Annotated in this window: 415 protein-coding genes, 1 tRNA gene and 1 riboswitch (2 of these 417 cut by a window edge); of the genes, 188 read left to right on the top strand and 228 right to left on the bottom strand. The window is 70.9% G+C overall.

The window, feature by feature from the left end; all coding sequences use genetic code 11:
- The 3 genes from OG446_RS25370 to OG446_RS25360 form a co-directional block, all read right to left on the bottom strand.
- Positions 1-506, bottom strand: partial view of a MarC family protein gene (locus tag OG446_RS25370; RefSeq protein WP_219572776.1) — the 5' portion only. Its footprint begins 100 nt before the window's first position; the window shows 506 of its 606 coding nt (coding positions 1-506); the start codon lies at positions 504-506; its stop codon lies off the left edge, out of view.
- Positions 507-659: 153 nt separating this feature from the next.
- Complete coding sequence (locus tag OG446_RS25365) at positions 660-1,526, bottom strand: PHP domain-containing protein (RefSeq protein ID WP_328896201.1); 867 nt, start codon at positions 1,524-1,526, stop codon at positions 660-662.
- Between the two features lie 86 nt (positions 1,527-1,612).
- Complete coding sequence (locus OG446_RS25360; protein ID WP_328896200.1) at positions 1,613-2,257, bottom strand: DUF6758 family protein; 645 nt, start codon at positions 2,255-2,257, stop codon at positions 1,613-1,615.
- 157 nt (positions 2,258-2,414) lie between these two features.
- On the opposite strand from OG446_RS25360, the gene OG446_RS25355 reads away from it, so the two are divergent.
- A complete protein-coding gene (locus tag OG446_RS25355; RefSeq protein ID WP_328896199.1) occupies positions 2,415-3,647 on the top strand; it encodes an MFS transporter in 1,233 nt (410 codons plus the stop codon).
- A 71-nt stretch (positions 3,648-3,718) separates the two neighbouring features.
- Here the strand turns inward: OG446_RS25355 and OG446_RS25350 are convergent, their stop codons facing one another.
- Entirely contained in the window at positions 3,719-4,303 is a 585-nt protein-coding gene (locus OG446_RS25350) for a suppressor of fused domain protein (RefSeq protein WP_328896198.1), read from the bottom strand.
- Between the two features lie 411 nt (positions 4,304-4,714).
- On the opposite strand from OG446_RS25350, the gene OG446_RS25345 reads away from it, so the two are divergent.
- Together OG446_RS25345 and OG446_RS25340 are read left to right on the top strand one after the other, a co-directional pair.
- The gene (locus tag OG446_RS25345) at positions 4,715-5,836 is read left to right on the top strand and encodes a magnesium and cobalt transport protein CorA (protein WP_328896197.1); all 1,122 of its coding nucleotides are present in this window, start codon (positions 4,715-4,717) and stop codon (positions 5,834-5,836) included.
- A 261-nt stretch (positions 5,837-6,097) separates the two neighbouring features.
- Positions 6,098-6,616 (top strand): hypothetical protein, encoded by a 519-nt coding sequence (locus OG446_RS25340; RefSeq protein ID WP_328896196.1) that lies wholly within the window; start codon positions 6,098-6,100, stop codon positions 6,614-6,616.
- Here the strand turns inward: OG446_RS25340 and OG446_RS25335 are convergent, their stop codons facing one another.
- Positions 6,617-7,399, bottom strand: coding sequence for a hypothetical protein (locus OG446_RS25335; RefSeq protein WP_328896195.1), 783 nt, complete (start codon positions 7,397-7,399; stop codon positions 6,617-6,619).
- Positions 7,400-7,603: 204 nt separating this feature from the next.
- Between OG446_RS25335 and OG446_RS25330 the strand changes: the two genes are divergently transcribed.
- The 3 genes from OG446_RS25330 to OG446_RS25320 are packed head-to-tail and all read left to right on the top strand — an operon-like array spanning position 7,604 to position 10,600.
- Positions 7,604-8,878, top strand: a complete 1,275-nt coding sequence (locus OG446_RS25330) for a magnesium transporter MgtE N-terminal domain-containing protein (RefSeq protein ID WP_219572769.1) — start codon at positions 7,604-7,606, stop codon at positions 8,876-8,878.
- The gene (locus OG446_RS25325; RefSeq protein ID WP_328896194.1) at positions 8,868-9,422 is read left to right on the top strand and encodes a DUF1003 domain-containing protein; all 555 of its coding nucleotides are present in this window, start codon (positions 8,868-8,870) and stop codon (positions 9,420-9,422) included. Before OG446_RS25330 ends, OG446_RS25325 begins: the two co-directional genes overlap by 11 nt.
- A 44-nt stretch (positions 9,423-9,466) precedes the next feature.
- Positions 9,467-10,600, top strand: coding sequence for an Mrp/NBP35 family ATP-binding protein (locus OG446_RS25320; protein WP_328896193.1), 1,134 nt, complete (start codon positions 9,467-9,469; stop codon positions 10,598-10,600).
- Positions 10,601-10,676: 76 nt separating this feature from the next.
- Here the strand turns inward: OG446_RS25320 and OG446_RS25315 are convergent, their stop codons facing one another.
- From OG446_RS25315 to sigE, 5 genes are all read right to left on the bottom strand, one after another.
- Positions 10,677-11,336, bottom strand: a complete 660-nt coding sequence (locus OG446_RS25315) for a hypothetical protein (protein ID WP_328896192.1) — start codon at positions 11,334-11,336, stop codon at positions 10,677-10,679.
- Positions 11,337-11,454: 118 nt separating this feature from the next.
- A complete protein-coding gene (locus OG446_RS25310) occupies positions 11,455-11,931 on the bottom strand; it encodes a sec-independent translocase (protein ID WP_328896191.1) in 477 nt (158 codons plus the stop codon).
- Positions 11,932-12,031: 100 nt separating this feature from the next.
- Positions 12,032-13,747, bottom strand: coding sequence for a S1C family serine protease (locus tag OG446_RS25305; RefSeq protein WP_328896190.1), 1,716 nt, complete (start codon positions 13,745-13,747; stop codon positions 12,032-12,034).
- Positions 13,748-13,867: 120 nt separating this feature from the next.
- Positions 13,868-14,866: a zf-HC2 domain-containing protein gene (locus tag OG446_RS25300; RefSeq protein WP_328896189.1), complete on the bottom strand. Its 999-nt coding sequence runs from the start codon at positions 14,864-14,866 to the stop codon at positions 13,868-13,870.
- Positions 14,863-15,624, bottom strand: coding sequence for an RNA polymerase sigma factor SigE (sigE, locus tag OG446_RS25295; RefSeq protein WP_328896188.1), 762 nt, complete (start codon positions 15,622-15,624; stop codon positions 14,863-14,865). Before sigE ends, OG446_RS25300 begins: the two co-directional genes overlap by 4 nt.
- Before the next feature lie 182 nt (positions 15,625-15,806).
- Here sigE and OG446_RS25290 point away from each other — a divergent pair, with 182 nt between their 5' ends.
- Complete coding sequence (locus OG446_RS25290; RefSeq protein WP_219574098.1) at positions 15,807-16,472, top strand: O-methyltransferase; 666 nt, start codon at positions 15,807-15,809, stop codon at positions 16,470-16,472.
- A gap of 86 nt (positions 16,473-16,558) precedes the next feature.
- Here the strand turns inward: OG446_RS25290 and OG446_RS25285 are convergent, their stop codons facing one another.
- Complete coding sequence (locus OG446_RS25285) at positions 16,559-16,726, bottom strand: DUF3117 domain-containing protein (RefSeq protein ID WP_003966491.1); 168 nt, start codon at positions 16,724-16,726, stop codon at positions 16,559-16,561.
- Between the two features lie 314 nt (positions 16,727-17,040).
- Between OG446_RS25285 and OG446_RS25280 the strand changes: the two genes are divergently transcribed.
- Entirely contained in the window at positions 17,041-17,856 is an 816-nt protein-coding gene (locus OG446_RS25280; protein ID WP_328896187.1) for an enoyl-CoA hydratase/isomerase family protein, read from the top strand.
- A 25-nt stretch (positions 17,857-17,881) separates the two neighbouring features.
- Here the strand turns inward: OG446_RS25280 and OG446_RS25275 are convergent, their stop codons facing one another.
- Together OG446_RS25275 and OG446_RS25270 are read right to left on the bottom strand one after the other, a co-directional pair.
- Positions 17,882-18,475 (bottom strand): DNA-3-methyladenine glycosylase I, encoded by a 594-nt coding sequence (locus OG446_RS25275; RefSeq protein WP_328896186.1) that lies wholly within the window; start codon positions 18,473-18,475, stop codon positions 17,882-17,884.
- Positions 18,472-18,885, bottom strand: a complete 414-nt coding sequence (locus OG446_RS25270; RefSeq protein ID WP_328896185.1) for a DivIVA domain-containing protein — start codon at positions 18,883-18,885, stop codon at positions 18,472-18,474. Before OG446_RS25270 ends, OG446_RS25275 begins: the two co-directional genes overlap by 4 nt.
- 127 nt (positions 18,886-19,012) lie before the next feature.
- Here OG446_RS25270 and folP point away from each other — a divergent pair, with 127 nt between their 5' ends.
- A complete protein-coding gene (gene folP / locus OG446_RS25265; RefSeq protein ID WP_328896184.1) occupies positions 19,013-19,885 on the top strand; it encodes a dihydropteroate synthase in 873 nt (290 codons plus the stop codon).
- A 205-nt stretch (positions 19,886-20,090) separates the two neighbouring features.
- Here the strand turns inward: folP and OG446_RS25260 are convergent, their stop codons facing one another.
- Positions 20,091-20,876, bottom strand: coding sequence for a TIGR00730 family Rossman fold protein (locus OG446_RS25260; protein WP_328896183.1), 786 nt, complete (start codon positions 20,874-20,876; stop codon positions 20,091-20,093).
- Between the two features lie 95 nt (positions 20,877-20,971).
- Complete coding sequence (gene dapE, locus OG446_RS25255) at positions 20,972-22,051, bottom strand: succinyl-diaminopimelate desuccinylase (RefSeq protein ID WP_328896182.1); 1,080 nt, start codon at positions 22,049-22,051, stop codon at positions 20,972-20,974.
- A gap of 35 nt (positions 22,052-22,086) precedes the next feature.
- Here dapE and OG446_RS25250 point away from each other — a divergent pair, with 35 nt between their 5' ends.
- The gene (locus tag OG446_RS25250) at positions 22,087-23,034 is read left to right on the top strand and encodes a hypothetical protein (protein WP_328896181.1); all 948 of its coding nucleotides are present in this window, start codon (positions 22,087-22,089) and stop codon (positions 23,032-23,034) included.
- A gap of 286 nt (positions 23,035-23,320) precedes the next feature.
- The gene (locus OG446_RS25245) at positions 23,321-23,725 is read left to right on the top strand and encodes an ATP-binding protein (protein ID WP_328896180.1); all 405 of its coding nucleotides are present in this window, start codon (positions 23,321-23,323) and stop codon (positions 23,723-23,725) included.
- A gap of 75 nt (positions 23,726-23,800) precedes the next feature.
- On the opposite strand, the gene dapC is transcribed toward OG446_RS25245, so the two are convergent.
- Together dapC and fdxA are read right to left on the bottom strand one after the other, a co-directional pair.
- A complete protein-coding gene (dapC, locus tag OG446_RS25240) occupies positions 23,801-24,895 on the bottom strand; it encodes a succinyldiaminopimelate transaminase (protein WP_328896179.1) in 1,095 nt (364 codons plus the stop codon).
- Between the two features lie 120 nt (positions 24,896-25,015).
- Positions 25,016-25,336: a ferredoxin gene (gene fdxA, locus OG446_RS25235; RefSeq protein WP_018956287.1), complete on the bottom strand. Its 321-nt coding sequence runs from the start codon at positions 25,334-25,336 to the stop codon at positions 25,016-25,018.
- Positions 25,337-25,453: 117 nt separating this feature from the next.
- On the opposite strand from fdxA, the gene OG446_RS25230 reads away from it, so the two are divergent.
- Positions 25,454-26,455, top strand: a complete 1,002-nt coding sequence (locus tag OG446_RS25230) for a GNAT family N-acetyltransferase (protein ID WP_328896178.1) — start codon at positions 25,454-25,456, stop codon at positions 26,453-26,455.
- 4 nt (positions 26,456-26,459) lie between these two features.
- Positions 26,460-27,299 carry a transglutaminase-like domain-containing protein gene (locus tag OG446_RS25225; RefSeq protein WP_328896177.1) on the top strand — a complete coding sequence of 280 codons (840 nt, stop codon included), beginning with the start codon at positions 26,460-26,462 and terminating at the stop codon, positions 27,297-27,299.
- A gap of 86 nt (positions 27,300-27,385) precedes the next feature.
- Here OG446_RS25225 and OG446_RS25220 read toward each other — a convergent pair whose 3' ends face one another.
- The gene (locus OG446_RS25220; RefSeq protein WP_328896176.1) at positions 27,386-29,401 is read right to left on the bottom strand and encodes a translation factor GTPase family protein; all 2,016 of its coding nucleotides are present in this window, start codon (positions 29,399-29,401) and stop codon (positions 27,386-27,388) included.
- A 403-nt stretch (positions 29,402-29,804) separates the two neighbouring features.
- Between OG446_RS25220 and OG446_RS25215 the strand changes: the two genes are divergently transcribed.
- The 3 genes from OG446_RS25215 (at position 29,805) to thrS (ending at position 32,906) form a co-directional block, all read left to right on the top strand.
- Complete coding sequence (locus OG446_RS25215; RefSeq protein WP_328896175.1) at positions 29,805-30,575, top strand: hypothetical protein; 771 nt, start codon at positions 29,805-29,807, stop codon at positions 30,573-30,575.
- Between the two features lie 156 nt (positions 30,576-30,731).
- Positions 30,732-31,487 (top strand): class F sortase, encoded by a 756-nt coding sequence (locus tag OG446_RS25210; protein ID WP_328896174.1) that lies wholly within the window; start codon positions 30,732-30,734, stop codon positions 31,485-31,487.
- 120 nt (positions 31,488-31,607) lie between these two features.
- Entirely contained in the window at positions 31,608-32,906 is a 1,299-nt protein-coding gene (gene thrS, locus OG446_RS25205) for a threonine--tRNA ligase (protein WP_328898408.1), read from the top strand.
- 52 nt (positions 32,907-32,958) lie between these two features.
- On the opposite strand, the gene OG446_RS25200 is transcribed toward thrS, so the two are convergent.
- Positions 32,959-34,155 carry an MFS transporter gene (locus OG446_RS25200; protein ID WP_328896173.1) on the bottom strand — a complete coding sequence of 399 codons (1,197 nt, stop codon included), beginning with the start codon at positions 34,153-34,155 and terminating at the stop codon, positions 32,959-32,961.
- A 78-nt stretch (positions 34,156-34,233) separates the two neighbouring features.
- Between OG446_RS25200 and OG446_RS25195 the strand changes: the two genes are divergently transcribed.
- The 5 genes from OG446_RS25195 to OG446_RS25175 all read left to right on the top strand — a co-directional run bounded on the left by OG446_RS25195 (position 34,234) and on the right by OG446_RS25175 (position 39,476).
- Positions 34,234-34,812 carry a sugar O-acetyltransferase gene (locus tag OG446_RS25195; protein WP_328896172.1) on the top strand — a complete coding sequence of 193 codons (579 nt, stop codon included), beginning with the start codon at positions 34,234-34,236 and terminating at the stop codon, positions 34,810-34,812.
- Positions 34,813-34,827: 15 nt separating this feature from the next.
- Positions 34,828-35,385: a TetR/AcrR family transcriptional regulator gene (locus OG446_RS25190; RefSeq protein ID WP_328896171.1), complete on the top strand. Its 558-nt coding sequence runs from the start codon at positions 34,828-34,830 to the stop codon at positions 35,383-35,385.
- A gap of 202 nt (positions 35,386-35,587) precedes the next feature.
- A complete protein-coding gene (locus OG446_RS25185) occupies positions 35,588-36,814 on the top strand; it encodes a phage baseplate protein (RefSeq protein ID WP_328896170.1) in 1,227 nt (408 codons plus the stop codon).
- Positions 36,815-36,874: 60 nt separating this feature from the next.
- On the top strand, positions 36,875-37,339 hold the full coding sequence (locus OG446_RS25180) for a hypothetical protein (protein ID WP_328896169.1): 465 nt from the start codon (positions 36,875-36,877) through the stop codon (positions 37,337-37,339).
- 328 nt (positions 37,340-37,667) lie between these two features.
- A complete protein-coding gene (locus OG446_RS25175; RefSeq protein ID WP_328896168.1) occupies positions 37,668-39,476 on the top strand; it encodes a coagulation factor 5/8 type domain-containing protein in 1,809 nt (602 codons plus the stop codon).
- 106 nt (positions 39,477-39,582) lie between these two features.
- On the opposite strand, the gene OG446_RS25170 is transcribed toward OG446_RS25175, so the two are convergent.
- Positions 39,583-40,155 (bottom strand): TetR/AcrR family transcriptional regulator, encoded by a 573-nt coding sequence (locus OG446_RS25170; protein ID WP_328896167.1) that lies wholly within the window; start codon positions 40,153-40,155, stop codon positions 39,583-39,585.
- A gap of 119 nt (positions 40,156-40,274) precedes the next feature.
- Between OG446_RS25170 and OG446_RS25165 the strand changes: the two genes are divergently transcribed.
- On the top strand, positions 40,275-41,204 hold the full coding sequence (locus OG446_RS25165) for an SDR family oxidoreductase (protein WP_328896166.1): 930 nt from the start codon (positions 40,275-40,277) through the stop codon (positions 41,202-41,204).
- Positions 41,205-41,320: 116 nt separating this feature from the next.
- Here the strand turns inward: OG446_RS25165 and OG446_RS25160 are convergent, their stop codons facing one another.
- From OG446_RS25160 to OG446_RS25150, 3 genes are all read right to left on the bottom strand, one after another.
- Positions 41,321-42,697 (bottom strand): alpha-amylase, encoded by a 1,377-nt coding sequence (locus tag OG446_RS25160; protein WP_328896165.1) that lies wholly within the window; start codon positions 42,695-42,697, stop codon positions 41,321-41,323.
- Positions 42,698-42,878: 181 nt separating this feature from the next.
- Entirely contained in the window at positions 42,879-43,733 is an 855-nt protein-coding gene (locus OG446_RS25155; RefSeq protein WP_328896164.1) for an ABC transporter permease subunit, read from the bottom strand.
- Entirely contained in the window at positions 43,730-44,638 is a 909-nt protein-coding gene (locus OG446_RS25150; protein ID WP_328896163.1) for an ABC transporter ATP-binding protein, read from the bottom strand. Before OG446_RS25150 ends, OG446_RS25155 begins: the two co-directional genes overlap by 4 nt.
- Positions 44,639-44,770: 132 nt before the next feature.
- Between OG446_RS25150 and OG446_RS25145 the strand changes: the two genes are divergently transcribed.
- On the top strand, positions 44,771-45,988 hold the full coding sequence (locus OG446_RS25145) for a sensor histidine kinase (protein ID WP_328896162.1): 1,218 nt from the start codon (positions 44,771-44,773) through the stop codon (positions 45,986-45,988).
- Complete coding sequence (locus OG446_RS25140; protein WP_328896161.1) at positions 45,985-46,668, top strand: response regulator transcription factor; 684 nt, start codon at positions 45,985-45,987, stop codon at positions 46,666-46,668. Before OG446_RS25145 ends, OG446_RS25140 begins: the two co-directional genes overlap by 4 nt.
- 7 nt (positions 46,669-46,675) lie before the next feature.
- Here OG446_RS25140 and OG446_RS25135 read toward each other — a convergent pair whose 3' ends face one another.
- The 8 genes from OG446_RS25135 to OG446_RS25100 form a co-directional block, all read right to left on the bottom strand.
- Positions 46,676-47,287 carry a response regulator transcription factor gene (locus OG446_RS25135; RefSeq protein ID WP_328896160.1) on the bottom strand — a complete coding sequence of 204 codons (612 nt, stop codon included), beginning with the start codon at positions 47,285-47,287 and terminating at the stop codon, positions 46,676-46,678.
- A complete protein-coding gene (locus OG446_RS25130; RefSeq protein WP_328896159.1) occupies positions 47,284-48,474 on the bottom strand; it encodes a sensor histidine kinase in 1,191 nt (396 codons plus the stop codon). The genes OG446_RS25135 and OG446_RS25130 overlap by 4 nt, the downstream gene beginning before the upstream one ends.
- Positions 48,471-49,211: an ABC transporter permease gene (locus tag OG446_RS25125; RefSeq protein ID WP_328896158.1), complete on the bottom strand. Its 741-nt coding sequence runs from the start codon at positions 49,209-49,211 to the stop codon at positions 48,471-48,473. The genes OG446_RS25130 and OG446_RS25125 overlap by 4 nt, the downstream gene beginning before the upstream one ends.
- A complete protein-coding gene (locus OG446_RS25120; RefSeq protein WP_328896157.1) occupies positions 49,208-50,143 on the bottom strand; it encodes an ABC transporter ATP-binding protein in 936 nt (311 codons plus the stop codon). The genes OG446_RS25125 and OG446_RS25120 overlap by 4 nt, the downstream gene beginning before the upstream one ends.
- 174 nt (positions 50,144-50,317) lie before the next feature.
- Positions 50,318-52,480: a hypothetical protein gene (locus OG446_RS25115; protein ID WP_328896156.1), complete on the bottom strand. Its 2,163-nt coding sequence runs from the start codon at positions 52,478-52,480 to the stop codon at positions 50,318-50,320.
- Between the two features lie 175 nt (positions 52,481-52,655).
- Positions 52,656-53,102 carry a DUF6113 family protein gene (locus OG446_RS25110; RefSeq protein WP_328896155.1) on the bottom strand — a complete coding sequence of 149 codons (447 nt, stop codon included), beginning with the start codon at positions 53,100-53,102 and terminating at the stop codon, positions 52,656-52,658.
- Positions 53,099-53,998, bottom strand: coding sequence for an N-acetyl-1-D-myo-inositol-2-amino-2-deoxy-alpha-D-glucopyranoside deacetylase (gene mshB / locus OG446_RS25105; protein WP_328896154.1), 900 nt, complete (start codon positions 53,996-53,998; stop codon positions 53,099-53,101). Before mshB ends, OG446_RS25110 begins: the two co-directional genes overlap by 4 nt.
- Before the next feature lie 126 nt (positions 53,999-54,124).
- Complete coding sequence (locus tag OG446_RS25100; protein ID WP_148020542.1) at positions 54,125-54,319, bottom strand: DUF2304 family protein; 195 nt, start codon at positions 54,317-54,319, stop codon at positions 54,125-54,127.
- 211 nt (positions 54,320-54,530) lie between these two features.
- On the opposite strand from OG446_RS25100, the gene OG446_RS25095 reads away from it, so the two are divergent.
- Positions 54,531-56,612, top strand: a complete 2,082-nt coding sequence (locus OG446_RS25095) for a prolyl oligopeptidase family serine peptidase (RefSeq protein WP_443050284.1) — start codon at positions 54,531-54,533, stop codon at positions 56,610-56,612.
- A gap of 2 nt (positions 56,613-56,614) precedes the next feature.
- Here OG446_RS25095 and OG446_RS25090 read toward each other — a convergent pair whose 3' ends face one another.
- From OG446_RS25090 to OG446_RS25065, 6 genes are all read right to left on the bottom strand, one after another.
- Positions 56,615-57,652, bottom strand: a complete 1,038-nt coding sequence (locus tag OG446_RS25090) for a hypothetical protein (protein WP_328896152.1) — start codon at positions 57,650-57,652, stop codon at positions 56,615-56,617.
- A 219-nt stretch (positions 57,653-57,871) separates the two neighbouring features.
- Positions 57,872-59,227 carry an ABC transporter ATP-binding protein gene (locus tag OG446_RS25085; protein WP_328896151.1) on the bottom strand — a complete coding sequence of 452 codons (1,356 nt, stop codon included), beginning with the start codon at positions 59,225-59,227 and terminating at the stop codon, positions 57,872-57,874.
- Complete coding sequence (locus tag OG446_RS25080; protein ID WP_219570767.1) at positions 59,217-60,194, bottom strand: ABC transporter ATP-binding protein; 978 nt, start codon at positions 60,192-60,194, stop codon at positions 59,217-59,219. The genes OG446_RS25085 and OG446_RS25080 overlap by 11 nt, the downstream gene beginning before the upstream one ends.
- 13 nt (positions 60,195-60,207) lie before the next feature.
- On the bottom strand, positions 60,208-61,182 hold the full coding sequence (locus tag OG446_RS25075) for an ABC transporter permease (RefSeq protein WP_328896150.1): 975 nt from the start codon (positions 61,180-61,182) through the stop codon (positions 60,208-60,210).
- Positions 61,175-62,098 carry an ABC transporter permease gene (locus OG446_RS25070; protein ID WP_148020538.1) on the bottom strand — a complete coding sequence of 308 codons (924 nt, stop codon included), beginning with the start codon at positions 62,096-62,098 and terminating at the stop codon, positions 61,175-61,177. The genes OG446_RS25075 and OG446_RS25070 overlap by 8 nt, the downstream gene beginning before the upstream one ends.
- Positions 62,099-62,208: 110 nt before the next feature.
- Complete coding sequence (locus OG446_RS25065) at positions 62,209-63,840, bottom strand: peptide ABC transporter substrate-binding protein (RefSeq protein WP_328896149.1); 1,632 nt, start codon at positions 63,838-63,840, stop codon at positions 62,209-62,211.
- A 218-nt stretch (positions 63,841-64,058) separates the two neighbouring features.
- On the opposite strand from OG446_RS25065, the gene OG446_RS25060 reads away from it, so the two are divergent.
- A complete protein-coding gene (locus tag OG446_RS25060) occupies positions 64,059-64,514 on the top strand; it encodes an NUDIX hydrolase (RefSeq protein ID WP_328896148.1) in 456 nt (151 codons plus the stop codon).
- A gap of 12 nt (positions 64,515-64,526) precedes the next feature.
- Here the strand turns inward: OG446_RS25060 and OG446_RS25055 are convergent, their stop codons facing one another.
- Positions 64,527-65,003 carry an NUDIX domain-containing protein gene (locus OG446_RS25055; protein ID WP_328896147.1) on the bottom strand — a complete coding sequence of 159 codons (477 nt, stop codon included), beginning with the start codon at positions 65,001-65,003 and terminating at the stop codon, positions 64,527-64,529.
- Positions 65,004-65,112: 109 nt separating this feature from the next.
- On the opposite strand from OG446_RS25055, the gene OG446_RS25050 reads away from it, so the two are divergent.
- Positions 65,113-65,601, top strand: coding sequence for a MarR family winged helix-turn-helix transcriptional regulator (locus OG446_RS25050; RefSeq protein ID WP_328896146.1), 489 nt, complete (start codon positions 65,113-65,115; stop codon positions 65,599-65,601).
- Positions 65,598-66,902, top strand: a complete 1,305-nt coding sequence (locus OG446_RS25045; protein ID WP_328896145.1) for an MFS transporter — start codon at positions 65,598-65,600, stop codon at positions 66,900-66,902. The genes OG446_RS25050 and OG446_RS25045 overlap by 4 nt, the downstream gene beginning before the upstream one ends.
- A 104-nt stretch (positions 66,903-67,006) precedes the next feature.
- Here OG446_RS25045 and OG446_RS25040 read toward each other — a convergent pair whose 3' ends face one another.
- From OG446_RS25040 to OG446_RS25010, 7 genes are all read right to left on the bottom strand, one after another.
- Entirely contained in the window at positions 67,007-68,134 is a 1,128-nt protein-coding gene (locus OG446_RS25040; protein WP_328896144.1) for an ABC transporter ATP-binding protein, read from the bottom strand.
- Between the two features lie 25 nt (positions 68,135-68,159).
- On the bottom strand, positions 68,160-69,224 hold the full coding sequence (locus OG446_RS25035) for an ABC transporter ATP-binding protein (RefSeq protein WP_328896143.1): 1,065 nt from the start codon (positions 69,222-69,224) through the stop codon (positions 68,160-68,162).
- A gap of 10 nt (positions 69,225-69,234) precedes the next feature.
- Positions 69,235-70,212, bottom strand: coding sequence for an ABC transporter permease (locus OG446_RS25030; protein WP_219570783.1), 978 nt, complete (start codon positions 70,210-70,212; stop codon positions 69,235-69,237).
- Between the two features lie 116 nt (positions 70,213-70,328).
- On the bottom strand, positions 70,329-72,131 hold the full coding sequence (locus OG446_RS25025; RefSeq protein ID WP_328896142.1) for an ABC transporter substrate-binding protein: 1,803 nt from the start codon (positions 72,129-72,131) through the stop codon (positions 70,329-70,331).
- A gap of 108 nt (positions 72,132-72,239) precedes the next feature.
- Complete coding sequence (locus OG446_RS25020) at positions 72,240-73,238, bottom strand: ABC transporter permease (RefSeq protein WP_443050283.1); 999 nt, start codon at positions 73,236-73,238, stop codon at positions 72,240-72,242.
- A gap of 716 nt (positions 73,239-73,954) precedes the next feature.
- On the bottom strand, positions 73,955-75,826 hold the full coding sequence (gene typA, locus OG446_RS25015) for a translational GTPase TypA (RefSeq protein WP_328896140.1): 1,872 nt from the start codon (positions 75,824-75,826) through the stop codon (positions 73,955-73,957).
- Positions 75,827-76,428: 602 nt separating this feature from the next.
- Positions 76,429-78,804, bottom strand: coding sequence for an ABC transporter family substrate-binding protein (locus OG446_RS25010; protein ID WP_328896139.1), 2,376 nt, complete (start codon positions 78,802-78,804; stop codon positions 76,429-76,431).
- A gap of 329 nt (positions 78,805-79,133) precedes the next feature.
- Here OG446_RS25010 and OG446_RS25005 point away from each other — a divergent pair, with 329 nt between their 5' ends.
- From OG446_RS25005 to OG446_RS24990, 4 genes are read left to right on the top strand one after another with little or no spacing between them, the layout of a single operon-like run.
- Positions 79,134-79,382 carry a hypothetical protein gene (locus tag OG446_RS25005; RefSeq protein WP_328896138.1) on the top strand — a complete coding sequence of 83 codons (249 nt, stop codon included), beginning with the start codon at positions 79,134-79,136 and terminating at the stop codon, positions 79,380-79,382.
- Between the two features lie 32 nt (positions 79,383-79,414).
- On the top strand, positions 79,415-80,302 hold the full coding sequence (locus tag OG446_RS25000; RefSeq protein ID WP_389257714.1) for a hypothetical protein: 888 nt from the start codon (positions 79,415-79,417) through the stop codon (positions 80,300-80,302).
- Positions 80,303-82,213, top strand: a complete 1,911-nt coding sequence (locus OG446_RS24995; protein ID WP_328896137.1) for a fumarate reductase/succinate dehydrogenase flavoprotein subunit — start codon at positions 80,303-80,305, stop codon at positions 82,211-82,213. It begins immediately after the preceding gene.
- A complete protein-coding gene (locus tag OG446_RS24990) occupies positions 82,210-82,983 on the top strand; it encodes a succinate dehydrogenase/fumarate reductase iron-sulfur subunit (protein ID WP_328896136.1) in 774 nt (257 codons plus the stop codon). Before OG446_RS24995 ends, OG446_RS24990 begins: the two co-directional genes overlap by 4 nt.
- A 9-nt stretch (positions 82,984-82,992) precedes the next feature.
- Here OG446_RS24990 and OG446_RS24985 read toward each other — a convergent pair whose 3' ends face one another.
- Positions 82,993-83,544 (bottom strand): isochorismatase family protein, encoded by a 552-nt coding sequence (locus tag OG446_RS24985; RefSeq protein ID WP_328896135.1) that lies wholly within the window; start codon positions 83,542-83,544, stop codon positions 82,993-82,995.
- 100 nt (positions 83,545-83,644) lie between these two features.
- A complete protein-coding gene (locus tag OG446_RS24980; RefSeq protein ID WP_328896134.1) occupies positions 83,645-84,103 on the bottom strand; it encodes a MarR family winged helix-turn-helix transcriptional regulator in 459 nt (152 codons plus the stop codon).
- Between the two features lie 169 nt (positions 84,104-84,272).
- On the opposite strand from OG446_RS24980, the gene OG446_RS24975 reads away from it, so the two are divergent.
- Positions 84,273-85,328 (top strand): LacI family DNA-binding transcriptional regulator, encoded by a 1,056-nt coding sequence (locus OG446_RS24975; protein ID WP_328896133.1) that lies wholly within the window; start codon positions 84,273-84,275, stop codon positions 85,326-85,328.
- Positions 85,329-85,349: 21 nt separating this feature from the next.
- On the opposite strand, the gene OG446_RS24970 is transcribed toward OG446_RS24975, so the two are convergent.
- Positions 85,350-85,556: a hypothetical protein gene (locus OG446_RS24970; RefSeq protein ID WP_328896132.1), complete on the bottom strand. Its 207-nt coding sequence runs from the start codon at positions 85,554-85,556 to the stop codon at positions 85,350-85,352.
- A gap of 14 nt (positions 85,557-85,570) precedes the next feature.
- The gene (locus OG446_RS24965) at positions 85,571-86,551 is read right to left on the bottom strand and encodes an acetylxylan esterase (RefSeq protein WP_328896131.1); all 981 of its coding nucleotides are present in this window, start codon (positions 86,549-86,551) and stop codon (positions 85,571-85,573) included.
- Positions 86,552-86,829: 278 nt separating this feature from the next.
- Between OG446_RS24965 and OG446_RS24960 the strand changes: the two genes are divergently transcribed.
- The 7 genes from OG446_RS24960 (at position 86,830) to OG446_RS24930 (ending at position 94,961) form a co-directional block, all read left to right on the top strand.
- Positions 86,830-88,080 (top strand): sugar ABC transporter substrate-binding protein, encoded by a 1,251-nt coding sequence (locus tag OG446_RS24960; RefSeq protein ID WP_328896130.1) that lies wholly within the window; start codon positions 86,830-86,832, stop codon positions 88,078-88,080.
- A 5-nt stretch (positions 88,081-88,085) separates the two neighbouring features.
- Positions 88,086-89,078, top strand: a complete 993-nt coding sequence (locus OG446_RS24955) for a carbohydrate ABC transporter permease (protein WP_328896129.1) — start codon at positions 88,086-88,088, stop codon at positions 89,076-89,078.
- Positions 89,075-89,977, top strand: a complete 903-nt coding sequence (locus tag OG446_RS24950) for a carbohydrate ABC transporter permease (RefSeq protein WP_328896128.1) — start codon at positions 89,075-89,077, stop codon at positions 89,975-89,977. Before OG446_RS24955 ends, OG446_RS24950 begins: the two co-directional genes overlap by 4 nt.
- Before the next feature lie 89 nt (positions 89,978-90,066).
- On the top strand, positions 90,067-91,269 hold the full coding sequence (locus tag OG446_RS24945; RefSeq protein WP_328896127.1) for a glycoside hydrolase family 1 protein: 1,203 nt from the start codon (positions 90,067-90,069) through the stop codon (positions 91,267-91,269).
- Positions 91,270-91,492: 223 nt separating this feature from the next.
- Positions 91,493-91,960 (top strand): hypothetical protein, encoded by a 468-nt coding sequence (locus OG446_RS24940; RefSeq protein ID WP_328896126.1) that lies wholly within the window; start codon positions 91,493-91,495, stop codon positions 91,958-91,960.
- Between the two features lie 106 nt (positions 91,961-92,066).
- Positions 92,067-94,184 carry a TPM domain-containing protein gene (locus OG446_RS24935; protein ID WP_328896125.1) on the top strand — a complete coding sequence of 706 codons (2,118 nt, stop codon included), beginning with the start codon at positions 92,067-92,069 and terminating at the stop codon, positions 94,182-94,184.
- A 63-nt stretch (positions 94,185-94,247) separates the two neighbouring features.
- Entirely contained in the window at positions 94,248-94,961 is a 714-nt protein-coding gene (locus OG446_RS24930) for a PspA/IM30 family protein (RefSeq protein ID WP_328896124.1), read from the top strand.
- Positions 94,962-94,979: 18 nt separating this feature from the next.
- On the opposite strand, the gene OG446_RS24925 is transcribed toward OG446_RS24930, so the two are convergent.
- From OG446_RS24925 to OG446_RS24900, 6 genes are all read right to left on the bottom strand, one after another.
- A complete protein-coding gene (locus OG446_RS24925; RefSeq protein ID WP_328898406.1) occupies positions 94,980-97,544 on the bottom strand; it encodes a SpoIIE family protein phosphatase in 2,565 nt (854 codons plus the stop codon).
- A 207-nt stretch (positions 97,545-97,751) separates the two neighbouring features.
- Positions 97,752-98,180, bottom strand: a complete 429-nt coding sequence (locus tag OG446_RS24920; RefSeq protein ID WP_328896123.1) for an ATP-binding protein — start codon at positions 98,178-98,180, stop codon at positions 97,752-97,754.
- A gap of 175 nt (positions 98,181-98,355) precedes the next feature.
- Positions 98,356-98,760, bottom strand: coding sequence for a (deoxy)nucleoside triphosphate pyrophosphohydrolase (locus OG446_RS24915; RefSeq protein WP_328896122.1), 405 nt, complete (start codon positions 98,758-98,760; stop codon positions 98,356-98,358).
- A 57-nt stretch (positions 98,761-98,817) separates the two neighbouring features.
- Positions 98,818-99,018 (bottom strand): SPOR domain-containing protein, encoded by a 201-nt coding sequence (locus OG446_RS24910; RefSeq protein WP_326658177.1) that lies wholly within the window; start codon positions 99,016-99,018, stop codon positions 98,818-98,820.
- 238 nt (positions 99,019-99,256) lie between these two features.
- Positions 99,257-100,990: a purine-cytosine permease family protein gene (locus OG446_RS24905; RefSeq protein WP_328896121.1), complete on the bottom strand. Its 1,734-nt coding sequence runs from the start codon at positions 100,988-100,990 to the stop codon at positions 99,257-99,259.
- Positions 100,991-101,504: 514 nt separating this feature from the next.
- Complete coding sequence (locus OG446_RS24900) at positions 101,505-102,257, bottom strand: GntR family transcriptional regulator (protein ID WP_219570249.1); 753 nt, start codon at positions 102,255-102,257, stop codon at positions 101,505-101,507.
- Positions 102,258-102,518: 261 nt separating this feature from the next.
- On the opposite strand from OG446_RS24900, the gene OG446_RS24895 reads away from it, so the two are divergent.
- The 3 genes from OG446_RS24895 (at position 102,519) to OG446_RS24885 (ending at position 107,861) form a co-directional block, all read left to right on the top strand.
- Positions 102,519-103,913 (top strand): glycoside hydrolase family 18 protein, encoded by a 1,395-nt coding sequence (locus OG446_RS24895; protein ID WP_328896120.1) that lies wholly within the window; start codon positions 102,519-102,521, stop codon positions 103,911-103,913.
- 80 nt (positions 103,914-103,993) lie between these two features.
- Positions 103,994-105,097, top strand: a complete 1,104-nt coding sequence (locus OG446_RS24890; RefSeq protein WP_443050229.1) for a pyridoxal-phosphate dependent enzyme — start codon at positions 103,994-103,996, stop codon at positions 105,095-105,097.
- 169 nt (positions 105,098-105,266) lie between these two features.
- A complete protein-coding gene (locus OG446_RS24885; RefSeq protein WP_328896118.1) occupies positions 105,267-107,861 on the top strand; it encodes a discoidin domain-containing protein in 2,595 nt (864 codons plus the stop codon).
- Here OG446_RS24885 and OG446_RS24880 read toward each other — a convergent pair.
- On the bottom strand, positions 107,848-108,738 hold the full coding sequence (locus tag OG446_RS24880; protein ID WP_328896117.1) for a DMT family transporter: 891 nt from the start codon (positions 108,736-108,738) through the stop codon (positions 107,848-107,850). The genes OG446_RS24885 and OG446_RS24880 overlap by 14 nt on opposite strands.
- A 39-nt stretch (positions 108,739-108,777) precedes the next feature.
- Here OG446_RS24880 and OG446_RS24875 point away from each other — a divergent pair, with 39 nt between their 5' ends.
- On the top strand, positions 108,778-109,314 hold the full coding sequence (locus OG446_RS24875; protein WP_328896116.1) for a MarR family winged helix-turn-helix transcriptional regulator: 537 nt from the start codon (positions 108,778-108,780) through the stop codon (positions 109,312-109,314).
- Between the two features lie 276 nt (positions 109,315-109,590).
- Here the strand turns inward: OG446_RS24875 and OG446_RS24870 are convergent, their stop codons facing one another.
- Positions 109,591-109,959 (bottom strand): hypothetical protein, encoded by a 369-nt coding sequence (locus OG446_RS24870; RefSeq protein ID WP_328896115.1) that lies wholly within the window; start codon positions 109,957-109,959, stop codon positions 109,591-109,593.
- 305 nt (positions 109,960-110,264) lie between these two features.
- Between OG446_RS24870 and OG446_RS24865 the strand changes: the two genes are divergently transcribed.
- The 3 genes from OG446_RS24865 (at position 110,265) to OG446_RS24855 (ending at position 112,280) form a co-directional block, all read left to right on the top strand.
- On the top strand, positions 110,265-111,131 hold the full coding sequence (locus OG446_RS24865) for a helix-turn-helix domain-containing protein (protein ID WP_328896114.1): 867 nt from the start codon (positions 110,265-110,267) through the stop codon (positions 111,129-111,131).
- Positions 111,128-111,379 carry a DUF397 domain-containing protein gene (locus OG446_RS24860; RefSeq protein ID WP_328896113.1) on the top strand — a complete coding sequence of 84 codons (252 nt, stop codon included), beginning with the start codon at positions 111,128-111,130 and terminating at the stop codon, positions 111,377-111,379. Before OG446_RS24865 ends, OG446_RS24860 begins: the two co-directional genes overlap by 4 nt.
- Before the next feature lie 82 nt (positions 111,380-111,461).
- The gene (locus tag OG446_RS24855) at positions 111,462-112,280 is read left to right on the top strand and encodes an SAM-dependent methyltransferase (RefSeq protein WP_328896112.1); all 819 of its coding nucleotides are present in this window, start codon (positions 111,462-111,464) and stop codon (positions 112,278-112,280) included.
- 255 nt (positions 112,281-112,535) lie between these two features.
- Here the strand turns inward: OG446_RS24855 and ychF are convergent, their stop codons facing one another.
- On the bottom strand, positions 112,536-113,624 hold the full coding sequence (gene ychF, locus OG446_RS24850; RefSeq protein WP_328896111.1) for a redox-regulated ATPase YchF: 1,089 nt from the start codon (positions 113,622-113,624) through the stop codon (positions 112,536-112,538).
- Between the two features lie 397 nt (positions 113,625-114,021).
- On the opposite strand from ychF, the gene OG446_RS24845 reads away from it, so the two are divergent.
- On the top strand, positions 114,022-114,552 hold the full coding sequence (locus tag OG446_RS24845; protein ID WP_328898405.1) for a DUF6542 domain-containing protein: 531 nt from the start codon (positions 114,022-114,024) through the stop codon (positions 114,550-114,552).
- A 21-nt stretch (positions 114,553-114,573) separates the two neighbouring features.
- Here the strand turns inward: OG446_RS24845 and ppgK are convergent, their stop codons facing one another.
- Complete coding sequence (gene ppgK, locus OG446_RS24840) at positions 114,574-115,311, bottom strand: polyphosphate--glucose phosphotransferase (protein ID WP_328896110.1); 738 nt, start codon at positions 115,309-115,311, stop codon at positions 114,574-114,576.
- 85 nt (positions 115,312-115,396) lie between these two features.
- Entirely contained in the window at positions 115,397-116,386 is a 990-nt protein-coding gene (locus tag OG446_RS24835) for a 4-hydroxy-3-methylbut-2-enyl diphosphate reductase (protein WP_328896109.1), read from the bottom strand.
- Between the two features lie 140 nt (positions 116,387-116,526).
- Between OG446_RS24835 and OG446_RS24830 the strand changes: the two genes are divergently transcribed.
- From OG446_RS24830 to OG446_RS24815, 4 genes are all read left to right on the top strand, one after another.
- Positions 116,527-117,897 (top strand): APC family permease, encoded by a 1,371-nt coding sequence (locus OG446_RS24830; protein ID WP_328896108.1) that lies wholly within the window; start codon positions 116,527-116,529, stop codon positions 117,895-117,897.
- Between the two features lie 164 nt (positions 117,898-118,061).
- The gene (gene xseA, locus OG446_RS24825) at positions 118,062-119,273 is read left to right on the top strand and encodes an exodeoxyribonuclease VII large subunit (protein ID WP_328896107.1); all 1,212 of its coding nucleotides are present in this window, start codon (positions 118,062-118,064) and stop codon (positions 119,271-119,273) included.
- 75 nt (positions 119,274-119,348) lie between these two features.
- Positions 119,349-119,615: an exodeoxyribonuclease VII small subunit gene (locus OG446_RS24820; RefSeq protein ID WP_328896106.1), complete on the top strand. Its 267-nt coding sequence runs from the start codon at positions 119,349-119,351 to the stop codon at positions 119,613-119,615.
- A gap of 149 nt (positions 119,616-119,764) precedes the next feature.
- Positions 119,765-120,355 carry a malonic semialdehyde reductase gene (locus OG446_RS24815; RefSeq protein WP_328896105.1) on the top strand — a complete coding sequence of 197 codons (591 nt, stop codon included), beginning with the start codon at positions 119,765-119,767 and terminating at the stop codon, positions 120,353-120,355.
- Between the two features lie 110 nt (positions 120,356-120,465).
- Here the strand turns inward: OG446_RS24815 and OG446_RS24810 are convergent, their stop codons facing one another.
- Positions 120,466-120,984 (bottom strand): DUF4245 domain-containing protein, encoded by a 519-nt coding sequence (locus tag OG446_RS24810; protein WP_328896104.1) that lies wholly within the window; start codon positions 120,982-120,984, stop codon positions 120,466-120,468.
- Between the two features lie 211 nt (positions 120,985-121,195).
- On the opposite strand from OG446_RS24810, the gene glpX reads away from it, so the two are divergent.
- Positions 121,196-122,227 (top strand): class II fructose-bisphosphatase, encoded by a 1,032-nt coding sequence (glpX, locus tag OG446_RS24805; protein WP_250967899.1) that lies wholly within the window; start codon positions 121,196-121,198, stop codon positions 122,225-122,227.
- 119 nt (positions 122,228-122,346) lie between these two features.
- Here glpX and OG446_RS24800 read toward each other — a convergent pair whose 3' ends face one another.
- Positions 122,347-122,718: a WhiB family transcriptional regulator gene (locus OG446_RS24800; RefSeq protein ID WP_328896103.1), complete on the bottom strand. Its 372-nt coding sequence runs from the start codon at positions 122,716-122,718 to the stop codon at positions 122,347-122,349.
- A 197-nt stretch (positions 122,719-122,915) separates the two neighbouring features.
- On the bottom strand, positions 122,916-123,581 hold the full coding sequence (locus tag OG446_RS24795; RefSeq protein WP_328896102.1) for a DUF1707 SHOCT-like domain-containing protein: 666 nt from the start codon (positions 123,579-123,581) through the stop codon (positions 122,916-122,918).
- A gap of 194 nt (positions 123,582-123,775) precedes the next feature.
- On the opposite strand from OG446_RS24795, the gene OG446_RS24790 reads away from it, so the two are divergent.
- Both OG446_RS24790 and OG446_RS24785 read left to right on the top strand, forming a co-directional pair.
- Positions 123,776-125,443: a fumarate hydratase gene (locus OG446_RS24790; protein ID WP_328896101.1), complete on the top strand. Its 1,668-nt coding sequence runs from the start codon at positions 123,776-123,778 to the stop codon at positions 125,441-125,443.
- Between the two features lie 548 nt (positions 125,444-125,991).
- Positions 125,992-127,293: a M18 family aminopeptidase gene (locus tag OG446_RS24785; protein ID WP_328896100.1), complete on the top strand. Its 1,302-nt coding sequence runs from the start codon at positions 125,992-125,994 to the stop codon at positions 127,291-127,293.
- Between the two features lie 49 nt (positions 127,294-127,342).
- Here OG446_RS24785 and OG446_RS24780 read toward each other — a convergent pair whose 3' ends face one another.
- Complete coding sequence (locus OG446_RS24780) at positions 127,343-128,869, bottom strand: ricin-type beta-trefoil lectin domain protein (RefSeq protein WP_328896099.1); 1,527 nt, start codon at positions 128,867-128,869, stop codon at positions 127,343-127,345.
- A gap of 107 nt (positions 128,870-128,976) precedes the next feature.
- Here OG446_RS24780 and OG446_RS24775 point away from each other — a divergent pair, with 107 nt between their 5' ends.
- The 3 genes from OG446_RS24775 to OG446_RS24765 all read left to right on the top strand — a co-directional run bounded on the left by OG446_RS24775 (position 128,977) and on the right by OG446_RS24765 (position 133,613).
- Positions 128,977-130,377: a class II fumarate hydratase gene (locus tag OG446_RS24775; protein ID WP_328896098.1), complete on the top strand. Its 1,401-nt coding sequence runs from the start codon at positions 128,977-128,979 to the stop codon at positions 130,375-130,377.
- 205 nt (positions 130,378-130,582) lie between these two features.
- Positions 130,583-131,302: a cytidylyl-2-hydroxypropylphosphonate hydrolase gene (fomD, locus tag OG446_RS24770; protein ID WP_328896097.1), complete on the top strand. Its 720-nt coding sequence runs from the start codon at positions 130,583-130,585 to the stop codon at positions 131,300-131,302.
- Positions 131,303-131,696: 394 nt separating this feature from the next.
- Complete coding sequence (locus OG446_RS24765) at positions 131,697-133,613, top strand: SpoIIE family protein phosphatase (RefSeq protein ID WP_328896096.1); 1,917 nt, start codon at positions 131,697-131,699, stop codon at positions 133,611-133,613.
- Positions 133,614-133,851: 238 nt separating this feature from the next.
- On the opposite strand, the gene OG446_RS24760 is transcribed toward OG446_RS24765, so the two are convergent.
- Positions 133,852-136,149, bottom strand: coding sequence for a transglycosylase domain-containing protein (locus tag OG446_RS24760; protein WP_328896095.1), 2,298 nt, complete (start codon positions 136,147-136,149; stop codon positions 133,852-133,854).
- Between the two features lie 222 nt (positions 136,150-136,371).
- On the opposite strand from OG446_RS24760, the gene OG446_RS24755 reads away from it, so the two are divergent.
- The 5 genes from OG446_RS24755 (at position 136,372) to OG446_RS24735 (ending at position 141,337) form a co-directional block, all read left to right on the top strand.
- Positions 136,372-137,343 (top strand): SPFH domain-containing protein, encoded by a 972-nt coding sequence (locus OG446_RS24755; RefSeq protein WP_328896094.1) that lies wholly within the window; start codon positions 136,372-136,374, stop codon positions 137,341-137,343.
- A 56-nt stretch (positions 137,344-137,399) separates the two neighbouring features.
- Positions 137,400-137,597 (top strand): hypothetical protein, encoded by a 198-nt coding sequence (locus OG446_RS24750; RefSeq protein WP_443050282.1) that lies wholly within the window; start codon positions 137,400-137,402, stop codon positions 137,595-137,597.
- A gap of 139 nt (positions 137,598-137,736) precedes the next feature.
- Positions 137,737-138,261, top strand: coding sequence for a PadR family transcriptional regulator (locus OG446_RS24745; RefSeq protein WP_328896092.1), 525 nt, complete (start codon positions 137,737-137,739; stop codon positions 138,259-138,261).
- Positions 138,258-138,944 carry an ABC transporter ATP-binding protein gene (locus OG446_RS24740; protein ID WP_328896091.1) on the top strand — a complete coding sequence of 229 codons (687 nt, stop codon included), beginning with the start codon at positions 138,258-138,260 and terminating at the stop codon, positions 138,942-138,944. Before OG446_RS24745 ends, OG446_RS24740 begins: the two co-directional genes overlap by 4 nt.
- On the top strand, positions 138,941-141,337 hold the full coding sequence (locus tag OG446_RS24735; protein ID WP_328896090.1) for an FtsX-like permease family protein: 2,397 nt from the start codon (positions 138,941-138,943) through the stop codon (positions 141,335-141,337). Before OG446_RS24740 ends, OG446_RS24735 begins: the two co-directional genes overlap by 4 nt.
- A 30-nt stretch (positions 141,338-141,367) precedes the next feature.
- On the opposite strand, the gene OG446_RS24730 is transcribed toward OG446_RS24735, so the two are convergent.
- Positions 141,368-142,333 (bottom strand): hydrogen peroxide-inducible genes activator, encoded by a 966-nt coding sequence (locus OG446_RS24730; protein WP_328896089.1) that lies wholly within the window; start codon positions 142,331-142,333, stop codon positions 141,368-141,370.
- 132 nt (positions 142,334-142,465) lie between these two features.
- On the opposite strand from OG446_RS24730, the gene OG446_RS24725 reads away from it, so the two are divergent.
- Both OG446_RS24725 and OG446_RS24720 read left to right on the top strand, forming a co-directional pair.
- A complete protein-coding gene (locus tag OG446_RS24725; protein ID WP_148020473.1) occupies positions 142,466-143,020 on the top strand; it encodes a peroxiredoxin in 555 nt (184 codons plus the stop codon).
- Positions 143,021-143,032: 12 nt separating this feature from the next.
- The gene (locus OG446_RS24720; RefSeq protein WP_018550318.1) at positions 143,033-143,566 is read left to right on the top strand and encodes an alkyl hydroperoxide reductase; all 534 of its coding nucleotides are present in this window, start codon (positions 143,033-143,035) and stop codon (positions 143,564-143,566) included.
- A gap of 83 nt (positions 143,567-143,649) precedes the next feature.
- Here the strand turns inward: OG446_RS24720 and OG446_RS24715 are convergent, their stop codons facing one another.
- The 4 genes from OG446_RS24715 to OG446_RS24700 form a co-directional block, all read right to left on the bottom strand.
- Positions 143,650-145,056, bottom strand: coding sequence for an AI-2E family transporter (locus OG446_RS24715; protein WP_328896088.1), 1,407 nt, complete (start codon positions 145,054-145,056; stop codon positions 143,650-143,652).
- 136 nt (positions 145,057-145,192) lie between these two features.
- On the bottom strand, positions 145,193-145,897 hold the full coding sequence (locus OG446_RS24710; protein ID WP_328896087.1) for a transglycosylase SLT domain-containing protein: 705 nt from the start codon (positions 145,895-145,897) through the stop codon (positions 145,193-145,195).
- A gap of 390 nt (positions 145,898-146,287) precedes the next feature.
- A complete protein-coding gene (locus OG446_RS24705) occupies positions 146,288-147,610 on the bottom strand; it encodes a PhoH family protein (RefSeq protein WP_219573661.1) in 1,323 nt (440 codons plus the stop codon).
- A 320-nt stretch (positions 147,611-147,930) separates the two neighbouring features.
- Entirely contained in the window at positions 147,931-148,692 is a 762-nt protein-coding gene (locus OG446_RS24700; RefSeq protein WP_148020469.1) for an isoprenyl transferase, read from the bottom strand.
- A 219-nt stretch (positions 148,693-148,911) separates the two neighbouring features.
- On the opposite strand from OG446_RS24700, the gene mgrA reads away from it, so the two are divergent.
- The 3 genes from mgrA to OG446_RS24685 all read left to right on the top strand — a co-directional run bounded on the left by mgrA (position 148,912) and on the right by OG446_RS24685 (position 152,464).
- The gene (gene mgrA, locus OG446_RS24695) at positions 148,912-149,952 is read left to right on the top strand and encodes an L-glyceraldehyde 3-phosphate reductase (RefSeq protein ID WP_328896086.1); all 1,041 of its coding nucleotides are present in this window, start codon (positions 148,912-148,914) and stop codon (positions 149,950-149,952) included.
- A gap of 429 nt (positions 149,953-150,381) precedes the next feature.
- Positions 150,382-151,536: a winged helix DNA-binding domain-containing protein gene (locus tag OG446_RS24690; RefSeq protein ID WP_328896085.1), complete on the top strand. Its 1,155-nt coding sequence runs from the start codon at positions 150,382-150,384 to the stop codon at positions 151,534-151,536.
- A 178-nt stretch (positions 151,537-151,714) separates the two neighbouring features.
- Positions 151,715-152,464 (top strand): YqjF family protein, encoded by a 750-nt coding sequence (locus OG446_RS24685; protein WP_328896084.1) that lies wholly within the window; start codon positions 151,715-151,717, stop codon positions 152,462-152,464.
- Between the two features lie 60 nt (positions 152,465-152,524).
- On the opposite strand, the gene OG446_RS24680 is transcribed toward OG446_RS24685, so the two are convergent.
- From OG446_RS24680 to OG446_RS24670, 3 genes are all read right to left on the bottom strand, one after another.
- Entirely contained in the window at positions 152,525-152,983 is a 459-nt protein-coding gene (locus OG446_RS24680; protein WP_328896083.1) for a hypothetical protein, read from the bottom strand.
- A gap of 69 nt (positions 152,984-153,052) precedes the next feature.
- Entirely contained in the window at positions 153,053-153,856 is an 804-nt protein-coding gene (locus OG446_RS24675; protein WP_328896082.1) for a class I SAM-dependent methyltransferase, read from the bottom strand.
- Positions 153,857-153,936: 80 nt separating this feature from the next.
- On the bottom strand, positions 153,937-154,827 hold the full coding sequence (locus OG446_RS24670) for a prepilin peptidase (RefSeq protein ID WP_328896081.1): 891 nt from the start codon (positions 154,825-154,827) through the stop codon (positions 153,937-153,939).
- A 103-nt stretch (positions 154,828-154,930) separates the two neighbouring features.
- Here OG446_RS24670 and OG446_RS24665 point away from each other — a divergent pair, with 103 nt between their 5' ends.
- The 4 genes from OG446_RS24665 to OG446_RS24650 all read left to right on the top strand — a co-directional run bounded on the left by OG446_RS24665 (position 154,931) and on the right by OG446_RS24650 (position 157,885).
- On the top strand, positions 154,931-155,305 hold the full coding sequence (locus OG446_RS24665; protein WP_328896080.1) for a DUF192 domain-containing protein: 375 nt from the start codon (positions 154,931-154,933) through the stop codon (positions 155,303-155,305).
- 99 nt (positions 155,306-155,404) lie between these two features.
- Complete coding sequence (locus tag OG446_RS24660) at positions 155,405-156,949, top strand: polymorphic toxin-type HINT domain-containing protein (protein WP_328896079.1); 1,545 nt, start codon at positions 155,405-155,407, stop codon at positions 156,947-156,949.
- Positions 156,946-157,452, top strand: a complete 507-nt coding sequence (locus OG446_RS24655) for a hypothetical protein (RefSeq protein ID WP_328896078.1) — start codon at positions 156,946-156,948, stop codon at positions 157,450-157,452. The genes OG446_RS24660 and OG446_RS24655 overlap by 4 nt, the downstream gene beginning before the upstream one ends.
- A gap of 73 nt (positions 157,453-157,525) precedes the next feature.
- The gene (locus OG446_RS24650) at positions 157,526-157,885 is read left to right on the top strand and encodes a DUF6188 family protein (RefSeq protein ID WP_328896077.1); all 360 of its coding nucleotides are present in this window, start codon (positions 157,526-157,528) and stop codon (positions 157,883-157,885) included.
- Between the two features lie 58 nt (positions 157,886-157,943).
- On the opposite strand, the gene OG446_RS24645 is transcribed toward OG446_RS24650, so the two are convergent.
- The 4 genes from OG446_RS24645 to OG446_RS24630 all read right to left on the bottom strand — a co-directional run bounded on the left by OG446_RS24645 (position 157,944) and on the right by OG446_RS24630 (position 163,426).
- The gene (locus OG446_RS24645) at positions 157,944-158,735 is read right to left on the bottom strand and encodes a hypothetical protein (RefSeq protein ID WP_328896076.1); all 792 of its coding nucleotides are present in this window, start codon (positions 158,733-158,735) and stop codon (positions 157,944-157,946) included.
- Positions 158,736-158,850: 115 nt separating this feature from the next.
- On the bottom strand, positions 158,851-160,047 hold the full coding sequence (locus tag OG446_RS24640; RefSeq protein WP_328896075.1) for a hypothetical protein: 1,197 nt from the start codon (positions 160,045-160,047) through the stop codon (positions 158,851-158,853).
- An 80-nt stretch (positions 160,048-160,127) separates the two neighbouring features.
- Positions 160,128-160,892: a hypothetical protein gene (locus OG446_RS24635; protein WP_328896074.1), complete on the bottom strand. Its 765-nt coding sequence runs from the start codon at positions 160,890-160,892 to the stop codon at positions 160,128-160,130.
- Positions 160,893-161,008: 116 nt separating this feature from the next.
- Positions 161,009-163,426: a hypothetical protein gene (locus OG446_RS24630; RefSeq protein ID WP_328896073.1), complete on the bottom strand. Its 2,418-nt coding sequence runs from the start codon at positions 163,424-163,426 to the stop codon at positions 161,009-161,011.
- Positions 163,427-163,847: 421 nt separating this feature from the next.
- On the opposite strand from OG446_RS24630, the gene OG446_RS24625 reads away from it, so the two are divergent.
- Positions 163,848-164,456, top strand: a complete 609-nt coding sequence (locus OG446_RS24625) for a hypothetical protein (protein ID WP_328896072.1) — start codon at positions 163,848-163,850, stop codon at positions 164,454-164,456.
- Positions 164,457-164,558: 102 nt separating this feature from the next.
- On the opposite strand, the gene OG446_RS24620 is transcribed toward OG446_RS24625, so the two are convergent.
- Together OG446_RS24620 and OG446_RS24615 are read right to left on the bottom strand one after the other, a co-directional pair.
- Positions 164,559-165,152, bottom strand: coding sequence for a hypothetical protein (locus OG446_RS24620; protein ID WP_328896071.1), 594 nt, complete (start codon positions 165,150-165,152; stop codon positions 164,559-164,561).
- A 258-nt stretch (positions 165,153-165,410) separates the two neighbouring features.
- On the bottom strand, positions 165,411-166,340 hold the full coding sequence (locus tag OG446_RS24615) for a YihY/virulence factor BrkB family protein (protein ID WP_328896070.1): 930 nt from the start codon (positions 166,338-166,340) through the stop codon (positions 165,411-165,413).
- Positions 166,341-166,895: 555 nt separating this feature from the next.
- Here OG446_RS24615 and OG446_RS24610 point away from each other — a divergent pair.
- On the top strand, positions 166,896-167,297 hold the full coding sequence (locus OG446_RS24610; protein WP_328896069.1) for a hypothetical protein: 402 nt from the start codon (positions 166,896-166,898) through the stop codon (positions 167,295-167,297).
- Positions 167,294-167,593 (top strand): hypothetical protein, encoded by a 300-nt coding sequence (locus OG446_RS24605; RefSeq protein ID WP_328896068.1) that lies wholly within the window; start codon positions 167,294-167,296, stop codon positions 167,591-167,593. The genes OG446_RS24610 and OG446_RS24605 overlap by 4 nt, the downstream gene beginning before the upstream one ends.
- An 80-nt stretch (positions 167,594-167,673) precedes the next feature.
- Here OG446_RS24605 and OG446_RS24600 read toward each other — a convergent pair whose 3' ends face one another.
- On the bottom strand, positions 167,674-168,654 hold the full coding sequence (locus OG446_RS24600; protein WP_328896067.1) for a nitroreductase/quinone reductase family protein: 981 nt from the start codon (positions 168,652-168,654) through the stop codon (positions 167,674-167,676).
- 478 nt (positions 168,655-169,132) lie between these two features.
- On the opposite strand from OG446_RS24600, the gene OG446_RS24595 reads away from it, so the two are divergent.
- Both OG446_RS24595 and OG446_RS24590 read left to right on the top strand, forming a co-directional pair.
- Positions 169,133-170,680: an outer membrane protein assembly factor BamB family protein gene (locus tag OG446_RS24595; RefSeq protein WP_328896066.1), complete on the top strand. Its 1,548-nt coding sequence runs from the start codon at positions 169,133-169,135 to the stop codon at positions 170,678-170,680.
- A gap of 190 nt (positions 170,681-170,870) precedes the next feature.
- Positions 170,871-171,821 (top strand): FG-GAP repeat domain-containing protein, encoded by a 951-nt coding sequence (locus tag OG446_RS24590; protein WP_328896065.1) that lies wholly within the window; start codon positions 170,871-170,873, stop codon positions 171,819-171,821.
- Positions 171,822-171,897: 76 nt separating this feature from the next.
- Here OG446_RS24590 and OG446_RS24585 read toward each other — a convergent pair whose 3' ends face one another.
- From OG446_RS24585 to OG446_RS24565, 5 genes are all read right to left on the bottom strand, one after another.
- Entirely contained in the window at positions 171,898-172,281 is a 384-nt protein-coding gene (locus OG446_RS24585; RefSeq protein WP_328896064.1) for a hypothetical protein, read from the bottom strand.
- Complete coding sequence (locus OG446_RS24580; RefSeq protein ID WP_328896063.1) at positions 172,281-173,903, bottom strand: Hint domain-containing protein; 1,623 nt, start codon at positions 173,901-173,903, stop codon at positions 172,281-172,283. The genes OG446_RS24585 and OG446_RS24580 overlap by 1 nt, the downstream gene beginning before the upstream one ends.
- Positions 173,904-174,143: 240 nt before the next feature.
- Positions 174,144-174,217: transfer RNA gene (locus tag OG446_RS24575), tRNA-Ala, on the bottom strand.
- A 155-nt stretch (positions 174,218-174,372) separates the two neighbouring features.
- A complete protein-coding gene (locus tag OG446_RS24570) occupies positions 174,373-175,599 on the bottom strand; it encodes a DUF6357 family protein (protein ID WP_328896062.1) in 1,227 nt (408 codons plus the stop codon).
- A 63-nt stretch (positions 175,600-175,662) separates the two neighbouring features.
- The gene (locus tag OG446_RS24565; protein WP_328896061.1) at positions 175,663-176,253 is read right to left on the bottom strand and encodes a hypothetical protein; all 591 of its coding nucleotides are present in this window, start codon (positions 176,251-176,253) and stop codon (positions 175,663-175,665) included.
- A 378-nt stretch (positions 176,254-176,631) separates the two neighbouring features.
- On the opposite strand from OG446_RS24565, the gene OG446_RS24560 reads away from it, so the two are divergent.
- Entirely contained in the window at positions 176,632-177,057 is a 426-nt protein-coding gene (locus OG446_RS24560) for a hypothetical protein (RefSeq protein WP_328896060.1), read from the top strand.
- A 101-nt stretch (positions 177,058-177,158) separates the two neighbouring features.
- On the opposite strand, the gene OG446_RS24555 is transcribed toward OG446_RS24560, so the two are convergent.
- Entirely contained in the window at positions 177,159-177,908 is a 750-nt protein-coding gene (locus tag OG446_RS24555; protein WP_328896059.1) for a maleylpyruvate isomerase family mycothiol-dependent enzyme, read from the bottom strand.
- Between the two features lie 78 nt (positions 177,909-177,986).
- Here OG446_RS24555 and OG446_RS24550 point away from each other — a divergent pair, with 78 nt between their 5' ends.
- The gene (locus OG446_RS24550) at positions 177,987-178,352 is read left to right on the top strand and encodes a hypothetical protein (RefSeq protein WP_328896058.1); all 366 of its coding nucleotides are present in this window, start codon (positions 177,987-177,989) and stop codon (positions 178,350-178,352) included.
- A gap of 128 nt (positions 178,353-178,480) precedes the next feature.
- Here OG446_RS24550 and OG446_RS24545 read toward each other — a convergent pair whose 3' ends face one another.
- The gene (locus OG446_RS24545; RefSeq protein ID WP_328896057.1) at positions 178,481-179,212 is read right to left on the bottom strand and encodes a hypothetical protein; all 732 of its coding nucleotides are present in this window, start codon (positions 179,210-179,212) and stop codon (positions 178,481-178,483) included.
- A gap of 17 nt (positions 179,213-179,229) precedes the next feature.
- Complete coding sequence (locus OG446_RS24540) at positions 179,230-179,640, bottom strand: Tox-REase-5 domain-containing protein (RefSeq protein ID WP_328896056.1); 411 nt, start codon at positions 179,638-179,640, stop codon at positions 179,230-179,232.
- Positions 179,641-179,781: 141 nt separating this feature from the next.
- On the opposite strand from OG446_RS24540, the gene OG446_RS24535 reads away from it, so the two are divergent.
- Positions 179,782-179,973: a hypothetical protein gene (locus tag OG446_RS24535; RefSeq protein WP_328896055.1), complete on the top strand. Its 192-nt coding sequence runs from the start codon at positions 179,782-179,784 to the stop codon at positions 179,971-179,973.
- Between the two features lie 163 nt (positions 179,974-180,136).
- Here the strand turns inward: OG446_RS24535 and OG446_RS24530 are convergent, their stop codons facing one another.
- The 5 genes from OG446_RS24530 to OG446_RS24510 form a co-directional block, all read right to left on the bottom strand.
- Positions 180,137-180,481, bottom strand: coding sequence for a hypothetical protein (locus OG446_RS24530; RefSeq protein WP_328896054.1), 345 nt, complete (start codon positions 180,479-180,481; stop codon positions 180,137-180,139).
- Positions 180,482-180,609: 128 nt separating this feature from the next.
- Positions 180,610-180,831 (bottom strand): helix-turn-helix domain-containing protein, encoded by a 222-nt coding sequence (locus OG446_RS24525; RefSeq protein WP_328896053.1) that lies wholly within the window; start codon positions 180,829-180,831, stop codon positions 180,610-180,612.
- Positions 180,831-181,322, bottom strand: coding sequence for a DUF2975 domain-containing protein (locus OG446_RS24520; protein ID WP_328896052.1), 492 nt, complete (start codon positions 181,320-181,322; stop codon positions 180,831-180,833). Before OG446_RS24520 ends, OG446_RS24525 begins: the two co-directional genes overlap by 1 nt.
- A gap of 391 nt (positions 181,323-181,713) precedes the next feature.
- A complete protein-coding gene (locus OG446_RS24515; RefSeq protein WP_328896051.1) occupies positions 181,714-182,082 on the bottom strand; it encodes a DUF2750 domain-containing protein in 369 nt (122 codons plus the stop codon).
- A 45-nt stretch (positions 182,083-182,127) separates the two neighbouring features.
- Entirely contained in the window at positions 182,128-182,724 is a 597-nt protein-coding gene (locus OG446_RS24510) for a DinB family protein (protein ID WP_328896050.1), read from the bottom strand.
- 295 nt (positions 182,725-183,019) lie between these two features.
- Here OG446_RS24510 and OG446_RS24505 point away from each other — a divergent pair, with 295 nt between their 5' ends.
- Positions 183,020-183,460 (top strand): hypothetical protein, encoded by a 441-nt coding sequence (locus tag OG446_RS24505; RefSeq protein ID WP_328896049.1) that lies wholly within the window; start codon positions 183,020-183,022, stop codon positions 183,458-183,460.
- Here OG446_RS24505 and OG446_RS24500 read toward each other — a convergent pair.
- On the bottom strand, positions 183,426-183,614 hold the full coding sequence (locus tag OG446_RS24500; RefSeq protein ID WP_328896048.1) for a hypothetical protein: 189 nt from the start codon (positions 183,612-183,614) through the stop codon (positions 183,426-183,428). The two genes, OG446_RS24505 and OG446_RS24500, sit on opposite strands and share 35 nt — an antisense overlap.
- A 477-nt stretch (positions 183,615-184,091) precedes the next feature.
- On the bottom strand, positions 184,092-185,804 hold the full coding sequence (locus OG446_RS24495; protein WP_328896047.1) for an FG-GAP repeat domain-containing protein: 1,713 nt from the start codon (positions 185,802-185,804) through the stop codon (positions 184,092-184,094).
- A gap of 383 nt (positions 185,805-186,187) precedes the next feature.
- Between OG446_RS24495 and OG446_RS24490 the strand changes: the two genes are divergently transcribed.
- Positions 186,188-186,613: a hypothetical protein gene (locus OG446_RS24490; RefSeq protein ID WP_328896046.1), complete on the top strand. Its 426-nt coding sequence runs from the start codon at positions 186,188-186,190 to the stop codon at positions 186,611-186,613.
- Between the two features lie 250 nt (positions 186,614-186,863).
- On the opposite strand, the gene OG446_RS24485 is transcribed toward OG446_RS24490, so the two are convergent.
- The gene (locus OG446_RS24485) at positions 186,864-187,403 is read right to left on the bottom strand and encodes an ATP-binding protein (RefSeq protein ID WP_328896045.1); all 540 of its coding nucleotides are present in this window, start codon (positions 187,401-187,403) and stop codon (positions 186,864-186,866) included.
- A gap of 311 nt (positions 187,404-187,714) precedes the next feature.
- On the opposite strand from OG446_RS24485, the gene OG446_RS24480 reads away from it, so the two are divergent.
- Positions 187,715-188,566 (top strand): helix-turn-helix domain-containing protein, encoded by an 852-nt coding sequence (locus OG446_RS24480; protein WP_328896044.1) that lies wholly within the window; start codon positions 187,715-187,717, stop codon positions 188,564-188,566.
- 12 nt (positions 188,567-188,578) lie between these two features.
- Entirely contained in the window at positions 188,579-188,770 is a 192-nt protein-coding gene (locus OG446_RS24475) for a hypothetical protein (RefSeq protein WP_328896043.1), read from the top strand.
- 77 nt (positions 188,771-188,847) lie between these two features.
- On the opposite strand, the gene OG446_RS24470 is transcribed toward OG446_RS24475, so the two are convergent.
- The 16 genes from OG446_RS24470 to OG446_RS24395 all read right to left on the bottom strand — a co-directional run bounded on the left by OG446_RS24470 (position 188,848) and on the right by OG446_RS24395 (position 205,263).
- A complete protein-coding gene (locus OG446_RS24470; protein ID WP_328896042.1) occupies positions 188,848-189,495 on the bottom strand; it encodes an OmpA family protein in 648 nt (215 codons plus the stop codon).
- A gap of 8 nt (positions 189,496-189,503) precedes the next feature.
- Positions 189,504-190,106 (bottom strand): hypothetical protein, encoded by a 603-nt coding sequence (locus OG446_RS24465; RefSeq protein WP_328896041.1) that lies wholly within the window; start codon positions 190,104-190,106, stop codon positions 189,504-189,506.
- 31 nt (positions 190,107-190,137) lie between these two features.
- Positions 190,138-190,788 carry a pilus assembly protein TadG-related protein gene (locus OG446_RS24460; RefSeq protein ID WP_328896040.1) on the bottom strand — a complete coding sequence of 217 codons (651 nt, stop codon included), beginning with the start codon at positions 190,786-190,788 and terminating at the stop codon, positions 190,138-190,140.
- Entirely contained in the window at positions 190,788-191,018 is a 231-nt protein-coding gene (locus OG446_RS24455; protein ID WP_219573553.1) for a hypothetical protein, read from the bottom strand. The genes OG446_RS24460 and OG446_RS24455 overlap by 1 nt, the downstream gene beginning before the upstream one ends.
- Positions 191,019-191,270: 252 nt before the next feature.
- On the bottom strand, positions 191,271-192,368 hold the full coding sequence (locus tag OG446_RS24450) for a response regulator (protein WP_443050226.1): 1,098 nt from the start codon (positions 192,366-192,368) through the stop codon (positions 191,271-191,273).
- 46 nt (positions 192,369-192,414) lie between these two features.
- Positions 192,415-193,731 (bottom strand): sensor histidine kinase, encoded by a 1,317-nt coding sequence (locus OG446_RS24445; protein WP_328896039.1) that lies wholly within the window; start codon positions 193,729-193,731, stop codon positions 192,415-192,417.
- 55 nt (positions 193,732-193,786) lie between these two features.
- A complete protein-coding gene (locus tag OG446_RS24440) occupies positions 193,787-194,668 on the bottom strand; it encodes a DUF5936 domain-containing protein (protein WP_328896038.1) in 882 nt (293 codons plus the stop codon).
- Between the two features lie 14 nt (positions 194,669-194,682).
- The gene (locus OG446_RS24435) at positions 194,683-195,621 is read right to left on the bottom strand and encodes a type II secretion system F family protein (protein ID WP_328896037.1); all 939 of its coding nucleotides are present in this window, start codon (positions 195,619-195,621) and stop codon (positions 194,683-194,685) included.
- A gap of 10 nt (positions 195,622-195,631) precedes the next feature.
- On the bottom strand, positions 195,632-196,969 hold the full coding sequence (locus OG446_RS24430) for a CpaF family protein (protein ID WP_326658323.1): 1,338 nt from the start codon (positions 196,967-196,969) through the stop codon (positions 195,632-195,634).
- Positions 196,970-197,035: 66 nt separating this feature from the next.
- Positions 197,036-197,413, bottom strand: a complete 378-nt coding sequence (locus OG446_RS24425; protein WP_328896036.1) for a TadE/TadG family type IV pilus assembly protein — start codon at positions 197,411-197,413, stop codon at positions 197,036-197,038.
- Between the two features lie 3 nt (positions 197,414-197,416).
- Positions 197,417-197,824: a TadE family protein gene (locus tag OG446_RS24420; protein WP_328896035.1), complete on the bottom strand. Its 408-nt coding sequence runs from the start codon at positions 197,822-197,824 to the stop codon at positions 197,417-197,419.
- 16 nt (positions 197,825-197,840) lie between these two features.
- Positions 197,841-199,112: an AAA family ATPase gene (locus OG446_RS24415; RefSeq protein ID WP_328896034.1), complete on the bottom strand. Its 1,272-nt coding sequence runs from the start codon at positions 199,110-199,112 to the stop codon at positions 197,841-197,843.
- A 7-nt stretch (positions 199,113-199,119) separates the two neighbouring features.
- Positions 199,120-199,830: a Flp pilus assembly protein CpaB gene (gene cpaB, locus OG446_RS24410; RefSeq protein WP_328896033.1), complete on the bottom strand. Its 711-nt coding sequence runs from the start codon at positions 199,828-199,830 to the stop codon at positions 199,120-199,122.
- 171 nt (positions 199,831-200,001) lie between these two features.
- Positions 200,002-200,862 carry a hypothetical protein gene (locus OG446_RS24405; protein WP_328896032.1) on the bottom strand — a complete coding sequence of 287 codons (861 nt, stop codon included), beginning with the start codon at positions 200,860-200,862 and terminating at the stop codon, positions 200,002-200,004.
- A gap of 539 nt (positions 200,863-201,401) precedes the next feature.
- On the bottom strand, positions 201,402-201,638 hold the full coding sequence (locus OG446_RS24400) for a hypothetical protein (RefSeq protein ID WP_328896031.1): 237 nt from the start codon (positions 201,636-201,638) through the stop codon (positions 201,402-201,404).
- A gap of 46 nt (positions 201,639-201,684) precedes the next feature.
- The gene (locus OG446_RS24395) at positions 201,685-205,263 is read right to left on the bottom strand and encodes a colicin D domain-containing protein (protein ID WP_328896030.1); all 3,579 of its coding nucleotides are present in this window, start codon (positions 205,261-205,263) and stop codon (positions 201,685-201,687) included.
- A 547-nt stretch (positions 205,264-205,810) separates the two neighbouring features.
- On the opposite strand from OG446_RS24395, the gene OG446_RS24390 reads away from it, so the two are divergent.
- The 4 genes from OG446_RS24390 to OG446_RS24375 all read left to right on the top strand — a co-directional run bounded on the left by OG446_RS24390 (position 205,811) and on the right by OG446_RS24375 (position 213,004).
- Positions 205,811-206,203, top strand: a complete 393-nt coding sequence (locus tag OG446_RS24390) for a hypothetical protein (protein ID WP_328896029.1) — start codon at positions 205,811-205,813, stop codon at positions 206,201-206,203.
- A gap of 116 nt (positions 206,204-206,319) precedes the next feature.
- On the top strand, positions 206,320-207,891 hold the full coding sequence (locus OG446_RS24385; RefSeq protein WP_328896028.1) for a trypsin-like serine protease: 1,572 nt from the start codon (positions 206,320-206,322) through the stop codon (positions 207,889-207,891).
- Between the two features lie 773 nt (positions 207,892-208,664).
- Positions 208,665-210,395 (top strand): chitinase, encoded by a 1,731-nt coding sequence (locus OG446_RS24380; RefSeq protein ID WP_328896027.1) that lies wholly within the window; start codon positions 208,665-208,667, stop codon positions 210,393-210,395.
- Between the two features lie 236 nt (positions 210,396-210,631).
- Positions 210,632-213,004, top strand: a complete 2,373-nt coding sequence (locus tag OG446_RS24375; RefSeq protein WP_328896026.1) for a serine/threonine-protein kinase — start codon at positions 210,632-210,634, stop codon at positions 213,002-213,004.
- A gap of 35 nt (positions 213,005-213,039) precedes the next feature.
- Here OG446_RS24375 and OG446_RS24370 read toward each other — a convergent pair whose 3' ends face one another.
- From OG446_RS24370 to OG446_RS24355, 4 genes are all read right to left on the bottom strand, one after another.
- Complete coding sequence (locus OG446_RS24370; protein ID WP_328896025.1) at positions 213,040-214,515, bottom strand: GntP family permease; 1,476 nt, start codon at positions 214,513-214,515, stop codon at positions 213,040-213,042.
- A gap of 126 nt (positions 214,516-214,641) precedes the next feature.
- Complete coding sequence (locus tag OG446_RS24365; RefSeq protein WP_326658339.1) at positions 214,642-215,070, bottom strand: RidA family protein; 429 nt, start codon at positions 215,068-215,070, stop codon at positions 214,642-214,644.
- A 6-nt stretch (positions 215,071-215,076) separates the two neighbouring features.
- A complete protein-coding gene (locus tag OG446_RS24360) occupies positions 215,077-215,835 on the bottom strand; it encodes an IclR family transcriptional regulator (RefSeq protein WP_328896024.1) in 759 nt (252 codons plus the stop codon).
- Entirely contained in the window at positions 215,832-216,932 is a 1,101-nt protein-coding gene (locus tag OG446_RS24355; protein WP_328896023.1) for a sugar kinase, read from the bottom strand. Before OG446_RS24355 ends, OG446_RS24360 begins: the two co-directional genes overlap by 4 nt.
- A 159-nt stretch (positions 216,933-217,091) precedes the next feature.
- Between OG446_RS24355 and OG446_RS24350 the strand changes: the two genes are divergently transcribed.
- From OG446_RS24350 to OG446_RS24340, 3 genes are all read left to right on the top strand, one after another.
- Complete coding sequence (locus tag OG446_RS24350) at positions 217,092-218,381, top strand: alanine racemase (RefSeq protein WP_328896022.1); 1,290 nt, start codon at positions 217,092-217,094, stop codon at positions 218,379-218,381.
- Between the two features lie 128 nt (positions 218,382-218,509).
- A complete protein-coding gene (locus OG446_RS24345) occupies positions 218,510-220,144 on the top strand; it encodes an N-acyl-D-amino-acid deacylase family protein (RefSeq protein ID WP_328896021.1) in 1,635 nt (544 codons plus the stop codon).
- Between the two features lie 34 nt (positions 220,145-220,178).
- Positions 220,179-221,027, top strand: coding sequence for a DUF1206 domain-containing protein (locus OG446_RS24340; protein WP_328896020.1), 849 nt, complete (start codon positions 220,179-220,181; stop codon positions 221,025-221,027).
- A 54-nt stretch (positions 221,028-221,081) separates the two neighbouring features.
- Here OG446_RS24340 and OG446_RS24335 read toward each other — a convergent pair whose 3' ends face one another.
- From OG446_RS24335 to OG446_RS24315, 5 genes are all read right to left on the bottom strand, one after another.
- On the bottom strand, positions 221,082-222,008 hold the full coding sequence (locus OG446_RS24335) for a S1 family peptidase (protein WP_328896019.1): 927 nt from the start codon (positions 222,006-222,008) through the stop codon (positions 221,082-221,084).
- 115 nt (positions 222,009-222,123) lie between these two features.
- Positions 222,124-222,783, bottom strand: a complete 660-nt coding sequence (locus tag OG446_RS24330; protein ID WP_328896018.1) for a response regulator transcription factor — start codon at positions 222,781-222,783, stop codon at positions 222,124-222,126.
- Positions 222,780-223,934, bottom strand: a complete 1,155-nt coding sequence (locus tag OG446_RS24325) for a sensor histidine kinase (protein ID WP_328896017.1) — start codon at positions 223,932-223,934, stop codon at positions 222,780-222,782. The genes OG446_RS24330 and OG446_RS24325 overlap by 4 nt, the downstream gene beginning before the upstream one ends.
- Complete coding sequence (locus tag OG446_RS24320) at positions 223,931-224,770, bottom strand: CPBP family intramembrane glutamic endopeptidase (RefSeq protein WP_328896016.1); 840 nt, start codon at positions 224,768-224,770, stop codon at positions 223,931-223,933. Before OG446_RS24320 ends, OG446_RS24325 begins: the two co-directional genes overlap by 4 nt.
- A gap of 175 nt (positions 224,771-224,945) precedes the next feature.
- Entirely contained in the window at positions 224,946-225,812 is an 867-nt protein-coding gene (locus OG446_RS24315) for an AraC family transcriptional regulator (protein WP_328896015.1), read from the bottom strand.
- Between the two features lie 143 nt (positions 225,813-225,955).
- Here OG446_RS24315 and OG446_RS24310 point away from each other — a divergent pair, with 143 nt between their 5' ends.
- Positions 225,956-226,168: a DUF4287 domain-containing protein gene (locus tag OG446_RS24310; RefSeq protein ID WP_328896014.1), complete on the top strand. Its 213-nt coding sequence runs from the start codon at positions 225,956-225,958 to the stop codon at positions 226,166-226,168.
- A gap of 78 nt (positions 226,169-226,246) precedes the next feature.
- Here the strand turns inward: OG446_RS24310 and OG446_RS24305 are convergent, their stop codons facing one another.
- Positions 226,247-226,585 (bottom strand): hypothetical protein, encoded by a 339-nt coding sequence (locus OG446_RS24305; protein WP_328896013.1) that lies wholly within the window; start codon positions 226,583-226,585, stop codon positions 226,247-226,249.
- Positions 226,586-226,991: 406 nt separating this feature from the next.
- Here OG446_RS24305 and OG446_RS24300 point away from each other — a divergent pair, with 406 nt between their 5' ends.
- Both OG446_RS24300 and OG446_RS24295 read left to right on the top strand, forming a co-directional pair.
- The gene (locus OG446_RS24300) at positions 226,992-228,203 is read left to right on the top strand and encodes a pyridoxal phosphate-dependent aminotransferase (protein ID WP_328896012.1); all 1,212 of its coding nucleotides are present in this window, start codon (positions 226,992-226,994) and stop codon (positions 228,201-228,203) included.
- Positions 228,204-228,287: 84 nt separating this feature from the next.
- Positions 228,288-228,707 (top strand): SCO4983 family protein, encoded by a 420-nt coding sequence (locus tag OG446_RS24295; RefSeq protein WP_328896011.1) that lies wholly within the window; start codon positions 228,288-228,290, stop codon positions 228,705-228,707.
- Between the two features lie 49 nt (positions 228,708-228,756).
- Here the strand turns inward: OG446_RS24295 and OG446_RS24290 are convergent, their stop codons facing one another.
- Both OG446_RS24290 and OG446_RS24285 read right to left on the bottom strand, forming a co-directional pair.
- Positions 228,757-229,230 carry a hypothetical protein gene (locus OG446_RS24290; RefSeq protein ID WP_328896010.1) on the bottom strand — a complete coding sequence of 158 codons (474 nt, stop codon included), beginning with the start codon at positions 229,228-229,230 and terminating at the stop codon, positions 228,757-228,759.
- Between the two features lie 323 nt (positions 229,231-229,553).
- Positions 229,554-231,380 (bottom strand): phosphoenolpyruvate carboxykinase (GTP), encoded by a 1,827-nt coding sequence (locus OG446_RS24285; RefSeq protein WP_328896009.1) that lies wholly within the window; start codon positions 231,378-231,380, stop codon positions 229,554-229,556.
- Positions 231,381-231,589: 209 nt separating this feature from the next.
- Between OG446_RS24285 and trhA the strand changes: the two genes are divergently transcribed.
- The 3 genes from trhA to OG446_RS24270 all read left to right on the top strand — a co-directional run bounded on the left by trhA (position 231,590) and on the right by OG446_RS24270 (position 234,592).
- On the top strand, positions 231,590-232,291 hold the full coding sequence (gene trhA / locus OG446_RS24280) for a PAQR family membrane homeostasis protein TrhA (protein WP_328896008.1): 702 nt from the start codon (positions 231,590-231,592) through the stop codon (positions 232,289-232,291).
- A gap of 139 nt (positions 232,292-232,430) precedes the next feature.
- Entirely contained in the window at positions 232,431-233,948 is a 1,518-nt protein-coding gene (locus OG446_RS24275; protein WP_328896007.1) for a DHA2 family efflux MFS transporter permease subunit, read from the top strand.
- A gap of 11 nt (positions 233,949-233,959) precedes the next feature.
- The gene (locus tag OG446_RS24270; RefSeq protein ID WP_328896006.1) at positions 233,960-234,592 is read left to right on the top strand and encodes a TetR/AcrR family transcriptional regulator; all 633 of its coding nucleotides are present in this window, start codon (positions 233,960-233,962) and stop codon (positions 234,590-234,592) included.
- A gap of 3 nt (positions 234,593-234,595) precedes the next feature.
- Here OG446_RS24270 and OG446_RS24265 read toward each other — a convergent pair whose 3' ends face one another.
- Entirely contained in the window at positions 234,596-236,629 is a 2,034-nt protein-coding gene (locus OG446_RS24265; protein WP_328896005.1) for a thioredoxin domain-containing protein, read from the bottom strand.
- 392 nt (positions 236,630-237,021) lie between these two features.
- The gene (locus OG446_RS24260) at positions 237,022-238,680 is read right to left on the bottom strand and encodes a recombinase family protein (protein WP_328896004.1); all 1,659 of its coding nucleotides are present in this window, start codon (positions 238,678-238,680) and stop codon (positions 237,022-237,024) included.
- Positions 238,681-238,912: 232 nt separating this feature from the next.
- Here OG446_RS24260 and OG446_RS24255 point away from each other — a divergent pair, with 232 nt between their 5' ends.
- Complete coding sequence (locus tag OG446_RS24255; protein WP_328896003.1) at positions 238,913-242,146, top strand: tetratricopeptide repeat protein; 3,234 nt, start codon at positions 238,913-238,915, stop codon at positions 242,144-242,146.
- A 216-nt stretch (positions 242,147-242,362) separates the two neighbouring features.
- On the opposite strand, the gene OG446_RS24250 is transcribed toward OG446_RS24255, so the two are convergent.
- Positions 242,363-242,605, bottom strand: coding sequence for a hypothetical protein (locus tag OG446_RS24250; RefSeq protein WP_328896002.1), 243 nt, complete (start codon positions 242,603-242,605; stop codon positions 242,363-242,365).
- 1 nt (position 242,606) lies between these two features.
- The gene (gene mca, locus OG446_RS24245) at positions 242,607-243,488 is read right to left on the bottom strand and encodes a mycothiol conjugate amidase Mca (RefSeq protein ID WP_148020414.1); all 882 of its coding nucleotides are present in this window, start codon (positions 243,486-243,488) and stop codon (positions 242,607-242,609) included.
- A gap of 97 nt (positions 243,489-243,585) precedes the next feature.
- On the opposite strand from mca, the gene OG446_RS24240 reads away from it, so the two are divergent.
- Entirely contained in the window at positions 243,586-243,996 is a 411-nt protein-coding gene (locus tag OG446_RS24240; RefSeq protein ID WP_328896001.1) for a DUF4307 domain-containing protein, read from the top strand.
- A 189-nt stretch (positions 243,997-244,185) separates the two neighbouring features.
- Entirely contained in the window at positions 244,186-244,683 is a 498-nt protein-coding gene (greA, locus tag OG446_RS24235) for a transcription elongation factor GreA (RefSeq protein ID WP_328896000.1), read from the top strand.
- 86 nt (positions 244,684-244,769) lie between these two features.
- Here the strand turns inward: greA and OG446_RS24230 are convergent, their stop codons facing one another.
- Positions 244,770-245,495, bottom strand: coding sequence for an ABC transporter permease (locus tag OG446_RS24230; RefSeq protein WP_328895999.1), 726 nt, complete (start codon positions 245,493-245,495; stop codon positions 244,770-244,772).
- Complete coding sequence (locus OG446_RS24225; RefSeq protein ID WP_328895998.1) at positions 245,492-246,859, bottom strand: hypothetical protein; 1,368 nt, start codon at positions 246,857-246,859, stop codon at positions 245,492-245,494. Before OG446_RS24225 ends, OG446_RS24230 begins: the two co-directional genes overlap by 4 nt.
- Before the next feature lie 154 nt (positions 246,860-247,013).
- Between OG446_RS24225 and OG446_RS24220 the strand changes: the two genes are divergently transcribed.
- The gene (locus tag OG446_RS24220; RefSeq protein WP_328895997.1) at positions 247,014-247,391 is read left to right on the top strand and encodes a hypothetical protein; all 378 of its coding nucleotides are present in this window, start codon (positions 247,014-247,016) and stop codon (positions 247,389-247,391) included.
- 76 nt (positions 247,392-247,467) lie between these two features.
- Here the strand turns inward: OG446_RS24220 and OG446_RS24215 are convergent, their stop codons facing one another.
- The 4 genes from OG446_RS24215 to ilvA all read right to left on the bottom strand — a co-directional run bounded on the left by OG446_RS24215 (position 247,468) and on the right by ilvA (position 250,862).
- Complete coding sequence (locus OG446_RS24215) at positions 247,468-248,277, bottom strand: ABC transporter permease (protein WP_328895996.1); 810 nt, start codon at positions 248,275-248,277, stop codon at positions 247,468-247,470.
- Positions 248,274-248,483: a hypothetical protein gene (locus OG446_RS37230; protein WP_389257501.1), complete on the bottom strand. Its 210-nt coding sequence runs from the start codon at positions 248,481-248,483 to the stop codon at positions 248,274-248,276. The genes OG446_RS24215 and OG446_RS37230 overlap by 4 nt, the downstream gene beginning before the upstream one ends.
- Positions 248,480-249,484: an ATP-binding cassette domain-containing protein gene (locus OG446_RS24205; RefSeq protein ID WP_328895995.1), complete on the bottom strand. Its 1,005-nt coding sequence runs from the start codon at positions 249,482-249,484 to the stop codon at positions 248,480-248,482. The genes OG446_RS37230 and OG446_RS24205 overlap by 4 nt, the downstream gene beginning before the upstream one ends.
- 148 nt (positions 249,485-249,632) lie before the next feature.
- Positions 249,633-250,862, bottom strand: a complete 1,230-nt coding sequence (ilvA, locus tag OG446_RS24200) for a threonine ammonia-lyase (RefSeq protein ID WP_328895994.1) — start codon at positions 250,860-250,862, stop codon at positions 249,633-249,635.
- A 156-nt stretch (positions 250,863-251,018) separates the two neighbouring features.
- Between ilvA and OG446_RS24195 the strand changes: the two genes are divergently transcribed.
- The 6 genes from OG446_RS24195 (at position 251,019) to OG446_RS24170 (ending at position 254,384) form a co-directional block, all read left to right on the top strand.
- Entirely contained in the window at positions 251,019-251,549 is a 531-nt protein-coding gene (locus OG446_RS24195) for a MarR family winged helix-turn-helix transcriptional regulator (RefSeq protein ID WP_328895993.1), read from the top strand.
- 60 nt (positions 251,550-251,609) lie between these two features.
- Positions 251,610-252,104, top strand: a complete 495-nt coding sequence (locus tag OG446_RS24190; protein WP_328895992.1) for a sigma factor-like helix-turn-helix DNA-binding protein — start codon at positions 251,610-251,612, stop codon at positions 252,102-252,104.
- Entirely contained in the window at positions 252,101-252,352 is a 252-nt protein-coding gene (locus OG446_RS24185) for a hypothetical protein (RefSeq protein ID WP_328895991.1), read from the top strand. Before OG446_RS24190 ends, OG446_RS24185 begins: the two co-directional genes overlap by 4 nt.
- Before the next feature lie 175 nt (positions 252,353-252,527).
- Entirely contained in the window at positions 252,528-252,935 is a 408-nt protein-coding gene (locus tag OG446_RS24180; protein WP_328895990.1) for a YciI family protein, read from the top strand.
- 17 nt (positions 252,936-252,952) lie between these two features.
- Positions 252,953-254,098 (top strand): RNA polymerase sigma factor, encoded by a 1,146-nt coding sequence (locus OG446_RS24175; protein ID WP_328898403.1) that lies wholly within the window; start codon positions 252,953-252,955, stop codon positions 254,096-254,098.
- A 94-nt stretch (positions 254,099-254,192) separates the two neighbouring features.
- The gene (locus OG446_RS24170; RefSeq protein ID WP_328895989.1) at positions 254,193-254,384 is read left to right on the top strand and encodes a DUF1059 domain-containing protein; all 192 of its coding nucleotides are present in this window, start codon (positions 254,193-254,195) and stop codon (positions 254,382-254,384) included.
- Positions 254,385-254,535: 151 nt separating this feature from the next.
- Here OG446_RS24170 and OG446_RS24165 read toward each other — a convergent pair whose 3' ends face one another.
- A complete protein-coding gene (locus OG446_RS24165) occupies positions 254,536-255,681 on the bottom strand; it encodes a cystathionine gamma-synthase (protein ID WP_328895988.1) in 1,146 nt (381 codons plus the stop codon).
- Positions 255,682-255,749: 68 nt separating this feature from the next.
- Here OG446_RS24165 and OG446_RS24160 point away from each other — a divergent pair, with 68 nt between their 5' ends.
- The 4 genes from OG446_RS24160 to OG446_RS24145 all read left to right on the top strand — a co-directional run bounded on the left by OG446_RS24160 (position 255,750) and on the right by OG446_RS24145 (position 258,236).
- Complete coding sequence (locus OG446_RS24160; protein WP_328895987.1) at positions 255,750-256,853, top strand: hypothetical protein; 1,104 nt, start codon at positions 255,750-255,752, stop codon at positions 256,851-256,853.
- A 71-nt stretch (positions 256,854-256,924) separates the two neighbouring features.
- The gene (locus tag OG446_RS24155; RefSeq protein WP_328895986.1) at positions 256,925-257,047 is read left to right on the top strand and encodes a hypothetical protein; all 123 of its coding nucleotides are present in this window, start codon (positions 256,925-256,927) and stop codon (positions 257,045-257,047) included.
- Positions 257,048-257,121: 74 nt separating this feature from the next.
- On the top strand, positions 257,122-257,787 hold the full coding sequence (gene msrA, locus OG446_RS24150) for a peptide-methionine (S)-S-oxide reductase MsrA (protein ID WP_328895985.1): 666 nt from the start codon (positions 257,122-257,124) through the stop codon (positions 257,785-257,787).
- 47 nt (positions 257,788-257,834) lie between these two features.
- Positions 257,835-258,236 (top strand): YrdB family protein, encoded by a 402-nt coding sequence (locus OG446_RS24145; protein ID WP_328895984.1) that lies wholly within the window; start codon positions 257,835-257,837, stop codon positions 258,234-258,236.
- Between the two features lie 57 nt (positions 258,237-258,293).
- Here OG446_RS24145 and gdhA read toward each other — a convergent pair whose 3' ends face one another.
- Positions 258,294-259,667: an NADP-specific glutamate dehydrogenase gene (gene gdhA / locus OG446_RS24140; protein ID WP_328895983.1), complete on the bottom strand. Its 1,374-nt coding sequence runs from the start codon at positions 259,665-259,667 to the stop codon at positions 258,294-258,296.
- Between the two features lie 373 nt (positions 259,668-260,040).
- Positions 260,041-260,211 carry a hypothetical protein gene (locus OG446_RS24135; RefSeq protein ID WP_328895982.1) on the bottom strand — a complete coding sequence of 57 codons (171 nt, stop codon included), beginning with the start codon at positions 260,209-260,211 and terminating at the stop codon, positions 260,041-260,043.
- Between the two features lie 367 nt (positions 260,212-260,578).
- Here OG446_RS24135 and OG446_RS24130 point away from each other — a divergent pair, with 367 nt between their 5' ends.
- On the top strand, positions 260,579-261,031 hold the full coding sequence (locus tag OG446_RS24130; RefSeq protein ID WP_328898402.1) for an RDD family protein: 453 nt from the start codon (positions 260,579-260,581) through the stop codon (positions 261,029-261,031).
- Between the two features lie 130 nt (positions 261,032-261,161).
- Here OG446_RS24130 and OG446_RS24125 read toward each other — a convergent pair whose 3' ends face one another.
- From OG446_RS24125 to OG446_RS24110, 4 genes are all read right to left on the bottom strand, one after another.
- Complete coding sequence (locus OG446_RS24125; RefSeq protein ID WP_328895981.1) at positions 261,162-261,845, bottom strand: ABC transporter ATP-binding protein; 684 nt, start codon at positions 261,843-261,845, stop codon at positions 261,162-261,164.
- Between the two features lie 121 nt (positions 261,846-261,966).
- Positions 261,967-263,412, bottom strand: coding sequence for an ABC transporter permease (locus tag OG446_RS24120; RefSeq protein WP_328895980.1), 1,446 nt, complete (start codon positions 263,410-263,412; stop codon positions 261,967-261,969).
- A gap of 151 nt (positions 263,413-263,563) precedes the next feature.
- Positions 263,564-264,832 (bottom strand): L,D-transpeptidase, encoded by a 1,269-nt coding sequence (locus OG446_RS24115; protein WP_328895979.1) that lies wholly within the window; start codon positions 264,830-264,832, stop codon positions 263,564-263,566.
- Positions 264,833-265,129: 297 nt separating this feature from the next.
- Positions 265,130-265,579: a hypothetical protein gene (locus OG446_RS24110; RefSeq protein ID WP_328895978.1), complete on the bottom strand. Its 450-nt coding sequence runs from the start codon at positions 265,577-265,579 to the stop codon at positions 265,130-265,132.
- Positions 265,580-265,717: 138 nt separating this feature from the next.
- Between OG446_RS24110 and OG446_RS24105 the strand changes: the two genes are divergently transcribed.
- Entirely contained in the window at positions 265,718-266,005 is a 288-nt protein-coding gene (locus OG446_RS24105) for an LPXTG cell wall anchor domain-containing protein (protein ID WP_328895977.1), read from the top strand.
- Between the two features lie 62 nt (positions 266,006-266,067).
- Here the strand turns inward: OG446_RS24105 and hutH are convergent, their stop codons facing one another.
- The 5 genes from hutH to OG446_RS24080 form a co-directional block, all read right to left on the bottom strand.
- The gene (hutH, locus tag OG446_RS24100) at positions 266,068-267,627 is read right to left on the bottom strand and encodes a histidine ammonia-lyase (protein ID WP_328895976.1); all 1,560 of its coding nucleotides are present in this window, start codon (positions 267,625-267,627) and stop codon (positions 266,068-266,070) included.
- A gap of 35 nt (positions 267,628-267,662) precedes the next feature.
- Entirely contained in the window at positions 267,663-268,883 is a 1,221-nt protein-coding gene (locus OG446_RS24095; RefSeq protein ID WP_328895975.1) for a GGDEF domain-containing protein, read from the bottom strand.
- A gap of 96 nt (positions 268,884-268,979) precedes the next feature.
- Complete coding sequence (locus OG446_RS24090) at positions 268,980-269,792, bottom strand: enoyl-CoA hydratase/isomerase family protein (RefSeq protein ID WP_328895974.1); 813 nt, start codon at positions 269,790-269,792, stop codon at positions 268,980-268,982.
- A gap of 120 nt (positions 269,793-269,912) precedes the next feature.
- Complete coding sequence (locus OG446_RS24085) at positions 269,913-271,082, bottom strand: adenylate/guanylate cyclase domain-containing protein (protein WP_326658389.1); 1,170 nt, start codon at positions 271,080-271,082, stop codon at positions 269,913-269,915.
- 180 nt (positions 271,083-271,262) lie between these two features.
- Positions 271,263-272,126: a biotin--[acetyl-CoA-carboxylase] ligase gene (locus tag OG446_RS24080; RefSeq protein ID WP_328895973.1), complete on the bottom strand. Its 864-nt coding sequence runs from the start codon at positions 272,124-272,126 to the stop codon at positions 271,263-271,265.
- Positions 272,127-272,283: 157 nt separating this feature from the next.
- Here OG446_RS24080 and OG446_RS24075 point away from each other — a divergent pair, with 157 nt between their 5' ends.
- The 4 genes from OG446_RS24075 (at position 272,284) to OG446_RS24060 (ending at position 275,013) form a co-directional block, all read left to right on the top strand.
- The gene (locus OG446_RS24075) at positions 272,284-273,867 is read left to right on the top strand and encodes an acyl-CoA carboxylase subunit beta (RefSeq protein WP_328895972.1); all 1,584 of its coding nucleotides are present in this window, start codon (positions 272,284-272,286) and stop codon (positions 273,865-273,867) included.
- A 14-nt stretch (positions 273,868-273,881) separates the two neighbouring features.
- Entirely contained in the window at positions 273,882-274,088 is a 207-nt protein-coding gene (locus OG446_RS24070) for an acyl-CoA carboxylase epsilon subunit (protein ID WP_250968010.1), read from the top strand.
- Between the two features lie 72 nt (positions 274,089-274,160).
- Positions 274,161-274,289, top strand: coding sequence for a morphogenic membrane protein MmpB (mmpB, locus tag OG446_RS24065; RefSeq protein ID WP_261991678.1), 129 nt, complete (start codon positions 274,161-274,163; stop codon positions 274,287-274,289).
- A 106-nt stretch (positions 274,290-274,395) separates the two neighbouring features.
- Positions 274,396-275,013, top strand: coding sequence for a Maf family protein (locus OG446_RS24060; protein WP_389257524.1), 618 nt, complete (start codon positions 274,396-274,398; stop codon positions 275,011-275,013).
- 10 nt (positions 275,014-275,023) lie between these two features.
- Here the strand turns inward: OG446_RS24060 and OG446_RS24055 are convergent, their stop codons facing one another.
- Positions 275,024-275,482, bottom strand: a complete 459-nt coding sequence (locus OG446_RS24055; protein ID WP_443050215.1) for a hypothetical protein — start codon at positions 275,480-275,482, stop codon at positions 275,024-275,026.
- Positions 275,483-275,874: 392 nt separating this feature from the next.
- Here OG446_RS24055 and OG446_RS24050 point away from each other — a divergent pair, with 392 nt between their 5' ends.
- Together OG446_RS24050 and OG446_RS24045 are read left to right on the top strand one after the other, a co-directional pair.
- Positions 275,875-277,629: an acetyl/propionyl/methylcrotonyl-CoA carboxylase subunit alpha gene (locus OG446_RS24050; protein WP_328895970.1), complete on the top strand. Its 1,755-nt coding sequence runs from the start codon at positions 275,875-275,877 to the stop codon at positions 277,627-277,629.
- A gap of 172 nt (positions 277,630-277,801) precedes the next feature.
- Positions 277,802-278,458 carry a TetR/AcrR family transcriptional regulator gene (locus OG446_RS24045; RefSeq protein ID WP_328895969.1) on the top strand — a complete coding sequence of 219 codons (657 nt, stop codon included), beginning with the start codon at positions 277,802-277,804 and terminating at the stop codon, positions 278,456-278,458.
- Positions 278,459-278,558: 100 nt separating this feature from the next.
- Here OG446_RS24045 and OG446_RS24040 read toward each other — a convergent pair whose 3' ends face one another.
- Positions 278,559-279,512 carry a DeoR/GlpR family DNA-binding transcription regulator gene (locus OG446_RS24040; protein ID WP_328895968.1) on the bottom strand — a complete coding sequence of 318 codons (954 nt, stop codon included), beginning with the start codon at positions 279,510-279,512 and terminating at the stop codon, positions 278,559-278,561.
- A gap of 198 nt (positions 279,513-279,710) precedes the next feature.
- Positions 279,711-281,150, bottom strand: coding sequence for an NAD(P)H-quinone dehydrogenase (locus tag OG446_RS24035; protein WP_326658400.1), 1,440 nt, complete (start codon positions 281,148-281,150; stop codon positions 279,711-279,713).
- Between the two features lie 285 nt (positions 281,151-281,435).
- On the opposite strand from OG446_RS24035, the gene OG446_RS24030 reads away from it, so the two are divergent.
- The 3 genes from OG446_RS24030 to OG446_RS24020 all read left to right on the top strand — a co-directional run bounded on the left by OG446_RS24030 (position 281,436) and on the right by OG446_RS24020 (position 284,711).
- The gene (locus tag OG446_RS24030) at positions 281,436-281,873 is read left to right on the top strand and encodes a gamma-glutamylcyclotransferase (RefSeq protein WP_136327705.1); all 438 of its coding nucleotides are present in this window, start codon (positions 281,436-281,438) and stop codon (positions 281,871-281,873) included.
- Between the two features lie 135 nt (positions 281,874-282,008).
- Positions 282,009-282,833: a purine-nucleoside phosphorylase gene (locus tag OG446_RS24025; protein ID WP_328895967.1), complete on the top strand. Its 825-nt coding sequence runs from the start codon at positions 282,009-282,011 to the stop codon at positions 282,831-282,833.
- A 234-nt stretch (positions 282,834-283,067) separates the two neighbouring features.
- The gene (locus OG446_RS24020) at positions 283,068-284,711 is read left to right on the top strand and encodes a phospho-sugar mutase (protein ID WP_328895966.1); all 1,644 of its coding nucleotides are present in this window, start codon (positions 283,068-283,070) and stop codon (positions 284,709-284,711) included.
- Positions 284,712-284,849: 138 nt separating this feature from the next.
- Here the strand turns inward: OG446_RS24020 and OG446_RS24015 are convergent, their stop codons facing one another.
- Positions 284,850-285,488, bottom strand: a complete 639-nt coding sequence (locus tag OG446_RS24015) for a PH domain-containing protein (protein ID WP_328895965.1) — start codon at positions 285,486-285,488, stop codon at positions 284,850-284,852.
- 180 nt (positions 285,489-285,668) lie between these two features.
- Between OG446_RS24015 and deoC the strand changes: the two genes are divergently transcribed.
- Genes deoC through OG446_RS24000 form a run of 3 tightly spaced genes read left to right on the top strand, consistent with a single transcriptional unit; the run spans position 285,669 to position 288,998 of the window.
- Positions 285,669-286,616, top strand: a complete 948-nt coding sequence (deoC, locus tag OG446_RS24010; RefSeq protein ID WP_306072311.1) for a deoxyribose-phosphate aldolase — start codon at positions 285,669-285,671, stop codon at positions 286,614-286,616.
- Positions 286,617-286,621: 5 nt separating this feature from the next.
- Positions 286,622-288,058: an aldehyde dehydrogenase family protein gene (locus tag OG446_RS24005; protein ID WP_328895964.1), complete on the top strand. Its 1,437-nt coding sequence runs from the start codon at positions 286,622-286,624 to the stop codon at positions 288,056-288,058.
- Positions 288,051-288,998: an aldehyde dehydrogenase family protein gene (locus tag OG446_RS24000; RefSeq protein WP_328895963.1), complete on the top strand. Its 948-nt coding sequence runs from the start codon at positions 288,051-288,053 to the stop codon at positions 288,996-288,998. Before OG446_RS24005 ends, OG446_RS24000 begins: the two co-directional genes overlap by 8 nt.
- A gap of 58 nt (positions 288,999-289,056) precedes the next feature.
- Here OG446_RS24000 and OG446_RS23995 read toward each other — a convergent pair whose 3' ends face one another.
- Complete coding sequence (locus tag OG446_RS23995; RefSeq protein WP_328895962.1) at positions 289,057-289,473, bottom strand: hypothetical protein; 417 nt, start codon at positions 289,471-289,473, stop codon at positions 289,057-289,059.
- A gap of 141 nt (positions 289,474-289,614) precedes the next feature.
- Here OG446_RS23995 and OG446_RS23990 point away from each other — a divergent pair, with 141 nt between their 5' ends.
- Positions 289,615-290,265, top strand: coding sequence for a uridine kinase family protein (locus OG446_RS23990; RefSeq protein WP_328895961.1), 651 nt, complete (start codon positions 289,615-289,617; stop codon positions 290,263-290,265).
- A 196-nt stretch (positions 290,266-290,461) separates the two neighbouring features.
- On the opposite strand, the gene OG446_RS23985 is transcribed toward OG446_RS23990, so the two are convergent.
- The gene (locus OG446_RS23985; protein ID WP_328895960.1) at positions 290,462-291,223 is read right to left on the bottom strand and encodes a SigE family RNA polymerase sigma factor; all 762 of its coding nucleotides are present in this window, start codon (positions 291,221-291,223) and stop codon (positions 290,462-290,464) included.
- Positions 291,224-291,415: 192 nt separating this feature from the next.
- Here OG446_RS23985 and afsQ1 point away from each other — a divergent pair, with 192 nt between their 5' ends.
- The 5 genes from afsQ1 (at position 291,416) to OG446_RS23960 (ending at position 295,243) form a co-directional block, all read left to right on the top strand.
- Complete coding sequence (afsQ1, locus tag OG446_RS23980) at positions 291,416-292,093, top strand: two-component system response regulator AfsQ1 (protein ID WP_185095372.1); 678 nt, start codon at positions 291,416-291,418, stop codon at positions 292,091-292,093.
- Positions 292,090-293,628, top strand: a complete 1,539-nt coding sequence (locus OG446_RS23975) for a HAMP domain-containing sensor histidine kinase (protein WP_328895959.1) — start codon at positions 292,090-292,092, stop codon at positions 293,626-293,628. The genes afsQ1 and OG446_RS23975 overlap by 4 nt, the downstream gene beginning before the upstream one ends.
- Positions 293,625-294,269, top strand: coding sequence for a hypothetical protein (locus tag OG446_RS23970; RefSeq protein WP_328895958.1), 645 nt, complete (start codon positions 293,625-293,627; stop codon positions 294,267-294,269). The genes OG446_RS23975 and OG446_RS23970 overlap by 4 nt, the downstream gene beginning before the upstream one ends.
- 94 nt (positions 294,270-294,363) lie before the next feature.
- A complete protein-coding gene (locus OG446_RS23965) occupies positions 294,364-294,933 on the top strand; it encodes a VanZ family protein (RefSeq protein WP_328895957.1) in 570 nt (189 codons plus the stop codon).
- A gap of 103 nt (positions 294,934-295,036) precedes the next feature.
- Positions 295,037-295,243 carry a PspC domain-containing protein gene (locus OG446_RS23960; RefSeq protein ID WP_148020372.1) on the top strand — a complete coding sequence of 69 codons (207 nt, stop codon included), beginning with the start codon at positions 295,037-295,039 and terminating at the stop codon, positions 295,241-295,243.
- Between the two features lie 90 nt (positions 295,244-295,333).
- Here OG446_RS23960 and OG446_RS23955 read toward each other — a convergent pair whose 3' ends face one another.
- Together OG446_RS23955 and OG446_RS23950 are read right to left on the bottom strand one after the other, a co-directional pair.
- Positions 295,334-295,648 carry a hypothetical protein gene (locus OG446_RS23955; protein WP_328895956.1) on the bottom strand — a complete coding sequence of 105 codons (315 nt, stop codon included), beginning with the start codon at positions 295,646-295,648 and terminating at the stop codon, positions 295,334-295,336.
- Between the two features lie 134 nt (positions 295,649-295,782).
- The gene (locus OG446_RS23950) at positions 295,783-296,937 is read right to left on the bottom strand and encodes an adenosine deaminase (protein ID WP_328895955.1); all 1,155 of its coding nucleotides are present in this window, start codon (positions 296,935-296,937) and stop codon (positions 295,783-295,785) included.
- A 254-nt stretch (positions 296,938-297,191) separates the two neighbouring features.
- Here OG446_RS23950 and OG446_RS23945 point away from each other — a divergent pair, with 254 nt between their 5' ends.
- The gene (locus OG446_RS23945; protein ID WP_328898400.1) at positions 297,192-297,869 is read left to right on the top strand and encodes an alpha/beta hydrolase; all 678 of its coding nucleotides are present in this window, start codon (positions 297,192-297,194) and stop codon (positions 297,867-297,869) included.
- Positions 297,870-297,882: 13 nt separating this feature from the next.
- Here the strand turns inward: OG446_RS23945 and OG446_RS23940 are convergent, their stop codons facing one another.
- Together OG446_RS23940 and OG446_RS23935 are read right to left on the bottom strand one after the other, a co-directional pair.
- Complete coding sequence (locus OG446_RS23940) at positions 297,883-298,674, bottom strand: DUF4253 domain-containing protein (protein WP_328895954.1); 792 nt, start codon at positions 298,672-298,674, stop codon at positions 297,883-297,885.
- Between the two features lie 41 nt (positions 298,675-298,715).
- Complete coding sequence (locus OG446_RS23935; protein ID WP_328895953.1) at positions 298,716-305,237, bottom strand: RHS repeat-associated core domain-containing protein; 6,522 nt, start codon at positions 305,235-305,237, stop codon at positions 298,716-298,718.
- A 410-nt stretch (positions 305,238-305,647) separates the two neighbouring features.
- On the opposite strand from OG446_RS23935, the gene OG446_RS23930 reads away from it, so the two are divergent.
- Positions 305,648-306,733, top strand: a complete 1,086-nt coding sequence (locus OG446_RS23930) for a phage baseplate protein (RefSeq protein ID WP_328895952.1) — start codon at positions 305,648-305,650, stop codon at positions 306,731-306,733.
- 6 nt (positions 306,734-306,739) lie between these two features.
- Here OG446_RS23930 and OG446_RS23925 read toward each other — a convergent pair whose 3' ends face one another.
- On the bottom strand, positions 306,740-307,642 hold the full coding sequence (locus OG446_RS23925) for a LysR family transcriptional regulator (protein ID WP_328895951.1): 903 nt from the start codon (positions 307,640-307,642) through the stop codon (positions 306,740-306,742).
- Between the two features lie 69 nt (positions 307,643-307,711).
- On the opposite strand from OG446_RS23925, the gene OG446_RS23920 reads away from it, so the two are divergent.
- Complete coding sequence (locus OG446_RS23920) at positions 307,712-308,029, top strand: hypothetical protein (RefSeq protein ID WP_328895950.1); 318 nt, start codon at positions 307,712-307,714, stop codon at positions 308,027-308,029.
- A 28-nt stretch (positions 308,030-308,057) separates the two neighbouring features.
- On the opposite strand, the gene OG446_RS23915 is transcribed toward OG446_RS23920, so the two are convergent.
- Positions 308,058-308,504, bottom strand: coding sequence for an ATP-binding protein (locus OG446_RS23915; RefSeq protein WP_328895949.1), 447 nt, complete (start codon positions 308,502-308,504; stop codon positions 308,058-308,060).
- A gap of 144 nt (positions 308,505-308,648) precedes the next feature.
- On the opposite strand from OG446_RS23915, the gene OG446_RS23910 reads away from it, so the two are divergent.
- The 3 genes from OG446_RS23910 (at position 308,649) to OG446_RS23900 (ending at position 310,375) form a co-directional block, all read left to right on the top strand.
- The gene (locus OG446_RS23910) at positions 308,649-309,497 is read left to right on the top strand and encodes a helix-turn-helix domain-containing protein (protein WP_328895948.1); all 849 of its coding nucleotides are present in this window, start codon (positions 308,649-308,651) and stop codon (positions 309,495-309,497) included.
- Entirely contained in the window at positions 309,494-309,685 is a 192-nt protein-coding gene (locus tag OG446_RS23905) for a DUF397 domain-containing protein (protein WP_328895947.1), read from the top strand. The genes OG446_RS23910 and OG446_RS23905 overlap by 4 nt, the downstream gene beginning before the upstream one ends.
- 132 nt (positions 309,686-309,817) lie before the next feature.
- Positions 309,818-310,375 carry a hypothetical protein gene (locus tag OG446_RS23900; RefSeq protein ID WP_328895946.1) on the top strand — a complete coding sequence of 186 codons (558 nt, stop codon included), beginning with the start codon at positions 309,818-309,820 and terminating at the stop codon, positions 310,373-310,375.
- Positions 310,376-310,385: 10 nt separating this feature from the next.
- Here OG446_RS23900 and OG446_RS23895 read toward each other — a convergent pair whose 3' ends face one another.
- Positions 310,386-311,339 (bottom strand): LysR family transcriptional regulator, encoded by a 954-nt coding sequence (locus tag OG446_RS23895; protein WP_328895945.1) that lies wholly within the window; start codon positions 311,337-311,339, stop codon positions 310,386-310,388.
- A 62-nt stretch (positions 311,340-311,401) separates the two neighbouring features.
- On the opposite strand from OG446_RS23895, the gene OG446_RS23890 reads away from it, so the two are divergent.
- The 3 genes from OG446_RS23890 to OG446_RS23880 all read left to right on the top strand — a co-directional run bounded on the left by OG446_RS23890 (position 311,402) and on the right by OG446_RS23880 (position 314,630).
- Complete coding sequence (locus OG446_RS23890; RefSeq protein WP_328895944.1) at positions 311,402-312,721, top strand: MFS transporter; 1,320 nt, start codon at positions 311,402-311,404, stop codon at positions 312,719-312,721.
- An 85-nt stretch (positions 312,722-312,806) separates the two neighbouring features.
- Complete coding sequence (locus OG446_RS23885; protein ID WP_389257551.1) at positions 312,807-313,532, top strand: L,D-transpeptidase family protein; 726 nt, start codon at positions 312,807-312,809, stop codon at positions 313,530-313,532.
- Positions 313,533-313,631: 99 nt separating this feature from the next.
- The gene (locus OG446_RS23880; RefSeq protein WP_328895942.1) at positions 313,632-314,630 is read left to right on the top strand and encodes a sigma-70 family RNA polymerase sigma factor; all 999 of its coding nucleotides are present in this window, start codon (positions 313,632-313,634) and stop codon (positions 314,628-314,630) included.
- A gap of 473 nt (positions 314,631-315,103) precedes the next feature.
- Here the strand turns inward: OG446_RS23880 and OG446_RS23875 are convergent, their stop codons facing one another.
- The 10 genes from OG446_RS23875 to OG446_RS23830 form a co-directional block, all read right to left on the bottom strand.
- A complete protein-coding gene (locus OG446_RS23875; protein ID WP_328895941.1) occupies positions 315,104-316,078 on the bottom strand; it encodes a peptidoglycan-binding protein in 975 nt (324 codons plus the stop codon).
- A gap of 254 nt (positions 316,079-316,332) precedes the next feature.
- Entirely contained in the window at positions 316,333-316,638 is a 306-nt protein-coding gene (locus tag OG446_RS23870; RefSeq protein ID WP_328895940.1) for an STAS domain-containing protein, read from the bottom strand.
- Between the two features lie 53 nt (positions 316,639-316,691).
- A complete protein-coding gene (locus OG446_RS23865; protein WP_328895939.1) occupies positions 316,692-317,282 on the bottom strand; it encodes a Uma2 family endonuclease in 591 nt (196 codons plus the stop codon).
- A 108-nt stretch (positions 317,283-317,390) separates the two neighbouring features.
- A complete protein-coding gene (locus OG446_RS23860) occupies positions 317,391-318,668 on the bottom strand; it encodes a thymidine phosphorylase (RefSeq protein WP_328898399.1) in 1,278 nt (425 codons plus the stop codon).
- A gap of 120 nt (positions 318,669-318,788) precedes the next feature.
- On the bottom strand, positions 318,789-319,178 hold the full coding sequence (locus OG446_RS23855; protein ID WP_328898398.1) for a cytidine deaminase: 390 nt from the start codon (positions 319,176-319,178) through the stop codon (positions 318,789-318,791).
- Positions 319,179-319,189: 11 nt separating this feature from the next.
- Positions 319,190-320,452, bottom strand: coding sequence for an ABC transporter permease (locus OG446_RS23850; protein WP_328895938.1), 1,263 nt, complete (start codon positions 320,450-320,452; stop codon positions 319,190-319,192).
- Complete coding sequence (locus OG446_RS23845; RefSeq protein ID WP_328895937.1) at positions 320,449-321,567, bottom strand: ABC transporter permease; 1,119 nt, start codon at positions 321,565-321,567, stop codon at positions 320,449-320,451. The genes OG446_RS23850 and OG446_RS23845 overlap by 4 nt, the downstream gene beginning before the upstream one ends.
- Positions 321,567-323,150 (bottom strand): ABC transporter ATP-binding protein, encoded by a 1,584-nt coding sequence (locus OG446_RS23840; RefSeq protein ID WP_328898397.1) that lies wholly within the window; start codon positions 323,148-323,150, stop codon positions 321,567-321,569. Before OG446_RS23840 ends, OG446_RS23845 begins: the two co-directional genes overlap by 1 nt.
- Positions 323,151-323,471: 321 nt before the next feature.
- Positions 323,472-324,521 carry a BMP family lipoprotein gene (locus OG446_RS23835; protein WP_328895936.1) on the bottom strand — a complete coding sequence of 350 codons (1,050 nt, stop codon included), beginning with the start codon at positions 324,519-324,521 and terminating at the stop codon, positions 323,472-323,474.
- Positions 324,522-324,659: 138 nt separating this feature from the next.
- Positions 324,660-325,886, bottom strand: coding sequence for an amidohydrolase (locus OG446_RS23830; RefSeq protein WP_328898396.1), 1,227 nt, complete (start codon positions 325,884-325,886; stop codon positions 324,660-324,662).
- A gap of 177 nt (positions 325,887-326,063) precedes the next feature.
- Between OG446_RS23830 and OG446_RS23825 the strand changes: the two genes are divergently transcribed.
- Positions 326,064-326,627: a hypothetical protein gene (locus OG446_RS23825; protein ID WP_328895935.1), complete on the top strand. Its 564-nt coding sequence runs from the start codon at positions 326,064-326,066 to the stop codon at positions 326,625-326,627.
- Here the strand turns inward: OG446_RS23825 and OG446_RS23820 are convergent.
- Genes OG446_RS23820 through OG446_RS23805 form a run of 4 tightly spaced genes read right to left on the bottom strand, consistent with a single transcriptional unit; the run spans position 326,614 to position 331,284 of the window.
- Positions 326,614-327,672, bottom strand: a complete 1,059-nt coding sequence (locus OG446_RS23820; protein ID WP_328895934.1) for a hypothetical protein — start codon at positions 327,670-327,672, stop codon at positions 326,614-326,616. The genes OG446_RS23825 and OG446_RS23820 overlap by 14 nt on opposite strands.
- 11 nt (positions 327,673-327,683) lie before the next feature.
- Entirely contained in the window at positions 327,684-328,619 is a 936-nt protein-coding gene (locus tag OG446_RS23815) for an N-acetylneuraminate synthase family protein (RefSeq protein ID WP_328895933.1), read from the bottom strand.
- Between the two features lie 11 nt (positions 328,620-328,630).
- Entirely contained in the window at positions 328,631-329,902 is a 1,272-nt protein-coding gene (locus tag OG446_RS23810; RefSeq protein ID WP_328895932.1) for an acylneuraminate cytidylyltransferase, read from the bottom strand.
- Between the two features lie 32 nt (positions 329,903-329,934).
- Complete coding sequence (locus OG446_RS23805; RefSeq protein WP_328895931.1) at positions 329,935-331,284, bottom strand: DUF6716 putative glycosyltransferase; 1,350 nt, start codon at positions 331,282-331,284, stop codon at positions 329,935-329,937.
- A 209-nt stretch (positions 331,285-331,493) separates the two neighbouring features.
- Between OG446_RS23805 and OG446_RS23800 the strand changes: the two genes are divergently transcribed.
- The 4 genes from OG446_RS23800 to OG446_RS23785 all read left to right on the top strand — a co-directional run bounded on the left by OG446_RS23800 (position 331,494) and on the right by OG446_RS23785 (position 337,496).
- Positions 331,494-332,471 carry a glycosyltransferase family 2 protein gene (locus tag OG446_RS23800; RefSeq protein WP_328895930.1) on the top strand — a complete coding sequence of 326 codons (978 nt, stop codon included), beginning with the start codon at positions 331,494-331,496 and terminating at the stop codon, positions 332,469-332,471.
- Positions 332,471-333,856 (top strand): polysialyltransferase family glycosyltransferase, encoded by a 1,386-nt coding sequence (locus tag OG446_RS23795; protein WP_328895929.1) that lies wholly within the window; start codon positions 332,471-332,473, stop codon positions 333,854-333,856. The genes OG446_RS23800 and OG446_RS23795 overlap by 1 nt, the downstream gene beginning before the upstream one ends.
- Positions 333,857-333,991: 135 nt before the next feature.
- The gene (locus tag OG446_RS23790) at positions 333,992-336,505 is read left to right on the top strand and encodes a YfhO family protein (RefSeq protein WP_328895928.1); all 2,514 of its coding nucleotides are present in this window, start codon (positions 333,992-333,994) and stop codon (positions 336,503-336,505) included.
- 64 nt (positions 336,506-336,569) lie between these two features.
- Positions 336,570-337,496 (top strand): class I SAM-dependent methyltransferase, encoded by a 927-nt coding sequence (locus OG446_RS23785; RefSeq protein WP_328895927.1) that lies wholly within the window; start codon positions 336,570-336,572, stop codon positions 337,494-337,496.
- Positions 337,497-337,505: 9 nt separating this feature from the next.
- Here the strand turns inward: OG446_RS23785 and OG446_RS23780 are convergent, their stop codons facing one another.
- Positions 337,506-338,168, bottom strand: coding sequence for a TetR/AcrR family transcriptional regulator C-terminal domain-containing protein (locus tag OG446_RS23780; RefSeq protein ID WP_328895926.1), 663 nt, complete (start codon positions 338,166-338,168; stop codon positions 337,506-337,508).
- Positions 338,169-338,228: 60 nt separating this feature from the next.
- Here OG446_RS23780 and OG446_RS23775 point away from each other — a divergent pair, with 60 nt between their 5' ends.
- Positions 338,229-339,665, top strand: a complete 1,437-nt coding sequence (locus tag OG446_RS23775; protein WP_328895925.1) for an FAD-dependent monooxygenase — start codon at positions 338,229-338,231, stop codon at positions 339,663-339,665.
- 18 nt (positions 339,666-339,683) lie between these two features.
- Positions 339,684-340,142: a MarR family winged helix-turn-helix transcriptional regulator gene (locus OG446_RS23770; protein WP_328895924.1), complete on the top strand. Its 459-nt coding sequence runs from the start codon at positions 339,684-339,686 to the stop codon at positions 340,140-340,142.
- Between the two features lie 18 nt (positions 340,143-340,160).
- On the opposite strand, the gene leuE is transcribed toward OG446_RS23770, so the two are convergent.
- The 3 genes from leuE to OG446_RS23755 form a co-directional block, all read right to left on the bottom strand.
- Positions 340,161-340,829 (bottom strand): leucine efflux protein LeuE, encoded by a 669-nt coding sequence (leuE, locus tag OG446_RS23765; protein ID WP_328895923.1) that lies wholly within the window; start codon positions 340,827-340,829, stop codon positions 340,161-340,163.
- A gap of 66 nt (positions 340,830-340,895) precedes the next feature.
- Positions 340,896-341,507 carry a Uma2 family endonuclease gene (locus OG446_RS23760; protein WP_328895922.1) on the bottom strand — a complete coding sequence of 204 codons (612 nt, stop codon included), beginning with the start codon at positions 341,505-341,507 and terminating at the stop codon, positions 340,896-340,898.
- A 98-nt stretch (positions 341,508-341,605) separates the two neighbouring features.
- On the bottom strand, positions 341,606-343,186 hold the full coding sequence (locus OG446_RS23755) for an acyl-CoA mutase large subunit family protein (protein ID WP_328895921.1): 1,581 nt from the start codon (positions 343,184-343,186) through the stop codon (positions 341,606-341,608).
- A 227-nt stretch (positions 343,187-343,413) separates the two neighbouring features.
- Here OG446_RS23755 and OG446_RS23750 point away from each other — a divergent pair, with 227 nt between their 5' ends.
- A complete protein-coding gene (locus OG446_RS23750) occupies positions 343,414-344,343 on the top strand; it encodes a L,D-transpeptidase family protein (protein ID WP_328895920.1) in 930 nt (309 codons plus the stop codon).
- Positions 344,344-344,541: 198 nt separating this feature from the next.
- Here OG446_RS23750 and OG446_RS23745 read toward each other — a convergent pair whose 3' ends face one another.
- From OG446_RS23745 to OG446_RS23725, 5 genes are all read right to left on the bottom strand, one after another.
- Complete coding sequence (locus OG446_RS23745; RefSeq protein ID WP_328895919.1) at positions 344,542-345,684, bottom strand: hypothetical protein; 1,143 nt, start codon at positions 345,682-345,684, stop codon at positions 344,542-344,544.
- Complete coding sequence (locus OG446_RS23740; protein WP_328895918.1) at positions 345,684-346,568, bottom strand: RNA polymerase sigma factor; 885 nt, start codon at positions 346,566-346,568, stop codon at positions 345,684-345,686. Before OG446_RS23740 ends, OG446_RS23745 begins: the two co-directional genes overlap by 1 nt.
- A 304-nt stretch (positions 346,569-346,872) precedes the next feature.
- The gene (locus tag OG446_RS23735; protein WP_328895917.1) at positions 346,873-347,442 is read right to left on the bottom strand and encodes a hypothetical protein; all 570 of its coding nucleotides are present in this window, start codon (positions 347,440-347,442) and stop codon (positions 346,873-346,875) included.
- A gap of 127 nt (positions 347,443-347,569) precedes the next feature.
- Positions 347,570-348,376 carry a DUF4328 domain-containing protein gene (locus tag OG446_RS23730; protein ID WP_328895916.1) on the bottom strand — a complete coding sequence of 269 codons (807 nt, stop codon included), beginning with the start codon at positions 348,374-348,376 and terminating at the stop codon, positions 347,570-347,572.
- 124 nt (positions 348,377-348,500) lie between these two features.
- Positions 348,501-350,102: a beta-N-acetylhexosaminidase gene (locus tag OG446_RS23725; protein ID WP_328895915.1), complete on the bottom strand. Its 1,602-nt coding sequence runs from the start codon at positions 350,100-350,102 to the stop codon at positions 348,501-348,503.
- A gap of 345 nt (positions 350,103-350,447) precedes the next feature.
- Between OG446_RS23725 and OG446_RS23720 the strand changes: the two genes are divergently transcribed.
- From OG446_RS23720 to OG446_RS23700, 5 genes are all read left to right on the top strand, one after another.
- Positions 350,448-350,957 (top strand): 2-oxo-4-hydroxy-4-carboxy-5-ureidoimidazoline decarboxylase, encoded by a 510-nt coding sequence (locus OG446_RS23720; RefSeq protein ID WP_328895914.1) that lies wholly within the window; start codon positions 350,448-350,450, stop codon positions 350,955-350,957.
- Between the two features lie 242 nt (positions 350,958-351,199).
- Positions 351,200-351,580 carry a succinate dehydrogenase, cytochrome b556 subunit gene (sdhC, locus tag OG446_RS23715; protein ID WP_026249405.1) on the top strand — a complete coding sequence of 127 codons (381 nt, stop codon included), beginning with the start codon at positions 351,200-351,202 and terminating at the stop codon, positions 351,578-351,580.
- Between the two features lie 5 nt (positions 351,581-351,585).
- Positions 351,586-352,059 carry a succinate dehydrogenase hydrophobic membrane anchor subunit gene (locus OG446_RS23710; RefSeq protein ID WP_328895913.1) on the top strand — a complete coding sequence of 158 codons (474 nt, stop codon included), beginning with the start codon at positions 351,586-351,588 and terminating at the stop codon, positions 352,057-352,059.
- Between the two features lie 30 nt (positions 352,060-352,089).
- Entirely contained in the window at positions 352,090-353,844 is a 1,755-nt protein-coding gene (gene sdhA / locus OG446_RS23705; RefSeq protein ID WP_328895912.1) for a succinate dehydrogenase flavoprotein subunit, read from the top strand.
- Positions 353,844-354,620 carry a succinate dehydrogenase iron-sulfur subunit gene (locus tag OG446_RS23700; protein ID WP_328895911.1) on the top strand — a complete coding sequence of 259 codons (777 nt, stop codon included), beginning with the start codon at positions 353,844-353,846 and terminating at the stop codon, positions 354,618-354,620. The genes sdhA and OG446_RS23700 overlap by 1 nt, the downstream gene beginning before the upstream one ends.
- A gap of 78 nt (positions 354,621-354,698) precedes the next feature.
- Here OG446_RS23700 and OG446_RS23695 read toward each other — a convergent pair whose 3' ends face one another.
- Positions 354,699-355,208 carry a MarR family winged helix-turn-helix transcriptional regulator gene (locus OG446_RS23695; RefSeq protein WP_328895910.1) on the bottom strand — a complete coding sequence of 170 codons (510 nt, stop codon included), beginning with the start codon at positions 355,206-355,208 and terminating at the stop codon, positions 354,699-354,701.
- A gap of 87 nt (positions 355,209-355,295) precedes the next feature.
- Here OG446_RS23695 and OG446_RS23690 point away from each other — a divergent pair, with 87 nt between their 5' ends.
- The 4 genes from OG446_RS23690 (at position 355,296) to OG446_RS23675 (ending at position 358,238) form a co-directional block, all read left to right on the top strand.
- Positions 355,296-356,531: an MFS transporter gene (locus OG446_RS23690; RefSeq protein WP_328895909.1), complete on the top strand. Its 1,236-nt coding sequence runs from the start codon at positions 355,296-355,298 to the stop codon at positions 356,529-356,531.
- Between the two features lie 67 nt (positions 356,532-356,598).
- Complete coding sequence (locus OG446_RS23685) at positions 356,599-357,024, top strand: hypothetical protein (protein WP_326658478.1); 426 nt, start codon at positions 356,599-356,601, stop codon at positions 357,022-357,024.
- Between the two features lie 9 nt (positions 357,025-357,033).
- Positions 357,034-357,498 (top strand): thiol-disulfide oxidoreductase DCC family protein, encoded by a 465-nt coding sequence (locus OG446_RS23680; protein ID WP_328895908.1) that lies wholly within the window; start codon positions 357,034-357,036, stop codon positions 357,496-357,498.
- 23 nt (positions 357,499-357,521) lie between these two features.
- Complete coding sequence (locus OG446_RS23675; RefSeq protein WP_328895907.1) at positions 357,522-358,238, top strand: TetR/AcrR family transcriptional regulator; 717 nt, start codon at positions 357,522-357,524, stop codon at positions 358,236-358,238.
- A 73-nt stretch (positions 358,239-358,311) separates the two neighbouring features.
- Here the strand turns inward: OG446_RS23675 and OG446_RS23670 are convergent, their stop codons facing one another.
- The 3 genes from OG446_RS23670 to OG446_RS23660 all read right to left on the bottom strand — a co-directional run bounded on the left by OG446_RS23670 (position 358,312) and on the right by OG446_RS23660 (position 361,667).
- Positions 358,312-359,865, bottom strand: coding sequence for an ABC transporter substrate-binding protein (locus OG446_RS23670; RefSeq protein WP_328898395.1), 1,554 nt, complete (start codon positions 359,863-359,865; stop codon positions 358,312-358,314).
- A gap of 219 nt (positions 359,866-360,084) precedes the next feature.
- A complete protein-coding gene (locus tag OG446_RS23665) occupies positions 360,085-361,356 on the bottom strand; it encodes a metallophosphoesterase (protein WP_328895906.1) in 1,272 nt (423 codons plus the stop codon).
- Between the two features lie 65 nt (positions 361,357-361,421).
- The gene (locus tag OG446_RS23660) at positions 361,422-361,667 is read right to left on the bottom strand and encodes an SCO4848 family membrane protein (RefSeq protein ID WP_328895905.1); all 246 of its coding nucleotides are present in this window, start codon (positions 361,665-361,667) and stop codon (positions 361,422-361,424) included.
- Positions 361,668-361,788: 121 nt separating this feature from the next.
- On the opposite strand from OG446_RS23660, the gene OG446_RS23655 reads away from it, so the two are divergent.
- A complete protein-coding gene (locus OG446_RS23655) occupies positions 361,789-363,051 on the top strand; it encodes a D-alanyl-D-alanine carboxypeptidase family protein (protein WP_328895904.1) in 1,263 nt (420 codons plus the stop codon).
- Here the strand turns inward: OG446_RS23655 and OG446_RS23650 are convergent.
- Positions 362,999-364,036: a YihY/virulence factor BrkB family protein gene (locus tag OG446_RS23650; RefSeq protein WP_328895903.1), complete on the bottom strand. Its 1,038-nt coding sequence runs from the start codon at positions 364,034-364,036 to the stop codon at positions 362,999-363,001. The two genes, OG446_RS23655 and OG446_RS23650, sit on opposite strands and share 53 nt — an antisense overlap.
- A gap of 140 nt (positions 364,037-364,176) precedes the next feature.
- Between OG446_RS23650 and OG446_RS23645 the strand changes: the two genes are divergently transcribed.
- Both OG446_RS23645 and OG446_RS23640 read left to right on the top strand, forming a co-directional pair.
- Entirely contained in the window at positions 364,177-365,538 is a 1,362-nt protein-coding gene (locus OG446_RS23645; RefSeq protein ID WP_328895902.1) for an FAD-binding oxidoreductase, read from the top strand.
- An 82-nt stretch (positions 365,539-365,620) separates the two neighbouring features.
- The gene (locus OG446_RS23640; RefSeq protein ID WP_328895901.1) at positions 365,621-366,421 is read left to right on the top strand and encodes a decaprenylphospho-beta-D-erythro-pentofuranosid-2-ulose 2-reductase; all 801 of its coding nucleotides are present in this window, start codon (positions 365,621-365,623) and stop codon (positions 366,419-366,421) included.
- A 63-nt stretch (positions 366,422-366,484) separates the two neighbouring features.
- On the opposite strand, the gene OG446_RS23635 is transcribed toward OG446_RS23640, so the two are convergent.
- On the bottom strand, positions 366,485-367,075 hold the full coding sequence (locus OG446_RS23635; RefSeq protein WP_328895900.1) for a 2'-5' RNA ligase family protein: 591 nt from the start codon (positions 367,073-367,075) through the stop codon (positions 366,485-366,487).
- A 106-nt stretch (positions 367,076-367,181) separates the two neighbouring features.
- The gene (trpS, locus tag OG446_RS23630) at positions 367,182-368,195 is read right to left on the bottom strand and encodes a tryptophan--tRNA ligase (RefSeq protein ID WP_326658488.1); all 1,014 of its coding nucleotides are present in this window, start codon (positions 368,193-368,195) and stop codon (positions 367,182-367,184) included.
- A 214-nt stretch (positions 368,196-368,409) separates the two neighbouring features.
- Between trpS and rocD the strand changes: the two genes are divergently transcribed.
- Complete coding sequence (gene rocD / locus OG446_RS23625) at positions 368,410-369,615, top strand: ornithine--oxo-acid transaminase (protein ID WP_328895899.1); 1,206 nt, start codon at positions 368,410-368,412, stop codon at positions 369,613-369,615.
- 112 nt (positions 369,616-369,727) lie between these two features.
- Complete coding sequence (locus tag OG446_RS23620) at positions 369,728-370,585, top strand: hypothetical protein (protein ID WP_328898394.1); 858 nt, start codon at positions 369,728-369,730, stop codon at positions 370,583-370,585.
- Positions 370,586-370,695: 110 nt separating this feature from the next.
- Here OG446_RS23620 and pdxR read toward each other — a convergent pair whose 3' ends face one another.
- On the bottom strand, positions 370,696-372,099 hold the full coding sequence (pdxR, locus tag OG446_RS23615; protein ID WP_328895898.1) for a MocR-like pyridoxine biosynthesis transcription factor PdxR: 1,404 nt from the start codon (positions 372,097-372,099) through the stop codon (positions 370,696-370,698).
- A 47-nt stretch (positions 372,100-372,146) separates the two neighbouring features.
- Between pdxR and OG446_RS23610 the strand changes: the two genes are divergently transcribed.
- Together OG446_RS23610 and OG446_RS23605 are read left to right on the top strand one after the other, a co-directional pair.
- Entirely contained in the window at positions 372,147-372,653 is a 507-nt protein-coding gene (locus OG446_RS23610) for a carboxymuconolactone decarboxylase family protein (protein WP_328895897.1), read from the top strand.
- 37 nt (positions 372,654-372,690) lie between these two features.
- Entirely contained in the window at positions 372,691-373,410 is a 720-nt protein-coding gene (locus tag OG446_RS23605) for an isocitrate lyase/PEP mutase family protein (protein WP_328895896.1), read from the top strand.
- Between the two features lie 99 nt (positions 373,411-373,509).
- Here OG446_RS23605 and OG446_RS23600 read toward each other — a convergent pair whose 3' ends face one another.
- The 4 genes from OG446_RS23600 to OG446_RS23585 form a co-directional block, all read right to left on the bottom strand.
- Entirely contained in the window at positions 373,510-374,499 is a 990-nt protein-coding gene (locus tag OG446_RS23600) for a malate dehydrogenase (protein ID WP_148020313.1), read from the bottom strand.
- A 233-nt stretch (positions 374,500-374,732) separates the two neighbouring features.
- Positions 374,733-375,806, bottom strand: a complete 1,074-nt coding sequence (locus tag OG446_RS23595; protein WP_328895895.1) for a helix-turn-helix domain-containing protein — start codon at positions 375,804-375,806, stop codon at positions 374,733-374,735.
- 415 nt (positions 375,807-376,221) lie between these two features.
- Positions 376,222-376,866 carry a DUF3017 domain-containing protein gene (locus OG446_RS23590; protein WP_328895894.1) on the bottom strand — a complete coding sequence of 215 codons (645 nt, stop codon included), beginning with the start codon at positions 376,864-376,866 and terminating at the stop codon, positions 376,222-376,224.
- A 20-nt stretch (positions 376,867-376,886) separates the two neighbouring features.
- A complete protein-coding gene (locus OG446_RS23585) occupies positions 376,887-377,756 on the bottom strand; it encodes a bifunctional methylenetetrahydrofolate dehydrogenase/methenyltetrahydrofolate cyclohydrolase (RefSeq protein WP_148020310.1) in 870 nt (289 codons plus the stop codon).
- Between the two features lie 229 nt (positions 377,757-377,985).
- Here OG446_RS23585 and OG446_RS23580 point away from each other — a divergent pair, with 229 nt between their 5' ends.
- Positions 377,986-378,582, top strand: coding sequence for an RDD family protein (locus tag OG446_RS23580; protein ID WP_328895893.1), 597 nt, complete (start codon positions 377,986-377,988; stop codon positions 378,580-378,582).
- Between the two features lie 73 nt (positions 378,583-378,655).
- Here the strand turns inward: OG446_RS23580 and purH are convergent, their stop codons facing one another.
- Both purH and purN read right to left on the bottom strand, forming a co-directional pair.
- A complete protein-coding gene (purH, locus tag OG446_RS23575) occupies positions 378,656-380,209 on the bottom strand; it encodes a bifunctional phosphoribosylaminoimidazolecarboxamide formyltransferase/IMP cyclohydrolase (protein WP_328895892.1) in 1,554 nt (517 codons plus the stop codon).
- Entirely contained in the window at positions 380,196-380,852 is a 657-nt protein-coding gene (gene purN / locus OG446_RS23570) for a phosphoribosylglycinamide formyltransferase (protein ID WP_328895891.1), read from the bottom strand. Before purN ends, purH begins: the two co-directional genes overlap by 14 nt.
- Positions 380,853-381,217: 365 nt before the next feature.
- Here purN and OG446_RS23565 point away from each other — a divergent pair, with 365 nt between their 5' ends.
- Complete coding sequence (locus OG446_RS23565) at positions 381,218-382,141, top strand: hypothetical protein (protein ID WP_328895890.1); 924 nt, start codon at positions 381,218-381,220, stop codon at positions 382,139-382,141.
- Here the strand turns inward: OG446_RS23565 and OG446_RS23560 are convergent.
- Positions 382,131-383,765 carry a cell division protein PerM gene (locus OG446_RS23560; protein WP_328898393.1) on the bottom strand — a complete coding sequence of 545 codons (1,635 nt, stop codon included), beginning with the start codon at positions 383,763-383,765 and terminating at the stop codon, positions 382,131-382,133. The genes OG446_RS23565 and OG446_RS23560 overlap by 11 nt on opposite strands.
- Before the next feature lie 125 nt (positions 383,766-383,890).
- On the opposite strand from OG446_RS23560, the gene OG446_RS23555 reads away from it, so the two are divergent.
- Positions 383,891-385,315 (top strand): helix-turn-helix domain-containing protein, encoded by a 1,425-nt coding sequence (locus tag OG446_RS23555; protein WP_328895889.1) that lies wholly within the window; start codon positions 383,891-383,893, stop codon positions 385,313-385,315.
- A 112-nt stretch (positions 385,316-385,427) separates the two neighbouring features.
- Here the strand turns inward: OG446_RS23555 and sucD are convergent, their stop codons facing one another.
- The 7 genes from sucD to OG446_RS23520 form a co-directional block, all read right to left on the bottom strand.
- On the bottom strand, positions 385,428-386,312 hold the full coding sequence (gene sucD, locus OG446_RS23550; protein ID WP_328895888.1) for a succinate--CoA ligase subunit alpha: 885 nt from the start codon (positions 386,310-386,312) through the stop codon (positions 385,428-385,430).
- 21 nt (positions 386,313-386,333) lie between these two features.
- Positions 386,334-387,515, bottom strand: a complete 1,182-nt coding sequence (sucC, locus tag OG446_RS23545; RefSeq protein WP_328895887.1) for an ADP-forming succinate--CoA ligase subunit beta — start codon at positions 387,513-387,515, stop codon at positions 386,334-386,336.
- 341 nt (positions 387,516-387,856) lie between these two features.
- Complete coding sequence (locus OG446_RS23540; RefSeq protein ID WP_328895886.1) at positions 387,857-389,068, bottom strand: hypothetical protein; 1,212 nt, start codon at positions 389,066-389,068, stop codon at positions 387,857-387,859.
- A gap of 108 nt (positions 389,069-389,176) precedes the next feature.
- Positions 389,177-390,139, bottom strand: a complete 963-nt coding sequence (locus tag OG446_RS23535; protein WP_328895885.1) for a hypothetical protein — start codon at positions 390,137-390,139, stop codon at positions 389,177-389,179.
- Positions 390,140-390,243: 104 nt separating this feature from the next.
- Positions 390,244-391,386: a vWA domain-containing protein gene (locus OG446_RS23530; RefSeq protein ID WP_328898392.1), complete on the bottom strand. Its 1,143-nt coding sequence runs from the start codon at positions 391,384-391,386 to the stop codon at positions 390,244-390,246.
- A gap of 125 nt (positions 391,387-391,511) precedes the next feature.
- The gene (locus OG446_RS23525) at positions 391,512-393,959 is read right to left on the bottom strand and encodes a DUF5682 family protein (protein WP_328895884.1); all 2,448 of its coding nucleotides are present in this window, start codon (positions 393,957-393,959) and stop codon (positions 391,512-391,514) included.
- Positions 393,956-395,068, bottom strand: a complete 1,113-nt coding sequence (locus tag OG446_RS23520; RefSeq protein ID WP_328895883.1) for an ATP-binding protein — start codon at positions 395,066-395,068, stop codon at positions 393,956-393,958. The genes OG446_RS23525 and OG446_RS23520 overlap by 4 nt, the downstream gene beginning before the upstream one ends.
- A 117-nt stretch (positions 395,069-395,185) precedes the next feature.
- Here OG446_RS23520 and OG446_RS23515 point away from each other — a divergent pair, with 117 nt between their 5' ends.
- Together OG446_RS23515 and OG446_RS23510 are read left to right on the top strand one after the other, a co-directional pair.
- On the top strand, positions 395,186-396,664 hold the full coding sequence (locus OG446_RS23515; protein ID WP_328895882.1) for an SWIM zinc finger family protein: 1,479 nt from the start codon (positions 395,186-395,188) through the stop codon (positions 396,662-396,664).
- Between the two features lie 126 nt (positions 396,665-396,790).
- Positions 396,791-398,434, top strand: a complete 1,644-nt coding sequence (locus tag OG446_RS23510; RefSeq protein ID WP_328895881.1) for a DUF5691 domain-containing protein — start codon at positions 396,791-396,793, stop codon at positions 398,432-398,434.
- A 287-nt stretch (positions 398,435-398,721) separates the two neighbouring features.
- On the opposite strand, the gene OG446_RS23505 is transcribed toward OG446_RS23510, so the two are convergent.
- On the bottom strand, positions 398,722-398,922 hold the full coding sequence (locus OG446_RS23505; RefSeq protein ID WP_328895880.1) for a hypothetical protein: 201 nt from the start codon (positions 398,920-398,922) through the stop codon (positions 398,722-398,724).
- Between the two features lie 236 nt (positions 398,923-399,158).
- Here OG446_RS23505 and OG446_RS23500 point away from each other — a divergent pair, with 236 nt between their 5' ends.
- Positions 399,159-399,584, top strand: coding sequence for a MarR family winged helix-turn-helix transcriptional regulator (locus tag OG446_RS23500; RefSeq protein WP_328895879.1), 426 nt, complete (start codon positions 399,159-399,161; stop codon positions 399,582-399,584).
- Positions 399,585-399,703: 119 nt separating this feature from the next.
- Positions 399,704-400,594 carry an NmrA/HSCARG family protein gene (locus tag OG446_RS23495; RefSeq protein ID WP_328895878.1) on the top strand — a complete coding sequence of 297 codons (891 nt, stop codon included), beginning with the start codon at positions 399,704-399,706 and terminating at the stop codon, positions 400,592-400,594.
- A 935-nt stretch (positions 400,595-401,529) separates the two neighbouring features.
- On the opposite strand, the gene OG446_RS23490 is transcribed toward OG446_RS23495, so the two are convergent.
- The gene (locus OG446_RS23490) at positions 401,530-401,943 is read right to left on the bottom strand and encodes a cobalamin B12-binding domain-containing protein (RefSeq protein ID WP_328898391.1); all 414 of its coding nucleotides are present in this window, start codon (positions 401,941-401,943) and stop codon (positions 401,530-401,532) included.
- A 500-nt stretch (positions 401,944-402,443) separates the two neighbouring features.
- Between OG446_RS23490 and OG446_RS23485 the strand changes: the two genes are divergently transcribed.
- A complete protein-coding gene (locus OG446_RS23485; RefSeq protein ID WP_443050281.1) occupies positions 402,444-403,439 on the top strand; it encodes an esterase/lipase family protein in 996 nt (331 codons plus the stop codon).
- A gap of 270 nt (positions 403,440-403,709) precedes the next feature.
- The gene (locus OG446_RS23480; protein ID WP_328895877.1) at positions 403,710-405,302 is read left to right on the top strand and encodes a M23 family metallopeptidase; all 1,593 of its coding nucleotides are present in this window, start codon (positions 403,710-403,712) and stop codon (positions 405,300-405,302) included.
- 44 nt (positions 405,303-405,346) lie between these two features.
- Here the strand turns inward: OG446_RS23480 and pcrA are convergent, their stop codons facing one another.
- On the bottom strand, positions 405,347-407,785 hold the full coding sequence (pcrA, locus tag OG446_RS23475; protein WP_328895876.1) for a DNA helicase PcrA: 2,439 nt from the start codon (positions 407,783-407,785) through the stop codon (positions 405,347-405,349).
- 259 nt (positions 407,786-408,044) lie between these two features.
- A riboswitch (cyclic di-AMP (ydaO/yuaA leader) is annotated at positions 408,045-408,212 on the top strand.
- On the opposite strand from pcrA, the gene OG446_RS23470 reads away from it, so the two are divergent.
- From OG446_RS23470 to OG446_RS23460, 3 genes are all read left to right on the top strand, one after another.
- Positions 408,211-409,389 carry a C40 family peptidase gene (locus OG446_RS23470; RefSeq protein ID WP_328895875.1) on the top strand — a complete coding sequence of 393 codons (1,179 nt, stop codon included), beginning with the start codon at positions 408,211-408,213 and terminating at the stop codon, positions 409,387-409,389. (Overlaps the previous riboswitch by 2 nt.)
- Positions 409,390-409,473: 84 nt before the next feature.
- Positions 409,474-411,231, top strand: a complete 1,758-nt coding sequence (locus tag OG446_RS23465; RefSeq protein ID WP_328895874.1) for a polymorphic toxin-type HINT domain-containing protein — start codon at positions 409,474-409,476, stop codon at positions 411,229-411,231.
- A 90-nt stretch (positions 411,232-411,321) separates the two neighbouring features.
- Positions 411,322-412,224, top strand: coding sequence for a hypothetical protein (locus OG446_RS23460; RefSeq protein WP_328895873.1), 903 nt, complete (start codon positions 411,322-411,324; stop codon positions 412,222-412,224).
- A gap of 148 nt (positions 412,225-412,372) precedes the next feature.
- Here OG446_RS23460 and OG446_RS23455 read toward each other — a convergent pair whose 3' ends face one another.
- Complete coding sequence (locus OG446_RS23455; protein WP_219573938.1) at positions 412,373-412,726, bottom strand: hypothetical protein; 354 nt, start codon at positions 412,724-412,726, stop codon at positions 412,373-412,375.
- 354 nt (positions 412,727-413,080) lie between these two features.
- On the opposite strand from OG446_RS23455, the gene OG446_RS23450 reads away from it, so the two are divergent.
- Positions 413,081-414,127 carry a C40 family peptidase gene (locus OG446_RS23450; protein WP_328895872.1) on the top strand — a complete coding sequence of 349 codons (1,047 nt, stop codon included), beginning with the start codon at positions 413,081-413,083 and terminating at the stop codon, positions 414,125-414,127.
- A gap of 42 nt (positions 414,128-414,169) precedes the next feature.
- Entirely contained in the window at positions 414,170-414,943 is a 774-nt protein-coding gene (locus tag OG446_RS23445) for a GNAT family N-acetyltransferase (protein WP_328895871.1), read from the top strand.
- Between the two features lie 118 nt (positions 414,944-415,061).
- On the opposite strand, the gene OG446_RS23440 is transcribed toward OG446_RS23445, so the two are convergent.
- Positions 415,062-415,766 (bottom strand): LuxR C-terminal-related transcriptional regulator, encoded by a 705-nt coding sequence (locus OG446_RS23440; protein WP_136327611.1) that lies wholly within the window; start codon positions 415,764-415,766, stop codon positions 415,062-415,064.
- A complete protein-coding gene (locus OG446_RS23435) occupies positions 415,750-417,048 on the bottom strand; it encodes a PspC domain-containing protein (RefSeq protein ID WP_328895870.1) in 1,299 nt (432 codons plus the stop codon). The genes OG446_RS23440 and OG446_RS23435 overlap by 17 nt, the downstream gene beginning before the upstream one ends.
- A 173-nt stretch (positions 417,049-417,221) precedes the next feature.
- Here OG446_RS23435 and OG446_RS23430 point away from each other — a divergent pair, with 173 nt between their 5' ends.
- Together OG446_RS23430 and OG446_RS23425 are read left to right on the top strand one after the other, a co-directional pair.
- A complete protein-coding gene (locus tag OG446_RS23430; RefSeq protein WP_328895869.1) occupies positions 417,222-418,538 on the top strand; it encodes a PspC domain-containing protein in 1,317 nt (438 codons plus the stop codon).
- A complete protein-coding gene (locus tag OG446_RS23425; protein WP_328895868.1) occupies positions 418,525-418,788 on the top strand; it encodes a hypothetical protein in 264 nt (87 codons plus the stop codon). Before OG446_RS23430 ends, OG446_RS23425 begins: the two co-directional genes overlap by 14 nt.
- Here the strand turns inward: OG446_RS23425 and OG446_RS23420 are convergent.
- The 4 genes from OG446_RS23420 to guaA all read right to left on the bottom strand — a co-directional run bounded on the left by OG446_RS23420 (position 418,695) and on the right by guaA (position 423,290).
- Positions 418,695-419,204 (bottom strand): DoxX family protein, encoded by a 510-nt coding sequence (locus OG446_RS23420; protein WP_328895867.1) that lies wholly within the window; start codon positions 419,202-419,204, stop codon positions 418,695-418,697. The genes OG446_RS23425 and OG446_RS23420 overlap by 94 nt on opposite strands.
- 153 nt (positions 419,205-419,357) lie before the next feature.
- Positions 419,358-420,623, bottom strand: coding sequence for a hypothetical protein (locus tag OG446_RS23415; RefSeq protein ID WP_328895866.1), 1,266 nt, complete (start codon positions 420,621-420,623; stop codon positions 419,358-419,360).
- A gap of 126 nt (positions 420,624-420,749) precedes the next feature.
- Positions 420,750-421,520 carry a class II aldolase/adducin family protein gene (locus tag OG446_RS23410; RefSeq protein ID WP_328895865.1) on the bottom strand — a complete coding sequence of 257 codons (771 nt, stop codon included), beginning with the start codon at positions 421,518-421,520 and terminating at the stop codon, positions 420,750-420,752.
- 183 nt (positions 421,521-421,703) lie between these two features.
- The gene (guaA, locus tag OG446_RS23405; protein WP_328895864.1) at positions 421,704-423,290 is read right to left on the bottom strand and encodes a glutamine-hydrolyzing GMP synthase; all 1,587 of its coding nucleotides are present in this window, start codon (positions 423,288-423,290) and stop codon (positions 421,704-421,706) included.
- A 332-nt stretch (positions 423,291-423,622) separates the two neighbouring features.
- On the opposite strand from guaA, the gene OG446_RS23400 reads away from it, so the two are divergent.
- Positions 423,623-423,925: a chorismate mutase gene (locus OG446_RS23400; RefSeq protein ID WP_328895863.1), complete on the top strand. Its 303-nt coding sequence runs from the start codon at positions 423,623-423,625 to the stop codon at positions 423,923-423,925.
- Positions 423,926-424,312: 387 nt separating this feature from the next.
- Here the strand turns inward: OG446_RS23400 and OG446_RS23395 are convergent, their stop codons facing one another.
- From OG446_RS23395 to OG446_RS23365, 7 genes are all read right to left on the bottom strand, one after another.
- Complete coding sequence (locus OG446_RS23395) at positions 424,313-426,016, bottom strand: peptidase (RefSeq protein ID WP_328895862.1); 1,704 nt, start codon at positions 426,014-426,016, stop codon at positions 424,313-424,315.
- Between the two features lie 301 nt (positions 426,017-426,317).
- Positions 426,318-428,165 carry a GMC family oxidoreductase gene (locus OG446_RS23390; protein ID WP_328895861.1) on the bottom strand — a complete coding sequence of 616 codons (1,848 nt, stop codon included), beginning with the start codon at positions 428,163-428,165 and terminating at the stop codon, positions 426,318-426,320.
- Between the two features lie 48 nt (positions 428,166-428,213).
- Entirely contained in the window at positions 428,214-429,842 is a 1,629-nt protein-coding gene (locus OG446_RS23385) for a succinic semialdehyde dehydrogenase (RefSeq protein ID WP_328895860.1), read from the bottom strand.
- A gap of 186 nt (positions 429,843-430,028) precedes the next feature.
- Positions 430,029-431,693, bottom strand: coding sequence for a serine/threonine-protein kinase (locus OG446_RS23380; protein WP_328895859.1), 1,665 nt, complete (start codon positions 431,691-431,693; stop codon positions 430,029-430,031).
- Between the two features lie 130 nt (positions 431,694-431,823).
- A complete protein-coding gene (locus OG446_RS23375; protein WP_328895858.1) occupies positions 431,824-434,649 on the bottom strand; it encodes a protein kinase in 2,826 nt (941 codons plus the stop codon).
- Positions 434,650-434,828: 179 nt separating this feature from the next.
- Entirely contained in the window at positions 434,829-436,781 is a 1,953-nt protein-coding gene (locus tag OG446_RS23370; protein ID WP_328895857.1) for a serine/threonine-protein kinase, read from the bottom strand.
- A gap of 480 nt (positions 436,782-437,261) precedes the next feature.
- The gene (locus OG446_RS23365; RefSeq protein ID WP_328895856.1) at positions 437,262-438,968 is read right to left on the bottom strand and encodes a glycerol-3-phosphate dehydrogenase/oxidase; all 1,707 of its coding nucleotides are present in this window, start codon (positions 438,966-438,968) and stop codon (positions 437,262-437,264) included.
- 242 nt (positions 438,969-439,210) lie between these two features.
- Between OG446_RS23365 and OG446_RS23360 the strand changes: the two genes are divergently transcribed.
- On the top strand, positions 439,211-440,473 hold the full coding sequence (locus OG446_RS23360; RefSeq protein WP_328895855.1) for a nucleotide sugar dehydrogenase: 1,263 nt from the start codon (positions 439,211-439,213) through the stop codon (positions 440,471-440,473).
- A gap of 117 nt (positions 440,474-440,590) precedes the next feature.
- Complete coding sequence (locus OG446_RS23355; protein ID WP_328895854.1) at positions 440,591-441,175, top strand: hypothetical protein; 585 nt, start codon at positions 440,591-440,593, stop codon at positions 441,173-441,175.
- A 78-nt stretch (positions 441,176-441,253) separates the two neighbouring features.
- Here OG446_RS23355 and OG446_RS23350 read toward each other — a convergent pair whose 3' ends face one another.
- The 4 genes from OG446_RS23350 to OG446_RS23335 all read right to left on the bottom strand — a co-directional run bounded on the left by OG446_RS23350 (position 441,254) and on the right by OG446_RS23335 (position 445,633).
- On the bottom strand, positions 441,254-442,378 hold the full coding sequence (locus OG446_RS23350) for a GuaB3 family IMP dehydrogenase-related protein (protein ID WP_173315126.1): 1,125 nt from the start codon (positions 442,376-442,378) through the stop codon (positions 441,254-441,256).
- Between the two features lie 105 nt (positions 442,379-442,483).
- Positions 442,484-443,986, bottom strand: coding sequence for an IMP dehydrogenase (guaB, locus tag OG446_RS23345; RefSeq protein WP_148020274.1), 1,503 nt, complete (start codon positions 443,984-443,986; stop codon positions 442,484-442,486).
- A 137-nt stretch (positions 443,987-444,123) separates the two neighbouring features.
- Entirely contained in the window at positions 444,124-444,699 is a 576-nt protein-coding gene (locus OG446_RS23340) for a sigma-70 family RNA polymerase sigma factor (RefSeq protein WP_148020273.1), read from the bottom strand.
- 322 nt (positions 444,700-445,021) lie between these two features.
- Positions 445,022-445,633: a response regulator transcription factor gene (locus OG446_RS23335; RefSeq protein ID WP_003948568.1), complete on the bottom strand. Its 612-nt coding sequence runs from the start codon at positions 445,631-445,633 to the stop codon at positions 445,022-445,024.
- A 411-nt stretch (positions 445,634-446,044) separates the two neighbouring features.
- Between OG446_RS23335 and OG446_RS23330 the strand changes: the two genes are divergently transcribed.
- Positions 446,045-446,371: a WhiB family transcriptional regulator gene (locus OG446_RS23330; protein WP_328895853.1), complete on the top strand. Its 327-nt coding sequence runs from the start codon at positions 446,045-446,047 to the stop codon at positions 446,369-446,371.
- A gap of 161 nt (positions 446,372-446,532) precedes the next feature.
- Here OG446_RS23330 and OG446_RS23325 read toward each other — a convergent pair whose 3' ends face one another.
- Positions 446,533-447,423, bottom strand: coding sequence for a LysR family transcriptional regulator (locus OG446_RS23325; RefSeq protein ID WP_328895852.1), 891 nt, complete (start codon positions 447,421-447,423; stop codon positions 446,533-446,535).
- Between the two features lie 80 nt (positions 447,424-447,503).
- Between OG446_RS23325 and OG446_RS23320 the strand changes: the two genes are divergently transcribed.
- From OG446_RS23320 to OG446_RS23310, 3 genes are all read left to right on the top strand, one after another.
- Complete coding sequence (locus OG446_RS23320; protein ID WP_328895851.1) at positions 447,504-448,184, top strand: MOSC domain-containing protein; 681 nt, start codon at positions 447,504-447,506, stop codon at positions 448,182-448,184.
- A gap of 103 nt (positions 448,185-448,287) precedes the next feature.
- Complete coding sequence (locus OG446_RS23315; RefSeq protein ID WP_328895850.1) at positions 448,288-449,808, top strand: multicopper oxidase family protein; 1,521 nt, start codon at positions 448,288-448,290, stop codon at positions 449,806-449,808.
- 10 nt (positions 449,809-449,818) lie between these two features.
- Positions 449,819-450,592 carry an SDR family NAD(P)-dependent oxidoreductase gene (locus tag OG446_RS23310; RefSeq protein ID WP_328895849.1) on the top strand — a complete coding sequence of 258 codons (774 nt, stop codon included), beginning with the start codon at positions 449,819-449,821 and terminating at the stop codon, positions 450,590-450,592.
- Positions 450,593-451,271: 679 nt separating this feature from the next.
- Here OG446_RS23310 and groL read toward each other — a convergent pair.
- Positions 451,272-452,894 carry a chaperonin GroEL gene (gene groL, locus OG446_RS23305; RefSeq protein WP_148020263.1) on the bottom strand — a complete coding sequence of 541 codons (1,623 nt, stop codon included), beginning with the start codon at positions 452,892-452,894 and terminating at the stop codon, positions 451,272-451,274.
- A gap of 102 nt (positions 452,895-452,996) precedes the next feature.
- Complete coding sequence (gene groES / locus OG446_RS23300; RefSeq protein WP_024490209.1) at positions 452,997-453,305, bottom strand: co-chaperone GroES; 309 nt, start codon at positions 453,303-453,305, stop codon at positions 452,997-452,999.
- 304 nt (positions 453,306-453,609) lie between these two features.
- Here groES and OG446_RS23295 point away from each other — a divergent pair, with 304 nt between their 5' ends.
- Positions 453,610-453,611 carry a 2-nt sliver of a DUF6234 family protein gene (locus tag OG446_RS23295; protein WP_328895848.1) on the top strand. The gene runs 532 nt beyond the window's last position, so only 2 of the gene's 534 nt are visible here; only part of the start codon is in view: it crosses the right edge, with 2 bases visible at positions 453,610-453,611; its stop codon lies off the right edge, out of view.

The following is a 453,611-nucleotide window of genomic DNA, read 5'->3' as shown; positions in this document are numbered from 1 at the left end:
CCGTCCTTGATGACCCGGATGATCAGCAGCGAGTAGCGCATGGTCAGCCAGAGCACGACGTGCATGACGATGATGGCCGTCCAGACCGAGATCTGGCTGCCGACGGTGTCGGCGTGCTGCACCGCGAGGATGACGGAGACGATCGCTCCGGGACCGGCGAGCAGCGGCATGCCGAGGGGCACCAGCGCCACGTTGACGTCCTTGGTCTGCGTCGGCTCGTCGGTCTTGCCGGTCAGCAGATCGAGCGCGATCAGCAGCAGGAGCAGTCCGCCCGCGATCATCAGCGCGGGTACGGAGACGTGCAGGTAGTCCAGGATCTGCTGGCCGAGCAGCCCGAAGACGGCGATGACACCGAAGGCGACGGCGACCGCCTGCAGCGCCATCCTGCGCTGCATCCGGGCGGGGCGGCCCGCGGTGAGGGCGAGGAAGATCGGGGTGATCCCGGGCGGATCCATAATCACAAAAAGGGTGAGAAAAAGGGATCCGAAGACAGCGACGTCGAACACAGTGAGCCTTGCGAGGAGAGAGCGGACATGCGTGGGGAGAGGCGCCCCCGCGGCCTGCCGGACCGGCTGCCGTGACGTGGGGCGGGGACGAGCGGGCGTCACGCGGGCGCGCTGCGGCGCGGGCGTGTACGTGAAGGGGTGGCGTGTGGGCCGTTACCGGACGGCGGGCCCGCCGGCGCCCGGTACCGGGAAGGCTCCCGTGGCGCGCCGGGTGATCTCGCCGTAGATCTCCGGGTCGGTGGTGTACTCGCCGAGCGCCACGGTCTTGCGGCTGCCGTGGTAGTCGCTGGAGCCGGTCGTGAGCAGGCCGAGCTCGCGGGCGAGTCCGCGCAGCCGGGCCCGGGTGGGCTCGTCGTGGTCCATGTGGTCGACCTCGATGCCGTCGAGCCCCGCGGCGGCGAGCCTGGCCATCGACGACTCGGGGACCACCTCGCCGCGCTTGACGGCGGCCGGGTGGGCGAAGACGGTGACGCCGCCGGCGGCCTTGACCAGCCGGATCGCGTCGAAGGGGTCGAGTTCGTGCTTCTCGGCGTACGCGCGTCCGCCGTCGGCGAGCCACTCGGGCGTGAAGGCGTCGGAGACGGTCTCGACGACGCCGAGCTCGACCAGTGCGGTGGCGATGTGCGGCCGCCCGACCGAGCCGTCGCCCGCGATCCGTGCGACCTGTTCCCACTCGACCGGGACGCCCAGCTCCCGGAGCCTGCGCACCATGGTCTGCGCGCGCGGCACCCGGTCGTCGCGCACCAGCTCGCGCTCGCGCGCCAGTTCGGGCTCGTCGGGATCGAAGAGGTACGCCAGCATGTGCAGCCCCACGCCGTCGAGGCGGCAGGAGAGCTCGGCACCGGTGACCAGGGTGAGGCCCTCGGGGAGTGCGGCCTTCGCCGCGGCGTGACCGCGGACGGTGTCGTGGTCGGTGAGGGCCACGACGTCGAGCCCCGCGGCAGCCGCGTTGCGCACCAGCTCGGCGGGGGTGTCCGTACCGTCCGAGGCGGTGGAGTGGGTGTGCAGGTCGATGCGCACGACACGTACTCCAGATGCTCGCGGCCGGGTGGGGGACGCTCAAGGATAACCGGCGAACGGGTCCGCCCCGGCCGCCCGGCAGCCGCTCAGGGTCCCGTCAGCAGCCGGGGCGTGAGGGCGCCGCAGGGCACCAGGTCGACCTCTCCCCCGGCGTCGCGGAGATCGGTGAGCACCAGTTCGTCGTACATCAGGAGTCCCGACTGCTCGGGCCAGACGATGGCCCACAGCCAGAGCCCGCGCGCCTCTCCGGCGAACACCGCCCGGTCGGCGGGGGCGTCCTTCACGTGCCAGAGCGGGGTGGGGCGGCCGGCGGCGAGCACCTTGACGTCCGGCGGTCCGTCGACCCTCAGCAGCGGGCCCGGGTCCGGCCCGTCGATCCCCGCGTACCGGGCCCCGAGTCCGACACCGAGCTCCTCGGCGACGAGGAGCAGCTCCCCGATTCCGCCGAGCGGCCCCGGCCCGGAGCAGGCGACAGCGGTGGCCCGGCCGCCGCTGCGGTCGTCGCCCGCAGCCGCGACACCGGTGAACAGCCAGCCGACCGGCAGCGGCCAGGGCATCCACACCGGCACCTGGGCGCGGTGAACCACCACCCCGAGTGCTTCGACGCTGGGCGGGATGACCGGCTGCATCGGGTGCACGCTGCCGTGCAGCTCGCACTGCCAGGTGTCGTCGAAGAAACCGGGCGCCTTGACCCGGCCTCCGCACTTCGGGCAACTGGGTTCGCCCCTCATAGCGACCAACGGTCCTCCCCGGCCGCCCCCGCGTCAAGGACGATCACCCTTCCGCAGCGTGGCTCCGACCAGCAGATTTAGATGTAGTTTGCATTTATTAGGCACTCTAACTTATTCTGTGCACAACACACCGATCTAGTGGAGAGCGAGTAGTCCCATGCAGGGAGAGGATCCGTTCGAACAAGGAACGGCGAGCATCCTGCGCCAGCCGAAGGCCGTCTGGGCCACAGCGGGCGCTTCCGTCGTCGCGTTCATGGGAATCGGCCTCGTGGACCCGATTCTCCCGTCCATCGCGAAGGGCCTGGAGGCGACGCCGAGCCAGGTGTCCCTGCTGTTCACCTCGTACTTCCTGATCACGGCCGTGGCGATGCTCGTCACCGGCTTCGTCTCCAGCCGCATCGGGGGACGCAAGACCCTGCTGGCCGGTCTCGCGCTCGTCGTGGTCTTCGCCGCACTCTCCGGCACCTCGTCCTCCGTCGCCGAGCTCGTCGGCTTCCGGGCCGGCTGGGGCCTGGGCAACGCGCTCTTCGTCTCGACGGCACTCGCCGTGATCGTGGGAGCCGCCGCGGGCGGCAGCTCGGCGGCGATCCTGCTGTACGAATCGGCTCTCGGCCTCGGCATGGCCTGCGGGCCGCTGCTCGGGGCGCTGCTCGGTGACGCCAGCTGGCGCTACCCGTTCTTCGGCACGGCCGCGCTGATGGCGATCGGCTTCGTCTGCATCACGGCGTTCCTGAAGGAACAGCCCAGGCCGGCCCGCAAGACCTCCCTGCTCGACCCGCTCAAGGCGCTCGGCCACCGCGGGCTCGCCTCCGTCGCGACCTCGGCGTTCTTCTACAACTACGCGTTCTTCACGATCCTGGCGTTCACACCGTTCGTGCTGAACATGTCGCCGTACAAGTCCGGCGCCGTCTTCTTCGCCTGGGGTCTGCTGCTGGCGGTCTTCTCGGTACTCGTCGCGCCGCGGCTGCAGAAGCGCTTCGGCTCGCTCAAGGTGGTCGGCGCCTCGCTGGTGCTGCTCGCCGCGGACCTGGTCATCCTCGGGTACGGCAACCACACGACGGCGATCGTCTGCACCATCGTCTCCGGCGCCTTCATCGGCATGAACAACACCGTCTACACCGAACTCGCGCTCGGGGTCTCCGACGCACCGCGCCCGGTGGCCAGTGCGGGCTACAACTTCGTCCGCTGGTTCGCGGCCGCCGCCGCGCCCTACCTGGCCCCGAAGATCGAGGAGTGGAGCAACATCCACATCCCGTTCGTGGTCGCCGCCGTCGCCGCGGTCATCGGCGCGGTCGTCGTCTGGGTCCGGCGCTCGGCGCTGACCCACGAGGCGGAGGAGCTGGAGCCGAAGCACGCCACGGAGGACGGTGTCACGGTCTTCGCCAACTGACCGCTCCCACCGCCCTCACCGCCCCGCCCACGGCCCCGGCCGCGCGGCGGGGCAGCGCTGTTGTGTCCGTCTCAGTCCAGGGCGACCGATCCACGCAGCGGATCACGCAGATCCGTCCCCTGCGAAAGCCACCGCTCCTGGAGTTCCTGTGCCCCGCGGACCCGCTTCCAGGCCGCCTCGTTGTGCGTCATCGGCAGCAGCGGCAGGAACCGTACGGGCTCCATCGGCTCGTCCAGTTCCAGATCCTCGACCAGCCCTCCGGACTCGGCGACCAGCACCGAGCCGAACGGCGCCCCGGGCCACAGCGGTTCACCCACGTCCAGGGAGGCGCCCGGCGCCACGACGACCCCCTCCACCTGCGGCGAGGCCGCCAGCACCGCGAGCTTGCGCAGCACCTGGTCGGTGTCGGCGAGACCGACCCGTACCGAGAGGACCAGTTCGGCGCGCGGGCCCTTGACCGGGTCGGCGAGCGCGGCGGTCGGATCGGCCATCGGCTGGGCGGACATGCCGAGGGTGGCGTACCTCACCACATCGCCGTCGATGAACCTGAGCACCTCGATCCGGTCCGTCCCGAGAAACGTCACTGCCGCGCGTGCGTCCGGTTCACCCAGGGCCGTCCGCAGACGTGCCTCGACCAGAGCAAGAATTTCTGCCATGCCGCGAGCATAGGACGCGTATGGAACGGGCAAAGTAAGGGATTGACCCTGTACCGGCTGCTAGCCTGGGGTGCCGGTCGGGACAGCACGCAGAAGCGTCGCTCTCAAGTCCCGACGAAACGTCATCCCCCACGGGGGACCGACCGGAGGAGGTGGGGCTGCGGTGGATCCAAGTCGACCGTGCAGTACCAACCGCTCTTCCGCTCGACACCTTTCTTCTGTGATCTGACGCCTTCTCGGTCAAGGCCCCTGGCATTTCGCACGACGGAAGAGCACTCCCTTTTTGCCTGTCTGTAGCGAACGCCGTCGTCGTGCCTCCGCGGTGCCGCCCGCTTTGCGGACGTGAGCCCACGTCCCCATTCCGGGCTGTTCCACGCCTGCGCAGACGGCCCCTCCGTGAAGGAGCCAGTCATGTCGATGATCCGTGACCTGCGCGCTGTGGTGCGCCCGTCCCTGCGCAAGACCAACACCCTGCACAACGGTTACGACGCCACGCGCGACCCGTCCGCCTCCAGCGCGGTCGTCGACTGCGCGGTCTACCGCGACGGCCGCCGCATCGCCGAGGAGGACGGCACCTGCCGTACGCCGCACGAGGCGATGCTGCGCGTCCGGGAGAAGGGCGGCTTCGCCTGGATCGGCCTCCACGAGCCGACCGAGGAGGAATTCGCGGGAATCGCCCGGGAGTTCGGGCTCCACCCGCTCGCGGTGGAGGACGCCGTCCACGCCCACCAGCGGCCGAAGCTGGAGCGGTACGACGACACCCTGTTCACCGTCTTCAAGACGATCCACTACGTCGAGCACGCCGAGCTGACCGCGACCAGCGAGGTCGTCGAGACCGGCGAGGTGATGTGCTTCACCGGCCGGGACTTCGTCATCACCGTGCGGCACGGCGGCCACGGCTCGCTGCGCGCGCTGCGCCACCGGCTGCAGGACGACCCCGAGCTGCTCGCCAAGGGCCCGTCCGCGGTCCTGCACTCCATCGCCGACCATGTCGTCGACGGCTACATCGCGGTGGCGGCCGCGGTGCAGGACGACATCGACGAGGTGGAGATCGAGGTCTTCTCCACTCCGGACAAGGGCAGTCCGCGCGGTTCGGACGCCGGCCGGATCTACCAGCTCAAGCGCGAGGTGCTGGAGTTCAAGCGGGCCGTCTCCCCGCTGCTGCGCCCGATGCAGCTGCTCAGCGAACGGCCGATGCGGCTGATCGACCCGGACATCCAGAAGTACTTCCGGGACGTGGCCGACCACCTGGTCCGGGTGCAGGAGGAGGTCATCGGCTTCGACGAACTGCTGAACTCGATCCTCCAGGCCAACCTGGCGCAGGCGACCGTCGCGCAGAACGAGGACATGCGCAAGATCACGTCCTGGGCGGCCATCGTCGCCGTACCGACGATGATCTGCGGCGTCTACGGCATGAACTTCGAGCACATGCCGGAACTCCGCTGGACGTACGGCTACCCGATGGTGATGGGCTTCATCGGCGTGGTCTGCTTCTCCATCCACCGCATGCTCAAGCGCAACGGCTGGCTCTGATCCCCGCATGCGGGACCCTCTGAGACCGACCGGCACATGGGGGCGGCGGCGCGGGGCCGGGCACGCACTCCCCCAACTCCCGGCTTCGCTCGAGCCGGGAGGGGCCCCTCCGGCGTTGTCGTCAATCAACAACTCCCCCATAGCCCTGAAGGCATGGGGGACCCCCTCCGCGTTGCCTCAATCCTCCGCCTTGCAGCTGCACGCACCCAGCCCCGTTCCTTCACCCGCCCCCCATGTGCCGGTCGGTCTAAGCTCTGCCCCATGACTGCTGCTGACGCGCTGCTCGGACCCGCCCTCGTCGAGGAGGCCACCAAGAAGTCGGGCCTCATCTGGGTGCGCGGCACCGGCCCTGCGCGGGCGTTGTGGCATGTGTGGCACGAGGGGGCGGCGCATCTCGTCGGGGACGGCCCCGGCGAGCAGCCGCTCCCGTCCGGGCTCACCGACGGTGCCACCGCGGAGGTGACCGTGCGCAGCAAGGACAAGGGTGGCCGGCTCGTCGCCTGGTCGGCCTCGGTGGCGCAGCTCGCCCCGCACTCCGAGGAGTGGGAGGCCGCGGTCGCCGAACTCAAGGGCAAGCGGCTCAACGCGCCGAATGCCGAGCAGATGCCCGAGCGCTGGGCGCGCGAGTGCCGGATCGTCACGCTGACACCGCTCGACTCCCGTACGGAACTGCCCGACACCTCGGGGGCGGCCGCCCCGCTGCCCACCACCGCGACCACCCGGCTGCCGGTGCCGGCCGGGCTGCCGCGGCTGCTGAAGAAGTCCCTGCGCAGGTCGTAGCTACGAGGAGGAGGACTTCGGCAGCTGCTGCCCGTAGTCGACCGTCTCGTCCTCGGCCGGGGCCACCAGCGCGAAGTCCTTGCCCCAGTCGGCGAGCGTGACGACGCCGCCACCGCCGCCGCGGGCGAAGCTCAGCGGGTACGGGGTGCCCTCCAGGGACACGTCCAGGGCGCCGCCCTCACCGGCACCGCCCAGGATCCGGATGGTGCGCACCCCGCCGGCCTTGTCGCGGTCACCCTTGCCGACCTCGCCGTGCAGCGTGAGCAGCCCGTCGAGCAGCACCTTCTTGTCCGTGAAGCCGCGCAGCTGCTTGTACGTGGGGTCGTCCTCGGGGACCTTCACGTACTTGTTGTCCAGCTTGTCGGCGGCGGCGCCGTCCGCGTCGCTCGCCTGCCCCGCGCCCGGCTTCTTGTCGTCGTCGTGGTTCCAGAAGCCGGCGTCCGCCTTGAGATAGAGCTCGTCGCCGATCCGCAGCAACTCGAAGGTGCTGTTCTTCGAGGTGACGGAGCCCACACCGCCCTTGGCCTTGAGCTTCATGTCGATCTTGTACGTGCCGCCCTTGCTCACCAGGGTGCCGGCCAGCCGGACCGCGTCCGCGGAGTCCGCCGCCGTCCGGGCCTTCTTCTCGATCTCCGGCCCGGTCAGTCTGCCGATGCCGTTGGTCCCCTTGTCCGGATCCTCACCCGCGCACGCGGTCAGCGCCGCGGTCAGTCCGGCGCAGAGCACGACGGCGAGGGGGGCGGTCCGGCGGCGAGCCCGGACGGGCGGGACGGAAGAGGTCACAGGCGCACTGCCTCTCATCTGCATGGCGGGGGTGGCAGACGGCAGCGTACCCGTGCCGCCTACGTCTTCCGGCAGAGAGCCGTACGGACGGTTCGCCGGGGCGCCGCGGAGTGGTACGGGCTAGCCTGATCACGTCATAAGGGTGCAAGAACTGTCGGAACAGACCGGATGCGCAAGAGCGTCGGCGGAGAAGGAGGCGCACGCATGGCCCCAGGCACGCCCCGCGTCTTCGTCTCGCATCTGTCCGGCGTCCCCGTCTTCGACCCCAACGGCGACCAGGTGGGCCGGGTCCGCGACCTGGTCGCGATGCTCCGGGTGGGCGGCCGGCCGCCCCGGCTGCTCGGCATCGTGGTCGAGGTGGTGAGCCGGCGCCGGATCTTCCTCCCGATGACCCGGGTGACGGGCATCGAGTCGGGTCAGGTCATCACCACCGGCGTGGTCAACATGCGGCGCTTCGAACAGCGGCCCACCGAACGTCTGGTGCTCGGGGAGTTCCTCGACCGGCGGGTCAGCCTGGTGGAGACGGGCGAGGAGGTCACCATCCTGGACGTGGCCATCCAGCAGCTGCCGGCCCGCCGCGACTGGGAGATCGACAAGTACTTCGTCCGCAAGGGCCGGGGCGGGGCGCTGCGCCGGAAGGGCGAGACCCTGACCGTCGAGTGGTCGGCGGTCAGCGGCTTCTCGCTGGAGGAGCACGGGCAGGGCGCGGAGTCGCTCGTCGCCACGTTCGAGAAGCTGCGCCCCACCGATGTGGCCAACGCCCTGCACCACCTGTCCCCGAAGCGCAGGGCCGAGGTCGCCGCCGCGCTGGACGACGACCGGCTCGCCGACGTCCTGGAGGAGCTCCCCGAGGACGACCAGGTGGAGATCATCGGCAAGCTGAAGGAGGAGCGCGCCGCGGACGTCCTGGAGGCCATGGACCCCGATGACGCGGCCGACCTGCTCTCCGAGCTGCCCGAGGCGGACAAGGAGCGGCTGCTGACGCTGATGCGTCCGGACGACGCGGCCGACGTGCGGCGCCTGATGTCGTACGAGGAGCGGACCGCCGGCGGTCTGATGACCACCGAGCCGATCATCCTGCGTCCGGACGCGACGGTGGCCGACGCGCTCGCCCGGGTACGCCAGTCCGACCTCTCCCCGGCGCTCGCCGCCCAGGTGTACGTGTGCCGGTCGCCCGACGAGACGCCGACGGGCAAGTACCTGGGCACGGTGCACTTCCAGCGGCTGCTGCGCGACCCACCGTTCACCCTGGTGAGTTCGCTCGTCGACAGCGACCTGGTGGCGCTGCCCCCGCACACCCCGCTGTCGGTGGTGACGAGCTATCTGGCGGCGTACAACATGGTCTCGGTGCCCGTGGTGGACGAGAGCGGCTCGCTGCTGGGCGCGGTGACGGTCGACGACGTCCTGGACCACCTGCTGCCCGACGACTGGCGGGAGACCGACTTCCACGGCCGCGAGGGGGTGCCCGGTGACCGGTGAGGAGCGCTCCAGGGCGTCGAACGGCTCGACGGCGCTGACCCGCACCCCGAGGGCCCGGCTGGACCAGCCCAGGGCGCCGCGCCGGCGACTGCTGCCGGAGTACGACCCCGAGGCGTTCGGCCGCTTCTCGGAGCGCATCGCGCGCTTCCTGGGCACCGGGCGGTTCATCGTCTGGATGACGCTGATCATCATCCTGTGGGTGGTGTGGAACATCTTCGCGCCCGGGAACCTGCGCTTCGACGAGTACCCGTTCATCTTTCTGACCCTGATGCTCTCGCTCCAGGCCTCGTACGCGGCCCCGCTGATCCTGCTCGCGCAGAACCGGCAGGACGACCGCGACCGGGTCACCCACGAGCAGGACCGCAAGCAGAACGAGCGCTCCATCGCCGACACCGAGTACCTGACCAGGGAGATCGCCGCGCTGCGGATGGGCCTGGGCGAGGTCGCCACGCGCGACTGGATCCGGTCCGAACTGGAGGACCTGGCGAAGGACCTGGACGACCGCCGCGCCCTGTACCCGGCCGAGAGTGACGAAGACCGCTGACGGGGCTACCCGCGCGTAGCGGCAGGCGCCGTACCATCGTCGGTATGGCTACGGAAGACGCGGTGCTTGAGGCACTGGCGACAGTGAACGACCCGGAGATCCACCGCCCGATCACCGAACTCGGCATGGTGAAATCGGTCGAGATCGATCCTGACGGTGTGGTCGCTGTCACGGTGTATCTCACCGTCTCCGGCTGTCCGATGCGCGAGACGATCACCAAGAACGTGACGGAGGCGGTGGCACGCGTCGAGGGGGTGTCCCGGGTCGAGGTCACGCTCGACGTCATGAGCGACGAGCAGCGCAAGGAACTCGCGACCTCGCTGCGCGGCGGAACGGCGGAGCGCGAGGTGCCGTTCGCCCAGCCCGGTTCGCTGACCCGGGTGTACGCGGTCGCCTCCGGCAAGGGCGGCGTCGGCAAGTCCTCCGTGACGGTGAACCTCGCGGCGGCGATGGCGGCCGACGGGCTCAAGGTCGGTGTCGTGGACGCGGACATCTACGGGCACAGCGTGCCCCGGATGCTCGGCGCCGACGGCAAGCCGACCCAGGTCGAGAACATGATCATGCCGCCGTCGGCGCACGGCGTGAAGGTCATCTCCATCGGCATGTTCACCCCCGGCAACGCCCCGGTGGTGTGGCGCGGACCGATGCTGCACCGCGCGCTCCAGCAGTTCCTCGCCGATGTGTACTGGGGCGACCTGGACGTCCTGCTGCTCGACCTGCCGCCGGGCACCGGTGACATCGCGATCTCCGTGGCCCAGTTGGTGCCGAACGCGGAGATCCTGGTCGTCACGACCCCGCAGCAGGCCGCCGCCGAGGTGGCCGAGCGGGCCGGTTCGATCGCCGTGCAGACCCACCAGAAGATCGTCGGCGTCGTCGAGAACATGTCGGGCATGCCGTGCCCGCACTGCGACGAGATGGTCGACGTGTTCGGCTCGGGCGGTGGCGCACGGGTGGCCGAGGGCCTGACCAAGACGGTCGGCGCGGAGGTGCCGGTGCTCGGCTCCATCCCGATCGACGTACGGCTGCGCGAGGGCGGCGACGAGGGCAAGCCCGTCGTGCTCTCCGACCCCGACTCCCCGGCCGGCAAGGCACTGCGCTCCATCGCGGACAAGCTGGGAGGCCGTCAGCGCGGCCTGTCCGGCATGTCGCTGGGCATCACCCCGCGCAACAAGTTCTGATCGCGGACACGACGCGAAAAGGTGCCGGGACCCCGGGTCCCGGCACCTTGTGCGTGGTTCGTGAACCGCCCGGCGGCTACGCGTACGACGCGATGTCCTCGACGACCGAGAACCCCAGCCCGTACGCGCTCATCCCCCGCCCGTAAGCCCCGATGTGCACGCCGTGCGCCGACCCCGCCAGCACCCAGCCGAACTCGGACTCGCGGTAGTGGAAGGGCACCGGCACACCGTCGACCGGCAGCGACAGCACCGACCACGCGGGGCCGTCCAGATCGTCGGCGAGCTCGAACGCCGTCTCCGTCTGCTGGTCCAGCCAGTCGTCGCGCAGGGTGTGGTCCAACTGCGGGGGCCAGGTGTAGGCGAGCAGGCCGGAGCCTGCCAGCCAGGCAGCCGAGGAGACGGTCGTCGCGTCCAGGACCCCCGTGCCGTCGCCGCTGCGCCGTACCGGGCTGCTGGCGACGGTGACGACCACCGCGAAGCGCTGCTTGTCCGCACCGGAGTCGCCGCCCCGTACCGACGGCTCGTCACCGTGACCGGTCGAGCCGTGCTGCACCGTGCCGTCCGCCGCGGTGCCCACCTGCATCAGCCAGCGCCGCCCGGTGAAGGCCTCGTCCAGTCCGTACCAGGGGAACGGCGCCTGCAGATAGCCGTCGACCGTGAGCCGGGCCGCCGGCACCCCCTCCGCCGTGGCTGTGTCCGGCGCACCATCCGCGCCCACCCGACTCGTTGTCTCCATCTGCCCGGCCGCCTCCTCGATCGTCAAGGTCCGGAGCGGCCCGCCCCCCGCGGGCGTACTCACAACCGGACAGATGGAGAATAGCCATACCGTCCGGACGAGTCGGGATTGACGTGGGTCAGGTGGCGTCTGCGTCGAACGGCGGGTGGTCGGCCTTCGTGGGCTCCTCACGCTTCTTGAGCAGGTCGGGAGCGCCCGCCGAGCCGTTGGCCGCGGTGACCGCGGCCGCGCCCGACACGCCGGTCTTCGCCTCCGCGGCAGGGGTCTCGCGCCCGTTCACCGCGTCGGTGACCTCGGCGACCTCCTTGCGCAGGTCGAAGCTCTCCCGGATCTCCTTCAGCCCGAGGTCGTCGTTGCCGTCCATGAGCTGCTTACGGACGAACGTCTTCGGGTTCAGGTCCTCGAACTCGAAGTCCTTGAACTCCGGGCCGAGCTCCGTACGGATGTCTTCCTTGGCGCTCTCCGAGAACTCCCGGATCTTGCGGATGAAACGCGAGGCGTCCTGGATGACCTTGGGGAGCTTGTCCGGGCCGAAGACGAGCACGCCGATGATGGCGAGCGCCACCAGCTCCAGTGGGCCTATGTCATTGAACACCTTGCGGCTCCTCGTGTTCTCCGCGACCAGGTCGGATGGGGGTCCGGACTCGGCCCACGGTACCCGGCGAAACTGTCCGGGCGGTAGCTCCTCGTGGCCGTCACGTGCCCGTTGCCGAGCCGAGCGTCAAAGTCATGGACAGGTCTTTACCACCGCGGGTCAGCGTGAGCTTCAGCCGGTCGCCCGGCCGGTGCGAGCGGATCTTCACTATCAGCTCCTCCCCGCTGTGCACCCGCCTGCCGTCCACTTCGGTGATGACGTCACCCGGCCGGATGCCCGCCTTCGCCCCGGGACCTCCCTCGGTGACGGAGGACTTGCCGTCGGCGCCCTCGGCCCCGACCTTGGCACCGTCGCCCGTGTACTTCATGTCGAGGCTCACACCGATCACCGGGTGGGTGGCCTTCCCGGTGTTGATGAGCTCCTCGGCGACGCGCTTGCCCTGGTTGATCGGGATGGCGAAGCCGAGCCCGATGGAACCGGACTGGCCGCCCTCCGTCGTCGAACCGCTGTCGGCGGCGCGGATGGCGCTGTTGATCCCGATCACGTGCGCGTCGGTGTCCACCAGCGGGCCGCCGGAGTTGCCCGGGTTGATCGGGGCGTCGGTCTGGAGCGCGTCGACGTAGCTGATGTCGCTCCCGTCACCCTTCTCACCGCCTGCGGTGATGGGCCGGTCCTTGGCGCTGATGATGCCGGACGTGACGGTGTTGGACAGGTCGAAGGGTGCGCCGATGGCCACCACCGGGTCGCCGACCTGCACGTTGTCGGAGTTCCCCAGGGGCAGGGGCTTCAGGCCCGAGACCCCGCTGACCTTGACCACGGCCAGGTCGTAGCCGCTGTCCGTGCCGACGATCTCGGCGCTCGCCGTCTCGCCGCCGCTGAACGTCACGGTGATGTCGCCGGAGGAACCGGCCGGAGCGACCACGTGGTTGTTGGTCAGGATGTGGCCCCGGCCGTCCAGGACAAAGCCGGTGCCGGTGCCCGATTCGGTGGTGCCGCTGACGTGCAGGGTGACCACGCTGGGCAGGGCACTCGCCGCTATGCCCGCGACGCTGTCGGGGGCGCGTCCGCCGCCGTTCCTCTCGTCCTGGGGCAGTTCGACCGCGGTGAGGCCGCCGTTGCGCTCGATGTAGGCGCCGATGCCGCCGCCGATGCCGCCCGCCACCAGGGCGAGGAGCAGCGCGCCGATGACGACCGGCCCCCGCCGGCTCCTCCGCCGGCCGTCGGGGCCGAGCGGCGGCCCGGGCTGGGTGATGAGGGGCTGCCGCGGGGCGCCCCAGGGGTCGTACTGGACCCACTGCGGCGACGGAGGCTGGGCGTGCGGCTGCGGGTGGGGCGCCGGGGCCTGCGGGTGCGGCTGGGGTTGCGGGGTCTGGAAGGCGGACGCCGGGGCGGGCGGCAGCGTCATGCCGGAGCCGTTCGATCCCGCGTAGGGCGGGGGGACGGGGGTGCCGTGGGCCGGGGTCGGCCGCTGCACGGGAGGTGCGGGCGCCCACGGGCCGGGGCCGCCGTAGGGCGGGGTGCTGTACTGATCGGGCTCGTGGAGCGGCTGCGCGGCCCGCGGAGTCGGCACCGGGGGCTCGGGGGCCTGGACCGCGGGCACCAGCGTCTCGGGCGACGGGGGCCCGGCCGGTGCGGGCTCAGGTGTGGGGGTCTCGCGCGGCGCGTCCTGGGGTGCCTCGCTCACGGCGGGTGCGTCGGCCGGGGGCATCGCGTCCTCGACGGGCGACGGCTCCTGGGGCGCCGTGCGCGTGCTGCGCCCCGGCGTGGGCCGGCTCCACCACTTCGCCTTCGGCTCGGTGGTCTTCCCGTCGTCCATGCTCTCCCCGCAACTGCCGTGAACCGGCCTCTGCACGCCCCGACAGGGGCGTCCCTCCGAAAATCCTGCCGGAATTCAACCAGGTTTACGGATGCCCTGCGCCGCCCCGTACGGAGACCTTCATGGGTGACGGGGCGAAAGCGGCAGACCGTGCTGGGCGGGGGCCGGCACTCCGGCGGCCGTGGTGGGGCTCCGGGACGGTTCCGGGGAGGGTGCCGGGGTGGCCGGGGCGAGTCCGCTGCCGAGGGCACGGGCGAACAACGGGTCGCTTGCGTCGGGGCGTATCAGCGACGGCGCGGACACGGTGGTCCGGGCGGGGAACGCGAACGGGTTCCCGCCGAGACCGCCGTTGCCGAGCAGGGAGGGTGTCGAGGAGAACGTCAACGGCGCCGCGTTCACCGCGAGCGAGAACGGGCGGTCGGTGCCGGCCGCGGCGAGCGTGCCGTGGCTGCTGCCTCCGCGACGGCTGACGGTGCCGCTCTCCGCGCGGGCGTCGGCGTCGAGCGGGGCCACGGCACTGCCCGGGCCCTCGGCACGCGCGGGGGTCTCGGTGCCGGAGTCCGTCGGCAGGGCACCGCCGAGCGCGATGGCGGCCAGCGACACGGCGCTGGCGGCGGCGAAGGCGAACCGGCGCCCGCGCCACGGTGAGCGGTCGCCCTCACGGCCGACGTCATGGATCCGGAAGACGGAACCGGCCGGAGCGGCGGGCAGCACGGCGGTCGAACCGTGCAACGTCGGGAGGTAGCCGAAGGTGGCCGGCCCGGAGCCGTCGGAAGGAGATTCCGCGCGGCTGCCGTGGGGGTGCATCACGGGAAGGGCGCCGTCGCCGAAGCGCCCCGGATCACCCAGGGGTCTTCCCCGACGGTCGTCGTCACCGCCCGGTCCACCGGGAAGGCCCTGGAGACGGGCAAGGAACCCCTCGGAGGGCGAGGGCGGGGCCGACTGTGCGAAGACACTTTTCAGGCGCCGCTGGGCGGCAGCCTCGGCCTTGCACTTGCCGCAGGTCGCGAGGTGGGCGAGGACCCGGTCGCGGGCGTCGTGCTTCAGCTCGCCGTCGACCAGCGCGGCGAGACGGTCCCCCAGGTGTTGCTCCGCGGAGGTCGGGCCTGTGCCACTCACGCCGTTCCGCCCTCCCCTGACACGAGGGCGCCCGCCAGGGAGCGCTGCTCGGCACGGGCCTCGGGCGAGCGGTGCTGCAGCGCCTTGCGCAGGTGCGAGCGTCCGCGGTGGATACGGCTGCGCACGGTGCCGAGCTTCACGCCGAGTGTCGCGGCGATCTCCTCGTACGAAAGTCCCTCGATGTCGCACAGCACGACCGCGGCCCGGAATTCGGGCGCGAGGGTGTCCAGCGCCTGCTGGACGTCCGCGTCGAAGTGGGTGTCGTTGAAGACCTGCTGCGGCGACGGCTCACGGCTCGGCAGCCGCTCCGCGGCGTCGTCCCCGAGGGAGTCGAAACGGATGCGCTGCTTACGACGGACCATGTCCAGGAACAGGTTGGTCGTGATGCGGTGCAGCCAGCCCTCGAAGGTGCCGGGTGTGTACGTCGACAGCGAACGGAACACCCGGACGAAGACCTCCTGAGTGAGATCCTCGGCGTCGTGCTGGTTACCCGTCAGTCGGTAGGCAAGGCGGTAGACACGACCGCTGTGCGTGCTGACGATCTCTTCCCATGAGGGCGGCGTCCACGCCTGGGAGTCCGCATCTGAGGCGAAGGTCGCGGTCGGTGCGGAGTCGTTGGAAGAACGGTCAGCAATGTTGGTCACGGATTTCGGCTCACCCGCCGACCTGAGAAAGCGCCGCAGCACTCCTCCCCGATCCACAGGCGCAGCCGCACCTCCCCTGTCGGCTCTGGTGGTGTCCAGTGGAGCCCCTACCATAGCCACCTCGCCCGTTAGCTCCGGATAAGCCTTTTTCCTGCTGGGGCCGGGGTCTCCCCCGGGAACGTCCCGCCCGCCGGTCCGGGGCCCGGTTCGCGGGCCCGATCCACGTGCTTTCCCCTGCCCTTCCCTAACGCCCGGTCCCATCTGCGGGTTCCCGGGTGCAGCGGATACAGTCACCGTTGCGCCAACTACGGGGACAGGAGAGGGTCATCACCGCCAACCGGCAGACGAGCTGGGCGTTCGCCGACGCCTTTGTCGCCGAGGACGAAGCACTGCGCTGGGCCCGGGACCGGGCACGGGACGCGGGACTTCGCTCGGTGTCACCAGGCACCGGCGCTGCGCTGCGCCTTCTCGCCGCCACGACGGATGCCAAAGCGGTCGCCGAGATCGGCACCGGCACGGGCGTGTCCGGCCTCTATCTGCTGCACGGCATGCGCCCCGACGGGGTCCTGACCACGGTCGACCCGGAACCCGAGCGCCAGCAGTTCGCCCGTGAGGCGTTCCGGGCGGCGGGCTTCGCCGCCAACCGGGCCCGCTTCATCCCCGGCCGCGCCCTCGACGTACTCCCCCGACTGGCGGACGGCGGATACGACCTCGTGTTCTGCGACGGCGACCGGCTGGAGAGCCTGGACTGCCTCGCCGAATCGTTGCGCCTGCTGCGACCTGGCGGTCTGGTCTGCTTCGAGGGCGTCTTCGCGGACGGCCGTACGGTCGACTCCGCCGCCCAGCCCGCGGAGGTGCTGCGCCTGCGCGAGCTGCTGCGGGCGGTCCGCGAGAGCCAGGAACTGATGGCCACGCTGCTGCCGGTGGGCGACGGCCTCCTCTGCGCGGTACGACGGGGCTGAGCCCCACCCGCCGCCACGCCCCGGAACGCACCACTGCCCCGGCACGGAGACCGTGCCGGGGCAGTGGTGAAGTGTGGGCGCCTCTGCTAGCCGACGACCTTCTTGAGGGCATCGCCGAGTGCATCGGCCTCGTCCGGAGTCAGCTCCACGACAAGCCGACCGCCGCCTTCGAGCGGAACGCGCATGACGATGCCCCGCCCCTCCTTTGTCACCTCGAGCGGGCCGTCGCCCGTCCGCGGCTTCATGGCCGCCATGCTCGTTCCCCTTCCTGAAACCAGCTCATCGCAACCGGCGGCCCCATGACAGGCGCTGCCTCACCGGCATCGAACACATTGCTTCCAGGCCATTATCCCGCATCACAGACCCCGATGACCAACATCGCTCTGCATCGCTTGCGCAACGCGCTCTCTCAAAACCACCCAATTCGGCGATCCGACTGCGATACTCCGTCCCCTCGCCCCCCTCATCGCGGCGGAATCGTTAGACGCAGGTCACATGTTCGCCCTCGCCGAAGTCGGCCATGCTTGCCTGGACAGGCATGTTGAACCAGGCGCAAAGGGGACCGCACATGGCCGATCACGACGACTCCGTGCTCTACGAAGTGAGCGACGGGCTCGCGACGATCACGATCAACCGCCCGGACGCGATGAACGCCATGAACACCGCGGCCAAGGTGGCGTTGCGCGACGCCGTGCAGTCGGCCGGTGCCGACACCGCCGTGCGGGCGGTTCTGCTCACCGCGGCCGGCGGGCGCGCCTTCTGCGTCGGCCAGGACCTCAAGGAGCACCTCTCCAAGCTGGCCGAGGTCCGCACGTCGGGCGGCGGCAACGCGCTGAGCACCGTGCGGGAGCACTACAACCCGATCGTGCGGGCGCTCACCGAGATGCCGAAGCCGGTCGTCGCCGGGGTCAACGGCGCCGCAGCCGGAGCGGGCTTCGGTTTCGCCCTCGCCTGCGACTACCGCGTCGCCGCCGACACCGCCTCGTTCAACACCTCGTTCGCCGGGGTCGCCCTCACGGCCGACTCGGGTGTGTCGTGGACGCTGCCCCGGCTGATCGGCCACAGCCGCGCCGCCGATCTGCTGCTCTTCCCGCGCTCCATCTCCGCGCAGGACGCCCGTGACCTGGGCATCGTGAACAAGCTGGTGCCCGCCGCCGACCTCGCCGCCGAGGCCACCGCGGTGGCCCGCGCCCTCGCGAACGGCCCGACGGTGGCGTACGCGGCGCTCAAGGAGTCGCTGGCCTACGGCGCCGGCCACACCCTGGGCGAAGCGCTCGAGAAGGAGGACGAACTCCAGACGAGGGCGGGCGCGTCGCAGGACCACGGGATCGCGGTGCAGGCGTTCCTCGACAAGGACAGGTCGCCGAAGTACGTCGGGCGGTAGTCCGGCCCGATCCGAACGAGAGGCCCTACGCCGGGGAACCGCCGCCGCGGGCCACGCAGTCCGCGAGATGGTCGTCGACCAGGCCGCACGCCTGCATCAGGGCGTAGGCCGTCGTCGGACCGATGAACCGCAGCCCGCGCTTCTTGAGGTCCTTCGACAGAGCCGTGGACTCCGCGGTGACGGCCGCCACGTCCCCGAGGACGCGGGGGGCGGGGCGGCTCGCGGGATCGGGGGCGTACGACCAGATCAGTTCGTCCAGCTCGCCGTCCTGCCAGCCTGTCAGCACCTGGGCGTTGGCGAGGGTGGCGTCGATCTTCGCCCGGTTGCGGATGATGCCCGCGTCGGCGAGGAGCCGCTCCCGGTCCGTGTCGGTGAACGCCGCCACCTTCGGGATGCTGAACCCGGCGAACGCGCTGCGGAAGCCCTCACGGCGGCGCAGGATCGTCAGCCAGGACAGCCCGGACTGGAACGCCTCCAGGCAGAGCCGTTCGAAGAGGGCGTCGTCGCCGTGGACCGGCCGGCCCCATTCGGTGTCGTGGTAGACGAGGTAGTCCTCGGTGGACAGGCCCCACGGGCAGCGCAGTCCGCCGTCCGCCGCCGCTTCGGCGCCGCCGCTCATCGTCCGGGCTCCTCGTCGGGCCGCTGGGCCCCGCCCTGCGGCTCCGGAGCCTCCCAGGGCGACCCTGGGGCGTCCTGGGGCTGCTTCAGAAGATCGGGACGGCCGGCTCTCGTGGCCTGGGCGCCGGCGAGCGCCGACTCCAGCTCCGCGATCCGGGCGTCCCGCTCGGCGAGCTCGGCGCCGAGCCGGCCCAGCGCCTCGTCCACATCGGCCATCCGGTAGCCGCGCACGGCTACCGGCAGCCGGAGCGCCTCGACATCCGCGCGGCCGACCGGGCGCGTCGCGGGCAGCGGATCCGTCAGCTGCTCGGGCGCCACGTCCTGCAGGACGGCGCTCTTCCCTCCGCCGACCACGGCGAGCGTGACCGCGGCAACCACCACCACCATCGCGAGCAGCAAGAACCAGAACACGCGTATCTCCCCGGGAGCGGAATTCGTCCGGGTCCGATCGTGCCATGCGGCACTGACAGTTAGGGTCGCAGTCGGCTCCGGCGGAGATCTGCTGGGCGGATTCAAAGGTTCGAAGGAGAGACTCGGGATGCGAAGCGGTGCGCTCAGGCTGGGCCGGCGCGAGTTCGGTGCGCACGAGCCGGTGATCATGGCGATCGTGAACCGCACCCCGGACTCCTTCTACGACCAGGGCGCCACCTTCCTCGACGAGCCCGCGCTCTCCCGGGTCGAGCAGGCCGTGGCCGACGGCGCCGCGATCATCGACATCGGCGGAGTGAAGGCGGGACCCGGCGACGAGGTCACCGCCGAGGAGGAGGCCCGTCGCACCGTGGGGTTCGTCGCCGAGGTGCGCCGCCGCCACCCGGACGTGGTGATCAGCGTCGACACCTGGCGCCACGATGTCGGGGAGGCCGTCTGCGAGGCCGGGGCCGACCTGCTGAACGACGCGTGGGGCGGGGTCGACCCGAAGCTGGCGGAGGTCGCCGCGCGGTACGGGGCCGGTCTGGTCTGCACGCACGCGGGCGGCGCCGAGCCGCGGACCCGGCCGCACCGGGCCGGGTACGAGGACGTGATGGCCGACATCCTGCGGGTGACCGTGGGGCTGGCCGAGCGGGCCGTGGGACTGGGGGTCCGGCCGGACGGGATCATGATCGACCCCGGTCACGACTTCGGGAAGAACACCCGGCACTCGCTGGAGGCGACGCGTCGGCTCGGCGAGATGGCGGAGACGGGGTGGCCGGTGCTCGTGTCGCTGTCCAACAAGGACTTCGTCGGCGAGACGCTCGACCGGCCGGTGAAGGAACGGCTGCTCGGCACACTGGCGACGACCGCGGTGTCCGCGTGGCTGGGGGCGCGGGTGTACCGGGTGCACGAGGTGGCGGAGACGCGGGACGTCCTGGACATGGTGGCGTCCATCGCCGGGCACCGGGCGCCGGCGGTGGCGCGGCGGGGGTTGGCGTAGCGGGGCCCGGACGGGGCGGGGCGTCGGGGCGCGGCGACTCGGGGCGGCGCCTGCGGCGGGCCTGTGCCCCCCGCCCCTTCCCGTAACCGGGGCCTCCGCCCCGGACCCCGCTCCTCGAACGCCGGAGGGGGCTGGAAGGGGCGGAGGGTGGAAGAGAAAGGGGCGGCGGGCCGGAGTAGTGGGCACGCCGGAGGGACCGGAAGGGCTACCGCCCGACCTCCTTCGTCACCAGGTTCACCGCCTCGTCCACGTCGTCCGTGACGTGGAACAGCAGCAGGTCCTTCGCCGACGCCTTGCCCTGGGCCACCACCGTGTCCCGCAGCCAGTCCACCAGGCCGCCCCAGTACTCCGTACCGAACAGCACGATCGGGAAGCGGGTGACCTTGCCCGTCTGGACGAGGGTGAGGGCCTCGAAGAGCTCGTCCAGGGTGCCGAGGCCGCCGGGCAGGACGACGAAGCCCTGTGCGTACTTCACGAACATCGTCTTGCGGACGAAGAAGTAGCGGAAGTTGACGCCGATGTCGACGTGCGGGTTGAGGCCCGACTCGAAAGGCAGCTCGATGCCGAGGCCGACCGAGACGCCCTTCGCCTCCCGGGCCCCCTTGTTCGCCGCCTCCATCGCTCCGGGGCCGCCCCCGGTGATCACCGCGAAGCCCGCCTCGACGAGCGCGCGGCCGATGCGCACACCCGCCTCGTACTCCGGCGCACCGGCGGGTGTGCGGGCGGATCCGAAGACGCTGATGGCGCTCGGCAGTTCGGCGAGCGCGCCGAAGCCCTCGACGAACTCCGACTGGATGCGCATGACCCGCCACGGGTCGGTGTGCACCCACTCGGAGTCGCCCTCGGAGTCCAGCAGCCGCTGGTCGGTCGTGCCGGGCTGCACCTGGTCCCTGCGGCGCAGCACCGGGCCGAGTCGCTGTTCCTCGGGCTTGACCGCTCCCTCGGGTACCTCCGCGCCCTCAGGGATCCTTGCGTCCTCCGCGTTGCCCATACCTGCTCCCTACGCCGACGTCAGAGCCGCCCTGCGGCGCCCTGTCTCCCGCCAGCGTAGATCGCCGGAGGTTACGGGCAGGGGAATGTCATGGGTCAGGTCGTGAGCCAGGAGCGGAGCCGGTCCTCGCAGTGGGTGATCCGTTCGACCTTCACGTGCTCGTTGCGCTTGTGGGCGAGGACCGGGTCGCCGGGGCCGTAGTTCACCGCGGGAACGCCGAGGCCGCCGAAGCGTGCCACGTCCGTCCAGCCGAACTTGGGCCTGGCGGTGCCGCCGACCGCGTCCATGAAGGCCTGGGCCGCGGGGTGGGACAGGCCCGGCATGGCCGCGCCCGAGTGGTCGTCGACGATGAACTCGGCGACTCCGCAGTCGGCGAAGACCTCGTGCACATGGGCGATGGCCTGCTCGGCGCTCAGGTCGGGGGCGTAGCGGTAGTTCACGACGACGGTGCAGGCGTCGGGGATGACGTTGTTGGCGACGCCGCCCTCGATCCGTACGGCGTTGAGCCCCTCGTGGTACTCCAGTCCGTCGATCACCGGCTTGCGCGGTTCGTACGCGGCGAGCCTTTCGAGGACGGGGGCGGCGGCGTGGACGGCGTTGGACCCCATCCAGCTGCGGGCGGAGTGCGCCCGCTCGCCCTCCATGCGCAGGAAGACGCGCAGCGTGCCCTGGCAGCCGCCCTCGACCTCGCCGTTGGAGCCCTCCAGGAGGACGGCGAAGTCGGCCGTCAGCCAGTCGGGGTGGGCGGCGGCGATGTGTCCGAGGCCGTTGAGGTCGGCGGCGACCTCTTCGTTGTCGTAGAAGACGAAGGTGAGGTCGCGGTTGGGCTCGGGCACGGTGGCGGCGATCCTCAGCTGGACGGCGACGCCCGACTTCATGTCGGAGCTGCCGCAGCCCCACAAGAGGCCGTCCTCGTCGAGGCGCGAGGGCACGTTGTCGGCGATCGGCACGGTGTCGATGTGACCCGCCAGTACGACGCGCTCGGCGCGGCCCAGGTTCGTCCTGGCCACGACGTTGTTGCCGTGCCGGTCGACGGTCAGGTGCGGCAGCGTCCGCAGCGCCGACTCGACGGCGTCGGCGAGGGCCTTCTCCTCCCCGCTGACCGAGGGGAAGTCGACGAGCCATGCGGTGAGCGCGGGTCCGTCCAGTGTGAGGTCAAGCGTGCTTTCGGCCATGGCTACGACCCTAGTGCCTCGCGTACGGTGGCCCCGTGCCCCGGACCGTTGCCCCTGCCCGCCGACACACCGCCCGCAGCCGCCGTCTGCGCCTCACGGCGGCCTTTGCCGTGCTCACGGCGGTGGCCGGTTATCTGACCGTGCAGTACGTGACCGGCGGCAGGGGTTCCGACCAGTGCACCGTGGAGTCGGCCGACGGTTCGGCCGGCGAGGGACGGACGTACCGGCTGACCTCGGAGCAGGCGGCGAACGCCGCGACGATCTCCGCCGTGGGCACCACCCGCGGCATGCCGGAGCGCGCGGTGACGATCGCGCTGGCGACGGCGCTGCAGGAGTCCGGTCTGCGCAACATCGAGCACGGCGACCGGGACTCGCTGGGTCTCTTCCAGCAGCGCCCCTCGCAGGGCTGGGGCACCGAGAAGCAGATCCTGGATCCCGTCTATTCGGCCGGGAGGTTCTACGAGCACCTGGCCGAGGTGCCCGGCTACTCACGGCTGCCGCTCACCGTGGCCGCGCAGCGGGTCCAGCGCAGTGGCTTCCCGCAGGCGTACGCGAAGCACGAGCCGGATGCCGCGCTGCTGGCCGCGGCGCTGACCGGCCGGGCGCCGGCGGCCCTGAACTGCGATCCGCCACGGAGCACGGCCGGGACGGGCGAGGCGGCGAAGGTCCGGGCTGCGCTGGTCCGCTCCTTCGGCAAGGACGTGCTGCCTTCGCGGGACGCGGCGGCAGCGGACACGCCTGCCGCCGGTGCGGCCGCGGGCACGGGGACGCTCTCGGTTCCGGTGCAGGCAACCCGCAGGGCCGGCCAGGACGGTGCTCCGCAGCGCGGCTGGGAACTCGCGCACTGGGCGGTCGCGCAGTCCGAGGCGCTCGGCATCGACGAGGTCGCGTACGCCGGCAGGAAGTGGGCCTCCGGGTCGGGCTGGCGGACGGAGCGCAAGGAATCGGGCTCCACCACAGTCCGGATACACCTCGCGCAGTAGTACGACCTGTCACCCGTACAGGGGGTCCGCTCCTCCTCCGTACGGTCTCCGTACAGCGCTCCGCGGACCGCCTTCCGTACGCAGCTGTCTCCTTGCGGCCAAAGGGAAGTGACGGTTCGGCGCACGGTCCCGCCCTGCCTCGTACGCCCGGGTTTCTCCGTTGCGGATTATGTGACGCATTACCCGATCTTTACCTCGGCACACCGCAACCTCTCCCTCCCCCACGACGGTTGTCATGGCGTCCGACCCACGGACACCAGGATTTCCACCCCGTCGAAGGAGCATCATGTCCCTCCCCCTGACCCGTCGGATCGCCCGTACCGCGCTGCTGATCGCGGCGGGTGCGGCCCCCGTGGTCGGTGCGGCCGGTGTCGCAGGTGCCGCGCAGCTCCCGCAGGCCCCGGAGCTCGGCGGTCTCACCACCGTCGACGGCGCCGGACTCGGCCAGGCAGTCGACGCGGCCCAGCCGGCCACCGACACCGCGGGCAAGGCCGGCGGCAAGGTCGTCGGGACCACTCTGCCGGTGGCGGCCAAGACCCTCGGCGAGGCGGGCGGCAAGGCCGCGCCCGCGGCGAAGGGTGCCGGCAAGGCCGCCAAGGGCGGCGCGAGCGACACCCTCGGCGACGCGACCGGTGCCGTGACCAAGGGCGGCCTGCCCACCGACAAGCTCGGCGGCCTGCCGATCGGCTGATCCGCACCACGCCCGTACATGTGGAGGGGCCCCGGGAGTGCGCACTCCCGGGGCCCCTCCACATGTACGGGCGGCTCAGCCCAGTCGCTTGACCGCGGCAGCCACGCGCTCGTCGGTCGCCGTGAACGCCACGCGCACGAAGCGGTCGCCCGCCGGCCCGTAGAAGTCTCCCGGCGCCACCAGGATCCCCAGTTCCGCCAGGTACGCCACGGTGTCCCAGCAGGGCTCGTCGCGCGTCGCCCAGAGGTAGAGGCTCGCCTCGCTGTGCTCGATGCGGAACCCGTGGGCCTCCAGCGCCGTGCGCAGGGCCGTGCGCCGGTCCGCGTACCGGGTGCGCTGCTCGGCCACGTGGCGGTCGTCGCCGAGCGCGGCGACCGTCGCCGCCTGGACGGGGGCCGGCGTCATCATCCCGCCGTGCTTGCGGATCAGCAGCAGCTCGCTCAGCACGGCCGCGTCGCCCGCGATGAAGGCGGCGCGGTAGCCGGCGAGGTTGGAGCGCTTGGAGAGCGAGTGGACGGCGACGACGCCCTCGTACGTACCGCCGCAGACGTCCGGGTGGAGCACGGAGACCGGTTCGGCCTCCCAGCCGAGCTCCAGGTAGCACTCGTCGCTGAAGACCAGCACGTCGTGCTCGCGCGCCCAGGCGACGATCCGGGTCAGCTCGTCCTTGGCCAGGACCCGGCCCGTCGGATTGGACGGCGAGTTGAGCCAGAGCAGCTTCAGTCCGGCCGGATCGAGGTCGGTCGGGTCGTCGTAGACGACGGGCTCGGCACCGCACAGCCGGGCGCCGACCTCGTACGTCGGGTAGGCGAGCCGCGGGTAGGCGACCTTGTCACCGGCGCCGAGGCCGAGCTGGGTCGGCAGCCACGCCACGAGCTCCTTGGAGCCGACGACGGGCAGCACGTTCTCGTGCGTCACCGAGACGGCGCCCAGGCGGCGCTCCACCCAGCCGGTGAGGGCGTCACGCAGCGCGGCCGTCCCCCACACCGTCGGATAGCCGGGGCTGTCCGCCGCGGCGACGAGCGCCTGCTGGATCAGTTCGGGCACCGGGTCGACGGGCGTGCCCACGGACAGGTCTACGATGCCGTCCGGGTGGCCGCCGGCCGTCGACTTGTAGGGCGCGAGCCTGTCCCAGGGAAAGACCGGGAGACGGGAGGAGACTGCGGACACGGATCTCTGCTTTCTCGTACGGGGTTCACGCCGGCGACCCGGAGGGGCTGCGGGAAACACCTCGGTCCCGCACGGTGACGAGCCGTACGGGACCGGGGCGACGCACGTGCCGGGGCGCTGTTACTGGTTCTGCGGCGGCAGGGCGGCGATGAACGCGTGGTCGCGCTCGATCAGACCCAGCTTGGAGGCACCACCCGGCGACCCGAGGTCGTCGAAGAACTCGACGTTCGCCTTGTAGTAGTCCTTCCACTCCTCCGGAGTGTCGTCCTCGTAGAAGATCGCCTCGACCGGGCAGACCGGCTCGCAGGCTCCACAGTCGACGCACTCGTCCGGGTGGATGTACAAGGACCGCTGGCCCTCATAGATACAGTCGACGGGGCACTCTTCGATGCAGGCCTTGTCCTTTACGTCGACACAAGGCTGCGCGATGACGTAGGTCACGCTGTCGTTCCTCCTCGGTAGGGCGTTGGCTCTCGCGCGGGAGCGCGGCGTCGTCGATGCCCGCACCTAGTATCTCCGTTCCCGGGCACGATCCGAACAGGAGGGGCGGACAGAGCTGTGGAATTCACCATGGGCGGACGGCTGGAGGTCCGAATTGCACCGGCTGACGTGGGCAAACGGGTATCAGTCCGGCGCCTGACCGAGGACGGCACCCAGGGACCGAAATTCACCGACACGGTCGGTGTTCTCACATCCTGGAACACGGGTGTGCTGTCGGTCACACCGAAGAGTGGTGAGTCCGTCCGGATCCCGGAGTCGTCCCTGGTGGCGGGCAAGGTCGTACCGGCCGCTCCGGCCCGCAGGCGCGGCCCCGCGGCCACCTTCACCGAACTCGCCCGGGTGTGCGCACGCGCCTGGCAGCCGGTGGAGAGCGAACCGCTGGGCGGCTGGCTGCTGCGCGCCGCCGGCGGGTTCACTCGGCGCGCCAACTCCGTGCTGCCGCTCGGAGATCCGGGCATGCCGCTCGACGCGGCGCTCCGGCGCGTCAGCCAGTGGTACGGCGACCGGGGCCTGCCCCCGTACATCCAGACCGCGACCGGCGCCGAGGGTGCGCAGGAGGAGTTGTGCGCGGCGCTGGAGGGGCACGGGTGGCGGCGGGAGGTGACCGCGGAGGTGCGGATCGCCGCGCTGGCCCCGATCGGCGACCTGGCCGCGGAGGTGTCGCGGGTGCGGCTCGGCCGCACGGTGGACGACATGTGGCTCGCCCGCTACCAGCGCGTCGGGACGCCGGGCCCGCAGGTGTCCGCGGTCCTGGGCAGCGGCCCGTCGGTGTGGTTCGCGACCGTGCCGGGCGAGGCGGGGGACGAGGCGCCGGCCGCGATCGGGCGGTGTGTCGTGGACGGGCGGTGGGCCGGTTTCATGGCCGTCGAGGTGGCTCCCGAGCACCGCAGGAGGGGGCTCGCCACCACCGTGATGACCGCGCTGGCCCGGCAGGCGATGGACGAGGGCGCGTCGGCCGCGTGGCTCCAGGTGGAGGCGGACAACGAGGGTGCCCGTGCGCTGTACGACGGCATGGGCTTCGCGACACACCACCTGTACCACCACTTCCGGGCGGCGTAGCCCGATGGCTCCCGAGAGGCACGACAAGGACGAGCTGCACCGCCGGTTCGCCGAGGAGGCGCGGGCGGAGCGGCCGGATCTTGCGCTGCTCTGCCTGCTGTTGGGCGCGGAGGCCGATCCCGCGCTGGACGCGAACGGCATGGACGCGGCCCAGATCGAGCTGGACCGGCTCGCGGGTCTCCTGCCGTACGGGCTGCGCGACGGCCGTGCCTGGGCCTCGGCGCTGGCCGAACTGCTCGGTGAGCGGTACGGGTTCGAGGGCGCTTCGGCGGACTACCAGCGGCTGGAGTCCTCGCTGCTGCACCAAGTGCTGCGGCGGCGGCGCGGGCTGCCGATCCTGTTGTCGGTGGTGTGGATCGAGGTCGCCCGGCGGGCGGGCGCCCCGGTGTACGGGGTGGCGCTGCCGGGCCACTTCGTGGTCGGTTTCGGGGATCCGGCGGAGCGGGTGCTGGCCGATCCGTTCGCCGGTGGGCGGCCGCTGACGGGTCAGGACGCGGAACTCCTGGTGGCGGGCGCGACCGGGCAGTCGCTGGAGGCGTCGATGCTGGTGCCGGCGCAGCCGCTGGAGACCGTGCTGCGGATCCTGAACAACATCCGGGCGTGGGCGGCGGCCCGCCCGGAGCGCAACGACGTGGCGCTGTGGGCGGTGGAGCTGTCCCTGCTCCTGCCGTCGCACCCGGCCCGGCTGCGCTACGAGCGGGCCCAGCTGCTGGTCCGCGGCGGGGAGTTCCTGCGCGGGGCGGCGGAGATGGAGGAGTACGCGCAGGTGGTCGCGGATGTCGATCCGGCCGCCGCGGAGGCGGTGCGCGGGAGTGCGCGGGCGGCCCGGGCCATGCTGAACTGACGGCTTCGGGCAGCCTGGGGGCCATGCTGAACTGACGGCGCCGGGCAGCCTGGGGCCATGCTGAACTGACGGTGCCGGGCAGCCTCTCACTCCGGTCCGCCGCCTGCCCGCCTCACCGTGTGCAGCAGGTACTCCTTCCGGTCGAGCGGGTTGTGGTCCGTGCGTGAGCGCTGCGGGACGGTGCCAGTGACGGGGCGGTGGGTGTCGAAGGCGGTCTCCAGCAGCCCTTCGCCGCGGGTCAGCCCCGGCAGCCGCTGCTGGAGTTCGTGCACCCGGGCAGCCGGGATCTCGCCCTCCAGTACACAGCGTGCGCCGTCGACGGACGGCGGCCCCGGGACGGCCCGCAGACGGGCGAGGACCGGCAGGAGCGGCCCGAGCGTGTCGGCCGGGAGCTCCGCCCGGAAGCGGTGCATCGGCTCGTACACCGTGGTTCCGGCCTGCCGGAGCGCGGCCATCAGGACCAGCGGGGTCAGCAGGCGGAAGTCACCGGCCGTGCTTGACATGGACTTGTCGAAGACGGCGTGCGAGTGGCTCTGCCGGGGCCAGTAGCCGGAGTGCGTCATCGTGACCGTGCAGTCGGTGACGCGCCAGCCGTACAGGCCCTGTCCGAGCGTTTCGGCGACGGTCTCCTCGACGGCTCTCATCAGGGAGTACGGCATGGATCCGAGCTCCACCTCCAGCCGGTAGGTGACCCCGCTGCCGGGCGGGGCGGGATCGACGCGCAGTCCGACCGTCGCGAGAAAGGGGTTGTCGTCCTTGTCGATGATCTCGAAAGCCGATCCGGTTCCCGACGGCTTTTCCAGGCAGATGGTCGTGGTTCCGCGAAAGGTGACGTCGATTCCGAATTCGTCCGCGAGTGTCGCCTGGATGACTTCCTTCTGCACTTCACCGTAGAGCGATACGGACACTTCCTTACGGATGTCGTCCTGCCGCAGATTGATCAGCGGATCCTGCTCGGCAAGTTGCGCGAGAGCGAAATGCAGTTCGCCCCGGGAGGCGGGCGGAGCGGCTTCCACCACGGATTCAAGCGTCGGCGGGGCGAAGTGGTGCCCGGTGGCCGCCGCACTGATGTCGCCGACCGCGTCACCGATCCTGATGTCCCCGAGTCCTCGGAGTTTCGCGATCCGCCCCGGGCCCACCGACCCGGTGTCGGTGTCCGCGCCGTCGGCGAAGACCCGGATACCGGTCACCTTGCCCTCGGACACGGCGCCCGGGCCCTGCCCGAACACCAGCCGGTCGCGGGTGCGCACGGTCCCGGAGAACATCCGGACCCAGGCGAGCTTCTCGCCGGCCCGGCCGCGTTCGACCTTGAAGACGGTGCCGGAGACCGGCCCGTCCGCGTCGTTCCCGGCCGCGGGCAGCAACTCCTTGATCCCGTCGGTCAGGGCGGTGATACCGGCGCCCGTGACGGCCGAGCCGAAGTAGACGGGGTGGACCAGGGCCCGCCGGGTCTGCTCCGCCAGTGCCGCCTTGAGCCGGGCCGGTACGAGTTCCTCGCCGCCCTCGACGTACGCGGCCAGCAGGCCGTCGTCGTGCTCGGTGAGCAGATCGGCGAGCCGGTCCGTGAACCGGGGGTCGTCGTCGGCGTACGGCACGCTGCGGGCCTCGCGGGTGCCGAGGCCGGTGACGGCCGGTCCCCTGGCGACCGGGTGCGGGGTGAGCTTCTCCGTGATCTCGCGCAGCACCTGCGCGTACCGGGCTCCGGCCCGGTCGGTCTTGTTCACGAAGATCAGCGTGGGGATGCGCAGGCGCTGGAGCGTACGCATCAGCACCCGGGTCTGGGCCTGGACGCCCTCCACGGCGGAGATGACCAGCACCGCGCCGTCGAGCACACTCAGGACCCGTTCCACCTCGGCGATGAAGTCCGGGTGGCCGGGGGTGTCGATCAGGTTGACGGTGACGTCGTCGAGGGCGAACGAGACGACGGCGGACTTGATCGTGATGCCGCGCTGCCGTTCGAGTGCGAGCGAGTCGGTCTGTGTGTTCCCGTCGTCGACGCGGCCGATCTCGTCGATGATTCCGGCGGCGTGGAGCAGCCGCTCGGTCAGACTCGTCTTACCGGCGTCGACATGCGCCAGAATTCCAAGATTGAGCGTGTGCACGGATCTCCATGTGGTCAGCGGTGGGGTGAATTCCCGTCGAGACGAACATGCGAGATCCGCGCATTGATTTCTCCTGGTCCTGTCGGCTGATGCGGCGAGTAGAACAGCGGGCGAGCCGGCGGTGCAACCCATTTACCGGAGCCGTACGCGCTGCCGCACGGTGAGGCCCTGTCAGCGAACGGGGGATCGGGCCGCGGCCAAACCTCTCCCCGGCGCGCCGTGCCGTCCAACGGGTGATTATCCGTTCTTCGCCACTCGATGAGCCCACGCCGTAGCTCCAATGCGGAGCTCCCCGATGGCGCGCCCCGGACTCCGGGCTGACGGTGGATCACGTAGCGACTGCGCCACTCAGAGTCGACACTCCGTCACTCCTCGCAGTCGCGACGAAAGGAAACGTGTTCAGATGCGCTCTGCCCGCACACTGTTCGCCACGGCCGCCGTCACGGCGGTCCTCACGATCACCGCTCCCTCCGCGTACGCCATGACCACCGGCGACTGGGAGCACGACAGCGGTTCGTCCTCCAGCAGCGAGGACGGCGGCTGGAAGAAGGACAAGCCCAACGGCGGCGTCCACACCGGCGGTGGCGCCCTGGCCAAGACGGTCACCGAGTGGCAGCCCGGCAAGGACGACGAGGGCTGGAAGAAGGACAAGCCCAACGGCGGCGTGCACACCGGTGGCGGCGCCCTGGCCAAGACCGTCACCGAGTGGCAGCCCGGCAAGGACGACGAGGCCGGCAACTCCGACTGGAAGAAGGACAAGCCCAACGGCGGCATGCACACCGGCGGCGGCGCCCTGGCCAAGACCGTCACCGAGTGGCAGCCCGGCAAGGACGACGAGGCCGGCAACTCCGACTGGAAGAAGGACAAGCCCGAGGGCGGCATGCACGCCGGTGGCGGTGCCATGTCGATGACGGTGACCAAGGAGTGGCAGCCGGGCAGCGACGAGGCCGGCAAGACGGAGAAGGCCGAGAAGTCCGACACGTCGTCGAAGACCGAGAAGAGCGACGAGGGCTGGAAGAAGGACAAGCCCAGCGGTGGCGTGCACACCGGCGGTGGCGCGATGGCGATGACCGGCGGCGGCCTGGCGGCCGGTTCGCTGCTGCTGCTCGGTGGTGTCGGTGTCGGCGCGTACAAGCTGCGCCGTCGTCAGGCGACGGGTGGCGCGATGGCCTGACCCGGCCGCACCGCGAGCCGGCCGCATTCCTGTCGCGGCCGCCGTCCCTCCGGACGGCGGCCGCGGCGCCTTCGTTTTCCCCGGGGCGCCCACCGCACCGAGCCCGCCCCCACCACCGCACCGCCCCGCCCCCGTACGGACGAAAGGCACATTCCCATGGCCGCCCCGCAGTCGCCCGGTTCCTCCTCCTCCCGGACTGCCTCCGACACCGTCTCCCTCGGCCGCGCCCTGCTCTGGCCCGCCGCCGTGGCCGGGCTCGGCATGCTCCTCATCTACAACTCCATCGGCCCTTCGGCCGACGACAAACCACCCGCCCCGCTCGCAGTCGCCGCACCCGCCGCCCCGGCCCCCGCCACCCCGGCCCCTGCCGCCCCCGCCTCCTCACCTGCCGCCGCCGTCCCCCGCCAGGCCGTTCCCTCTCCCACCCCCACCGCCGCTCCGGCCCTGGGCCGTTCCGTGCCTAAGCGGCTGAGGATCCCCGCCATCGCGGTGGACGCCCCCTTCACCCCGCTGTCGATCGGGGCCTCCGGCCGCCTGGACGCCCCTCCCCCGAACGACACGAACCTGGTCGGCTGGTTCAAGGGCGGCGTGACACCCGGCGAACGCGGCGCGTCGATCGTCGCGGGCCACGTCGACACGATGACCGGCCCTGCCGTCTTCCTCCAACTGCGGTTCCTGCGGCCCGGGGCGACCGTCGACATCACGCGTACGGACGGCACGGTGGCCACGTTCAAGGTCGACACCGTCGAGACGTTCAGCAAGGCGAAGTTCCCCGACAAGCGGGTCTACGCCGACACCCCGGACGCCCAGTTGCGCCTGATCACATGCGGCGGCACCTACGACAAGAAGGCCAAGGACTACGTGGACAACGTCGTGGTGTTCGCGCACCTCGACTCGGCGAAGAAGGGGTGAGCCGACGTGCTCCCCCGGCGGAAATCCCCGTGCGACGGACCGCGGACCCCTGATAGCGTCCGCCGCGTGAACAAGCGCGCTGTGATGACGACGACGCCGGAGAGTGTCCCGGCGCGCTGACTGCTGACCAGTCCGAAGCCCCGGGGCGAGTGCCCCGGGGCTTCCGCTTGCGGTCACTCGCCCTCCGTACGCGAGGAGACCGCCATGCACGACCACCGCAGACTCGGCCGCGAGCTGGAGCTGTTCGACACCGACCCGCTGATCGGCGCGGGACTTCCGTACTGGCTGCCGGACGGCGCGGCGCTGCGGCACGCTCTGGAGGAGTACATCCGCACCGCCGAGCGACTGGCGGGCTACCGGCACGTGTACTCGCCGGTGCTCGGCAAACGGGAGCTGTACGAGATCTCGGGGCACTGGTCGCACTACAGCGACGACATGTTCCCGCCGATGGACCTGGGCGGCGAACAGGTCGTGCTCCGGCCGAGCCTGTGCCCGCACCACGCGGTCATCTTCCGGTCCCGCGCGCACAGTTACCGCGAGCTGCCGCTGCGGATGGCCGAGCTGGGCGGCATGTACCGCTCCGAGCTCTCCGGGGTGCTCGGCGGGCTGACCCGGGTCCGGGCCATCCAGCTGAACGACGCCCACATCTTCTGCACCCCGGACCAGGTCGCCGGGGAGGCGCGGACCGCGCTGGACATGATCCGGCGGGCTTACGAGGCGCTGGGGGTCCGCCCGGCCCGGTTCCGGCTCTCACTGCCGGGGCCGGGCGGGAAGTACGTCGCCGCGCCGGAGATGTGGCAGCGCTCGACCGCCCTGCTGGCCGAGGTCCTCGACGCGTCCGGGCTGCCGTACGAGGCCGTCGAGGGCGAAGCCGCTTTCTACGGGCCGAAGATCGACGTCCAGGTCGCCGACGCGGCGGGCCGCGAGTCGACCCTGTCGACCGTCCAGGTCGACTTCCACCAGCCGGAGCGGTTCGATCTGCACTACATCGGCGCGGACGGGGCGAAACACCGGCCGGTCATGGTGCACCGCAGCATCATCGGCAGCGTGGAGCGGGCCGTCGCCCACCTCATCGAGCAGCACGGCGGCGCGTTCCCGCCCTGGCTCTCACCGGTGCAGCTGGCGATCCTGCCGGTCTCGGACGCCGAACAGCCGAACGCCGAGGCCCTGGCCGGACGTTGTGCCGCGCTCGGGCTGCGCGCGGAGGTCTCCGGCCGGGAGCGCGGCAGCCTGGGGGCCAGGATCCGGGAGGCCCGGCTGGTGCCGTACCAGGTGGTCATCGGCGCTGCGGAGGCGGCGGACGGGCTGGTGGCGCTGCGCCTGCGGGACGGCCGCCGCCTCGATCCGCTGCCGGCCCCGGAGATGCTGGAGCGGATCGGCGCACTGATCGCGGCACACAGCACCGGCCTCTGGGATTAGGCGCTGTCGTCACACCGCCGTCTGTCGTGCGACGGCGGTGTGACGACAGCCCTTAGTTCGGTACGGGCTCCGGGTCGGTGCGGCGGGCGGTGGCGAGCGCACCGGCCAGCGTGGACGCGACGACCAGCAGGGCCAGGACGACCGTCATCGTGAGCCGGAGTCCGACGTGGTCGGCGAGGAAACCGAGCGCAGGCGGGCCGACGAGGAAGGCGAAGTATCCCGCGGTGGAGACCGCGCCGACCCGTGCCGCAGCGTCGCTCGGGTGGTCACCCGCCGCGGAGATGGTGACCGGGAACCCGAGCGAGGCGCCCAGCCCCCACAGCACCGCGGCCGCTCCCGCCATCGCCGGACTCGGTGAAACGATCACCACCGCCAGGCCCACCGCGGCGACGACCGCGCTGATCCGGACGACCCGGACGGGGCCGAAGCGCTCCAGGAGGGGGCTGCCGACGAAGCGGCCGAGGGTCATGGAGACGGCGAAGACCAGGAAGGTCAGTGAGCCGGCGGTGGCGCTCACCTCGTAGCCGTCCACCATGAGCAGCGGCAGCCAGTCGTTGGCGGCCCCCTCCGCGAAGGCCATGGCCAGCACGATCACCCCGATGAGGACGAGCCGCCGGTCCCGCCACACGGCCAGCTGGCCCCGCCATCCGCCGGGTCCCGAGGCACCGGCCGCCTCCTTGCCCGTGCCGTGCGGGAGCGCCCTCACGGCCAGGACCGCGGCGGTGGCGACGAGCAGGGAGACGGCCGTCAGGTGCAGGCCGACCGGTGTCGCGGCCGCGGTCAGCGCCATGCCCAGCAGCGCCCCGATCACGGTGCCCAGGCTGAAGCAGCCGTGCAGCACCGGCAGCACGGGCCGGCCGATGACCCGTTCCACGTCCGCGCCCTCGATGTTGAACGCGACCTCGGCCAGCCCCATCCCGCCGCCGAACAGGGCCAGTCCGCAGAAGACCCCGCCCGCCAGCGCCAGGCTCGTGCCCGCCGCGACGACCAGCAGCCCGGCGACGATCAGCGCCGCACCGACGGTGATGGCGGCCCGGGCCCCGTAGCGGCGGACGAGCGGACCGGACGAGGTCACACCGGCCATCGAACCGGTGGAGAGTCCGAAGAGCACCAGACCCATCGCACCCGTGGACACGTCGAGTCCGTCCCTGACCGCCGGGGTGCGCGCCACCCAGGAGGCCATGCCGGTTCCGGCGGCGAGCATGAAAAGGAAGAGGGCGGCACGCCGGCGGCGTGTGGCGGCATCCATGAAGCGGTCCTCGGCAGTCCAGGAGGGGATTCAACAGGAGCGTACGAACGTACGCCCTTGGAGTGTACGCTCGTACCCATGACGGACCACTTCGCGGGAGACCCGCGTACCAACCACGAGCGGATGCTCGCCGGGGACCTCTACATCGCCGACGACCCGGCGATCGTGGAGGCCCAGCGTCGCGCCGTGCGCCTCGCCGCCCGGTATCTGGCGGCCTACGCCGAGGACCCCGACGCCGCACAGCCCGTGGTCGCCGAACTCCTGGGCGGTCTCGGCGCCGGTGCGCACATCCGGCCGCCGCTGTACGTGGACTACGGCTCGTACGTCACGGTCGGCGAGGACACGTTCATCAACTACAACCTCACCGCCCTGGACGTCGCCCCGATCACGATCGGCCGCGACTGCCAGATCGGGCCGAACGTCCAGCTGCTCACCCCCACCCACCCGGTGGAGCCGGAGCCGCGCCGGGACAAGCTGGAGGCGGCGCGGCCGATCACCATCGGCGACAATGTCTGGCTGGGCGGCGGCGCGATCGTGCTGGCCGGGGTGACCATCGGGGAGAACAGCGTCATCGGCGCGGGAGCCGTCGTGACCAAGGACGTCCCCGCCAACGTGGTCGCGGTCGGCAACCCGGCCCGGGTGATCCGTTCGATCTAGGCAGAAGGAAACACCGTGGCGACCGGACAGAACGACCCCGAGCGGCGGGAGCGCATCATCACCGCCGCGCTCGATCTGATCGCGGAGGAAGGGGTCGCCGGGACCTCGCACCGCAAGGTCGCCGCACGTGCGGGTGTGCCGCTCGGCTCGATGACGTACCACTTCGGCGGCATGGACGAGCTGCTGCGGGAGGCGTTCACGCGTTTCTCCAGCAGCATCGTCGCCGTCTTCGAGGAGCGCCTCGGCGCGGCCACCACGCCCGACGAGGCGCGGGAGGCGGTCGCCGGTCTGGTCCACCATCTGTCGGGCGGAAACCAGCGCGAGCTCGTCCTCACCCACGAGCTGTACACCCTGGCCGCCCGCAAGCCCGCCTACCGCGAACTGACCCGGGAGTGGATGCGCCGCAGCCGCGTCGCCCTCGAATGGCACTTCGACCCGGCGACGGCACGTCAGCTCGACGCACTGATCGAGGGCCTGTCCATCCATCGCGCCCTGGAGACGGAGCCCCACGACCGGGCCCTGACGACCGAGGCGATCGCCCGCATCACCCGGGCCCCCGGCGCGCGTTCCTGACGCGCGCCCTCCCCAGAACTCCTGGCCGGCACCCCACCTGACCAAGGTGCCGGTCAGGTGATCGCTTCGTTCGTCCGCACACGCGTCCACGGCCGCTTCCCGCCCCCGCCGGCCAGGGAGAACGCACGTCCCGTACCAGGGAGAACCGTTTACGATCACCGACGTGCGGTCCGCACCGGGCCGCAGGGGAGGGATCTTCTTCGTGGCACATTCAGACCTCATAGACCTGGCAGGCCCCTGGGGCCGCATTCTCAGCGGCACGCCGCTCGACCATGAAACGCACACGCGCGCGGGTCAGGCCATGGCCGTCGATCCGGTCACGCACGATCTCTTCGTGGTGCAGATCCGGGATGCCCTGGAGTACGGCAACCTGTGCGTCTACCGCATGAACCGCGCAACCGGGCGCCCGATCGACTACATGCACCTCAACGGCTTCGGTCACGGCTATCAGGTCGGTGCGCAGCACATCGGCGGCACAACGTATCTGTGGACGGAAGCCGGGCCGCTGTACAAGGAGTTCGGGACGCGCGTCGCCCGGGTGCCCTATCTGCCGGGGCAGACGGTCAGCATGACGTCGTCCGTCGTCTCGACGCCGTTCCGGCCCACGGCGGATGCCCGCTTCACCGCTCCGAACGTCGATCCCGTGTACCAGCGCCTCACGGTCAGGTACCAGACCGCCCAGGGCTACTTCTTCAGCCAGTACCCGATCGACCCGGTGACGGGTGAGGTCACCTGGACCGCGACCAGGACGATCCCGCACCCGTCGAAGACCGAGGTCCCCACGCTCTGGGACACCTTCCAGGGCTTCGCGTCGCTCGGCGAGTACCTCTACCTCTACACGGGCAGCCCCGACATGAACAACGCCCATCTCACCGCCCTCTCCTGGTCGGACGGCTCCGTCGTGGCAGGGCCCCAGCACATCACCGCCGTGCCGGGGCTGGACCGCAGGGAGCCGGAGGGCCTGTGCATCGAGCCGATGGGCGACGAGTCACGGCTGCTCTTCGGCTTCAGCGGGAGTCACACCACGCCGCGCGAGGAGACGATCTGCTTCCTCTCCACGGATGCTCCGGTCCAGGGCGTGAAGCTGCTGACGGACTGGACCGCCATCGCACCCGTGTCCGGAGTGACGGCGCAGACGGGCGTGATGAGCCCGCGCGGGCGCCTGGTGAACCTGGCCGGGACGACATACCTCCAGCTCCGCGGCGGCTTCGACTGCGACCTCACCGCCGAGGGCCAGTTCGCGCAGCTCCCGCCGGTGCTGACGCCCAGCCGCACGGTCCGGGCCGTCGTCACCCGCAACAACCACGACGGCCGCTGTGTCTGCCGGGTCGAGGTCAACTCCACGGGGAAGCTCTCGGTGTTCGGCCCGACCGCGGACAACAGGATCTCCTGGATCGACCTCGACAACTTCTCGGCCGCCTGGCTCTGACGGTCGCCCGTCACCCGTCGCCCAGCCCCGTCAACCTTCCACGATCCCGAAGGATCAGCCATGTCCCAGAGCCTTACCAGTCGCCGCGCCCTGCTCACCGCCGCCGTGGCCGTTCCCGCAGCGGCGGTCAGCACCCCGCTGATCGCCGCCCCTGCTGCCGCGGCCGACGTGCCCGGCGGTATCAGCGTCGTCCAGGACTGGCAGCCGCTCGTCCTCGCGGCGGGCGCCACCGCCGCAGCCGACGTCCCGGCCGCCCGCGTGGTGAAGATCGCCGGCACGGACTTCCTGCAGATGCGCGGCGGATTCACCTGCGCCTTCACGGGCGACACCGTGCTCGGCACCCTGCCCGCGGCCATCACCGTGCCGAAGACGACGCGTGGCGTCTGCCCGCGCAACAACTCGGTCGGCATCAACTCCTGCCGGGTGGAGGTCAACACCGCGGGAAAGATCACCGTCTTCGGCGCCACGGCCTCGAACGACATCACCTGGGTCACCCTGGACAGCTACTCGGTCGTCATGGCCTGAGGCCTCTCGGCGCCGCCCGTCCGGTGACGGCGGGCGGCATGCCGGAACCGGCCGGGTCGCCGGCGCCGAAAGGCAGGCGCACCCGGCTGGGCGATCTCTCGATCTCCTGAAGGCAACCGCACTCCTAACTGAGCGCAGAACGGGCCAATTGCCGTTCTGTTGGCGTTAATTGTTGCGCCTGGAGGGGTTGGATGAGGCTTCTGTTGCACACCTCTTGACGTTTCCCAGGTGGCGGCGGAAGCATCAACTCTCGTCAGAGAGCGCTCTCAGAGGCTTTCCGAAGAGCCCGTCGTGTCACCCGTACCACGACTCAGGAGACCTACCCCCCATGCATGTTCCCCCCACGGAACCCCCCACCACTCCCCCCACGGGAGCCCCCGCCTCCCGCCGCAGGCGCCGGACCCGTACGTTCGGGTTCGCCGCGTTCGCCGTTTCCCTACTGATGGCCGTCCCCACGGCGCAGACCGCCTTCGGCGAGGACGCGCAGGCCGTCGAGGGCGGCGGTGACCTCGGACCCAACGTGATGGTGTTCGACCCGTCGATGCCCGATATCCAGGCCAAGGTCGACGAGGTGTTCAAGCAGCAGGAGTCGGCGCAGTTCGGCACCGGCCGCTACGCGTTGATGTTCAAGCCGGGCACGTACGACAAGATCAACGCCCAGATCGGCTTCTACACCCAGATCGCCGGCCTCGGACTGAACCCGGACGACACCACGTTCAACGGTGATGTGACCGTCGACGCGGGCTGGTTCAACGGCAACGCCACCCAGAACTTCTGGCGCTCGGCCGAGAACCTCGCCCTCAACCCGGTGAGCGGAACCGACCGTTGGGCGGTCTCCCAGGCCGCCCCCTTCCGCCGCATGCACGTCAAGGGCGGACTCAACCTCGCGCCCGACGGCTACGGCTGGGCGAGTGGCGGGTACATCGCCGACAGCAAGATCGACGGCCAGGTCGGCCCGTACTCGCAGCAGCAGTGGTACACCCGCGACAGCTCGATCGGCGGCTGGGGCAACGGCGTCTGGAACATGACGTTCTCCGGCGTCGAGGGCGCACCCGCCCAGAGCTTCCCCGAACCGCCGTACACCACCCTGGAGAACACCCCGGTCTCCCGCGAGAAGCCGTTCCTCTACCTGGACGGCAACGACTACAAGGTCTTCGTACCCGCCAAGCGCACCAACGCGCACGGTGTCTCATGGGCCAACGGCACACCGCAGGGTGAGTCCATTCCGCTGAGCCAGTTCTACGTGGTCAAGCCCGGCGCGACCGCGGAGACCATCAACGCGGCCGTGGACCAGGGTCTGCACCTGCTGTTCACTCCCGGGATCTACCACGTCGACCAGACGATCAACATCGACCGCGCCGACACCGTCGCACTCGGGCTCGGTCTCGCGACGATCATTCCGGACAACGGTGTCACGGCCATCAAGGTCGGTGACGTGGACGGCGTGAAGCTCGCCGGGCTGCTCGTCGACGCCGGTCCCACCAACTCCGACACGCTGATCGAGGTCGGCCCCGAGGGCGCGTCCGCAAGCCACGCCGACAACCCGACCTCGCTCCAGGACGTGTTCGTCCGGGTCGGTGGCGCCGGAGCCGGCAAGGCCACCACCGGCATGGTCGTCAACAGCAACGACACGATCATCGACCACACCTGGCTGTGGCGCGCCGACCACGGCGAGGGCGTCGGCTGGGAGACCAACCGGGCCGACTACGGCCTCCAGGTCAACGGCGACAACGTGCTCGCGACGGGCCTGTTCGTGGAGCACTTCAACAAGTACGACGTCCGCTGGTCCGGGGAGAACGGGAAGACGATCTTCTTCCAGAACGAGAAGGCGTACGACGCTCCGAACCAGGCAGCCATCCAGAACGGTGACACCAAGGGCTACGCGGCCTACAAGGTCGACGACTCCGTCACCACCCACGAAGGCTGGGGCCTGGGCAGCTACTGCTATTTCAACGTCGACCCCACCATCCGCCAGGACCACGGATTCCAGGCACCGGTGAAACCCGGCGTGAAGTTCCACGACCTGCTCGTCGTCTCCCTCGGCGGACAGGGCCAGTACGAACACGTCATCAACGACACCGGATCACCCACCTCGGGGACGGACACCATTCCGTCGCAGGTGGTGTCGTTCCCCTAGCGAGCCCTCCCCCACACACACGCAAGAGAGTGCGCCCCGCCCTTCCACGGCGGGGCGCACTGCTGTCAGGCCCCTCCATGCATGTCCGCGGCCGCGCGCGCCCGCGTCAGGCCCCGCCGCCCGCCATCATGGCCTTGAGCCCGTCGAGGGCCTCCTCGATGTACGCGCCCATGGGCCGGTCGTCGGCCCCCTCGATCCAGCCCTCGAACGCGACCCTGAAGACGGCGATGCCCGCGTCCCCCGCCAGACTCGCGGCCGGTTCCGAGACGCCGCGGGTCCGCAGGGACTCGGCGAGTGCCGCGGACAGCGAGGCGAGCTTGACCAGCTCACGTTCCCGCAGTTCCGCGTTGGCCGAGACGACCTTCTGGCGACGCTGCGACTGTTCGCGGCGCTCGTCGAACACGGCAGCGGCAGCCCGGAGTGCCGCAGCCACGGCGTCGATCGGTGCCGCCGTCGCGGGCGCCTCGGCCAGGGTGTCCACCAAAAGCTCCTGGAGCAGAGCGGAGCCTCCGAACAGGACCTCGCGCTTGTCGGCGTAGTGCCGGAAGAACGTCCGCTCCGTGAGCCCCGCCCGTGCGGCGATCTCGGTCACGGTCGTCTGCTCGTAACCGCGTTCGCCATAGAGCTCCATGGCCGCCTGCTCCAGGCGGCCCCGCGCGTTCGGCTCCCATCGACCCATGCCGCCGATTCTATGCGATGACAGTGACAGACATCAGGAGTAGGGTGATGTCAGTTGCTGACATCGATGGTTCCTCGTAGCGCACGACCGGAGCCGTCGACCGACCCGGGAGGTCTCCCATGCGTGTGTTCATGACCGGCGCGTCCGGCTGGATCGGTTCCGCCGTCGTTCCCGAGCTCATCGAGGCGGGCCATCAGGTCGTGGGGCTCGCCCGCTCGGACTCCTCGGCCGAGGCGCTCGTCGCCGCGGGAGCCGAGGTGGTGCGCGGGGACCTGGACGACATCAGCACCCTGCGCGACGCGGCTGTCGGCGCGGACGGCGTGATCCACCTCGCGTTCAAGCACGACATCGCCTTCTCGGGGGGCTTCGAGGGCGCCGCCGCCGCGGACCGACTGGCCGTCGAGACGTTCGGCGAGGCGCTCGCGGGTTCCGGCAAGCCGTTCGTCATCGCCTCAGGAACGCTCGGGCTCGCGCCGGGCCGGGTCGCCACCGAGGAGGACGGGCAGAGCCCCGACTGGCCGACACCCTTCGCGGCCGCGCGGGCACGGCTGGCCACGGCCCAACTGACCGTCTCCCTCGCCTCGCGCAACGTCCGCTCGTCCGTCGTACGCCTCCCCCCGACGGTGCACGGCGAAGGGGATCACGGCTTCATGGCGGCGCTGGTCGGCATCGCCCGCGACAAGGGGGTCTCCGGATACGTCGGCGACGGCTCCAACCGCTGGCCGGCCGTGCACCGTGCCGACGCCGCCCACCTCGTCCGCCTCGCGCTGGAGGCCGCCCCCGCGGGGTCGACGCTGCACGCGGTCGGCGAGGAGGGTGTCCCGATCCGCGATGTCGCCGACACCATCGGGCGCCGCCTCGGCCTCCCCGTCACCTCCGTCCCGTCCGAGGACGCGGACGCGCACTTCGGCTGGCTGGGCGGCCTCGTGGGGGTGGACGGCCCGGCCTCCAGCGCCCTGACCCGCGCCTCCTTCGGATGGCAGCCCGAACAGCCGGGGCTGATCGAGGACCTCGACAAGGGGCACTATTTCGACGCCCCGTCCGCGTGACGCCCCGTCCGCGTGACGGCCGGATCGCCTGACCCGGCTGACCGCCCGGCCGCAAGGCCGCAAGGCCGCAAGGGGAGCGTCTCCGGTACCCCGGAGGCGCTCCCCCGCCGCCCGGATCAGCCGTGCAGCGCCAGCGCGCCCTTCGCCGGAACCGTCGCCGTGACCGTGCCGTCTTCGCCGACCTGCACCGTATTGCCGTCGCAGGCATCCGGGGAGGCCTGCGCCACGTTGCAGTACGTGCCCGCCGGGAGGGACGTGGCGAACGTCTGCTGAAGCTCGCCATCACCGTTGTTGAGGGCCACGAAGCCCTTGTCGCCGCGGCCGAAGGCGATCGCCGACGAGCCGTTGTCCCACCAGTCGGTCAACTCCGCGCCCGCCGTGGCGTTGTGGAAGCCGACCATGCCGGCGATGGCCGTCCGCGCGTGCGTACACGTCCAGCCACCGCTGCCGCACGCAGCCGCGCCGCCGTTCGGCGGGCCCGCGTCCTTGTCCGACCACTCGTAGCCGGAGTAGACGTTCGGGGAGCCGTAGGGCGAGGCCAGCATGAAGACGTTGGCCAGGGTGTAGGTCGCACCGTCCTTGTACGTCAGTGTCGACCCGTTGCGCTCGGTGTCCCAGTTGTCGACGAACGTACGGGCGCTGCCGCTCGCCAGTTTGCCGTCGGCGATGTTCTTCAGACCGGTGATGCCGCCTCCCTGAAAGGCGCTCTTGAGGTGGCCGCCGTACCGGAACTCGTCCACGTCGCCCACGCCGGTGTACTCGTCGGGCTGCACCGCCTCACCACCGCCGTGGATGACCTCGGTGACCCAGAAGCCCGGGTCGGCCATCTTGCCCTTGATCGCGGCGACGTCGTCGGCGGACATGTGCTTGGCGGCGTCGATGCGGAAGCCGTCCACCCCCAGACCGCGCAGGTCCGAGAGGTAGGCGGCGATCGTCGTACGGACGGCGTCGCTGCCGGTGTCGAGGTCGGCCAGGCCGACCAGTTCGCAGGTCTGGACGTCGTTGCGGTCGCCGTAGTTGCTGATGTCCTTGCGGCAGCCGTGGAAGTCCTGGTCCTGGAAGTACCCGGGGTAGCCGTACTTCGTGTACGCGGTGCCGCCCGTCCCGGTACCGGAGCCGGACGACATGTGGTTGATGACGGCGTCGGCGACGACCTTCACCCCGGCGGAGTGACAGCTCTCCACCATCGAGGCGAAGGCGTCGCGGTCACCGAGGCGCCCGGCGATCCTGTAGCTGACCGGCTGGTACGAGGTCCACCACTGGTCACCCTGGATGTGTTCGGAGGCGGGCGAGACCTCCACGTAGCCGTAGCCGGCCGGGCCCAGGGAGTCCGTACAGGCCTGGGCCACCGCGTCGTACTTCCACTCGAACAGCGTGGCGGTGACGGTCTTCTCGCCCGGCGGGGTCGCCTGGGAGGCCCAGGGGGCGAGGACGGTGATACCGGCGGCTGCGAGCAGGCCGGCCAGTGTCGCGCGAGCGACGCGGGAACTCAATTGCGGCTCCTTCGTTCGCGGGTACGGATGTGGGGTCCGCACCCGGCGTGGGTGGCCACGCGCCTGGCCACCGTGGGGGGAGTTCGGAGCCTGCCGCCACGGCGGTGAACACGTCAAGAGGTGTCGCAAAGATTTCCAGAAGGTTTCTGAAATATATTGCGGGGCAGAGGAGTTGGGGACGTCACTGGTCGCGGCGGTCCGCCGCGACCACGGCCACCGCGCACGCCGCCAGCGCCCACAGGGCGTAGACCGCCCAGGCTCCGCCGGCCGTCCACGGGTAGAGCTCGGGCGCTTGCTGGAAGCCCGAGACCGACAGCCGCTGCCACGCGCTGAAGGGCAGCGTGTGCTGGAGCACCGCCGTGAGGTGGCGGCGGTCGCTGAGGACCATCGGGAGCAGGAGCAGCACCACCACGCACCCGACGACGGACCCTCCGGTATGGCGGATCACCGAGCCGATCGCCAGGCCGGCGAGCGCGGCCACCGGGGCGAGCAGTGCGGAGGCCACCACCACGCGCACGGCGCCCGGGTGGTCGAGGGAGACCGAGGCGTCCCGGGCGGACAGGATCGCCTGGGTCGAGGCGAACGAGGCCAGGGCGACCAGGGCGCCGAAGACGGTGGTGACCGCGGCGAGGACGAGCGCCTTGGCCGCCATCACCTGACGGCGGGCCGGCACGGCCGTGAACGTGGTACGGATCAGGCCGCTGCCGTACTCACCGGTGATCGATACGGCGCCGATGGCGGCTAGGGCCAGCACGAGCACCATGGCGGCGTTCCCGGTGAAGGCGTCCATGAGCGGCGAGCCGTTGGCGATGAAGGACTCGCGGCCGTGCTCGTCGTACTGGTACCAGTACTTGTACTGGTCGTACGCCGTACCGGCGTTGAACCCGATGACGGCCAGTGCGGTGATCGCGTACATCCAGGGTGTCGAGCGCAGCGACCACATCTTGAGCCACTCGGCGGCCAGCAGGTCACCGAAGCGGCTGCGGGGTCCGTCGTGCGCCACACGGGCTGCGGGGGCGGTCGTCGCCACGGTCATCGGGGCTCTCCTGAGAGGTATTCGACGCTGTCTGCGGTGAGTTCCATGAACGCTTCCTCCAACGAGGCCCCGATGGTGGTGAGTTCATGGAGAAGGACGCGGTGCTGGAGGGAGAGCTCACCGATCCGGGCGGCGGTCAGGCCGGTGACCGAGAGGCGGTCACCGTCCGGGACCACCTCGGCGCCCTCGGCGGTGAGCAGCGGGGTCAGCGCGACGGCGTCGGGGGTGCGTACGGTCACGCTCAACCGGGTGCCGCGGGCGGCGAAGGTGGTCAGGCTCTCGGCTGCGATGAGTTCACCGCGGCCGATGACCACGAGCCGGTCGGCGGTGCTCTCCATCTCGGTCATCAGATGGCTGGAGACGAACACCGTGCGCCCCTCGGCGGCGAGCCGGCGGAAGAGGCCGCGCACCCACAGCACACCCTCCGGGTCGAGCCCGTTGAGCGGCTCGTCGAAGAGGAGCACCGGCGGGTCGCCGAGCAACGCGGTCGCGATGCCGAGGCGTTGGCGCATCCCGAGCGAGAAGCCACCGATGCGGCGGCGGGCCACGTCGGTCAGGCCCACTTCCGTGAGCACGTCGTCGACCCGGGCGCGCGGGATGCTGTTGCTGCGGGCCAGCATCGCGAGGTGGGCGCGGGCGGTGCGGCCGCCGTGGACGTCGCCCGCGTCGAGGAGAGCGCCGACGTGACGCAGTCCGCGCGGGTGGTCGCGGAACCGTCTGCCCTGGAGGGTGGCCGTTCCGGCGGTCGGCTCGACCAGGCCCAGCAGCATGCGCAACGTGGTGGTCTTGCCGGCCCCGTTGGGTCCGAGGAAGCCGGTGACCTCGCCCGGCCGAACGGTGAACGTGAGGTCCTTGACGGCGGTGGCGGCGCCGTATCGCTTGGTCAGTCCGTTGACTTCGATCACGGTGCCAACGGTGCCGTCCACCGGCCCCGTTCGGCATCGGCCCACCGCTGACACTCGCAGGGGCCGGTGTCGACCCAGGGTGTACAACCGTGGTCCGATGCCTGCTCGCTGGGCGCTGGCTACGATCGGCACATGTCGCCAACACCCTCGCTGCCCCGACTCAAACTCATCCCGCCCGGCTGGTGGGTAGGGGCGGGCTGGTATGCGGGCGTGCTGCTCACCTTCCTCGTGCGGATGCGGCTGCCCGGGGAGTACCAGCCGTCCGTCCGCCCCGGGGTCCTCTTCTACCGGTGGGACGGTCTGCTGACCCAGATGATCGCCGCGGCCCTGGCGGCGGCGGGGTGCGTGACTCTGGAGCGGCGTCCGCTGAAGGCCATGGCGCTGGTGCTGGGCGCCGCCGCGGTCGCCACCGTCTCGCTGAGTGTGGGGGAGATACCGCTCGCCCAATTCCTGGCCGCCGACGTGGCGCTGTACTTCATCGCCGCCACCCGGTCGCGCCGGACCGCCCTCGCCGCCCTCCTGATGGCGTTCGGCACTCTCTTCGGCTTCCTCGGCGTCCGGCTGCTGGCCGGGTGGGACGTCGGCACATCGGCGGAGCTGGTCGTCGCGCTGACCGCGGTCGTCGCCTGGCTGCTGGGCGGCTCGGCGTACGAGTCGCGCCGGCACGGCGAGAACCTGGCCGCGCGGGCCGCCGAGCAGGCGGTCGTCGAGGAGCGGTTGCGGATCGCCCGCGAGATGCACGACATGGTCGCGCACAGCGTCGGCATCATCGCCCTCCAGGCGGGCGCGGCGGCCCGCGTCGTGCACACCCGGCCGGACGCCGCCCGGGAGGCGATGAGCGCGGTGGAGACCGCGGGCCGGGAAACGCTGTCGGGGCTGCGCCGGCTGCTGGGCGCGCTGCGGGAGGCCGAGCCCGGGTACGAGGCGGCGCTGCGTCCCACGGAGGGCCTCGCCGATGTCGAACGGCTGGCGAGGACCACGACCGCGGCCGGCGTCCGGGTCGAGGTGCACTGGGCCGGCGAACGGCGTCCGCTGCCGCCGGACATCGACCTCTCCGCGTTCCGCATCATCCAGGAGTCGGTGACCAACGTGGTCCGCCATGCCGCGGCCGATTCCTGCCGGGTGTCGGTCGTGTACGGCTCGGAGGAGCTCGCCATCGAGGTGACCGACCGCGGCCGGGGCGCGGGCCCCGCCCCCGAAGCGGGGTTCGGCCTCGTCGGCATACGGGAGCGGGTCGCCCTGCTGCACGGCGAGTTCGTCGCGGCCTCGCCCCCGGAGGGCGGCTTCCGGGTGACGGCCCGGCTGCCCGTGCCCGTGCCCGTCGCGGCGTCCGCCGAGGACGCGGCATGAGCGACGCGGCCCCCGGCGCTGCGCCACCGATCCGCGTGGTGCTCGCCGACGACCAGCCACTCGTACGTACCGCGCTGCGCATGGTCATGGCCGAGACCACCGACCTCGACGTCGTGGGCGAGGCCGGAACGGGCGACGAGGCGGTCCGGCTGACCGCCGAACTGGCCCCCGACGTCGTGGTGATGGACATCCGGATGCCGGGCCTCAACGGCATCGAGGCCACCGAGCGGATCGCCGCGAGCCCTGCAACGGCCCATGTGCTGGTCCTGACCACGTTCGACGACGACGACTACGTGTACGGCGCCCTGCGCGCCGGGGCGGCCGGATTCCTGGTCAAGGACATGGCGTTGGAGGACATTCTGGCGGCGGTCCGGGTGGTGGCGGCCGGCGACGCGCTGCTCGCACCGGGCGTGACCCGGCGGCTGATCAAGGAGTTCGCGGGCCGGCCCGCCACCGCCCCGCCGTCCCGTCCGCTCACGGCGATCACCGACCGGGAGCGCGAGGTGCTGGTGCTGGTCGGCAGCGGGCTGTCCAACGCGGAGATCGCCGAGCGGCTCGTCATCAGCATCGCCACGGCCAAGACGTATCTGACCCGGCTGCTGGCCAAGCTCGACGCGAGGGACCGGGTGCAGCTCGTCATCATCGCGTACGAGGCGGGGCTCGTCTCGACGGCCCGGTGAACGGCCCTTACAGCCAGCCCTTCTCCCGTGCCATCCGGACCGCCTCCGCCCGGTTGCGCGCCGCCATCTTCTGGATCGCCATGGAGAGGTAATTGCGCACCGTGCCCTGGGACAGGTGCAGCGCCGCGGCGATCTCCGCGTTGGTCGAGCCGTCCGCGGCGGTGCGCAGCACATCGCGTTCGCGTTCGGTCAGCGGGCTGGCGCCGTCGGCGAGGGCGGCGGCCGCGAGGGTGGGGTCGATGACGCGTTCCCCGGCGAGCACCTTGCGTACGGCTTCGGCGAGTTGGGATGCGGGTGCGTCCTTCACCAGGAAGGCGTCCGCGCCCGACTCCATCGCCCGGCGCAGATATCCGGGGCGGCCGAAGGTGGTGACGACGACGACCTTGACGCCGGGGAGGTCGCGGCGCAGTTCCGCCGTCGCCTCGATGCCCGTCATGCCGGGCATCTCGATGTCGAGCAGGGCCACATCGACGTAGTGTTCCCTGGCCGCGGCCAGTACCTCGTCGCCGCGGGCGACCTGGGCGACCACCTCGATGTCGGGTTCCAGGCCGAGGAGTGCCGCGAGGGCCTCGCGCACCATGGACTGGTCCTCGGCGAGGAGGAGTCTGATCATGCTCATTCCCCGGATCCTAGGCCGGATTCGAGGGGAACGCTGAGGACCGTGGTGAAGCCTTTGCCCGAACGGGGGTCGGTGGCCCGGGTGGTGAGCGTCCCGTCGACCGTGGCGAGGCGCTCGGCCATGCCCGTGAGGCCGTTGCCCCGCGTCGCGCCGGAGGCGCCGCGGCCGTCGTCGGAGACGGTGAGTTCGAGGACGCGTCCGTCGAGGGTCTGGCGCGGGGCGAGGGCGACCGTGCAACGCCCGGCGCCACTGTGGCGCACGACGTTGGTGACGGCTTCCCGCAGCGCCCAGGCGAGCACCTCCTCCGCCTTCTCCGGGAGGTCCTCGGGGAGGTCCTGGGGAGCTTCGGCCGGAATGTCGGCGGTGACCCCGGCGGCGGCGAGGGCGGTCCTGGCCCCGGCCAGTTCGCCGGGGAGCGTCGGCCTGCGGTAGCCGGTGACGGCGCTGCGTACGTCCACGAGGGCCTGGCGGCTGACCTGTTCGATGTCGGCGACCTGCGCGGCCGCCTGTTCCGGATTGTCGGGGAGCATCCGTCCGGCCAGTTCGCTCTTGAGGGTGATCAGGGAGAGGGAGTGGCCGAGGAGGTCGTGCAGATCGCGGGCCAGGCGCAGCCGTTCCTCGTTGGCGGCGAGCTGGGCGACGGTGGCGCGGGCCTCGCGGAGCTGGATCGTGGTGCGGATCATCTGCCGTACGCCGGACATCGCGAAGCCGCCGAGGAGTGCGGGGAAGACCAGGGCGGTGATGATCTCGCGGGGGTGCTCGCCGGTCAGGCCGATCGCCACCAGGACGAGGGTGACGGCGGGGATCAGCCAACGGGCGGTCCGCATCGGCAGGGTGGCGCCGACGGACACCGACACGTACACGAACAGGACGAGCCAGGGCGTGCCGAACGTCAGGGAGAGCAGGACGGCGAGGGCGCCGAGGAAGGCGAGGGCGGCGCGGACCCGGAAGGGGTCCAGCGCCTTCGAGGTGTGGCGGAAGACCAGGACGAGATAGCTGCCGACGAAGACCAGCAGACCGAGGGTGCCGAGCGCGGTCGCCCACGGTGTGTGGTTGCCGTCGGCGAGGTCCTTGACCGGCGCGCTCATGAAGGCCAGCCAGATGCCGATCCACAGGAGCTTGGTCCCGGCCTGCTTGGTGTTCGTGGGCGGGCGCCCGATACCCACGGGCATCTCGTCCTCGTTCATGCCTTCAGGGTGTCCTTCCGGTAGAGCCAGGCGGCACCGCCCGCGAAGAGCAGGAAGTAGGCACAGAGGATGGCGACGTCCTTGGCGTGCGGCGCGCCGCCCATCTCGACGGCCTGGCCGAGTGCAGCGTACGCGTGGGTGGGCAGCCACTCGGAGATGTTCTGGACCCACTGCGGGAAGGTCGCGCTCGGCATCCACAGACCGCCGAGGATGGAGAGGACGAAGTAGATGATCATCGTGACCGGGCGGACCGCGTCGCCGCTGGCGAGGTAGCCGATGGCCACCCCGAGCGCGGCGAAGACCAGCGAGCCGGCCCAGATGACGCCGGTGAGGGCGAACCACTGCCAGAGGTCGAATCGTACGTGCTTGGCACAGGCCGCGACGAGGAAGACGACCACGATGCAGGGCAGGGTGACCATGGCCGCGCCGGCGATCTTCGCCAGGACGTAGCCGCGGCTGGGCAGTGCGGTCAGTCGCAGCTGGCGGACCCAGCCCTTCTCGCGCTCCTTGGCGATGCGTTCGCTGTTGCCCATCAGGACGGCGGTCAGTGCGCCGAAGGAGGCCATGGAGACCATGAAGAAGGACTGCAGCGTCAGATCGGTGTGCGGCACCTTGTCGGTGGTGTTCTGGGTGCCGGAGATCAGCAGGTAGATCACCGACGGGTAGATGATCGAGAAGAACATGAACTTCTTGTTCCGCAGGGTGCGGGTCACTTCGAGCCTGATGAGGGTCTTCACTTGGTCCTGGCCTCCTCGGCCTCGGTGATGGCGACGAAGGCCTGTTCCAGGCCGAGTCCGGCGACTTCGAGTTCGCGCGGGTAGAGGCCGAGCCCGTAGACGGCGTGCACGGTCGCGTCGGCGTTGTGCGACTGGATACGGACGCGGTGGCCGGTGATGTCGAGCGTGGAGAGGAACGGCAGGGAGCGCAGGGCCTCTTCGTCGATCGCGCCCTCGATCTCGAAGGAGATCCGGCGGGCCCCGGCCCGCGCCTTGATCTCGGCGGCGGTGCCGTCGGCGAGGATCCGGCCCTTGTGCAGGACCAGGACACGGTCGGCGATCGCGTCGGCCTCTTCGAGGTAGTGGGTGGCGAACAGGACGGTACGGCCCTGGTCGGCCTGCTCGCGCATGGTGGCCCAGAAGGCCTGGCGTGCGGTGACGTCCATGCCGGTGGTCGGCTCGTCCAGCACGATGAGGTCGTTGGCCCCGGCAGTGGCGAGGGCGAACCGTACGCGCTGTTCCTGGCCGCCGGAGAGCTTGTTGACCAGGCGGCCGGCGATCGGCGCGATGCCGGCCCGGGCCAGCACCTCGCTCACCGGGTAGGGCCTGGGGTGCAGATCGCAGACGAGCCCCACCAGTTCGCCGACGGTGACGTCCTCCATGAGGCCGCCGGACTGCAGCATGGCGCCGACCCGGCCGGTGGCGATGGCCGCCTGCGGGGTCGTACCGAAGAGGCGGACCGTCCCGGAGTCGGCGGTGCGCAGGCCGAGGAGGAGGTCGAGGGTGGAGGACTTGCCGGCACCGTTGGGACCGAGGAGCGCCACGGTCTCACCGGGGTGCAGGTCGAGGGTGAGCCCGTCGACGGCGCGTACGTCTCCGTAGGCCTTGCTGACCTGGTCGAAGCTGACCACGGCGGTCTTGGCCGCGGTGGCTTCGGGGGCTGTCGTTGTCATGCGTCCAGCCTGGCTCAGGCGGGGGTGCGCCCGGCAGGGTCACGGGTCGTGGATCCGGGATGACAGATGTCATGCCGTACGTGTGACGGCGGGGCCGGGCGGATACGCCACCGCCCCCGGCCGGGGCTCCGGTCGGGGGCGGTGGGATGCGCCGGGACAGCGCGGATGCCGGTGTCAGCCGTTGCCGCCGAGGTCGATCGTGACGGTCCGCTCGGCCTCCGTCTTGCCGAGCAGCGCGCCCCTCATCGCGAAGGCCACGTCGTCCGGTCCGACCTGGTGCTTCGTACCGTCACCCTTGGTGACCATGATCCCGTCGAAGGTGCTTCCGCAGAGCTCTTCGATGGCCTTCTTGTCATAGTGGTCGACGAGCTTGCCGTCGACCGCCACCATCGAGAGGATCTTCGGCAGCGACTTGGCCGGGCCGAACGGGATCTCCTTCGATCCCGCCTTGATGTGGATCAGGCCGGACATCGCGGGCTCCGCGAACTCCTTCATCGCTCGGTCGAGTTCGGCCTGGCTGATGGTGGGCTCGCTGGCGGTGACGGGCAGTTGGACGGTGTTCGCCCTGCCCGTCTCGACCTGGGCGCGGTAGGCGTCGCGTACCGAGACCATCGACTGGTTGACGTCGAGCGCCTTGCCCGGCTTGCCCGGGACGGCGACGGCCTTGCCCGGCACGAACTTGATCGTGCCGTCGCTCGCCGAGCCCGAGGCACCGGCCAGGTCCTTCAGCGCGACGCCGAGCTTCTCCTCGTCGACCGGGATCACCGGGTCGACCACGCGCTCGCCGCCGAACAGGGAGCCGATCACGGAGACGGGGTTGTAGTCGCTGCCCGCCGCGGCGCGCACGGTCGCCTGGCTGTCCAGGGACAGTCCGGCCTTGTCCGGGGTGAGCTGCGTCTTCTTGCCGTCCACGGTCAACTGGAGCGGGGCCGTGGACCGCTCACCGAGCGCGGCGTCGAGCTTCTCGACGGCGTCGTCCCTGGTCCCGCCACCGATGTCGACGCCGAGGACGGTGGTGCCCTTGGGTACGTCGGAGTGGTTCATCAGCAGTCCGGCGCCGTAGGCGACCCCGAGCACGCAGACGGCGGCCACACAGAGCATGACCAGCTTGGAGCGGCCCTTCTTCGCCGGGACGCTCGGCGCCGCGGGTTCCGGGGCCGTACGGGCGGCGGGCTTGGGCGCCCGGTCGGCGAACCCGCCCGGCCCGGCCGGTCCGGTGCCCATCGGGCTGTCCGGCATCCGCGGGGTGGAATCGGCGCCGGGGAACGGCGACGGCCCGCCCCGGCGGGGCTCCGAGGGCACGACGGGGATGCCGCTGTTCAGCGTGTCGCCCGAGACGTTGCCCCCCGGGCCGGCGGGGCCAGGCCCGAACTGCGGGGTGAGCACGGCGGTGTCGTCCGACATCCGCGGTGGCACGCCGCCGGGGGTGCCGGGGCCCTGCGCGCCGCCGGGGCCCGCCGCGCCGCCCGGACCGGGACCGAACGGCGCCCGGCCGTCGAGGTCCGGGGTGAGTGCCGAGGCGCCGGTGGCCGGTCCCGTGGTGGGGCCGGACGGTCCGGGCGTACGGACCCCGAGGTTCGGCGTGGAGCGGGGCCCGCCGGCACCGTCACCACCGAAGGCGTCGGGACCGGGCGCGCCCGGGTCACCGGCGCGCTGCGGTCCGTCGGAGAAGTAGGGCAGATCGGCGCGGGGGCCGCCGGGGGGCGGGCCGGAGGGACCGGAACCCGGACCGTCCGGCCGGCTGCCGGAGCCACCGGCCGCGAAGCCGGCGCCATCCGTGCCACCGGGACCCTCCGGGCCGCCGGCCCGGAAACCCGCACCGTCCGTGCCGTCGTTCGGCGGGGTGCCGGAAGGGGCGCTCGCGCCCGCCGGGGCGGCCGACGGGGACTTGCGCGGTGCGAACCAGTCGCTGCCGCTCTTCTCCCTGGCCGGCTTCTCGGCCGCGGGCTCCGCCGCGACAGCGGTGTCCCGGGACTCGGGCCCCGGCACGGCCGGCGCCGCCTGCGCGCCGTTGGACGCGGAGGCGCCCGGGCGCGGGGTGGAGCCGGTGCGCTCGCCACCGGAGCCGTCGACATCGCTCATGGGCGTACGCATGACGACCGGAGGGATGGGGCGCGAGCCCGGAATGTTGATCCGGATACGCGTCGTCAGCGTCGTCTCGGTCCTCGGCTCGTCGGACTGAGGCGGATCCGCAGGCTCCGGGGACTCCTCCGGGGCGTCCTGCGAAGGGTGCAGCGACGGATACTGGCGGGATCCGTACGGCGGCGTACCCGAGGGGTACGCGGCTCCTCCGCGGCCCTGGGGCCCGGAGGACGAACTGTCAGTTTCACGACTCAAAGCAGGTTCTCCCGATTGGCTCCGCCGCCCGTACTTCCCCCATGCCGCAGGCCAGGGGACGGCTCGGCGCGCGAACCACCTTACTGGCCGCGGCCGACAGACACCCCGCGACCGGGGGAAACGACTGCGCACCCCCCGGACGGACAGGGGGCATTACGGGATGGGACGTGGCACATTACTTGCCAGGTCGGCCGCTGTCGGCCCCCAGTTGGGGCGCCCGCGACATGGTGGCACAGATCACAGCGATGGCCATGCCGCCCAGCATGAAGAGGGCGAGGCCGAGTTCGTTCCCGAAGACGTAGTCCCCTTCCGGTCTTCCGCCCAGCAGAAGAATGACCGAAATCAGCCATCCCGCGGCGGGGGCCAGGGCCCCGGGCTGCGTGCCCATGAGGCTGCGGCCCCCGTGGAAGAGGCCCGCGCACGCGAGCAGGGCCAGCAGCAATCCGCCGGGAAACCAGGCGGATTGGACGAGTGTTCCGGCGATGCCGACGAGCACGCCGAGGACCGCCAGGCCCAGCAGGGCGGCGATCCGGCGCGGGTTGAGGGGCGCGGCCAGGCCGGTGGCCGGAATGTCCCTCGGAGGTGCGTTGGTCCGCGTGGCGCGCGGCCTGCTGCCGCTCATCGGTGCGCCTCCGTCAGGCCCGCGAAGAGATCGTGTTCCCGGGTTCCGTCCGCGGCGCCGGGGGCACCGTTCACCAACTCGTAGTACTCGGTGGTGAGGACGGGCTGCCCCAGGTCGTTCGACAGGGCGAAGAAGGGACCGTCGATCGCGATCTGAGTGGCGTGCGCCCGCATCGCCGCGACTTTTGCCGCGCTGTGTCCGGTGCCGTCGATCTCGGTGGTGATCAGGGTGTCGTCCACCACACCCGGCACGTCGTCGATCGCGGCGATGCCCGGGAACGCGTCGGGGGCGGTGGCCCGGAGCCGGGCGAAGCCCTCCTCGGCGACCGGGCGCGGCACCCGGTTCCAGTAGATCTTGGCGATGGTGTGCGCGGGGCCGGAGGCGGCGCGGTACGCGGGGTCGGCGGCCAGTTCCGCGGCGCGCGTCGCGACCCGGTGCGCCTGGATGTGGTCGGGGTGCCCGTAGCCCCCCTCGGGGTCGTACGTCACCAGGACCTGGGGGCGCACCTCACGGATCACCTCCACGAGGTACCCGGCGGCCTCGTCGAGGTCGGCGGACCAGAAGGCGCCCGGGCGGTGGTTCTGCTCGGTGCCCATCATTCCGGAGTCGCGGTACCGGCCGGCGCCGCCGAGGAGCCGGTGGTCGGTGACCCCGAGTTCCTTCATCGCCGCGGCGAGTTCGCCGCGGCGGTGGGGGCCCAGGGAGTCGTCCCGGTCCGCGGCGAGGTGCGCGAGGGCGGGCGGGATGATCTCGCCCTCCTCGCCGAGCGTGCAGGTCACCAGCGTGACCAGGGCGCCGTCGGCCGCGTACCTGGCCATGGTGGCGCCGTTGTTGATCGACTCGTCGTCGGGGTGCGCGTGCACCAGGAGCAGACGCCGGGCGGGAAGGTCCGTCATGGGGACCACCCTACGAGCCGGCAGTCCCCGGCAGCGACGGCGGCCACGCCCCGGCGGGCGAAGAGCCACACGCACACGCGCCGCGGGCACCGGAGCGCACCGCCGGACCACGCACGGTCTCAGGCGTCAGAACTTGATGCCTCCGATCACGCCGGCCAGGTTCGTGGTCAGCTCGGAGATGCTGGGCGCTATGGACGAGCTGGCGAGATAGAAACCGAGCAGCATGCAGACGACCGCGTGTCCGCCCTTCAGTCCGGATTTCCGGATCAGCAGGAAGACGACGATCGCCAGCAGCACCACCGCCGAAATCGAGAGCGCCACGGCGGTTCACCTCCATCTGTACGGTCGGGACGGGCAGCACGCATGGAGCCAGCAGGTTCATACCCACCGAGCGCTACGGATCATAACTATCCGTGGCAAGGCATTGATCGGGGCACAGCAGCACGAGGGGCGCACGGACGGTGGGGCGGGCGGATAGGTTCGGCATATGACTTCGCCAGAGATCACCTTCCCGCTGCAGTTGGCCCGGACGATGCGCTTCACCCTCGGTGCACCGCGCGCGTTCACGGTTTCACCCGATGGTGAACGGGTGGTCTTCGTGCGCTCGGGTTCGGGCACCGACCGCTCGGGCCGGCTGTGGGTGCTGGACCTGAGCGACGGCGCGGCCCCTCGGGAGCGGGTCGTGGCCGATCCGGCGGTGCTGCTGGGCGGTTCGGCGGAGCGGCTCTCGGCCCAGGAGCGGGCCCGTCGCGAACGGAGCCGCGAGGGGTCGTCGGGGATCGTCGGCTACGCGGTGGACGCGGCGGCCGAGTTGGCGGCGTTCGCGCTCTCGGGGAAGGTGTACGTCGCCGGGCTGCGGGCCGGGACGGCACGCGCCCTGCCCGTACCGGGCCCGGTGATCGACCCGCGCCCCTCCCCCGACGGGCGGCACATCGCATACGTGTCCAAGGGCGCGCTGCGCGTCGTGGGCGCCGACGGCGAAGGGGACACGGCGCTCGCGGAGCCGGAGGACGCGGATGTCTCCTACGGGCTCGCGGAGTTCATCGCGGCCGAGGAGATGCAGCGCTCACGGGGCTTCTGGTGGTCGCCGCAGTCGGACCGGCTGCTCGTCGCCCGGGTCGACGACAGCCCCGTGCAGCGGTGGTGGATCGCCGATCCCGCCAACCCGGACCGCAAGCCGGCCGAGGTCGCGTACCCGGCGGCCGGGACGCCCAACGCGGTGGTGCGGCTCTTCGTCGTCGACCTGGCCGGACAGCGCACCGAAGTGGTGTGGGACCGGGCCCGGTTCCCGTATCTGGCGCAGGTGCACTGGTCGTCGGACGGGGCGCCGCTGCTGCTCGTCCAGGCCCGTGACCAGCAGAGTCAGCGCTACCTCGCGGTGGACCCGGAGACCGGCGCGACCCGGACGGTGCACGTGGACGAGGACCCCGTGTGGCTGGACCTGTTCCCCGGAGTGCCCGCGTGGGCGCCGGACGGGCGGCTGGTGCGGATCGCGGACGAGGGCGGCGCGCGGGTCCTCGCGGTCGGGGACCGGCCACTGACCGGGGCCCAGTTGCAGATCCAGGCGGTGCTGGACATCGGGGAGTCGGACATCCTCGTCACGGCGTCGGCGGGTGAGCGGGCTGCCCAGCCGGAGATCGGCGAGAGCCACGTCTACCGGGTCAACGAGCTGGGCGTGGAGCGGGTCTCGGAGGGCGCGGGCGTGCATACGGCGGTCCGGTCCGGCGGGGTGACGGTCATGGTTTCCACCGCGTTGGAGACGCCGGGATCGACGGTCCGGGTGTTCCGGGACGGGAAGCAGATCGCCACGGTTCCCAGTCACGCGGAGCAGCCGGTCCTGTCCGCGCGGCCGCGGCTCACCGAAGGGGGCGCACGGCGGATTCCGTGCGCCGTGCTGCTCCCCACGGGCTACAAGGAATCGGATGGTCCGCTTCCGGTCCTGATGGATCCGTACGGTGGACCGCACGGCCGCCGGGTCCTCGCCGCCCACAATCCGTACCTCACCTCGCAGTGGTTCGCGGACCGGGGCTTCGCCGTGATCGTCGCGGACGGCCGTGGCACCCCCGGCCGCTCGCCCGGCTGGGAGAAGGCCGTCAAGCACGATCTCCCGCTCGCCCTCGACGACCAGGTCGAGGCGCTGCACGCCCTCGCGGAGCGGTTCCCGCTGGACCTCGGCCGGGTGGGCATCCGAGGCTGGTCGTTCGGCGGCTTCCTGGCCGGCATGGCGGCCCTGCGCCGGCCCGACGTCTTCCACGCGGCGGTCGTGGGCGCCCCGGTGACCGACCAGCGGCTGTACGACACCCACTACACGGAGCGCTACCTCGGTGACCCGGCGACGCAGCCGGAGGTGTACGCGTACAACTCGCTGGTCACCGACGAAGGGCTCTCGCACGCCGCCGACCAGGTGCGGCCGATGATGATCATCCATGGGCTGGCGGACGACAACGTGGTGGTCGCGCACACCCTGCGGCTGTCGCAGGCGCTCCTCGCGGCGGGCCGCCCGCACGAGGTGCTGCCGCTGAGCGGGGTGACGCACATGACCCCGCAGGAGAAGGTGGCGGAGAACCTTCTGCTGCTCCAGGTGGACTTCCTGAAGCGCTCACTCAGCAGGTAGACCTACCAGCCCGGCGGCGGCTGCGAGGGCGGCGGGGGCGGTCCGAAGCCGCCGCCCTGCGGGTATCCGTAGCCCGGGGCCGGCGGCTGCTGCCCCGGGTACGGGGTGGGGTGGTGGCCGGGAGGTCCGTACCCGGGTCCCTGCCCCGGCCCGTACGGCCCGGGCACGTCGGCGAAGCCCCTGGGCGCCAGCGCGATCAGCACCACCAGCGCGGCGAGCAGCTCGAAGATCCAGCTCAGGAGCGTGAGCTGGGTCTCCGTCGACAGCGAACCGAAGTGGTCGAGCAGGTCGTAGTGCACGACCCGGGCCACCCCCAGCACCCCGCCGGGCAGCAGCAGCGCGGCGGCCACCAGCCCGAACGGCCGCGCGTGCACGGCGTGGAAGAGGGCGCTCACCCCCGCGACGAGGCAGAGCAGCGCCAGCGCGGCCGTGCCCCAGCCGGGCGGCGGGTCGATCACGCCGTGCGGGACCCGGTCACCGCCCACGTACCACTCGGGATAGATCTCGGGGTACCGCACCATCTGGCGGATCTCCCAGGCGATCAGCACCGCTCCGGCCGCACCCAGCATGAGGAACGCGGCGACGGAGGCGCCCGGCCCGGGCCGGGTCGGAAGCTGTTCGTAGGAGCCGGCGGGCGGACGGCGGCCGGCCCCGGCGGTGATGAACAGCGCGATGCCCGCGGCGAGGGCCGCGAAGGCGCAGATGAGGGCCCGTGAGCGCAGGTCGTCGGAGAAGACCGACTCCATCCGGTGGCTCCCGATGCCCCAGAGCCCGGGCAGCCGTACGGCGAGGGTGATCACTCCGGTGGCGACGAGCACGGTGGCGGCGACCGAGGAGCGCAGCGCGGCGACGGCGGCGGCGACGTACACCACGAGGAGGGCGACATCCAGGGGCGAGGTCGCGGGCATCGCCTGCGGACGCGCTTCGCCGAAACCGGCCCAGTAGCGCCACAGCTGGTCGGCGTCCACGGCCCTGACGTCCCGTACGAGCCAGCTCGCGACGATCAGGGCGAGCACCGCGCAGAGAGCGGCGCCGGTCACTCTTGCTCCACGGGTGAGTATCACCCCAGCGATACTCCCCCGCGCCCGGCCTCCCGACAAGAGGGCCGCCGGAGCGGTCCTTCGGGCGACCGGCCGGAGGGACGTGACGTCCTTCCGGCCGGTCCACGGCACCCGCACGGCCGTACGCAGTCCATGCTGACGGGTCCGTATATCGGACGTGAGACGCCCGAGTTGCCCTCGCGTTAACGGTCCGTCGGCTCAGCCGACCCGGCTGCTGCCGGAGGGCGGCGGGCCGTCGTCCTCGTCCCCCGCCTCCGGCGAGGGCGCCGCTTCGGCCTCGGGCGACGGGCCCGGCTGCGGCTCCGTCCGTGACGGCGGCTCCTGCTGCGGCTCCGACCGCGGGGGCTTCCGGGCCTCCCGGTCCACCTCCTCCACGTCCGGTCCGGGCCCCGCGGCCCCATCGCCGCCGTCGCCCACCTGCTCCAGCGTGCCCTCCGGCGGCACCACCCGCTTCTCCTCCGCGAAGTGACAGGCCGAATCGTGCCTGGCCGGGCTCTCCGTCAGCCGGAAGGCCGCCGGGACCGCCAGCAGCGGCACCTCCAGCTCGCACCGCTCCTGCGCCTTCCAGCAGCGGGTACGGAAGCGGCAGCCGGACGGCGGGTTGGCGGGCGAGGGAACGTCGCCGTGCAGGATGATCCGCTCGCGGTACTCGCGCGCCATCGGGTCCGGCACCGGCACCGCGGAGAGCAGCGCCTGGGTGTACGGATGCGTGGGGTGGTCGTAGATCTCCTCGTCCGTACCGATCTCCGCGAACCGGCCGAGGTACATCACGCCGACCCGGTCGGAGATGTGCCGGACGATGGAGAGGTCGTGGGCGATGAACACGTAGCTGAGGTTGAACTCCGCCTGAAGCCGGTCCAGCAGGTTGACGACCTGGGCCTGGACCGAGACGTCGAGGGCCGAGACGGGTTCGTCGGCGACGATGATCTCGGGGTTGAGCGCGAGGCCGCGGGCGATGCCGATGCGCTGGCGCTGGCCGCCGGAGAACTGGTGCGGATAGCGGTTGATGTACTCCGGGTTGAGGCCGACGACGTCCAGCAGGTCCTGGACCTTGCGCCGCCGGTCGCCCTTGGGGGCGACCTCGGGGTGGATCTCGTACGGCTCCCCGATGATGTCTCCGACCGTCATCCGCGGGTTCAGCGAGGTGTACGGGTCCTGGAACACCATCTGGATGTTGCGGCGCACGGCCTTCAGCGCGCGGCCGGACAGCTTGGTGACGTCCTCGCCCTTGTACCGGATCGCACCGGACGTCGGCTGCTCCAGGTGCACCAGCATCCGCGCGACGGTCGACTTGCCGCAGCCGGACTCACCGACGATGCCGAGGGTCTCGCCGGCCGCCAGGTCGAAGGAGACGCCGTCGACCGCCTTGACGGCACCGATCTGCTTCTTGATCAGGATGCCCTGGGTCAGCGGGTAGTGCTTGACGAGGTCGCGTACCTCCAGGATCGGCTCGCCGCCCGCGTACGCGCTGCCCTCCCGCGACTTGGCCAGGAGGTCGCGTGCCACCTCGCCCTCTTCGCGCGCTCCCTTGCGCCCCGAGTGATCAGCGTGCATCGAGCGTCTCCTTCCAGAAGTAGCAGGCGCTCTGACGGTGCTCCGCCACGTCGAACAACGGCGGCACGTCCTTGCGGCAGACGTCCTGGGCCATCGGACAACGCGGGTTGAAGGCGCAGCCGGGCGGGATGTGCAGCAGGTTGGGCGGCAGGCCCTTGATGGCGTAGAGCTCCTGGCCCTTCTGGTCCAGGCGCGGGATCGAACGGAGCAGGCCCTTGGTGTACGGGTGCGCGGGCGCCTTGTAGATGTCGTGGACCGGTGAGGTCTCCACGATGCGGCCCGCGTACATCACGGCGATCTTGTCGGCGACGTCGGCGACGACGCCCAGGTCGTGGGTGATCAGGATCAGGCCCATGTTGAGCTCGCGCTGGAGCTCCGCGAGCAGGTCCATCACCTGGGCCTGGACCGTGACGTCGAGGGCGGTGGTGGGTTCGTCGGCGATGATCAGCGAGGGTTCCAGGGCCAGCGCCATCGCGATCATGATGCGCTGGCGCATCCCGCCGGAGAACTGGTGCGGGTAGTTGCCGACCCGCTCCTTCGCGGCCGGGATGCGGACCCGGTCCATCAGCTCGACGGCCTTGGCCTTCGCGTCCTTGCGGGACATCCCGCGGTGCACGACGAACATCTCGCCGAGCTGCTGGCCCACGGTCAGCACGGGGTTGAGGGAGGAGAGCGCGTCCTGGAAGATCATGGCCATCTCCTGGCCGCGGATCTTCCGGCGCTCCTCCTTCTTGAGCTTCAGCAGGTCGCGGTCCTTGAAGAGGATCTCGCCGCCGCTGATCTTGCCGGGCGGCATGTCGAGGATGCCCATGATCGCCTGTGCGGTGACCGACTTGCCGGAGCCGGACTCGCCGAGCACGGCGAGCGTCTCGCCCTCGGCCACCGAGTAGTTGACCCCGTTGACGGCCTTGGCGACCCCGTCCCGGGTGTGGAACTCCACGTGCAGATCGCGCACTTCGAGCAACATGGCAGCGGACTCCTCAGCGCAGCTTGGGGTCGAGGGCGTCGCGCACCGCGTCGCCGAGCATGATGAAAGCGAGCACGGTGACCGCCAGGGCCCCGGCGGGCCAGAGGAGCATGTGCGGGGCGTTGCGGATGTACTGGGACGCGGCGGAGATGTCGATGCCCCAGGAGACGGCCGGTGGCTTCAGGCCGACGCCGAGGAACGACAGGGTCGCCTCCAGCGAGATGTACGTGCCCAGCGCGATGGTCGCGACGACGATGACCGGGGCGATGGCGTTGGGTGCGATGTGGCGCAGCATCATCCGCCCGTTGGAGGCGCCGAGTGCCCGGGCCGCCTGGACGTAGTCGTTGTGCTTGGCGGTGATGACGGAGCCGCGGGCGATACGGGCGATCTGCGGCCACCCCAGCAGCACGATGAATCCGATGACCGGCCAGACGGTGGAGCTGGTCACCACGGAGAGGAAGACCAGGCCGCCGAGGACGACGGGGATACCGAAGAAGACGTCGGTGAGGCGGGAGAGGATCGCGTCCCACCAGCCGCCGAAGAATCCGGCCAGACCGCCGAGGACGGAGCCGATCAGGGAGACGCCGATGGTGGAGCAGATACCGACGGTGACGGAGTTGCGGGCACCGTAGACGACACGGGTGTAGACGTCGCAGCCCTGGCCGTCGTACCCGAAGGGGTGGCCGGGCTGGGAGCCCTCCTGGGACTTGTCCAGGTCACAGTCGAGCGGGTCGCCGGAGGCGATGAGCTGCGGCCAGATGGAGATGATCACCAGGAACAGGATAATCAACGCGGAGATGATGAAGACCGGGTTGCGGCGCAGGTCGTGCCAGGCGTCGGTCCACAGGCTCTGCGGCTTGGTGCCGGGGCCCGTCCCCCGGGGGCCGCCGGGAGTCTTCTCGAGGGAGTCGCCCTCGTCGAGCGCGAGGTCCATCGTTCCGCCGGCTCCGGCGGACGAGATCGCCTCGTCCGGTGTCTGCTCAGGCATAGCGGATCCTCGGGTCGAGTACGGCGTACAACAGGTCGACGATCAGGTTCGCCGCCAGGAAGACCAGGACCAGGACGGTGACGAACCCGACGACGGTCTGCGAGTTCTGGCGCAGGATGCCCTGGTAGAGCTGGTAGCCGACGCCATGGATGTTGAAGATCCGCTCCGTGACGATGGCCCCGCCCATCAGGGCGCCCACGTCCGTACCGATGAAGGTGACGACGGGGATCAGCGAGTTGCGCAGCAGGTGGCGGACGACCACACGGCGCCTGGGGAGGCCCTTGGCGGTCGCGGTGCGCACGTAGTCGGCGCGGGCGTTCTCGGCGATCGAGGTACGGGTGAGCCGGGTGACGTAGGCCAGCGAGACGGAGGCGACCACGAGTCCGGGGATGATCAGCTCGTTGAGCGGGGCCTCGCTGGAGACGGAGGGTTTGATGACGCCCCACTCCACACCGAGCAGGAGCTGGAGGAGCAGACCGGTGACGAAGGTCGGGATGGAGATGACGACCAGCGTCAGGATCAGCACCGTGGTGTCGATGGGGCGGCCGCGGCGCAGACCGGTGACGACGCCGAGACTGATGCCGATGACGATCTCGAAGACGATCGCCACGAGGGTGAGGCGGATGGTGATGGGGAAGGCCGTGGCCATCAGCTCGGTGACCTTCTGCCCGTTGAACGCGGTGCCGAAGTCGCCGGTGAAGACGTTCCCCATGTAGGTCAGGTACTGCTGCCAGACCGGCTTGTCGAGGCCGAATTCCGAACGGAGTTGGGCGGCGGTCGCCGGGTCGCACTGGCGGTCGCCGCAGAGACCCGCGATGGGGTCACCCATCACGTTCACCATGAGGAAGATCAACAGCGTGGTGCCGAAGAAGACCGGGATCATCTGCAGCAGCCGCCGGATCACATAACGTCCCATGAAGGGCTCCGGGGGTCGCGGGGTCGGAAGTCTCTGGGCTGAGGAGTCGCGGGACGGGGAAGCCGGGTGGCCGGTGCGTGGCGCACCCGGCCACCCGGCTGCCTATCGGGTCACTTGACCTCGATCTGCTCGTACACCGGGACGCTGAACTGGTTCAGGGAGACGTTGGTGATGTTCTCCGAGTAGCCGGCGCTGCCGTTCTGGTACCAGAGCGGGATGACGGGCATCTGCTGGACCATGACCTTCTCGGCGTCCTGGAAGGTGGAGACGGCCTTGGCCTTGTCCGACTCGGCGTTCGCCTTGTTGATGAGGTCGTCGAACTGCTCGTTGCTCCACTTGCCGTCGTTGGACGAGGCGTTGGTGTAGTACACGGGCTGCAGGAAGTTCTGGATCAGCGGGTAGTCCATCTGCCAGCCCGCGCGCCAGGCACCGCTCAGCTTCTGCTGGGAGACCTGGCTGCGGAAGTCGGCGAAGGTGCCGATCGGGGCGCCCACGCACGCCTTGTTGTTGCCCATGACCTTGTTGATGCTGTTGCAGACGGCGTCGACCCACTCCTTGTGGGAGCCCGTGTCCGCGTTGTACGAGATCTTGAGCTGGCCGCCGGGGATGCCGCCGCCGTCCTCGATCATCTTCTTGGCGTCGGCGGCGTTGTACGTGCACTCCTTGCCGCAGAGGCCCTTCTTGAAGCCGCCGTCCTCGCCGAGGACCGGAGAGGTCCAGTCGGATGCGGGGGTGCGGGTCTTCTGGAAGATCTGGTTGGTGATCTGCTCGCGGTTGATCGCCATGGAGAGGCCCTGGCGGACCTTGATCGCGCCCGGGGTGTTCCACTGCTTGTCGTAGAACGGGAACGCGAGCGTCTGGATGATGCCGGCCGGGGTGTTGATGTAGCGGTCGCCGAGGTCCGCCTTGACGTTCTTGAGCTGCGAGGCGGGCACGTCGTCGACGAGGTCGAGGTTGCCGGCCGTCAGGTCGGTGTAGGCGGTGTTGTTGTCGGTGTAGACCTTGAGGTCGATCCCGCCGTTCTTCGCCTTGTCGTCACCGGGGTAGTCGTCCCACTTGCGCAGGTTCATGGACGAGCCCTTGGTGTACTTGTCGATCGTGTACGGGCCATTGCCGATCGGCTTGGACACCCAGGCGTCGTGGTCCGTGAAGAAGGCCTTGGGCAGCGGCGCGAAGGCGGGGTAGCCGAGGGTGTCGGGCCACAGGGAGAACTTCTGCGTCAGCTTGACCGAGAAGGTCATGTCGTTGACCTGCTTGAGGCCGGAGAGCGTGGTGGCGCTCGCGGTCCCGGTCTCGGGGTGGACCTTGTCGTATCCGTCGATGTAACCGAAGAAGTAGGCGTTCTTCTGGTTGTTCTTCAGCAGGGCGCCGTAGTTCCAGGCGTCCACGAACGACTTGGCGGTGATCTTCTCGCCGTTGCTGAAGGTCCAGCCGTCCTTCACCGTGATCGTGAAGTTCTGGCTGTCCGTGGACTCGATCTTCTCGGCGAGCATGTTCGTCGCCTCGCCGGTCTTGGGGTCGTACTTCTTGAGTCCCCGGAAGATCATGTCGAGGACCTTGCCGCCCTGCACCTCGTTGGTGTTGGCCGGCTCCAGCGGGTTCTGCGGGTCACCCCAGGAGGAGCTCACGATCCCGTCCGCGCCACCGCCACCGCCGCCGCTGTCCCCTCCGCCGCAGGCCGTCGCCGTCAGGGCGACGGCCACCGCACATGCGGCCCACTTGACCTGTGTGGCTCCGCGCATGGAGTGCCTCCTCGTAGTGCTCCGTCTTACGTGAGGTCAAATATCGCCTCATAGCGGACTTCTCGCACATTTACTCCCGCCATCCGAGCTCAGTGGGGCCATGCGGGTGGACGGGGGCCACTGGCGCGCAATCCGGCGTCAGGGTTTGATCTTTCGACACACGCACCTGCCGGCTCACGCACCTGTCGGCTCACGCACACGAAGGAGGGGCGGGAATCATGGACGCCGAGGTACGGACCCGCGTTTCGGCATACGCCATCGCACGAGAGGACGATCGCCTCCTGCTGGCCCGGCTGTCGGACGCCTCACCCGTCTTCGCGCCGGGGCTGTGGCACCTGCCGGGCGGCGGGATCGACCCGGGCGAGCAGCCCGTCGAGGCGCTGGCCCGTGAACTCCTGGAGGAGACCGGACGGGAACTCGCGGGCGCCCGGCTGGCCGACGCGCGGACCTACGCGGCCCGGCGGAACGGGGTGAGCTGGAGCCTCACGGCGTTGTTCTACGTCGTCACACTCAAGGGCGGGGCGCCGACGGTGGCCGAGACGGACGGCTCCACGGACGCGGCGGCATGGGTCCCGCTCGCCGAACTGCGGGACGACGCCGTACTGTCACCGGCCGCGGCCGACGCCCTTCGCATCCTCGAACGGACGGGGGCGGCGGCCACCCTCTCCCTTTGACGCGGTCAGCTCTCACACCGGCCGGCCCCGCCCGCTCCACGGCCCGTCCGGGACCAGTGCGTCGAGCACGGTCAGCAACTGCGGCGGCTCGACCGGGTCCGGCAGCGCGGCCAGATCCGGCCGGGCGAGCCAGGCGTGCGTGTCCAGGCTCGCCTGCTCGTCGGGGAGCAGACCGGTCCGCAGCAGGGACGGCCGCTCGTCGGTGAACCGGGCGAGGTAGAAGCGTTCCGTCCCGGTGTACCGCTTGCCCCGCCACCACAGGTCACGGTCGACGGGCACCCACCGGTCAACGACGGCAGCCGGGTCGAGTCCGGTCTCCTCGGCCAGTTCGCGCCGCGCCGCCACCAGTGGCGTCTCACCCGGCTCGATGCCGCCGCCGGGCGGTTCCCAGAGCCATGATCCGTCGACCGGATCCCGCCAGCGCAGCAGGAGCAGGCGGTCGGCGGCGTCGAGGCAGATGACCCGGGCGGCGGGCCGGAGCGTTTCCACCGCCCGACGGTATGCAGCACCCGGACCCCCGATCAAGACCCGTACCGGCCCACATCGGCCCGCAGCGGCCCACTCCATCGCATTATCCAAGCGCTGTTATATTAGCGCTGTGACATCACCTGATCCCACAGCGTTGCCCGATCCCTGGCACTCCCTGCACGAGCTGCTGGCGGCCATGGACGCCGAGATCGAGCAGGTCTACGTCGAGCGCGGCATCGAGGGCGTACGGCCCCGCTTCGCCTATCCGCTCATCCGGCTCGCCCACACCGGACCCTTGACCATCCGTGAGCTCGCGAAGTCCCTGAACCGCTCGCACTCCGCGATCAGCCAGACCGTCGCCGCCATGCGCAAGGAGGATCTGGTCACCTCCGAACCCGGGCCCGACGCCCGCACCCGGTACATCGGCCTGACCGAGCGCGGCCGGTCGCTGGTGCCGTTCCTGGAGGCGGAGTGGCGCGCCACCCACGCCACGGTCGCCGAGCTGGACCACGAGGTCCCGCACGCCATGACCGGAGTGGTCGAGGAGGTACGGCGAGCGCTGGAACGCCGGTCCATGCGGGAGCGGCTCCTCCACCACCTCGTCGAGCCACCGCGATGAGCGGGCGTTTCCGTCCCCGGTTCCTCGACACCCGCCCGCTGCGCGGGAACCGGCCGTTCCGCGACCTGTGGATCGGCACCTCCGTCTCCCAACTCGGCGGCCAGATAGCCAATGTGGCGGTGCTGGCCCAGGTCTGGGAGCTGACCGGCAGTCCTGTGGGCACCGGTGCCATCGGGCTCGCCACCGGTCTGCCGATCGTCCTGTTCGGGCTGCTCGGCGGCACCCTGGCCGACACCGTCGACCGACGCGCCGTGGTGCGGGCCACCACCGCGGGCCAGCTGCTGGCCGCCGCAGGGCTGTGCGCCCAGGCCCTGGCGGACAACCGCAACGTGCTGCTGCTGCTCGCCCTGGTCGCGGTGGGGACGAGCTGCGGCGCCCTCGGAGCTCCTGCCCGGCGCACCTTCCCGGTCCGGCTGTTGCCGGGCGACCAGGTGGCGGCCGGTCTCGCGCTGACCAACATCTCCTTCCAGGCGGCGATGCTGGCCGGTCCCGCGGTGGCCGGGCTGGTCATCGCCCGCTGGGACTTCCCTGCCGCGTACGCGGCCCAGGCCGTGGCCATGGCGGTCTCGATGCTCGCGGTGATCCGGCTGCCCGCCATGCGGCCCGACGGCGCCGGCGCTCCGGCCGGCCGGCGCCGGCCGGAGCGCGGCGGGTGGCGGGCCGTCCTCGGCCGGCCGACGCTGCGGGGCTCGCTGGCCACCGACCTGGCCGCCACGCTGCTCGCCATGCCCGTCGCGCTCTTCCCGCTGGTCAACGAGATCCGCTTCGAGGGAAACCCGCAGACCCTGGGCCTGTTCCTCTCGGCCGTCGCGGTCGGGGGCATCACGGCCGGTCTGCTCTCCGGCACGGTGACACGGTGGCGCCGCGGCGGACTGGTTCAGCTGTGCGCGGCCGGTGTCTGGGGCCTGGCGCTGGCCTGTTTCGGTCTGGCGGGGCCCTTGTGGCTCGCGCTCGGCTGCCTGGCCGTGGCGGGCGCCGCCGACACCGTGTCCGTCGTCACCCGCAGCGCCCTGGTCCAGCTGGAGACCCCGGACGCGTACCGGGGACGGGTCTCCTCGGTGGAGCACGTCATCGGTGTCGCGGGCCCCGAACTCGGCAACTTCCGCGGTGGCCTGCTGGCATCGGCCACCTCCGCGCCACTCGCCCTGGTCGTCGGCGGGCTGTCCGCCACCCTGGCGATCGCCGCCGTGGCCGCGACCCACGCTCCCCTGCGCGCCTACCGCACACCGTCCGCCCCCGCGAAGCCGGACGGCACTCCCCCACAACCCGCCGCTCCCGAAGCCTCCGTGACAGCGGGATGACCGAGCCGCCCGTTTTCCCTCCGCGAGGCCCCGGAAACGCGAACGGGTGCCGGGACGCTTCCGCGTCCCGGCACCCGAGCTCCCGGCTTCGCCGGAGGGTCCTGCTACTTCGTTTCCGCGTCCTTCTCCAGAGCGATCAGCGCGGGGTCGAGAACGACGTCCGGGCCGGTCTTCTCCGTGGTCGGCTCCTCCGGGAAGTGGCAGGCCGTCAGGTGGCCCTCACGGGCACCCGAGAGCTGCACCAGCGGAGGCTCCTCCGTCGCGCACTTGTCCTGCGCCTTCCAGCAGCGGGTCCGGAAGCGGCAGCCGGACGGCGGCATGATCGGCGACGGCACGTCTCCGAAGAGCCGGATCCGCTCCGTCTTGTCCGCGTCCAGGTCCGCGTTCGGCACCGCCGACAGCAGCGCGTGCGTGTACGGGTGGCGCGGGGCGTTGTACAGGGAGTCGCGGTCGGCGACCTCCACCACCTTGCCCAGGTACATCACCGCGATGCGCTGCGAGAAGTGCCGGACGATCGCGAGGTCGTGCGCGATGAACACGAACGCGATGTTCAGCTCACGCTGAAGCTCCTGGAGCAGGTTGATGACCTGCGCCTGGATCGACACGTCGAGCGCCGAGACCGGCTCGTCCGCGATGATGATCTTGGGGTTGAGCGCGAGCGCGCGGGCAACACCGATGCGCTGACGCTGGCCCCCGGAGAACTCGTGCGGGAAGCGGTTGTAGTGCTCCGGGTTGAGCCCGACCGTCTCCAGCAGCTCCCGCACCCGTGCCTCACGGCCTCCGGGCGGGTTGATCCCGTTGACCTCCATCGGCCCCGAGATGATCGTTCCGACCGTCTGCCGCGGGTTCAGCGAGGCGTACGGGTCCTGGAAGATCATCTGGATCTCGGACCGGATCGGCGCAAGCTGCCTACGGCTGGCGTGGGAGATGTCCTGGCCGTTGTAGGTGATCGTGCCGCGGGTCGGCTCCATCAGCCGGGTCAGCAGCCGGCCCGTGGTCGACTTGCCACAGCCCGATTCACCCACCAGACCGAGGGACTCGCCCGGGTACACGTCCAGCGTCACGCCGTCGACGGCCTGGACCGCACCGACCTGCCGCTTGAAGGGAAATCCGCCGTAGATCGGGAAGTGCTTGGTCAGGCCCTTCACGCTCAGGAGCGGTTCCGAGACATCCGGCTCCCGCTGCGCCTGAGCCGTGTCCGGACCGGCGGTGTTGCTCTTGTTCTCGCTCATGGTCATAGCCCCAGTTGCCGGTACATCAGCCCAGCCGGGGCTGAATCGTCTCGATGAAAACCTGCTGCTTCTGCTCGCCGGTGAGGTGGCAGGCAGAGCCGCGCCCCTCCGGAAGCAGGGGTCGCTCGTTCACGCAGCGGCCGCTCCCGTCGACGATGTCGACGAACGAGCACCTCGGATTGAACGCGCAGCCCGACGGCGGGTTCAGCAGGCTGGGCGGCGACCCCGGGATCGGTGTCAGTTCCGAGCCCACGTCCTGGGAGAGCCGCGGCATCGAGCCGAGCAGGCCCCAGGTGTACGGGTGCTCCGGAGTCTTGAGCACCTCACGCACGGTGCCGCGCTCGACGGCCCGGCCCGCGTACATCACCAGCAGGTCGTCGACGGTGTTCGCGACGACGCCGAGGTCGTGGGTGATCAGGATGATCGCCGAACCGAACTCCTGCTGAAGGTCCTTGAGCAGATCGAGGATCTGCGCCTGGACGGTGACGTCCAGGGCCGTCGTCGGCTCGTCGGCGATCAGCAGTTCGGGGTTGCAGACCAGCGACATCGCGATCATGGCGCGCTGGCGCATACCGCCGGAGAACTGGTGCGGGTAGTCGTCGACCCGGTTCTTCGGGTCGGGGATGCCGACCTTGCCGAGCATCTCGATCGCCCGCGCACGCGCCTCCTTCTTGGAGGCACCCGTGTGCTTGATGTACGGCTCCGCGATCTGCCGGCCCACCGTGTAGTACGGCGAGAGCGCGGTCAGCGCGTCCTGGAAGATCATCGCCATCTTGTTGCCGCGGAGCGTCTGGAGCTGCTTGTCAGAAGCGCCGGTGATCTCCTGGCCGTCCAGCACGATCTCGCCCGAGACCTGGGTGCTGCGCCGGTTGTGCAGCCCCAGGATGCTCAGGTTGGTCACCGACTTGCCGGAACCCGACTCGCCGACGATACCGAGCGTCTGCCCGCGCTCCAGGTCGAACGAAAGCCCGTCCACGGCTTTGACGATGCCGTCCTCGGTGGAGAACTGGACCCTCAGGTCCCGCACCGACAGGAAGGCTCCGGACGAGGAGGGTGCGGGCGAGTCCTCGGTCTTGGTGAGTGTGGTCACGGTCGTACTCCTAGGACAGACGCACGCGCGGATCGATGAACGCGTACGCGGCGTCCACGATGACGTTGAACAACAGGATGAAGGCGGCGCTGAAGATCAGCACGCCCATGGTCAGCGGGAGGTCCTTGAGGACCACGGAGTCGCGGGCGAGGCGGCCGACTCCGGCCAGACCGAAGGTGAGTTCGGTGACCATGGCGCCACCGAAGAGCGCACCCATGTCCATACCGATGATGGTGACGATCGGGATGAGCGAACCGCGCCAGGCGTAGCGGAAGAAGACGAAACGACTCGTCATGCCCTTCGCGCGGGCCGCCTTGACGTGCTCTTCCTGCAACTGCTCGATCATCGACGAGCGCGACATACGCGTGTACTGAGCCGTGAAGATGACCGACATGACGAGCCACGGGATCAGCAGACCCATGAACCAGCCACTGAAACTCTCCGTCAGCGGCACGTACTTGGGCTTGTCCAGCCAACCCGTGCTGTAGACGAAGATCCCGAGGACGACCGGGCCGAGGAAGTAGATCTGCAGGGAGCTCAGCACGAGCGAGGCCGAGCTGACCGTCTTGTCGACCTTCGTGCCCTTCTTCCAGGCAGCGAGCATGCCCAGACCCAGACCCACCACGAGGAAGACGACGAGTCCGCCGGCGGAGAGGGAGAGCGTCAGCGGGAGACGGTCGATGATCGTGTCCCACACCGGCTGCCCGCTGTCGAAGGAGATACCGAAGCAAGGGGCCGCGCACTCACCCACGGGAAGGTCGCGACCGGCGAAGATGCCGACCATGTAGTGCCAGAACTGGACCGCCACGGGCTGGTCCAGGCCGAGGTTCGTGTGAATGACCTTCAGGGCGTCCGGGGTGCAGTTCTTTCCACATGCGAGCAGTGCGGGGTCCTGCGGGATGGCGAAGAACATGAAGTACGTGACGGCACTGATCAGGAAAAGTGTCAGGACTGCGCCGAGCGTCCGGCGAGTGAGGAATCGAAGCATGGCTGGTCGCTGCTCTCAGGACGGCGGCAATGAGGGGGACATCAGGAGAGGGCCTGAGGTCCCGGGGGTGCGCGCTCCGCCGTGTGCGCACCCCCGGGATCGGCCTGTGCGGGTTGCTACTTCTTCAGGAACAGACGCGTGACGTCGACGTAGCTGGCGTCACTGGAGTACCGCAGACCACCGACGTTGGAGCCGAAGATCTGGAACACCTTGGTGAAGTAGATCGGGGCAGCCGGGTTGATGCGCTCCACGATGTCGTGGTGCAGCGCGGTCCAGGCCTTCTGGGCCTCGGCCGGGTCCGTGATCTTCATGATGCGAGCGATCTCGGCGTTGACCTTGGGGTCGTTGATGTGCGAGTAGACGGAGGAACCGTCCTGCAGCTGGGTACCGTCGTAGGACGGCGGGATGACGGTGGAAGCCGCCGGCCAGTCCTGGCCCCAACCGGTCATGTACAGGTCGAGACCGTTCTTGACCTTGCCGACCTGCTCGTACCAGGTGGCGGAGTCGATCTCCTTCTTGACGACCTTGAGACCGATCTCCTCAAGGCGCTTGGAGATCAGGACGGCCTGCTGCTGGCGGACCGGGGTGTTGCCGTAGGCGTAGATGACCTTCTTGCCCTCGGCGCCGGCTTCCTTGATGAGCTCCTTGGCCTTGGCGACGTCACCGTTGGGCTTCTTGAGCTTGCCGAAGGGGTCGTAACCCTTCTCGTAGCCCGGAACCGTCGGGGCCATCAGACCGGTCGCGGTCTCACCGCCGTAGGCGCCACCGTCGAGCTTGTAGAGCTGCGCGTTCGGCATCGCGTAGGTGATCGCGTCACGGACCTTCTTGTCCGTCATGCGGTCGAGGTTGAAGTTGAGCTGCCACACGTACGGGGCGTAGCCCTGGATCGTGCGCTTCATCGCGGCGGCGTCGCCCACGACCTTGCTCACCTGGTTGGTGGCGACCTGACCCGTGAACATCACGGCGTTCTTGGCCTCGCCACGGTCGGCCAGGAGGGTCTTGGTCTGGTCGTCGTCGTCGTGGTTGTACTCGATGTTGAAGCCGTCGACGTACTGGTGACGGACCGAGTCGGTCGCCGGGTCCCAGTTCGTGTTCTTGACGAGCTTCATCGACTTGCCGGGCTTGAACTCGGCGATCTTGTACGGGCCGGTCGCGACCGGGTCCGTGTCGTACTTCTCCTTGGTGTCCGTCTCCTTCGGCACCACGGAGTAGCCGGGCATCGCCAGCGCCTGACCGAGGTCGGGCTGCGCGTCCTTGAACTTGAAGACGACGGTCTTCGCGTCCGGGGTCGCCAGGACCGAGTCCGGCAGGTGCTTGCCCTTGTACGGACCGTCCGGCAGAGCCTTGCGGTACGTGGTGCCCGAGCCGGACAGCCAGTTCTGGATGTAGATCGGGCCGTCGGTGATGAACGACGCGTACAGGCGCTCGATCGTGTGACGGATGTCGGACGAGTCGATCACGTTGCCGTTCTCGTCCTTGAGGTTGTCCTTGAGCGTGTAAGTCCAGGTCTTACCGCCGTCGGTCACCTTGCCGGAGTCGGTGGCGAGGTCACCGACCACGGTGAGCTGGCCGTTGTCGTCCTCCTGGTACTGCGTCAGACCGCGCTGGAGCAGCCGGTCCAGCTGCTTGGCGTCGCTGACGTAGCTCTGGCCCGGGTCCAGGTGCGAGAAGTCCGCCTCCTGGTAGACCGTCATGGTGCCGCCGGGCTTGGCGCCGGGCACCTCGGCCGCAGGACCGGTGGACGCCTTCGCGTCACCCATGATGACGGCGGAGGACTGCTTGGCAGCGTCTTCCTGCGTCTTCGTCTTGGCCTTGCTGTTGTTGTCGTTGTCGCTGCCGCCGCATGCGGTCAGCACCAACGAACCGGCTGCCACCGCGATGACCGCGGCGCGCATCTGGCGCGTACCAAAGATGCTCATGACGATGAGTACCTATCTGTCAGTAGTGATCCAACTGAGCTGCCTGGCGCATCCGGCCCTGGCCGGCGTCCGGGTGACAGCTACCCCATCCGCGGGGGGACGGAAGCTTCAGCGTCCGGACTTGGGGTCGAACGCGTCTCGGACGGAGTCGCCGAGGAGGTTGAACGCCACCACGAAGACGACCATGGCGACACCCGGGAACAGCATGTAGACCGGGTCCTGCTCGTAGATGTCCGCGCCGATGGCGAACATCCGTCCCCAGTCCGGGGTGGGTTCGACGAAGCCGACACCCACGAAGGAGAGGAACGCCACGGAGAGAATCGTGGACGGCAGCAGCAGCGTGGCCTGCACGAGGACAGGCGTGATGATGTTGGGCATCAGTTCCTTGCGGATGATCCGCGCGGGCGATGCGCCCGAGATCCTGGCGGCCTCGATGAACTCCCGCTCGCGCAGGGTCAGCGTTTCCGCACGGATCAGACGGGAGAGGCCCATCCAGCCGAGGAACGACAGCACGATGATGATCGCGATGGCCCGCAGAGTGGTGGGGGTCTCCTCGTCGGGGCGGACGAACGCGGCGACGACGACCGGCATGGAGGCGATGAAGAACAGCTGGCTGGGGAAGCCCAGCAGAAAGTCCGTCAGCCGGCCGACCCAGTAGTCGATCTTGCCGCCGAAGTAGCCGCCCACCAGACCCATGAACACGCCGATCAGCACCATCAGGACGGTGGCTGCGAGGGCGGTGTAGATCGAGGTGCGCATGCCGTAGACGAGCTGCATGAACACATCGCGGCCGAGGTTCGGCTCGATGCCGAACCAGTGGTCGGCCGAGATGCCGCCCGCCCCGCCCGTCGGCATGTTGAACTCGTCGAGGAGGTCGAGGTTGTCCTGCCCGTAGAGGGTGTAGGCATCCTTGCCGTAGAGCATCGAGATCACGGGCGCGAGAATCGCCACCGCGAAGAAGAAGATGACGATGCACGCGGATATGACTCCGGTGCGGTCCCTCTTGAATCGACGCCACATCAGCTGCCCGGGAGAAAGGCCCGCGGCCTGCTTGGCCTCCGGTCCACCGGACTCCGACTCGCTCCCGGACGCCGGGAGGGCTGACACCTCGGCGTCATCAATCTGCACAGGACTTGTCACGGTCGGTCGACCCCCATAGGGATCAGCGTCGCGCACACGACCCAGTTGGCGCTTATGGCACCACGCATGGGTTCCTCCTCAAGAGTCCACTTGTTCACCGCAGGCGAGACACCGACGTCCGCCGTCATCTCTGACGTGCCTGATCGGTACACCCGGCGTGCTCGTGAGTCGGCACCCTGCCAGTGCGCGCCTCATTGACCCGAGCTCAACTGAGCCAACTATTGAGCACAACCGGGCTGTAAACCACACTTAAAGGGTCTCGGTTTGACAACATAGGGAAGCCTTGAATGGCCGAAATTCGGACAAAGGGATCCTAGACAGACACACCCGAAACGGACTGTTAACACGTGGTCCGGTGAACAGCGCCCGATATCCGGACGTCTGACGAAAGAAAACAGGTTGCGCAGAACGGTCGCGCGGCACGCGTTCGGCGCCGTCGCGGGACGCGGGAACGGAGTTGCCGGGCGCGAGGTTCTCCCGCTTCTCCTCGGCCGTCGACGACGAGGGCCCAGAGGTACCCGCAGGGCGCGTTTCGGGTCATTCCCGGCCGGATTCACCGACCCGGGCCTCGGGCCCCGTCGGCGGGCCTCAAGAGCGCCCCGACGGCGCTGTGTACGGCGGGAGCCGCACACGGGGAAGGCCCGGTTCCGCGACAGTCGCGGAACCGGGCCTTCCTCGTACGATCAGCGCTTGGCGCGCGACGCGGAGCGGCCGCGCTCCTTCTGGTCCAGGACGACCTTGCGGATACGCACGGTCTCCGGGGTGACCTCGATGCACTCGTCGTCGCGGCAGAACTCCAGCGACTGCTCGAGCGAGAGCTTGCGGGCGGGCACGACGTTCTCCGTCGTGTCCGCGGAAGCCGCACGCATGTTGGTGAGCTTCTTCTCCTTGGTGATGTTCACGTCCATGTCGTCGGCGCGCGAGTTCTCACCGATGATCATGCCCTCGTAGACCTCGGTGGTGGCCTCCGTGAAGATGACACCCCGCTCCTGGAGGTTGACCATCGCGAACGGCGTCACGACGCCCGCGCGGTCCGCGACCAGCGAGCCGTTGTGACGGGTGCGCAGCTCGCCGAACCACGGCTCGTGGCCCTCGAACAGGGAGTGCGCGATGCCCGTGCCACGGGTCTGGGTCAGGAACTCCGTACGGAAGCCGATGAGGCCGCGGGACGGGACGATCCACTCCATGCGGACCCAGCCCGAACCGTGGTTCGTCATGGTCTCCATGCGGCCCTTGCGGGTCGCCATGAGCTGGGTGATGGCGCCGAGGTGCTCCTCCGGCGAGTCGATCGTCATGCGCTCGATCGGCTCGTGGGTCTTGCCGTCGATCTGCTTGGTGACCACCTGCGGCTTGCCGACGGTGAGCTCGAAGCCCTCCCGGCGCATGGTCTCGATGAGGATCGCCAGCGCGAGCTCACCACGGCCCTGGACCTCCCAGGCGTCGGGGCGCTCGGTGTCCAGGACGCGGAGCGAGACGTTACCGACGAGCTCGCGGTCCAGACGGTCCTTGATCTGGCGGGCGGTGACCTTGTGGCCCTTGCCGCCCTTGCCGACGAGCGGCGAGGTGTTCGCACCGATGGTCATCGAGATGGCCGGCTCGTCGACCGTGATGAGCGGCAGGGCGATCGGGTTCTCGGTGTCGGCCAGGGTCTCGCCGATCATGATGTCCGGGATACCGGCGATCGCGCAGATGTCGCCCGGGCCCGCCTTCTCGGCGGGCTTGCGGGTGAGCGCCTCGGTCATCAGCAGCTCGGTGATGCGGACGTTGGACTGCGTGCCGTCACGCTTGATCCAGGTGACCGTCTGGCCCTTGCGCAGCTCACCCTGCTCGACGCGGCACAGCGCGATACGGCCGAGGAAGTTGTCGGCGTCCAGGTTGGTGACGTGCGCCTGGAGCGGGGCGTCCTCGTCGTACTCCGGGGCCGGGACCGCGGAGAGGATCGTGCTGAAGAACGGCTCCAGGCTGTCGCTGTCCGGCGGGACGGTGCCGTCCTCCGGCTTGGTCAGCGAGGCGACGCCGTCACGGGCACAGGCGTAGACGATCGGGAACTCGATCTGGTCCTCGTCGGCGTCCAGGTCCAGGAAGAGGTCGTACGTCTCGTCGATGACCTCGGCGATCCGGGAGTCCGGCCGGTCCGTCTTGTTGATGCAGAGGATGACCGGCAGCTTGGCCGTCAGCGCCTTGCGGAGCACGAACCGGGTCTGCGGAAGCGGGCCCTCGGAGGCGTCGACCAGCAGCACGACCGCGTCCACCATCGACAGGCCTCGCTCGACCTCACCGCCGAAGTCGGCGTGGCCGGGGGTGTCGATGATGTTGATCGTGATGACGTCGCCGCCATCCTTGGGGTGGTACTTCACGGCCGTGTTCTTGGCCAGGATCGTGATGCCCTTCTCACGCTCCAGGTCGTTCGAGTCCATCATGCGTTCGTCGAGGTTCTCGGCGGCGTGCGCGGCAAAGGCGCCGGCCTGCTTGAGCATGGCGTCGACCAGCGTGGTCTTGCCGTGGTCGACGTGGGCGACGATGGCTACGTTACGGATGTCGTGGCGCGTGGGCATGGGTGGCTTGCGCTTCTCTCGGATCGGGGATTCAGGCGTCTTAGTCGGTCTTGAGTCCTCGTACGCCCGCCGGGCGGACGCGCCACGGCTACTCCCCATGGTACGGGGCGGGCGCGCCTCCGGCTTCCCGGGCAAGTCTTACCGGCCATGAGACGGCGGACGCGCCTCGTCCGGAGTGAAGCGGTGGGCCCGCGTCCGCTTGGTGTTTCCGCCACCGTGATCAGGTCTTCCGCCGGAATTCACCGGTGGTCATGAACACGATCCCCCGGGCGGACGACGCGGACGCGGGGCCGGAACAGCTCGGGAGGTGGGGCTCCGGAGCTGCGGCTCCTCGGCGGGGGGCTCGGAGCGGGCCTCCACGGCGCGGTCTTCGGGTTGGGGCCCTTCGGCCGGCGGTGGAGTGGTCGGGTCACCCGGGTCAACAGGTACGCACAGCCTTGCCCGCCGGCAGGCCGGCGGGCAAGGGAATTGAGCCAGTTCTGAGCTTTGGGTCCGGCGCTGACCTGCTGCTTCGTCGTGTTGGCCGGTCTGGAGGGACCGGCGGCCGGGGGGCGGAAGATGGAGCGGGGCCGGGTGCGTGCAGCCCCGACCGCCGGTCCCTCCTACTTCGTCTTGTTGGCCGGGGCTCCGGCGGACTGCGGCTTCTTGAAACCGATGTCCTGGTAGTGCGGCACCCCGAAGCCGAAGGCGCCGACGTTCACGAGCTTCTTGTCCGTGGCGACCAGCTGCGGGCGCTGGTAGAGGGGAATCGATCCTGCGGCGGCCCAGATCCGGGCGTCCGCCTGCTTCATCAGATCCCGGGACGTCTTCTCGTCGAGCTCCGAGACCGCCTCGTCGAAGAGCTGGTCGATGTGGTCCGTGCCGACGCGGGAGTAGTTCTGCTCGACGAGCAGCGAGCCGTCGGTGGCGGGCACCGGCTTCGCGAAGATCGGGCGGTTGTCCGTGGCCGGGTAGGCGGTGGCGGGCCAGGAGTACAGGGCCAGGTCGTAGTCACCGGAGGCGACGTGGTCCCGGAAGTAGCTGTCGTCGGAGACCTTGGTGATCTCGGTACGGATCCCGATGGTGTCCAGCATCGCCGCGATCTTGTCACCGACGCTGCGCAGGGACTCGGAGCCGGGACCCGACGGCAGGACGAACCGCAGCGACAGCGCCTTGCCGTTCTTACCGAGCGGGCCGCGGGCGGTGTCGGGGGCCTGGACGGGAGCCGCCGTGCCGACCGGGGCGTAGGCACCGGCCGCTCCGCCGGGCTGCCGGTCCTGGGCGGTGATCCGGGCGGGGGCGTCCTCGGAGGTCCCCGTCTCGCCCAGGTGCCCGGCCTGGCGAAGCAGGGCGGCGCTCTGGACGGCGGCGGCGGGGGCGGGGGCGATGACGTGGGTGGCGACGCCCCCGGCCTCGCCGGGCTTGTTGTCGTCGCCGACGATGTACAGGCCGTCGTCCTCGGAGGGCTCGCGCCGGGCGGCGTCGTCGGTCTTGCCGTCGTCCTTCGCGCCGTCCGACTTCTCGGCCTTCTCCTCCTCCTTCTCTGCGGCCTTCTCCTCCTCCTTCTTCCCGGCGTCCTTCTGCTTCTCGCCCTCGCTGCCCGCCTTGGTCCCGTCCGTCTTCTTGAGGGCGCCCTCGCGCGTCCACCCGGCGTCGGCCAGCAGCGCCTGCGCCTCCTTGGCGTCCTGGCTGCCGAGCGCGTCACTGCCGTCCTTGTACGCGGGCTGCCCGGCGAGGGCCAGGTGGCTGCCGAGGGGCTCGGCGGGCAGGCCGAGCGGTTTGAGCACGGTGTCGGCGAGCTCCTGGCGGTCCAGGGCACGGGCCACCGCCCGGCGTACCCGGTCGTCGGCGAGCGGCCCGCTCTCACCGTTCAGCGCGAGCTGGGTGTAGGCGGGCTCCAGGGACTTGCGGACCACGTAGCCGCGCAGGTCGCTCTGCTCGGCCGCGTACGCCTTCGCGGCCCTGGCCTTCTCGTCCCGGGCCTCCTGCGCCTCCTCGGCCACCTCCTCGTCGGAGCCGTGGGCCAGCGCCCAGGACCGCAGCGCCTGGGCCGGGGTGACCTCGGAGCCGGGGCCGTGGGCGGGCGGTGCGCCGTTGCCGCCGGCGTCCCGGGAGGCCTGGACGATGCGGTTGGCGGCCGCCGCGTCGATGTCGGCGACGTCGACCTTCCCCTCGGTCAGCGCCTCCGTGCGGTCCTGCGGCTTCACCGCCTTGAAGACCAGCGAGTCGAGCTTGGCAGGGCTGCCCCACCAGCGCGGGTTGCGGGCCAGCGTGACGGAACCCGTCTCCTTGTCCACCTCGCGCAGCCGGAACGGTCCCGCGGTCGCCTTGAGCGTGGAACGCGCACCGTCGTTGAACGCGTCCGGGGAGCCCGTCACCTGCTTCGGGTAGAGCGGGGAGAAGAGGGAGCGCCAGTCCGCGTACGGCTTGGCGAAGGTGACCTTGACCTCGAGGTCGTCGGCACCGCGCTCGATCTTGTCGATGCGTTCGTACCCGGCGTTGCGGGCCGTCCAGAAGGCGGAGTCCTTGCCGCTCAGCGCGCGCCACTGGGCGACGAAGTCCGGTGCGCCGATCTCCCGGCCGTCGCTCCAGACCGCTTGCTGGTTCAGCCGGTAGAGCACGACCTGCTTGGGCTCGGTCTCGACGACCTTCGCGGATTCCAGGTAGTCCGGATTCAGCTGAGGCCGGCCCTTGGCGTCCAGCGGGAAGAGGGTCGGCAGCAGGGCGCCGGTGATCCGGGTGGTGGCGCTGTCGGCGTCGGCCTGGAAGGCGTTGAGGGTGGCGGGCATCGCGTCGATGGCCCAGTTGACCGTGCCGCCCTCCGCCACCTGGGCGCGGGCCGCGGACGCGATGTCCTGCGGAGTGATGACGGCGCTGGTGGCCTCGTCGCCGCCCGAGCTGCAGCCGGCCAGTACGGGGAGGGTCAGCACTCCCGTGGTGAGCAGGGCGAGCGAGCGGCGCTTTCGGGATGTCCCGCGCGGGACGCCGACGTGGGACATGACTGATACCTCCGGGGACGGCCCGGCCCACCGTTACCCGTATGGGCCGGATTCTGCGTGTTTGGTGGCATTTGCAGTTGATCACACTGGTTCCGCCCGTCCACTGAAAGCGCCCACGCGCGGGAGAGCGCGCAGACACGGCGCAGCGGCCCCGAACCTCACCCGTGCGGCGGAGTGCCGGAACCGTCCGGAATTCCGGCCCCGACGACGCCGCCCCACCCCGCACCGCAAGACAGGGGCGCCCGCTCTCTTCCCAACGGGGGTGTGACGCGCGACACTCGCATGCGCATGAGCATGGCCACCCGCGACTGCGGAAGTGAGATCAAGTCATGTCACTGCAGGACGAATTGACGGCAGTTCAGCACTGTCTCGACGACCTGGTCCGCACCGTCGGACGGCTGGAGCGGAGCCTTGCGCAGCTGCGCGAGGCGGCCACCGCTCCGGACCCGCTCGGCCGCGCCGGCCACGCCGCACCCGTCGACGGCGTCATCACGATCACCGAGGCGCCGTACGACACCACCCTGTGGACGGACTCGGACGACGAGGGTCTGGGCGTCCCCGGCAGGCACGCCCCCTAGCCGGCGCGTCTGACACCTCCTAGGAGAGTTCCTTGGCCACCGGTACGGAAACAGGAACGGATTCAGGCAAGGACCCGGGCAGCTCCCCGGGCACGGGACCCCGCCCGCCGGGCAGTGCCGCCGCCCGGACGACGGGCGTGCACCACCCCACGCGGGCCGCCATCGCCGCCCGGCATCTGCGGACCGACCGCTGGTGGCTGGCGCCCGCGGTGACGGCGGGCGGGCTGCTCGCCTTCATCGTCTACTCGACCTGGCGGGCGTTCGCGAACGCGGACTACTACGCCGCGCCCTACGTCTCGCCGTTCTACTCGCCCTGTCTGGCGGACAACTGCGCCCCCATGCGGGGCGGCCCGAACTGGGAGATCCTCGGCAGCTGGTGGGGGCTGTCCCCCGCCCTGCTGATCCTGATCTTCCCGCTCGGCTTCCGGCTGACCTGCTACTACTACCGCAAGGCCTACTACCGGGGCTTCTGGGCCTCGCCCCCGGCCTGCGCGGTCGCCGAGCCGCACCGGAAGTACAGCGGCGAGACCCGGTTCCCGCTGATCATGCAGAACATCCACCGCTACTTCTTCTACGCGGCTGTGCCGGTCGCCGGGATCCTCACGTACGACACCGTGCTCACCTTCCGCGACGAGCACTACGCCTGGGGCCACATGGGCCTCGGCTCACTGATCTTCCTGGTCAACATCGCCCTGATCTGGGCGTACACCCTGTCCTGCCACTCCTGCCGGCACATCATCGGCGGCCGGCTGCGGCACTTCTCCCAGCACCCCGTGCGCTACCGGCTGTGGGGCTGGGTGGGCCGGCTCAACGCCCGTCACATGCTGCTCGCCTGGGCCTCGCTGATCAGCGTGGCGGCGTGCGACTTCTATGTGTACCTGGTCGCCTCCGGCGCCTTCGACGATCCGAGGTTTTTCTGAATGACTGAGCTCGAACGACAGCAGTGGGACGTCGTCGTGGTCGGTGCCGGAGGCGCCGGGCTGCGCGCCGCGATCGAGGCCCGGGAGCGCGGGGCCCGTACGGCCGTCATCTGCAAATCGCTCTTCGGCAAGGCGCACACGGTCATGGCGGAGGGCGGGATCGCCGCCTCCATGGGCAATGTGAACTCCGGCGACAACTGGCAGGTGCACTTCCGCGACACCATGCGCGGCGGAAAGTTCCTCAACCAGTGGCGGATGGCGGAGCTGCACGCCAAGGAGGCGCCCGACCGGGTGTGGGAACTGGAGACCTGGGGCGCCCTCTTCGACCGCACCCCCGAGGGGAAGATCTCCCAGCGCAACTTCGGCGGCCACGAGTACCCGCGCCTGGCCCATGTCGGGGACCGTACCGGCCTCGAACTGATCCGCACCCTCCAGCAGAAGATCGTCTCCCTCCAGCAGGAGGACGAACGCGAGTTCGGTGATCACGAGGCGCGGTTGAAGGTCTTCCAGGAGTGCACCGTGACCCGCGTCCTGAAGGACGGGGAGAGGGTCTCGGGCACCTTCTGCTACGAGCGCGAGACCGGCCGCTTCTTCGTGCTGGAGGCGCCCGCGGTCGTCCTCGCCACCGGCGGGATCGGCAAGTCCTTCAAGGTGACGTCGAACTCCTGGGAGTACACCGGCGACGGCCACGCGCTGGCTCTGCTGGCCGGCGCTCCCCTGCTGAACATGGAGTTCGTGCAGTTCCACCCCACCGGCATGGTCTGGCCGCCCTCGGTCAAGGGCATCCTCGTCACCGAGTCGGTGCGCGGGGACGGCGGGGTGCTGCGCAACTCCGAGGGCAAGCGGTTCATGTTCGACTACGTCCCCGACGTGTTCAAGGAGAAGTACGCGCAGTCGGAGGAGGAGGGCGACCGCTGGTACGAGGACCCGGACCACAACCGCCGCCCGCCCGAGCTGCTGCCGCGCGACGAGGTCGCCCGCGCCATCAACTCGGAGGTGAAGGCGGGCCGCGGCTCGCCGCACGGCGGGGTGTTCCTGGACGTGTCGACCCGAATGCCCGCGGAACGGATCCGGCGCCGGCTGCCGTCGATGTACCACCAGTTCAAGGAGCTGGCGGACGTCGACATCACGGCCGAGGCGATGGAGGTCGGCCCGACCTGCCACTACGTGATGGGCGGCATAGCCGTCGACTCCGACACCACCGCGGCCCTGGGCGTGCCCGGTCTGTTCGCGGCGGGCGAGGTCGCCGGCGGCATGCACGGCTCCAACCGGCTCGGCGGGAACTCCCTCTCCGACCTGCTGGTCTTCGGCCGGCGGGCGGGGCTGCACGCAGCCGGCCACGCCGCGGCCGCCGACGCCCCGCCGGTCGTCGACGAGGCGCAGATCGACGCCGCAGCCGCGGAGGCCCTGCGTCCGTTCAGCGCGGAGGACCTCGCCGAGGGCGCGCCGACGGAGAATCCGTACACCCTGCACCAGGAACTGCAGCAGACGATGAACGACCTGGTCGGCATCATCCGGCGGGCCCCCGAGATGGAACAGGCCCTGGAGAGGCTGGCCGGACTGCGCGAGCGGGCCGAGCGGGCCGGCGTCGAGGGGCACCGGCAGTTCAACCCCGGCTGGCACCTCTCCCTGGACCTGCGCAACATGCTGCTGGTCAGCGAGTGCATCGCGCGGGCGGCCCTGGAGCGCACCGAGAGCCGCGGCGGCCACACCCGCGAGGACTGCCCGACGATGGAACGGTCCTGGCGCCCGGTCAACCTCCTGTGCCGGCCGGCGGACGAGCAGGGCCCCGCGAGCGGCCGGATCGATCTCGTACGCAAGGTGACCGAACCCATCCGTCCGGATCTGCTCTCCCTCTTCGAGAAGGAGGAGCTGGTCAAGTACCTCGCCGATGAGGAGCTCGAAGAGTGAGCAGCTACGACGCACGGTTCAGGGTGTGGCGCGGGGACACCGAAGGCGGCGGCCTGGAGGACTTCGAGGTCGAGGTCAACGACGGCGAGGTCGTCCTCGACATCATCCACCGCATCCAGGCCACCCAGGCGGGCGATCTGGCGGTGCGGTGGAACTGCAAGGCGGGCAAGTGCGGTTCGTGCAGCGCGGAGATCAACGGACGGCCGCGGCTGCTGTGCATGACGCGGATGTCCGTCTTCGGCCGCGAGGAGACGATCACGGTCACCCCGCTGCGGGCCTTCCCGGTGGTGCGCGACCTGGTGACGGACGTGTCGTTCAACTACACCAAGGCGCGCGAGATCCCCGCCTTCGTCCCCCCGGAGGGCGTGAAGCCGGGCGAGTACCGGATGCAGCAGGTCGATGTGGACCGCTCGCAGGAGTTCCGCAAGTGCATCGAGTGCTTCCTGTGCCAGGACACCTGCCATGTGGTGCGCGACCACGAGGAGAACAAGACGGCCTTCGCCGGGCCGCGCTTCCTGATGCGGGTCGCCGAGCTGGACATGCATCCGCTGGACGCCGCCGCCGAGTCCGGACTCGACCGGAAGGCGACGGCGCAGGAGGAGCACGGACTCGGGCTCTGCAACATCACGAAGTGCTGTACGGAGGTGTGCCCCGAGCACATCAAGATCACCGACAACGCGCTGATCCCGCTGAAGGAGCGGGCCGTGGACCACAAGTACGACCCGCTGGTGTGGCTGGGGAACAAGATCCGGCGGCGGGACGCGACGTGAGGCGGACCGTCAGCCGAGCAGCTTGACGATCGCGTCGGTGGTGTCCGTCTCGCCGAGGCGGGGGAAGATCCGCTCGACGCTGTTGTCGTGGGCCTCGGCGCTCATGTCGGTCACCGCGTCCGTGGCGACGGTGACGTGGTAGCCGTGCTCGTGCGCCGAGCGGGCGGTGGACTCGACGCCGATGCTGGTCGCGATGCCGGCCACCACGACCTGGGTGACGCCGCGGCGGCGCAGCTGCAGGTCGAGGTCGGTGCCGTAGAAGGCGCCCCACTGCTGCTTGGTGACGACGATGTCGCCCTTGGCCGGGCCGAGTTCGGGCACGATCTCGGCCCAGTCGGCGGCCGGCTGCCCGGACCGTGCGGGGCCCTCCGTACGGCCGGGGGCTCCGCCGGTGACGCGGACCAGGACGACCGGGAGGCCCTTGGCGCGGAAGGCGTCGGCAAGGGTCGCGGCGCGGGCGACCACCTCGGCGGCGGGGTGGGCGGTCGGCAGGCCGACGATGCCCTTCTGGAGGTCGACGACGATCAACGCGGTCTTCGGGTCGAGGGTGGTGGCGCTCATGGTGGTGCTCCTTGCCGGGTGGTGCTCGGGAGAGGGGACGGTGGTACGGGGGGGCGGGCGCCGGCGGCCGGGGAGCCGCACCCGCGATCGTCGCGCCCGGTCAGGAACCGACCAGGCGCTCGATGAGGGTCGCGGCCTCGGCGACGGTGCGCCGCTCGGCCCCGTCGAGTTCGGCGGCGACGGCCTCGGCGAGCCAGTTGCGCTTGGCTGCCCGTACCTCGGCGAGGGTGGTGCGGCCGGGGTCCGTCACCGACACGACCGACTTGCGGCCGTCGGCCGGATCGGGCGCCCGCTCGATGAGCCCCTGCTCCTCCAGGGCGCCCAGGGTCAGCCGCATGGACTGGGGGCGTACGAACTCGGCGCGGGCCAGATCGGCCGTGGTGGCCGGGCCCGCGTCCTCCAGCCGGGCCAGCACCGAGCGCTGGGTCGGGGTGAGCAGACTCTCCGACGACGAGGAACGCAGCCGTCGCAGCAGCCTGCCCACGACGGAGGCGAGCTGCTGCGCCACCTCCTCAGCGGTCGGGTCGGCGGGCGTGGTTCCGGACGACGGTTGCCTCATGCCCTCAACGTAAAAGATGCACAGGGCATCTTGCAAGGTTGCCTGTTCATTCCTGGATGGCCTTGCCCGTTTCCGGCCCGCGATCTAGGGTGAATGCGCTTTCAGAACGCGTACGCCGACACCTCTGTCGGCACGCGTCAGCGCAGAGAAGAAGCGGACGGTCGGTCGAGTGAGCGCCCCAACGGTGTACGACGTCGCGGAGCGGTCGGGCGTCTCCATCGCCACGGTTTCGCGGGTCTACCGCACCCCGGAATCCGTGCGCGCCCAGACCCGTGAGCGGGTCCTCGATGCGGCGCGCGAGCTCGGTTACGTACCGAGCGGCAACGCACGAGGACTGGCGAGCCGCACCACCGGAGTGCTCGGCCTGTGCTTCCCCGACTACGCCGACCCGGACGCCGAGGCCGACGCCGAGGCGGACAGCGACGCCGACGACGCGGTGATGCTCTACTCCGACCAGATCATCCGCGGCATGGAGCGCGCGGCCCGGCGGCACGGGTACGCGCTGCTGATCGCCGCGTCACTGGAGGGCGGCCCGGAGAGCCTGGTCGCGAAGGTCGCGGGGCGGGTCGACGGCTTCGCCGTCCTGGCGCAGACCGTGCCGACCGAGGACCTCGAAGTGATATCGCGCCGGCTGCCGGTGGTGATGCTCGCCGGACCTCGCGAGATCGACCACCTCGACCACATCGTCGTCGCCAACGCCGACGGCGAACGTGAGCTGACCCGCCACCTGATCGAGGACCACGGCCTGCGCCGGCTGGTCTTCGTCGGGGGCGACACCGACTCACCGGACGCGGAGGCCCGGTTCCGCGGCTTCCAGGACGCGTGCCGGGACGCCGGGCTGCCGGTGCCGGACGAGCCGGCCCTGCGGACGACGATGATGAAGCAGGCCGAGGGCGCGCTGGCGGCCGAGACGCTGCTGGACCGGGGCGGGGAAAGGCCCGAGGCGATGCTGTTCGCCAACGACCAGATGGCGGTGGGCGCCCTGCGCGCCCTGGCCCGGCGCGGCGTGCGGGTGCCCCAGGACATGGCGGTGACCGGCTTCGACGGGATTCCGCTCGGCCGGATCGTGCAGCCGCCGCTGACGACGGTGCGCCAGCCGATCCGCCGGCTGGGCGAGCAGGCGGTCGAGTTGCTGGTCCAGCGCCTGAGCGACACCGGCCGCGAGCCGGTGTCGCTCACCCTCCCGGTGTCCGTGATCCGCCGGACCAGCTGTGGCTGCGGCTGACCGGCGGGCGGCCCGGCTCCTTCAGTCCCGGCCGTCGGCGCCGCCGCCCGCTTCCGCGGGGGCGGGCCTGCCGACGGCCTCGGGCCACTTCTTGCGGGCACCCTGGCGGGTGATCCCCCAGGCGGCGCCCACCTGCTCGCAGTTCGCCCCGTAGGAGCCCGCGGTCCGTGCCGCGATCGCCGTCAGCCGCTTGACCTCCGCGTCGACGGCCTTCCAGGTGGCCGGCACCCATGCCCCATCCCTTAGCCCAGCCACTTCCCGAAGAAGGCGCTCCGCGCCGCCACCAGCCCTGCCACGTCCCGCTCCAGCCCGTCGTACGTGAAGTGCCCCGCCGGCAGCACCAGCAGTTCCCGCTCCCCCGCCAGCGCGTTGTGCACGGCGAACTGGCCCGGCGGCGGCACGGACGGGTCGAACAGCGCCGCGGCCACCAGCGTGGGCCGCTCCACGAACCCCGCAGCCGTCGCGGCGTCGAAGTAGCGCAGCGTTTCCACCACCTCGGGGTGTTCGCGGTGATACCCGCGCACGGACTCCCCGCTGCCCGCGCACTCCAGCGTGAGCCGCAGCGGGTGGTTCCCGAACGTGGGCACCGTCAGCTGCGCCGCACCGAACCGGTCGTCCCACGGCAGGGCCAGCGCCCCGAGCCCGCCGCCGAAGCTCTCCCCGAGGAGGCCCAGCCGGCCCGCCCCGGTGAGCTCCGGCACCAGCTCCCCGAGCGCGGAGGCCGCGCACCACAGGTCCGCCACGCAGTCGCCGATGACGTAGGTGTCGCGCGACGCGATGCCGTGCAGCACATGCCGCGCCGAGACGTCCGGGATGCCCGGCACGAGGCCACGCGCACCCATCCCCCGTACGCAGGGCAGGATCGCGGCGGACGAGGGCAGCGGCAGCGGCACGTCGGGCCCGGGCGCCTCCCGCCCCCCGTACCCGTGCCCGATGACGAACCCGTGGCGTACCGGCTCCGCCTCCACCGGCAGGGCCAGCCAGCCGCCCAGGCGCACCCCGCCCACCGAGGTGTACGTCACACCGTGGATCCGCACTCCGTCGCGCTCGTCCTCCAGCGGCCCTATCTCCGGGTCCGTGGCGACCTGGCGGGCCGCGTCGTACCGCGCCCGCCAGAAGTCCGCGAAGTCGTCGGGAGCGGGCGGCGCCGGCACGGCCCTGAGCTCGTCGAGGGTGTGCCCGTAGGCCGGATCGAAGGGGAAGTCATGCACGTACGAAGTCATGATCGCGACAATATCGCCGCCCCCGCTCCAGCCTTGGGGCTGCCCGGGCCCGGCCCCCTCGGCCTGGACAGCACTGGTACCAACCCTGCGGAATCAGTCACACCGCCACCTTTTCCGCAAACAGCACGCTTACCGTTCCAAGTTGAACATTCAGATGTCCAGGACGTTGCACGAGTGTGACCCAGCACCCTCTTGCGGATTTCCGAATCTCTGCCGCAGAGTGATGTATGCGCTTACAGGCAGCGCATACATCCGGATTGCTCAAGGAGGAGCCCTCCATGTCCCGCACCGCCAGAACCGCCTCCACCGGCATCGGTATCGCTGTCGTGCTCTCCCTCGGCCTCACCGCGTGCGGCAGCTCCGGGGGCGAGGACGTCGCCGCGGACAGCAAGCAGACGCTCACCGTCTGGGCCATGGGGGCCGAGGGCGAGAAGCTCGCGGACGTGGCCAAGGTGTACGAGAAGGCCAACCCGAACATCACCGTCAAGGTGACCCCGGTCGGCTGGGACGTCGCCCACCAGAAGCTCGTCTCCGCGGCCGCCGCCGGCACCATGCCGGACGTGGCGCAGATGGGCGGAAGCTACATGGGCGAGTTCTCCGAGCTCGGCGTGCTGGAGCCGGTCGACACCAAGATCTTCCAGGAGAAGGACTTCTTCCCGGCCGGCTGGAAGCAGGGCGAGGTCGACGGCCAGGCGTACGGCGTGCCGTGGTACGTCGACACCCGCGTCCTCTACTACCGCACCGACCTGGCAGAGAAGGCCGGCATCACCAAGGCTCCGGCCGACTGGAAGGAGATGCAGGCCCTCGCGACCGCCTACCAGAAGAAGGCGGACACCAAGTGGGGCCTGTCCATCCAGCCCAGCGGCCTGGACACGGTGCAGAACTTCTACTCCTTCCTGTACTCGGCCGGCGGCGAGATCGTCAACGACAAGGGCGAGGCCGTCATCGACAGCCCCGAGGCCGTCCGGGCGCTCAAGGAGTACGGCTCGTACTTCGACAAGGGGCTCTCCAACAAGTCCGTGCAGCCCGGCTACGACGTCGTGAAGGACTTCGGCAACGGCCGCGTCCCGATGTTCTTCGGCGGTCCCTGGCACGTCACCCTGCTGAACGAGGGCCAGCCGCAGCTCAAGGGCAAGTGGGCGGTGGCCAATGTGCCCGCCGACAAGTCCTCCACCTCCATGGCGGGCGGCTCCTCCCTGGTGATCTCCAAGGACAGCGAGCACAAGGCCGCGGCCACCGAGTTCATCAAGTACCTGACCGACACCAAGGGCCAGGCCGACTGGTACGAGCGCACCAAGGACCTGCCGGCCAACACCGCCGCCTGGACCTCCGGCGACCTCGCCGACGACGCCGACCTGCAGATCTTCAAGAAGCAGATGGACACCGCCAAGTCCTCCCCCTCGCTGCCCAACTGGACCGAGATCACCGACAAGGTCGACCAGGCCATCGCGAAGGTGACCCAGGGCAAGGCGTCCGCCGAGGACGCGCTGAAGACCGCGCAGTCCGAGATCGAAGGCCTCGTGAAGTAGGAGCCATGAGCACCACGACCGGAAAGGCCGCACAGCCGGCCAAGGTGCAGGCCGGGCCGGGGACCGCCGCGTCCCCGGCCGCCGGGCCGAAGGGCTCGCGAAGCCGCAGGAAGCCCTCGATGGGCGTGCAGAACATGGCCGGCTGGCTGTTCTCCACTCCCTTCCTGGTGCTCTTCCTCGTCTTCATGGCCGTCCCGATCATCGCCACGCTGGTGATGAGCTTCACGGACTTCGGGCTGCGCAACGTGACGCATCCGCTGGACGCGAACTTCATCGGCTTCGAGAACTACACCAAGCTGTTCAGCGACGAGAAGTTCCTCAAGTCGCTTTTCAACACGGCGTACTTCGTGGTCATCGGCGTGCCGCTGACGATCTTCCTCGGGCTGGTCGTCGCCGTCCTGCTGAACAACGGCATCGACCGGGCCCGGACCTTCTTCCGCGTCGGCTTCTACGCCCCGGTCGTCACCACCATCGTCGCGGTCGCCGTCGTCTGGCGGTTCGTCCTCGATCCGAGCGACGGTCTCGTCGCGGGCCTCTTCTCCGAAGTGGGCCTCACCGCGCCGGACTTCCTCGGCTCCGAGAAGCTGGCCATGCCCTCGATGATCGCGATGGCGGTCTGGCGGAACCTGGGCACGGTCATGGTGCTCTTCATCGCCGGCCTGCAGGCCATCCCCACCGAGGTGCGGGAGGCAGCACGGCTGGACGGCGCGAACATCTGGCAGGAGTTCAAGGGCATCACGGTCCCGCTGCTGCGGCCCACGCTGCTCTACGCCACGGTGATCACCACCATCGGCTACCTCAACGTCTTCGAGGAACCCTTCGTGATGACGCAGGGCGGCCCCTCGGACTCGACGCTCACCGTCTCGCTGAACATGTACCGCGAGGGCTTCAACTTCTTCCACATGGGCTATGCGAGCGCCATGGCGTATGTCCTCTTCGTAGTGATCATGGGCATCACGGTGCTGCAGCTCCGACTGCTGAAGGACAACACGAAATGAGCGCCACCAGTGCACCGGGCGCCGTCTCGACGGCGCCGTCGAAGGAGCCCGGACAGCCGGGCGGGGAGAAGCGACCGCGGTCCCTGAAGCGGGTCCTCGTCTACGTCCTGCTGTCGCTCGGCCTGCTGATCATGTCGGCGCCGTTCCTGTGGATGGCCCTGTCCGCGTTCAAGACCACGAACGAGCTGACCGCGAGCCCGCCGGTCTGGATCCCGACCGAGTGGACCCTGGACAACTTCCGGGACCTGCTCGACAAGCTCGATCTGCCGCTGTACTTCATGAACTCGGTGATCGTCGCGGTGCTGGTCACCGTCTCGAACCTGGTGTTCTGCTCGATGCTCGGGTACGCCCTGGCCAAGCTGAGGTTCGCCGGCCGGAACAAGATCTTCGGCCTGGTGCTCGGCGCCCTCATGGTGCCCGGCAACCTGATGCTGCTGCCGCTGTTCGTGCTGATGAGCAAGATGGGCCTGATCGACTCGTACGCCGGTCTGGTGCTGCCGTTCGCGGCGGGCGCCTTCGGGGTCTTCCTGATGCGGCAGTTCATGCAGTCGATCCCGGACGAGCTGCTGGAAGCGGCCCGGATGGACGGCGCCGGCGAGTGGTACATCTTCTGGCGGATCGTGATGCCGCTGGTGAAGCCCGCCCTGGCGACGCTGTCGATCTTCACGTTCCTGGGCTCCTGGAACAACTTCGTCTGGCCGCTCATCGCGACCAACGACCCCGACAAGTACACCCTCCCGGTCGCCCTGGCGACCTTCGCCACCGACCCGAACAAGGCGGGTGGCTCCAACGGCATGCTGATGGCCGGGTCCTTCCTGATCGTGCTGCCGGTCCTGGTCGTCTTCATCGCGCTCCAGCGGCACTTCACCCAGGGCATCGCCACCGCGGGCATGAAGTAGCCCGCCGGCCCACCGACACGTACAAGGCCCGCGCACCCCACACTCCGCGCCCGGCCACACCCCTTCACGCACCAGAAAGACAGTTTGCGATGACTCACACCCAGGTCCCGTTCCCCGAAGGCTTCCTGTGGGGCGCCTCCACGGCCGCCCACCAGATCGAGGGCAACAACACCAACAGCGACTGGTGGGTCAAGGAGCACACCGCGGGCACCCACATCCAGGAGCCCAGCCTGGACGCCTGCGACAGCTACCACCGCTGGCACGAGGACATGGACGTGCTGGCCGGACTGGGCTTCACCGACTACCGGTTCTCCATCGAGTGGGCCCGCATCGAGCCCGTCGAGGGACGCTTCTCCCGGGCCGAGCTCGCGCACTACCGCCGGATGGTCGAGGGCGCCATCGAGCGCGGACTGCGCCCCATGGTCACCCTGCACCACTTCACCGTGCCCCAGTGGTTCGAGGCCCGCGGCGGCTTCACCTCCGAGGGCGCGACCGAACTGTTCGCCCGTTACGTCGCGGCCTGCGCACCGGTCATCGCCGAAGGCGTCAGCCACGTGTGCACCATCAACGAGCCGAACATGATCGCCGTCATGGCGGGCCAGGCCAAGCGCGGTGACATCGGCTTCCCGCCCGCCGGTCTGCCGACCCCGGACGACGAGACCACCGTGGCCGTGATCGCCGCCCACCACGCGGCCGTCAAGGAGGTCAAGGCGATCAACGCGGACATCCGGGTCGGCTGGACCGTCGCCAACCAGGTCTACCAGGCCCTCCCCGGCGCCGAGGACGTCACCGCGGCCTACCGGTACCCCCGCGAGGACGTCTTCATCGAGGCCGCCCGCGGCGACGACTGGATCGGCGTCCAGTCCTACACCCGTACGAAGATCGGCACGGACGGGCCGATCCCGACCCCGGACGACGTCGAGCGCACCCTCACGCAGTGGGAGTACTACCCCTCCGCCGTCGGATACGCGCTGCGCCACACCGCCGAGGTCGTGGGCCCGGACATGCCGCTGATCGTCACCGAGAACGGCATCGCCACGGACGTGGACAGCCGCCGGATCGACTACTACACCGGCGCGCTCAACGAGGTCGCCTCCGCGCTGGAGGACGGCCTCAACATCCAGGGCTACCTGGCGTGGAGCGCGCTCGACAACTACGAGTGGGGCTCCTACGCGCCCGCCTTCGGCCTCATCGGCTGGGACCCGGAGACGTTCGAGCGGCTGCCGAAGCCGTCCGCCGTCTGGCTGGGGGAGATGGGCCGCACCCGCACCCTGCCGCGCGACGCCGGCTGAGACCGGCTCCTGGACCGGGAGCTCCTGACGGCTCCCGCCCGTACGGGAGCCGGCGGAACCTGACATCCGCCGGTTCCCGTGCGGCATCACCTCCGTGCCGCCCTCCGTACGGCCGATGGGCCCGCTCGCTCCCCCGCCTTCGTATCCGCGCGTCCGCGGGCCTCCTGTGCGCGGGCGTGCCGTGGCAATATGACCGGCATGAAGTCCTCCTGCCGAAAGGCGCATGCCGCGTAAGCGGCCCGGCGCGCTGCGCGCTCCCGAGAACCGCACACCCCTGTGGCTGCGCGAGCCGGGCAGGATCGGCTCGCTCTCGTTCGCCACCAGCACCGCCATCCGGCGTGTGGAGTACGCGTACGAGTTCTACGAGGTCCACCCGGGCGCCACCGAGATCGCTCTGCTCCGCTACCGACGCTTCCTCGCCCGCCCCGGGCGCGTCCTGTATCCGAGCCTTGCCCGGTGCAGCTGCCGAGGCTGCTCGCTCGACGACGTGACACACGTACGGGACCTCCTGGCCGAGGTGCTCGCCCTGCTGCCGGACCGGCCCCGGGCCGAGCTGTCCCGGCTCGTCACCCGGCTGGACCGCACGCTGCGGCGTCGCACGCTCCACTCCCCGCACGCCGCCGGGCATCCGTGGCGGAGCCGGGCCTGGTGGCGGATGCGCCTGTACGACGGGGAGGTGGACCCGCCGTGACGCCGGGTCCGGCCGGTGGCAGGGCCGCCCGGGGCCGAGGTGCGGTCCGGCGGCCGGGTCGCGGGGCCACTGAGGCAGACATAGCCTCGCAAACGTGATGCCGCCCGTGAGCCGAACCCGGATCCTCATACCGGGCCGGGCCCTGCTCGCCGTGCTGTTGACGGTGTGCTGGCTGGCCCTTCCCACCGCGACGGCCGCCCGTGCCGATGACCCCATCACGCTGTCCCGGGACGGGCAGATCACCGACAAGGTCGGTGCGCTCGGGGACCGCAGGGCCCAGGTGGTGACCGCGCTCGACCGGCTCTACGACCAGCGCCGCATCCAGCTCTTCGTGGCCTACGTCCGGGACTTCTCCGGGCGGTCCCCGCAGGACTGGGCCGACGAGACGGCCGGCCGCAACGGGCTCGGCCTCGACGACGTGCTGCTGGCCGTCGCCACCCACGACCGGCAGTACGCCTACTCCGTCGACCAGGGCTCCCGTCTCACCGACGCACAGCTCCAGGACGTGGCGAGCACCGCGATCGAACCGGCGCTCAAGGAAAACGACTGGGCGGGTGCCGCGATCGGGGCCGCCAACGGGTACTCCGCCGTCCTGGCCGGTTCGCCCGTCCCCACCCCGGCGATCACCCCGGGCGCCGACGACCCCGGCACGGGGAGCTCCGGCGGGACGAGTACCGGGGACCTGGTGCTGCCGATCGTGCTCGTCGGCGGCGTCGCGGCGGTCGCCGCGTACGCGTTCACCCGGCGCAAGCGGCGCGCCGCCACCCGTACGACGCCCGGCGCGACCGGCTGGGGGCCGGCCGGAGGCGGGCGCGAGGAACCGCCGCAGCCGCCCACCCCGCTCCCCGAACTCGACGCGCGGACCAAGGAGACGCTCGTCGCCACGGACGACGCGGTCCGCACGAGCGAGGAGGAACTCGGATTCGCCACCGCCCAGTTCGGCGAGGAGGCCGCCGCACCGTTCACGGAGGCGGTCACGTACGCCAAGGGTGAGCTGACGACGGCGTTCCGGTTGCGTCAGCAGCTCGACGACGCCTTCCCCGAGGACGACGCCACGCGCCGGCGGTTGCTGGACGAGATCATCAGCCGGTGCGCGGACGCCAACGGCCGCCTGGACGACGTCTCCGAGGACTTCGACCGGCTGCGGGAACTGGAACGCGACGCCCCGCAGGCACTGGCCGCGGCCGAGACCGCCTTCCGTGCGCTCGCCGGCCGGGTCACCGCCGCCGAAGCCACGCTCACCACCCTGCGCAGCCGCTACGCGGAGTCCGCGTCGGCCCCCGCGGCGGGCGACATCGAGCAGGCCAAGGACCGGCTCGTCTTCGCGACGTCGTCGCTCAACCAGGCCCGCCAGGCCGTGGACGGAGGTGATCGCTCCGCGGCGGCGGTGTACGTACGGGCCACCGAGGGCGCGGTCGGCCAGGCGGCCACGCTCGTCGACGCCGTCGACCGGCGCGCGCGGGAACTGGAGGAGGCCGCGGCCAAGCTGCAGGCGGCGCTCACCGAGACGGAGACGGACCTGGCGGACGCGGGAGGGCTGCTGGAGGGCACGGCGGAGGGCATGTCCACCGCGGACCTGCGCGGCCGGATCGCCCGCGCGCAGACCGTGGCCCGCGATGTGCGGGCGGAGCTGGGCGCGGGCGCGTACGACCCGATCGACGCCCTGCGGCGGGTGGAGGAGGCCGACGCGGTGCTGGACGAGGCGCTGGCCGGGGCGCGCGAGCAGGAGCGGGGCAACCGGCGGGCCCGCTCCCTGCTCGACCAGACGATGCTCACCGCGCGGTCGGCCGTCGGCGGCGCCGCCGACTACGTCACCACGAACCGAGGAGCGGTCGGCAGTCAGGCCAGGACCCGGCTGGCGGAGGCGCAGCGGCGGCTGGAACGGGCCGGCGAGCTGGCCGGGACGGACGATCCGCAGGCCGCGCTGGCCGAGGCGCAACGGGCGGACGCGCTGGCCGGTGAGGCGCGGAGCCTCGCGGAGCAGGACGTGCGCGCGTACGGGGGCCGCGGCGGGCCGGGCGGCGGGATGCCGGGAGGCGGCGGGGACATGGGCGGCGCGGTTCTCGGCGGGATCATCCTCGGCGGGCTCCTGGGCGGCGGAGGCGGCCGAGGGGGCGGATTCGGCGGGGGCGGGTTCGGCGGGGGCTTCGGCGGGGGCGGCGGACCGGGAAGTTTCGGCGGCGGGGGCACCCGCGGCCGGCGGGGCGGTGGCGGCCGCTTCTGAACGAGTGCCCCGCCCGTACCCGTCACGTTGCTCAGCAGGACCGGACCACACAGGAGAGGTGCCATGACCAAGCAGACCATTCTCGGACGCGTCACCCAGCTGGCGAAGGCGAACATCAACGCGCTGCTCGACCAGGCCGAGGACCCGCAGAAGATGCTGGACCAGCTGATCCGCGAGTACACGTCCAACATCTCGGAGGCCGAACAGGCCGTGGCCGCCACCATCGGCAATCTGCGCCTCATGGAGCAGGACCACCGCGAGGACGTGGCGGCGGCCAAGGAGTGGGGCGAGAAGGCACTCGCCGCCAGCCGCAAGGCCGATGAGCTGCGGGCGGGCGGATCGGGCCCGGACGCCGACAAGTTCGACAACCTGGCCAAGGTCGCGCTCGGGCGCCAGCTCCAGTCGGAGAAGGAGGCGAAGACGGCGGAGCCCACGATCGCCTCCCAGTCCGAGGTGGTGGACAAGCTCAAGGCGGGCCTGGACCAGATGAAGACGAAGCTGACGGAGCTCAAGTCCAAGCGTGACGAGCTGGTCGCCCGCGCGAAGTCCGCCCAGGCGCAGAACCAGATGATGGACTCCGTCAAGAACATCAACGTCCTGGACCCGACCAGCGAGATCAGCCGGTTCGAGGACAAGGTGCGGCGCGAGGAGGCGAAGGCGCTGGGCAAGCAGGAGCTCGCCGCATCGTCGCTGGACGCGCAGTTCGAGCAGCTGGACACGCTGGGCGACAGCGCCGAGGTGGAGGCCCGCCTCGCCGCTCTGAAGACCGCTTCGTGAATCCGCCGGGAGCCGGTCTCAGAACATGCTGAGCAGTTCCTCCACCGTGCGCTCGGCGGCCGGCGCGCCGTCGGGCAGCGGGAGTTCGAACCAGACGGTCTTGCCGCGCGGTGTCCGGCGCGACCCCCAGGCCGCGCTCAGCAGCCCGACCAGCTGGAGTCCGCGGCCGCCCTCGTCCGTGTCGCGTGCGCGCCTGCGCCGCGGCTGGACGAGACCCGCGTCCCACACCTCGCACACGAGGGTGCGGTCGCGCAGCAGTCTCAGCCGGATCTCGCCCTCGCCGTACCGCAGGGCGTTGGTGACGAGTTCGCTGACCAGCAGTTCGGTGGTGTCCACCAGGTCTTCGAGGTCCCAGGCGATCAGCCGGCCGCGGGCGAGTTCGCGGGCGCGGCCGACCGAGCGGGGCTCGCGGGGCAGCCGCCAGTCGCCGACGGCGTCGGCCGGCAGCCCCTGGATGCGGGCCATCAGCAGGGCGATGTCGTCCTCGCCGTGCCGGGTGTCGAGCGAGCTCAGTACGTGGTCGCAGACGTCCTCGAGTGGCCGGGCCGGTTCGACGAGGGCTTCGCGCAGCGCTTCGAGTCCCTCGTCCAGCGGATGGTCGCGGGACTCGACGAGGCCGTCGGTGTAGAGGGCGAGGAGGGCGCCCTCCTTGAGCTCCACCTCGACCTCCTCGAAGGGTTCGCCGCCGACGCCGAGCGGCATGCCGGGCGGTACGTCGAGGAGCAGCGCGGCTTCGCCCGGCTCGACGACGACGGGGGGCAGATGACCGGCGTTGGCGAAGGTGCAGCGCCGGGTGACGGGGTCGTAGACGGCGTAGACGCAGGTGGCGAGATAGACCTCGGAGAGGTCCGCCTCGCGTGACTTGTGGGCGGCCCGCGACGGCCACTGAGCGCCGCCGCCCGCGTCGGACGAGGTACCGGCGCCGGGGGTTCCGAGGCCCCGGGCGACCTCGTCGAGCGCGGAGAGGACTTCGGCGGGCTCCAGGTCGAGGAGGGCCAGGGTTCTCACGGCGGTGCGCAGTTCGCCCATGGCCACGGCGGCGCGCAGTCCGCGGCCCATCACGTCACCGACGACGAGGGCGGTGCGGTGGCCGGGGAGCTCGATCACGTCGAACCAGTCGCCGCCCACCTCGGTCGCCGTGTTGCCGGGCAGGTAGCGGCAGGCGATGTCGAGTCCGGCGGCCTCGGGGTCGCCGGGCGGCAGGAGGCTGCGCTGGAGTATCAGCGCGCGTTCGTGCTCGCGGCGGTAGAGGCGGGCGTTGTCGATGCAGACGGCGGCGCGTGCGGCGAGTTCGCCGGCCAGGGCGCGGTCCCGCTCCCCGAAGGGTTCGCTGCCCTTGGTACGGGAGAACCGTGCGAGGCCGACCACGGTGTCGTGGGCGACCAGTGGCACGGCCAGCGTGGACTGGACGAAGCCGCGGTCGTCGCCGGGCACGTCCTCCACATGGCCGGTGCGCAGGGCGATGGCGCAGGGCGAGCCGAAGGGGTAGTGGTGCAGCGCGCCGACGGCGGGCGGGCCCTCGGCCGTGTGGGGTTCGGCGTCGGACGAGGGGTCGGGGATGCCGGGCAGGGCGTCCGACACGGCGCTGGCGAAGGCGACGCGGCGCAGTTCGGCGGAGCCGCCGACCGCTTCCCCCTGCAGGGAGCCGCCGCTGCCGGGCGGCGTCTCCTCGCCCGTGAGCAGGGCCTGGTAGAGGTCGACGGACGCGAGGTCGCAGAAGCCGGGTACGGCGACGTCGAGGAGTTCGCGTGCGGTCGTCTCCAGGTCGAGGGAGTTGCCGATACGGGCGCTCGCCTCGTTGAGGAGGGCGAGGTTGCGCCGGGCGCTGGCGGCCTCCCGGGCGGCGATGTGGCGCCGGGTCACATCGGTGGCCAGTCCGGCGATGCCGATGGGACGGCCCGAGCCGCTGTGCACCCGGTAGAGGTTCATCGACCAGTGGCGGCGCTCGGTGTCGCCGGGGGCGGTACCGACGAGCTGGAGGTCGGTGACGGAGTCGCCGGTGGCCAGGACGCGTTCGAGCGTCGCCGTCAGCCGGTCCGCCTCCGCGGCCCCGAGGTAGTCGTGGACCGTACGGCCGCGGTGGTCGTCGGCCCGGCCGCCGAAGACGGTGGCGAACCGCTGGTTGGCCCGCACCACGGTGAGGTCGGTGCCGAACAGTACGAACCCGAAAGGGGATTGGCCGAAAATCGCCTGCGAGGCCGCGAGGTCCGTCTCGATGCGCCGCAGGGCGCGGACGTCCACCACGATGCAGACCGCGGCCCGTTCACCGGTCGCCGTCTCGCTCGGCATCACATAGATCTCGGCGAGCCCGTGCACCGCGTCCTCGCCCGGCATCCGGAAGGGGACGAGGCCCGTCCACTCCTTGCCGTCGAGCACCTCGCCGATCCGGCGGTGGCCGTCCCGGCGCAGCTCGGCCGGCATGAAGGCCTCGACCGGGTCCCTGCCCATGGCCTCGTGAGCGGCAACGCCGAAGAGACCGGCGGCCCGGCGGCTCCACTGCTCGATCAGGCCATCGGGGCCGATCGAGAAGGAGGCGACCCTGATGTAGTCGTAGATCGAGCCAGGCGGACTGCTCTGCCACACCACGTCGCCCGCTGTCCCAGGTATCTCGCTCACGCGACCGTCCCCTCCAGCTCACACACCGGACCGGTCCTGCCCGCAGTATTCAGCACTACGGCCCCGACCGACACGGCGTTCACGATCACAGCACGGTCTCAGTCCGTTTCGGCCAGATTCCGACCGGCCGATTTCGACCTTCCCACCGTGATCGCTGTTCGTCCCACCTCACTCCTAACCAGGCAGGGCCAGCTCGAACCACACCGTCTTGCCGCTCTTTCCGCGCCGGGTCCCCCAACGGCGGGCCGAACAGGCCACGAGCTGCAGCCCTCTGCCGCCTTCGTCGTCGGGTCCAGCCAAACGTTCGGTGGGCGGATCCGGAAGCGGATCGGAGACCTCCACGAGGAGACCGGGGTGCGCGGCCGGGCCTTCGCCATCAGGACGGGGGCGTACCAGCCGCACCCCGATGGGGCCCGCCGTGTAGCGCATCGAGTTGGTCACCAGCTCGCTGACCAGCAGAACCGTCACATCCCCGACGGCCGCGTCGAGCCCCCAACAGGTCAGCGCCTCGTGGACGGCGTGCCGTGCCGTGCGCACGGCACCGGGAACAGCCGGAAAGCTCCACTCCGCGCTGTCGCCTTCCGTATCGATCACGCCGATCACTTCCCAGGGTCGGCAACGGGAACGTCCTGATTGCGGGGGCTAAACATCACATACCCGAAATTCCAGACGAAATACCGCTGCTGTCGACACGTGGGGCGTACGGGTGTAGGCGCGTGCGCACGAACGGCTGTACGTGGAGGGAGGGGGCGCACGGGGCTCGGCGAAGAGCCCTGACTCAGCGCTGTGCGCCGCCGGGCTGCCGACGTACGGCTTCGGCCACTGCGGGCAGGTCCTGTTCCAGCCAGTCCACCGTGCCGCTCTCGCCCGGTCCGAGCCAGCGCAGCTCGTCGTGGTCCTGGAGCGGCGCGGGCACCCCGGACACCAGCCGGGCCGTCCACACATGGAGCACATAGCCCGGCTTGAGCGGCCACTCACCGGGGATGCGCTCCAGCGGCTCGGCCTCGACGCCCAGCTCCTCGCGGAGCTCGCGGACGAGCGCCTGCTCGCCGCTCTCCCCCGGCTCCACCTTGCCGCCGGGCAGCTCCCAGCGTCCGGCCAGCTCGGGCGGGGCGCTGCGGCGCGCGGCCAGCAGCCGCCCCCGGTCGTAGACGGCTCCGGCCACCACCACGCGATCAGTCATGGTGCGGAGCGTAACGCCCCGTCACGGACGCCCGGACAGACGCCCGCAGGGGGCGCACTACGGGCGGGCGGTCTGCCCTATGCGCTCGACCCAGTAGAGCTGCTTGTGGCCGTGGCTCTCCAGCTTGTCGGCGGTTTTCTGCGCCTCGTCCTGCGTGGCGTACCTGCCCACGCGGTAGCGGTTGCCGTTGTCGTCCTGCCGTATCACCAGCCAAGGGAGCACGGCACCGCTGTCGCTCATCGTGTCCCTCCCGAGCATTGCGCCCCTCCCCTGAACAACGTGCATGTTTCTAAGGATCCCCAGGAAACCGCAGTACGCATATGCCCGAGCCTACGCCTGACCTTTACTCAACGCATGCGTAATTGCACAAAGAGATACCGATCCGGCCAGGAGCGGACCAACGCCCCGGGGGCGCATCCGGCCCGATGCGCCCCCGGGGCGTTCCGCCACGGCTCTGTCGGTCACGGACGGGCCCGCAGGGCCTCGGGGGCCGCCCTCAGGGACGGGCCGCCCCCTCGCGCAGTACCGGCTCCGGCATGAGGACCGGGCCGGCGGCCGGGGCCTTGCGGCAGACGTCTCCGCACTCCGCGTCCAGCGAGCAGCAGAGCGAGCAGATCGGCCCGGACCGCACGGGGCAGTCGGCGATGTCCGGGAGCTCGTAGGCCGTTTCGCAGACCGCGCAGGTGTGGGTGGCGGTGATGTCCGCGACCTCGGCTCCGGGCCCGTTCACGGGATTGGGGCGCGCCAGGTAGTACTTCCCCTTCGTCGCCCAGGCGATCAGCGGACAGAGCGTCAACGAGAGTCCGGCCGCGATGAAGGTCGAGAACGCCTCCGCGTACGTGCCGAACAGCCCGAAGAAGGCGAGGATCGAGACGGTCGAGGCGATCACCATCGCCCCGAACCCGGCCGGATTCACCGCGTACAGATAGGCCCGTTTGAACTCGATGTACGGCGGGCTCAGACCGATCCGCTTGTTGATGACCAGGTCGGCGGCGACCGCGACGATCCAGGCGATGCCCACGTTGGAGTAGAAGCCCAGCAGCTTGTTGAGGGCCGCGAACATGTTCATCTCCATCAGCGTCAGCGCGATGACGAGATTGAGGAAGATGTACCAGACCCGGCCGGGGTGACGGTGGGTGATCCGGGAGAAGAAGTTCGACCAGGACAACGAGCCGCTGTAGGCATTGGTCACGTTGATCTTGATCTGCGACACGATCACGAAGAGCGCGGCCGCAGGCAGCGCGAACGAGCCGAGCCAGGGCTTCAGCGCCTCGATCTGCGGGGCGATCGGCTCCAGCGCGTGTGTCTTGCCGACCGCCTCCAGGGCGACGAAGGCGAGCAGCGCGCCGCCGAGCTGCTTGGCCGCGCCGATGATCACCCAGCCGGGTCCGGCGGCGAGGACGGCGAGGTTCCAGCGCCGCTTGTTGGCCTCCGTCTTCGCCGGCATGAAGCGCAGGTAGTCGGCCTGCTCACCGATCTGCGCGATGAGCGAGAGCGCGACACCGGTGCCGAGCCCGAAGCCGATCCAGGAGAAGCCCGACCCCGCCCCTTCCGTGCCGCCGAAGGAGCCGAACGCACCCCAGGCGTCCGGCGCCTCGAAGGCGAGGACGACGAACGGCAGCACCATGCCGATGATCCAGACGGGCTGGGTCCAGGCCTGCACCTTGGCGAGGGCGCCCATGCCGCGGAAGACGATCGGTATGACGATCAGAGTGGTGATCAGATAGCCCGCCTCGACCGGAAGTCCGAAGGCCTGATGCATGGCCTGGGCCATGATCGAGCCCTCCAGGGCGAAGAAGATGAAGGTGAAGGACGCGTAGATCAGCGAGGTCAGCGTCGAGCCGAAGTAGCCGAATCCGGCGCCCCGGGTGACGAGGTCCATGTCCAGGCCGTACTTCGCGCAGGCGCGGGCGATGGGGATGCCGGTGAGGAAGATGATCGTCGCGGCCGCCATGATCGAGGCGAATCCGCTGGTGAAGCCATAGGTGAAGACGATCGAGGCACCGATCGCGAAGTCGGCCAGGTAGGCGATCCCACCGAGCGCGGTGCCGGCGACCGTGCCGGGCGACCAGCGCCGGAAGGAGTGCGGCGCATAGCGCAGGGAGTAGTCCTCCCGGCTCTCGTCCGCCGCGAGTTTCGCGTAGCTGCGACTGGGGGGCGGGGCGCCGGAGCCGCCTGCGAGGTCTCCCCCGGAGGCGGTCTCCGTCTGCGGTACGACTGTGTCCGTCATCGGTGACTTCCCGTTCGTCAGTCCGGAGTGCGGGTCCGAACGGGAAGGTAGGAGCGGGACATGACAAGCCATCACGGTCGATGATTGCCCGGCCGTTACGGGGTACGGGCCGCCGTTAATTCGTGGTGACGGGCACCGGACGGGCCCCGCCGGATATCGGTCACCCGACAGGAACGCCGCGCCCGCCGCCCCGCCGACCGACCGGAACCGCAGGCCGGAGAGCCCGCCGACCCGCCGGAGCCGCAGGCCGGAGAGCCCGCCAACCGGCCGGAGCCGCAGGACCGGGCGCCCGCCAACCGGCCGGAACCGGAACCGCGGGACCGGCGGCCCGCCGTCCGACCTGAACCGGAACCGCAGGAGCAGCAGCCCGTCACCCGACCGGAACCCGAACCGCAGGACCGGAAACCCGTCGCCCGACCGCGACCGGAACCGCAGGACCGGCAGCCCGCCGTCCGACCCGGACCGCGGGTCAGCAGGTCCCGCCCGGCAGCCGGCCCGGACCGCGCCGCACCCTTCACCGGACCGGCAGGTGGTAGGCGACCCGGTAGCGGTCGGCCGGCACCACCACGTCGGCGGTCTCGACCGGGCGGCCCGACGCGTAGTACGTCCGCTCGATCACCATCACCACATGGCCCGGCACCCCGCCGAGCGCCAGGAGCTCCTCCGCCAGCCCCGGGCGCGCGCCGACCTGCTCGGCCACGTTGTCCACGACGACATCGATCGCGGCCATCCGCTCGACCACCCCGCAGCCGCCCAAGGGGCCCTCCTCCGGCAGCATCACCGGTGTGCGCCCCGTGACCGCGAGGGTCTCCCACGAGGTGGAGAGCATCATCGGCTCGCCGCCGTCCCGGAACACATAGCGCGTACGCATCACCCGGTCGCCCGGCTCGATGCCGAGCCGCTCGGCGATCTCCGGGCTCGCGCCCTCCTGTTCGCTCCGGGACTCCCAGGTCCCCCGCGCACCCTCCGCCGTCTGCTCCTGCCGGAACGGACTGGCTCCCGCCTCCGACCGGAAGCCGGAACGGGCGATCCGGCGCGGGACCGGGCGCTCGCGCACATAGGTTCCGGAGCCGGAACGGCCCTCGACGAGGCCCTCGGCCATCAGCACCTTGCGCGCCTCCAGCGCGACGGTGTCCGAGACCCCGTACTCCTCGCGGATACGCGCCTGCGACGGCAGGCGCGTATGCGGCGGCAGCGAACCGTTGGCGATCTTCTCTCTCAGATCGCTCGCAACGCGCAGATAGGCGGGCTGCTCACCGAAAGTCACAGGCCACTCCCCAAGAGGTTGACAGACTGCAACAGCGTCGCAACGGTCGGTTCCACACCGCAAGCACAGGCCAGAGTTTCACTCGAAGTGATGATTCGCCGTCGGCGTGCGCATATCCCGCCCCAGCCGCCACGCGTCCTCGGGCGTTCCGGTGCACCCCACCCCTTGACCATATTTGGTCCAGACCAATAGCTTCCTCTCCACACAGCACGGTCACGCACCTCCCCGCACATGCCTCGCACACGCACAGGAACGGGCCTCATGCGTCGAAGAACCCTGTCCGGACTGGCCATTGCCGCCTGCGCCTTCTCGCTGGCCGCCACCCTCGCCCCCGCCGCCAACGCCACCGCGGGCCACGGCGACGAGCACCGCACGGACCGCGGGAAGGGAGGCCACCACAGTTCCGCGCCCGCGTACAAGCGCGTCGGCTACTTCACCCAATGGGGTGTCTACGGACGCGACTTCCAGGTCAAGGACCTGGAGACGAGCGGCACGGCGGCCAAGCTCACCCACATCAACTACTCGTTCGGCAACGTGAGTGCCGACGGGAAGTGCTTCACGGGCAACGTCCCCGGCGAGGCAGACGCCTGGGCCGACTACGTACGCCCGCTGGATGCGGCGGGCTCGGTGGACGGCGTCGCCGACACCGACGACCAGGCACTCGCGGGCAACTTCAACCAGCTGCGCGAGCTCAAGGCCAAGCACCCCGGCCTCAAGGTGATGATCTCGCTCGGCGGCTGGAGCTGGTCCACCCACTTCTCGGACGCGGCCCGCACTCCCGCCTCCCGCAAGGCCTTCGTCTCCTCGTGCATCGACCTGTACATCAAGGGCAATCTGCCGGTGGACGGGACGCGCGGCGGCGAGGGCGCGGCAGCCGGTCTCTTCGACGGCGTGGACATCGACTGGGAATGGCCGGGATCCGCCGGTGACACCGACACGGTCCACCGCCCCGAGGACAAGCGGAACTTCACGGCCCTGGTCCATGAATTCCGTACCCAGCTCGACGCCTACGCGAAGAGCGCCGCGGCCCGTAAGGGCGGCCACCACGGAGCGAAGCCCAAGCACTACGACCTCTCGGCGTTCGTGCCCACGTCCCCCGAGAAGATCGACGCCGGCTTCGACGTCCCGCGCATCATGCGGGACTTCGACTTCGTGAACCTTCAGGGCTACGACTTCCATGTCTCGGGCGAGAAGACCACCGCGCAGCAGTCCGCGCTGTACGCGAAGGGCGACTTCAGCGTCGACCAGACCGTGCGCGACTGGCTGAAGCGCGGCGCCCCGGCCCGCAAGCTCGTGATGGGGATGCCGTTCTACGGTCAGGGCTGGACCGGTGTGACCGGCGGCGGTGACGGCCTCGGCCAACCCGCCGCGGCCCCCGCCCCCGCCACCTGGGCGGCCGGTTACGAGGACTACAAGGCCCTCAAGAAGCTGGCCGAATCCGGTACGTACGAGGTCCACCGCAACGTCCGTGACGGCAGCGCCTGGCTGTTCGACGGCACCACACTGTGGACGTACGACGACCCGCAGGTCCTGCGCACCAAGACCGCGTACATCCGCGACCACCGGCTCGGCGGCGCGATGTTCTGGTCCCTGGACGGGGACACGGAGGACGGCGAGCTGATGACCGCCGTCGACCGCGGACTCTCCCGGCGGTAGGAACGGCCCTTCCGGGGCGGCCGCGACACCGCGGCCGCCCCGGACTCCGCCCTGCCGCCCCGGCTGGCATGCTGGCAGCCATGGCCACCACGTACCGCTGCCCGCAGGACGGCACCCGTGCCGACGTCACCTCGCTCACCTGGTGCTGCCCGGTCTGCCGCGGTCCGTGGGACCTGGACTTCGAGAGCGCGGGCCCGCTGCGTCCCGGCGAACTGCCCGGCCGGGTCAACTCCCTGTGGCGCTACGAGGAGGTCCTGCCGCTCTCCTCCCCCGCGACGACCCTCGGCGAGGGCCGCACCCCGCTGGTACCGCTCACCGGCACGGTCTCGGCCAAACTCGACTTCCTCATGCCGACGCTCTCCTTCAAGGACCGCGGCGCGGTGATGCTCGCCGAACTGGCCCGCCGCCTCGCCCCCGAGCGCGTCGTCGCGGACAGCAGCGGCAACGCGGGCACGGCCGTCGCCGCGTACTGTGCCCGCGCCGCGCTGCCCTGCACGGTGTACGTCCCCGAGGGCACGTCCCCGAAGAAGACCGAGCAGATCCGGGCGCACGGCGCCCGGCTGGAAGTCGTCCCCGGGGACCGCGAGGCGACGGCGCGGGCGGCCCGCACCGCCGCCGACGCACCCGGCACCTTCTACGCCTCGCACGTCTTCAACCCGTACTTCCTGCACGGCACGAAGACCTACGTGTACGAGCTCTGGGAGGACCTCGGCGGCCGGCTCCCGGAGGTCATCGCCGTACCGGTCGGCAACGGCACGCTGCTCCTCGGCGCGGCCCTGGCCACCGCGGAACTCCTCGCCCAGGGCCTGATCGACACCCGCCCCGCGCTGGTCGCCGTCCAGGCCGAGGCGGTGTCCCCGCTGGCCGCCGCCTTCCACGCGGGGGCGGACGACCTCCTCGGCACCCCGGCCGGTGCCACCGCCTCCCCCACCCTCGCCGAGGGCATCGCCATCCCGCGCCCGCCGCGTGCCCGCGCGATCCTGGCGGCGGTGCGGGAGTCGGGCGGCACCTTCCTGACGGTGACCGAGGATCAGATCCGCGCGGCACAGCTGGATCTGGCCGCCCGCGGCTTCTACGTGGAGACGACGGGCGTGGCCTGCTGGGCGGCCGTGGGCGGCTGGACGGACCGCAGCGTCGTCGTACCGCTGTGCGGCGCGGGACTCAAGACGGGGCTCGCGGCCTGATCCGACCGCGACGCCCGGCACCGGCGCGCGACCGGTCCTCCAGGACGCCGGCACGCCCCCGCGCCAGCCGTTCACCCGCGCGCCGTGCCGCTCCGCACCGCGCCCGCGTCAGCCGTTCACCCGCGCGCCGTGCCCCGCCGCACCCCGCCCGCTTCCCTACGTTCGTACCGTGAGCCTTTCGCGTACCTCTCTTCTCACCTCCCTCGTCGCCTGCGCCCTGATCGCGCCACTGCCGCCCGTCGCCTCCGCCACCGGTCGGCCGTCACCCGCCGCGCCCGCCGTGGCCTGCGGCCGGGACACGGATCCCGCCTGGGCCCCGACGTCCACGACGTTCGGCGAGGCCGAGGGCTACGACCCCTACGTCGGAAACGGCTATCTGGGGCACCGCGTACCGGCCGCGGGTGCCGGGTACGCCGACCGCGAGGAGAAGACCGGCTGGCCGCTGTTCACCCCGCGCTACGACGGGGCGTTCGTCTCCGGGCTCTTCGGCCGCGAGGAGGATCTGGCGGCGGGCCGCGAGGTGGCCGCCGCGCTGCCGAGCTGGACGAACCTCGATGTACGGGTGGGCGGGGAGACGTACGGCTCCGCCACTCCGGCCGGACGCATCTCCCGGTACCGCCAGACGGTGTTCCTGCGGTGCGGGCTGGTGCGTACGTCGCTCCGCTGGACCACCGCCGACGGGCGCGCGACCGACCTCACGTACGAGGTGCTGGCCGACCGCTCCGATGTGCACACCGGTGCGGTACGGCTGCGGATGACCCCGCACTGGACCGGCACCGCGACGGTCACCGGCCGGCTCGACCCGCGCGGGGCGCGCCGGATCGACCTGGAGGAGGACGGAACCTTCCGCACCCGGGGCACGGGGACGGCGGGCGCGGTCGTGCAGACGGTGCGCCCGGCGGGCATGAGCGGACAGGCGGCCCGGGTGAGCGCCGGGCGCACGTATACGTACGAGAAGTACGTCGGGGTGGACACCGCGCTCACCTCGCGCGCCCCGCGCACCACCGCGCGCGAGGCGTCCCGGCGCGCGGCGCGGCGCGGCTGGTCCGCCGTGCTCGCCGAGAACGCCGCCGTCTGGCGCCGCGACTGGTCCGCCGACGTGTCCGTGCCGGGCAGCCCCGATCTGCAGAAGTGGCTGCGCTCGGCCCAGTACGGACTCCTCGCCTCCACCCGCACCGGCTCCCGCGACAGCATCGCCCCGGCCGGGCTGACCAGTGACAACTACGCGGGCATGGTGTTCTGGGACGCGGAGACCTGGATGTACCCGGGGCTCCTCGCCACCCGTCCCGAACTGGCACGTTCAGTGGTCGAGTACCGCTACCGGACGCGCGACGAAGCCCGTACGAACGCCGAGAAGCTGGGCTACCAGGGCCTGTTCTACCCGTGGACGAGCGCGAGCAAGGGCAGTCTCTGGTCGGAGTGCCAGAGCTGGAACCCGCCGCACTGCGTGACCCAGAACCATCTCCAGGGCGATGTGTCCCTGGCCGTCTGGCAGTACTACCTGGCCACCGGCGACCGCGACTGGCTGGCCGGCCACGGCTGGCAGATGCTCCGGGGCATCGCCGACTTCTGGGCCTCGCGCGCCACCGCGAACGACGACGGCAGCTACTCGGTGAAGGAGGTGGCGGGCCCGGACGAGTACAGCAACGGCGTCACGGACGGGGTGTTCACCAACGCCGTCGCGGCCACCGCCCTGCGCAACGCCACCCGCGCGGCCCAGCTCCTCGGGCACCCGGCCCCGGAGAAGTGGACCGAGGTCGCGGACGGCCTGCGCATCCCGTACGACCCCGAACGGAAGCTCTACCTCCAGTACGCGGGGTACGACGGCTCGACGATCAAACAGGCCGACACGGTCCTGCTGATCTACCCGCTGGAGTGGCCGATGGAGCCGGGTGCGGCCGCCTCGACGCTCGACTACTACGCGGCGCACACCGATCCGGACGGCCCGGCGATGACGGACTCGGTCCACGCGATCGACGCGGCCGCGATCGGGGAGCCGGGCTGCGCCACGTACACGTATCTCCAGCGTGCGGTGCGCCCGTTCATGCGCGGCCCGTACGCCCTCTTCAGCGAGGCGCGGGGCGAGAAGGCGGGTGCGCAGGACCCGCTGTCCGGCTTCCCCGCCGAGGACTTCCTCACCGGCAAGGGCGGCTTCCTCCAGGTGTTCACACACGGGCTGACGGGTCTGCGGCTGCGGGAGGACGGGGTGCGCCTGGACCCGATGCTGCCGCCGCAGCTGAGCGACGGCGTGAACCTGACGGGCCTGCGCTACCGGGGGCGTACGTACGACGTCGCGATCGGCCCCCGGACGACGGAGGTCCGCCTGACGTCGGGCGCCCCCTTCACGCTCCACACCCCGTCCGGTTCCCGTTCCCTGTCCTCCTCCCTCACCCTGCCCACGCGCCGGCCGGACCTGACCCCGACCACCGACGCGGCCCGTTGCCGCCCGGCGACGGCGACGTCCGAGACGCCCGGCCTGTACGCGGCCGCGGCGGTCGACGGCAGTACGGCGACGGCCTGGTCCCCGGACGGGGAGACGGGCTCGCTGACGGTGGATCTGGGGCGGGCGGCCCCGGTGACGGGATTCGCGCCGGAGTGGACGGACGTACCCCCCGCCTCGCACCGCCTGGAGACCTCGGCCGACGGCAGGAACTGGCAGCCGTACCGGGCGGGGGCGGTGGCCCGCCAGGTGCGGGTGACGGTCCGTTCGACGGACGCGGCCGAGCCGACGGGCGTACGGGAACTGAGGGTCACGCAGCCTTAGCGCGCGTGCGGCGGGCCCCGGCCGCCCGGCGGCGCACGGCCGGCCGGCCGAGCAGGATCCCGGCCAGTACGAGGACGAGCCCGCAGATCTGCCGCAGGGTGAGCGGCTCACCGGCGATCATGGTGCCCAGCAGCACTCCGGTCACCGGGTTGAGCAGCCCGACCAGGCCGACGGTCGCGGCGGGCAGATGGCGCAGGCCCGCGAACCAGGCGGCGAAGGCGAGCGCGGTCGCCACCACGGTGACGTAACCGAATCCGAGGACGGCAGGCCCGTCGAGCGCGGGCGGGGCGCCCTCCACAACTGCGGCGAGGGGCAGCAGCAGGAGACCGCCGGCGATCAGCTGCCAGGAGGTCGAGGCGAGGACGTCGGTCCCGGCGCCCCAGCGCTTGGTGAGGACGTAGCCGAGGGACGACATCAGCAGGGCGGCGACCGAGGCCAGTACCCCGCGGATGTCGGCGGAGACGGTTCCGGTCAGCAGCATGAGGCACACCCCGCCGATGCCTGCGGCCGCGCCCAGCAGGGGCAGCGGCCTCGGCCGCTCGGCGACGAGCGCCCAGGCAATCAGCATCATGGCCACCGGCGAGGCCGCCATGATCGTCGAAGCGGTGCTGGTCGGGAGCAGCTGCGCGGCGACGTACACGAGCGCGAAGAACCCGCCCATGTTCAGGACGCCGAGGACGGCGGACTTCCACCACCAGGAGCCGCGGGGCCGTTGCCTCCGGACGGCCAGGAGCAGCAGCCCGGCGGGCAGGGCCCTGACGGCGGCGCCGTACAGCGGGGTCCCGGCAGGCAGAAAGGCGTGGGTGACGTAGTAGTTCGTGCCCCAGGCCACCGGGGCGACCGTCGTGATGAGCACCCATCGCAAGGTAGCTTCCATGGAAGTTATTATACCTTCCAAGGAAGCTACAATCGAGGCATGCCGGATTCCACTGATTCCACCGCCACCCCTCAGCCCCCGGACCACGTGGCCCGCATCCAGGCCGAGTGGGCGCGCGAGCGCCCCGACCTCGACGTGCGCCCGCAGGGCGTGATCGGCCGCCTGCACCGGCTGGCCGCGCTGCTCACGGAGGAACTGTGCGTGGTGTACCGCCGGTTCGGCCTGAGCGAGGGTGAGTTCGACGTGCTGGCCGCGCTGCGCAGGGCCGGGGATCCGTTCGAGCGGGCGCCCGGCGAACTGGCCACGCACACCATGGTCACCACCGGCGCGATGACGAAGCGCATCGACCGCCTGGAACGCGCGGGCCTGGTCACCCGCCGCCGGGCGGCCGTCGACGGCCGCGCCCGCGTGGTCGCCCTCACCCCGGCCGGCCGCGATCTGATCGACCGCGCCTTCACCGAGCACATGCGCAACGAGCGCCGCCTCCTGGACACCCTGAGCGGGGACGAGACGGCGGCGCTGGAGTCGCTGCTGACGGCGTGGCTGGGGCGGACGGAGCCGCCGCAGAGCGGCTGAGGGCTTTCGCTCCCGCTCAGGCCGGGGGGCCCGCCCCCGGTCCCATCGCCGGGCGGGCCGCCTGCCCCCGATGCCGTAGAGGTAGAGGGCGATGCCGGGCATCCGATCCCGTCGAGGACGATGCCGGGCATCCAGCCGGACTCGGCGTCGACGTGATGGCGGGAGCCCCCGACGACGAGCCGCACGATCCGCTCACCACGGACGCCCCGCTGACGCATGCCTTACCACCGCCCGCTCGACGGGCTCCTCACCGGTCCGCGGCGCCCGGGCGGGGAATCAGCCCCGAGACGACAGGGGCGCCCAGGTGTAGCGGACGCGGACGCCCTGGTCGTGCAGCCAGGCGGCCTCGCGGTGCCGGAGTTCGCTGGCGGATTCCGGGGCGATGGCGCTGGGCCAGCGGACGAGTACCGCGGTGACGTCGCCCGTCTGCGCCAGCTGTCTCACCCGCCGCCACCCTCTGCGCCGGGCCGGGTCGGGCTCACCGTACGTATCGGTGACGACCTCGGCGATCGTCAGTCCGCGTTCCCGGGCGAACGCGCGGCCTTCCCTCTGGGCGCGCTGCGTTGCTTCACCGGGCGCGCCCCGGGCCCGGTCGGCGCATACGTACAGCACGACGGGAGAGACGGTTTCCTCGTGGGGGGTCATGGACGCCTTCCGTAGGTGGATCGAAGAGGAGGGGTTCCGCCGCGCGTGGGGACGCGGAGGCACTCGACTCAGCCCGGACGGATGTGCGTTCGGCCCGCACCGGGCGTGCGGAGCGACTGCCGCCCGCTCCGGGCCGGATCCCGTTTCATTGCTGTGACTCGACCGCTCACCCATCCACTATGCGCGTGATAAGGGTCACGCTGCAACCGACTCCCTGATAATTTCAGGAGCACGGGTATCAGCCTGGCGTCAACATCAAATGGCTGTAAGAATGGTCTTGTTGACGGTTTCTCAGGAGGTTGGGCGTGAGTGATGCCCGTTCCGGCACCAGTGCGCCGACAGTCCTGCGCATGATCCTCGGCCGTCGGCTGCAGGAGATGCGGCTCGGCGCCGATGCCTCGCTGGAGGACGCGGCCAAGGCACTGCGCGTGACGACCCTGACGATCCGCCGGCTGGAGAAGGCCGAGGTCGCGCTGAAGCCGCTCTACGCGGAGAAGCTCCTGGAGACCTTCGGCGCGGACCGTCAGGAGATCGACGAGTTCGTCGACCTGGCGGAACAGGCCAACAAGCCCGGCTGGTGGCACTCCTATCGCGACGCCGTCCCCAGCTGGTTCACCGCCTACGTCAGCCTGGAGTCCGGCGCCAAGACCCTCCGTACGTACGAACCCCAGTACGTCACCGGCCTTCTGCAGACCCCCGCCTACGCACACGCCGTGCTGCGCGGCGGCCTGCCGAACGGCAGCGAGGAGGAGCTCGCCCGCCGTGTGGAGCTGCGGCTGCACCGCCAGAAGCTGCTGGAGGGGGAGGACGCGCCCACGTTGTGGGTGGTCATGGAGGAAGCCGTACTGCACCGGGTGGTGGGCGGCGCACACGTGATGCGGGAGCAGTTGGAGCGGCTCCTGGACGTCTCCGAGCTCGCACACGTGAGCATCGACATCGTGCCGTTCACCGCGGGCGCGCATCTCGGAGCGTGTGCCCCGTTCACCTATTTCCGGTTCGAGGAACCGGAACTGCCCGACATCGTCTACAGCGAACTCCTGTCCGCCTCCGTCTACCTGGACCAGCGCGCGGACGTCGTCTCCCATCTCGAAGCACATTCCCGTATGGCGCTGATGACGTCGTCCGAGGACAGCAGGGCGCTCTTGAACCGCATGCGCAAGGAGTACTCATGACGATCACCGACGAGGGCGTCTACAACGGCATGCCGGCCCACAATCTCGGGGAACAGGGCTGGGAACGGCCCTGGAGCGGGCCGAACGGGGGTCAGTGCGTCGAGACGAAGCAACTCGCCGACGGCCGCGTGGCCGTACGCCAGTCCACCGACCCGGCCGGGCCGGCGCTGATCTACACACCGGAGGAGATCGCCGCGTTCGTCCGCGGGGTCAAGGAGGGCCTGGCGGATCACCTGGCCGCGGGGTGAACCGGCGGCGGGCGTGAGGGACGACGGCACCGGGTCCCGTCCCTGGCCTGCGGGCCGACAACACACGTACGAAGGGAAGAACATGAGCACCAGGCAGGCCGGCCAGGATCTCGACACGAGCAAGGCGCACTCGGCCCGGATGTACGACTACTTCCTCGGCGGCAAGGACCACTTCGAGATAGACAAGGAGGCGGCGCTGGTCGCCGCCCAGGCCCACCCGGGCATCTACGTGACCGCGCGCGAGAACCGGGCGTTCATGCACCGGGCCACCCGTGTCCTGGCGCAGGAGCACGGGATCCGCCAGTGGCTCGACATCGGTACGGGCATCCCGACCGAGCCCAACCTGCACCAGGTCGCCCAGTCCGTCGCCCGCGACGCCCACGTCGTGTACGCGGACAACGACCCACTCGTCCTCAAGTACGCCGAACGCCTCATGCGCAGCACCACGCAGGGCCGAACGGCCTACGTCCAGGCCGATGTCACCGACCCCGACGCGCTGATGAGCGCCGTGGAGGACTCGGGGGTCCTGGACTTCGAGCAGCCCATCGCCCTCTCCCTCAACGCGCTCATGCACTTCATCACCGACCCGCACGACCCGTACGCCATCGTCCGCCGGCTCCTCGACCCGCTCCCGGCGGGCAGCGCCCTCGCCATGAACCACTGCACGCCCGACTTCGACCCGGTCACCTGGAACAAGGTCGCGGAGGTCTACACGAAGTCCGGGTCTCCGGTTCAGTTCCGTTCCCACAGCGACGTCCGCCGCTTCTTCGACGGACTCGACCTGGTCGAACCGGGCATCTGCTGCTGCCACCGCTGGCGGCCCGCCGCCTCCGCCGCGGGCGAGCCGGAGATCGAGGACGCCCAGATCAGCCTGCTGGCAGGCGTGGGCATAAAGCGCTAGCCGAGCCGGGGGCCGCACCGGACCGGACCGGTGACCCATCGGGGGCCGCCGCACGGGGCCGGTGGCCGGCACCCGCGCTGGCTGGTGCCCGGGGACCGACCGTGCCCGGAGAGGTGACCGATGCCGTTCCGGCCGAAACGGCGTACCCCGTGATCACGACGAGGCAGGGAAACCGGCAAGGGGCCGGCTCCCGAAGAGCCGGCCCCTTGCCACCTGCGGACTCGACGAAACGCCCGGTCCGCAGCACCGAATCGATCAGACGTTGAAGCGGAACTCCACCACGTCCCCGTCCTGCATGACGTAGTCCTTGCCCTCCATGCGCGCCTTGCCCTTGGCGCGGGCCTCGGCGACCGAGCCCGTTTCGACCAGGTCCTCGAAGGAGATGATCTCCGCCTTGATGAAGCCCTTCTGGAAGTCGGTGTGGATCACACCGGCCGCCTCGGGGGCCGTGGCGCCCTTCTTGATCGTCCAGGCGCGGGTCTCCTTCGGGCCTGCCGTGAGGTAGGTCTGCAGTCCGAGGGTGTCGAAGCCGACGCGGCCGAGGGTGGCCAGGCCGGGCTCTTCCTGGCCCATGGACTGGAGGAGCTCCAGGGCCTCGTCGTCGTCGAGCTCGATCAGCTCGGACTCGATCTTGGCGTTCAGGAAGATGGCCTCGGCGGGGGCGACCAGGGCGCGCTGCTCGTTCTTGAAGTCCTCGTCGACCAGCTCGTCCTCGTCGACGTTGAAGACGTAGAGGAAGGGCTTCGTCGTCAGGAGGTGGAGCTCGTGGAGCAGGCGGCCCTTCTCCGTGCCGGCCGTGATGCCCGCGTGGAAGAGCGTGTCGCCGGCTTCCAGGATCTTCTGGGCCTCGTCGACCGCTGCCAGGACGGCGACCTTCTCCTTCTGGAGGCGGGCCTCCTTCTGCAGGCGGGGGACGGCCTTCTCCACCGACTGGAGGTCCGCGAGGATCAGCTCGGTGTTGATCGTCTCGATGTCGTCCTTGGGCGAGACCTTGCCGTCGACGTGGACGACGTTCTCGTCCTTGAAGGCCCGGATGACCTGGCAGATCGCGTCCGACTCACGGATGTTCGCGAGGAACTTGTTGCCCAGCCCCTCGCCCTCGCTCGCGCCGCGCACGATGCCGGCGATGTCGACGAAGTCGACCGTCGCCGGGAGCAGCTTCTGGGAGCCGAAGATCTCCGCGAGGGTGTTCAGGCGCGGGTCGGGGACGCCGACGACGCCGACGTTCGGCTCGATCGTGGCGAACGGGTAGTTGGCCGCCAGCACGTCGTTCTTGGTCAGGGCGTTGAAAAGGGTCGACTTGCCGACATTCGGCAGACCGACGATTCCGATCGTGAGCGACACGGTGGCGACTTCCCTAGGGGGTGGACGGGCTCGAATGGACGTCGGGCCCGGGTGGGCCGATTCTCCAGTTTACGGGCGGGGGCGGGTGGCCCGTCACGGGTCCGGACGGCGGTGGTGCCCGCACCGGTCCGAGAGGGCTCCGGGGGTGGAATCGAGGGCGGCATCGGGGGCGGAATCGGTTCCCGTTGGGCCGTGTGGCATCGAACTCATCGCCAAGGTCGCCCAAAGCGCGTGTCCCGCACCCGCTTCCGCCCGCCCGGCGACCTACGTTGTCCCGGTGGAGCAGCACAGGACACGTCCCCCGCAGCGCAGGCAGACCCGGCCGGCCCCGCTGTCCCCGCTCGGGACCAAGGGAGCCGAGGGTTCCCTCGGCGAAGGCGCGACCGTCTATCGGGTGATGAGCACCCCGGCCGGCCGGGGTCGCCCGGTGGCGCCTGCCGTGCTCGCCCTGCGGCGGCTGCCCAATCCCCGGCTGACCGGTATCGGTGCCGGGCTCTTCGCCGCCGCCGTCATGTTCGTCCTCGGCTGTGCGGACTGGCTGCTGTTCGACGGCTCGTCCGCCGTGTTCGGCGTGCTGTTCCTGCCGGTCAGCGCCCTGACCGCGCTCTGGGTGCGGCCCGCCGACCTGGTGACCGCGCCGATCAGTGTGCCGATCGCGTTCGCCGTCGGCATCATTCCGATCTCCGGCGGCACCGGCGGCTTCGGCGGGCAGACCATGGCCGTCGTCACCGCCCTCGCCGTTCATGCCGGCTGGCTGTACGGCGGCACGCTCGTCGCCGGGCTCATCGCGACCGTACGCAAGGTCCGCCTGATGCGGGCCCGGCAGCGGCGGATGCTGCTGGCCGCGCAGACCGCACGGCCTGCCGGTCAGCCGTCACCGGCGGCGCGGCCCGCCGGACGGACCCCGCGCCGCCCGTCCCGGCGTTAGGGCGCGCAGGCGCGAGGGGCCTCAGCGGCCCGCCGCCGCCATCGCCGCGCCCACGATGCCCGCGTTGTTCTGGAGCTCCGCGGGCACCATCTCGGCCCGCACATGCTCGATGAGCGGCAGGAACTTGTCCGCCTTGCGGCTGACACCGCCGCCGATGATGAACAGCTCGGGCGAGAACAGCATCTCCACGTGGGCCAGGTACTTCTGCACCCGGTGCGCCCAGTGGTGCCAGCTCAGGTCGCCGTCCTCCTTGGCCTTGGTGGAGGCGTGCTTCTCCGCGTCGTGGCCGTGCAGCTCCAGATGGCCGAGCTCGGTGTTGGGCACGAGCCTGCCGTCGATGAAGAGCGCGCTGCCGATCCCCGTACCGAAGGTCAGCACGATGACCGTGCCCTTGCGGCCCCGGCCCGCGCCGAAGGTCATCTCGGCGACGCCGGCCGCGTCCGCGTCGTTCAGGACGGTGACCGGGAGGCCGAGCCTGTCGCCGAGCAGGGTACGGGCGTCCAGGTCGATCCAGCCCTTGTCGACATTGGCCGCGGTCCGGGTGAGACCGCTGGTGACGACACCCGGGAACGTGATACCCACCGGCCCCTGCCAGTCGAAGTGGCCGACCACCTCGGCCACGCACCCGGCCACGTCCTCGGGAGTGGCCGGGTGCGGGGTGAGCACTTTGTGGCGCTCCTGCGCCAGGTCTCCGCGGTCCAGGTCCACGGGAGCACCCTTGATCCCGGATCCGCCGATGTCCACGCCGAAGATCTCCATGTGATCCACGGTACGGGCACCGGGCCCCGCCCACTTCCTGGAACGGGAAACCGGATGAGAGCGAGCCCGGTCGGTGGGCCGGGTGCTACTGCGCCGACATGGCCGCCGCTTCCGCGCGCAGGTCGCGGCGGAGCTCCTTGGGCAGCGAGAACACAATCGACTCCTCGGCCGCCTTCACGATCTCCACGTCCTCGAAGCCCCGCTCGGACAGCCAGGCCAGAACGCCGTCGACCAGTACCTCGGGCACGGACGCGCCGGAGGTGACCCCGACCGTGGAGACGCCCTCCAGCCAGGCCTCCTCGATCTCGTCGGCGGCGTCGACGAGATACGAGGCACCCGCACCCGCGCCGAGCGCGACCTCGACCAGGCGGACCGAGTTCGAGGAGTTCTTCGAGCCGACGACGATCACCAGGTCGGCGTCCGCGCCCATCTGCTTCACCGCGATCTGGCGGTTCTGCGTGGCGTAGCAGATGTCGTCGCTGGGCGGCGAGATCAGGAGCGGGAACTTCTCCTTGAGCGCGCCGACGGTCTCCATCGTCTCGTCGACCGAGAGAGTGGTCTGGGAGAGCCAGACGACCCGGGACGGGTCGCGGACCTCGACGTTGGCGACGTCCTCGGGGCCGTCGACCAGGGTGATGTGGTCGGGGGCCTCGCCGGAGGTGCCGATGACCTCCTCGTGGCCCTCGTGGCCGATCAGGAGGATGTCGAAGTCGTCCTGCGCGAAGCGGACGGCTTCCTTGTGGACCTTGGTGACGAGCGGGCAGGTCGCGTCGATGGTGGCGAGCTTCCGCTCGGCCGCCTCCTCGTGCACGGTCGGTGCGACACCGTGTGCGGAGAACATGACGATCGAGCCCTCGGGGACCTCCGCGGTCTCCTCGACGAAGATCGCGCCCTTCTTCTCCAGGGTCTGCACGACGTACTTGTTGTGGACGATCTCGTGGCGTACGTAGACCGGGGAGCCGTACTGCTCCAGGGCCTTCTCCACGGCGATCACGGCACGGTCCACGCCGGCGCAGTAGCCACGGGGAGCGGCGAGCAGGACGCGGCGGGGTGTCGGAGCAGTCATGCGTCCCATCGTAACGGCCTCACCCGGAGCGGGGAGCGGACCGCCCGCCGCCCCGGGTGAGGCCGTTAGGCCGTACCGAACAGGCGCGGGGGCTGTGGGGTCGGGAGACTGATCATCACGCGACCGATGACGCGAACGACGGAGGGCTCATGGCCGGCAGCGGCACGGAAACCGGCACCGGCGGCTCCACGGAGCAGGTGCGACTGCGGCGGACGCTGGGCTTCCGGGACCTGGTGGTCTACGGGCTGCTCTTCATCGCCCCGATGGCCCCCGTCGGCGTCTTCGGCACCCTCGACGCGAAATCCGACGGTGCCGTGGCGCTGGTGTACATCGCCGCGACCGTCGTCATGGCGTTCACCGCCTTCAGTTACGCCCAGATGGTGCGGGTCGCCCCCCTGGCGGGTTCCGTCTTCGCGTACGCCCGCAAGGGGCTCGGCGAAGGGCCGGGGTTCATCGCCGGGTGGATGGCGATGCTCGACTACCTGCTGATCCCCGCGGTCGCCTATCTCTTCTCCGGCATCGCGATGAACTCGCTGGTGCCCGAGGTGTCGCGCTGGGTGTGGACGGCCTTGGCGGTGGTCCTCACCACACTGCTCAACCTCTGGGGCGTACGCGCGGCGGCCCGGGTCGGCTTCGCGGTGCTCGCGATGGAGATCGTGGTGCTGCTGGTGTTCCTGGTGTCCGCGGCGGTCGTGCTCGTACGGGACGGGGCGCAGCGCGGCTGGCTGTCGCCGCTCACCGGGGATTCGGGCTTCTCCGCGGCGGCGGTGCTGGGCGCGGTGTCCGTGGCGGTGCTCTCGTATCTGGGCTTCGACGCCATCGCCTCGTTCGCGGAGGAGGTGACGGGCGGATCGGCGAAGGTGGCGCGGGCGGTCCTGTTCTGTCTGGTGCTTGCGGGAGTGCTGTTCGTGGCGCAGGCGTATCTGGCCGCGCTGCTGGAGCCGATGTCGTCGGCGGAGCTGGCCGCCGATCCGGTGGCGCAGGGTTCGGCGTTCTACGACACGGTGGACTCCGCGGTCGGGACCTGGCTGCACGATCTGGTGGCGGTCAGCAAGGCGATCGGGGCTGCGTTCGCGGCGCTGGCCGGGCAGGCGGCGGCTGGGCGGCTGCTGTTCGCGATGGCCCGGGAGCGCCGGCTGCCCGCGCTGCTGTCCAAGGTCGATCCGGGTTCGGGGGTGCCGAGGATCGCGATCCTCATCGCGGCGGTCGTCACGATGGTGGCGGCGGTGTGGGCGGCCCGGCGGGACGACGGCCTGGATCATCTGGTGTCCGTGGTGGACGTCGGGGCGCTGACCGCGTTCGTCCTGCTCCACGCGTCGGTGGTCGGGTGGTTCGCGGTGCGGCGGATGGAGGGGCCGCCGAGCTGGTGGCGCCACGTCCTGGTCCCGGTGGTGGGGGCCGGGGTGCTGATCGCGGTGATCGTGGAGGCGACGACGAGCGCTCAGGTGGTGGGCGCGTGCTGGCTGGCAGTGGGGCTGATGGTGCTCGCGGTGCAGCGGGGACGCCGGGCGGCGGCCTGAGGGCGGCGGAGGAACGGTCCTCGGGGCTGCGAGGAACGGTCCTCGGGGCTGCGCGGGCTACGGGCTACGGGCTACGGGCTACGGGCTGCGGAGGAACGGCTCCCGGGGCCTGAGGGCGGCGAGGAACGGCCCCGGTGTCGGTGCCGGCGGATACGCTCGCCCGCATGGCTCTCCAAACTTCTCCGGAAGCTCCGCTGCCCGTCGGTGACGTGTCGCGGCTGATCGGCGGCTGGATCGACCGGCTCGGCGCGGTCTGGGTCGAGGGGCAGATCACGCAGTTGTCGCGACGGCCGGGTGCCGGAGTGGTGTTCCTGACCCTGCGCGACCCGTCCCACGACATCTCGGTGAGCGTGACGTGCTTCCGACAGGTCTTCGACCGCATCGCGGACGTGGTGACGGAGGGCGCGCGCGTCGTCGTCCTGGCGAAGCCCGAGTGGTATGCGCCCCGCGGCCAGCTCTCGCTGCGGGCCACGGAGATACGGCCGGTCGGCATCGGTGAGCTGCTGGTCCGGCTGGAGCAGCTCAAGAAGTCCCTTGCCTCGGAGGGCCTCTTCGCTCTCGACCGCAAGAAGCCGCTGCCCTTCCTGCCCCAGCTGATCGGGCTCGTCTGCGGACGCGCGTCGGCGGCCGAGCGCGATGTGCTGGAGAACGCGCGCCGCCGGTGGCCCGCCGTCCGCTTCGAGGTGCGCAACACCGCGGTGCAGGGCGTGCACGCGGTGAACCAGGTGGTCCACGCGGTCAAGGAGCTCGACGCCCTCGACGAGGTGGACGTGATCGTCGTGGCGCGCGGCGGGGGCAGCGTGGAGGATCTGCTGCCGTTCTCGGACGAGGAGCTGATCCGTACGGTCGCCGCGTGCCGCACCCCGGTCGTCTCGGCGATCGGCCATGAACCCGACTCCCCGCTGCTCGACCTGGTCGCCGACGTGCGGGCCTCCACGCCCACGGACGCGGCGAAGAAGGTCGTGCCCGATGTGGGCGAGGAGCTGGACCGGGTGCAGCAGCTGCGCGACCGGGCGCTGCGGACGGTACGGGGGCTGCTCGACCGGGAGGAGCGGGGCCTGGCGCATGCGCTGGGACGGCCCTCCATGGAGCACCCGCAGCGGATGGTGGACGAGCGCGCCTCGGAGGTCGACGCGCTGATCGGGCGGGGCCGGCGGGTGCTGGGCCATCTGCTGGACCGCGCGGACTCGGAGCTCGCCCACACCCGCGCCCGCGTCCTCGCGCTGTCACCCGCGGCAACGCTGGAACGTGGCTACGCGGTGCTCCAGCGGGCGGACGGGCACGTGGTCCGGGACCCGGCCGACGCGGGCGCCGCCGGGGACGCGCTGCGGGCCCGGGTGTCGGGGGGCGAGTTCACGGTGCGGGTCGACGGGTGAGCGGCCCCGGCCCCGGGGAACGACCGGAGGCCGCGGCCACAGGGAACGGACATGCCGACGCATAGGGTGGATCACATGACGGACGACGGGACGACGACGGCTGCGGCGACGGGCACGCTCGGTTACGAGCAGGCGCGCGACGAGCTGATCGAGGTGGTGCGCCGGCTGGAGGCGGGCGGAACCTCGCTGGAGGACTCCCTCGCACTGTGGGAACGCGGCGAGGAGCTGGCGAAGGTGTGCCGGCACTGGCTGGAGGGTGCGCGCGCCCGTCTCGACGCGGCGCTGGCGGGACCTGCCGCCCCAGGGGAGGACGCCGGGGACACGGCGGCCGACGCGCGCTGAGGGACCCAGGCCCTGCGGCACGGCGCAAGGTGTCTGCGTTGTGGGGTCGGTCACTCCCCTCCCGTTTTAGTTGAAAGTTAACCTACCTCTCCCGTACCGTGATCAGCGTTGCTTGATCCCCCGTGTACGTCCGGAAGGTAATACGCAAGATGTCCCTCGTTCTTGACCCCGCCGCCCAGGACCTCCTCTTCCGTGAGGCCCGCACCGCCAACACCTTCACCGACGAGCCGGTGACCGACGAGCAGGTCCAGGCGATCTACGACCTGGTCAAGTACGGCCCGACCGCGTTCAACCAGTCGCCGCTGCGCGTCGTCCTGGTGCGTTCGGACGAGGCCCGCGCCCGTCTGGTCCCGCACATGGCCGAGGGCAACCAGCCGAAGACCTCGACCGCCCCGCTGGTCGCGATCCTGGCCACGGACAACGAGTTCCACGAGGAGCTCCCGGCCCTGCTGCCGCACTTCCCGCAGGCGAAGGACGCGTTCTTCTCCGAGCGCCCGGTCCGCGAGTCGGCCGCCGCGCTGAACGGCGCCCTGCAGGCCGCCTACTTCATCATCGGCGTCCGCGCCGCCGGCCTGGCCGCCGGCCCGATGACGGGCTACGACGCCGCCGGGATCGAGAAGGAGTTCCTCGACGGCGACCACAACGTGCTGATGGTCGTCAACATCGGCAAGCCGGGCGAGGACGCCTGGTTCCCGCGCCTGCCGCGCCTCGCGTTCGACGAGGTCGTCCAGACCGTCTGAGCCGCGCGGCCCCCACGGGCACATGAACACGAGGAAGGCCCTGGAGCACCTGCTCCAGGGCCTTCCTCGTACCCGTACGCCGGAATATCCCGTACGCCGGAGCGCAGGCGTCAGGACGTCTTGAGCGCCGCCGCCATCTCCGCCAGCCGCTCCGCCGAGGCGGATCCGGTCACGACCGTGGTCGCGCCCTTGTCCTGGCGCACGAGGGCGTCGTACTTCGGGCCCTCCCAGTGCTGCCAGGTCTCCCCCGCCACCTGCTGCGTGCGGCCGGTGTCCTTCGCCTTCTGGCTGACCTCGGAGACGTACTTCTCCGCAGCGGACGTGGACTGCTCCACCGCGACGTACTTGCCGTCCGGGTCCAGGAAGCCCAGGTGCCAACTGTTGCCCGCCGCACGGTCGTAACCGACCGAGGTGGGCTTCCAGTCCTGCGCCAGACCGCTCGGGGCCACCACCGGGTACGGGGCCGCGCGCCGCGCGGTCAGAAGCTCGACCCGGTAGTCGACGGCCTTGACCGGATCGGCCTTGTCGTCGTGCGGAACGAAGATGTAGGCGACGCCCGCCACCGCGGAGATCACCGCCAACGACAGGAACATGTCCCGCACTGTCTGCTTGCCTCGCTTGCTTGCCACCCGTCCATCGTCGCATCAGCCCCGGCGGCACCGAAGCGCGGGACCGGGTCGGGGGGACCGGACCGGCGGAGCGGGGCGCGGCCGGGCGGCCGCACGGCCACCGGGTCGCGAGGGGCCGCTCATTCGTGACCCGGTCTGCTCATTTTATCGACCTGACGATAGAGTCACATCACCCTCATCCGGTCGTCGTCGTACAGAAAGGTGCGCTCCGATGTCCGAGCATCATCTGCCGTCCCAGCTGGAGGTCTCCCCGGAGGCCCCCGACCGCAACCTCGCCCTGGAGCTCGTCCGGGTCACGGAGGCCGCCGCCATGGCCGCCGGGCGCTGGGTCGGCCGCGGGGACAAGATCGGCGCCGACGGCGCCGCCGTGAAGGCCATGCGGACCCTCGTCTCCACCGTGTCGATGAACGGCATCGTCGTCATCGGTGAGGGCGAGAAGGACGAGGCCCCCATGCTGTTCAACGGCGAGCGCGTCGGCGACGGCACCGGTCCCGAGGTCGACATCGCCGTCGACCCGATCGACGGCACCACCCTGAACGCCAAGGGCATGCCGAACGCGATCGCCGTGCTGGCCGCTGCGGACCGGGGCGCGATGTTCGACCCGTCCGCCGTCTTCTACATGGACAAGCTGGTCACGGGTCCCGAAGCCGCCGACTTCGTCGACATCAACGCCCCCGTCTCGGTGAACATCCGCCGGGTCGCGAAGGCGAAGAACTCCATGCCCGAGGACGTCACCGTCGTCATCCTGGACCGCCCGCGCCACGAGGGCATCGTCAAGGAGATCCGGGAGACCGGCGCCCGGATCAAGTTCATCTCCGACGGCGACGTCGCGGGCTCGATCATGGCCGCCCGCGAGGGCACCGGCGTCGACCTGCTCATGGGCATCGGCGGCACGCCCGAGGGCATCATCTCGGCCTGCGCCATAAAGTGCCTCGGCGGTGTCATCCAGGGCAAGCTCTGGCCGAAGGACGCGGCCGAACGGCAGCGCGCCCTGGACGCCGGACACGACCTGGACCGGGTGCTGTCCACGGACGACCTGGTCAGCGGCGACAACGTGTTCTTCGTGGCCACCGGCATCACGGACGGCGAGCTGATGCGGGGCGTGCGCTACCGCGCGGAGACGGCGACGACCGAGTCGATCGTCATGCGCTCCAAGTCGGGCACCATCCGGAAGATCGACTCCACCCACCGGCTGTCGAAGCTGCGTGCCTACAGCGCGATCGACTTCGACCGCGCGAAGTGATGTAGGTACGTCCCCACGAAGAGGCGCCCCCCATGTGCGGTGGGGGCGCCTCTTCGCGTCGGCGGATACGAAGCGCTGGACGGGTCCGCCACGGGTACGGGGACGGTCCGGCGCTTCCGTCAGCCGGCCGCGGCGATGTGGCCGGTGGCGTCGGACGCCTTGAGCTCCGCCTCGCGCCGCCTGCGGCGGGCGAGCGCCACGCGGCGTTCGGCAGCCGTCAGGCCGCCCCACACCCCGTACGGCTCCGGTTGACCCAAGGCGTGTTCGCGGCATTCGATCATCACGGGGCAACGCGCGCAGACCCGCTTCGCGGACTCCTCGCGCGACAGTCGGGCAGCAGTCGGCTCCTTCGACGGGGCGAAGAACAGCCCGGCTTCATCCCGGCGGCACACCGCCTCCGCATGCCAGGGGCCTGCCTGGTCCTCCCGAGCGGGGGTCCGCTGGGGAGGGACGGCGGCGACCTGCAGGGGCTGATGCGGCAGTTGCAGCACGGTCCACTCCTGACGACGGCTTCGCGAGCAAGAGGCGATGCAGCCTTCCCTACCCGCTGTGCGCGCGCCTATGCACTGAGTGGCACTCAGTTCCGGTCCACGGAATTGCGGTCGAGCATATTTCCGCCCGGAATCCGCCCCCGCGCAACGCCCCGCCCCCACGCGCCCCTTCGCGCCGTCGCGCGTCGCACCCGTGGTCAGTGACCGAGATGTTTACGCAGCCTGTCCTGCAGATCCGCAATGAACTTGCCGCGCTTGGGCTTCGCCTCGACGCTGCCGAACACCGAATATCCGTTGACGGCCACCACGGGAGCCTCGGGGTCCGCCGATTCCAGCGTCGTGACTTCGAAACTGCCGAAAATGCCCGTTCCGCTTCCGCGCAGCGAGATGTTCTCGGGGACCCTGATGTCCACGCTCCCGAAGACGGAAGTCGCATTGATCACCGTGAGCCGCTGTCCGAAAAGGGCCTCGGTCAGATCGATTTCCACACTGCCGAACAGCGAGAACGCGTTCGTGCGCCCGCCGACCCGCCAGCGGCCCTTGCGGCTGGCACTGCTGAAGATCGCGACCAGGTTGTCGGCGGGCCCCGTGGGCACCTCGGGGGTGCGGGCGTACGAGGCGCCGGCGGGCCTGGGGGTGCCGCCCGGCGTCGGCAGGTCCCGTACCAGCGGTTCGAGTTCTCCGACGGTCTTGGCGCGGTAGACGGAGTCGACCCGCTCGGCATGCTCGTCGGCGGTCAGCCGGCCCTCGGCCATCGCCTCCCGCAGGATGTCCGCGATCCGGTCCCGGTCCGCGTCGGAGGCGCGGATGACGTCGGGTTCCGCCCGCACGGTGGGCTGCTGGGGGTGCTTTTCGAGGTCCACCGGCCCAGCGTACCCAAACGCGATAGATCGCGACTAGGGGGCGCGGCGGGCACGTATCGCGATCCGGCCCCGGGTGCGCGACGGGTTCGGGTGAGCCCTACCTCACAGACCCGCCACCCCCGCGGGGTCCTACCCTGGTGGGTGCGCTGCCCAAGGGAGGTCAGCCGCTGTCTGCCGAGTGAGGAATGGCCGTAATGCCAGAGTTTGCGTACTCCGATCTGCTCCCCCTGGGAGAGGACACCACGCCGTACCGTCTGGTCACCGCCGAGGGTGTGTCCACCTTCGAGGCCGACGGACGTACGTTCCTCAAGGTCGAGCCGGAGGCGCTGCGCACCCTGGCCGCCGAGGCCATGCACGACATCTCGCACTATCTGCGCCCCGCCCACCTGGCGCAGCTGCGGCGGATCGTGGACGACCCCGAGGCCTCGTCCAACGACAAGTTCGTCGCGCTCGACCTGCTGAAGAACGCGAACATCGCCGCCGCCGGCGTCCTGCCGATGTGCCAGGACACGGGCACCGCGATCGTCATGGGCAAGCGCGGCCAGAACGTGCTGACGTCGGGCGGTGACGAGGAGGCCCTGTCGCACGGCATCTTCGACGCGTACACGAAACTCAACCTGCGCTACTCGCAGATGGCCCCGCTGAACATGTGGGACGAGAAGAACACCGGCTCGAACCTCCCGGCGCAGATCGAGCTGTACGCGACCGACGGCGGCGCGTACAAGTTCCTCTTCATGGCCAAGGGCGGGGGCTCGGCCAACAAGTCGTTCCTCTTCCAGGAGACCAAGGCGGTCCTCAACGAGGCCTCCATGATGAAGTTCCTGGAGGAGAAGATCCGTTCGCTGGGGACCGCGGCCTGCCCGCCGTACCACCTGGCGATCGTCGTCGGCGGTACGTCGGCCGAGTTCGCGCTCAAGACCGCGAAGTACGCCTCCGCGCACTACCTGGACGAGCTGCCCGCCGAGGGCTCGCCCACCGGTCACGGCTTCCGGGACAAGGAACTGGAGGAGAAGGTCTTCGAGCTGACGCAGAAGATCGGCATCGGGGCGCAGTTCGGCGGAAAGTACTTCTGCCACGACGTGCGCGTGGTCCGTCTCCCCCGGCACGGTGCCTCGCTGCCCGTCGCCATCGCCGTGTCCTGCTCCGCCGACCGCCAGGCGACCGCGAAGATCACCGCCGAGGGCGTCTTCCTCGAGCAGCTGGAGAAGGACCCGGCGCGCTTCCTCCCCGACACCACCGACGAGCACCTCGACGAGGCGGGCGACGTCGTCAAGATCGACCTCAACCGGCCGATGGACGAAATCCTCGCCGAGCTGACGAAGTACCCGGTCAAGACGCGCCTCTCGCTGAGCGGCCCGCTGGTCGTGGCGCGCGACATCGCGCACGCCAAGATCAAGGAGCGGCTGGACGCGGGCGAGGAGATGCCGCAGTACCTGAAGGACCACCCCGTGTACTACGCGGGTCCCGCGAAGACGCCCGAGGGTTACGCCTCCGGGTCCTTCGGTCCGACGACGGCCGGCCGGATGGACAGTTACGTCGCGCAGTTCCAGGCGGCGGGCGGCTCCAAGGTGATGCTGGCCAAGGGGAACCGGTCCAAGCAGGTCACCGACGCGTGCGACGCGCACGGTGGCTTCTACCTCGGCTCGATCGGCGGCCCGGCGGCCCGGCTCGCGCAGGACTGCATCAAGAAGGTCGAGGTCGTCGAGTACGAGGAGCTCGGCATGGAGGCGGTCTGGAGGATCGAGGTCGAGGACTTCCCGGCGTTCGTCGTCGTCGACGACAAGGGCAACGACTTCTTCACCGAGCCGGCCCCCGCCCCGACGTTCACCAGCATTCCGGTGCGCGGTCCAGGCCTCGGCTGACCGACCCCCGCACCCGCGCCTTCGAGGGGCGTCCCGGCCACGGCCGGGGCGCCCCTCGGCCGTTGGCGAGGCGCCGGCGGCAGGTCACGGGCCGCTCGGCCGGCCCGTGCGACCGCTCCGCGCGCGGCAGATCCCCGTAGGACGAAATCCAGCCAATCTCGCGAAGCGCTGTCCGGCGCCGCCCGCTCCTCTCCCGCGTCCGGATCGCGCCCCGGCCACGGCCCCCGCACCCGAAGCGTCTCGCCCCGGACGTGCGGACCGGGCCGAGCACCGCCGCCCCGGGCGGTTCCGGATCACCCGCAGGGACCGCGCCCGCACCACCGCTTTCGCGCAGAGAGCCGTCCGCACGGCTTGCGGGGAGCCGTGCCGATGCGGTGAGTTGTCCGCGTTGGGCCGGAGAACCGTGCTTCTTCCTCCGCCGCCCCGACTCCCGGTCCCCCACACCGGAACACCCCGCCTCCCGGCCCGGACGCCGGGACCGGACACCCGGCTGTCCGAACGCACACCGAACCACCCTCCCCGTCCCGAACCGGAAAGGCGGACACCGCATGACGCCGGTCCCTCACCGCAGCCACGCCGACGACCTGCTCTCCTTCATCAGGGCCAGCCCCTCCCCGTACCACGCCGTGGCGAGCGCGGCCCAGCGCCTGGAGAAGGCCGGTTTCCGTGAGCTGCGGGGCACCGACGACTGGACGGGCACCACGGGCGGCAGCTTCGTCGTCCGCGGCGGAGCCCTGATCGCCTGGTACGCCCCCGAGGGCACGCCCTCCCACACCCCGTTCCGGATCATCGGCACGCACACCGACTCCCCGAACCTGCGGATCAAGCCCACCCCCGACACCGCCTCCGCCGGCTGGCGGCAGATCGCGGTGGAGATCTACGGCGGGGTCCCGCTCAACACCTGGCTCGACCGCGACCTGGGCATCTCGGGCCGGCTGGCCCTGCGGGGGCCGGGCGGCCGGACCGACTCCCGGCTCGTCCAGATCGACGAACCGCTGCTGCGCGTGCCCCAGCTGGCGATCCACCTGGACCGCTCCGTCAACGACGGCCTGGCGCTGGACCGGCAGCGGCACGTCGCCCCGGTCTGGTCGCTCGGCGCCGCGGAGGAGGGGGCGCTGCTGCGCAGGGTCGCGGCGGCGGCCGAGGCCGAGCCGGACGAGGTGCTCGGCTGGGACCTGATGCTCCACGACATCCAGCCCCCCGGGTACCTGGGTGCGGAACGGGAGTTCCTGGTCTCCTCGCGGCTGGACAACCTGGTGTCGGTGCACGCGGGCGTCACGGCGCTGGCCGGTGCGTCGACGGCGTCCGGGGAACCCGCGTACATCCCCGTCCTCGCGGCCTTCGACCACGAGGAGGTCGGCAGCGGTTCGGACACGGGTGCGCAGAGCCCGCTGCTGGAGCGGGTGCTGAGCCGTTCGGTCACCGCCCGCGGCGGCAGCCAGGAGGACTGGTCCCGAGCCCTGTCCGGTGCCTTCTGCGTCTCGGCGGACATGGCGCACGCCGTCCACCCCAACTACGCGGAACGGCACGACCCCGACCACCGTCCGCTGCCCAACAGCGGCCCCACTGTCAAGGTCAACGTCAATCAGCGCTACGCCACCGACTCGACCGGCATCGCGATGTTCGCGTCGGCGTGCGAGCGGGCGGGGGCGCCGTGGCAGCCGTTCGTCTCCAACAACGCGATGCCGTGCGGTACCTCCATCGGCCCGCTCACCGCGGCCCGGCTGGGTGTGCAGACCGTCGACGTGGGGGTGCCGGGCCTGTCGATGCACTCGGCGCGCGAGCTGTGCGGGGCGGACGACCCGGGGTACCTGGCGGCGATCCTCGGCGCGTTCGTGACCTCGGACTGAGCCGGGTGCAGGGGGAGGACCGGCCCTCCCCCTGCACCGGAAGCGAGGGCTACGCGAAGCGCTGCTGTGCGCTTCCGTCGCAGGACTGCAGCCTCAGCGGTTCATGGGCTCCCGCCAGCGTCGCGCAGAGCCCGGTCGAGGCGGCGGGGCGCAGGGTGCCGGACTGCCGGACGAACTGCTGGTTGGCCGCGCCCGAGCAGTTGTAGAGGATGAGGGCCGCGCCCGCCGTGTACTTCGCGCCCGGTACGTCCAGGCAGCGGTCGTGGCTCAGCTCGGTGCGGAGGTTCTTCGTGCCGGAGTCGTACCACCAGCCCTGGTTGCGCCCGCCGTGGCACTCCCAGCCGGTGACGCCGGTGTTGTTACGGGTGACCGAGGCGGGGGCGTCCAGACAGCTGCCCGTGGCCTCGCCGCGCAGGGGCTTGAAGACGTCGTCCCAGGCGGCGGCCTGGAGCACGGGCTTCCCGGTGCTCGCCGGGTCGGCGCAGCTCGCCTCGCGCAGGCCCGAGTTGTAGATCTGGGTCAGGCAGGAGGCGAAGGCGCCGTGGCCGGCCGCGTTCGGGTGGAAGGACTGCCGGAGGGAGTTGGAGTCCGGCGGGAAGTGCGAGAGGTCGATGAACAGGCCGCGGGCCCAGGTGGACTCGCTGCACACCTCGTGGCCGTGGAAGAGCCGGGAGTTGTCGAGGTAGACCGCTCCGGTGTCGGCGGCGACTTTGCGCATGCCCCGTTCGAAGGCGGGAACGGCGACGTTGCGGCCCCAGACGGCGTCGGAGTCGTACCCGGCGCAGCCGCCGGGAAGCTTGCCGGGGAAGTTCGGGTTGTCGTAGAAGTCCGGGCCGATGGGGCTCGGGTATCCCATGACGACGAGCTTGTAGTCGCCGTCGGCGTAACCGGCGCCGGTCATCACCGTCCGCAGGTCGCGCACCGTCTTCTCGACCTTGGGCACGAGGCCGTCGACGCGGGCCTGCCAGCCGCCGTCGTACTTGGGCTGACAGGTTCCCTGGCTGAGGACCCAGCGCGTGACGCAGTCCGTCATGACCGGGCCGAACTGGAGGTCGTCGTTGGCACCCGCCACCAGCACGATCATCTTGATGCGGGTGTTGCGCGCCTTGATGGCGAGGTTGTCGCTCTGCACGAGTTCGTCGGCGTACTGCTTCGAGCCGCCGATGACGATGTTTCCGGTGTACGCGCCGGAGCACGAGACGTTGTACGTGACGTCGGCCGGGATCCCGGTGCGGTGGATGGCGGAGTCGGGTGAGCGGTGGCACCAGTTGTCGGGGCCGTTGGTGCCCGCCTCGTACGTGCCGACGCCCTCACCCGAGATCTCGCTGTCGCCGAGCGAGATGAGCCCGGTCTTGCGCTCGGCGAGCGGGCGCTCGGCCGGGTCGCCGTACAGCCGGGTGGCCTCGGCGGCACGCAGGGCCTCCAGTTCCGGCGGCAGGGCGGTGGATGAGGTACTGCTGGTACCGGCCTGGGCAGCACCCGCCGGGCCGGCGGCGGCGGTCATGCCGCCCAACGCCGCCGCCATGGCCGCGACGGTCGCGACCGTACATCGGATTCGGTGTCCGGTACGTCTCATTGCGCCTCCCGAGGTTGTTGTTACCCCCGGTATTTACTGGCCGGTAGGCGACTTGGGAATACATGGAACAAGACAAGTGCTCATCTTTTTCAGGAGGTTGGATCACCATGGCCGAGGAAACCGGCAAGGACTACCGCATCGAGCACGACTCCATGGGGGAGGTGCGGGTGCCCGCCGACGCCAAATGGCGGGCCCAGACCCAGCGCGCCGTGGAGAACTTCCCGATCTCCGGACAGCGCCTGGAGCGGGCGCACATCGCGGCCCTCGCGCGCGTCAAGGCCGCCGCCGCCAAGGTGAACGCGGAACTGAAGGTGCTCGACCCGGAGATCGCCGGGGCCATCCAGGAGGCCGCGGCCGAGGTCGCCGAGGGGCGCTGGGACGACCACTTCCCGATCGACGTCTTCCAGACGGGCTCCGGTACCTCGTCGAACATGAACACCAACGAGGTCCTGGCGACGCTCGCCACCGAGCGCCTCGGCCGCGAGGTCCACCCCAACGACCACGTCAACGCCTCGCAGTCCTCTAACGACGTCTTCCCGTCCTCCATCCACATCGCCGCGACCGGCGCGGTGACGGAGGAGCTGATCCCGGCCCTCGACCATCTGGCGGCGGCACTGGAGCGCAAGTCCGCCGAGTTCGCGGACGTGGTGAAGTCGGGGCGTACCCATCTGATGGACGCCACCCCCGTCACCCTGGGCCAGGAGTTCGGCGGGTACGCGGCACAGATCCGCTACGGCATCGAGCGGCTGCGCGCCTCGCTCCCCCGCCTCGCCGAGCTGCCGCTGGGCGGCACCGCCGTCGGCACCGGCATCAACACCCCGCCCGGCTTCTCCGCCGCCGTCATCGCCGAGGTCGCCCGCGTCACCGGACTGCCGCTCACTGAGGCCCGGAACCACTTCGAAGCGCAGGGCGCGCGGGACGGCCTCGTCGAGACCTCCGGCCAGCTCCGCACGCTCGCGGTCTCCCTCACCAAGATCTCCAACGATCTGCGCTGGATGGCCTCGGGACCGCGCACCGGGCTGGCCGAGATCAGCCTCCCCGACCTCCAGCCGGGCTCCTCGATCATGCCGGGCAAGGTGAATCCGGTCATTCCCGAGGCCGTTCTGATGGTCGCCGCCCAAGTGACGGGGAACGACACGACGGTGGCCGTCGCGGGCGCCGCCGGCAACTTCGAGCTGAACGTCATGCTCCCGGTCATCGCGAAGAACCTGCTGGAGTCCGTCCGGCTCCTCACCCACGTCTCCCGGCTGCTCGCGGACCGTACGGTCGACGGGATCACGGCGAACGTCGAGCGGGCCAGGGAGTACGCGGAGTCCTCGCCGTCCGTCGTCACCCCGCTGAACAAGTACATCGGCTACGAGGAGGCCGCGAAGGTCGCCAAGAGGTCCCTGGCCGAGCGCCGGACGATCCGTGAGGTGGTGCTGGACTCCGGCTACGTGGAGCGCGGCGACCTCACCGTGGAACAGCTCGACGAGGCCCTGGACGTGCTGCGCATGACGCGTCCGTGACGTGCATCGCTGCGGTACCGGGGCGCGCTCACCAGGAGGGGCCGGCCATCGGGGGGTGGAAGAAGGAGCGGGGCTGGGTGCGTGCAGCTGCAAGGCGGACGATCGAGCCATGGCGGAGCCCTGGCGATTGACGACAACGCGACAGATGCGCGTGCCCAGCCCCGCGACGCCGCCCCCCGATTGCCGGCCCCTCTAAGATCCCTCCATGACAGGTACCGGAGAGACCGAGCGCTGGGCGCCGGGTGATCAGATCCTGTGGCGCTACCGCGGCAACGGACCGCGGCGACGCGGCCCCGCGCCCTCCCGGGTCCCGAACCCCGTGCACATCTGCCGTCCGGTCACCGTCGTCCAGGACACCGACGAACTGCTCGCCGTCTGGGTCGCCCCCGGCACCGAGTGCGTGAAGCCGGTGCTGGCCGACGGCACCGAGGTGCACGCCGAGCCGCTCGCCACCCGGTACACCGCCGCGCGCACCACCGCCCGCTCGCCCTGGCTGGGCAACGGGGTGCTGAAGCTGGCCCGGCCCGGCGAACCGTGGTCCGTGTGGCTGTTCTGGGACCGGGGCTGGCAGTTCCGCAGCTGGTACGTGAACCTGGAGGAGCCGCGCACCCGGTGGGCCGGCGGCATCGACTCCGAGGACCACTTCCTCGACATCTCGGTCTACCCGGACCACAGCTGGCTCTGGCGCGACGAGGACGAGTTCGCGCAGGCCCAGCGGGTCGGCCTGATGAGCCCGGACGCCGCCCGGCAGGTGCTGGCGGCGGGGCGCGCGGCCGTCGGGGTGATCCGTGAGTGGGGGGCGCCGTTCCGGGACGGCTGGGAGGACTGGCGGCCCGATCCGCGCTGGCGGGTGCCCGCGCTGCCTGCCGACTGGGACCGGTTGCCGGATGACTGGGACCGCACCCCCTCCCCCATGCCGTCGTGAGACCCTTGATGCACCCCAGGGGGGCAAACGTAGGATCGTCCCGAGAAGATCAGCTCCGCCCCAACCGACGGGCGCGGCCCACGACCTGACCGTAAGTCACCGAGTCATCGCACACGTGCACACTTCATGAACCGCATCACTGGTACGAGTCGTGCGAGTCGCACGAGTCGTCCGCACCGCATGAGCCACGACGAGGGGGTGGAGACGTGCTCGCTGTCCGCCGCCCCGGCGCCGGAAACGTTGTCACCGACACCGCGTGCCGACATCCGGTTTCGGCCCCGTGTTCCGGGGCACGAGATGTCAGCCGTTGTGATTGCCGCTCATGCCGGGGCAGAGTAGCGCTCCACGAGGTGATTGCCTCATACAACCGGCCCGGACGGACGGAACCCCACGCGTGACGGAGCACCCCACCTCCCACGAAGGCCGGCAGCCTCTCGCCGCCCGGTCGCAGGAACGCACCCGGCCGCGGCAGCGTGACGCCGCGTCGGCGTCGGCCCCTGCCACCGCGGCGATCCCGGCACCGGCCAAGGGCCCGAACCCGGCCGGGGCCGGTACCGGCCCCGCGCCGGCCCCCGACCCGCAGGCAGCATCCCGTCGTGAGGGCGACCGGCTGCGCTTCGTCGGGGCCGCGACCAGGCGGATCGCCCGCGGGATAGACCTGGACGAGATCGTGCTGGGGCTCTGCCGGGCCAGTGTGCCGACGTTCTCCGACGCCATACTCGTCTACCTCCGCGACCCGCTGCCGGTCGGCGACGAGCGGCCCGTCAACCCGTTCGTGCTGCGGCTGCGCCGCTCCGACCGGCTGCGGCTGAGCGACGAGGACACCGAGAACCTGTCGGAGACCGAGCGGCTGCGGCTGCCCGCCGTCGACCCACAGGCCGATCTGACGCCCGCCTCCGAGCTGTGCGAGGTCCTGGCGGGCGGCGCGCTGGCCGAGGTGCTGCGCGGGGTGCGTCCGGTGTTCGGCGACTCCGCCGCGGCCCGGGTCGCGCTGCCCGAGCTGCTCGGCGCGGACCGCGTGGTGCCGTCCGGCCACCGCGCGATCCTGGCGCCTCTGCGCGGCCGACGCCGGGTGATCGGCGCGGCGGTGTTCCTGCGCGGCACCGAGCGCCCGCCCTTCGAGGCCAACGACCTGCTGGTCGCCGCCCAGCTGGCGACGCACACCGCGCTCGGCATCGACAAGGCCGTGCTGTACGGCCGCGAGGCCTACATCGCGGACGAGCTCCAGCGCACCATGCTCCCCGACTCGCTCCCCCAGCCCACCGGCGTCCGGCTCGCCTCCCGCTACCTCCCCGCCGCCGAGACCGCCCGGGTCGGCGGCGACTGGTACGACGCGATCCCGCTGCCCGGCAGCCGGGTCGCCCTGGTCGTCGGCGACGTCATGGGCCACTCCATGACCTCAGCGGCGATCATGGGCCAGCTGCGCACCACCGCCCAGACCCTGGCCGGGCTCGACCTGCCGCCGCAGGAGGTCCTGCACCACCTCGACGAGCAGGCCCAGCGGCTCGGCAGCGACCGCATGGCGACCTGCCTGTACGCGGTGTACGACCCGGTCGCGCATCGCATCACGATCGCCAACGCCGGCCACCCGCCGCCCGTCCTGCTCCACCTCGGCGGGCGGGCCGAGGTGCTGAAGGTGCCGCCGGGCGCCCCGATCGGTGTCGGCGGTGTGGACTTCGAGGCCGTCGAGCTGGACGCACCCGCGGGTGCCACCCTGCTCCTCTACACCGACGGGCTGGTCGAGTCGCGGCTGCGGGACGTCTGGACGGGCATCGAGCAGCTGCGCGAGCGGCTCGCCGCCACGGCCCGGCTGACCGGCCCGGACCACTCGCCGCCGCTGGAGGCCCTCTGCGACGACGTGCTGGACATGCTCGGCCCTGGCGACCGGGACGACGACATCGCGCTGCTCGCCGCCCGCTTCGACGGGATCGCGCCGAGCGATGTGGCGTACTGGCATCTGGAGCCGGAGGACTCCGCCCCGGGCAAGGCCCGCAGGCTGGCCCGCCGCGCGCTCAGCCGGTGGGGGCTCGACGACATCACGGACTCGGTGGAGCTCCTGGTCAGCGAGGTGGTGACGAACGCCGTGCGGTATGCGGAGCGGCCGGTGACCCTGCGGCTGCTGCGGACCGACATCCTGCGGTGCGAGGTCGGCGACGACGCCCCGCAGCTGCCCCGTCAGCGCCGGGCGCGTGACATGGACGAGGGCGGCCGCGGTCTGTTCCTGGTGAACCGGCTGGCCCGGCGGTGGGGCGCGACGCGCCTGTCGACCGGCAAGGTGGTCTGGTTCGAGATGCCCACCCGGGGGCAGTGACCGGGGCGGCCGAAGCCCTGGACACCGAGGGTGTCCGCCATCTGCTGGAGGGCGCGAGCCGCCCGGTCCCGGACCGGGCGCCGCAGTACTGGCGCAAGGTGGACATGGACCTCGGCGACCGGGTGGCGAAGAAGGTCGACGGCGGCCGAATCACGGGCCCCTGCGGTCCCGGAACACGGGAACGGGCGGTGTGCGGAGGATCCCCTTCGCACACCGCCCGTTCCTGCGACCTGCCGCGTCAGCGCGTCACGGCGTTGTCCTTGTCCGGCCGGTTGTCCCCGCCCGGGTCGATCGGGAGTCCGCTGTCCGACGGGCCCGGCTCGGTCGACGGGTCCGTGGGCGGATCCGACGTGGGGTCCCCGGTCGGGCTGGGCGGCGGGGTGGTCTCCGGCGGGTCGGTGGTGGCAGGCGGCGTGGTCGTGGGCGCCTGGGTGGTCGGCTCGTCGGAGGGCGTGGCCTCTTCGGAGGGCGACGTGCTCGTGCTCGGGGAGCTGGTGTCCGGCGGCGGGGCGACCGCGGCGCCCATGTCGGTGTCGAGCACGAACTCGCTCGGTTCACCCATGGCCTTCGCGGTGAAGTCCGCCCAGATCTCGGCCGGGAAGCCGCCGCCGTTGACACGGCCGCCACCGCCGGCGCCCTTCAGGGTCACCTGCGCGCCCTTCTGCACCTTCTTGCCGTCGTCGTCGGTGCGCGGGTAGGCCGCTTCTCCGAACAGGCCGACCGAGGTGACGAGGTCGGGGGTGTAGCCGGTGAACCAGGCCGACTTGTTGTCGTCCGAGGTACCGGTCTTGCCCGCGATGTCCTGGTCGGCCAGCCCGTCGGCGTTACGCACCGAGCCCTGGGCCGTACCGTCGTCGACCACGCCGGTCAGTACGGAGGTCACGGAGTCCGCGGCCTGGCGGCTGATCACCTGGTCGCCGACCGCGTCGGGCATCTGCACCGGGTCCTCGCCCTGGTGCACGGCCGACTTCACGATCTGGGGGGTGACCTTCCTGCCGTGGTTGTCGAGCGTGGCGTAGACGCCGGCCATGGCCATCGGGCTCGCGCCCATGGAGCCGAGCGTCTGCGCCGGCACGGCCTCCAGATCCTCCACGTTCATGCCGAGCTCGCCGGCGGTCTTCAGCACCTGGTCCATGCCGACGTCCACGCCCATCTGCGCGAAGACGGAGTTGATGGACTTGTTCATCGCGGTCTGGACGGTGACGCTGCCGTAGTCCCGGTCGTCCTCGTTCTCCGGCTTGAAGGCGATGTCGCTGCCCTCGACGGGCCGCTTGCTGGTGCCGTCGTAGCGGGTGTTGGCGGTGATCTCCTGACCGTCCTGAGTCACCGACTCCTGGTCGAGGGCCGCGGCGAGGATGACCGGCTTGAAGGTGGAGGCGGGCTGGTAGTCGGCGCGGGTGGCGTTCGACGTCCAGTGCTCGTTCTGGCCGCGTCCGCCGTACAGCGCGAGCACCGCACCGGACTTCGGGTCCACCGAGACGGCACCGGCCTGGATGTCCTGGTCGAGCTTGCGCTTCTTCGTGTCCAGGTTGTCGATCAGCTTGGTCTCGACCGACTTCTCCAGCTCCTGCTGCTTCTTCCTGTCGATGTTGACGGTGATCGTCCAGCCGCCGAGGTCGAACTGGTCGCTGCTGAGGCCGGTCTCCTCCAGCACCGCCTTGCGGGCCGCCTCGACGATGTAGCCCTTCTGTCCCGCGACCCCGTTCAGCGGCTTGGGGTCCTGCGGAATCGGGAACTTGAGGCCCTGGCGCTTGCCCGCGTCCAGCCAGTCCTCCTCGACCATGTTGTTCAGCACGTAGTTCCAGCGCTCCTGGACGAGTGCCTTCCCCTTCGGGCCGGCGACGGCCCAGTCGTACTGGCTGGGTGCCTGGAGCAGGGCGGCGAGGTAGGCGCCCTGGGCGACGTTCAGGTCCTTGGCGTCCTTGCCGTAGTACGCCTGCGCCGCGGCCTGGATGCCGTAGGCGCCCCGGCCGTAGTAGCTGGTGTTGATGTACCCGGCAAGGATCTCCTCCTTGCTCCGCTTCTGGTCCACCTTCAGCGAGATGACCAGTTCCTTGAGCTTGCGGGTGACCGTCTGGTCCTGGTCGAGGTAGTAGTTCTTGACGTACTGCTGGGTGATGGTCGAGCCACCCTGCTTGCCCTTGCCGGAAACGGTGTTCAGCAGACCGCGTGCGGTGCCTTTGAAGTCGACGCCCTTGTCCTGGTAGAAGGACTTGTTCTCGGCGGCGACGAAGGTCATCTGGACCTCCTTGGGCACCTGCGAGAGGTCCACGATCTCTCGGTTGACCTCACCCGTCCTGGCCAGCAGGGTCCCGTCGGAGTACTTGTAGATGTTGCTCTGCAGCTTGGCCCGGGCGTTGCCCTCGGGCACGCTCACCATCATGTAGAGCACGGCGAAGGCGCCCATGCCCAGCAGGCAGATACCGAGGGCCGTGCCCAGGAGTTTCCGCCAGGTGAAGAGTCCGCGTATGCCGCCGCTCTTCCCGGCCCGCCGCGACCCGTGCCGCTGGGCTCGTCGCGCATCCGCTCGACCCATTGCTGTGTTGCTCCCGTTTCTCTGCTCGACCGGATCAGCTCGGACCTGCCAGCTAACACCGTCCACAAGGCCAAAAAGCGAGCGATCCCGCACTTTCCGGACGTGACAATCAGCACCCGTTCCCATGGGAACCGACTCACGAGGGGTGCACAGGGTTGCGAGAACCATTAATGTGTAATCACATTGCTAGCGCATGGCTAGCCAGTCGAAACGGGGGATTCCATGACTGAACCGCTCAACCCGAACGCTTCGGCCGGACCGCGGACCGACCTCACTCCGGACGCGCCGGAGATGCCGGAACCGCAGGTCCGCGAGACGCGGGCGCACAGCATCGCGGGCGGCCTCGGCCTCCTGCTGACCGTGATCGGGGTGATCGTCGGCGTCGGCCTCGCCATCCTCGGCGGCGTCATCGGGTCGAACGGGAACAACGGCCTCGGCGTCCCGCTGTGCATCCTGGGCGTGCTGCTCACCATCGCCTCGTTCTTCTGCATGGGCGGTGTGAAGATGGTCGCACCGGGCGAGGCGCGGGTGATCCAGCTCTTCGGCCGCTACGTGGGCACGATCCGCACCGACGGGCTGCGCTGGATCAACCCGCTGACCTCCAGCCGCAAGATCTCCACCCGGGTCCGCAACCACGAGACCGCGGTCCTCAAGGTCAACGACGCCTACGGCAACCCGATCGAGCTCGCCGCGATCGTCGTCTGGAAGGTCGAGGACACCGCGCAGGCGCTCTTCGAGGTCGACGACTTCCTGGAGTTCGTCGCCACCCAGACCGAGGCGGCCGTCCGGCACATCGCGATCGAGTACCCGTACGACGCCCATGACGAGGGCGGCCTCTCGCTCCGGGGCAACGCCGAGGAGATCACCGAGAAGCTCGCCGTGGAACTCACCGCGCGGGTCCAGGCGGCGGGCGTACGGATCATCGAGTCCCGCTTCAGCCACCTCGCGTACGCCCCCGAGATCGCCTCCGCGATGCTCCAGCGCCAGCAGGCGGGAGCGGTGGTCGCGGCCCGGCAGCTGATCGTCGAGGGAGCGGTCGGCATGGTCGAGATGGCGGTGAACCGGATCACCGAGCAGGACCTCGTCGAGCTCGACCCCGAGCGGAAGGCGGCCATGGTCAGCAATCTGATGGTGGTGCTGTGCGGCGACCGCGCGGTGCAGCCGGTCCTCAACACGGGCACGCTCTACCAGTGACGGATCAGACCCCGCGGCGCCGCGCGCCGCAGTCCGGGCCGCAGCAGCGCAAGCAGATGCTGCTGCGGCTGGACCCGGCCGTGCACGACGCGCTGGCGCGCTGGGCCTCGGACGAGCTGCGCAGCGCGAACGCGCAGATCGAGTTCCTGCTGCGGCGGGCGCTCGCCGAAGCGGGCCGGCTGCCCGGCGGTGCGGCACCGATCCCGCGCCGGGGGCGCCCGCCGAAGGCTCCGGAGACGCCGGACCCGGAGTGATCCGCGCAAGGCCGCCGGCGAGCCGCGCGACCGGATGACCGGACGGCCCGCCGGGGCCGTCGCGGCCCCGACCACTGGCCCGACGCTCCCCGCCGACCGGTATACACGCCAGGTATACACACCGTGTACAGTCCTCGGTATGTCTATCGGCCACACCCTGCTCGGGCTCCTGGAGTCCGGCCCCCGTCACGGCTACGACCTCAAGCGGGCCTTCGACGAGAAGTTCGGGCACGACCGTCCCCTGCACTACGGACAGGTCTACTCGACGATGTCCCGCCTCCTCAAGAACGGCCTCGTCGAGGTCGACGGCGTGGAGACCGACGGCGGCCCGGAACGCAAGCGCTACGCCATCACCGACGCCGGGATCACCGATGTCGCCTCCTGGCTCGCACAGCCCGAGAAGCCGGAGCCGTACCTCCAGTCGACGCTGTACACCAAGGTCGTCCTGGCCATGCTCACCGGCCGCAGCGCCGCCGACGTGCTGGACACCCAGCGCTCCGAGCACCTGCGCATGATGCGTATCCTCACCGACCGCAAGCGGCAGGGCGACCTCGCCGACCAGCTGATCTGCGACCACGCCCTGTTCCATCTCGAAGCCGATCTGCGCTGGCTGGAACTCACCGCCGCGCGACTCGGCCAGCTCGCGAAGGTGGTGGCCCCGTGATTCCCGCCGGCTCCCTGCTCGCCGCCCACGATCTGCACAAGGCCTACGGGCCGACCCCCGCGCTCGACGGCGCCTCGTTCTCCGTCCACCCCGGCGAGGTCGTCGCCGTGATGGGCCCCTCCGGCTCCGGCAAGTCCACCCTGCTGCACTGCCTCGCCGGCATCATCACCCCGGACTCCGGCAGCATCACCTACGCCGGACGCGAGCTCTCCACGATGTCCGACGCCGAGCGCAGCGCCCTGCGCCGCAGCGAGTTCGGCTTCGTGTTCCAGTTCGGCCAGCTCGTCCCGGAGCTGACCTGCGTGGAGAACGTCGCCCTGCCGATGCGGCTGAACGGCACCCGCCGCAAGGCCGCCGAACGCACCGCCCTGGAGTGGATGGAGCGCCTGGAGGTCGACGACATCGGCGCCAAGCGTCCCGGCGAGGTGTCCGGAGGCCAGGGCCAGCGCGTCGCCGTGGCACGCGCCCTGGCCGCGTCGCCGAAGGTGATCTTCGCCGACGAGCCGACCGGCGCCCTGGACTCACTCAACGGCGAACGCGTCATGCGACTGCTCACCGACGCCGCCCGTTCCTCCCACGTCGCCGTGGTGCTCGTGACCCACGAGGCCCGCGTCGCCGCCTACTCCGACCGCGACATCACCGTCCGCGACGGCCGGGCCCGCGACCTGGAGCACGCCGTATGACCCTGCTCGACCAGAAGCGGCCCCCGGCCGGCCCGGCGCGTCCTCCCGAACCCCCGTCACGTGCCGCCGCCTGGCTGCGCGACCTCGGCCTCGGCATCCGGTTCGCCGCCGGCGGCGGCCGCGAGGGCTGGATCCGCACGCTGCTCACCGCGGTCGGCGTGGGCCTGGGCGTGGCACTGCTGCTCACCGCCGCCTCCGTTCCGCACATGCTCGACGCGCGGTCCGCACGTGACCAGGCCCGCTCCGAGACCAAGATCTCGGAGTCCCCCGACGCGCAGGCCAAGAAGTCCGACAGCACGGTCCTGCGCATCGAGGCGAGCACCGAGTACCGCGGCCGCACCATCACAGGCTTCCTGATGCGCGCGGACGGCGGCCACCCGGTCATCCCCCCGGGCATCGGCTCCTTCCCCGCCCCCGGCGAGATGGCGGTCTCGCCCGCCCTCAAGAAGATCCTCGACTCCCCCGAGAACGAGCTGCTCAGGGAGCGCCTGCCCTACAAGGTGGCCGGCACGATCGCGGACGCGGGGCTGCGCTCGCCCGGCGAACTGTGGTTCTACGCGGGCAGTGACACCCTGACCAGCGCGTCGGGCGGCCACCGGATCGCCGGATACGGCGACCCCGGACCCTCCGACCCGATGCCACCGATCCTCCTCGTGCTGATCATCATGGTCTGCGTGGTGCTGCTGGCCCCCGTGGCCATCTTCATCGCCACCGCCGTGCGCTTCGGCGGCGACCGCCGCGACCGCCGGCTCGCCGCCCTGCGCCTGGTCGGTACGGACATCCGGATGACCCGCCGGATCGCGGCCGGTGAGGCACTCTTCGGCGCGGTGCTCGGCCTCGTCATCGGACTGGCCATGTTCCTGACGGGGCGCCAATTCGTCGGCCTCGTCGAGATCTGGGACGTCAGCGCCTTCCCCTCCGACCTGGCCCCCGACGCCCGGCTGTGCGTCCTGATCGCCCTCGCCGTCCCGCTCACCGCGGTGCTCGTCACCCTGACGGCGATGCGCTCCGTGGTCATCGAGCCGCTCGGCGTCGTACGCAACGGCCGCAACCGGGGGCGCCGCCTCTGGTGGCGCCTGCTGCTGCCGGTCGCCGGGCTCGCGGTCTTCGGACTCGGCGGCAGGATCGACGAGTACACCGTCGTCAACCCGTATCCGATCGCCGGAGGCGCGGTGCTGATCCTCGTCGGACTGGCCCTGCTCCTGCCCTGGCTGGTCGAGGCCTGTGTCGGGCGGCTGCGCGGCGGCCCGGTCCCCTGGCAGCTGGCCACCCGCCGGCTCCAGCTGAGCAGCGGTGCGGCCTCCCGCGCGGTCAGCGGCGTCACCGTCGCCGTGGCCGGTGCGGTGGCCCTGCAGATGCTGTTCGCCGCGATGAACGACGACTTCAACCGGATCACCGGCCAGGACCCGTCCCGCGCCCAGTTCTACAGCCACTCCGAGATCGTCAGAGGCGACGCCGCCCTGCACACGATCAAGGAGTTCCGTGCCACCAAGGGCGTCACCCAGGTCATCGGCACCGTAGAGGCGTACGCGACCAAGCCGGGAAAGTACACGGACGACGAGATCCAGCCCACCACCTCGTTCACCGTCGGGGACTGCGCGACCCTGCGCGAGCTCGCCCGGATCACGTCCTGCCGGGACGGCGACACCTTCGTCGCCCACCCCGAGGACAAGGGCCAAGCCGGCTGGGTCGACCAGACCGCCCGCAAGGGCAAGGTCGTGGAGTTCGACTCCTACGGTCCGGGCAAGCCGCTGCACTGGACGCTGCCGGCCGACTCCCGGACGGTCATGGCCCGCACCGATCCGCTCGGCGAGGAGCACTCGGGCATCCTGGTCACGCCCGGGGCGATCGACGCGCGGACCCTGCCGTCGGCCGAGACCGTCGCGCAGATCCGCATCGACGAGACCGTCCCGGACGCCGCCGAGTACGTACGCAACACGGCGGCGCGCATCGATCCGGGCATGCGCCTGGGCACCCTGACCTCGATCGAACGTGACCGGCAGTACGAGAGCGTCCAGACCGGTCTCCAGGTCGGCGCGACCGCCACCCTGCTGCTGATCGCCGTGTCCATGCTGGTCTCCCAGCTGGAGCAGCTGCGCGAACGCAAGCGGCTGCTGTCGGTCCTGGTCGCCTTCGGCACCCGCCGGACCACCCTCGGCTGGTCGGTGCTGTGGCAGGCCGCGATCCCGGTGGTCATCGGGCTCGCGGTGGCGGTGGCCGGCGGCCTCGGGCTCGGCGCCGCCCTGTGCTGGATGGTCGGCAAACAGGTGTCCGACTGGTGGCTGTTCCTGCCGCTGGCGGGGGCGGGCGCCTCGCTCATCCTGCTGGTCACCCTGCTGTCGCTGCCCGTGCTGTGGCGCCTGATGCGTCCCGACGGGCTGCGCAGCGAGTAGGCCGGGCCCGACGGCCGGCCGGACCGTGGTTCAGGTCCGGCCGGCCGTCGCCACGCGTACCGGCAGCGCCTCCATCGCCCCGCGCAGCGCCGCCGCGAACTCCTCGAACTCCTCGTGCCTGGCCGCCCCGGTGCGCATCCCCAGCGCCACCCGCCGCGCGGGGGCCGGTTCCGCGAAGTACCCGGTCGTCAGCGCCTCGTTGCGGGCGGTCTCGACGGTCACCGCGGTCCGCGGCAGCAGCGTCACCCCGAGCCCCCCGGCCACCAGCTGCACCAGCGTGGAGAGCCCGGCCGCGGTCGTGGTGACCGGCGCGCCCTCCGTACGCCCCGCCTCACGGCAGATGTCGAGCGCCTGGTCGCGCAGGCAGTGCCCCTCGTCGAGCAGCAGCAGCGGCAGCTCGCGCAGCGCCTCGCGCGGGATGTCCTGCCGTCCGCCGAGCCAGTGGTCGCGCTCCATGACCAGCACGAAGTCCTCGTCGAAGAGCGGGAGTTCCGTCACACCCGGCACCCCGAGCGGGACGGCGAGCAGCAGCAGGTCCAGTCGCCCCGCGGCCAGTCCGTCCAGCAGCGAGGAGGTCTGCTCCTCGTGCACCTGGAGGTCGAGCTCCGGGTAGCGGTCGTGGACCAGCCGGAGCACGGTCGGCAGCAGATACGGGGCGACGGTCGGGATCACCCCGAGCCGCAGCACCCCGGTGAAGGGCGCGCGGACCGCCTCGGCCTCCTCCATCAGCTCGCCCACGGCATGCAGGACGGCCCGCGCCCGCACCGCGAGCCGCTCCCCCGCGGGCGAGAGCAGCACCTTGCGCGTCGTACGCTCGATGAGCTGGACACCCAGTGCCTCCTCCAGCGCGGACACCGCTCCGGAGAGCGCGGGCTGACTCATCCCGATTGCGGCCGCCGCGTCCCGGAAGTGCAGATACTCCGCCACGGCCGCGAAGGCGCGCAGCTGCGAGAGGCTGGGCTGTTTGGGCCTGATGCCCTGATTACTCTGGGCCACTGATAGGCACCTCCGATCATCACGACCGAGTGTAGCTATTTCCGCGATCAATGCACTCTGTGCCAAGGTGGACATCGTCCAACCCTCAGGAACTCCCCCAAAAAGGGAATTCCTACGCTGCAAGGAGAGCGCGTGCTCACTGTCGGTGACAAGTTCCCCGAGTTCGACCTGACCGCTTGTGTTTCGCTGGAGAGCGGCAAGGAGTTCGAGCAGATCAACCACAAGACCTACGAGGGTCAGTGGAAGGTCATCTTTGCGTGGCCCAAGGACTTCACTTTCGTCTGCCCCACCGAGATCGCCGCGTTCGGCAAGCTGAACGAGGAGTTCGCCGACCGTGACGCCCAGATCCTCGGCTTCTCCGGTGACTCCGAGTTCGTGCACCACGCCTGGCGCAAGGACCACCCGGACCTGACCGACCTGCCCTTCCCGATGCTGGCCGACTCGAAGCACGAGCTCATGCGTGACCTCGGCATCGAGGGCGAGGACGGCTTCGCCCAGCGCGCCGTCTTCATTGTCGACCAGAACAACGAGATCCAGTTCACGATGGTGACCGCCGGTTCCGTGGGCCGTAACCCCAAGGAGGTCCTGCGGGTCCTCGACGCCCTGCAGACCGACGAGCTGTGCCCCTGCAACTGGACCAAGGGCGAGAACACCCTGGACCCGGTCGCGCTCCTCTCGGGCGAGTGAGCTGACAGCGACATGGCACTCGACGAACTGAAGGCCGCCGTTCCGGACTTCGCCAAGGACCTGAAGCTGAACCTCGGCTCGGTCATCGGCAACAGCGAGCTCCCGCAGCAGCAGTTGTGGGGCACCGTCCTCGCCTGCGCGATCGCCTCGCGCTCGCCAAAGGTGCTGCGCGAGCTGGAGCCGGAGGCGAAGGCCAACCTCTCCGCGGAGGCGTACACCGCCGCGAAGTCGGCCGCCGCCATCATGGCGATGAACAACGTGTTCTACCGGACCCGGCACCTGCTGTCGGACCCCGAGTACGGCAACCTCCGGGCCGGGCTGCGGATGAACGTGATCGGCAAGCCGGGCGTGGAGAAGGTCGACTTCGAGCTGTGGTCGCTCGCCGTCTCGGCGATCAACGGCTGCGGTCAGTGCCTGGACTCCCACGAGCAGGTGCTGCGCAAGGCCGGCGTGGACCGTGAGACCATTCAGGAAGCCGTCAAGATCGCCTCGGTGATCCAGGCGGTCGGTGTGACCCTCGAAGCCGAGGCAGTCCTCGCCGAGTAGCACCCGCAGTACCCCTGATACGAGAAGGGCCCCCCGGACGACCGACCGTCCGAGGGGCCCTTCTTCTGTGTCCGTTCAGGCGTTCACGCCTTCTGCGGCTCGTCCGCGGCCGGCTCCTGGTCGCTGCCGTCGTCGAACTCCTCCGGCGGCGAGCCGGGCGCCGGCTTCGGTGCCGCGTCCAGCGAGGTCGAACCGTGCGGCGGTGGCGAGTGACGGCGGGACTCCTCCTGCCCGTACGTCCGCAGATAGCCGACCACCGTGTTGGTCACCGCGACCAGCGGCACCGCGACGACGGCTCCCCCGATGCCGGCGATCATGCCGCCCGCGGCGACCGAGAGCACCACGGCCAGCGGATGCACCCGCACCGCGCGGCCCAGGATGAACGGCTGCAGGATGTGCCCCTCGATCTGCTGCACCGCCAGCACCACGGCCAGCACCAGCAGCGCCGTGAACACACCCTGGGTGACGAGTGCGACGACCACCGCCAGCGCCCCGGACACCACCGCTCCGACGAGTGGGATGAAGGCGAAGAGGAAGATGAAGACGGCCAGCGGCACGGCCATCGGCACATCGAGGAAGAAGATGCCGAGGCCGATGAAGATGGCGTCGATCAGGGCGACTATCACCGTGCCCCGCACATAGGCGGTCAGCGTCCGCCAGGCGCGGGGGCCGGCGCCCGCGACGCCCGGTCGGGCCTGCGCGGGGACGAGCCTGAGCACCCAGTGCCAGATGCGCTTGCCGTCGTACAGCAGGAAGAGCGTGGAGAACATCGCCAGCAGCATTCCGGTGAGCAGCTCCACCATCACGGTGACGCCCTGCAGTCCGGCCGAGGTGATGGCCTCCGTGTTGGTGCCGACGGTGTCGCTGAGGTTCTTCGCTATGTCGTTGATCTGTTTGTCGGTCACATGGAACGGGCTGTCCAGCAGCCAGTTCTTCAGATCGTCGATCCCGGTGGTCACCTTGTCGGAGAGGGTGTCGATGTTGTCCATGACCTGCCAGACCACGAACCAGCCGACCAGGCCCATGATGACGAAGCCCAGGACCGCCGTGACCGCGGTGGCCAGTCCCCGCGGCAGCCCGTACCGCTTCAGCCGGGCGACGGTCGGCTGGAGCATCGCGGTGACGAGCAGCGCGGCGACGAACGCCAGCACCACCAGCTGTACCGCGCTGATGACCCGCATGAGCACCCAGAGGGTCCCGGCGAGCACCAGCAGCCGCCAGCCGGCCTCGGCCGCGACCCGCATCCCCCAGGGGATGGCGGCGACCGGGTCAGGGCGTGCGGAGACGGAGGGAGCGTACGCGGGCGGCGGAGGTACGTGGTCGGTGGCGGCCTCGGAGGGGCGTGCGGCGGTCCTCGCCGGCACCGGCGTCTCGTCGTGCGCCACCACGTCGTCCTCGGCCGCCGATGCGGCCCGCCGTTCGTCCAGGCGCTCACCCAGCCTGGTCAGTTCGCCACCCAGTTGTCCGAGCCACCCCGGCAGTTTCGACATAACGGTTCCTCTACCCCCGTCCGTTCTCCCCACCGCTCCCCCGGGAAACGGTTCCGCCCGACCGTACACGTGCGAAGCCCCCCACCGTAGGACGGCGAGGGGCTTCGTGAGGTTGAGACCTGAACCTCAGAAGGTTCTAGTACCAGTGGTTGGCCTGCCAGAAGGACCAGGCACCGCACGGGCTGCCGTAACGGCCGTCCATGTAGCTCAGGCCCCACTTGATCTGGGTGGCCGGGTTGGTCTGCCAGTCGGCACCGGCGGACGCCATCTTCGACCCGGGCAGCGCCTGGACGAGGCCGTAGGCGCCGGAGGACGGGTTGCTCGCCCGGTAGTTCCAGCTCGACTCGTGGTTCACGATGTTGCTGAAGCACTGGAACTGGTCGCCGGGGATCATCTGACGAGCCATCGCCTGGACGTCGGCCACGCTGTACGAGCCCTGCGTCGCGAACGCCGAGGCGCTGCGGACCTCGGAGCGGCTGGCGCGCTCGGCGGCCTCCGCCTTCTCCTTGCGCTCCTGCTCCAGCCTGTCCTCGGCCGCCGCCTTCTTGGACTTGGCGTCCTTGGCGGCCTGCACACGGGCTGATTCCTCGGCGGACTTCTTCGCCGTCGCGTCGGCCGCGGACGCCTGGGCGTCGGCCTGCTGCGTCAGCGATGCGGTCTGCACCTGGGCCTGCTGGCCCGCGGGGATGTCTGCGAGCAGCGTGGTGTCGGCTGCGGTCGCCTCGAAGTTGTTGTCATCAACAGCGGGAGTGCTGCCTGCTGCAACGCCCACGACGGCGCCAACGGTGGTTACCGCTGTGGCTGATGCCACGGCGAACCCCCGGACCGAGATCCGGCTCACACGGTGTCCTTCCAGCATCGCCCGCTTAGGTGACCTCGCGGGCGCAATCGTGCCCCTGGACACTGGCCTCCCTACTGCTTGGGTCACGGGAGGCACGGGCCCGGTGGGCACTCCCCGGAGGGAGCGCCGCGTGGTGCTCGCGGGCGGCATACGGACGGCGGTTGTTGAGTTGTGTGGTGCGTGGCACCTCTGGAGGTGCCGGTGTGCCGTATGCGGGGCCTGACGGAAGCAAGACTCTGCCGGAACGGGACGCCGGGAAGCAATTCTCTGTTGCGTGTGAAAGCTCACACCCCGTTTGGAGCACGTGAATCACGGAAATGGTGCCGCAACACGATGCCGCCCGGCTAAGCTCCTTCGCTCGCCGGGCGGCATCAACTGTCCCAAGCCGTATCAGATCTGGCCTTCCTCCAGCATTTCGGTCACCAGTGCGGCGATACGGGAACGCTCCGAACGCGTGAGCGTCACATGCGCGAAGAGCGGATGCCCCTTCAGCTTCTCGACCACGGCGACCACGCCGTCGTACCGGCCGACCCGGAGGTTGTCCCGCTGGGCCACGTCATGCGTGAGCACCACCCGGGAATTTGCCCCGATTCTGGACAACACGGTCAGCAGGACGTTCCGTTCGAGCGACTGGGCCTCGTCGACGATCACGAAGGCGTCGTGGAGGGAGCGGCCCCTGATGTGGGTGAGCGGCAGGATCTCCAGCATGCCGCGTCCCAGCACCTCCTCGATCACCTCGCGGCCGGAGACGGCCGACAGGGTGTCGAAGACGGCCTGGGCCCAGGGGCTCATCTTCTCGGCCTCGCTGCCGGGGAGATAGCCGAGCTCCTGCCCGCCGACCGCGTACAGCGGACGGAAGACCATCACCTTCTTGTGCTGGCCGCGCTCCAGCACCGCTTCGAGGCCCGCGCAGAGCGCCAGCGCCGACTTTCCGGTGCCGGCCCTGCCGCCCAGCGACACGATGCCGACGTCCTGGTCCAGGAGCAGCTCCAGGGCGATGCGCTGCTCGGCGCTGCGGCCGTGGATGCCGAAGGCCTCCCGGTCGCCCCGGACGAGCCGGACGTTGCCCTCGGGTGTCACCCGGCCGAGCGCCTTGCCCCGTTCGGACTGGAGGACCAGGCCGGTGTGCACGGGCAGCTCGGCGGCCTCGGGGACGTACAGCGTCTCCTCGGCGAAGAGCAGGTCCACCTGTTCGGCGGGGAGGGACAGTTCGGACATCCCGGTCCAGCCGGAGTCGGTGATGGCGAGTTCCGCCCGGTACTCCTCGGCGAGGAGGCCGACCGACGAGGCCTTGATGCGCAGGGGCAGGTCCTTGGAGACGACCGTGACGTCGTACCCCTCGGCCTGGAGATTGCGTGCGACCGCGAGAATCCGTGAGTCGTTGTCCCCCAACCGGTAGCCGGCGGGAAGGACGCCGGGATCGGAGTGGTTGAGTTCGACGCGCAGCGTCCCGCCCAGATCCCCGAGGGGGATCGGGGCATCCAGCCGGCCGTACCGGACCCGGAAGTCGTCCAGCAGGCGCAGGGCCTGCCGGGCGAAGTACCCGAGTTCGGGGTGGTGCCGTTTGGCCTCCAGTTCCGTGACCACGACGATCGGGAGCACGACTTCGTGCTCGTCGAATCGGGCCATGGCGTTCGGATCGGCCAGCAGGACGCTGGTGTCGAGAACATAGGTGCGCCTGTCGGGCATGCGGCGCTTTGTGCTGGTCACCACGGAAGGACGTACCCCCTCGGACGAGGTTGGGGTGCGACGGCGTCGCGGAGCATCCCAATGGGAGAGGACGGGCCGGGCTCCGGCCACCTTGCGCGGGCCGAGCGCCGGCCCTCCGCGTCGGCCGCACTGTATGTACGGTCCTTCGTGTGCAAAGGGCCTCCCGGGCGAACGGACTCCATGCCGCTCACTTGGACACGACGTCCGCCTGGTTGGTGACCGGACGTCGACCTGTCAGGGGTATGCCCTCGAACACGCCAAGCCATGCCGACCTGGCCACTTCCGGGGGAAGCTTCACAGGCCCGCGGACGGGCCGGGGCCTCTCAGCCGCCGTAGCGGCGGTGACGGGCCGCGTAGTCGCGCAGGGCCCGGAGGAAGTCGACGCGGCGGAACGCCGGCCAGAAGACCTCGCAGAAGTAGTACTCGGAGTGCGCGCTCTGCCAGAGCATGAAGCCCGAGAGACGCTGCTCGCCGCTGGTGCGGATCACCAGGTCGGGGTCCGGCTGTCCCCGGGTGTAGAGGTGCTCGGAGATGAGGTCGGTGGAGACGATCTCCGCCAGGTCCTCGAAGGAGGTGCCCTTCTCGGAGTGGTCCAGCAGCAGGGAGCGCACGGCGTCGGCGATCTCCTGGCGCCCGCCGTAGCCGACGGCGACGTTGACCAGTATCCCGTCGACGCCCACGGTGGCCTGTTCGGCCTCCTTGAGGACCGTCTGGGTGTGCGCGGGCAGCAGGTCGAGCGTGCCGACGTGGTGGACGCGCCAGCGCCCGTCCGCCACCAGGTCCCGCACGGTGTTCTCGATGATGCCGAGGAGCGGGATGAGCTCGGACTCGGGCCGGTCGAAGTTGTCCGTGGAGAGCATCCAGAGCGTGACGACCTCGACGTCCGTCTCACTGCACCAGCCGAGGAGCTCCTTGATCTTGTCCGCACCGGCCTGGTGCCCCTGCGCCGCGGTGCCGCCGGACGCCTTCGCCCAGCGCCGGTTCCCGTCGAGGATGACACCGATGTGCTTGGGCACCTGGGCGTGATCGAGGCGGGCCTCCACCCGGCGTGCGTAGAGCCCGTACACCAGGTCGCGCAAGTTCACTGAGTCCACCTCTCGGTTCCGTGCGGGCACGCCCGCCCCTCGGCCCGGGGTCCGGGGTCGTCCACCTGGGGATCGCCGCACCGGAAGGGGGCGATCGCCCCGCCGTGCCGTGGCAGTCCCGAAGCGGCCACATTACTGCGCAGGCGGCTCGCGGGCCCAACCCGGCCTGTCACAAGTCCGTGATAGCCGGCCTGTCGCACGTCCGTGATAGGAGAGAACGTGACTGATTCCTCTTCCCCCTACCGGGCCGACGCCACGCGCTACGACTCCATGGAGTTCCGGCGCACCGGCCGCAGCGGCCTCAAGCTCCCGGCCGTCTCGCTCGGCCTCTGGCACAACTTCGGCGACGACCGCACGCTCGGCTCGCAGCGCGCCATCCTGCGCCGCGCCTTCGACCTCGGCGTGACCCACTTCGACCTGGCCAACAACTACGGCCCGCCGCCCGGCTCCGCCGAGCTCAACTTCGGGAAGATCTTCGGGCAGGACTTCGCCCCCTACCGCGACGAGCTGATCATCTCCACCAAGGCGGGGTACGACATGCACCCCGGCCCGTACGGGGAGTGGGGCTCGCGCAAGTACCTGCTGTCGTCGCTCGACGCCTCGCTGAAGCGGATGGGGCTGGACTACGTCGACATCTTCTACTCGCACCGCTTCGACCCGGACACTCCGCTGGAGGAGACGATGGGGGCGCTGGCCTCCGCCGTGCAGCAGGGCAAGGCGCTGTACGTGGGGGTGTCCTCGTACAACTCCGAGCAGACCGCCGAGGCGGCCCGGCTGCTCCGGGAGATGGGTGTGCCGGCCCTGATCCACCAGCCGTCCTACTCGATGATCAACCGCTGGACCGAGGACGACGGACTGCTCGACACCCTGGAGGCGGCCGGTATGGGCTGCATCTCCTTCGTGCCGCTCGCCCAGGGTCTGCTGACCGGCAAGTACCTGAAGGGGATCCCGCAGGGCTCGCGTGCCACGCAGGGCAAGTCCCTCGACCCGGACCTGCTCTCGGACGAGGTGGTCCGCCGGCTGAACGGGCTGAACGACATCGCGCGCCGCCGGGACCAGTCGCTCGCCCAGCTGGCCATCCGGTGGGTGCTGCGCGACAGCCGTATGACGTCGGCCCTGATCGGCGCGTCGAGCGTGGCACAGCTGGAGGAGAACGTCGCGGCGCTGGCCGGTCCGCCGCTGTCCGCCGAGGAGTTGAAGGAGATCGACACCTTCGCCGTGGACACCGCGGGCACCAACATCTGGGCCGGACGGGGCTGACGGAACGGCCCGAACGGGCGGCCGGGGCCCTGCACGACCGCGTCTGCGGGACGGGCCCGGCCGTACCGGGGCAGAAAAAACGGGCCGGTCCGTGGGGGGGGGTACGGACCGGCCCGAGGGGGGGTTTCCACCATAACCCTTCGTAAGTGCTGCTGCGTGCCACGCCGCGAAATAATTACTCTCCGAATGTGCGGGACTCCGCTGCGGACGCGGATTGCGGCGCTCCACAGGCCTGTGAGCTGCACGGACGCCCGCAGGCGCCGTGTTGACATCGAACACGCCCGCAGGACGTACACAGGATGTGCACATTCCGGTCGCGCCGGCCGGAGCCCCGCGTCCTCCACGGCCGGCCTTCGGTCTCACGCAGGGTCATAAACGGCTGGGCCATTGGGACAGGACCTGACCTGATGGCCCGATAGTTTTCGGTTCATGACGACGCCGAGCGCAACCGTGACGTGGACCGGAGCGAACGCCCGCCGGCTGGACCGCCAGGGCCTGACGGAACCGCTCGCCGGCCCGCCGTCCGCCGTGGTCGAGTCGATGCCCGCCGCGCACGCACAGGTCCTGTCCGCCGCCGAGCTCTCCGTGGGCCTGCGGAGCCGGGAACTGACCCGCGCCGACGTGCGCAAGGCCCTGTGGACGGACCGGACGCTGATCAAGACGTTCGGGCCGCGCGGCACGGTCCATCTGGTGTCGGCCGCCGAACTCCCGCTGTGGACCGGAGCGTTGTCCGCCCTCCCGGCGGGCCGCACCACCCAGCCGGAAGGGGTGCGGATGACGCCGGAGCAGACCGAGGAGGTGCTGTCCGCGATCGCCGACGCGCTGACCGGGGCGGAACTGACCGTCGACGAACTCACGGAGGCGGTCGTCGCCCGCGCCGGGGCCTGGGCCGGTGAGCCGGTAATGCCCGCCTTCCAGACCCTGTGGCCGCGCTGGCGGCAGGTCACCCATCTGGCGTCGCATCGCGGGGTCCTCTGCTTCGGCCCGGACCGCGGCCGCAAGGTCACCTACACCCGCCCGGACGTCACCCCGCTCGACGGACCACCGGCGCTCGCCGCGCTCGTCGGCCGCTATCTGCACGCGTACGGCCCCGCCACCCCGCAGAACTTCGCCAAATGGCTCGCCGCACCCGGCCGTTGGGCCTCGGACCTGTTCGCCGGACTCGCGGCGGACGGGGAGATCGAGGAGGTGGCGCACGAGGACGGCAGCTCCGCCTGGGTGGTGGCGGGTGACACCGCGTTCCCTTCGCGGCCGGTACGCGGCGTGCGGCTGCTCCCCTACTTCGACGCGTTCGTCATCGCCTCCCAGCCCCGCGAGCGGCTCTTCCCCGGCGCGGCGTACACCCGGGCGCTGGCGGGCGGCCAGGCGGGGAACTTCCCCGTGCTGCTGGTGGACGGCACCGTGGCGGGGGTGTGGCACCAGCGCCGCTCGGGCCGGCGGATCGCGGTGACGGTGGAGCCGCTGTCCCCGCTGACGGCCGGACAGCTCAGGGAACTGGAGCAGCAGGTGGTGCGGGTGGGCGAGGTGATGGAGGGGAAGCCGGAACTGACGGTGGGAAGGGTGACGGTCGGCGGCCACGCGTAGGTCGGCGGCTGACGCGGGCGGGCCCGTACGGACGGTCGGCGGCTGACGCGGGCGGGCCCGTACGGACGCGGCGGGTCCCGTGCGGATACGGCCGGGTCCGGCCGGACCCTCCGCACGGTGCCCGGAGCCCGCACGGCGCGCCGGACGCGACGCCGGACGCCCGTGTCACTCTTGGCCCGTGACGACGCCCGCGCCCCTCACCCCCGACGCTCCGGTTGCCCTGCGCCGCCCCCTCCTCACGCAGCAGTGGCTCGATCTCTGCTTCATCCACTGGGCGGCCGATCCGGCGGAGGTGGCCGGGCTGCTGCCCGAAGGAACCGTTCCCGACACGGTCGACGGGGTCACCTACGTCGGGCTGGTGGCCTTCCGGATGCACCGGGTCGGATGGCTCGGGCTGCCGGGCGTGCCCTATCTCGGTTCGTTTCCCGAAACCAACGTCCGGCTGTACTCGGTCGACGCCCAGGGGCGACGCGGGGTCGTCTTCCGCTCGATGGACGCGTCGCGGCTGCTTCCGGTGGCCATGGGCCGCATCGGTTTCCGGCTGCCGTACGTGTGGTCCCGGATGAGCGTCGAGACGGCCGGCGACACCCTCACCTACACCAGCTCGCGCCGTCTGCCCGGCCCTCGCGGAGCCCACAGCCGCATCACCGTACGCACCGGCGAACGCATCGAGGCCCCCACGGAGTTGGAGTACTTCCTGACAGCCCGCTGGGGCCTGCACAACCCGTTCCTCGGCGGTACCGCCTACCTGCCCAACGACCACCCGCGCTGGCCGCTGCACCGCGCCGAGCTCCTCCGCTGCGAGGAGAACCTGATCGAGGCCGCGGGCCTGACCGCCCCGCGCGGCGCCCCGGTCAGCGTGCTGTACTCCCCCGGCGTACCGGTCCGACTGGGGCGTCCGGTACGCCTCGGCCGCGCACCGGGCTAGAGCGTCGCACGGCGGACGCCAGTTCGACGACAGGCCCGAGGGCTCCGCCGCGGCCCGCAGTCACGTCGTCGCGGCCGCGCCCCGGTGGCCCCGGGTGAAGCGGATGCCCACGGTGTCGCCGCCCGTCACCACGAAGCGGCCGCCCTCGCAGCGGATGACGGCCTCGTCCACCTCGCCGCGCTCGTCCCTGCGCTCCTCGGTGCGCAGCACCGTCCAGCCGCCGTCGGGCGGTTGCGGCAGCCGTGCCATCGCCGCGTACTCCCACTGGGCGGCCGGTACGCACCAGTCGGGAAGGTGCGGCCAGGTTCCGGCGCCCACGTGCAGGCTGCCGTCGGACGCGCAGGTCAGGAGCACGGACTGGCCGTCGTCCAGCAGGAAGGCGACGGCCTCCGGCTCCCCCATACGCCCCTCGGGCCGGTAGAAGATGCCGAGGACGCCGACGATCCGGGCGCCTGCGAGCCATTCGGCGTTCCCCTGCCGCGGGCCGCGCGCCGCCTGCTCCTCGTTGCCGACCCTCATGGCCTGCTCCTTCCCGGTGCGTTCAGCCCCCAGGGTGCCATCCTTCGGGCGCGGGAAGGGTGTTCGGGCTCACCCGGGTTTGCGGGCCTCGATCAGGAAGCGGGTGGTGTGGGCGACGAACGGCCCCTCGGTCTCGATCCGGTGGTGCAGCGCGGCGAGTTGTGTCCGGTACGCGTCGACGGTGAAACCGGGCACCATCCAGATCACCTTGCGCAGGAAGTAGACGACGGCGCCGATGTCGAGGAACTCGGTACGCAGTCGCTCCATCCGCAGGTCGACGACGTCGAGACCGGCCGCCTCGGCCGCTGCACGTGCCTGTTCGGGGTCGCGTCCGGCGCGTACCTCCGGCGGCTGCGGGCCGAGGAAGTACTCGACGAGTTCGAAGACGCTGGCCGGGCCGACCTGCTGCGAGAAGTACGTGCCTCCGGGGGCCAGGACCCGGGCGATCTCCTCCCACCACGTGGTCACCGGATGGCGGCTGACCACCAGGTCGAAGGCCGCGTCGCCGAACGGCAGCGGAGGCTTGTCCTCGTCCGCGACCACCACCGCTCCCCGGGGATGCAGCAGGGCGGTGGCACGGGCGATGTTCGGCGGCCACCCCTCGGTGGCCACGGTCAGCGGCGGCAGTTCCGGCGCGGAGGCGAGCACCTCGCCGCCCCCGGTCTGGATGTCCAGCGCCGCACGCGCCCTGCCGAGGCGCTCCGCCATGGCACGGGCATACCCCCAGGACGGGCGCTCCTCGGTGGCCCGTCCATCGAGCCAGGAGAAGTCCCAGCCGGCCACGGAGACGGCGTCGGCCTCGGCGACCAGGGCCTCGAACCGGTCGTGTTCCGCTGTCGCGGCTGCCTGCGCGTCATCAGGGTGTGCGGTCATCCGGGAATGGTGGCAGCCGGACAGCACCGGCCGCGACCGCATTTCCCGCAGGCCCGGCGAGGACCGGACGACCGGAGGCCTCAGGCGGCCAGTGCGCCGAACAGGATGCCCAGCAGCGCACCGGCGATCATGAACGGGCCGAAGGGGATGCCCGTCTTGCGCCCGGCACGCCGCATCACCACCAGCCCCAGCCCGTACACCGCACCGAACAGGAACCCGGCGAACCCGCCCGCGAAGACGACGGCCCAGCCGTACCAGCCGAGGGCCACGCCGAGGGACAGGGCGAGTTTGACGTCGCCGAAGCCCATCCCGTTCGGGTTGATGAGGAAGAGCAGGAAGTAGAAGGCGCCGAGGACGGCTCCGCCGAGCAGCGCGGACAGCCACGCACCGCCGTGCTCGGGCAGCAGAGCGGCCAGGCCGAGGAGTACGGCGGCTGCCACCGCGGCCGGCAGGGTCAGCTGGTCGGGCAGCCGGTGGACCCGGCGGTCGATGGTCGCGAGGAGTACGCCCACGGGGGTGAGCAGCAGCCAGACGGCGAGCTCGGGCCGTGCGCCGGTGGCCGCCGCGAGGACGGCGCAGGCGAGGGCGGTGACGACGGGCGCGACGATGTGCGGGGCGTAGCGCGGGCCGCTCCGGCGCGGTGCGGTGGGTGGCGCAGGTGTGGCGTCCGGCCCCTGGGCGTCGCCCGCGTCACCCGCCGGCTCCGGCTCGTCGCCTTCCACCGGCTCGGGCCCTCCGTGCCCCGGCCCGGCGGCCGTCCGCACGGCGACGGCGGCGCCCACCTCGGCGCAGGTCGTGCAGCGCGTGGAGCCGAACCAGCCGCGGGCGGGCCCGGTCAGGGGGTGGCCGGCGGGGCAGGCGTCACGCCACGCGTCGTCCGGCTCGACGGAGAACCGGTAGGCGGCGCGCGGCACCAGCAGTCCGGTCGCGGCTCCCCAGAGGGCGGCGACCCCTATCAGGATGGCGTACACATCATCGACCCTAGGCGGCTCGCGGGCACCGGTCATGGGCCCTGGGGCCCACTGCACACCGTTGGGGACCCAGAGCCCGTCACGTGGCGCTACCGTCATGGCCATGGCTCGATGGCGCAATGGAACAGGAACGCTGACGATCACGGACCGGGACGGGGAGGGCGAGACGGAGGTGCCGCTGCGGATCGCGGCCTCGTACCGTCACCGGAGCCGTGGGCTGCTCGGTCAGGACGGGATCGACGGGGCGTTGATGATCACTCCGTGCGGGAGCGTGCACTCCTTCCGGATGCGGTTCACGATCGATGTGGCCTATCTGGACCGGAAGTTCAACGTGGTGGCGGTGCACACGATGAAGCCCGGGCGGCTCGGCCTGCCCCGGCTGCGGGCCCGGCATGTGATCGAGTCGGAGGCCGGCGCGATGGCGAAGTGGGGGCTGCGGCCCGGCATGCAGGTGCGGATCTCCCAGCAGGCCGGCTGAGCGACGGCCCTGCGGCCGTGGCGCAGTCCGGCCGGGTCCGGACGGATGGGGTCCCGGGGCCCACGACGGTGGGCCTCTCGCGCCCCTAGGGTCAAAACCATGTCATCCATGGGGGAGTTGCGTCGTCGAGTGCGCCGATGGTCGCGGGCTTCGGTGCCGCGTACGGGTGTGCGGTTGCCGGTGGTGCGGCGGCGGGGGGACCGGGGTCAGGGTGCGTTGGAGTACCTGGGTCTGACGCTGGTGGTCGTGGCGGTCATCGGTGCCCTGGTGGGTACGGGGATCGGTGCTGATCTGACGGCGAAGATCGGTGTGCAGGTCTGCCGGATCGGTGGCGGCGGCAACTGTGGTGGTGACAGCGGGAGCCAGGCGCAGGGCGGGGACCAGAACGCTCCGGGGCAGGGGGATCCGGCCTCGGACAAGAATCCTGACGGGTCGCCGAAGTCGCCGGAGCAGATCGCGTACGACAAGGCGCTGAAGGATCTCCAGGACGCGCAGAAGGACGAGAAGTCCAACAGCGACAAGGCGATCGACGCGGCGAAGGAACTCGCGAAGATCCTGGCCGACGAGCTCGGGATCACCGACGCACTGGACTGCATCACCAAGGGCGACATGGGCGCCTGCACGGAGACGTTGATCAACGTGCTGTTGAGTCTCGTCGGCGGAGCGGTCGGGAAACTCGCCGCGAAGTACGGGGCGCCCTGGAAGTGGAAGAAGGCCTACAAGCTCATCCAGAGCTTGAAGAAGCACGGCGGCGACCTCTACGACGGGCTCAAGGGACTCATCAAGAGCCGCGGCAAGGTCAAGGACGCCCAGAAAGCCCTCGACGACGCCGCCAAGAAACTCGACGACACCAAGAAGCCCAAGAAGGACGACCCCAAACCCGACGAGAAGAAGCCGCCCACCTGCCCGGTGAGCCACAGCTTCCTGCCCGGGACTCCGGTTCTCCTCGCCGACGGCAGCAGCCGGTCCATCGAGGCGGTCCGCCCCGGTGACCTGGTGACCGCCACCGATCCGGTGACCGGCAGGACCGAGGCCCGCCGCGTCGAGCGCGCCATCACCACCTACGACGACAAGCACTTCACCCGGCTGGTCTTCCGCACCGGCGGCGGCCCCGCGGTGATCACCGCGACCGACACCCACCCGTTCTGGATCACCGGCGAGCGGCGCTGGGCCGACGCGGGCGACATCACTCCCGGAATGAGGCTCCGGTCCTCCGACGGATCCGTGCTCACCGTCGCCGGGGTGTCCCGCCACACCCAGCGCCGGACCACCCATGACCTCACCGTCAACGGCATCCACACGTACTATGTGCTGGCCGAGCGGACTCCGGTCCTCGTTCACAACACCGACTGTCCTGTCGGATCGGTGACCGGGCCCGGTGGAGAATCACTGCCCCTGCCCAAGGGAGCGACCGGCACGCCGGTGGCAACGGGTAAGGGCTGGTCCTACGACATCCCTGCCGGCACCAAGGGTCTCGATCCCCGGGTGACGCAAGTCCGAGTGATGGACCCCGTCACCACCGGTAAATACCAGTACCCCAACGGCTATGTGGTCTACATGAACAAAGCAGGGCAATCGGTCAATCCCCTGACTGGACAGACGGTGAGCAAGGCTGATCCCTACAACCACATCCCGATTCCATGATCTCGATCAATGATCTCGTCACGGCACGGTTTCGTTCGACAGGGCTCGACCCGGCCGAATCGGACCCCCTGTGGGAGGCGGACGCCCTGCAGGAGTCGCAGTTGCTCGACTCCCGGGTGTGCCAGCTGACCTCCACGGCGGCCCTTCTCTTCGAGCTGCGCACTTCCTTGCAGTTCGAAGCAGGGAACGCTGCGCTGCTTGTAGTGCGCGGCCTGCACTCGTTCGGGTGGAACTCGCCCACGGCGCGGGGACCGCTCACGGCGCTGACGGTGGTGTCCAGTGCGCCTGACCGGCTCAACGATTCCTTTCGTGCGAGGTTCGCCTTCTATCCGGACGCGCAGCTGGAGGTGGCGGGTGATCTGGCGGACTTCTACGTACTCGAGGTGGAGGGAATCGGTGACGTGCCACCCGACTACTCGGATGGGGACCTGAAACGTGTCCAAGGGGCCTTGCCCTCCTGGTCGTCCGCGTGCAGCCCGCTTCAGGCGTCACGTTCACGCTGAGGCGGAATCCCCCGTACCCGCCGGCCGGGCCCGGCGGGGCCGCTGGGTCCTGCGGGATCTGAGGTCCGCGCCGGTGCTCGCCGTCACCGGCGCACCGGACGGCTCACGGCTCGATCTCACCCTGGGCGGCGGGACCCGGCTCGTGGTCGTCGGGCCGGTGCGCATCACGCACGGCCCGGCCACCGCTCCCGCGCCCGTCGACCTGCCGGCCGGTGAGACGGACACGCTGGTGGGGGCGACGGTGCTGTCCGCCGTCGCCTTCAGGAGTGGTTCGCTTCGCGTGGTGTTCAGCACCGGCCACCATCTGAACGTCCGGGGCGCCGATCCCGGTGTACGGGTGGAGCTGTGCCGGCCGGGCGAGTTCACCTGGGTGTCGCAGCACGGGGCCGGCCGGTTGACGGAACCCGGTGAGCCCGGCCCCGGTCCCGCGTAACCGAAAGATGCCCTGGCGCCGGCGGACCGCCGGCGTCAGGGCCTCGTCGCTCCGTGCGTCAGGGCAGCTTCGCGGCCTGCGCGGCGACCAGCTCGGCAGGGAGCTGCGGGGTCTTCCCCGTGATGAACTCGGCCACGTAGAAGGTGACGACGGTCGAGCCGGTACGCACCAGCTGGAAGACCAGCGGCACCTTGTCCCCCTCGATGCTCCCCGTCACCTGGTAGGCGATGCTCTCCTGGCCCTGCGGAGGCAGCGGAAGCTGCTTGACCTCGGTGTACGTGGAGGGGCCGTCCTCGCTCGACGTACGGAATCCGCCCGCGCATGCCTGTACGGCGTCCCGGACTCCGCGCATCAGCTGCTGCGCCGCGTCCTTGGGGTGTGAGGTGAGGATCTCGGTGACGACGGTCTGGTCGTCCTTGCCCTCTTCCGACTTGTCCATGACCGTCCGGAAGACGGTGGCGGCCGGGGTCGGCTGGGGCGCGCCGTTGATCACGGCGACGAGCGGTTCGCAGTCCTTGTTCTCGGACCGCTCCGTGCCGCTCTCCTCGCCACCCTGCATCGGCGTGACCTCGTAGCGGGCCACCTCACCGGTGGTCAGTGCGACCTTGGCCAGCCCGGCCTTGTCGAGGACCTCACCGCTGCTGGTGGGGGTCGCGGTGGGAGCCGGGGCGGCGGAGTCGCTCGCGGCAGGGTCGCTCGCGTTCGAGGAGGCCGTTCCGCTCGGCTTCGCGCTCGCGCCCACGGCCTTCCCGCCGTCCTGCTCGGACTTCTCGCCCTCCGGCCCGCAGGCGACGGCCGCCAGGCAGAGCACTGCTGTCGTGGCCGCCATGGCTGCCGTACGTGCCTTCATCACTGACCGCTCCTCACCGGCGAACCACTACCGCCGACGTAGTTCCCGCACGGACTCCGCACGCTAACAACCGGAGGGGTCCGGACGCTTGGGCCCACGGGCCCAACCCGCTCGGTCAGGGCGGGCCGGAGCCGAGCAGCGTCCAGGCCCCGTACGCGGCCGAGGCCGCGGCGAGCACCGCGAGAACCGTCACCGTGCGGGCGGTGGAACGCAGCCGCGCCAGCGCGACGGCGGGCGGCAGCAGAAGCGGGAAGGCGGGCATCATCAGCCGGGGCCGGGACCCGAAGTACCCGGAGCCGATCAGCGAGATGACGACGACGGCGATGCCGTAGACGAGCACGGGAAGCGGCTGGCGCTGCCGCACGCACAGGGACACCAGCCAGCCGAGCGCCACCAGCGCCGCGCACAGCCCGAGCATGCCGGGCAGCGGCAGGCCGAGGATGAAGGCGGCGAGGGCCGCGCCGCCGTCGATGCTGTTGCCCCACTGCGCCTGGACGTCGAAGTAGGCGAACGGGCTGCCTTCGCGCACCGCGACGAACACCACGTACGCGAGCCAGCCCAGCGGCGCGACGACCACGCCGAGGAGCATCCGGCCGTTGCGGCGCAGGATCCCGTCGGCGGCACCGGCCCGCCACTCCCGTACGAGGGTGACGGCGGCGGTGATCGCGAGGGCGGCGATGAGCGCGGCGGCGGAGGGGCGGGTCAGCCCGGCGAGCGCGCACAGTCCGCCGGCCACGATCCATCGCCGGGTCAGCGCGGCGTACAGCGACCAGGCGGCGAGCGCGGTGAACAGGGTCTCCGTGTACGCCATCGACTGGACGAACGCCGTCGGGTACACCCCCCACAGCGTCGCCAGGACCACCCCGGCCCGGCGCCCGTACAGCCGTGCCCCGACGGCGAAGATCCCCCAGGCGGCGAGCAGCCCGGCCATCCAGGCGACCAGCAGTCCGGCGCCCGCGAGGCCGAGCGGGGTCGCCTCCGCGATGCCGCGCTCCAGTGCGGGCAGCAGTGGGAAGAAGGCCAGGTCGGAGTGGATGCCGCCGTCCGGGAGCGTGACCGTGTACCCGTAGCCGTTCTCCGCGACCCGCTGGTACCAGACGGAGTCCCAGCGCTCGGAGAGCAGGTGCAGCGCGTCCTTCCCCGCGGCCGATGCGGCGGCCCAGAAGACGACGAGTCCGACGATCCGTACGGCGGCGTACGCGCCGAGCGCGGGTGCGGCCTCCACGAGGGCGGCAGCGGCGCGTCCACGGACCGGCGGGCGCTCCGGGCGCGGGCGGGCGGGGGTGACCTGGGGGGAAGGGCCGGGGGGCATGGGGCCGATTATCTCCGCCGTCCGGTCCCCGGCCGGGCACGGCCCCTCCTACCCCACATCAGCCCATGTGGCACAGCCGGTCAGGATCCGGGCAACCCGTCCTCCGCGAGGCCCCGCACGTCCGCGTCGACTGCGGGATCGGTGGCGATCCGCTGCAACGCCGCACGGCTTTCCGGTACGGCCACGGTCCAGCGGAGCATCCACACCGCCTGCTCCGCCGCGCAGTGGCGGTCGACGCAGCACAGCGCCAGGTCCATCGCCCACGGCACGAGCCGGTCCTCCTCGTCGACCTGCGCGATCCACCGGAAGGCGGCATCGGCGAACTGCTCGCGCACATACGGAAGCCAGAAGGCGATGAAGGGCTCCACCTCACCCGGCACGCCGGGGATCGCCAGCACCTCGGCCTCCGCGCGCGCTGCCGCCATGCGCTCACGGGTGACCAGCCGGGTCTCCGGCATCAGGCGCCGCAGCACGTCGGGGACCCCGATGCGCCGGATGCCCGTATCGGCGTCCCAGTCGGGCGCGTCCCAGACCGCCCGCACCTCGCGTGGGACGGGTCCGGCCGGCAGGCACGCCTCCAGGACCGTACGCACCTGGGCGATGCTCTCCGCGTCCTCGTCGACGTACCGGTCGGAGGAGGGAAGCGTCCACCCTTCCCAGAGCCAAGGGGTCGGCACGCTCAGGAACACCTCGGGCAGCAGCACCTCGCCACCCTCCGGCGCCGCCCCAGCCCCTCCCCGGTCGCGGCGCAGGTTCCAGAGCCGCTCCCGCACCCGGTCCCGCTCGTCATCGCCGAGCGATGCGCTGCGCACCGTCCGCCGCAACTCAGCCTCGTCCTCCGGCACGGTCAGGTCCTCTCCGTCCGCTCGTTCCGATTCTCTGCACGGGTGCGTACCCGTGCAGAGCACACACCGTTCCGCTCGCGCACGCCATCATCCGGCCCGCGTGTCCGTCCGCCGCCTCACTGCACGCCCAGGAAGCCCATGGCCGCCCGGGGATCGCTCATACGCCCTCCGCTCACGGCCTGCCGCCTTTCCGATTCACTGAGACGACTCCAGGCATCATTCATCTTCTGGAGCTGGGCCGGCGAAACGTCCTGGCCACCGATCCGGGCGCCGACACCCTGCTCGGCCATCCGACCGGCCGGGGTACCGCTCGGTGCCGTACCACTCTTGTCCTTCTCGAAGCCGTCGAAGATCTTCTCCCATCCCTTGTCGGTCGCGATCTCATAGCGGGCCTGCCGCCCGTCGCCGGCCTTCTGCCAGTCACCGAGCCGCTTGATCTGCTCATGGACGCTGGCCTTGCGCGCGGCGTTGCCGGTGTTCTTCACTTCCACGGTGTGCACCTTGCCGTCCAGCCCCTTGTAGACGGCATCCGCCTCCGGCACTCCGCTCATGTCCGCAGTGGTCCCGTCGCCGAGGTCGACCGAGGCGCGGGCCCCCTTGCGATCGCCGATCCCCGCATAGACCTTCGTGCCGGGAGCCGCCTCGTGTTCGGCGATGCGCTGAGCGGCGCGCACCTCGGCCATGGCCTCCGCGAGAGCATGCCGGTTCGTGGCGCGGACGACCGGGCCCCCGAGAGCGCCCCTGCTCTGGCTGTCGATGTTCTTCGTACGCAAGGCCGTACCCAAGTCCTCCAGGGAGTCGGCGAGTTCCTTCTTGCCGATCTCGCCGCGTGACAGGTCCGGGTCGTCCTTGGCCAGCTTCAGCAGTCGGTCGAGACCCTTCTCGTCCAGCTGGAAGCGCTCACTCCTCTCCGTGATCTGCTTGTTCTTGTGATCCTGGATGATCTTGCGTACGACATCGGCACGGGCATCCAACGCCTTCTGCTGCGCCTCCCTGGACGCCTTGACGTCGTCGTCATCCGGGCCGCAGGTAGGTGAACCCACGCGGAGGGCCAGGACCGGGGAACGGCTGCCGTGGTACACAGCAGGGGCTGCCGTGCCGGTGCCGGTGCCGACATGGCTGAAGGTCGCGAAGGGCACCCGGGCCCGGGGCATCGCAATGTTCTTGCAGGCCTTCTTCTGACCCTTCCGGGCCTTCTCCGCGGCCTCGTCAGCGGCCTTCTGCGCCTCGTCGGCATGCTTGGCCGCCGCGTCGAGGTCGCCCTTCTCGGCAGCCTTCCGCGCGTTCTCCGCCGCCTCGGCGGCACGCCCCGCCGGAGTGTCCGGGAAGTGCGGCTTCTTGATCTTGCCGAGCTTGGTGAACTTCTTGAAGGTTTTCGGAGAGAGGATTCCCACCAGCCCGAGGATCGTGTTCCCGCCGGCTGCGCCGTAGTTGCCCTTCTTCCAGTTCTCCTTGTCCACGAACATGTCGATGGCGAGGTCCTTGGTGAAGCTCAGCCCCTTCTTCGTACCCTCCCAGGCGGCACCGAGCTTGTCCCCCTTCTTCCACTTCTCGGAGACGCTGCCGCCCTTCTCCTTCCACCAGTCGGTGGTGTAACCCTTCAGACCGTTCCAGCTGTCCGTCACCACCTTCTTCGGGTTGGTGATCACCGCGAACGTGTCGTTGACCAGCCCGGTGAACGGAGCGACGAAGAAGCCCCGCGTGTGATCCCACCAATTGCGGTCGTGCCGCTCCTCGGGAATCAACGGCTCGTCGGGGTCGTCCTTGAAGTCGTCGTTGTCGACCTCGCGCTCCAGCGGACCCGGCGCGACCGGGCGGGTGGTGTCGTTCCCGCTGACGACCACCACATCGCTCGCGTCACCGGATTCACCACCTGTACCGCCGGCGCTTCCCCCTGTACCGCCGGTGCCTCCCCTGGTGCCGCCGGCGCCTCCCCCGGTGCCTCCGCCCGTATCACCGGTCTCCGAGGGGGCGTTCGCATCCGCATCCGTACCGCCTCCGCCGCCGCAGTCGCCGCCCCCGCCGATGCGGCAGACCTGCGCGCCGATCTTCTGCGTCAGGTCCTGGCCGATCCCCGTCGCCACGAGCCCTCCGATGACCGCCGCGACCACCAGCACCAGACCCAGGTACTCCATCGCCGTCTGCCCGCGGTCCCGTCGCCAGAGAATCATCCGCTCGACACGGAAGGCCCTCGACTGCTCACGCTGCCCGGTCGGCAACGCGAGCCAGTCACGTGCCTCCGTACTGCGCAGCAGCACCAGCGTCGCAACCGGAATGGCCGTCTGGGTGAGTCCGCGGTAGTCCATGTGCAGGAGGGAGACGAACGAGAGCCACAGCAGCCAGCACTGAACTGCCGTCAGCCCACGGGCCACCCACACACCGCCCCGCGCCGCGCGACGCGCCAGCACCACAGCGACCACACTCGGCAGCGAGTCGTACACCAGCACGCCGAGGAGCTCACCGTTGACGTAGGACACCATCGACAGCACGGTCAGCACATAGAGCAGGGACAGTCCGAACTGGATCCACTGCATCCCCTGTATCCACAGCAAGGACCGCGGCGCCGGGGCGCGCCCGGTCTCCCACTGCCCGAAGGCTCCACCACCGCCGACGCCACTGACGCCACCGGCGGTAACCGGCCTCGATCCCCTTTGCACCGCACGCTCGACGGACTCCGCCCAGCCCCCACCCGCACCATTCATACTCGTACACTAATGCGAATCCCTCGGTCGCAGCTTGGGCCCACGGGCCCAACAGCAAGCCCGAGGGGCCCTGTTGACACCACCCCTGCGCGGCGGGGACTCAAGCCCCTCGCCCTCACCATCACCCTTGGGCCCAACTTTGGGGCTATAGGCCCAGGTCAGCCTGGTCGCGCAGTCGTACGCTCGGAATGCGCCCGTTGTTCGGAACATGCCAGGACCGGGCCGGGTGAGTGGACGTCTGAGAGGGAGAACCGTGAACGGTGGCAGCGGCTGGGAGAACGGAAGCGCGGGGCGCCGGCCCCCGGGGTACGGACCCGGCCGTACGGAAAGAGCGGGTGGCGGGCCGCTGTTGGCGCTCGCCCGGTGCTGGGCCGTCGGAGCCGTCGTCCACGTCATCGCCGGATACGCGATCTCCCGGGGGCTCGTCGACCTGCTGGCCACCGACGAACGGCTGGACGTGTTCACGTGGCGGCTGGCGCTCCAGCACGTGCCCGCCGTGCTCACCACCGTGCTGACCGTGCTGGCCGCCGCCCGGGTCCTGCCCGCGGAGCACCGCACCTCACGCCCCCGGTACCTGTCGGCCGTCCTCGCCGTGCCGCTGGCCGCGCTCGGCTACGGGTACGCGGTGCTGTGGCAGCTCTCCGACATGGAGGCGGTCCTGCTGCCCGTCGTCACCCTGGCGACCGGAGCGGCGGTGGCCCTGGCCGTGGACCGGCTGATGGACGACAGCGAGACGGGGGCGCCGCAGGCCGCCCCGTACTACTGGCGTGACGGCGGAGCGACCGCCACGGGCTACGTCGGGGGAATCCTCGTGGCCACCGGCATGGTCGCGGCGCTCGCCACGGCGGGGGTCGTCGGCTAGAACGGCGGCGGGGGCGAGGGCCGGGGCCGGGGCCGGCAGCAGCAGCAGCCCCGGCCCTCGCCGCATGCCCGCCACGCCGCCGCCGCATGCCCGCTGCCGCGCCTACCGGTGGGGCACGTCACTTCCGTACACCACCCAGGGCGACTGCTCGAAGGAGTTCACCCCGCTCAACTGTGGCTGTACGGACGCCACTTCCGGCCGCACCGCAAGCGTGTCCGGCCAGTGGTCGAAGTACACCGTGCCCTTCACGATGAAGCCCCTCCAGTCGGTGGCCGCCGACGCGCCCTCCCGGTCGACCACGAAGCCGACGCACAGCAGCGACGCCCTCCCGATCGCCTCCCGCACCGCGCGGACGACCGTTTCCCGCTCGTCCCGTATCAGGCCCCCGAGAGCGAACTGCAACACCACCGTGCCGTCGTCCGTCCGCCGGACCCGGGCGGGCACCTCGGAGCCACCGGGCAGCCAGAGCAGGAAGTCGACCTGGTCGAGGCGTTGCAGGCCGGCCAGGAGGACGAGTTGATCCCTCGTCACCCAGGACTGGGTGACGGGCGCCCGGGCCCCCGACCCGAGCAGCGTGATGCGCCGGGTGACCGGGTGATCGGGCCGTACGCCCGCCGCTTCCAGGTCGCCGAGCAGCGACTCGGCGTCGGGTCGACTCCAGCCCAGGTGGTACGAGTAGAAGAATCCGTCACTCATCGACACGTCACCTCATGAAGAGAATCCGGGCACCCCGGATTCACCGGCGCATGCCGGATGAGAGGTGGCCGCCCTGCTGGTCAGGTAGAGCGTGGAGATCCCTGCGCACGCGAGCGCACCCGCCGCACCGCCGGTCGGGCGGCGTCGCGAGGGGCTCACGCCTGGTCACCACGAGCGTAATGAGCACCACCGCCCGGTGCGTGGGTCCACGGGCCCACGGCGGACCCCAATGCCGGCCGCCTGATCCGGACGACGGCCTCAGAGCCCGTCCGGTCGCCCGGGCTCATCGGGTGCGCCGCGCCGTGCCCGGTCCAGCTCGACGTTGAACTGGGCGCCGGTCAGCAGCGCCAGGTTGGTGAACCACACCCAGATCAGGAACACCACGAGCCCGGCGAGCGACCCGTACAGCCGGCTGTAGGACCCGATGTACGTCGCGTACAGCGCGAATCCCGCCGAGGCCACCAGCCACAGCAGCGCCGCCAGCACCCCGCCCGGCAGCGCCTGCCGCGTACCGCGCGCGGACGCCGGTCCGGTCCGGAAGAGGACCATGATCAGGCAGGCGACGAGGCAGAGCAGTACGGGCCACTTCAGCACCGCCCACACCGCGTCCCCCAGGTGCGCGAGCCCCATCCGGTGCCCGAGCCAGCGGGCCAGCGGCCCGGACAGCACGAGGGCGAACGCGCTCGTCATCAGGAGCACCAGCAGCCCGATCGCGGAGACCACGATGATGTGGGCCTTCCGCAGGGCGGGCCGGGTGTCGGGCACCCCGTGCATCGCGTGCAGCGCCCGCCGGAACACGGCCAGATAACTGGACGCGGACCAGACCGCGCTGACGGTCCCGGTCGCGACCAGCAGCCAGACCGCGGTGCGCTGCTGGGTGGCCGCCTCCAGCGGCTGACGCAGTGCGGCGCCGGACTCCGCCGGGGCGAAGGCGGTGATGTCGGCGATCAGCGCTTTCGTGGCCCCCGGATCAGTCAGCCCGATGACGGACACCGTCACCAGCAGTGCGGGGAGCAGCGCGAGGATGGCGTAGTACGTGAGGGCCGCCGCCCAGTCGGAGAGGTCGTCGTTCCACAGGGAGACGGGTGTCCGCCGGAGCGCGACGGGCCAGTGCCGTGGCGTTCCGGGCGTCCGGCCGGACGCCCGGTCGGGCGCGCCGGTGAGGGCGCCGTTGAACTTGGTGAACACGGATGGGCTCCGGGGACGTAGGAGGGTCGGCACCGTCGGGTGCCTCACGGGGAACGACAGCGGGAAGGCCCGTCGGGGCCGTGGGGACGCCGTGTGCTGCCCTTCCTCTTCTGCTCCCGTTCGCGCCCGGTACACCCGGTTCCTCCGGATGGCGGACGCGAGCGGCGCCCGGGAACGGATACTGGGCCCCCATATCCACCGGCCGCGCGACGCGCCTTCACCGACTCGTCCGTGGGTTCACCGTACGGCTCGGCCTCGACCACCACCGGCAGCGGGCGGTCGAGGCCGCGTGGACCCGTTCCGCACCCGTGGTCCCGTTCCGCGCGGGCGTGGACGTTCGCGCGGACGGACGGGCCGACCGTCGCGCAGGTACGGGCCGCCGCAGATCCCGGCTGGCGCAGATACGGGCCGGCGCAGATCCCGGCCGGCGCAGATCCCGGCCGGCGCAGATCCCGGCCGGCGCAGATCCCGGCCGGCGCAGGTACGGGCCGGCGCAGGTACCGGCCGGCTCAGATCCCGGCCGGCGTTGTCACACCCGCGTCGTACGCTCCCGTCATGAGCGTCTCCCTCTACTACCACGCGCAGCGCGCGACGCCGCTGACCGAGGCCGAGTCCGCATCCGTCGAGCGCATCGTCGCCGCGCACATGGCGGCCTTCCCGTACGAGGAGGAGGAAAGCCTGTACCTGTACGAAACGCCCGGCGATCCGGAGGAGATCGTCGCCGGGTCCACCAAGATGCCGTTCGATCCCGGTCGTCTGCTGCCCGTGATCGCCCATGTGCTGGATTCCGTGACGGAGTTGCGCCGGGCCCTTCCGGGTGCGGAGTGGCGCGTGCACATGGACGACCTCGACGTCCCGTGGGACGAGGCCGAGGGGTACGTCCTGCCGGGGATGCGGGACGCGGACCTGATCGCGGAACTCGCGTCGGTCCACAACGATGACGCGACGACGGCATGAGCGACGCGCGCACGGGAACCGTCGGTGATGCCGCCCCGCCCACACCCGGGCAGCGACAGCTCATCGAGTTCGGGGAGGCGCTGTACCGCCGCATATCGCCGGACGCCGCTCCTCTCGGCCACGTACTGCTGCCCGAGGACGACGCGGTGGCGGTCGTGCACCGGGTACGCGGCGGCGGAACCGTCATCGTGGCGGCCGACCGGTCGGTGCTCTTCTCCGGATCGGCGCACGACATCGGTGTCGCCCTGGCCGAATTCCGGGTGGGCGCGCGCACGCCCGTGGAGCGGTTCGGTTAGCGGGAGGGCAACCCCGGCCGAGCCGGGCCGACCCGGACCGGACCGAGTGCCGCCACGGCACCCGGCCCGACGCCGTCAGGTCACTCCCCCGTGCCGGCGTCCGCGTTCCCTTCCGCCGCGGCCGGCGGCGCGGGGGGCCAGGGGATGCCGGCCAGCAGGGGCACGATCTCCTTCTCCTCGTAGTCGAAGTGCGTATTCAACTCGGCCGACATCGCCGCGAGTTCGGCGCGGAAGCGCTGGGGCTCGGCGATGCCGACACCGGCCAGCAGGACCGCCAGATCGTTCTGGATGCGGGCCACGGTGCGGTGTTCGTCGCGCAGCCGGTCGAAGACGGCGCCCAGCTCCGGGTGGTACCGCGTGATGCCCGGGAAGAGGTGGTCGTCCTCGCTGGTGTGGTGGAACTCCAGGGCCTGGCAGAACGCCAGGCAGCGCTGCCGGATCTGCAGCCCGAGCCCCGGCGCCGACGGCTCGCCGGAGCCTTGATGGGCCGCGCGGGCGGCGAAGTGCGCCTCGGTCTCCGCCTTCACCTGCCGCAACTGCCCGCGGAGCCAGGTGTGGACCTCCATCACCTTGTCGGCAAGGGTCCTGACCTCGCGGGGCCGGCCCTCCCACACCTCGGGATCGGCCGGCTCCAGCACGACGACCAGCGGAACACGCACGGTCGACGCCGATGGGCCGCCCGTTCCGTGCGCGGCCGGAAGGGCACGGTCGAGAGGTTCGAGCAGTTCCTCGCTGTGCGCACCCGGGTCGGGCACGGCGAGCATGTGCAGGTTCGCGGTGCCGATCTCCACTCCCACCACCGGGTGGGCGAGCACATCGTGGTACCAGCCGGGGTGGTTCGGTGTGCCGGACCCGAACCCGATGATCATGAGCGAGTCACCGCGGCGTACGTAGCCGAGCACGGTGGTCCGCGGGGTCCCGGACGCCGCGGAGGTGGTCGTCAGCAGGGCCAGGTCCCGGCCCTCGAAGGGGCCACCGACCTTCCCCCGGTGGGCGCGGAACTCTGCGATGACCGCGGCGTCCGCCGATGCGTCGAGCGTCTTCTTGTCGTACGTGGGCATACGGATTTCTGTCTCCGGAAGATGAGGGGAATGCGGTGGGGCCGCTGCGGTCGCGGCCATGGCCGGTGAGAACGCGGGCCGCGCACGCGCCGCCACCGGACCCGGCGGACGGACAGCACGCCACCCGCGCAGCAGAGCGGCGGGAAGGACGAGCAGCGACGCGCGGCAGCGCTGCGTCAGATGCTCAGATGCAGAGCGCGGAGTATGAACTCATCACGGGCCCCTCAAAGAAGGATGCTCACCCGACTACCGGCCGGCCCACTGCTCTTTGGCCGGCGTCACGTGGCACCGCGTCCATTACAGGCACGCGTCCGGCGGGCTGTCAACACGGCGGCCCGTGCCCCCGCGTCACGCCGAATCGTCAATGTGAGCCATGCCCCCACGTGCCGCCACAGGCCTCATTACGCTGACGCCGGAACGGACTCGGGCCCCGGACGTGGCGTCCGGAGCGAGTCGAACGTCAGCGAGGGGGACGCCGATGCCGCCCACACCAGAGCCCTGGTACGCACCGCAGCCGCAGCGGCAACCGGTGCCGCACAACCCGTACGCCCAGCAGGGCCGGGGCCAGGATCCGCCCGGTCCGCCCCGGCCGCGGCGCCCGGGCCGGGGCTCCTTGGCCACCGCTGTCGCCGTTCTCCTGCTGGCAGCGGCAGGAGGCGCGTACGTCCTGACAGACGGCGGCGGCAAGGAGCAGCCCGCGGCACCCGTGGCGAAGGGCACGCCGAAGCCATCCGGGGCTTCCGGACCGGAGACCTCGTCCCGTTCGCCGGCTGCCTCCTCACCCGCGCCGGAGCGGATCCCCACGACGGACGAGATCAACGCGGGGCGCAGACCCGGGGATGCGAAGGCGTGGATCGTCGAGGACCCGACCGATCTGCCCCGGGGCAACATCCTGCTCAACGACCTGTGGATCGTCGGCGACACCGTCGTCCAGGCCCTGGACAGGAGGGTCGTCGCCCACCGTCTCTCCGACGGCACCCAGGTGTGGAGCCTGAAGCTGCCCAGCACCGTCTGCGAGACGCCGGTCAATCCCACGCCCGACGGCAGGGTCGTCGTGGTGCACCACAACCGGGCGAAGAGCCGGTGCGACCAGCTCCAGGAGATCGACCTGCGCACCGGAAAGGCCGGCTGGCACAAGGAGCTCACCGAGACCGGCTCCATGGACGGCACGATCATCGTGCACAGCGCCATCAGCGGCGACACCCTCGCGATCGTGCAGAGCATGAAGGCCACGGCCTACCGGGTCGGTGACGGAGCCGAGCTCTACGACATCCCCATGCAGAGGACCGGCGGGTGTTACCCCGACGATGTCGCGGGCGGCCCCCGGCTCCTGGTGAGTTACGGCTGCGCGGCCGGATCGGAGACCCCGTACAGCCGGCTCCGGGGGATCGACCCCGTCACCGGCCGGACGCTGTGGCAGTACCGCACCCGGCCCGGCTGGAAGACCGGAAAGGTGCTCTCCGTGGATCCGGTCGTCCTCACCACCCTCCACGCCGAACGCCGCCAGGACGACTGGCGCGTCGTCGCGCTCGGCCCCGGCGGAAAGGTCGGCCGGACCATCGACGCCAGGCCGAAGGGGTTCGCGTACTGCGGCGACTCCGGCGACGCGGGTCAGGGGATCCAGAACTGCCCGGGCGCCGTCGTCGGCAACGGCCTCGTCGCGCTGGGCGGCACCGACCGGGTCGGTGCGTACGACCTCACCAGCGGAAAGCTCGTCTGGGGTGTGAAGTCCGATGCGGGCCGCAGGCTGCACCCGCTGCGCCCGGAGGCCGACAAGGCAGTCCTCGTGTACGAGGGCGCCAGTTCCAGCAGGCCGGGCAGGGTCCTTCGTTTGGGCCCCGGCGGCGCCGACACGGAGAAGGAGGTCCTGCGCCACCCGGCATCCGCTACGCAGCCGGAGTACGGGATGCTCTCGGGAAACCTGGCTTACAGGGACGGCCGCATCGTCATCACGCCGTCGCTCGTGAACGGTGACGACGCACACCGCAGCGCCCGGATGATCTCCTTCGCCCCCGCCGGGGACTGAGCCGCACGCCGGTCCACCGCATGCGGCACCCGTCCGGCAGCGTGGAATCCCCGTCGGGCGGCGGCCGGGCCGGCACGGGCGCCCGGCACCGGTCGGGGCACTGTCAGACCCTCGTGAGAGGCTTCCGCTCAACGACAGCACGCACCATGTGCTGTTGAGCACGCAGAGCAGATCCCAGGGGGGATTCTCCATGATCAGTAATGGACGCCGCCGTACGGTTCGCGGCGCTCTCGCCGCCGTCGCCGTCACGGTGGCCATGGCCGCCACTGCCGGCACGTCGTTCGCCTCCGGCGACCCCGTCGGTGCGGCCGAGCGGGCACAGGCCGCGGCCGGTGCCGAGCAGCAGACCGGAAAGGCCCGGGGGGCGGCTGCGGCCTCCACCGCGGTCGGCACGGTGGAAACGCCCAGCTTTGCCATGCACGGCGTGACCAAGCAGACCGGCGACCTGTACATGTACTGGACGGACAACCAGGGGGGTTTCCAGCCCCGGGAGTTCGTGACGTCCGGCTTCGACGCGTTCGCCGACTCGATCAGCGTCGACAACGACAAGGACGGGTGGAGCGACCACACCTGGACCGTCTACAAGGACGGGAAGCTGACCTACAGCTGGATCGACGACGACCTCGAGTTCCACAACTCCCAGGTCGGCAAGGGCTGGAACATCTACCCCACGATCCTCTCCCCCGGCAGCATCGGCGGAGCCCAGGAGGCCGACCTCATCGGCCTGGACAAGGCCGGCGTGCTGTGGGGCTACCTCGGCTACGCGGACGGCACCCTCACCCCGCGCATGCGGATCGGCGGCGGCTGGGGCCAGTACACCCAGCTCGCCGGCCAGGGCGACCTGACGGGCGACAACAAGCCCGACATCGTCGCCCGGGACACGTCAGGCGTCCTGTGGCTGTACAAGGGCACCGGCGACTACAAGGTGCCGTTCGCGACCCGCACGCGGATCGGCGCCGGCTGGAACACGTACGACCGTCTGCTGTCGGTCGGCGACCTCAACGCGGACGGCGTGGCGGACCTGATCGCGCGCAAGCCGAACGGTGACCTGTTCCGGTACTCGGGCACGGGCAACGCCGGCAGCGTCTTCGAGAGCCCGGCCAAAATCGGCCACGGCTACCAGATCTACAACCTGCTGTAGGCAGGTCGACGAACAGGACGGATGACGATTCGGGCCGCTCTCCCCGACGGGAGGGCGGCCCGCCCCTGTTCACCAGTCAGCCGTCAGGGCGTACCTTCGCGAACTTCGCCGCCATGACGGGCCCCAGCTCGCCGACGATCTCGTGCCCCGGCTTCCCGGGGAACGGCAGGTACTCCAGGAACGACGTCACCACGACCTCGTCGATCTCGGGCACGTTCCGTGCGCTCTGTTCCTCCAGGAACCGCAGGGTGCGCCGCCAGTCCGGCGCGTCCGCGTCGAGGCCGAGGTACGACTGCACCGTCTCCTGGGTGACGTCCCAGAAGAAGACGTGGGGCAGGATCCCGTCCTGGTTGAACACATGCGTTTCGTAGAGGTCCTCGAAGGCGGGGATCTCGGCCACGAGGTCCTTCACCAGTCGCACGTCCGGGGTCGCGTCCGGGGCCATGTCGGGGGTGGTCATCAGCATTCCTCGAGCCCGGGGTAGTTCTTGTACCCCTTGTACTTGCCCATCTGGGCGTCGTCGATCGCCTGGATGAGCGCCTTCGCGGTCTTGATGTCCTTCTCGCTCCTGACCACGGTCTCCTTCTTGCCGCCCTTGAGCCGGATGACGTCCTTGGTGAGGAAGTTGTTGAGGGCCGCCTTGAGCTGGGCGGTGCTCTTCAGGTGGTTCCTGCCCTCGACCCCGTCGGCTCCGTTGAACTCGGCGCTCGCCGCGGCCATCGCACTTCCGTCACCGACCAGCTTCGCATTGCCGACCCCGTGGTACAGGGCATCGACCGTCTGCTGGAGCCGGGCGTTGTCGACCCTCGGGATGATCGCCGGGTCGTTGTTGTGGACCAGGAGGCCGGTCGAGTCGACGGCCACGTAGTACGTGTGGATGCCCGCGACCGTCAGGTCGTAGGTGGTCTGCCGCCGGTCGTAGCGGGTGATCCCCGCGACCACGGCCGTCCGGCCGTCCAGGGTCTGCAGTCGCGCCCCCGGCACCAGGTCGCCGGCGTTCGTCCAGCGGCGCTGGTCGACGACCCAGAACGGGTGGGTGTCCGTCGCCGTCACCACGCCCGGGCCGGTCGGCGTCCGGAACGTCAGCCTGGTGAAGTGCTTGTCGTCGTAGGTGGTGATCGCCTGCTCGACCTTGCGCACCCGGGTGCGTCCACTGCCCGGATCGGTGGCGAAGACCCTGTCGCCGACCTGGACGCGTTCGATGGGCACACGCCGCCCGTCGGCGAGGAGCACCGGTGTACCGGCGAGGAAGCTGTGCCGGGCGGGGCAGGTCTTCGGCTCGTCGGGCTTCTTCTCGTCGGGTTTGGGGTCGTCCTTCTTGGGTTTCTTGGTGTCGTCGAGTTTCTTTGCGGCGTCGTCGAGGGCTTTCTGGGCGTCCTTGACCTTGCCGCGGCTCTTGATGAGTCCCTTGAGCCCGTCGTAGAGGTCGCCGCCGTGCTTCTTCAAGCTCTGGATGAGCTTGTAGGCCTTCTTCCACTTCCAGGGCGCCCCGTACTTCGCGGCGAGTTTCCCGACCGCTCCGCCGACGAGACTCAACAGCACGTTGATCAACGTCTCCGTGCAGGCGCCCATGTCGCCCTTGGTGATGCAGTCCAGCGCGTCGGTGATCCCGAGCTCGTCGGCCAGGATCTTCGCGAGTTCCTTCGCCGCGTCGATCGCCTTGTCGCTGTTGGACTTCTCGTCCTTCTGCGCGTCCTGGAGATCCTTCAGCGCCTTGTCGTACGCGATCTGCTCCGGCGACTTCGGCGAACCGTCAGGATTCTTGTCCGAAGCCGGATCCCCCTGCCCCGGAGCGTTCTGATCACCGCCCTGCGCCTGGCTCCCGCTGTCACCACCACAGTTGCCGCCGCCACCGATCCGGCAGACCTGCACACCGATCTTCGCCGTCAGATCAGCACCGATCCCCGTACCCACCAGGGCACCGATGACCGCCACGACCACCAGCGTCAGACCCAGGTACTCCAACGCGCCCTGACCCCGGTCCCCCCGCCGCCGCACCACCGGCAACCGCACACCCGTACGCGGCACCGAAGCCCGCGACCATCGGCGCACTCGACGACGCAACTCCCCCATGGATGACATACGTCGACGGTATCGACGGGCGCTTCGGGCGTATTGGGCCCACAGACCCAAATCGCCGTACGGTCGGGCCCGTCCCGGGAGGCTGCGGGCGACGGTCCCGGGCAGCCCCTCGGGAGCGCGTGCCGCACTCGGGGAACAGGTCCACCGACGGGCCGCCGAGCGAAGCGCTCGGACGGAGGCCGAACTCCTGCCGCACCCGGCGGCTCCGCAAGCTGTCCGGGGTGCCGACGACAGCCGGGACGGAGCCGGCCGGATTCGAACCGGCGTCTTCCCACATGCCGTGAAGGCGCGACGACCACTGCGCTACGAGCTCCGTCCCGCTGGTGATCGTACGGACACGGCACCCCCAGCGCTCTCGGTTTTGCCGTGCGAAGGGAGTATCCGGCGGACCACAACGTACTCAGGATGACCGGACTCCGCCTTACCGGACGGGCGGCCGGCCTCGCCGCAGCCACTCCTCGGCTTCCTGTTACGCCCAGTTGCCCAGTTCGGAGTCGATGCGGGGATCCGTGCGGACCCACACCTCGCCGTCGGCGGCTCCCGGAGGAGTGTCGACGCGGACGAGCCCCAACGTCCGGATCAGTTCCAGGAGTTCGCCCCGGTCCTCACTCGTCTCCTCAAGGGTGCAGCCGTCGAACAGGACGTAGTGCACATCCCAGCGGTCGTTGTACCCGGAGTCGGCCCAGATCGCGCAGAAGCGGTCCACGGAATCCCGGTCGAGAGGCGCGGTCACGGACTGCCCCTGTCCCGGCGCGGGAGTCGCGGTAGTCGCGGTAGTCGCGGCGAACCCTCTCGCGACATCCTCGGCGCTCCACCACTCCGCCGCCTCCGCGACCGCGGCGGGAGCGAAGTCCGTCATCACCAGGAACCCGTCCAGCAGTCGGCCGACCCCCGTGTCCTCGATGCCCAACCCGGCCTCCTGCAGGCGGGTCACCAGGCCGTCCGCCATGGCGCAGGGGCCGGAGAAGTGGAAGACGCCGGTGGCGGCCACCAGGGTGCCGCCGTCAGGATGCGGGACATTGAGCGTGGTGTCCGTTTCGGGCACGTCCCTCACCAGGGCAAGGAGGTCCGCCGGTACGCCGTCGTACAGCGCCGCAGCGTGCGCGCCGGCATCGTCGAGCGGGTTCAGCGCGCTGGTGCGGTCGAACGTCACCACCAGGGCTCGGCCGTCGGCTGCCAGCCAGGCGTTCACCGTGTCACCGTTGCCGTTGCCGAAGCCGAGGTGGGTGACCTCGCCGGCCGTTACCGGCTCGCGTCCGTCGGCCCGGGTCAGGACCTCCAGCCGACGCCGCAGCTCGCGCGGATGGGTCCGCCGCAGGACGGATCCGTCGAACGCGTCCTCGAGCCGTGCCCGCGCGAGGGCGGCGGTGTCCGGCAGCCAAGGGCCGTGGCGGTCGAGGGCGCTGAACCCGGCCCGGACGAAGTTGGCGATCTGGTCGCGGTAGCCGCTGTCGTTGGTGACGAGGCGGTACTCGGTCCGCGAATCCTGCGTCCCCTTGACCCGGCACACGGCTCCGTCGTCGAACAGGAGCACCAGCGCTTCTTCGTTCTCCGCGTCCTCGATGCGGACCGACGTGCTGCCGTCACCCCGGCGTTGGTCCATGAAGTCCCGGATCGCGGCGAGGGCGGGCCCAGGGCCGCCCGGGAGCCACTTCTGCTCGTTGCCCTTGTCGTCGCTGAAGGTCAGTGGCCTCATGGTCATCCTCTGTGGTGTGCCGGTCGGGGTTTCGTTCCTGAACATCGCATGCGCGGCTCCCCTTCACGCCGGAGGGCCCTCATCCGGAAGCGGCCACGACCAGACCACATCGGCGGCGTCCCGCTCCTTGAGGATGCGTCGGTGGCGTGATGCTTCGCGCTTTGTACCCGAGTTGATCGGGCGGTACCGGACCCAGTCCTTCGGGACGACATGGAGAGCCAGGGTTTCCCATACGCGTTGCTGATCGACCGAGTGCGCGAGCACCATGGCAAAGCGCTGGATACACCACACACACCGCCAGGGCGGTCCGGAATCGACGGCTCCGGCATCAACGAGCTTGCGGCCGTATCCGTCCTCGGCATCGAGCTCCATCTCCGCATGGAAATCGTCGCCTCCGAAGAAATGGACGCAACTGCGCCGCAGTCTGTGCTTCATGTCCGAAAGACGCTCCGCCGTTCCTGAATCACTCCCCTCATGCACCCGGGCCACCGCGAGCGGAAAGATCGCATACGCGCCCCGGTCGATCACGGGAAAGCCGAGCCCTGTCCACTGCGGAGCCTTCTCGGAGTTTCCGTGGCCGAGAACCCGCTCCAGCGTGCGCATGATCGACAAACCGTCCGAGACCGGTTGCTTCTCCTGCTCGATCCCAGTCACAAGGCTCCCGTCCCGACTGCGTGATGGCGTTGTCGCCGAACGCCTCGATCATGCACCAGGCCACTGACACACGAGTCCCCCGCATGCACGCCGGCCCCCCATTGAAAAGTGCACGTTCGGTCAGTCGGGGCTCTTTTCAATCTTCTGCGGGTCTGAATGAACCTTGTACGGTGATCGCGGTGGCAGGCCGGTTCGATGCCACGGGCCGACGCCCCAACAATGCGTCGCACGGGGAGATGAGGCGCACCCGACGGATTCCGCACGGTCGAAGTCGAGGGCTTTGCACGCTCGCCGGTCGGGATATCGCTGACCGGGCGGCTGAAACACCGGCACACCATTCACGAGCCCAATCATCTGTCCACAGGGGAGAACACCGACATGAGTGGATTCATACGCGCCGCAGCCGTTGCCGGAGTGCTGGGAGCTACGGCCCTGCTCGCGGTGCCGGCCGCCTCGGCCGCGCCGATCGCCTCCGGGACCGGCCAGGCGGCGCCCGAGTGCGTCACCGACAGCCAGACCCACACGTATGGCAAGGGCGAGATCACGGTCTGCGTGGAGAACGGACAGGCCCGGGTGACGGGCTGGCTCGAGGACCTCCTTCCGGGCGGGGGCTGGGGAGCCCCGGACGGCGGCTGCGTGATCTGGTGGGTCACCTTCCGGACCACCTCGGGAACCGAGCTCGAGGGCTCCGCGATGGCCTGCCCGCACTTCGGGGGCGCCGCCTACAAGGAGTTCGACTACGACAGCGACGTACAGAACATCACCGGCATCGAGAAGCTGAATCTGGGGACGGCCTGGGCCTGACCCTCCGATGCGCGGTATGCCCGGGGCGGTGGCGGCGCGTCGCCGCCCCGGGCGTCGCCGGAACAGCAGAACCGCCTGAGGGCGCCGCCTCGGCCGGGAGGTCAGCCCAGGTCGGGCCAGTTCAGGAGGCTCTCCACGACGGCGCGGTCGCCCTGGATCCGCAGGCTGTCCGGGGAGAGGCGGCCATGGAGCGTGAGCAGCAGGTCGCTTGCCGATCCGTACAGGCCGGTGGCTGTCGCGGGCCTGCCGCCGAGGACGTGTGATCCGGACGCTGCCAGGTCGAGCACCCACGACTCGCCTTCGGCGGCGTGCAGGCCGATCCGGGCCGGCTCGTGCGGCCAGGGGCCGGCAGTGCCGTGGCTGATCCCGATGAACTCGGCAATGCCGTCGATTGCCACAACGGTAGGCACGGGTTGGGGAGTTCCGGTGGCCAGCTGGGCGTCGAAGGCGTGGACAGCGGCCTCCTGGACCTGATGGCGGGCCACGGCACCGCTGGTCATCGGTACGTCGGAGCCTCCCCACCAGGCCCAGCAGCCCGTTTCCGGACCTGCGGCTCGAAGGGCGGCAACCAGCTCTCGGGTAGCCGCGGCCGATCGCTCCAGCAGGTCGGCCGACAACGTGTCATCGGCCGGTGCCGGTGCCGGGGGTTTCTCGCTCGGGCCTGCCGCTACCGCCGCCGCCCAGAAGCGCTGCACCTCGGTGAGGTGCTCGACGAGGTCGCGGAGCGACCAGTCGGGGCAGCCGGGGACGCGGACTTCCAGGTCGGCCGAGCTCGCGACCGAGTCACGCAGGGCAGTGGAACGGTCCTCGACCAGGGCCGGCAGGTCTTCGAATGCGGGTGTCCGTGGCATCCCGGCTTCCTATCACCAGGCACTGACATCGTCGGCCCGCGGCTCCACGGGGCATGGAGCCATGGCACCCTCGGCCACGTGGACGAACAGGACTCGGTGCAGCGGGCGGACATCGACCGGATCATCGATCCGCTGAGGACGAACATGCCCGAGGCCGGGGACTTCGGCTTCGAGGCGATCCGGCAGCTGGGGAACCCGGTGCCGCTCCTGGTGCAGAACGACGGCAAGGAGCTTCTGCAACTGTGGCTCGAGCCGTTCGGGCAGGACTACTGGCTGAAGCCCGGGGAAGCCGCGTACGTCACTTCGTACGGGACGTGGAATGACCACCCGTTCGAGACGATCCACGAGCCCGGCTGTCTCACCGTCTGGGCCACGTCCTGGTTCGCGACGGTCTCCGACCTCGACGGCAACGAATTCCCCCCGGGCCGCAGGGAGCCCACCTGAGCCGTCGGCGTCGGCCAGCTCCCCTGCGGCGGCCCGGAGTTGAGAGCGATGTGAGTGCCCTGGCGCCCCGGAAGCGCCCGGGAGCACCCACATCGCTCTCAACTACCGGCTGGCTGTTGTGGCGCGGGTCAGAAGGTGGCGCGGTCGAAGGGTGCGGGCAGCGGTTCGAGGGCTCCGGCGGTGCGCAGCTTCCGGTTCGCCTCGACGATCGACTCGACGGACGGCTGCGCCGTACCGCCCCGCGTAAGATCGATGAGCAGGCCGCCTGTCACGGTGCGTGTGTACGTCCCCGGAAGGTCCTCGGGAGCGAGTGCCGCACGGCCGGACGACAGGTACACGGACCGGCCGCCGCGCGGCTCGCTGGGACGGAGACCGAACGCGTCCGCCACGGCCTCGTGCTCGTCGTCATTGTACGCGTCGCCCCAGTCGGCATCCCAGCTCGCACCGATCGCGGACAGCACCTCCCCGGAGCGCCGCACCAGTTCCACGGACTCGTCCAGCTCCCGCGAGCGGAACGTGACGAGACAGCTGTCGGGAACCCGCTTCGCCGAACCTCCCGCGTTGATCCAAGTCTCCACCCGGGGCCGGCCGAGGACAGTGGCCGCGCTCAGCGACGCCACCCGCCCGATGTAGTCCGCGTCGGAGTCGGGGTTCTGCCGGTCGATGTACTCGGCGATCGCCGGGACGGTGAGCGCGACGGCCGGCGGAGACACGTTGACCTCGGCCGCCTCGTACCAGTGACCGCATGTCTCGCCGTCGATCGCGGCCAGTGCGCGGAGCAGGACGAGCCATCGGTCGGCCAGCTGGTCGGGGCTCTGCTGACGCACGCCCCACAGTCCGCGGACCACCACATCCAGCATTTCGGCCCCCTTCGGCCTCACGGCACCTCTGGCGCATGGATCACCTTAATGTCCATGCCTCGGTCCCTGAACATCTTCTGGGCGGCCTTGGCCACATCAGGATCGGAGAGGTGCCAGACCACCGGCTTGCCCCGCGCCGCGTCCAGTTGTCGGGTCGCCTGGTCGACCCATCGCTTCGTGGCCAGCGTGGTGAGGTTGCCGGTCGCCTCGTCGTAGAACCGCGGGCCGCGACAGCCCCACTTCGTCTCGATGAAGGTCTGCTTCGCGGAGTCCCACCCGTCGAACTCGACCGGTTTGCCGTTCAGCTCGTTGAGCGGGACCTCGTACTCCTTGCCACGCCGCACCCCGGAGACCTGCTCCTGGTAGCGGGCGCCCATCTCCTGCGGATAGGCGTACGTGGCAGGGTTCTTCGCCGACGTGCAGGGCACCCCGCCAGGTTGCCGACGGACTTATCCACAGGCCCGCCCGCCTCCGCGCCGTCTCGACTGGTTGGAGCACACATCGCTCGGCCCCACCGGGTCACGAGACTTCGTCCACGCCATCTCAGGCCAAACGTCAGGACGTTCGGGATGTCAGAGATAGGTTGGGAAGAGGCTTCCTGCGGCGAGAGAAACAACTGCTTCAGGCTGCGAACGGACGCAGACGGCAACGGCTACATCGCCGCCCTCGGCAAGGAGAACCACTACCTCGCCGACAGCCGTGAGTCACTCCCGCAGCTGATCCGCGACATCAAGGCCGGCAAGACCGACCACCTCCTGTGACAGCGCACGCGCCCGGCACCGAGACGCCTGTCGCGGCGCCGAGCGCGTGAGGGACCCACGGGTCGCCCGGCCGACTGGACCGGGTCACGGGGGCACGGGGTCACGGGGGCACGGGGGCACGGGGGCACGGGGGCACGGGGCACGGAGGCACGTGGGCACGGAGTCACGACTTCACCTCGTCGAACGGCTCGTCGTACCAGCGCCAGCCCGCGGTGCCGTCGCCGTGGATGCGCAGCCAGAACTCGGCGACCGGGGTGCCGTCGGGGAACGTCATGGTCAGCGCGCTGCGGATCCGCTCGAAGCAGTCCTCCAGCCGTTCCCAGTCCTCGTCGTCCGCAGCCCGTTCCTGTTCCATGAAGACAGGGCGGAACTCTTCGAAGCCCGGCAGCTCTTCGATGTCTGCGTGCATCCACGGCATGTCCGCTCCGGTCACGTTCAGCCGGGCGATCTCCTGGTCAGCGTGGTGAAGGCGCCAGACCGTGCCGGGGTTCAGGCTCGCGTGGGTCATGGCTCCATGGTGACCGCCACCACTGACAGCGGGGCATTCCGGGCGACCGGGTGAAGCGGTCCGCATGCCGTGCCGTCGGGCGGGTCGGGCCCTGGCGCCTTCACTCCCGCCCACCATCCCGGGGCGCATCACCCGCCCGTGGTGTCCTCGGCCTCCCAGCGCAGCAGGTCGCCCGGCTGGCATTCGAGCACCTCGCAGAGCGCGGCGAGCGTCGCGAAGCGTACGGCCTTGGCGCGGCCGTTCTTGAGTACCGCCAGGTTGGCCGGCGTGATCCCCACGCGGTCCGCGAGCTCGCCCACGGACATCTTCCGCCGTGCCAGCATCACGTCGATGTCGACCGTGATCGGCATCAGATCACCTCGTCCAACTCGGCCTGCATCTGCGCTGCTTCGACGTCACGCGCGAGGGCCTGGGCGAGCAGCATCCGCAGCACGTGGACGATGAGCGCCACCCCCAGGATGGCCACACCGACCCCGCCCATGATGACGGTGACGCCCGGATCGTCCCGCTGGCCCGGCGCATTGACGGCCGTGACCGTGAACCACACGAGGGCAGCCGCCACGATCGCGCCGATCATGACGTCCACGTACCGGAAAGCGGTGTGGGAGAACACGGTGCCGCGTCGCACCATCGTCACCAGCCGCCATACGCAGACCAGAGCGACCTGGACCGCCACCATGCCCAGGATCGTGCACACCCGCAGCGGGGTCAGCGGGAGCGAACCGTCCTCGGGGTCGTTCCCGCCGACCAGCGCCCACACCATCCCGGCCTGCACGAACACGGTGCCGGCCAGCACCACCACGAGCACGACACGCAACGCGCCCACTGTCAGCTTGCCCATGACCCACCCTTCCATCGAATTACGATGGGAATCTATCGAATCTCGATAGATCGAGCAAGGGGTGGTGCTGATGCTGGGCCCGTCGGCCCGATCTGATTCCAGGTAGCGGCGGTCAGTCGTCGTGCTCGCGGTCGTACGCGGCCTGGGCGGCGACTGCCAAGGACCGGGAGACGCTGGGCGCGCTCTTCACGGGCGAAGCCTGCTGGGAGTGCAGCGGTTCGGGGGAACGGCCCTGCGGTCCCGACGCGATCGTTGCCCGATGGCGGGAAGTTCCTTGACGGGGGTCGCTACGACAACCGGCTGCGCCGCACCCGGACGGCCGGCGTTTCACGCACCGCACAATCACCGGCGTCCAGAGGGAGGGAAACCCCGCCGTGATCGCCTCCGGACGTCAATCCGTGATCGGGTGACCGGTTGCGGAAGGCAGGGCCAGCCGGTTGAGGACTTCCTTGGGGGTGAAACTCCAGCCGACCAGGCGCGGCCCGCTCCAGTTGATACCGATCACGAGTCCGTCCCGGGCGGCATCGGGGAGTACCTGATCGCACCAGATGTCCAGGGGCATGGACCCGACGCGGAGCCCACGCCCCCAGATCTTCGCTGCCCTCTGGGCGCGGGTCGAGGTCGACCAGAAGGGATGACTTCGCGTGCCGTCCTCATCGAGGTGAGTGGGGCTCCCCTCGCCATCCCGGACAAACCAGACCACGCTGCTTCGGCTTACGTCCTCGAAGAATGCCGACGCTTGCGAACCGCTCTGACTCATGGCCGCCGCACCTGGCGTGCTCCAGCATTCATTTCGCCAAGGGCCCTACGCCTTGGCCGGTGCAGCCGAACCGGCGGCAGACCTGGCGGCCTGTTCGATCTTCGCGCAGTAGGCTGCGCGGGCCTCCTCGTCGATCCACCCCTCGTGCTCCGCGCGCAACCCGGTCCGTCCGTCGAGGTTCTCACGCAGGATGTCGGCGTGCCCGGCATGCCGGACGGACTCGCTGAGGACATGGGTCATGACGGCGAACAGGTTCGTGTTGAGATAGGGCTCCGGCCACCACGGCACATGGCCGGGTGCGTCGAGGGGGAGCTCGTTGATCGTCGCGTCCGAGTGCTCCCACGTACGCCGGTAGAACCCGATGATCTGATCGCGGGTCTCGTCCTCGGCCGCCCACTGATCGCTGCCGTCGGATTCCTGCCACGGGCACAGCGGTTCCGGGGAAGGGCGGTCGAAGACCTCGCCGAAGTACCTGGCCTCGACGGTGGCCACATGTTTGACCAGGCCGAGGAGGTTGGTCCCGGTCGCCGTCAACGGTCGGCGGGCGTCGTACTCGGACAAGCCGTCGAGTTTCCAGAGCAGCGCCTCGCGATCCCGCCGCAGTCTCCCGTGCAGGTTGTCCTTGGCGAATTCATCGATCATGCGGCATGAGCCTGCCATGGACCGCTTGTGGTCTCAAGGTCCACCCTCCGGCCCCTGATCCGAGCCCTCAGCCGGAGCCGTCGACCAGTGCCTCGCCGAGCGAGGGTGTGCCGGTGGGGCCCCGCCTGGTCGTCACCCGGAGCATTCCGCCGCGCTGGAGCGCCGACCGTCCAGGCCGACTCAGCACGGCCTGGCATGCGTGATCGTCACGCCGCGAGTCGCGCACATCGGACGAACCGGCCGGCAAGTGCCTCTGGATGTGAAGGTGTTCGCGCCTGGCGTTAGCCTCCCGGGCATGACATCTCAAGGACGCAGTGCCGGTGCCGTCTTGTGCGTCGTCGTGGCCATGATCAGCATGATCACGGCAGTGATCCTGTCCGCGATCGCCTTGGACGCCACATCCAAAGTGGCTGGTGGGGCGGACAGTGAGCTGGTGAACGAGTCCGGCAGCAAGGACAGCCCCTTCGACTACTGCGACGCCGAACGCGACGCCACACTCACCGAGCCGTTCATGGAGTGCCTCTTCGACCACCAGTGGACCGGTCAACAGGACGCGGCGCTCCGGGAAAGGGAGGCAGCGGCGCGGCAGGCCGACGTCCAGGCGAAGGGCAACTTGGCGATCATCTTCGGCCTGTTCGGGGTGACCTTCGCGGTCTGCGCGGTGGTGGCCGACAGGGGCCGCCGGCCCGAGCCGCACGCAATCAGGTCCAGCGGCGTCGGCAGTACGCATACGTGAGGATCAGAAGCAGTGCCCCCCACAGGTTCATCAGCCCGCTCATGGCCATCGCGAGGACGCCCCAGCCCTCGTCGTAGGGCCGGGCCGCCGTGCCGACGTCAGTGGCCTCGTGCAGCCGGTGAATGCCGAGCGCGGTGAGGAAGAGGCCGCCCACGGTCGCCGGGACGATCGCAGGGCCGGCGGGACACTTCGCCCGCCCAGCTTCGGCACCCAGCGCGGAACGACCTCGCCCCGGCTGCGGACCAGGCCGAAGCCGAGCAGCGCCGTACGCGTAGCCGATCGGCAGTCGCCAGACCCGACCGCCGGCCATCTCGTCGGCAATGACGCCGTCGGCAGGCCGGACTCGAAGGCGGCCCGGCCGACACCCGAACGTCGATGGCGGCACAGGGAACGGGCCTCCCGGCCGACTCAACGGTCGCGTCGTCCACGTGCTTCTGCACCTCGTCCGCCGTCTTCCTCGCCTCATCGACACCCCGCTTCCCGTCGGCTTCCCGCGCTCATTCGGTGGTGTTGCCTGCCGCTGAGCGCCCGTCGCACGATCCCCCGGGCGTGGGCGGGCCGGTGGTCCGGGCGTGGGCGGACCGGTGGTCTCCCGGCCCGCGTCCACCCACGCCAGGTTGCCCGCGCCGCCTCAGTTGAGCTCGCGGTACGTGTTCCAGCCACCACCGATCAGCGCTCGGGCGCGGAACGACCCGGACCCCGGGGCGGCACCGGTCGAGGAGTAGCGGTAGAGGTGGCCGCCGCGGTCGGCTGCGAGGAGGTCGCCTCTGCCGTCACCGTCCACGTCCCCGATGGCTGCGAGCTTGCTGTAGATCTGCCAGCCGGCGCCCACCTTGACACGGGGCGCGAACGGGGCGGAGGTACTGCCCGTCCCGGCGTACAGGTACAGAACTCCCGCTGTCGTACGGGCCACGATGTCGGACCGCCCGTCACCCGTGTAGTCGCCCGCGCCGACGATCCGGTCGTAGACGCCCCAGCCCCCGCCGACGTCGACCCGGGAGGCGAAGGACGGGACTGACGCGGAGAAAGCGTCGCTGGTGCTTCGGTAGAGGTAGAGACGGCCGGACTTCTCGCGTGCGAGCAGGTCGCCCTTGCCGTCTCCGGTGAGGTCTCCGGGGCCGAGCAGAGCGTTGTAGACACCCCACCCGCCGCCAATGGCCCACTGGCCCTCGGTTCCGCCGGTCAGCCAGCCGTTCCCGCACACTGCGAGCATCTCGGGCCGGTTGTCGAGAGCGGTGTCGGAGGCGAAGGTCATCAGCCTCGTGCCGCCGTACGACGTGCTGCACTTGTAGGGCGAGGGCGCCTGCCGACGCGGCGCCAGCAAGCCGTTACCAAGCGTCTCGTACGTATAGGGCTTGCCGTCGGTGCTGACAGCCTGGATGCTGCGCTTGCCGTAGGCGGGGTTCCCTCCCGCACCGACGATCACGTCCCCCTTCTGCCAGCCACTGGCAAACAGGCTCTGGGTCCGCCGCGCGAAGCTGCCGTCGCCGAGCCCCTTGTAGACGTAGAGGGCCCCGTCGACCGTCCTGCCCGCGAGGTCGCCGTTGCCGTCACCGTCCATGTCGTCGCCGCCGGCGATCTGGTTGTACACGCCCCACCCGACGCCGATCCCGGCCGGCGCCTTGAACGCCGGGGACGCACCTGCGATTCCGGAGTGGAAGAAGAGCTGCCCCGAGGGTGTGCGGGTGACGACGTCGCCGACACCGTCGCCGTCGTTGTCCGTGACACCGACCAACTGGTCGTAGATCTGCCAGCCACTGGCGATCTTGACACGCCGTGCGAACGGCACGTCCTTGCTACCGGTGGCAGCGTAGAAGTACAGGTCGCCGCCCGGGGTTCGGGCCAGAACATCCGCCAGGGCGTCACCGTTGAGGTCGCCCGGCGACAGCACCTTGTTGTAGATCTGCCAGCCGGACCCCACACGGTCCTGCTCTCCCACGTACGCCCAGTTCGAATCCCGGCCGGTGCGCACCAGGCTGAGCGTCCCGTTGGTGGTGAGCACCAGGATCTCGGGTCCACCGTCGCCGTCCTGGTCACCGACCGGGATGTAGTCCTTGAAGGAGACGTCACCCGGAAGGTCCTCCTCGAGGAAGAACTGGTAGGCCAGGTGTCCGCTCACCGGGTTTGCCAGCATGAACGGGCCGGTGAGCGGGCGGTACATGATCTGGCCCAGTCCGTCTCCCAAGTAGTCCGCCCGGGGCAGGGCCCTGGGCGCAGTCGGCGGCACCGAATCGGCAACCGCCGGAGACGACAGCAACATCCCGGCCATGGCCGCCACACCCGCGCAGGCGGCGACGAGTCGGGCGCGCACGGAGTGCGGACGCCGGCGTGAAGAATGCGACATGCTCCCCCCAATGAAGTATGTGGAGGCACATGCTAAGGGCATATACCCGGCCGGCCGGACGTCCCCCGACTCACCCCATTGACCTGGGCACTTATGAGTGTTTCGATCGCGCCGATTCGCCCACGTGGCGGGCCGTCGAACACGGAGGGTTCGAGCCGGGGCAGCGTGAGTGGTCTGACGCCCGTGCGCCTGCGGTCCCGGGTTTCCGGACGCGGGAGTGAAGCATCGAGCATCGGGGATGAGGAACGATCAGGAATCGGCTCCTGACTCTGGCCCAAGATCAACCTCTTCGCTAGCATCCGTTCGCTCCCGATTCACCTGCGGCCGTCGCCGTTGCACTCGCCGGCTGCCGGTATGACACCGTCGATCCGAGGACCACCAGGATGAAGAAGCGCTCCAAGCTCATAGGCACCGCTGCCGCAGGCATGCTGGCCGCACTCGCGGTGGCCGGCCCCGCCTCCGCCTCCACCTACACCGTCACCTATCCCGGCACCCACACCGGCGACCTGTGCACCGATGAGCCGAACTACTGTGACGGGTCAGCGTCGTTCGTCCGTGACGGCGAGCATCTGCTGGTCTGGGACAACAATGCCGATGGCCACTCGATCATGGTCATGTACTACCGGTCCGACAACAGCGGCACACAGCTCAGGGACTGGAACCAGTACGGAAAGGGATCCCGCCTCGACATCAACATGAGCCTCCCGGAGTCGGGTTGGGTCGAGTACCGGGTCTGCGTCGGTGAATACCCGACCCAGACGTACGACATGAACTCGTGTTCGGGCTGGCTGCACGAGAGCGCCGCCTGAACCGTCAGACGGCCGACCGTGACCGGCACCGGCTGCCGGTCCTTGCGACCGGCAGCCGTCACGGACCGAACCTGCACGAGACGCTGCCCACGTGATTGCGCCATCCGCCGCTCGCCGCACGGCGGCGGCACGTGTGCCGCACCGCCGTGAGCCACGCACAGGGCGTGAACACCGAGGCCGGAGCGCCCCTCGCACACGGGCGCGCGCCCGTGTGCGGCCGTAGACGTCCGGACAGTGGCTCCTTCGATTATCAACGGGGCAGTACGACCCAGGACTTGGTACCGCGTTGCGGCTGCTCCGCCTCACACATGCCCCATTCCCCGCCCCAGTCGTCGACGACAGCAGCCAGGAGCCACAGAGCCCGCCGCCGCCACGCCTCGCAGAGTGCGGTGGTATCGGGTTCGGCGTGCTGCGGATGCCGGTCCCAGACCAGGAGGCGGACGGCGTCGTCGCGATGGCGCAGGGACACGTAAAGCTCCCGTCCGGGGCTCATCCTTGCGGTGACCGCGACGAGTTCGGTGACCGCGTACGTCACCGGCCAGACGTACGCGGCAAGGCCGTGCGCCTCCAGAGCGACCGCGGTCGCCGTACGGGCGATGCGGGCGCTGCGCACGTCACCGGGGAGAGTGAAGCTGAGGGAGAGGCGGAGCGCGGACCGCCCGGACGTGCCTTTCGGGCGAAGATGCGGCTGAGGCGGCCGGTGCTGGATCGAGTGTGCGTACGCATCCGGGAAGGGCGTACGCGCCTCGGCGACTGCGGGACAGAGTGCGGCGAGTGGAGATGAGTGCATGACTGACTCCCCTTCGAGGGCGACGAGTTGGCGGTATCTCTCTTCCTCATGGGTGCGCACGAATGGCTCACGCGATACGGACGACGAGCAGTGGCCTGTCCCCCTGGCGTGGCCCCGCCCCTCCCAGGGGAGGAGGTTGCGGGCAGGACCGCGCGATGCACTTCTTGCTTGTCGCTGCGTGAGCGGTGCACTACTGAACGTAGCGCAAGCAGGGTAAAATTACCCTACCCAATGGGTGAATGAACCCTTTCGTGGTCACCTGGCGCGGCCACGCGGCAGACTGCCATTGATCGCCCGCGGAAAGGAACGGCATGGCAGCCAGGCCCTCCCCCACCGAACGTCAGAAACGGCTCGGCTCCGAGCTGCGCCGAATGCGCACGACTGCTGACGTCTCAGCCGAGTTTGCCGCCAACCTGCTCGGCACGGACCGGGGAAAGATCTCGAACATCGAGGCCGGCACACGCCCCATCAGCACAGAGCGCCTACGTAAGCTCGCCCTCCACTGCCGGTGCACGGACGAGAAGTACGTAGACGGCCTTGTCGAGATGGCTCAGACCGGCACTCGCGGCTGGTGGGAGAGATACCGAGGCACGCTGCCTCAGGGCCTGCTCGACATCGCCGAACTGGAGGCCTCCGCCCTCCGCATGCGAGCCGCCTACTCAATGCACATTCCGGGTCTCCTTCAGACGTCCGACCACGCCCTGGCACTCTTCCGGGTAGTGGTTCCCCAACTTCCGGAGCGGGACATCACGCTGCGGCTCGCGCACCGCGTGGAGCGCCAGGAGGTCCTGAATGGGGATTCGCCGCCGCCCTACGTAGGCATCATCCACGAGGCTGCTCTCCGCATGCAGTTCGGTGGACGGACAGTCGCACGGAGCCAACTCGGCCACCTACTGAAGATGTCCGAGCAGCAGAATGTGACGCTCCGTGTCATCCCCTTCGACGCCGGCGCGTTTCCTGGCGCCGGCCAGACCGTGCTGTATGCCGAGGGCGCTGTACCCCAGTTGGACACCGTGCAGATCGACAACTCACACGGCCCCCTCTTCGTCCACTCGGGAACACAGCTAGCGAAGTACCGGGCCCACTTGGACTGGATGGAGGGAATCGCGCTGTCACGAGACAGGTCGCGCGACTTCATCCGCAGCATCGCACGCCAACTGTGAGGAGATAGGCAGATGCCGGACGTGATATGGGAAGACTCATTCTGCGGCGAAGGAAACTCGTGCTACCGCTTCGGGACGGACGGGGAGGGCAAAAGCTACATCGCCGTCGCTGGCGCCGAGGACCGCTACCTCACCGACAGCCGTGAGTCGCTCCAGCAGATGATCCGCGACATCAAGGCCGGCAAGGCCGACCACCTGCTGTGACGACGCACGGGCCCGGCACCGCAGCGAATCGCGGTGCCGGGCCCGTACTGCCGGATCAGGAGTACAACCCGTGCCGGTCAGCTGTCCCCGCGCGGGAAGGAGACCTCCACGCGACGGTTCTTCTTGCGGCCCTCTTCCGTGCTGTTGTCGGCGATCGGGTACTGCTCGCCGTAGCCGCGGATCTCGAAGGTGACATTCGAGCCCGTGGACTTCACCAGCACCGACTGCACCGCGTCGGCACGCTGCTTGGAAAGCACGTCGCCGTGCGCGGAGGAGCCGAGGTTGTCGGTGAAGCCGAAGACGCGCACCTTGGTGGCGTTCTGCTTCTTGATCTCGGCACCGATGGCAGCGATACGGGAGTTGGCAGCGGCGCTCAGCTTCGCGCTGTCCTTGCCGAAGAGCACTTCGGCCTGGAGCGCGAACTTGATGTCCGCGTTCGTGTCCTCGCGTCGCTCCTCGCCGCCCTCGTCCTCGACGACCTGGATGATGTCGAGGACCTTGCCCGGAGCGAGCGTGCCGCCCTCGGGCATCTTGAGGTCGGGGTCGCTGCTGTCGAGCTTGACGGGGGGCTCGGAGGAGGCTTCTGTGCCCGGAGGAACGCTGGGGCCGTCGTCTGCCAGGGCGGTTGACGCACCGAAGACCGTGGTGCCGGCCAGCAGGACCGCTACGGCAAGGGTCCGTCCGGTGTAATGGCCTGGCCGACGCCTTGTGCGAGTGGAGTTCATATCGGCCATCACCCAGAGATCTTCAGCGAAGCGGTGGCGAAGGTGGGCAAGGTGAAGTCGACTTCAGTGCTGGTTTCCGGCGGCGCCGGGAACTGCATGAAGACGGGCGTCTCCTTACCTGGCTGCAGGGGAAGAATCCCCGTCGTGCACAGGCAGTTTGAATCCGTGTCGCGGAGAACGTAGTAGCGCTTCTTGCCTACCTTGTCCACCAGAGTCGCTCCCGCGACAGAGTTCGGGTTCTTAGCCACGACAGCGCTCTCCGAGCCTGCCCAGCCAGCCGTGTTCTTGGACTGGTCGCCCTCGTTCTTGATTTGCCCCTGAACCGTGAGGAAACCGCCGGAGTCACGCTTTACCTGATTGATAACGAGAGTCAGCCCACCTTGACCCTTGACCTCGGCGAGCTTCGCATTCGGGTCCACCTGGTCCCCAGCAGCGGTGTCGCCCCCCGCACCCTTGTCCTCACCAGATGGCTTGGCAGACGACGAAGAGCCGGAATTCTCCGTCTTTCCACCGTCATCGCCACCGCATCCGGTGACAACAAGAGTCAGCACAGCAGCCATTGAGGCAGCCGCCACCGCCCGTCGGGACTTCGTGGTGCGCCGAATACTCATGGGTTCAGGTTCCTTTACTCGTCGTTCGCTGTCAGTCGTCGATCAGATGCACGGCAAAGATCAACTTGCTCAGGCCGGCCAAGGGGTCGCTACTGCCCAGATCGATTGGGACGTCCCGTCCGTCGCAAACGAGGGTGACTACAGGCAGACTAACTTCACCGCCCGTGTCGGACCCGTCACCATCGCCGGGTTCGGGCGCCGGAACATCCTTGACCTTGGAGCCGCACCGAAACTTGATCACTGCGGTAGCCGTGGCCGTGGCCCGCTTGTTCTCCGTGCCAGGGATGACCGAATCCCCCACGGTGTAGCGAGTTTCGATCCTGGCCGTGACCTTGTCCTGCCAATAGCCCGGCCGCCAATAGAAATCAATGACGTCCGAACGGTTGTCGGATGCAAGCTGCATGGCTTTCCCGCGCCCCGCCTGGAAGTACTGGTGCGTAGCCAGAAACTCGTTCAGGCCGTTCGGCTCCCGAAGCGCCGCGAGAAGCGACGGCGTCAACCCGTCCCGAGCATCCTGCGCGGCAGCAAGCGCCGCAGCATCCGCAGCGCCCTGGGCGCCGTTACGCGTGGCGGAGGCCTGACCGACAGCAAAGAACGCGAACGCGAGGAAGAGCAGGCCCGCCACCATCACAATGTAGATGGGGAAGGCCTGCCCTGCGTCGCGGCGTTTACGCAGCTCCATTAGCCGGCGGTGATGGAGCTCACCAGACCGGTGATACGAGTCGTGATCGCGCCGCCGATGCCCGAGGCCACCATGCCACCGATGATCGCGACGACCACCAGGATGATGCCGAGGTACTCGAAGGCCGTCTGGCCGCGGTCCGCGGTCTCGTAGCGCTTCTGGATCTTGGAGACGGCGGTGTTGGCCCAGCCGTTGACGCGGACGGCGGTCTTCAGGGTGATGTTCGACATGGTGTTCCCCTCCAGATTCGGCCGACCGACTGCCGGCCGACTCGCAAGTTCCTTTGTTCTCGCTCCCGTTACCGGCTTCCTCCTGGCCGGTGCCGTTTGCGATACGAGAAACATACGGCGGAACACCATGCCCACCAGAGGGTCCCAGGGCCCATTCCCGGGCCCAATCCAGCAGTTGGGCCCTGCGCGTCCGGGACTGGGCCCCCGGGCCCTGACTCGCCACGTCTCGCTCGATCCCCCGATCAGCCATGACTACCTGTCCCCCCGTGCGGCAGGCCCGGCAGGCGATGCCGTGCCGAGCCAGCGGGCGATCGCCTCGCTGCGGCTGCCGCTGTGCAGTTTGGTGAAGATGCGGTTGATGTGGTTCTTGACCGTCTTCTCGCTGATGAAACAGGTGGCGGCGATCTGCTGATTGCTCATGCCGGACGCAATCAGATCCATGACCTCCACCTCCCTCGAACTCAGCCCGTACTGCTGCCTGTCAGGAGGCACACCCGGCCGCCCAGTTACGGAAGACTGTCCCACATTCGGTTGCAAATGCGAAAGACCTTGCGAGGAAACAGCCAGTCGTGCCCCGGATGCGGCCTGTTGAGGGGGCGCCATAGGCATCGGTGGATGTGCATACGCATCGTGTTGCTGGGGCGAACCAGGAGTGCGGCCGTCATATCCCGGCTGCTGATACGGAACACCTGAGGTCAGCGCCGTGCCCAGACCCTCCGGCAGGACCGACCCCTGCGGTCCGGAACCCTGCCGCATATGAGCCAGGAGCGCGTTCGCCGCCGTGGCGGTGAAGTGGGCCCGGCCACTCTGCGTGTCGCGTACGGCCTGCACCAACTGGTCGGCGGTGAACTCGCCGTGCACCAGGTATCCACCCGCGCCCAGCCGCAGCGCCTCGTGGACGATCTCGCTCTCGCGGCTGTAGGTCAGCATCATCACCGGCGCGACCTGGACCAGGTGCGGCAGCGCGGAGATGCCGTCCACACCGGGCATGCGGACGTCCAGCAGCACGACATCGGGGCGGTGCTGGACTGCCATGTCGTAGGCCTGGCGGCCGTCCGCGGCCTCGGCGACGACTTCGATGTCGTTCCGGCCGGAGAGCAGGGCGCCGAGCCCCGCCCGGACCACGGGGTTGTCGTCGGCGACGACGACTCTCATCGGTCCTGGAGCGGGAAGGCCGGGGGCAGGGGGGAAGGCCGGCATGGTTCCGGATGCCGCTGCCTGCTGAGGAACGGGGAACCCCGGGGAGCTGGATTCGGAAGTGACCGGTGTGCCGTGCGAGGACGTGTGCTGGGAGGCGTGGGGCTGTGCGGCCCAGTTCTGGCCCGAGGCACGGGAGACGTCGTCCGACATTCTGCGACCTCCTCTCATGTATCTGTGGGGACGGGTGGGGAGCGGGTCAATCGAGCGGAGAAGCGGGTGGTGCCTGGGTCAGGGCGGCCATGGGCAGTTCCAGGCGGACTTCCGTGCCGGTGACTGCCTTGCCCTTGCCGATGCGGATGCGGGCGCCGATGGACGCGGCGCGTTCGACCATGCCGACGAGTCCGAAGTGGCCGGCACGTCTGAGGTCGTCGAGCGTGACACCGGCGGGCAGGCCCTTCCCGTCGTCGTACACGCTGATCCTGAGGACGTCGCCCTTCACTCCGGCGAGGACGACGAGATAGGTGGGGTGCGCGTGGCGGTTGGCGTTCTCCATCGCCTCGGAGGCGATGGTGAGCAGTTGCCGGGCCACGACCTGGGGCACGGGCGGGACCGGGATGTCGTTCAGCAGTCGGAAGGTCGCGGTGAGGCCATGGCGGCGGGTGAAGTCGTCGGCACGTGCTTGCAGTTCGCCCACGACATCGATGCCGCCGTCGAGTCCCGACTCGCGGCGCAGGTCCGACAGCAGCTCGCGCGACTCCGCCGCCGCGCGCCGGGCGGACCGGGCGACAAGCTCGGCCTGGTGCTTGACGGTCAGCGGGTCCATCCGGTCGGACGAGCTGGCCAGGCCATCGGCTGCCATCGCCAGTCCATGGAGTGTCTTGGCCACGGAGTCGTGCATCTCCCGGGCCAGACGGGTGCGTTCGCCCTCGATCGCTTCGCTCACGGCCAGTCGCGCGCGGGTCTCGGTGAGGGCCTGACTCGCCGTGCCGAAGCGGAGCAGCAGGTTGCGCAGGGTGACACCGACCGCACCGGCGATCACACAGAAGCCGGGGAGAAGCAGCGCGGTGGCCTCGCTGGCCTCCAGTTTCGCGTCGGTGCCGTACACGCCGAAGATGATCAGCGTTTGGAGGGCGGCGAAGACTGCCGCGCCCCGCCACCCGTAGACGAGTCCGGCGAGCAGCGGTGTGCAGACCGTGACGTACGCCAGGGTGGATTCCGGTGTGGCGGTGATCAGCAGCAAGGCGCCGAAGACCGCGTCGACCCCTAGCAGCCAGGGGTGGCGCAGGAAGAGCGGGCCGAAGCGCTCCCAGTCCCGGAAGAGGACGTAGGAACCCATGAAGGTGACGAGGATGGCCGCGCCGATCAGCCAGGTCGCGAGACCGGGTGCTGTGCGGTCGATGGCGAACGGCGTCGCCATGGCCGTCATGGCCAGGCGGAATCCGAAGACCTGCCGGCACATGGCCTGGAGCGCGTTGAGCTGGATCGCGAAGGCCGGCTGCGCGCCCGGGTTCGCGAGCGCCTGGCGTACCTCACTCGTCAACCCCGGTTGAGAGTCGCTCAGTTGAAATGCCATGCGCCTGTCACCTCCTCGGGCTCATCGTTCTCATCATCCTCGGCATGCGGGGTCATCACTTCATGAACGAGAAGTCGACGTTGGCCCCGTAGACGAATCCGACCGTCAGCATCACCAGCGTTCCCGGGAGCAGGAACGAGGTGACCGCGAAGGTCGCCTTCGGGACGGCCTTGGCCGCCTTCCGTCGTGCGTTCTGTGCGTCGGTGCGGCGCATGTCGTTGGCGATCTGGATCAGCGTCTCGACGATCGGCGCACCCAGCTCCTCGCCCTGCTGGAGCGTGGTCACGAACATGGCGACCTGCTCGGAGTCGTTGCGCTTGCGCAGTTCCTCGAAGGCCTGGCGACGACTGACGCCCATGTCCATCTGGCGCAGTGTGATGCGGAGTTCGTCCGCCCAGGGGCCTTCGTACTTCTCGGCGACGCGCTCCAGCGCCTGGCGGAAGCCGAGGCCTGCCGAGACGACGACCGCGAGCACGTCGAGGAAGTCGGGGAGCGTGCGTTCGATGTGTTCCTTGCGGACGCGGACGGCCGACCAGATGCCGACCTCCACCCAGAAGGCGCCGAACGCGAGGAGCAGGATGGCGACGAAGACCTGGCCGCGCATGAGCATCGACAGAGCGCCGAACCCGCCCAGGGCACCGTAGACCGCACGCCGGGCGGCGTACCGGTCGATGGTGAGGCCGCCGGGGTTACCGGCCATGTCGATCTGGTGGCGCTTCTTGTTGACGGCCTTGGGGCCCATCATCCTGAGCACCGCGGGGGCCCACCGCATGCCCATCCGGTCGATGCCGGAGCCGACCGCGCTGGTACGGCTGGAGCCGACCTCCAGGGCGATGGCCAGGTCCCCGGGCAGCTTGGCGTCGGCACGGTACATCCGGATGCCGGCGATCACTCCGTACACGGCAAGACCTACAACGAGTGCGAGCAACAAGTCCATGTCCGCTCCTCCCCTCAGACGTCGATACGGGACAGGCGGCGGATCACGATGAATCCGATCGCGTACAGGACCAGCGAGACGATGACGGCGACCTGGCCGATGAACGCGCCGGTCATACGGTCGAGTGCGCCCGGCATCACGGCGTTCATCAGGAGCATGGCCCCGATGCCGAAGCCCGGGACCGCGTAGGCCGTGACGGTGACCTGCGACAGCTGCGTCTTGACCTCACGACGGGTCTCCTTGCGCTCCTCCAGCGTCTCGGTGAGGTTGCGCAGGGAGCTGACGACCGTACCGCCGGCCCGGTTGGAGAGAACGAGGGTCGTGACCAGGACGACGAGTTCACGTGACGGCAGGCGCTCGGTCAGCTCGCTCATGGCGTCCTCGAGTGATTCGCCGACGCTGAGGCGACGGGCGACGCGGGCGAGTTCCTCGCCGGCCGGGTCCTCCAGCTCGTCCGCCGCCATGGAGAGCGCGGTACGCAGCGCGAGTCCGGCCTGGGTGGCGTTGGCGAGGATGCGGGAGAGCTCGGGGAGCTGGTTGATGAAGCGCTCGGTGCGCTTGGTCCGCTGGTAGTTCAGGAAGGCGTTGGTGCCCCAGAGCCCGACCAGTGCGGCGACCGGGCCGAAGAAGGAGGCGAGGATCGACGAGGCGGCCATCCAGAGGCCCGCCATGGCGATCAGCGCGTAGACGAAGAACTCGCCGGGCGTGATCTCCATGCCCGTGGCGGCGAGCTTCAGCTCGATCCTGCGGCCCAGTCCGGTCTTGCGCAGCCTGCGGTCGACGCCCTGGAAGCGGCGGTGGCGCCCTGCGGCCTGTATCTGACCGGTGTGCGACAGGCGGTCGACGAGGGCGTCGCGGTCGGCCTTGCCGCCGGCGTACGCGTGCAGACCCATGACGCCGAGCACGCCGCAGACGAGCGTGACGCCGATCGTGAGGAGGGGGAGATTGGTCATGGCGCGGTACCTACTTGGCCTCTCGGGTGGCGAGCTGTTCGTCGGACGAGGCGACACCGAAGGCCTGGGGAATGGGCTGGCTGGCCATGTAGAGGCGTTCGGCGATCTTGCGCGGGAGCGGAAGGTACTGGAACTGGCCGTAGATCCGCCCGTCGGCGGCCATCGGCTGGGGAATGAAGCGGGCGACGCTGACGATGCGGTAGTTGTCGCGGCCGTGCGAGTCGAGGATCGCGATCTCGGTGATCTTTCGACCACCGTCCGCGTGCCGGGTGAGCTGGACGATCACGTCCACAGCGCTGTTGATCTGGTCGTGCAGGGCCTCGAAGGGGATCTTGATCTCCGACATGGAGGCAAGGGTCTGCAGACGCATCAGCGCGTCCTCGGCGTTGTTGGCGTGGACGGTGGCGAGGGAGCCGTCGTGACCGGTGGACATCGCCTGGAGCATGTCGAGCGACTCGCCGCCACGGACCTCACCGACGACGATGCGGTCGGGGCGCATACGCAGGGAGTTGCGGACCAGGTCACGGATCGAGATCTGGCCCTTGCCCTCGACGTTCGCGGGGCGGGACTCCAGCCGGATGACGTGGTTCTGCTGGAGCTGGAGTTCGGCGGAGTCCTCGATGGTGATGATGCGCTCGTTGTTGGGGATCAGCCCGGAGAGCGCGTTGAGCAGGGTCGTCTTGCCGGTGCCGGTGGCGCCGGAGACGATGATGTTGAGCTTGGCCTGGACGAGCCCGGACAGCAGGATCAGCATCTGCTCGTCGAGCGAGCCGAAGTTGATCATCTCCTGGAGGGTGAAGGCCCTCGGGAACCGTCGGATCGTGAGCGTGGCACCGGTCAGCGCGAGCGGCGGGATGATCACGTTGACACGCTCGCCGCTGGGGAGGCGGGCGTCCACCATCGGGTTCGACTCGTCCACGCGCCGGTTGACGGTCGAGACGATGCGCTCGATGGTCTGCATCAGCTGCTCGTGCGAGCCGAAGCGCATCGGGAGCTGTTCGACCTTGCCGCTGCGCTCGACGAAGATCTGGTCGGGGCCGTTCACCATGATTTCGGTGATGGACGCGTCTTCGAGCAGCGGTTCCAGGATGCCGAGGCCGAGGGCCTCGTCGACGACCCGGCGGATCAGCTGCGACCGTTCGACGGTCGAGAGAACCGGGCCTTCGCGGCTGATGATGTGCCCGAGTACGCGCTCCAGGCGGGCCCGCCGGTCGGCAGCGGCCAGCGAGGACATCTCCGCCAGGTCGATCTCCTCAAGCAGCTTGGCCCGGTAGGAGGCGACCATGTGGCCGTCCTCCCGCCCCCCGGCTTGCTCCTCGGGGGCGGTGATGCGTGCCCGCAGACTCATTTCGCTGACTCCTAGATCCGGCTGGCCGGTGTGGTGCGGTGTGGGTGGGGCGGCGGCTGCTCCGCGTCATTCCTTCGGCATGGTGGAACTGCGGGTGGCGGTACCGAAGTCGTCGACCCACGGGATGATCGAGGGGATCTTGACCTTGGCGGTGTACGTCACGGTGTCGGCCCCGTACGAGGGCACGAATTGCGCATTGCCGTTCTTGGAGATCCAGTCGCTCATGGCCCGGTGGCCTGCCAGCGTCGGCGGGGTCTCCGGAAACTCGTGACTGGCCGTACGCGCTGCCGCCCGGGCGCCGGTGCCCGCCTGGTTCACCGCGTACGCGGCGATGCCCAGCTGAATGGCGCAGAGGCCGACCAGCAGCAGCAGCGGGACGAACCCCATGTACTCGAAGGCGACCTGGCCGCGGTCGCGGACAGACCTTCGCTTGTTCCCCGTCATGGATCAGCCCTCCCTCGCGGACGCTGCTTCGCCGGTGACATGCGGGCCCCAGTCGAGTACTCCGGGGACCAGCACGGGGACGGTGAGCGTGACCTTCGCCTTGTACAGAGGTCCCGCCTCGGTGTCACAACCGAAGTCAGCCTTGCCCTGCCAGGCGCTCGGCAGGTCCTCCCTGCCGGCACGCTCGCAGGCCGCGTCCTGGTTCCACTGCGACCCGTTCCCCGCCCGCGCCGCCACATCCGCCGCGTTCCCGGCCAGGATGAACGTGTAGCCGTACAGCGCGCACTGCCAGAGCGCGATGAGCATCAGGATGATCAGTGGCGTAACCCCGACGAACTCGATCGCGGTCTGTCCGCGGTCGCGGTCACGCCTCCTGCCTATCCGGGTTTCCGCCCTCTCGGTGGTCACCATGGATCAACCTGCCCCCTCAGTCGGATTTGCCACGGCCCGCGGAATCGCCCCGCCTGCGCGAGCGCCCGATCGAACCCCGGTCGTTCTTGTACTTGCCACTGCCTTCCGCCCCGGCGGGAACCTTCACCAGACCGAGCTCGCCCGCCAGGGCCCAGAGCGCCTGTTTGACGACGCTCTTCGCGTCGAGTTCGTGCATGCGGCCGGCGTCGACCGCGCCCTGGAGTTCCTTGAAGTTGGCGGGAATCGCCGTGCCCGCGATCCGGGTCCCCGTGATCTTCTGGATCAGCGGGGGCTGGATCTCCGTGTTGCGGCTGTAGCGGTTGACGAGGGTCGTCGTCTCCTCCGCCTTGCGGATCTGGAGGCGGTCCCACATCCGTACGATGCGCTTCGCGCCGCGCACCGCGACCACGTCCGGGGTCGTGACCAGCAGGGCGATGTCGGCCATCTCGATGGCTGCGGCGTTGGCGCCGTTCATCTGGCTGCCGCAGTCGATGACCACGACCTCGTACCGCGAACGCAGTGCGCTGACGATCTGCCGGGCGGACCGGTCGCTGACCTCCTCGCCCCGTTCGCCCTCGCCGGGTGCCAGCAGCAGGGCGAGGCCGCTGCCGTGGCTGAACACGGCGTCGGACAGGACGCGGGGCGAGATGTCGCTGATCGCGGCCAGGTCGACGATGGAACGGCGGAACTGTACGTCCAGGAACGAGGCGATGTCTCCGGACTGCAGGTCCATGTCGACCAGGGCGACCGTGTGGCCGGAGGCCTGGGCCGCCAGGGCCAGCTGTACGGCGGTGACGGTCGCGCCGACGCCGCCCTTCGCACCGCTGACGGTGACGACCGTGCCACCGGGACCGGTGAAGACCTCGGCGCCCGCCCCCAGGTGGCGGCGGACTCCCACGGACCAGCCGGCGGCGGCCTGGACGCGCTGGGCCAGCTCCTCGTACGAGAGGGGCAGGCCGACCAGGCCGCGGGCGCCGGAGTCCATGGCTGCCGAGTAGAGCCCGGGGCTCGCGTCGGCGGTGACGAGCACGACCCCGACCGCCGGAAAGCGCAGGGCCACCTCCCGGATCAGCTCAAGGGCTGGAACCGGACCGATCCGCTCGTGCACCAGCACGACCTCGGGCAGCTCGTCCAGTGACTCGGCGGCGAGCCGGGCCAGGGTGTCGAGCAGCGCGGTGGAGTCACCCAGGGGCCCGGCCGGCTCCGCGTCGGGGAGCTGGCTGAGCAGTGTGGTGATGGATCGGGCGGCGTCGGCATCGCCGACAGCCGGGAGGATTCGTGTGCTCATCCAGTCCTCACTTGTTCTTGTCTTCGTCGAGGTTGTAGCTGCCCTCGCCCGGACGCAGGGTGGTCGGGCTGTCGTTCGGCAGCAGGGCCAGTCGGACGTGCTCGGCGAAGGACTCGGCGTAGGCGACGCGCTGTGCGTCGGTGGTGTCCAGGGCGAAGGTGATCGGCACGGCCTCGGTCGGGCCGCTGCGGTCTTCGTTCCCCGGCTCCAGGGAGGTCAGCTGGCCGACGTCGATGACCTTGGCGTTCGGCACGATGACGCGCGAGGTGGGCTGTTCCTTGTCGTTCTGGCCGCCGAAGGTCGCGTAGATGTTGACCAGGTTGCCCGGCCGGATCTTGCCGGCGACGCCGGTCGCGGCGTCGATCATGATGGCGATCTCCTGCTGCCCGCTCTCCAGCGCCGGGCGCTTGACGAGCATGTCCTCCTGAAGCAGCGAACCCGCGCGGAGGTTGGTCACGGCGATCTTGCCGTCCAGCACCGACAGGTCGGTGACGGCGTTCTTGGACAGCCAGCGCTTCGGCATCGAGACCTTCTCGAACTGCCCCGGGTCCAGCGGACGGTAGGGGGCTATGTTCGATTTGACCTGGTAGGCAGTCACCTCCGGTCCTACCTTCGAGTTCACATCACTGATCACCGAAAGCACACCGGCGAACGCGCCGAAGGCACAGAGGACCGAGAGAAGGAGAAGGATGACGCCGCGGCGTTGCCGTGAGTTCATGAGCGGAGCAACCTCGTTGAGAGACGTGGGCCGATGAGCGGACAGAGGGGCGGAGCGGGGTCGGGCGGACGCGGGTCACGCTGCGGCCTCCGCCCGTACGGAAGCGGGCCGGTGCCGTGCGCGGTTCGCCGGGCTGTGGGTGCAGCAGCGGCACTCCGCCGTCGCGATGGCTCACGACCCGTGGTGCATGGGTGTTCCTTGGTTCAGGACACCGGAACCGTGCGTTTGGTTCTCCGGCGGTTTCAACGGGGCCGAGCACAGTCCGCAGCGGTCGCCGATGAGTTCATTTCCGCACCAGGTACAGACCTCCCTGCGCACCGAAGAAACCAGCTGATAAATCAGTGAGATATCGGGCAGAAAGGCGGCGAATTCGATCATTTTCGGAGTACCCCACCAAGTGGGCGAATCCGCAGGCAAGGCGACTTCCTGTACGGCCTGCACCTGCCAGGCCGGAGCGATCGTGGATGCCACCCAGTCGGACTGCAACTGCCCCTTGGCAACGAGCAGATGGGTGGAGAACTCGGGCCCGGCGAGATCTCCCGAGCCGATCTTGATCAGCTGGGGGTTCGGATTGGCCAGCACACCGAACTGCGAGCCGGGGACCCATGACTTCGCATGGGCCTTCAGGCTGACGGGCACCCGGTCGAGCTTGGTGACCGAGTTCAGCAGCGCCCCGGCGTGGATGTAGTGGGAGAGCAGCCTCGCGGCCGAGGCGACGACCCCGGCACTGAAGTCACAGATGGACAACTGCCGCAATTGGCGCACCAGTACCGCTACACCCAAGGGTGGCAGATCCGCCTTGATCAGGGCAATGCGGTCGCTCTCCAGCACCGAGCGGATCATGTGCAGCCGACGCTCGTGGGCGACCGGGATGCTGGCGGGATAGACCGCGATGACGTAGCCGTGCTGCTCCAGGAGCAGATGCATATCGCTCAGCGCCTGGTCGAGCGGTTGCTCGTCGGGCGCCCTCAGGACCACCGCCGTGGGCGTCTGCTGATCGGTCGGAGGCAGCACGAGGTCAGCACTGGTCACTGCTATTGCTGTCGGCACGCTGTTCCCCGTTCGGCTCCGGCCGCCGCGTACCGCCGGCCGCAATCGCTCCTGCCAGGTGCTCCTTACTCGGGCGCTCCTGCCTCAGCACTTTATCCACGTCCGGGGAGGCAGAGAACACCTTTGGGGGCCCAGTGAGGCAGGGCTCACGAAGTCCGCACAGGGCGTTCGCCTGACAAATCATCTCAAGTGACTGGTAGTTAAATTGCGTACCATTCGGCGACCTAGCCGCGCACGTCGAGACAATTCATGATCCATTTACACTTCTGCGCACGTCAGAGAGCGTGGGAGCGCTTTCACGCGATGGATCGCGATGTTCCTGGTGGGCCCACTGTGAACTCTGGGCCCGAATTGGGGCCCCCGGGCCCACACGGGGTCACGCAGAACCCTCTCACGGACGCCGAAGGCCCCCACCGGTCAACGCAACGGCCGCCGGTCAACGCAACGGCCACCGGTCAACGCAACGGCCGCCGGCAGAAGGCCGGCGGCCGCTCGTCCCGGCGCACGCTCAGTGCGCGGCGTTACTTTCCGAAATCACCCAATTGAGGGAGCAACCGCTCACGCGCCGCCTCCAACTGCTCGTCGTAGTCGGCGGCGAAGATGGCTGGCAAGGACGTCTCAAGGGCTCCGCTGATGACGAACAAAGCGGACCATACCGCCCGGTCGTCGACTTGGGCCGCGAACTCCTTCGTATGCAGCACCCGGTCCATCCAGTCGGAGAGGACCAGCGCCTGGTCCTGCGACAACTCGATCCTCATGCCGCACCTTCCCGGATTCGGGCACTCCCACAGAGATTAACCGGCATTACAGCACTCCGTCCCGCAGCAAATACAGGAGCTGATCGCCGTCAGATCGCCAGCCGCCGAGATACATGCCCACATCCGGCCCGTTCCGGGCGAACGAGACGTGCAGGCCGGTTTCGTCGACGAAGTGGATGGCGGGCTTCTTCCGGTACGTTCCCTCGATCCTGCGGGTACCCGGATTCGTCACCAGGTTCTCGACCGCCTTGACGAACTTCTCCCCGTTCACCTTGTTGAAGTCGCCGTGCACCCCGAAGGCCTCGGCGTGCATGACCCCCTTCGTGTCCTTCCTCATGTAGTGGTGCGCGAGTCTGTCCGAGTCCATCCAGAAGGTGCCGCACCCGGCCGAAGCGGGCGGCGGCAGGTCGAGGACACGGAGCAGACCGAAGCTCACCCTGTCGACGGTCTTGCAGCCACGCTTGAGGTTGCGCAGTGCCTCGTACGACCGGGTCAGCAGTTTCAGCTTGGACTGGACGATGACGTCCGTCGTGAGTTCCGCGCAGGCCCAGAGGTCCTTCTTCATGGCGCAGTTCTCGAGCTGAGTGAGCCCCGTGAGCGTTGCGGTGACCTCCCACAGTTGCTGCATGGCGTCGTTGAAGGCGGGGCCCACGGAGATGATCTGGCACAGAAGTTCGTTCTGCACGCACCACCGGACGGGGTTGTCGGTCATCTCGCAGGTGGGGTCCAGGACGCCGCAGCGGTACTGCTTGCGAGCCTGCGCCCCCGGATCGTTCTCCGCGGCTTCCTTGGCCTTCAGCAGCTCCTCGCGCCGGGCTTCCTCCTCCTCCTTGCGCTTCTGCACGGAGATGGTGAAGGCCTGCGTCGCCGCTTCGAGAGCCGCCGCGGAGTCCTTGCCGGCCGCGATGGCCGAGGCGCGTGCCTGATCGGCGTCGAACCATGCCTGGGTGGCGGATGCCTGGGCGTTCTCGGCGGAGACGGTAGCGGTGGCGGCGGATGCGGCCGCGTTGTCGGCGTCACGGTCGGCACGGTCCGCCGCGGCCCGGGCGGTCTTCGCGGATGCGGCCGCGGCGGCCGCCGATGTCTCTGCGTCCTTGGCGTGCTGCTCGGCCTCGTCGGCGGCTTCCTTGGCGTCGTCGGCCGAATCCTGAGCCTGCTTCGCGTACTTTTCCGCGTCTGCGTCGGCTTTGCGGGCAAGGGCCGCTACCTTCTGCGCGGTGGCCGCGTCCTTCTGCGCGAGCGCGGCGACCTTCACCGCCTCCGAGATCAGTTCCTGCACCAGCGCGAGGTGGGTCGCGGCGAGGAGGTCCTTGCGCTGGGCCATGTACTGGCCCGACTCGATGAACGCGTGCAGCATCTGCGTCGAGCCCTCCAGCGCGATCCGTGCCGCGGACTTCACCTCGGGACCACCGCTGCTGATCAGCTGTGCGGCCCGTACTCGCTCGTCCTCACCGCGCGCTGTGTCCAGCGTGCTCGTCAGGAACGTGCGGTATGCGGCGATCGTCCCGGCCGACAGTGCGGCCCGCCCCGTCCGCTGGACCTCGGGCCCGCCCGCGGAGACGGCCTGGGCGATGGCGACCCGGAAGTCCGACTCACCCGCCTCGTACTGCCCCTGCGTCAGAAACGCCGTGATCTCGGCGGCTCCCCCGTCCAGGGCCACCTCCGCGGCATCCCGTACCGCCTTGACGGAGCTGTCTTCGGCGAGCCGCTCCACATGGGCACGCTCGTCCTGCTCCGCCGCCAGACGCCATCCGTTACGCAGGTACTCGATGACCACCGCGTCCGTGCCGGTGAGAGCGGACTCGGCGGCGGCCCGCCCCCAGGGGGTGCCCCTCGACATCGTCAGCATGGCCAGTTCACGGCCGCCGGCGGCGATGGCCGCGAAGTCGGCCGCGGGCTGGGCAGCCGCGGTGGCCAGGCGTTGGGCCTCGGCCTCGCGGTCCTTGTTCTCCTGGTCCGCACGGGTCTGCTCGGCCCGACGTGCCTCTTCCTCGGCCTTGGCGTCCTTGGCCAGCTCGATACCCGCGTTGGTGCGGCCCAGCAGCTCCTCCGCCTCGACCTCACGGGCCAGCGCGTACACGTCCTCGGCCTTGGCAGCCATGGTGGACGCCACATTCGCGGCCGCGGTGGCCGCGTTCGCGTGCGCGGTCGACTTCGTCGCCGCCGTGGCGGCCTCACCCGCATGGTCGGCGGCGTCATCGGCGGCCTTTGCCGCGTTGTTCGCGTGCGTCGCCGCCGACCTGGCCGCGTCACGTGCCTCCCCGGCCGCCGTCGCGGACTTGCGGGCCAGCGCCTCCGCGGCGCCCGCGGCGCGGTTCGCCTCAGTGGCATGCCGACGTGCGGCCGCTGCCGCGGCTCGCGCTTGCGCGGCCTGCTCGCTGCTCTGACCGGCGTATCCGCTCGCTTCCACCGCGGCGTCCGCGGCAAGGTTGGCGTTCGCCCCGGCACCTGCGGCGGAAGCCGCCGCGTCCCCGGCCGCCGTGGCTGCCACCACCGCCTGATCGGCCGCGTCAGCCGCCAGGTTCGCGCCCTTGGCGGCACCACGCGCGTTCTCCGCCGCCTTACGCGCCGCCGCCGCGTTGCCCGCGTCCACAGCCGCGTCCGCTGCCGCCCCGCGCGCCTTCGCCGCGGCCTGTGCCGCACCGGCGGCGGCTGCCGCCGCCTGCGACGCGGCACTCGCCGCGATCCGCGCCGAATTGCTCGCGGCATTGGCCGCGTTGATGGCCTTCTGCGCGGCGGCCGCGGCCTGGGACGCGGCCTTGGACGCACGCCCGGCGGCCTGCGCGGCCTTCTCGGTGTCGCCCTTGGCCGCCTCCGCCTCCGCAGCGGCCAGCTGAGCCGCTTCCTTTGCCAGCTTGGCCGCCTCGACCGCCTGCGCCGACGCCTCCTTGGCAGCCGCCGTCTCACCGGCTGCCTGCCGCCCGGCCTCCTGGGCCTGCGCCGCCAACTGCGCAACCGTGGAGTGCTCCTGATCCCGGGAGCGAGCCACGAACTGGCCCACTTCCAGGAACTCCGCTATGTCCTGCGCGGTCCCGCTCAGCGCCAGCCGCCCGGCCGCTTGCACGGCAGGCCCGCCCACGCTGATGACCTGCACCAGCTGGACCCGGTTGTCCTGCTCACGCTGGCTGTACTGGCCGGAGTCCAGGAATGCCTTCACATCCTCGGCCGTGCCGTTCAGTGCGGCCCGCCCCGCCTCCTGGACCCCGGGGCCACCCACGCTCATGACCTGCGCCACGAGCACCCGCTGGTCCTGCTCCAGCGGAGACTGCCACCCGTACAGCAGGAAGTCGTCCAGATCCTCGGGCGTCCCGGCGAGCGCCGTGCGGGCGGCAGCCAGGAGCTCGGTACCGCCGACGCCGGCAAGCTGGGCCGTCAGGACCCGGTTGTCCTGGAAGTCCAGGTCCGAGGATGCGTCGAGGAATGCCTGCACATCGGCGTCGGTCCCCGTCAGCGCGGCCTCGGCGGCGGCCTTGACGCCGGGCCCGCCCGACTTCCAGAGCTCCACGACCATGCCCCGGTCGGTGGGGACCACCAGCATGGTGCCCGGGACGATCTCGGGCGGAACGTCCTCGGCAGCGGCCGGTGCGGCCCCGAACAGGCCCGCAACCAGAGCGAGCGGCAACAAGGTGGTGATCAGTGCGCGTATCGCGCGCGGCGCTCTCCCGGCGCCACCCGGCCCATGCAACCGTCGTTTCAATCTCACGCGTTCTGTCTCCACGTCAACTTGTATTGGTGTGTGCTGAATCGATGCGCGCAGATGATAACTGCGGACATTTACAAGAGGGTTACCTTCTCGCCACACGGTGCTTTCTTTGAATAACCTCCGATGGGCGGCTTTTGTTCGCCCTTCGAAGGGCTGACTCCTCGTGCCCAAATGGCACCGAACTGGCTGAAACCAACGGTCAATGCGCGCGAAGGCGAGACAGCTCCCCTGTCACGGACTGCTCTTGACGCCTCGAAAGGTGACGTTTAGCATCCAGCGACATCTTTTCCTGATCATCACATCTCGGCGGGGGCCTCCGGATGCGCAGGCGCCATGCCCGGAAGGACTCCCTGTGGCCCATCGCACCCGTAGAACACTGATTGCCGCAGCCGTGTGCGCACTCGTGGCGGGGGCCGGAATACCCCTGGCCTTTGCCGCCGGTGAGCCCGCCCAGCAAGCCGCTGAGGATATGCCGCCCTCCGCCGTGGAGGACTTCTCGTACCCCGGCGCCGCGAAGATCCTCGCGACCAAGGGAATCGAACTGAAGAAGGGCGACGGACATGTCCTGCTGGCCGATTGCGACCCTGCGGCCGAGCAGATCAGAGTCCTGACCGTCAAGGACGACACGGTGGGCCGCGCCGGCACCTACTGCTTCCGGGCCACGGCCGCGACGGGCTTCATCACCCTCTCGCTTCCCCGGGTGTTCGCTCTGGAAGCTGCGGATCACCCCATAAGCGCCGACCTCACCGCCAATGGCCAGACGGCCACGATCGACCTGCCCGAAGGCGGCTTCGAGTCCGTCGGTGAGGGCACCGTCGGCGGCGCCCAGTCCGTGCTCGTCGAGATCCGCGTCACCGGCTGACCCCGAACGCACCTAGCGATCCCGGGAACGCCGCGCTCCCGACTGCCCGCTTGCCGCACAGGCGCGCACATCTGTCCTGCGCGGCCCCTCGCCTTCTGAATCAGTCAAGGAAAATCGTGCCCAAAAGAAATCCGCGTACCTCGTGGACGATCGGCCTGCTCACGACCTCTGTGGCCGCCTGCCTGCTCTCCTCCGCCCCCGCGGTCGCGATCAGTGGCGACACGGTCAAGACCGGTGACTACGCCTTCACCGTCAAGCTCGACATCGCGAACGGCGAGCGCAGCTGCTCGGGAGCGCTGGTGGACCCGGTGTGGGTCCTGACAGCCGCCAGCTGTTTCGCCGACGGGACCGGCCAGATTCCATCCGGGTACGTGCCGGACGGAATAACGGTCACTGCGGGTGGGCCGTCAACCGTGCCCCTACCGGTCACGGCCGCTTCAGTCGTTCCCCACCCGGACCGTGACCTGGCCATGGTCCGCCTGTACTCGATGACGCCCTTCTCCAACGACCCCGCGTTTCAAGTTGCCCCGATCGCGGTCGCCTCCACCCCTGTGACGGTTGGTGAGGACATCCGGGTCACCGGTTATGGACGTACGAAGACGCAATGGGTGACGGACGCCGCTCACACCGCCACGCCCACCCTCACAGCCGTTGACGAGACCACCCTCTCCCTGAGCGGCACGGCAGCGGACACCGCGGGCATCTGCAAGGGCGACGCCGGTGGCCCCACCTTCCGCATGAAGGCGGACGGAACACCGGAGCTGGTGGGCATTCACTCCCGGTCCTGGGGGGCCGGCTGCTACAACTCCGACGAGACCCGTGACGGTGCCGTAGACACCCGCATCGACAACGTCGACTCCTGGATACGGCAGACCCGCCTGACCAACGTGGCCCACTTGACCACCAAGACCGTCACCTCCGCCGACTTCAACGGTGACGGCCGCACCGATGTCGCCGCAGTGCTGACCGACGGCACCCTGCACGCGTTCTACACCGGACCCGGCGGGGCCCTCGAATACGGTCGGCCCCTGTGGAAGGACGGAACGTGGAAAACCTTCTCCAGGATCATCGGGGGTGACTTCAACGGTGACGGCCGTGGCGATGTGGCCGCAATGTCGAGCGACGGTCAGTTCTATCTCTACCCCGGCTCCGCGAATGGTTACCTCGGTACCCGAATTCCGATGTGGAAGGACACCAGCTGGAAGGCCGTGCGGCACATCGCCCGCTACAAGGCCGACGCCTCCGGGCGCGACGGCCTGATCTCCGTCTGGGAAGACGGCTCGCTGTACGCCTACACCTCCGGCCCCAGCGGCGCTCTCACCGGTGACAAGCGGAACATGTGGCACGACAGCACGTGGGGTGGCAAGACACACTTCGCCACCGCGGACTTCAACGCCGACGGCCGGGACGACATCGCGGCGGTCAATTCCACCGGAAGGCTCGACCTGTATGCCGCCAACACGAGCGGTTCCTTCGCCCCGGCCCGGCAGATGTGGCACGACAACAGCTGGAGTGCCATGGAAGCCATAGCCGGTGGTGACTTCAACGGTGACGGCAAGGGCGACCTGGTCGGCTACTGGTACCTGACGGGTCCGGTCATGTACCCCAAAAACAACTTCAGCCTGTATCGGGGAGACGGCACCGGCGCCCTCGCCCTCGGCACCACTCTGTGGCCCGCAGGGTCCTGAGCCCTCGGCCCCACAGATGATCCGCGTACCGCCCGGACCGGCGACAATCGGTCCGGGCGGTACGGTCGCGTCGGGCTCCGTCCGTCCGGGCGGAACGGTCACCGTCCGGGCCGTACAGTGACGTCGGACCAGACAAGAGCGGTCCTGGGTGACTCGGCGACTGTGTACTCACGCCAGCGATCAGGCGAACACGCCGTCCAGGACCTTCCCCCTATCAAGTCGGCGTGCCACCTGCTGACTCGCTTCGCCCGGCGAGACGGCCGAACGCCTCGGTCCTGAGCCGGCTGCGCGGGCGTCGGCCGATCGCCCCGGCCGTTTCGGTTCACAATCCGCTGACCGTATCGCCGTCGAGCGCACTCGCTCGACGCGCCTTCCCCCTCATCCGCTTCGGGTTCGGCCCGGGCAACGTTCCGGCCCTCGGATGCGCGTAGACCGCCGTGTCCGGGCGCGGCACCGCCCACACAGGCCCCCGCGCCCGGATCGCGCGCCCGCGCCGGTGGATCGCCCCCTCGCGTGAGCGAACGAACCGCGATACGCAACTCCCCTCACCCCTCGCCCGACCGGGCTTCACAGCGGTCTTCGGGGCGTTCTTCCCAGCACTCTTCGCCGCCAGCCCCTGCCAGAGGTCTTGACAACTCGATTGGTCTGGACCAGCTTTATCGCCCAGCGGTGGCCACCGTTCCTCGATTCCACACCCCAGCACCCCTGTGCCGCACCCCCCGGCATCCCCGTGTCGCTTCCCCGCCATCCCCGACTCCCCCCGGAGGCAGCAAGTGGAACGTTCCCCCGCCACGAGCCACAGAAGGCGTCACACCCGCCCGCTCCTCGGCTCCGCCATGGCCGTCGTCGCCGCGGGCGCGCTCACCCTCACCGGTCTCGTCAGCAGCGCCGAGGCCGCCGACGTCAACGTCGCCAAGAACGCCGGGTTCGAGTCCGGCCTCGCCAACTGGACCTGTTCCGGCGGTTCCGGCGCCACCGTCTCTTCCCCCGTGCACGGCGGCACCGCGGCCCTCAAGGCGACGCCCGCCGGCCAGGACAACGCCAAGTGCACGCAGACCGTCGCCGTGAAGCCGAACTCGACGTACGCCCTCAGCTCCTGGGTCCAGGGCGGGTACGCCTACCTGGGCGCGAGCGGAACGGGCACCACCGACGTGTCGACCTGGACCCCCGGCTCCAGCAGCTGGACCCAGCTCTCCACCAGCTTCAAGACCGGCCCCAGCACCACCTCCGTCACCGTGTACACGCACGGCTGGTACGGGCAGGCGGCCTATGTCGTCGACGACGTCTCGGTCAGCGGACCCGACGGCGGCGGTGGCACCGACCCCGGCCCGACGATCCCCGCGGCCCCCGCAGGTCTGGCCGTCGGCACGGCCACGCCCTCCTCCCTCGCCCTGTCCTGGAACGCGGTGTCCGGCGCGACCGGATACACCGTCTACAAGGACGGCGCCAAGGCCACCACCGTCACCGGGACCTCGGCGACGGTCACGGGGCTGGCGGCCGACACGGCGTACCAGTTCTCGGTGACCGCCACCAACGCGGCCGGCGAGTCCGTGAAGTCCGCCACCGTCAGCGGCCGCACGGCCAAGTCCGGGGGCGGCGAGCCCAACCCCGGCACCTCCGTGCCCAAGCACGCGGTCACCGGCTACTGGCAGAACTTCAACAACGGCGCGACCGTGCAGAAGCTCAGCGACGTGCCCGCGAACTACGACATCATCGCGGTCTCCTTCGCCGACGCCACGGCCACGCCCGGTGCCGTCACCTTCAACCTGGACTCGGCGGGCCTGAACGGCTACACCGTCGACCAGTTCAAGGCCGACATCAAGGCGAAGCAGGCGGCAGGCAAGAACGTCATCATCTCGGTCGGCGGTGAGAAGGGGTCCGTCTCGGTCAACAGCGACGCCTCCGCCACCAACTTCGCCAACTCGCTCTACTCCCTCATCCAGGAGTACGGCTTCAACGGCGTCGACATCGACCTGGAGAACGGCCTCAACTCCACCTATATGACGAAGGCGTTGCGCTCGCTGTCGCAGAAGGCGGGCTCCGGCCTCGTCATCACGATGGCTCCGCAGACCATCGACATGCAGTCCACCTCGGGTGAGTACTTCAAGACGGCGCTGAACATCAAGGACATCCTGACCGTCGTCAACATGCAGTACTACAACAGCGGTTCGATGCTCGGCTGCGACGGCAAGGTCTACTCGCAGGGTTCGGTGGACTTCCTCACCGCGCTGGCGTGCATCCAGCTGGAGGGCGGCCTCGACCCGTCACAGGTCGGTCTCGGTGTCCCCGCCTCCACCAGGGGCGCGGGCAGCGGATACGTGGCCCCCTCGGTCGTGAACGCGGCCCTGGACTGCCTCGCGAAGGGCACCGGCTGCGGTTCCTTCAAGCCGTCGAAGACCTACCCGGGCCTGCGCGGCGCGATGACCTGGTCGACCAACTGGGACGCCACGTCGGGCAACGCCTGGTCGAACGCGGTCGGCCCGCACGTCCACGGCCTTCCGTAACCCCCGCTGGACACGACAACTCACGGCTGAGCAAGACCTGTTGCTTCTGACGCATCACTGACCAGCAGCGCCGCCGCTCCCCCGGCGGCGCTGCTGCACGTGCGGGGTCCGACGGGCGTCCCGGGCATGTACCGGCCCCGCAACAGAGTGTCGGGGAGTTGCCGCATTCCATGGCTGTTCGGGCGGCCTCGTGGCACGGTTGGGGGGCTCGGTGGGGGTGCGACAGGGGGAGTGACATGGCCGGGGCGCGGGTTCAGGCGCTGGGCGGGGACGATCCGGCGACGCTCGGACCGTACCGGCTGATCGGACGGCTCGCGTCCGGCGGCATGGGACGGATCTATCTCGCCCGCGGCGGCGATCGCGGCGGGCGGGGACTCGTCGCCGTGAAGACGCTGCTCGCCGAGGGGAACGTCAGCGACGTCGACCGGCGGCGCTTCGCACGCGAGGTGGCGGTCGCGCAACGGGTGGCCAGCGCCTACACGGCGCGGGTGCGGGACGCCGACCCGGCGGCGGAGCGGCCGTGGATGGCCATCGACTACATCGCCGCTCCCCCGCTCTCCGAACTGGTGCGCAGCTGCGGGGTGTTGCCGGCCTCGGCCGTAAGGTGGATAGCCGCCGGCACCGCGGAGGCCCTGGTCACGCTGCACGGAGTGGGCATCGTCCACCGCGATGTGAAGCCGCAGAACGTGCTGCTGCCGCTGGACGGCCCCCGGGTCATCGACTTCGGCATCTCGCACGCCAGCGACCTCACGCTCACCGGTCTCACCCTCGGCACGATCGCCTTCACCTCGCCCGAGCAGGCGCGCGGCGAGGAGTCCACCGCCGCGTCCGACGTCTACTCGCTCGGCGCGACCCTGTTCCTGCTCGCCACCGGGCGGCCGCCCTACGCCGCAGACGGCGACACGCTGCGGCTGCTGGCCCGTGTCCAGCGCGGCGAGCTCGACCTCGGCGGGCTGCCGAAGGAGCTCGTCGCGACGATCCGGCCCTGTCTGTCGGTCGACCCGGAACGACGGCCCGAGCCCGCCGACCTGCTCGCCCGGTTCCGCGCGGCCCAGGCCCATCTGCCGGCGTCCCACAGCGGCACCCGGTGGCTGCCGCCGCGGTGGACGGCGCTGATCGGCGCGTACGCGACCCAGGGCCTGGAACTCGCGAACGAGCGCCGGACGAACAGGACGGGTCAAACGGGCCGGACGGGTCGGCCGGACAGGACGAGCCGGACGAACCGGCCCAGGCCGCCGACGGTGAATCCGGCGGCCCCGACACTCGTCCAGCGCACGAACGCGGTGCCGCCCCCTCCCCCGACACTGATCTACCCGCCGGAGCGCCAGGCCCGCGCGGCCCGCGACCGCGACCGCCGCGAACGGACCCGGCGGGAGATGGCGGCCCTCGCGGAACTGGCGGAGCGGCAGCGCGCGGAGCAGGCCGAGCAGGAGCGCGCCGAACGGGAGCGTGCCGAGGCTGCCCGCCTGGAGGCCGAGCGGCAGGCGGCCCAGCGCGAGGAGGCCGAGCGCGCCCGCCGCGAACGGGAGCGCGCGGCGCAGGAACACGCGCGTGCCGAACAGGAGCGTGCGCGGAGGCGCGCCGAACAGGAACGGATCCAGCGCGAACAGGCGGCGCGGGAGCAGGCCGAGCGTGAGCGCGCCGCAAGGGAAGCGGCCGAGCGCGCGGCGCGGGAGCGGGCCGAGCGCGCGGCGGCACGGCGGGCCGAGCAGGAGGCCGCCCGCCGGGCGGCCCGTGCCGCCCGGGCGCGTACGTCCTCGCCCAGCACCGCCCCGACCGGGCCGACGACGACCCGTCCGACGCCTCCTCGGACCGGCTCCTCGGGGAGCTCCTCGGCACTGGGCTGGCTGGCCGCCGTGGCCGTCGTCGTCGCGCTGCTGGTCTGGCAGCCCTGGGAGACGACGGGCAACAGGGGCGGCATCAGCGGCAGTTCGTCCAGTGCGGGCAGCAGCGACTCGGCATCGTCCGACAACGACAGCGACACCCGCGCGGACGACTCCGGCTCGGACACCGACACCGATTCCCACAGCGACAGCAGCTACGACTCCGACAGCGACAGCGACACCGCGGACGATCCGACGCCCACACCCACTCCCACACCGACCCCCACCCCGGATGCCACCGACCGGGCGTTCGCCGCCGTGCGCGCCGGTGACTGCCTCGACGTGTACAACGACGGGCACGACGACATGAGCGCCAGTCGGCCGATCCGGGTGAGCTGCAGCGCGTCGAACGCGTACATGCACGTCAACCGTGTCAGTACCCGGTCCGGTGGCTCCAGTTCCTGCGATACGGGGGCGGGCTTCACCTGGTGGAGCAGATCGGGTGACGACGGCGTCGACCGGACGCTCTGCCTCGACCGGGTCTACCAGGTGGGCCAGTGCTTCCCCGCGGACGTGAACGGGGCCACCAACGCCGACCTGACCGTGGTCTGGCGCTGCAACGCGTCGACCGTGCCCGTGGCCGGGCAGTCGATCCTGCGCATCACCGGGTTCTACCGGGCCCCGACGGCGGGCCAGAACTGGACCTGCCCGTCGGGGCGCGGTGAGAAGTTCTGGTACTGGCAGGTGAACCAGGGCCGGAGCATCATCTGCGCTTCGGCGGCCTGAGCGCTGCCCGTACCGTGGGGATGTGAGTACGGGCCCTAGATCACCAGGCTCAGCAGCGCCGCCACCACGAAGCCCGCGACCGACAGGACCGTCTCCAGGACCGTCCAGGACTTCAGGGTGTCGCGCTCGGAGATGCCGAAGTACTTCGACACCATCCAGAAGCCGCCGTCGTTGACGTGCGAGGCGATGATCGAACCGGCCGAGATCGCCATGATGATCAGCGCCAGGTGCGGCTGCGAGAAGTCCTGGTCCTCGACGAGCGGGACCACGATGCCGGCGGTGGTGACGATGGCGACCGTCGCCGAGCCCTGGGCGATGCGCAGGACCGCCGAGATGAGCCAGGCGAGCAGGATGACGGGCAGGCCGACGTCGTTGAAGGTGTCGGCGAGCGCGTCCGCGATGCCGCTGCCCTTGAGCACGGCGCCGAAGATGCCTCCCGCGCCGACGACCAGCAGGATGTTGCCGACCGGCTTGAGGGACGAGGTCGACACGGACTCCAGGGACTTGCGGGACCAGCCGCGCCGGATGCCGAGCAGGTAGTACGCGAGCAGCAGCGCGATCGTCAGGGCGACGAACGGGTTGCCGAAGAACTCGATGACCGAGCGGGGCGTCGAGGGGTCGAGCGCGATGGAGGAGAACGTCGCGGCGAGAATCAGCACCAGCGGGGTGCCGATGATCGCGAGGACGGTGGAGAGCGCTACGGGGGCCTCGTGCGGGGTGACCCCGGCGGCCCGCTGTTCGGCGACGACGGCGGCCTTCGCCTCCGCTGCGGCCTCGACCATGTCCTGCGGGACCTCGACGAAGATCCGCCTGCCGATCCAGGCGGCGTAGCCCCAGGCGGCCAGGACGGACGGGATGCCGACGACGGCGCCCATCAGGATGACCCAGCCGAGCGAGACGTGGAAGAGGCCTGCGGCGGCGACCGGGCCGGGGTGCGGCGGAAGGAACGCGTGGGTCATGGACAGGCCCGCGAGCAGCGGCATCGAGTAGAGCAGGATCGACTTGCCGGAGCGCTTGGCTGCCGCGTAGACGATCGGCGCGAGGACGAAGATGCCGACGTCGAAGAAGACCGGGATGCCGAAGATCAGGCCGGTCAGGCCCATGGCGAGCGGGGCGCGCTTCTCGCCGAAGAGGTTCAGCAGGCGGGTGCTCAACACCTCGGCTCCGCCGGAGACTTCGAGGATCGCGCCGAGCATCGTACCGAGGCCGATGATGATCGCGACATGGCCGAGGATGCCGCCCATCCCGGACTCGATGACGGAGACGGCGGCGGACTTCTGCACCGTGCCGAAGAGCTCGGTGACGGAGAGTCCGGCGCCCAGGCCGACGGCTATGGAGACGGCGAGCAGCGCGACGAACGGCTGGAGCCTGACCTTGATGATCAGGAAGAGGAGGAGCGCGATACCGAGGACGGCGACGGTCAGCAGACCGGCCGTCCCGTCTATGAGGAGGAGGAGTCCACCGGTGTGGGGTGGCGTCTCGACCGGTGGGGGGCTGGCGGCGAGCAGCATGGGTAACTCCGTTGTTTTCCATGGGCCTTGGGCAGGGTGGAGCCCGGCACGGCGCCCCGCGGGAGCGAGGCGCCGTGCCGTACGGCGTGGTGGTGCGGTGGTACGGGTGGGGCAACGGGATCAGGCTCAGCCGAGGACCGCGAGGGCGTCGATCTCGATGAGCAGCCCCTTGGGCAGGCCGACGTAGACCGTCGTGCGGGCGGCGGGGGCCTCCTTGAGGTTCTGCTCGCCGAAGTAGGTGTTGTAGATCTCGTTCATCTCCGCGAAGTGGTCAACGTCCGTGAGGTAGACGCGCATCATCATCACGTCGTCCCAGCTCGCGCCGCCCTCCTCCAGGATCGCCTTGACGTTGGCGAAGGTCTGGAGGGTCTGCTCGCGCAGGGTCGGACCGGCCGGGGTGGGGGCCTGGCCCTCGACGGCGGGCAGGAAGCCGACCTGGCCGGCGACCTGGAGGATGTTCCCCTTCCGCACGCCGTGCGAGAACTTCGCGGGCGGGGCGGTGTGGGTGCTCGGGGTGAGCGGGGTCTTCACGGTCTTGTCGGTGCTGTCGGTCATCGCTGATCAGACTTTCTTGGGTCGGTTGGTGCCGGAGTACTCCCGGCTGATGGTGTCGGCGGTGCGACGGACCAGGGGGAGCAGGGTGAGGAGTTCCTCGGCCGTGACGACCACGTTCGGTGCGGAGACCGACATCGCGGCGACGACGCGCCCGTCGGCGCCGCGAATGGGGGCGCCGATGCAGTTGATGGACTCCTCGTGGCCGCCGAGGTCGGTGGCCCATCCCTGTTCGCGCACGGTGGCGAGCTCCTTGAGGAAGGCGCCGGGTCCGGGGGTCGAACGGGACGTGTACATGGGGTAGTCGAGCTTCTCCGCGAGGGAGCGCCGTTCGGTCTCGGAGAGGTCGGCAAGCAGGAGTTTGGCCACGGCGGCGACGGTGATCGCGACGGGCTTGCCGATGCGGGAGTACATCCGGACCGGATAGCGGCTCTCGACCTTGTCGATGTAGAGGACCTCGTTCTCCTCGTACACGGCGAGGTGGACGGTGTGGCCGCAGGTCGCGTTGAGTTCGACGAGGTGCGCGTGGGCGATCTCCCGTACGTCGAGGTTCTCGACGGCCTCCTGGGCGAGGGCGAAGAGCCGCGCGCCGAGGCGGTAGCGCTGGTCCTGCTGGCGGTAGACGAGCCCGTGCTCGTGGAGCGTACGGAGGAGGCGCAGGGCCGTGGACTTGTGGACGCCGAGCCGCTCGGCGACCTGTCCGAGGTCGGCGGGTCCCTGCGCGAGCAGCGGCAGGATGCTCAGCGCCCTGTCGACGGTCTGACTCATGTCGTACGTACCTCCGTGTCGTCCCCCGTCCACCCGGGGCCGAGACGCAGTCTCCCCCAGTCGGTGTCGTCGAGGGCCACGAGGCGGTCGGCCCGGTCGCGGGCGGGCGGGTCGGTGAGGTCGCCGGGGACGGTGAGGACGGCGGCGGCCATCAGGTGCCCGTGCCGGGCCCGGTCGCGGACGGGCAGTCCGCGCAGGGTGGCGGAGAGGAACCCGGCGGCGAAGGCGTCACCGGCCCCGACGGGGGCGACGACGTCGACGCGGAGGGCGGGGACGTCGGTGACCGTGTCCGGGCCGGCCGTGACGGCTCCGGGCCGGTGTCCGCCGCGCGGGGCTTCTCCCCGCCCCGCGGGGCGGGAGAACACCGTCGCCCCCTCCGCGCCCCGCTTCACGACCAGCACCGCCGGTTCCGGCAGGGCCTCGCGGATCGCGGCGGCGCCCTTCACCCCCCACGCCTCCTCCGCCTCGTCCTCGCCGACGAAGACGAGGTCGGCGCGGCGGGCCAGGTCCAGCAGGACGCCGGGGGACGCGTCGGCGTCGCGCCAGAGGCCCGGGCGGTGGTTGACGTCGAAGGAGACGAGCGGGCGCCCGGGGCGCGGGGCCGTCAGCTCGCGCAGCAGGGCCAGGCAGTCGGCGGAGAGCGCTGCCGTGATGCCGGACAGGTGCAGGACCCGGCCGGTGAGCAGCGCCTCGTACGGGACGTTCGCGGGCGACATCGCCGAGGCCGCGGATCCGGCCCGGTAGTACGCCACCTCGTGGACGTCGGTGCCGCGGTCCGTCGCCGTACGGAAGTAGATGCCCGTGGGCCGGGCCGGGTCGCGCCGCACGGCCGATGTGTCGACCCCGTACGCGGCGATCGCTTCGACGAGATGGTCGCCGAAGCCGTCCGCGCCGACCCGGCTCACCCAGGCCGCGCGGTGCCCGGCCGCCGCGAGGGCGCAGGCCACGTTGGACTCCGCGCCGCCGATGCCGCGGCCGAAGGAGGGGACGTCGGCGAGGCGCCCGGGCCGTGAGGGTAGGAACGTCACCATGGACTCGCCGAGGCACACGACATCGATGGCCGTCTCGGCGTCGGTCCTGGCCGGGGTTCCGGACACTCGGGCTCCTCGGGGTCGGGCGGGCGGCGCCGGGTCACACCATTGACCGGGCGTCGGCTCGGATGTTAGACAGCCTTGAGCGATATACGCAATGGGTGTTGCATATGTTGCAACGATGATGGTCACCTACCGCAAGACTTCGATCGAGGAGGCACCCCCATGGCCGACGAACGCCCCGTCGCCGGACTCGCCGACGAGCGGGTCGACCACCGGTTCAAGGCGCTCCCGCCCGACGCGGAGGGCCTGACCGTAGGCGACCTGGCCGCCCAGCGGCGCAACCTCTTCACCGGCGGGTTCACCACCCCCGTGCTCGCCCTGTCGGCCGAGTCCGTCGCACACAACCTCGCACTGCTGGAGACGTACACGCAGCGCCACGGCCTCGCCTTCGCGCCGCACGGCAAGACCTCGATGTCCCCGCAGCTGTTCGCCCGCCAGCTGGAGCACGGCGCGTGGGGCATCACCGCGGCGGTCCCGCACCAGGCACGCGTCTACCGGGCGTTCGGGATCCAGCGGATCTTCCTCGCCAACGAGCTCGTCGACGCGGCAGCGCTGACCTGGCTCGCGGGCGAACTGAACGCCGACCCGGAGTTCCGCTTCATCTGTTACGTCGACTCGGTGCGTGGCGTCGAGCTGATGGACCGGGCCCTGAGCGCGGCCGGCGCCTCCCGCCCGGTGGACGTCGTCGTGGAGCTCGGCGCGGGCGACGGCGCCCGCACCGGTGCCCGTACCGAGGCCGTCTGCGCCGCCGTCGCCGACGCGGTGGCCGCCACCGGGACGCTGCGTCTGGTGGGCGTGGCCGGATACGAGGGCGAGGTGCCGGACGCCACCGGCGAGCGCGTACGGGACTGGCTGCGACGACTCGTCGCGCTCGCCGCGGACTTCGACGCGGCGGGCCGGTTCGCCGCGATGGGCGCCGGTGAGCCGATCGTGATCAGCGCGGGCGGCAGCGCGTGGTTCGACGCGGTCGCGGACGTGTTCGCCGAGATCCCCGCACTCTCCTCCCCCGTACTGAAGCTGCTGCGCTCGGGGGCGTACGTCTCGCACGACGACGGGCACTACCGCCACCTCACCCCCTTCAACCGGGTCCCCGAGGAGGGTGCGCTGGAGCCCGCCTTCCGGCTCTGGGCCCAGGTCGTGTCGCGTCCCACCGGCGAGCACGCGTTCCTGAACGCGGGCAAGCGGGACGCCGCCCACGACCTCGACCTGCCCCAGGCGCAGGTCGTGCGGTCCGGGCGCGACGGCTCGGTGCGGGAGGCGACGGGGATCGAGGTCACCGGCCTGTCGGACCAGCACGCGTGGGTACGGACGGACGGGGCGGCCGAGCTGGAGGTCGGGGACTGGGTGGGGATGGGGCTCTCGCACCCCTGCACGAGCTTCGACAAGTGGCAGCTGATTCCGCTGGTCGCGGCGGACGGGACGGTCACGGACTACATCCGCACGTTCTTCTGATTTCCTGCGGGGTGCGTTTCCCCACCCCACCCCTTCCCGTATCCGGGGCTCCGCCCCGGCCCTCCGCGCCTCAATCGCCGGCGAGGCCAGGTACTGAGCCGGCAAGGCCAGGTATTGAAAGGCCCCCCATGGACCTGGTGATCCGCGACGCCCGCGTCATCGACGGCACCGCCACCCCCTCCTACCGCGCCGACGTGGCACTCGTCGACGGCCGCATCGCGGAGATCCACCGCGAGGACTCCCCCGGCCCCCGCCCCACCGCGGCCCGCACCCTGGACGCCGACGGCCTCGCCCTCTCCCCGGGCTTCGTCGACATGCACGCCCACAGCGACCTCGCCCTGCTGCGCGACCCCGACCACAGTGCGAAGGCGGCCCAGGGCGTCACCCTCGAAGTGCTGGGCCAGGACGGCCTGTCGTACGCCCCCGTCGACGACCGCACCCTCGCCGAGGTCCGCCGCTCCATCACCGGCTGGAACGGCGACGGGAGCGACATCGACTTCGACTGGCGCACCGTCGGCGGCTACCTCGACCGGCTCGACCGCAACTTCGGCGGTCAGGGCATCGCGGTGAACGCCGCCTACCTGATCCCGCAGGGCACCGTCCGGATGTACGCGGTCGGCTGGGACGACCGGCCCGCCACCGAGGCCGAACTGACCCGGATGAAGGAACTCGTCGCGCAGTCCATGACCGAGGGCGCCGTCGGCATGTCCTCGGGACTGACCTACACCCCGGGCATGTACGCGGACGACGCCGAACTCACCGCCCTGTGCCGGGTGGTGGCCGAGCACGGCGGCTACTACTGCCCGCACCACCGCTCGTACGGCGCCGGCGCGCTGGAGGCGTACGAGGAGATGGTGCGGCTCACCCGCACCGCCGGCTGCGCCCTCCATCTCGCCCACGCCACCATGAACTTCGGCGTGAACGAGGGCCGCGCCCCCGAGTTGCTCGCCCTGCTCGACGGCGCGCTCGACGAGGGCGCCGACATCTCCCTCGACACCTACCCGTACACCCCGGGCTGTACGACCCTGGTCGCGATGCTGCCCAGCTGGGCGAGCGAGGGCGGCCCCGGGTCGGTCCTGACGCGCCTGGCCGACGACACCACGGCGGCGAGGATCCGCCACGACCTGGAGGTCGTGGGGTCGGACGGCTGCCACGGGGTGCCGATCGAGTGGGACACCATCGAGATCTCCGGCGTCAGCGTGCCGGACCTCGCCGCCCACGTCGGCCGTACGGTCGCCGAGTCCGCGCGCCTGCGGGGCGAGGAGCCCTGGGTGACCGCGCGGCGGCTGCTGGTGGAGGACCGGCTGGGGACGACGATCCTCCAGCACGTGGGCCACGAGGAGAACGTCCGGCTGATCATGCGCCACCGCGTCCACACCGGCGGCAGCGACGGCATCCTCCAGGGCGACAAGCCGCACCCCCGGGCGTACGGCACGTTTCCTCAGTATCTCGGGCGGTACGTAAGGGAGTTGGGCACCCTCTCGCTGGAGGAGTGCGTCGCCCACCTCACCTCGCGGCCGGCGGCCCGGCTGCGACTGGCCGACCGCGGGTACGTGCGCGAGGGCTACCGCGCCGACCTGGTGCTCTTCGACCCGGCGACGGTGGCGGCGGGCTCGACGTTCGACGAACCCCGCACCCTGCCCGTCGGCATTCCGCATGTGCTGATCGACGGCCGTTTCGTCATCGAGGACGGGAAGCGGACACAGGTGCTGGCGGGCCGCTCGGTACGGTCGGGCGGCACGGGCGCCGCCGGGGCCCGGTAGTTTCCCGCCTCCGGGCCGGGGCAACCGGCTGGACATGAATATCTCTGCGACAGCCCGGAGAAGTCACGGAAAGGCAAGACGGGCGGGTGACAGTTCGGCCGTCGAGGCGGGCGGCCGGGCGGGATTCGTCGCCCGCGGAGTGATCTATGTCCTGGTGGGCGTCCTCGCGCTGCGTATCGCGTTCGGCGACGGCGGGAGCGGCCAGAAGCAGGCGGACCGGGGTGGGGCGCTCGCCGAGATCGCGCAGAAGCCCTTCGGTTCCGTCCTGCTGTGGGTCCTGGGGGTCGCACTGGTGGGGATGACCCTGTGGCGGCTGTCCGAGGCGGCGTTCGGGGCCGCGGGCCCGGACGGGCGCAAGGCGACCAAGCGACTGGCCTCGGCGGCGCGCGCCGTCTTCTACGCCTTCGTGTCGTACTCGGTCCTGATGTTCGCGGCGGGCGACCGGGGCAGCGGCAGCGGTTCCGGCGACTCGCAGTCGAAGGACGTCACTGCGCAGGTGCTCGGCATGTCGGGCGGGCGCTGGCTGGTGGGGGCGGCCGGCGCGGTCATCGCCGGGGCGGGCCTGTGGATCGCGGGCCGGGCGGCGCTGCGGAAGTTCCACAAGCATCTGCGGATGGGCGAGATGTCGCCCGCCGAGCGGCGCGCCGTGGACATCACCGGGGTCTTCGGCGGTGTCTCCCGAGGACTCGTGTTCGCCGTCGCGGGCGGCTTCGCCGTGGCCGCGGCGGTGAAGGCGCGCTCGGGCGAGGCCAAGGGGATGGACGACACCCTGCGCTCCTTCGCCACGACCCCGGCCGGTCCCTGGCTGCTGGCCCTGATCGCCGTGGGCCTGATGGCGTTCGGCCTGTTCTCCTGGGCGAACGCCCGCCGGCGCACGATCTGACCCGGGGGCCGGCGGACGGGGTGGGGCGGCCGAACCGCCCCACCCCTGACTGCGTCACGGCTTGGGCAGCGCACACCCTTCGCGGTCGAGGTCGAAGACGTTGCCGGTGCCGATGCACGGCACGATGCCGTAGGTCTCCTGGGCGTAGTTGATGCCCTCGCGGACCGTCACCTGCCCGTTCTCGTCGACCTCGCACGGGTTGTTGTCCGTGCACTCCTGCCCGTCCTCGTTACCCGTGTTGTTGACGGCGACCACCTTGCCGGTGGCGTTGTCGATCACCGGCGAACCGGACGTACCACCGATGGTCTGGCAGGCGGAGGTGTAGCGGACCGAGTCCTTCCAGGTCCACTCCCCCTCCTTGAGGCGGTAGACGAACCCGTCGATGTTGCAGCTGTACGTGCGCTTCCAGTACCCGGACACGACGGTGATCGCGGTGCCCTGCACCGGGTGGGCCGTGTTGAGCTCCAGCGCCCTGATGCCGTACTTGCTCTCGATCTGGGCGTACGTGGAGGTGAGTTGGTACACCGATATGTCGGTGTCCGTCATCGTCCCGTACGCGATCTTGCTCGCCCGGACGGTTCCGACGCCGCTGCCCGAGGCGTTGAGCAGGGTGAAGCTGCGGGTGGACGGCTGGTTGAACACGACCTCGCCCGGGCCCGGGAATCCGGACTCCATGCAGTGCCCGTTGGAGAGCACGAGCGCGGGGTCGCCCGGCTGGGAGCCGGGCGTGCGGACGACCGATCCCGAACAGTTGCTGAGCGCCACGGTCCCGGCGAAGCCGACCGCCTTGGGCCTGACCTTCGCACGGACGGCCGTGTGGCCGGATGACGCCGCGTCCGCCGCGGTGCGGCTCGCGGCGGCCGCTGCCGCCTTGACCGTGCCGGGCGCTGCCGCGTCGTGGCTTGTGGCCGCTGCCGCGGGCGCGGTGCCGGCTCCGAGGAGCAGCACCGCGAAGAGCGCACCGACGAGAGGCTTTTTCATGTGGGGGTCCCCTCAAGTGACCTGCGCAGAGCGTGGGAAGCCTCTGCGACCGAAGTTCTTCCGGTTTTGACATGCGCATGGTGGCGCACTGTGGGGAGCCCCACAAGGGGCGAATTCAGGTCACCAGGCCCTGGCGGTAGGCGTAGACGACTGCCTGGACGCGATCGCGGAGCCCGAGTTTGGCGAGGATGCGCGACACGAAGGTCTTGACGGTCTCCTGACTGATCAGGAGGGTCACGGCGATCTCGCTGTTGGAGAAGCCGTCCGCGATGAGGCGCAGGACCTCCAGTTCACGCGGGGTCAGCGGGATGTCGTGCGGGGTGGAGCCGGTCGGCCGGATCCGGGCGGCGTACCGGCCCACGAGCCGGCGTGTCACCTCGGGGTCCAGCAGGGCGGCGCCCGTCTGCACGGTCCGGATTCCGTGCAGCAGATGGGCCGGCGGCGCGTCCTTGAGCAGAAAGCCGCTCGCCCCGGCGCGCAGTGCCTCGTAGACGTACTCGTCCAGGTTGAACGTGGTCACCACGAGCACCTTGGCGGGGTGCGTCACCCCGGCACCGGCCAGCAGCCGGGTGGCCTCGATGCCGTCGAGCACGGGCATCCGGATGTCCATCACCACGACGTCCGGGCGCAGCCGGCCGGCCAGCTCGACCGCGGTGCGCCCGTCCCCGCACTCGCCCGCCACTTCGAGGTCGGGCTGGGCGTCGATGATCGTGACCAGCCCGGTACGGACCAGGATCTGGTCGTCGCAGACCAGGACCCGGATCGGCTCGCTCATGCGGAGCTTCCCGCGGGTATGCGGGCCCGTACGACGAAGCCGCCGCCGGACCGCGGGCCGGCGCTGAACTCGCCGCCCAGGACGTCGACCCGCTCGCGCAGACCTGCGAGACCCCGCCCACTGCCGCCCGGGACCCGGGCCCGCGCGCCCGAACCGTCGGTGCTGACCTCCACGGAGATCTCCCTTTCGCTGTGCCGCACATGGACCGAAGTGAGGCTGCCCTGAGCGTACTTGAGGGCGTTCGTCAGTGACTCCTGCACGACGCGGTACGCCACGAGATCGGCGCTTCCGGTCGACTCCGCCGGGGTGCCCTCCTCGGTGAACTCCACGGTCTGCCCGGCCCGGCGGGTCTGTTCCACCAGGGGGAGCAGCCTGCCGACGGTCGGCGTCCGGGCCTCGGCGCTGTGATCGGGGTTGAGGAGGTCGAGCAGATGCCTCAGGTCGGTGATGGCCCGCCGGCCGGTGTCGGTGACCGTGGCCAGGGTCTGGTCGAGCCGGTCCGGTGCGGCGGTCAGATAGCGGGCCGCCTCGGTCTGCACGACCATCGCCGTCACGTGGTGGGTCACGATGTCGTGGAGCTCGCGGGCGATGCGGGTGCGTTCGGCGAGGCGGGTGTCCTCGGCGACGCGGCGGCGCTGTTCGCTCTCCAGGATGCGGGTGCGGCGCAGCCACGACCCGGCGCCCCAGGCGAGGGCCAGGACCAGGTAGAAGGCAATGAATCCGACCAGGCTCTCACCGGGCCCGATCCGCTGGAGCGCGACCGCCAGCGACACGTACGCCACGGAGAGGACGATCACGGTGTCGCGCCGACGCCGTTCCAGATGCGATCCCGCGCTCAACAGGGCGATGGGCAACGCGCTTCCCGCGAGCAGGTGGTAGCCGCTGAGCTGGTCCAGGGCGAAGCCGGCCGCCACCAGGCCGAGAGCGACCGCCGGCAGCCGCCGGCGCACGGCGAGCGGAAGGCTCTGCAGGCAGACGGCCACCACGCCCAGTGCGTCCAGGCTCCGGCCCGGCAGGCCGCCGATCTCCGTACCGCGGTTGTGGAGCGCGGGCATCAGCGACGTGGCGAGAAGGATCAGCCCGAGGGGAAGATCACGAACCGTGACGTCCAACCGGCGCCACAGCTCAGGAAGGCTCCGAAGTCTGGTCACCGGGGAACTCTAGTGGTGGTCCCCGCCTCGGCGACGCGCCTGCTGCGCCGGGGCACCAGGTGGCCGCGCCGGCGGGCCAGCAACATGAACGTCGCCGTCAGCAGCACGCCGAACAGCACCGAGTACACACTGCCCTCAGGTCCGAAGTCGCCGCCGGTCAGCAGGTGCGGGCCCGAGGTCGCGGAGTCGAGTATGCCCTTGGGGGTGTTGTTGCCCGAGACCTCGGTGCTGAAGATGCCGGACGCGGCGTAGTTCCAGCCGAAGTGCACGCCGATGGGCAGCCACAGGCTGCGGGTGGCGGCGTACGCGGCACCGAGCATGCCACCGGCCTCGACCGCGATGGCGATGGCGCCCCACAGGCTGGCGTTCGGGTTCAACAGGTGCATCAGCCCGAACACGATGCCGGTCGACGTCAGCGCGATCCAGGTGCCGCCGCGTTCCTCGATGACCCTGAACAGGATGCCTCGGAACAGCACTTCCTCCGTCACGGCGGCAGCCGCCATGAAGCCGATCAGCCCCGTCGCGCCGGTGACCGAGCCGAGACCGTCGACGTGGTAGTAGCCGGCGAAGGCCAGGTTCACGATGACGGCTCCGAACAGCGCCACGCCGATCAGCACCCCGCGGCCGGTGGCGGACCGGGCGCCGTCCCGCGCCAGCTCGCTGACCGGACGGTGCTCGGTCCGCCCCACCACCCACCGGTAGGCCGCCACCGCGAGCACCGCGGTCAGAAGGCCGAGAACCAGCGTGAGCCAGGGGTTTCCGTCCACCGCGGCAACACACTGACCGCCGATCATCCAGACCGCCACGACGGCCAAAAGCTGCTTGCCGACTCTCATGCGCACTCCTCTGCCGGGCCCGCGGGCATCTCCCCGCGGCTACGCTCCGACGCTACGGATCCGGCAGGCGGGAGTCGTCACCTCACGGTGGACACCTGCGCGTAGCTCGCACGGGGGACGGCCCGCCGCCAACGGGGCGCGGACGGTGAGCCGTTCAGCCGGCTGTGCCGTGCCGTCAGGCAGCGGTCCGTTCCACCGGGATCCACAACTGCGCGTCGGCCCGCGCCCCGTCGGGCGAGACGTGGACACGCAGGATCTCCGGTCCCGGCCGGCTCCGGTACGGATTGGACGGGAACCACTCCGTGAAGACGTCCCGCCACAGGTACTGGAGGGCCTGCGGGAAGGCACCCGAGCTGTCGAAGACGGCCCAGGTGCCCGCCGCCACGGGGAGTGCGTCCATGTCCTCGGGTACGGGCGCCGAGCTCACCACCCCGTGGTAGTAGTCCAGTTCGGTGCCTTCCGCCCGGCTGTCGGCGAGATCGTCGCTCACCTGGACGATGCCCTCCGGCTCCTGGTCGGACAGGCCCTTGATGCGTTCCACAGTCTCCTTGCCGAGGCTCCGGATGAACGTGGCGATGGCCGGGTTCACCCCCTCGTGCACCAGTGGAACGCGCGCCTTCCTGCCCACCACACGGAACTCCTCCTTCTCCACGATCCGGTATCGCATGCTGCCCATCCCTTCGACGACGAGACGGAAGGACATCCGGGGCTGGGACCGCAGCGCGGCACCCGTACGCCTGGCCTCGCCCGGACCGACACCGTGCACGGCCCGGAACGCACGGGCGAACGCCTCACCGGAGGCGTAGCCGTACCGCACCGCGACATCCAGCAGCGTCCGGTCCCCGGCCAGCACCTCGGCGCCCGCGACCGTGAGCCGCCTGCGCCGGATGTACTCCGACAGCGGTATCCCGGCGAGCGCGGAGAACATCCGCCGCAGGTGGTACTCCGAGGTCATCGCGATCCTGGCCGCCTCGGCGACGTCGATGTGGCCGTCGAGGCGGTGCTCGATGTACTCCATGGCCTCGTTCAGCCGCTCCAGCACCCGGGCCTCCTTCCTTTGACGTCCACCACGCTAGGAAGGGACCACCCTGCCCCACCCGACATCCTGTGCCCGGTCCTGTCGGGTGCGCCGGCCGTGATGCGTTCCGGCGGGTGACTGTCAGACCCGGCTGCCAGACTTCCGTCATGACCGATGCAGTGAAGGGCCCGGCAAGCTATTTCCCGTCGATCGAGCAGAAGTACGGCCGTCCGGTCGCGGAGTGGAAGGAGCTCATCCGCGCCTCGCCGCTGACCAAGCACATGGAGATCGTGGGCTGGCTCAAGTCCGAGCACGCGATGGGGCACGGCCATGCCAACGCGCTGGTGGCCCACACCCTGGCCGAGGACAGGACCGCGTAGCGGGCCCTCGGCTCCGCGGAGCGGCCCGGCCGCGGAACCGCCGGCGTCCGCCCGCACTCCGGGCGGGCGACGTCACGGTCAGCCCAGACGCCGGCCGCCGGCCGCCGCCGCATCCCGCGACAACTGCACCGCCTGCCGCAGGCTCAGGCCCGGCTCGGCGGTGCGCAGCATCTTGACCGCCGCCACGGAGTCCAGCGGACCGTCGTGTCCGGCCGCCCTGATCCGGCGCTCCGCCCAGCGGCCGCGCAGTTCCGCGTCCGGTACACCGGCCTCGGCGAGGGCCAGCGCGAGGGCGCGGTCCAGACCGGGGCGCTCCTCGTCGTTCGCGTGTTCCAGCGCCTGCCGGAGCGCGGCGGTGATGGCCTCCGCGTCGCGGATCACGATCACGGCCATGTCCTTCTTCCCGTTTCCGATCATGTGGGCAGCGTCCCCCGTCGCGACCCGGCCCTCACCCGGATTGAGGGGTTTCAGAGGTTCACGCCTCCTCGCATCCTCCGCGGCGCCCTGTCGCGGTGCCGGGTGAGGCGGTGCCCCGTCTCGGACACGTTCGGGATCCGGTCGCCGTACGGTGCCCGGCTGCCGGAGTGACCGGGCGGCGGCGACGGACCGGGGCGCGCCGTGGCGCATGTCACCCGGGCCGCTCCGTCACGTCGCCGTTCCACCCCATTCCAAGCCCCGGTCCGGCCCGCGCCCGGGGTTCCCACGGCCGACGAGCGCGGACGCATGGCGATGGAAGCCGGGGCGGCGGGCGGAGGGACCCGGGTGGGTCAATGGCCGGGGAAAGGCCGGGCAGCGCGCGAAACACAGTCGTAAGCTCGCAGACATGCAGGTCATCCAGTCCACGAAGCTCGCCAACGTCTGTTACGAAATCCGGGGCCCCGTGCTCGAGGAAGCGATGCGGCTGGAAGCAGCAGGTCACCGCATCCTCAAGCTGAACACCGGCAACCCTGCCGCGTTCGGTTTCGAGTGCCCGCCGGAGATCCTCGAAGACATCCTGCGCAACCTGTCCGGGGCGCACGGCTACGGCGACGCGAAGGGACTGCTGTCCGCGCGGCGCGCGGTGATGCAGCACTACCAGACCAAGGGGATCGACCTCGACGTGGAGGACGTCTACCTGGGCAACGGCGTCTCCGAACTGATCCAGATGTCGATGCAGGCGCTGCTCGACGACGGCGACGAGGTGCTCGTACCGGCTCCGGACTATCCGCTGTGGACCGCGTCCGTCTCACTGGCGGGCGGCACGGCCGTGCACTACCGGTGCGACGAGCAGTCGGACTGGATGCCGGACCTGGCCGACATCGAGCGGAAGATCACCGACCGCACCAAGGCGATGGTGATCATCAATCCGAACAACCCGACGGGCGCCGTCTACGACGACGAGATGCTGCGCGGGCTGACGGAGATCGCCCGGCGGCACAACCTGGTGGTCTGCTCCGACGAGATCTACGACCGGATCCTGTACGACGGTGCGACCCACACGCCGACGGCGACGATCGCCCCCGACCTGATGGTGCTCACCTTCAACGGGCTGTCCAAGAACTACCGGGTGGCCGGTTACCGCTCCGGCTGGATGGCGGTCTGCGGGCCGAAGGCGCACGCCTCCTCGTACATCGAGGGGCTGACGATCCTCGCCAACATGCGGCTGTGCGCCAACATGCCCTCGCAGCACGCCGTGGCCACCGCGCTCGGCGGCCGGCAGTCGATCAACGACCTGGTGCTGCCGGGCGGCCGGATCCTGGAACAGCGGGACGTGGCGTACGACCTGCTGACGCAGATTCCGGGCGTGACCTGTGTGAAGCCGAAGGGGGCGCTGTATCTCTTCCCCCGGCTCGACCCCAAGGTCTACAAGATCAAGGACGACCGGCAGATGGTCCTCGACCTGCTGCGGGCCGAGAAGATCATGGTGGTGCAGGGCACGGGGTTCAACTGGCCGGATCCCGATCACTTCCGGGTCGTGACGCTGCCGTCGACGAAGGACCTCACGGACGCGATCGGCCGGATCGCCCGCTTCCTGGACGGGTACGGACAGGTGTGACCCGCGAACAGTCTCTCGAACATGGACAACTTTAGACTGAATCCAAGCTAGGATGGTTGCCACAGCACCACCAGGAGGCCATCCATGTACGAGCCGATCCGCACCAAATCGGTCCACACACCGGCCGACGACGCTGGTGACTTCCCGCACCGCACCCGCGAGGAGGAGCTGGACATCCAGCTCGCCGGACACCTGGCCGCCCTGCTCGCGGTCACCGACGAGCTGGGGCTGGGCGAGGCGGGCGACCGCATCGCCGAACAGGTCGCCCGGTTGCGCGGCGCACCGCCCGCCCGCCACGCCGGCCTGAGCGACGCGTCCCCGGCCACCCTCCACCGCCGCGCCCACGCCCTCGCGGGCCGGGCCCTGGTGGTGGCGGCGTCCCGCGCCGACACCGTGGTCGCGATCCTCTCGGCCGAGCGGATGGACGCCCACACCGCAGCGGTCCGGGCCGCGGCCCCCGCCGAATCCCCCGCCGCCCCGCCGCGGCTGGTCGGCGCCCTCTGACGGCCCCGGCCCACGTGCCGTAGAGGCGCGTGGGCCGGGTGCCACTGCTTCACGGCGTGGCCGTCGCCGCCCGACGGGCCAGGGCGGTCGACAGGAACGTCACGTCGGCGACCACGCACTGCGGCCGTCCCCGGACCGGCACCGGCCCGGCGATCTCCCTGGCCACCGTGGCGCCCACGGGCAGGTCCTTGAGGACCACGGTGCGCCTGCCTGCCGGCTCGCTCCCGCCCTCGCCGCCGCCCTTGCCCCGCAGGTCCCGGAACGAGAGCTGCACCGTGTAGGTCCCGGGCTGCTTCGCCTGACTCGTCACCCGCACCTCGGCCACCGGACCGCCGGTGACCGCGTCCTTCCGGCAGGAGGAGAGGGTCACGTCCTGGGACGGGAAGCGCAGGTCCTCGTGGTTCTTGCCCCAGACGTAGAAGAAACCCACCACGAGGGCGACCGGGGACAGCACCAGCAGCGAGACGATCACCACGATCAGGACCACCACCCAGCGCGGGAACCGCCTGTGCCGGTACGGCATGCCGGTGTGCTGATCCGGATACGGCGGTATGCCGGACAACGTCATGACCCCCCACAGCCCCCGCACCCCCCGGCGCGGCCCGGTCAAACGTAGGCCGGGGCCAACCCCCTCCAACAGCTCGGGCGGGTCACGACGCGGACACGAACAGTGCCGGGCGGGCGGGCGGGCGGTTTCGCGAGCCCCGGGAAAGGGAGCGGCCCCCGGAACCGCTGTCGGTTCCGGGGGCCAGGGCCGTGTTCGTGCACGTCCCTACCGCGGCGAGCCGTTGACCCCACAGGTCAGGGCGGATGTCGGGAGCCCGACGCGGAGTTCGAAGGGGGCGGTCAGCCCAGACGCTGGACCAGGGCCCGGTACTCGTCCCACAGTTCCTTCGGCGTGTGGTCACCGAAGGTGTTGAGGTGCTCGGGGACCAGCGCCGCCTCCTCGCGCCAGACCTCCTTGTCGACGTTGAGCAGGAAGTCCAGGTCGGACTCGGAGAGGTCCAGGCCCTCGGTGTCGATCGAGCCCTTGGCCGGCAGGATGCCGATCGGGGTCTCGACGCCCTCGGCCTTGCCCTCCAGGCGCTCGACGATCCACTTCAGGACGCGGCTGTTCTCGCCGAAGCCGGGCCAGACGAACTTGCCCGCCTCGTTCTTGCGGAACCAGTTCACGTAGTAGATCTTCGGGAGCTTCGACTGGTCCGGCTTGTCCGCGCCGACCTTCAGCCAGTGGTTCATGTAGTCGCCCATGTTGTAGCCGCAGAACGGCAGCATGGCGAACGGGTCGCGGCGCAGCTCGCCGACCTTGCCCTCGGCGGCGGCCGTCTTCTCGGAGGCGACGTTGGCTCCGAGGAAGACGCCGTGCTGCCAGTTGAAGGACTCGGTGACCAGCGGGACGGCCGAGGCGCGGCGGCCGCCGAAGAGGATGGCCGAGATCGGCACACCCTTCGGGTCCTCCCACTCGGGCGCGATGATCGGGCACTGGCCGGCCGGGACGGTGAAGCGGGCGTTGGGGTGGGCGGCGGGCGTGCCGGACTCGGGGGTCCAGTCGTTGCCCTTCCAGTCCGTGAGGTGCTTCGGGAGCTCCTCGGTCATGCCCTCCCACCAGACGTCGCCGTCGTCGGTGAGCGCGACGTTGGTGAAGACGGAGTTGCCCCACATGGTCTTCATCGCGTTGGCGTTGGTGTGTTCGCCGGTGCCGGGCGCGACGCCGAAGAAGCCCGCCTCGGGGTTGATCGCGTAGAGGCGGCCGTCCTCACCGAACCGCATCCAGGCGATGTCGTCACCGATGGTCTCGACGGTCCAGCCGGAGATCGTGGGCTCCAGCATGGCGAGGTTGGTCTTGCCGCAGGCGCTCGGGAAAGCTGCCGCGACGTACTTCGACTCACCGCGCGGCGGCGTGAGCTTGAGGATCAGCATGTGCTCGGCGAGCCAGCCCTCGTCGCGCGCCATGACGGAGGCGATGCGCAGCGCGTAGCACTTCTTGCCGAGCAGGGCGTTGCCGCCGTAGCCGGAGCCGTAGGACCAGATCTCGCGGTCCTCGGGGAAGTGCGAGATGTACTTGGTGGAGTTGCAGGGCCACGGGACGTCCTCCTGGCCCTCCTCCAGGGGTGCGCCGAGCGTGTGGACGGCCTTGACGAAGAAGCCGTCGGAGCCGAGCTCGTCGAGGACGGCCTGGCCCATGCGCGTCATGGTGCGCATCGAGACGGCGACGTACGCGGAGTCGGTGATCTCGACGCCGATGGCGGAGAGCGGCGAGCCGACGGGGCCCATGCAGAAGGGCACGACGTACATGGTGCGGCCACGCATGGAGCCGCGGAAGACACCCTTGTCCCCCACGAAGATCTCCCGCATCTCGGCGGGGTCCTTCCAGTGGTTCGTCGGACCGGCGTCCTCCTCCTTCGCGGAGCAGATGAACGTCCGGGTCTCGACGCGCGCGACATCGCTCGGGTCGGAGGCGGCGTAGTAGGAGTTCGGGCGCTTGATCTCGTCGAGCTTGGTGAACGTGCCCTTGGCGACGAGCTCCCCGCACAGGCGCTCGTACTCGGCCTCGGAACCGTCGCACCACACCACGCGGTCCGGTTCGGTGAGGGCTGCGATCTCGTCGACCCAGGAGACGAGCTCCTGGTGGTTGGTGGGAACAGTGAGGGGAGCCGCGATGTCGCGCGCCACGATCGCTCCTTGATGAGGGTGTCTGTTTGGTAGGCCCCGTGGGGGCTGCGACCCGGATGCTTCTACCCCTTCGAATTCCCTGGCGCTCATCCGGTGCCGACCGCACTCATTTGATCATCCGACCGTTCCGCCCATATGTCCAGAGGGCCGCCCACGTGAGCATCGCCACTCATATCCGATACCTACGGAGGCGTAGGTACGATGCGGGAATGACTGCTGCCACCTCCGCCGCGCCCGAACCCGCCGGACTGGAACCAGCCGGAACCGTCGACGTCGAGCTGAAGCCACGCATGCGCGGCTGGCTGCACGCCGGCATGTTCCCCGCCGTCCTGATCGCGGGCATCGTGCTCATCGCGCTGGCGGACAGCACCCGCGGCCGGATCGCCTGCGGGATCTACATCCTGACGGCGTGCCTGCTCTTCGGCGTGAGCGCGGTCTACCACCGCGGTACGTGGGGGCCGCGCGGCGAGGCCGTCCTGCGCAGGCTCGACCACGCGAACATCTTCCTGATCATCGCGGGCACCTACACCCCGCTGACCCTGCTCCTGCTGCCCGAGTCCACCGGGACCCCGCTCCTGTGGGCGGTCTGGGCGGCGGCGGTCGCCGGCATCGCCTTCCGGGTCTTCTGGGTCGGCGCCCCGCGCTGGCTCTACACGCCCTGCTACATCGCGATGGGATGGGCGGCGGTCTTCTTCCTGCCGGACTTCATGCGGACCGGCGGGATCGCCGTGCTGGTGCTCGTCGTGGTCGGCGGGCTGCTCTACAGCGTCGGCGGTGTCATCTACGGCATCAAGCGGCCGAACCCGTCACCGCGCTTCTTCGGCTTCCACGAGGTCTTCCACTCACTGACCCTCGCGGCCTTCGTCGTCCACTACGTCGGCATCTCCCTGGTGGCCTACAACCACAACTGAGCCCCCTCAGGACAAGGGCCGCGGCTTTCGAGCCGCGGCCCTTTCGCATGTCCGGGCGCGGACAGCGGGGCCACACGTTGACACCCACAATCTTTTGAGAGTTACTGTCACTTGACTGCGACTATCAAAGGAGTCGGACATGAACCGACGCTGGTGGGCCCTGGGGGCCCTGGTGGCGAGCATGCTCGTCCTCGGATTCGACATGACGATCCTCAACGTGGCGCTGCCGACCATGGCCGGTGAGCTCGGCGCCACCACGGGCGAACAGCAGTGGATGGCCGACGGATACGTCGTCGTGTTCGCCGCGCTGATGCTCCCGGCGGGCCTGCTCGGCGACCGCTTCGGGCGCCGTCGGATGCTCATCGCCGGCCTCGCCGTCTTCCTCGTCGGATCGGTCATCGGCACCCTCGCCGACGACGTGCCCACCGTCATCGCCGCCCGCTGCGTGATGGGCGTCGGCGGCGCGCTCGTGATGCCGCTCGCCCTGGCCGTACTGCCCTCGCTGTTCGGTGAGCCCAAGGACAGGATCAGGGCCGTCGGCATCGTGTCGGCCGCCTCCGCGCTCGGCCTGCCGCTCGGCCCGATTCTGGGCGGCTGGCTGCTCGACCACTTCTGGTGGGGCTCGGTCTTCCTCGTCAACATCCCGATGGTCGGCATCGGCATCGCCGCCTGCGTGTTCCTGCTCCCCGAGACCCGTGACCCCGCGGCCCCCACCGTCGACGTGGTCTCCACCGCCCTGTCGGCGACCGGCCTGGGCGCCCTGATCTACGGGGTCATCGAGGCGCCGGGACGCGGCTGGGGCGACCCGCTGGTCCTGGCGGTCCCGGCCGCGGGCGTGATCCTGATCGCCGCGCTCGTGCTGCGCGAGCGCAGGTCCGCCCGCCCGATGCTCGACATGGCCCTGCTGCGGCAGCGGACCTTCCTGCTGAGCACGCTCGCCTCGACGCTCGTCATGTTCGCGCTGGCCGGGCTGATGTTCATCCTGCCCGGATACCTCCAGGCCGTACTGGGCCACGACACCTTCGGCACCGGTGTGCGGATGCTGCCGATGATGGGCGGGCTGATCGTCGCCACCCGGGCGGGCGGCCCGGTCAACGCACGCTTCGGGGCCCGCGCCACGATGTCGGCCGGACTCGTCGTGCTCGCCTTCGCCGCACTGCTCGGCAGCCGTACGACGGTCGACAGCGGCTACGGATTCACCGCCCTCTGGCTCACCATCGCCGGCGCCGGCTTCGGCTTCGCCGTCGTCCCCGCCATGAACGCCGCCCTCGGCGCCCTGCCCCCGGACCGCGCGGGGAGCGGATCGGGGCTGCTGATGACCGTACGACAGACGGGCAGCGCCCTCGGGATCGCCCTGCTGGGCAGCCTGCTCGCCGGGGCCTACAGCGGCCGGCTCGACACCGCGGGCCTGCCGGCCGCCGCCGCGGACACGGCCGGGGACTCCGTCGTCGCCGCCCACACCGTCGCGGCACGGCTCGGGGCGCAGCGGCTCGCGGAGTCCGCCGATGCCGCGTACATCCACGGCATGAGCCTGGTTCTGCTGGTCGTCGGCGCCACCGCGCTGATCAGCGCACTGCTCGTCGGGGCGTTCCTGCCGGCCGCCGAACCGGAGCGGGAGGAACCCGCGGACGTGGCCGCCGCCCCAGTCGATGCCTGACAATGGCAACCATGGCCGCCACCTCCCGTACCCCCTCCTTCACCGCACCCGAGGCGCAGCCCCCGATGGGGCTGCGCGAGCGCAAGAAGCTCAAGACACGGGTCGCGATCCGGCAGGCGACGTACCGCCTCATCCAGGAGCAGGGCTACGAGGCGACGACCATCGAGCAGATCGCGGAGGCGGCCGAGGTGTCGCAGAGCACGGTGTTCCGGTACTTCGCGACCAAGGAGGACATCGTCCTCACCGACGAGTACGACCCGATCATGGAGGCCGTGCTCCGCAGCCGCCCGCTGGACGAACCCCCGCTGGAGTCCCTGCGGCTGATGATGCGCGAGGCGCTGACGTCGTTCGTCACCGCGGAGGACGAGGAACTGCGCCAGCGCACCCGGCTGATGGTGGAGGTCCCCGCCATCCGCTCCCGGATGACGGAGACCATGTCGGACACGGCGAAGGTGCTCTCCCAGGTGCTCGCCGACCGCACCGGCCGCAGCGCGGACGACCTGCGGATCCGGGTCTTCATCGCGGCCGTGCTGGGTGCCCTGCGCGAGGTCACGCTGTACTGGGGCGAGCACGGCCAGGAGGGCGACCTGATCACGATGGTCGACGAGGCGCTGATCGCGCTGGAGGGCGGCCTGCGGCTGTGAGCCTCAGCCGCCGGCACCCTTGAGCGCCCGCGCCAGCTCCTCCGGGTCCGTCGTCGGCACGTCGCAGACGAAGTGCCTGCACACGTACGCCGTCGGCGCACCGCCCAGCATCGGCCGTTCCGCCAGCAGCGGGAACTCCGACCCCGCCGTCTCCCCCGCCGCGACGACCGCGCCCGGCGCCTGCCCCAGCAGGGCCGTACGGTGCAGTGCGCCGCCGACCGGTCCGGCGACCGCCACCTCACGCGGCCCGTCGAGCAGCGCCTCGGCCACCGCGAGCCCCCAGCCGATGAACCGCGGAGCCCGCGGGCCCAGCGCCTTCACGACACCCAACGCGCCTTCCGCGGCGGTGCGGTGGGGCTCCGACCCGGTGTAGGCGGCGTACGAGAGCAGCGCACCGGCCGCCGCGGTCCAGCCTGCCGGGGTCGCGCTGTCGGTGGGGTCCTGCGGGCGCCGGATCAGCTGCTCGGCGTCGTCCGCCGTGTCGTACAACTGCCCGCCCTCGCCGGTGAAGTGCTGGAGCACGATGTCGGTCAGGAAGCCCGCGAACTCCAGCCAGGTCCCCTCGCCGGTGACGGCGGCCAGGGCCAGGAAGCCCTCCGCGACATCGCCGTAGTCCTCCAGCACTCCGGCGTGCGTACCGGCGCGGCCGTCCTTCGAGGTGCGGACCAGCCGGGCGACGGGCCCCATGTGGAGCCGCACCAGCAGGTCCGCCGCCTCGGTGGCGCGCTCGATCAGGTCGGGCCGGCCGAAGTAGGCCCCGGTCTCGGCGAGCGCGGCGATCGCCAGCCCGTTCCACGCCGCGACCACCTTGTCGTCCCGGCCCGGCCGCGCACGCAGCTCCCGGGCGGCGAGCAGCCGGGCCCGCACATCGGCGGCGCGGGCCTGGTCCGTGTCGCCTTCCGCTGGGAGCTGGAGCACCGAGGAGCCCTCCTCGAAGGTGCCCTCCTCGGTCACGCCGAAGAGCTCCGCGGCGAACACGGCGTCCTCCTCGCCCAGCACCTCACGCAGCTGCGCGGGCGTCCAGACGTAGTAGGCGCCCTCGACGTGCTTCCCGTCCGCGTCCTCGCTGTCGGCGTCCAGCGCGGAGGCGAACCCGCCCTCGGCCGTGCGCAGTTCACGGACCATGAAGTCGGCGGTCTCCAGGGCGATCCGGCGGGCGGACTCCGATCCGGTGGAGCGCCACAGGTGGGCGTACACGCGGCAGAGCAGCGCGTTGTCGTAGAGCATTTTTTCGAAGTGCGGTACCAAAGATCCATCGACCTGCTGGCGCAGGACGTACCGGTGGAAGCCCCCGCCCAACTGGTCGTAGAGGCTGGAGCGCAACATGGCTTCACAGATTCCTTCGGCCATCTCCAGCGCTCCCTCGGACTTCGTCCGGGCGTGGTGCCGCAACAGAAATTCAATCACCATGCTCGGCGGAAACTTGGTGTTGCCACCTCCGAGCCAGCCACTCACCGGGTCATACTCCCGAGTAAGCCCCAGCAGTGCCTGGGCAAGCTCTTCCTCGCCCGGCAGCTCGCCGGTCCCGTGCTCCAATTGGCGTGCCGACAGGTCGCGAGTGATCTTCCCCGCGACTTCACCGACTTCTTCACGTCGGCTGCTCCACGCGCTCTGAACCCCCTCCAGCACCTGCCGGAAGGACGGCATGCCATGCCGAGGCTCGGGCGGGAAGTACGTGCCGAAGTAAAAGGGTTCGCCGTCCGGCGTCATGAAGACCGACATGGGCCAGCCGCCCTGCCCCGTCGCCGCCTGCACGGCCTCCATGTACACGGCGTCCACGTCCGGGCGTTCCTCGCGGTCGACCTTGACGTTCACGAAGTGCTCGTTCATGTACGCCGCCGTGGCCTCGTCCTCGAACGATTCGTGTGCCAGAACATGACACCAGTGGCAAGCGCTGTATCCCACACTCAGGAAGACGGGCACGTTGCGCTTGCGGGCCTCCTCGAAGGCGGCCGGCTCCCACTGCCACCAGTCGACGGGGTTGTCCGCGTGCTGCAGGAGATACGGGGACGTGGCGTGTACGAGTCGGTTGGACATACCTCCATCCTTGCGCACGCCCCGAAGCACCGCCTACGCGCCACGGGGACACACACGGACGCGGGCAGGCAACTACGACACCCAGAGGCGTCGGCTGGTGGTATCGGGGCAGCGTTGCGCTTGCCTCTGCGAGCGGCAGCAGACTCTCGAGCCGCCCGGTTGCCACGTCAGCGCGAATCGCTCCCAGCGCAACGCATGTGTGCCCCGAACCAGTCTCCAGCGCGCACCGTGATGCCTGCTTTTCCGATGTACCCGCCCGTAGGACGGCCACGCTCGCGAACTCGATGATCTCGGTTAACCGGCCGCCGGTCTCAAGATCCGATCCCAGCATTGAAGCAGAACGGCCGCCCACCACAGCGCTGATCGGCACCACTCCGCTGACGCTTCCACCTTCACTTCTCGGTGCTTGTGTCCTGCTTCGACAACCAGTCGAACTCAAGCCGTTCCAAGATCGGGGTGTGATCCCCCTGCCGGGCGGCAGGCCTGACTGTGATGCCGTTCCTGCCAAGTGCGCATTTCAGGAGCACCCGCTTGTCCGTCATGTCCGCTGCTTCCCACGCCTCACACAGGGAATCGGCCTGCGTGAGGCGTGAGAGGTCCGCCTCCGCGTCCAACGCCTCAAGCATCGCGGTGGTGCTCTCCATAACGGCGCGCTGCCCGTCACTCAGCTCATCAAAACGCTCTTCATCCATCTTCCCGTACAGATAGAAGTCGTCTTCGAGTTTCTTCACACGCCGCCGGGCCGCCTCAAGGGCCTGCTGTACCTCGTCCTTCTTCGCCTGTGCCTCGGGGTCAGCGAAGGCAAGCCACCGGCGAGCCATCTCGGTGACTACCGGATCGCCGGGCTCAAGGGCCGTAACGTGGTGAATCCAAGCCTGCCCAACCGCCCGGTCGATGCGATCTGCGAGAGTGACCACCCCGGCGCAGATTGACTTGCCCCGCGTCTGTCTGACTTCGCACCGGTAGCGTCCGCCTCGGTGACTCATCGAACCACCGCACGGTTCAAGCACGCCCACGCCCCTCTTGTCGCGCATTCGTCCGCATCGGTAGCTGCCCGTTCCCAAGTACTTGGCTTCCGGCTTCCCTTTTGACCATCGCTCATCAGTCCGTTCGGTGATGAGTGCCTTGATCTGAAACCACTCGCCTGGTGTCACAACCCCCGTTCCGCACATGATGACTTCGCCCATCTCGTTACGCAGTGGCTCGCCGTACCCCTCCCAGATGTCCAACGGGTTGCCGTACTCATCCGTTTTCCGCCGCCGGACCGGGACCATGCCCGAGAAGAGCGGGGATTGAGCCAGCTTGCTCACCGCCGTGGGTGACCAGGTGGCACCGCTCCGGGTTCGGTACCCATCCTCATTGAGTTGGTGGGCCGCTTCCTTCGTCGTCCTTTTGTCGAGCAAGAGTTCCGCCAGCCTGCGAGCCGTGGCGTACTCGCCGGGGTGAGGTTCGACCTTGCCGCTGCCTGGAGGGCTATGGAGGCCGAAGGGGGGCCTACCTGTTCCCCTTCGGCCTTCCGCCTTGTGCGAGTCGTGCCCGATCTTCACTCGCCGCGCTATGTCCTTCGCCTCGTCCCTGGCACGTTCACTCAGGATCGCGAAGACCATTCGGCCGCCCTGCGCCGAGTCGAGCCCTTCAGAAACGGAGACGAGCCGTGCGTGCCGTCGGTCGAACTCGTCGAGCATCCGACCCACCGCGCCCATGCCACGACGGTCGAAACGGTCCGTCTTCCACACGCAGAGCGTTCTTGACTTGCCGTCGATGACCGCTTGCGTGGCCTTCTCGAACTCCCGACGCCTTACGTATGACTTGGAGGCTGAGATTTGTTCGAACCACACGTGTCGGATCTGAAGCCCGTTCGCCTGCGCCCAGAGCACTACGTCTCGCAAGTGCCCTCGCAGCGTGGCCAGATCCTCCTTCTTGTTACTTCGCCGCAGATAGGCGTCCATGAGTCCGGGTGGCTCAGCCGTCGCGGCCCTATCCAGACCCAGAGTCTCCAGTTCTGCGGAACTGAGCCCTAACCCGATCAACGTTGCGTAATCCTCGCGCACCACAACCTCCGCGGTCTCAGGAGAAATAGTACGGAAGCAATGAGATCAGTGCCGATGATTTCCTGAAGTGAGGGACAATCCATTTCCAAGCGAAGGTGTGCCCGAATCGAGCGCGGGGGCTGTCGGCGCAGTCTCGCAGACTCCCTGTCGCGCGCCGGTCCCAGGCGGGAGACTGGTACCTCAGGCGGCCGGGTGCCGGACCGGTCGAAAGGGCAGGGACCGAGGGGGACTCATGCGGATGCGGGACAGCCACCGGGCGGAAGCCGAACGGCTGTTGGCACGGGCCGTGGAGGAAGAGGTGCGCCGCTCCGGCGGCCGGACCGACCCCGGCACGCTGATGGCACGCGGACGCGCCGCGCTCGACTCGCTGGCGGCCGGGGCGGGCGAGGAGTACGTCACGTACACCCAGGCGCTCGACGTCGAGACGGCCGGGCAGCAGCCGCTGGCGCAACGGTTCAGCCGGGCGACGCTCGGAACGCCGTTACTGGTCACGGGAGTTGCCGCCACTGCGGCTTTCGGCGCGGATCTGGCGCTCGGTACGGCGTCGGGCCTGGCGCTCGGCGCGGGCGCCGTCGTCGCGGTCGCCGGCGCCACCGCCACCGTCGCCAAGGTCACCGCCTCGCACTGGCCGGCGGCGCATCGCCGGGCAGGGGCGCTCGGGCAGCCCGGCGGGACGGAACAGCTGCGGCTGCAGTGGCTCACGGCGCTGGAGGTGCGGGGCATCCGCCCGTTCATCGACCAGCAGCGGATGCTGGCCGCCTCGTCCCGCACCCCGGCGAAGAAGAAGGCCGCGGCGGACCGGACCGCGCCCCAGCTGCGCGGCGGGGACCGCAGTGCGGCCGCGCGCATGCGCGCGCTTCTTGAGCAGTCGTTCAGTCATCTGCCCGCCTCCGAGGGCGGGTTCGCCGGCCGCCGGGCCGAACTGGCGCAGATCACCCAGTGGGTGCACGCGGCCCGCGCCTCGACCGAGACGAAGCCGACCGTCGTCGTCCTGCACGGACCGCCGGGCTCCGGGCGCACCACCCTGGCCGTGCGGGCGGCGCACAGCCTCAAGGACCAGTTCCGGGGCGCGTGCGTGGTCGATCTGCGCGGCGGCGCCGACGACGAGCCGCCGCTGCCGACCCGGGACGCGCTCCTGCATCTGCTGAACCGGCTCGGCGCCCCCCGCGAGCAACTGCTGTTCCGCGACAGCTCCTCCGCCGGGCAGCAGGTGCGCAGGCTCAGCGAGCTGTACCACCAGCACCTGACCGGCACCCCGGTGACGGTCGTCCTCGACGACGCGAGCGATGCCGAGCAGGTCCGCACGCTGATACCGGAGCGCTCGGACAGCCTCGTCCTGGTCACCGCCCGGGAACCGCTCGGTCTGCCGGAGTCCCTGCCGGCCCGGGTCCATCAGCTGGAGGTCGGGGCGCTGGACCCGGCGGGTGCGGAGGAGCTGCTGCGGGAGGTGTCCCAGGAGGACGGGGAGGGGCCGTACGACTACCCGGCCGGCGAGGCGATCACCGAGCTGTGCGGCGGGCTGCCGCTGGCGCTGCGGGTCGCGGGCTCCTCACTCGGGGCGCGCACCCCGGGCACGCTGGCGGCCGACCTGGCCGCGTACGGACCGGTCCCGCCGGTCGAGCGGGCCCTGTGGCTGCGCTACACCGACCAGTCCGAGCAGGCGCGGCGGCTGCTGCGCAGGCTCGCGCTGGCCGGTCGGGCCAGCCTCGGCGCCGCGGCGGCCGCCGCGCTGCTGTCGGCCGACGAGCAGGAGGCCGGACGGCTGCTGACCGCCCTGGCGGAGGCCGGTCTGCTGGACCATGTGCGGGGCTCGCGCTACCGGCTGCACGACCTCGTACGGGGCTTCGCCCTGGCCCGGCTGAACGACGAGGAGGAGGCCGCGGACCGCACGGCCGCGCAGGAGCGGCTCATCGCGAACTACGCCGAGCTGGCGGGCGCGGTCATCCGGATGGTCGACGGCAAGATGTCCACCCGGGCCGGGCAGTTCGGACCGCACGGCTTCGGCTCCCTCGACGCGGCACTGCGCTGGCTGGACGACGAGTCGAGCTTCATCACGTCCGCGCTGCGGCACAGCGAGGGCGTCGACCAGGGCGCGGTACTCGACCTCCTGGGCGCGCTGTGCGACTACTGCCTGCTGCGCGGCGACCTCTACCGGCTGGGCGAGATCAGTGAGTTGACGCAGGCCGTCGACCAGGGGCTGCTGGAGCGTTCGGTGCAGTGGCGGACCGGCATCGCGGCCCGTCAGCTCGGCGAGCTGGACAAGGCCCGCACCACGCTGTCGTCCGTCGTCGGCCTGTACCGCGAGGCGCAGAACGACTCGGGTACGGCGCTGGCGCTGTGCTCGCTCGGCATCACCCTGCACCACCAGGGCAACCTGACGGAGGCGGCGGCGCGGCTGCGCGAGGCGATCGAGCTCCAGTCGTCCGCGGCCCAGGCGGAGGACCGTGCCTGGTCGCTGCACGCGCTGGCCGCGGTGGAACGCGACCGGGCCCACCTGGCCGAGGCGCTGGAGCTGCTGGACACGGCGCTGGTCCTGCACCGCGAGGGCGAGTCGCTGCACGGGGAGGCGTGGACGCAGTTCCAGCTGGGTCAGGTGCGCCTGCGGACGGGCGAGGTGGAGCGGGCCGAGGCCGCGCTGCGTACGGCCCTGGATCTGTACGGGCGGACGCGGGACGAGCGGGGCGAGGCGTGGGCGCTGACCCAGCTGGCCCGGGCCCGGCTGATGGACGGCGATCCGGCCCCCGCGGTCGAGCAGCTGAACGCGGCCCTGGCCCGTCACCGCGACAGCGAGGACGCCCGCGGTGAGGCGTGGACGCTCTACTACCTGGGCCAGGCCCTGGAGGAGGCCGGCGACACCGATCAGGCGGTACGGCAGCTGGAGCGGGCCCGCACGATGTTCTCCCGGATGCGCGATGTGTACGGGCTGGCGTGCGCCCGCCACCACTCGGGGCGCGTCACCCGCGACCAGCGGGCCGCCCAGACGGGCAACCTGCGCAATTCGGGGTTCGCGCGCCAGTTGCTGGTCGACGCGCGGGCCGACTTCCGCCGCATCGGGGTCGCCCACGGGGAGGCCTGGACGGCTCTGGAGCTGGCCCTGATCGACGCGGGCAACCAGCGCGCGCCGCAGGCCCTGGAGCTGTGCGGCGAGGCGGCCGAGCTGTTCGACTCGTACGGCGACGCGCGGGGCGCGGACTGGGCCCGCTTCCTGCGCTGCACGCTGCTGCCGTACGCCTCACCCGGCGGGATCGAGGTGGGCACGGTGGTGGCCCAGCAGGAACTGGCCGACCTGACCGAGGCCGGCCATCCCACGAGGGACGCGAAGCTGGAGGACTGCGCGGAGGCGTTCCGGGTGGTCCTGAACCGGGGCGTGGACCTGGAGGACGGCTGGCAGGCCTGGCGCCTGGGCCTGATCCCGACCCGCCATGCCCGCGAAATCATGGGCGTGGCGATCCCGGCGACCCCATGACCAGCCCGCACGGGGCCTGTCCGGCCCTGTCAGGCCTGTCCGGCCCTGTCGGGCCCGCCCGGCGATGGAAGGCGCCTTCCGGCCCACTCCCGCACCATCAAGCCCGCCCGGCGATTGAGGGCGTCTTTTCAGCCCGTCCGGCGTTTGAGGACGAACCCGGCCCGCAGGGGCGGGGAGCCACCGGTCACCCCGGTTCCGCCCCGCCCCGCCACCGCACTACTTCCGCTGCGTGGAACCCGCGGAACCCACCGGCTCCGCCACACCCTCCGTCGCCGCCGGATCCGGCGCTTCCTCGAAGTCGACCTTCCCCATGTGCCGGTTCATGGACTTCATCAGCAGCCACACGCCCACGGCGAGCGCTGCGAAGACGATGAAGCCGAGGACCCCGGGGGTCACCTTGTTCTTGTCCAGTTCCTCGGCGAGCGGGACGAGGTGCGTCAGTGCCTGAGTCGCGTACATATCAGGCATTGTCGCGGATGCCCGCGAAGAGGTCGCTCTCGGGGAGGGAGGTATCGACGAGAGACTTCGCCAGCTCGTACTCCTCGGTCGGCCAGACCTCCCGCTGGATGTCCATCGGAACGCGAAACCAGCCGCCGTCCGGATCGATCTGCGTCGCGTGCGCGATCAGCGCCTTGTCGCGGATCTCGAAGAAGTCCGCGCACGGAACGTGCGTGGTCAGCGTGCGTTCGGCGCGCTCGAACTCCTTCCAGCGCTCCAGCCAGTCCCCGTACGGCGACTCCAGGCCCCGCGCCAGCAGGGCCTCGTGCAGCGCGACCGTGCGCGGCTTGTTGAAGCCCTGGTTGTAGTACAGCTTCTGCGGCGTCCAGGCGGGACCGAACTCCGCCTCGGGGAACTTCTCGGTGTCCGCCGCTCCCTCGAAGGCGATCATCGAGATGGTGTGGGTCATGATGTGGTCGGGGTGCGGGTAGCCCCCGTTCTCGTCGTACGTGGTGATGACCTGCGGCCGGAAGGCGCGGATCTTCGCGACGAGGCGCCCCGCCGCCACGGTCTCGTCCTCCAGCGCGAAGCAGCCGTCGGGCAGCGGCGGCAGCGGGTCGCCCTCGGGCAGGCCCGAGTCGACGAAGCCGAGCCACTCCTGCTTGACGCCCAGGATCTCCCGGGCCTCGTCCATCTCCTTCTTGCGTACCTCGTGGATGTGCTCCTCGATGTACGCGTCCCCCTGGAGTTTCGGGTTGAGGATGGAGCCGCGCTCGCCTCCCGTGCAGGTCACGACCAGCACGTCCACCCCCTCGGACACATACTTGGCCATGGTGGCCGCGCCCTTGCTCGACTCGTCGTCGGGGTGGGCGTGTACGGCCATCAGTCGAAGCTGCTCAGTCAAGACTCGATCCTCAGTGATTGGTCGCGAAGTGCAACTTCTATAGTGACCGAACCGGGGGGTGGAAAATTCCTCGATACCCGGTACGGGAGGAACGATCATGACGGCGGTGCGCGAGGCGCTTCCCGAGAACCGCTACGGCCGCTCCGCGGACCAGGGCGCGGACCGCAAGCTCAAGATCATCGGCTCCGTCCTCGGCGTCGCCCTGCTGGGCGTGGTCGGCTGGATCGGCTACGGCTACGTGAACGGCCAGGGCCTCAGCGCCGAGATGATCAAGTTCAAGGTCGCCTCGGACGACCACGTCGAGGTGCATCTGGAAGTCCGCAAGGACCGGGACGCCAAGGGCTACTGCACGCTCCGCTCGCTGAGCGAGGACGGCATGGAGGTCGCCCGCAAGGACTTCCGCTTCGACGCCGACACCGACCGGATCGACCAGGTCCTCACCCTGCGCACGACGTCCCGGGCGACCGCTGTCGAGCTCCTGGGGTGCACGGATGACGGCGGGGCGTAACGTTGACCGCCGCACGGGTGACCTGAGCGACTCTCAGCACCTCTGACCTGCGGTTCGACACTCTCAGTCGTTTACCTCCTCCCCCTTTCCCCGCCGAATTGTTAGGCTCGTGGTTTCGCCCACCCGTGGAAGCGCATGCTTCGGGGTAGGGCGATGCTTTGTATTCCCAGTACCGACGAGGAGCACCCTGTGACCCAGACCAGCGAAAACGTCACCTGGCTCACGCCGGAGGCGTACAACCAGCTCAAGGCCGAGCTGGAGTACCTGTCTGGTCCCGCGCGCACGGAGATCGCCGTCAAGATCGCGGCGGCCCGTGAGGAGGGCGACCTGCGCGAGAACGGCGGGTACCACGCGGCCAAGGAGGAGCAGGGCAAGATGGAGCTCCGGGTGCGCCAGCTGACCCAGCTCCTGGAGCACGCGAAGGTCGGCGAGGCCCCTGCCGACGACGGCGTGGTCGAGCCCGGCATGGTCGTGACGATCGCCTTCGACGGCGACGAGGACGACACGACGACCTTCCTTCTCGCCTCCCGCGAGTACGCGAGCGCGGACATCGAGACGTACTCCCCGCAGTCCCCGCTCGGCGTGGGCGTGAACGGCAAGAGGATGGGCGAGAGCGCCGAGTACGAGCTGCCGAACGGCAAGACCGCCACGGTGAAGATCCTCTCGGCGAAGCCGTACTCCGGCTGATCCGCACACCTCGCACACAGCAGGAAGCCCCGGCCCGATGAGACGGCCGGGGCTTCCTGCTGTGTGCGGCTCGGACAGCGCTCTGTTCAGACGGCGACCGAGCGGTACTTGCGGACCGACAGCGTCCGGAAGACCACGATGATCACCACGGACCAGATCAGCGAGGCCCACACGGGGTGGACCATCGGCCACGCGTCGGACGGGGAGACGCCCGGGTTCCCGAACAGTTCCCGGCACGCCTGGACGGTCGCGCTGAACGGGTTCCACTCGGCGATCGGCTGGAGCCAGCCGGCCATGTTCTCGGTGGGCACGAACGCGTTCGAGATGAACGTGACCGGGAACAGCCAGATCAGCCCTCCCGAGGTCGCGGCCTCCGGGGTCCGGACGGACAGGCCGATCAGGGCACCGATCCACGAGAAGGCGTAGCCGAGGAGAAGCAGCAGCGCGAAGGCCCCCAGCGCCTTCGGGATGCCCTCGTGGATGCGCCAGCCGACGAGCAGGGCGACGACCGTGAGGACGATGACGGTGAGCGTGGTCTGGACGAGGTCGGCCAGCGTGCGACCGGTGAGGACCGCGCCGCGCGCCATGGGCAGCGACCGGAAACGGTCGATGAGGCCCTTGTGCATGTCGTCGGCGATACCCGCTCCGGCGCCGGCCGTGGCGAAGGTGACCGTCTGGGCGAAGATGCCCGCCATGAGGAACTCGCGGTACTCGGCGGCGCTGGTCGAGCCGCCGATCACCATCGAGCCGCCGAACACGTAGCTGAACAGCACGACGAACATGACCGGCTGGATGAGCCCGAAGAGGATCATCTCCGGGAAGCTAGTCCAGCCATGTCGTCACTCTTGCAGCTCGCCCCATCGCAGTCTTCGCCCAGGTCAGAGGTGGTGAACTCCGGGTCGACCGCACCGGTCACCAGCATGTGAGGGAGCCGATAGGCAGGCGGCACCGGCACAGCCGGGAAGCCCTTCAGCGCCTCCAGAGCGGCCCGGTACTCCCCCGAGCTGTGCCAGTGATGCACGCGCCGGTACAGCGTCGTGTAGCCCCGCCCGTCGATCCTCTCGGACCCGCTGTATTCGTTCCACGGCTTCGCGGTGCGCAGCTTCTCCAGCATCACGTCGAAGGCGCCGCGCACGTCCTGCCACTGTCGAGTGCCCGACAGGATGTTCTTGACCTTGTTCCACATCTCGTCTGTCAGGTCCTCGGGCACCGGGGTACCCGTCTCGCGGTGCCACTCGGTGATCGGGTCGACCAGGCCCTTGTGCCGAGGCACTCCCTTGTCGGTGATGTGCACCTTGATGTCGAGCAGGTCCATCAGGTCCAACTTCTGCGCCATGGTGAAGTCGCGTGCAGTGCTGATGTTCTCCACGGCCTTGAGGAGATCCCTGGCGCGGTCCTCCTGGGCCTCCGCCTCGCCCAGCCACTCGGCGACACGGTCCTTCTCCTCCATCAGCTCGTCTTCCTGGGCCGTCAGCTCCCCCCTCAGCTCCTCGACCAGCTTCGCGTCGTCCTGGTCGACGTCGTCCTCATCCACGGAGGCGAGGAGTAGAGCGATCTTCCTCTTCCGCGCCTTGCGCTTCTTCTCGATCTGGACGTCCAGCTCGGACAGGCGTCGGCGGTAGGACGCGGCACGGTCGGGGACGGCGCCCAGCCACTTCTCTACCAACTCGTGCAGCTTGGCCTTGTTGTTCAGCAGGCCCTCGATCTCGGACCAGACGGCGGCATCGACCTCGCCGACCGGAAGTTCCCAGCAGTCCTCGTGTCGGTCGGTGAGCGGGTTGCCCTTGCTTCCGGCCATGCATCGGTAGTAGCGGCCTGCCGTGTTGACGGCGCGACCTTCCGTGACGGACGCGCCGGTTCGGTAGGCGCCGCACACGGAGATCAGGCGGCTGGACAGCAGGTACTTCGAGGCCGCCACGTTCCTCGTGCGGGACGACCGCTTCAGGTAGGCGAGCACGCCTTCCGCGCGCTCGTCCGTCAGAGCCTTGGGGACGTCGATGCGGAAGCTGGTGGTGACCTCCTCGCCGTCCTCGTTCTGGCCGGCGAAGTTGAACTCGACGTAACCCTTCAGGCTGGCCTGAATCCGGCGGGCGAGGTTGCCGCCCTCCCAGGGCTTGCCCTGCCGGGTGCGGTGGCCCTTCGAGTTCAGGTAGCGGGCCGCGTCCTCGCGAGTCACGGGCTCAGGCGAGTCGAGGTCCGAAAACACGGTGTTCCCACGCGATCACACATCGTTAGCATGCGTGAGGTACAGGCCTCGCTGTGATTCACACACGACAGCGGCTCGTCTCGCAGCCAGCGTTGCAGAGGGCCGCACATGGAGCTGATAAGCGATGAAGGCAAGCATCAAGCTGCTGGGGACAGGATCCGCGGCGTTGGTCCTCGTCATGGCCAGCGCGTTCTCGGCTCAGGCTGGCGAGCAGGCGTCGGGGACGGCCAAGCTTCCTTACTTGTCCGGTGGCAAGGTCTACGCCGAAGCGAACCTGAACGGCCCCAACCCCGTGGGTACGAAGCTCTGCGTCAACCTGAACGCGCTGTACCCGTACGGGCCGGATGTGAACTTGGCATCCAAGTGCGCAACCATCAACGCTGGCACGGTGAAGGTGAGTATCAACAAGCCGAGCTGTGCGGCCCTCACGACATGGGCTGTCGCCACGTACAACGGGAAGAGCATCTGGGAAGGGTCGTCGAAGTACGCAACCTTCTGCTGACGCTCCGCCACAGAGAGGGGCTCGCCGGATTCGGCCTGGCGAGCCCCTTTCCGATATCCGCGGCGTGGGGGACGGGTCAGGCGTCCACTCGGCGGTACTTGCGCACCGCGAGGGAGCGGAACACCACGATGATCAGGACGGACCAGATCAGCGAAGCCCACACCGGATGCTCCATGGGCCACGCGCCGGTCACCGACTTGGGGACACCGGCGATCGTGTTGCCGAACAGCTCGCGTGCCGCCTGCACTGTGGCGCTGAAAGGGTTCCACTCGGCGACGTACTGAAGGAACGTCGGCATGCCGTTGACCGGAACGAACGCGTTCGAGATGAAGGTCAGCGGGAACAGCCAGATCAGCCCGCCCGAGGTTGCCGCCTCCGGGGTCCGGACGGACAGGCCGATCAGGGCACCGATCCAGGTGAACGCGTACCCGAGCAGCAGGAGCAGGGCGAAACCTGCCAGCACCTTGCCGATGTTCTCGTGTGTACGCCAGCCGACGATCAAGGCCACGCCCGCCAGCACGGCAAGCGTCACCGCAGTCTGCACGAGGTCGGCGAGGGTACGACCAGTGAGCACAGCCCCGCGCGCCATCGGCAACGAGCGGAACCGATCGATGAGTCCCTTATGCATGTCGTCCGCGATCCCGGCGCCCGCACCGGCCGTGGCGAAGGTGACCGTCTGCGCGAAGATGCCCGCCATCAGGAATTCCTTGTAGGCGGAGGCGCTGACGCCGGCACCCGGGATGGCGATGGAGCCGCCGAAGACGTACGTGAACAGCACGACGAACATGACTGGCTGGATGACCCCAAAAAGCAACATCTCAGGAATTCGGGACATCCGAATTAGGTTCCTGCGAGCGATGACCAGGCTGTCCACCGTGCTGCTCACTTCACCACCTCCATCCCGGCGCTCATGCGCAGGTCATGACGTCGTGCCGAGTTGAACTGAAATCCACCTGAGCGAACAAGATTCGGAATCCGGCTCATACGGATCAGGTTGCGGCGGGCGATGACCAGCGAGTCACGGACGGACTGGCCGACGCCGCCGCCGGAGCGGGGCGCGCGGCCGGCGGTCGTCTCGGTAACGGCACTCACTTCGTTGCCTCCGTCCGGGCGGCAGGCTGCGCGCCCGTCCCGTTCTCGTCGGTCTTCTCCTGCTCGGCGGCGTGACCGGTGAGGGAGATGAACACGTCGTCGAGGGTGGGGCGGCGCAGCCCGATGTCGTCGATCTCCACGCCGCGCGCGTCGAGGTCGCGGATGACCTCGGCGAGGAGCTTGGCGCCGCCGTCGACCGGGACGGTCAGCTTGCGCATGTGCGGGACGACGGCGACTTCCCCCTTGCCCAGATGGGCGAGGACCTCGCGGGCCGGGTCGATCTGGTCGCGCTGCTGGACGACGACCTCGATGCGCTCGCCGCCGGTGCGGGCCTTGAGCTGGTCGGAGGTGCCGCGGGCGATGACGAGGCCGTGGTCGATCACGCAGATGTCGTGGGCGAGGCGGTCCGCCTCCTCCAGGTACTGCGTGGTCAGCAGCAGCGTCGTACCGCCGGCGACGAGCTCCTCGATGACCTCCCAGAGCTGCTGCCGGTTGCGGGGGTCGAGTCCGGTGGTCGGCTCGTCCATGAACATGACCGGCGGGGAGACGACGAGCGCCGCCGCGAGGTCGAGCCGGCGCCGCATGCCGCCGGAGTAGGTCTTGGCGGTGCGGTCGGCCGCGTCGGCGAGGTTGAAGCGTTCCAGCAGTTCCGCGGCCCGGGTCTTCGCGTCGCGGGAGGACAGCTGGTAGAGCTGGCCGACCATGTGCAGGTTCTCGCGGCCGGTCAGGTACTCGTCGACGGCGGCGAACTGGCCGGAGAGCCCGATCGAGCGCCGCACGTCGTTGGGATTCTTCAGTACGTCGATGCCCGCGACGAAGGCGCTGCCGCTGTCGGGCCTGAGCAGCGTCGTGAGGACACGTACGGCAGTCGTCTTGCCGGCCCCGTTGGGGCCGAGAAGTCCGAGGACGGTGCCTTGCGGCACGTCGAGGTCGACGCCGCCGAGTGCGGTGACGTCGCCGAAGGTCTTCACCAGACCTTCGGCGTAGATCGCGCCTGGCATACGGGATTCCCCCAGTGCGTTCGAGTGACTTCCTCACAGATCCTAGGTTTGCCCGGGTTTCCGTGCCCGGTGAAACACGAGACGAACGCGCGTGTCCCCCGGGCCGGGCGGAGGCACAGTAACGCGATACATCGCGACCGGCAAGAGGTCAGGCCATCACGAGATAGCCCGCCCCGCGCAGTGCCGCCGCGACCTCTTCGCAGTGTTCGGGGCCCTTGGTCTCCAGGTGCAGTTCCACCTCGGCCTCGGTGAGTCCGAGCCGGGGGTCGGTCCGCACATGGCTGACGTCCAGGACGTTGGCGTCGGCCACCGTGAGCACGCCCAGCATGGTCGCCAGCGCGCCGGGGCGGTCCGTCAGACGCAGCCGCAGGCTCAGGTAGCGGCCGGCCGCCGACATGCCGTGGGTCAGGATGCGCTGCATCAGCAGCGGGTCCACGTTGCCGCCGGACAGCAGCGCCACCGCCGGTCCGCGGAACGACTTCGGGTCGCTGAGCAGCGCGGCCACCGGGCTCGCACCGGCCGGTTCCACCACCATCTTCGCCCGTTCCAGGCAGAGCAGCAGGGCGCTGGACAGCTCGTCCTCGGAGACCGTACGGACTTCGTCGACCAGCTCCTGGACCAGGCCGAACGGCACGTCGCCGGGGCGTCCCACCTTGATGCCGTCCGCCATCGTCTGGAGCGAGCCGATCGACACGGGGTGGCCGGCGGCCAGCGACGGCGGGTAGCAGGCCGCCCCGGCCGCCTGCACGCCGATGATCCGCACGTCGGGCCGGATCGCCTTCACCGCCACGGCGATGCCCGCCGCGAGACCGCCGCCGCCGATGCCGACGACGATCGTCCGGACCTCGGGGCACTGCTCCAGGATCTCCAGGCCCACCGTGCCCTGGCCCGCGATGATGTCCGGGTGGTCGAAGGGGTGGATGAAGACCGCGCCGGTCTCCTGCGCGTACTCCTGCGCGGCGGCCAGCGTCTCGTCGACGACATGGCCGTGCAGCCGCACCTCGGCTCCGTACTCACGGGTCGCGGCGATCTTGGGCAGTGGTGCGCCGACCGGCATGAAGACCGTTGACCGTACGCCGAGCAGTGCAGACGCGAGCGCTACACCCTGCGCATGGTTTCCGGCGCTCGCGGCGACGACACCGGCGGCCCGTTCGACGGGGGAAAGGCCGGAGATGCGTACGTACGCGCCCCGCAGTTTGAACGAGCCGGTCCGCTGCAGGTTCTCGCACTTGAACTGGACGGGTGCGCCCACCAGCGCGGACAGATGGCGGCTGCCTTCCAGCGGCGTGACCCGGGAGACGCCGGAGAGCATCTTCTGCGCACCCCGGACGTCATCGAGGATCAGCGGGGGAAATCGGGTGGGCGGCGGGAAGTTCATACCGCAAGTCTTGCAGCTGAAAGGGGTTGCGGCCGCCGCGGACGGACCCGTCCTGCGTCGATGTCCGCAGGTTTGTGCGGCACTGGTACGCGTTGCCCCGGGGCCGCGTACTCTGTCCCCCACCCATCCGACACCGCACGAAGAGAGCCCCCGGCCATGCCCCCTCAGGACATGACGACTGCCGCGTCTCCTTCCGGGGGCGCCGCCCCGGAGAACCCGGGTCACGACCACCTCCTCGACGCTCTGCAGCACCAGGTCGCGGTCTTCGCCCGGCGCGCCGAGCAGACCCGCCTCGGCGGCGTCGGCCAGGTGCGCAACTCCATGGACCGCGCCGCGTATCTGCTGCTCAACCGGCTGGACCGGGAAGGCCCCATGGGCGTCAAGGCGCTGGCCGCCGGGATGGGGATCGATTCGTCGACCGTGACCCGGCAGGTCGCACCGCTCGTGGACACCGGTCTGGTCAAGCGCACCTCGCACCCGGAGGACGGCCGCGCGGTCGTGCTCCAGCTGTCGCCGCGCGGACAGGCCCGGCTGGACGAGGTCCGCTCCTCCCGGCGCGAGCTGATGTCGCAGGTGACGGACGAGTGGTCCGAGGACGAGCGGGACACGTTCTGCGCACTGCTCACCCGGTTCAACGCGGCCCTGGCCGCGCGGCAGGCCTCGCACCAGGCCCCGCCTGCGGGATAGCGCGGGCCGCCGGGCTCCCGGGGGTTGACCCGGGGCCCGCGGAGCGCTCCGATTGACCTCGTGCGAGAGCGTCACGCGAACCGACAGCGGCGCCGCGCCCAGGAGTTCGAGGCCTTCGTGGCGGGCGCGGCGGGCCGGCTGTTGCACGTCGCGACCCTGCTCACGGCCGAACCGGTGGACCCGCCCGGCGCCGGAGAGCGCGCGCAGCGGCTTCTGACGGCCGCGCTGGCCCGGACGTACGCGGACTGGGACCAGCTGCACGGCGAGGATCCGTACGTCCGCACCCGGCAGGATCTGGCCGTCCGGTTCGCCCGTCAGGCGTGGCGGCATCGCCGTCCGCGCGGCGGGCTGCTGGACCGGCTGACCCCGCAGGAGCGGCTGGTTCTCGTGCTGCGTCTGTACGAAGGTGTCCCGGAGGAGCAGGCGTCGGCACTGCTCGGGATGGCGCAGGAGCGGATCCGCACCGTCTGCGACCGCTCGGTGGCCACGATGCGCGGCACCCGGAGCCCGACGGCGCGATGGGGTCGCACCCGGCAGTTGCGGGCCGCGCCGTGAGCGGGGTCCGGCGCAACGAGGACGAGGTCCGGCGGATGCTGGAGACCTCCCGTCCGCACGTGCCCGCGGGACTGCCGGCGCGGGCGGCGCGGCGCGGTGCCCGGCTCTTGCACCGCCGGCGGTGGCTGCGCCGGCTGGGGCTGGCGACGGCGGCAGCGGCGGTCGTGGCGTTCACGGTGTGGGCGGTGATGGCCCAGCCCTGGCAGGCGCCGCCCGCCGGGACGACACCGCCGCTGGACGGCTGGTAGAGCGTCGGACCCGGACATCGCGGGACGGCTCCTCTACGCTCGTCGGCGCAGTCGGAGAACGTCTCGGAAATCATCTCGGGAAAATCCGGGCGGCCGTGTCGAGAACCCGCGACCGGCTCCGTCCCGGGGGTGAACGCGACCACAGAGGGCCGCACGAGCACCAAGGAGAACCGTCATGGCCAAGTACCTGTTGCTGAAGCACTACCGCGGCGCCCCGGCACCGGTCAACGACGTGCGCATGGACCAGTGGACGCCGGAGGAGGTCTCGGCCCACATCCAGTACATGAACGACTTCGCGGCCCGGCTGGAGAAGACCGGTGAGTTCGTCGACGGCCAGGCGCTCGCTCCCGAGGGAGCGTGGGTCCGCTACGACGGAGAGGGTCGGCCGCCGGTCACCGACGGACCCTTCGCCGAGACCAAGGACCTCATCGCCGGCTGGATGATCATCGACGTCGACAGCTACGAGCGCGCCGTCGAGCTGACCGGGGAACTGTCGGCAGCCCCCGGCGCGGGCGGCAGGCCGATCCACGAGTGGCTGGAGCTGCGCCCGTTCCTGACCGAGGCCCCGACCATCACGGAGTGACCTCTCGGATGAACCGGATCGACGAGGTCCTGCTCAGGAGCCTCACCCCGGGCGTGCTCGCCGTCCTCGTCCGCCGCGGAGCTGATTTCGCGGCGGCCGAGGACGCGGTGCAGGACGCCCTGGTCGAGGCGCTCCGGGTCTGGGAGGCCGACCCTCCGCGGGATGCCAAGGGCTGGCTGATCACCGTGGCGTGGCGCAAGTTCCTCGACGCGACGCGCGCCGACACGGCGCGCCGGCGCCGTGAGGACCGGGTCGAGGAGGAGCCGGTGCCCGGGCCGACCCCCGCGGGGGACGACACGCTCCAGCTCTACTTCCTGTGCGCGCACCCGTCGCTGACCCCGGCGTCGGCGGTCGCGCTCACGCTGCGGGCGGTCGGCGGGCTCACCACGCGCCAGATCGCCGCGGCCTACCTGGTGCCCGAGGCGACCATGGCGCAGCGCATCAGCCGGGCCAAGCGCACCGTCTCCGGCGTGCGGTTCGACCGGCCGGGCGATGTCGCCACCGTGCTGCGCGTCCTGTACCTGGTCTTCAACGAGGGCTACTCCGGCGACGTCGACCTGGCCGCCGAGGCCATCCGTCTCACCCGGCAGGTCGCGGCCGCCGTCGACCACCCCGAGGTGGCGGGGCTGCTCGCCCTCATGCTGCTCCACCATGCCCGGCGCGCCGCCCGGACCGCGTCCGACGGCAGCCTGGTCCCGCTGGCCGAGCAGGACCGCGGCAGGTGGGACACCGCGTCGATCGCCGAGGGCGTCGGGATCCTGCAGGCGGCCCTCGCCCGCGACCGGCTCGGCGAGTTCCAGGCGCAGGCCGCCATCGCGGCGCTCCATGCGGACGCGCCCGTTGCCGAGGAGACCGACTGGGTGCAGATCGTCGAGTGGTACGACGAGCTCGCGCGCCTGACCGACAGTCCGGTCGTCCGGCTCAACCGCGCGGTCGCGGTCGGGGAGGCGGACGGGCCGCGCGCGGGCCTGGCGGCGCTCGCGGCGCTGGACGCCTCGCTCCCCCGCCACACCGCGGTGGCGGCGTACCTCCACGAGCGCGACGGCGATCCGGAGAAGGCGGCACGGCTGTACGCGGAGGCGGCCCATCAGGCCCCCAACCTCGCCGAGCGCGCCCATCTGACGCGCCAGGCCGCCCGGATCAATGCCCGCCGAGGTCGCTGACGGGTCGCACGGATCAATGCCCGCCGAGGTCGCTGACGGGTTCGCACGGGGCTGCCCGATCTATCCTGGAGGAGCATCGGCCGAGGAGGCTGTGATGACCAGGAAGATCGCCGACTGCCGCAAGTATCCGAGCGTGTCGAACTGCTCGCTGACCATCTCCGGCGAGGAGGAGGAAGTCGTGCGGGCCGCGACCGAGCACGCGATCTCGGTCCATGAGCACACGGACAGTCCCGAGCTGAGGGAGCAGGTCAGGGCCTCGCTGGAGGACGAGAAGGTCTCGGCCTGAGGGAGACCGCACCGGGGCGGGGCCGGTGGGACCGGCCCCGCCCACGCCTGCACGGTCCTCGGGCCTCTCGTCTGGATCATGCCGGGCGCGCGGGCCCCGGCACGCGCACCGGACCCCGCTCCGTGGTCCGGCCTGATCCGAACGGAAGGTCCTAGCCGAGCGCCTGCGTCAGGTCGGCCAGCAGGTCGTCGCCGTTCTCGATGCCGACGGAGAGCCGCACCAGGTCGGCCGGGACCTCCAGCGGGGAGCCGGCGGCGGAGGCGTGCGTCATCCGGCCCGGGTGCTCCAGCAGCGACTCGACGCCGCCGAGCGACTCACCGAGCGTGAAGAGCTTCGCGCGGTTGCAGACCTCGACGGCCGCTTCCTCGCCGCCCGCGACGCGGAAGGACACCATCCCGCCGAACGCCTTCATCTGCTTGGCGGCGATCTCGTGCCCTTGGTGCTCGGGCAGTCCGGGGTAGAGGACCTGGGTGACCTTGGGGTGGCGGGTCAGCAGGTCGGCGACCTTGGTGGCGTTCTCGCTGTGCCGGTCCATCCGGACGGCGAGGGTCTTGATGCCGCGCAGCACCAGCCAGGCGTCGAACGGCCCGGCGACGGCGCCCATCGCGTTCTGGTGGTACGCCAACTCCTCGGACAGGTCGGGGTCGTTGACGATCAGTGCGCCGCCGACGACGTCCGAGTGGCCGCCCATGTACTTGGTCGTGGAGTGGACCACGACATCGGCGCCGAGGGCGAGGGGCTGCTGGAGGTAGGGGCTGGCGAAGGTGTTGTCGACGACCAGCCGTGCGCCGGCGGCACGGGCGACACCGGCGACGGCCGCGATGTCGGTGATGCCGAGCAGCGGGTTGGACGGGGTCTCCACCCAGATCGCCTTGGTGCGCGGGGTGATCGCGGCCCGGACCGCCGCCACGTCCGAGGTGTCGGCGACGGAGAACTCCACGCCCCAGCGCGAGGCGACCTTCGCGAACAGCCGGAACGTGCCGCCGTAGGCGTCGTTCGGGATGACCACGTGGTCGCCGGGGGTCAGCAGCGTACGGAGCAGGCAGTCCTCGGCGGCGAGGCCGGACGCGAAGGCGAGTCCCCGGCGGCCGCCCTCCAGGGCCGCGAGGTTCTCCTCCAGCGCCGTGCGGGTCGGGTTGGCGCTGCGGCTGTACTCGTAGCCGCCGCGCAGCCCGCCCACGCCGTCCTGCTTGTACGTGGAGACCTGGTAAATGGGCGGTACAACGGCGCCGGTGAGGGGATCGGCGGTGTTTCCCGCGTGGATCGCGAGAGTCTCGAAGCTGTGCTGGTCGCTCATGGGCCCCGAGCGTAGTCCGCCGCCGAGGCCACTCACGGAGCACCGGGCCGTCCGGTGACAATGGGGGCATGGAGATTCTGTGGTTCCTGTTCGCGCTGTGCATGCTCGCCGCGGTCGTCGGCCCCTTCGTGCTGCGGCGTCGCGGTGGTATCCGTCAGGTGGCGCCCGGTTCCCCGGACGCCGCCGACCCGGACACCTACGGCTTCGTGCGTCAGGAGGAGCTGGACATCCGGATGCCGGGCCCCGACCAGGATCTCCTCGACGTGCTCGATGTCGTCCAGCACACCCAGGAGTGGCGGGCGGCGTCCCAGCTGCTGTCCGGTACACCGAAGGACGGCGAGGTGCGCTGGCAGCGGGTGCAGGCCTTCGCCGGGGCCGCTTCGCTTGAGCTGATGCAGCGGCCGGGCGTCGGCGGGGCGTGGCTGCGCAAGTGGCGGGCCGAGGCGCCGAAGGACGCGGGCGGCGCGGCCGTGCACGCGGAGTTCCTGGTGCAGCAGGCGTGGCGTTCGTCGACGGCCGGTACGGACGACTTCCGGATCATCCTGGAGGAGGCCCGTACCGTGGTCGGCGAGGCGGCCCTGCTGGCGCCGGGCGACCCGGTGCCGTACCTCGTGGAGCTGGCCGTGGCCCGCGGACTGGGGTACTCCCACGAGGAGTTCGACCAGCTCTGGGCGAAGATCATCGACCGGGCGCCGGCCCACATGGGCGCGCACATCGCGGCGCTGCACTTCTGGTGCGAGAAGTGGCACGGCTCCCGCGAGGAGGCCGACCGCTTCGCGACCGCCGCGGCCGCCCGCGCCCCGCAGGGCTCGTTGCTGGCCGCACTGCCGCTGTTCGCGGTGTACGAGCACCTGCCCGAGGTCAATCTGGTGCAGGGGTTCTACCGGAGCCAGGTGGTGACCAGGGCAGTCGAGGGTGCGATGTTCGCGGTCCACGCGGCCCGTGCCGACGACCCGATGCTCGCGCACGTCCGTCATCTCCTGGTGCTGTTCCTGGTCCGGATGGAGCGCTGGTCCGAGGCGATGAACCAGCTGGTCCGCATCGACGGGCACGTGGGCGCGCTGCCGTGGACGGAGAACTCCGACCCGGCCGCCGAGTACACCGTGTACCGGGCCCTGGCGGTGGCAGGCTACGAGGCGAACGGCGGCAGCCCGGCGACGCTGTCGCGGTAGCCCTTGTGCGACCGTGGACGTACCGATACCGCGAAGCAGCGGCCGACCCCACGACAAGGACCGGTGTTCCCGTGGCACGACTGATACCCCTGATCCTGATCGGCCTCGGCGTGTACTTCTGGCTCAGGGCCCGCAAGCGGGCCGCCGAGTACGCCGAGACCTTCGAGTCCGGGGACGGCACGCCCCGGCGCTGACCGCGGGGTCCCGGAATCCGCGGGCCTCCCGGGACGTTGTACGGACAGCACACCGATCCAGGAGGAGCCCCCGTATGTTCCTGCACCGCCGCACCCCGCAGCTCCCCACACCGGAGGAGGCCCTGCGCGGCCGCGCCACCCCGGAATTCACCGTCCCGTCCCGGCACACGGTCCTGGGCAACGCCCTGCTGGGCCCGTACCCGGAGGGCCTGGAGGTCGCGGACTTCGCGATGGGCTGTTTCTGGGGCGCCGAGCGGAAGTTCTGGGAGACGGACGGCGTCTGGACGACGCTCGTCGGCTACCAGGGCGGCTACACGGAGAACCCCGCGTACGAGGAGGTCTGCTCCGGCCTGACCGGCCACACGGAGGCGGTCCGCGTCGTGTACGACCCGAAGACCGTCACGTACGCCCAGCTCCTGAAGGTCTTCTGGGAGTCCCACGACCCGACCCAGGGCTTCCGCCAGGGCAACGACGTGGGCACGCAGTACCGCTCCGCGGTCTACACCCACTCCCCCGAGCAGGCGGCGGCCGTGGCGGCCTCCCGCGAGGCGTACCAGAAGGTCCTCACGGGCTCCGGCTACGGCGAGATCAGCACGGAGATCCTGCCCGCCGAGGGCCGGACCTTCTGGCCCGCGGAGCCCGCGCACCAGCAGTACCTCGACAAGAACCCCGCCGGCTACTGCGGGATCGGCGGCACCGGTGTCTCCTGCCCGATCGGTGTGGCCCCGGCCGGTAACTGAGCCGGATACCCTCACCCCGGACGTGAGAGTCGAGGGGTGGGGGCACCATGCATGACAACCGTACGGACGGACCGGCGATCCCTTCGCTGAAGGGCCGCCCGTGGTGGGCGGTCAACGAGTTCCTGGCGTTCGTCCTCGAAGTGGTGGCGCTGGCCTGCCTGTTCTGGTGGGGGCTCACTCTCGGCGAGGGCCTGGCGGTCCAACTCCTGCTGGGAACAGCGCTCCTGGCCCTGGCCATCGCCCTGTGGGCCCTGTTCGCCGCACCCCGTGCCCGGATCCGTCTGCCGCTGCCCGGCGTGCTCGCCGTCAAGGCGGTGGTGCTCGGCGGCGGCGCCTTCGCGCTGTACGAGGTGGGGCACCCGACGGCGGCCCTGGTCATGGCCGTCGCGGTCGTGGTGAACACGGGGCTGGCCGAGACGTTCCGGCGCGGGCCGCAGCCCGCGGAGTAGAGACCGGCCCGGGACGCTTCCGCGTCCCGGGCCGGTCTCGGTGCGCCGGGGATCCGGTCAGATCAGGCCCTGCGCCAGCATCGCGTCCGCCACCAGCTCGAAGCCGGCGATGTTCGCGCCGACCACGTAGTTGCCGGGGCTGCCGTAACGCTCCGCCGTGGCGTAGCAGGAGTCGTGGATGTGGCGCATGATCTCCGCGAGCCGCTCCTCCGTGTGGGCGAAGGTCCAGGAGTCGCGCGAGGCGTTCTGCTGCATCTCCAGGGCGCTGGTGGCCACGCCGCCCGCGTTGGCCGCCTTGCCGGGCGCGAAGGCCACGCCGGCCTCCTGGAACACGCGGACGGCCTCGGGGGTGGTGGGCATGTTGGCGCCCTCGGCGACCGCCTTCACGCCGTTGCGTACGAGGGCCAGCGCGTCGGCCTCGTGGAGTTCGTTCTGCGTGGCGCAGGGCAGCGCCACGTCGCAGGGCACGTTCCAGACGCCGGTGCCGGGCACGAAGACGGCCTCGGGCCGGCGTTCGGCGTACTCGGAGACGCGGCCGCGGCCGGCCTCCTTGATCTCCTTGAGCAGGGCGAGGTCGATGCCCTTCTCGTCCACGACGTAGCCGTCGGAGTCGGAGCAGGTCACCACCGTGGCACCGAGCTGCTGGGCCTTCTCGATGGCGTAGATCGCGACGTTGCCCGAGCCCGAGACGGCGATGCGCTGGCCGTCGAGGGACTCGCCGCGGCTGCGGAGCATTTCGGCGGTGAACATGACACAGCCGTATCCCGTCGCCTCCGTACGCACCAGGGCGCCGCCCCAGCCGAGGCCCTTTCCGGTGAGGACGCCGGACTCGTAGCGGTTGGTGATCCGCTTGTACTGGCCGAAGAGATAGCCGATCTCGCGGCCGCCCACACCGATGTCACCGGCGGGGACGTCGGTGTACTCGCCGAGGTGGCGGTGCAGCTCCGTCATGAACGACTGGCAGAACCGCATGATCTCGGCGTCCGAGCGGCCCTTCGGGTCGAAGTCGGAGCCGCCCTTGCCGCCGCCGATGGGCATGCCGGTCAGGGCGTTCTTGAAGATCTGCTCGAAGCCGAGGAACTTCACGATGCCGAGGTTGACCGAGGGGTGGAAGCGCAGCCCGCCCTTGTACGGGCCCAGCGAGCTGGAGAACTCGACCCGGAATCCGCGGTTGACGTGGATGTCGCCGGAGTCGTCCGACCACGGCACCCGGAAGATGAGCTGGCGCTCCGGCTCGCATATGCGCTCGATGATCCGGGCGTCCACGAACTCCGGCCGCTGGACCAGCACCGGGCCGAGCGTCTCCAGGACCTCCCGTACGGCCTGGTGGAACTCCTTCTCGCCCTGGTTGCGGCGGAGGATCTCCGCGTACAGCGGCTCGATGACGCGGTGGGCGGCGGGCGGCGTTGCGGAGTCAGGGGTGGCCGTCATCTGATCAAGACCTTCCATGGGTCGGCTCATGCGCGAAGGTGCCCCCGTCCCGAGGGGCACCAGGTCCCCCCTCGCCGTTGAGGGCGTCGCCCGACATCACGCATACCGTGCTCACGAAAGCGACGTACAGGACCGTTGTGGCGTATCGAGTGTCCCAGTGGGGCGGCGGGATGCTCCACGGGCATCCACATGATGATCCTGGCGCGCCGTGCACGGGAAGGCCGCCGCCGCCCGGACCCAGGCCGGTTCCGGGGAGAATCTGCCGGGTTGCGGCCGCGGCGCACTCCATCCGAAGTGGTGAACCTCACAACGCCGCACGGGTGACTGTGAGGCCGGCCGTCGGTTCTGCGCGGCCGTGCGGCATCCGTCCGCGTCAGCTCTCGCGCGGGCCGCGCAGCATCCACAGGCCTGCCGCCGACGCGAGCACGACCACGCCCGAGACCACGCTCAGGGCAATGTTCGGTCCTTCCTGTTCCACCAGGAAGTTCAGCGAGACGTTCGCGACGAGTGCGACGAGGAGCACGGTCCGGAGCAGCTGCTTCACGGGTTCCTCCAGGAGAGGTCGGGCGGTCGTGCCGGGCAGCTGCCCGGCCGTGTCCCCCATCTTCGCGACGGACGGACGCCGGTACGAGGGGCCGGACTCCCGGACCGGTGGTGTAGCGGGCTACACCACGCGCCGCCGGCCGCGATGCCCGCAGGTGTGCGGTCCGGGCCCGCGGTGACGGGCTATCAGACATGATTCCGTCATGACGACATCACGGGGGAACCGCAAGGGCCGCGATCCCCATACTCCTTACAGGCAAAGGCCGTTGACCGCAGGACCGCTGCTCGGATACCGGCAGCCGGGGCCTCCGTACGTCCCCGGGGGGTCGGAGCGGCCCGCGCCGGGGACGCCGCCCCGGGCCGGTGAGGTGCGCCGGTATCTCGCCGTGGGGCTCGACTGCTACCTCTGCCTGGTCGCCGGCGGGTTACTCGTCCGGCCGTACGCGGACTCGGCGTCCTTTCCCCAGGTCGTCGGGCTGCTGATCGGGCCGGTGCTGGTCCTCTCGTTCCTCAACCAGGTGGTGCTCACCGCGGTCGCGGGTGCCGGAGCGGGAAAACTGATCATGGGGATACGGGTGGTGAGCCTGCCGGACGTGGGCCGTCCGGGCCCCGTACGCCTGGTGCGGCGCTGGCTGTACGGGCTGTGCTGGCTGCCGCTGCAGCCCTGGTACGGGCTGCGCGCCCGGCTGGCCCGGGGCGGCCCCGGTCCGCGAACGGCCTGCGGGGAGGGCGTCGCGTACAACGACCCGGCCGGCCTGCGCCAGGTCCGCCGCACCGATCTGGTGGCGCACCGCAGGGCCGTGGCCGGGCGGACCGGCTGAGGGCTGCCGGGTGGCCTGCGCGTTGCCGGGCCGGCGGATCGCCGGCCGCCCGGTGGCCCGTGTGCCCACGGGCCGGCGGATCCCGTCGTGCGGGTCGGGTCCGCCGGCCGGGCGGTCGGGTGTCGCCGGGTCAGGCCGCGGCGTTCTCCGTGATGGTGACCCTGCCCTTGCGGATGGTCGCCAGGCGCGGGGCCCTGCGGGCGATCGCGCTGTCGTGGGTGACCATGATGAAGGTGAGCCCGTGCTCCTTCCACAGGGTCTCCAGCACCTCCATGATCTCGTCGCGCATGGACTCGTCGAGGTTGCCGGTGGGCTCGTCGGCGAGCAGCACCTTGGGCTGCTTGACCAGGGCCCTGGCGATCGCGACGCGCTGCTGCTGGCCGCCGGACATCTCGCCGGGGAGATGGGTGAGGCGTTCGCCGAGCCCGAACGAGTCGAGTGCCTCGGCCGCTCTTCTGCGGCGCTCGGACGTCTTGACGCCGAGCGGGACGAGGGCGGTCTCGACGTTCTCCTGGGCGGTGAGCGTGGGGATGAGGTTGAAGCTCTGGAAGACGAAGCCGATGTTCTCGGCGCGCACCTTGGTGAGCTTGGCCTCGCTGAGCTTCGCGAGGTCCACCCCGTCGAGCTCGACGCTGCCGGCGGTGGGGCGGTCCAGGCCGCCGAGCATCTGCAGCAGCGTGGACTTGCCGCCGCCGGTCGGGCCCTGGATGACCAGGCGGCCGCCGTCCTCGATGGTCAGGTCGACGCCGGCGAGCGCGTGGACGGTGGACTTGCCGCGTGTGTACTGCTTGGTGACGCCTTGAAGCGTGTACATGGTTCAGCTCCTGCTGGGCGGTGATCGCGGATCCCGGGCGACCGCCTCGGGGGTCGCCCGTGGACCGGGGATCGCTGGGGACGGGGAACGGGATGCCCGGTCACCGGTCATCCCGTGCGGGCTACTCGACGCGGCGCAGCGCGTCGGCGGGGCGCAGCCGGGAGGCGCGCCAGCCGCCGAAGGCGCCCGCGATCAGCCCGCCCGCCACGGCCAGGCCGACGGCCATCAGGATGACGGAGAGGGAGACGGGCGCGGTCAGCGCGATGTCGAGCGCCTTGGACGCGGTCTGCCGGCCGGGGCCGCCCATGCCGCCGCCGCGTCCCCCGCCGCCGCCGGTGGAGCCGAGCTGGGCGGTGAGGGTGGGGCTGACGGCGGTGACGGCGTAGGCGCCGGCGAGGCCGACCGCGATGCCGAGGACGCCGCCCATCAGGCCGTTGACGAGTGCCTCGCCGATGACCTGGCGGGTGACCCGGCCGCTCCTCCAGCCGAGCGCCTTGAGCGTGCCGAACTCCCGTACGCGGCGGCTGACCGCGGAGGAGGTGAGGAGGCCGGCCACCAGGAAGGCGGCGATGAGCACGGCGATGGAGAGCCACTTGCCGACGCTGGAGGCCAGGTCGGACGCGGTGGACAGGGAACCGGACACGGTGTCCGCGAGGTCGGCGGAGGTGGTGACCGTGGTGCCCGTGATGTTCTTCTGGATGGCGGCCTTGACGCTGTCGATCTGCTGCGAGTCGGCGGCCTTGACGTAGACCGTGGTGACCTTGTCCTTCGAGTCGGCGAGGGTCTGCGCCTGCTGGAGCGGGATGTACAGGTTCGCGGCCGCGTCACCGCTCTCGGCCGTCGAGACGCCGACGATCGAGAACGTGGTCCCGTGGATCGTCACCGTCTTGCCGGTCGAGAGTTCCTTCTCCTTCGCGTACGCGGCGTCGACGACGGCCACCTTCGCGTTGGTCTCGGTCGTCTTGAACGTACGTCCGGTGGTGATCTTCGAGGAGGTGAGCGGGCCGAGGTCCTGCTTGGTGACGTCGGTGCCGTACACGGTGTAGGAGTTGACGTCGAAGGAGGCTCCGCCGCCCTGGACCTCGCCCTGCGGCTGGGTGCTGCCGCCGCGGCCGCCGCCCCCGGCCGTGGCGCTCTCGTCCTGCTTGAACTCGCCGCGCCTGAACTGGCCGTCCACCTTCATGACGGTCAGGCTCAGCCCGCCGACGGCGTCGGCGACGCCGGTCTGCTCGCCCACCTGGCCGACCGTGGTGGCGGCCAGGCTCTGGAAGCCCTGGACCATGACGCGGTCGGTGCTCTGCGTCGCGTCGTCGTCGCCGTCCTTGGCGTCGAACTCGAACTTGGGGCGCTCCGTGCCGGAGCCCGGAGCTGCGGCGGCCTTGGTGACGGTCATGTCCGTGCCGAGGCCGTACAGCGATTCCAGGACCTTGTCCTGGGCCTTGCTCATGCCCGAGGAGACCGAGCTGACGATGATGACGAGCGCAATGCCGAGGGCGAGCCCCGAGGCGACGACGAGCGCCGCCTTTCTGCGGCGGCGCAGCTCGCGCCGGAGGTAGGTGAAGAACATGGCGCGAGGCTAGGGACCGCTTGTGATGGTGGGTTAAGGCCACGATGAGAGCGGGATGAGAACGGCCCGGGAACGCCGCAGGCGGCGGCCCCGGGATCCGTGGGGATCGCGGAGCCGCCGCCTGCGGCGTACGGAGCGGGGTGCGGCCGGCTCAGGCCTGGGAGCCCGCCGTCCACTCGGCCCAGCTGAGGTTCCAGCCGTTGAGGCCGTTGTCGGCCTTGATGGTCGCGTCCGGGGAGTTCTTGACGATGACCACGTCGCCGATCATGGAGTTGTTGTAGAACCAGGCGGCCGGCTCGTTGGGGTCTCCGGCGCCCTTGGTGTCGGAGAGACCGATGCAGCCGTGGCTGGTGTTGGCGCTGCCGAAGATCGACTTGGCGCCCCAGTAGTTGCCGTGGATGAAGGTGCCCGACGTGGACAGCCGCATGGCGTGCGGCACGTCCTTGATGTCGTACTCACCCTTGCCGTCGTCGTCGGTGAAGCCGACCGTCGAACCGTCCATCCGGGTCTCCTTGAACTTCTCGGAGATCACCATCTGACCGTTGTACGTCGGGTTGTCCGACGAACCGGCCGAGATCGGGATGGTCTTGATCGTCTTGCCGTTCTGGGTGACGGTCATCGTGTGCGTCTTGGCGTCCACGGTCGACACCTGGTTGCGGCCGACCTTGAAGGTGACCGTCTTCTGCTGCACGCCGTAGACGCCGTCCGCGCCCTCGACGCCGTCCAGCGCCAGCTTCAGCGTGACGGTGGAGCCGCCCGTCCAGTAGTCCTCGGGGCGCAGGTCCAGGCGCTGGGAGTTGAACCAGTGACCGGCGACCTGCTGGCCGCTGCTGGACGTCACGGTGATGCCGGCCTGGACCGCCTTCTGGTCCGTGATCGGCTTGTTGAAGTTGATCGAGACGGGCATGCCGACGCCGACGGTGGAGCCGTCCTCGGGGGTGAAGTTCCCGATGAAGCTGTTGGCGGGCGACACGGTGGTGAAGGAGGAGTTCTCGTGCGCCTCGCGGCCCTTCGAGTCCTGCGCCGTCGCGTTGATCTTGTACGTGGTCGAACGCTCCAGCTGCGCGTCCGGCTTCCAGCTGGTGCCGTCGGCGGACAGGGTGCCCTTGACGCTCTCGCCGGCCGCCGTGGTCATCGTGACGACGGTCAGCTTGCCCTTGGTGACGGAGACCTTGGCGGCGTTGTTGATGCTCGCGTTGGTCGAACCGTTCTTCGGGGAGATCGCTATCTGCGCCTCGGAGGCCTCCTCGGCCGCCGCCTTGTCGACCTCGGCCGCCTGTGACTTCTTCGAGCTGTCCGGGCTTGCGCCGCTGTCCCCGCCGTCGCTACAGGCAGTAAGCACCAGCACGCCGCCGAGCAGTGCGGACGCGGCCATGAGGCCCTTGCGCCGTTTGCTGTCCGTCATCACACGCTTCTCCATCGTTGCCGAAATCCCCGAAAACCCCGTGCCGACCCGTCGGCCGGCGAAACCCCGTCAATGCTCCAAGAACACCCTGGCCGGGTGTCCCGTTCCATATCTGTCCCAGATGTGGGGAACACCACTCATCGACGCGGTGGTGACAGCCGTGGTTCCCGCTGTTCATCACCTATGTACCAGCCGGTGCACGACCCGGTTGTACCGCACGTCCGCGGTCCGGATCCACCGGCCGCCCACGCGCACCGGCCCCGGTCCGACGAAGCGTGCCGGGGCCGGTGTGTTCCGCCTGCGGGACGGCCCTTAGGCCCGCCGCTCCGTGGTGCCGCGCCGGTCGTCCTTCTCCCCATTGTGCGGGACGCCGGAAGTGCTCCCGTCGCCGTCGCCCCCTTCCTCCTCCTCGTCGACGTAGTCGTCGCCGTCGTCGTCCTGGCCGTCATCGAGGTCCCATCCGTCCGGGTCCTCCGGGTCGTAGTCGATGCTCTCGCTGCTCCAGGAGGCCTGGGTCAGCTCGACCCCGGGAACCTCGCTGACCAGGTCGAACGGATCGATCAGCGAGGCGAGGGCCTCCGCACCGTCTTCCCGTACCGCGGTCTCGGCATGCGTGCGTTCCTCGGCGGACTCCCCGCCGGGCTCGCCGTACTCGGCGGCGAGGCTTTCCAGGGCGGTTCCGCTCAGGGCCTCGGCATCCGTGATCTCCAACACCATTTCGACACGAAGGCGAACGAATCGTGATGACTCAGAAGTACTCATGAAGCGGAGCGTAAGCCGCCTGCCGCGATGGCTTTCCCGCGACCCGCTGCGTTCATTAGCATCGGTGCAACAGGCCTGAGGGAACCCGGCATTCGGGATGCCCTCGCACGTACGGCTGCCCCGAGGGGGATCGATTCCGTGGCCATCACCCGCCGCCCGCTCCTGACCGCCACCGCTGCGGGAACGCTGCTCTGCGCCTTGTGGTTCGTCCCGTCCGCCAACGCGGGCGATGCGGCCACGGCCCCGGGCACGGCCGGCCACAGCGCCGGCGCCACCGGTCCGCAGACGGACACCGGCTCGCTCGCCGATACCGGGACCGGCATCGACACGACGCCGTACCTCATCGGCGGGATGGCGTTCCTGGGCATCGGGGCGGGCTTCGTGACCTACTCGGGCCGTCGCGGAGGTCCGCAGCCGGCCGTGTGACCGGACTGCACGGAAGCGGCCACCGGGTCTGCCCGGTGGCCGCTTCCGTACGGGTCGCACGGTCAGGCCAGCGGCCCCGTGACCGGCTCGACCGCCGCGACGAGCCCGCCCGCCCGGACGAAGGCGTCCGCCGCGGCCAGGTCCGGCGACAGGAAGCGGTCCGGCCCCGGGCCCTCGACGCCCGCCGCCCGCAGCGCCTCGATGGCGGCGAGCGAGGCGGGGGCCGGGGTCAGCCCCTGCGCGACGCGCAGTTCGACGGCGCGGGTCGCCGCGTACAGCTCGACGGCCACGATCCGGGCGAGGTTGTCGACGGCGGTACGGAGCTTGCGCGCGGCCGACCAGCCCATGGAGACGTGATCCTCCTGCATTGCGGAGGACGGGATCGAGTCGGCGGATGCCGGGACGGCGAGCCGCTTCATCTCGCTGACCAGGGCGGCCTGCGTGTACTGGGCGATCATCAGGCCCGAGTCGACACCCGCGTCGTCGGCGAGGAACGGCGGCAGGCCGTGCGAACGGTTCTTGTCCAGCAGCCGGTCGGTGCGGCGCTCGGCGATCGAGCCGAGGTCCGCCGCCACGATCGCCAGAAAGTCCAGGACGTACGCGACCGGCGCCCCGTGGAAGTTGCCGTTGGACTCGACCCGGCCGTCCGGAAGGACGACGGGGTTGTCGACGGACGAGGCCAGTTCGCGCTCGGCGACGGTCGCGGCGTACGCGAGGGTGTCGCGGCCCGCGCCGTTGACCTGGGGCGCACAGCGCACGGAGTAGGCGTCCTGGACGCGCGGCGCGTCGCCTGTGACCTCGGCGTGCCGCCCCGTGAGGCCCGAACCGGCCAGCACCCGCAGCATGTTGTCGGCGCTGGCGCCCTGGCCGGGGTGCGGGCGGATGGCGTGCAGCTCGGGGGCGAGGACCTTGTCCGTGCCGAGCAGCGCCTCCAGGGAGAGGGCCGCGGTGATGTCGGCCGAGGTGTAGAGGCTGCGCAGGTCGGCGAGGGCCATCACGAGCATGCCGAGCATGCCGTCGGTGCCGTTGAGGAGGGCGAGGCCCTCCTTCTCGCGCAGCTCGACCGGGGTGATGCCGTGGGCGGTGAGGAGCTCGCCGGCCGGGCGGACGGTCCCGTCGGGGCCCTCCGCGTCACCCTCACCCATCAGGGTCAGGGCGCAGTGCGAGAGCGGTGCCAGATCGCCGGAGCAGCCGAGGGAACCGTACTCGTGAACGACGGGTGTGATCCCGGCGTTGAGTACGTCGGCCATGGTCTGCGCGACCTCGGGCCGCACGCCCGTGTGGCCGGAGGCGACCGTCTTCAGCCGGAGGAACATCAGTGCCCTGACGACCTCGCGCTCGACCCGCGGGCCCATGCCGGCGGCGTGCGAGCGGACGATGTTGCGCTGGAGCTGGGCGCGGAGCTCCGGGCTGATGTGGCGGCTGGCCAGGGCGCCGAATCCGGTGGAGACGCCGTAGACCGGCTCGGGCTTGGCGGCGAGCGCTTCCACGATCTCGCGGGCGGCGGCCAGGGCACTCACCGCGGCGGCGGAGAGCTCGACACGGGCGTTGCCGCGGGCCACGGCGATGACGTCCTGAGCGGTGGTACCGGACGTCCCCACCACGACTGTATGCATATCCATATTCAGAAGCGTACGGATTGAAACCCTTCATGTCACTAGTGGTCCTCGGGGTGACCCCTTACCTCGTCCGTCGCCCCGGGAGCCGCTCCCCGCAGCCGGCGGCGGTCGTGGGCGGACTTCGGCGGGGAGTCGGCCAGCCGGATGACCTCGCCGTCGCGCCCCGCCACCACGGGCCTCCTGGAGCGGGCCGCCTTCGCCCGGTACTGGGCCGCGTCCGCGAGCCGGAAGAGCCGCCGGGCGGAGACCACCGGGCCGATCGGGTCCCCCGTGGACGCGATCCCGCAGGCGACCCCGTTGCCGAACTCCAGCTCGGCGGCCCGCTCGCAGAGCTCCGTGGCCACCGCGATCACCTCGTCCGCCCCGGGCCCCAGGGACAGCAGACAGAACTCGTCCCCGCCGAGCCGGGCCGCGAGCGCTCCGGGCAGCATGGCCCCGCACCGGGACAGCACGGAGCCGAAACGTTCCAGCAGACGGTCACCGACAGCATGCCCGTGCGTGTCGTTGACCCGCTTGAGACCGTTGAGGTCGCAGACGACCAGGCTCACCACCGAGCCGTCCTCCCGGTGCCGCTCCACCGCCTCGTCCAGCCGCACGTCGACGGCCCGCCGGTTGGCGAGGCCCGTCAGCGGATCGGTGAAGGCGAGCTTGCGCACCTCCTCCAGGCGCTCCGTCTGGGAGATCCCGGCGGCCACGACGGCGGCCAGCACCGTGGCGAAGTCCGCGTCCCGGCGGTCGAACACCGGCTCCCCCGACGGCCGCGCCACATAGAGCTCGCCCCAGGCCCGCCCGTGCAGCACGATCGGCGCGACGACACAGCAGCCACGCCCGCGCCGGCGCAGCGCGGCCACCCGCTGATGGCAGTAGCCGCGCCGGTAGCCGTGCGCACCCGACACCTCGGCGCCCCCCGGCTCGGGCTCCGGCTCCACCGGGCCGTCGGCGGTCTCCACCCAGGCGTCCGGCTCACCGCCCCCGGCCCACCGCTCGTGCAGGAACTCGGTGATCTCGGGGAACTGGTGCACGGGGTACGTCTCCTCGTCGGGGAACTCCTCCTCCCCGTCCGCCCGCTCGCCCGCGTTGACCAGGACCCGCAGCCGCCCGCGCCCGCGCTCCCAGACCGACAACGCGGCGAAACTGCCGCCCAGCGCCTCGCACGCCCCCAGCGCCGCCGCCCGCCAGCACCCCCGAGGGGTGTGCGCCGCCGCCATCGCCTGCGCAAGCGAAACCACGGCCCGCAGCCGCGCATCGTCACCACCCATCGCCCCAGCTTATGTAGGTTTGCGATGATTTGATCAGTTTGCGACCTGAATCATGCACGGTGCGTCGCGACGCGAGCACGTGGAGTCACCGACGGGTCACTCCCCGGGCCAGTTCGGCTTCCGCTTCTCGTTGAACGCGGCCACGCCCTCCGCCCGGTCGCCGGAGAAGGCCACCGAGCGCCAGGCGGAGTCCTCGACCTCCAGACCGGCCCGCAGATCGAGCCCGTGGCCGAGCCGCAGTGCCCGCTTGGCCGCCCGCAGCCCCACCGGGGAGTTCGCCGCGATCCGGCCGGCGAGCGCCAGCGCCTCGGTCCGGTCCTGTCCGTCCGCGACCAGCTCGTCGACCAGCCCCAGCTCCCGCGCCTCGGCCGCCTCCACCCGGCGGGCGGTGAAGACCAGCTCCGCGGCGCGCGCCGCCCCGATCCTGCGCGGCAGCAGCTGGGTGCCGCCGCCGCCCGGGATGACGCCGACCGACACCTCGGGCAGGCCGACCAGGGCGGTCGGGTCGGCGACGATCAGATCGCAGGACAGAGCCAGCTCGAACCCGCCGCCCAGCGCGAAGCCGTGCACCGCGGCGATCGTCGGCATCGGCAGTTCCAGCACCCCGGTGTAGGCGGCGCGTGCGGTGGGCCGCTGACGCACCAGGTCGGCGTCCGTGAAGGAGTTGCGCTCCTTCAGGTCAGCGCCCACGCAGAAGGCCCGCTCGTGGCTGGAGGTGAGGACGGTGACCCGGACGTCCGGGTCGGCGGCGAGCGCGGCACAGGCGGCGGCGATCGAGCGGGCCATGTCCGTGGACACCGCGTTCATGGCCTTGGGCCGGTCGAGGACCAGCTCGGCGACATGTGCCAGCCCCTCGTGGCCCCGTACGACGACGAACTCCCCGAACCGCTGCTCGGACGTGACGGTCATGGCTGCACCCCTGTCGGTCAAGAGGGTCCGGCCATTGGGGGCGGCGCCTCTGACGAGCGTTACCGGAGGGATCCTAGAGCTCCGCCCGGGCGGGGCGTCAGGGGGCGGCCGGGGCTGCCGTCAGGAGGTGCCGCGACGGGCCAGCAGCCACGGTTCGACGATGCCGAGGCCACGCACCGGGCGCTGCCACATCGGCTGCAGCCCGTAGCGGTACTTGGGTACGGGGGCCGGCTCCTCGCCGTCCGCGCTCTCCTTGGCGGCGGCCGCCTCCTCCGCGGCCCGGGCCTCGGAGACGGGGGCGTCGCCGGTCCGGGTCAGCTCCTCGGCGAACGCCCCGTCCACCAGGACGGCGTCCTTCGGCGCTATCGACGTCAGCCGGCTGGCGAGGTTCACCGTGGTGCCGAAGACATCGCCCATCCGGGTGGTGACGGTGCCGAACGCGATGCCGACGCGCAGCGCCGGCATCGTCTCGTCCAGGGTCATCGCCTCGATGAGGCGCAGCGCGATCTCGGACGCGGTGCCCGCGTCGTCGGCGGCGAAGAGCACCTCGTCGCCGAGGGTCTTGATGAGCCGGCCGCCGTGCGCGGCCACGAGGTCGGCACAGGTGGTCTCGAAGGACTCGACGAGTTCGCCGAGCTCCTCCTCCTCCAGCCGACGGGTCAGCCGGGTGAACCCGACGAGGTCGGCGAAGCCGACGGCCAGGCGCCGGTCGACCATCTCCTCGTCGTCCGCCGCCTGCACGACCCGGCCGGTGGCGGCGGCGAGCTGGCGCCGCCACACGTACACCAGGAACTCCTCCAGCTCCGGCAGCAGCAGTTCGATCAGGGGGTACGTGACCTCGGTGCGGGTCATTCCGGGCTCGGGCGGCTCGGTGAGGCCCTCCAGGAACGAATCGATCTGCCATTCCGCCAGCCGGGCGGTGGTCTGCCCGGTGGACCGGGCCACCTGGATCGCCATCGGCTCGCTGAGCAGCCCCGCCTCGACGAGGCCGGAGAGCCGCCGCAGCGCCAGGACGTCGGCCTCGGTCAGCGCCTTGGCCTGGCCGATGTCGGCGAACCCCATGGCCCGCCAGAACCGGGACGCCAGATCCATGGAGACGCCCGCGGTCCGGGCGGCCTGGAACGGGGTGTACCGCCGGTCGGCACCCAGGATCAGCTGTTCCAGCCGGATCGCCAGAGGATCGTCGGTCGGTTCGGCCGTGTGGTCGACGTCGTGATGCGGTGTCGCGTGGACCGAGGAGTCCGACGGGGGCTCCGCGCCCGCGCCGGAGGTCGTGTCGCCGACGGTCACCAGCCGCCTCCTGCCCGTTCCCTGCGCACTGCCCTGCCGATCTGTCGGTGGATCGCCTCAACGATACGGCAGGTGTGCCCTACCTCACGTCGTCGAGGCGTTACCCGACGGGTCGGGGCGTGCGTGCCGCTCACCAGTGCCTCTCCCAGGGCCCGTCGTCACGACAGGCCCTGGGCTGCCTCAGGTCAGTCCACCCTCCGCGCCGCGCAGGTGCACGATGTCGCCCGCCGACACCGGTTCGCGCAGGCCGTCGCCCGAGGACAGGACCAGCCGGCCGTCCCCGTCGATCGCCACCGCCTCACCGGTGAGCGTGCGGTCGCCGGGCAGCTGGGCCCGTACCGTCCGGCCGAGCGTGGCGCAGCCCGCCGCGTAGGCCTCCTGGAGGCCGCTCGCCGCCGCGTCGCCGTCGGCCGCCCGCCACTGGCCGTACCACTCCTCCAGGGAGCGCAGTACGCCCCGCAGCAGGGTCTCCCGGTCGGTGGAGACCGCTCCGGCGAGGGCGAGCGAGGCGGCGGTGGGGGCGGGCAGTTCGTCGGTGCGCAGGGAGACGTTGAGGCCGATGCCGATGACGACGCCGTCACCGGCCCGCTCGGCGAGGATGCCGCCCGTCTTGCGCTCCTCCCCTTCGACGGTGACCAGCAGGTCGTTGGGCCATTTCAGTGCCGTGTCCACGCCGGCCGACCGCGCCAGGCCGGTCGCCGCGGCGACCCCGGCCAGCAGCGGCAGCCAGCCCCAGCGCTGGACGGGGACGGCGCCGGGCGTCAGGTAGACCGAGAAGAACAGGCCGGAGCGGGCCGGGGCGGTCCAGGTGCGGTCCAGACGGCCGCGCCCGGCGGTCTGCTCCTCGGCGACCAGGACGGCACCCTCGGTGAGGGAGGCCGCACGCCCCGCGAGGTCGGAGTTGGTGGAACCGGTGCTGTCGACGACGTCGAGGGAGGTCCACAGCCCGTCCGGCCGCAGCAGTCCGCGGCGCAGCGCGGGAACGTTCAGGGGCGGCCGGTCCAGGTCCGACCAACGGCTCTGTGGCGCATCCGAGGGTGTCATGCAAGCCACCCTAGGTGTGTCAAACGACGCACTGCCGAACGGTATCCGCGCCGATACGCTACGGATCAGTAGCCGTACAGCGCTGCGGGCCGTCAGCCGTCCATCCGCTGATCAGCAGCACAGTCGTCCCCGTGACCAGGCAGGGAGCCGCCACCCGATGTCCGAGCCGGTAGAGATCGACATCCACACCACCGCGGGCAAGCTCGCGGACCTGCAGCGCCGTATCGACGAGGCGACCCACGCGGGTTCCGCGCGCGCGGTGGAAAAGCAGCACGCGAAGGGCAAGTTGACCGCGCGTGAGCGCGTCGACCTCCTGCTCGACGAGGGTTCCTTCGTGGAGCTGGACGAATTCGCCCGGCACCGCTCGACGAACTTCGGCATCGAGAAGAACCGGCCGTACGGGGACGGCGTCGTCACCGGGTACGGCACGGTCGACGGCCGCCCCGTCTGTGTGTACTCGCAGGACTTCACCATCTTCGGCGGCTCGCTCGGCGAGGTCTACGGTGAGAAGATCGTCAAGGTGATGGACTTCGCGCTGAAGACCGGCTGTCCGGTCATCGGCATCAACGACGGCGGCGGCGCCCGCATCCAGGAGGGTGTCGCGGCGCTGGGCCTCTTCGCGGAGATCTTCCGCCGCAACGTGCACGCCTCGGGCGTGGTCCCGCAGATCTCGCTGATCGTCGGACCGTGCGCGGGCGGCGCGGTCTACTCCCCCGCGATCACCGACTTCACGGTCATGGTCGACCAGACCTCGCACATGTTCATCACCGGACCCGACGTCATCAAGACGGTCACCGGCGAGGACGTCGGCTTCGAGGAGCTGGGCGGCGCCCGTACGCACAACACCACCTCGGGTGTGGCGCACCACATGGCGGGCGACGAGAAGGACGCCATCGAGTACGTCAAGTCGCTGCTGTCGTACCTGCCGTCGAACAACCTCTCCGAGGCCCCGGCGTTCCCGGAGGAGGCGGACCTGGCGGTCAGCGACGAGGACCGCGAACTCGACACGCTCATCCCGGACTCGGCGAACCAGCCGTACGACATGCACACCGCGATCGAGCACGTGCTGGACGACGGCGAATTCCTGGAGACCCAGGCCCTGTTCGCGCCGAACATCCTCACCGGCTTCGGCCGGGTGGAGGGTTACCCGGTCGGCATCGTCGCCAATCAGCCGATGCAGTTCGCCGGCTGCCTGGACATCAACGCGAGCGAGAAGGCCGCACGGTTCGTCCGCACGTGTGACGCCTTCAACGTGCCCGTGCTGACCTTCGTCGACGTCCCGGGCTTCCTGCCCGGTGTGGACCAGGAGTACGGCGGCATCATCCGCCGCGGCGCCAAGCTGATCTACGCGTACGCGGAGGCGACCGTCCCGCTGATCACGGTGATCACCCGCAAGGCGTTCGGCGGCGCGTACGACGTCATGGGCTCCAAGCACCTGGGCGCCGACATCAACGTCGCCTGGCCGACCGCGCAGATCGCCGTCATGGGCGCGCAGGGCGCCGTCAACATCCTGCACCGCCGCACGATCGCCGCCGCGGAGGATCAGGACGCGACCCGTGCCGAGCTGATGGCGGACTACGAGGACGCGCTCCTCAACCCGTACGTGGCGGCCGAGCGCGGCTACGTGGACGCGGTGATCATGCCGCACGAGACCCGGGCCCAGGTGGTCAAGGGCCTGCGGCAGCTGCGCACCAAGCGGGAGTCGCTGCCCCCGAAGAAGCACGGCAACATCCCCCTCTAGAAAGGGTCCTGGCCATGATCAAGGTCGTACGGGGCAACCCGACCCCGGAGGAGCTGGCCGCCGCTCTGGCGGTGGTGCAGGCGCGCGCCGCGGCGGCGTCCGCCGTGTCGTCCGGTGCGCCGGAGCTGCCCGCGCAGTGGTCCGACCCGGGCCGGCTGGCCCGGCGCGGCCGTCACCTGCCGGGACCGCGCGCCTGGGCGCGTACGTACTGGCCCGGGTAGTAGTGACGCGTGTGGCGGCGGTTGAGTACGCGTACTCAGGCGCCGCCACGGTCCGCACCGCAGGATCGGATCATGCTGTGGTCCGACCCCGAGAACAAGCCGCCGAAGGAACTGCGCGACGCCCAGGACATGCTCCGGCGCGCGGGCCTCGTGCTCGCGCTGGCCATGGTGATCGCGATGTTCGTCCTGGGCGCCCGCTGACCGGCCTCGGGCCCGTGCGGCCCTTGAAGCCCCTCCGGCGACCGAGGAGCGGAGGTCCGGGGGCAGCGCCCCCGGGAGTGCCCCGCGCACGCGGCCCGTTTGTACGATGGCCGGCATGACTCATCCCGCACCCCGCCGCCTCGTGCTCGCCTCGAAGTCACCCGCCCGTCTGGGGCTGCTGCGGCAGGCCGGGTTCGCGCCCGAGGTGATCGTCAGCGGGGTCGACGAGGACGCGCTGAGCGCCCCGACCCCGGCGGAACTCGCGCTCGTCCTGGCCGAGGCCAAGGCGGGGGTGGTGGCCGGGCTGCCGCAGGCCGCCGGGGCCCTGGTCATCGGGTGCGACTCGGTGCTCGAACTGGACGGGCAGGCCCTCGGCAAGCCGGCCGACGCCGAGGAGGCCACGGCCCGCTGGAAGTCCATGCGGGGGCGCTCCGGGGTCCTGCAGACCGGCCACTGCGTGACCGACACGGCGAGCGGGCGCACCGCCTCCGCGACCGCGTCCACGACGGTCCGCTTCGGTGAGCCCTCGGACGCCGAGATCGCCGCCTACGTGGCCTCCGGCGAACCGCTGCACGTCGCGGGCGCCTTCACTCTCGACGGGCGCTCGGCACCGTTCGTGGACTCGATCGACGGCGACCCGGGCAACGTCATCGGGCTCTCGCTGCCGTTGCTGCGGCGGCTGCTGGGCGAGCTGGGGATCCAGGTCACCGACCTCTGGGTCTGAGCGGCCCGGTTCAGGCGGGGGCCGGTGCCGCCGGCTGCTCGGGCTCGGCACCGGCGGCCGGTTCCCCGTCGGCGGGGCCGTACGCCACCAGGGTCAGCACGATCAGTCCGAGCACCACCATCATGAGGGCGAACGCCGCCCAGCCCACCAGACCGACCGTCAGCGCGCCCAGCACACCGTGGACGACGGCGCAGCCGATGAGCACGATCCGGGCTCCACGGCCCGGGGCCCGGTCACGGATGCCGGCCCCCAGGAGCAACACGCCGCAGAACACCAGGAACACGCCCGAGACGCCTCCCAGCACCCAGGTCCCCTTGGACATGACACCGGGATCGGTGCCGGCCAGGGACATGTCCTGGTTCTTCACGACCGTTCCGAGGACGACGTTGATGATCACGATGCCCACGGCTTCCGCGAACAGCACGAGCGCGGCTATGAAAGCCACCGGCCTGCGCACCATGGCGCTCACCCCCTGTTACCTGCAGTACGTGCGATAGCGCGGACCCTACTAACGGGTAATGCTCCCGACAAGAGGTTCGGCGCCCCCTTCCTGCGCCCGTACGCCCCCGCTTCGCGCCCCCTTGTCCGCGCCCAAGTGCGTCGGGCAAAGAATCACGCGCCGCTTAGTAGGAAGTCCACAAAGAAACACCGGGAGTCGGTGCCCGTGCCGACAGAGACCTGGACCACACCTCGTGGCTACTGTGCGGTCATGGTTCCCGGCGTACCGTGGTGCCACAAGGGATTTCGCGACTCGAGCAAGCCTCGAATCACACTCCGTGTGGGCAAGCTCACCAATGGGGACGGGTCGTAGGACCGTGTCGGTTGTCCCTAAACTCAGCTTGTTTCAAGGAGGGAGCCATCGTGCGCAAGGTGCTCATCGCCAACCGTGGCGAAATTGCTGTCCGTGTTGCCCGAGCCTGCCGGGACGCGGGAATCGGGAGCGTGGCCGTCTACGCAGACCCGGACCGCGACGCTCTGCATGTGCGGGCGGCCGACGAGGCATTCGCTCTGGGCGGTGACACCCCGGCCGCCAGCTACCTGGACATGGCCAAGGTGCTCCAGGCGGCCAAGGACTCCGGGGCGGACGCGATCCACCCGGGCTACGGCTTCCTCTCGGAGAACGCCGAGTTCGCCCAGGCCGTGCTGGACGCCGGTCTCACGTGGATCGGCCCGCCGCCGCAGGCGATCCGGGACCTCGGCGACAAGGTCGCCGCCCGTCACATCGCCCAGCGGGCCGGCGCCCCGCTCGTCGCGGGCACCCCGGACCCGGTCGAGGGTTCCGCCGAGGTCGTCGCCTTCGCCGAGGAGCACGGGCTGCCGATCGCGATCAAGGCCGCGTTCGGCGGTGGCGGGCGCGGGCTGAAGGTCGCGCGCACGCTGGAGGAGATCCCGGAGCTGTACGACTCCGCGGTCCGTGAGGCCGTCGCCGCGTTCGGGCGCGGGGAGTGCTTCGTGGAGCGCTACCTCGACAAGCCGCGGCACGTGGAGACCCAGTGCCTGGCCGACACCCACGGCAACGTGGTCGTCGTCTCCACCCGTGACTGCTCGCTCCAGCGCCGCCACCAGAAGCTGGTCGAGGAGGCCCCGGCCCCCTTCCTCTCCGAGGCGCAGAACGCGGAGCTGTACGCGGCGTCCAAGGCGATCCTGAAGGAGGCCGGCTACGTCGGCGCCGGCACGGTCGAGTTCCTGGTCGGCATGGACGGCACGATCTCCTTCCTGGAGGTCAACACCCGCCTCCAGGTCGAGCACCCGGTCACCGAGGAGGTCACCGGCCTCGACCTCGTACGCGAGATGTTCCGCATCGCCGACGGCGAGGAACTCGGCTACGACGACCCGGAGATGCGCGGTCACTCCTTCGAGTTCCGGATCAACGGCGAGGACCCGGGCCGCGGCTTCCTGCCCGCCCCGGGCACCGTCACCGTCTTCGCGCCGCCGAGCGGTCCCGGTGTCCGCCTCGACGCGGGCGTGGAGTCCGGCTCGGTCATCGGCCCGGCCTGGGACTCCCTGCTCGCCAAGCTGATCGTGACCGGTGCGACCCGTGAGCAGGCGCTCCAGCGCGCGGCCCGCGCGCTGGCCGAGTTCAACGTCGAGGGCATGGCCACCGCCATCCCCTTCCACCGCGCGGTCGTCGCCGATCCGGCGTTCACCTCCGACCCGTTCCGCATCCACACCCGCTGGATCGAGACGGAGTTCGTCAACGAGATCAAGCCGTTCGCGGCTCCGGCCGACACGGAGGCGGACGAGGAGTCCGGCCGCGAGACGGTCGTCGTCGAGGTCGGCGGCAAGCGCCTGGAGGTCTCGCTGCCCTCGTCGCTGGGCATGAGCCTGGCCCGTACGGGACTCGCGGCGGGCGCCAAGCCCAAGCGCCGCGCGGCCAAGAAGTCCGGCTCGGCCGTCTCCGGCGACACCCTGGCCTCCCCCATGCAGGGCACCATCGTGAAGATCGCGGTGGAAGAGGGCCAGGAGGTCAAGGAGGGCGATCTGATCGTCGTCCTGGAGGCCATGAAGATGGAGCAGCCGCTCAACGCGCACCGCGCCGGCACCATCAAGGGCCTGGCCGCCGAGGTCGGCAGCTCGGTCTCCTCCGGTGCCGTCATCTGCGAGATCAAGGACTGACCCTCGCGGCATCCGTTCCCACCTGTTCCACCGGCGCCCCGCTCATGTCATAGGACGTGACCGGGGCGCCGGTCATTGCGGGGAACGGACCGCCCGTTCAACGTTACGGAGGGCACCTCCGGTTAACCGGTGGCATCCTGGACCCCGGGGCGGACACAGGGAGGACTGCGCAATGGCGATCAGTACGGCGGGGACACCGGTCCACACGCCTGACCGGCCCATGCGCGCCGACGCGCGCCGCAACTACGACCGGCTGCTGACCGAGGCGCGCAACTCCTTCGCCGAGCACGGCACGGACGCCTCCCTGGAGGACGTCGCGCGACGGGCGGGCGTGGGCATCGGCACCCTGTACCGGCACTTCCCGACCCGGCACGCGCTGATGAGCGCGGTCTTCCAGGAGGCCGTGGCCTCCCTCATCGCCCGCTCCCGCGAACTGGCCGGGGCGGATCAGCCGTGCACCGGCCTGGTGGAGTGGCTGGGCGCGCTCATCACTCATGCGGGTGAGTACCGAGGGCTGGCCCAGGCACTCATGTCGACGTGCCGTGACGAGACATCGGCCCTGTCACCGTGCAACGTGCCGTTGCGCGAGGCAGGTTCGGTCCTGCTGGCCCGGGCGCAGTCGAGCGGGGCGGTACGGGCCGAGGTGTCCATCGACGACCTGATGCAGCTGACGAACGCGATCGCGCTGGCCGCCGAGCAGTCACCGGACGATCCGGAACTGGCGGAGCGATTGCTGACGCTGACACTGCGGGGGTTGAGCAGCTCCGGCCCCTCCGAGCCTCCCAGCCCCTCCGGCCCCTCTGGCCTTTCCCGCCCCTCCGGCGATTGAGGAGCCGGGGTCCGGGCAGATCAAGCCCCTGAGGGTCCCCCGGACGAAGTCTGGGGGAGATCGAGGAGCGGGGGTCCGGAGGCGGAGCCCCCGAAACCGGCTACCGCCGCCGCAGGTCCGCCACGCGCGCCCGGTCCCCCTGACCACCCTGGTCAGCCAGCACCGCCGCCCCCCGCAACTGCTGCGCATGGGTGCGCCGCTGCCCCGGCAGGGGCATGTCGCGACGGGCGGACCGGCCCGGCGGCCCGGCATCGGCCGAGGCAGGCGCACCCCCGGAACCCGCCACCGCGATCTGCACGCCCTGATCGGCCAGGGCCTGCAACTCCGCGGCTGCCCGGTCGTCGTGCGCGGCCGGCTCGTCCGTCACCAGACGGGTGATGAGATCCGTCGGCACGGTCTGGAACATGGTGTCGGAACCGAGCTTGGTGTGGTCGGCGAGGACCACCACCTCCCCCGCGGCCTGCACCAGCGCCCGGTCCACGCTCGCGGAGAGCATGTTGGACGTGGAGAGTCCGCGTTCGGCGGTGAGCCCGCTCCCGGACAGGAAGGCGCGCGAGACCCGCAGTCCCTGGAGCGACTGCTCGGCCCCACTGCCCACCAGGGCGTAGTTGGAACCGCGCAGGGTGCCCCCGGTCATCACCACTTCCACCCGGTTGGCATGGGCCAACGCCTGGGCGACGAGCAGCGAGTTGGTGACCACGGTCAGACCGGGGACCCGCGCGAGCCGGCGGGCCAGCTCCTGCGTGGTCGTACCGGCGCCGACCACAATGGCCTCGCCCTCTTCGACGAGGCCGGCGGCCAGGTCGGCGATGGCCGTTTTCTCCGCGGTGGCGAGATGGGATTTCTGCGGAAAGCCGGACTCCCGCGTAAAACCGCCCGGCAAAACCGCACCGCCGTGCCGGCGGTCGAGGAGTCCTTCTGCCTCCAGTGCCCGCACGTCCCGCCGTACGGTCACTTCGGAGGTCTGGACGACGCGGGCGAGCTCACGGAGCGATACCGCCCCGTTGGCACGCACCATTTCGAGGATCAACTGACGACGTTCTGCAGCGAACACAAAACTGACAGTAACGTGACCGCCCGAGCGTTTTCAGCTGTTTGCGCCGAATAGCAGAAGTTGTACATACGAGGGGCCGCCAAGTGGTATAGGCGGCCCCGTTGTTGTTCCGTACTGATCGAACGACGGCCCGCGACCGCCTGAGTTGCCGGGGGTTGCCGGGGAATGCCGGTTTCCCCGGGGTCCCCAGGAGGGTGGTTACGCCTCGCCCGCCTGCTTCCGGGTGTGCAACTGCCGGGCCACTTCCGCGATCGATCCCGACAGGGACGGATACACGGTGAAGGCGTTTGCGATCTGTTCCACGGTCAGATTGTTGTCGACCGCGATCGAGATGGGGTGGATCAGCTCGCTCGCCTTCGGCGCGACGACACAGCCGCCGACCACGATGCCGGTGCCCGGGCGGCAGAAGATCTTGACGAAGCCGTCCCGGATGCCCTGCATCTTGGCGCGCGGGTTGCGCAGCAGCGGGAGCTTGACGACGCGCGCGTCGATCTTGCCGCCGTCGACGTCGGCCTGGGTGTAGCCGACCGTGGCGATCTCGGGGTCGGTGAAGACGTTCGAGGAGACCGTCTTCAGGTTCAGCGGCGCCACCGCGTCGCCGAGGAAGTGGTACATCGCGATCCGGCCCTGCATGGCGGCGACCGAGGCGAGCGCGAAGATCCCGGTGACATCACCGGCGGCGTAGACGCCGGGCGCACTGGTGCGGGAGACCTTGTCGGTCCAGATGTGGCCCGAGTCCTTGAGCCGGACCCCGGCGTCCTCCAGGCCCATGCCGGCGCTGTTCGGGATGGCGCCGACCGCCATCAGGCAGTGCGAGCCGGTGATGACCCGGCCGTCGGCGAGGGTCACCTCGACCCGGTCGCCGACCCGCTTGGCGGACTGGGCGCGGGAGCGGGCCATCACGTTCATGCCGCGGCGCCGGAAGACGTCCTCCAGGACGGCCGCCGCGTCCGGGTCCTCGCCCGGCAGCACCCGGTCGCGGGAGGAGACGAGGGTGACGCGGGAACCGAGGGCCTGGTAGGCACCGGCGAACTCGGCGCCGGTGACACCCGAGCCGACGACGATGAGCTCCTCGGGGAGCTCGTCGAGGTCGTAGACCTGGGTCCAGTTCAGGATCCGCTCTCCGTCGGGAAGCGCGTCCGGGATCTCCCGGGGGTGGCCGCCGGTGGCGATCAGTACGGCGTCCGCGGTGAGCGTCTCCTCCGTACCGTCGGCCGCCGTGACGACGACCTGGCGGGAGCCGTCGGCGGCCTGGAGGCCCTCCAGACGGCCGCGCCCGCGCATCACCCGTGCGCCGGCACGGGTGACGGAGGCGGTGATGTCGTGGGACTGGGCGAGCGCGAGGCGCTTCACCCGTCGGTTGACCTTGCCCAGGTCGACGCCGACCACCCGCGCCGCCTGCTCTATGTGCGGCGTGTCGTCCGCGACGATGATGCCGAGCTCCTCGTACGAGGAGTCGAAGGTGGTCATCACCTCTGCCGTCGCGATCAGGGTCTTCGAGGGCACGCAGTCGGTGAGCACGGACGCGCCGCCGAGGCCGTCACAGTCGACGACGGTCACCTCCGCGCCGAGCTGGGCGCCCACCAATGCCGCCTCGTACCCGCCGGGTCCGCCGCCGATGATCACGATCCGGGTCACGAAAAGTCCGCCTCGCGTTTCTCGTCCCGCGGCCGTCTGCTGTCCCGGCCGGGGGTCCGGGGGGCCGCCCCGGGGGAATGCAGTACGTACTTCATTGTCCCGCACGCGCCAAGGTGCTTCGCCCCGGGGCCCTCCATCCGTGCGCCGGGGCGCTCCGGGCGCGGGAAACGGCCGGTCGGACCCGTCGGCGCACAGAGGGCGGCCGGCCCGGATCAGGATCCCCGGGCGGGGTGGTTCCTCCCAGGAATCGACGCTCCCGGCGTCACCTCCCGTACCCTCGATCCCATGTCGCTCTACGCCGCGTACGCCGGCAACCTCGACGCGCGGCTGATGACGCGCCGCGCACCGCACTCCCCGCTGCGCGGCACCGGCTGGCTGAACGGCTGGCGGCTCACGTTCGGCGGCGAGCAGATGGGCTGGGAAGGCGCGCTGGCCACGGTGGTCGAGGCGCCGCGCTCCCAGGTGTTCGTGGCGCTCTACGACCTGGCACCCATGGACGAGGACTCCATGGACCGCTGGGAGGGCGTCGGCCTGGACATCTACCGCCGCATGCGGGTCCGGGTGCACACCCTGGACGGCGAGGAGCCGGCCTGGATGTACGTGCTGAACGGGTACGAGGGCGGGCTGCCGTCCGCCCGCTACCTGGGCGAGGTGGCCGACGCGGCCGATTCCGCGGGCGCGCCGCACGACTATGTGATGGAACTCCGCAAGCGCCCGTGCTGAGCGCCGGCAACCCGCTCTGATCTGGCTTTTCCCCGCCCCACCCGCGGCTCGCTGTGGGAACACACAAACGAACGCGCCAAGACTCTGTACAGGAGCATCTACGCGCGTAGGGATTCAGCGGTTACGCTCATCCGCGTGAACGCATCAGTTATTCCGGACCACATCCAGGGCGACCCGCACGCCGCCGCCGCCGACGCCGCTGCCCGCCTGCGCGAGCTGACCGGTGCCGAGACCCACGACGTCGCCCTCGTGATGGGTTCCGGCTGGGCGCCGGCCGGCGATGCGCTCGGCACTCCGGAGGCCGAGTTCCCGGTGACGGACCTGCCCGGTTTCCCCGCCCCCGCGGTCGAGGGCCACGGCGGCACGATCCGCTCGTACCTCATCGGCGAGAAGCGCGTCCTGGTCTTCCTCGGCCGCACGCACTTCTACGAGGGCCGTGGCGTCGCCGCCGTGTCGCACGGGGTGCGCACCGCCGTCGCCGCGGGCTGCAAGACCATCGTGCTGACGAACGGCTGCGGCGGTCTGCGCGAGGGCATGCGCCCCGGACAGCCGGTCCTGATCAGCGACCACATCAACCTCACGGCGGCGTCGCCGATCATCGGCGCCAACTTCGTCGATCTGACCGACCTGTACTCGCCGCGGCTGCGGGCGCTGTGCAAGGAGATCGACGAGACCCTCGAAGAGGGCGTGTACGTGCAGTTCCCCGGCCCGCACTACGAGACCCCGGCCGAGATCAACATGGTCCGCGTGATGGGCGGCGACCTCGTCGGCATGTCCACCGTGCTGGAGGCCATCGCGGCCCGCGAGGCGGGCGCGGAGGTGCTGGGCATCTCCCTGGTGACGAACCTGGCGGCGGGGCTGAGCGGGGAGCCGCTGAACCACGAAGAGGTGCTGCAGGCGGGGCGCGACTCGGCGACCCGGATGGGGTCGCTGCTGGCGAGGGTCCTGGACCGGATCTGACGGCGGGCGGCGCCTTCTCGGGGGCGCTGCCCCCGTACCCCCGCGCCCCAATCGCCGGAGGGGCTCAGGAGTCAGCCCCGCCGGCGTTCGAGGCGCGGGGTCCGGGGCCGGGCCCCGGGTTCGGGAAGGGGCGGGTAGGGGAACACAGGCGCCGCAGGCCCGACCACCCGCACCGCATCCCCCCACGCACCACGCACCACGCACCCGGAAACGGAAACCGGAAAGGCGGACACCGTGACGACGCAGAACCTCATCGCCCGGGCCAGGACCTGGCTCGCCGAGGACCCCGACCCCGAGACCCGCGACGAGCTCGCGAAGCTCATCGACGCCGAGGACCTCGACGAGCTCGGGGCACGCTTCGCCGGCACGCTCCAGTTCGGCACCGCCGGACTCCGCGGTGAGATCGGCGCCGGGCCCATGCGGATGAACCGCGCCGTCGTCATCCGGGCCGCCGCCGGGCTCGCCGCGTACCTGAAGGACCAGGGGCAGGACGGCGGTCTCGTCGTCATCGGCTACGACGCCCGCTACAAGTCCACCGACTTCGCCCGGGACACCGCGGCCGTGATGACCGGCGCCGGTCTGCGGGCCGCCGTGCTCCCCCGCCCGCTCCCCACCCCCGTCCTGGCCTACGCCATAAGGCATCTGGGGGCCGTCGCGGGCGTCGAGGTGACCGCCAGTCACAACCCGCCGCGCGACAACGGCTACAAGGTCTACCTCGGCGACGGCTCGCAGATCGTGCCGCCGGCCGACGGTGAGATCGCCGCCGCGATCGACGCGGTCGGCCCGCTCGACACCGTGCCCCGCCCCGACAGCGGCTGGGAGACCCTCGGCGACGAGGTCCTGGACGCCTATCTGGCCCGTACGGACGCCGTCCTGGACGCGGGATCGCCGCGCACCGCCCGCGTCGTCTACACCGCCATGCACGGCGTCGGCGCCTCCGTGCTCACCGCCGCCTTCGACCGCGCCGGCTTCCCCGCCCCGGTCCTCGTCGCCGAGCAGGCCGAGCCCGACCCCGCGTTCCCCACCGTCGCGTTCCCCAATCCGGAGGAGCCCGGCGCGATGGACCTCGCGTTCGCCACCGCGCGCCGCTCGGACCCGGACCTCGTCATCGCCAACGACCCGGACGCGGACCGCTGCGCCGTCGCCGTCCCCGACCCGGCCGTGGACGGCGGCTGGCGGATGCTGCGTGGTGACGAGGTCGGCGCGCTGCTCGCCGCCCACCTGGTCCGCCGCGGTGTCAGCGGCGTGTTCGCCGAGTCGATCGTGTCGTCGTCCCTCCTCGGCCGGATCGCGCAGAAGGCGGGCCTCGGTCACGAGGAGACGCTGACCGGCTTCAAGTGGATCGCCCGCGTGGAGGGCCTGCGGTACGGCTACGAGGAGGCGCTCGGCTACTGCGTCGACCCGGACGGCGTCCGCGACAAGGACGGCATAACGGCCGCGCTGCTGGTCGCCGAACTCGCCTCCGTACTCAAGGAGCAGGGCCGCACCCTGCTCGACCTGCTGGACGACCTCGCCCTGGAACACGGGCTGCACGCCACCGACCAGCTGTCGGTCCGGGTCGAGGACCTGTCCGTCATCGCGGACGCCATGCGCCGCCTGCGCGAGCAGCCGCCGGCCGCACTCGCGGGCCTGGCCGTCACGTCGGCCGAGGACCTGTCGCACGGTACGGAGCTGCTGCCGCCGACCGACGGGCTGCGCTATCGGCTGGAGGGCGCCCGGGTGATCGTCCGCCCGAGCGGCACCGAGCCGAAGCTCAAGTGCTACCTGGAGGTCGTGGTGCCGGTCGGCTCGGCCGACGAGCTGCCCGCGGCCCGTGCGAAGGGCGCCGAGCTGCTGGCCGGCATCAAGCGGGACCTGGCGGCCGCGGCCGGGATCTGACCGTTCGCGTTCCGCACACCGGCTTCACGTACGCATCAGGTACGTGAAGCCGGTGTCCGCGGGGACGCTTCTCGCTGTTCGCCCGGCGGTCGGAGTCCCCCTGCGCCGTCCGCGCGGCGACCGCCGGCTGTTGGCCCGTCAGCCGACGATGAGCAGCACCACCAGCAGCACGGCGCCCACGACGGCCGGAGCGATCACCTCGTACGCCCAGCGGACCGACGTGACGGCGCCCTCGGCGGCGGGCTTGTCGCCCGCGTGCTCGGCCAGCTGCCGCAGATCGTGCATCGTCTGGTCGGCGACCGCCTCCCGCGCCTTCGTGTCGCGTACGTCGGCGGTGGCGGACGTCCGGCCGTACGGGTCGTCGACCGCCTGCCGGGACTGGTGGCGGGCGGCCTTCTTGCGCTGCCGCAGCGACACCGGGATCGCGTAGAGCTGGTACTTCGCGCCGCGCTCGGTGAAGATCTCGCTCGAGTACCCGGCCCGGACGTCCTTGACGTCGGTCCACGGCAGCGTGATCGTCCGGAACGGGTTACGGATCCGGATGCGCTGTGCGTTGGCGGACACCACCGGCCGCAGGGTGAAGGCGATCACCAGCGGCACCACGGTCAGCAGCGCGGCCAGCGCCAGCCACGGCACCGTGCCCTCGCCCTGGATGATGGCGTCCACGCCGATCCAGCCGACGAGCACGAGCAGCAGGACGCCTCCGATCAGCCCGGCGGGCGACCGGAACGTCCGGTCGGCGTAGGTGGGCTCGGAGGGCGGTGTGGGGCTCGTCATGAGCCCGATTCTGCCTGACGGGCGCGGCGGACGCGGGGGCGGCCGCCCGGACACGCGTCCGGAGTCCGGCGGGGCGGGCTCCGGACACGCGTACGCCGCCGCCGCGCCGCCGCGCGATACGCGTCCGACCTGGGCCCCTGTACAGGCCGCTACGCGCGTAGATATGCTCATGTGGTGACCATGCCCACCACTGCTCCCGCATTCGCCGACGCGACGGCGTCCGACAGTGCGCTGCGCCGCTTCCTGCACGGGCTGCCCGGCGTCGACGCCGTCGGCCTCGAAGCGCGCGCCGCCTCGCTCGGAACCCGTTCGATCAAGACGACGGCCAAGGCGTACGCCATCGACCTCGCCATTTCGATGATCGACCTGACGACGCTGGAAGGCTCGGACACCCCGGGCAAGGTCCGCGCGCTCGCCGCCAAGGCCGTCCATCCCGATCCCACCGACCGCACGACCCCGCACACCGCGGCGGTCTGCGTCTACCCCGACATGGCGGCGACCGCGGTGGCCGCCCTGGCCGGTTCCGGCGTGAAGGTGGCGTCCGTCGCGACGGCCTTCCCCGCCGGGCGCGCCGCACTCGACGTCAAGCTCGCGGACGTCCGCGACGCCGTGGCGGCCGGGGCCGACGAGATCGACATGGTGATCGACCGCGGCGCCTTCCTCTCCGGCCGCTATCTGAAGGTGTACGAGGAAATCCTCGCCGTGAAGGCCGAGTGCGGCCGGGCCCGGCTGAAGGTGATCTTCGAGACCGGCGAGCTGTCCACGTACGACAACATCCGCCGGGCCTCCTGGCTCGGGATGCTGGCCGGCGCGGACTTCATCAAGACGTCGACCGGCAAGGTCGGCGTCAACGCCACACCCGCGAACACCCTGCTGATGCTGGAGGCGGTGCGCGACTTCCGCGCGCAGACCGGCATCCAGATCGGCGTGAAGCCGGCCGGCGGCATCCGCACCTCCAAGGACGCGATCAAGTTCCTGGTGCTGGTGAACGAGACGGCGGGCGAGGACTGGCTGGACAGCCACTGGTTCCGTTTCGGCGCCTCCAGCCTGCTGAACGACCTGCTGATGCAGCGCCAGAAGCTCAGCACCGGCCGTTACTCCGGCCCCGATTACGTGACGGTGGACTGATTCCCATGGCATCTGCATTCGAGTACGCACCGGCGCCGGAATCCCGTTCCGTCGTCGACATCGCCCCCTCGTACGGCCTGTTCATCGACGGCGAGTTCACCGACGCCGCCGACGGTCAGGTCTTCAAGACGGTCAGCCCGTCGTCGGAGGAGGTGCTCTCCGAGGTCGCGCGGGCAGGCTCCGCGGACGTGGACCGGGCCGTGAAGGCGGCCCGCCGGGCGTTCGAGAAGTGGTCGGCGCTGCCCGGCTCCGAGCGCGCCAAGTACCTGTTCCGGATCGCCAGGATCATCCAGGAGCGCTCGCGCGAACTGGCCGTCCTGGAGACCCTGGACAACGGCAAGCCGATCAAGGAGACCCGCGACGCGGACCTCCCGCTGGTCGCGGCGCACTTCTTCTACTACGCGGGCTGGGCCGACAAGCTGGACCACGCGGGCTACGGCGCGAACCCGCGACCGCTCGGTGTCGCCGGCCAGATCATCCCGTGGAACTTCCCGCTCCTGATGCTCGCGTGGAAGATCGCCCCGGCGCTCGCCACCGGCAACACGGTGGTGCTGAAGCCGGCCGAGACGACCCCGCTCTCCGCGCTCTTCTTCGCGGACATCTGCCGCCAGGCCGGTCTGCCCAAGGGCGTCGTCAACATCCTGACGGGCTACGGGGACGCGGGCTCGGCCCTCGTCGAACACCCCGACGTCAACAAGATCGCCTTCACCGGATCGACCGCGGTCGGCAAGGCCATCGCCCGCCAGATCGCCGGCACGGACAAGAAGGCCACCCTGGAGCTGGGCGGCAAGGGCGCCAACATCGTCTTCGACGACGCCCCCGTCGACCAGGCCGTCGAGGGCATCGTCACCGGCATCTTCTTCAACCAGGGCCAGGTCTGCTGCGCGGGCTCGCGACTCCTCGTACAGGAGTCCGTCGAGGACGAACTGCTGGACTCCCTCAAGCGCCGGCTGTCCACGCTGCGCCTCGGCGACCCGCTGGACAAGAACACCGACATCGGCGCGATCAACTCCGAGGAGCAGCTCTCCCGGATCACCGCGCTCGTCGAGACGGGCGAGGCCGAGGGCGCGAACCGCTGGTCGGCCCCGTGCGAGCTGCCGTCCGCCGGCTACTGGTTCGCGCCGACGCTGTTCACCGGCGTCACCCAGGCGCACACCGTCGCCCGCGACGAGATCTTCGGCCCGGTCCTGTCGGTGCTGACCTTCCGTACGCCGGACGAGGCGGTCGCCAAGGCCAACAACAGCCAGTACGGCCTCTCGGCCGGCATCTGGACGGAGAAGGGCTCCCGCATCCTCGCGGTGGCGAACAAGCTCCGGGCGGGCGTCGTCTGGGCCAACACGTTCAACAAGTTCGACCCGACCTCGCCGTTCGGCGGCTACAAGGAGTCGGGCTTCGGCCGCGAAGGCGGCCGTCACGGTCTGGAGGCCTACCTCGATGTCTGACGGGCGACTGAGCGTCTTCAAGACCTACAAGCTGTACGTCGGGGGCAAGTTCCCCCGCTCCGAGAGCGGCCGGGTGTACGAGGTGACCGACTCCAAGGGCAAGTGGCTGGCGAACGCGCCCCAGTCCTCCCGCAAGGACGCGCGGGACGCCGTCGTGGCCGCCCGCAAGGCGTTCGGCGGCTGGTCGGGCGCGACCGCGTACAACCGCGGCCAGATCCTCTACCGCATCGCGGAGATGCTGGAGGGCCGCCGGGACCAGTTCGTCCGCGAGGTGGCCGAGGCCGAGGGTCTCTCCAAGTCCAAGGCCACGGCCGTCGTGGACGCGGCGGTCGACCGCTGGGTCTGGTACGCGGGCTGGACGGACAAGATCGCCCAGATCGTGGGCGGGGCGAACCCGGTCGCGGGACCGTTCCTCAACCTCTCGACGCCCGAACCGACCGGCGTCGTGACCGTCCTCGCCCCGCAGAAGTCGTCGTTCCTGGGCCTGGTCTCGGTGCTCGCCCCGGTGATCGCGGCCGGCAACACGGCGGTCGTCGTGGCCTCGGAAGGGTCACCGCTGCCCGCGCTGTCGCTGGGCGAGGTGCTGGCCACCTCGGACCTGCCGGGCGGCGTGGTCAACATCCTGTCGGGGAGGACGGCGGAGATCGCCGCGCCGCTCGCCTCCCACCAGGACGTGAACGGCATCGACCTGACGGGGGCGGACGCGGATCTGGCGAAGGAGCTGGAGATCGCGGCGGCCGACAACCTGAAGCGGGTCCGCCGCTCACCCGTCGCCCGCCACGACCCCGAGAAGGAGGCGCACGGCGCCGCTCATCCACAGGCTGTGGACGGCGACGACTGGTCGGCCGATCCGGGCACCCACCGGCTCACCGCCTTCCTGGAGACCAAGACGGTCTGGCACCCGACGGGCGCACTGGGCGTGTCGGGCTCCTCGTACTGACGCACACACGGCAGCGGCCCGCGCCCTGGAAGGAATCCGGGGCGCGGGCCGCTTCGCGTCAGCGGTGCAGCAGGCCCGTGACCTGCCCCACCACGGGCAGGTCCTTCAGCGCGCCGCCACTGGTCACCGGGTCGGTGACCAGCGCGGTGGAGACCGGCTTGAAGTCGGCGACCTGCGTCCCCACCGCGTTGTCCAGCGGGTCGACGCCCGTACCGGCCAGCGGGTCGAGCCGCAGATGCGTCACGGGCGCGATGCCGTTCTCGAGCGAGTGGCCGAGCGCGCCGGTGACCGCACCGCCGGCCGCCTCGCTCGCCTCGCCGAGGCTGGTGTCCGTACCCGACGCCTGCACGAGGGGCAGCGGGGCCGCCTGGGCCGCCGCACCCCCCGCACCGAGCGCGGCACCCACCGCGGTGACGGTCAGACCTGCCCGCAGCAGCGTGCGGCGCCGGGACTTGGAAAGTGCGTGACGTGCCATGAAGTTCCCACCTGATCGGGCCGATTCGAACCATCAATCGAGTAATCGGTTGAGTGCACAGAGTAGTTGAGGTGTGATGCCGGATACCAACAGGACCTCCGGGGATCCCCTGTGCGGGTCAATGCCTCACACTTGTGTTCTGTGAGTTCCCAAGCGATTTCGACCCGCGTCGTCCTGCTGGCGGGCCCCTCCGGCTCCGGCAAGTCATCCCTGGCCGCCCGTACCGGTCTTCCGGTGCTGCGGCTGGACGACTTCTACAAGGAGGCCGGCGACCCCACGCTGCCGCTCGTCACCGGCAGCACGGACATCGACTGGGACTCCGCCCTGTCCTGGGACGCCGACGCGGCGGTCGCCGCGATCACGGAACTGTGCCGCACCGGACGGACCGACGTACCGGTGTACGACATCGCGACCAGCTCCCGTACGGGACACGAGGGCTTCCACATCGAGCGCACGCCGCTCTTCGTGGCCGAGGGGATCTTCGCGGCGGACATCGTGGCGCGGTGCCAGTCCCTGGGCCTCCTCGCGGACGCCCTGTGCCTGCGCGGCCGCCCGTCGACCACGTTCCGCCGCCGGCTGCTGCGGGACCTGCGCGAAGGCCGCAAGTCCGTGCCCTTCCTGCTGCGCCGGGGCTGGCGGCTGATGCGCGCCGAACGCCGCATCGTGGCGCGCCAGGAGGAGCTGGGAGCGTACCCCTGCGGCAAGGCCGAGGCCCTGGGCCGCCTGGCAGCCGCCGCGGCGGGCCGCTGCCGCACACCAGCGCCCGCGCCCGTGAGCCCGTCCGGCGACTGACCGGAACGAACTCGGGCCCCTGCTCACAAACGCCGAAGGGCCGGACAGGACCCCCCGGCCCGTCCGACCCTTCGACTTCCCCGTACCCCGTACCCCCGTGGCACCGCCGCCTCCCCCGAAGCGACGGCCCCGCTTCCCCCGTGACAACGCCGCCTCCCCCGAAGCGGCGCCCCCGTACCCCGTTCCCCCCGTTGCCTCAGGCCACCAGCTCGCCGAAGGACTCCTCCTCGTCACGGCCGAAGCTGAGGACCTCGTCCTCGCGCAGCCGGCGGAGCGACCGCCAGATGCTGGACTTCACCGTGCCGACACTGATGTCGAGGATGGACGCGATCTCCGGGTCCGTACGGCCCTCGTAGTAGCGCAGGACCAGCATCGTGCGCTGCGTCTCGGGCAGTCGCGCCAGCGCCTGCCAGAGCACGGCGCGCAGCTCCGTACCGCGCATCGCGTCCGTGTCGCCCGCCGTCTCCGGCAGCTCCTCGGTCGGGTATTCGTTCAGCTTGCGCCTGCGCCAGGCGCTGATGTGCAGGTTCGTCATGGTGCGGCGCAGATAGCCGCCGACCGCCGCCTTGTCGCTGATCCGGTCCCATGCCCGGTACGTCGAGAAGAGGGCGCTCTGCAGCAGGTCCTCGGCCTCGAACCGGTCACCGGTCAGGTGGTAGGCGGTGGCGTACAGGGAGGCGCGGCGCTCCCGGACGTAGGCCGTGAACGCCGCTTCGGCGTCCTCGGCCCGCTCCGGGGCCTTCCGCTCCCCCGTGACCTCCCCGTACGTGCTTCCCCCGTTGCCCGCCCCCGTGGCGGCAGGCGCGTCGACCACCGTCATGTATGACGGGTGCTGACGCCCGGCGCCTCGAACGCACCCCCGTCCGTTCACTGCGGCGCCGGACTTCTCGGTGCTCCGCCCGACGTCGTGGAGACGCGTGACAACTGCGCTCGTGGTGATGCTGTGCGTTGTGTTCATCTCGCGCCCCCCGTCGGTGGAGTCCGTCCGTTCCTTGTGTCAACGAGCTTGCCGGGGCGATTTCATGGCCCTGTCCGCCGACTGTCACAGACCTGTCACAGGGCCCGGCGCGGACGTGATTCGGGGCCGCCGGATGCATGAGAGGGGACCAACTGTCGAACTAGGGCACCCCCATGGGTCAGAATGACCAACGTGCCTTTCCTGTTGCTGATCGAGGACGACGACGCCATCCGCACGGCCCTCGAACTCTCGCTGTCTCGCCAGGGCCACCGTGTGGCCACCGCGGCGACGGGAGAGGACGGCCTCAACCTGCTGCGCGAGCAGCGACCCGACCTGGTCGTGCTGGATGTGATGCTGCCCGGGATCGACGGTTTCGAGGTGTGCCGGCGCATCCGGCGCACCGACCAACTGCCGATCATCCTGCTGACCGCGCGGAGCGACGACATCGACGTCGTGGTCGGTCTGGAGTCCGGTGCCGACGACTATGTGGTGAAACCCGTGCAGGGCCGGGTGCTCGACGCCCGGATCCGCGCGGTGCTGCGCCGCGGTGAGCGCGAGTCCACGGACTCCGCCACGTTCGGCAGCGTGGTCATCGACCGGTCCGCCATGACCGTGACGAAGAACGGGGAGGACCTGCAGCTCACGCCGACCGAGCTGCGCCTCCTCCTGGAGCTGAGCCGCCGGCCGGGCCAGGCCCTGTCACGGCAGCAGCTGCTGCGCCTCGTGTGGGAGCACGACTACCTCGGCGACTCGCGCCTGGTGGACGCCTGCGTCCAGCGGCTGCGCGCGAAGGTGGAGGACGTACCGTCCTCGCCGACCCTGATCCGTACCGTGCGGGGCGTGGGGTACCGGCTGGACTCGCCGCAGTGAGCACGGCTGTGCGGCGGAGCCTGCTGGCCGGGCTCCGCTGGACCAGCCTGCGGCTGCGGCTCGTCGTCGTGTTCGCCCTGGTCGCGCTGACCGCCGCGGTGTCCGCGTCCGGGATCGCGTACTGGCTGAACCGCGAGGCGGTGCTGACCCGTACACAGGACTCCGCGCTCGGGGACTTCCGGCAGGAGATGCAGGGCCGCGCGGCCTCGCTGCCGCTGAACCCCACCAAGGAGGACCTGCAGACCGCCGCCGTGCAGATGGCGAGCAGCAGCCCCGGCTACAGCGTGCTGCTGATCGACGAGCGCGATCCCGGCAAGCCGATCGTCGGCAACTCCGACCTGGACACCTTCACCCGCGACAACGTGCCGGTGTCGCTCCAGCAGCAGGTCGACAGGAAGCAGCCGGTCAAGGCGGGCAACAAGTACGAGTACCACCTGTTCTGGCAGCGGACCTCGATCCGCGGCACGCCGTATCTCGTCGCCGGTACGAAGATCATCGGCGGCGGCCCGACCGGCTACATGCTCAAGTCGCTCGACCAGGAACGGCAGGACCTCAACTCCCTCGCCTGGTCACTGGGGATCGCCACCGCCCTGGCCCTCGTCGGCTCCGCCCTGCTCGCCCAGGCCGCGGCGACGACGGTGCTGCGTCCCGTGCAACGGCTCGGCGACGCCGCGCGCAAGCTCGGTGAGGGCAAGCTCGACACCCGCCTCACGGTGTCCGGCACCGATGAACTGGCCGATCTCTCCCGGACGTTCAACAGAACGGCGAGCTCCCTGGAGAAGAAGGTCGCGGACATGAGCGCGCGGGAGGAGTCCAGCCGCCGCTTCGTCGCCGACATGTCGCACGAACTGCGCACCCCGCTCACCGCGATCACCGCGGTCGCCGAGGTGCTGGAGGACGAGGCCGACAGCCTCGACCCGATGATCGCGCCCGCCGTGCACCTGGTGGTCAGCGAGACCCGGCGCCTCAACGACCTGGTGGAGAACCTGATGGAGGTCACCCGCTTCGACGCGGGCACGGCCCGTCTCGTCCTCGACACCGTCGACGTCGCCGACCAGGTGACCGCCTGCATCGACGTCCGCGCCTGGCTGGACGCGGTGGACCTGGACGCCGAGCGCGGCATGATGGTCCGCCTCGATCCGCGCCGGCTCGACGTGATCCTGGCCAATCTGATCGGCAACGCGCTGAAGCACGGCGGTTCACCCGTACGGGTCACGGTGCGGACCGAGGGCGACGACCTCGTCATCGAGGTACGCGACCACGGTCCCGGCATCCCCGAGGACGTGCTGCCGCACGTCTTCGACCGCTTCTACAAGGCCAGCGCCTCCCGCCCCCGCTCCGAGGGCAGCGGCCTGGGGCTCTCGATCGCCATGGAGAACGCGCACATCCACGGCGGCGACATCACCGCCGCGAACTCGCCGGACGGCGACGGCGCGATATTCGTCCTGCGCCTGCCGCGTGACGCGGAGGCGCTGAGCCGCACCACCGAGGGTCACGGCGCGGAGATCCCCGACCAGGAGGACGACGCCACGTGACACCCACCGGACGCCGGGGCCGCCGCCCCGCCGCGCCACGCCCGGGCCGCCGCCCCGCCGCGGCCCTCGCCGCCGCCGCGCTCTGCGCGGCACTGGCCACGGGCTGCGGGATCAGGACGACGTCGGTCCCCGTCGACGCGGGACCGGCCCCCTCCCGGGTGCCGTGCGCCATGCCGGCGGAGGACATCACCACCCAGGCCCAGCAGGGCATCCCCGTGCAGATCTATCTGGTCTGCGCCTCGGAGCTGGTCACCGTGGACCGCGCGGTGCAGGTCCGGGAGACGGCGTCGGACCGGCTCCGGATCGCCCGGGCCCTCCTGGACGAACTGCGCCTGGAACCGCCGGACACGGAGAAGCAGGCCGGGTTCTCCACGCACGTCCCCGGGACGCTCCGGGTCGACGGCCCCCACGCGGGCGACCCGAAGGGCACGCTGCGTCTCAGCGTGCAGCCGGAGGACCTGCCGTCCGAGGCACTGGCACAGATCGTCTGCACGTTCGCCGAGAGCGAGTCGCTCGTCCCCGACGAGTCGATGACACTCGGCGGCCCGGGCGACTACGCACCGCGCGCCTACCTGTGCACGACGGAGACGAAGGCCAGCCCGAAGGCCGTTCCTACGGCGGACACGGCCCAGCTGCCCTGACCGGTCCGGCTCACGGGCGGCGCGGGAACCACGTGAGCCAGGTCTCCCCCACCGGAGCGGAACCGATCCTGCCGCCGCCCGCGTCTTGGGTGACGTGCGTCAAGGTTCGGGCGGCCAAGCCGTCATCCGTTTCCGCGCGGTCGGAGTGTCACTGCTCCTCGCGCATCTGCTGTTCGTCGGGTGGCTGACTCTGCGCCCCCTGGACGTGCCGTGGATGACCGCCGCCAACCTCCAGCCGTTCGCCGGAATCAAGGCCGACCTGTCCCTGGGCCCGGTCGCCGCCGCCCGTCACATCGGCAAGCAGCTCCTGCTGCTGGCCCCGCTGGGCGTGCTGCTGCCGCTGGCCGGAGGCCGGCTTCTCGTCTCCCCGTGGGCGTCACTGACCCGTACGGTCGCGGCCGGGGCGCTGATCTCGCTGGCCATCGAACTGGGCCAGACCGGAGTGCCCGGCCAGGTGGTCGACGTCGACTCGCTGCTCCTGAACACGGTCGGCGTGGCTCTCGCGCATGTCCTGGTCGTTCCGGCCTGGCGAGCGCGACAGCGCCGCCGCGAGGTGGAGCGGGGACGCCTGCTGCCCCGGGCGGCGCGCACGGCCCAGCCCTCGTCGCTGTCGGCCTCTCAGGGATCGACCCCGACGATTTCCAGGGTCGGTATCGCCCCGTAGAGCGACGCTTTGCCCCGTTGCCCGGGCCATCCTGGATACACCGGGAGCGCAACGACCCGCTCCCTCCTCGGTAATTCAGCAACGGTTCGCGAAGGAGCCCACCATGGCCGCACTTGCCCGCCCCCGTGACGGACGCATGCTCGGCGGGGTGTGCGCAGCGCTGGCACGGCGCTTCGGCACCTCGGCGAGGACCATGCGCATCATCTTCGTCGTCTCGTGCCTGCTGCCGGGCCCGCAGTTCCTGCTCTACCTGGCGCTGTGGCTGCTGCTCCCCCAGGAGCGGCCGTCGTCCGCCGCGACCGCCTGGTAGTCCCGTACAGACTGGTAGCCCCGTACGCACAACGCCTGTGGGCGGACCCCGGAACCGGGTGTCCGCCCACAGGCGTGTGTGTGACGTGCCTCAGCGGCCGAGGGGCAGCCCGTTGGCCGACAGACCGCTGGTCGTCAGACCACCGGCGGGCATCCCGCCGATGAGCCCCTGGACGGGAGCGGTGGCGTCGCCCAGGACCTTCGTCTGGCTGGTGCCGAGGAGCTCGGTGGCGGTGTCCTGGACCGGCAGGGTCGACGTGGCGTTCGCCAGTGCGCCGGCGACGGGCAGGGCGCTGGTCGCGGCCTCCAGCGGCAGCGCGGAGGCGGACGCCGTACCGGCGGCGGCAGCGGCGAAAGCGGCACCGAGAGCGGCGACGCCGAGAGTCCTGGCAGCAGACTGCTTCATGTGAAATTCATCCTTGGGGAAGGGGATGTGAGCGGCTCTGCAACGTAGTCAGCCTTCTGCCCGTCCCGCAAACATCGGAAAACGCGGAAAACGGCCGGGAAAGTGATTCCCGGCCGTTCCCCGAAGGCGTCCGTTCAGCCGGCGACCGAGGTAGACACGCTGGTCGCAGCGGTCTGCTCGAAGAGCCATTCGGACTTCAGCTCGGCGTATCCGGGCTTGATGACGTCACTGATCATCGCCAGACGTTCATCGAAAGGAATGAATGCTGATTTCATCGCATTGACGGTGAACCACTGCATGTCATCGAGCGTGTATCCGAAGGTCTCGGTCAGCTTCTCGAATTCCCGGCTCATGCTCGTCCCGCTCATCAGCCGGTTGTCCGTGTTCACGGTGGCCCGGAAGTGAAGCCGGCGCAGCAGCCCGATCGGGTGCTCGGCGTACGAGGCCGCGGCACCGGTCTGCAGGTTGGACGTCGGGCAGAGCTCCAGCGGGATGCGCTTGTCCCGTACGTACGAGGCGAGGCGGCCGAGCTTCACACTGCCGTCCTCGGCGACCTCGATGTCGTCGATGATGCGGACGCCGTGGCCGAGCCGGTCGGCGCCGCACCACTGGATGGCCTGCCAGATCGACGGCAGGCCGAAGGCCTCGCCGGCGTGGATGGTGAAGTGGTTGTTCTCGCGCTTGAGGTACTCGAAGGCGTCGAGGTGCCGGGTGGGCGGGAAGCCCGCCTCGGCGCCCGCGATGTCGAAGCCGACGACGCCCTGCTCGCGGTAGCGGTTGGCCAGTTCCGCGATCTCCAGCGACCGTGCGGCGTGCCGCATCGCGGTGAGCAGCGCGCCCACCCTGATCCGGTTCCCGTCCTTCCGCGCCCGGCGCTCTCCCTCGCGGAAGCCCTCGTTGACGGCCTCGACGACCTCTTCGAGGCTCAGACCGGCTTCCAGGTGCTGCTCGGGGGCGTACCGGATCTCGGCATAGACGACACCGTCGGCGGCCAGGTCCTCCGCGCACTCGGCGGCGACCCGGACCAGCGCGTCGCGGGTCTGCATCACGGCACACGTATGGGCGAACGTCTCCAGATAGCGCTCCAGCGACCCGGAGTCGGCGGCGTCCCTGAACCAGATGCCGAGCTTGTCGGCATCGGTCTCCGGGAGGCCGTCGTAGCCGCCCGCCGCCGCGAGTTCGACGATCGTCCCGGGGCGCAGGCCGCCGTCGAGGTGGTCGTGGAGAAGGACCTTGGGGGCACGCCGGATCTGATCCTGGCCGGGCACATTGAGGGTCGGGCTCATCATCCACGCACTCTAACGCCTACGCGCGTAGAGCGCCGCTGGACGCCGCCCGTCGATACGTAACAGAGACCGCGCCCCACCCGCGCGGAGCGCCGCCGGGCGCGGCCCGCCGATACGTAACAGAGACCGCGAATACGGGTGGCGTACACCTGCCCTTCTGACACTGTTACGTCATGGCACAGCGCGCACTCCCCCTGCCTGCTGCAAGGCTGGGACGGGCCGTCAGGACGGCCGGAGAATCCACCACGGTCAGCGGCGTGGTCCTGCTGCTCCCGGACGGCGAGCCCTACTCGCACCGCCGCCCCTCCCCTCTCACGTACGCCCTCCAGCTCCCCCTGGCCCGGTCCCTGGCCCGCGCCGGCGGCACCGACGGCCTCGCCGCCCACGTCGTCCACTACCGATGCCGCGGCTGGAACACGACGGAAGCCCACCACGCGGCGGACGCCGAATGGGCGGTGGACGAGGTCGTACGCCGCTACGGCGACATCCCCGTCTGCCTGGCCGGCCACGGCATGGGCGGCCGCGCCGCCCTCCGCGCGGGCGGCCACTCCGCGGTCACCTCGGTCCTCGCCATGGCCCCCTGGCTCCCCGGCGACCCGGACGCCGAACCGGAACCGGTCAAGCACCTGGTCGGCCGCCAGGTCCTGCTGATCCACGGCACGAACGACGCCCGCTCGGACCCGGAGCTGTCGTTCCGCCTGGCCGAGCGCGCGAAGAAGTCCAACCGCGACACCTGCCGCTTCGAGGTCCACTCGGACGGCCACGCACTGCGCCAGCACCACGCCGAAGTAGCCGCCCTGGCCGCCGACTTCGTCCGCGGCTCGCTCTTCGGCCGCGGCTACGCCCGCCCGGTCGCGGACGCCCTGGCGGCCCCGCCCCCGCTGGGCCTGCGGATGCCGCTGGCCGCGGGGTTCGGGAAGTCGTTGCGGGGGTGAGGCGGAGAGGGGTTCAGTCCCAGTGGAAGAACCATCGGTCCGCGCCCGCCTGGCGCTGCGCGATCGCGACGGGGCCGCCCAGGACCTGCTCCAGATCAGGGCAGTAGGCGAACTGCTCAAGGGCCACGCGTGCGGTCTCCCGCCGGGACACGGGCGGGTGCTTCACGGCGAGCACCAGTGTCCTGCTCCCGATCTGGTAGGGCACGGCGCCGTAACGCACGTTCCATTCACGGAGTACGGCCGAGTGGTCGGCGTATCCGAGGGTCGCGTCGGGCGCGTCCGACGTCCAGTTGACCGTGTCGGGTGCGTCGAGGAGTTCCGGCAGGCCGGACGGGTCCGCGACAGGCGCCAGACAGATCCAGCCGGGCGGCCGGGCGAAGACCTCGTCCGGGTCGAGTCCCCGGGCCGGCGCCGCCCCGTCACCGATGGCGCGGGTCAGTGATTCCACCAGCGCGTCGAGTCCGTCGGCCGGCGGCCCCGCACCGGGAACACCGAGCCTCAGTTGTCCGCTCTGCTCCGCCAGCAGCCTTTCCAGGACGGGGCGGTGACCGGCCGGCTCCGCGACGTGCTGGGCTCCCGACCGCGTCTCGTCCCAGTCCCAGTCCGTCGGCCGCTGATGGCTGACGAAGGGCCAGAGCCCCGTCCTGGAGAACTCCGAGCGAAGCCGCCGCCATGCGTCCGTGCGCGCGTCGGGCGGGCAGGCGAACCCGTGGAGCACGCCTCCCCGGGGCGGTCGAGCGCTCTCGACCGAGGAAACGGCAAGGCCCGTCGTCGCGGCGATGAAAGACGTCAGGTCATCCAGCATGTCGAATGCCCCCTCCTCCGCCATGACGACGGGCCTTGTTCCTAAAGGATTTCCGGTGAAGCACATTCCATGGGCCACGGGCAGACGTCGTCGCCCTTGGCGACCTTGTACGCGTCGTACCAAAGGAACAGTTCGCCGAGAATACCCGCGCCGCGCATCATCTTTCCGCCCATGGGCGCCCGCGTACCGCCCGTCTTCGGGGGGTCGACGCTCGGCCGGGGCGTGGACGGGGTCTCGGGAGGACCGAGGGCGGAGCCCGCACCGCCGAAGCTGCGGAAGTACTTTCCGTCCTCCGCCACGATGTGCACGTCGTTCAGCTTCAGATCGCTGGGGAGGGCCTTTCCTATCTTGTCCGCCGCCGCGGCCGTTCCCTCCTTGTAGTAGACGATCACCTCATCCGTCTGCCCGACCTTTTTGCCGACGCTCTTGAGGATCGGAGCCGGCCCGTTCTTCCCCTCCAGCGGCGTGTAGATGTCGACCGAGTCCACCTTGATCAACTTGCCGTCCTTCCAGGTGAGCCGCACCAGGTCGGACGTGCCGTTGCCGCGCTTCTGCCCCTTGATGGGATTGACCGGCCGGTATTCCGTACCACTGCCGCCGTCCTTGCCGTCCGAGAAGGTGCCCTGCTGCCGTTCGCGGTCGTTCATGTAGTTGCGGACGTCGATCTCGTCACGGGTGATGCCCGGCTCTTCGCCTATCCGGTACTTGTTCCCGTGCGAGTCATGGACGATGTCGGCACGGAACCCCTTGTCGTACTTGATGGAGGGGGCCGAAGGTGCGGGGTCCTTGCCTCCGCTGCTGACCGGCAGTCCGCCCTGGCATTTGATCTCGCCCGTCAGGCATTCCGGAAGGGCCATGCCGCTCGGGTCCGACAGGCCCACGGGGTTGTTGCGCGCGTAGCTGTAGGCGCTCATGTTCTGTGGGTCGTACGGTGTACTGACCGGGTCGGCGCTGAGGAAACGGCCCAGGTTCGCGTCGTAGAGGCGGGCACCGAGAATACTGATGCCCAGGACGCTGTCCTCCGACTTGCCGAGGAATCCCCGGTCGGTTCCCGCCGGCAGTCCGGAACTGCCGCGCTGCGCGCCGAACGGAAGGTAGCGTCTGCGGACCGCCGCACCGGTCGCCACATCCACGGCGACCTGTGTGGAGGCCTGTTGGTCCGACATCAGCCAGGTGACGGTGCCGTCACCGGTACCGGCGACGCGCATGGCGACGGCGCTGGTCCCGCCGGCGTAGTACCGGGTGCCCCGGGCGGCTGTGCTGCCGGCCTTTCTCACCTCTTGGCTGCCCAGGTAGAGGGTGTTGCCGTCCTTGCTCCTGCGGAGCAGGAGATTGCCCTCCGCGTCGTAGACGTAGCTTCCGGCGTCCGCCCCCGTCGTCCCGGCGAGGTGGTGGAGTTCGTTCCAGACGAAGCCGGTGGTCACGCCACCGACCGTGCGCGAGGTCATCTGACCCGCGTTGTCGTAGGCGTAGGTGTCGGTGCCGGCCGGTGACTTGACGCCGGCGACCGCGTGCGGGCGGGCCGCACCGGGCGTGTAGGTCTGCTGGTCGGCGGAGTAGCCGGGATAGACGTAGTCCCGCGCCGTGCTGCCCGCAGCCGTCGTGCTGGTGACCTTCTGCAGGTTGCCGATGCCGTCGTAGGTGTAGTCGAGCTGGTACGGATCGGTCCCCGTGGCGAGGTCGGGGCTGAACGGCCCGCCGCACCCGGCCGCGCTTGCGGACGTCCACGCCTTCGAGAGTCGGTTGAGTTCGTCGTAGGTGTAGCACTGGCGCTGCGAGGTGAGTCTGTCCGTCAGGTCGGTGAGCTGCCCGCCGGCGTCACGGAGGTAGTCGTCGTTCTGGACGATGCCCTTGCTGCTCGTGGTGGTGCTGATGTTCTTCAGCCAGCCGGTACCGGTGACGTCGTCGTAGGTGTAGGTGCGCCGGGCCGTCGTGGGCGTGGTGGCAGCGGTTCCGTAACTGCGTCCGACGAGCCGGCCGATGTTGTCGAAGTCCGTGGCGTCGACGTAGGTGGCGAGAGGGCTGAGGACCTTCTCGGGCAGGCCGAAGGCGTCGTAGGTACTCGTCACCTTCTCCGCCGGCAGGCCTGCCGTGGCGGGGTAGCTGATGCTGCTCTGGCGTCCGGCGGCGTCGTACTCGTAGGACGCCGCGTAGGTGCCCTCCAGTCCCGATCCGTCCGCGGGGATGACGACCTGGGTGCCGGTCGGCTGGCCGTTGACGTCGTAGCCGGTCACGTCGGTCCGGTAGCCGAAGCCCCCGGAGTAGGCCGTGGCGGAGGCCTGCAGACCGATTCCCCCGGGCACGGAGTCGTACGTCCTGCTCGACAGCAGCGTGGCGCCGTTCTGGATGGTCAACGGCCGGTCGAGACGGTCGTAGGTGTGGGTCAGCGTCACGTTGTTGGCGTCGGTGACGGTCGCGACGTTGCCGTTCTCGTCGTACGTGACGGACGAGGTACCCGCGTCGGGGTCGGTCGTGGAGAGCCGTTCGCCCAGCCAGTTGTACGTGTAGCGGGTGATGTTGCCCTTCGCGTCAGTGACCTTCGCGAGATCACCGCTGCGGGTGTACTCGTACAGGGTGCTGTAGGTCGAGGGACCGAACTCCACGATCCTGGTGATCTCGCCGAAGACGTTCGTGTACGTGTTCGTGCGGGCGCCCACGGGAGGAACGGCGGTGGTGTAGTCACCGTGGTAGTTGGTCGACGCCTGGTTCTGGATCTGGGGACTGCCCTTGGTCATCAGCCGGGTCTGGGTGGTGTGCCCCGCATAGTCGACGACGAGGTCCGTGTAGGACGGGAGGCTGTCGACGGTGGGGAGCACCATGCCCGAGCCGGCAGTGCCGGTGTTGTAGAACGGCGCGCTGGTCCCCGTCACGTTGCCCGACGTGTCGTAGCGCGTGGAGACGACGGTCCGTCCGGTTCCGGTGGCCGCGGGGGTCTGCGTCTCCCTGACCCGGCCGAGGCCGTCGGTGAAACTGTGACTGGTCGCGACCGTCGATCCGGTCTGGAGCGTCCGGGTCGTGATCTTCGGCGGGGTTCCCGCGACCAGGTCCGGCACACCCTCGCTGTTGTCCTGCGTGGTGACCGCGTAGTCGAACTGCAGCGACGGGGTTCCGTCGGGGTAGGCGCCGATCTGCGAGGGCTTGAACACCTGATGGGTACGCCCCACCGAGTCGGAGACGACCCGGGTGGTGCGGCCGTTGGCGTCGAGGATGCGGTACGGAGTGCCCCACAGTCGTGAGTACCAGGTGGTACTGCTCGACGCCGTCGACGGGCCGGTCCCGTCGGGGTCGGGGACGGTCGTCCTGACCCCGTCCACGGGCCACGAGGTCGCCGGGCTGTACACCGTGGTCGTCGTCTGCTGCTTGCCGTCGGTGCTGGAGGTCATCCGCCCGGCCGCGTCGTAGCCGAACGTCGTCTGCCGGTAGTGCGTGGAGTCGGTGTACCTCCGCGACGCCGTGATGTTGCCGTCGACGGGCTTGTTGGTGTCCACGGAGGTGGCGCCGTCGTACAGCGTCACCTCGTAGGCGTCCGCGTTGGCCGTGCCGCGTGCCGCGCAGTCGGCCGCGTAGTGCCGGGTCTCGTCCGTCATCACCATCCAGCGCTGCACGGCGGAATCGGTGAACAGGTCGGTGTTGTAGGCGCGGCCGTACGTGACACAGCGGTTGTCGTCCGTGTCGGTGAGACCCCAGTCGTTGGTGCGCATCGGCAGGCCGTACTTGGTGCTGGCCGGTTCGGCGTCGTCGAACTCGTTCTTGACGATGTGCTCGCGCCAGCCGGTGGACGTCAGTTCGTGCGTGGTGGTCTTGGACTCACGCACGAACCGGGCGTCGGGCAGACCGTCGTACTGCGCGGTGTTGTGGGTCCAGTACTCGTGCCAGACCCGCTGGTGCGACTGACCCGAGCCGTCCCGCAGGCTGGTCTCCAGCTCCCGGCCGCTCAGCCAGGCATGGTCGGTCACACTGGAGGTCGCGTTGTCCCCGTCCGAAACGGTCACGCTCCGCGTCGCGGAAGGGTCCGTCTTCGACGTGCGGTCGCCGTCCATGCCGCGGTACAGCCAGTGGTAGACGGACGCGGCGTTGTCCTTGGTCCCGGTGTGCACCTCGACCTGCTGGTAACCACGCCAGTCCGTCCAGGACTCGTCCTCGTCCTTGGTCAGCGGGTCGTTGGGGAACGCCCAGGCCGGCTTGCCCACATAGTCGTAGGTGGTGGTCATCACCGGATCGCCGTCGTTCGCCGCCCCGGCCCCCGGGCCGGGATCCACGCTCACCTTCGAGACGACGTACTTCTTGAACCACCCGGTCTTCGCCTCGGTCGCGCCCTCGGGCGTCCACTTCTGCCTGAAGCAGGCCTGGGTGTTGTTCGACTCGCTGGGCAGGCTGTCGATGTCGCAGCGGTCCTGCTCGTCGTAGTTGCGATAGGTGACGTCGGTGAACGACCCGAGGTCACCGTGGATCTGCGTCACCCGGCGGAAGTTGAGCACCCCACCGCCGAGCTGGTTGTCGCGCCACTCGCCGTTGATGTTGATCGTCGGCAGCGTGATGTCGTCACCGTCGCCGTACCCCTTGCGCTGGATGTAGTCCAGCCACAGCGTGCTGTCGACGGTGCCTTCGGGATTCGGCAGCCCGTACTTCATCTGGTACTGCATCGCCGGATCCCATGCCGCGCTGTCGTTGTCGCGGACATAGGTCTTGATGTCCCACAGCATCCTGGTCGCGAAGAACGTCGGCGAGTAGGTCTCACCCGTGATGGTGCGACAGCCGTCGTCGGCCGATGTGCCGTCGCACATGAGGTCGGTGGGTACGTCGGGGTAGGAAGCGGCGTGGGTGGAAATTCCGGGGCACGCGGCCGGTTCGCTCGCCAGCGGGTCCTTGTCGGCCATGCGTTCCACGCAGCGCCCGACGTAGGACAGGTCCACCTTGGCGGGCAGCTGCGCGCCGGGGATCTGCGAGGCCCAGCCGTATTCGATCCGGACGGGGTAGGCGGCGGAGTCGTAGGACCGCGCCTTGTCCCCGAGCAGTACGGAGCGGTAGTGGTTGGTCTCCTTCTCGTAGAAGTAGGCCGACTCCACCTCCTGCGCGTCCACCACCCGGTCCAGGCCCCAGCGGTAGGCCTGCGTCTGCACACCGACACCGCCGCTGTAACCGGGCTCGCCGGCGTCGTTGCCGAACACCGGCACGGTCAGGACCGAGCTCGTGGCCCCGCCGGTCCGCTCCGAGCGGCCCCAGCCGAAGTAGTAGCGCATGCCCTCCTGGCTGGAGACGACCCAGTACTCGTCGTCCGACCCGTGCCCACCGGTCAGGTGCTGGACCCGCCAGCCCGGGTCGTCCTTGACGTGGTACCAGCCGGTGCCGCCGTTGTCCTGGATCAGTTCGGACGTCACGCCGTTGAGACTGATGACGTAGACCGCGCCGTCGATCTCCTTGGCCGAGTTCGGCGAGTCCCAGCAGAGGTCACCGACCCAGCCGGTTCCCGTCCCGTCGTCCTGGCATCCCCGGTAACGCCTTTCGATGAAGCCGATCCCCAGGTTCCATCCGAGACCGGACCAGGAGGCCTGGGTGTTCTCCGAGGACGTCATCGCGTCGACGGACTGCGAGTTGTACGAGAGTGCGAGGCCGGGGGCGTCGCCCGTCGGCGGCTCGGGCACCTGGATCGGCAGGTTGTACGTGAACGCGCCCGACCCGGTGGACACGTTCCACGTACCGGCGGGGCTCAGCGTGGATGCCCGGTAGTCACCCGCGTCCGACGACGAGGAGGAGGCGAGCGCGTACACCGTGCCGGACGCGACGGCCGCCGACGCCTGCAGCGTCTGCCCCGAGCGCAGCCCGGACAGGTCCTGGTCGAGCACCGGCGGCGCGGTCGCCGCAGGGTCGGCGTCCGCCTGGACGGTGGCCGTGAGCGTTCCGGACTCGACGTCGTTCGTGGCCTTCACGAAGTCCGTACTGCCGGCCGAGCAGCCCTTCGCCTCGGGGGTCGTGAGAGCGCAGGCGGGCAGCTTGACCAGGCGCAGGCGCGAGGCGAAGGAACCCCCGTAGGCGTACTTGAAGTCGGAGTAGTCCAGGGTGACTTCGACGGGGCCGGCCTCGGCCTCGCCGTCGCGCCGCGTCACCTTCACGCCGAGCCCTGCCGCACCGACCGGGGCGAGTGCCGCCCGGTCGAGCACCTCGACGTCCACGTCGGACGGCGAGTCGGCGGGGACCTGCACGGCCTCGGACTTGATCCGGGCCTCACCGCGCGGTGCGGGTCCGACCCGGACGGCGGCGGCCTTCGTGGGATCGGCGGCGCCCTCGGGAGCCACGGGCAGGGCCGACCCGACGGGAACGGCCGACAGGTCCAGCCGGGCTCTGGCCTTCTTGGGCCATACCGGCGTGAGCGCCTTCGTCGCAGTCGGTTCGGCTGCTCCGTCACCGCGCGCCCGGCCGGGCTTCTGCGCGGCCACGTTCACCTGGTCCCGGGCCGTCGCCACCGTGGCCGACGCCGCGGCCACGGCCGGTACCTGGGCGCCCAGCAACCCTGTCACCAGCGCGCCGGACACCACCAGCGCCAGTTGTCTCACCCGTCCGGACATCACAAAGCTCACTCCCACCCCTGAAGGACAGCCGCCTTCCGAGTCCGGCAGCGCAGCAGACCGCCGCTCACGGCTTCGGCACAGGCCGGTGACAGACAGTCCGAGCAGAGGCTAGATCAGCGAGAAGATTCAAAGAAGATCTACAAATCATCCGCAACCTGCGATTAAGCGACCGATCACCCACACCTCACAGTGACACACGCCACATTGCCTCCAGGCCTTTGACCTGCAGTTACGTCCGGGACAGCGCATTTCGGCCCGTGGTGGCGCGGGGGGCGATCTGGTGATTCAATCCCGGTCGGGCCGGACCTGCCCCGCCGTCGGAGGGCTACGGCATTCCGGCTGCGGCAGCGCACCGGACCGTGCGCCGACGGCCGAAGCGCAAGGCCAGCAGAGGGTGGGATTCAGTCATGGACAGCAAGAGATCCGCGATCGGACGCCGTCAGTTGTTCGCCTGGGCTGCCGGGGCACTCGGCGTGGCCGCGGCAGGCACGGCAATGACCCTGGCGAGCGGCGGCCCGGCCGGCGCCGCCGTCGGCGCCTCGACGCGCTTCGACCTCAAGGACCCGTCCAACGAGTTGTTCCGCGAGATTGCCCTCCAGGAGACCCGCGTCCTGCAGTCCTTCTCCTTCGACAACACCAACAAGCACCTGTACGTCGTGAGCCTGGTGCAGGGAAGCCGCCAGCTCCCGGGCGAGACACGCACGTACACCGGCGACGAGCGGGCGAAGTACGGCGACCTCTGCGTCACCGAACTCGACTGGACCGGCGCCAAACTCGGCCGCATGTACCTCAAGGGCTTCGGCCACGGCGTCTCCATCGCCGTCGAACCGTCGGGCAACGGCGCCTACTTGTGGACAGAGACCGAATCCGTCGAGGCACCCGACCCCAGTTACCCCACCGACGCGTCCAAGAACATCGGCTGGGGCAGCCGCATCGGCCGGTTCAAGTTCGCCAACGGCACGGTGCTCACCGCGAACTCGTCCAAGGTCGCCAAGTTCACCCCGGTAGCAGGCGCCGACCGCACGACCATCGCCATCGACCCGGCGTCGAAGCGGCTCGCGCTCCGATACCGGCTGGGCGGCGCCTTCCAGTTCGGCCTGTACGACCTCGCGACCTTCACCGCGGGCACGTACACCCAGCTCGCCCACGTCATGCAACCGACCGACATCGCGAGCCCGCCGCCGTTCCAGGGCTTCACCACCTTCGGCCAGTACCTCTACCTCCTGGAGGGCTCGGCCTACGGAAGCACCAACCCGGCACCGGGCAACACCTACCAGTCGGTCATCGACTGGAACACCGGAACCCGGACCGAACGCCGCCTCTCCGAGGCCGGCAAGAGCCTGGCCTTCCGCGAGCCCGAGGGTCTCGCGATCCAGATCCCGGACACCACGAAGCCCACGGCCGCCCGGCTGGTCACCGGATTCGCCTCCACGACATCGGCCACCGACACCAACAAGCGGGCCAGCTTCTACTACAAGGACGCCCTGGTCTAAGGGCTGTCATCTTTTGGACGAGTTCGTACGACTCAGCCTGTCGGGACGCGCCCCAGCGCCAACTCCCGGCTGCGACCGGCTCGCGGCGACCGCTGCGGCGACGAACGAGGCGACGAGGGGCCGCTGGTCCAGCTGCGACCACGCGACGACCAGGCGGCTGGGCGCCGCATCGACCACCGGCCTGTAGACCAGCCCCGGGTGAACCGGTTCGACGGACGAGCGCGGCAGGATCGCGATGGTCCGGCCGAGCATGATCATCTGCGTCATCTGCGCCACGTCCCCGATCTCCGGCCCGGTCCCGCCGCCGGGCACCCCCTTCCAGCGCGGCAGCGTCTCGTGCTCCAGGTCGGCCATGCGCAGTTCGTCGTACGCGGCCAGCCTGTGGTCCCGGGGCAGAATCGCCACGCGCCCTTCGACGAACAGCGTCTCGGACTCCAGTCCCGTGAGGTCGTCGAACGGCGCGTACAGCAGCGCCACATCGGCTCTGCCGTCACGCAGATAGTCGGCCCGGTCGGTGGCGCCGCCGAACAGGACGTCCACCCTGCGTGCATCGGGCTGACCGGCGTACGCGGCGAGGATCCCGGACAGCAGGTTGGCATCACCACCGGGCTTGATCACCAGCCGCAGCTGCGCCTGGACGTCACCGGCCCGGCGCGCACTCCGGGCCGCCGCGCTCACCGCGTTGAGCGCGTGGCGGCCGTGGTGCAGCAGGGCCTCCCCGGCCGGGGTCAGCGACACGCGGCGGCTGGAGCGCAGGAGCAGCTGAACGCCGAGTCGGGATTCGACCCGTTGAATCGCTTTCGACAGCGCCGGCTGTGCGATGGCGAGGCGCGCGGCGGCATGGCCGAAGTGCAGCTCTTCGGCGACCGCGACGAAGTACTCCAGCTCACGCGTCTCCAGATCACTCATGCCTCCAGGTTATCGCCGAAGAATCAATCGGTCTTGGACTTCGTTCCTGGGGCGAGGTTCGATTGACCCATGATTCACCACACAATGATCGTCTCTTTCACCGAGCCCGTCCCGGACACCGAGCTGGATCAGTTCCTCAAGGACATCGAACAGGTCATGCGCGACTCGGGGCAGATCCAGACGTTCGCGGCGTCGCGCCACATCCGCGTACCCGCCGAGGAGCACAGCCCCCTACCCACGGCCACCGCGATCGTGCAGATCGCCCTCGCCGGCCTCGACGCCCTCAACGCTTCGTTCACGGCCCCCGGCCTCGATGACGTCATCAAGCGCTGGCAGTCCCGCCACGCCTACAAGGTCGTCTGGGCCAACCACGAGCCCCTCTCCTGACGGAGCCGGACCCGGACCCGCTCGGCTCTCACCGGGCAACCGGTCCCGCCTCCGCCCACACGGTCTTGCCCGGCCCGACCCGATCGCTCACGCCCCAGCGGGAGGCGAGGGCCTCCACGATGAGGAGGCCCCTGCCCCCGTCGGCCTCCGGGTCGGGCCGGGGCACGGCGGCGGGGTCCGGGCGGGCCTCGTGGGTGTCGGAGATCTCGACGCGTACGACTCCGGTCCCGTACGCGTACACGAGCCGCAGCTCGAAGTCGCGCCCCGGAACCCGCCCGTGCAGGACCGCGTTGGCCGCGAGCTCGGCGACGAGCAGGGCCACGGTGTCGGAGAGCTGCGTGCCGTACGGGACCCCCCAGGCGTCGAGCTTCCACACGGCCAGCCGCCGCGCGAGGGTCGCGCCCCGGCGGGTGGCAGAACACCTCTGGACGAACACGCTTACGGTTACGGGCGGTTGGGCTTGCAGTGCTGTCATGCGCCCAGCGTTCCGCCTGGACCACCCGCGCCAGCAGGAACAACACCCATACAGATCCCTCTGTATGGGTTGACGCTCTGGACGGGGTGGGTAACCGTCCGTGATCATTGTCGCGTTGATCGATGCGCGAAAGACGGGGCGGCGATGACGGCGGACCACGAGAGCACCACGACGAGCGGCGAGCCCGAGCTGTCCGACAGCCTGCGGACGTTCGGGGCCGTACTGAAGGCCCTGCGCGAAGCCGCCGGCCTCACCCAGGAGGACTTCGCACCCCGCGTGCAGTACTCGCCCGCCTACATCGCCAAGATCGAGCAGGGCAAGCGGTTCCCGCCGGAGAACCTCCCGGAACGGGCAGCGGAGGCCCTGGGGGCGGTCGCGGGCAAGGTCCTCGGCGCCGCCGCGCGGAGTCTGCGCAGGAGGGCCGGGCTCGCCTCCTGGTTCCAGCAGTGGGCGGGGATCGAGGAGGAAGCGATCACGCTGTATGCGTACGAGTGCCGGGGGATTCCTGGGCTGTTACAGCCCGAGGGATACATCCGGGCCGTGTTTGAACGCCAGTTGCCGCCTCTCACGGAGACACAGATTCAACGACAGGTCACGGCTCGGCTCGAACGTCAGCGGCTCCTGTGCGAACGCCCCAACACCGCCTTCAGCTTCGTCATCGAGCAGGGCATCCTGGAGCGCCAGGTGGGCGGGGCGCGCGTGACCGCCCTCGTCATCGACCACCTGCTGCACATCGGGCGGTACACCAACGTGGAGATCCAGGTCATGCCGCTCCGACAACAGGACCACACGGGGATCGACGGGCAGATGTATCTGGCCGAGAGCCAGGCCAACCAGTGGTTCGGCTACACCGAGGGCCACCGCTCAAGCGCCCTGCTCACCGCTCCGAGCGAAGTCAGCATCCTGCTCCAGCGCTATGGCAAGCTGCGTTCCCAGGCCCTGGATTGCCGGGCTACGGTGAGCTTGCTGGAACGGATGCGAGGAGCGCTATGAGCACCACAGAGCTGAACTGGTTCAAGAGCAGCTACAGCGGCGGCGATGGCGACAACTGCGTCGAGGTCGCCCTGGCCGCCCGCACCGTCCACGTCCGCGACTCCAAGGACACCGACCGGCGCCCATTCGCCGTCTCCACGGCCGCTTGGTCGGACTTCACGGCGTACGCGTCCACCGCCGCGTCCTGATCAGCGGCACTCCCGTGCCCTGATCGCCGCCGATTCGCCGGCGGACATGCCTGGAGGCCTACGGGGCCGAGAGGCGTTCGGCGTACGAAACTTGGTCGCGCCGCAGCGCTGAGCTCGACAGAATCACCGCCCATGGCCAACTCGTATGCGCAACCCGTCCTCAGAACCACCGATCTGTCGGAAGGGCTGCGCGTTGTCGAGCGGTTGCTTGCGATCGCTGACCTGCGAGAGCTCGAAATCGACTACGAGGCACGCGTCTCCTCGACAAGAACCCTGACGCCTCTGTTGGAGGTGTTGCCGCGGGCGATGTGGTACGCCGAAGGTGACAGTGAGGCGTCGTCGGAGGCCGGCGACGATCCGTCGGCCCATCTGCCCATTCGCGTGAGGGCCCGGGCAGCGGACCCGGAGACGGTGGGACCGTTCCTCAAATCGTTGCATGACACCCCAGCCACCGTGCGGTGGGACTTCGAGGGCTGGCCGGCCGCCCCCGAGGTAGGCCTGGGCTACGGAGGATCCAGGGGCGCCTTCGTGACCCTGTGCGTCAACGTCCGCGACCTCGACCTGGAGCAACCGGCCACCGATCACACCGTCTTCGTCCACGTGAAGCAGATCGAGGCCGAGCGCGCGCCCTGGCTGGCCGCGCAGGTAGGGCTCCAGGTGATCGGCGACCTGGTGATGGCTCCGTACTGAGCCGTGTCCCTCAGTCCGGCAGCAAATTCCCCCGCCGCGACAGCAGGAACTTCTTGAACGCCGCCACCGGCGGGGTGTCCGGGTGACCGTCCAGCCACGCCACCCCGATCTCCCGAGCGGCCCGCGGTGCCGTCACCGTCAGTTCCACCACCCCCGGGCGGGCCACCGCCGGAGGCGGGAGCAGGGCCACGCCCAGGCCGGCCGCGACCAGGCCGCGCAGGGTCTCCGCCTCCTCGCCCTCGAACGCGACGCGGGGGACGAAGCCCGCCTCCGTGCAGAGGTCGTCCGTGATGCGGCGCAGGCCGTAGCCGGGTTCCAGGGTGACGAAGGTTTCGTCGGCGGCCTCCGCCAGGCGGATGCGGCGGCGGCTGGCCAGGCGGTGGTCCTCGGGGACGACCAGGCGCAGGCGCTGTTCGTCCAGGCGGCGGGCGACCAGGTCCGGGGCGTCCGGGACGGGTGAGGTGAGGCAGAGGTCGAGGCCGCCGGCGCGGAGGCGTTCGATCATGGCTTCGCCGTAGTTCTGGACGAGCTGGAAGCGGACCCGGGGGTGGTCGACGCGGAAGGCGCGGATGAGGGCGGGGACGGTTTCCGAGCCCATCGTGTGGAGGAAGCCGAAGGCGACCTTGCCGGCGGTGGGGTCGGCGTCGGCCCGTACCGAGTCGGCGGCCTTCTCCACCTCCGCGAGTGCCCGTTCCGCCGAGCCGAGGAAGGTGCGGCCCGCGGGGGTGAGGGAGACCGTGCGGCCCTTGCGGGCGAACAGGGCCACGCCCAGGTCCTGTTCCAGGCGGACCATGGCCCGCGAGAGCGTGGACTGGGGGACGCCGAGCTCGTGCGCGGCACGGGTCACGTGTTCGTGGCGGGCCACGGCCTCGAAGTACGCCAGGCGCGGCGCGAGGACCGCGCGGATGTCTTCTTCGTAACTGCTTGGTGACAGCCGAGGCTGTGAGCTGTGCTGATGCGCCATGGGATTGATTATTGCGCGTTTGTGCATTGGACGCATGAAAGGCGGCGGCATACGTTCGTGGCATGCCTCCTGCCAGTACCGGGGCGTCCACCCTCATCGTGGCCGCCTCGACCCAGTCGTCCCCCGTCGCCGCAGCCGCTCCCGTCGCGTCCGCCACCGCAGACCGGCTCGAGCCCGGACGCCCCGGCTATCGCCGGATGAGCTTCGCGCTCTTCGCCGCCGGTGTCGCGACCTTCGCGCTCCTCTACTCCACCCAGGCCCTGTTGCCCGCCGTCTCCGCCTCCTTCGGCGCCACGGCGGGGCAGGCGAGCTGGACGGTGTCCGCCGCGACGGGTGCGCTGGCGCTGTGTGTGCTGCCGATGAGCGCGCTGTCCGAGCGGTTCGGGCGGCGGCAGATGATGACCGCTTCGCTGGTGGTCGCGGTGACCGTGGGGCTGTTCGTGCCGTTCGCGCCCTCGCTCGGCTGGCTGATCGCGCTGCGCGCGGTCCAGGGTGCGGCGCTCGCCGGTCTGCCCGCCTCCGCGATGGCGTACCTGGCGGAGGAGGTCCGGCCGAAGGCGCTCGTCGCCGCGATCGGGCTGTTCGTGGCCGGTAACAGCATCGGCGGGATGAGCGGCCGGATCCTCACCGGCTGGGTCGCCCAGGCGTGGGGCTGGCGGGCCGCGCTCGGAGCGGTCGGGCTGCTGGCCGTGGCCTGCGCCGTCGTCTTCCACTTCATGATCCCCCGGGCCAAGCACTTCTCTCCCGGCTCGCTGAACCCGAAGGCCCTCGCCAGGACCGTCGGCGGGCACCTCGCCGATCCGCTGCTGCGGCGGCTGTACGCGATCGGCGCACTGTTCATGACGGTGTTCGGCGCGGTCTACACGGTGATCGGCTACCGGCTCGTCGAGGCGCCGTTCAGCCTCCCGCAGGGTGTGGTCGGGTCGATCTTCCTCGTCTATCTGGTCGGTACAGTCTCCTCCGCGGCTGCGGGGAAGCTCGTCGCCCGGCTGGGGCGCCGGGGTGCGCTCTACCTCGCCGTCTCCACCACGGCCGCCGGTCTGCTGCTCTCGCTGGCCGACCAGCTGGTGGCCGTGCTCCTCGGCCTGGTCCTGATCACGGCCGGCTTCTTCGCCGGGCACGCGGTCGCCTCGTCCTCGGTGAGCCGCACCGCCACCACGGGCCGCGCCCAGGCGTCGGCGCTCTACCAGTCGGCGTACTACCTGGGCTCCAGCGCGGGCGGCACGCTCGGCGCGGTCGCCTTCCACGCCGGTGGCTGGGCGGGCACGGTCGCGCTGGGACTGGCCGCCGTACTCGGTGTCGTCTCGATCACGCTGTACGGGACGCGGGCGGCCCGCGCGGAGCGGATGCGGCCGGCCGGACTCGTCTCCGTACAGAACTGAGACATTCGGCGCACAACCATCCACTCCCCGACGCGCGTCTAGCAGGCGGAATCACCGCACTGTGCGCGAAGGGGAGTTGGCGGTTATGGGAGTCGTGGAGAACATACGGAACGTGAAGGGTGTACGGACGCGGCGCGGGCTCGCGCTGGCCGTCGCCGGTCTGACGGCGGTACCGGCGTTCGTGCTCGGCACCGGCGGCACGGCCGAGGCGGCGTCGTGCACGACGTCCAGGGGGCCGTACCAGAAGCAGGTCGAGAAGTACCTGCACCTGAAGGTGGACGGCAAGCAGTCCGCCGCCGACTGCAAGGCGATCCGGTCGTTCCAGAGCAAGTACGGCGTCACCCCCACGATCGGTTACGCCGGGCCGGTCACCTGGCGCACCATGCAGACGCTCGCCGCCCAGAAGGCGGCCGGGAAGACCCCGAACAAGGCCAAGAAGTGCCCCACGAACAAGGGGCGCATCGCCTGCGTCGACCTCACCCGGCAGATCACCTGGATCCAGGACGGCAGCAAGCTGAAGTTCGGACCGGTGCCGGTGCGGACCGGGCGGAACGGGTACGAGACGCGGACCGGTGCCAAGAAGATCTACTGGAAGCACAAGAACCACGTCTCGTCGATCTACCACGTGAAGATGCCGTACTCGCAGTTCTTCGACGGCGGGCAGGCGTTCCACGCGGTCGGCGTGAAGATGTGGAACCCGCCGGGCTCGCACGGTTGCGTCAACATGCGCACCGCCGACGCGAAGTCATACTGGAACCTGTTGAAGAACGGCGACGACGTGTACGTGTACGGGCGCAAGCCCGGGACGTGACCGCTTCTGCTCTTCCCGCCCCCGTTGTCAGTGCCCTGCGGTAGCTTCCGAAGTGCTGAAGTGAGCGGTGTCACAGCGCAACAGGGGTGAGCGAGAGCGATGACTGATCTGACGGCGACGACGAGCGATATCGACAGTCGTTTGGAAGGACACCGGGTCGAGCTGACCGGGTACTGCTACCGGATGCTCGGCTCGGCCTTCGAGGCGGAGGACGCGGTCCAGGACACGCTGGTGCGCGCGTGGCGCAACATCGAGAAGTTCGAGGGCCGGTCCTCGCTGCGGTCCTGGCTCTACCGCATCGCGACGAACGTCTGCCTCGACATGCTCAACGCGGGCAACAAGCGGGCCAGGCCCGTCGATCTGTCCGGCCCGACGCCGCTCGCGCAGGCCGCGCTCAATCCGCTGCCGGAGAACACCTGGCTGGAGCCGATGCCCGACGGGCGGATCCTGCCGTCGGTCGCGGACCCGGCGGAGGCCGCCGTGGCACGTGAGTCGGTACGGCTCGCGTTCGTCGCCGCGCTCCAGCACCTGCCGCCGAAGCAGCGGGCGGTGCTGATCCTGCGCGAGGTGCTGGCGTGGAAGGCGGCCGAGGTCGCCGAGCTGCTCGACACCTCGGTCGCCTCGGTCAACAGCGCGCTCCAGCGGGCGCGGGCCACGCTGACCGATCACCAGGGCGACGCCGCCACGGCTGATGCGGCGGACCCGCTCGACGAGGAGCAGCGCAAGCTCCTGGAGCGGTATGTGGCGGCGTTCGAGGGTTACGACATGAAGGCCCTGACCGCGCTCCTCCACGAGGACGCCGTGATGACCATGCCGCCGTTCGACCTCTGGCTCCAGGGGCACGACGACATCGCGGGGTTCATGACGTCGATCGGCGCGTCCTGCGAAGGTTCCCGGCTGATCGCCACGTCGGCGAACGGCACCCCGGCGTTCGCGCACTACAAGCCGAATCCGGACGGGCCCGGGTTCGTGCCGTGGGCCGTGCAGGTCATCGACATCCAGGACGGGGCGATCACGGGGATGCACTGCTTCCTGGACACCCCGCGCTGGTTCCCGCTGTTCGGGCTGCCCGATCACCTGGACGCCGATGCCGCGTGAGGCCGCGGCTGCTGCGGGGGCTGGTTGCCGGGTGGGTGGTGCTGGCCGTCGCGGGGTGGGGGTTCACGCAGTGGGTGGGTGAGCCGGCCGCGACCTCGGGGCCGGCCCGCGTCGTGCCGCCGGCCTCGGGTGCGGAGCCGGGTCCGCAGCCGGAGTTCGACTGCGCGGAGGCGGCAGCGCGGGCCGCGGAGCGGTCGCCGGGACCGGGCGCGGCCTCCGCCCCGGCGCCCGGTGCTTCATCGGCTCCGGCGCCGGGCTTGTCATCGACTCCGATGCCGCGTCCGGTACCGGTCCAGGGCACGTCGGCGCCATGGGCGTCCGACGTGCTGCCGAAGCGTGCGGAGGCGGGGCCCGGCGCGCGGACCCGTCTCATCCGGGTGGTCTGCGACTCGGCCGTGGGCGGAGGCTGATCCGAGGTTCGGCCCGATCGCGCCGGGCCTCGCCGGAGCATTGCCGACGGGCCCGGCACACCGTCAGCCGACCAGTGCCCGCCAGGTCACCGGGCCTGCCTCTCCGTCGACGACCAACCGGTTGGCTTTCTGGTAGGAGCGCACGGCGCTCGTGGTGACGGGGCCGAACGTGCCGTCGACCGCCAGACCGGCGCTGCGCTTGTTGAGCGCGTTCTGCAGGGCCCGGACGTGGGATCCGCTGCCCTTTCGCAGGGTGTAGACGAGATGCGGCCAGGTCGCCGGTCCCACCTGGCCGTCGGCCACCAGGCCCTTGGCCTTCTGGAAGCGCTTGACGGCGTTGGACGAGACCGAGCCGTACTGCCCGTCGGCGACCAGGCCGTAGCCGCGCTGCTTCATCAGGAACTGAATGACGACGACTGTCCTGCCGCTCGCGCCGGGGTCGATCCGGGGCCAGCCGCCGCCCAGGTGGACGCCCCGGGCCGCCATGAAGGTGACCGGGTTGGTCGTGGCGCCGAGCCGTCCCGTGTGTGTCTCGAAGTGCAGGTGGGGACCCGTCACGTTGCCGGTGGCTCCCATGTCGGCGATGCGCTGGCCCGCGGCGACCTTGGCGTTGAGTGCGACCCGGTAGGCGTTGAGGTGACCGTAGTAGGTGTACTGGCCGTTGCCGTGCGCGATGACCAGGGCGTTGCCGGTCCGGCCGGTCAGGCCGCCTCCCCACGAACGTCGGACAACCGTGCCTGCGGCCGCCGCGTAGACACCGGTGCCCGTCGAGTTGGAGACGTCCTGACCGGCGTGCGCGGCGCCACCCCGGGAAGCCCCGTAGTGTCCGCCGGCGGGGAACCGGCCGAGCGCGGGATTGGCCCATTTGCCGTTCTTCGCCGTGGCCGCGGAGGCCGTCGTGGCTCCGCTCGCGAGGCCCAGCGCGGCAAGGCCGAGCCCGAGCCCCGTCCCGGCGATCAGTCCCCGCCGGGACAGGCCGGCGCGCGTCTCCGGGTCCTCCGCCGTCGCCTCTTCCGCCGCTGCGCAGGAATCGCACATGTTCGCTCCCTCAGGTCTGCTGATTCGGGCACGAGTTGTCGACGTGGGCGCCTCGCGAACCCAGCGCTTGAGGTGCCCACGTCATTTATCTACACGCATAGACACTAGGGAGGCGACGGCGATCCGACCATAGGTCCACGGGCCCGCTCCGGGCCCAAAACACCGACTGGGCCCGGCCCTGCGACGGGTGCGAGCGTGCCCCTGTCCGGCGAGAGGATTCGACGCAGCCGCGTCGGCACTCCGCGGATCCGCCGCTACAGCGGCGTCTCCGCCAGCCCGACCACCTCGCTCAACCCCACCAGATCAAGGAGGAGTTGAAGCTCGGGCGGCGTCCCGCGCAGCCGCAGCCGCCTGCCGCCCGCCCTGCGCGCGACCAGGGACAGACGGGCGATCGCCTCGACGGAGGCCAGGTCCGGCTCGACGATGCCGCCCACGTCGCAGTCGACCACGGCGGCTTCCGAAGCGGTCAGTATCGCCTCCAGATCGGCACAGAGGCGGGGCGTACCGGCCCGGGTGAGGCGCCCGGAAACGACGAGGACGGCCGGTGGCAAGGAATCCATACCCTGGGAGACCGGTGGCACGGGTGAAACTCATCGCGGGCCGGGGATGCGTCTCAGCTGACGGGGAACACCCCGGTGTCCAGGTCCAGCCCGAACGGCTCGGGCAGCCTCAGCTTCTCGCCGTACTCGACCGTGTCCAGCACGCGGTACGTGCCGTCGGCCGGCTCCCCGTACAGCGTGGCGGTGGGGCGGCCGGAGTGCCACGGGTCGAGGAGGAGGAAGAGCTCGACGCCGGCCTTCGCGTAGCCGTGCACCTTGCCGATGCGGTCGTGGTTGGCGTTGGCCTGCGAGGTGATCTCGACGACGAGCCGTGCCTCTTCCGCCGGGACGCGATTGCCCGGCCCGGTGGCGACCGCGCGCGGCAGCACGACGAGGTCGGGGATGTAGAGTCCGGCCCGGCCCGGCACGGAGACGCCGAGGGTCTGGTAGATCCCCCAGTCCTCCGGGATGACGCCGTAGAGCCTGCGCTGGAGCAGTTCAGCGGTGGTGTTGTGGTCCTTGGACGGCGGTGGCGACACAGTGACGATCCCCTCGATGATCTCCACCTTGCAGCCCTCGGGCGCGTCCGTCTCCTCCCAGATCCGGACGAGGTCGTCCCAGTCCTGGCCGAAGCCCGGCGCGGGGTCGACGGTGAGTGCGCTCATGGCGGTCTCCTCTTATCGGTGCGTCACCGAGTCCAGCATGCCGAACGGGACCGGTGGCAGTCCACCGGTCCCGTTCACCTGTATGAGGAAGTCGCAGGTCGGAGCAGGTCAGGCGATACGTTCCCGCACCACCGGGACGGCGGCGAACGGCGTGCCGGACGGTGCGATGTCGTACGCGTCCGGCAGCGCCTTCAGCGCGTACTCGAACTTCTCCGGGGTGTCCGTGTGCAGCGTCAGCAGCGGCATTCCCGCCGTGACCTCGTCGCCCGGCTTCGCGTGCAGTTCGATGCCCGCGCCGGCCTGGACCGGGTCCTCCTTGCGGGCGCGGCCCGCACCGAGGCGCCAGGCGGCCACACCGATGTCGTAGGCGTCGAGGCGGGTCAGGACGCCGGAGGACGGGGCCGTGACGACGTGCTGCTCGCGGGCCACCGGGAGCGTGGCGTCCGGGTCGCCGCCCTGGGCGGAGATCATCCGGCGCCAGACGTCCATCGCGGAGCCGTCCGCGAGGGCCTTCTCCGGGTCGGCGTCCTTGAGTCCGGCCGCGTCCAGCATCTCGCGGGCGAGCGCCAGGGTGAGGTCGACGACGTCCTTCGGACCGCCGCCGGCCAGGACGTCCACGGATTCGCGGACCTCCAGGGCGTTGCCGGCGGTGAGGCCGAGCGGGGTGGCCATGTCGGTGAGCAGGGCGACCGTGCGCACTCCGCTGTCGGTGCCCAGCGCGACCATGGTGGAGGCCAGTTCGCGGGCGTCCTCGATGGTCTTCATGAAGGCGCCGGAGCCGACCTTGACGTCCAGGACGAGTGCGCCGGTGCCTTCGGCGATCTTCTTGGACATGATCGAGCTGGCGATGAGCGGGATGGCCTCGACGGTGCCGGTGACGTCGCGGAGCGCGTACAGCTTCTTGTCGGCGGGGGCCAGGCCGTCACCGGCCGCGCAGATGACGGCGCCCGTGGTGTCGAGGACGTTCAGCATCTCGGCGTTCGAGAGGTGCGCGCGCCAGCCGGGGATGGACTCCAGCTTGTCGAGGGTGCCGCCGGTGTGGCCGAGGCCGCGGCCGCTGAGCTGCGGTACGGCGGCGCCGCAGGCGGCGACCAGCGGGGCGAGCGGCAGGGTGATCTTGTCGCCGACGCCGCCGGTGGAGTGCTTGTCGGTGGTGGGGCGGGAGAGCGCGTCGAAGTTCATCCGCTCGCCGGAGGCGATCATCGCGGCGGTCCAGCGGGCGATCTCCGTGCGGTTCATGCCGTTCAGCAGGATCGCCATGGCCAGCGCGGACATCTGCTCGTCGGCGACCTCGCCGCGGGTGTACGCGTCGATGACCCAGTCGATCTGCTCGGGGGTCAGCTCGCCTCGGTCCCGCTTGGTGCGGATGACGGAGATGGCGTCCATGTCCTGGAGTCCTTCCGGCCGGTACGTGTGCGTACGCATGAGTCCCGTTGACTCTACGCGCATAGAGGAGAAGAGAGACGCCGGACGGGCCCGCCGTGTGCGGGCCCGTCCGGCGCTTGGCTAGCCGAGGTGCGCGGGCCCGAAGGCCTGCGGAAGCATCTCGTCGAGCGTGCGGAAGCCGTCCGGGGTCTCCAGGACGAGTTCCGGTCCGCCGAACTCGTACAGCAGCTGCCTGCACCTGCCGCACGGCACCAGGATCTCGCCCGAGCCGTCCACGCAGGTGAAGTGGGTCAGCCGGCCGCCGCCGGTGGCGTGCAGCTGGGAGACCAGTCCGCACTCGGCGCACAGTCCGATGCCGTACGAGGCGTTCTCGACGTTGCAGCCGACGACGGTGCGGCCGTCGTCGACGCGGGCGGCCGCGCCGACCGGGTAGCCCGAGTACGGGGCGTACGCCCGGGACATCGCGTCCCGGGCGGCCGTACGCAGCGCTTCCCAGCCGGCCGCGGTCATGACGCCCGTCGTCACTTGCCCTCGCCCTTGCGGTACGGCACGCCGTCCGCCTTGGGCATCCGCAGCCGCTGGGACGACAGGGCCAGCACGAGCAGCGTGGTGACGTACGGGGCGGCGTCGACGAACTGGCTCGGGACCTGGTCCGTGAGCGCGTACCAGGTGAACAGGACCGCGGAGCAGGCGGCCGAGATCACGGCGGCCACGTACTTCTTCCGGTACAGCTGCCAGAAGGCGGCGATCACCAGCAGGATCGCCAGGAGCAGCAGCATCGCGTGCACGTTCTCCGCACCGCCGCGCAGCTTGAGGCTGTCGGTGAAGCCGAAGAGTCCGGCGCCGAGCGCCATGCCGCCGGGCATCCAGTTACCGAAGATCATCGCGGCGAGACCGATGTATCCGCGGCCGCCGGTCTGGCCCTCCTGGTAGATGCTGGTGGCGACGATGGAGAGGAAGGCACCGCCGAGACCGGCTAGTCCGCCGGAGATGACGACGGCGATGTACTTGTACTTGTAGACGTTCACGCCGAGGGTCTCGGCGGCCACGGGGCTCTCGCCGCAGGAGCGGAGCCGCAGGCCGAACGCCGTGCGCCACAGCACCCACCAGGTGACGGGGATCAGCAGCAGGGCGACGACGGTCAGCAGGGACAGTCCGGTCACCAGCCCGCCGATGATGCCGGCGAGGTCGGAGACGAAGAACCAGTGGTGTTGCTGGAGGTCCTGCAACCAGTCGGAGAGTCCTGGGATGGTGATCTTGTCGATCTCCTCCAGGCGGGGGGACTGCTTGGAGGAGCCGCCGGGCTCGTCGGCGAAGGTGAAGTTCGAGAGGTAGCGGGTGACGCCGACGGCGAGGATGTTGATGGCCACACCGGAGACGATGTGGTTCACGCCGAAGGTGACCGTCATGACCGCGTGCAGCAGACCGCCGAGCGCGCCGCCGATGATGCCGAACAGGACGCCCACCCAGGGGCCCCACTGGAATCCGGCCCAGGCACCGAACCAGGTGCCGAGGATCATCATGCCCTCGAGCCCGATGTTGACGACGCCGGCCCGCTCGGCCCACAGACCGCCGAGGCCGGCGAGGCCGATGGGAACGGCCAGTTCGAGGGCGCCCCCGACCTGGCCGACGGAGGTGATGTCGTTCGCGCCGCTGATCAGCCGGACCAGCGAGACGAGGGCGAGCGCGCCGGCGATGATCAGCAGGACGACGGGCAGGGAGAGCTTGCGGCCGCCGCCCCTCTTGGGGGCGACGCGTGCGGCGGAGACTTTGCTGGTGCTCACAGGGCCGCCTCCTTCTCGGTCGTGAGGGCGTGGCCGGCGGCGAGCTCTTCGCCGACCTTCTGCTGCTGACGGCGGGTCCCGTAACGGCGGACCAGTTCGTAGCTGATGACGACGGAGATCACGATCAGGCCCTGCATGATCGTGGCGATCTCCTTCTCGAACCCGAACTGGTCGAGCGGGGAAGAGGCCTTGTCCAGGAACGCGATCAGCAGGGCGCTGAGCGCGATGCCCACGGGGTGGTTCCGGCCGAGCAGGGCGATGGTGATGCCGGTGAAGCCGATGCCGACCGGGAAGTCGAGGCTGTACGTGTGGGTGTCGCCGAGCAGCGTCGGCATGCCCGCCAGACCGGCGACCGCGCCGGAGATCAGCATGGAGGTGAGGATCATCTTCTTGGCGTCCACACCGGAGGCCTGGGCGGCGCTCTCACTGGCGCCGGTGGCCCGCAGGTCGAAGCCGAAGCGGGTGCGGTTGAGGACGAACCAGTACACGAGGCCGCAGCCGGCGGCGACGAAGGTGAATCCGTAGATCTCGCCGGACTCGGGGCCCAGGGACAGTCCCGGGAACCAGCCCCCCTCGTGGATCTCGCCGGTCGTGAGGTTGTTGGATCCGGCTGCCTGGTCACCGAAGTTCTTCGGCAGGATCAGCCAGGCGATCAGGGAGGTCGCGATGGAGTTGAGCATGATCGTCGAGACGACCTCGCTCACTCCCCGGGTCGTCTTGAGGATGCCGGCGATACCGGCCCAGAACGCGCCCACCAGCATCGCCACGACGACGATCAGGGCGATCTGGAACGGTCCGGGAAGGTCGACGCTGGCGCCGACGAGCGCGGCCATCATCGCCGCGAGGCGGTACTGGCCGTCGACGCCGATGTTGAAGAGGTTCATCCGGAAGCCGACCGCGACCGCGAGAGCGGCGAGGTAGTACGTACCGGCCTGGTTGATGATCAGTACCTGTACGTCGGAGTACGACGCCTGCTCGAACAGCAGCCGGTACAGCTCGAAGGGGTCGCGGTCCGACACGAGCAGCACCAGGGTGCTGAGCGCGAAGGCGACGACCAGGGCGAGTGCCGGCCCGGCGAAGCCGAGGATCAGCCGGTCCTTGTCGAGTTTCTTCATCAGGCCTCGTCCTCCGGTGCTGCTTCGAGGTGACCTGCGGCGGCACCGGTCATGGCCGAGCCCAGTTCCTCGGGGGTGATGGTGGCGGGGTCGGCGTCCGCGACGAGCTGTCCTCGGTACATGACGCGCAGGGTGTCGGAGAGCCCGATGAGCTCGTCCAGGTCCGCCGAGATGAGCAGGACGGCGAGTCCTTCGCGGCGGGCGTCGCGGATCTGGTCCCAGATCTGCGCCTGCGCGCCGACGTCCACGCCGCGGGTGGGGTGGGCGGCGATCAGGAGCTTCGGCGCGTGGCTCATCTCGCGGCCGACGATCAGCTTCTGCTGGTTGCCGCCGGAGAGGGAGGCGGCCGTGACCTCGATGCCGGGGGTGCGGACGTCGTACTCGCGCACGATCCGCACGGTGTCCTGGCGGGCCGCCTTGGGGTCGAGCAGGAAGCCGCGGCTGTTGGGCTTCTCGGTGACGTGGCCGAGGATGCGGTTCTCCCAGAGCGGGGCGTCCAGCAGGACTCCGTGCCGGTGCCGGTCCTCGGGGATGTAGCCGATGCCGCTCTCGCGCCGCTTGCGGGTGGGCACGCGGGAGATGTCCTCGTCGCCCAGGGTGATCACTCCGCTGTCCGCGGACTTCATCCCGATGAGCGCGTCGATCAGCTCGGTCTGGCCGTTGCCCTCGACGCCCGCGATGCCCAGGATCTCGCCCTTGTGGATGGTGAAGCCGACGTCGGACAGGACGTCGCGGACGACTCCGTCCGGGTCCGTCATGGTGAGGGAGAGCCCCTCGACGCGGAGCATCGGCTCATCCGTCACCGTGGACTCACGCGTCTCGGGCGACGGCAGTTCGCTGCCGACCATGAGCTCGGCGAGCTGCTTGGTCGTGGTGTGGGCCGGGTCGGCGGTGCCCACCGTCGTACCGCGCCGGATCACCGTGATCTCGTCGGCGACCGAGAGGACCTCGCCGAGCTTGTGCGAGATGAAGATGACGGTGAGACCCTCGGCCTTGAGCTCGCGGAGGTTCGCGAAGAGCGCGTCCACCTCCTGCGGGACGAGCACCGCGGTCGGCTCGTCCAGGATGAGGATGCGGGCGCCGCGGTAGAGGACCTTGAGGATCTCCACACGCTGCCGGTCGGCGACCCCGAGGTTCTCGACGAGCGCGTCGGGCCGGACTCCCAGGCCGTACGCGTCGGAGATCTCCTGGATCTTCTTCCGTGCGGCGGATCCGATGCCGTGCAGCTTCTCGCCGCCGAGGACCACGTTCTCCAGGACGGTGAAGTTGTCGGCGAGCATGAAGTGCTGGTGCACCATGCCGATGCCGCGCGCGATGGCGTCGCCCGGGTTGCCGAACGAGACCTGCTCGCCGTCCACGGCGATGGTGCCCTCGTCCGGCTTCTGCATGCCGTAGAGGATCTTCATCAGCGTGGACTTGCCGGCACCGTTCTCGCCGACGAGGGCGTGGACCGTGCCCTTGCGGACGGTGATGCCGATGTCGTGGTTGGCGACGACGCCGGGGAAACGCTTGGTGATGCCGTGCAGTTCTACGGCAGGGGGGCTGCTGGACGCGTTGATGACGCACTCTCCTTGGCCGGACAGGAGCGGGAGGCGGAGGGGCAGGGGATGACTGACTGTTCCACGTGGATCAGCGGGCGGGTCGCCCACGCGGGAGGGTCGGACAGCCCCTGGGGGGCGGGGTGAAGTTATCGCGCCCGAGGGCTGTCTACACGCGTAGCGTTGCCGAATCGTCAAACGCATGCGCGCAGCGCGGCCGGAACGCGGCAGTTTGACGACAGGCCCTGGGCCTGTCCGGGAGTGCACTGCAACGGGCGGAACTTCTGCAAGGAGTACCCCGTGGGCCCGGAGCAGCGACGCTGCGCGCTCCGGGCCCACGGGAAACCAGCCGTACGACCGGAGTCGTTACGGGGTGGTCTTGACGGTGATCTTGCCGTCGATGATTTCCTTCTTGGCCTTGTCCACGGCGGCGATGACGTCGGTCATCGCGGTGAACTTCGGGTTCGACATGGCCAGGCCGACGCCGTCCTTGTCGAGGCCGTAGCGGATCTCACCGGTCTGCGGCTTGCCGTCCACCACGGACTTGATCAGGTTGAAGACCGAGTCCTCGACGTCCTTCGTGACCGAGGTCAGGATGGACTCCTTGAAGGCGGCGAGGCCCTTCTGGTTGTACTGGTCGGAGTCGACGCCGATGTTCCACTTGCCGGCCTTGGAGACGGCCTCGATGGCACCGGTACCGGCCAGACCGGCGGCCGAGTAGATCACGTCGGCGCCCTTGGCGAGTTGACCCTGGGCCGCGGCCTTGCCGAGGTCGGGCTTGGAGAAGCCACCGAAGTCCGGCGGCTGGGTCAGGTACTGCGGAAGCACCTTGACCGAGGAGTCGGTGTCCTTGACGCCCTGGGTGAAGCCGGCCTGGAACTTCTTGATCAGCGGGGTCTCGACGCCACCGATGAAGCCGACCGTCTTGGTCTTGGTGACCTTGGCGGCGGCGACACCTGCGAGGTAGGAGCCCTGCTCCTCGTTGAAGACGATGTTGGCGATGTTGGGGCCGGTCACCGAGGCGTCGTCGATGATGCCGAAGGTGATCTTCGGGAACTTCGGCGCGACCTTCTTGATGGCGGGCGCGTACGCGAAGCCGACACCGATGACCGGGTTGTTCCCGGCACGGGCCAGGGACGTGAGGCGCTGGACCTTGTCCGCGTCCGACTCGCCGTCCGAGGGCTCGGCCTCGGTGCCCTTGACCCCGAGTTCCTTCTCGGCCTTGGCCAGACCCGCGTACGCGGCGTCGTTGAACGACTGGTCGCCGCGGCCGCCGATGTCGTACGCGAGGGCGGTCTTCTTGTCCTTCGAGTCCGAGCTGCTGCTCGACGAGGACGAGTCGCCGCACGCGGTAACGCTGAGTGCGAGTGCCGCGGACATGACGCCCGCAGCGGCAATCCTAGTGATCCGGCGCAAGGGAAGGCTCCTTCAAACCTGACCGAAGCGCCTCTTCCGGCGCTGGTTTCGCCGCGATCGTAACGCGCGTAGATGTCAGATAATGACCTGTACGGCAGCCGTTATCGGATCGTCGTGAACCAGGGGCGACCTGTCCGGTTACGGATGGTTGCCGTGGAGCAGAGCCGAAGCGGTGAAGAGCTCCACCCCGACGGTGATCGCCTCCTCGTCCGCGTCGAAGTTGCCCCGGTGCAGGTCGAGCCCGCGCGTGTCGCCGGGGGTACGCACTCCGAGGCGCGCCATCGCTCCCGGGACGTGTTCCAGGTACCAGGAGAAGTCCTCCCCGCCCAGGCTCTGTTCGGTGTCCTCGATCGCATACGAACCGCGGCGGGCAGTCATCGCGCCGCCGAGCAGATCGATCGCGGCTGCGTCGTTGACCACGGGCGGGACGCCCCTGATGTAGTTGATCACCGTCTTGGCGCCGTACATTCCGGCCACCTCGTCGATGGCCGCGTGCACCAGGTCCGGTGCGTCGCGCCAGGCCGCCAGATGCAGGCAGCGAACCGTGCCGGACATCTCGGCGTGTTGCGGGATCACGTTGCACGCGTGCCCGGTCTCCAGCCGTCCCCAGGTCACCGCGAGCCCGGCCCGGGCGTCGACCCGGCGGGCCAGCAGCGCGGGCACCTCGGTGGCGACCTTGGCGGCGGCGGTGACCAGGTCCGTGGTCAGGTGCGGGCGGGCGGTGTGGCCGCCGGGCCCGTCCAGGGACAGCTCCAGGCGGTCGCAGGCGGAGGTGATGGCCCCGACCCGCAGCCCGATCCGGCCCGCGTCGACCTTCGGATCGCAGTGCACTCCGATGATCCGGCCGACGCCCTCCAGCACGCCCGACTCGATCGCGTCGGGCGCCCCGCCGGGCAGTACCTCCTCGGCCGGCTGGAAGATCAGCCGCACCGGGTTGGGCAGCAGCCCCTGCCGGTCCAGCTCGGCGAGCACGAGGCCGGCGCCGAGGACGGTGGTGGTGTGCACGTCGTGCCCGCAGGCGTGCGCCCGGTCGGGCACGGTCGAGCGGTACGGGACGCCCGCCTTGGTGTCCGGGATCGGCAGCGCGTCGATGTCGGCCCGCAGCGCCAGCATGGGCCGCGTCGCCTCGCCCCGCGTCCCGACGTCGCACATGAGGCCCGTCCCGGAGGCGAGCACCCGGGGCTCCAGGCCGGCCTGCTCCAGCCGGGCCTTGATGGCCGCGGTGGTGCGGAACTCCTGGTTGCCGAGCTCGGGGTGCATGTGCAGATCGCGGCGGAAGGCGATGAGCTCGGCGCGCAGGGGTTCGGGCAGGGCGCCGGGCAGGGCCCCTTCCGTGAGCGGCCGGGCTTCACCCTCGCGGGGCATCGAGTGGTTCACTGGTGAAGGGTAAGGCCCTTCCCCCGCCAACTGACCATGAAACAAGAAAAGTTCAGCCACATAGACGAATAAATGACTGGGTCGCGGCGTGTGGGGTAAATGCGGGGTGGGTAAACTCGCCGTTCGCTCCGCCCAGACGCCGATCGGATGCGAGGAAGCGCAACAGTGAAGGACAGGTACGGTTTCGACCACGCCTCCGACGAGGTGATCGCGGTGCGCGCCGAGTTGGCCGACGAAGCCGTCCAGGCGCTTCAGCTCGCCGGACTGCCCGCTTTCCGCTCCGACCACGTCTCCGAATCACGGCCCGGTGCGGTGGTCCACGTCCATCGCGACGCGGACCTGGCTTCGGCGGCCGTGTCCGTGAGCTGGCATGGTGACGGCAGGCTGGCCAACGCCGCAATGGCGGCGGTCGCTGCTGGAGACCTTCATGCACCGGACGTCCGCCGTCTCGGATCGGTCGCTCTGCACATGCAGGATGCATTGGCCAAGATTCTTCTGTCGGCAGGGATCATCGCGACCCCGAGCAACGACTGCATCGACCCGGGCGATGTCCTGGTGTTCGGGCGGCAGTCCGAACTGCCGCCGGGGCTGAGGCCCACGTACGTGCCGCTGTCGGCCCCGGTGGAGCGGACCGGGCGCGGTTCGCTCGGGGGGCAGACCCACATCGCCGATGACTCCGACGGGTGGCCGGAGGATGCGGCCGGCCCCTTCGGGCTCACGCCTCCGTAGTCACCGCCGTGGCCCGCCACGGCGCCAGCCGCTGCACGTCGCGTGCCGTCTCCGTGACACCGGCGAGGAAGCCCTGGGCCCTCGGGGACGCCGTTTCGCGGAGCCATTCCGGGGCGATGTCGCAGACCGCGACCTTCACCTCGGTGCCGGCGAGGGCCAGCGGGAGGGTGTGGACGACCGTGGAGGGGAAGCTCAGCACCGTGCGGCCGATCGGGCCGCGGCGGGCGATGAGTTCCAGGGGGAGGTCGGGGCGGACGATCTCCAGGCCGGTGGCGGCCTCCAGGGCGTGGAGCTTCTCGGTGGACTCGCGGCGGTGGGCGAAGTAGCGGGTGGCGCCGTGCGTACGGGCCAGGGCGGCGACCGCCTCCAGGTACTGAGCGCGGTCGACCACGCCCGTCTCGACCAGTGAGGTGCCGACCAGGTCCGCACCCTTGGTGAGCAGCGGCGGGCCGAAGCGGGAGCGGGTCCAGGAGAAGGTGTTGGGGATGAGGGTGATGCCGGGCGGCGGGATCACCGGCATCGCGGTGAAGAGCTCGACCTCGCGCGCCGCGGACGGTGTGAAGCGGCGCCGGGCGGTCGCGGAGACCGGGGCCAGGGCCAGGTCGCGGGGGCCGGAGCCGCCGCGGCGGTGCCAGCGCACCAGGCGCTCGCCGCGGGTCAGCAGGGCGACGAACTCCATGGTGGCGGTGCCGTCGTCGACCACGGTGAGCCGGCGGGGGCGGACCAGGGAGAGCAGCAGTTGTACGTAGCGGGAGAACGGGTCCCCGATGACGATGTGGTCGGCGTTGCGTACGAGCCGGGTCAGGGCGCGCAGCGACTTCAGGGGGGTGCCCGAGTCGCCGCGCGCCTCCTGCCAGCGCACGGTGATGCCCTCGTCGCGGGCCAGCTCCGCCATCCGGCGCAGCTGACCGCGCGACATCGGGTCGACCGGAGGGAGGACGACGACGGTGACGTCCGCGACGACACGGCCGCCGCCTCCCTCTGTGTAGGCCCACTCCAGGACGTTCAGGAGCTGGACCGGGCTCTCGACGAAGGCGAGGTTCACCGGTCTGCCCGTCAGACCGCGACCGGCTCGGCGGCCGGGGCCGTCTCGCCGCTCTCTGCCACGACGCCCGGGACCCGGCGGAGCTTCTTCATCGGGCCGAGCTCCGACTCGTACACCTTCTTGACGCCGTCGCCGAGGGACGCCTCGATGGTGCGGATGTCGCGGACCAGGCGGGTCAGGCCCTGCGGCTCGACGGACGCGGCCTGGTCGGAGCCCCACATGGCGCGGTCGAGGGTGATGTGGCGCTCGACGAACGCGGCGCCGAGCGCGACGGCTGCGAGGGTCGTCTGCAGGCCCGTCTCGTGGCCGCTGTAGCCGATCGGGACGTTGGGGTACTCCTGCTGGAGGGTGTTGATGACGCGGAGGTTCAGCTCCTCGGCCTTGGCCGGGTACGTCGACGTGGCGTGGCAGAGCAGGATGTTGTCCGAGCCGAGGACCTCGACCGCGTGGCGGATCTGGCGCGGGGTCGACATGCCGGTGGAGAGGATCACCGTGCGGCCGGTGGCGCGCAGGGAGCGCAGCAGCTCGTCGTCGGTGAGGGAGGCGGAGGCGACCTTGTGCGCGGGGACGTCGAACTTCTCCAGGAAGGCGACGGCCTCGGTGTCCCACGGGGAGGCGAACCAGTCGATGCCGCGCTCGGCGCAGTGCTCGGAGATGGCCCGGTACTCGGTCTCGCCGAACTCGACGCGGTGGCGGTAGTCGATGTACGTCATGCGGCCCCAGGGGGTGTCGCGCTCGATGTCCCACTGGTCGCGCGGGGTGCAGATCTCCGGGGTGCGCTTCTGGAACTTGACGGCGTCGCAGCCGGCCTCGGCGGCCACGTCGATCAGCTTGATGGCGTTGTCGAGGTCGCCGTTGTGGTTGATGCCGATCTCGCCGGTGACGTAGACGGGGTGGCCGGGGCCGGCGGTGCGGCTGCCGAGGGTGCGCAGTCGGGAGGTGCTCATGGTGCGTTTCCTTACTTGGGGAGGGGGGTGCTTGCGGAAGGAGCGGTCAGGGTGGGGCCGAGCAGCCAGGCCGCGATCTCGCGGATGGCGCCGAAGCCGCCGGGGGTTTTCGTCACGGCGCGCGCCGCGGCGCGTACCGAGTCGTGCGCGCTCGCGACGGCCACGGGCCAGCCGGCGAGTGCGAAGCAGGGGAGGTCGTTGACGTCGTTGCCGACGTACAGGACGCGTTCGGGGGCGATGGACTGCTCGTCGCACCACTGCTTGAGCGCGAGGTCCTTGCGGTCGATGCCGTGCAGGACGGGGACGCGGAGCTTGTGGGCGCGGGCGGCGACGACCGGGTTCTGTTCCGTGGAGAGGATCAGGAGGGGGACGCCCGCCTTGCGCAGGGCGGCGATGCCGAGCCCGTCGCCCCGGTGGACGGCGACGGTCTCGCGGCCGTCGGAGTCGATGAGGACCCGGTCGTCGGTCTGGGTGCCGTCGAAGTCGAGGACGACCGCGTCGATGTCCTCGCGGGTGGGCAGCCGAGCCGGGTCCAGGAGCGGGGCCAGGGCGCGGGCCCGGGCCAGGTCGTGCGGGTCGTCGATCTCCAGGACGCGGGCGGGGTCGGTGCGCACCAGCGCGGTGTGGCCGAAGAAGCGGTGGCGGTGGGTACGGAATCCGGCCGCGTCCATCGCGTAGGCGGCGCCCGTTTCGAGGAGGTCCTCGGGGCGGTCCTGGCGACGGGGGCGGACCTTCTTGTCGTGGTTGACGCCGTAGTTGTGGTCCTCGACCGCGCTGCCGTCGCGCCACAGGAAGCCATGGAACGGGGCGACGGTGACGGCCGTGTCGGCGCCTTCCCGGGCGACCGCGGCGGCGACGCCGTCGATGTCCTCGCGGGCGATGAAGGGGCTGGTGCACTGGACGAGCAGCACCACGTCCACGGTCTTGCCGTGCTCCGCCTCGTAGCGGTCCAGCGCGTGCAGGACGGCGGCCTCGCTGGTCGCGGTGTCGCCCGCGATGGCTTCGGGGCGCTGGACGCAGTGCAGCCGGCCGCTCTCGCCGAGCACTTCGGCGGCGGCCCGCGCGGTCTCGGCGAGGGCGGGGGCGTCGGTCGTCACGACGACGTCCGTCACCTCGCTCGACGCGAGGCAGGCGCGGACCGCGCGGACGACGAGCGGGACGCCGCCGACCTGGGCGAGGTTCTTGGCGGGTACGCCCTTGGATCCGCCACGGGCGGGGATCACGGCCAGCACGGTGGGCTGCTTGGCGAGCGGCTTGGCGGGCTGCTGGGTGGGCTGCGTCATCGCTGCTCCATTGGGTGACTTGGCGGTGGTGTTCACAGCTCGCCCATCCGTCGGATGACCGGGGCGACCCGCTGGACGCCGTGGCGGTACGCGCCCCGGGCCGCGTCGCGGACCGCCTCGCGCACCGCTCCCCTGACCCGGCCGGTCTCCCGGGGCTCGGCGGCGCCCGGCAGCGGATGGCCATCGGGGGCCAGGTGGTGGCGGGCGAGGATGCCCGGGAGGTAGCCGGGGGCGGTGGCGGGTGTGTAGTAGGGCGCGAGGTCCGGCAGCCGGTCCTGCGCGAGCAGGGCGGTGACCCTGGCGCGGGCGGTGTCGTAGGCCGTGGCGTAGGTGCCGTCGGCGGCGACGCCCTGTCCGGCCAGCCACTCCTTGTCGGGCTCCGGGTGGGCGCCGCCGTCGAGGTGGTCCCAGGAGGTGAGCAGGCCGGAGCCGATGAAGTGGTGGTTGCCGAGGGTCTCGCGGACCCCGAGGTCGGTGAGGACGGCGGTGGGGATGCGCCGGTGCAGGGACTCCAGGGCGGCGGTCGAGGAGACGGTGACCAGCAGGTCGGTGCGGTCCAGGACCTCGCCCATGTGCCCGTACACGAGACGGAAGTTGGGCGGGAGGCCGCCGGGCAGCTTCTCGGCGAGGCGCTGGTACGGGAGTTCCTCGACGTGCGTGGTGTGCTCGCCGGGCTTGGAGCGCAGCTTGAGGAGCACTTCGCGCCGCGGGTGCAGCCTGGCGTGCTCGACGAGCCGGCGCAGCAGGTACGTACGGTCGGCGCGGGAGGCCGGCACGGAGGGCTGGGCGGCGAACACGACGGTGTCGCGGCCCTGTTCGCGGGTGTGCGGGGCGCCGCCGAGGAACGGCAGGGCGGCCTCCGTGACGGCCGAGGCGTCGGCGCCCACTCCCTCGTACACCGCGCGGAATCGCTCCGCGTCGTGGCGGGAGTTGGCGAGGACGACGTCGGCACCGTGCCGCAGCAGCAGCCCGTCGGCGAGCTTCTCGTAGACGACGCCGACGTAGCCGGTGACGACGACGGGCCGGGGCCCTGTCCGGAGCGCGGCGAGGCCGTGCAGCATCGCCTGGACGGCGCCGCCGACGAGCGCGAGGACGACGAGGTCGTAGCCCTCGTCGCGCACGCTGTGCAGGAACTCGACGGCCGTCACCTCGCGCACCCGGTCGGTGTCGATGCCGACGTCGCCGACCTCGGCGAGCTGGCGGGGTGTCGGCGTCGCCCGGCCGCGGAGCAGCAGTCCGCTGATCTGCGCGGGGGGCGTGGGCGCGCCGCCGTCGCCCGTGGTCAGCCGGCGCGCGGTGAGCGCGCCCCACTTCCATCGGGTGTCGGAGTCGGCGAGGACGGCGACCCGGAGGGCGCTCGTCTTTTCGGTACGTGGGGGCACGTCCCAAAACTTAGGAAGGCATTTCGATTCGCAGCCCAACGTGGCGGCAACAGCGGGTTAACAGCCCGACGACGCTTGGCGAATCACCCTCACAAATGCCCCACCCACGGCGAGGAATGGACCTGGTTCATCACTTCGACATTCGTCGTTCACCTGCCGTCCCCATCAGGGCCAGGGTAAATGCCGGACCTCCGCCTAGCGTGTGACGCGTGGTTAAGCTCTCCGTCATCGTGCCGTTCTACAACGTACGGGCCTATGCCCCCGATACCTTGCGAAGTCTCCGGGCCAATGCCCGTGATGATTTCGAATTCATCTTCGTCGACGACTGTTCGACCGACGGGACTCTGGAGATCCTCCGGCGCGCCGAGCGCGAGATCCCGGGTGCCGTCCTGGTCGTGCACGAGAAGAACGGGGGCCTGGCCACCGCACGCAATACGGGTATCGACGCGGCGCGCGGCGAGTACCTCACGTTCCTCGACGGCGACGACTGGGTCGTCCCCGGCCACTACGAGCGGCTGCTGGCCGCCATTTCGGGGCTGGGGTGCGACTTCGTCCGTACGGACCATGTGCAGTTCACGGACCGGGTGCGCACCGTGCACCGGGTCCCGCACGGTCTGCGCGACACCGTCCTGCGCCCGCGCGACGTGATCCTGCCGTCCGACCGGTCGACGCCGGTGGACTACGCGTACGCCTGGGCCGGTGCCTATCACCGGCGGCTCGCGGACTCGGGGCTGCTCCGGTTCCGGGACGGGCTGCGCACCGCCGAGGACCGGCCCTGGATCTGGCGGCTGCACCGTGAGGCGGAGTCGTTCGCGGTGGTCGGCCTGCCGGGGGTCTTCTACCGGCGCGGGGTCGCTTCCTCGCTCACCCAGATCGGTGATGTACGCCAGCTCGACTTCATCAGGGCCTTCGATCAGGTTCTGGAGGAAACGTCCCGGGATCCGGAGGCGGACCGGCTGCTGCCGAAGGCAGTGCGCACCTATTGCGCGGTCATGGCCCATCATTTGGAATCCATCGAAAGGTTCGAACCGGCAGTGGCACGGAAATTGCGCTCCATGAGCGCGGCTTCCCTGCGGCGCATGCCTCAGGAAGTTCTCGCCGATACGCTGAATTCGCTGGGCGACCGCCGAGCGGGCCAGCTGCGACGGGTCCGCCGCCGCTCCGTCTCCCGGGAGGTCGCGGCCTGATGCCCGGCACGTACACCGCGCCGGTCGGCCGGTCCACCACCCAGATCTTCTCCGCGTGCACGCAGTACGCCGCCGCCACCCTGGTCGCCGCTCTGCGCGCGGGCCAGTTCGGTCCGCGCTCCGAGCACCGGCGCATCCTCGTCGTGAGCGACACCTCTCCCTCCCCCGAGCTCGGCACCCCGCTTCATCAGCGGCCCGGATTCGAGGTGCTGGCCGCCGAGTTCGACGCGGTGCGGTCCTGGAACGACTTCATCCGGCCGTTCCATCCGGCGGGCTGGTCGCCCAGGGACCAGGACGCCTCGCTGTGGGAACGGGCCGTGCGGGCGGCGTGGGACATCGGGGACGGTCCGGTCGAGCTCGCCTGCGAGTCCATCCAGGCCAATCCCGCCCAGGCCCTCGCCGTGATCTTCGGCGACAGTCCGGTGCACATCTACGCCGACGGGCTGATGAGTTACGGCCCGACCCGCAGCAGACTCGACCAGCTGGTCGGCACCCGCATCCGGCGGCTGCTCCACCTCGACCTGGTACCGGGCCTGCGGCCGCTGCTGCTCACCGAGTTCGGCGTGGAGCCGGAGATCGTGCCGACGGACGTCTTCCTGAAGGTGCTGGGCGAACTGCCGGGCCCCGCGGACCTGCCCGACGACGACGGGGGCCCCGGTCCGGCACTGCTGCTCGGCCAGTACCTCGCCACTCTGGGCATTCTCACGCCGCAGCAGGAGGAGGAGCAGCATGCCCGGATGCTCCGCGGGGCCGTCGCACTGGGCCACACCCGGATCGTCTTCAAGCCGCACCCCAGCGCGCCTGCCCACTGGGCCCGCTCGCTGGAGCAGGAGGCGGAGCGGCTCGGCGCGGACCTCACCGTGCTCGACAGCCCGGTCCTCGCGGAGACGCTGTTCGACACGATGCGTCCCGCCCTGGTCGTCGGCTGCTTCTCCACCGCGCTGCTGACCGCCGCCTCGTTCTACGGGCTCCCGGTCGCCCGCGTCGGCACCGGTCCACTGCTGGAACAGCTCACCCCGTACCAGAACAGCAACCGCGTCCCCCTGACGATCGTCGACGCGCTGCTGCCCGATCTGGAGGACCCGTCCGCCGTCACCGGCTGGTCGCTGCCCTCCGCCGAGCAGGTCCGGGGCGAGCCGACCGGCCTGCTCGCCGCGGTCGGATACGCGATGCAGCCGCAGATCCAGGCCTCGCTGCGCCCCGAGGCCGAGCGCTACCTCGACCGGCACCGCGACACCCTCTGGCGGTACTTCAAACGGCGCCGGCTGACCGCGCTCGGGCTGCCGGGGGCCGTTCCCGCACAGCTGGCGTTCATCCCGCGCAACGCGACGGTCCGCCGTCTCGCCCGCAAGGCCCGCACCCTGAAGCGGGCGGCGGCGGGCTGATCCACTTGAGGCGATACCCGTCCGGGGCGTCGCCCGCCCGGTCGGGGACAGCTGGGTGAAGCCTGGCCGTCCATCAGGTGAACCGCCTTTCCCTGCCCGGGATTTCACGATGTTCGATGACATATTCGACTCATCATGAGGACTCCGTCGATAATCCGATCGCCGCGCGGCCGGGGCGCCGCGCTGGCCGCCCTGCTCACCGTCGCGGCCGTCTGTGCCGGGGACGCGGTGGCCCGCAGCTACCCGTTCGGCCCGCACACCCGCAGCGTGAACGACCTGGGCAATCAGTTCGTCCCGTTCCACACCCGGCTCTGGGACCTGCTGCACGGGCGGGCGGACGGCGGGCTGCTGCTGAACTGGCAGTCCGGCTTCGGAAGCAGCTTCCTGCCGGACTTCGGTACGTATCTGAGCAGCCCGTTCGCCCTGCTCGTCGGGGTCTTCCCGCGGGACCGCATCGACCTGGCGGTGTACGCGGTCACGCTGGTGAAGACGGGCGTCGCGGCGGCGGCCATGACCTGGCTGCTCACCGCGTTGCGCCGGGGCCGCGGCCGGGAGTGGGCGGCGGCCGTGCTCGGCTCCTCGTACGCCCTGTGCGGCTGGTCGGTCGTCGAGGCGGCCTACAACCCGATGTGGCTGGACGGGCTGATCGCGTTCCCGCTGCTGTGCCTGGCCGGTGAGTGGGCGCGTACCGGGCGGCGTCCGGTGCTCGGCACGCTCCTGGTGACGCTGGCCTGGGTGTCGAACTTCTACACCGCGTACATGGCCACGCTCGGGGCGGCCCTGGTGCTGGTGGTGCGGCTGCTGCTGGAGGACGGGACGTCGCGGGAACGGGTCCGGGGCCTGGTGCGGGCGGTACGCACGGTACTCATCGGCATCGGGCTGGCCGCGCCGGTCCTGGTGCCGGTGTTCCTCGGCACCCGGCACGCCTACCCGGGCTGGAACCGGGCGTTCGCGCCTGCCGCCTGGCCGGACGTCGCCGCGAGGCTGCTGCCGGCCACGTACAGCTTCTTCAGTCCGGCGCTGTTCCTCGGAACCGGCGCCCTGCTGCTGGCCTGTGCGCTGGCCTTCCACCGTGCCGTGCCGCGCACCGAACGGTTCGTGTGGGCGGGGCTGGTGGCCGCGGTCGCGCTGTCGTTGCAGTGGGAGCCCACGCATCTGCTGTGGCATGCCTTCGCGACACCGAACGGGAGCCCGTTCCGGCAGACGTTCGTCCTGTCCGGTCTCGTGGTGATCGCCGCCTGGTTCTCGGTCGCCACCTCCTGGCCGGACCGGCGGACCCTGCTGGGCGGCGCGGGGGTGCTGGTGCTGATCGCGGCCGGTGCCGCGTCCAGCGCCCTGATCACCGGCTGGACGTATCCGCTGTTCGCGGCGGGTCTGCTGGCCGTGACCGGTGCGCTCGTCCTGGCCCGCAGCGGTCGGTTCGCCGTGCTCGCCGCCCTGCTGCTCGTCGGGGCGCAGGCCGGTCAGGCCGCCGCGACGACCGCGTACGCCGACCGGCAGCGACTGAACCGGCTCGACGACTACGCCCCCTGGGGTGAGCGCCAGAACCTCCAGGCCGCTGCGGTTGCCGCCGCCGACGGCTGGCCGCGCTACCGCACCGACCCGGGCCTTGAGCAGTCCACCGCCAACGACCCGCTGCTGGTCGGCGGGCAGGGCGGCGCCTACTACAGCAGTCACACACCGGATGTGCTGACCCGCACGTTCCTCGCGCTGGGCGCCGGCTGGACGTCGAACGGCCGCGCCCTGCACAGCCTGGACAACCCGGTGACCGACGCGGTGTTCTCGGTCGGCGCCCGGGTCCGCATGCCACGCGATCCGCACCAGGGCTGGAACCGCCCGGACGGCCGCCCGGTCACCGTCACCCGGCAGGACGCACCCCCGCTGGTCACGCTCCGGCCGGCCGCCGACGCCGGTGCACGGCTGGGCCGTTCACCGTTCCGCAACCAGGAGAAGCTGCTGGGCACGGCCGTGTACACGGTGCCCGCGACCACGCTGCGCGCCGCGGACGGTACGGCCGCCACGGACGAGGGTGCTTACGACTACCGGGTGCGGCCGGGTGCGTACAGCCTGACCGCGAACTGCCCCGCGAACAGCGAGGTATATCTGTGGGCACCCGACCTCTTCGGCCGGGCCCAGCTCGGCACGTCGGGCGAACCGGCCGACTTCCGCGGCGAGTTGCCGGGGAGACGGGCCGGGATGCGGATGCTGGGAACGGGCGGCGGGCCGCTCGCGGTCCCGCTGCGGGTGGCCAGGGCCGGAACGGTTCCGCACGAGGCTCTCGGCTGCCTGGACCGGGGACGCCTGGACGCCGCCGTGACCGGGCTGAAGCGGGCCGGGGCGACACGCGTCGACGTCACCGGCAGCGGCGTGCGAGCCGAACTCCCCGCAGGCTCCCACGGGGTGGCCGTGCTGGCCGCGCCCCGGATCGCGGGCTGGAGCTGCGACGGACGTCCGGCCGACTCGTATCTCGGCCTGGTCGCCGTGCCGGTGGGCGGTGACCGGACGACGGTGGACTGCGCGTTCCGGCCGCCGGGGCTGCGGGCCGGGAGCCTGGCCGGGGCGGGAGCTCTGGCGGCACTGCTGGCGACGGTCCTGATCCCCCGGGCGCGGACGCGCGGGCGGGCGGTTCGGTTGCCCCGGCAGCCGTGACGACACCGAGACTTCATCTGCGCGTGGTGGGAGGCAACCCCTCCGCACGCGTACGTTCCCACCCATGCCCTCCCTCCTGAAGAACCGTCTGACGAAACGCGCCCTGCGCCCCGCCCTCACCCTGGTCGACCGCCGCATCCGGGTGCGGACGGAGCGTGCCGCCGAACCGCTGCGGAGCGAGCTCGCCGCACTGCGGCGGGACACCGAGGAGTTGCGGCGGGGTCAGTACGCGCTGGGGCTGCTGCTCGACGGTACGGGGAGGGGCGCGCACCGGATCCCGCCCGCCCGGGAGATCGACCAACTGGTACGGCAGATCGGCGCGTTGAACGGGGACGAGGCGACGGCCCGGCGCAGTGTCGTCACCGCCTACCGGACCGTGGTGGCGCTGGAGTCGCTCGGCGTGGGGCGGCTGGCGGGATCCACGTCCAATGTGTGCGGCAGGCTGGCGACGGTGCCGCTGCTCGCTCCGCCGAACGGCGCCCTTCTCGAAATCGGCACGCTGTACGGGCTGTTCGCGGCGGCACTGACCCGGATGGTGCACCGGGCGGGCATCCAGCCGGACCTGACCATCGTCGACCCGCTGGCCGGCTCGCAGCTCCAGCCGGGCACGTCCCAGCCTGCCGACCCGACGGGGACGCCCGTGCGCGAGGACGTCGTACGGGCCAACCTGGCGCTGACCGGGGCCGGTTCGACGTATCACCCCCGTATCCGGCAGGGATTCTCCTCCGATCCGGAGGTGCGTGCCGAGGTCGCCGACCGGGAGTACGGGGTGATCGTCGTGGACGGTGACCACTCCATGGAGGGGGTGGCCGCCGACCTGGAGTGGGTCGAGGAGATCGTCGCCCCGGGCGGCGTCGTGGTGCTGGACGACTACGGCGACGCGTCGTGGCCGGGTGTCCAGGAGGCCCTGGACAAGCACCTGGCGGGCGGCTCCTCGCGGCTGCGGCTGCTGGGGCGGGTCTCGACGTCGGCGTACCTGCGGGCGGGGTGATACCCCTCTTCACGCCCGTCCCGTCACGCCCCTCCCCCCGTACCGCACCTCGATCCCCGCGATGATCAGCCGCAGGCCGTCCTCGAACCGTTCGTCGTAGTGGGCGAAGATCTCCTCGCCGGCCGCGGCGGCCAGCGGGTAGCGGGCCATGCGTTCCGCGCGTGCACCGATGTCGAAGCCCTCGCGCTGCTGGTCCGGCATCGGGCGGACGCCCTGCTCCTCGCTGACGAAGCCCATCGTGTAGGAGTACGCGGTGGTGCCCGCCCGGACGGCCTGCCACAGCTCGAAGCCCGCGTCGACCATGGTCCGCAGATGGCGTTCGAGCCCGTCGGCGTGGTCGGTGCCGGTGAACCTCGCGCCCCCGTAGACCTTGGCCCCGTCGCGGTAGCGCAGCAGCGCGGCGCGCAGCCCGCTGTTGTACGCGACGAGCTGGTCCTGCCAGCTGTCCGGGGTCGGGCCCGGCAGGCCCTCGTCGAGCATCCGGCGGTACATCACCGTGGCCATCTCGTCGAGCAGCGCCTGCTTGTCCTTGAAGTGCCAGTAGAGCGCGGGCGCCTTGACGTCCAGCTCCTTCGCGATGGCGCGCAGGCTGAGCCCGTCCAGGCCCACCTCGTTCAGCAGCCGCAGTGCCGTGTCGGCCACTCGGGACCGGTCGATCTTCGTCGTACCCACCGTGCCAAGTTAACAGCCCGCCCTTGACAGCTTTACAGCGTTAAGGACACACTGCGACGCATGGAACTTAACAGCGTTAAGGAAACGGTCACGGAGACCTCGGTCCTCATCGTCGGCGCGGGTCCCTGCGGCCTCGCCCTGGCCTGTGACCTGGCCCGGCGCGGCGTCCCCGCGCTCCTCGTCGAGCAGGCGCCCGCCCTCTTCCCCGGCTCGCGCGGCAAGGGCATCCAGCCCCGCACCCGGGAGGTCCTCGACGACCTCGGGGTCGGCGACGCCGTCCGCGAGCACGGGGGCCCCGCGCCGGTCGGGATGGTCTGGCAGGACGGTGAGCGGATGGGCGAGCACCACATGTTCCGGGTCGCGGCGCCGACGGACGCGGAGCCGTACGGGGAGCCGTGGCTGATGCCGCAGTGGCGCACCCAGGAGATCCTGCTGGCCCGGCTGCGCGAACTGGGCGGCGACGTGGTGTTCTCGGCCGCGCTGACCGGGCTCGCCCAGGACGCGGACGGGGTCACCGCGCAGCTGTCCACCGGCCCGGTCCGCGCCTCCTACCTGGTCGCGGCGGACGGCGGACGCTCCACCGTGCGGCGGGCCCTGTCCGTCGCGATGACCGGGGAGACGGTGGACCCGGCACCGATGCTGGTGGCCGATGTCCGGGTCGCCGAGGACGCGCTCGACCGGCTCAACTGGCACATGATGCGCACCGACGCGGGGTTCCTCACGCTGTGCCCGCTGCCCGGCACCCGGGACTTCCAGCTGGTCGCGCAGTTCAAGGAGGGTGAGCCGGACACCTCCCCGGACGGGGTGCGCGCGGTGGTCGCCGCACGCACGCACCTGGACGCGCAGGACATCACGGAGATCCTCTGGTCCTCCGACTTCCGGCCGCGTGCCGCGCTCGCCGACCGGTTCCGCGACGGACGGGTCTTCCTGGCCGGGGACGCCGCCCACGTCCACTCCCCCGCGGGCGGCCAGGGGCTCAACACCAGCGTGCAGGACGCGTACAACCTGGGCTGGAAGCTCGGCCAGGTGCTGGGTCACGGGGCGCCCGCCGCCCTGCTCGACAGCTACGAGGAGGAGCGCCGCCCGATCGCCGCCGAGATGCTCGGCCTGTCCACCCGGATCCACCGCGGTGAGCAGGAGCGGGGCGCGGCCGCCCAGCAGCTGGGCCTCGGCTACCGCGCGGGGCCGCTGTCGGTGGGGAGCGCGGGCGCGCTGGTGGCCGGCGACCGGGCGCCGGACGGGCCCGCGGGCGGCGGGCGCCGTCTCTTCGACGTCTTCCGCGGCCCGCACTTCACGCTGCTGGCGGTCGGCACCGACGCGGACCTGCCGGAGTTCGCCGGTTCACAGGTCAGGGCGTTGCGCATCGACCACTACGAGGCGTACGGCAAGGGGCTGTTCCTGGTCCGGCCGGACGGCTACGTCGGCTGGGCGGGCGAGGACACGGCCGGGCTCGCGGAGTACGCCGCACCGCTGGGCCTTGACCTCAAGCGCGGTTGAGTTCCTAAGGTCGCCGGCATGGACTACTCACATGACGACGCTGGACTCGCCCGCCAGCCCATCGGTTACTGGAGCTGGGCCGCGCACAAGGCGACCGTGACCCGCATCCGTGGCGCGCTCGCCGACCACGGACTGACCCAGCCCCCGTGGTGGGTGCTCAACCAGCTCGTCGACGCCGACGAGGAGGGCCGGCCGCGCGCCGACGTGGTCACCCTGCTCAGCGGCTACCTCGACACCGGGGCCGGTCTGGAACCGGAGATCGACACCCTGGTCGAACGGGGTCTGGTCACCCAGGACCCCCGGGCCCGGCTGCGGCTGACGCCTGAGGGCCACGCCCTGCGCACCCGTGCCGCCGAGAGCGTCACGACCGCCCGCGCGGAGATCCACGACGGCATCCCCGACGAGGAGTTCGTCGCCGCCCTCAAGGTGCTCCAGCGCATGATCCACAACGTCGGTGGCACGGCCTGGCACGAGTAGGCAGCCCGGCCGCCCCGGTCAGACGCTGCTGAACGAAAGCTTCGCCGCGAAGCCGAGGAACAACAGGCCGGCAGCCGAAGTGGCCCCCGCCGACAGCCGCTTGCGGCGGCGGAACGCGGCGGACAGCCGGGTGCCGCCGAATATCAGCATCGACAGGTACAGGAAGCTGGCGATCTGGAGCAGGGTGCCCAGCACCAGGAAGGACAGCGCCGGGTAGGCGTACCCGGGGTCGACGAACTGGACGAAGAAGGAGATCAGGAACAGGATCGCCTTCGGGTTGAACAGGCTGACCACCAGCGCCCGCCGGTAGGGCCGCTCCATGGTGGCCGGAGCCCCGGTCCCCTCCGCTCCCTCGCCCGTGATCGCGGCCACCCGGCGATGCCGCTCGCGCCACATCGACACCGCGGTCCGCAGCATCCCGATCGCCATCCAGGTCAGATAGCCCGCACCGGCGTACTTCACCACGGCGAAGAGCACGGGCGTCGTCTGCAGCAGGGACGAGGCCCCGAGCGCGGACAGCGTCATCAGGACGGTGTCCCCGGTCCACACCCCGGCGGCGGCCACGTATCCGGTCCGTACCCCGCGCCGGGCGGCGACGGACAGTACGTACAGCGAATTCGGCCCCGGCAGCAGAACGATGAGCACGAGGCCGGCGAGATAGGTCGGAAGGTCGGTGACACCCAGCATGAAACGGAGTGTCGCACGGGGGTACGACACTCCGGAGGAGGGGGCTCCGCTACGGGGAAGGCGCCCTCAGTCCTCGTCGCCGTCGAGCAGCCGGTCCACCGAGAGCTCCATCTCCACGCCGACCTCGTCGGGAACAGCGAACGATGTCCCGCGCTTGTGGTGCGCCTTGTTCTTGTACTCGCCGCCCCGCGGGTCGCTGCAGAGCAGCACCTGGTCGTGCTTGCGGTCGGCGACGACGTAGACCGGGATGCCCGCCTGGGCGTAGTCCTCGACCTTGGGGCCGAGGTCGTCGGCCCAGTTGGTCGAGGTCACCTCGACGACCATGCGGAAGACGTGGGGGGCGTAGCAGTTCTTCATGACATGCGCGTCTCTGATATCTGCCTCGACGACCGACAGATCAGGGATCGCATGGTCCTCCGGACCGGTGGGAAGCCACAGACCGACCCCTTGGACGAGTCTGAGCCCTGTCTTGCGTGCCCGAGGGCCGAATTCCTCGCTGAGCCAGGACAGTGCCAGCGCATGCGATACGTCGGCCGGCGGTGTCACAGTGAGCCTCCCCTGGAGAATCTCCACGCGATGCCCAGGCAGCGAGCGAGCGAGCTGGTCAGCTGCCTCGCCGAGCGTCAGCTCCGGCTGTTCCTGCACGTGCACCTGCTCCTCGTGCTGTATGACGGCCACGGCATCCTCCTTTCGGGGACCACTGTTCACGAGCTTATCCAGGACCGCGGACTAACGGCGAGAGCTCACCCCACGAGTGGCCTACCTGCGACGACACCTCAGAACGCGTCCGCCGGCACGTACGTCCCCCACACCTCCCGCAGCGCGTTGCACACCTCGCCCACCGTGGCGCGGGCCCGCAGCGCGTCCTTCATCGGGTAGAGCACGTTGTCCGTGCCCTCGGCCGCCTTGCGCAGTGCCGCCAGGGCCGCGTCCACCGCCCCCTGGTCGCGTGCGGCGCGGAGCTTCGCCAGCCGGGCCGCCTGCTGGGCCTCGATCGCCGGGTCGACGCGGAGCGGCTCGTACGGCTCCTCCTCGTCGAGCCGGAAGCGGTTGACGCCGACGACGACCCGCTCGGCGCTGTCCGTCTCCAGGGCGACGCGGTAGGCGCTGCGCTCGATCTCGTTCTTCTGGAAGCCCTGCTCGATCGCGCTGACGGCGCCGCCCATGTCCTCGATCCTGAGCATCAGCTCCACGGCCGCGGCCTCGACGTCGTCGGTCATCCTCTCGACGACGTAACTGCCCGCGAACGGGTCGACGGTGGCCGTCACGTCCGTCTCGTACGCGAGGACCTGTTGCGTACGCAGGGCCAGGCGGGCGGACTTGTCGGTGGGGAGCGCGATCGCCTCGTCGAAGGAGTTGGTGTGCAGGGACTGCGTGCCGCCCAGGACCGCGGCCAGGCCCTGCACCGCGACGCGCACCAAGTTGACCTCGGGCTGTTGGGCGGTGAGCTGCACACCGGCGGTCTGGGTGTGGAAGCGCAGCATCAGCGACTTGGGGTTCTTGGCGCCGAACTCCTCCTTCATCACCTTCGCCCAGATCCGCCGGGCGGCCCGGAACTTGGCGACCTCCTCCAGGATCGTCGTACGCGCGACGAAGAAGAAGGAGAGCCGCGGGGCGAAGTCGTCGACGTCCATGCCCGCGGCGACCGCGGTACGGACGTACTCGATGCCGTCCGCGAGCGTGAAGGCGATCTCCTGCGCGGGCGAGGCCCCGGCCTCCGCCATGTGGTAGCCGGAGATCGAGATGGTGTTCCACTTCGGGATCTCGGCCCGGCAGTACTTGAAGATGTCGGCGATCAGCCGCAGGGAGGGCTTGGGCGGGAAGATGTACGTGCCCCGGGCGATGTACTCCTTGAGCACGTCGTTCTGGATGGTGCCCGTGAGCTGCCGCGCCGGGACACCCTGCTCCTCGCCCACCAGCTGGTACATCAGCAGGAGCAGCGCGGCGGGGGCGTTGATCGTCATGGACGTGGACACCTTGTCCAGCGGGATCCCGCCGAACAGCACGCGCATGTCGTCGATCGAGTCGATCGCCACCCCGACCTTGCCGACCTCGCCGGACGCGATCTCCGCGTCGGAGTCGTGGCCCATCTGGGTGGGCAGGTCGAAGGCGACGGAGAGGCCCGTCGTGCCGTTGGCGATGAGCTGCTTGTAGCGGGCGTTGGACTCGGTGGCCGTACCGAAGCCGGCGTACTGGCGCATCGTCCACGGACGTCCGGTGTACATCGACGGGTACACGCCGCGCGTGAAGGGGTAGGCGCCCGGCTCACCCAGCTTTTCGGCGGGGTCCCATCCGTCGAGCGTGTCCGGCCCGTAGACCGGCTCGATCGGCAGTCCCGATTCCGACTCGCGCGTCATCTGCTGTGCCTCCCGCTGAAGCTACTCACTGGTACCCGTGGCTTTCGCGACGGACTGTAGCGGCGGGCCCCGAAGCGTTGGAGGGGGCCGGGCTGGGACCTTGCTCACAGCCCCGATGCCTGACATCCTCCGGTCCTCGATGCCGCTTTCCCCATCATGCGCAGGATTCGGCAACCGGGCAGAGCGGGAATCCGTCCCATGAGATACCGCAGATTCAGGGGGCCGAGATGATACGCAGCAGCAGGACCGGGCGCGGCCACGCGCACGGAGGAGGCCGGGGGGCGGGCGCGGCGTCCGCCGTCGCCGTACTGGCACTGGTCGCCGTGACCGCCGGATGCAAGGCGGAGGCCGCCGGCAGCGCGCCGGCCGCTCCGTCGCCGGCGAGCAGCTCACCCACCGAGGACGCCAAGCCCGGCACGGACAGGCCGGAGTCGGCGACGCCGTCCACGAGCGCGAAGCCGAGTTCGAAGCCGAAGGCCACGCCGAAGGCCACCCCGAAAGCCACGCCGTCGGCCGATCCGCAGGCCGAGGTGCTCATGGCGACGGGCTCGCAGGGCAAGCAGGTCCGCGAGCTCCAGGCCCGGCTGCGTCAGATCGGCCACTTCGACCGCAGCCCCACGGGCTACTACGGCTCCGTCACGGTCACCGCCGTGCAGTCGTTCCAGGGCAAGCGCGGACTGTCCCGCACGGGGAAGACGGACACCGTCACCTGGCAGAAGCTGCTCGGCATGACGCACGCGCCGACGGCCGCGGAGCTGAACCCGCCGACCACCAGGCCGGCCGCGAAGCCGGACAAGCGCTGTCTGACGGGCCGGGTGATCTGCATCAGCAAGAACAGCCGGTCGCTGTCCTGGATGATCGACGGCAAGGTCGTCTCGTCGATGGACGTGCGGTTCGGCTCGCAGTACACGCCGACCCGCGAAGGCACCTTCTCCGTCTACTGGAAGTCCCGGCACCACGTGTCGTCGATCTACCACACGGCCATGCCGTACGCGATGTTCTTCAGCGGCGGCCAGGCGGTGCACTACTCATCGGACTTCGCGGCCCGCGGCTACAACGGCGCCTCGCACGGCTGCGTCAACGTCCGCGACGAGGGGAAGATCGCCTCACTGTTCGCCCAGGTCCGCAACGGCGACAAGGTCGTCGTCTACAAGTGAGGCCAGGAGCGGGGCGAGGGATGAGGGGCGCGGGCGGGACCGGGGGAACGTGTCCCGCCCGCGCCATTGCGCCGAGCCGTAGGTACGGGGGGAACCCCGGCTCCGGGCGCTGCCGATGACCAGTCGGCTCACTTGTTACTGCGCCCACCGGCCGGAAAACGTCACACCCGGTGGTGGCGGGGCGGGCGCCGAGCGGGCTCAGCGCGCCGCGAGCGAGGGCGACGGGGAGCGCGAGGAGCCGGAGGCAGTGGACTCGGCGGTGGCCGAGGGCTCCGGGGACACCGTGGAGAACCCGATCGACGGCAGGGTGCCCGAGCCGCCGGACGAGCCGTCGCTTCCGGCCGGTTCGTCGTCGCCTCTGTCGCCCTGGCCCGCACCGTCGTCGTTCTTCCCGTCGGCCTGGTCGAGCATCCGGTCGCAGAACCGGTCGAGGTTGCGGGCCCCCTTGGCCAGCGCTTCGAGGCGGCGTCTGCGCTCGTCGTCGAGCTTGCCGTCGCGGTAGTCGCGGCAGGCCTTCAGGGTCTTCGCGTACCAGGACGCCTCGTCGCCGCTGTCGCCGGAGGTCCCGTCACCGTCCTGGCCGCCCGGGCTCGACGTCGTGCCGGTGCCGGCGGACTGGTGGTCCCCGGCTCCGCCGGACCGGCTGTCGCCGCCGCCGTCCCTCTCACGGGTCGGTGCGGGGGCGCGGTCGCTGCCGTCGGGGCGGCCGCTCGCGGGCCCGCCGGTCCGGGTCGTGTCCGGTGGCGCGGATTCCTCGCCCGGGGATCCGGGCGGCGGCGACGTCCCGTCGTCGGTGGTGAGGTCGGAGCCCAGTTCCCTGGGGGACGCCGCGGCCGACACCGAGGTGGCCGGTGTCGGCGCGTGCCGGCTGAAGGGGCCGGGCAGCACCCCGGTCCCGGCGGCCACGGCCACCCCGCCGATCGCACAGCACGCGAGGGAGGCGACCAGACCGAAACGGATCGGCCGGCTCCAGCGCATGGGACGGGGGCCACGGAATCCCGCGGCCCCCGACGCCGTACCGGAACCGGCCGGGCGTATGTGTACGGGGGCGAGCATGCCGGACTCGGCGGAGTCGTCCGCGCCCACGGCCCGGGCCGCGGGTGCGCCGACAGCGGCGGTACGGGCGGTGGTGCGGCGGACGGCGCGGAAGGCGGCCAGGGCCGCGGCCTCGCCGGGCAGCTCTCCGGCGGCGGGGCGGGCGGTGCGGGCCACGGCGTCCAGGGCCGCTGCGAGCCTCTCGGCCTCGTTCCGGGGCGGGCCGTCGGAAGGGTCGACCGGTTCGCGGCGGAGCATCTTCTCCGCCGCTTCCTTGTCAAGCCATTCGTGCTGCTCGTCGGCCATCACATGTCCTTCTGCGTCCACAGACGCGAATGCGTCACACCGGCGGGCGCCACCAGGCCGGTGCGGGAGGGGCGCTGCGCGGGGACGGCACCGAGTTCCACCGTCCGGCCCGCCCCGTTGTTCTGCGGGGACTGCGCCGGGTTCGTGTCACCGCCCGGCCCCCTGGGCGCGCCCACTCCGCCGGCTGCTCCGTCGCCGCGCGGACGGCTTCCTTCCGCAGGACCGGCCGCCGGCAGACCGCCTTCGCCGCGCGGGCGGGTTCCTTCCACAGGACCGGCCACCGGCAGACCGCCTTCGCCGCCCGGCTTCCCCGCGCCGTCCGCGCGGTCCGCCTCGTCCGCCCGCAGCAGCTCGGCGAGCCGCTTCAGCCCGCGATGCGCGGCGGTGCGGACCGCGCCGGGCCGCTTGCCCAGCGTCTGCGCCGCGCTCTTGGCGTCGAGACCGACCACCACACGCAGCACCACGGCCTCGGCCTGGTCCTGCGGCAGCTGGGCGATGAGCGACATGGTGCGGCCGGTGGCCAGCGCCTCGATCGCCTCGTCGGCCGTGTCGGACCCGGCCGGCTTCCCCGACAGCTCCGTCTCGTCGCCGCCGACGGCGGGCCGCCTGCCGCGCATCCGCAGATGGTCCAGGGCCCTGTTGCGCGCTATCCGAGCCGCCCAGCCCCGGAAGCGGTCGGCGTCACCGCTGAAGCGGTCGAGGTCCCTGGCTATCTGCAGCCACGCCTCGGACGCCACGTCCTCGGCGTCCGGATCCCCCACGAGCGTCCGTATGTAGCCCAGCAGCCGCGGCTGCACAGCGCGGTACACAGTACGGAAGGCGTCCTCGTCCCCGTCCTGCGCCGCGAGCACCGCGGCAGTAAGCCCCGCGTCGTCCCCCAGCACTCCCTCAACCTGCCCTGCTGTCCCGAATCGCAGCTGGTCACCACTGCCGCGTCACCCTGCGCGACTCAGCACGCTACGTCCTCGGCGGGCGTCACGTCCATGACTTGTACAACCCGCAACATTCACCGGACACCGTGCGGTGTGACAGAAAACGCAGTCGCGGCGCTGAGATGAGTACGGGGTCGTCCTGCGGCCCCGCGGAAGACGACCGGGGCCTCTCCTGTGGGGGGTGGCGGCCCCGGTCGTCGTTCCATTCACCCGCTCCGACGCGGGTCGTGGCGCCGGCGTACGGGGCGCCGCCGGCTCAGCCCCGCACCCGGGCCCGTCGCGAGGCCGCCGCCCTCAGTACCCGCTGGCCCTCGGTCGAGACGTCCATCACCTGGCGCAGCCCGGCTCCCGTGGGGGCGCCGTCCCCGATCTCCGCGAGCATCTCCAGGATCCGGACCTGCCGGGCTGCCTCCCCCGACAGCAGCGGTCCCGCCCCGTCCGGATCGCCGGCCCGGCAGCGCGCCACCAGCTCCGTGGCGTCGGCGCGGGCGGCGTCGTGCCCGCGGTGGAGGTCCAGGGCCAGCACCGAGCAGGCGTCCGCCCAGGTACGCAGTGCCTCGCCCGCCCGCTCCGCGGGGGCCTCGCCGAGGAGTTTCGCGATGCGCTGGACGCTCTCCGGCGGATCGGGCAGGGCGTCCAGCGCCGTGCGCGCCTCGGCCAGCCGGTCCGGCCAGTCCCGCGGGTCGGCGCAGCCCGCCCAGAGCGGTCGCAGCGGATCCGGGTCGGCCGCCCCGTCCGGCTGCGGCAGGCACCGGTCGAGGCAGGCGGTCCCGCTCGCGGCGAGCCCTCGGGCGTCAGCGGCGGCGATCAGTTCGAGCAGGCTCATCGGCGTCTCCCGTCGGCCTCCCCGTACCCGGCTCGGACGCACGGGGACGTAGCGCGTCGTCTTATCGCGTACAGCGCCGAATGGCCGAAAAGCGTCACTCCAGCCGTCTGAATACCGCCGCTCGGTGTCAGCCGGTCTGCTCCGCCGCCGGCATCGGGGCGACGGGAGCGGCCCGCTGCGCCACCCGTTCGCCCTGCATCGCGGTCAACCGGCGCACGAACAGGATCGCGAGCACGGCCGCGGCGATGTCGAGCACATCAGCCGCGATGACCAGGCCGAACGCGTCCAGAACCTCGTCGACCTCCTCGGCGGCGGTGTAGCGGCGCTCGGACCATACGACGAACAGCCGCGAGCCGATGAGCCCCGCCCACCAGGCGTTCAGCAGCGCCCGCGAGGCAAACGGCCGGCCGGCCGGGGTACTCGCCGTCCAGATGCCGCTCGCGACGCGGTAGGGCAGGAAGAAGTTGACGAAGGGGACGAACCAGGCGCCGATCGCCCAGCCCGGCCTCATCGGCTGGGCGTGGGCGTCGAACACCTCCGCGTTGAGCCGTACGCGGCGGAACCAGACGAGGAACACGACGGCCGTCGCCAGAAAGGTGAGCATCTGGGGGGAGCCGGAGAACCGGTACAGCATCTCGGCCCGGTCCATGGCCGCCTCGTCGTACCTCAGGAAGTCGTCGGCGCTCCCCTCGGCGAACACCTGACGCGCGTTGATGCCGGCGGCGATCGACACCACGTCCGCCGCCGCCACCGCGCCGAGCAGCACGCACACCGCCGTGCCGATCCCTGCCGGGGAGCGCAGGGAACTCAGTGGCGCCGGCCCCGCCGGTGAGGGCATCAGCCCGCCCGCCCGTGAGCGGCGGGTGGCGGCGCACACCGTGCACCGCCCGTCGGCCGTGGTGGCGGGTCTCGTACCGCAGAGTGAGCAGAGCATGAAAGTGGAACCCCCAGGATTCGGACGTCTGCGCATGGAGCGCGCGTCCCTCCCCGGACCACGCGGCAAGCGGAACGTAGCCCCCGTGCGCCGCGCTGTCCACGGATTCCGGCCGGTCCGGCCCTCAGCCCTGGTCGATCTCCTTCGCCAGCGCCTTGAACCCGTCCCAGCTCAGCTGCGGTTTGCCCGGGTCCCACAGTTTCTGGGAGGTCGCCCGCAGCGGCATCCGGATGCCCTCGGCCACCTGCGCCGCGGTCTGGGCGTTCGGGAAGTCGCCCCAGACCGCGAACCGGCCGCCGAGGATCTGGTCCGAGTACTTCGCCGGGACGGGGCTCGTGCCGCGCAGCACGAGAGGCGTCCACTGTTCGTAGATGCGCTTGCCCGTGGGGTAGACGAACGCGTTGGGCTGGCCGAGCACGTAATAGAGGAACTCGTCGTTGAGGTTCAGCATCTTGAACCCCTCACGCAGGTACTGCTCCGGCGGCCGGGCGCCGTACTCCTTGCCCGTCCAGTACTCGATCTCGATGTCCTTGTCGGCCCGGACGGTGCTGTCGCGGAAGAGGCCGTCGTTCCACGCCTTGGGCTTCATGCCGTGCGGCCGGACCACCGCCGCTCGGTCGTTGAGCCAGCCGGTGGCGAGGTCCTCGATGCCGGCCTGTGCCCCGTACTTCTTCACGGCCGCACGCTGGAGCTGCGGATACGAGGCGGCGGGACTGCTCACCATGAGCGCCTGGTACTCGTCGGCACCCAGATGCCAGTAGGCACCGCCGAACAGTTCGGTGTACTCGCCGAGGAGCTCGTCGACGAGCTTCGCCGCGCCCGGCTTCGAGATGTCGAGCGATCCCTTCGACGGCACGCCCGAGACGTTGAGCAGCTGGAGGTCGGGGTGGGCGCGCAGGACCGCGCCGAGGTGGCCCGGGGAGTCGATCTCGGGGACGACCTCGATGTGCAGCCGGCCGGCGAGGGCGACGATGCGCCGTACCTCGGCCTTGGTCAGGTGCTCGGGCGACACCACCTCGGGGTGGGTGTCGGACTCGATGCGGAAGGCCTGGTCGTCGGAGAAGTGCAGGCCGAGCTGGTTGAGCTTGAGGTCGGCCATCTCGCGCAGCCGGTCCTCGATCCAGCCGGCGCTGTAGTGCTTGCGCGCGATGTCCAGGTTGAGGCCGCGCTGCGGGCGGTCGGGGCGGTCGCGCACCTCGCCCTCGGGCATGGTGCCGTCGGCGCGCACGGACTGCTTGAGGGTGCGGGTCCCGTAGAAGACGCCCGCCTGGGCCCGGCCGCTGATCGTGACGCGTCCGTCGTGGGTCCGCAGGGTGTACGACTCGGGCCCGCCGCCGTCCTTCGCGTTCAGGGCCAGTTCCACGTCACCCGCACGGGCCGGGACCTCGCCCCGGTAGCGGATCCCCAGTTCCCCGGCGAGCAGCCTCCCTTCGTCGGCGAGCCCCTTGTCGCCCTGGCCGATCACCACGCCGCTGCTCTTCCCGGGCCGCCAGCCGGGGCCGCGGGCCGGGGTGTGCTCCCGTACGGCGGGAATGGTGCGGGGTGTCTTCGAGAGCGGGTAGCTCCGGGTCGGGGACGGCGTGGGGGACGCGGACGGTGACGAGGACGAGGGGGACGTCTCGGAGCCGTTGCGGTGTTCGGTGCCGGAGCTGTCGCAGGCGGCGACGGTGACGGCCGCCGCGGCCACCGCCGTCACGGCCATGAGGGCGCCGCGTGAGGGTGCCATCGGTCAGGAACCTCCGGTTTCGGGGGGAAGGAGAGCAGAAGGGAGAGAAAACAGGGCTGATGGGGGAGACAGCCGGGCATTCTCCTCGCCCATTCGTCCCTCAGACATCGTGAAACTCTCCCGTCCGGGTGAAATTCGCGCATCCGTCGGACGGCCGTTGCCCAGCGTCGCTAGCTTTGAGGCACATTCGTCTCTCCCTTCACCCTGCATCCACCTGGTCTCTCCGGTCCCTCCCCACTCCAGGTTCACAGATGCCGTTGATTCCAGGAGTCCACGCTGTCCAGGTCCAGCGAGTCCCACGCCGGCCTCCCCGCGCAGCCGCCCCCGTCCGCCCGGCGGACCGCCGTGCCCGTGCAGAGCTGCGGATCCGCGCCCGGACCGGCCCCGTCCGGCCCCAGCGGCCTGGCGGGGTTCAACGCCGCATCCGCCGCCCGGGCGGAGGCCGCGCTGCTGGAGTGTTTCGGCAGCCGCCGCTGGGCCAAGCGGCTGGCGGACCACCGCCCCTACCCGGACCTGGACGCGCTGCTCGCCGCCGCCGACGAGGCCTGTTACGACCTCTCCCCCGCCGATCGCGCCGAGGCGCTGGCGGCCGAGGTCGCCCCCGGACTGCACCCGGACGCGCCGGGCTCCGCCCATCTCGCGCTGGCCGCGGCGCACGCCGCGTACGAGTGCAGGTTCGGCCATGTGTTCGTGATCTGCCTGGACGGTTTCCGGCCCGCCGAGCACCCCGATCAGGTGCTGGCCGGCATCCGGGCCCGGCTGGGGCACGACCCCGAGCAGGAGCGGGTGGTGGCGGCTGACGAGATGCGGCGACTCGCCCGGGGCCGCATCATCGAGCTGGTATCGAGTCAGTAACGGGTTGGCGGCGGGCCGCAAGGGGCGGATTCCCCGTCACAGGCGGGCAAACAGGCCAGTTGGCGCCTGTCCATAGCCCGTCCGTGCCTGATTCGTTGCCACTTTGATCACACCAGCGGACCCCGCGCGATCGAACCGACAAACCGTCGCTACGATGGCCGGGGCCGGTGGACCGTACCCGGCCGGGTCAGACCGACAGTCAAGCCGGCCGACCCCAATCCCCGCTCCCGGAGGGTTCTTCCGTGCCGGCTGGAACGCTGTACCGCGGCCGGGAAGGCATGTGGTCCTGGGTGGCTCATCGAGTCACCGGTGTCCTCATTTTCTTCTTCCTGTTCGTACATGTCCTGGACACCGCTCTCGTCCGCGTCTCCCCCGAGGCATACGACGACGTCGTGTCCACGTACAAGACGCCGATCGTCGCGCTCCTCGAATACGGCCTGGTGGCCGCGATTCTCTTCCACGCGCTGAACGGTCTGCGCATCGTCGCCGTGGACTTCTGGGCCAAGGGCCCGCGCGTTCAGAAGCAGATGCTCTGGGCCGTGCTGGGTATCTGGATCGTGCTGATGGTCGGGGCCCTGTACCCCGTCCTCGGCCACGCCGTACGCGAAGTATTCGGGAGCTGAGGCCAATGTCCACCGAGACTTCCGCGATCGGCGACGTCGAGGGCTCCGCCCTCTACGACGTCGACAACCCCGCGCCCGTGATCGAGCCGCCCCGCAAGCGGACCGGCAAGACCCCCAAGGGCTCGCGCACCAACTTCGAGATGTACGCCTGGCTCTTCATGCGCCTGTCGGGCATCGTGCTGGTCGTCCTCGTCATCGGCCACCTGCTGATCCAGCTGGTGCTGGACGGCGGCGTCTCCAAGATCGGCTTCGCCTTCGTGGCGGGCCGCTGGGCCTCGCCGTTCTGGCAGATGTGGGACCTGGCGATGCTGTGGCTCGCCATGCTGCACGGCGCCAACGGTCTCCGTACGGTCATCAACGACTACGCCGAACGGGACAACACCCGTTTCTGGCTGAAGATGCTGCTGTACACCGCCACGGTGTTCACCGTCCTGCTGGGCACGCTGGTGATCTTCACCTTCGACCCGAACATCCGCTAGGCGCCGGGCCCGAAGGACCAGAGGTAAACCATGCAGATCCACAAGTACGACACCGTCATCGTCGGCGCCGGCGGCGCCGGCATGCGCGCGGCCATCGAGTCGACCAAGCGCAGCCGCACCGCCGTGCTGACCAAGCTCTACCCCACCCGCTCCCACACGGGCGCGGCGCAGGGCGGCATGGCCGCCGCGCTCGCCAACGTGGAGGAGGACAACTGGGAGTGGCACACCTTCGACACGATCAAGGGCGGCGACTACCTGGTCGACCAGGACGCCGCCGAGATCCTGGCGAAGGAGGCCATCGACGCCGTTCTCGACCTGGAGAAGATGGGCCTGCCGTTCGGCCGTACGCCCGAGGGCAAGATCGACCAGCGCCGGTTCGGCGGTCACTCCCGCAACCACGGTGAGGCCCCGGTCCGCCGCGCCTGCTACTCGGGCGACCGCACCGGCCACATGATCCTCCAGACGCTGTACCAGAACTGCGTCAAGGAGGGCGTGGAGTTCTTCAACGAGTTCTACGTCCTGGACCAGCTGGTGGTCGAGGAGGACGGCGTCAAGAAGTCCGCCGGCGTCGTCGCCTACGAGCTGGCCACCGGCGAGATCCACGTCTTCCAGGCGAAGTCGGTCATCTACGCCTCGGGCGGCACCGGCAAGTTCTTCAAGGTGACGTCGAACGCGCACACCCTGACCGGTGATGGCCAGGCCGCCTGCTACCGCCGGGGTCTGCCGCTGGAGGACATGGAGTTCTTCCAGTTCCACCCGACGGGCATCTGGCGCATGGGCATCCTGCTGACGGAGGGCGCCCGCGGTGAGGGCGGCATCCTCCGCAACAAGGACGGCGAGCGCTTCATGGAGAAGTACGCGCCCGTCATGAAGGACCTCGCGTCCCGTGACGTCGTGTCCCGCTCCATCTACACGGAGATCCGTGAGGGCCGCGGCTGCGGTCCGGCCGGCGACCACGTCTACCTGGACCTGACGCACCTCCCGCCGGAGCAGCTGGACGCCAAGCTCCCGGACATCACGGAGTTCGCGCGTACGTACCTCGGCATCGAGCCCTACACGGACCCGATCCCGATCCAGCCGACCGCGCACTACGCCATGGGCGGCATCCCGACCAACGTCGAGGGCGAGGTGCTGGCCGACAACACCACCGTCGTCCCGGGCCTGTACGCCGCCGGCGAGGTCGCCTGTGTCTCCGTGCACGGCGCCAACCGCCTGGGCACCAACTCGCTGCTCGACATCAACGTCTTCGGACGCCGGTCGGGCATCGCCGCCGCCGAGTACTCCGCGAACAACGACTTCCTCGAGCTTCCCGAGAACCCGGCGCAGATGGTCATCGACCAGGTCGAGCGGCTGCGCAACTCCACGGGCACCGAGCGCGTCTCGGCGATCCGCCTGGAGCTGCAGGAGTGCATGGACGCCAACGTGATGGTGTTCCGCACCGAGCAGACGATCAAGACCGCGGTCGACAAGATCGCCGAGCTGCGCAAGCGCTACCTCGACGTGTCGATCCAGGACAAGGGCAAGCGGTTCAACACCGACCTGCTGGAGGCCATCGAGCTGGGCAACCTGCTCGACCTCGCCGAGGTCATGGCCACCTCGGCGCTGGCGCGCAAGGAGTCCCGCGGCGGTCACTACCGCGAGGACTACCCGACCCGCGACGACGTCAACTTCATGCGCCACACCATGGCGTACCGCGAGGTCGCCGACGACGGCACCGAGTCGATCCGGCTGGACTACAAGCCGGTCGTCCAGACCCGCTACCAGCCGATGGAGCGTAAGTACTGATGGCTACCCCCACCTTGGAAAAGGCCGACAAGGCTCCCGAGCCCGAGGCCGGTTTCGCCGACTCGCCGTACATCATGGCGACCTTCCGGATCCGCCGGTTCAACCCCGAGGTCTCCGACGAGGCCCAGTGGCAGGACTTCCAGATCGAGATCGACCCGAAGGAGCGTGTCCTCGACGCCCTTCACAAGATCAAGTGGGAGACCGACGGCACGCTGACGTTCCGCCGCTCGTGCGCGCACGGCATCTGCGGTTCCGACGCGATGCGGATCAACGGCAAGAACCGGCTGGCCTGCAAGACGCTGATCAAGGACCTGAGCCCGGAGAAGCCGATCACGATCGAGGCCATCAAGGGCCTCACGGTCCTCAAGGACCTCGTGGTCGACATGGACCCGTTCTTCCAGGCCTACCGCGACGTCATGCCCTTCCTCATCACCAAGGGGAACGAGCCGACCCGCGAGCGTCTGCAGTCCCCCGAGGACCGCGAGCGCTTCGACGACACCACCAAGTGCATCCTGTGCGCCGCGTGCACGTCCTCGTGCCCGGTGTTCTGGAACGACGGCCAGTACTTCGGCCCGGCGGCGATCGTCAACGCGCACCGCTTCATCTTCGACTCGCGTGACGAGGGCGGCGAGCAGCGCCTGGAGATCCTCAACGACCGTGACGGTGTGTGGCGTTGCCGCACCACCTTCAACTGCACGGACGCCTGCCCGCGTGGCATCGAGGTCACGAAGGCGATCCAGGAGGTCAAGCGCGCGCTGATCACGCGTCGCTTCTGACCCGCCTGTCACGGCAAGAGGCCCCGTCCCCCGCAGGAACACTGCGGGGGACGGGGCCTCTTGCCGTACGAGGGCGGTTCAGTCCCAGCCCGCCCCGCCCTTGTGCTCCGCGACCACCATGATGCGTCGCAGCATGTCGTTGAGCAGGACACGTTCGTCCTTCGCCAGGACGCCCAGCAGCCGTTCCTCCTCATGGCCGAGGAACTCCATCGCACCGGTCCAGGTCGAGCGTCCCTCCTCGGTCAGCTCCACGTCGACGCGGCGCCGGTCGGTGGTGGAGGGCCTGCGGCGGACGAACCCGCGGCGCTCCAGCGCGTCCAGCCGGCCGGTGACGGAGGCGGGCGCGAGGTCGAGGTCGGCGGCGAGCTCCGAAGGGGCCGCCTTGCCGCCGCGGCCGGCCAGTTTGTGCAGGGTGTCGAACTCCTGCCGGTCCAGGTCGAAGTCGACCAGGGACTGCTCCCGCACCCGGCGCAGATGCACCCCGAGCTTCTTCATCCGGGTCACCGCGCCCTCGACATCGGGGTCGAGTTCGGGAAGTACCGGCTTCCACCGCTCCACGTGGCCGTCGGTCCAGTCGCGTTGCTGCATGGGCCACAGCCTACGCCGGGCACCTACATCCTTCGGAACCGTATATTTCGTTGACGAATAGTTCGGTGACGAAATAGATTCCCGCCCATGCCTCACCCCTTACGCACCCGTTCCTTCCGCCTGCTCTTCGTCGGACGCAGCCTCTCACTGCTCGGTGACGCCGCGATTCCCGCAGCGCTCACCCTCGCCGTCTACCTGGCGACCGGCTCGACCGGAGACCTCGCGCTGGTGCTCGCCTGCGCGATGGTGCCCAAGCTGCTCCTGCTACCTCTGGGCGGCGTGGTCGGCGACCGCTTCAACGCCCGTACGGTGGCACTCACCACCGATCTCGTACGGTGCGTCACCCAGCTCTTCGTCGGCGCCGAACTGCTCTCCGGCACCCCGGCGTTGTGGCAGATCGCGGTGGCCGAGGCGATCGGCGGAGCCGCCGGCGCCTTCTCCATGCCGACCGTCTCGCCGCTGATCCGCGGCACCGTGGCCGAGTCCGGACTACTGCGTGCCAACGCCCTGATGGCCGTGGTCGGCAGCGCGGCCCGGATCGGCGGCCCGGCCGTCGCCGGGGCGCTGGTGTTCACCGCGGGGCCCGGCTGGGCCTTCGTCCTGGACGGCGCGACGTTCGCGGTGAGCGCCGCGCTCCTCGCCGCGATCGAGGTACGGCACGTCGCCATCCCGCGGCGTTCGCTGATCGGCGACCTCAAGGAGGGCTGGGGCGAGGTCCGGAGCCGCGACTGGTACTGGACCAGCCTGATCGCCCACGCCGCGTGGAACGGGGCGGCCGCCGTCCTGATGACGCTGGGCCCGGCGCTCTTCCTCCGCGACCTGGGCGGCGAGGGCGCCTGGCTCGCCCTCCTCCAGACCGGTGCCGTGGGGCTGCTGATCGGCTCACTGGTGGCCGGCCGGGCCCGGCCGCGCCGTCCGGTCCTGACCGCCAACCTGGGGGGCGCGCTGTACGCCCTCCCGCTCTGCCTGCTGGCCGCGCACGCGCCCGTCGGCGTGGCCGTCGTCGCGTACGGGACCGCCATGGCCGGGCTGGGCTTCCTCAACCCGGTCTGGGAGACCGCCGTCCAGTCCGCCGTCCCCGCGCACGTGCTCGCCCGGGTCACCTCGTACGACTGGCTGCTCTCGCTCGGCGCGATGCCGCTGGGGTACGCCCTGGCCCCGCTCGCCGCCTCCGCGTGGGGACCCGAAGTCCCGCTCGCCGTGGCCGGGTTGCTGGTCGGCTCGGCCTGCCTGGCCACGGCGGCCGTGCCGGGCGTACGGCGCTTCAAGGCACCCACCGAACCCGTCGAGGCGGTGACGCGGACCACCGGGACCCCGGCTTGAACATGTTCAAAGAGGGGTCTACAGTCCATGACAACAGCATTTGAACGCGTTCAAGGGAGGGTGGGGCATGGACCTCACTGTTGTCGCGTACGTCATCTACCTGCTCATCAGCGTGGCGCTCACCATCTGGGTCGCCCGCACGCTGAGCCGCAACGGCAAGGTGTTCCTCGCCGATGTGCTGCACGGGAACGAGAAGCTCGCCGACGCGGTCAACCACCTGCTGGTGGTGGGCTTCTACCTGGTCAACCTGGGATTCGTGACGCTCTATCTGAAGAACTCCGACGGTGTCGCCGACGCCCGGGAGCTCTTCGAGGCGCTGTCGGTCAAGGTCGGCGTCGTCCTGCTCGTCCTCGGGGTCATGCACCTCGGCAACGTCTACGTGCTCAACAAGATCCGTCGCCGGGGCCTGATGGAGCGCGAGCAGACCCCGCCCGTCGCCCCGCAGGGCTGGACGGGACCGGGACCGTGGGCCGCGCCCGCCCCCAGGGCGTGAGGGCCGGTCATGAGGAGGCACCGCACAGGTGGCGGGCGGTGGTCCGTCGAACGGCTCACCGTGCTCTACGACGCACAGTGCTCGCTCTGCGTCCATCTGCGCCAGTGGCTGCTGAACCAGCGTCAGCTGGTCCCGCTCGACCTCGTACCGGCGGACTCGGCCGAGGCGCACCGCCGCTTCCCCGGCCTCGACCATGCCGGGACCCTGGAGGAGATCACGGTGATCGGTGACCGGGGGCAGGTCTACCGCGGAACCTCCGCGTGGATCGTCTGCCTCTGGGCGCTGGCCGAGCACCGGCCGAAGGCCCACTGGCTGACCACCGCGGCCGGCCGCCCGTTCGCCCGGGCGACCGTCCTCGCCGCCGCGAAGTACCGCTCGCTGACGGCCGAGCCGTGCCGTGCGGACGGGGGCGGCGGCGAGAGCGGTGGCGGGGACGTCGCATGCCGGGTCCAGGGCCCCGGCCCGGCGACGTAGCCGTTCCGGATACCCTCGGGACCGTGGTGAAGGAAGAGAAGGACGTGAAGGAAGTCAAGGCTCCCAAGAGCGAGCAGACCCGCACACTCATCCTCGAGACCGCGCTCCGGCTCTTCCAGGAACGCGGGTACGACAAGACGACGATGCGGGCCATCGCCCAGGAGGCCGGCGTCTCCACAGGGAACGCGTACTACTACTTCTCGTCCAAGGAACACCTGGTCCAGGGCTTCTACGACCGGATCGCCGCCGAGCACGAGGCGGCGGTGCAGCCGGTCCTGGCCGGCGACAAGGACCTCGCGGTACGTATCCGCGGGGTCCTGCTCTGCTGGCTGGACGTGGCGGAGCCGTACCACCGCTTCGCCGCCCAGTTCTTCAAGAACGCCGCCGACCCCGAGAGCCCGCTCAGCCCCTTCTCGCGCGACTCGGTCTCCGCGCGGGAGGCGGCGATCTCCATCCACGAGCGCTGCCTGGCGGGCTCCGGCACCAAGGTCGACCCCGAACTGGCCGATCTGCTGCCCCAGCTGATGTGGCTGAACCAGATGGGGCTGGTGCTGTACTGGGTCTACGACCGCACGGACGACGCCGAGCGCAGCCGCCGCCTCGTCGAGCGCATCTCCCCGATCATCGCCCGGGCCATCGCCCTGTCCCGGTTCCGGGTGCTGCGGCCACTGGTGCGCCAGGTCTACGAGGTGCTGGAGGAGTTCCTGCCGGGAGCCACGGGCCGGGCGCCGGCCGAATAGGGCGGGAAACGGCCGAGCGGCCGCCCCCGGATGATCCCGGGGCGGCCGCTCGTCGTCGTTCCGTGGTGCCGGATCAGATCCAGCCCAGTTCCCACAGCCGCCAGATGCCGGTGCCGTCGGAGAGGTACTGCGATCCGGAGATGTCGGGCTTGGCGAGGACGTAGTCCTTCTTCTGCCACAGCGGCACCAGCGGCACGTCCTCGCCGACCAGCTTCTGGAGTTCCTTGAAGTCGGCCGAGGTGCGGCTGCGGTCGCTGTACTCCAGCGTGGAGCTGATCAGCTGGTCCATCTTCTTGCTGGCGTAGCCGTTGTGGAGGCTGTTCTCCCGGCCGACGAGCGGCTGGCTGAAGGTGTCGGGGTCCGGGTAGTCGGGGAGCCAGCCGACGGTGTACATGTCGTACTTGCCGGCCGCGTACTCCTTCTGGAAGGTCTGCCACTCGACGGCCTTCACCGTGACCTTGAACAGGCCGTCCGCCTCCAGCTGGCGGCTGATCTCCGCCGTCTCCTTCTTGTACTCGTCGTCGTCGCGGTAGGCGAAGGTGACGGGCAGCGGCAGCTGTACGCCGGCGTCCTGCATCAGTTCCTTGGCCCGCGTGACGCTCGGCGACGGGTAGGCGTCGAAGAAGGGGGTGCTGTGCCCGATGTAGCCCTGCGGGATCAGCGAGTAGAGCGGTTCGACGGTGCCCTTGTAGATGTCGGTCACCAGCGGCGCGCGGTCGATGAGCGCCGCGATGGCCTGGCGGACCTTCTTGTCGGCGAGCGGCGAGCTGTCGCGGACGTTGAAGACCAGGTTACGGATCTCGGCGCTGTCGGCCTCCGTCACGTGCTGGTCGACGGCGCCCGGGTCCAGCTCGGCGAGCGTGGACGACGGGAGCTGACGGTGCGTGACATCGACCTGGCCGGACTTCCAGGCCGCCAGCAGATCGTCCGACTGCTTGTAGTACCGCACGGTGACCGGACCACCGGTGCTCTTCAGCGCGCCCTTGTACTTGGTGTTCGGCACGAGCTCGGCGGTGACGCCCGCCTCGTACGACTTCAGTACGTACGGCCCCGAACCGGTCACATGTCCGTCGTCGCGGAGCTTGTGCTCGGAGTAGGCCTCCTTCTCGACGATCGAGCCCGCTCCGGTGGCGAGCTTCTGCGGGAAGGTCGCGTCACGCGAGGAGAGGTTGAAGGTGATGGTCCGGCCCTCGGTCACCACGTTCTTCAGGCTGGGGAAGAGGACCGACGGACCGACGTCCGTCGCGATCCCCATCATCCGGTCGAAGGAGTACTTGACGTCCTCCGCGGTGATCTCCTTGCCGTCGGAGAAGGTCAGGCCGTCACGGAGCTTGCACTGGTACGTCTGCAGCTTCCCGCCGATGAACCCACAGCTCTCCGCGGCATCCGGTTCGGGGATGATCGCCCCGGACTTGAACGTCATGAGCGACTGGTAGACGTTGCTGTACATCGCCCACGAACCCGCGTCGTACGCGCCCGCCGGGTCGAGCGAGGTCACCTCGTCGGTCGTGCCGACCGTGACCGGTTCAGTATTCCCCTCGTCCGAGGGAAGCAACTGCCAGGCGACCACGCCTGCGATGACCAAAACCGCGAAAATCGCGAGAATCCGTAGCCGGATCGACCGCATTGCCGTGCTCTCCCTTACCAGCCCCACCTCGGCGTCGCGCTCAGATACGCAGATCACCGCACGTTCGCGCTCAGCCAATCACACGATTTTCACATCTGGAAGAGGAAATCAGAGCCTCATAGGCTTTTGTTCGTTAGTTGAAACCTTGGGCCGATACGTCGAATACAGAGGGTTCACGACCGGTCACCCGATCGCTTGTTCCGCGTCGTTCGACGGTGATTACGCCTGGCGGGACGCGAGCTCGACGACGGTGATGTCGGAGGGGGCGCCGACCCGCACGGGCGGACCCCAGGCACCCGCGCCGCGCGTGACGTACAGCTGGGTGTCGCCGTAGCGTTCGAGCCCCGCGACCGTGGGATTGGACAGTTCCGCGATGTGGTTTCCGGGCCAGAGCTGGCCGCCGTGGGTGTGTCCGGAGAGCTGGAGGTCCACGCCGTGCTCGACGGCCTCGTCGATGACGACGGGCTGATGCGCCATGAGAACGGCGGCGCGGGTACGGTCCCGGTCTCCGAGCGCCCGGCCGAAATCCGGGCCCTGCCCTTCGCTCTCGCCCGCGATGTCATTGACCCCGGCGAGATCGAAGCCGTCGATCTCGACCCGGGCGTTCTCCAGCGGGTGCAGGCCCAATTCCCTTACGTGATCGACCCATTCGGTGGCACCCGAGTAGTACTCGTGATTTCCGGTCACGAAGAACGCGCCGTGCCGGGAGCGGAGCCGGGCGAGCGGTTCGGCGGCCGGGCCGAGATCCTCGACCGATCCGTCGACCAGGTCCCCGACGACCGCGATCAGGTCGGGCTGGGTCCGGTTGACCGCGTCCACGATCCGCTGGGTATGGGCGCGGCCGAGGACCGGGCCCAGGTGGATGTCGCTCACGACGGCGATCCGGAAGCCGTGGGCGGACCGGGGCAGCCGCGCCAGCGGGACCGCGACGCGCTTGACCCGGGGGCCGCGCAGCACCCCGTAGGCGCCGTAACCGGTCGTGCCGAGCCCCGCCACGACGGCGGCGCCCCCGACGGCCCGCGCGACGAAGAGGCGGCGCGAGGGGGCGGCGGGGTCAGGGGTGGCGGCGAGGGGTGCGGCGGGCGGCGGGGCCGTGGTCGTGACGGTGGAGCCGTGTGCGGCGGTCACCGGTTCGGCGGCGACGGCGCCCACGGGGTACCGCTCGGCCCGGCGTGCGAGCAGCCGGCTCAGCAGCGGGCGCACGAGTTCCCCGGCCAGCAGGGCAAGCGTCAGATAGAGCAGGGCGGCCAGCCACAGATAGCCGGGCCAGGCCAGCACCTGCTGGAGCCAGAAGGGCGTGCCCGTACGCCCGGAGACCAGGGCGCCGACGCTCAGCAGCGGCAGGACGTACGCCGCGACCGTGCCGGCCCTGCGCGGCATGCTGCCCGCTGTCGTGGTGTCACCGACGAGGCGGCGCCACACATAGCGGTGGACGAGGACCAGCAGCGCGAGCACCGCGACCGCCGCCAGAGCGAAACCCAGGACCGCCATGCGCACTCCCCCGCCTAGTTCGTTCCCGTTTGTACCGCATTCGGCCCAGGCCGGTAGGAGACGTACTACGCGCCTTGGCTGCGCAGGGCCCTGACACCACGGAACCCGATCACTCCCACGGCCGTCCCCAGGAGAAAGGACGTGATGGCGAGCAGCAGATGGACCCAGAAGTAGGCGGTCGGGTCACCCGCGTCGTCGAAGGCGAGACCACTGCCGTCCTTCCACAGGTTCTTGACGAAAGTGACCCAGATGAACCAGCTCCACACCCCGAAGGCGAGCAGGAACCAGGAGACGGGGCGGCTGAGCTTCATGGAATCAGTATCTCCGTCACGTTCCCGCCGCCGCGCCCGGGGTGGGCTGTCCCGGCGGTACGCACGGCGGGTCATCCCTCCGGTATCCATATTCAGATCAACTGCATGTACGTTTTCGACCGTGCCAGCTCTCAAGAAGGCCGCTCTGTCGGTCACCTCTGCCGCTTTGCTGTCCGTTCTCCTCGTCGGTCCCGCGTCGGCGGTCAGCCAGGACGCCACGGACGACGAGCCGAAGCCGCCCACCGGCATGTCGCAGGTCGGTGGCGCACAGCTCGGCCGGAGCGGGACCCAGGTCAATCTCGGCGCCGGTGCCCCGGTCCTGCCGAAGAAGCTGACCGGCAGGTCGTGGATGGTGTCGGACGCGGAGACGGGCGACGTGCTCGCCTCCCACAATCCGCACTGGCGGCTGCCTCCGGCCTCCACGCTGAAGATGCTCTTCGCCGACACCGTGATGCAGGCGCCGGCGCTCCAGCCGAAGACCCGCGAGTACACGGTGCAGGACGCGGACCTGGCCGATCTCGGCGAGGGCAGCAGCCTGGTCGGCGTCAAGGAGGACCTTCCCTACACGGTGCACGACCTGTGGCTCGGGGTCTTCCTGCGCTCGGGCAACGACGCGGTGCACGTGCTGGCCTCGATGTACGGGGGCGTCCCCAAGACCGTCACCGACATGCAGGCGCACGCGGACGAGCTCCAGGCCCTGGACACCACCGTGGTCTCGCCCGACGGGTACGACGCCCCCAACCAGGTCTCCAGCGCGTACGACCTGACGCTGTTCGCCCGCAGCGGGATGCAGAAGGCGGACTTCCGCGAGTACTGCGCGACCGCGACGGCGCAGTTCCCCGGTGAACAGAAGAAGGGCAAGAAGCGCGAGAGCTTCGGCATCCAGAACACCAACCGGCTGCTCACGGGGGCCGACGGAGTCACCGCGTACAAGGGCATCGCGGGCGTGAAGAACGGCTACACGACGCACGCCGGGAACACCTTCACCGGAGTCGCCGAGCGCAACGGCAAGGTGCTGCTCGTCACCGTCATGCACCCGTCGTCCGAAGAGACGCACGCCGTCTACAAGGAAGCGGCGAGCCTGCTCGACTGGGGCTTCGCGGCCAGTGGCAAGGTCACCCCGGTCGGCGAGCTCGTTCCGCCGAGGTCCGCCGACACGGGCACCGGGACGGGCAAGGGCGCCCAGGCCGGCAAGCCTGCCGCGGACAAGGGCGGCAACGGGCCCGGGACCACGAAGGCCGCCGCGGCCACCGACGGTTCCGGCGGGGTCGGGATCGCCCTGGGGATCGCCGGCGGAGCGCTCGTCCTGGTGGCCGGGGCGGCGTTCCTGGTCAACCGGCGCTGGCCGCTGCCGGACCTGGTGCGCCGCCTCCCCCGCCGCTGAGGGTGCTTCCGCCGGCTTCCCTTCCGCCGGCACCCCTTCCGCCGGCTTCCTTCCCACCGGCTTCCTTTCCACCGGCTTCCTTCCCGGGAGCGGACGCGGGGTCCGGCTCCGCGTCCGCCGCCGGGCCGGCCTCGTCCTTGCTCCGCGTGGCCGTCCAGGCGGCACAGAACAGCAGCAGCTTCGCCGTGAAGTTGATCCACAGCAGCAGCGCGATCGGGACGCCGAAGGCCCCGTACATGCTCTTCGACGCGACGCCCTTCATATAGCTGCCGAGCAGCAGCTTGAGCAGTTCGAAGCCGACCGCACCGATCAGCCCGGCCACCACGAGCCGGCGCCTCGGCGGCTCGACGCCGGGCAGCAGGGTCAGCAGGTAGAGCAGCAGCAGGAAGTCGGCGACGACCGCCACCAGCAGGGCCGCGATGCGCAGCAGCACGCCGCCCGCGCCGTCCTCCGGGATGTTGAGCAGATCGGCGACCCGGCCGACGGCCACGGAGCCGACCGAGGAGATCGCGAGCGTCACCAGGGCCGCCCCGCCCAGCCCGAACAGCACTCCGGCGTCCTTGAGTTTGCGCAGGACGGGGTTGCCCTGGTCCACGTCGTCCATGCCCCAGACGGCGCGCAGACAGTCCCGCATCGAGCCGATCCAGCCGATGCCGGTGAAGAGCAGCAGCGCACCGGCCACCAGTCCGACCGTCCCCGCGTGCGCCACCAGGTTGTCGATGCCGAGCTGGTCGGAGATGCCGGGCACCTGGTCGGCGACCTTGTCCTCGATCTTGTCCAGCTGCTTGTCCGAGAGCAGCGCCGCACCGATCGCCGCGGCGACCGCGATCAGCGGGAAGAGCGCCAGGAAACTGATGAACGTGATCGCTGCGGCGAGCCTCGCCCAGTGGACCCGTTCCAGCGTCTCGTAGCTGCGCCAGGCGTGCGTCTCCATCAGCCGGGAGACGAGCGGCCCGATGACGGGGAGTTTTTTCAGCCAGTCCATGAGGTACGACTACCCGCCCCGGCCCCGAAAACCGGTGCCCGGTCCGCCGCGGGGCGGATGACACCCCCTCAATCACCCATTTCGGTGAGTGTTGTAACAAATCCCTCAAAGGTGTTTTCTCGGGCGATACGGTCACCCTCATGTCTGTCGACACCGTGTCCCTGACCGGCTGGGGCCGCACCGCCCCGACGGCCGCCCTGCGCTTTCACCCCCGTAGTTACGAGGAGGCGGTGGCCGCGGTGCGCGGCTGCGGGCCGCGCGGCTCGATCGCCCGCGGCCTGGGCCGGGCGCACGGCGACGCCGCGCAGAACGCCGGGGGTTCCGTCCTCGACATGACGGGTCTTGACCGGATCCGCACCATCGACGCCGGGGCCGGGCTCGTGGTGTGCGACGCGGGGGTGAGCCTGCACCGACTGCTGGAGGTGCTGCTGCCGCTCGGCTGGTTCCTGCCGGTGCTGCCCGGCAACCGGTACAGCACGGTGGGCGGGGCGATCGGGTCCGACGTCCACGGTCACAACCACCGCACCGCAGGCTCCTTCTCGCGCCATGTCGTCGCGTGCGAACTCCTCACCGCGGACGGCCGGATCCGTACGGTCGTGCCCGGCACGCCGCTCTTCGACGCGACCGCGGGCGGCCTGGGCCTGACCGGGGTGATCCTCTCGGCCACGCTCCGGTTCCATCCCGTCGCGACGTCCCTGATGTCGGTCGACACCGAACGGGCCCTGGATCTCGACGACCTGATGACGAGGCTCGCCGCCGGCAGCCGCCGCCACCGCTATACGTCCGCCTGGGTCGACCTGACCGCCCGTGGCCGGTCGACGGGACGCGGCGTCCTGACCCGGGGGGAGCACGCACCCCTGCACATGCTCCCGGCGCACGCCCGGCGCACACCGCTCGCCTTCCGGTCGGCCGAGCCGCCCGCCACCCACCTCGCCGTACCGGACGTCGTGTCCGGAGGGCTGCTGGGCCGGATGTCCGCCACCGCGTTCAACGAGGTGCGGTACCGCCGCGCGCCCCGGTCCCGCACCGGTGAACTCCAGCGGATCTCCGCGTTCTTCCACCCCCTGGACACCACCGCGCACGGCTACCGGATCCACGGCCGGGGCGGCCTCGTGCGCTACGAGTTCACCGTCGGGGACAGGCGGGCCGAGACCCTGCGCCGGATCGTCGGACGGATCTCGCAGCGGCGCTGCCCGTCGTTCACCGCCGCGCTCGGACGGTTCGGCCCGGGCGATCCCGGCTGGCTGTCGTTCCCGGAACCCGGCTGGAGCCTCGCCCTCGACCTGCCCGCGGCCCTGCCGGGACTGGCGCGCTTCCTCGACCGCCTGGACGAGGAGGTGGCGGCGGCGGGTGGCCGGGTCTGCCTGACGGCCGACTCCCGGCTGCACCCCGACACGCTGGCCGCGATGTACCCCCGGCTGGACGCCTTCCGCCGGCTTCGGGCCGAGCTGGACCCGAACGGGGCGTTCCGGTCGGATCTTTCGCGCCGGCTCTCCCTCTGACCCCCTCTGACCTCCCTCTGCCGGCGCGACAACCGCCGCCTCGTCACGCGCCCCACTTCCGCCTTCAGTAAGGAGCGTTCCCGTGAAGGATGCCTTCGGTGCCCCGCAGTCCCTGCTCATCCTCGGCGGCACGTCGGAGATCGGGCTCGCGACCGCACGCCGCCTGATCTCCCGCCGCACCCGCACGGTCTGGCTGGCCGGCCGCCCCTCCCCCGCCCTGGAGGCGGCCGCGGCCGAACTGCGCGGCCGGGGGGCCTACGTCCGTACCGTCGACTTCGACGCGCTGGACACCGAGTCCCACGAGACCGGCCTCGGCAAGATCTTCACCGAGGGCGACATCGACATGGTGCTCCTGGCCTTCGGCATCCCCGGCGACCAGGAGCGCGACGAGGAGGAACCCCTGTCCGCGGTCCGGGTCGCCCAGACGAACTACACGGGCGCCGTCTCCGCCGGTCTGGTGTGCGCCGGCGCACTCCAGGCGCAGGGGCACGGCTCGCTGGTGGTGCTCTCCTCGGTGGCGGGGGAACGTGCCCGGCGCGCGGACTTCATCTACGGATCGAGCAAGGCGGGCCTGGACGCGTTCGCGCAGGGCCTCGGGGACGCCCTGCACGGGACGGGGGTGCACGTGATGGTCGTACGCCCCGGAATCGTCCGGCCGGCGACCGTGCCGCCCGGGTCCGGCGCCGCGGCGTCCGGGGCACCGCTCGCGATGATCCCGTTCACCCGCACCCCGCTGGTGACCACTCCGGACGCGGTCGCGGACGCGATCGTGACGGGGCTGCGGAGGCGTTCGGAGACGGTGTGGGTGCCGGGGGCGCTGCGGGCGGTGATGTCGGCGCTGCGGCATGTACCGCGGCCGCTCTTCCGGCGTCTGCCGGTGTGAGGGTGGCGGGGTGCCGCCCGCCGGTCCGAAGGCCGGCGGGGTGGCCCCCGCCCGCCGGTCCGCTCAGGTGTGGAGCGAGGGCGCGTCCACGGAGCTGCCGCTCTGCGCGGGCACGGCGGGGCTTCCGCCGCCCGCCCCGAACGGGAACTCGTTGATCTTGCGCCAGACGCTGTCCACGCCCTGCTCGTACAGCGCGAAGGAACCGCAGGTCCAGGACGCCTCGTAGTCGCCGAGCTCGGCGTAGGCCCGGTCCATCGACGCCTCGGAGATGCCGTGCGCCACGGTCACGTGCGGGTGGTACGGGAACTGGAGCTCGCGCACCAGGGGCCCGGAGGCGTCCCGGACCCGCTTCTGGAGCCAGGAGCAGGCCGAGGCGCCCTCGACGACCTGGACGAAGACGACCGGCGAGAGCGGGCGGAAGGTGCCCGTCCCGGAGAGCCGCATCGGGAAGGGGCGGCCGCCGGTCGCGATGGCGGCGAGGTGCGCCTCGATCGCGGGCAGGTCGGCCGCCTCCGCCTCGGTCGGCGGCAGGAGGGTGACGTGGGTGGGAATGCCGTGTGCGGCAGGGTCCCCGAAGCTCGCGCGCCGCTCCTGGAGCAGGCTGCCGTAGGGCTCCGGGACCGCGATCGAAACGCCGAGCGTTACGGTCCCCACGTCGTTCTCCTCAATCCTCGAGCATCTGTTTTCAGCCACTGGCGGCCGCATGCTTCACGCCGCCAGTGTGCCGCCTGTGGGGACCCTGGCGCCAGGGTCCTTGGACTCAGTGCTTGACCGGCAGAAGGCCCATGCGGTCATAGGTCCGCGCCAGGGTCTCGGCGGCGACGGCCCGTGCCTTCTCCGCTCCCTTGGCCAGGATGGAGTCCAGCGTCTCGGTGTCGTCGAGATATTCCTGGGTGCGGGTACGGAACGGTGTGACGAAGTCGACCATGACCTCGGCGAGATCCGTCTTCAGCGCACCGTAGCCCTTGCCCTCGTACTTCTGCTCCAGGTCGGCGACGGACGTGTCGGTGAGGGTCGAGTAGATGGACAGCAGATTGCTGACACCCGGCTTCTCGACCTGGTCGAAACGGATCACGCTGTCCGTGTCCGTGACGGCGCTCTTCACCTTCTTGGCGGTCGCCTTCGGCTCGTCGAGGAGGTTGATCAGACCCTTGGTGGTCGCCGCCGACTTGCTCATCTTCGCGGACGGGTCCTGAAGGTCGTAGATCTTCGCCGTCTCCTTGAGGATGTACGGGTCCGGCACGGTGAAGGTGTCCCCGTAGGTGCCGTTGAACCGTTCGGCGAGGTTGCGGGTCAGCTCCAGGTGCTGTCGCTGGTCCTCGCCCACCGGGACCTGGTCGGCCTGGTAGAGCAGGATGTCGGCGACCATCAGCAGCGGATAGGTGAAGAGCCCCACCGTGGTGCGGTCGCTGCCCTGCTTGGCCGACTTGTCCTTGAACTGCGTCATCCGGGACGCCTCACCGAAGCCGGCCAGACAGTTCATGACCCACCCGAGCTGGGCGTGCTCGGGAACATGGCTCTGGACGAAGAGCGTGCAGCGCTCCGGGTCCACCCCGGCGGCGAGCAGCTGCGCGACGGCGAGCCTGGTGTTGGCGCGCAGCTCCGCGGGGTCCTGCGGGACGGTGATCGCGTGCAGGTCGACCACCATGTAGAAGGCGTCGTGGGAATCCTGCAGGGCCACCCACTGGCGGACCGCGCCGAGGTAGTTGCCGAGGTGGAACGAGCCTGCGGTGGGCTGGATTCCGGAGAGCACACGGGGACGTTCAGAGGCCATGGAAGTCATTGTCTCAGGTACGGAAGCGATCTCGGGCAGCCGGTGCGAGAAAGGCATGAGGACGCCCGAGGGGGTCCCGCCGACCGGCCGGACGCCCTCACCGCCGCCGAAAACGCGGGCGCGCCGCGCAGTGAAGGTTTCCTCGTGCGGGATCCGACCGACGATACAAAGTGGGCACCATCCCAGCCCGGGCCGCACGACGAACGGAGATCCCGTGTCGACCACGGAAACCGCCATCGCCTCCGCCGAGGCGCACAGCGCGCACAACTACCATCCGCTGCCCGTCGTCGTCGCGACGGCGGACGGCGCATGGATGACCGATGTCGAGGGCCGGCGCTACCTCGACATGCTCGCCGGATACTCGGCACTCAATTTCGGCCATGGCAACCGCCGGCTGCTCGACGCGGCCAAGGCCCAGCTGGAGCGGGTGACCCTCACCTCACGGGCCTTTCACCACGACCGGTTCGCCGACTTCTGTACGCAGCTCGCCGAGCTGTGCGGCATGGAGATGGTCCTGCCGATGAACACCGGGGCGGAGGCCGTGGAGACCGCGGTGAAGACCGCCCGCAAGTGGGGCTACCGGGTCAAGGGCGTCCCGGACGGGATGGCGAAGATCATCGTCGCCTCCGACAACTTCCACGGCCGGACGACGACGATCGTCAGCTTCTCCACGGACCACGAGGCCCGCGCGGACTTCGGTCCGTACACCCCGGGGTTCGAGATCGTGCCCTACGGGGACCTGACCGCGCTGCGGGAGGCGATGACCGAGAACACCGTGGCGGTGCTGCTGGAGCCGATCCAGGGCGAGGCCGGGGTGCTGGTGCCGCCGCCCGGCTATCTCCCCGGGGTCCGGGAGCTGACCCGTGAGCGGAACGTGCTGTTCATCGCGGACGAGATCCAGTCGGGCCTCGGCCGGACCGGGAAGACCTTCGCCTGTGAGCACGAGGGCGTCGTGCCGGACATGTACATCCTCGGCAAGGCGCTCGGCGGGGGTGTGGTGCCGGTGTCGGCGGTGGTCTCGTCCGCCGCGGTGCTGGGGGTCTTCCGGCCCGGGGAGCACGGCTCGACGTTCGGCGGCAATCCGCTGGCGTGCGCGGTCGCGCTGGAGGTCGTCGCGATGCTGCGCACCGGCGAGTACCAGCAGCGGGCCGCCGAGCTGGGTGAGCACCTCCATCAGGAGCTGGGCCTGCTGGTGGGCGGCGGCGCGGTGGAGGCGGTGCGGGGCCGCGGGCTGTGGGCGGGCGTCGACATCGATCCGGGGCGCGGCACGGGCCGGGAGATCTCCGAGAAGCTGATGGACCGCCGGGTGCTGGTGAAGGACACCCATGGCTCGACGATCCGGATCGCGCCACCGTTGGTGATCAGCAAGGAGGACCTGGACTGGGGTCTTGAGCAACTGCGCGAGGTGTTGCGGGGCTGATTCCTGAGGAGGACCTGGACTGGGGCCTCGATCAGCTGCGCGAGGTGCTGCGGGGCTGATCCCCGAGAGGTCGCGCCGCCCCCGCCAGTAGAGTCCCCGTGTGCTCCTGGGGATGATCTGTGCGCTCGCTTCCGCGGTCTGCTTCGGCACGGCCTCCGTCCTTCAGGCCGTCGCCGCGCGGGCCGCCGCCGAGCCGGGGGCCGGTGCGGGGGTGGACCCGGCGCTGTTGCTGCGGGCGCTTCGCCAGTGGCGGTACGTGGCCGGGCTCGCCCTCGACGGCCTCGGCTTCGTCTTCCAGATCATCGCCCTGCGCTCCCTGCCCATCTACGCGGTGGGCGCGGCCCTGGCCGCGAGTCTCGCCGTGACCGCGGTGGTCGCCGCCCGGCTCCTCGGGGTGCGGCTGAGCTCCACGGAGTGGACGGCCGTGGCCGTGGTCTGCGCGGGCCTGGGCGCGCTGGGGCTGGCCTCGGGCGGCGAGGGCCACCTGACCGGCTCGGACGCGCTGCGCTGGTCGATGCTCGGTATCGCCGTCGGGATCCTGCTGATCGGCACGGCGGCGGGCCGGCTGCCCGAGCGGGCGCGCGCCCTCGTCCTGGGGCTCGGGGCGGGCTGCGGTTTCGGGGTGGTGGAGGTAGCGGTCCGGCTGATCGACGACGTGTCCCCGGCCGCACTGCTGTCCAACCCCGCCACGTACGCGCTGCTGGTGGGCGGCGGTTCGGCGTTCCTGCTGCTCACGTCGGCGCTGCAACGCGGCTCGGTGACGACGGCGACCGCCGGAATGGTCCTGGGCGAGACGATCGGGCCGGCGCTGGTGGGCGTCATCTGGCTCGGGGACCGTACCCGCGACGGCCTCGGCTGGCTGGCGGTCACCGGCTTCGCGGTGGCCGTGGCGGGAGCGCTGGCCCTGGCCCGGTTCGGCGAGGCCCCGGCGGACATCCAGGAGCCCGCGGTCCCGGGCGCGCCGGGCTGACGCCGCACGTGGTGCGCCGGGCTGACGCCGCTCACGTGGTGCGCCGGGCTGACGTCGCTCACCGGGCGCGCCGGGCTGACGCCGCACGTGGCGCGCCGGGCCGGCGTCGCTCACAGCAGGATCCGGCACAGGGCGTCCAGGGCGCCCGCCCAGGAGCTGTCGGTCGGCGTTCCGTACCCGATGACCAGCGCCTCGCGCCGCACCTCGGCGTCCGGGTGCCGGAAGAAGGACAGGCCCTGCACCGCGAGTCCCTGCCAGGCCGCCGCCCGGACCACCTCGGCCTCGCTGCCCTCCGGGAGTTCGAGCACGGCGTGCAGCCCGGCGGCGATCCCGCTGACCTCGATGGACGGGGCCCGCTCGGCCAGCGCCGCGACCAGCTGGTCGCGGCGGTTGCGGTGGCGCAGCCGCATGGAGCGCACATGCCGGTCGTACGCGCCGGAGGCGATGAACTCCGCCAGGGTCAGCTGGTCCAGCGCGCTCGACGCCCAGTCGCTCCAGCCCTTGGCCGCCGTCACCTCCCCCACCAGCGACTGCGGCACCACCATCCACCCCATCCGCAGCCCCGGCGCCAGCGACTTGCTGGCCGTCCCCAGGTACACGACGCGTTCGGGGTCCAGGCCCTGGAGCGCGCCGACCGGCTGACGGTCGTAGCGGAACTCTCCGTCGTAGTCGTCCTCCAGGATCAGCCCGCCGGTGCTGCGCGCCCAGTCGACGGCCGCGGCCCGCCGGTCGGGGTGGAGCGGCACCCCGGTCGGGAACTGGTGCGCGGGTGTCAGGAGCACGGCGCCCGCGCCCCGCATCCCGTGCAGTTCGCCGGTCCGGGAGCCGAGACCGTCGAGCGGCAGGCAGGGGGTGCGCAGCCCGGCACCGGTGAGCAGGCCCGTGTGCAGGTCCAGTCCGTACGACTCGACGGCCACCTCACGCACGCGGCGCTCCCGCAGCACCTCGCCCATCATCCTCAGCCCGTGGACGAAGCCGGCGCAGACCACGATGCGTTCGGGATCCGCGTACACGCCGCGGGCCCGTGCCAGATAGTCGGCGAGCACGGTGCGCAGCTCGATGCGGCCGCGCGGGTCGCCGTAGCCGAAGGCGTCGTTGGGGGCGCGGGTGACGGCGCGGCGGGCGGCCTTCAGCCATTCGGCGCGCGGGAAGGTGGCCAGGTCGGGCGAGCCCGGCATCAGGCTGTACGCGGGAGTGCTGCGGGGCGGCCGGGTGCGCGGCGTCCTGGTGGCGGACGGGCGGGGCTCGGACCGCTGCGCCACCCGGGTGCCGGAGCCCTGCCGGGCGGTGAGCCAGCCCTCGGCGACCAGTTCCGCGTAGGCGTCGGCGACGGTGTTGCGGGCGATGCCGAGGTCGGCGGCGAGCGTCCTGGACGAGGGCAGCCGGGTCCCGGGCACCAGCCGGCCGGTCCGGGCCGCCTCCCGCAGGGCGTCCATGAGACCGGTCCGCAGCCCGCTCGATCCGGTCAGGTCGAGGTGCAGGTCGGCGCCGAAAGTGGCCCAGGGATCCGTCATGGAAATGGACCATACAGGTGCGCCACTGCTCGCGTAGCGTCATATCCATGACGACGAACGAGAACAGCCCCACGACCTCCGAGTACACCGCCGAGCACACCCCGCGCATGCAGTGGACCCAGCACGCCCCCGACGTCTACAAGGCGATGGCCCGCATGGACGGCGCGGCCGCCAAGGGGCTCGACCCGGTCGTGGCCGAGCTCGTGAAGATCCGGTCCTCGCAGCTCAACCACTGCGCGTTCTGTCTCGACATGCACACCAAGGACGCGCTCGCCGCAGGTGAGTCCGTGCAGCGGATCGTGCAGCTCAGCGCCTGGGAGGAGTCGCAGCACTTCTACACGCCGAAGGAGATCGCGGCGATCGAGCTGACCGAGGCGGTCACCGTCCTGACCGACGGCTTCGTTCCCGACGAGGTGTACGCGAAGGCCGCCAAGCACTTCGACGAGACCGAGCTCGCCCACCTCGTCGCCGCGATCATCGCGATCAACGCCTGGAACCGGTTCGCCGTGACCACCCGCATGGTCCCGGGCCACTACACGCCCGGCGACCACTGATCCCCGCCTTCCGCACGCACCTCAGGAGCCCCTCGCCATGACCGCGTCCGACCTCCGCGCACTGCATCTCGGCCGCACTCCCGGCGATCCACTGGTCCTCCCCGGCCCGTGGGACGCCGCGAGCGCCCGTGTCCTCGCCGACGCGGGGTTCCCCGCCCTGGCCACCCCGAGCGCGGGGGTCGCGGCCTCGCTCGGGTACGAGGACGGGGCCACGCCCGCCGCCGAGATGTTCGCGGCGGTGGCGCGGATCGCCCGCGCCGTCTCCGTACCCGTGTCGGCCGACATAGAGGCCGGGTACGGGCTGGCGCCGCGGGAGCTGGTGGAGCGGCTGCTCGCCGCCGGGGCCGTCGGCTGCAATCTGGAGGACACGGTGGACGGGGCCCTCGTGGACGCCGGGTGGCAGGCGGACCGGCTGGCCGGGGTGCGGGCGGCCGCCGGGGACGAGCTGTTCGTCAACGCCCGGGTGGACACGTATGTCACCGGCGTTCCGGAGGGCGTGGACCAGGAGGACGAGACCGTGCGCCGTGCGCTGCTGTACGTGGCGGCGGGCGCCGACGGCGTCTACCCGATCATGGCGCCGCCGGAGGCGCTCCCCCGTCTGTCCGCCGCCGTTCCCGTGCCGCTGAACGCCCTCGCCCGGCCGGACGGTCCCGGGCCACGGCGCCTGGGCGAACTGGGCGCCGCCCGTGTCACGTTCGGGCCCGGCCTCCAGCGCCGGGCCATGGCGGCCCTGGGCGAGTTCGCCGCCACGATCTGAACGCGCTCCGGTCCTGCCGGAAACGCCACCGCCCCCGGCAGCGACTGACTCTGCTGCCGGGGGCGGTGGCGTCCGTGTCCCGCGAGGGGGACGGACGGATCAGATCAGGCCGAGCTCGCGGACCGCGTCGCGCTCCTCGGTGAGCTCCTTCACCGACGCGTCGATGCGCGCACGGGAGAACTCGTTGATGTCCAGGCCCTGGACGATCTTGTACGTGCCGTTCTCCGTGGTGACGGGGAAGGACGAGATGATGCCCTCGGGGACGCCGTAGGAGCCGTCCGACGGGATGCCCATGGAGGTCCAGTCGCCCGCGGCGGTGCCGTTGACCCAGGTGTGCACGTGGTCGATGGCGGCGTTCGCGGCCGAGGCGGCCGAGGACGCGCCACGGGCCTCGATGATCGCGGCGCCGCGCTTGGCGACGGTCGGGATGAAGGTGTCGGCCAGCCACGCCTCGTCGTTGACGAGCTCGGCGGCGTTCTTCCCGCCGACCTCCGCGTGGAAGATGTCCGGGTACTGGGTGGCCGAGTGGTTGCCCCAGATCGTCAGCTTCTTGATGTCGGAGACGGCGGCACCGGTCTTGGCGGCCAGCTGCGAGATCGCGCGGTTGTGGTCCAGACGGGTCATCGCGGTGAAGCGCTCCGCCGGTACGTCCGGGGCGGCGGCCTGCGCGATGAGCGCGTTGGTGTTGGCCGGGTTGCCGACGACGAGGACCTTGATGTCGTCCGCGGCGTTGTCGTTGATCGCCTTGCCCTGCGGCTTGAAGATGCCGCCGTTGGCGGAGAGCAGGTCGCCGCGCTCCATGCCCTTGGTGCGCGGGCGGGCGCCGACGAGCAGGGCGACGTTCGCGCCGGCGAAGCCGACGTTGGCGTCATCGGTGATCTCGATGTTGCGCAGCAGCGGGAAGGCGCAGTCGTCGAGCTCCATCGCGGTGCCCTCGGCAGCCTTCAGCCCCTGCGGGATCTCCAGGAGACGCAGGTTGACCGGCACGTCCGGGCCGAGCAGGTGGCCGGAGGCGATGCGGAAGAGCAGCGCGTAGCCGATCTGGCCGGCTGCGCCGGTCACGGTGACATTCACGGGAGTGCGGGTCATGGCGATCTCCGTTAGACAGCTGGCGGTGGGGGCTCCTGGCCCCGGGTGCTGGACATCCCTGAATCTTGATGTGAAGAGATATCCAGCGATCAGGCTATCCGACCCGGAACCCCGCAGCCGCCCGCCCCCCTGTGGCACCGCACACAACCGGTCACTCCCCGCTCACCCGGCCGGCCGCACGCGGCAGTCCGCCCGCGCCTCTGCCTACTGGAACGCTTCGGGCGTGCGCCCGCCTACTCGGACACCCCGGCCGTGCACCCCTGCGTGCCGGAGGCGAGCGTGGCGCACGCCCGGACGTCGGCGGTCCGCTTCACCGCGACCATCGGCGTGTACGCCGCCGTGGTCGCGTCCGCGGTTCCGTTCTGCCCCGCGTCGCCCGCGGTGATCTCCACGACGTCACCGGGCGCCGCCTTGGTGATCCGGGCCCACGCCGCCGCGCAGGTCTCGCTGTACCGCACCTCTATGACGCTCGTGCCGACGGTGGCGCTGGAGAGCGTACGGACGTGCTCGCCGCCGCAGCCCATGTCCTCGGGGTCCTTGCCCGCGCACGTGGAACCGCTGCACTCGACCCCGGCGGGCAGTACCGGTGCGCTGGCCGTCGGCGTCGGGGAAGGCGTGTTCGCGGCCTCGGCACCCTCGGAGTCGCCGTCCCGGCCGATCAGCAGCACGGCACCGGTGACCGCGAGCAGGACACCCACGACCACCGCCGCGATCACGGCCGTCCTGCGGCCGCCGCCGTCGCGGCGCGTGGGTGGCGGCTGCTGTCCGCCGATGCCCGCGGCGAAGGCCACGGCGGGCGGCAGCCCGTGCCCCGGGGCGGCACCCGGCCCGGCCTGCGGCTGCTGCGGCACCCGCGGCAGGGACCCGCGCTGAGCCGGTACGGACGGCGAGCCGCCCCCGCCGGCGACCGGTCCCGCCGTACCGACGGCACCGGAGGGACGGCTCCGGCCGTGGCCGCGCGGCCCCCCGGCCTCGTCGAGCGCGGCCCGCGCCTGGGTGATCCGGATGGCCTCCATCGTCATGTCGTGGCGCATCTCGGCACGGCTCCAGGCCCGTTCCGCCAGCTCCCACATGGTGTTCAGATGGGCCTGGTTGGTCCCGGTCACCTCGCCGAGCGCGACGATCGCCCCGCGAGGGGCGAGCAGCCGGCCGTTCAGATACCGCTCCCACGACGTCTTGCTGTAGCCCGTGCGGTCGGCCACCGCTGCGATGCTCAGGCCACTGCGGTCGACGAGTCTGCGCAGCTGGCCGGTGAACTCCCGGATCTGCGGGTCGAGCTCCTCCGGCAGTGCCTTCCAACGAGGCATTACTTCCCCACTTCCCCCACTTGCCCATGGGCTTCCGCTGCGCCGCGCACGGTCTGCCCCCTGTCCGAAACCGGTGGTCTTCCGTTCCGGACTACCCAGGTAGATGCGCAAACGCAGACTGCCAGTTCCTGGGAAGGGAGCGCACGGTGGCACTCAGGCGTCCGGGCGCACCCTCGCACGCCCCCGCCCGTGGCGACCGGGCCAGTCTGCCACCGTTGCCGAGCGATCACACCGTGGCGGAATGGTCACTTCCGTGCCACAGGCAACAGCCATGCCTTGAACCCTTGGTCCCCGTCAACAAGGCTGGATCCAGGACGGGGCAAGGCCGCTCAACTCGCCACTTTCCGGAGCGTTTCGCCCCGGTGCGCCTCGTCCACGGTGTCCGTCCCTTCTCGGGGGAGGGGACGGACACCGCTCAACGGATCGTGAAGTGGACCGCGTCCTCCAGGACCGGGATGTCCAGCCACGGCTTGGGCTGCGCCATGAGCGACAGCATCACGATGAGGACGCCCAGCAGTCCGTACGTCACCAGGTCGGTGAAGCGGGAACGCACCGCGAGCATGCCCACCGAAGGGACCACCAGACGCAGGACCGCGCCCCCGATGAGCGCCACGCCGATCAGGATCGTGCCGATCCGGAAGGCCTGGTCGAACGGGTCGGCGGCCACGATCAGCAGACCGGCCCCGGCCGTGCAGAGCACGGCGAGCAGCGGCCACTGACGGGCGGGTGCGGGGGCGTCCCCGCCCGCCGCCCGGCCGCCACCCTCGGGACGCGCGGTGTCCCGGGTGAACGACGGAAAGCGCCGCGACCGGCGCGCCGCGGGGGGCGCCGAGGGCGCGGCGGGGCCGGGCTCCGGGTGGCTGCCGGTGCGGACGCACTGAGCCTCTGCTGCGCCCTCGGCCGCCTCGGCCGCGGAGGCGTCGTCCGCGACCGCCGCCGGACCGTCGGCCGCATCCGGCGCGGGCGCTTCGACCGCGGCGTCAGCCGCGCCCTCGGCCTGCCCCTCGGCCGGCCCGGTCGCCGAGGCGGCCCGGTCGGCCGGACTCGTACCAGCACCCATGGGGTTCCTTCCGGATCGGATCAGACGGCGTCTGCGGCGTCGGCGGCGTGCTCGGCCGCCTCGACCACGTTGACGAGCAGCTGCGCGCGGGTCATCGGACCGACACCGCCCGGGTTCGGCGAGATCCAGGCGGCGACCTCGGCCACGCCGGGGTGGACGTCGCCGACGATCTTGCCGTTCTCGTCGCGGCTGACGCCGACGTCGAGCACGGCCGCACCCGGCTTCACGTCCTCGGGCTTGATGATGTGCGGCACGCCCGCGGCGGCGACGATGATGTCCGCCTGACGGAGGTGGGAGGAGAGGTCACGGGTACCGGTGTGGCACTGGGTCACCGTGGCGTTCTCGGACTTGCGGGTCAGCAGCAGCGGGATCGACCGGCCGATCGTGACACCGCGTCCGACGACCACGACGTGCGCGCCGTTGATCTCGACCCCGTGGTGGCGGAGCAGCTGCACGACGCCCTGCGGGGTGCAGGGCAGCGGGCCCTGCTCGTTCAGCACGAGCCGGCCGAGGCTCATCGGGTGCAGGCCGTCGGCGTCCTTGGCCGGATCCATGAGTTCCAGGACGCGGTTGGTGTCGATGCCCTTGGGCAGGGGCAGCTGCACGATGTAACCGGTGCACGCGGGGTCGGCGTTGAGTTCGCGGACGACGTCCTCGATCTCCTCCTGCGTGGCGGTGTCGGGGAGTTCGCGCTGGATGGAGCCGATACCGACCTGGGCGCAGTCCTTGTGCTTGCCGTTCACGTACCACCTGCTGCCCGGGTCGTCCCCGACGAGCAGGGTTCCCAGGCCGGGGGTGATACCCCGGGCCTTGAGGGCCGCCACGCGGACGGTGAGATCGGACTTGATCGCGGCTGCGGTGGCCTTGCCATCGAGAATCTGGGCAGTCATGTCCCCATACTCGCGGATGACCCCGCCCAGGGACCAATTGCAGATACCGCGCGTGGACACAAGGTTGCACTTGGACAACTTCTCGGGCAGCGACTGGACAAACTTACTTCCCGCTTATAACGATGAAGCCCGCAGTGCCGCAGCAGTATCCGGGGGGCGGACCGCTGATGTTTTCTTCCTCCGCGCGGCCGCATTCGTCCCCGTACGTCCTGTTGGAGGAACGCCCCAGATGAGCTTCGGCGACCCGAACCCGAACAACCCCTACGGGCAGCAGCCCGGCCAGCCGCCGCAGGGCCAGCCCGGTTACGGCTACCCGCAGCAGGCTCCCCAGGGCATCCCGCCGCAGGGCCAGCCGGGTTACGGCTACCCGCAGGCCCCGCCGGCCCAGTACGGCATGCCGCAGCCCGGTTACGGCGGCATGCCCGCGTTCGCCGGCTGGTGGAGCCGGGTCGCGGCCATGCTGATCGACGCCATCGTGATCGGCGTTCCGTACGGCCTGCTCATCGGCATCGGCGGCGGCGTGGGCGGCGGCGCGGGCACCGCGCTCATCCTCCTCGGCGCCCTCGTCGCCATCGGGCTCGGCCTCTTCAAGCTGTACAAGGAAGGCACGACCGGTCAGTTCATCGGCAAGAAGGCCGTGAACATCCGTGTGCTGCGCGAGGCCGACGGCCAGCCGCTCGGCTTCGGCATGGCGTTCGTCCGCTACATCGCCCACTTCCTGGACAGCCTCGCCTGCTACCTCGGCTGGCTGTGGCCCATCTGGGACGCGAAGAAGCAGACGTTCGCGGACAAGATCTGCTCCAGCGTGGTCGTCAAGTCCGTCTGATCCGGACACGGACACACACGAAGGGCCGCAACCCGACGCGCAAAGCGTGGGGTTGCGGCCCTTCGTCGTGAGGTCAGTGGAAGAAGTGCCGCGTACCCGTGAAGTACATCGTCACGCCCGCCTTCTTCGCGGCCTCGACCACCAGCTCGTCGCGGACCGAACCGCCCGGCTGGGCCACGGCCTTGATGCCGGCCGCGGTCAGGATCTCCAGCCCGTCGGGGAAGGGGAAGAAGGCGTCGGACGCCGCGTACGCGCCGCGTGCCCGCTCCTCGCCCGCGCGCTCGACGGCGAGCTTCGCGGAGTCGACGCGGTTGACCTGGCCCATGCCGACGCCGACCGAGGCGCCGTCCTTGGCGAGCAGGATCGCGTTGGACTTGACCGCGCGGCACGCCTTCCACGCGAAGGAGAGCTCCCGGAGCTCGTCGGCGGTCAGCGCCTCGCCCGCGGCCAGCGTCCAGTTGGCCGGGTCGTCGCCCTCGGCCTGGAGACGGTCGGTGACCTGGAGCAGCGCGCCGCCGTCGATCGGCTTGACCTCGACCTCGGCGGACGGAGCCTCGGGGCAGCGCAGCACGCGGATGTTCTTCTTGCGGGTGAGGACCTCGACCGCGCCGTCCTCGTACGCCGGGGCGACGATGACCTCGGTGAAGATCTCGGCGACCTGCTCGGCCATGGCGACCGTCACCGGGCGGTTGACGGCGATGACGCCGCCGTACGCCGACAGCGGGTCACAGGCGTGGGCGTTGCGGTGCGCCTCGGCGATGTCGTCGGCGATCGCGATGCCGCACGGGTTGGCGTGCTTGATGATCGCGACGCACGGCTCGGCGTGGTCGTACGCGGCCCGGCGCGCGGCGTCGGTGTCCGTGTAGTTGTTGTACGACATCTCCTTGCCGTGCAGCTGCTCCGCCTCGGCCAGGCCACCGGCGCCGGAGGTGTAGAGCGCGGCGGGCTGGTGCGGGTTCTCGCCGTAGCGCAGGACGTTCTCGCGCTCGTACGTCGTACCGAAGAAGTCGGGGAAGCCCGAGTCGTCCGCGGCGGCGTAGTCGGCGGCGAACCAGGCGGCGACGGCCACGTCGTACGCGGCGGTGTGCTGGAAGGCCTCGGCGGCGAGCCGCTTGCGGGCGGTCAGGTCGAAGCCGCCCGCCTTGACGGCGGCGAGGACGTCGGCGTACCGCTCGGGGCTGGTGACGACGGCGACCGACGGGTGGTTCTTGGCGGCGGCGCGGACCATCGACGGGCCGCCGATGTCGATCTGCTCCACGCACTCGTCGTCCGAGGCGCCGGAGGCGACGGTCGCCTTGAACGGGTAGAGGTTGACGACCACCAGGTCGAACGGCTCCACGCCGAGCTCGGCGAGCTGCTCGCGGTGGGCGTCCAGGCGCAGGTCGGCCAGGATGCCGGCGTGGACGCGCGGGTGCAGCGTCTTGACGCGGCCGTCGAGGCACTCGGGGAAGCCGGTGAGCTCCTCGACCTTGGTGACCGGCACTCCGGCGGCGGCGATCTTGCCGGCGGTGGAGCCGGTGGAGACCAGCTCGACACCCGCCTCGTGCAGACCGCGGGCGAGGTCTTCGAGCCCCGTCTTGTCGTAGACACTGACCAGGGCGCGGCGGATGGGCTTATTCACCGACATGACCGAGATGAACCTTTCGTCCCTCAATGCGATAGCCGTCACGGGCGAGCCGCCCCACGGCCTCGACGAGCAGCTTGCGCTCGACTTCCTTGATGCGTTCATGGAGGGCCGCTTCGCCCTCCGGGGTGTCCTCTTCGGTCACCTCGACCACGCCCTGCGCGATGATCGGACCGGTGTCGACACCGTCGTCGACGAAGTGGACGGTGCACCCGGTGACCTTCACGCCGTACGCGAGCGCGTCGCGCACACCGTGGGCCCCGGGAAAGCTGGGGAGCAGGGCGGGGTGGGTGTTGATGATCCGGCCGCCGAACCCGGCGAGGAACTCCTTGCCCACGATCTTCATGAAGCCCGCGGACACGACGAGGTCCGGGCGGTGCCCGGCGGTGGCCGCGGCGAGCGCCGCGTCCCACTCCGCGCGCGTCCCGTGGTCCTTGACCCGGCACACGAAGGTGGGCAGTCCGGCCCGCTCGGCCCGCTCCAGCCCGGCGATGTTGTCGCGGTCCGCACCGACCGCGACGATCCGGGCGCCGTACCCCTCGGGGTCGTCGCCGATCGCGTCGAGCAGGGCTTGGAGGTTCGTACCGGAGCCGGAGACCAGGACGACCAGGCGGGCCGGTCCGGCGGAGGAGAGCGGGGAGGCCACGGCTGGGCCCTTTCTCGCGTGTGGAGCAGTTCGAAACGGCCGCACCACCCGCCGCATTGCGGGACCGGCGGCACGACGGCCATGCTGTTTGTGCGGTCGTACGAAAGAATCACGTTCCCCGATACGGGGAACTCTACGAACGAGCCGACCGTCAGCAACGATACCGGCACCTCGGAAGCGCCTCGTCTGACGGGGGTGGGGGGCCGGCGACCGCGGGCCCGGCAGGGGCGGGCGGTCCGGATGACAGCTGTCGGCCACCGCGCCTGTACGCCCAGCTTTCGGCCCCTCCTCGCCGGAGGGTAGCGTCAGGGGACAGCGAACCGTCCGCAGGGCGGAAATGACGAGATGGGGAAGACGTTCACCATATGCCGGACCGACGCCGCCGCACCGCCCTCCGCCATCCGCTGCCCGAGCGGTCCTCCCTGCTGATGCGGGAGCGCCAGTCCCCCACGCCGGGATCCTCTTCTTCCTCTTCTTCTTCGTCCTCGCCGGCCGGGTCCTCCGGTCCGCAGGACGACAACCCGTTCGCCCCGCCGCCCGAGGACCGCCCCGACCAGCCGTGGCAGCCGCGCCGCCCGGCCAACGGCGGTACGAACGGCGAGGGCGACGGCGAGTCCGGGGACGCGCCGGAGGGCGGGTCGTCCGACAACCGGCCCGTCTGGGGCAGCCAGTGGAGCAGCCACCAGCCGGGGCGCCAGAACGGCACGTTCGGCGGCCGGCCCACCGGACCGGGCGGACCGAACGGCCAGGGCGGCCCCGACGGCCCCCGAGGCGGCCTGCGCTGGGACCCGAAGGACCCGGTCCAGCGCCGGGCCCGATACTCCCTGCTCTCCGGCATGTGGGCCTTCTTCTTCGCGCTCTTCGACTTCCCGGAGATCGCGCTGCTGCTCGGCGCGCTCGCGACCTACTGGTCGATCAGTGCGCTCCGGGCCAAGTCGAAGGAGCCGACGGCTCCGGGCGAGGCGGCCGGGGCGCCCGGCACGACCGCCGCGGCGCAGGGCCACGACGCCCCGTCCGCACCGGCGCCCGCCACCGGGGCCACGGCCGCGGCGGCCCCGCAGGGAACGAACTACCTCCAGCGCGGCAGCCGCCAGCAGACGACGGCCACGGTCAGTGGTCTGGTGACGGGACTGATCGCCCTGTTGATCGTCGCGACGTCGTTCACGGTGCAGCTGGTCTACCGCGACTACTACACCTGCGTGAACGACGCCCTCACCAAGTCGGGCCAGCTGACCTGCAACGACCTGCTCCCGAAGCCGCTGGAACCCCTCTTCGGCGTCAAGAACTAGTGCCGTGACCGGCCGGGCCGGGTGGCGCGGCCGGTCCGGCCGGTTCGGGGTCGGCCGGCGGTACGGCTGATGCGGTCGGTGTCGCCGGTGCGGAAGGCGCGTTCGCCTGCCAGGGGTCGGTCGGCAGGAAGTCGTACGCCTCGAACCCGTCGTCCACGTCGGCCGGACGAGGACCGGCCGGTCGGGGTACGGAGACGGGGGCCGCCTCCGTCCCGGGTTCCTCCGGCCGGGCACTCCGCCCCGGCCACCACGCGCGCCAGGTCTTCCGCCGTTCGCCCTCCGGGGCATCCCCGGGCTTCTGCGCCCTGTCCGTACCACCCGGTGCCACGTCCGCCGCCCCGGCCGCCTCCGGCTCGGCCGGTGTACGGCTACGGAGCCTCCAGGCCCGCAGCAGCAGCGCCACCGGGACGGCGAGCGCCCCCGTCCACACGAGGGCCGCCACGCCGGTGAGCCACCACACGGGGCCGAACCGTGCCAGCGCGTGGGTCCCGAGCGGCCCGCCGGCCGCCGCCGCCAGCAGGGCCGCACCGATACCGCAGCCCGCCGCCGCCAGCGCGGTGGTGAGGGCCGTCTCCCGCAGGCTCCACGCCTCCTCACGCTCACCGTGGGCGGGCGCCGCCCTCCGCACGGTGAACCAGGCCACCGTCACCGCCGCCGCGACCGGGACCGCCGCGACCGCCCAGTTCAAGGGCGCCCCGGAGCCCTGCGCCGGCAGTGCGGCCAGCAGTGGGAAGTCGGGCAGCGACGGGGCTCCCGTGAAGGCGAGCGGGGTGGCCGTGGACGCCGTACCGAGCGCGAGACCGGGGCCGAGCCCGTACGCCGCACCCCACACCGCCGCGTTCGGCACCAGCGCCAGCGCCAGCAGGAGCACCGCGCACCGCCCGGCCCAGTCGCCGGAGAGCCGCAGGAAGGACTCCTGGACCGGTTCCGCGTGGACCACCAGGGCCACCGCGGCCACCAGCGCGCCGCCGCCCAGCAGGACCGCGACCCCGGCCGCGGCGGACCTGCCCACCGCCTCCGCGCGCCGCACGAACCGGGAGCGGGCCATCGCCTCGTGCAGCCGCACCGGCGCCCACGAGGGCGGCGGTCCGAGCGGGCGTCCCGAGGCCGTCCACACCCCGGCGGCGGCCGCACCGGCCACCACGAGGGCCGCCGGGAACAGCAGGGACAGCGGCCGCGCGGACAGCGAGGACCCTCGGGCGTAGAGCGCCACAGCCGTCCCGACCAGCAGATATCCGCCCGTCACCAGGGCGAAGGCGCCCTGGGCCGAGGGTGCGCCGCGCCCTTCCTCGGGTTCCAGCACGTCCCTGGCCGCCCGGTGCACCAGCCAGACCGGCAGGGCGGTGAGCAGCAAAGGAACGACGCCTACGGGCGCCGGGGCCCCGGTCAGGGTTTCGGTCCTGATCAGTTCGGCGCCGTGTGCGAGCAACCAGAGCCCGGCCGCGGCGTGGAACGCCTCGCCCGGGCTGCTGTCGGGGTCCGGGGAGCTGATCCACAGCACCACGACGAGCACGGCGACGGAGCCCAGGCCCAGCCCTGCCGCGAGCGCCCCACGCAGCAGCGCCCGGGCCTGCACGGCGGACCGTCCGTGCTCTGCCGACAACGACGGGCCGCGTTCGGTCATTTGGGTCACGCCGTCATGCTCCCAACGACACGCGCTTATTCCGTGTAACGGGCGAACGGCCGTTGTGTCGCCCAATATACGTTTATGTACTTTTTCACCCAGTGCAGGCCGGTCGGGGAGCCCTCATGACCCAGAGCACCACCGGCACATCCGCCTCCCCTCCGCTCCCCTCTCCCAAGGAGCGGCGCAGGCTGCGGGAGGCGAAGTCGCTGAGTGAAGCGCAGGTCGCGGCGGCCGTGGGGGTCACTCCGGCCACGGTCCGGGCCTGGGAGACGGGCCGCACCAGCCCGCGCGGACGCAAGCGCGAGGTGTACGCGCGACTGATCGGGACCGGTGGCACGCGGTCCACCTCACGCCCCTCTCCCGTCAAGCCAACCACCCCGAACAACCCGCCGAGAGCCGCCGCAAGCCGGACCAGGCCGGCGGAAACCGCGCAGCCGGGGGCCGGGGCCGCCGGGGGTTCCGGCACCGTGAAGGCTGCCGAGCCGCCCGCGACGCCCTCGACCGAGCCCCTTCCGCCGACCCCCGTCGAAGCCACCGGGAGCGACGCCATGGACCCGACCGAGCCCGGCACCACCGCCGCACCCGCACCGACACCGGCACCCGCGCCCGCGCCCGCCGAGGCCGCGCGTACGGCCGACACCGTCGAGGCCGAGGCCGAGGCAGCGGACGGAGCGGACGCGGACGGAGGGCACGGCTCCGAGGCGGTCGAAGCGGCCGACGGCGCCGGGCTCTCCCCCGCCGAGGCGTTCGACGCGCTGTACCGGCACACCGCTGCCGCGCTCTACCGGCAGACCTATCTGCTGACGGGGCGTCGCGCCCTGTCCCGGGAAGCTGTCGGCAAGGCCTTCGAGCTGGCCTGGCAGCGCTGGCCGGAGGTCGCCGTGGACCGCGATCCGGTCGGCTGGGTGCGGGCGGCCGCCTACGAGCACGCGATGTCGCCGTGGCACCGGCTGCGCCGCGAGCACCGCCACCCGGACCCGCCGCCCGAGGCGCCAGGTCCGCGCGCCCTGCTCGACGCGCTGCTCGCCCTGCCGCCCTCGTACCGCCGCACCCTGCTGCTGCACGACGGTGTCGGTCTGGGTCTGCCGGAGACCGCGGCGGAGACGGAGGCCAGCACTCCGGCGGCGGCGGGGCGGCTGGTGACCGCCCGGGCCGCCGTCGCCGAGCAGCTGCCCGAGCTCGCGGAACCGCCGACCCCTGCCGAGCAGTCCGCGCTGCTGCACGAACACCTCGGCGCACTGGCCCTCGCCCAGCCCGCGTCCTCGCTCCCGGTCCCGGATCTGATCCGGACGGGCAGCGAGCGCAAGGCGCAGCTCTGGACCCGGGCGGCCATCGCGTTCACCGTGCTGCTGATCGGTCTGACACTGATCACCCTGGCGACGGCCCCGAGGCGGTACGAGACGCCCCAGTCGCCTCCGCAGCGGGTGGAGGGGGTGCCTCCGCTCGGTGGTCCGCAGAAGCTGACGCCGCAGGACAAGAAGCTGCAGAAGAAGCTCGGCGGTGAACTGGTGCGCGGTCCGGGCCGGCTGGTCCCCCGGGCCGGCTGATCCGGCTCACCCCGTACGCAAAGACGCGGGCCCGCACCCCATGATCGGGGTGCGGGCCCGCGTTCTTGTGCGGTGACGCGTTCCTGCGGTGGTGCTCCGACGCGGTGAGGCGTCAGGCGCCGAGGATCTCGCGTGCCAGCTTGGCGGTCTCGGTCGGCGTCTTGCCGACCTTGACGCCGGCGGCCTCAAGGGCCTCCTTCTTCGCCGCGGCGGTGCCGGAGGAGCCGGAGACGATGGCGCCGGCGTGGCCCATGGTCTTGCCCTCGGGGGCGGTGAAGCCCGCGACGTAACCGACGACCGGCTTGGTGACGTTCTTCGCGATGAAGTCCGCCGCACGCTCCTCGGCGTCGCCGCCGATCTCGCCGATCATGACGATCAGGTCGGTGTCGGGGTCGGCCTCGAACGCCGCGAGGGCGTCGATGTGCGTCGTACCGATGACCGGGTCGCCACCGATGCCGACGGCCGACGAGAAGCCGATGTCACGGAGCTCGTACATCATCTGGTAGGTCAGCGTGCCGGACTTCGACACGAGACCGATGCGGCCGGGCTTGGTGATGTCGCCCGGGATGATGCCGGCGTTGGACTGGCCGGGGGTGATGAGACCCGGGCAGTTCGGGCCGATGATCCGGGTCTTGTTGCCCTTCGCACCGGCGTACGCCCAGAAGGCGGCCGAGTCGTGGACGGCGATGCCCTCGGTGATCACGACGGCGAGCGGGATCTCGGCGTCGATCGCCTCGATGACGGCGGCCTTGGAGAAGGCCGGCGGCACGAAGAGGACGGACACGTTCGCGCCGGTCTTCTCCATCGCCTCGGCGACGGAGCCGAAGACCGGTACCTCGGTGCCGTCGAAGTCGACGCTCGTGCCGGCCTTGCGCGGGTTCACGCCGCCGACGATGTTGGTGCCGTCGGCGAGCATGAGCTTGGTGTGCTTCATGCCCGTCGAGCCGGTCATCCCCTGGACGATGACCTTGCTGTCCTTGGTGAGGAAGATAGCCATGGTGGTCTGAGTCCCTCTTCCTTACTTCGCAGCCGCGGCGAGCTCGGCGGCCTTGTCGGCCGCGCCGTCCATGGTGTCCACGCGCTGAACGAGCGGGTGGTTGGCGTCGGAAAGGATCTTGCGACCCAGCTCCGCGTTGTTGCCGTCAAGGCGCACGACGAGCGGCTTGGTGACCGCTTCGCCCTTGGTCTTGAGCAGCTCCAGCGCCTGGACGATGCCGTTGGCGACCTCGTCGCAGGCGGTGATGCCACCGAAGACGTTGACGAACACGGACTTGACGTCCGGGTCGCCGAGGATGATCTCCAGGCCGTTCGCCATGACCTCTGCGGAGGCGCCGCCACCGATGTCGAGGAAGTTGGCGGGCTTCACGTTGCCGTGGTTCTCACCGGCGTACGCGACGACGTCCAGGGTCGACATGACCAGACCGGCACCGTTACCGATGATGCCGACCTCGCCGTCGAGCTTGACGTAGTTGAGGTTCTTGGCCTTGGCGGCAGCCTCGAGCGGGTTGGCTGCGGCCTTGTCCTCGAGCGCCTCGTGACCCGGCTGACGGAAGTCGGCGTTCTCGTCGAGAGACACCTTTCCGTCCAGGGCCAGGATGCGACCGTCCTTGGTCTTGACCAGCGGGTTGACCTCGACGAGGAGGGCGTCCTCGGCGACGAAGGTGTCCCACAGGGTCACCAGGGCCTCGGCGACACCCTCGGCCACGTCGGCCGGGAACTTCGCCTGGGCCACGATCTCGCGGGCCTTGGCGATGTCCACGCCGTCAACGGCGTTGACCGGGACCTTCGCGAGGGCCTCGGGAGTCTTCTCCGCGACCTCCTCGATGTCCATGCCGCCCTGCACCGAGGCCATGGCCAGGAAGGTGCGGTTGGTGCGGTCGAGGAGGTACGAGACGTAGTACTCCGCCTCGATCTCCGGCGACAGCTCGGCGATCATCACCTTGTGGACCGTGTGGCCCTTGATGTCCATGCCGAGGATGTCGGTCGCCCGGGCAACCGCCTCGTCGGGGTCGGCCGCCAGCTTCACGCCACCGGCCTTGCCGCGTCCACCGACCTTCACCTGCGCCTTGACGACAGACTTGCCGCCCAGCCGCTCGGTCGCCTCGCGGGCTGCCTCAGGCGTCTCGATCACTTCACCGGCCAGCACCGGTACACCGTGCTTGGCGAAGAGGTCCCTCGCCTGGTACTCGAACAGGTCCACGCGCGTCCGTCCCTTATCAAATGGTCTCGCGGTTGGTTTTCTGCGTGGGCGTGCCGCGAGGGGCAACGTGACTGCTCTGTCACAAGGAAGGCGCACACGGTGACCGAATACGCGGCATGTCCGTCTCGCAGGTTATCCCCGAGCCCCGCAGGACCCTAAATCGCAGATCGCACCTGGGCGGTGATTACGGTCACAGATCACGCTGGTGGCCGGGTCGCAGTGGACAAATCGATACGGGCGGCAGGTCGGCGGGCGGCGGGGAGACTCCTTGCGGAGCGGGCGGTCCCCCGCCGGTCCGGACCATGCGGGGTCCGGACCGTGCGGGAGACCGACCGGCATTCTCAGATGCCCTGGAGCGGGTACGCCGGAGTGGTGACGGACTGCGCCGGGTGCAGCGAGGAGACGGTCGCCGAGGCCGACGACACGGTGTCGGAGACATAGGCGGGCGTGAGGGACGTCAGCCCCTGGGAGCCGTACGCGGCGTGCTCCACGGCCGGCCGGGCGTCGTCACCGACCGTGGACACGAGACCGCCCGCGAACGGACGGACCTCGGAGCCGACGCCCTGGGCCAGCGGCATCACCTGTCCGGTGACCCCCTGGGCGAACGGGGCGACGGCGTCACCGGTCAGGCCCTGGGCCAGCGGCCGGACCTCGGAGACGACCCCCTCGGCGAACGGCTGGACCGCGCCGGTCACTCCGTACGCCAGGGGCTGGACCTCGGTCGTCACCCCCTGCACGAAGGGCAGGGCGGCCTGCGTCACGACCCCGTCGGCGAACGGCGTGACCTCACCGGTGACGCCCTGGACGAGGTCGGACACGTCTCCGAGTGCCTGTCCGACGACCGGGAGCACCGAGGAGACGGCGTCGGCGACCAGGGGCGGCAGCACGGCGTCGGAGGTCTGTCCGACGACCGGTGCCGTCTGGGCGAGGGCGCCTCGGGCGGTGCTCCCTGCGGTGTCGAGCGCGTGCGGAGCCGCGGTCCGCAGATAGTCCTGGCCGATGCTGCGGCCGAGGTGCTCACCGGTGTTCTGACCGATGTTCTGACCGGTTTCCTGCCTGATGTTCTGACCGATGTTCTGACCAGTTTCCTGCCTGATGCTCTGACCGGTGTTCTGTCCGTAGCCGGGGAGCTGCTCGATCGGACCGAAGAGGTAGTCGACGGGCGCTTCGGGGGCAGGCGTGTCGATCGTGTCGGCCGCATGGCCGGCCGCGGTGTTCCGTGCGGTGGATGTGGCGGTGGATGTGACGGTGGATGTGACGGTGGACGCCTTCGCGCGGGCGTCGGACGCCACGTCGGCGGCCTTCGCGCGGGCGGTCTCCTGGAGGCCTGCGGCCTTGGTGACCGCGTCCGCGCCGTCGATGCCGTTGATGCCGTCCGTCACGTTGCTCACGTCGGCCACATCGGCCGCGTCAGCCACATCGGCCGCGTGGTCCGGGGTGGACAGCGGGAGGGAGACGGGCAGTTCGTCCGCGCTTGCGGCTGCGGTGCCGAGCGCCCACATGCCGGTGGCCGTGGCTGCGACTGCTATGGAACGGCGGATGTTCTTGTGCATGGGTGTGTCAGATCCTTCGAATGGGTTCGGCGGTCCGGAGTACGTCCGGACGGCGGGCAGACCTGTTCCGCCCCCGCGCGGCAGGTCGAGGCGGGGGAAAGGCCTGCCCTAGCCGGGGAATTCGAGGATGTCGCCGGATCTGTCACGGACCGGTGCGGCGGTCGCCGGAAGGCCGGCGCCGCGGACGAGCCCGAAGGAGGTGCCGTCCGCCGACGGAACCGCGTGCTGGTCACCGCCACGGGGCGGGTGGACCTCGGCGGACGCGATGTGGCCCTGCTGCCCGCCGTCGGGCCCGAAGGGCCCCCGGGGTGCCGGACGGTGCTCCGCCGCGGCCTCGCGGTGGGGGGCCGTCGCCGCTGCTGTCCCGTCCGGTGCGGTGCCGGTAGCGGTGGCGGTTCCCGGGCCGGGTGCGGCCGGGAGGTCCGGTGCACCACCGGCGGGCGCGCCGGATTTCGGTGCGGGACCGGTCTGCGGCGGCTCCGGGGTGGCCGGCGACGACGGCACCGGAAGCGGCCGTTCGGCCGGGGTCGGGAGGGCCGCCGTGATGTCACGGAGCCCGGAGACGGCCGTGCCCACCGTCCTCTCGACTGCCTCGCCGACGGGCCGGGTCACCCGCCGGACGGTGTCCCGTACGGGCTCGGTGACCGGGCTCAGCACGGAGTGGGCGACGTCCCGGGGTGTGGGCGCGGGTGGTGCGGCTTCGGGTGCCACCGTGTGTGTCGCCTGTGCTGCCGTACGGGCTGCCGGTTCCGCCACAGTCCGGACCGACTGGTCTTCCTTGACCGACTGGTCTTCCTTGACCGGTTGCTGCTCCTGGACCAGTTGCTGATCCTGGACCGACTGTTGATCCTGGACCGACTGCTGACTCTGGCCCGACTGTTGGAGCAGTCGCTGGACCGTTTGGCGCTCCGGACGCAGGTCAGGCTGCTGATCTGCCTGCGCACGCGCGCCGAAGAGCAGCCCCAGAACCAGCAGACCGCCGAGGAACAACACCACCTGCAACGCGCGCCGGCCGACCGCGCCGCGCCGGAGGCGCGAGGCGGTCGTGGGAGCGGCAACTGCGGTGGTCACGTGGGAGCGAACCCTCTCAGGACGGGACGGCTCGCGGAATGCAATCCTCCGCGGGCGACGGGACGATGCTTGCACGAGCCGCCCGGGGTGACGCAAGTCCCCTGTTACCGATGGGTCTCCATGTCCGGTATGGGCAGGGGCCGCTTCTCGATCGCGGCCGCCATCACGTCCGGAAAGAGGTCCGGCGTACAGGCGAAGGCAGGAGCACCGAGGGCGGAGAGGGCCGCCGCGTGGTCACGGTCGTAGGCGGGCGCGCCCTCGTCGGAAAGGGCGAGCAGGGTCACGAACTGCACTCCGGACGCCTTCATCGCGGCGACCCGCTTCAGCATCTCGTTGCGGATGCCGCCCTCGTAGAGGTCGCTGATGAGCACGACGACGGTGTCGGCGGGGCGGGTGATCCTGGACTGACAGTACGCGAGCGCCCGGTTGATGTCCGTGCCGCCCCCGAGCTGGGTGCCGAAGAGCACGTCGACGGGGTCGTCGAGCTGGTCGGTGAGGTCGACGACCGCCGTGTCGAAGACGACGAGTCTGGTCTGCAGCGCGCGCATGGAGGCGAGGACGGCGCCGAAGACCGACGCGTACACGACGGACGCCGCCATCGAACCCGACTGGTCGATACAGAGGATGACGTCCTTCTTCACGGACTGTGCGGCCCGCCCGTAGCCGATGAGGCGTTCGGGGACGATCGTGCCGGCCCCGTCCTCGCCGGGGAGGGTGAGGTAGTTCTTGAGGTTGGCCCGGATGGTGCGGTCCCAGTCGATGTCGTGGTGCCGGGGGCGCGTGACCTTCGCGGAACGGTCCAGTGCGCCGGTCAGCGTGGCCCGGGTCCGGGTGGAGAGCTGCTTCTCCAGCTTCTCGACGACCTTGCGCACGACGGCCCTCGCCGTCTCCTTCGTCGTCTCGGGCATGGCCTTGTTGAGCGAGAGCAGGGTGCCGACGAGATGGACGTCCGCCTCGACAGCCTCCAGCATCTCCGGTTCGAGCAGGAGCGCGGACAGGCCGAGGCGGTCGATGGCGTCACGCTGCATGACCTGGACGACGGACGTGGGGAAGTACGTACGGATGTCGCCGAGCCAGCGGGCCACGGACGGGGCGGAGGCGCCGAGTCCGGCCGACCGGCCGCTGCCGCCCCGGCCGCCGGGTCTGCCGCCGCCCTCGTAGAGCGCGGTCAGCGCGCTGTCCATCGCGGCGTCGCGGCCGGTGAGGGCGCAGCCGGTGCTCTCGGCGCTGTCCGCGCCCAGGACCATGCGCCACCGCCGCAGCCGTTCCTCGTGGCCGGTGGCGGCCTGCGGCGTTGCCGTCGTTGCCGTTGCCGTTGCCGTTGTTGCCACGTCCACTGCACCATCCATCGCGCCCGTGCCGCTTGCCGTCGTCATCCCGTCGCCCCCAGCCGTTCCTCGTGCTGTTCGGATGTCTCCGCCTCTTCCGATGTGTCCGCCGCCCTCGTTCCGGCGTCCAGGCCCAGCAGCAGGCGCAGCACCGGCACCACCGCGTCCGCGCGTGCCGCGTCGAGGACGGGTCCGAATCCGGGCGCCGTGGACTCGCGGCCCGGAACCGCTCCGGTGCCCGGCTCCGTGCCGACGGCCGGGCCGCGCCGGACGAGTTCGCCCAACGTGCGCCGCACGCCCGGCTCGTACGCCGAGAAGGTGCGGCGCAGCAGGGGCAGTACGTCGGTGAAGGTGCCGGCGGGGACTCCGGTGAGCCAGGAGTCGACCAGGGCGAGCAGCCGTTCGTCGTGGACCAGGAGCATGCCGCCGCCGGCCGCGCCGCCGACGAAGCCCTCGATCCATGCGGCGGCGTCGGCAGGCGGGGTGCCGGGCGACAGGGCGAGGCCCATCAGCCGGGCGGCCTCGTCCTGTGCGAGGTGTCCGTCGTCGAGCAGGAGCCGGGCGGCCCGGCCGCGGATCACGCCGGCGACCGTGTCCCGGTCGGTGAGCCGGTGCAGCACCGACCTCCACCGTGCGCGCAGCCCGTCCGCGTTGGCCGGGACGGCGCCGGCGAGCAGCCCGATCGCCGTGTGGACGCCGTCCACCTGGCGGCGCAGGGCGGCGGCCCCGTCCGCGTCGAGCCCGGTGCAGGCGGGCGGCAGTCCGACGCAGATCCGCTCCGCGAGCCCGGCCGCGACTTCCCCCAGCGCGGCGGTGTCCGTGGCGCGGACGTCTCCGTAGCGCAGGGTGCGGGCCAGGGCCGGCAGCGCGTCCGCGAGGTGGCCGACATCGGCGTCGAGCGCGGCCCGGTCGGCGAGGACCCGCATCACGACGGGGAGCGCGTCCGTCAGTCCGGCGAGCAGGCACCGCTCGGCCAGGGCGGTCACCTCGGCGAGCGCGGTGGCCGCCAGGGCGTCCGACTCCGCGCGTGCCGTGGCGGCGGAGAGCACGGTGGTGCCCCAGACACCCGCCTCCGCGACCCGTACGTACAACTCGGGCTCCCAGTGCAGCCGCCAGCTCTCCCGGAAGGTGCCGGTGCTCCCCCGGCCCGCGGCGGGTTCGCCCCAGCTGATGCCGAGGAGGCGCAGCCGGTGCAGGAGCCGGCTGCGTGCCGCGTCCGTGTCCTTGCGGAGGTCGAGCTCCAGCTCCCTTTCGGAGGCTTCGGGTTTGAGGCGGAGGGTGCGCTGCTGACGGCTGAGGTCGCGCTGCAGGGGCACGGCGGGGGCGGTGTCCGGCACCTCGCCGAGCGTCATGCCGACGACCAGCCGCTCTCGGACGAGGGCGAGTGGCACGTCGGATCCTTCGCACATCACGGCCCGCACGGCGTCGGTGGTCTCGCTCAGTCCGGCGAGCGGCCGGCCCCGCATGGCGGCGAGGGTGTCGGCGAGGCGGACCGCCTCGATGACATGGGCGGAGGACACGAACCGGTCCTCGTCACGCAGGAGTCCGGCGACCTTGGTCATCCAGCGTTCGACCGGGCGGTCCGGGGAGGCGAAGAGGTGCTCGTACCAGCCGGGCGAATCGATGCCCGCCCCGTATCCGCTGTGGCGGGCGAGCCGCTGGTGGGTCCAGGGCACCCAGGTCAGCTCCGTCTTGACCTTGGGGAGGCCCTTGAGGAGCGCCCGGTCGGCGGTCTGTGTCGTCCTGGCTTCGAGCGCGGGAACATGCCAGGCACCGCAGACCACGGCGAAGGCGCCGCCGAACTCCTTGCGCGCGGCGCGGAGCTGGATGCGCATGTACGCCTCCCGGACCGCGTCCCGTGGGTGTCCGCCGTCCCCGTACACCTCGCGCAGGGCCGTCATCGCTTCGCCGAGCGCGGCGAAGGCGGCCAGCGGGTCGGTGGCCGCGGCGCCCGGCGGGCCGGGGACGCGGTGCTCCACGACGTCCTCCCACCAGCGCTCGGGGTCGTCGTACCCCGCCGTCTCGGCCAGCACCCGGATCGGGTCGACGGGAACGGGCCGGGGCTCACCGACCTGTTCGGGACGGGATTCAGCGTCCTGTTCGGGGCGGGGCTCGTCGACCTGTTCAGGACGGCGCTCCCGCTCGCCCTCGTCCGCCATGGCCAGTGAGTGTGCCGCGGGCAGGTCGATGAAGCGGACCGGGACACCGTGCGCCAGGGCCCATCGGATGGCGACCCATTCGGGCGAGAACGCCGCGAGCGGCCAGAAGGCCGCCCGACCCGGATCGTCCACCGCGTGGGCGAGCAGGGCGACGGGCGGTCGCATCTGCTCGTCGGCGGCGAGCGGCAGCAGCGCGTCGCCCTCGGGCGGGCCCTCGATGAGCACCGCCTGAGGACGGGCCGCGTCCAGGGCGGCACGGACGGCGCGGGCGGAGCCCGGGCCGTGGTGCCGCACCCCGAGCAGCAGCGGCCCCGACGGGCGCGCGGTGGTCATACGGAGACCTCACGGCAGGCGCGGTAGAAGTCCTTCCAGCCGTCCCGCTCGCGGACCACGGTCTCCAGGTACTCCTGCCAGACCACACGGTCGGCCGCCGGATCGCGGACGACCGCGCCGAGGATGCCGGCGGCGACGTCCCCCGGCCGCAGCACACCGTCACCGAAGTGGGCCGCGAGGGCCAGTCCGTTCGTGACGACGGAGATGGCCTCGGCCGTGGACAGCGTCCCCGAGGGCGACTTGAGCTTGGTCCGGCCGTCGGTCGTGACCCCGTCGCGCAGTTCGCGGAAGACCGTGACCACGCGGCGGAGCTCCGCGAGGCCGTCGGGCGCGGGCGGCAGGTCGAGCGAGCGTCCGACCTGGTCGACGCGGCGCGAGACGATGTCGACCTCCGCCTCGGGAGTGGCGGGCAGCGGCAGCACCACGGTGTTGAAGCGGCGGCGCAGCGCGCTGGACAGCTCGTTGACCCCGCGGTCGCGGTCGTTGGCCGTGGCGATGACGTTGAATCCGCGGACGGCCTGGACCTCCTGGCCCAACTCCGGCAGCGGCAGGGTCTTCTCCGACAGGATCGTGATCAGTGAGTCCTGCACATCGGCGGGGATGCGGGTGAGTTCCTCGATGCGGGCGGTCATGCCCTCGGACATGGCCCGCATCAGCGGGCTGGGCACCAGCGCGTCACGGCTGGGGCCGTGCGCGAGCAGCTGTGCGTAGTTCCATCCGTAGCGGACGGCTTCCTCCGGTGTGCCCGCCGTGCCCTGGACGAGGAGGGTCGAGTCACCGCTGACGGCGGCCGCGAGGTGCTCGGACACCCAGGTCTTGGCGGTGCCGGGCACCCCGAGGAGCAGCAGCGCGCGGTCGGTGGCGAGTGTGGTGACAGCGACTTCGACGAGGCGGCGGGGGCCCACGTACTTGGGTGTGATCACCGTGCCGTCGGGCAGGGTGCCGCCGAGCAGGTACGTGGCAACGGCCCACGGCGACAGGCGCCAACGCTCGGGACGCGGGCGGTCGTCGGCGGCGGCGAGTGCCTTCAGCTCGTCGGCGAAGGCGTCCTCGGCATGCGGGCGCAGGACTTCGGCGCCGGTGACTGCGGTGGTTTCGGACACGGTCATGGATCCCCCTCCAGATCGGTCGGCCTGGTGTGGTTCCCACGGTGCACCATGGCACTGACAATCGACCTTCCCGCAGGTCAGGGGCAGTTGTCAGTGGTGCGGCCTAACGTCGTTCCCATGCTGCTGACTGACGGGGGAGAACCCTTGGGCGCCGCTGCTCCGGCGGCGCGCTGGACGGTGGAGCAGGTCCTGGCCCTGGCTCCTGACGACGCTTCGCGCAAGGCGGGGAACAAGCTGGGTTCGGCCGGTCCGTGGTCGGACACCGGAGGGGATGGTTCGGGCGCGGTGTGGGGGCTGTGCCGGGGCAGCGGGAGCAAGCCCTACCGCACAGTGGTCGACACCACGGGCCCGGCGTACAAGTGCAGTTGCCCCAGCCGCAAGTTCCCGTGCAAGCACGCGCTGGGCCTGCTGCTGCTCCTCGCATCCGGCGGACCGGCGGCGCCCGCCGGCGATCCGCCCGGCTGGGCGGACGAATGGCTGACGGGCCGTCGTGACCGCGTCCGGGCCAAGGAAGAGGCTCCGGGCGGCGGCCCGGCCGACCCGGAGGCTGCCCGGCGCCGCGCCGAGCGCAGGGCGGAGCGGATCGGTGGCGGGGCGCAGGAGCTGGAGCAGCGCCTGACCGACCTGTTGCGCGGCGGGCTGGCCGCGGCCGAGCAGGCGGGGTACGGGCTGTGGGAGGAGACGGCCGCCCGTATGGTCGACGCACAGGCGCCCGGTCTGGCGGGCCGGGTCCGGGAGCTGGGCGCGATCCCGGCCTCCGGCCCCGGCTGGCCGGTGCGGCTGCTGGAGGAGTGCGCGCTGCTCCATCTGCTGGACACGGCATGGCTGGGCATCGACCGGCTTCCGCAGCCGCTGGCGGCGACGGTCCGTACCCGCGTGGGTCTGACGGCCGCCGCGGAGGGGCCGCCGGTCCGCGACCACTGGCTGGTCCTCGCGCAGTACGACACACCCGAGGGCAAGATCGTCACGCGGCGCATCTGGCTGTACGGCCGGGAATCGGGCCGAATCGCGCTGCTGCTGTCCTTCGGGGCCGCCGGCCGCTCCCCCGCGCTGGCCCTGCCGGTGGGCGTCACGCTCGACGCCGGGGTCACGCACTTTCCGGGGTCCGGACAGCTACGGGCGGAGCTGGGTGAGCAGTTCGGCCCTCCCGTGCCGACCGGGCCACCGCCCCCGGGCGTCCCGGTGGGCGAGGCGATCGCCGCGTACGGCAGGGCGCTGGGCGACGACCCGTGGCTGGAGAGCTGGCCGGTGACGCTGCGCGACGTCATACCCGTGCCGTCCGCGGACGGCTGGCAACTCGTGGACGCGGAGGGCGATGACGCCCTGCCCGTCGCGGCTGCCGCGCTGTCCCGTCCGGCGTTGTGGAAACTCGTCGCGCTCTCCGGCGGTGGCCCGGTCACCGTCTTCGGGGAGTGCGGCCACCACGGCTTCGACCCGCTCGCGGCGTGGTCCCCCGGAGGCGAGGGCCGACGCGAGGGTGGTGGCGGTGCCGGTGGCGCGTCGGCGGAGCCGTCGTCGCGTGACCGGCCCGACGCCGTCGCAACCGCCGCCGCCGCCGCCGCCGCCGCCGCCGCCGAGACCGTACCGCTCATCTGACCTGGAGGAGGAGCGATGCCTCGTACCACCCCGCCCGCACCCACGACCGGTCCTGTGCCCACGACCGGGCCTATTTCCACGACCAGGCCTGTGCCCACGACCAGGCCTGTGCCCACGACCGGGCCCGTGCCCACGACCGGTTCATCGTCCGACGAACCCGCCGGGGGGCCGGTGGCGCCGCCGTGGGAGGAGCTCGTCACCTCGGCGTTGCTCGGCACGGACAGGCGTCCGCCCGGAGCGGCCTCCGGCACCGGCCCCGACGCGGCCGCGGCCGCACTGCTGGACGCCGCCGCACTGCACACCGTGCGCCGCCGGGCCGGCCTGCTGCCCGCACCCGCCGCACCCCGGCCTGATCCAGCACCCGCCGACCCACGGCCGGCGCTGCCGGAGGCGGCCCGGAGCCGGCTGGCACAACTGCTCGCGGACCGGGCGGCACCGGGCGGCTCGGGTGGCAGGCGAGGCACGGCGCCCGACCTCACGGAACTGATCCCGCAGTGGCTCGCCACCGCCAACCTGCACGGCTACCGGGCCCCGGACGCCGCGTTGCCGCCCCTGCTGGACGCGGCCCGCGCGCGTACCGATCTGCGGCCCCAGGCCCTGACGTTCGCCGGTCCGCGCGGGCTGTGGCTGGCCGGGCTGAACCCCGACTGGAAGTTCGCGCTGCGGGGCGCGTCCGGCAGCGCGCTGCTGCCCGAGGTGACGGACCTCGATGCGGTGCGCCGCCTGTGGGAGGAAGGCCTGTTCGCCGAACGTGTCGCCCTGCTCTCCGCCGTACGGGCGCATGAAGCGGACGCCGCCCTCGCCCTGCTGGCCACCACCTGGTCCACGGAGCGGGCCGAGGACCGCCTGATGTTCATCGACTCGCTGCGCACCGGGCTGTCCGGGGCCGACGAGGAGTTCCTGGAACAGGCCCTCGCCGACCGCAGCCGCAACGTGCGCGCCACGGCCGCCGAGCTGCTGTCCGCACTGCCCGGATCGGCGCTGGCCCACCGGATGGCGGCCCGGGCCCTGTCCTGCGTGAGCCCGGGACTCACCGGCACCGGGCCGTCCGTGGCCGTGGAGGCCCCCCACGAATGCGATGCGGCGATGCAGCGGGACGGGGTGGTGGCGCTCCCACCGTCCGGGCGGGGCGAACGATCGTGGTGGCTGGGCCAGTTGGTTGAGTCGTCCCCGCTGTCCATCTGGCCGGCACGGTTCGGCGGGCGTGGTGCGCGGGAGATCGTCGCGCTGCCCGTGGCCGACGGCTGGGGCGAGGAACTGCACGCGGCCTGGTGCCGGGCGGCGGTGCGGCAGCGCGACGCGGAGTGGGCGCGGGCGCTGCTCGGCGCCCCCTCCACACCGCCGTCGAACGGGCCCGGCACGGCGTCGCTCGCCGAGCGTTCGAAACTACTGGCCGTTCTCCCCGCCGGCGAACGGGCCGACTGGGTGGCCGGGTTCATCGCGGCCCATGGCCTGTCGGAGGCGTTCCAGCTGCTGGGGGTCTGTCCGACACCGTGGGCGGAGCCGCTGGGACGTTCCGTGGTGGACGCGCTCGACATCGCCCGGGACGCGGGCAGTTACCCCTGGAGCTTCAGCGGGGTGATGGGCCTCGCCGAGCGCTGCCTCAACCCGGCCGAGGCGGACCGGCTGGAGGTCCTCACCACGACGCCCGACGAGCCCGCGGACGCCTCTCCGGGTGCGAACGGCTACTGGTCGGAGGCGTTCCAGCGGCTGGTCTCCACGTTGCGGCTGCGCGCGGCGATGGACAGGGAACTGCTGCCGGCCCGCTGAGGCAGCGGTCGGCGGATGCGGCCGAGACGGGCCGGCCGTGCGGTGCCGGCCGGGGACACCGCATACCGCCGGGCGCCCGCAGCAGGCGGCCTAAGCCGAACCGCACCTCCACACCGAACCGCACCGCACCGCACCACTGCCGTGGGTCGGGTCCTGGACCGCAGTCCGGAGGCGTCCCGGTCCGTGCTCCGGTCCGCGCTCCTGGTCGTGTGTCCCAGTACTCCAGCCGTAGATCGTCCCGGCGAGTGACGTGTTGCTTCTTGGCGTCGGCAGCGGCTGGTGCGGGCTCACTGCCGGCGGCATCGGTGCCAGGTGGACCAGGCCCCGGAGCAGGCCCCGGAGTCGGCCGGATGCGGGCCCGCGTCAGGACTCGGGCTGGTGAGCAGCCGCTGCACTTCGTCGCAGGTCAACGCGAACGACCCGGCCGGTGCCCGTCGTGCGGCATCGTCGCGGGCGGCGATCACGGCGAGCAGAGCGTGGACGAGCATCGCGAACCCCGGCGAACGTCGCCAGGAGTCCAGCGGCGGACCTGGTACGCGTCGAGTCCGACCAGGATTTGCCAGGCGCCGAGGACTCGCGGAGGCGTCGCGGCACTTCAGGCCAGGCACGGCACGGCGCGGCCAGGCAAGGAAGGCCAGGCGGATTTCACTGTCGGTCTGACGGCCGGGCTAGCCGGTCGGCGTCGGTAGACTAGGTGTCAGGCAGCAGACGAGGGGCGGCGGGCGTGGACTACGGCGACAAGCTCTTCTGGCTCTCGGTCCTGATCCAGCGCAGGTACGCGCAGATCTGCGTCGAGTACGACCTGACGCCCTCACAAGCCACGCTGCTGTGCGCGGTCAGGAACGAGCCGCGGCAGATGGCGTACCTCGCCGCCTCGCTCGGCATGACCAAGAACGCGCTGAGCCAACTCGTCGACCGCACCGAGCGGCGCGGCCTGGTCAGCCGGGCGAGTTCAGAGCAGGACCGGCGGGTCATCATGCTCGGCGTGACGCCCGCGGGGAAGGTGCTCGCCGAGGCGGTGTTCACCGAGACCGTCAAGCGCCTGCCCGATGTCGCGGGGAACCTCGACGCCGACGGCCAGCGCGACCTCGAACGCCTCGCCACCGCCATCGTGGACGCGTCAGGCGTCTCGGCGTCCACCTCGTCCTGACCTACCGCGCAATCCTCCTCGGCACCTCCATGCCTGGCATAAGTTCACGGCATGAACTAGTTTGGTTCACGGCGTGAACCAGTCGAGGTTCGCGGCATGACCTAACGAGAGGCGACGACATGGTCACGCGGGAAAACGGCGCGATCGCGGTCTTTGGTGCGACGGGGCAGCAGGGTGGGGCGGTCGTCGACGCGCTCCTGGCCCGAGGAGCGCGGGTGCGGGCCCTCGTCCGCACCCCCGAGTCCGACCGGGCGCAGGCGCTGGCCGCCCAAGGCGTTGAGCTGTCGACTGTCCGGATCGACGACCCGGCGTCAACGGTCGCCGCACTGGAGGCGGTCGATGCGTTCTACTTCATGACCCCGGAGGCGAACAGCCTCGAGGAGGTCGAGGAGGAGGTCCGCGTGGGCACCGCCCTCGTCGACGCGGCGGCCGCGGCGCGCGTGCCGCACGTCGTGTTCAACTCGGTCTTCGGAGCGGATCGCGAAACGGGCGTGCCGCACCACGACTCGAAGCATCGGATCGAGAAGCACCTGAAGCTCTCCGGACTGAGGGCCACGATGGTTCGCCCGACCGCCTTCATGGAGAACTTCGCAACCGTGATGGCGCCGAGCCTGGAGGACGGGGTGATCGTGCTGAGGCTGCCGCTGCCGGACGACATCGCCCTGAAGATGATCTCGATCAGGGACATCGGCCAGGTAGCCGCCGCGATCCTGCTCGACACCGCGGACGTGCCCGGCGGAGCCATCGACGTCATCGGCGACGAGCCGACGGGCCCCCAGATCGCCGCCGCGTTCGGCGAGCGCGCCGGGCTACCGTCCCGCTACGAGGCCCTGCCACTGAGCGTCCTCGGCAACGATCTCGACAAGGCGATGTTCCGCCAGTTCGCCGAGGGGTCCGCATACCCGTCGGACCTCGCAGCGGTGCGGGCGATCGAGCCGACCACCCGGGACCTGGCCGAGTGGATCCGCTCCACCGGCTGGACCGCGCCCGCGGACCGGGTCCGCTCCTGATGCTCCAGCCGTAGGCCGTGATCTTGCCGAAGTGGCGGTCCCGGACATGGCACGGTCACCGCCTGGTCCTCGTCCGTTGTGTCGACATCAGATGATCAAGCGGTGGCCGTGGGGCACAGGCAGGGTCCGACCGCTGGCAGGCGGCGACCGACAGGCGGCTCGGCCGGACAGCCTCCAGGTTCCCCCGGACCGTGATCCGCCGGCGGGCCGGCCGGTTCCCGCTCGGGCTGCTCGCCGAGCTGCCCCGCAAGAACTGCCGTGGCTCTCCGCCGGAGCCGGGGCGAAGGGCCCGCGCCACCCGGAGCCGAGGCGAAGGGCCCGCGCCACCCGGAGCCTGGGCGAAGGGCCCGCGCCACCCGGAGCCGGGGCGAAGGGCCCTCGCTCCTACGACTGGGCCGTGGTTGCGCTGCTCCCACCCGTGGGGAGTCCGCGGGCGATGGCGGCGACACCCCGTGCCGGCGGCCGTTGGTGCGTCGTCACCGCAGCACCGGGGAGCCGGCGTTCTCTCGCTGCTCCAGCCCGGAACCGGTGCCGCTGCGTGAACCGGTCCGCGTCGCCGGGCGCCGCTGACGCATGGAGGAGTCGTTTCAGGACGGCAAGGGCCCGGCCGGACCCGATATGAGCGCCGGGCCCGCCGCTGAACCTCCTGGCAACGCTGGACGGCGTTCGCGATGCTCGCCCACGCCCGCCCTGCTCGCGGCCGTCGCCGCGAACGAGCACAGCTCCCGGCCCGCATCGGCCGGGCCGATCACGTTGACCTGCAACGGGATCACCCGGCTGCTCACCGCTCCGGTCGCCGAGCCCGCACGTGTCCTGGCCTGCTCACACGCCCGGTCAGCCTGGCGCCGGCGCGCCATCAACACCGCGCCCGCGTCAGCCGCTACCACTGCCAAGAAGCAGCCCTCGAGTGGTCATGAGGATCCACGGCTGGAGTACTACGCCTCCGCGGGCTGTCGGACGTTCGCGTTGACCCAGTCGACGATCGCGACCGTCGTCGCGCCCGGCGTGAAGATCTCCGCGACGCCCTGCTCCTTCAGCGGGGCGATGTCCGCCTCCGGGATGATGCCGCCGCCGAAGACCTTGATGTCGGCCGCGTCGCGCTCCTTCAGCAGCTCGATCACCTTCGCGAAGAGCGTGTTGTGCGCGCCGGAGAGGATCGAGAGGCCGATGGCGTCGGCGTCCTCCTGGATCGCGGTGTCCACGATCTGCTCGGGCGTCTGGTGGAGCCCCGTGTAGATGACCTCCATACCTGCGTCGCGCAGCGCCCGCGCGATCACCTTGGCCCCGCGGTCATGGCCGTCGAGGCCCGGCTTGGCCACCACCACACGGATCGGACCGGTCACACCCATCACTGCCTCCACATGCGTCTCCTGTGCCTGAAGGCCAGGGAATGTGAACGAACGTTATCCCCAGCATCCCGCAAGCCGCAGTTTCGCGGTGGGCGGGGAGGGGGAAATCACACGTGGGACATGTTCACCGGGCACCGCTCCCGCAGCACACGGCAGTCCTGCCGTGCGGGACCGGCCGCCGGGGGAGCCGCAACGAGGTCGCCGCACCACCGCGCCGTCAGCCGCACGGCACGGTGGTACGGCTCACCACCCGCCTGTCCGCCGGTCACCGATGGTGTCCCGGAGGACACGGCGGGCGGCGAGTCCCGGACGGCGACCGGCCGGCCCGGACCTCCGAGATGGCGCCCCATGAGGGCAGACGGGGCAGCGAGCCGCTCCTCCCCGGGTGCCGGAGCAGGAGGTCGACCATGAGGACCCCGCATACCCCCGAGACCGCGCAAGCCCCGTTCCTCCCCCTTCTTCCCCTGCTGCTGCGCCGGATGTGTGCGGACATGACCTGGCTGCCGCCCGTCCGGCTGCCGTCCACCCGGCTGTCCGCGGCCCTGCTGAGGGCGACGGCGCTCGAACTCGTGGTCCTGGCGGGGCACGCCCTCCTGTATCCCACCGGCATCACCGGCGAGCGGCACCCCACGGCCGGAACGGCGACGGCGACGGGAACGGGAACAGCGACAGGGACGGGAACAGCGACGGGGACGGGGACGGGGAAGGCAACCGGAACAGCGACCGGAACGGCAGGCCACCCCGGCCCTGCCCGCGCATCCGCCCCCGTTTCCACTCCCGCTCCCGCTCCCGCTTCCACTCCCGCGCCCCCGCTCGCGTCCGCTCCCGCAGGGACCACCGCGCTGCCCACCGCGCACCCCGACCGGCCGCCCGTCGTGCTCCTGCACGGCTTCATCGACAACCGTTCCGTCTTCGTCCTGCTGCGCCGCTCGCTGGCCCGGCACGGCTGGCACCACCTGGAGTCGCTCAACTACTCCCCGCTGACCTGCGACATCCGTACGGCCGCCGAACTGCTCGGCCGGCACGTCGAGGAGATCTGCGCCCGCACCGGCCACCGCGAGGTCGACATCGTCGGCCACAGCCTGGGCGGCCTGATAGCGCGCTACTACGTCCAGCGGCTGGGCGGTGACCGGCGGATCCGCACCCTCGTCACCCTCGGCACACCGCACGGCGGCACCGCCGTCGCCCCGCTGGCCGGCGCCCACCCCATCGTGCGCCAGATGCGCAGCGGCTCGGGGCCGATCGAGGAGCTGCGGCTCCCCGCGCCCGGCTGCCGCACCCGGTTCGTCAGCTTCTGGAGCGAGCTGGACCAGGTGATCGTCCCCGTCGAGGCGGCCTGCATCGACCACCCGGACCTGGACGTGGTCAACGTGCGCGTCACCGGCGTAGGCCATCTCGCCCTGCCCGTGCACCCCGCCGTGGCGGCCGGCATCCGGCGGGCGCTCGACGCCCACGCGTCCGCCCAGGGGCCCGCGGGCGCCGCCTCCGTGGCCTGAGGACGACCGAATCTGCCGGAATCCGGCAGCCACGCCCCCTGCCGTCAACGCTCCGCCTCACCCACAAATAGAACGGGTTTCGAACATAGAGCCAAGGCTGTGTGAGCAGCCCGTCGAAAGACGGCCGATTGCCCGATTCCTGAGCGGCGGAAGGCCGTCGAAGATTGTCGGCGTCGCATACCGCCGGGTACAGTCGCGGCCACTGCTTCCCCGGAGTCCCCACCGGACCCCGGGCACACTGGTACTGCTGCCGAGGCGAGAGAGACGTTGGTGAACGACCAGCACCCCCACGCCGGGTACGCCGGGTATGACGGCCACTCCGCGGGCGGCTTCGACAGCGACCCGCTCTTCGGCTCCCTCCCCGGCAGTTACGACGGCTCGTACGACACCGCGACGGGCTACGCCGCCCCGTACGGCGGCAACACGGCCGACCACAGCGGTACGTATGTCGCCTCCCCGTGGGACACGGGCGCGCACCCCACGGCCGAGTACGGCCAGGCCGCCGACTACACGGCCTACACCGCGCAGCCCCAGCAGCACCCGTACGACCCCGGCCCGCAGTACGACACCGGCGCGGCCTGGATCCCGGACGGCGGTTACGGCCACACCGTCCCGGCCCAGCACGGGGCCCCGGACACCTCCGGCCAGTGGGACACCACCACCTGGCAGCAGACCGGCCAGTGGACGGACACCGGCACGACGGGTTACGACACCGGCGCCTACGACGCCACCGCCTGGAACACCGGCGCCACGCCCGAGTACGCACAGCAGACCGCGCAATCCGAGCACATCGCGGCAGCGCCCGACGCAGCCGAACAAACGGCCCAGTATCCGTACGCGACCGACGAGACGTACGAGCCGCAGAGCTCCCACGAGACGCCCTACGAGCCGCAGGCGTCCTTCGATCCGTACGACCCGTACGAGCCCTACCGGACCGCCGAGTTCAGCCTCGCGGAGACGGACCTCGACCCAGAGGCCACCGACAGCACCGCGCCCCAGCCGGACGACCACGCTCGCGACCATGATTCCGCCGCCGCACCGGACTCCACCCCGGACGCCGCCCCGGCCACCGGTCACCGCCCCGCAGGCCGCCCCGTCACCCGCAGTGGTGGCGGAAGCCGCAGCCGCAGGCGCTCTCCCGCGAAGCGTTCCGCACTCCTCACCGTCGCCGTTCCGTCCGCCTGCGTGATGAGCGTGGCGGGCATCGCCGCAGCCTCCGTGGGCGGGATGGGCGGCGGCGAGGAGAAGAAGGACGAGACCGCGACGATGGCGGCCGCCGACCCCGGCACGGTCAAGCCCGTCGCGGCCAACAACAAGCTGGACACCCAGCTGGCCAACCTCAGTGCCGACGCGGAGAACTTCGCCGACCGCGCGAGCCGCACCCAGGAACGCATCGACCTGAAGGCACGGCAGGCCGCCGAGAAGAAGCGACGCGCGGACGAGGCCGCCCGCAAGGAGGCCCTGCGCCCCAAGTTCGTCATGCCGGTCAAGGACCATCAGCTCAGCGCGTACTTCGGCCAGGCGGGCGTCAACTGGATGTCCGTGCACACGGGCATCGACTTCCCCGTCGGCTACGGCACGCCGGTGATGGCGGCGACCGACGGCACCGTCCGTACGCAGATCAACTCCGCCTACGGGAACATGGCCATCGTCACCGCGGCCGACGGCACCGAGACCTGGTACTGCCACCTCAGCAGCACCCGGATCCGCTCGGGCTACGTCAAGGCCGGTGATGTCATCGCGTACTCCGGCGACTCCGGCAACTCGACCGGCCCGCACCTGCACTTCGAGGTCCGGCCCGGCGGCGGCGCGGCGATCGACCCGCTGCCCTGGCTCCGCAGCCACAACGTCAACCCGAACTGATCGGGTGGGCGGCCGCGGCCGCCCACCCGCGGGGCCCGCCGGCCCTACAGCTTCTCGACCGGCGCGTACCGCAGCAGCAGCTTCTTCGGCCGCGCGTCCCCGAAGTCGACCGTGGCCTTCGCCTGGTCCCCGATGCCCTCGACCGCCGTCACCGTGCCCAGACCGAACTGGTCGTGGGTGACCCGGTCACCGGCCACCAGGGTGATCGTCGGCTTGTCCGAGGTCCGCCGGGTCGCGAAGCCCGAGGGGCCGGAGCGCGCACGGGACGCGGAGCGCGACGAGGTGATGCCCGACGTCGGCCCGGCCGGTGCCGCCATGGGGCCCTTGCGCTTCCACTCCAGGTGCTGGTCCGGGATCTCCTCCAGGAACCGCGACGGCGGGTTGTACGCGGGCTGGCCCCAGGCGCTGCGCATCGCCGCGCGAGTGAGGTAGAGCCGCTCGCGGGCGCGCGTGATGCCGACGTAGGCGAGCCGCCGCTCCTCCTCCAGCTCCTTGGTCTGTCCGAGTGCCCGCATGTGCGGGAAGACCCCGTCCTCCATGCCGGTCAGGAAGACCACCGGGAATTCGAGGCCCTTGGCGGTGTGCAGCGTCATCAGCGTGACGACACCGGAGCCGTCCTCGTCCTCGTCGGGGATCTGGTCGGCGTCGGCGACGAGCGCGACCTTCTCCAGGAACTCGGCGAGCGTGCCCGCGCCTTCGTCCTCCGCCCGCTCCTGCTCGAACTCGAGGGCGACGGAGGCGAGTTCCTGGAGGTTCTCGATCCGGGTCTCGTCCTGCGGGTCGGTGGACGCCTGGAGCTCGGCGAGATAGCCGGTCCGCTCCATGACGGCCTCCACCACGACCGCAGGTCCAGCGCCGGACTCCACGACCGTGCGGAGCTCCTCCATCAGCGTGTTGAACCGCTTCACCGCGTTCGACGAACGGGCTGCCATGCCGTACGCCTCGTCGACCCGGCGCAGCGCCTGCGGGAAGGAGATCTTCTCGCGCATCGACAGGGCGTCGATCATCGCCTCGGCCCGGTCGCCGATGCCCCGCTTGGGCACGTTCAGGATGCGGCGCAGCGGGACGGTGTCCTCGGGGTTGGAGAGGACCCGGAGGTAGGCCAGGACGTCCCTGACCTCCTTGCGCTCGTAGAAGCGCACGCCGCCGACCACCTTGTAGGGCAGGCCGACGCGGATGAAGATCTCCTCGAAGACACGCGACTGCGCGTTCGTCCGGTAGAAGATCGCCACGTCGCCGGCCTTGGCGTCGCCCGCGTCGGTCAGCCGGTCGATCTCGTCGGCGACGAACTGCGCCTCGTCGTGCTCGGTGTCGGCGACATAGCCGGTGATGCGGGTGCCCGCGCCCGCGTTCGTCCAGAGGTTCTTCGGGCGGCGGCTCTCGTTGCGCTCGATGACCGCGTTGGCCGCGGACAGGATCGTCTGCGTGGAGCGGTAGTTCTGCTCCAGCATGATCGTCGTCGCGTCCGGGTAGTCCTCCTCGAACTGGAGGATGTTGCGGATGGTCGCGCCGCGGAAGGCGTAGATCGACTGGTCCGCGTCACCCACGACGCACAGCTCGCCCGGGGCGTCGGCCTCGCCCGCCGGGCCGACCAGTTCCCGTACGAGCGTGTACTGGGCGTGGTTGGTGTCCTGGTACTCGTCGACGAGGACGTGGCGGAAGCGGCGGCGGTAGTGCTCGGCGACGTCGGGGAACGCCTGGAGCAGGTGCACCGTCGTCATGATGATGTCGTCGAAGTCCAGCGCGTTCGCCTCGCGCAGCCGGGACTGGTAGAGCGCGTAGGCCTGGGCGAGTGTCTTCTCGAAGCCGTCGGCAGCCTGGCCGGCGAAGGTCTCCTCGTCGATCAGCTCGTTCTTCAGGTTCGAGACCTTCGCCGTGAACGACTTCGGCGGGTAGCGCTTCGGGTCGAGGTCGAGATCGCGGCAGACCAGGGCCATGAGGCGCTTGGAGTCGGCGGCGTCGTAGATGGAGAACGAGGAGGTGAAGCCGAGCCGCTTCGACTCGCGGCGCAGGATCCGTACGCACGCGCTGTGGAAGGTCATGACCCACATGGCGTTGGCCCGCGGTCCGACGAGCTGCTCGACGCGCTCCTTCATCTCGCCGGCGGCCTTGTTGGTGAAGGTGATCGCCAGGATCTGGCCGGGGTGCACGCCGCGCTCGGCCAGCAGATGGGCGATGCGGTGCGTCAGTACGCGGGTCTTGCCCGAACCGGCACCGGCGACGATGAGCAGCGGGGACCCGGCGTGCACGACGGCTGCGCGCTGCTCGGTGTTCAGCCCGTCCAGCAGCGCGGCCGCGTCGATGACCGGGCGGTGGGCCCCGTCGCGGTAGTAGGCCTCGCGGGGCGGCGGGGGCCCGTCGAAAACGCCCGCGAAGAGGTCCTCCGGCACCGCTTCGGGTGCGGAGTCCTCGGGGGGCGGCGGGGGCCCTTCCTCCGTGTGCTGGAGGCCGGCCAGGAAACTGTCGTCAAAGAGGCTGCTCATCGCCTCCCGAGTCTAGGCGTGCGCACTGACACTCCGGGCCCGAGTGACCAACCACGCACCGGCGACCGGACACTCAGAGCGAGCGATGGGCATCACTGTGTGGAGCGACCCCGGGCCCCACCTGCCCCGCAGCGCCCCGATCCGGCAAGGTCACGAAAATGTATCGGGCATATCGAACATCAACCTTCACAGCGGCACCATGAGTTGGCTAGCGTGCTCGTTCGGGCGGCCCGTACCCCCAGAGGCGATCCACGCCGAGCGGGCGTCCACGCCGAATCCGGGCTGTCCGTCACGGGAGTCCGGAACCGGGGACCCACACGCATCACCGGGGTGAATCGGTCCGAAATCCCCCACCAGGACCGTAGGGCAGCCTTCCGTTCCGCCCGAACCCGACAGCTAACCCGGTAGGCGGTCCACGGAAGGAGATGCCGGCCTTGGCGTCGCATCGCAAACCGCGCACCCGTGTGCGCAATACCGGCCCGGCCGTCGGGATCACGACGGCCGCACTGGCTTCGGTGACCCTGCTGTCCACGCAGAGCGCACTCGCCGCCCCGGCTCCCAAGCCCAGCATCGAGGACGTACAGAAGAAGGTCGACGACCTCTACCGGCAGGCGGGCACCGCGACCCAGCAGTACAACCAGGCGAAGGAAGCGACCACGGCGCAGCGCTCCAAGGTGGACACCCTGCTCGACGACGTCGCCAAGCGCACCGAGAAGCTGAACGAGGCACGCAGGACGCTCGGCACCTATGCCGCCGCCCAGTACCGCGGCGGCACCCTCGCCCCGACCGCCACCTTCTTCCTGGCCGACGACCCGCAGTCGTTCTTCGACCAGACCCACCTCATGGACCGGATGACCGAGCGCCAGACGCGGGCGGTGTCGGACTTCCGTACGCAGCAGGTGAAGGCGTCCGAGCAGCGGGCCGAGGCCGTGGCGAGCCTGGAGACGCTCACCGAGTCCCAGGCGACCCTGCGCACCAGCAAGCAGAACGTCCAGACGAAGCTGTCCGAGGCCCGCGGCCTGCTGTCGAAGCTGACAGCCGAGGAGAAGGCGCGGCTGGCCGAGCTGGAGCGCAAGAAGGAGGCGGAGGCCAAGCGCAAGGCGGCGGAGCTGGCGAAGAAGCAGGCCGCCGCGAAGGCCGAGGCCGACCGCGAGGCCGCGGCGGCCGAGGAGGCCGCCGAGGAGGCCGGCAGCGGCACGGGGGCAGGCACCGGAACCGGGACCGGCTCGGGCTCGGGTTCGGACGCCGACGCCTCGACCAAGGCCGAGAAGGTCATGGCGTTCGCCAGGGCGCAGCTCGGCAAGCCGTACGTCTGGGGGGCGACCGGCCCGGCCTCGTACGACTGCTCCGGGCTCACCCAGGCGGCCTGGAAGGCGGCCGGTGTCGACATTCCGCGGACCACCTGGGACCAGGTGAACGTGGGCACCCGGATAGCCACCGAGGATCTGCGGCCCGGGGACCTGGTGTTCTTCTACGACGACATCAGCCACGTCGGCATCTACAAGGGCGACGGCATGATGATCCACGCGCCGAAGCCGGGGGCGAACGTGCGCGAGGAGTCGATCTACTACATGCCGATCTACGGGAGCGTGCGGCCGGGCTGACGAGCGCTGCGGGGCCACCGTGGGGCCGCGTTTTGGGTCCACGGGCCCAAGACGCGCCCCCCATATGCCCGTTAGCGTCTCCCTATGCCACGCATGGGGGAGTTACGGCGCCGGGTGCGGCGCAGCGTGCCGCGCACACAAGCACGCGTGCTGGGGCTGCGCCGACGGCGTGACCGGGGTCAGGGCGCGCTTGAGTACCTGGGTCTGACGCTGGTGGTCGTGGCGATCATCGGTGCCCTGGTGGGTACGGGGATCGGTGCTGATCTGACGGCGAAGATCGGTGTGCAGGTCTGCCGGATCGGTGGCGGCGGCAACTGTGGTGGTGACAGCGGGAGCCAGGCGCAGGGCGGTGACCAGAGCGCTCCGGGGCAGGGGGATCCGGCTTCGGACAAGAATCCTGACGGTTCGCCGAAGTCGCCGGAGCAGATCGCGTACGACAAGGCGCTGAAGGATCTCCAGGACGCGCAGAAGGACGAGAAGTCCAACAGCGACAAGGCGATCGACGCGGCGAAGGAACTCGCGAAGATCCTGGCCGACGAACTCGGGATCACCGACGCGCTGGACTGCATCACCAAGGGCGACATGGGCGCCTGCACGGAGACGTTGATCAACGTGCTGTTGAGTCTCGTCGGCGGAGCGGTCGGGAAACTCGCCGCGAAGTACGGGGCGCCCTGGAAGTGGAAGAAGGCCTACAAGCTCATCCAGAGCTTGAAGAAGCACGGCGGCGACCTCTACGACGGGCTCAAGGGACTCATCAAGAGCCGCGGCAAGGTCAAGGACGCCCAGAAAGCCCTCGACGACGCCGCAAAGAAACTCGACGACACCAAGAAACCCAAGAAGGACGACCCCAAACCCGACGAGAAGAAGCCCGACTGTCCGGTCAATCACAGCTTCCTCGCGGGCACCCCCGTCCTCCTCGCCGACGGCACCCGCCGCGCCATCGAGGACGTCCGGGCCGGGGACCGTGTCCTGGCCACCGACCCGGCGGACGGCCGGAGCGCGGCGCGCACGGTGACGGACACCATCACCACCGAGGGCGACAAGCACTTCACCCGGGTCACGGTGGAACAGAACGGCCGTACGGCCACCCTGACCGCCACGGACACGCACCCGTTCTGGCTGGTGAACGAGGGACGCTGGGCCGATGCGGGCCGGATCGCCGCCGGCGACGCGCTGCGGCTGTCCGACGGCGGCGCACTTGCCGTCACCGGGGTCAGCCGGTACACCCTGCGTCAGCGCACCCACGACCTGACGGTCGACACCACGCACACCTACTACGTGGCGGTCGGCCGGGGCAACGTCCTGGTCCACAACAACGACTGCGGCCCGAAGAAGCGGACCCCCGCCGAACTGAAGAAGCTCGCCGAGGAGAACGCCCAGGCGGCCCGCGACTACCAGGACGTCTTCCTGGACGAGGTGCGGCGCGAGGCGAAGGCCAAGGGCAAGAGCCCGGAGGAGGTCGAGAAGGCGGTCGAGTGGGCCGAGAAGACGAACACCACTTCGGTCGTCCGGGCGCGCTTTCCCGTACCCGGCAAGCCGGGACAGTGGGTGGAGCGCAATGTGGTCTCCAGCAGCGGCCAGGGTCTGTCCCCGGCGCAGCTGAGCGCCATCGCCAAACGCGGTGACGTTCCGGTCCGCGTCAACGTCCAGGGCGCCACGCACGCCGAGCAGAACGCCCTCCTGGAGATCGACAAGCTGGGCGGCAAGCCCATCGCCGGCGGGGCGTCGCGCGAGGTCTGCCAGGACATCTGCGGCCCCCTCATCAAGGGTTCCGAGGGTGTGGTCAGCGGCAATGTGACCGGGCGGGGCGGACGCAAGTACAAGACGTTCTGGTGGCCGTGACCGGGCCGGCGCCGGGTACCGTGCGGAAGGTGCCCGGCACCGGACGGGCATCGGCGTACACAGGACGAGCACCAGCAGGAGCGAGCGACCGTGAAGATCTTGGAGAGCGTCCGGGGCATGGCCTTCCTCGGGACCTTCCCCCAGGCAAGGCTGTTCTCGGCGGCCTGCGCCGAGCGCACCGCGGGGGTGCTCCTGCGGTACCTCGCCGACGAGGGGCGCCCGGAGGACCAGGACAGCTGCGTGGCCGCCCTTGAGCTGCTGTGGGACGCCGCGCCGCCGGACGAGAGCGCGGCGGCCGCCATGCACCGCCGGCTGAGCGTGCTCCCCGAACTCGATCCGGAACTCCGGCCGGACGGCGCCGTCGCGGCGGCGGCGCTCGGGCTCCGGGCCCTGTTCTCCGGGGTGGCGATGCTCATCGACCAGGGCCCGGACGGGGCGGTCGCGCCCTCCGAGGCGGCGCGGGCGCTTGCCAGGGCACTGGACGGCGGGGGCGGCGCGACGGCTGCCGAGGAGGACGTGATCCAGGACCGGGACGTCGAGCGGATCATGTCGTGGAGCCCCGAGGAGCAGACGCTGCACCTTCACGGACTGCGCGCGGCGGCGGCGGAGACGGGGCGCGAGCGGCTGGCCGCGGCGCAGAAGCGCTACGGCCTCGGTGGCGGGGCACCCGACGGAACCGGTCCGCACCGGATCGCGGTGACGGCCACCGTCGACCGCGGTGATGTGGCGGCGGCCGAGCAGCGTGCCCGGTACGGGGTGGTCGGGCGGATCACGGCGGGCTCCGACGCGGGGCGCTACCTGCGCGTCGACCGGCTGGCCGACCTGGCGGCGTCACCCGAGGAGCGGGCCGGGGCGGCGGGGGTGGACATCCTCGTGGCGGCCGACCCGACGATGACGCGGGAGTGCGTGGGCGAGTGGGTCGAGGACTGGGCGGGCGTCGAGGAGGCGCTGCGGCGGGAGGGCCGTCAGGTCGACTGGGGCACCGCTCCGTAGCACCGCCCGCCGGCCCGCGTCATGAGCCCGGCCGGCCGGGCTGCGCCACAAGACCGCCCGCCCGGCCCGCGACGAGGGCTCAGGTCCGGAGCGTGGCGCGGCTCAGGTCCGGAGCGCGGCTCAGGTCCGGAGCGTGGCGGGACGGGGCTCAGGTCCAGAGCGTGGCGATGAAGATGTTGACGATCGTCAGTCCGCCGACCGCCGCGAAGAGGCCCTTGTCGACCTTCTCCTCGTCGCGCTTGACGTAGACGAGGGCGAGGATCACGACCAGGATCAGCAGTTTGATGCCGATCTTGACGTTGTTCACGGGGTGGTCGTCGGCCTGGTCGAGGCCGACCAGCGCGACTCCGGTGACCAGCATGGTCAGCGCTCCGTGCAGCATGGCCGGGACGAACCGTGCCGTGCCCGCCCCCATCGCCTTCATCTGGGTGAGGAAACCGCCCAGCAGGGAGGCGATGCCGATGATGTGCAGGGCGACGAAGACATCGATGAGTACACGCATGGCTCCGCAGCCTAGCCCCGGCCATATCAGCACTCCGCAGCCAGGTGAGCCTGAGCGACTACTTGACCGCGAGATGCACCAATTGCCTGGCTCTGATGCAATTTTTCCGATCACCCGGCGACAACGCAACGCCAACTTCGCACAATAAGCGTCATTACAACTCTTTCCCGTGTCCCGGGTTTAGCGTCCCTGCCAGGTGACCGGCACAGCGCCGATCCGTACCCGGGTGGCGTTCCCGGTCACCCCGCCGAGGTCCCGGCGGCGGGCCGCTCCCCCTGTTGGCGGCCCCCGCCGGGCCGGGCGGGCCCGTCGGTAGACCCCGGCGGGCCGTCGAAAGGAAGGACGCCCGCCCTCGTGGCAGCGCACCGGAAACCCAAGCAGCGCCCGTACACCGGCTCTGCTGCCCGCACAGCGGCGACACTCGCCTTCGCCGGGGCCGCGACCGCCGCCGCGTTGCCGGGATCCGCACACGCCGATCCGGCGCCCACGCCCGCCCAGGTGAAGGCCCAGGTCGACCGGCTGTACCGGGAGGCGGAGGCCGCCACCGAGCAGTACAACGGTGCCAAGGAGAAGGCCGCCGCCACCGCGAAGTCCGTCGACGCCCTGCGCGACGAGGCAGCCCGCAGGACCGAGCGGCTCAACACGGCACGCGAGGCGCTGGGTTCGTACGCCGCCGCGCAGTACCGCTCCGGCGGCATCGACCCCGCCGTGCAGCTGGCGCTCTCCTCGGACCCCGACCAGTACCTCCGGCGCGCCTCGTACGTCGAGCGGGCCGGCGAGCGGCGCGCCACCGAGGTACGCACCGTGCAGCGCCAGGTCGCGGACGTGGCCCAGGTCCGCGCCGAGGCCGCCGGCGAGCTGACCGAACTCGCGAGCCGCCAGGCCGCCCTGAAGAAGCACAAGGCGACGGTCCGCACCAAGCTCGCCGAGGCCCGGCAGCTGCTGGCCCGGCTCTCCCCCACCGAGCGCGCCGCCTACGACGCCTCGGAGGGCGGCCGCGGCGCCGCCCACGCCGACCGCAGCGCCCCGCGCTCCACGGCCCAGGCGCCCAACGCCCGCGCCGCCGAAGCGGTCGCCTTCGCGTACACGGCCCTCGGCAAGCCGTACGTCTGGGGCGCCACCGGCCCCTCCTCGTTCGACTGTTCCGGCCTCACCCAGGCCGCCTACCGCTCCGCGGGTGTCTCCCTGCCCCGGACCACGTACACCCAGATCAACGCGGGCCGGCGCGTGTCGCGCTCCGAACTCGCCCCCGGGGACCTGGTGTTCTTCTACTCGGGCATCACCCACGTCGGCCTGTACATCGGCAACGGCCAGATGATCCACGCCCCGCGCCCGGGCGCCCCGGTCCGCATCGCCCCGATCGACCACATGCCCTTCGCCGGAGCGACCCGGGTCGCGTAGGCTCCCGCCCTCCGATCCGGAACGGCCGAAGGACACTCACCCATGCCCATGGACGTCGACGTCCAGACCCACGCCCGCACCCTCACGCTCCGCTCCCCGGACCACGTCCGGGTGGGCCCGTTCGCGATCCGCTACAACCCGGACTGGTCCCTCAAGTACGCCAATTACGCGATCCCCGACCAGGGCGCGGAACCGACACCCGGCGAACTCGACGCCCTGATCGCCGCCTTCCGCGAGCTGGACCGGATGCCGCGCCTGGAGTTCCTGCCCACCTGGGCGCCCGCGGTCGAACCCGCGCTGCTGGCCGCCGGGTTCACCGTGGAGAACCGCGCCCCGCTCCTGGCCTGCGCTCCCGGCGGACTGCTGCCGCCGAAGCCGGTGGACGGCCTGGTGATGGCCGAGCCCGCCACGGACGCGGAGTTCGACGCCGCCGCCCTCGTCCAGCACCTGGGCTACGGCGGGACGGGCGAGCCCGAGGCGGGTACCGCCCAGTGGCTGCGCACCGCCGCGGCGGACGGCGGGGTCGCCGGGCTCGCCACGGTCGACGGCACCCCGGCAGGTGCGGGCGGTTGCTCGGTCCCGGTCGACGGCCTCAGCGAGCTGGCCGGGCTCGCGGTCTCGGCGGACTTCCGGCGCCGCGGCATCGGGGCCGCGCTCTCCGCCCACCTGACGGAGACCGCGTTCGCGCGCGGCTGCCGGGTCGTCTGGCTGGAGCCGGGCGACGCCGACGTGGAGCGGATCTACGCGGCCATCGGCTACCGCCGGATCGGCGAGAAGCTGAACATCTCGCTCGACCCGGAACGGGAAGGCGCCTGACCTGGTCAGGACGGCGCGAAGACGCCTGACCGGACCCGGTCGCAGATCAGGCCCCGGACCCGGTCCGGTCTCGGACCAGGCCCCGGATCCGGGCCCAGACCAGGCCCCGGGCCCGGTCTCAGACCAGTCGCCGGGCCGTCGCCCACCGCGTCAGCTCGTGCCGGTTGGAGAGCTGGAGCTTGCGCAGCACCGCCGAGACGTGCGACTCGACCGTCTTCACCGAGATGAACAGCTGCTTGGCGATCTCCTTGTACGCGTATCCGCGGGCGATCAGCCGCAGCACCTCGCGCTCGCGCTGCGTCAGCCGGTCGAGGTCCTCGTCGACCGGCGGGGCGTCCGTCGAGGCAAAGGCGTCGAGGACGAAGCCGGCCAGCCGGGGCGAGAACACCGCGTCGCCGTCCTGGACCCGGAAGACGGAGTCGACCAGGTCGGCTCCGGTGATGGTCTTGGTGACATAGCCGCGGGCACCGCCCCGGATGACGCCGATGACGTCCTCCGCGGCGTCCGAGACGGACAGCGCCAGGAAGCGCACCGGGTTCTCGACCGCGCCCATGAACGGCGCGCAGCGGCGCAGCACCTCGACGCCGCCGCCGCCCGGGAGGTGGACGTCGAGGAGGACGACCTCGGGGCGGGTCGCCGTGATGACGGTGACCGCCTGGTCGACGTCGGCGGCCTCGCCGACGACCTCGACACCGGTCTCCTCGGTGCGGCCGATCTCGGCCTGCACTCCGGTGCGGAACATCCGGTGGTCGTCGACGAGCACGACTCGTACCCGGCGCTCCGGGCCCTCGTGGCCCCCGGTCGCCTCAGTGGTCCCGTTCATCGCTCGTCCTCTCCATCTCCAGCTCGACTTCCGTGCCCCCACCGGGCACCGAACGCAGCCGTGCGGTACCGCCGTTGCGCTGCATCCGGCCGATGATTGATTCTCGTACGCCCATTCTGTCCCCCGGTACGGAATCCAGGTCGAATCCCGGACCCCGGTCGCGGACCGAGACGAAGACCGTGCGGCCCTCGACCTCCGCGTAGACCTGGACGGCGCCGCCCTCGCCACCGTACTTGGCGGCGTTCACCATCGCCTCGCGTGCGGCCTGCATCTGTGCGGTCAGCTTCTCGTCGAGCGGGCAGTCGCCGACGACGACGACCTCCAGCGGGACGCCGTGCTTGTCCTCGACCTCGGCGGCGGCGCGTTTGACGGCCTCGGCCAGGTTCTCGGGCTCGTCGTCCTCGTCCTTGCCGGTGCCTTCGGGGTTGTACAGCCAGTTGCGCAGTTCGCGTTCCTGGGCGCGGGCGAGTCTGCGGACCTCGCCGGCGTCCTCGGCGTTGCGCTGGATCAGGGTGAGGGTGTGCAGCACCGAGTCGTGGACGTGGGCGGCGACCTCGGCGCGTTCCTGGGCCCTGATGCGCATCAGGCGTTCCTCGGAGAGGTCCTGGGTCATGCGGACGAGCCAGGGGCCGGCCAGCAGGGCGATTCCGGTGAGCACGGCGATGGCCGCGGTGATGACGTTGCCCAGCTGGGCGGCGGAGCCGCGTACGACCATGAATCCGGCGAGGCCGAGGCCCACCAGGGCGACGCCGGCGAGGCCGCGGGCCAGGTGCAGGACCCGACGGCGGCTGCCCACCTCCATCCAGCGGGCGCGGCGGGCGTTGTCGGCCTGGCGCCACACCAGGACGGAGCCGGCGCCGATCAGCAGAGTGGGCCAGATGTAGCGGTCGGCCTTGCTGCCCATGTCGACGTTGCCGACGAAGACCATGGCGCCGACGAACAGTGCGATGAGGGCGAAGACCTGGCCCTTGTCGGGTTTGCGGAGTCTGCGGGTGCCGTCGGGGGCGGTCTCGAAGAGGGAGCGCGGGCCGTCCACGCCGCCGACGCCGAGCGGGACGACGATCCAGAACACCGCGTACAGGAGCGAGCCGAGGCCGTCCGCGAGGAACAGTCCGAGGAAGACGAAGCGCACCCAGGCCACCGGCAGCCCGAGGTGCCCGGCGAGGCCGCGTGCGACACCGCCGAGCAGCCGTCCGTCGGCGCTGCGGTACAGCTTGCGCTGGGGCGGCTCCTCCGGGTCGGGGGCGAGGGAGCTTGCGGCTCGGGCGGTGGCGGCTGGCATGACCCGATCGTCACACGTCCGTGCGGGTGGTGGCATCAGGGTCGGCCCCCACATCGACCCTGAGACCGGCGGAGAGCTGCGCGGGTCTCTCAGGGTTCGGCCCGGCCAATATCAGGGACCGGCCAGGGTCGGGGCGGGTGCCGGAAGGCGGCGGCGCCCGTCACCATGGAGCCATGACCGTTCCCCAGGAAGCGCCGCCGGGCGCCGCGCCGCCCCCCGGGCCCGCACCGCAGCTGTACCGCAGCTCGCGGCAGAAGGTGGTGGCCGGGGTGTGCGGCGGGCTCGGCCGGTACTGCAACGTCGATCCGGTGATCTTCCGGATCGTCCTCGGTGTGCTCTCGGTGACCGGCGGTCTCGGGCTGATCTTCTACGGCTTCGCGTGGCTGCTGATCCCGCTGGAGGGCGAGGAGGAGAACGAGGCACGCCGGCTGCTGTCGGGCCGGGTCGAGGGGTCGTCGCTGATCGCGGTGCTGTGTGCGCTGATCGGCTGCGGGCTGTTCCTGTCCATGCTGGGCAACAGCGGCACGCTGGCGTTCTCCGCGATGCTCTCGGTCGCGGTCATCGGCTTCACCGTCTGGACGCAGCACCGCAGGACGGCCGATCCGCAGGAGGGGACACGTCCGGCGGCCGACCGTGCGGTGTCGGACGCGCCGCCCGAGGTGAAGGCGCCCCCGAAGCCGTCCGGCCCGTCCTGGTGGCGTGACCCGATCGTCAAGGACGGGACCACGGGGCCGGTCGGGGCGGGCTATCTGTGGGGGCCGCCGGATGCCGTGCTCGACGGCGGGGCGCAGGGTGCGCGCCGGGCGACGGCCGACGCCCCGTTCCTCCCGCCGCAGCGGTCGCGGCAGATCCGGGGACCGCGGTCCATCGGCGGTGCCGTCTTCGTCAACGCGATGATCGCGGGCGGTCTCGGCACGGGCCTGAGCTGGGACGACCAGCCGCTCGGTACGAGTCTTCAGATCGGCCTGGCCGCCGCGCTCGCGGTCTTCGGGGCCGGGATGCTGATCAGCGCTTTTGTCGGCCGGACCGGTTTCGGCACGCTCCTGATGGCGATGATGACGGCCGGTCTGCTCGCGGGAGCGTCCACGCTGCCCAAGGACATCACCACGCACTGGGTGCGCGAGGAGTGGCGGCCGGCGTCGGTCGCCGCGGTGCAGCCGCGCTACCAACTGGGTTCCGGGCAGGCGAAGCTGGATCTCACCCGGGTCACCGTGCCCCAGGGGGACACGGTGAGGACCGAGGTGGAGGTCGGTGCGGGCCGGGTCGTCGTGCACGTACCGAGGACGGCCATCGTGAAGGTGGACGCGCGGGCCGGTCTCGGCGACGTCACCCTGCCGGGCGACCGGCGCCAGAACGATGTGGACATCCGCCCCTCGCAGAACGAGCACCGGACGCTGCCGCCGCCCGCGGGCGCCAAGCCGGCCGGCACGGTCGAGCTCGATCTGGAAGTGGGCATCGGACAGGTGGAGGTCATCCGTGCCAAGTCGTGAGTTCCGGCCCGGGCGGGGTGTCGCGGGTCTGGTGATGCTGACGCTGGCGGGCGGTTACGCGGCCGACGCGGCGGGCCTGTGGGAGGCCCCGTGGGCCTTCTTCGTCGCGGTCTTCGCGGGCGGTCTGTGGCTGGCGGCCGTGGTGACCTGGGTGGCCTACCGGATCCGTCGCCGCCGCGCCGCGAGGAAGGCGTCCGCGGAGAGCGTCGCCGCTCCGCCGAGCAGCAGCGGCAGCCAGGCCATGAGGTAGATCAGGTCGTTGCCGAGGTAGTACGGCGAGACCTGCCAGCTGACGGTCAGCCACAGGCTGAGCGAGATCAGTGCCCCGCCGAGTGCCGCGATCCGCGTCCACAGGCCCAGCAGCGTGCCGATGCCGACGGCGAGCTCGCCGAGGGCGATGGCGTATCCGAAGCCGGACGGGCTCTTCAGCGCGAGGTCCACGAGGGCCGGGATCGCGGCGGAGTCGCGGACCGCCGTCATCTGCTCGCCGATCGACCCGGGTCCGGTGGCGTGGAAGAAGGCGCTGTCGGTCAGTTTGTCGAGCGCGGCGTAGATGAAGGTGACCCCGAGGAAGACGCGCAGGGGCAGCAGGGCATGCTCCCGCGCCAGGTCCCCCAGGCTCCTGGCCTCGCCCAGACCGCGCCCGTTCGTGCCGTACCCGTGCATGGCTCTCCCGCCTTCCGCGGCCCGCCGCCGGACCGCCGGGTCCGCCAACAGAGCCGTTCGACCCTCGCCGGACCGTTCGATCCGTCACCAGACCATACGTACGCCCCGTACGCGCGGCTCACCAGGTGTCCGGCCGGGATTCCCCCGGGGCGCTCAGTCCGTCACGTCGATCGTGACCCGGTTGGACTCCGCCCCGGACGCGGTCACCACCTGCACCTCGACCACTCCGGGCTCCACCTCCACCGGCACCGGCACGGTCAGCACGGTGTCGGTCGGGTTGGCGAAGCCGCCGGTGACCGGGACCATCGGGACGTGTACGTGGACGGTGCCGATCCGCACGACCATGCGGGCCAGCCGGTCCGGGGCCCCGGCGCCCGGCGGCACGAACCCCGCGCCGCGGATCTCGATGTCGTCGCCGGTACGGATCGGCGCGTCCAGGTCGCCTGCCTCACGGGCCCGGACCACCGACAGCACCACGGGCCGGCCGCCCTCCGTGTACTTCCCGGCGAAGTAGGCCGCCGCCGAGACGGCCACCAGCAGGGCGAGCCCCCACGGCAGGTCGGGCAGCTGCTCGGGCCGGCGGGCGAGCCGGACGGCGGCGAACACCACGGCGACGGTGGACACCAGCACGTAACTCACGTCCGTGAAGGTGCCGCGCCCCGAGTCGTCGGTGAGCAGGTCCGCGGCGCGCGGCCGGTCCGCCCGCAGCTTCTGCAGCCGCCCGGACAGCACCCGTACGCTCACGACCCGCCGCACGACCACCGCGATGGCGCACACCAGGGCCAGCACGCTCACCACACCGGCGCCGCGCGCCAGGTCCAGGCCCTCGATCAGCGCGTCGCGCTGTGCGTGGCCGGAGGCGCCCGCCAGCTGGAGGGCGAGGACGAGGACGGAGAAGACGGCGAGCAGCACCCAGGACGCGGCGACCGCGCGGGAGGTGGAGAGCCGGTTGTCCTCGCCGATCAGCGGGGCGAGGAGGCCGCCGCGTGCCCGGTGGACGTGGGCGGCCGCGGTGAGCAGCCCGGCGGTCACCAGTCCGGCGATCAGCCCGGCGGTACGGGCGTGGGTCCAGCCGGCCCCGATGGCGGTGGCGGCCTCGGCGACCGCCAGTACGGCGACGGCGCCCCAGACGATGACCAGGGTGCGCTGCCACACCCGGTACAGCCAGGCGTCACCGGCTTCGCGGCCGCGTTCGGCGACGGCCTGCGCGGACTGGGTCAGCTCGTCCGAGACCCACTGCCGGGTCGCGGAGGCGGACTGGGCGACCCCGGTGGGCAGCCCCTGACCTGCGGCGAGTTCGTCGCGCTTGGCCAGGAAGGCGGCCACCGCGCGCCGGTGCCCCTGGCGTGCTCCGTGCGGGCAGTCGCCGCACGTGCAGCCACCGCCGTGCGTGCTCTGTCTCGCCTCGTCCAACGCCACGGAGAACTCCGCCCTTTCCCGCCCCGGTACAGCCGATGATCAACCCAACTCGACTGTGATTGCTGCGAATTGTGCCGTACAGGGCAGGAGGTTCCCGCATCGGGGCACACCGGACGGGCGGGTTCGTCAGAACGTTCGAGAGATCCGGGTCCACAGCGGCTGGTAGTTGATCCAGGCGACCAGGTCGCTGCCGAGCTGTTCGCGCGTGGTGACCGCGTCCCGGTGCTCGATCAGTACGGGCTTCCCGGCCGCCCGCGCGGCCAGCTGGACCTGGCAGGACCGCTCCAGCGCGAGGAACCACCAGGCTGCCGCGTCCACCGAGTCGCCCACGGTCAGCAGCCCGTGGTTGCGCAGCACGATGGCCTTGCGGGGCCCGAGCGCCGCCGCGATCCGGCGCCCCTCGTCCTCGTCCACGACGACCCCGGTGTACGCGTCGTAGAGCGCGTGGTCCTCGTAGAAGGCGCAGGACTCCTGGGTGATCGGCTCGACGAGCTCCCCCAGCGCGGCCAGCGCCCTGCCGTGCACGGAGTGGGTGTGCGCGACGGCGACGACGTCCGGGCGGGCCCGGTGGACCTGCGCGTGGACGGCGAACGCGGCCTGGTTGACGTGCCGGCTCCCCTCGACGACCTGACCCTCACCGTTGACGAGGATCAGCTCCTCGGGCCGCAGCCCGTCGAAGGGGGCGCCGAACGGGTTGACCCAGTAGCAGTCGCCGAACTCGGGGTCGCGCGCCGTGATGTGTCCGGAGACGCCGTCCTCGTACCCGTACTCACCGAACAGGCGCAGCGCCCCCGCCAGCCGTTCCTTGCGATGGGCACGCTCCTCCTCCACGGAGGCGTGCACGGGCGGCATGGCGAAGTGGAGCTGGTCCACGGGTACGGGTGTGGGCTCGGGCATGGCGACTCCCTCGGTGCTCCCGGCGTACGGGATCAGGCGTACGGGATCGGAAGTTACCGCCGGTCGCCGCAGGTGACCAGAGGCATCGGCCATCGATTGTGAAGCCGTCCGGGGCCGGGAACGCGGCGATGCCGCCACCCGTGGGAACGGACGGCGGCATCGGCGCGAGGGGTGAGGGGAGGGTCACTCCCACTCGATGGTGCCCGGGGGCTTGCTCGTGATGTCGAGGACGACGCGGTTGACGTCGGCGACCTCGTTGGTGATGCGGGTGGAGATCTTGGCGAGGGTCTCGTACGGCAGGCGCGACCAGTCCGCCGTCATGGCGTCCTCGGAGGAGACCGGGCGCAGCACGATCGGGTGACCGTAGGTGCGGCCGTCGCCCTGGACGCCGACGCTGCGGACGTCCGCGAGCAGGACCACCGGGCACTGCCAGATGTCACGGTCGAGGCCGGCCTTGGTCAGCTCCTCGCGGGCGATGGCGTCGGCGTCACGGAGCAGGTCGAGCCGCTCCTTGGTGACCTCGCCGACGATCCGGATGCCGAGGCCGGGGCCGGGGAACGGCTGGCGCTGGACGATCTCCTCCGGCAGGCCCAGCTCCTGGCCGACCATCCGGACCTCGTCCTTGAACAGCTGGCGCAGCGGCTCGACGAGCTCGAACTCGATGTCGTCGGGCAGGCCGCCCACGTTGTGGTGCGACTTGATGTTGGCGGTGCCGGTGCCGCCGCCGGACTCGACGACGTCCGGGTAGAGCGTGCCCTGGACGAGGAAGGCGACCTCGGGGCCGTCCTCCTGGAGGATCTCCAGCTGGGCCTGCTCGAACACGCGGATGAACTCGCGGCCGATGATCTTCCGCTTCTGCTCCGGGTCGGACACGCCGGCCAGTGCGTCGAGGAAGCGCTTCTCCGCGTCGACGACCTTGAGCTTCGCACCGGTCGCGGCGACGAAGTCCTTCTCGACCTGCTCGGTCTCGCCCTTGCGCATCAGACCGTGGTCGACGTACACACAGGTCAGCTGGGAGCCGATGGCCTTCTGCACGAGGGCCGCGGCGACCGCCGAGTCCACTCCGCCGGACAGGCCGCAGATGGCGCGCTTGTCGCCGACCTGCTCGCGGATGAGGGCGATCTGCTCCTCGACGACGTTGGTGGTCGTCCAGTTCGGCTCGATGCCGGCGCCGCGGTAGAGGAAGTGCTCCAGGACCTGCTGCCCGTGCGTGGAGTGCAGGACCTCCGGGTGGTACTGGACTCCGTAGAGCTTCTTCTCGTCGTTCTCGAAGGCGGCGACCGGGACGACGTCCGTGGACGCGGTGACGGTGAAGCCCTCGGGGGCGGCGGAGCAGGCGTCGCCGTGCGACATCCACACCGACTGCTCGGCCGGCGTGCCCTCGAAGAGGGTGGAGCCGGACTTGGAGACGGAGAGCGCGGTACGGCCGTACTCGCGGGCACCGTTGTCGTCGACGGTGCCGCCGAGCGTGGTGGCCATCAGCTGGAAGCCGTAGCACATGCCGAAGACGGGGACCCCGGCCTCGAACAGCGCCCGGTCGAGCGAGGGCGCGCCCTCGGCGTACACGGAGGAGGGTCCGCCGGACAGGATGATCGCCCGGGGGTTCTTGGCCAGCATCTCGGCCACCGGCATCGTGGACGGCACGATCTCGCTGTAGACCCGGGCCTCACGGACCCGTCGGGCGATGAGCTGGGCGTACTGCGCGCCGAAGTCGACAACGAGGACCACGTCGGTGGTGGTGTCGGGGGCGGCGGGGGGTGCTGCTGGCACGGGGCGGCCTTCCGGCGGTGGAGAGGGGGTCGGTTCTTCCGATTCTACCGGCGGCCGGGGGCGCACCTCGTCGCGCCGGGAGAGCCCCGGCCGTCTCACCATCCGGGCCGGGCGTTGGGCCGGGCCCGGCGGTGGGTCCATACTGGGCCCATGCGTCAGCACACGACCTTCGTCTTTACCTATGGCACCCGGCCCGCCGGCTGCCATGGTCGTGCTGCTTGAGCAACTGACAAGCAACGTTCCAGGCGCCCCGGGCCGACAGGCCCGGGGCGTTCTGGCGTTCCGGGCCGGTTCGGCCCCGGGGAGCCTCACACACCCCAGGGAGACCAGCCGTGAGCAGCACCACCACCGCCCGGACCGCCGCCGACGTGACGGGCGCGCACACCGACGAGGCCGCGTCCCTGATCGCGGACGCCCGGACCCGCATCGACGCCCTCGACGACCGGATCATCGGCCTCGTCCAGGAACGGATGGCCGTCTCCACCGTCATCCAGGAGGCCCGGATCACCTCCGGGGGCCGCCGGGTCAACCTCTCCCGCGAGATGGAGATCCTCGGCCAGTACCGGGAGGCGCTGGGCAAGCCGGGCACGTCCCTCGCGATGACGCTGCTGGAGCTGTGCCGCGGCCGCGTGTGACCCGCCGCAGGTCGGGCGCCCCAAGGGCCGGGAAGGCTGTAGGGGCGTATCCCAGTTCGGGCGGAGTCTCACCCGTACGGCGCGTGACCGGGCACCGCGCGGCTTCGTTGGTCCCGGTGTCCGTGCCAGCCAGGGGCGGCTTCGGTAAGAAACCACGCGTGGCTCCGCCGGGGCGTGTGGCGTACTGCATGTACGCCGTGGGACCGCGCACCGGCGTGCGTGACCGGTCGGCAGGGGACAGCAGCCCGGTCACCTCAGGAAACGGCAGGCTTCGGGGACGCTCGAAGCCTGCCGGGTCCAAGGGCCCGTGAACCGGTCTTCCGGTCCACGGGCCCTTGTGCGTCACCGATCAGCTCATCCGGCCGACAGCCCCCTGTGCGTTACCGGTCAGCTCTTTCGGTCCACGCGACTGCGCCCGGCCGCCAGGTACAGCGCACCGCCCGCCAGCAGCGCGGCCGCCGCCGCGGCCCCGGCCGTCGCGGCGCCGGTTCCGGTGGCGGCGAGACGGCCTCCGGTGGCGGTTCCCGAACCGGTCGCGGCGGTGGTGCCCGTGGCGCCGGCCGACGCGGGGACCGCCGGTGCGGAGGCGTCGTGCGTCGGACCGCCGCTGCCCGACGAGCCCGAGGCGGACCCGCCCGCGGTGGCGCCGGAGCCCTCCGCCTCCTCCGCGTTCAGCACGAGGGCCGCGGTGTTGTTGCCCCGGTCGGGGTCGAACGGCAGCCGCGGGTCCCGCGACCGCGTGCCGCGCACCTCGACCGTCCCGGAGGCCCCGGTGACGGCCTCGGTGACCTTCAGGTCGAAGTGCAGCGCGGAGCCGCCGTCCTCGCGGACGGCCATCGACGTGTCGCACACATAGCGCGGCGCGCCGGCCTGCTGCTCGCGGTACTGCCCGTCGGCCGTCACGCCCCGGCAGGTGCCGGGCCACGCACTGACCGAGGCGCCCTCGGGAACGGTGAAGTCGACCGTGGCGACCGGCTCGGCGGAACGGAGGTTGCCGATCCAGGCCGGCCCCTCGTTACGGAAGCCGATGTCGGCCCCGACGGTGCTGCCCGGCAGGCCGGACACCGTGTCCCCGTACGCGGCGAAGTCGGCGGTGTTCGCGGTGCTGAAGTCGGCCTCCTGCTGGTTGTCGCCCGGATCCAGGTCGCTGGAGCGGACGGCCGGGGCCTCCCGGAGCGCGAGGACGTCGCCCCTGGCCCCCGGGGCTGCCCGCCCGGCGCCGCGCACCGCCGGGCCGGCCTCGTTGATCCGGTAGACCAGGGTGTCCCGGTAGGCGCGCTGCGTGGCCCTGAGCGTCAGGGGTTCGGCCAGTTCGTAGACGGCGCCCGCCTCGTAGCTGCCCTCGACGGAGCACGAGGCGGTGGTCCACACGGGGACGCCCTGTCCGGCGTCGTCCTCGCTGTACACGCAGTTCGCGTACCGCTCCGTGAACTCGATGCCACGGGTGTACATGAGGGTGAGCACGACGCCCTCGGCCGCGCGGGTGCCGTGGTTGGCGAAGGCGAGCGGGAAGGACTGGGTCCCGCCGGGCTCGAACTCCTGCGACAGCGGGGCCCGCTCCATCACCAGGTCGGGGCCGCCGATCACGATCCGGGTGGTGAACGGGGTGAAGGCCGCGCCGTCCGCCGTGCCGGTCACCCGGATCGTGCCGGAGTCCCCGTCCCGGCTGCCCGCCGCGGCGCCGACACGGAGTCCGGGCAGCGGATTCGTTCCGGGCGCGAGCCCCGTGTCGTGGCAGACACCCGTCGTTCCGGTGATCTCGCAGTCCGCGCCGCCCTCCGTGCCGAACTCGGCGTCGGCTACGCCCGCGATCCCGCTCAGGTCGAAGGTCACCGTGTACGCGCCGTCGAAGCGGCCGCCCTCCTCGTCCCGGGACGGGTTGTCGACGGTGATCGCGACGGAGGTCCGCTGCGGGCCGCCGCTCGCCGGGTACGGGTGCAGCGCGGTCTCGGCCGGGCCGCCGAAGCCCATGACCGGACCGGCGGCACGGGCCGGGGCGCTCAGGGCGAGCGCCCCGGCGGCCAGCAGGCCGACGGCGGCGAGAGTGCCCGCGACGCGGCGCAGAGTGGCTCTCGGAGTCGTGCTTCTCATCGCGGGACCTTCTGGGGGGGTCGGTGGGAACTGTGCGGCTGCCGGGGGCAGCGATACGAGTTCGACACCGGGCCCGTACGAAGAGTTGCGCAGGTCCAGGTCACGGATTGAGCACGTCGGGATGCGAGCGCCGGGAGGGGACGTGATCGGCGTCACATAAGGATTATGTGAGTCCGGGGACAACCATCGGGGCGCCTTGCAGGTCATGCATGCGGAACCACCGGTCACATCCGTAACGCGGCTTCACCGGTAGAGCGTGAGGGGCTGCACTCGGAGGGGGGTGCAGCCCCTTCTGCTGTCCCTACTCCGCTTTCGTGGCTTCCGTCTTCGTGGCCTTCGGCGGCACCGCCGGCATTCCCAGGAACGGCAGCCGCAGCGCGCCGAACGCCTCCTTCGGGACGGCAGGCGCCTGCGGCTCGACCGCCGCCAGCCGCTCGTACTCCAGGCCCTGTGCCGGGCGGGGGTCCTGCTCGCCCTTGTTGGGCCAGAAGGACATGGCCCGCTCCGCCTGCGCGGTGATCGTCAGCGACGGGTTGACGCCGAGGTTGGCGGAGACCGCGGAACCGTCGACGACCGAGATGCCCGGGTGGCCGAACAGCCGGTGGTACGGGTCGATGACCCCCTCCTCGGAAGTCGCGCCGATCGGGCAGCCGCCGAGGAAGTGCGCGGTGAGCGGGGTGCCCATGAGCTCACCGATGTTGGAGCCCGGGAAGCCGTTGATCTCCTCGGCGAGCAGGGACGCGCTCTGCGTCGCCTCGGCGATCTGCGTCGGGTTGGGCGCTCCATGGCCCTGGCGGGCGGTGAGCAGCCCCTTCCCGATGCCCCGGGGCTTGCGGTACGCGGTCAGGGAGTTGTCCAGCGACTGCATGACGAGCCCGATGATGGTCCGCTCCGACCAGCGCCGGTTGGAGAGCGAACGCAGGGCGAGCGTCGGGTGCTTGGCCATGTTGCCGATCCAGCCGAGCACCCGGTGGGTGCTGTACGGGACCTGGAGGATGGTCATCCCGCCCATCGCGTTGGACCCCTTGCCGTAGCGGACCGGTTCGATGTGGGTGTTCTCGTCGGGGTGGATCGACGAGGTGATGGCGACGCCCCTGGTGAAGTCGGCCTTGGTGCCGTGCTTCCGGCGGTAGCGGCGGTCGGAGGTCTGCGCGCCGACGAGCCCTTCGGAGTTGGTCCGGGTCAGCTCGCCGAGCCGGTCCGAGAGCCGGGGCAGCAGCCCCCGGTCCTTCATGGTGTGCAGCAGGGTCTGGGTGCCGTACGTACCCGCCGCCACGACCACCCTGCGGGCGCGCAGCAGGGTGGGCTTGGCCTTCTTCCGCCGGTCGGTCGGCACGGTGGAGACCCGGTAGCCGCCCTCCGGGTCGTCCGTGACCGCGACGACGGACGTCATCGGGTGGATGACCGCTCCGGCCTTCTCGGCGAGGTGGAGGTAGTTCTCGTTGAGGGTGTTCTTCGCGCCGTGCCGGCAGCCGGTCATGCATTCGCCGCATTCGGTGCAGGCCTTGCGGGCCGGGCCCGCGCCGCCGAAGTACGGGTCGGCGACGGTGCCGCCGGGCTTCGCCCTCGCCGTGCCGTCGGCGTCCTTGCCGTCGCCGAAGAAGACGCCGACCGGGGCGAGATGGAAGGTGTCGCCGACGCCCATGACCTCGGCGGTCGCCTTCAGATGGACGTCCGACGGCGTCATCGTCGGGTTGAGCCTGACCCCGAGCATCCGCTTGGCCTGCTCGTAGTACGGCGTGAGCTCGTCCTGCCAGTCGGTGATGTGTGCCCACTGCCGGTCCTCGAAGAACGGCGCCGGGGGCACGTACAGCGTGTTGGCGTAGTTCAGCGAGCCGCCGCCGACGCCCGCACCGGCCAGCACCATGACCTTGCCGAGCAGATGCACGCGCTGGATGCCGAAGAGGCCCAGCGCGGGGGCCCAGAGGTAGTTCTTCAGGTCCCAGGAGTTCTTGGGCAGCGTGCCGGGCGTGAAGCGGCGGCCCGCCTCCAGGACGCCGACGCGGTATCCCTTCTCGGTCAGCCGCAGCGCCGAGACCGCGCCGCCGAAGCCCGAACCGACGATCAGGACGTCGTAGTCGTACGCGGTGTCGTCATCGGCCGAGCCGGCCGGTCCGGCCTGATTCTGGGCAGGGCTGTCCTGGGACATGGCTCTCCTCGGTACGAAAAGGACAGGAATGCTGCGGTGGTGCGGGGATCAGCGCAGGCGGAAGGCCTTCATGGCCTTGAGGCTGCGGCTCATGAACGCCGCGTACTTCGCGTCGTCCATCCCGAAGGACGGGGCGAGCGGGATCAGGCGCTGCTGGGCGACGGTCTGGGCCTCGGTGTACTTGAGGATGCCCTCGGAGCCGTGGCGGCGGCCGAGGCCGGAGTCCTTCATGCCGCCCATCGGGGACTGCACGCTGCCGTACGCGGGGGCGTAGCCCTCGTTGATGTTGACCGTGCCGGTCCGCAGCCGGGCGGCGACCCGGTGGCCGCGCTTGCCGTCCTTGGTCCAGACGCTGGAGTTCAGGCCGTACGGGGTGGCGTTGGCCAGCGCGATGACCTCGTCCTCGTCGCTGAACCGGTAGATGGAGACGACCGGGCCGAAGGTCTCCTCGTTGCAGACGGCCATCGGGGCCTCGACGCCGTCGAGGATGGTCGGCTCGTAGAACAGCGGGCCGATGTCGGGGCGGGCGACGCCGCCCGCGACGAGCGTGGCGCCCTTCTCGACGGCCTCCGCGACGTGCCGGCTGACGGTCTCCAGCTGGCGCTCGCCGACGAGCGAGCCCATGTCGGCGCCGTACGCGAGGGAGGTGCCGAGCCGCATCGCCTTCGTACGGGCGGCGAACCGGGCCACGAAGTCGTCGGCGACGGACTCGTGGACGTACAGCCGCTCGATGGAGATGCAGAGCTGGCCGGCGGAGGAGAAGCAGGCGCGGACGGCGCCGGCGGCGGCCTTCTCCACGTCGGCGTCCTCCAGGACCAGCATCGCGTTCTTGCCGCCGAGCTCCAGCGAGACGCCGACGAGCCGGGCCGCGGCGCCCTGGGCGACCTCGCGGCCGGTGCGGGTGGAGCCGGTGAACGAGACGTAGTCGGCGTGCTTGACGACCTCGGGGCCGACGACGGGTCCGTCACCGAGGACGACCTGGAACACCTCGGCCGGAAGACCGGCCTCGATGAGGAGGTCACGGGCCCACAGCGCGGTCAGCGCGGTCTCCGTGTCGGGCTTCATCACCACGGCGTTGCCGGAGACGAACGCGGGCAGCGCGTCGCCGACGGACAGCTCCAGGGGGTAGTTCCACGGCGCGATCTGGCCGATGACACCGCGCGGCTGGCGCAGCTCGGTGACCTTGGTGAGGGTCGGTACGACCCCGGTGTGCCGCTTCGGCTTCAGGTAGGCGCTCGCCCTGCGGCCGTAGTGGCGGGCGGCGACGGAGACGGCCAGCACCTCTTCGTGGGCGTGCAGCCGGGCCTTGCCGGTCTCCAGCTGGATGAGGTCGAGGACCTCGGACTGGCGTTCCAGGACGAGGTCGTGGAAGCGCAGCAGCACGGCGGCCCTGGCGCGGACGGACAGCGCGGCCCAGGCGGGCTGGGCGGCGCGGGCGCGGTCGAAGGCGTCCGCCACGTCCTCGGGGGTGGACTCGGGCAGGTCGGCCAGCTTCTCGCCGGTGAAGGGCGTGTGGTTGGCCGTACGGCCGGAGCCGGCGACGCCGCGGGTCAGCTGGGCGATCACCTCGGGCGTCACGACGTCGGCGGCCGTGCGCACGCCCGCGGGCGCGGCGGCCACCGGGTTGGTGCCGGCAACCGCGGCGGTGGTGGGCGTGGAGGCCTGCGAGTCCGTCATGAGGGCGAGAGTACGTCCAGCCGGAGCCTTTGGGTACCCGTGGGTAACAGCTTTTCACACTCCCCACAACAGCCCTCGACGGCCCCCCGTCAACCGAGCCAGTGATCACTGGCTGAATAACCGCTGATCAGGCGGTATCTCCCCCGGTGTCCTCGACCGGGGAGGTGCCGCCGGAGTCCTTCGGGGTCAGCTGGAATCAGTCGGCGCGCGCCAGCTGCGCAGCATCGTGTTGAACCGGTCCCGGGTGATGTCCCAGTCCTCCTCGGGCCCCGTCATGTACAGCGCGTACTCCGGGCCGCCCTCCTTCGCGTAGTACATCTGGTCGATGGCATGGCGCGGCTCGCCGGGCTTCTCGTTCCAGGTGAACTCCCAGATGGCCCCGACGTTGTCCCGGTAGACGTTGGAGTTCATCTCCAGGCTGCGGTAGTCCGGCAGCCGCTCGCGGAGTCTCGTCTCCAGGTCCTGCATGTGCGTGTACGGGTGGTCGAAGTCGGGTGCCGGGTCCGCGCTGAAGCGGAAGTAGTGCACACCGTCGTCCGGGGTGTAGTCGATGTTGGTGCCGTTCACCTGGCGCTCCCAGCCCACCGGCATGAGGATGCTGAACCCGGCCGGGTCCTCCACGCGCCGCCAGCCGTCCGGCACGCCCCCCTTCGTCGGGTCCGGCTTCGGCGTGGGGGTGGGGCTGGTGGTGACCGGCCCCGGCGACCGGGTGCCGTGCGACGCCGTGCCGCCGGTCCCGGACTCCGCGTCCGTTCGGTTGGCGTACATCAACGCGGCGACGCCCGCTCCGCCGCCCACCAGGGCCGCCAGCGCGATGACCACGACCGTGGTGCGCCAGCGCCTGCGCCGGGTCACGGGTGCGGTGCCGGGGGCGGCCGGGACGGGTCCGGGGTAGGGCAGCCGGGCCGTACCGCCGCCCGGTATCCCGCCGCCGGAGGCCGTGTCGGGCCCCATCGCGTGCAGGACCTCCTCGGGGACCCGCTGGGTGGGGACGTACGCCTGGGCCGCCCGGGGCTCGCGCCCCTCCATGGCCTCCAGCAGCATGCGTTCGGCCTCGGCGGCCGAGGGCCGGTCCTCGGGTTCCTTGCGGAGCAGCGCGGTGATGACGTGGGCCAGTGCCCCGGCCCGTTCGGGAACCGGCGGTTCCTCGGTGACGACGGCCTGCATCGTGGAGATCGGTGAGGTGCGGCGGAACGGCGAGCGTCCCTCCACCGCGGTGTACAGCGTGGCGCCCAGCGACCACAGGTCGGACGCGGGGCCGGGATCGCCGCCGCGGACCCGCTCGGGCGCCAGGTAGTCGATGGAGCCGACCAGTTCACCGGTCCTGGTGATGGTCGAGTCGCCCTCTATCGCCGCGATCCCGAAGTCGGTGAGCAGCACCCGTCCGTCGCGGGCGAGCAGGACGTTGCCCGGCTTCACATCACGGTGCAGCACCCCGGCACCGTGTGCGGCGCGCAGGGCGCCCAGCACGTGGAGCCCGATCCTGGCCGCCTCGCGGGGCTCGACCTCGCCGGATTCCTTGGCCTGGTCGGCGAGTGACGGTCCGTCGACGTACTGCATGACGATCCACGGCCGGTTGTCGTACTCGATCACGTCGTGGACGGTGACCACGCCGGGATGCGTGATGCGGGCCGCGGCGCGGGCCTCCTTCTGGGTACGCGCGTGCAGCACGACCCGGTCCGCCTCGGCCACGTACAGCCCGGCGGTCAGCTCCTTGACGGCGACGGTGCGGTGCAGCACCTCGTCGTGGGCGCGCCAGACCTTGCCCATGCCGCCGCGTCCCAGGACCTCCCCGAGCCGGTACCTCCCGGCCAGCAGCAGTCCCGCTTCCGTGCCCTGCGATCGTTCCACGTGTCCCCGCCCCGTTCCTCGGATGCCAGGTTACGGAGGGGAAGTACGGCCACGGAACCTCGCACCGCTCACGAGATCGCACTGTGATGCATGTCGCCCCCGGGCCCGCGCTCCGTCGGACCGTTTCCGGTCACTGTGTCACGCGGTAGGAGGCGCTGGCCTGTTGGTAGATGTCGCTCACCTTGTCGCGCTGGCTCTCCGGGCCCATGACCTGGAGGATGTGGTACTTGCCCTTGACGACGATCACCAGGTTGCGGACGTACACCTCGCGGCCGTCGGCCTCCTGCCAGGTGAACTGCCCCTCGGCCATGGCCTGCTGTCCGACGTCGATCCGGCGCAGCCCGCTCGCCGACGCCCAGCTGGAGTCGCGGAACTGCTTCAGCTCCGGCTCCTTGTTCCGCTGGTAGTCGAGCGGATCCGCGCCGTTCGTCTTCACGGTGTCGCGCCCCGGGACGACGAGGAGGCTGAATCCGTCGCTCCCGTAACGGATCTGACGGTCCGCGTTGGCGGGGCTGCGCTGCCAGCCCTCGGGCGCCCCGACCTCGAAGCCCTCGGGGTCCTTGCGCAGCGTGTAGCCGGGTGCGAGCGCGACGGCGGAGCGGCTGGTCTGCGGCTGCTGCGCGCCCGAGGACGCCGGGGCGGACGGGTCCCCGGTGTCCTGGCCGCCCGGCTCGGGTGATCCGGACTCCGTACGGGAGGGGGCGGCGCCCGCTCCGGACTCCGTACCGGACTTGGGCATGAACATCACCGCGTACGCGACCGCCGCGGCCAGGAGCAACAGGATCAGGACGAGCAGCAGTCGGCCGAGCCTGCGCGGTGCGCGTGCGCCGCCCTGCTGCGGGCGGGGCGGGGTGCGGAGCGCCTTGGGACCCTTGGGCTCGCGGGGCGGCCTGGGGTTTCTGGGCTCGCGCGGCTGGAGCGGGGCCCGCTCCGCGGGCTCCGGCCGTTCGCCGGTGTGGCGGTGCCGGCCGTGCGCCGAACCGCCCCGGCGGCCGCGGCGCTTGCGGACGAGTTCGCCGCGGCGGCGTACGACGGGCAGCCGGGTGGCGTCCGGGGAGGGCAGCGTCACGACGTCGACACCGGCCTCCGGCTCGGGCGCCGACCGCACGAGGGAGCGCAGCCAGCCGCGCAGTTCCTCGAAGTCCGGGCGTTCGGTGGGGTCCTGGCGCAGCAGCGACTCGACGACGGGACGCAGCGGGCCGCACTCCTCGGCGAAGGCGGGCGGTTCGCCGCAGACCATCTGGACGAGTTCGGCGGCGTTCTCCTCCGGGTACGGGGCATGGCCCTGCACGGCGCGGTAGAGCAGCGCGCCCAGCGCCCAGAGGTCGGTGGAGGGGCCGATGGGCGGTGCCAGCTGCCAGTTCTCGTGGACGGGCCCGGCCTGCTCGGGCGCCCAGCGCTCGGTGACCGCGCCGACGACGGCGATCCGGGCCTGCCGGGCGCGCTCGGCGGCGAGGGTGGTCGCGGGGCCGCGGTACGCGGAGGTGTCACGGCTGCCGGCGACGATCTCGTCCCAGCGGCCCGGGGCGGTCTCCCGGGCGGCCTCGGGGGCGGTCTCCCGGGTGGTGGCCGGCAGCTGCGGGCGGACGGCCGGGGTGGTTCCCTGACGCCGGGAGTCGGCGCGCAGGGCGTCCTCGTTGGAGCCTCCGGCGGGCACGGGGCGGCCGCGGCCGGGGCCGTCGTCCCAGGAGCCGGTCAGATGGAGCCGCCGGGGCGGCGGGCCGTCGTCGCCCTCGTCGTCGTACGGGTCCTCGTCGTCGTACAGGTCCTCGTCGTACGCGTCCGGGGCGCCCGGCCGGCCGAGGGGCTGCAGCGGGTGGGCGGGCCGCTGGACCGGAAGGGTGCCGGTGTCCTGGGCGTCGTCCCGACCGGCCCGGCGCTCCTCCTCGCCGATGCGGGCGGCGGCGCGGGCGCCCGCGCGGTACGCGGCGATGGCCCCCGCCCGGGCGGCCCGCGCCTGCGCGCTGCCGGCCTCGGCGGCGGGAACGGGCACGGTGGCGGGCGGTACGGGCGGCGACGGCCGGGGCACGGACTCCAGCTCGCCGGCTCCGTAGGGCTGCGCGGGACCGTCCCCGGCCCCGGCCTCAATGGCCGCGGGCCCACGGGAGGCGGGTACGTCGGGGCGGTCGTGCGGGTCGTCGCGCTCGGGCTCGACGGCGGACGGGCGGTACGGGTCGTATCCGCCCGGTCCGGCCCCCGGCAGTCCGTGGGGATCAGCGTCCCCCGGCAGTCCGTACGGATCGGCGCCCGCCGGCAGTGCGTACGGATCGGCGTCCCCCGCCTCGACCGCGGGCGGGGCGTACGGGCCCGTGGGCCCCGACTCGACCGCGGGACCGCCGTAGCCGTCCTCATCGTCGTCGTCGGCGCGCGGCACCGGCACGTAGCCGCAGAGCGCCTCCTCGGCCGCCCCGGCCGCCAGGCCGGTCAGCACGACGCGTCCGTCGTCGCAGATGAGCACCGTGCGCACGGTGATGTTGCGGTGGGTCCAGCCGTGCGCGTGCAGGACGCGCAGCGCGGTGAGGACGTCGGAGCCGATCTCGGCGGCCCGGTACGGATTGAGCGGGCGCTCCGCGAGCAGCGCCGCCAGTGGCCTGGCCGCGACCAGTTCGCTCACGATCCAGAGCGAACCCGCCTCGGCGAACACGTCGAAGACCTGGTCCAGGCGCGGATGGTCGGGCACCTGGGCCGCAGCCTGGGCGGCCTCGATGGCCCGCCGCACCGCGGGATCGGTGGACCGCCGCACGGTGCGCCCGGCGGCCCGTCGCGCCGCCGTGGGCTGCCCGTCCGCGTCGAGCACCTCGGCGTCCACGACCTCCGGCAACGGCACCTGACGGACCAGTACCTCCTGGCCGCTGTAGGTGTCGAACGCCCGGGTCTCGACCAGTTCGTACTCGTCGGACGGAGGCAGCGGAAGGCGGTAGCGGTCGGCAAGTACCCGACCCGCATAGTCGTCCACGACGCCTCCCCAGAGCGCGCTGTCCCCCGGTCACGTAGACCGCACGAAACCGTCAATTGCGGTCACTTACTGTGCAATTGACTTGTGGTTTCGGCTGCGCACGGTCTTCGAGCTCTCACAATACGTGGCACGAGGCCGCCGCGCGGCAGGGTCGGCCCAACCCGGCCGTGCGGCTTCCTTCAGTCGAGCGGCTCGAAGGTGTCGAACGCCGTCTTGCGCAGCGTCCGGCACTCCGCGCCGTCCCACTCGTCGGCCTTGCAGCTGATCATGATCGCGTACCCGTGGCCCCCGTCGACCTTGAAGCCCCGGTTGATCACGCGTACCCGCTGGCCCTGCTGCGTACGCTCGAACTGCCAGTCGGCGACGGTCGGGTAGCCCTTGTACTGGACCTCGTTTATGCCGAGGTGGTGGTAGCCGTTGCTGGTGGCCGCGACGGCGGCCCTGGCTGCCCGCCAGGCCGCGGCGGCGTCGCCGCCGGGCGAGTCGGTGTAGTCGACCTGGATACGGGGGAAGCCGCCGCTGACGTTGTATATGGCGCCGGAGTTGGCGCCCGCCGTCTTGTCGAAACGGAAGCCCTCGGGCATCACCATGGAGAAGTGGAACTTCTTGTTCTCCACCGTCTTGTAGCCGGTGGGCACGGCGTCGTCCTGCTTGTCGCCCGGTGAGTCGTCCGACCCCTTGCCCGAGCCGTCGCTCTCGCCCTGGCCGCCGTCCGTGCCCTTCTCGTCCTTGCCCTGCTCCTTGCCGCCGCCCTGCTCGGTGTCGGCGGACGATCCGGAGCCGCTGGAGCCGCTGCCCGCGGAGGACCCGGCCGAGGCGGACGTGCCGTCCTTGGCCTTGCCCGCGTTGCCGGAGCCCTCGTCGTCCCCGCCGAGCGTGAGCGCGAGGACCGTGCCGAGGACGGCGAGCGCGATGACGGCGGCGATGATCGCCAGCGTGCGGCGCGGCACCACGTCCGTCAGGGACGCGCGGGGCGGGGTGACCGGCGAGGTGGCAGGCCGCGGCGGCGGTACGGCCCCCGAAGGGGAGACCGTCGCCGTCGCGGGAGTGGTGGCGGGCCGGGGCGGAACGGAGGCCACGGCACCGGCGCCCGCCGCTGCGGCGGGTACCGCCTTCGCGTTCCGCGCGGAGCGCAGCGCGCCGCGCAGCCGGTCCCTGGCGCCCTCACCCGGCTCACCGGACTTCTGCGCCGCCCTGGACGGGGCGTCGGCCACGTTCTTGGGGAGCGCCATCACCTGGGTGGCGTCGGCCGGCGGCGGAACCGGAACCTCCGGCTGCTCCGGGGCATCGATCACGTCGTTGAGCAGGGCACGCGCACCGGCGTCGTCGAGCCGCTGCTCGGGGTCCCGGGCGAGCAGCCCGTAGATGACCTCCTCCAGCGGGCCCGCGTTCTTCGGCGGGTCGAGCGGCTCGGTCATCACGGCGGTCAGGGTCGCGATCGCGGACCCCTTGTCGTACGGCGGGCAGCCCTCGACGCTCGCGTACAGCAGTCCGCCGAGCGACCACAGGTCTGCGGGCGGGCCGGGCTTGTGGCCGCGGGCCCGCTCCGGCGAGATGTACGAGGGGGCACCGACGAGCATGCCGGTGGAGGTGACCGACGGGTCGCCCTCGACCTGGGCGATGCCGAAGTCGGTCAGCACGACCCGGCCGTCCTCGGCGATCAGCACGTTGGACGGCTTCACGTCGCGGTGCAGAATGCCCTCGCGGTGCGCCGAGCGCAGCACGTCGAGGATGGCCAGGCCGACCTCGGCCGCGCGCTTCGGCGTCAGGACGCCGTCCTCGCGGACCGCCTCGGCCAGCGACTTGCCCTCGATGAGTTCCATGACGATCCACGGCCGGTCGTCCTCGTCGACCACGTCGTAGACGGTGACCGCGCCGTTGTTGCGGATCCGGGCAATCGCCTTCGCCTCGCGCAGTGTGCGCGTGATGAGCCGCCGCTTCTCGTCGTCGTCGATGGCCGACGGGAACCGCAGTTCCTTGACCGCGACCGTGCGGCCCAGCGTCTCGTCGACGGCGCGCCAGACCGTGCCCATTCCACCCCGGCCGAGCACCTCTCCGAGCCGGTACCGCCCCGCGAGAAGACGTCCGTCCTTGTCCCGTTGGGGCTCCCGTGCCTGCTCCGCCTCCGACATGCGTCCCCTCTGCGATCAACCCGCCCTGGCAGAGCGTTCATTGTCCCTCACCCCGGGACCGGTCCTGGTGCCGGGTCCGGGGACCGTCATAAGTGGCCGACGGAAGGGATTTCCGGCCGGGCCCGTACCCGCGGCGCTGCCCCGCCACGACCGCGGCCCCCTGCCCTGCTCCGCCTCTGCTCCGCCCAGCGAACCACATCCCGCCGCAGGCACCCTCCTGCCTACCACGGCCCGTCGTCCGGAGCGACGCTCCGAACCACCGTATTCCCGGGCCGGAGTGACGCACCGCCCCCAGGCGCGCGCTCCCTGCCCCGCCGCCCCTCACGGCCCGCCGCCCCACACGAACCCGCGCTGCGCACGCCGGAGTTCCCCCGCGCGCTCGCGCCGCCGCCCCGTCCGGCGGAGAACGGCCGGTGGGCGGGGCGCTGGGGCAGGCCGTCGGGCAGGCCGGCGGACCCGGTGGCAGGCCGGGACGCTGTCCTAGATGGGGACGATGTCCGGCGCTCCCAGCCGCGCCGCGTCCGCCGTCAGGTCGTCGGGCTGGCGCTGCGACTCCCGTTCCGCCTCCACCCGCTTCTCGTAGTGCGCGACCTCACGCTCGATCCGGCCCTGGTCCCAGCCGAGCACCCGCGCCATCAGCTCCGCGCACAACCGCGCGGAGCGCGTGCCGCGGTCGAAGGTCTCGATGGAGATCCGGGTGCGCCGGGTCAGTACGTCGTCGAGGTGGCGGGCCCCCTCGTGCGAGGCCGCGTACACGATCTCGGCCTTCAGGTAGTCGTCGGCGGCCGGCAGCGGTTCACCCATCACCGGGTCGGCGACGATCAGCTCCAGGATCTCCTCGGTCATGGAGCCGTACCGGTTCAGCAGGTGCTCCACCCGGGCGACATGGAGGCCGGTGCGGGCGGCGATCCTGGCCCGGGCGTTCCACAGGGCGCGGTAGCCCTCGGCGCCCAGCAGCGGGATGTCCTCGGTGACGCACTCCGCGACCCGCTGGTCGAGGCCGTGCACCGCCTCGTCCACGGCGTCCTTGGCCATCACCCGGTACGTCGTGTACTTGCCTCCCGCGACGACGACGAGGCCCGGCAGCGGGTGCGCCACCGTGTGCTCGCGCGACAGTTTGCTGGTCGCGTCCGACTCGCCGGCCAGCAGCGGCCGCAGCCCCGCGTAGACGCCCTGGACGTCGTCCCTGGTCAGCGGCGTGGCCAGGACCGAGTTGACGTGTTCGAGCAGATAGTCGATGTCCGCGCTGGAGGCGGCCGGATGGGCCTTGTCCAGGTCCCAGTCGGTGTCCGTGGTCCCGACGATCCAGTGCCGTCCCCACGGGATGACGAAGAGCACGGACTTCTCCGTCCGCAGGATCAGGCCCGTGGAGGAGTGGATGCGGTCCTTGGGGACGACCAGATGGATGCCCTTGGAGGCCCGCACATGGAACTGGCCGCGCTCGCCGATCAGCGCCTGGGTGTCATCCGTCCAGACGCCGGTGGCGTTGACCACCTGTTTGGCCCTGACCTCGTACTCGCCGCCCGCCTCGACGTCCGCCACCCGGGCGCCGACGACCCGCTCGCCCTCCCGGAGGAAGCCGACCACCCGCGCCTGGTTCGCCACGTGCGCGCCGTATCCGGCGGCGGTGCGCACCAGCGTCGCCACATAGCGGGCATCGTCCATCTGGGCGTCGTAGTACTGAAGGGCCCCCACCAGGGCGTCCCGCTTGAGCGCCGGTGCGACCCGCAGCGCCTGGCGGCGGGAGAGGTGCCGGTGCACGGGCAGCCCGCGGCCGTGCCCGGAGGACACCGACATCGCGTCGTACAGCGCGACGCCGGAACCGGCGTACAGCCGCTCCCAGCCCTTGTGCTGCAAGGGGTAGAGGAACGGCACCGGCTTCACCAGGTGCGGGGCGAGACGCTCCAGGAGCAGTCCGCGCTCCTTCAGCGCCTCACGGACGAGCGCGAAGTCGAGCATCTCCAGATAGCGCAGCCCGCCGTGGATCAGCTTGCTCGACCTGCTCGACGTGCCGGACGCCCAGTCGCGCGCCTCGACCAGTCCGGTCGAGAGCCCTCTCGTCACCGCGTCGAGCGCCGTCCCGGCGCCGACCACGCCCGCCCCCACGACCAGCACGTCCAGTTCGCGCTCGGCCATCGCGGCGAGCGATGCCGCACGCTCCGCGGGTCCCAGTGTCGCTGTCCTCACTGCTGCCTCCCGGTAGATCGGGGTGGTCCGGCACGGGGATGCGGTCCGACCGCGGGGTCGGGTGCCCGTGCCCACTCCTCGATTCTGTCCGCGCTCCGCGACTTCAGCCACCGCCTGTGGACAACACCCGGACGACGGAGACCACACAATGCGACATATAGGTCATATTTACGCCTAGTCTGACATTGCACTGTCCCCAGCAGTTGCGCTTTCTCGGTTCTCAGGGAAGGACGGCCACCCACGTGCCTGCAGACCTCGCCGTCATCGGACTCGGTCACCTCGGCCTGCCCCTCGCCCAAGCCGCCGTCTCGGCCGGGATCCAGACCATCGGCTACGACACCGACCCCCGGGCCTTCGCCGAGCTCTCCGCGGGCCGCACCCCCGTCGAGGGATCGCTCACCGCGTCCGACATCCGCCGGATGCTGTCCGGCGGGTTCCGCCCCACCACCAACCAGGCCGAGCTGGGCCGGGTCCGTACCGCCGTGATCTGCGCCCCCACCCCCCTGGGCCCCGACCGCACCCTCGACCTCACCGCCGTCGGCGACGCGGCCCGCGCCCTGGCCGCCCGGCTGCGCCCGCACACCACCGTGCTCCTGGAATCGGCCGTTCCCCCGGGGACCACGGAGAACTTCCTGCTCCCCCTCCTCGAAGACGGCTCGGGCCTGCGCGGCGGACGCGACTTCCACCTCGCCCACTCCCCCAGCCGCCTCGACCCCGGCAACCGCGCCCACGTCTACACCAACACCCCCAAGGTCATCGGCGGCCTGACCCCCGCCTGCACCGAATCGGCCGCCGCCTTCTACGGCCGGCTCACCGACAAGGTCGTCCGCGCCCGCGGCCCGCGCGAGGCCGAGATGACGAAGGTCCTGGAGACCAACTTCCGGCACGTCAACATCGCGCTGGTCAACGAGATGGCCGTGCTCTGCCACGACCTCGGCGTCGACCTCTGGGACGTCATCCGGTGCGCCGAGACCAAACCCTTCGGCTTCCAGCCCTTCCGCCCCGGTCCCGGCGTCGGCGGTCACGGCGCCCCGGTCGACCCGGGCTACCTCCCGTACAACAGCCGCACCCCCGGTCACCCGCTGCGGATGGTCTCGCTCGCCCAGGAGATCAACGACCGGATGCCGCAGTACGTGATCCAGCGCTGCGCCACCCTCCTCAACGAGCACGGGAAATCCGTCCGCGGCGCCCGGATCCTCCTCCTGGGCATCACCTACAAGCCCGACCTCGCCGACCAGGAGGCCTCCCCCGCCCGCGAGATCGCCACCCGGCTGATGGACATGGGCGCCCAGATCGGTTACCACGACCCACACGTCCTGGACTGGCGCGTACGCGAACTCCCGGTCCCGCGTGCCGATTCGCTGTACGAAGCCGCATCGAGCGCCGATCTGACGGTGCTGCTCCAGCACCACCGCACCTACGACCTCCAGGGCCTCGCGGTGAAGGCGCAGCTCCTTCTCGACACCCGTGGAGCGACCCCGGCGGGGGCCGCGCACCGGCTCTGAAACCACTCCCCGCTCAGTCCCCCCAAGGATTCCGATGGGTCAATGTCGGAACCGACTGCTAGCCTGCGGCGTCACTCCTCGCACACTCGTGCGCCACAGTCCCAGGGGGAACCCACCATGAGCACGCCCGTACCACCGCCGAACCAGCCGTACGACGGCCAGCCGCAGCCCGGCAACCCCTACGCCGCGCAGCCCGGCCAGCCCCAGCCCGGCGCCCCGACCGGCAACCCGTTCGCGGGTCAGCAGCCCGTCGGCGCCCCGTTCGGCGGCGGTGCACCGTTCGCTCCGGTCGCCCCCGCGCGCAACAACGTGGGCCTGGGCATCCTGGTCGCGTTCATCGCGGCGCTCGTCGCGGCGGGCATCTACGGTGCGATCATCGGCGCCACGAAGCACGAGATCGGCTACGCGGCCGTGGGTGTCGGCGCCATCGTCGGCTTCGCCGCCGGCAAGCTCGGCGGCCGCAACCCCGCCCTGCCCGTCATCAGTGGCGCACTCGCCCTGGTCGGTGTCTACTTCGGCCAGCTGCTCGGTGAAGCGATCATCATCAGCAAGCAGCTCCCGCTCTCGGTCACCGAGATCTTCCTCGACCACTTCAGCGACCTGAACACGGTGTGGAAGGAAGACTCCGACGCGATCAGCTTCGTCTTCTTCGCCGTCGCCGCCGTGGTCGCGTTCTCCACGGCCCGCAAGACGTCCGACTAGTCGCGGACCGCACGCACGGCACACGGGAGGGCCCGGACCGCGATCGCGGTCCGGGCCCTCCCGTCATGCTGCGGGGACTCAGCGGCGGTGCTGCGAGTCCGCCACCGTCACCTCGACGCGCTGGAACTCCTTGAGGTCGCTGTACCCCGTCGTCGCCATCGCCCGGCGCAGGGCGCCGAAGATGTTCATCGAACCGTCGGGGGTGTGCGAAGGACCGGTGAGGACCTCCTCGGTCGTCCCGACGGAGCCGAGGTCGACCAGCTTGCCGCGCGGCACGTCCTCGTGAACGGCCTCCATGCCCCAGTGGCGGCCGCGGCCCGGCGCGTCCGTCGCACGGGCGAGCGGGGAGCCCATCATCACGGCGTCCGCGCCACAGGCGACGGCCTTCGGGATGTCGCCGGACCAGCCGACGCCGCCGTCCGCGATCACGTGCACGTACCGGCCGCCGGACTCGTCCATGTAGTCACGGCGGGCACCGGCCACATCGGCGACCGCGGTCGCCATCGGGACCTGGATGCCGAAGACGTTGCGGGTGGTGTGCGCGGCGCCGCCGCCGAAGCCGACGAGGACACCGGCCGCGCCCGTGCGCATCAGGTGCAGGGCCGCGGTGTACGTGGCGCAGCCGCCGACGATCACCGGGACGTCCAGCTCGTAGATGAACTGCTTCAGGTTGAGCGGTTCGGCCGCACCCGAGACGTGCTCGGCGGAGACCGTCGTACCGCGGATGACGAAGATGTCCACACCCGCGTCGACGACGGCCTTGGAGAACTGGGCGGTGCGCTGCGGGGAGAGCGCGGCGGCGGTGACGACACCGGAGTCGCGCACCTCCTTGATGCGCTGGCCGATCAGCTCCTCCTGGATGGGGGCGGAGTAGATCTCCTGGAGCCGGCGGGTCGCGGACTCGACCGGCATCTCGGCGATCTCGTCGAGGAGCGGCTGCGGGTCGGCGTGCCGGGTCCACAGGCCTTCCAGGTTCAGCACCCCGAGGCCGCCGAGCTCGCCGATGCGGATGGCGTGCTGCGGGGAGACGACGGAGTCCATGGGAGCGGCCAGGAACGGCAGCTCGAAGCGGTAGGCATCGATCTGCCAGGCGATCGAGACCTCCTTCGGGTCACGGGTCCGGCGGCTCGGGACGACGGCGATGTCGTCGAATGCGTATGCCCGGCGGCCGCGCTTGCCGCGCCCGATCTCGATCTCAGTCACGATGGTGTGGCCTTTCCCTCTACGTCTGCGCTGTCCAGTATCCCCGACACGTGCCGGAGGGGCGGTCCCGGGAACCCCCGGACCGCCCCTCCCTCGCGCGTCGCGCTACTTCCTGCTGTAGTTCGGTGCTTCGACCGTCATCTGGATGTCGTGCGGGTGGCTCTCCTTGAGACCCGCGGACGTGATCCGTACGAAGCGGCCCTTGCTCTCCATCTCGTCGACGGAGGCGGCGCCCACGTAGCCCATCGTCTGGCGGAGACCGCCGACGAGCTGGTGCAGCACGTTGGCCAGCGGGCCGCGGTAGGGCACCTGGCCCTCGATGCCCTCGGGGACGAGCTTGTCGTCGGAGGACACCTCGGCCTGGAAGTAGCGGTCCTTGGAGTACGAGCGGCCCTGTCCGCGGGACTGCATCGCGCCCAGCGAACCCATGCCGCGGTACGACTTGAACTGCTTGCCGTTGATGAAGAGGAGCTCGCCCGGCGACTCCTCGCAGCCCGCGAGGAGGGAGCCCAGCATCACGCTGTCGGCACCGGCGGCCAGCGCCTTGCCGATGTCGCCGGAGTACTGGAGGCCGCCGTCGCCGATGACCGGGACGCCCGCCGCACGGGCGGCCAGCGCGGCCTCGTAGATCGCGGTGACCTGCGGGACGCCGATGCCGGCGACCACGCGCGTGGTGCAGATCGAACCGGGTCCGACGCCGACCTTGACGCCGTCCACTCCGGCGTCGACCAGGGCCTGGGCGCCGTCGCGGGTCGCGACGTTGCCGCCGATGACGTCCACGTTCACGGCCGACTTGATCTTCGCCATCCAGTTGAGGGCGTTGCTGTTGTGGCCGTGCGAGGTGTCGACGATCAGGAAGTCCACCCCGGCCCCGGCCAGCGCCTGGGCGCGGTCCAGTGCCTCCGGGCTGGCGCCGACGGCCGCGCCGACGAGCAGCCGGCCCTCGGCGTCCTTGGCCGCGTTCGGGTACTGCTCGGCCTTCTTGAAGTCCTTGACCGTGATGAGGCCCTTGAGGATGCCCGCCTCGTCGACCAGCGGAAGCTTCTCGATCTTGTGGCGGCGCAGCAGCTCCATGGCGTCCACGCCGGAGATGCCGACCCGGCCGGTGACCAGCGGCATCGGCGTCATGACCTCGCGCACCTGGCGCGAGCGGTCCGACTCGAAGGCCATGTCGCGGTTGGTGACGATGCCGAGCAGCTTGCCCGCCGGGTCGGTGACCGGGACACCGCTGATGCGGAACTTGGCACAGAGCGCGTCGGCGTCGCCGAGCGTGGCGTCCGGGCCGACCGTGATCGGGTCGGTGACCATGCCGGACTCGGACCGCTTCACCAGGTCGACCTGGTTGACCTGGTCCTCGACCGAGAGATTGCGGTGGAGCACGCCGACGCCGCCCTGACGGGCCATGGCGATGGCCATCCGGGCCTCGGTGACCTTGTCCATCGCGGCGGACAGCAGCGGGATGTTCACGCGTACGTTCCGCGAGATGAGCGTCGAGGTGTCGACCGCGTTGGGGAGCACCTCGGATGCGCCCGGCAGCAGCAGCACGTCGTCGTATGTCAGCCCGAGCGTCGCGAATTTCTCGGGCACTCCGTCGACGTTTGCAGTCATGACACCTTCCCCAAATGGCCTTGATCGGTGCGGATGTCCATGCTAACGGCCTCTGGGGGCGTCTCATTCCACGGGCAAGATCACCTGGAGGTTCTGTAGCTTCCTACGGCACCTCTACGCGGCACCGCTGTCCCGCTTCACTGTTCCGCGAGGGCCCGCAGCCGGCTGAGCGCACGGTGCTGGGCGACCCGGACGGCACCCGGTGACATGCCGAGCATCTGCCCGGTCTCCTCGGCGGTGAGCCCGACGGCGACCCGCAGGACCAGCAGCTCGCGCTGGTTCTCCGGGAGGTTGGCGAGGAGCTTCTTGGCCCAGGCGGCATCGCTGCTGAGGAGCGCCCGCTCCTCGGGCCCGAGCGAGTCGTCCGGCCGCTCCGGCATCTCGTCGGAGGGCACCGCGGTCGATCCCGGGTGCCGCATCGCGGCCCGCTGGAGGTCGGCCACCTTGTGGCCGGCGATGGCGAAGACGAAGGCTTCGAAGGGCCTGCCGGTGTCCTTGTACCGCGGCAGTGCCATCAGCACCGCGACACAGACCTCCTGCGCCAGGTCCTCCACGAAGTGACGGGCATCACCGGGCAGCCGGTTCAGCCGGGACCGGCAGTAGCGCAGCGCGAGGGGGTGAACATGGGCGAGCAGATCATGGGTGGCCTGCGCGTCGCCCTCGACGGCGCGATGCACCAGGGCACCGATCACCGTCGTTCCGTCCTCGCGCATCGAACCATGGTGCCCCGGCGCCGCGTCATCCGCGGCACCGCGTCCGTAGTTGTGCACTGAAGCGTTATGAGCGGGTGCGCCGGAAGTCATGTCCTGCGCCCTCCCCTTCCGCTCGACCGAATCGTTCCCGAGGAACTCCACGCCTCAAGGATGCGTCATCGGCCGGGAAGCGTCACATGCCGCCGGGGCGGCGGGCTGCACGGGCGGCGTACGAGCGGGTCGCGTCCTCGGACACGACCCGGCTCCGCACCGCTCGCGCGGGGTCGCCCCGTCCGCCCGCGAGCGGACGGGGATGGGATCGGCGGCCGGTCACGGCCGGTCCTCAGCGGACCAGGCCCCAGCGGAAACCGAGTGCCACCGCGTGCGCCCGGTCCGAGGCTCCGAGCTTCTTGAACAGACGCCTGGCGTGCGTCTTCACCGTGTCCTCGGAGAGGAACAGCTCACGGCCGATCTCCGCGTTGGAGCGACCGTGGCTCATTCCTTCGAGGACCTGGATCTCACGCGCCGTGAGCGTGGGCGCCGCACCCATCTCGGCCGAGCGCAGCCGGCGCGGGGCGAGCCGCCACGTCGGATCGGCCAGGGCCTGGGTGACGGTCGCCCGGAGCTCCGCCCGGGAGGCGTCCTTGTGCAGATACCCGCGGGCCCCGGCGGCGACCGCGAGCGCGACCCCGTCCAGGTCCTCGGCGACGGTCAGCATGATGATCCGCGCCCCGGGGTCGGCGGAGAGCAGCCGACGGACGGTCTCCACACCTCCCAGACCGGGCATGCGTACGTCCATGAGAATCAGATCCGAACGGTCGGCACCCCAGCGGCGGAGGACTTCCTCCCCGTTGGCCGCCGTCGTCACACGCTCGACGCCGGGCACGGTCGCGACCGCGCGACGGAGCGCTTCTCGGGCAAGCGGGGAATCGTCGCAGACGAGAACGGATGTCATGACCGCCCTCCGCAGCTGATGCGCGTCACCTTGTGCCTCCAGGCTGTTACAAGTCGTCACCTGTGCGGTTGACACTCTCGGACATCTGCCCGATCGCTTTCTCCGTCAACCGCCTCAGCTCTCTCAACGATGGTCACTCGAAAGAGTTACGGGTCGGACAACCGGGTTCGGCACTCTACGTGAGGGCCCGAGCACGGAGGAGAGCGCCACGGGTCGTCCAGCCGTCAACCGAAAACTTCCCGTGAACTTATGCCCCATTTAGCGGGTTTTCTTCCCTTTTGCTGGTGTCTGTGGCTAGATTCGCAATCAGTCATATTTACATCTACTAACACCGTAGATGTACGGTCATGGGCACGGTACGACGGAAGACCACGACGTTTCCGACTCAGCATGGTTTCGAGGGGACAAGCAATGGCAGATTTCTCCCGCCTTCCCGGACCCAACGCCGATCTGTGGGACTGGCAGCTGCTGGCGGCCTGCCGAGGGGTCGACAGCTCCCTGTTCTTCCACCCCGAGGGCGAACGCGGAGCCGCCCGGAGCGCCCGTGAGACCTCCGCCAAAGAGGTCTGCATGCGCTGCCCGGTACGCGCCGAGTGCGCCGCCCACGCGCTGGCGGTACGCGAGCCCTACGGGGTGTGGGGAGGACTGACCGAGGACGAACGCGAGGAGCTCATGGGCCGGGCCCGCAACAGGCTGATCAGCGCGGCCGCTCCCTCGTTCCCGCCCGGGCACGGCTGACCCTGCCGCGCCCCATCAAGGCGGAAACGTTTCTTCAATCACGGCCGGGCCGTGGGTGCACAGGGGTCGGCCGGGCCGTGGGTGCACAGGGGTCGGCCGGGCCGTGGGTGCACAGGGGTCGACCGGGCTACGGGCCTCCAGGGGCCGGCACGGCCGGCCGCTCAGCGGGCGGCCGCCAGCGACAGCTGGTCCAGGGTGGCCGCCACGGCCGGGACCTGCGCCAGGTCGGGCAGGGTCAGCGCGACGATCTCGCGCTCGATGGCGGGCTCCACCGTCACGGTCCTGGCTCCCCTGGGGCGTACCGACTCGATCGCCAGCGCCGGCAGGACGGCCACCCCGAGGCCGGCGCCGACCAGACCGATCACCGCCGGGTAGTCGTCGGTGGCGAAGTCGATCCGCGGGGTGAAGCCGGACGCCTCGCAGACCTCCACGAGCTGCCGACGGCAGCGCGGGCAGCCGGCGATCCACGGCTCCCCGGCGAGTTCACCGATACCCACCTCGTCCCGGTCCGCGAGGGGGTGCCCTTCGGGGACGAGACCGATCAGCCGGTCGGTCAGCAGGGGCCGCACCACCAGGTCGTCCCACTCCGCGCCCTGCGTGCCGTACCGGAAGGCCAGCGCGATGTCGCAGTCGCCGTCGCGCAGCATCTCCACCGAGCGCGGCGGCTCCGCCTCGACCAGGGAGACCCGGGTGCCGGGATGCGCGGCCCTGAGCGCCGCGAGGGCGCCCGGGACCAGGGTGGAGCTGCCGCTGGGGAAGGAGACCAGCCGGACCCGTCCGGCCCGCAGCCCGGCGATCGCGGCGACCTCCTCCTCGGCTGCGGTGAGCCCGGCGAGGATGCCGGAGGCGTGCCGCACGAGCGCCTCACCGGCCTGCGTCAGCCGCATCTCCCGCCCGGTGCGGATGAGCAGCGTGGTGCCCGCCGAGGACTCCAGCGCCTTCATCTGCTGGCTGACGGCGGGCTGGGTGCAGCCGAGCTCGCGGGCGGCGGCGGAGAAGGAGCCGGTACCGGCCACGGCGCGCAGGACTCGGAGATGACGGGCTTCGATCACCCTTCCAACATAAGGGACTCTTGGGTCTACTGCGAACTATTCACTTACAGCTTTGAGTCAGGACTCGCTAACGTTCGGGCATGACTGCGAAGACTGTGCTGACCGTGAACGCGGGCCGTCCCACGGTGGCGCACTACACCGACGCCCCGGGCGGCATGACCGGGATCGACAAGCACCCCGTCGAGGGACTCATACGGGTCTGCGACCCCGGCCCCGAGGGCGAGGGCGGCAGCGGTCTGGCCGGGGACGCGGTCTGCGACCTGCGCCATCACGGTGGCTCGCACCAGGCCGTGTACGCCTTCGCCCGCGAGGATCTCGACGGGTGGGAGCGGGAACTGGGGCGCCCACTGGCCAACGGCTCGTTCGGCGAGAACCTGACCACGGGCGGCCTGGAGGTCGGCGGCGCACTGATCGGCGAGCGCTGGCGGATCGGCGCGGAGCTGGTCCTGGAGGTGACCTCCGGCCGGATTCCGTGCCGTACGTTCGCGGGCCACCTCGACGAGGCGCGCTGGGTCAAACGCTTCACTCGGGCCGCGGCCCCCGGGGCGTACCTCCGGGTGATCACGCCGGGCAGCATCCGGGCCGGCGACCCGGTCGAGATCGTGCACCGGCCGGACCACGAGGTCACGGTGGAACTGCAGTTCCGGGCCGTGACGACGCACCGCGAGCTGCTGCCGCTGCTGCTGCCGGCCGGCGAGGCGCTGCACCCCGAGGCGCTGCGGAAGGCGCGCGCGTACGAGGAGAAGCTCGCGGCGCCCTGACGGGGACCCGGCAGGGGGACCCGGCCGCCTAGGGGGACGGTCGGGGACCTGTCAGGGATCTGCCCCATGTGGCGGATCCGCCCCGGGAGAAATCCTGAGGGGCATGGAGAAGACCAGGGGACGACAGCGGTTGAGGCGCGTGCTCATCACGTCGGCGGTGGTGACGGGCGTCCTGGTGGCGGCGGTCGGCGGCGGGTTCGCCTGGCTGTGGACCGGGGCGGACGTCAGCACCGTGGGGAAGGTCCGTTTCAGCCAGCGCATGGCCGTACCGCCGCTGGCGGAGTCGACCGTGGGCCCGGACGGCACCCGGGTCTTCGATCTGCGGATGCAGTCGGGCGAGACGGAGTTCGAGGACGGCCGCCCGACGCCGACCTGGGGCTTCAACGGCAGCTATCTGGGCCCGACGCTCCGCGCGGAGCGCGGTGAGCGGGTGAAGGTGCGGGTACGCAACACCCTCGACGAGGCCTCCACCGTGCACTGGCACGGCATGCACCTGCCCGCCGCGATGGACGGCGGCCCGCATCAGATGGTGGCGGCGGGCGGCGCGTGGGCCCCGCGCTGGAAGGTCGACCAGCCTGCCGCCACGCTCTGGTACCACCCACATCCGCACGGGGCGACCGAACAGCACGTGCAGCGCGGTCTGGCCGGCTTGTTCCTGATCGACGACGCGCGCTCACGGCAGTTGGCGCTCCCGAAGAAGTACGGCGTGGACGACCTTCCGGTCATCGTGCAGGACGTCACCTTCGACGGGGCCCGGTTCGACCACGGCCACTCCTTCCTCGCCAAAACCGGCTTCCTCGGCAAGCGGACCATGGTGAACGGCACGCTCGACCCGTACCGGGAGGTCGGCGACGAACGCGTACGGCTACGGCTGCTGAACGCCTCCACCGCGCGCATCTACACCTTCGGCTTCGACGACGACCGCGCGTTCGACCTGGTCGGGACCGACGGCGGACTGCTGGAAAGGCCGGCGGCGATGAACCGGATCCAACTCTCCCCCGGCGAGCGTGCCGAGGTCGTCGTCCGGATGCGGCCGGACGAGCGGACCGTGCTGCGCAGCTACCCGTGGCGCGCCGGCAACAACTGGGAGAAGCGGTTCGACGGGGGCGACGACTCCTTCGACGTACTGGAACTGCGCGCGGCGCACCGGCTGCGCCCGTCGCCCGCACTGCCCGCGAGGCTGGGCGAACCGGAGCTGCCCGACGGGACGGACGCGGCGCACGGGCGCTTCTTCGAGCTGCGCAGGTCGGGGATCAACGGGAAGCCGATGGCCATGGACCGGATCGACGAGACCGTGGTGCGGGGCACGGCCGAGACGTGGACGCTGCGCAACGGCGGCGACATGACGCACAACTTCCACGTCCACGACGTGCAGTTCAGGGTGCTGGAGGTGAACGGCCGGGAGCCGGAGCCCGCTTTGCGGGGCCGGAAGGACACGGTCGCGATCCCGGTGGGTACCACGATGAAGATCGCGCTCCGGTTCGACGGGCCCGCCGATCCCGACACTCCGTACATGTACCACTGCCATCTGCTGGCCCATGAGGACCACGGGATGATGGGCCAGTTCGTGGTCGTCGGGCCGGGGCAGCGGGCTGGTCGTCCTGGCGTCCATCCGGGGCACTAACGTGCCGCGTATGACGACTGCACTGATTACGGGCGCGACCGCGGGCATCGGCGCCGCCTTCGCGCGGCGGCTCGCGGCCGAGGGGCACAACCTCGTGCTGGTGGCCCGCGACACCGACCGGCTGCGGGAACAGGCCACCGAACTGCACGACCGGCACGGCATCGAGGCCGAGGTGCTGACGGCGGACCTGTCCGCGGACGACGGGATCGCCGCGGTCGAGAGCAGGCTGGCCGACCGTAAGCAGTCGGTCGATCTGCTGGTCAACAACGCCGGGTTCGGCAACAAGGGGCACTTCCTCGATGTCCCCATGGCGGATGAACTGGCCATGCTGAAGGTGCACTGCGAGGCGGTCCTGCGGCTGACCTCGGCGGCCGCGGCGGGCATGAAGGAGCGCGGCAGGGGCGGCATCGTGAACGTGGCCTCCGTCGCCGCGTTCGTGCCGCGCGGTACGTACGGGGCGTCCAAGGCGTGGGTCGTGCAGTTCACCCAGGGCGCGGCGAAGGACCTGGCCGGTTCGGGCGTGCGGATGATGGCCCTGTGCCCCGGCTTCGTTCGGACGGAGTTCCATGAACGGGCCGGGATGGGCACCGGGAACATCCCGGGCTGGATGTGGCTCGACGCCGACAAGCTGGTGGCGGCGGCGCTGGCGGACCTGGCGCGCGGGAAGTCGCTCTCGATCCCCGACGCGCGGTACAAGGCGTTGATGGGCCTGGTGAAGGTGACGCCGCGCGGCCTGCTCGGAGGGGTCACCTCCAGGACAGGCCGCAAGTACGGACCCCAGTGAGCGGTGGGTTATCGCAGGCCGCGGCCCGCGTAGGCGCCGTCCACGGGGACGCGCTGTCCCGCTCGGCGTAGCTCACGCCCTCCTGCCCGTGCAGCCCGTGCAGCCCGTCCGGCCCGTCCGGCCCGTCCAGCCCGTCCAGCCCGTCCAGCCCGTCTCGGTGGCCTCACCGGCCACACCGGCCACAGCGGCCACAGCGGCCACAGCGGCCACAGCCAGCCTCACGGGGGCAGCGGCCGATCCAGCCTCGCCGGCGTTTGAGGCGCGGGGTCCGGGGCGGAGCCCCGGGGGCGCTGCCCCCGTACCCCCGCTCCTCAATCGCCGGAGGGGCTGGATCGGCCGAGCCTCATCCGCAGGCAAGCCCGGACACCGGGCTGAAGCCGGCCCGAAAGCTGACGCCGGCCCAAAGGGCCGGAGGAAGCCAGGGGCCGGAGGAAGCCAAGGGGGCCGGAGGAACCCAGGGGGGCGGAGGAACCCAGAGGGGCCGGAGGAACCCAGAGGGGCCGGAGGAACCCAGAAGGGCCGGAGGAACCCAGAAGGGCCGGAGGAACCCAAGGGGGGCCGGAGTTGGCCGGCCGGCCTGAACGCCGGACAGGAACAGGCCGACCCGGCCGGACGCGCGAAAGGCCCGGTACCCCTCGCGGGGTACCGGGCCTCACCGCTTGCGCGGGGCAGCTACACGCTAGTGCGAGTGACCGTGGCCGTGACCGGCCTCGGCCTCTTCCTCGGCCGGCTTCTCGACGACCAGGGTCTCGGTCGTGAGCAGCAGCGACGCGATGGACGCGGCGTTCTCCAGCGCGGAGCGGGTGACCTTGACCGGGTCGATGACGCCGGCCTTCACCAGGTCGCCGTACTCGCCGGTCGCGGCGTTGAAGCCCTGACCCTTGTCGAGCTCGGAGACCTTCGAGGTGATGACGTAGCCCTCGAGGCCCGCGTTCTCCGCGATCCAGCGGAGGGGCTCGACGGCGGCGCGGCGCACGACCGCGACACCGGTGGCCTCGTCGCCGGTCTTGCCGAGGTTGCCCTCGAGGACCTTGACGGCGTGGACCAGAGCGGAGCCACCACCGGAGACGATGCCCTCCTCGACCGCGGCGCGGGTCGCGGAGATGGCGTCCTCCAGACGGTGCTTCTTCTCCTTGAGCTCGACCTCGGTGGCAGCGCCGACGCGGATCACGCAGACACCGCCGGCCAGCTTCGCCAGGCGCTCCTGGAGCTTCTCGCGGTCCCAGTCGGAGTCCGTGGACTCGATCTCGGCCTTGATCTGGTTGACGCGGCCGGCGACCTCGTCGGACTTGCCGCCACCGTCGACGATGGTGGTGTCGTCCTTGGAGACGGTCACGCGGCGGGCGGTGCCCAGCACGTCCAGACCGGCCTGGTCGAGCTTGAGGCCGACCTCCTCGGCGATGACGGTCGCACCGGTGAGGGTGGCGATGTCGCCGAGCATGGCCTTGCGGCGGTCACCGAAGCCCGGGGCCTTCACCGCGACGGCGTTGAAGGTGCCACGGATCTTGTTGACGACCAGGGTCGACAGGGCCTCGCCCTCGACGTCCTCGGCGATGATCAGCAGCGGCTTGGAGGCACCGGCCTGGATGACCTTCTCCAGGAGCGGCAGCAGCTCCTGGATCGAGCCGATCTTGCCCTGGTGGATCAGGATGTACGGGTCGTCGAGGACGGCCTCCATACGCTCCTGGTCGGTCACCATGTACGGGGACAGGTAGCCCTTGTCGAAGGCCATGCCCTCGGTGAAGTCGAGGTCCAGACCGAAGGTGTTGGACTCCTCGACGGTGATGACACCGTCCTTGCCGACCTTGTCCATCGCGTCCGCGATGAGCTCGCCGACCTGGGTGTCCTGCGCGGAGAGCGCGGCCACGGCGGCGATGTCGGACTTGTCCTCGATCGGGCGGGCGGTCGCGAGGAGCTCCTCGGACACGGCCTTGACCGCGGCGTCGATGCCCTTCTTCAGGGCGGCCGGGGACGCGCCCGCGGCCACGTTGCGCAGGCCCTCGCGGACGAGCGCCTGGGCCAGGACGGTGGCGGTGGTCGTACCGTCACCGGCTACGTCGTTGGTCTTGGTCGCGACCTCCTTCACCAGCTGGGCACCGAGGTTCTCGTACGGGTCGTCCAGCTCGACCTCGCGCGCGATGGTGACACCGTCGTTGGTGATGGTGGGCGCACCGAACTTCTTGTCGATGACGACGTTGCGGCCCTTGGGGCCGATCGTCACCTTCACCGTGTCGGCAAGCTTGTTGACGCCGCGCTCGAGGGCGCGACGGGCGTCCTCGTCGAACTTCAGGATCTTCGCCATGGAGCTGAACTGTCCTCTCAAAAACAAGAACTGCGCCCCTGCCGCCCGGCTAGTTATCTCGCAGGGGGCCAGGGGCGCAGAACAGAAGCAAACGTGGGTGAATTACTTCTCGATGATCGCGAGCACGTCGCGAGCCGAGAGGACGAGGTACTCCTCGCCGTTGTACTTCACCTCGGTGCCGCCGTACTTGCTGTACAGCACGACATCGCCGGTCTTGACGTCGAGCGGAAGGCGCTCGCCGTTCTCGAAGCGGCCCGGGCCCACGGCCAGGACGACGCCCTCCTGGGGCTTCTCCTTGGCAGTGTCCGGAATGACCAGGCCGGAGGCCGTGGTCTGCTCGGCGTCGAGCGGCTGGACCACAATGCGGTCCTCGAGCGGCTTGATCGCAACCTTGGTGCTGGTCGACACGATCCGGTCTCCCCCTTCGGAGATCTCACGGGGTTATCAGTCTTTGGGGTGGCGACCAGGTGGGCCCGTCGTCGCGGGTGCCGGACCTGCCGGTCGCACAGAACTGCTGGCACTCTCCAGTGGGGAGTGCCAGCACTGAGACTATGACCGCGATTAGCACTCGGTCAAGCGGAGTGCCAATTCACGCCCCTCGTGGCGTCCGGGGACCTCCTCCGCGTACGAGTGGGCGACTGCGCTCGTACAACGTTCCGGTCACCGTAGGGACAACGCGGAGACCGTCCACACCGTTCCGTACGACGGTGACGTCAT

It is taken from the genome of Streptomyces sp. NBC_00236 (assembly GCF_036195045.1).
Classification (GTDB): Bacteria; Actinomycetota; Actinomycetes; order Streptomycetales; family Streptomycetaceae; genus Streptomyces.
This window is presented reverse-complemented; position numbering and strand designations above follow the sequence as displayed.

What these genes read in the sequence shown, in the direction of transcription:
- OG446_RS25360 (WP_328896200.1), bottom strand. Translation starts at nt 2,257, where the DNA reads ATGAGGGGCGAACCCAGTTGCCCGAAGTGCGGAGGCCGGGTCAAGGCG.
- OG446_RS25355 (WP_328896199.1), top strand. Translation starts at nt 2,415, where the DNA reads ATGCAGGGAGAGGATCCGTTCGAACAAGGAACGGCGAGCATCCTGCGC.
- OG446_RS25350 (WP_328896198.1), bottom strand. Translation starts at nt 4,303, where the DNA reads ATGGCAGAAATTCTTGCTCTGGTCGAGGCACGTCTGCGGACGGCCCTG.
- OG446_RS25345 (WP_328896197.1), top strand. Translation starts at nt 4,715, where the DNA reads ATGTCGATGATCCGTGACCTGCGCGCTGTGGTGCGCCCGTCCCTGCGC.
- OG446_RS25340 (WP_328896196.1), top strand. Translation starts at nt 6,098, where the DNA reads ATGACTGCTGCTGACGCGCTGCTCGGACCCGCCCTCGTCGAGGAGGCC.
- OG446_RS25330 (WP_219572769.1), top strand. Translation starts at nt 7,604, where the DNA reads ATGGCCCCAGGCACGCCCCGCGTCTTCGTCTCGCATCTGTCCGGCGTC.
- OG446_RS25320 (WP_328896193.1), top strand. Translation starts at nt 9,467, where the DNA reads ATGGCTACGGAAGACGCGGTGCTTGAGGCACTGGCGACAGTGAACGAC.
- OG446_RS25315 (WP_328896192.1), bottom strand. Translation starts at nt 11,336, where the DNA reads ATGGAGACAACGAGTCGGGTGGGCGCGGATGGTGCGCCGGACACAGCC.
- OG446_RS25305 (WP_328896190.1), bottom strand. Translation starts at nt 13,747, where the DNA reads ATGGACGACGGGAAGACCACCGAGCCGAAGGCGAAGTGGTGGAGCCGG.
- sigE (WP_328896188.1), bottom strand. Translation starts at nt 15,624, where the DNA reads ATGGTAGGGGCTCCACTGGACACCACCAGAGCCGACAGGGGAGGTGCG.
- OG446_RS25285 (WP_003966491.1), bottom strand. Translation starts at nt 16,726, where the DNA reads ATGGCGGCCATGAAGCCGCGGACGGGCGACGGCCCGCTCGAGGTGACA.
- OG446_RS25280 (WP_328896187.1), top strand. Translation starts at nt 17,041, where the DNA reads ATGGCCGATCACGACGACTCCGTGCTCTACGAAGTGAGCGACGGGCTC.
- OG446_RS25275 (WP_328896186.1), bottom strand. Translation starts at nt 18,475, where the DNA reads ATGAGCGGCGGCGCCGAAGCGGCGGCGGACGGCGGACTGCGCTGCCCG.
- folP (WP_328896184.1), top strand. Translation starts at nt 19,013, where the DNA reads ATGCGAAGCGGTGCGCTCAGGCTGGGCCGGCGCGAGTTCGGTGCGCAC.
- OG446_RS25260 (WP_328896183.1), bottom strand. Translation starts at nt 20,876, where the DNA reads ATGGGCAACGCGGAGGACGCAAGGATCCCTGAGGGCGCGGAGGTACCC.
- dapE (WP_328896182.1), bottom strand. Translation starts at nt 22,051, where the DNA reads ATGGCCGAAAGCACGCTTGACCTCACACTGGACGGACCCGCGCTCACC.
- OG446_RS25245 (WP_328896180.1), top strand. Translation starts at nt 23,321, where the DNA reads ATGTCCCTCCCCCTGACCCGTCGGATCGCCCGTACCGCGCTGCTGATC.
- OG446_RS25225 (WP_328896177.1), top strand. Translation starts at nt 26,460, where the DNA reads ATGGCTCCCGAGAGGCACGACAAGGACGAGCTGCACCGCCGGTTCGCC.
- OG446_RS25215 (WP_328896175.1), top strand. Translation starts at nt 29,805, where the DNA reads ATGCGCTCTGCCCGCACACTGTTCGCCACGGCCGCCGTCACGGCGGTC.
- OG446_RS25210 (WP_328896174.1), top strand. Translation starts at nt 30,732, where the DNA reads ATGGCCGCCCCGCAGTCGCCCGGTTCCTCCTCCTCCCGGACTGCCTCC.
- OG446_RS25200 (WP_328896173.1), bottom strand. Translation starts at nt 34,155, where the DNA reads ATGGATGCCGCCACACGCCGCCGGCGTGCCGCCCTCTTCCTTTTCATG.
- OG446_RS25195 (WP_328896172.1), top strand. Translation starts at nt 34,234, where the DNA reads ATGACGGACCACTTCGCGGGAGACCCGCGTACCAACCACGAGCGGATG.
- OG446_RS25180 (WP_328896169.1), top strand. Translation starts at nt 36,875, where the DNA reads ATGTCCCAGAGCCTTACCAGTCGCCGCGCCCTGCTCACCGCCGCCGTG.
- OG446_RS25175 (WP_328896168.1), top strand. Translation starts at nt 37,668, where the DNA reads ATGCATGTTCCCCCCACGGAACCCCCCACCACTCCCCCCACGGGAGCC.
- OG446_RS25170 (WP_328896167.1), bottom strand. Translation starts at nt 40,155, where the DNA reads ATGGGTCGATGGGAGCCGAACGCGCGGGGCCGCCTGGAGCAGGCGGCC.
- OG446_RS25165 (WP_328896166.1), top strand. Translation starts at nt 40,275, where the DNA reads ATGCGTGTGTTCATGACCGGCGCGTCCGGCTGGATCGGTTCCGCCGTC.
- OG446_RS25155 (WP_328896164.1), bottom strand. Translation starts at nt 43,733, where the DNA reads ATGACCGTGGCGACGACCGCCCCCGCAGCCCGTGTGGCGCACGACGGA.
- OG446_RS25145 (WP_328896162.1), top strand. Translation starts at nt 44,771, where the DNA reads ATGTCGCCAACACCCTCGCTGCCCCGACTCAAACTCATCCCGCCCGGC.
- OG446_RS25140 (WP_328896161.1), top strand. Translation starts at nt 45,985, where the DNA reads ATGAGCGACGCGGCCCCCGGCGCTGCGCCACCGATCCGCGTGGTGCTC.
- OG446_RS25135 (WP_328896160.1), bottom strand. Translation starts at nt 47,287, where the DNA reads ATGAGCATGATCAGACTCCTCCTCGCCGAGGACCAGTCCATGGTGCGC.
- OG446_RS25130 (WP_328896159.1), bottom strand. Translation starts at nt 48,474, where the DNA reads ATGAACGAGGACGAGATGCCCGTGGGTATCGGGCGCCCGCCCACGAAC.
- OG446_RS25120 (WP_328896157.1), bottom strand. Translation starts at nt 50,143, where the DNA reads ATGACAACGACAGCCCCCGAAGCCACCGCGGCCAAGACCGCCGTGGTC.
- OG446_RS25110 (WP_328896155.1), bottom strand. Translation starts at nt 53,102, where the DNA reads ATGAGCGGCAGCAGGCCGCGCGCCACGCGGACCAACGCACCTCCGAGG.
- mshB (WP_328896154.1), bottom strand. Translation starts at nt 53,998, where the DNA reads ATGACGGACCTTCCCGCCCGGCGTCTGCTCCTGGTGCACGCGCACCCC.
- OG446_RS25095 (WP_443050284.1), top strand. Translation starts at nt 54,531, where the DNA reads ATGCGCTTCACCCTCGGTGCACCGCGCGCGTTCACGGTTTCACCCGAT.
- OG446_RS25085 (WP_328896151.1), bottom strand. Translation starts at nt 59,227, where the DNA reads ATGCACGCTGATCACTCGGGGCGCAAGGGAGCGCGCGAAGAGGGCGAG.
- OG446_RS25080 (WP_219570767.1), bottom strand. Translation starts at nt 60,194, where the DNA reads ATGTTGCTCGAAGTGCGCGATCTGCACGTGGAGTTCCACACCCGGGAC.
- OG446_RS25075 (WP_328896150.1), bottom strand. Translation starts at nt 61,182, where the DNA reads ATGCCTGAGCAGACACCGGACGAGGCGATCTCGTCCGCCGGAGCCGGC.
- OG446_RS25070 (WP_148020538.1), bottom strand. Translation starts at nt 62,098, where the DNA reads ATGGGACGTTATGTGATCCGGCGGCTGCTGCAGATGATCCCGGTCTTC.
- OG446_RS25065 (WP_328896149.1), bottom strand. Translation starts at nt 63,840, where the DNA reads ATGCGCGGAGCCACACAGGTCAAGTGGGCCGCATGTGCGGTGGCCGTC.
- OG446_RS25060 (WP_328896148.1), top strand. Translation starts at nt 64,059, where the DNA reads ATGGACGCCGAGGTACGGACCCGCGTTTCGGCATACGCCATCGCACGA.
- OG446_RS25045 (WP_328896145.1), top strand. Translation starts at nt 65,598, where the DNA reads ATGAGCGGGCGTTTCCGTCCCCGGTTCCTCGACACCCGCCCGCTGCGC.
- OG446_RS25040 (WP_328896144.1), bottom strand. Translation starts at nt 68,134, where the DNA reads ATGAGCGAGAACAAGAGCAACACCGCCGGTCCGGACACGGCTCAGGCG.
- OG446_RS25030 (WP_219570783.1), bottom strand. Translation starts at nt 70,212, where the DNA reads ATGCTTCGATTCCTCACTCGCCGGACGCTCGGCGCAGTCCTGACACTT.
- OG446_RS25025 (WP_328896142.1), bottom strand. Translation starts at nt 72,131, where the DNA reads ATGAGCATCTTTGGTACGCGCCAGATGCGCGCCGCGGTCATCGCGGTG.
- typA (WP_328896140.1), bottom strand. Translation starts at nt 75,826, where the DNA reads ATGCCCACGCGCCACGACATCCGTAACGTAGCCATCGTCGCCCACGTC.
- OG446_RS25010 (WP_328896139.1), bottom strand. Translation starts at nt 78,804, where the DNA reads ATGTCCCACGTCGGCGTCCCGCGCGGGACATCCCGAAAGCGCCGCTCG.
- OG446_RS25005 (WP_328896138.1), top strand. Translation starts at nt 79,134, where the DNA reads ATGTCACTGCAGGACGAATTGACGGCAGTTCAGCACTGTCTCGACGAC.
- OG446_RS24995 (WP_328896137.1), top strand. Translation starts at nt 80,303, where the DNA reads ATGACTGAGCTCGAACGACAGCAGTGGGACGTCGTCGTGGTCGGTGCC.
- OG446_RS24985 (WP_328896135.1), bottom strand. Translation starts at nt 83,544, where the DNA reads ATGAGCGCCACCACCCTCGACCCGAAGACCGCGTTGATCGTCGTCGAC.
- OG446_RS24980 (WP_328896134.1), bottom strand. Translation starts at nt 84,103, where the DNA reads ATGAGGCAACCGTCGTCCGGAACCACGCCCGCCGACCCGACCGCTGAG.
- OG446_RS24965 (WP_328896131.1), bottom strand. Translation starts at nt 86,551, where the DNA reads ATGACTTCGTACGTGCATGACTTCCCCTTCGATCCGGCCTACGGGCAC.
- OG446_RS24960 (WP_328896130.1), top strand. Translation starts at nt 86,830, where the DNA reads ATGTCCCGCACCGCCAGAACCGCCTCCACCGGCATCGGTATCGCTGTC.
- OG446_RS24955 (WP_328896129.1), top strand. Translation starts at nt 88,086, where the DNA reads ATGAGCACCACGACCGGAAAGGCCGCACAGCCGGCCAAGGTGCAGGCC.
- OG446_RS24950 (WP_328896128.1), top strand. Translation starts at nt 89,075, where the DNA reads ATGAGCGCCACCAGTGCACCGGGCGCCGTCTCGACGGCGCCGTCGAAG.
- OG446_RS24945 (WP_328896127.1), top strand. Translation starts at nt 90,067, where the DNA reads ATGACTCACACCCAGGTCCCGTTCCCCGAAGGCTTCCTGTGGGGCGCC.
- OG446_RS24940 (WP_328896126.1), top strand. Translation starts at nt 91,493, where the DNA reads ATGCCGCGTAAGCGGCCCGGCGCGCTGCGCGCTCCCGAGAACCGCACA.
- OG446_RS24930 (WP_328896124.1), top strand. Translation starts at nt 94,248, where the DNA reads ATGACCAAGCAGACCATTCTCGGACGCGTCACCCAGCTGGCGAAGGCG.
- OG446_RS24915 (WP_328896122.1), bottom strand. Translation starts at nt 98,760, where the DNA reads ATGACTGATCGCGTGGTGGTGGCCGGAGCCGTCTACGACCGGGGGCGG.
- OG446_RS24910 (WP_326658177.1), bottom strand. Translation starts at nt 99,018, where the DNA reads ATGCTCGGGAGGGACACGATGAGCGACAGCGGTGCCGTGCTCCCTTGG.
- OG446_RS24905 (WP_328896121.1), bottom strand. Translation starts at nt 100,990, where the DNA reads ATGACGGACACAGTCGTACCGCAGACGGAGACCGCCTCCGGGGGAGAC.
- OG446_RS24895 (WP_328896120.1), top strand. Translation starts at nt 102,519, where the DNA reads ATGCGTCGAAGAACCCTGTCCGGACTGGCCATTGCCGCCTGCGCCTTC.
- OG446_RS24890 (WP_443050229.1), top strand. Translation starts at nt 103,994, where the DNA reads ATGGCCACCACGTACCGCTGCCCGCAGGACGGCACCCGTGCCGACGTC.
- OG446_RS24880 (WP_328896117.1), bottom strand. Translation starts at nt 108,738, where the DNA reads ATGGAAGCTACCTTGCGATGGGTGCTCATCACGACGGTCGCCCCGGTG.
- OG446_RS24875 (WP_328896116.1), top strand. Translation starts at nt 108,778, where the DNA reads ATGCCGGATTCCACTGATTCCACCGCCACCCCTCAGCCCCCGGACCAC.
- OG446_RS24870 (WP_328896115.1), bottom strand. Translation starts at nt 109,959, where the DNA reads ATGACCCCCCACGAGGAAACCGTCTCTCCCGTCGTGCTGTACGTATGC.
- OG446_RS24860 (WP_328896113.1), top strand. Translation starts at nt 111,128, where the DNA reads ATGACGATCACCGACGAGGGCGTCTACAACGGCATGCCGGCCCACAAT.
- OG446_RS24855 (WP_328896112.1), top strand. Translation starts at nt 111,462, where the DNA reads ATGAGCACCAGGCAGGCCGGCCAGGATCTCGACACGAGCAAGGCGCAC.
- OG446_RS24845 (WP_328898405.1), top strand. Translation starts at nt 114,022, where the DNA reads ATGAGCACCCCGGCCGGCCGGGGTCGCCCGGTGGCGCCTGCCGTGCTC.
- ppgK (WP_328896110.1), bottom strand. Translation starts at nt 115,311, where the DNA reads ATGGAGATCTTCGGCGTGGACATCGGCGGATCCGGGATCAAGGGTGCT.
- OG446_RS24835 (WP_328896109.1), bottom strand. Translation starts at nt 116,386, where the DNA reads ATGGGACGCATGACTGCTCCGACACCCCGCCGCGTCCTGCTCGCCGCT.
- OG446_RS24830 (WP_328896108.1), top strand. Translation starts at nt 116,527, where the DNA reads ATGGCCGGCAGCGGCACGGAAACCGGCACCGGCGGCTCCACGGAGCAG.
- xseA (WP_328896107.1), top strand. Translation starts at nt 118,062, where the DNA reads ATGGCTCTCCAAACTTCTCCGGAAGCTCCGCTGCCCGTCGGTGACGTG.
- OG446_RS24820 (WP_328896106.1), top strand. Translation starts at nt 119,349, where the DNA reads ATGACGGACGACGGGACGACGACGGCTGCGGCGACGGGCACGCTCGGT.
- OG446_RS24815 (WP_328896105.1), top strand. Translation starts at nt 119,765, where the DNA reads ATGTCCCTCGTTCTTGACCCCGCCGCCCAGGACCTCCTCTTCCGTGAG.
- glpX (WP_250967899.1), top strand. Translation starts at nt 121,196, where the DNA reads ATGTCCGAGCATCATCTGCCGTCCCAGCTGGAGGTCTCCCCGGAGGCC.
- OG446_RS24790 (WP_328896101.1), top strand. Translation starts at nt 123,776, where the DNA reads ATGCCAGAGTTTGCGTACTCCGATCTGCTCCCCCTGGGAGAGGACACC.
- OG446_RS24785 (WP_328896100.1), top strand. Translation starts at nt 125,992, where the DNA reads ATGACGCCGGTCCCTCACCGCAGCCACGCCGACGACCTGCTCTCCTTC.
- OG446_RS24780 (WP_328896099.1), bottom strand. Translation starts at nt 128,869, where the DNA reads ATGAGACGTACCGGACACCGAATCCGATGTACGGTCGCGACCGTCGCG.
- OG446_RS24775 (WP_328896098.1), top strand. Translation starts at nt 128,977, where the DNA reads ATGGCCGAGGAAACCGGCAAGGACTACCGCATCGAGCACGACTCCATG.
- fomD (WP_328896097.1), top strand. Translation starts at nt 130,583, where the DNA reads ATGACAGGTACCGGAGAGACCGAGCGCTGGGCGCCGGGTGATCAGATC.
- OG446_RS24760 (WP_328896095.1), bottom strand. Translation starts at nt 136,149, where the DNA reads ATGGGTCGAGCGGATGCGCGACGAGCCCAGCGGCACGGGTCGCGGCGG.
- OG446_RS24755 (WP_328896094.1), top strand. Translation starts at nt 136,372, where the DNA reads ATGACTGAACCGCTCAACCCGAACGCTTCGGCCGGACCGCGGACCGAC.
- OG446_RS24750 (WP_443050282.1), top strand. Translation starts at nt 137,400, where the DNA reads ATGCTGCTGCGGCTGGACCCGGCCGTGCACGACGCGCTGGCGCGCTGG.
- OG446_RS24745 (WP_328896092.1), top strand. Translation starts at nt 137,737, where the DNA reads ATGTCTATCGGCCACACCCTGCTCGGGCTCCTGGAGTCCGGCCCCCGT.
- OG446_RS24735 (WP_328896090.1), top strand. Translation starts at nt 138,941, where the DNA reads ATGACCCTGCTCGACCAGAAGCGGCCCCCGGCCGGCCCGGCGCGTCCT.
- OG446_RS24720 (WP_018550318.1), top strand. Translation starts at nt 143,033, where the DNA reads ATGGCACTCGACGAACTGAAGGCCGCCGTTCCGGACTTCGCCAAGGAC.
- OG446_RS24715 (WP_328896088.1), bottom strand. Translation starts at nt 145,056, where the DNA reads ATGTCGAAACTGCCGGGGTGGCTCGGACAACTGGGTGGCGAACTGACC.
- OG446_RS24690 (WP_328896085.1), top strand. Translation starts at nt 150,382, where the DNA reads ATGACGACGCCGAGCGCAACCGTGACGTGGACCGGAGCGAACGCCCGC.
- OG446_RS24680 (WP_328896083.1), bottom strand. Translation starts at nt 152,983, where the DNA reads ATGAGGGTCGGCAACGAGGAGCAGGCGGCGCGCGGCCCGCGGCAGGGG.
- OG446_RS24675 (WP_328896082.1), bottom strand. Translation starts at nt 153,856, where the DNA reads ATGACCGCACACCCTGATGACGCGCAGGCAGCCGCGACAGCGGAACAC.
- OG446_RS24665 (WP_328896080.1), top strand. Translation starts at nt 154,931, where the DNA reads ATGGCTCGATGGCGCAATGGAACAGGAACGCTGACGATCACGGACCGG.
- OG446_RS24660 (WP_328896079.1), top strand. Translation starts at nt 155,405, where the DNA reads ATGTCATCCATGGGGGAGTTGCGTCGTCGAGTGCGCCGATGGTCGCGG.
- OG446_RS24655 (WP_328896078.1), top strand. Translation starts at nt 156,946, where the DNA reads ATGATCTCGATCAATGATCTCGTCACGGCACGGTTTCGTTCGACAGGG.
- OG446_RS24645 (WP_328896076.1), bottom strand. Translation starts at nt 158,735, where the DNA reads ATGAAGGCACGTACGGCAGCCATGGCGGCCACGACAGCAGTGCTCTGC.
- OG446_RS24640 (WP_328896075.1), bottom strand. Translation starts at nt 160,047, where the DNA reads ATGCCCCCCGGCCCTTCCCCCCAGGTCACCCCCGCCCGCCCGCGCCCG.
- OG446_RS24630 (WP_328896073.1), bottom strand. Translation starts at nt 163,426, where the DNA reads ATGCAGTGGATCCAGTTCGGACTGTCCCTGCTCTATGTGCTGACCGTG.
- OG446_RS24620 (WP_328896071.1), bottom strand. Translation starts at nt 165,152, where the DNA reads ATGAGTGACGGATTCTTCTACTCGTACCACCTGGGCTGGAGTCGACCC.
- OG446_RS24610 (WP_328896069.1), top strand. Translation starts at nt 166,896, where the DNA reads ATGAGCGTCTCCCTCTACTACCACGCGCAGCGCGCGACGCCGCTGACC.
- OG446_RS24605 (WP_328896068.1), top strand. Translation starts at nt 167,294, where the DNA reads ATGAGCGACGCGCGCACGGGAACCGTCGGTGATGCCGCCCCGCCCACA.
- OG446_RS24600 (WP_328896067.1), bottom strand. Translation starts at nt 168,654, where the DNA reads ATGCCCACGTACGACAAGAAGACGCTCGACGCATCGGCGGACGCCGCG.
- OG446_RS24595 (WP_328896066.1), top strand. Translation starts at nt 169,133, where the DNA reads ATGCCGCCCACACCAGAGCCCTGGTACGCACCGCAGCCGCAGCGGCAA.
- OG446_RS24590 (WP_328896065.1), top strand. Translation starts at nt 170,871, where the DNA reads ATGATCAGTAATGGACGCCGCCGTACGGTTCGCGGCGCTCTCGCCGCC.
- OG446_RS24585 (WP_328896064.1), bottom strand. Translation starts at nt 172,281, where the DNA reads ATGACCACCCCCGACATGGCCCCGGACGCGACCCCGGACGTGCGACTG.
- OG446_RS24580 (WP_328896063.1), bottom strand. Translation starts at nt 173,903, where the DNA reads ATGTCATCCATGGGGGAGTTGCGTCGTCGAGTGCGCCGATGGTCGCGG.
- OG446_RS24570 (WP_328896062.1), bottom strand. Translation starts at nt 175,599, where the DNA reads ATGAGGCCACTGACCTTCAGCGACGACAAGGGCAACGAGCAGAAGTGG.
- OG446_RS24560 (WP_328896060.1), top strand. Translation starts at nt 176,632, where the DNA reads ATGAGTGGATTCATACGCGCCGCAGCCGTTGCCGGAGTGCTGGGAGCT.
- OG446_RS24555 (WP_328896059.1), bottom strand. Translation starts at nt 177,908, where the DNA reads ATGCCACGGACACCCGCATTCGAAGACCTGCCGGCCCTGGTCGAGGAC.
- OG446_RS24545 (WP_328896057.1), bottom strand. Translation starts at nt 179,212, where the DNA reads ATGCTGGATGTGGTGGTCCGCGGACTGTGGGGCGTGCGTCAGCAGAGC.
- OG446_RS24535 (WP_328896055.1), top strand. Translation starts at nt 179,782, where the DNA reads ATGTCAGAGATAGGTTGGGAAGAGGCTTCCTGCGGCGAGAGAAACAAC.
- OG446_RS24530 (WP_328896054.1), bottom strand. Translation starts at nt 180,481, where the DNA reads ATGACCCACGCGAGCCTGAACCCCGGCACGGTCTGGCGCCTTCACCAC.
- OG446_RS24525 (WP_328896053.1), bottom strand. Translation starts at nt 180,831, where the DNA reads ATGCCGATCACGGTCGACATCGACGTGATGCTGGCACGGCGGAAGATG.
- OG446_RS24520 (WP_328896052.1), bottom strand. Translation starts at nt 181,322, where the DNA reads ATGGGCAAGCTGACAGTGGGCGCGTTGCGTGTCGTGCTCGTGGTGGTG.
- OG446_RS24515 (WP_328896051.1), bottom strand. Translation starts at nt 182,082, where the DNA reads ATGAGTCAGAGCGGTTCGCAAGCGTCGGCATTCTTCGAGGACGTAAGC.
- OG446_RS24510 (WP_328896050.1), bottom strand. Translation starts at nt 182,724, where the DNA reads ATGATCGATGAATTCGCCAAGGACAACCTGCACGGGAGACTGCGGCGG.
- OG446_RS24505 (WP_328896049.1), top strand. Translation starts at nt 183,020, where the DNA reads ATGACATCTCAAGGACGCAGTGCCGGTGCCGTCTTGTGCGTCGTCGTG.
- OG446_RS24495 (WP_328896047.1), bottom strand. Translation starts at nt 185,804, where the DNA reads ATGTCGCATTCTTCACGCCGGCGTCCGCACTCCGTGCGCGCCCGACTC.
- OG446_RS24490 (WP_328896046.1), top strand. Translation starts at nt 186,188, where the DNA reads ATGAAGAAGCGCTCCAAGCTCATAGGCACCGCTGCCGCAGGCATGCTG.
- OG446_RS24485 (WP_328896045.1), bottom strand. Translation starts at nt 187,403, where the DNA reads ATGCACTCATCTCCACTCGCCGCACTCTGTCCCGCAGTCGCCGAGGCG.
- OG446_RS24480 (WP_328896044.1), top strand. Translation starts at nt 187,715, where the DNA reads ATGGCAGCCAGGCCCTCCCCCACCGAACGTCAGAAACGGCTCGGCTCC.
- OG446_RS24475 (WP_328896043.1), top strand. Translation starts at nt 188,579, where the DNA reads ATGCCGGACGTGATATGGGAAGACTCATTCTGCGGCGAAGGAAACTCG.
- OG446_RS24470 (WP_328896042.1), bottom strand. Translation starts at nt 189,495, where the DNA reads ATGAACTCCACTCGCACAAGGCGTCGGCCAGGCCATTACACCGGACGG.
- OG446_RS24465 (WP_328896041.1), bottom strand. Translation starts at nt 190,106, where the DNA reads ATGAGTATTCGGCGCACCACGAAGTCCCGACGGGCGGTGGCGGCTGCC.
- OG446_RS24460 (WP_328896040.1), bottom strand. Translation starts at nt 190,788, where the DNA reads ATGGAGCTGCGTAAACGCCGCGACGCAGGGCAGGCCTTCCCCATCTAC.
- OG446_RS24455 (WP_219573553.1), bottom strand. Translation starts at nt 191,018, where the DNA reads ATGTCGAACATCACCCTGAAGACCGCCGTCCGCGTCAACGGCTGGGCC.
- OG446_RS24450 (WP_443050226.1), bottom strand. Translation starts at nt 192,368, where the DNA reads ATGTCGGACGACGTCTCCCGTGCCTCGGGCCAGAACTGGGCCGCACAG.
- OG446_RS24445 (WP_328896039.1), bottom strand. Translation starts at nt 193,731, where the DNA reads ATGGCATTTCAACTGAGCGACTCTCAACCGGGGTTGACGAGTGAGGTA.
- OG446_RS24440 (WP_328896038.1), bottom strand. Translation starts at nt 194,668, where the DNA reads ATGGACTTGTTGCTCGCACTCGTTGTAGGTCTTGCCGTGTACGGAGTG.
- OG446_RS24435 (WP_328896037.1), bottom strand. Translation starts at nt 195,621, where the DNA reads ATGACCAATCTCCCCCTCCTCACGATCGGCGTCACGCTCGTCTGCGGC.
- OG446_RS24430 (WP_326658323.1), bottom strand. Translation starts at nt 196,969, where the DNA reads ATGAGTCTGCGGGCACGCATCACCGCCCCCGAGGAGCAAGCCGGGGGG.
- OG446_RS24425 (WP_328896036.1), bottom strand. Translation starts at nt 197,413, where the DNA reads ATGACGGGGAACAAGCGAAGGTCTGTCCGCGACCGCGGCCAGGTCGCC.
- OG446_RS24420 (WP_328896035.1), bottom strand. Translation starts at nt 197,824, where the DNA reads ATGGTGACCACCGAGAGGGCGGAAACCCGGATAGGCAGGAGGCGTGAC.
- OG446_RS24415 (WP_328896034.1), bottom strand. Translation starts at nt 199,112, where the DNA reads ATGAGCACACGAATCCTCCCGGCTGTCGGCGATGCCGACGCCGCCCGA.
- cpaB (WP_328896033.1), bottom strand. Translation starts at nt 199,830, where the DNA reads ATGAACTCACGGCAACGCCGCGGCGTCATCCTTCTCCTTCTCTCGGTC.
- OG446_RS24400 (WP_328896031.1), bottom strand. Translation starts at nt 201,638, where the DNA reads ATGAGGATCGAGTTGTCGCAGGACCAGGCGCTGGTCCTCTCCGACTGG.
- OG446_RS24390 (WP_328896029.1), top strand. Translation starts at nt 205,811, where the DNA reads ATGCCGCCCTCCGCCGTGGAGGACTTCTCGTACCCCGGCGCCGCGAAG.
- OG446_RS24375 (WP_328896026.1), top strand. Translation starts at nt 210,632, where the DNA reads ATGGCCGGGGCGCGGGTTCAGGCGCTGGGCGGGGACGATCCGGCGACG.
- OG446_RS24370 (WP_328896025.1), bottom strand. Translation starts at nt 214,515, where the DNA reads ATGCTGCTCGCCGCCAGCCCCCCACCGGTCGAGACGCCACCCCACACC.
- OG446_RS24365 (WP_326658339.1), bottom strand. Translation starts at nt 215,070, where the DNA reads ATGACCGACAGCACCGACAAGACCGTGAAGACCCCGCTCACCCCGAGC.
- OG446_RS24360 (WP_328896024.1), bottom strand. Translation starts at nt 215,835, where the DNA reads ATGAGTCAGACCGTCGACAGGGCGCTGAGCATCCTGCCGCTGCTCGCG.
- OG446_RS24350 (WP_328896022.1), top strand. Translation starts at nt 217,092, where the DNA reads ATGGCCGACGAACGCCCCGTCGCCGGACTCGCCGACGAGCGGGTCGAC.
- OG446_RS24345 (WP_328896021.1), top strand. Translation starts at nt 218,510, where the DNA reads ATGGACCTGGTGATCCGCGACGCCCGCGTCATCGACGGCACCGCCACC.
- OG446_RS24340 (WP_328896020.1), top strand. Translation starts at nt 220,179, where the DNA reads ATGAATATCTCTGCGACAGCCCGGAGAAGTCACGGAAAGGCAAGACGG.
- OG446_RS24335 (WP_328896019.1), bottom strand. Translation starts at nt 222,008, where the DNA reads ATGAAAAAGCCTCTCGTCGGTGCGCTCTTCGCGGTGCTGCTCCTCGGA.
- OG446_RS24330 (WP_328896018.1), bottom strand. Translation starts at nt 222,783, where the DNA reads ATGAGCGAGCCGATCCGGGTCCTGGTCTGCGACGACCAGATCCTGGTC.
- OG446_RS24320 (WP_328896016.1), bottom strand. Translation starts at nt 224,770, where the DNA reads ATGAGAGTCGGCAAGCAGCTTTTGGCCGTCGTGGCGGTCTGGATGATC.
- OG446_RS24310 (WP_328896014.1), top strand. Translation starts at nt 225,956, where the DNA reads ATGACCGATGCAGTGAAGGGCCCGGCAAGCTATTTCCCGTCGATCGAG.
- OG446_RS24305 (WP_328896013.1), bottom strand. Translation starts at nt 226,585, where the DNA reads ATGATCGGAAACGGGAAGAAGGACATGGCCGTGATCGTGATCCGCGAC.
- OG446_RS24300 (WP_328896012.1), top strand. Translation starts at nt 226,992, where the DNA reads ATGCAGGTCATCCAGTCCACGAAGCTCGCCAACGTCTGTTACGAAATC.
- OG446_RS24295 (WP_328896011.1), top strand. Translation starts at nt 228,288, where the DNA reads ATGTACGAGCCGATCCGCACCAAATCGGTCCACACACCGGCCGACGAC.
- OG446_RS24290 (WP_328896010.1), bottom strand. Translation starts at nt 229,230, where the DNA reads ATGCCGTACCGGCACAGGCGGTTCCCGCGCTGGGTGGTGGTCCTGATC.
- trhA (WP_328896008.1), top strand. Translation starts at nt 231,590, where the DNA reads ATGACTGCTGCCACCTCCGCCGCGCCCGAACCCGCCGGACTGGAACCA.
- OG446_RS24275 (WP_328896007.1), top strand. Translation starts at nt 232,431, where the DNA reads ATGAACCGACGCTGGTGGGCCCTGGGGGCCCTGGTGGCGAGCATGCTC.
- OG446_RS24270 (WP_328896006.1), top strand. Translation starts at nt 233,960, where the DNA reads ATGGCCGCCACCTCCCGTACCCCCTCCTTCACCGCACCCGAGGCGCAG.
- OG446_RS24265 (WP_328896005.1), bottom strand. Translation starts at nt 236,629, where the DNA reads ATGTCCAACCGACTCGTACACGCCACGTCCCCGTATCTCCTGCAGCAC.
- OG446_RS24255 (WP_328896003.1), top strand. Translation starts at nt 238,913, where the DNA reads ATGCGGATGCGGGACAGCCACCGGGCGGAAGCCGAACGGCTGTTGGCA.
- OG446_RS24250 (WP_328896002.1), bottom strand. Translation starts at nt 242,605, where the DNA reads ATGTACGCGACTCAGGCACTGACGCACCTCGTCCCGCTCGCCGAGGAA.
- OG446_RS24240 (WP_328896001.1), top strand. Translation starts at nt 243,586, where the DNA reads ATGACGGCGGTGCGCGAGGCGCTTCCCGAGAACCGCTACGGCCGCTCC.
- OG446_RS24230 (WP_328895999.1), bottom strand. Translation starts at nt 245,495, where the DNA reads ATGATCCTCTTCGGGCTCATCCAGCCGGTCATGTTCGTCGTGCTGTTC.
- OG446_RS24220 (WP_328895997.1), top strand. Translation starts at nt 247,014, where the DNA reads ATGAAGGCAAGCATCAAGCTGCTGGGGACAGGATCCGCGGCGTTGGTC.
- OG446_RS24205 (WP_328895995.1), bottom strand. Translation starts at nt 249,484, where the DNA reads ATGCCAGGCGCGATCTACGCCGAAGGTCTGGTGAAGACCTTCGGCGAC.
- ilvA (WP_328895994.1), bottom strand. Translation starts at nt 250,862, where the DNA reads ATGAACTTCCCGCCGCCCACCCGATTTCCCCCGCTGATCCTCGATGAC.
- OG446_RS24195 (WP_328895993.1), top strand. Translation starts at nt 251,019, where the DNA reads ATGCCCCCTCAGGACATGACGACTGCCGCGTCTCCTTCCGGGGGCGCC.
- OG446_RS24180 (WP_328895990.1), top strand. Translation starts at nt 252,528, where the DNA reads ATGGCCAAGTACCTGTTGCTGAAGCACTACCGCGGCGCCCCGGCACCG.
- OG446_RS24170 (WP_328895989.1), top strand. Translation starts at nt 254,193, where the DNA reads ATGACCAGGAAGATCGCCGACTGCCGCAAGTATCCGAGCGTGTCGAAC.
- OG446_RS24165 (WP_328895988.1), bottom strand. Translation starts at nt 255,681, where the DNA reads ATGAGCGACCAGCACAGCTTCGAGACTCTCGCGATCCACGCGGGAAAC.
- OG446_RS24160 (WP_328895987.1), top strand. Translation starts at nt 255,750, where the DNA reads ATGGAGATTCTGTGGTTCCTGTTCGCGCTGTGCATGCTCGCCGCGGTC.
- msrA (WP_328895985.1), top strand. Translation starts at nt 257,122, where the DNA reads ATGTTCCTGCACCGCCGCACCCCGCAGCTCCCCACACCGGAGGAGGCC.
- OG446_RS24145 (WP_328895984.1), top strand. Translation starts at nt 257,835, where the DNA reads ATGCATGACAACCGTACGGACGGACCGGCGATCCCTTCGCTGAAGGGC.
- gdhA (WP_328895983.1), bottom strand. Translation starts at nt 259,667, where the DNA reads ATGACGGCCACCCCTGACTCCGCAACGCCGCCCGCCGCCCACCGCGTC.
- OG446_RS24125 (WP_328895981.1), bottom strand. Translation starts at nt 261,845, where the DNA reads ATGTACACGCTTCAAGGCGTCACCAAGCAGTACACACGCGGCAAGTCC.
- OG446_RS24120 (WP_328895980.1), bottom strand. Translation starts at nt 263,412, where the DNA reads ATGTTCTTCACCTACCTCCGGCGCGAGCTGCGCCGCCGCAGAAAGGCG.
- OG446_RS24115 (WP_328895979.1), bottom strand. Translation starts at nt 264,832, where the DNA reads ATGGAGAAGCGTGTGATGACGGACAGCAAACGGCGCAAGGGCCTCATG.
- OG446_RS24110 (WP_328895978.1), bottom strand. Translation starts at nt 265,579, where the DNA reads ATGAGTACTTCTGAGTCATCACGATTCGTTCGCCTTCGTGTCGAAATG.
- hutH (WP_328895976.1), bottom strand. Translation starts at nt 267,627, where the DNA reads ATGGATATGCATACAGTCGTGGTGGGGACGTCCGGTACCACCGCTCAG.
- OG446_RS24095 (WP_328895975.1), bottom strand. Translation starts at nt 268,883, where the DNA reads ATGGGTGGTGACGATGCGCGGCTGCGGGCCGTGGTTTCGCTTGCGCAG.
- OG446_RS24090 (WP_328895974.1), bottom strand. Translation starts at nt 269,792, where the DNA reads ATGACCGTCACGTCCGAGCAGCGGTTCGGGGAGTTCGTCGTCGTACGG.
- OG446_RS24080 (WP_328895973.1), bottom strand. Translation starts at nt 272,126, where the DNA reads ATGACACCCTCGGATGCGCCACAGAGCCGTTGGTCGGACCTGGACCGG.
- OG446_RS24075 (WP_328895972.1), top strand. Translation starts at nt 272,284, where the DNA reads ATGTCCGAGCCGGTAGAGATCGACATCCACACCACCGCGGGCAAGCTC.
- OG446_RS24070 (WP_250968010.1), top strand. Translation starts at nt 273,882, where the DNA reads ATGATCAAGGTCGTACGGGGCAACCCGACCCCGGAGGAGCTGGCCGCC.
- mmpB (WP_261991678.1), top strand. Translation starts at nt 274,161, where the DNA reads ATGCTGTGGTCCGACCCCGAGAACAAGCCGCCGAAGGAACTGCGCGAC.
- OG446_RS24060 (WP_389257524.1), top strand. Translation starts at nt 274,396, where the DNA reads ATGGCCGGCATGACTCATCCCGCACCCCGCCGCCTCGTGCTCGCCTCG.
- OG446_RS24045 (WP_328895969.1), top strand. Translation starts at nt 277,802, where the DNA reads ATGGCGATCAGTACGGCGGGGACACCGGTCCACACGCCTGACCGGCCC.
- OG446_RS24030 (WP_136327705.1), top strand. Translation starts at nt 281,436, where the DNA reads ATGTCGCTCTACGCCGCGTACGCCGGCAACCTCGACGCGCGGCTGATG.
- OG446_RS24015 (WP_328895965.1), bottom strand. Translation starts at nt 285,488, where the DNA reads ATGACGAGCCCCACACCGCCCTCCGAGCCCACCTACGCCGACCGGACG.
- deoC (WP_306072311.1), top strand. Translation starts at nt 285,669, where the DNA reads ATGCCCACCACTGCTCCCGCATTCGCCGACGCGACGGCGTCCGACAGT.
- OG446_RS24005 (WP_328895964.1), top strand. Translation starts at nt 286,622, where the DNA reads ATGGCATCTGCATTCGAGTACGCACCGGCGCCGGAATCCCGTTCCGTC.
- OG446_RS24000 (WP_328895963.1), top strand. Translation starts at nt 288,051, where the DNA reads ATGTCTGACGGGCGACTGAGCGTCTTCAAGACCTACAAGCTGTACGTC.
- OG446_RS23995 (WP_328895962.1), bottom strand. Translation starts at nt 289,473, where the DNA reads ATGGCACGTCACGCACTTTCCAAGTCCCGGCGCCGCACGCTGCTGCGG.
- OG446_RS23985 (WP_328895960.1), bottom strand. Translation starts at nt 291,223, where the DNA reads ATGAACACAACGCACAGCATCACCACGAGCGCAGTTGTCACGCGTCTC.
- OG446_RS23960 (WP_148020372.1), top strand. Translation starts at nt 295,037, where the DNA reads ATGGCCGCACTTGCCCGCCCCCGTGACGGACGCATGCTCGGCGGGGTG.
- OG446_RS23955 (WP_328895956.1), bottom strand. Translation starts at nt 295,648, where the DNA reads ATGAAGCAGTCTGCTGCCAGGACTCTCGGCGTCGCCGCTCTCGGTGCC.
- OG446_RS23950 (WP_328895955.1), bottom strand. Translation starts at nt 296,937, where the DNA reads ATGATGAGCCCGACCCTCAATGTGCCCGGCCAGGATCAGATCCGGCGT.
- OG446_RS23940 (WP_328895954.1), bottom strand. Translation starts at nt 298,674, where the DNA reads ATGCTGGATGACCTGACGTCTTTCATCGCCGCGACGACGGGCCTTGCC.
- OG446_RS23935 (WP_328895953.1), bottom strand. Translation starts at nt 305,237, where the DNA reads ATGTCCGGACGGGTGAGACAACTGGCGCTGGTGGTGTCCGGCGCGCTG.
- OG446_RS23930 (WP_328895952.1), top strand. Translation starts at nt 305,648, where the DNA reads ATGGACAGCAAGAGATCCGCGATCGGACGCCGTCAGTTGTTCGCCTGG.
- OG446_RS23925 (WP_328895951.1), bottom strand. Translation starts at nt 307,642, where the DNA reads ATGAGTGATCTGGAGACGCGTGAGCTGGAGTACTTCGTCGCGGTCGCC.
- OG446_RS23920 (WP_328895950.1), top strand. Translation starts at nt 307,712, where the DNA reads ATGATTCACCACACAATGATCGTCTCTTTCACCGAGCCCGTCCCGGAC.
- OG446_RS23915 (WP_328895949.1), bottom strand. Translation starts at nt 308,504, where the DNA reads ATGACAGCACTGCAAGCCCAACCGCCCGTAACCGTAAGCGTGTTCGTC.
- OG446_RS23910 (WP_328895948.1), top strand. Translation starts at nt 308,649, where the DNA reads ATGACGGCGGACCACGAGAGCACCACGACGAGCGGCGAGCCCGAGCTG.
- OG446_RS23905 (WP_328895947.1), top strand. Translation starts at nt 309,494, where the DNA reads ATGAGCACCACAGAGCTGAACTGGTTCAAGAGCAGCTACAGCGGCGGC.
- OG446_RS23900 (WP_328895946.1), top strand. Translation starts at nt 309,818, where the DNA reads ATGGCCAACTCGTATGCGCAACCCGTCCTCAGAACCACCGATCTGTCG.
- OG446_RS23895 (WP_328895945.1), bottom strand. Translation starts at nt 311,339, where the DNA reads ATGGCGCATCAGCACAGCTCACAGCCTCGGCTGTCACCAAGCAGTTAC.
- OG446_RS23890 (WP_328895944.1), top strand. Translation starts at nt 311,402, where the DNA reads ATGCCTCCTGCCAGTACCGGGGCGTCCACCCTCATCGTGGCCGCCTCG.
- OG446_RS23885 (WP_389257551.1), top strand. Translation starts at nt 312,807, where the DNA reads ATGGGAGTCGTGGAGAACATACGGAACGTGAAGGGTGTACGGACGCGG.
- OG446_RS23880 (WP_328895942.1), top strand. Translation starts at nt 313,632, where the DNA reads ATGACTGATCTGACGGCGACGACGAGCGATATCGACAGTCGTTTGGAA.
- OG446_RS23875 (WP_328895941.1), bottom strand. Translation starts at nt 316,078, where the DNA reads ATGTGCGATTCCTGCGCAGCGGCGGAAGAGGCGACGGCGGAGGACCCG.
- OG446_RS23870 (WP_328895940.1), bottom strand. Translation starts at nt 316,638, where the DNA reads ATGGATTCCTTGCCACCGGCCGTCCTCGTCGTTTCCGGGCGCCTCACC.
- OG446_RS23865 (WP_328895939.1), bottom strand. Translation starts at nt 317,282, where the DNA reads ATGAGCGCACTCACCGTCGACCCCGCGCCGGGCTTCGGCCAGGACTGG.
- OG446_RS23860 (WP_328898399.1), bottom strand. Translation starts at nt 318,668, where the DNA reads ATGGACGCCATCTCCGTCATCCGCACCAAGCGGGACCGAGGCGAGCTG.
- OG446_RS23855 (WP_328898398.1), bottom strand. Translation starts at nt 319,178, where the DNA reads ATGACCGCGGCCGGCTGGGAAGCGCTGCGTACGGCCGCCCGGGACGCG.
- OG446_RS23845 (WP_328895937.1), bottom strand. Translation starts at nt 321,567, where the DNA reads ATGAAGAAACTCGACAAGGACCGGCTGATCCTCGGCTTCGCCGGGCCG.
- OG446_RS23830 (WP_328898396.1), bottom strand. Translation starts at nt 325,886, where the DNA reads ATGCCCCGCGAGGGTGAAGCCCGGCCGCTCACGGAAGGGGCCCTGCCC.
- OG446_RS23815 (WP_328895933.1), bottom strand. Translation starts at nt 328,619, where the DNA reads ATGAGCACCTCCCGACTGCGCACCCTCGGCAGCCGCACCGCCGGCCCC.
- OG446_RS23810 (WP_328895932.1), bottom strand. Translation starts at nt 329,902, where the DNA reads ATGACGCAGCCCACCCAGCAGCCCGCCAAGCCGCTCGCCAAGCAGCCC.
- OG446_RS23795 (WP_328895929.1), top strand. Translation starts at nt 332,471, where the DNA reads ATGCCCGGCACGTACACCGCGCCGGTCGGCCGGTCCACCACCCAGATC.
- OG446_RS23790 (WP_328895928.1), top strand. Translation starts at nt 333,992, where the DNA reads ATGAGGACTCCGTCGATAATCCGATCGCCGCGCGGCCGGGGCGCCGCG.
- OG446_RS23785 (WP_328895927.1), top strand. Translation starts at nt 336,570, where the DNA reads ATGCCCTCCCTCCTGAAGAACCGTCTGACGAAACGCGCCCTGCGCCCC.
- OG446_RS23775 (WP_328895925.1), top strand. Translation starts at nt 338,229, where the DNA reads ATGGAACTTAACAGCGTTAAGGAAACGGTCACGGAGACCTCGGTCCTC.
- OG446_RS23770 (WP_328895924.1), top strand. Translation starts at nt 339,684, where the DNA reads ATGGACTACTCACATGACGACGCTGGACTCGCCCGCCAGCCCATCGGT.
- leuE (WP_328895923.1), bottom strand. Translation starts at nt 340,829, where the DNA reads ATGCTGGGTGTCACCGACCTTCCGACCTATCTCGCCGGCCTCGTGCTC.
- OG446_RS23755 (WP_328895921.1), bottom strand. Translation starts at nt 343,186, where the DNA reads ATGACGCGCGAGTCGGAATCGGGACTGCCGATCGAGCCGGTCTACGGG.
- OG446_RS23750 (WP_328895920.1), top strand. Translation starts at nt 343,414, where the DNA reads ATGATACGCAGCAGCAGGACCGGGCGCGGCCACGCGCACGGAGGAGGC.
- OG446_RS23745 (WP_328895919.1), bottom strand. Translation starts at nt 345,684, where the DNA reads ATGGCCGACGAGCAGCACGAATGGCTTGACAAGGAAGCGGCGGAGAAG.
- OG446_RS23735 (WP_328895917.1), bottom strand. Translation starts at nt 347,442, where the DNA reads ATGAGCCTGCTCGAACTGATCGCCGCCGCTGACGCCCGAGGGCTCGCC.
- OG446_RS23730 (WP_328895916.1), bottom strand. Translation starts at nt 348,376, where the DNA reads ATGCTCTGCTCACTCTGCGGTACGAGACCCGCCACCACGGCCGACGGG.
- OG446_RS23725 (WP_328895915.1), bottom strand. Translation starts at nt 350,102, where the DNA reads ATGGCACCCTCACGCGGCGCCCTCATGGCCGTGACGGCGGTGGCCGCG.
- OG446_RS23710 (WP_328895913.1), top strand. Translation starts at nt 351,586, where the DNA reads ATGTCCACCGAGACTTCCGCGATCGGCGACGTCGAGGGCTCCGCCCTC.
- sdhA (WP_328895912.1), top strand. Translation starts at nt 352,090, where the DNA reads ATGCAGATCCACAAGTACGACACCGTCATCGTCGGCGCCGGCGGCGCC.
- OG446_RS23700 (WP_328895911.1), top strand. Translation starts at nt 353,844, where the DNA reads ATGGCTACCCCCACCTTGGAAAAGGCCGACAAGGCTCCCGAGCCCGAG.
- OG446_RS23695 (WP_328895910.1), bottom strand. Translation starts at nt 355,208, where the DNA reads ATGCAGCAACGCGACTGGACCGACGGCCACGTGGAGCGGTGGAAGCCG.
- OG446_RS23690 (WP_328895909.1), top strand. Translation starts at nt 355,296, where the DNA reads ATGCCTCACCCCTTACGCACCCGTTCCTTCCGCCTGCTCTTCGTCGGA.
- OG446_RS23685 (WP_326658478.1), top strand. Translation starts at nt 356,599, where the DNA reads ATGGACCTCACTGTTGTCGCGTACGTCATCTACCTGCTCATCAGCGTG.
- OG446_RS23680 (WP_328895908.1), top strand. Translation starts at nt 357,034, where the DNA reads ATGAGGAGGCACCGCACAGGTGGCGGGCGGTGGTCCGTCGAACGGCTC.
- OG446_RS23670 (WP_328898395.1), bottom strand. Translation starts at nt 359,865, where the DNA reads ATGCGGTCGATCCGGCTACGGATTCTCGCGATTTTCGCGGTTTTGGTC.
- OG446_RS23665 (WP_328895906.1), bottom strand. Translation starts at nt 361,356, where the DNA reads ATGGCGGTCCTGGGTTTCGCTCTGGCGGCGGTCGCGGTGCTCGCGCTG.
- OG446_RS23660 (WP_328895905.1), bottom strand. Translation starts at nt 361,667, where the DNA reads ATGAAGCTCAGCCGCCCCGTCTCCTGGTTCCTGCTCGCCTTCGGGGTG.
- OG446_RS23650 (WP_328895903.1), bottom strand. Translation starts at nt 364,036, where the DNA reads ATGGACTGGCTGAAAAAACTCCCCGTCATCGGGCCGCTCGTCTCCCGG.
- OG446_RS23645 (WP_328895902.1), top strand. Translation starts at nt 364,177, where the DNA reads ATGTCTGTCGACACCGTGTCCCTGACCGGCTGGGGCCGCACCGCCCCG.
- trpS (WP_326658488.1), bottom strand. Translation starts at nt 368,195, where the DNA reads ATGGCCTCTGAACGTCCCCGTGTGCTCTCCGGAATCCAGCCCACCGCA.
- OG446_RS23620 (WP_328898394.1), top strand. Translation starts at nt 369,728, where the DNA reads ATGATCTGTGCGCTCGCTTCCGCGGTCTGCTTCGGCACGGCCTCCGTC.
- pdxR (WP_328895898.1), bottom strand. Translation starts at nt 372,099, where the DNA reads ATGACGGATCCCTGGGCCACTTTCGGCGCCGACCTGCACCTCGACCTG.
- OG446_RS23610 (WP_328895897.1), top strand. Translation starts at nt 372,147, where the DNA reads ATGACGACGAACGAGAACAGCCCCACGACCTCCGAGTACACCGCCGAG.
- OG446_RS23605 (WP_328895896.1), top strand. Translation starts at nt 372,691, where the DNA reads ATGACCGCGTCCGACCTCCGCGCACTGCATCTCGGCCGCACTCCCGGC.
- OG446_RS23600 (WP_148020313.1), bottom strand. Translation starts at nt 374,499, where the DNA reads ATGACCCGCACTCCCGTGAATGTCACCGTGACCGGCGCAGCCGGCCAG.
- OG446_RS23595 (WP_328895895.1), bottom strand. Translation starts at nt 375,806, where the DNA reads ATGCCTCGTTGGAAGGCACTGCCGGAGGAGCTCGACCCGCAGATCCGG.
- OG446_RS23590 (WP_328895894.1), bottom strand. Translation starts at nt 376,866, where the DNA reads ATGGGTGCTGGTACGAGTCCGGCCGACCGGGCCGCCTCGGCGACCGGG.
- OG446_RS23585 (WP_148020310.1), bottom strand. Translation starts at nt 377,756, where the DNA reads ATGACTGCCCAGATTCTCGATGGCAAGGCCACCGCAGCCGCGATCAAG.
- OG446_RS23580 (WP_328895893.1), top strand. Translation starts at nt 377,986, where the DNA reads ATGAGCTTCGGCGACCCGAACCCGAACAACCCCTACGGGCAGCAGCCC.
- purH (WP_328895892.1), bottom strand. Translation starts at nt 380,209, where the DNA reads ATGTCGGTGAATAAGCCCATCCGCCGCGCCCTGGTCAGTGTCTACGAC.
- OG446_RS23565 (WP_328895890.1), top strand. Translation starts at nt 381,218, where the DNA reads ATGCCGGACCGACGCCGCCGCACCGCCCTCCGCCATCCGCTGCCCGAG.
- OG446_RS23560 (WP_328898393.1), bottom strand. Translation starts at nt 383,765, where the DNA reads ATGACCGAACGCGGCCCGTCGTTGTCGGCAGAGCACGGACGGTCCGCC.
- OG446_RS23555 (WP_328895889.1), top strand. Translation starts at nt 383,891, where the DNA reads ATGACCCAGAGCACCACCGGCACATCCGCCTCCCCTCCGCTCCCCTCT.
- sucD (WP_328895888.1), bottom strand. Translation starts at nt 386,312, where the DNA reads ATGGCTATCTTCCTCACCAAGGACAGCAAGGTCATCGTCCAGGGGATG.
- OG446_RS23540 (WP_328895886.1), bottom strand. Translation starts at nt 389,068, where the DNA reads ATGCACAAGAACATCCGCCGTTCCATAGCAGTCGCAGCCACGGCCACC.
- OG446_RS23530 (WP_328898392.1), bottom strand. Translation starts at nt 391,386, where the DNA reads ATGGTCCTGGGCGCGGACAGCGCCGAGAGCACCGGCTGCGCCCTCACC.
- OG446_RS23525 (WP_328895884.1), bottom strand. Translation starts at nt 393,959, where the DNA reads ATGACCACCGCGCGCCCGTCGGGGCCGCTGCTGCTCGGGGTGCGGCAC.
- OG446_RS23520 (WP_328895883.1), bottom strand. Translation starts at nt 395,068, where the DNA reads ATGACCGTGTCCGAAACCACCGCAGTCACCGGCGCCGAAGTCCTGCGC.
- OG446_RS23515 (WP_328895882.1), top strand. Translation starts at nt 395,186, where the DNA reads ATGCTGCTGACTGACGGGGGAGAACCCTTGGGCGCCGCTGCTCCGGCG.
- OG446_RS23505 (WP_328895880.1), bottom strand. Translation starts at nt 398,922, where the DNA reads ATGCTCGTCCACGCTCTGCTCGCCGTGATCGCCGCCCGCGACGATGCC.
- OG446_RS23495 (WP_328895878.1), top strand. Translation starts at nt 399,704, where the DNA reads ATGGTCACGCGGGAAAACGGCGCGATCGCGGTCTTTGGTGCGACGGGG.
- OG446_RS23490 (WP_328898391.1), bottom strand. Translation starts at nt 401,943, where the DNA reads ATGGGTGTGACCGGTCCGATCCGTGTGGTGGTGGCCAAGCCGGGCCTC.
- pcrA (WP_328895876.1), bottom strand. Translation starts at nt 407,785, where the DNA reads ATGAGCAGCCTCTTTGACGACAGTTTCCTGGCCGGCCTCCAGCACACG.
- OG446_RS23470 (WP_328895875.1), top strand. Translation starts at nt 408,211, where the DNA reads ATGCCGGCCTTGGCGTCGCATCGCAAACCGCGCACCCGTGTGCGCAAT.
- OG446_RS23465 (WP_328895874.1), top strand. Translation starts at nt 409,474, where the DNA reads ATGCCACGCATGGGGGAGTTACGGCGCCGGGTGCGGCGCAGCGTGCCG.
- OG446_RS23455 (WP_219573938.1), bottom strand. Translation starts at nt 412,726, where the DNA reads ATGCGTGTACTCATCGATGTCTTCGTCGCCCTGCACATCATCGGCATC.
- OG446_RS23445 (WP_328895871.1), top strand. Translation starts at nt 414,170, where the DNA reads ATGCCCATGGACGTCGACGTCCAGACCCACGCCCGCACCCTCACGCTC.
- OG446_RS23440 (WP_136327611.1), bottom strand. Translation starts at nt 415,766, where the DNA reads ATGAACGGGACCACTGAGGCGACCGGGGGCCACGAGGGCCCGGAGCGC.
- OG446_RS23435 (WP_328895870.1), bottom strand. Translation starts at nt 417,048, where the DNA reads ATGCCAGCCGCCACCGCCCGAGCCGCAAGCTCCCTCGCCCCCGACCCG.
- OG446_RS23430 (WP_328895869.1), top strand. Translation starts at nt 417,222, where the DNA reads ATGACCGTTCCCCAGGAAGCGCCGCCGGGCGCCGCGCCGCCCCCCGGG.
- OG446_RS23420 (WP_328895867.1), bottom strand. Translation starts at nt 419,204, where the DNA reads ATGCACGGGTACGGCACGAACGGGCGCGGTCTGGGCGAGGCCAGGAGC.
- OG446_RS23410 (WP_328895865.1), bottom strand. Translation starts at nt 421,520, where the DNA reads ATGCCCGAGCCCACACCCGTACCCGTGGACCAGCTCCACTTCGCCATG.
- OG446_RS23395 (WP_328895862.1), bottom strand. Translation starts at nt 426,016, where the DNA reads ATGAGAAGCACGACTCCGAGAGCCACTCTGCGCCGCGTCGCGGGCACT.
- OG446_RS23390 (WP_328895861.1), bottom strand. Translation starts at nt 428,165, where the DNA reads ATGTCCCAGGACAGCCCTGCCCAGAATCAGGCCGGACCGGCCGGCTCG.
- OG446_RS23385 (WP_328895860.1), bottom strand. Translation starts at nt 429,842, where the DNA reads ATGACGGACTCGCAGGCCTCCACGCCCACCACCGCCGCGGTTGCCGGC.
- OG446_RS23370 (WP_328895857.1), bottom strand. Translation starts at nt 436,781, where the DNA reads ATGTCGGAGGCGGAGCAGGCACGGGAGCCCCAACGGGACAAGGACGGA.
- OG446_RS23355 (WP_328895854.1), top strand. Translation starts at nt 440,591, where the DNA reads ATGAGCACGCCCGTACCACCGCCGAACCAGCCGTACGACGGCCAGCCG.
- guaB (WP_148020274.1), bottom strand. Translation starts at nt 443,986, where the DNA reads ATGACTGCAAACGTCGACGGAGTGCCCGAGAAATTCGCGACGCTCGGG.
- OG446_RS23340 (WP_148020273.1), bottom strand. Translation starts at nt 444,699, where the DNA reads ATGCGCGAGGACGGAACGACGGTGATCGGTGCCCTGGTGCATCGCGCC.
- OG446_RS23335 (WP_003948568.1), bottom strand. Translation starts at nt 445,633, where the DNA reads ATGACATCCGTTCTCGTCTGCGACGATTCCCCGCTTGCCCGAGAAGCG.
- OG446_RS23330 (WP_328895853.1), top strand. Translation starts at nt 446,045, where the DNA reads ATGGCAGATTTCTCCCGCCTTCCCGGACCCAACGCCGATCTGTGGGAC.
- OG446_RS23320 (WP_328895851.1), top strand. Translation starts at nt 447,504, where the DNA reads ATGACTGCGAAGACTGTGCTGACCGTGAACGCGGGCCGTCCCACGGTG.
- OG446_RS23315 (WP_328895850.1), top strand. Translation starts at nt 448,288, where the DNA reads ATGGAGAAGACCAGGGGACGACAGCGGTTGAGGCGCGTGCTCATCACG.
- OG446_RS23310 (WP_328895849.1), top strand. Translation starts at nt 449,819, where the DNA reads ATGACGACTGCACTGATTACGGGCGCGACCGCGGGCATCGGCGCCGCC.
- groL (WP_148020263.1), bottom strand. Translation starts at nt 452,894, where the DNA reads ATGGCGAAGATCCTGAAGTTCGACGAGGACGCCCGTCGCGCCCTCGAG.